This is a genomic window from Buttiauxella agrestis, from assembly GCF_900446255.1.
Lineage (GTDB): Bacteria > Pseudomonadota > Gammaproteobacteria > Enterobacterales > Enterobacteriaceae > Buttiauxella > Buttiauxella agrestis.
In genome coordinates, this window is sequence record NZ_UIGI01000001.1 from 456,751 (window position 1) to 918,123 (window position 461,373).

404 protein-coding genes, 6 tRNA genes, 1 other RNA gene, 2 pseudogenes, 1 riboswitch and 1 other annotated feature (2 of these 415 cut by a window edge) are annotated in these 461,373 nt (G+C 50.7%); of the genes and pseudogenes, 236 read left to right on the forward strand and 177 right to left on the reverse strand.

Annotation, left to right across the window (positions count from 1 at the left end; genetic code table 11):
• Nucleotides 1-2,387: the 3' portion of an AsmA2 domain-containing protein YhdP gene (gene yhdP, locus DY231_RS02290; protein WP_115627131.1), read on the forward strand. Its footprint begins 1,414 nt before the window's first position; the window shows 2,387 of its 3,801 coding nt (coding positions 1,415-3,801); its start codon lies off the left edge, out of view; the stop codon is at nucleotides 2,385-2,387.
• A gap of 74 nt (nucleotides 2,388-2,461) precedes the next feature.
• Nucleotides 2,462-3,907, forward strand: a complete 1,446-nt coding sequence (tldD, locus tag DY231_RS02295) for a metalloprotease TldD (RefSeq protein WP_034498895.1) — start codon at nucleotides 2,462-2,464, stop codon at nucleotides 3,905-3,907.
• 68 nt (nucleotides 3,908-3,975) lie between these two features.
• Here the strand turns inward: tldD and aaeR are convergent, their stop codons facing one another.
• The gene (gene aaeR, locus DY231_RS02300) at nucleotides 3,976-4,917 is read right to left on the reverse strand and encodes an HTH-type transcriptional activator AaeR (protein ID WP_115627132.1); all 942 of its coding nucleotides are present in this window, start codon (nucleotides 4,915-4,917) and stop codon (nucleotides 3,976-3,978) included.
• Nucleotides 4,918-5,076: 159 nt separating this feature from the next.
• Between aaeR and aaeX the strand changes: the two genes are divergently transcribed.
• The 5 genes from aaeX (at nucleotide 5,077) to DY231_RS02325 (ending at nucleotide 10,029) form a co-directional block, all read left to right on the forward strand.
• Entirely contained in the window at nucleotides 5,077-5,280 is a 204-nt protein-coding gene (gene aaeX / locus DY231_RS02305) for a p-hydroxybenzoic acid efflux pump operon protein AaeX (protein WP_034498893.1), read from the forward strand.
• 28 nt (nucleotides 5,281-5,308) lie between these two features.
• On the forward strand, nucleotides 5,309-6,220 hold the full coding sequence (aaeA, locus tag DY231_RS02310; protein WP_370511344.1) for a p-hydroxybenzoic acid efflux pump subunit AaeA: 912 nt from the start codon (nucleotides 5,309-5,311) through the stop codon (nucleotides 6,218-6,220).
• A gap of 12 nt (nucleotides 6,221-6,232) precedes the next feature.
• Complete coding sequence (aaeB, locus tag DY231_RS02315; protein WP_115627134.1) at nucleotides 6,233-8,194, forward strand: p-hydroxybenzoic acid efflux pump subunit AaeB; 1,962 nt, start codon at nucleotides 6,233-6,235, stop codon at nucleotides 8,192-8,194.
• A 74-nt stretch (nucleotides 8,195-8,268) separates the two neighbouring features.
• Nucleotides 8,269-9,723: an NAD-dependent succinate-semialdehyde dehydrogenase gene (locus tag DY231_RS02320; RefSeq protein WP_115627135.1), complete on the forward strand. Its 1,455-nt coding sequence runs from the start codon at nucleotides 8,269-8,271 to the stop codon at nucleotides 9,721-9,723.
• Nucleotides 9,724-9,756: 33 nt separating this feature from the next.
• A complete protein-coding gene (locus tag DY231_RS02325) occupies nucleotides 9,757-10,029 on the forward strand; it encodes a barstar family protein (RefSeq protein ID WP_115627136.1) in 273 nt (90 codons plus the stop codon).
• A gap of 68 nt (nucleotides 10,030-10,097) precedes the next feature.
• On the opposite strand, the gene yhcN (DY231_RS02330) is transcribed toward DY231_RS02325, so the two are convergent.
• The 3 genes from yhcN (DY231_RS02330) to argR form a co-directional block, all read right to left on the reverse strand.
• Entirely contained in the window at nucleotides 10,098-10,364 is a 267-nt protein-coding gene (gene yhcN, locus DY231_RS02330; RefSeq protein WP_034498889.1) for a peroxide/acid stress response protein YhcN, read from the reverse strand.
• 116 nt (nucleotides 10,365-10,480) lie between these two features.
• The gene (gene yhcN, locus DY231_RS02335) at nucleotides 10,481-10,744 is read right to left on the reverse strand and encodes a peroxide/acid stress response protein YhcN (protein WP_115627137.1); all 264 of its coding nucleotides are present in this window, start codon (nucleotides 10,742-10,744) and stop codon (nucleotides 10,481-10,483) included.
• 385 nt (nucleotides 10,745-11,129) lie between these two features.
• Nucleotides 11,130-11,600 (reverse strand): transcriptional regulator ArgR, encoded by a 471-nt coding sequence (gene argR / locus DY231_RS02340; protein WP_115627138.1) that lies wholly within the window; start codon nucleotides 11,598-11,600, stop codon nucleotides 11,130-11,132.
• 433 nt (nucleotides 11,601-12,033) lie between these two features.
• Between argR and mdh the strand changes: the two genes are divergently transcribed.
• Entirely contained in the window at nucleotides 12,034-12,972 is a 939-nt protein-coding gene (gene mdh / locus DY231_RS02345; protein WP_115627139.1) for a malate dehydrogenase, read from the forward strand.
• Nucleotides 12,973-13,042: 70 nt separating this feature from the next.
• Here mdh and degS read toward each other — a convergent pair whose 3' ends face one another.
• The 3 genes from degS to zapG form a co-directional block, all read right to left on the reverse strand.
• Nucleotides 13,043-14,110 (reverse strand): outer membrane-stress sensor serine endopeptidase DegS, encoded by a 1,068-nt coding sequence (gene degS / locus DY231_RS02350; RefSeq protein ID WP_034498886.1) that lies wholly within the window; start codon nucleotides 14,108-14,110, stop codon nucleotides 13,043-13,045.
• A gap of 86 nt (nucleotides 14,111-14,196) precedes the next feature.
• On the reverse strand, nucleotides 14,197-15,567 hold the full coding sequence (gene degQ / locus DY231_RS02355) for a serine endoprotease DegQ (RefSeq protein ID WP_115627140.1): 1,371 nt from the start codon (nucleotides 15,565-15,567) through the stop codon (nucleotides 14,197-14,199).
• 183 nt (nucleotides 15,568-15,750) lie between these two features.
• Nucleotides 15,751-16,152: a Z-ring associated protein ZapG gene (zapG, locus tag DY231_RS02360; protein WP_034498884.1), complete on the reverse strand. Its 402-nt coding sequence runs from the start codon at nucleotides 16,150-16,152 to the stop codon at nucleotides 15,751-15,753.
• Nucleotides 16,153-16,332: 180 nt separating this feature from the next.
• Here zapG and zapE point away from each other — a divergent pair, with 180 nt between their 5' ends.
• From zapE to DY231_RS02405, 8 genes are all read left to right on the forward strand, one after another.
• Nucleotides 16,333-17,451, forward strand: a complete 1,119-nt coding sequence (gene zapE, locus DY231_RS02365) for a cell division protein ZapE (RefSeq protein WP_115627141.1) — start codon at nucleotides 16,333-16,335, stop codon at nucleotides 17,449-17,451.
• Nucleotides 17,452-17,699: 248 nt separating this feature from the next.
• Entirely contained in the window at nucleotides 17,700-18,128 is a 429-nt protein-coding gene (gene rplM / locus DY231_RS02375) for a 50S ribosomal protein L13 (RefSeq protein ID WP_034459800.1), read from the forward strand.
• A 14-nt stretch (nucleotides 18,129-18,142) separates the two neighbouring features.
• Nucleotides 18,143-18,535, forward strand: a complete 393-nt coding sequence (gene rpsI / locus DY231_RS02380; protein WP_034459799.1) for a 30S ribosomal protein S9 — start codon at nucleotides 18,143-18,145, stop codon at nucleotides 18,533-18,535.
• A gap of 323 nt (nucleotides 18,536-18,858) precedes the next feature.
• Complete coding sequence (gene sspA, locus DY231_RS02385) at nucleotides 18,859-19,500, forward strand: stringent starvation protein SspA (RefSeq protein WP_034498882.1); 642 nt, start codon at nucleotides 18,859-18,861, stop codon at nucleotides 19,498-19,500.
• Between the two features lie 3 nt (nucleotides 19,501-19,503).
• A complete protein-coding gene (sspB, locus tag DY231_RS02390; RefSeq protein ID WP_034498881.1) occupies nucleotides 19,504-20,001 on the forward strand; it encodes a ClpXP protease specificity-enhancing factor in 498 nt (165 codons plus the stop codon).
• Between the two features lie 185 nt (nucleotides 20,002-20,186).
• The gene (locus DY231_RS02395) at nucleotides 20,187-20,969 is read left to right on the forward strand and encodes a transcriptional regulator NanR (protein ID WP_115627142.1); all 783 of its coding nucleotides are present in this window, start codon (nucleotides 20,187-20,189) and stop codon (nucleotides 20,967-20,969) included.
• A gap of 180 nt (nucleotides 20,970-21,149) precedes the next feature.
• The gene (nanA, locus tag DY231_RS02400) at nucleotides 21,150-22,049 is read left to right on the forward strand and encodes an N-acetylneuraminate lyase (protein WP_115627143.1); all 900 of its coding nucleotides are present in this window, start codon (nucleotides 21,150-21,152) and stop codon (nucleotides 22,047-22,049) included.
• 90 nt (nucleotides 22,050-22,139) lie between these two features.
• Complete coding sequence (locus DY231_RS02405) at nucleotides 22,140-23,633, forward strand: MFS transporter (protein ID WP_115627144.1); 1,494 nt, start codon at nucleotides 22,140-22,142, stop codon at nucleotides 23,631-23,633.
• A 58-nt stretch (nucleotides 23,634-23,691) separates the two neighbouring features.
• Here DY231_RS02405 and DY231_RS02410 read toward each other — a convergent pair whose 3' ends face one another.
• Both DY231_RS02410 and gltB read right to left on the reverse strand, forming a co-directional pair.
• Nucleotides 23,692-25,110: a glutamate synthase small subunit gene (locus DY231_RS02410; protein WP_034498877.1), complete on the reverse strand. Its 1,419-nt coding sequence runs from the start codon at nucleotides 25,108-25,110 to the stop codon at nucleotides 23,692-23,694.
• Nucleotides 25,111-25,119: 9 nt separating this feature from the next.
• Nucleotides 25,120-29,577 (reverse strand): glutamate synthase large subunit, encoded by a 4,458-nt coding sequence (gene gltB, locus DY231_RS02415; RefSeq protein ID WP_115627145.1) that lies wholly within the window; start codon nucleotides 29,575-29,577, stop codon nucleotides 25,120-25,122.
• Between the two features lie 680 nt (nucleotides 29,578-30,257).
• On the opposite strand from gltB, the gene mnmL reads away from it, so the two are divergent.
• The 4 genes from mnmL to mtgA all read left to right on the forward strand — a co-directional run bounded on the left by mnmL (nucleotide 30,258) and on the right by mtgA (nucleotide 35,214).
• A complete protein-coding gene (mnmL, locus tag DY231_RS02420; protein WP_115627146.1) occupies nucleotides 30,258-31,190 on the forward strand; it encodes a tRNA modification radical SAM protein MnmL/YtqA in 933 nt (310 codons plus the stop codon).
• Nucleotides 31,191-31,251: 61 nt separating this feature from the next.
• Nucleotides 31,252-33,600 carry an aerobic respiration two-component sensor histidine kinase ArcB gene (gene arcB, locus DY231_RS02425; protein ID WP_115627147.1) on the forward strand — a complete coding sequence of 783 codons (2,349 nt, stop codon included), beginning with the start codon at nucleotides 31,252-31,254 and terminating at the stop codon, nucleotides 33,598-33,600.
• Nucleotides 33,601-33,835: 235 nt separating this feature from the next.
• On the forward strand, nucleotides 33,836-34,489 hold the full coding sequence (gene elbB, locus DY231_RS02430; RefSeq protein WP_115627148.1) for an isoprenoid biosynthesis glyoxalase ElbB: 654 nt from the start codon (nucleotides 33,836-33,838) through the stop codon (nucleotides 34,487-34,489).
• Entirely contained in the window at nucleotides 34,486-35,214 is a 729-nt protein-coding gene (gene mtgA, locus DY231_RS02435; protein WP_115627149.1) for a monofunctional biosynthetic peptidoglycan transglycosylase, read from the forward strand. The genes elbB and mtgA overlap by 4 nt, the downstream gene beginning before the upstream one ends.
• Before the next feature lies 1 nt (nucleotide 35,215).
• Here mtgA and npr read toward each other — a convergent pair whose 3' ends face one another.
• From npr to DY231_RS02490, 11 genes are all read right to left on the reverse strand, one after another.
• Complete coding sequence (gene npr / locus DY231_RS02440; protein WP_034498868.1) at nucleotides 35,216-35,488, reverse strand: PTS phosphocarrier protein NPr; 273 nt, start codon at nucleotides 35,486-35,488, stop codon at nucleotides 35,216-35,218.
• Complete coding sequence (gene rapZ, locus DY231_RS02445; protein ID WP_034498867.1) at nucleotides 35,485-36,339, reverse strand: RNase adapter RapZ; 855 nt, start codon at nucleotides 36,337-36,339, stop codon at nucleotides 35,485-35,487. Before rapZ ends, npr begins: the two co-directional genes overlap by 4 nt.
• A 53-nt stretch (nucleotides 36,340-36,392) precedes the next feature.
• Nucleotides 36,393-36,884, reverse strand: a complete 492-nt coding sequence (gene ptsN, locus DY231_RS02450) for a PTS IIA-like nitrogen regulatory protein PtsN (protein WP_034498866.1) — start codon at nucleotides 36,882-36,884, stop codon at nucleotides 36,393-36,395.
• An 82-nt stretch (nucleotides 36,885-36,966) separates the two neighbouring features.
• A complete protein-coding gene (gene hpf, locus DY231_RS02455; protein ID WP_034498864.1) occupies nucleotides 36,967-37,254 on the reverse strand; it encodes a ribosome hibernation promoting factor in 288 nt (95 codons plus the stop codon).
• A gap of 22 nt (nucleotides 37,255-37,276) precedes the next feature.
• Nucleotides 37,277-38,710 carry an RNA polymerase factor sigma-54 gene (rpoN, locus tag DY231_RS02460; RefSeq protein WP_034498862.1) on the reverse strand — a complete coding sequence of 478 codons (1,434 nt, stop codon included), beginning with the start codon at nucleotides 38,708-38,710 and terminating at the stop codon, nucleotides 37,277-37,279.
• A gap of 48 nt (nucleotides 38,711-38,758) precedes the next feature.
• Nucleotides 38,759-39,484: an LPS export ABC transporter ATP-binding protein gene (gene lptB / locus DY231_RS02465; RefSeq protein ID WP_034498860.1), complete on the reverse strand. Its 726-nt coding sequence runs from the start codon at nucleotides 39,482-39,484 to the stop codon at nucleotides 38,759-38,761.
• A 6-nt stretch (nucleotides 39,485-39,490) separates the two neighbouring features.
• Nucleotides 39,491-40,054, reverse strand: a complete 564-nt coding sequence (gene lptA / locus DY231_RS02470; RefSeq protein ID WP_034498858.1) for a lipopolysaccharide ABC transporter substrate-binding protein LptA — start codon at nucleotides 40,052-40,054, stop codon at nucleotides 39,491-39,493.
• On the reverse strand, nucleotides 40,023-40,598 hold the full coding sequence (gene lptC / locus DY231_RS02475; RefSeq protein WP_034498856.1) for an LPS export ABC transporter periplasmic protein LptC: 576 nt from the start codon (nucleotides 40,596-40,598) through the stop codon (nucleotides 40,023-40,025). Before lptC ends, lptA begins: the two co-directional genes overlap by 32 nt.
• Nucleotides 40,595-41,161: a 3-deoxy-manno-octulosonate-8-phosphatase KdsC gene (kdsC, locus tag DY231_RS02480; protein WP_115627150.1), complete on the reverse strand. Its 567-nt coding sequence runs from the start codon at nucleotides 41,159-41,161 to the stop codon at nucleotides 40,595-40,597. The genes lptC and kdsC overlap by 4 nt, the downstream gene beginning before the upstream one ends.
• Nucleotides 41,162-41,177: 16 nt before the next feature.
• The gene (kdsD, locus tag DY231_RS02485; protein WP_115627151.1) at nucleotides 41,178-42,164 is read right to left on the reverse strand and encodes an arabinose-5-phosphate isomerase KdsD; all 987 of its coding nucleotides are present in this window, start codon (nucleotides 42,162-42,164) and stop codon (nucleotides 41,178-41,180) included.
• A 15-nt stretch (nucleotides 42,165-42,179) separates the two neighbouring features.
• A complete protein-coding gene (locus DY231_RS02490) occupies nucleotides 42,180-43,157 on the reverse strand; it encodes a calcium/sodium antiporter (protein WP_115627152.1) in 978 nt (325 codons plus the stop codon).
• Nucleotides 43,158-43,387: 230 nt separating this feature from the next.
• On the opposite strand from DY231_RS02490, the gene mlaF reads away from it, so the two are divergent.
• The 7 genes from mlaF to murA all read left to right on the forward strand — a co-directional run bounded on the left by mlaF (nucleotide 43,388) and on the right by murA (nucleotide 48,204).
• Nucleotides 43,388-44,203 carry a phospholipid ABC transporter ATP-binding protein MlaF gene (gene mlaF / locus DY231_RS02500; RefSeq protein ID WP_115627154.1) on the forward strand — a complete coding sequence of 272 codons (816 nt, stop codon included), beginning with the start codon at nucleotides 43,388-43,390 and terminating at the stop codon, nucleotides 44,201-44,203.
• Nucleotides 44,204-44,210: 7 nt separating this feature from the next.
• Nucleotides 44,211-44,993 carry a lipid asymmetry maintenance ABC transporter permease subunit MlaE gene (gene mlaE / locus DY231_RS02505; protein ID WP_034498957.1) on the forward strand — a complete coding sequence of 261 codons (783 nt, stop codon included), beginning with the start codon at nucleotides 44,211-44,213 and terminating at the stop codon, nucleotides 44,991-44,993.
• Nucleotides 44,994-44,997: 4 nt separating this feature from the next.
• Entirely contained in the window at nucleotides 44,998-45,549 is a 552-nt protein-coding gene (gene mlaD, locus DY231_RS02510; RefSeq protein WP_034498847.1) for an outer membrane lipid asymmetry maintenance protein MlaD, read from the forward strand.
• Between the two features lie 18 nt (nucleotides 45,550-45,567).
• Nucleotides 45,568-46,197 carry a phospholipid-binding protein MlaC gene (gene mlaC, locus DY231_RS02515; RefSeq protein WP_115627155.1) on the forward strand — a complete coding sequence of 210 codons (630 nt, stop codon included), beginning with the start codon at nucleotides 45,568-45,570 and terminating at the stop codon, nucleotides 46,195-46,197.
• The gene (gene mlaB, locus DY231_RS02520; protein WP_115627156.1) at nucleotides 46,197-46,499 is read left to right on the forward strand and encodes a lipid asymmetry maintenance protein MlaB; all 303 of its coding nucleotides are present in this window, start codon (nucleotides 46,197-46,199) and stop codon (nucleotides 46,497-46,499) included. Before mlaC ends, mlaB begins: the two co-directional genes overlap by 1 nt.
• 125 nt (nucleotides 46,500-46,624) lie before the next feature.
• Nucleotides 46,625-46,879, forward strand: coding sequence for a BolA family iron metabolism protein IbaG (gene ibaG, locus DY231_RS02525; protein ID WP_034459734.1), 255 nt, complete (start codon nucleotides 46,625-46,627; stop codon nucleotides 46,877-46,879).
• Between the two features lie 53 nt (nucleotides 46,880-46,932).
• Nucleotides 46,933-48,204 carry a UDP-N-acetylglucosamine 1-carboxyvinyltransferase gene (gene murA, locus DY231_RS02530; protein WP_115627157.1) on the forward strand — a complete coding sequence of 424 codons (1,272 nt, stop codon included), beginning with the start codon at nucleotides 46,933-46,935 and terminating at the stop codon, nucleotides 48,202-48,204.
• 49 nt (nucleotides 48,205-48,253) lie between these two features.
• Here murA and sfsB read toward each other — a convergent pair whose 3' ends face one another.
• Both sfsB and ispB read right to left on the reverse strand, forming a co-directional pair.
• Nucleotides 48,254-48,517 (reverse strand): DNA-binding transcriptional regulator SfsB, encoded by a 264-nt coding sequence (gene sfsB / locus DY231_RS02535; RefSeq protein ID WP_115627158.1) that lies wholly within the window; start codon nucleotides 48,515-48,517, stop codon nucleotides 48,254-48,256.
• A gap of 224 nt (nucleotides 48,518-48,741) precedes the next feature.
• Nucleotides 48,742-49,713, reverse strand: a complete 972-nt coding sequence (gene ispB, locus DY231_RS02540) for an octaprenyl diphosphate synthase (RefSeq protein ID WP_034498838.1) — start codon at nucleotides 49,711-49,713, stop codon at nucleotides 48,742-48,744.
• A 261-nt stretch (nucleotides 49,714-49,974) separates the two neighbouring features.
• Here ispB and rplU point away from each other — a divergent pair, with 261 nt between their 5' ends.
• The 4 genes from rplU (at nucleotide 49,975) to cgtA (ending at nucleotide 52,835) form a co-directional block, all read left to right on the forward strand.
• Nucleotides 49,975-50,286, forward strand: a complete 312-nt coding sequence (gene rplU, locus DY231_RS02545) for a 50S ribosomal protein L21 (RefSeq protein ID WP_034498836.1) — start codon at nucleotides 49,975-49,977, stop codon at nucleotides 50,284-50,286.
• 18 nt (nucleotides 50,287-50,304) lie between these two features.
• Nucleotides 50,305-50,562: a 50S ribosomal protein L27 gene (gene rpmA / locus DY231_RS02550; protein WP_024549632.1), complete on the forward strand. Its 258-nt coding sequence runs from the start codon at nucleotides 50,305-50,307 to the stop codon at nucleotides 50,560-50,562.
• A 118-nt stretch (nucleotides 50,563-50,680) separates the two neighbouring features.
• Nucleotides 50,681-51,646, forward strand: coding sequence for a DMT family transporter (locus tag DY231_RS02555; protein ID WP_115627159.1), 966 nt, complete (start codon nucleotides 50,681-50,683; stop codon nucleotides 51,644-51,646).
• Nucleotides 51,647-51,662: 16 nt separating this feature from the next.
• Nucleotides 51,663-52,835 (forward strand): Obg family GTPase CgtA, encoded by a 1,173-nt coding sequence (cgtA, locus tag DY231_RS02560; RefSeq protein WP_115627160.1) that lies wholly within the window; start codon nucleotides 51,663-51,665, stop codon nucleotides 52,833-52,835.
• A 54-nt stretch (nucleotides 52,836-52,889) separates the two neighbouring features.
• On the opposite strand, the gene pmrB is transcribed toward cgtA, so the two are convergent.
• From pmrB to dacB, 3 genes are read right to left on the reverse strand one after another with little or no spacing between them, the layout of a single operon-like run.
• Nucleotides 52,890-53,948 carry a two-component system sensor histidine kinase PmrB gene (gene pmrB, locus DY231_RS02565; RefSeq protein WP_115627161.1) on the reverse strand — a complete coding sequence of 353 codons (1,059 nt, stop codon included), beginning with the start codon at nucleotides 53,946-53,948 and terminating at the stop codon, nucleotides 52,890-52,892.
• On the reverse strand, nucleotides 53,945-54,607 hold the full coding sequence (gene pmrA / locus DY231_RS02570) for a two-component system response regulator PmrA (protein WP_034498830.1): 663 nt from the start codon (nucleotides 54,605-54,607) through the stop codon (nucleotides 53,945-53,947). Before pmrA ends, pmrB begins: the two co-directional genes overlap by 4 nt.
• A 3-nt stretch (nucleotides 54,608-54,610) precedes the next feature.
• Complete coding sequence (gene dacB, locus DY231_RS02575; RefSeq protein ID WP_115627162.1) at nucleotides 54,611-56,044, reverse strand: serine-type D-Ala-D-Ala carboxypeptidase; 1,434 nt, start codon at nucleotides 56,042-56,044, stop codon at nucleotides 54,611-54,613.
• 253 nt (nucleotides 56,045-56,297) lie between these two features.
• Between dacB and greA the strand changes: the two genes are divergently transcribed.
• Nucleotides 56,298-56,774, forward strand: coding sequence for a transcription elongation factor GreA (greA, locus tag DY231_RS02580; protein WP_034498827.1), 477 nt, complete (start codon nucleotides 56,298-56,300; stop codon nucleotides 56,772-56,774).
• Nucleotides 56,775-56,880: 106 nt separating this feature from the next.
• Here the strand turns inward: greA and yhbY are convergent, their stop codons facing one another.
• Nucleotides 56,881-57,174, reverse strand: a complete 294-nt coding sequence (yhbY, locus tag DY231_RS02585; RefSeq protein WP_034498826.1) for a ribosome assembly RNA-binding protein YhbY — start codon at nucleotides 57,172-57,174, stop codon at nucleotides 56,881-56,883.
• Between the two features lie 126 nt (nucleotides 57,175-57,300).
• Between yhbY and rlmE the strand changes: the two genes are divergently transcribed.
• From rlmE to mtr, 18 genes are all read left to right on the forward strand, one after another.
• Entirely contained in the window at nucleotides 57,301-57,930 is a 630-nt protein-coding gene (rlmE, locus tag DY231_RS02590) for a 23S rRNA (uridine(2552)-2'-O)-methyltransferase RlmE (RefSeq protein ID WP_115627163.1), read from the forward strand.
• A gap of 56 nt (nucleotides 57,931-57,986) precedes the next feature.
• Nucleotides 57,987-59,924 (forward strand): ATP-dependent zinc metalloprotease FtsH, encoded by a 1,938-nt coding sequence (gene ftsH / locus DY231_RS02595; RefSeq protein ID WP_115627164.1) that lies wholly within the window; start codon nucleotides 57,987-57,989, stop codon nucleotides 59,922-59,924.
• A 101-nt stretch (nucleotides 59,925-60,025) separates the two neighbouring features.
• Nucleotides 60,026-60,874 carry a dihydropteroate synthase gene (gene folP, locus DY231_RS02600; protein ID WP_115627165.1) on the forward strand — a complete coding sequence of 283 codons (849 nt, stop codon included), beginning with the start codon at nucleotides 60,026-60,028 and terminating at the stop codon, nucleotides 60,872-60,874.
• Nucleotides 60,867-62,204, forward strand: a complete 1,338-nt coding sequence (gene glmM / locus DY231_RS02605) for a phosphoglucosamine mutase (protein ID WP_115627166.1) — start codon at nucleotides 60,867-60,869, stop codon at nucleotides 62,202-62,204. The genes folP and glmM overlap by 8 nt, the downstream gene beginning before the upstream one ends.
• A 231-nt stretch (nucleotides 62,205-62,435) precedes the next feature.
• Nucleotides 62,436-62,765, forward strand: a complete 330-nt coding sequence (gene secG, locus DY231_RS02610; protein ID WP_034498820.1) for a preprotein translocase subunit SecG — start codon at nucleotides 62,436-62,438, stop codon at nucleotides 62,763-62,765.
• Between the two features lie 45 nt (nucleotides 62,766-62,810).
• Nucleotides 62,811-62,897 (forward strand) — tRNA-Leu (locus DY231_RS02615).
• A 60-nt stretch (nucleotides 62,898-62,957) separates the two neighbouring features.
• Nucleotides 62,958-63,034, forward strand: a tRNA-Met gene (locus tag DY231_RS02620).
• A gap of 210 nt (nucleotides 63,035-63,244) precedes the next feature.
• A complete protein-coding gene (gene rimP, locus DY231_RS02625) occupies nucleotides 63,245-63,697 on the forward strand; it encodes a ribosome maturation factor RimP (RefSeq protein WP_034498954.1) in 453 nt (150 codons plus the stop codon).
• Nucleotides 63,698-63,724: 27 nt separating this feature from the next.
• Entirely contained in the window at nucleotides 63,725-65,230 is a 1,506-nt protein-coding gene (gene nusA / locus DY231_RS02630; protein ID WP_034498819.1) for a transcription termination factor NusA, read from the forward strand.
• Between the two features lie 24 nt (nucleotides 65,231-65,254).
• Complete coding sequence (gene infB / locus DY231_RS02635; protein ID WP_115627167.1) at nucleotides 65,255-67,939, forward strand: translation initiation factor IF-2; 2,685 nt, start codon at nucleotides 65,255-65,257, stop codon at nucleotides 67,937-67,939.
• Between the two features lie 68 nt (nucleotides 67,940-68,007).
• Entirely contained in the window at nucleotides 68,008-68,412 is a 405-nt protein-coding gene (gene rbfA / locus DY231_RS02640; protein WP_034459684.1) for a 30S ribosome-binding factor RbfA, read from the forward strand.
• The gene (gene truB / locus DY231_RS02645) at nucleotides 68,412-69,356 is read left to right on the forward strand and encodes a tRNA pseudouridine(55) synthase TruB (protein WP_115627168.1); all 945 of its coding nucleotides are present in this window, start codon (nucleotides 68,412-68,414) and stop codon (nucleotides 69,354-69,356) included. The genes rbfA and truB overlap by 1 nt, the downstream gene beginning before the upstream one ends.
• Before the next feature lie 153 nt (nucleotides 69,357-69,509).
• On the forward strand, nucleotides 69,510-69,779 hold the full coding sequence (rpsO, locus tag DY231_RS02650; protein ID WP_002434239.1) for a 30S ribosomal protein S15: 270 nt from the start codon (nucleotides 69,510-69,512) through the stop codon (nucleotides 69,777-69,779).
• Nucleotides 69,780-70,024: 245 nt separating this feature from the next.
• A complete protein-coding gene (gene pnp / locus DY231_RS02655) occupies nucleotides 70,025-72,154 on the forward strand; it encodes a polyribonucleotide nucleotidyltransferase (RefSeq protein ID WP_147295619.1) in 2,130 nt (709 codons plus the stop codon).
• A 117-nt stretch (nucleotides 72,155-72,271) separates the two neighbouring features.
• The gene (gene nlpI / locus DY231_RS02660) at nucleotides 72,272-73,156 is read left to right on the forward strand and encodes a lipoprotein NlpI (RefSeq protein ID WP_034498810.1); all 885 of its coding nucleotides are present in this window, start codon (nucleotides 72,272-72,274) and stop codon (nucleotides 73,154-73,156) included.
• Between the two features lie 110 nt (nucleotides 73,157-73,266).
• Nucleotides 73,267-73,344, forward strand: coding sequence for a protein YrbN (gene yrbN / locus DY231_RS02665; protein WP_110510645.1), 78 nt, complete (start codon nucleotides 73,267-73,269; stop codon nucleotides 73,342-73,344).
• Nucleotides 73,337-75,334 (forward strand): DEAD/DEAH family ATP-dependent RNA helicase, encoded by a 1,998-nt coding sequence (locus DY231_RS02670; RefSeq protein ID WP_147295620.1) that lies wholly within the window; start codon nucleotides 73,337-73,339, stop codon nucleotides 75,332-75,334. Before yrbN ends, DY231_RS02670 begins: the two co-directional genes overlap by 8 nt.
• A gap of 159 nt (nucleotides 75,335-75,493) precedes the next feature.
• Nucleotides 75,494-76,738 carry a tryptophan permease gene (gene mtr, locus DY231_RS02675; RefSeq protein ID WP_115627171.1) on the forward strand — a complete coding sequence of 415 codons (1,245 nt, stop codon included), beginning with the start codon at nucleotides 75,494-75,496 and terminating at the stop codon, nucleotides 76,736-76,738.
• A gap of 32 nt (nucleotides 76,739-76,770) precedes the next feature.
• On the opposite strand, the gene DY231_RS02680 is transcribed toward mtr, so the two are convergent.
• From DY231_RS02680 to ubiU, 3 genes are all read right to left on the reverse strand, one after another.
• Complete coding sequence (locus DY231_RS02680; RefSeq protein ID WP_115627172.1) at nucleotides 76,771-77,781, reverse strand: luciferase-like monooxygenase; 1,011 nt, start codon at nucleotides 77,779-77,781, stop codon at nucleotides 76,771-76,773.
• Nucleotides 77,782-77,884: 103 nt separating this feature from the next.
• Nucleotides 77,885-78,769 carry a U32 family peptidase gene (locus DY231_RS02685; protein ID WP_115627173.1) on the reverse strand — a complete coding sequence of 295 codons (885 nt, stop codon included), beginning with the start codon at nucleotides 78,767-78,769 and terminating at the stop codon, nucleotides 77,885-77,887.
• A gap of 8 nt (nucleotides 78,770-78,777) precedes the next feature.
• Complete coding sequence (ubiU, locus tag DY231_RS02690; RefSeq protein WP_115627174.1) at nucleotides 78,778-79,773, reverse strand: ubiquinone anaerobic biosynthesis protein UbiU; 996 nt, start codon at nucleotides 79,771-79,773, stop codon at nucleotides 78,778-78,780.
• Between the two features lie 248 nt (nucleotides 79,774-80,021).
• Between ubiU and ubiT the strand changes: the two genes are divergently transcribed.
• Together ubiT and DY231_RS02700 are read left to right on the forward strand one after the other, a co-directional pair.
• Nucleotides 80,022-80,546, forward strand: coding sequence for a ubiquinone anaerobic biosynthesis accessory factor UbiT (gene ubiT / locus DY231_RS02695; protein WP_115627175.1), 525 nt, complete (start codon nucleotides 80,022-80,024; stop codon nucleotides 80,544-80,546).
• Nucleotides 80,540-81,046: a GNAT family N-acetyltransferase gene (locus DY231_RS02700; RefSeq protein ID WP_115627176.1), complete on the forward strand. Its 507-nt coding sequence runs from the start codon at nucleotides 80,540-80,542 to the stop codon at nucleotides 81,044-81,046. The genes ubiT and DY231_RS02700 overlap by 7 nt, the downstream gene beginning before the upstream one ends.
• On the opposite strand, the gene DY231_RS02705 is transcribed toward DY231_RS02700, so the two are convergent.
• Nucleotides 81,030-81,338, reverse strand: coding sequence for a GIY-YIG nuclease family protein (locus DY231_RS02705; RefSeq protein WP_034498797.1), 309 nt, complete (start codon nucleotides 81,336-81,338; stop codon nucleotides 81,030-81,032). The genes DY231_RS02700 and DY231_RS02705 overlap by 17 nt on opposite strands.
• A 53-nt stretch (nucleotides 81,339-81,391) precedes the next feature.
• Between DY231_RS02705 and DY231_RS02710 the strand changes: the two genes are divergently transcribed.
• Nucleotides 81,392-81,835: a YhbP family protein gene (locus DY231_RS02710; RefSeq protein WP_115627177.1), complete on the forward strand. Its 444-nt coding sequence runs from the start codon at nucleotides 81,392-81,394 to the stop codon at nucleotides 81,833-81,835.
• Nucleotides 81,836-81,850: 15 nt separating this feature from the next.
• The gene (locus tag DY231_RS02715) at nucleotides 81,851-82,492 is read left to right on the forward strand and encodes an NAD(P)H-binding protein (RefSeq protein WP_115627178.1); all 642 of its coding nucleotides are present in this window, start codon (nucleotides 81,851-81,853) and stop codon (nucleotides 82,490-82,492) included.
• Nucleotides 82,493-82,498: 6 nt separating this feature from the next.
• Here DY231_RS02715 and nrdG read toward each other — a convergent pair whose 3' ends face one another.
• Nucleotides 82,499-82,963, reverse strand: coding sequence for an anaerobic ribonucleoside-triphosphate reductase-activating protein (gene nrdG, locus DY231_RS02720; RefSeq protein ID WP_115627179.1), 465 nt, complete (start codon nucleotides 82,961-82,963; stop codon nucleotides 82,499-82,501).
• Nucleotides 82,963-85,098, reverse strand: coding sequence for an anaerobic ribonucleoside-triphosphate reductase (nrdD, locus tag DY231_RS02725; RefSeq protein WP_115627180.1), 2,136 nt, complete (start codon nucleotides 85,096-85,098; stop codon nucleotides 82,963-82,965). Before nrdD ends, nrdG begins: the two co-directional genes overlap by 1 nt.
• Nucleotides 85,099-85,624: 526 nt before the next feature.
• Here nrdD and tssI point away from each other — a divergent pair.
• From tssI to DY231_RS02745, 3 genes are read left to right on the forward strand one after another with little or no spacing between them, the layout of a single operon-like run.
• On the forward strand, nucleotides 85,625-87,997 hold the full coding sequence (tssI, locus tag DY231_RS02730; protein ID WP_115627181.1) for a type VI secretion system tip protein TssI/VgrG: 2,373 nt from the start codon (nucleotides 85,625-85,627) through the stop codon (nucleotides 87,995-87,997).
• Nucleotides 87,998-88,013: 16 nt separating this feature from the next.
• On the forward strand, nucleotides 88,014-88,574 hold the full coding sequence (locus tag DY231_RS02735) for a M35 family metallo-endopeptidase (protein ID WP_115627182.1): 561 nt from the start codon (nucleotides 88,014-88,016) through the stop codon (nucleotides 88,572-88,574).
• A 3-nt stretch (nucleotides 88,575-88,577) separates the two neighbouring features.
• Entirely contained in the window at nucleotides 88,578-89,237 is a 660-nt protein-coding gene (locus DY231_RS02745) for a hypothetical protein (protein WP_147295621.1), read from the forward strand.
• 55 nt (nucleotides 89,238-89,292) lie between these two features.
• On the opposite strand, the gene treC is transcribed toward DY231_RS02745, so the two are convergent.
• From treC to treR, 3 genes are all read right to left on the reverse strand, one after another.
• Nucleotides 89,293-90,945, reverse strand: coding sequence for an alpha,alpha-phosphotrehalase (treC, locus tag DY231_RS02750; protein ID WP_115627185.1), 1,653 nt, complete (start codon nucleotides 90,943-90,945; stop codon nucleotides 89,293-89,295).
• A gap of 45 nt (nucleotides 90,946-90,990) precedes the next feature.
• The gene (treB, locus tag DY231_RS02755) at nucleotides 90,991-92,409 is read right to left on the reverse strand and encodes a PTS trehalose transporter subunit IIBC (protein ID WP_115627186.1); all 1,419 of its coding nucleotides are present in this window, start codon (nucleotides 92,407-92,409) and stop codon (nucleotides 90,991-90,993) included.
• 126 nt (nucleotides 92,410-92,535) lie between these two features.
• Entirely contained in the window at nucleotides 92,536-93,483 is a 948-nt protein-coding gene (gene treR / locus DY231_RS02760) for a trehalose operon repressor TreR (RefSeq protein ID WP_034498782.1), read from the reverse strand.
• Between the two features lie 383 nt (nucleotides 93,484-93,866).
• On the opposite strand from treR, the gene mgtA reads away from it, so the two are divergent.
• Together mgtA and DY231_RS02770 are read left to right on the forward strand one after the other, a co-directional pair.
• Nucleotides 93,867-96,581, forward strand: a complete 2,715-nt coding sequence (mgtA, locus tag DY231_RS02765; RefSeq protein ID WP_370511277.1) for a magnesium-translocating P-type ATPase — start codon at nucleotides 93,867-93,869, stop codon at nucleotides 96,579-96,581.
• A gap of 126 nt (nucleotides 96,582-96,707) precedes the next feature.
• The gene (locus DY231_RS02770) at nucleotides 96,708-99,098 is read left to right on the forward strand and encodes a beta-N-acetylhexosaminidase (RefSeq protein WP_115627187.1); all 2,391 of its coding nucleotides are present in this window, start codon (nucleotides 96,708-96,710) and stop codon (nucleotides 99,096-99,098) included.
• A gap of 54 nt (nucleotides 99,099-99,152) precedes the next feature.
• Here the strand turns inward: DY231_RS02770 and ridA are convergent, their stop codons facing one another.
• The 6 genes from ridA to speFL all read right to left on the reverse strand — a co-directional run bounded on the left by ridA (nucleotide 99,153) and on the right by speFL (nucleotide 105,334).
• Nucleotides 99,153-99,542, reverse strand: coding sequence for a 2-iminobutanoate/2-iminopropanoate deaminase (gene ridA, locus DY231_RS02775; protein ID WP_034498778.1), 390 nt, complete (start codon nucleotides 99,540-99,542; stop codon nucleotides 99,153-99,155).
• Between the two features lie 67 nt (nucleotides 99,543-99,609).
• Entirely contained in the window at nucleotides 99,610-100,071 is a 462-nt protein-coding gene (gene pyrI / locus DY231_RS02780) for an aspartate carbamoyltransferase regulatory subunit (protein WP_034498777.1), read from the reverse strand.
• Nucleotides 100,072-100,088: 17 nt separating this feature from the next.
• Nucleotides 100,089-101,021 carry an aspartate carbamoyltransferase gene (pyrB, locus tag DY231_RS02785; protein ID WP_115627189.1) on the reverse strand — a complete coding sequence of 311 codons (933 nt, stop codon included), beginning with the start codon at nucleotides 101,019-101,021 and terminating at the stop codon, nucleotides 100,089-100,091.
• A 282-nt stretch (nucleotides 101,022-101,303) separates the two neighbouring features.
• Nucleotides 101,304-102,620, reverse strand: coding sequence for a putrescine-ornithine antiporter (gene potE / locus DY231_RS02790; protein WP_034498774.1), 1,317 nt, complete (start codon nucleotides 102,618-102,620; stop codon nucleotides 101,304-101,306).
• A 121-nt stretch (nucleotides 102,621-102,741) separates the two neighbouring features.
• The gene (speF, locus tag DY231_RS02795) at nucleotides 102,742-104,904 is read right to left on the reverse strand and encodes an ornithine decarboxylase SpeF (protein WP_115627190.1); all 2,163 of its coding nucleotides are present in this window, start codon (nucleotides 104,902-104,904) and stop codon (nucleotides 102,742-102,744) included.
• Between the two features lie 325 nt (nucleotides 104,905-105,229).
• Nucleotides 105,230-105,334 carry a leader peptide SpeFL gene (gene speFL, locus DY231_RS02800; RefSeq protein ID WP_115627191.1) on the reverse strand — a complete coding sequence of 35 codons (105 nt, stop codon included), beginning with the start codon at nucleotides 105,332-105,334 and terminating at the stop codon, nucleotides 105,230-105,232.
• A gap of 566 nt (nucleotides 105,335-105,900) precedes the next feature.
• On the opposite strand from speFL, the gene DY231_RS02805 reads away from it, so the two are divergent.
• A complete protein-coding gene (locus DY231_RS02805; protein ID WP_115627192.1) occupies nucleotides 105,901-106,353 on the forward strand; it encodes a NanQ anomerase/TabA/YiaL family protein in 453 nt (150 codons plus the stop codon).
• A gap of 43 nt (nucleotides 106,354-106,396) precedes the next feature.
• On the opposite strand, the gene argF is transcribed toward DY231_RS02805, so the two are convergent.
• Nucleotides 106,397-107,404, reverse strand: coding sequence for an ornithine carbamoyltransferase (gene argF, locus DY231_RS02810; protein ID WP_115627193.1), 1,008 nt, complete (start codon nucleotides 107,402-107,404; stop codon nucleotides 106,397-106,399).
• Entirely contained in the window at nucleotides 107,401-107,469 is a 69-nt protein-coding gene (gene argL / locus DY231_RS25670) for a putative translational regulatory protein ArgL (protein WP_410374052.1), read from the reverse strand. The genes argF and argL overlap by 4 nt, the downstream gene beginning before the upstream one ends.
• A gap of 98 nt (nucleotides 107,470-107,567) precedes the next feature.
• Between argL and rraB the strand changes: the two genes are divergently transcribed.
• Both rraB and miaE read left to right on the forward strand, forming a co-directional pair.
• Complete coding sequence (gene rraB, locus DY231_RS02815) at nucleotides 107,568-107,993, forward strand: ribonuclease E inhibitor RraB (RefSeq protein WP_034498767.1); 426 nt, start codon at nucleotides 107,568-107,570, stop codon at nucleotides 107,991-107,993.
• Between the two features lie 56 nt (nucleotides 107,994-108,049).
• Complete coding sequence (gene miaE, locus DY231_RS02820) at nucleotides 108,050-108,808, forward strand: tRNA isopentenyl-2-thiomethyl-A-37 hydroxylase MiaE (RefSeq protein WP_115627194.1); 759 nt, start codon at nucleotides 108,050-108,052, stop codon at nucleotides 108,806-108,808.
• Here the strand turns inward: miaE and DY231_RS02825 are convergent.
• The 4 genes from DY231_RS02825 to pepA all read right to left on the reverse strand — a co-directional run bounded on the left by DY231_RS02825 (nucleotide 108,805) and on the right by pepA (nucleotide 114,338).
• Nucleotides 108,805-109,308, reverse strand: coding sequence for a GNAT family N-acetyltransferase (locus tag DY231_RS02825; RefSeq protein ID WP_115627195.1), 504 nt, complete (start codon nucleotides 109,306-109,308; stop codon nucleotides 108,805-108,807). The genes miaE and DY231_RS02825 overlap by 4 nt on opposite strands.
• Before the next feature lie 134 nt (nucleotides 109,309-109,442).
• Nucleotides 109,443-112,298 (reverse strand): valine--tRNA ligase, encoded by a 2,856-nt coding sequence (locus DY231_RS02830; RefSeq protein ID WP_115627196.1) that lies wholly within the window; start codon nucleotides 112,296-112,298, stop codon nucleotides 109,443-109,445.
• A 6-nt stretch (nucleotides 112,299-112,304) separates the two neighbouring features.
• Complete coding sequence (locus DY231_RS02835; RefSeq protein ID WP_034459595.1) at nucleotides 112,305-112,763, reverse strand: DNA polymerase III subunit chi; 459 nt, start codon at nucleotides 112,761-112,763, stop codon at nucleotides 112,305-112,307.
• A gap of 63 nt (nucleotides 112,764-112,826) precedes the next feature.
• Nucleotides 112,827-114,338, reverse strand: a complete 1,512-nt coding sequence (gene pepA, locus DY231_RS02840) for a leucyl aminopeptidase (RefSeq protein ID WP_034498761.1) — start codon at nucleotides 114,336-114,338, stop codon at nucleotides 112,827-112,829.
• Between the two features lie 275 nt (nucleotides 114,339-114,613).
• Here pepA and lptF point away from each other — a divergent pair, with 275 nt between their 5' ends.
• The gene (gene lptF / locus DY231_RS02850; protein ID WP_115627197.1) at nucleotides 114,614-115,717 is read left to right on the forward strand and encodes an LPS export ABC transporter permease LptF; all 1,104 of its coding nucleotides are present in this window, start codon (nucleotides 114,614-114,616) and stop codon (nucleotides 115,715-115,717) included.
• Nucleotides 115,718-116,794, forward strand: a complete 1,077-nt coding sequence (gene lptG / locus DY231_RS02855; protein ID WP_115627198.1) for an LPS export ABC transporter permease LptG — start codon at nucleotides 115,718-115,720, stop codon at nucleotides 116,792-116,794. It begins immediately after the preceding gene.
• Nucleotides 116,795-116,849: 55 nt separating this feature from the next.
• Here lptG and DY231_RS02860 read toward each other — a convergent pair whose 3' ends face one another.
• Entirely contained in the window at nucleotides 116,850-118,352 is a 1,503-nt protein-coding gene (locus tag DY231_RS02860; protein ID WP_115627199.1) for a helicase HerA-like C-terminal domain-containing protein, read from the reverse strand.
• A 135-nt stretch (nucleotides 118,353-118,487) separates the two neighbouring features.
• Between DY231_RS02860 and DY231_RS02865 the strand changes: the two genes are divergently transcribed.
• The gene (locus tag DY231_RS02865) at nucleotides 118,488-120,125 is read left to right on the forward strand and encodes a glycerone kinase (protein WP_115627200.1); all 1,638 of its coding nucleotides are present in this window, start codon (nucleotides 118,488-118,490) and stop codon (nucleotides 120,123-120,125) included.
• Between the two features lie 55 nt (nucleotides 120,126-120,180).
• On the opposite strand, the gene DY231_RS02870 is transcribed toward DY231_RS02865, so the two are convergent.
• On the reverse strand, nucleotides 120,181-120,681 hold the full coding sequence (locus DY231_RS02870; protein ID WP_115627201.1) for a M48 metallopeptidase family protein: 501 nt from the start codon (nucleotides 120,679-120,681) through the stop codon (nucleotides 120,181-120,183).
• A gap of 106 nt (nucleotides 120,682-120,787) precedes the next feature.
• On the opposite strand from DY231_RS02870, the gene rlmG reads away from it, so the two are divergent.
• Entirely contained in the window at nucleotides 120,788-121,924 is a 1,137-nt protein-coding gene (gene rlmG, locus DY231_RS02875; RefSeq protein WP_115627202.1) for a 23S rRNA (guanine(1835)-N(2))-methyltransferase RlmG, read from the forward strand.
• Between the two features lie 3 nt (nucleotides 121,925-121,927).
• On the opposite strand, the gene DY231_RS02880 is transcribed toward rlmG, so the two are convergent.
• On the reverse strand, nucleotides 121,928-123,946 hold the full coding sequence (locus DY231_RS02880; RefSeq protein ID WP_115627203.1) for an NADPH-dependent 2,4-dienoyl-CoA reductase: 2,019 nt from the start codon (nucleotides 123,944-123,946) through the stop codon (nucleotides 121,928-121,930).
• Nucleotides 123,947-124,393: 447 nt separating this feature from the next.
• Here DY231_RS02880 and DY231_RS02885 point away from each other — a divergent pair, with 447 nt between their 5' ends.
• Nucleotides 124,394-125,782, forward strand: a complete 1,389-nt coding sequence (locus DY231_RS02885) for a carbohydrate porin (RefSeq protein ID WP_115627204.1) — start codon at nucleotides 124,394-124,396, stop codon at nucleotides 125,780-125,782.
• A gap of 723 nt (nucleotides 125,783-126,505) precedes the next feature.
• On the opposite strand, the gene lsrK is transcribed toward DY231_RS02885, so the two are convergent.
• Both lsrK and lsrR read right to left on the reverse strand, forming a co-directional pair.
• On the reverse strand, nucleotides 126,506-128,095 hold the full coding sequence (gene lsrK, locus DY231_RS02890) for an autoinducer-2 kinase (RefSeq protein WP_115627205.1): 1,590 nt from the start codon (nucleotides 128,093-128,095) through the stop codon (nucleotides 126,506-126,508).
• A gap of 30 nt (nucleotides 128,096-128,125) precedes the next feature.
• Complete coding sequence (gene lsrR, locus DY231_RS02895) at nucleotides 128,126-129,097, reverse strand: transcriptional regulator LsrR (RefSeq protein ID WP_034498746.1); 972 nt, start codon at nucleotides 129,095-129,097, stop codon at nucleotides 128,126-128,128.
• Nucleotides 129,098-129,328: 231 nt separating this feature from the next.
• On the opposite strand from lsrR, the gene lsrA reads away from it, so the two are divergent.
• From lsrA to lsrG, 6 genes are read left to right on the forward strand one after another with little or no spacing between them, the layout of a single operon-like run.
• Nucleotides 129,329-130,810 carry an autoinducer 2 ABC transporter ATP-binding protein LsrA gene (gene lsrA / locus DY231_RS02900; RefSeq protein ID WP_172588724.1) on the forward strand — a complete coding sequence of 494 codons (1,482 nt, stop codon included), beginning with the start codon at nucleotides 129,329-129,331 and terminating at the stop codon, nucleotides 130,808-130,810.
• Nucleotides 130,807-131,838, forward strand: a complete 1,032-nt coding sequence (gene lsrC, locus DY231_RS02905) for an autoinducer 2 ABC transporter permease LsrC (RefSeq protein WP_115627207.1) — start codon at nucleotides 130,807-130,809, stop codon at nucleotides 131,836-131,838. Before lsrA ends, lsrC begins: the two co-directional genes overlap by 4 nt.
• Complete coding sequence (gene lsrD, locus DY231_RS02910) at nucleotides 131,839-132,843, forward strand: autoinducer 2 ABC transporter permease LsrD (RefSeq protein WP_115627208.1); 1,005 nt, start codon at nucleotides 131,839-131,841, stop codon at nucleotides 132,841-132,843.
• 2 nt (nucleotides 132,844-132,845) lie between these two features.
• Nucleotides 132,846-133,865: an autoinducer 2 ABC transporter substrate-binding protein LsrB gene (gene lsrB / locus DY231_RS02915; protein ID WP_115627209.1), complete on the forward strand. Its 1,020-nt coding sequence runs from the start codon at nucleotides 132,846-132,848 to the stop codon at nucleotides 133,863-133,865.
• A gap of 10 nt (nucleotides 133,866-133,875) precedes the next feature.
• The gene (gene lsrF, locus DY231_RS02920; RefSeq protein ID WP_115627210.1) at nucleotides 133,876-134,766 is read left to right on the forward strand and encodes a 3-hydroxy-5-phosphonooxypentane-2,4-dione thiolase; all 891 of its coding nucleotides are present in this window, start codon (nucleotides 133,876-133,878) and stop codon (nucleotides 134,764-134,766) included.
• A complete protein-coding gene (gene lsrG / locus DY231_RS02925; RefSeq protein WP_034498737.1) occupies nucleotides 134,763-135,053 on the forward strand; it encodes a (4S)-4-hydroxy-5-phosphonooxypentane-2,3-dione isomerase in 291 nt (96 codons plus the stop codon). The genes lsrF and lsrG overlap by 4 nt, the downstream gene beginning before the upstream one ends.
• A gap of 536 nt (nucleotides 135,054-135,589) precedes the next feature.
• Here lsrG and ygjG read toward each other — a convergent pair.
• From ygjG to proP, 7 genes are all read right to left on the reverse strand, one after another.
• Nucleotides 135,590-136,987 carry a putrescine aminotransferase gene (gene ygjG, locus DY231_RS02935; protein ID WP_218568330.1) on the reverse strand — a complete coding sequence of 466 codons (1,398 nt, stop codon included), beginning with the start codon at nucleotides 136,985-136,987 and terminating at the stop codon, nucleotides 135,590-135,592.
• A gap of 255 nt (nucleotides 136,988-137,242) precedes the next feature.
• Nucleotides 137,243-137,965, reverse strand: coding sequence for an ABC transporter ATP-binding protein (locus DY231_RS02940; protein WP_115627212.1), 723 nt, complete (start codon nucleotides 137,963-137,965; stop codon nucleotides 137,243-137,245).
• Nucleotides 137,952-138,788 carry an ABC transporter ATP-binding protein gene (locus tag DY231_RS02945; RefSeq protein WP_115627213.1) on the reverse strand — a complete coding sequence of 279 codons (837 nt, stop codon included), beginning with the start codon at nucleotides 138,786-138,788 and terminating at the stop codon, nucleotides 137,952-137,954. Before DY231_RS02945 ends, DY231_RS02940 begins: the two co-directional genes overlap by 14 nt.
• Nucleotides 138,781-139,614 carry an ABC transporter permease gene (locus DY231_RS02950; protein ID WP_115627214.1) on the reverse strand — a complete coding sequence of 278 codons (834 nt, stop codon included), beginning with the start codon at nucleotides 139,612-139,614 and terminating at the stop codon, nucleotides 138,781-138,783. Before DY231_RS02950 ends, DY231_RS02945 begins: the two co-directional genes overlap by 8 nt.
• Nucleotides 139,614-140,642: an ABC transporter permease gene (locus DY231_RS02955; RefSeq protein WP_115627215.1), complete on the reverse strand. Its 1,029-nt coding sequence runs from the start codon at nucleotides 140,640-140,642 to the stop codon at nucleotides 139,614-139,616. Before DY231_RS02955 ends, DY231_RS02950 begins: the two co-directional genes overlap by 1 nt.
• 119 nt (nucleotides 140,643-140,761) lie before the next feature.
• A complete protein-coding gene (locus DY231_RS02960; RefSeq protein WP_115627216.1) occupies nucleotides 140,762-142,330 on the reverse strand; it encodes an ABC transporter substrate-binding protein in 1,569 nt (522 codons plus the stop codon).
• A gap of 205 nt (nucleotides 142,331-142,535) precedes the next feature.
• Nucleotides 142,536-144,041, reverse strand: coding sequence for a glycine betaine/L-proline transporter ProP (proP, locus tag DY231_RS02965; RefSeq protein ID WP_034498723.1), 1,506 nt, complete (start codon nucleotides 144,039-144,041; stop codon nucleotides 142,536-142,538).
• A gap of 293 nt (nucleotides 144,042-144,334) precedes the next feature.
• Between proP and DY231_RS02970 the strand changes: the two genes are divergently transcribed.
• Together DY231_RS02970 and curA are read left to right on the forward strand one after the other, a co-directional pair.
• Nucleotides 144,335-145,855: a methyl-accepting chemotaxis protein gene (locus tag DY231_RS02970; protein ID WP_115627217.1), complete on the forward strand. Its 1,521-nt coding sequence runs from the start codon at nucleotides 144,335-144,337 to the stop codon at nucleotides 145,853-145,855.
• A 106-nt stretch (nucleotides 145,856-145,961) separates the two neighbouring features.
• Nucleotides 145,962-146,993 (forward strand): NADPH-dependent curcumin/dihydrocurcumin reductase, encoded by a 1,032-nt coding sequence (gene curA / locus DY231_RS02975; protein ID WP_115627218.1) that lies wholly within the window; start codon nucleotides 145,962-145,964, stop codon nucleotides 146,991-146,993.
• A gap of 43 nt (nucleotides 146,994-147,036) precedes the next feature.
• Here curA and DY231_RS02980 read toward each other — a convergent pair whose 3' ends face one another.
• A complete protein-coding gene (locus tag DY231_RS02980; protein WP_115627219.1) occupies nucleotides 147,037-148,053 on the reverse strand; it encodes a LacI family DNA-binding transcriptional regulator in 1,017 nt (338 codons plus the stop codon).
• Nucleotides 148,054-148,455: 402 nt separating this feature from the next.
• Between DY231_RS02980 and ascF the strand changes: the two genes are divergently transcribed.
• Complete coding sequence (gene ascF, locus DY231_RS02985; protein WP_115627220.1) at nucleotides 148,456-149,913, forward strand: PTS cellobiose/arbutin/salicin transporter subunit IIBC; 1,458 nt, start codon at nucleotides 148,456-148,458, stop codon at nucleotides 149,911-149,913.
• Nucleotides 149,914-149,930: 17 nt separating this feature from the next.
• A complete protein-coding gene (locus tag DY231_RS02990; RefSeq protein WP_115627221.1) occupies nucleotides 149,931-151,361 on the forward strand; it encodes a 6-phospho-beta-glucosidase in 1,431 nt (476 codons plus the stop codon).
• A gap of 47 nt (nucleotides 151,362-151,408) precedes the next feature.
• Here the strand turns inward: DY231_RS02990 and DY231_RS02995 are convergent, their stop codons facing one another.
• Nucleotides 151,409-152,344, reverse strand: coding sequence for a LysR family transcriptional regulator (locus DY231_RS02995; protein ID WP_115627222.1), 936 nt, complete (start codon nucleotides 152,342-152,344; stop codon nucleotides 151,409-151,411).
• 170 nt (nucleotides 152,345-152,514) lie between these two features.
• On the opposite strand from DY231_RS02995, the gene DY231_RS03000 reads away from it, so the two are divergent.
• The 3 genes from DY231_RS03000 (at nucleotide 152,515) to DY231_RS03010 (ending at nucleotide 156,123) form a co-directional block, all read left to right on the forward strand.
• Nucleotides 152,515-153,849, forward strand: coding sequence for an MFS transporter (locus DY231_RS03000; protein WP_115627223.1), 1,335 nt, complete (start codon nucleotides 152,515-152,517; stop codon nucleotides 153,847-153,849).
• A gap of 14 nt (nucleotides 153,850-153,863) precedes the next feature.
• A complete protein-coding gene (locus DY231_RS03005) occupies nucleotides 153,864-155,033 on the forward strand; it encodes a M20 aminoacylase family protein (RefSeq protein ID WP_115627224.1) in 1,170 nt (389 codons plus the stop codon).
• Nucleotides 155,034-155,151: 118 nt separating this feature from the next.
• Nucleotides 155,152-156,123: a class I SAM-dependent methyltransferase gene (locus tag DY231_RS03010; protein WP_305954884.1), complete on the forward strand. Its 972-nt coding sequence runs from the start codon at nucleotides 155,152-155,154 to the stop codon at nucleotides 156,121-156,123.
• A 41-nt stretch (nucleotides 156,124-156,164) separates the two neighbouring features.
• On the opposite strand, the gene DY231_RS03015 is transcribed toward DY231_RS03010, so the two are convergent.
• From DY231_RS03015 to DY231_RS03030, 4 genes are all read right to left on the reverse strand, one after another.
• Entirely contained in the window at nucleotides 156,165-156,665 is a 501-nt protein-coding gene (locus tag DY231_RS03015) for a YjjA family protein (RefSeq protein ID WP_115627226.1), read from the reverse strand.
• 115 nt (nucleotides 156,666-156,780) lie between these two features.
• Nucleotides 156,781-157,422 carry a TetR/AcrR family transcriptional regulator gene (locus DY231_RS03020; RefSeq protein ID WP_081908431.1) on the reverse strand — a complete coding sequence of 214 codons (642 nt, stop codon included), beginning with the start codon at nucleotides 157,420-157,422 and terminating at the stop codon, nucleotides 156,781-156,783.
• Between the two features lie 108 nt (nucleotides 157,423-157,530).
• Nucleotides 157,531-158,004, reverse strand: a complete 474-nt coding sequence (locus DY231_RS03025; RefSeq protein ID WP_034498674.1) for a threonine/serine exporter — start codon at nucleotides 158,002-158,004, stop codon at nucleotides 157,531-157,533.
• Nucleotides 157,995-158,771, reverse strand: coding sequence for a threonine/serine exporter family protein (locus DY231_RS03030; RefSeq protein ID WP_115627227.1), 777 nt, complete (start codon nucleotides 158,769-158,771; stop codon nucleotides 157,995-157,997). The genes DY231_RS03025 and DY231_RS03030 overlap by 10 nt, the downstream gene beginning before the upstream one ends.
• A 301-nt stretch (nucleotides 158,772-159,072) precedes the next feature.
• Here DY231_RS03030 and pobA point away from each other — a divergent pair, with 301 nt between their 5' ends.
• The 4 genes from pobA to DY231_RS03050 all read left to right on the forward strand — a co-directional run bounded on the left by pobA (nucleotide 159,073) and on the right by DY231_RS03050 (nucleotide 162,733).
• The gene (pobA, locus tag DY231_RS03035; protein ID WP_115627228.1) at nucleotides 159,073-160,257 is read left to right on the forward strand and encodes a 4-hydroxybenzoate 3-monooxygenase; all 1,185 of its coding nucleotides are present in this window, start codon (nucleotides 159,073-159,075) and stop codon (nucleotides 160,255-160,257) included.
• Between the two features lie 39 nt (nucleotides 160,258-160,296).
• Nucleotides 160,297-161,175, forward strand: a complete 879-nt coding sequence (locus DY231_RS03040; protein ID WP_115627229.1) for a helix-turn-helix domain-containing protein — start codon at nucleotides 160,297-160,299, stop codon at nucleotides 161,173-161,175.
• 181 nt (nucleotides 161,176-161,356) lie between these two features.
• Entirely contained in the window at nucleotides 161,357-162,007 is a 651-nt protein-coding gene (locus tag DY231_RS03045) for a LuxR C-terminal-related transcriptional regulator (RefSeq protein WP_115627230.1), read from the forward strand.
• Nucleotides 162,008-162,028: 21 nt separating this feature from the next.
• The gene (locus tag DY231_RS03050; RefSeq protein WP_115627231.1) at nucleotides 162,029-162,733 is read left to right on the forward strand and encodes a helix-turn-helix transcriptional regulator; all 705 of its coding nucleotides are present in this window, start codon (nucleotides 162,029-162,031) and stop codon (nucleotides 162,731-162,733) included.
• A gap of 49 nt (nucleotides 162,734-162,782) precedes the next feature.
• Here DY231_RS03050 and DY231_RS03055 read toward each other — a convergent pair whose 3' ends face one another.
• Nucleotides 162,783-163,241 (reverse strand): YbaK/EbsC family protein, encoded by a 459-nt coding sequence (locus DY231_RS03055; protein WP_115627232.1) that lies wholly within the window; start codon nucleotides 163,239-163,241, stop codon nucleotides 162,783-162,785.
• A 254-nt stretch (nucleotides 163,242-163,495) separates the two neighbouring features.
• Here DY231_RS03055 and DY231_RS03060 point away from each other — a divergent pair, with 254 nt between their 5' ends.
• Nucleotides 163,496-164,842 (forward strand): PTS sugar transporter subunit IIC, encoded by a 1,347-nt coding sequence (locus tag DY231_RS03060; RefSeq protein ID WP_115627233.1) that lies wholly within the window; start codon nucleotides 163,496-163,498, stop codon nucleotides 164,840-164,842.
• Between the two features lie 50 nt (nucleotides 164,843-164,892).
• On the opposite strand, the gene fhuF is transcribed toward DY231_RS03060, so the two are convergent.
• Together fhuF and DY231_RS03070 are read right to left on the reverse strand one after the other, a co-directional pair.
• Nucleotides 164,893-165,684, reverse strand: a complete 792-nt coding sequence (fhuF, locus tag DY231_RS03065; protein ID WP_115627234.1) for a siderophore-iron reductase FhuF — start codon at nucleotides 165,682-165,684, stop codon at nucleotides 164,893-164,895.
• A gap of 118 nt (nucleotides 165,685-165,802) precedes the next feature.
• On the reverse strand, nucleotides 165,803-166,867 hold the full coding sequence (locus DY231_RS03070; RefSeq protein ID WP_115627235.1) for a GGDEF domain-containing protein: 1,065 nt from the start codon (nucleotides 166,865-166,867) through the stop codon (nucleotides 165,803-165,805).
• 271 nt (nucleotides 166,868-167,138) lie between these two features.
• On the opposite strand from DY231_RS03070, the gene DY231_RS03075 reads away from it, so the two are divergent.
• Nucleotides 167,139-167,378 carry a DUF1435 domain-containing protein gene (locus DY231_RS03075; protein ID WP_172588725.1) on the forward strand — a complete coding sequence of 80 codons (240 nt, stop codon included), beginning with the start codon at nucleotides 167,139-167,141 and terminating at the stop codon, nucleotides 167,376-167,378.
• Between the two features lie 52 nt (nucleotides 167,379-167,430).
• Here DY231_RS03075 and DY231_RS03080 read toward each other — a convergent pair.
• From DY231_RS03080 to rsmC, 4 genes are all read right to left on the reverse strand, one after another.
• A tRNA-Leu gene (locus DY231_RS03080) sits at nucleotides 167,431-167,517 on the reverse strand.
• Between the two features lie 32 nt (nucleotides 167,518-167,549).
• Nucleotides 167,550-167,636: transfer RNA gene (locus tag DY231_RS03085), tRNA-Leu, on the reverse strand.
• 29 nt (nucleotides 167,637-167,665) lie between these two features.
• A tRNA-Leu gene (locus DY231_RS03090) sits at nucleotides 167,666-167,752 on the reverse strand.
• Between the two features lie 120 nt (nucleotides 167,753-167,872).
• Nucleotides 167,873-168,904, reverse strand: coding sequence for a 16S rRNA (guanine(1207)-N(2))-methyltransferase RsmC (rsmC, locus tag DY231_RS03095; RefSeq protein WP_115627237.1), 1,032 nt, complete (start codon nucleotides 168,902-168,904; stop codon nucleotides 167,873-167,875).
• A 107-nt stretch (nucleotides 168,905-169,011) separates the two neighbouring features.
• Here rsmC and DY231_RS03100 point away from each other — a divergent pair, with 107 nt between their 5' ends.
• The 14 genes from DY231_RS03100 (at nucleotide 169,012) to yjjJ (ending at nucleotide 182,994) form a co-directional block, all read left to right on the forward strand.
• Entirely contained in the window at nucleotides 169,012-169,434 is a 423-nt protein-coding gene (locus DY231_RS03100; protein ID WP_115627238.1) for a DNA polymerase III subunit psi, read from the forward strand.
• On the forward strand, nucleotides 169,403-169,846 hold the full coding sequence (rimI, locus tag DY231_RS03105; RefSeq protein WP_034498644.1) for a ribosomal protein S18-alanine N-acetyltransferase: 444 nt from the start codon (nucleotides 169,403-169,405) through the stop codon (nucleotides 169,844-169,846). The genes DY231_RS03100 and rimI overlap by 32 nt, the downstream gene beginning before the upstream one ends.
• Before the next feature lie 18 nt (nucleotides 169,847-169,864).
• On the forward strand, nucleotides 169,865-170,542 hold the full coding sequence (yjjG, locus tag DY231_RS03110; RefSeq protein WP_115627239.1) for a pyrimidine 5'-nucleotidase: 678 nt from the start codon (nucleotides 169,865-169,867) through the stop codon (nucleotides 170,540-170,542).
• 121 nt (nucleotides 170,543-170,663) lie between these two features.
• Nucleotides 170,664-172,253 (forward strand): peptide chain release factor 3, encoded by a 1,590-nt coding sequence (gene prfC / locus DY231_RS03115; RefSeq protein ID WP_034498707.1) that lies wholly within the window; start codon nucleotides 170,664-170,666, stop codon nucleotides 172,251-172,253.
• Between the two features lie 342 nt (nucleotides 172,254-172,595).
• On the forward strand, nucleotides 172,596-173,213 hold the full coding sequence (gene osmY / locus DY231_RS03120) for a molecular chaperone OsmY (RefSeq protein ID WP_115627240.1): 618 nt from the start codon (nucleotides 172,596-172,598) through the stop codon (nucleotides 173,211-173,213).
• Nucleotides 173,214-173,354: 141 nt separating this feature from the next.
• Entirely contained in the window at nucleotides 173,355-173,516 is a 162-nt protein-coding gene (locus tag DY231_RS03125) for a DUF1328 domain-containing protein (RefSeq protein WP_064513877.1), read from the forward strand.
• Nucleotides 173,517-173,648: 132 nt separating this feature from the next.
• Entirely contained in the window at nucleotides 173,649-174,722 is a 1,074-nt protein-coding gene (locus tag DY231_RS03130; protein WP_115627241.1) for a patatin-like phospholipase family protein, read from the forward strand.
• The gene (locus tag DY231_RS03135) at nucleotides 174,719-175,498 is read left to right on the forward strand and encodes a TatD family hydrolase (RefSeq protein ID WP_115627242.1); all 780 of its coding nucleotides are present in this window, start codon (nucleotides 174,719-174,721) and stop codon (nucleotides 175,496-175,498) included. The genes DY231_RS03130 and DY231_RS03135 overlap by 4 nt, the downstream gene beginning before the upstream one ends.
• Before the next feature lie 166 nt (nucleotides 175,499-175,664).
• The gene (locus DY231_RS03140) at nucleotides 175,665-176,942 is read left to right on the forward strand and encodes a NupC/NupG family nucleoside CNT transporter (RefSeq protein WP_115627243.1); all 1,278 of its coding nucleotides are present in this window, start codon (nucleotides 175,665-175,667) and stop codon (nucleotides 176,940-176,942) included.
• Between the two features lie 236 nt (nucleotides 176,943-177,178).
• Nucleotides 177,179-177,958: a deoxyribose-phosphate aldolase gene (gene deoC / locus DY231_RS03145; protein ID WP_115627244.1), complete on the forward strand. Its 780-nt coding sequence runs from the start codon at nucleotides 177,179-177,181 to the stop codon at nucleotides 177,956-177,958.
• Between the two features lie 59 nt (nucleotides 177,959-178,017).
• Nucleotides 178,018-179,337, forward strand: a complete 1,320-nt coding sequence (gene deoA, locus DY231_RS03150) for a thymidine phosphorylase (RefSeq protein ID WP_034498630.1) — start codon at nucleotides 178,018-178,020, stop codon at nucleotides 179,335-179,337.
• A 73-nt stretch (nucleotides 179,338-179,410) separates the two neighbouring features.
• Nucleotides 179,411-180,634, forward strand: a complete 1,224-nt coding sequence (gene deoB, locus DY231_RS03155) for a phosphopentomutase (RefSeq protein ID WP_115627245.1) — start codon at nucleotides 179,411-179,413, stop codon at nucleotides 180,632-180,634.
• Between the two features lie 161 nt (nucleotides 180,635-180,795).
• Complete coding sequence (deoD, locus tag DY231_RS03165) at nucleotides 180,796-181,515, forward strand: purine-nucleoside phosphorylase (protein ID WP_034459469.1); 720 nt, start codon at nucleotides 180,796-180,798, stop codon at nucleotides 181,513-181,515.
• A 150-nt stretch (nucleotides 181,516-181,665) separates the two neighbouring features.
• Nucleotides 181,666-182,994, forward strand: coding sequence for a type II toxin-antitoxin system HipA family toxin YjjJ (gene yjjJ, locus DY231_RS03170; RefSeq protein ID WP_115627247.1), 1,329 nt, complete (start codon nucleotides 181,666-181,668; stop codon nucleotides 182,992-182,994).
• Here yjjJ and lplA read toward each other — a convergent pair.
• Both lplA and DY231_RS25115 read right to left on the reverse strand, forming a co-directional pair.
• Nucleotides 182,991-184,007 carry a lipoate--protein ligase gene (lplA, locus tag DY231_RS25110; RefSeq protein ID WP_147295622.1) on the reverse strand — a complete coding sequence of 339 codons (1,017 nt, stop codon included), beginning with the start codon at nucleotides 184,005-184,007 and terminating at the stop codon, nucleotides 182,991-182,993. The genes yjjJ and lplA overlap by 4 nt on opposite strands.
• A gap of 18 nt (nucleotides 184,008-184,025) precedes the next feature.
• Nucleotides 184,026-184,676 (reverse strand): YtjB family periplasmic protein, encoded by a 651-nt coding sequence (locus DY231_RS25115; protein ID WP_147295623.1) that lies wholly within the window; start codon nucleotides 184,674-184,676, stop codon nucleotides 184,026-184,028.
• Nucleotides 184,677-184,795: 119 nt separating this feature from the next.
• Here DY231_RS25115 and serB point away from each other — a divergent pair, with 119 nt between their 5' ends.
• Genes serB through nadR form a run of 3 tightly spaced genes read left to right on the forward strand, consistent with a single transcriptional unit; the run spans nucleotide 184,796 to nucleotide 188,413 of the window.
• Nucleotides 184,796-185,773 (forward strand): phosphoserine phosphatase, encoded by a 978-nt coding sequence (gene serB / locus DY231_RS03180; RefSeq protein WP_115627248.1) that lies wholly within the window; start codon nucleotides 184,796-184,798, stop codon nucleotides 185,771-185,773.
• Nucleotides 185,773-187,155, forward strand: a complete 1,383-nt coding sequence (radA, locus tag DY231_RS03185; RefSeq protein WP_034498619.1) for a DNA repair protein RadA — start codon at nucleotides 185,773-185,775, stop codon at nucleotides 187,153-187,155. The genes serB and radA overlap by 1 nt, the downstream gene beginning before the upstream one ends.
• 25 nt (nucleotides 187,156-187,180) lie before the next feature.
• The gene (gene nadR / locus DY231_RS03190; protein ID WP_115627249.1) at nucleotides 187,181-188,413 is read left to right on the forward strand and encodes a multifunctional transcriptional regulator/nicotinamide-nucleotide adenylyltransferase/ribosylnicotinamide kinase NadR; all 1,233 of its coding nucleotides are present in this window, start codon (nucleotides 187,181-187,183) and stop codon (nucleotides 188,411-188,413) included.
• Nucleotides 188,414-188,458: 45 nt separating this feature from the next.
• Here the strand turns inward: nadR and ettA are convergent, their stop codons facing one another.
• Nucleotides 188,459-190,126, reverse strand: coding sequence for an energy-dependent translational throttle protein EttA (ettA, locus tag DY231_RS03195; protein WP_034498615.1), 1,668 nt, complete (start codon nucleotides 190,124-190,126; stop codon nucleotides 188,459-188,461).
• Nucleotides 190,127-190,357: 231 nt separating this feature from the next.
• On the opposite strand from ettA, the gene sltY reads away from it, so the two are divergent.
• Nucleotides 190,358-192,292, forward strand: a complete 1,935-nt coding sequence (gene sltY / locus DY231_RS03205; protein WP_115627250.1) for a murein transglycosylase — start codon at nucleotides 190,358-190,360, stop codon at nucleotides 192,290-192,292.
• Nucleotides 192,293-192,346: 54 nt separating this feature from the next.
• Nucleotides 192,347-192,676, forward strand: coding sequence for a trp operon repressor (gene trpR / locus DY231_RS03210; RefSeq protein ID WP_115627251.1), 330 nt, complete (start codon nucleotides 192,347-192,349; stop codon nucleotides 192,674-192,676).
• Here the strand turns inward: trpR and yjjX are convergent.
• Complete coding sequence (gene yjjX / locus DY231_RS03215; RefSeq protein ID WP_115631753.1) at nucleotides 192,673-193,188, reverse strand: inosine/xanthosine triphosphatase; 516 nt, start codon at nucleotides 193,186-193,188, stop codon at nucleotides 192,673-192,675. The genes trpR and yjjX overlap by 4 nt on opposite strands.
• Nucleotides 193,189-193,239: 51 nt before the next feature.
• Here yjjX and gpmB point away from each other — a divergent pair, with 51 nt between their 5' ends.
• Nucleotides 193,240-193,887, forward strand: a complete 648-nt coding sequence (gene gpmB, locus DY231_RS03220; protein ID WP_115627252.1) for a 2,3-diphosphoglycerate-dependent phosphoglycerate mutase GpmB — start codon at nucleotides 193,240-193,242, stop codon at nucleotides 193,885-193,887.
• Here the strand turns inward: gpmB and robA are convergent, their stop codons facing one another.
• Nucleotides 193,888-194,757: an MDR efflux pump AcrAB transcriptional activator RobA gene (gene robA / locus DY231_RS03225; RefSeq protein ID WP_034498607.1), complete on the reverse strand. Its 870-nt coding sequence runs from the start codon at nucleotides 194,755-194,757 to the stop codon at nucleotides 193,888-193,890.
• Between the two features lie 207 nt (nucleotides 194,758-194,964).
• Between robA and creA the strand changes: the two genes are divergently transcribed.
• The 4 genes from creA (at nucleotide 194,965) to creD (ending at nucleotide 199,018) form a co-directional block, all read left to right on the forward strand.
• On the forward strand, nucleotides 194,965-195,435 hold the full coding sequence (creA, locus tag DY231_RS03230) for a protein CreA (RefSeq protein ID WP_034498604.1): 471 nt from the start codon (nucleotides 194,965-194,967) through the stop codon (nucleotides 195,433-195,435).
• A gap of 13 nt (nucleotides 195,436-195,448) precedes the next feature.
• On the forward strand, nucleotides 195,449-196,144 hold the full coding sequence (gene creB, locus DY231_RS03235) for a two-component system response regulator CreB (RefSeq protein WP_115627253.1): 696 nt from the start codon (nucleotides 195,449-195,451) through the stop codon (nucleotides 196,142-196,144).
• Entirely contained in the window at nucleotides 196,144-197,571 is a 1,428-nt protein-coding gene (gene creC, locus DY231_RS03240; RefSeq protein WP_115627254.1) for a two-component system sensor histidine kinase CreC, read from the forward strand. Before creB ends, creC begins: the two co-directional genes overlap by 1 nt.
• 88 nt (nucleotides 197,572-197,659) lie before the next feature.
• Complete coding sequence (gene creD / locus DY231_RS03245) at nucleotides 197,660-199,018, forward strand: cell envelope integrity protein CreD (protein WP_115627255.1); 1,359 nt, start codon at nucleotides 197,660-197,662, stop codon at nucleotides 199,016-199,018.
• A gap of 68 nt (nucleotides 199,019-199,086) precedes the next feature.
• Here the strand turns inward: creD and arcA are convergent, their stop codons facing one another.
• Nucleotides 199,087-199,803: a two-component system response regulator ArcA gene (gene arcA, locus DY231_RS03250; protein WP_034459438.1), complete on the reverse strand. Its 717-nt coding sequence runs from the start codon at nucleotides 199,801-199,803 to the stop codon at nucleotides 199,087-199,089.
• A 96-nt stretch (nucleotides 199,804-199,899) separates the two neighbouring features.
• Here arcA and yjjY point away from each other — a divergent pair.
• The 6 genes and pseudogenes from yjjY to thrC all read left to right on the forward strand — a co-directional run bounded on the left by yjjY (nucleotide 199,900) and on the right by thrC (nucleotide 206,165).
• Nucleotides 199,900-200,042: pseudogene (yjjY, locus tag DY231_RS03255) on the forward strand (YjjY family protein).
• 402 nt (nucleotides 200,043-200,444) lie between these two features.
• Complete coding sequence (locus DY231_RS03260; RefSeq protein ID WP_115627256.1) at nucleotides 200,445-201,146, forward strand: tRNA/rRNA methyltransferase; 702 nt, start codon at nucleotides 200,445-200,447, stop codon at nucleotides 201,144-201,146.
• A gap of 184 nt (nucleotides 201,147-201,330) precedes the next feature.
• A complete protein-coding gene (gene thrL / locus DY231_RS03265; RefSeq protein ID WP_115631754.1) occupies nucleotides 201,331-201,399 on the forward strand; it encodes a thr operon leader peptide in 69 nt (22 codons plus the stop codon).
• Nucleotides 201,338-201,455: a sequence feature (Thr leader region), on the forward strand. Its footprint overlaps the gene before it by 62 nt.
• A 26-nt stretch (nucleotides 201,456-201,481) precedes the next feature.
• Nucleotides 201,482-203,944, forward strand: coding sequence for a bifunctional aspartate kinase/homoserine dehydrogenase I (gene thrA, locus DY231_RS03270; RefSeq protein WP_115627257.1), 2,463 nt, complete (start codon nucleotides 201,482-201,484; stop codon nucleotides 203,942-203,944).
• A 1-nt stretch (nucleotide 203,945) separates the two neighbouring features.
• On the forward strand, nucleotides 203,946-204,875 hold the full coding sequence (gene thrB / locus DY231_RS03275) for a homoserine kinase (RefSeq protein ID WP_115627258.1): 930 nt from the start codon (nucleotides 203,946-203,948) through the stop codon (nucleotides 204,873-204,875).
• Between the two features lie 3 nt (nucleotides 204,876-204,878).
• On the forward strand, nucleotides 204,879-206,165 hold the full coding sequence (gene thrC / locus DY231_RS03280; RefSeq protein ID WP_115627259.1) for a threonine synthase: 1,287 nt from the start codon (nucleotides 204,879-204,881) through the stop codon (nucleotides 206,163-206,165).
• Nucleotides 206,166-206,256: 91 nt separating this feature from the next.
• Here the strand turns inward: thrC and DY231_RS03285 are convergent, their stop codons facing one another.
• The 3 genes from DY231_RS03285 to DY231_RS03295 all read right to left on the reverse strand — a co-directional run bounded on the left by DY231_RS03285 (nucleotide 206,257) and on the right by DY231_RS03295 (nucleotide 209,814).
• Nucleotides 206,257-207,597, reverse strand: a complete 1,341-nt coding sequence (locus DY231_RS03285; RefSeq protein WP_115627260.1) for an AppA family phytase/histidine-type acid phosphatase — start codon at nucleotides 207,595-207,597, stop codon at nucleotides 206,257-206,259.
• A 147-nt stretch (nucleotides 207,598-207,744) separates the two neighbouring features.
• Nucleotides 207,745-208,755 carry a type I glyceraldehyde-3-phosphate dehydrogenase gene (gap, locus tag DY231_RS03290; protein WP_115627261.1) on the reverse strand — a complete coding sequence of 337 codons (1,011 nt, stop codon included), beginning with the start codon at nucleotides 208,753-208,755 and terminating at the stop codon, nucleotides 207,745-207,747.
• A gap of 78 nt (nucleotides 208,756-208,833) precedes the next feature.
• Nucleotides 208,834-209,814, reverse strand: a complete 981-nt coding sequence (locus DY231_RS03295; RefSeq protein WP_064560880.1) for a GlxA family transcriptional regulator — start codon at nucleotides 209,812-209,814, stop codon at nucleotides 208,834-208,836.
• Between the two features lie 215 nt (nucleotides 209,815-210,029).
• Between DY231_RS03295 and DY231_RS03300 the strand changes: the two genes are divergently transcribed.
• Nucleotides 210,030-210,338, forward strand: a complete 309-nt coding sequence (locus DY231_RS03300) for a DUF2502 domain-containing protein (RefSeq protein ID WP_115627262.1) — start codon at nucleotides 210,030-210,032, stop codon at nucleotides 210,336-210,338.
• Between the two features lie 32 nt (nucleotides 210,339-210,370).
• Here the strand turns inward: DY231_RS03300 and yaaA are convergent, their stop codons facing one another.
• Together yaaA and DY231_RS03310 are read right to left on the reverse strand one after the other, a co-directional pair.
• Nucleotides 210,371-211,144 carry a peroxide stress protein YaaA gene (gene yaaA / locus DY231_RS03305; RefSeq protein ID WP_115627263.1) on the reverse strand — a complete coding sequence of 258 codons (774 nt, stop codon included), beginning with the start codon at nucleotides 211,142-211,144 and terminating at the stop codon, nucleotides 210,371-210,373.
• 69 nt (nucleotides 211,145-211,213) lie between these two features.
• Nucleotides 211,214-212,659: an alanine/glycine:cation symporter family protein gene (locus DY231_RS03310; RefSeq protein WP_115631755.1), complete on the reverse strand. Its 1,446-nt coding sequence runs from the start codon at nucleotides 212,657-212,659 to the stop codon at nucleotides 211,214-211,216.
• 214 nt (nucleotides 212,660-212,873) lie between these two features.
• Between DY231_RS03310 and tal the strand changes: the two genes are divergently transcribed.
• The 3 genes from tal to DY231_RS03325 all read left to right on the forward strand — a co-directional run bounded on the left by tal (nucleotide 212,874) and on the right by DY231_RS03325 (nucleotide 215,981).
• Nucleotides 212,874-213,827 carry a transaldolase gene (gene tal / locus DY231_RS03315; protein WP_115627264.1) on the forward strand — a complete coding sequence of 318 codons (954 nt, stop codon included), beginning with the start codon at nucleotides 212,874-212,876 and terminating at the stop codon, nucleotides 213,825-213,827.
• Between the two features lie 115 nt (nucleotides 213,828-213,942).
• Complete coding sequence (mog, locus tag DY231_RS03320; protein WP_115627265.1) at nucleotides 213,943-214,530, forward strand: molybdopterin adenylyltransferase; 588 nt, start codon at nucleotides 213,943-213,945, stop codon at nucleotides 214,528-214,530.
• Nucleotides 214,531-214,655: 125 nt separating this feature from the next.
• Nucleotides 214,656-215,981 (forward strand): MFS transporter, encoded by a 1,326-nt coding sequence (locus tag DY231_RS03325; RefSeq protein ID WP_115627266.1) that lies wholly within the window; start codon nucleotides 214,656-214,658, stop codon nucleotides 215,979-215,981.
• A 56-nt stretch (nucleotides 215,982-216,037) separates the two neighbouring features.
• Here DY231_RS03325 and satP read toward each other — a convergent pair whose 3' ends face one another.
• Nucleotides 216,038-216,607: an acetate uptake transporter gene (gene satP, locus DY231_RS03330; RefSeq protein ID WP_115627267.1), complete on the reverse strand. Its 570-nt coding sequence runs from the start codon at nucleotides 216,605-216,607 to the stop codon at nucleotides 216,038-216,040.
• A gap of 123 nt (nucleotides 216,608-216,730) precedes the next feature.
• Here satP and DY231_RS25185 point away from each other — a divergent pair, with 123 nt between their 5' ends.
• The 5 genes from DY231_RS25185 (at nucleotide 216,731) to nhaR (ending at nucleotide 222,408) form a co-directional block, all read left to right on the forward strand.
• Complete coding sequence (locus DY231_RS25185; protein ID WP_172588649.1) at nucleotides 216,731-216,904, forward strand: hypothetical protein; 174 nt, start codon at nucleotides 216,731-216,733, stop codon at nucleotides 216,902-216,904.
• The gene (gene dnaK, locus DY231_RS03335) at nucleotides 216,905-218,824 is read left to right on the forward strand and encodes a molecular chaperone DnaK (RefSeq protein WP_115627268.1); all 1,920 of its coding nucleotides are present in this window, start codon (nucleotides 216,905-216,907) and stop codon (nucleotides 218,822-218,824) included.
• An 85-nt stretch (nucleotides 218,825-218,909) separates the two neighbouring features.
• On the forward strand, nucleotides 218,910-220,049 hold the full coding sequence (dnaJ, locus tag DY231_RS03340; RefSeq protein WP_034498562.1) for a molecular chaperone DnaJ: 1,140 nt from the start codon (nucleotides 218,910-218,912) through the stop codon (nucleotides 220,047-220,049).
• A 221-nt stretch (nucleotides 220,050-220,270) separates the two neighbouring features.
• Nucleotides 220,271-221,449, forward strand: a complete 1,179-nt coding sequence (nhaA, locus tag DY231_RS03345) for a Na+/H+ antiporter NhaA (protein ID WP_115627269.1) — start codon at nucleotides 220,271-220,273, stop codon at nucleotides 221,447-221,449.
• 65 nt (nucleotides 221,450-221,514) lie between these two features.
• On the forward strand, nucleotides 221,515-222,408 hold the full coding sequence (gene nhaR / locus DY231_RS03350) for a transcriptional activator NhaR (protein ID WP_034498557.1): 894 nt from the start codon (nucleotides 221,515-221,517) through the stop codon (nucleotides 222,406-222,408).
• A gap of 74 nt (nucleotides 222,409-222,482) precedes the next feature.
• Here the strand turns inward: nhaR and rpsT are convergent, their stop codons facing one another.
• Entirely contained in the window at nucleotides 222,483-222,746 is a 264-nt protein-coding gene (rpsT, locus tag DY231_RS03355; RefSeq protein WP_034459390.1) for a 30S ribosomal protein S20, read from the reverse strand.
• 326 nt (nucleotides 222,747-223,072) lie between these two features.
• On the opposite strand from rpsT, the gene ribF reads away from it, so the two are divergent.
• The 5 genes from ribF to ispH are packed head-to-tail and all read left to right on the forward strand — an operon-like array spanning nucleotide 223,073 to nucleotide 228,771.
• The gene (gene ribF / locus DY231_RS03365; protein ID WP_115627270.1) at nucleotides 223,073-224,005 is read left to right on the forward strand and encodes a bifunctional riboflavin kinase/FAD synthetase; all 933 of its coding nucleotides are present in this window, start codon (nucleotides 223,073-223,075) and stop codon (nucleotides 224,003-224,005) included.
• Nucleotides 224,006-224,046: 41 nt separating this feature from the next.
• Nucleotides 224,047-226,863: an isoleucine--tRNA ligase gene (gene ileS, locus DY231_RS03370; protein ID WP_115627271.1), complete on the forward strand. Its 2,817-nt coding sequence runs from the start codon at nucleotides 224,047-224,049 to the stop codon at nucleotides 226,861-226,863.
• Nucleotides 226,863-227,369: a signal peptidase II gene (gene lspA / locus DY231_RS03375; RefSeq protein WP_115627272.1), complete on the forward strand. Its 507-nt coding sequence runs from the start codon at nucleotides 226,863-226,865 to the stop codon at nucleotides 227,367-227,369. The genes ileS and lspA overlap by 1 nt, the downstream gene beginning before the upstream one ends.
• A gap of 3 nt (nucleotides 227,370-227,372) precedes the next feature.
• Nucleotides 227,373-227,843, forward strand: a complete 471-nt coding sequence (gene fkpB / locus DY231_RS03380) for an FKBP-type peptidyl-prolyl cis-trans isomerase (RefSeq protein WP_034498546.1) — start codon at nucleotides 227,373-227,375, stop codon at nucleotides 227,841-227,843.
• A complete protein-coding gene (gene ispH, locus DY231_RS03385; protein ID WP_115627273.1) occupies nucleotides 227,824-228,771 on the forward strand; it encodes a 4-hydroxy-3-methylbut-2-enyl diphosphate reductase in 948 nt (315 codons plus the stop codon). Before fkpB ends, ispH begins: the two co-directional genes overlap by 20 nt.
• Nucleotides 228,772-228,841: 70 nt before the next feature.
• Here ispH and DY231_RS03390 read toward each other — a convergent pair whose 3' ends face one another.
• The 9 genes from DY231_RS03390 to DY231_RS03430 all read right to left on the reverse strand — a co-directional run bounded on the left by DY231_RS03390 (nucleotide 228,842) and on the right by DY231_RS03430 (nucleotide 238,422).
• Complete coding sequence (locus tag DY231_RS03390; protein ID WP_115627274.1) at nucleotides 228,842-229,624, reverse strand: SDR family NAD(P)-dependent oxidoreductase; 783 nt, start codon at nucleotides 229,622-229,624, stop codon at nucleotides 228,842-228,844.
• A gap of 42 nt (nucleotides 229,625-229,666) precedes the next feature.
• Nucleotides 229,667-230,572 carry a dihydrodipicolinate synthase family protein gene (locus DY231_RS03395; RefSeq protein ID WP_115627275.1) on the reverse strand — a complete coding sequence of 302 codons (906 nt, stop codon included), beginning with the start codon at nucleotides 230,570-230,572 and terminating at the stop codon, nucleotides 229,667-229,669.
• Nucleotides 230,572-232,278, reverse strand: coding sequence for a dihydroxy-acid dehydratase (gene ilvD, locus DY231_RS03400; protein WP_115627276.1), 1,707 nt, complete (start codon nucleotides 232,276-232,278; stop codon nucleotides 230,572-230,574). The genes DY231_RS03395 and ilvD overlap by 1 nt, the downstream gene beginning before the upstream one ends.
• 21 nt (nucleotides 232,279-232,299) lie before the next feature.
• Nucleotides 232,300-233,700 carry an MFS transporter gene (locus DY231_RS03405; protein WP_115627277.1) on the reverse strand — a complete coding sequence of 467 codons (1,401 nt, stop codon included), beginning with the start codon at nucleotides 233,698-233,700 and terminating at the stop codon, nucleotides 232,300-232,302.
• A gap of 31 nt (nucleotides 233,701-233,731) precedes the next feature.
• On the reverse strand, nucleotides 233,732-235,147 hold the full coding sequence (locus tag DY231_RS03410; protein WP_115627278.1) for a sugar porter family MFS transporter: 1,416 nt from the start codon (nucleotides 235,145-235,147) through the stop codon (nucleotides 233,732-233,734).
• A gap of 26 nt (nucleotides 235,148-235,173) precedes the next feature.
• Nucleotides 235,174-236,043 carry an SMP-30/gluconolactonase/LRE family protein gene (locus DY231_RS03415; protein WP_115627279.1) on the reverse strand — a complete coding sequence of 290 codons (870 nt, stop codon included), beginning with the start codon at nucleotides 236,041-236,043 and terminating at the stop codon, nucleotides 235,174-235,176.
• 3 nt (nucleotides 236,044-236,046) lie between these two features.
• Nucleotides 236,047-236,694 (reverse strand): 2-dehydro-3-deoxy-6-phosphogalactonate aldolase, encoded by a 648-nt coding sequence (locus tag DY231_RS03420; protein WP_115627280.1) that lies wholly within the window; start codon nucleotides 236,692-236,694, stop codon nucleotides 236,047-236,049.
• Nucleotides 236,691-237,593, reverse strand: a complete 903-nt coding sequence (locus tag DY231_RS03425) for a 2-dehydro-3-deoxygalactonokinase (protein ID WP_115627281.1) — start codon at nucleotides 237,591-237,593, stop codon at nucleotides 236,691-236,693. Before DY231_RS03425 ends, DY231_RS03420 begins: the two co-directional genes overlap by 4 nt.
• Before the next feature lie 97 nt (nucleotides 237,594-237,690).
• Nucleotides 237,691-238,422, reverse strand: coding sequence for a FadR/GntR family transcriptional regulator (locus DY231_RS03430; protein ID WP_115627282.1), 732 nt, complete (start codon nucleotides 238,420-238,422; stop codon nucleotides 237,691-237,693).
• A gap of 100 nt (nucleotides 238,423-238,522) precedes the next feature.
• On the opposite strand from DY231_RS03430, the gene rihC reads away from it, so the two are divergent.
• The 3 genes from rihC to DY231_RS03445 all read left to right on the forward strand — a co-directional run bounded on the left by rihC (nucleotide 238,523) and on the right by DY231_RS03445 (nucleotide 240,882).
• Entirely contained in the window at nucleotides 238,523-239,440 is a 918-nt protein-coding gene (gene rihC, locus DY231_RS03435) for a ribonucleoside hydrolase RihC (protein ID WP_115627283.1), read from the forward strand.
• Between the two features lie 103 nt (nucleotides 239,441-239,543).
• Nucleotides 239,544-240,107, forward strand: a complete 564-nt coding sequence (locus DY231_RS03440; RefSeq protein ID WP_115627284.1) for a glucose-6-phosphate isomerase family protein — start codon at nucleotides 239,544-239,546, stop codon at nucleotides 240,105-240,107.
• A complete protein-coding gene (locus tag DY231_RS03445) occupies nucleotides 240,100-240,882 on the forward strand; it encodes a glucose-6-phosphate isomerase family protein (RefSeq protein WP_115627285.1) in 783 nt (260 codons plus the stop codon). The genes DY231_RS03440 and DY231_RS03445 overlap by 8 nt, the downstream gene beginning before the upstream one ends.
• 94 nt (nucleotides 240,883-240,976) lie before the next feature.
• Here the strand turns inward: DY231_RS03445 and DY231_RS03450 are convergent, their stop codons facing one another.
• From DY231_RS03450 to DY231_RS03470, 5 genes are read right to left on the reverse strand one after another with little or no spacing between them, the layout of a single operon-like run.
• On the reverse strand, nucleotides 240,977-241,792 hold the full coding sequence (locus tag DY231_RS03450; protein WP_034459364.1) for a PTS system mannose/fructose/sorbose family transporter subunit IID: 816 nt from the start codon (nucleotides 241,790-241,792) through the stop codon (nucleotides 240,977-240,979).
• Nucleotides 241,792-242,589: a PTS mannose/fructose/sorbose/N-acetylgalactosamine transporter subunit IIC gene (locus tag DY231_RS03455; RefSeq protein ID WP_115627286.1), complete on the reverse strand. Its 798-nt coding sequence runs from the start codon at nucleotides 242,587-242,589 to the stop codon at nucleotides 241,792-241,794. The genes DY231_RS03450 and DY231_RS03455 overlap by 1 nt, the downstream gene beginning before the upstream one ends.
• Nucleotides 242,590-242,600: 11 nt before the next feature.
• A complete protein-coding gene (locus tag DY231_RS03460; RefSeq protein WP_115627287.1) occupies nucleotides 242,601-243,095 on the reverse strand; it encodes a PTS sugar transporter subunit IIB in 495 nt (164 codons plus the stop codon).
• Between the two features lie 9 nt (nucleotides 243,096-243,104).
• On the reverse strand, nucleotides 243,105-243,533 hold the full coding sequence (locus DY231_RS03465; RefSeq protein WP_115627288.1) for a PTS sugar transporter subunit IIA: 429 nt from the start codon (nucleotides 243,531-243,533) through the stop codon (nucleotides 243,105-243,107).
• A 2-nt stretch (nucleotides 243,534-243,535) separates the two neighbouring features.
• Nucleotides 243,536-245,284 carry a class I mannose-6-phosphate isomerase gene (locus DY231_RS03470; protein ID WP_115627289.1) on the reverse strand — a complete coding sequence of 583 codons (1,749 nt, stop codon included), beginning with the start codon at nucleotides 245,282-245,284 and terminating at the stop codon, nucleotides 243,536-243,538.
• 198 nt (nucleotides 245,285-245,482) lie between these two features.
• Here DY231_RS03470 and DY231_RS03475 point away from each other — a divergent pair, with 198 nt between their 5' ends.
• Nucleotides 245,483-246,493 carry a LacI family DNA-binding transcriptional regulator gene (locus tag DY231_RS03475; protein WP_115627290.1) on the forward strand — a complete coding sequence of 337 codons (1,011 nt, stop codon included), beginning with the start codon at nucleotides 245,483-245,485 and terminating at the stop codon, nucleotides 246,491-246,493.
• Here the strand turns inward: DY231_RS03475 and DY231_RS03480 are convergent.
• Genes DY231_RS03480 through DY231_RS03500 form a run of 5 tightly spaced genes read right to left on the reverse strand, consistent with a single transcriptional unit; the run spans nucleotide 246,488 to nucleotide 252,429 of the window.
• A complete protein-coding gene (locus tag DY231_RS03480; protein WP_115627291.1) occupies nucleotides 246,488-247,564 on the reverse strand; it encodes a cellulase family glycosylhydrolase in 1,077 nt (358 codons plus the stop codon). The two genes, DY231_RS03475 and DY231_RS03480, sit on opposite strands and share 6 nt — an antisense overlap.
• A gap of 10 nt (nucleotides 247,565-247,574) precedes the next feature.
• Nucleotides 247,575-249,116: an MFS transporter gene (locus DY231_RS03485; protein WP_115627292.1), complete on the reverse strand. Its 1,542-nt coding sequence runs from the start codon at nucleotides 249,114-249,116 to the stop codon at nucleotides 247,575-247,577.
• Between the two features lie 48 nt (nucleotides 249,117-249,164).
• Entirely contained in the window at nucleotides 249,165-250,181 is a 1,017-nt protein-coding gene (locus tag DY231_RS03490) for a Gfo/Idh/MocA family protein (protein ID WP_115627293.1), read from the reverse strand.
• A gap of 2 nt (nucleotides 250,182-250,183) precedes the next feature.
• Nucleotides 250,184-251,251, reverse strand: coding sequence for a Gfo/Idh/MocA family protein (locus DY231_RS03495; RefSeq protein ID WP_115627294.1), 1,068 nt, complete (start codon nucleotides 251,249-251,251; stop codon nucleotides 250,184-250,186).
• A 2-nt stretch (nucleotides 251,252-251,253) separates the two neighbouring features.
• Nucleotides 251,254-252,429, reverse strand: a complete 1,176-nt coding sequence (locus tag DY231_RS03500; RefSeq protein ID WP_115627295.1) for a Gfo/Idh/MocA family protein — start codon at nucleotides 252,427-252,429, stop codon at nucleotides 251,254-251,256.
• Between the two features lie 212 nt (nucleotides 252,430-252,641).
• On the opposite strand from DY231_RS03500, the gene DY231_RS03505 reads away from it, so the two are divergent.
• The 5 genes from DY231_RS03505 (at nucleotide 252,642) to DY231_RS03525 (ending at nucleotide 259,929) form a co-directional block, all read left to right on the forward strand.
• The gene (locus tag DY231_RS03505; protein WP_115627296.1) at nucleotides 252,642-253,709 is read left to right on the forward strand and encodes a LacI family DNA-binding transcriptional regulator; all 1,068 of its coding nucleotides are present in this window, start codon (nucleotides 252,642-252,644) and stop codon (nucleotides 253,707-253,709) included.
• A 150-nt stretch (nucleotides 253,710-253,859) separates the two neighbouring features.
• Complete coding sequence (dapB, locus tag DY231_RS03510) at nucleotides 253,860-254,681, forward strand: 4-hydroxy-tetrahydrodipicolinate reductase (protein WP_115627297.1); 822 nt, start codon at nucleotides 253,860-253,862, stop codon at nucleotides 254,679-254,681.
• Between the two features lie 468 nt (nucleotides 254,682-255,149).
• Nucleotides 255,150-256,310 (forward strand): glutamine-hydrolyzing carbamoyl-phosphate synthase small subunit, encoded by a 1,161-nt coding sequence (gene carA / locus DY231_RS03515; RefSeq protein WP_034498469.1) that lies wholly within the window; start codon nucleotides 255,150-255,152, stop codon nucleotides 256,308-256,310.
• A gap of 19 nt (nucleotides 256,311-256,329) precedes the next feature.
• Nucleotides 256,330-259,554, forward strand: a complete 3,225-nt coding sequence (gene carB, locus DY231_RS03520) for a carbamoyl-phosphate synthase large subunit (RefSeq protein WP_115627298.1) — start codon at nucleotides 256,330-256,332, stop codon at nucleotides 259,552-259,554.
• A 141-nt stretch (nucleotides 259,555-259,695) separates the two neighbouring features.
• On the forward strand, nucleotides 259,696-259,929 hold the full coding sequence (locus tag DY231_RS03525; RefSeq protein WP_115627299.1) for a YgdI/YgdR family lipoprotein: 234 nt from the start codon (nucleotides 259,696-259,698) through the stop codon (nucleotides 259,927-259,929).
• A gap of 72 nt (nucleotides 259,930-260,001) precedes the next feature.
• Here the strand turns inward: DY231_RS03525 and DY231_RS03530 are convergent, their stop codons facing one another.
• Together DY231_RS03530 and idnO are read right to left on the reverse strand one after the other, a co-directional pair.
• Nucleotides 260,002-260,472 (reverse strand): NanQ anomerase/TabA/YiaL family protein, encoded by a 471-nt coding sequence (locus DY231_RS03530; protein ID WP_115627300.1) that lies wholly within the window; start codon nucleotides 260,470-260,472, stop codon nucleotides 260,002-260,004.
• Nucleotides 260,473-260,595: 123 nt separating this feature from the next.
• Nucleotides 260,596-261,360 (reverse strand): gluconate 5-dehydrogenase, encoded by a 765-nt coding sequence (gene idnO, locus DY231_RS03535; protein ID WP_115627301.1) that lies wholly within the window; start codon nucleotides 261,358-261,360, stop codon nucleotides 260,596-260,598.
• Between the two features lie 316 nt (nucleotides 261,361-261,676).
• Here idnO and DY231_RS03540 point away from each other — a divergent pair, with 316 nt between their 5' ends.
• The 5 genes from DY231_RS03540 to kefC all read left to right on the forward strand — a co-directional run bounded on the left by DY231_RS03540 (nucleotide 261,677) and on the right by kefC (nucleotide 267,747).
• A complete protein-coding gene (locus tag DY231_RS03540) occupies nucleotides 261,677-262,669 on the forward strand; it encodes a LacI family DNA-binding transcriptional regulator (RefSeq protein WP_115627302.1) in 993 nt (330 codons plus the stop codon).
• 209 nt (nucleotides 262,670-262,878) lie between these two features.
• A complete protein-coding gene (locus tag DY231_RS03545; protein WP_115627303.1) occupies nucleotides 262,879-263,829 on the forward strand; it encodes a 2-hydroxyacid dehydrogenase in 951 nt (316 codons plus the stop codon).
• 80 nt (nucleotides 263,830-263,909) lie between these two features.
• Entirely contained in the window at nucleotides 263,910-265,217 is a 1,308-nt protein-coding gene (locus DY231_RS03550) for an MFS transporter (RefSeq protein ID WP_115627304.1), read from the forward strand.
• A 150-nt stretch (nucleotides 265,218-265,367) separates the two neighbouring features.
• Nucleotides 265,368-265,898 (forward strand): glutathione-regulated potassium-efflux system oxidoreductase KefF, encoded by a 531-nt coding sequence (gene kefF, locus DY231_RS03555; RefSeq protein WP_115627305.1) that lies wholly within the window; start codon nucleotides 265,368-265,370, stop codon nucleotides 265,896-265,898.
• Nucleotides 265,891-267,747 carry a glutathione-regulated potassium-efflux system protein KefC gene (gene kefC, locus DY231_RS03560; protein ID WP_115627306.1) on the forward strand — a complete coding sequence of 619 codons (1,857 nt, stop codon included), beginning with the start codon at nucleotides 265,891-265,893 and terminating at the stop codon, nucleotides 267,745-267,747. Before kefF ends, kefC begins: the two co-directional genes overlap by 8 nt.
• A 48-nt stretch (nucleotides 267,748-267,795) precedes the next feature.
• Here the strand turns inward: kefC and DY231_RS03565 are convergent, their stop codons facing one another.
• Nucleotides 267,796-268,410, reverse strand: a complete 615-nt coding sequence (locus DY231_RS03565; RefSeq protein WP_034498458.1) for a LysE family transporter — start codon at nucleotides 268,408-268,410, stop codon at nucleotides 267,796-267,798.
• A gap of 283 nt (nucleotides 268,411-268,693) precedes the next feature.
• On the opposite strand from DY231_RS03565, the gene folA reads away from it, so the two are divergent.
• Nucleotides 268,694-269,173: a type 3 dihydrofolate reductase gene (gene folA / locus DY231_RS03570; RefSeq protein WP_034498456.1), complete on the forward strand. Its 480-nt coding sequence runs from the start codon at nucleotides 268,694-268,696 to the stop codon at nucleotides 269,171-269,173.
• A 45-nt stretch (nucleotides 269,174-269,218) separates the two neighbouring features.
• Here the strand turns inward: folA and apaH are convergent, their stop codons facing one another.
• The 6 genes from apaH to lptD are packed head-to-tail and all read right to left on the reverse strand — an operon-like array spanning nucleotide 269,219 to nucleotide 275,962.
• Nucleotides 269,219-270,070: a bis(5'-nucleosyl)-tetraphosphatase (symmetrical) ApaH gene (apaH, locus tag DY231_RS03575; protein WP_115627307.1), complete on the reverse strand. Its 852-nt coding sequence runs from the start codon at nucleotides 270,068-270,070 to the stop codon at nucleotides 269,219-269,221.
• Nucleotides 270,071-270,074: 4 nt separating this feature from the next.
• Nucleotides 270,075-270,452: a Co2+/Mg2+ efflux facilitator ApaG/CorD gene (apaG, locus tag DY231_RS03580; protein ID WP_034498452.1), complete on the reverse strand. Its 378-nt coding sequence runs from the start codon at nucleotides 270,450-270,452 to the stop codon at nucleotides 270,075-270,077.
• A gap of 2 nt (nucleotides 270,453-270,454) precedes the next feature.
• On the reverse strand, nucleotides 270,455-271,282 hold the full coding sequence (gene rsmA, locus DY231_RS03585; protein ID WP_034498450.1) for a 16S rRNA (adenine(1518)-N(6)/adenine(1519)-N(6))-dimethyltransferase RsmA: 828 nt from the start codon (nucleotides 271,280-271,282) through the stop codon (nucleotides 270,455-270,457).
• Nucleotides 271,279-272,268, reverse strand: coding sequence for a 4-hydroxythreonine-4-phosphate dehydrogenase PdxA (gene pdxA, locus DY231_RS03590; RefSeq protein ID WP_115627308.1), 990 nt, complete (start codon nucleotides 272,266-272,268; stop codon nucleotides 271,279-271,281). The genes rsmA and pdxA overlap by 4 nt, the downstream gene beginning before the upstream one ends.
• Nucleotides 272,261-273,553: a peptidylprolyl isomerase SurA gene (gene surA / locus DY231_RS03595; protein WP_115627309.1), complete on the reverse strand. Its 1,293-nt coding sequence runs from the start codon at nucleotides 273,551-273,553 to the stop codon at nucleotides 272,261-272,263. Before surA ends, pdxA begins: the two co-directional genes overlap by 8 nt.
• 54 nt (nucleotides 273,554-273,607) lie before the next feature.
• Nucleotides 273,608-275,962: an LPS assembly protein LptD gene (lptD, locus tag DY231_RS03600; protein ID WP_115627310.1), complete on the reverse strand. Its 2,355-nt coding sequence runs from the start codon at nucleotides 275,960-275,962 to the stop codon at nucleotides 273,608-273,610.
• A gap of 183 nt (nucleotides 275,963-276,145) precedes the next feature.
• Here lptD and djlA point away from each other — a divergent pair, with 183 nt between their 5' ends.
• Nucleotides 276,146-276,952, forward strand: coding sequence for a co-chaperone DjlA (gene djlA / locus DY231_RS03605; RefSeq protein ID WP_034498441.1), 807 nt, complete (start codon nucleotides 276,146-276,148; stop codon nucleotides 276,950-276,952).
• A 31-nt stretch (nucleotides 276,953-276,983) separates the two neighbouring features.
• Here djlA and rluA read toward each other — a convergent pair whose 3' ends face one another.
• The 6 genes from rluA to araB form a co-directional block, all read right to left on the reverse strand.
• The gene (gene rluA / locus DY231_RS03610; protein ID WP_115627311.1) at nucleotides 276,984-277,643 is read right to left on the reverse strand and encodes a bifunctional tRNA pseudouridine(32) synthase/23S rRNA pseudouridine(746) synthase RluA; all 660 of its coding nucleotides are present in this window, start codon (nucleotides 277,641-277,643) and stop codon (nucleotides 276,984-276,986) included.
• The gene (gene rapA / locus DY231_RS03615) at nucleotides 277,643-280,549 is read right to left on the reverse strand and encodes an RNA polymerase-associated protein RapA (protein WP_115627312.1); all 2,907 of its coding nucleotides are present in this window, start codon (nucleotides 280,547-280,549) and stop codon (nucleotides 277,643-277,645) included. The genes rluA and rapA overlap by 1 nt, the downstream gene beginning before the upstream one ends.
• 144 nt (nucleotides 280,550-280,693) lie before the next feature.
• A complete protein-coding gene (gene polB, locus DY231_RS03620) occupies nucleotides 280,694-283,054 on the reverse strand; it encodes a DNA polymerase II (protein ID WP_115627313.1) in 2,361 nt (786 codons plus the stop codon).
• A gap of 75 nt (nucleotides 283,055-283,129) precedes the next feature.
• Nucleotides 283,130-283,825, reverse strand: a complete 696-nt coding sequence (gene araD, locus DY231_RS03625) for an L-ribulose-5-phosphate 4-epimerase (protein ID WP_115627314.1) — start codon at nucleotides 283,823-283,825, stop codon at nucleotides 283,130-283,132.
• Between the two features lie 101 nt (nucleotides 283,826-283,926).
• Nucleotides 283,927-285,429: an L-arabinose isomerase gene (gene araA, locus DY231_RS03630; RefSeq protein ID WP_115627315.1), complete on the reverse strand. Its 1,503-nt coding sequence runs from the start codon at nucleotides 285,427-285,429 to the stop codon at nucleotides 283,927-283,929.
• Between the two features lie 10 nt (nucleotides 285,430-285,439).
• Nucleotides 285,440-287,146, reverse strand: a complete 1,707-nt coding sequence (gene araB / locus DY231_RS03635) for a ribulokinase (protein WP_115627316.1) — start codon at nucleotides 287,144-287,146, stop codon at nucleotides 285,440-285,442.
• 340 nt (nucleotides 287,147-287,486) lie between these two features.
• Between araB and araC the strand changes: the two genes are divergently transcribed.
• Nucleotides 287,487-288,332 (forward strand): arabinose operon transcriptional regulator AraC, encoded by an 846-nt coding sequence (gene araC / locus DY231_RS03645; protein WP_034498434.1) that lies wholly within the window; start codon nucleotides 287,487-287,489, stop codon nucleotides 288,330-288,332.
• A gap of 87 nt (nucleotides 288,333-288,419) precedes the next feature.
• Nucleotides 288,420-289,193 (forward strand): DedA family protein, encoded by a 774-nt coding sequence (locus tag DY231_RS03650; protein WP_115627318.1) that lies wholly within the window; start codon nucleotides 288,420-288,422, stop codon nucleotides 289,191-289,193.
• On the opposite strand, the gene thiQ is transcribed toward DY231_RS03650, so the two are convergent.
• The 4 genes from thiQ to sgrR form a co-directional block, all read right to left on the reverse strand.
• Nucleotides 289,177-289,881: a thiamine ABC transporter ATP-binding protein ThiQ gene (gene thiQ / locus DY231_RS03655; protein ID WP_115627319.1), complete on the reverse strand. Its 705-nt coding sequence runs from the start codon at nucleotides 289,879-289,881 to the stop codon at nucleotides 289,177-289,179. The two genes, DY231_RS03650 and thiQ, sit on opposite strands and share 17 nt — an antisense overlap.
• Nucleotides 289,865-291,475: a thiamine/thiamine pyrophosphate ABC transporter permease ThiP gene (gene thiP / locus DY231_RS03660; RefSeq protein ID WP_115627320.1), complete on the reverse strand. Its 1,611-nt coding sequence runs from the start codon at nucleotides 291,473-291,475 to the stop codon at nucleotides 289,865-289,867. Before thiP ends, thiQ begins: the two co-directional genes overlap by 17 nt.
• Nucleotides 291,451-292,434 (reverse strand): thiamine ABC transporter substrate binding subunit, encoded by a 984-nt coding sequence (gene thiB / locus DY231_RS03665; RefSeq protein WP_034498407.1) that lies wholly within the window; start codon nucleotides 292,432-292,434, stop codon nucleotides 291,451-291,453. Before thiB ends, thiP begins: the two co-directional genes overlap by 25 nt.
• A 37-nt stretch (nucleotides 292,435-292,471) precedes the next feature.
• Nucleotides 292,472-292,571, reverse strand: a riboswitch (TPP riboswitch).
• Nucleotides 292,572-292,607: 36 nt separating this feature from the next.
• Complete coding sequence (gene sgrR / locus DY231_RS03670) at nucleotides 292,608-294,266, reverse strand: HTH-type transcriptional regulator SgrR (RefSeq protein ID WP_115627321.1); 1,659 nt, start codon at nucleotides 294,264-294,266, stop codon at nucleotides 292,608-292,610.
• 88 nt (nucleotides 294,267-294,354) lie between these two features.
• Here sgrR and sgrT point away from each other — a divergent pair, with 88 nt between their 5' ends.
• Together sgrT and DY231_RS03680 are read left to right on the forward strand one after the other, a co-directional pair.
• Nucleotides 294,355-294,516, forward strand: a complete 162-nt coding sequence (sgrT, locus tag DY231_RS03675) for a glucose uptake inhibitor SgrT (protein WP_072011208.1) — start codon at nucleotides 294,355-294,357, stop codon at nucleotides 294,514-294,516.
• 141 nt (nucleotides 294,517-294,657) lie between these two features.
• On the forward strand, nucleotides 294,658-295,836 hold the full coding sequence (locus DY231_RS03680; RefSeq protein WP_115627322.1) for a sugar efflux transporter: 1,179 nt from the start codon (nucleotides 294,658-294,660) through the stop codon (nucleotides 295,834-295,836).
• Nucleotides 295,837-295,879: 43 nt separating this feature from the next.
• Here the strand turns inward: DY231_RS03680 and hemW are convergent, their stop codons facing one another.
• From hemW to DY231_RS03705, 5 genes are read right to left on the reverse strand one after another with little or no spacing between them, the layout of a single operon-like run.
• Nucleotides 295,880-297,016: a radical SAM family heme chaperone HemW gene (gene hemW, locus DY231_RS03685; RefSeq protein WP_115627323.1), complete on the reverse strand. Its 1,137-nt coding sequence runs from the start codon at nucleotides 297,014-297,016 to the stop codon at nucleotides 295,880-295,882.
• Entirely contained in the window at nucleotides 297,009-297,602 is a 594-nt protein-coding gene (locus DY231_RS03690) for an XTP/dITP diphosphatase (protein ID WP_115627324.1), read from the reverse strand. The genes hemW and DY231_RS03690 overlap by 8 nt, the downstream gene beginning before the upstream one ends.
• Nucleotides 297,603-297,630: 28 nt before the next feature.
• The gene (gene yggU, locus DY231_RS03695; RefSeq protein ID WP_034498396.1) at nucleotides 297,631-297,921 is read right to left on the reverse strand and encodes a DUF167 family protein YggU; all 291 of its coding nucleotides are present in this window, start codon (nucleotides 297,919-297,921) and stop codon (nucleotides 297,631-297,633) included.
• Entirely contained in the window at nucleotides 297,918-298,472 is a 555-nt protein-coding gene (locus DY231_RS03700; RefSeq protein ID WP_115627325.1) for a YggT family protein, read from the reverse strand. The genes yggU and DY231_RS03700 overlap by 4 nt, the downstream gene beginning before the upstream one ends.
• 26 nt (nucleotides 298,473-298,498) lie before the next feature.
• Entirely contained in the window at nucleotides 298,499-299,203 is a 705-nt protein-coding gene (locus DY231_RS03705) for a YggS family pyridoxal phosphate-dependent enzyme (RefSeq protein ID WP_115631756.1), read from the reverse strand.
• Nucleotides 299,204-299,218: 15 nt separating this feature from the next.
• On the opposite strand from DY231_RS03705, the gene DY231_RS03710 reads away from it, so the two are divergent.
• Together DY231_RS03710 and DY231_RS03715 are read left to right on the forward strand one after the other, a co-directional pair.
• Nucleotides 299,219-300,217 (forward strand): type IV pilus twitching motility protein PilT, encoded by a 999-nt coding sequence (locus DY231_RS03710; protein WP_115627326.1) that lies wholly within the window; start codon nucleotides 299,219-299,221, stop codon nucleotides 300,215-300,217.
• A gap of 106 nt (nucleotides 300,218-300,323) precedes the next feature.
• Nucleotides 300,324-300,797, forward strand: coding sequence for a type II toxin-antitoxin system HicB family antitoxin (locus tag DY231_RS03715; RefSeq protein ID WP_115627327.1), 474 nt, complete (start codon nucleotides 300,324-300,326; stop codon nucleotides 300,795-300,797).
• Here the strand turns inward: DY231_RS03715 and ruvX are convergent.
• The 8 genes from ruvX to metK all read right to left on the reverse strand — a co-directional run bounded on the left by ruvX (nucleotide 300,785) and on the right by metK (nucleotide 307,921).
• The gene (gene ruvX, locus DY231_RS03720; RefSeq protein ID WP_034498386.1) at nucleotides 300,785-301,204 is read right to left on the reverse strand and encodes a Holliday junction resolvase RuvX; all 420 of its coding nucleotides are present in this window, start codon (nucleotides 301,202-301,204) and stop codon (nucleotides 300,785-300,787) included. The genes DY231_RS03715 and ruvX overlap by 13 nt on opposite strands.
• The gene (locus DY231_RS03725) at nucleotides 301,204-301,767 is read right to left on the reverse strand and encodes a YqgE/AlgH family protein (RefSeq protein WP_034498384.1); all 564 of its coding nucleotides are present in this window, start codon (nucleotides 301,765-301,767) and stop codon (nucleotides 301,204-301,206) included. The genes ruvX and DY231_RS03725 overlap by 1 nt, the downstream gene beginning before the upstream one ends.
• 78 nt (nucleotides 301,768-301,845) lie before the next feature.
• Nucleotides 301,846-302,793: a glutathione synthase gene (gene gshB / locus DY231_RS03730; RefSeq protein WP_115627328.1), complete on the reverse strand. Its 948-nt coding sequence runs from the start codon at nucleotides 302,791-302,793 to the stop codon at nucleotides 301,846-301,848.
• A 14-nt stretch (nucleotides 302,794-302,807) separates the two neighbouring features.
• A complete protein-coding gene (gene rsmE, locus DY231_RS03735; RefSeq protein WP_115627329.1) occupies nucleotides 302,808-303,539 on the reverse strand; it encodes a 16S rRNA (uracil(1498)-N(3))-methyltransferase in 732 nt (243 codons plus the stop codon).
• A 53-nt stretch (nucleotides 303,540-303,592) separates the two neighbouring features.
• Nucleotides 303,593-304,300, reverse strand: coding sequence for a deoxyribonuclease I (gene endA, locus DY231_RS03740; protein ID WP_115627330.1), 708 nt, complete (start codon nucleotides 304,298-304,300; stop codon nucleotides 303,593-303,595).
• Between the two features lie 92 nt (nucleotides 304,301-304,392).
• The gene (locus tag DY231_RS03745; RefSeq protein WP_115631757.1) at nucleotides 304,393-304,908 is read right to left on the reverse strand and encodes a SprT family zinc-dependent metalloprotease; all 516 of its coding nucleotides are present in this window, start codon (nucleotides 304,906-304,908) and stop codon (nucleotides 304,393-304,395) included.
• 71 nt (nucleotides 304,909-304,979) lie between these two features.
• Nucleotides 304,980-306,374, reverse strand: coding sequence for a sugar porter family MFS transporter (locus DY231_RS03750; RefSeq protein WP_115627331.1), 1,395 nt, complete (start codon nucleotides 306,372-306,374; stop codon nucleotides 304,980-304,982).
• A gap of 392 nt (nucleotides 306,375-306,766) precedes the next feature.
• The gene (gene metK / locus DY231_RS03755; RefSeq protein WP_115627332.1) at nucleotides 306,767-307,921 is read right to left on the reverse strand and encodes a methionine adenosyltransferase; all 1,155 of its coding nucleotides are present in this window, start codon (nucleotides 307,919-307,921) and stop codon (nucleotides 306,767-306,769) included.
• Between the two features lie 484 nt (nucleotides 307,922-308,405).
• Here metK and yqgG point away from each other — a divergent pair.
• From yqgG to speB, 4 genes and pseudogenes are all read left to right on the forward strand, one after another.
• Nucleotides 308,406-308,480, forward strand: a pseudogene (yqgG, locus tag DY231_RS25545) (small protein YqgG); the annotation flags it as partial.
• Nucleotides 308,481-308,582: 102 nt separating this feature from the next.
• The gene (yqgB, locus tag DY231_RS03765; protein ID WP_147295624.1) at nucleotides 308,583-308,729 is read left to right on the forward strand and encodes an acid stress response protein YqgB; all 147 of its coding nucleotides are present in this window, start codon (nucleotides 308,583-308,585) and stop codon (nucleotides 308,727-308,729) included.
• Nucleotides 308,722-310,698: a biosynthetic arginine decarboxylase gene (gene speA / locus DY231_RS03770; RefSeq protein ID WP_115627334.1), complete on the forward strand. Its 1,977-nt coding sequence runs from the start codon at nucleotides 308,722-308,724 to the stop codon at nucleotides 310,696-310,698. Before yqgB ends, speA begins: the two co-directional genes overlap by 8 nt.
• A 164-nt stretch (nucleotides 310,699-310,862) precedes the next feature.
• Nucleotides 310,863-311,783, forward strand: coding sequence for an agmatinase (gene speB / locus DY231_RS03775; protein ID WP_115627335.1), 921 nt, complete (start codon nucleotides 310,863-310,865; stop codon nucleotides 311,781-311,783).
• A 47-nt stretch (nucleotides 311,784-311,830) separates the two neighbouring features.
• Here speB and loiP read toward each other — a convergent pair whose 3' ends face one another.
• Entirely contained in the window at nucleotides 311,831-312,589 is a 759-nt protein-coding gene (gene loiP / locus DY231_RS03780; protein ID WP_034498370.1) for a metalloprotease LoiP, read from the reverse strand.
• Between the two features lie 265 nt (nucleotides 312,590-312,854).
• On the opposite strand from loiP, the gene tkt reads away from it, so the two are divergent.
• From tkt to DY231_RS03880, 20 genes are all read left to right on the forward strand, one after another.
• Nucleotides 312,855-314,846: a transketolase gene (tkt, locus tag DY231_RS03785; RefSeq protein ID WP_115627336.1), complete on the forward strand. Its 1,992-nt coding sequence runs from the start codon at nucleotides 312,855-312,857 to the stop codon at nucleotides 314,844-314,846.
• Nucleotides 314,847-314,963: 117 nt separating this feature from the next.
• On the forward strand, nucleotides 314,964-316,034 hold the full coding sequence (yncE, locus tag DY231_RS03790) for a 7-bladed beta-propeller protein YncE (protein WP_115627337.1): 1,071 nt from the start codon (nucleotides 314,964-314,966) through the stop codon (nucleotides 316,032-316,034).
• A 92-nt stretch (nucleotides 316,035-316,126) separates the two neighbouring features.
• Complete coding sequence (locus DY231_RS03795; protein ID WP_115627338.1) at nucleotides 316,127-318,130, forward strand: TonB-dependent receptor domain-containing protein; 2,004 nt, start codon at nucleotides 316,127-316,129, stop codon at nucleotides 318,128-318,130.
• A 355-nt stretch (nucleotides 318,131-318,485) separates the two neighbouring features.
• Complete coding sequence (gene cmtB, locus DY231_RS03800; RefSeq protein WP_115627339.1) at nucleotides 318,486-318,929, forward strand: PTS mannitol transporter subunit IIA; 444 nt, start codon at nucleotides 318,486-318,488, stop codon at nucleotides 318,927-318,929.
• A 22-nt stretch (nucleotides 318,930-318,951) separates the two neighbouring features.
• Nucleotides 318,952-320,337: a PTS mannitol transporter subunit IIBC gene (locus DY231_RS03805; protein WP_115627340.1), complete on the forward strand. Its 1,386-nt coding sequence runs from the start codon at nucleotides 318,952-318,954 to the stop codon at nucleotides 320,335-320,337.
• 11 nt (nucleotides 320,338-320,348) lie between these two features.
• Nucleotides 320,349-321,623, forward strand: a complete 1,275-nt coding sequence (locus DY231_RS03810) for a zinc-binding dehydrogenase (RefSeq protein WP_115627341.1) — start codon at nucleotides 320,349-320,351, stop codon at nucleotides 321,621-321,623.
• Between the two features lie 2 nt (nucleotides 321,624-321,625).
• Nucleotides 321,626-322,597, forward strand: a complete 972-nt coding sequence (glpX, locus tag DY231_RS03815) for a class II fructose-bisphosphatase (RefSeq protein ID WP_115627342.1) — start codon at nucleotides 321,626-321,628, stop codon at nucleotides 322,595-322,597.
• Between the two features lie 15 nt (nucleotides 322,598-322,612).
• The gene (locus DY231_RS03820) at nucleotides 322,613-323,122 is read left to right on the forward strand and encodes an MltR family transcriptional regulator (protein ID WP_064513662.1); all 510 of its coding nucleotides are present in this window, start codon (nucleotides 322,613-322,615) and stop codon (nucleotides 323,120-323,122) included.
• Nucleotides 323,119-323,826, forward strand: coding sequence for a nucleoside/nucleotide kinase family protein (locus tag DY231_RS03825; RefSeq protein WP_115627343.1), 708 nt, complete (start codon nucleotides 323,119-323,121; stop codon nucleotides 323,824-323,826). The genes DY231_RS03820 and DY231_RS03825 overlap by 4 nt, the downstream gene beginning before the upstream one ends.
• 314 nt (nucleotides 323,827-324,140) lie before the next feature.
• Nucleotides 324,141-325,160, forward strand: coding sequence for an erythrose-4-phosphate dehydrogenase (gene epd, locus DY231_RS03830; RefSeq protein ID WP_115627344.1), 1,020 nt, complete (start codon nucleotides 324,141-324,143; stop codon nucleotides 325,158-325,160).
• 49 nt (nucleotides 325,161-325,209) lie between these two features.
• Nucleotides 325,210-326,373 (forward strand): phosphoglycerate kinase, encoded by a 1,164-nt coding sequence (gene pgk / locus DY231_RS03835; protein WP_034498359.1) that lies wholly within the window; start codon nucleotides 325,210-325,212, stop codon nucleotides 326,371-326,373.
• A 102-nt stretch (nucleotides 326,374-326,475) separates the two neighbouring features.
• The gene (gene fbaA, locus DY231_RS03840) at nucleotides 326,476-327,555 is read left to right on the forward strand and encodes a class II fructose-bisphosphate aldolase (RefSeq protein ID WP_034498356.1); all 1,080 of its coding nucleotides are present in this window, start codon (nucleotides 326,476-326,478) and stop codon (nucleotides 327,553-327,555) included.
• A gap of 465 nt (nucleotides 327,556-328,020) precedes the next feature.
• The gene (gene tdcA, locus DY231_RS03845; protein WP_115627345.1) at nucleotides 328,021-328,959 is read left to right on the forward strand and encodes a transcriptional regulator TdcA; all 939 of its coding nucleotides are present in this window, start codon (nucleotides 328,021-328,023) and stop codon (nucleotides 328,957-328,959) included.
• A 97-nt stretch (nucleotides 328,960-329,056) separates the two neighbouring features.
• Nucleotides 329,057-330,046 carry a bifunctional threonine ammonia-lyase/L-serine ammonia-lyase TdcB gene (gene tdcB / locus DY231_RS03850; RefSeq protein ID WP_115627346.1) on the forward strand — a complete coding sequence of 330 codons (990 nt, stop codon included), beginning with the start codon at nucleotides 329,057-329,059 and terminating at the stop codon, nucleotides 330,044-330,046.
• 24 nt (nucleotides 330,047-330,070) lie between these two features.
• Nucleotides 330,071-331,402 (forward strand): threonine/serine transporter TdcC, encoded by a 1,332-nt coding sequence (gene tdcC / locus DY231_RS03855; RefSeq protein ID WP_034498348.1) that lies wholly within the window; start codon nucleotides 330,071-330,073, stop codon nucleotides 331,400-331,402.
• A 41-nt stretch (nucleotides 331,403-331,443) separates the two neighbouring features.
• Nucleotides 331,444-332,652 carry a propionate kinase gene (gene tdcD, locus DY231_RS03860; RefSeq protein ID WP_115627347.1) on the forward strand — a complete coding sequence of 403 codons (1,209 nt, stop codon included), beginning with the start codon at nucleotides 331,444-331,446 and terminating at the stop codon, nucleotides 332,650-332,652.
• Nucleotides 332,653-332,682: 30 nt separating this feature from the next.
• The gene (gene pflB / locus DY231_RS03865) at nucleotides 332,683-334,977 is read left to right on the forward strand and encodes a formate C-acetyltransferase (RefSeq protein WP_115627348.1); all 2,295 of its coding nucleotides are present in this window, start codon (nucleotides 332,683-332,685) and stop codon (nucleotides 334,975-334,977) included.
• 157 nt (nucleotides 334,978-335,134) lie between these two features.
• Nucleotides 335,135-335,995, forward strand: coding sequence for a small-conductance mechanosensitive channel MscS (mscS, locus tag DY231_RS03870; RefSeq protein ID WP_115627349.1), 861 nt, complete (start codon nucleotides 335,135-335,137; stop codon nucleotides 335,993-335,995).
• A 134-nt stretch (nucleotides 335,996-336,129) separates the two neighbouring features.
• Nucleotides 336,130-336,768, forward strand: a complete 639-nt coding sequence (gene argO / locus DY231_RS03875) for an arginine exporter ArgO (protein ID WP_115627350.1) — start codon at nucleotides 336,130-336,132, stop codon at nucleotides 336,766-336,768.
• A gap of 104 nt (nucleotides 336,769-336,872) precedes the next feature.
• On the forward strand, nucleotides 336,873-337,607 hold the full coding sequence (locus DY231_RS03880) for an oxidative stress defense protein (protein WP_115627351.1): 735 nt from the start codon (nucleotides 336,873-336,875) through the stop codon (nucleotides 337,605-337,607).
• 113 nt (nucleotides 337,608-337,720) lie between these two features.
• On the opposite strand, the gene argP is transcribed toward DY231_RS03880, so the two are convergent.
• Nucleotides 337,721-338,620 carry a DNA-binding transcriptional regulator ArgP gene (gene argP / locus DY231_RS03885; protein WP_064513636.1) on the reverse strand — a complete coding sequence of 300 codons (900 nt, stop codon included), beginning with the start codon at nucleotides 338,618-338,620 and terminating at the stop codon, nucleotides 337,721-337,723.
• Between the two features lie 165 nt (nucleotides 338,621-338,785).
• Here argP and rpiA point away from each other — a divergent pair, with 165 nt between their 5' ends.
• The 3 genes from rpiA to DY231_RS03900 all read left to right on the forward strand — a co-directional run bounded on the left by rpiA (nucleotide 338,786) and on the right by DY231_RS03900 (nucleotide 341,693).
• A complete protein-coding gene (rpiA, locus tag DY231_RS03890) occupies nucleotides 338,786-339,445 on the forward strand; it encodes a ribose-5-phosphate isomerase RpiA (protein WP_115627352.1) in 660 nt (219 codons plus the stop codon).
• Between the two features lie 281 nt (nucleotides 339,446-339,726).
• Nucleotides 339,727-340,965, forward strand: a complete 1,239-nt coding sequence (gene serA / locus DY231_RS03895) for a phosphoglycerate dehydrogenase (RefSeq protein ID WP_034498327.1) — start codon at nucleotides 339,727-339,729, stop codon at nucleotides 340,963-340,965.
• A gap of 116 nt (nucleotides 340,966-341,081) precedes the next feature.
• On the forward strand, nucleotides 341,082-341,693 hold the full coding sequence (locus tag DY231_RS03900) for a DUF2238 domain-containing protein (protein WP_115627353.1): 612 nt from the start codon (nucleotides 341,082-341,084) through the stop codon (nucleotides 341,691-341,693).
• A 2-nt stretch (nucleotides 341,694-341,695) separates the two neighbouring features.
• Here DY231_RS03900 and DY231_RS03905 read toward each other — a convergent pair whose 3' ends face one another.
• From DY231_RS03905 to zapA, 3 genes are all read right to left on the reverse strand, one after another.
• Entirely contained in the window at nucleotides 341,696-342,292 is a 597-nt protein-coding gene (locus DY231_RS03905) for a 5-formyltetrahydrofolate cyclo-ligase (RefSeq protein WP_115627354.1), read from the reverse strand.
• Nucleotides 342,293-342,318: 26 nt separating this feature from the next.
• Nucleotides 342,319-342,502: non-coding RNA, 6S RNA (gene ssrS / locus DY231_RS03910), on the reverse strand.
• Between the two features lie 41 nt (nucleotides 342,503-342,543).
• Entirely contained in the window at nucleotides 342,544-342,873 is a 330-nt protein-coding gene (gene zapA / locus DY231_RS03915) for a cell division protein ZapA (protein WP_034498319.1), read from the reverse strand.
• A 168-nt stretch (nucleotides 342,874-343,041) separates the two neighbouring features.
• Here zapA and DY231_RS03925 point away from each other — a divergent pair, with 168 nt between their 5' ends.
• The 8 genes from DY231_RS03925 (at nucleotide 343,042) to DY231_RS03970 (ending at nucleotide 353,247) form a co-directional block, all read left to right on the forward strand.
• Nucleotides 343,042-343,620: a YecA/YgfB family protein gene (locus DY231_RS03925; protein ID WP_147295625.1), complete on the forward strand. Its 579-nt coding sequence runs from the start codon at nucleotides 343,042-343,044 to the stop codon at nucleotides 343,618-343,620.
• A gap of 27 nt (nucleotides 343,621-343,647) precedes the next feature.
• Nucleotides 343,648-344,964: a Xaa-Pro aminopeptidase gene (gene pepP, locus DY231_RS03930; RefSeq protein ID WP_115627356.1), complete on the forward strand. Its 1,317-nt coding sequence runs from the start codon at nucleotides 343,648-343,650 to the stop codon at nucleotides 344,962-344,964.
• On the forward strand, nucleotides 344,961-346,139 hold the full coding sequence (ubiH, locus tag DY231_RS03935) for a 2-octaprenyl-6-methoxyphenyl hydroxylase (RefSeq protein ID WP_115627357.1): 1,179 nt from the start codon (nucleotides 344,961-344,963) through the stop codon (nucleotides 346,137-346,139). The genes pepP and ubiH overlap by 4 nt, the downstream gene beginning before the upstream one ends.
• 24 nt (nucleotides 346,140-346,163) lie before the next feature.
• Nucleotides 346,164-347,366, forward strand: coding sequence for an FAD-dependent 2-octaprenylphenol hydroxylase (ubiI, locus tag DY231_RS03940; RefSeq protein WP_115627358.1), 1,203 nt, complete (start codon nucleotides 346,164-346,166; stop codon nucleotides 347,364-347,366).
• A gap of 421 nt (nucleotides 347,367-347,787) precedes the next feature.
• Entirely contained in the window at nucleotides 347,788-348,885 is a 1,098-nt protein-coding gene (gene gcvT / locus DY231_RS03950) for a glycine cleavage system aminomethyltransferase GcvT (protein ID WP_115627360.1), read from the forward strand.
• Between the two features lie 22 nt (nucleotides 348,886-348,907).
• Complete coding sequence (gene gcvH / locus DY231_RS03955) at nucleotides 348,908-349,297, forward strand: glycine cleavage system protein GcvH (RefSeq protein ID WP_115627361.1); 390 nt, start codon at nucleotides 348,908-348,910, stop codon at nucleotides 349,295-349,297.
• A gap of 225 nt (nucleotides 349,298-349,522) precedes the next feature.
• The gene (gene gcvP, locus DY231_RS03965) at nucleotides 349,523-352,396 is read left to right on the forward strand and encodes an aminomethyl-transferring glycine dehydrogenase (protein ID WP_115627363.1); all 2,874 of its coding nucleotides are present in this window, start codon (nucleotides 349,523-349,525) and stop codon (nucleotides 352,394-352,396) included.
• Between the two features lie 107 nt (nucleotides 352,397-352,503).
• The gene (locus DY231_RS03970; RefSeq protein ID WP_115627364.1) at nucleotides 352,504-353,247 is read left to right on the forward strand and encodes an SDR family oxidoreductase; all 744 of its coding nucleotides are present in this window, start codon (nucleotides 352,504-352,506) and stop codon (nucleotides 353,245-353,247) included.
• 60 nt (nucleotides 353,248-353,307) lie between these two features.
• Here the strand turns inward: DY231_RS03970 and DY231_RS03975 are convergent, their stop codons facing one another.
• From DY231_RS03975 to DY231_RS03985, 3 genes are read right to left on the reverse strand one after another with little or no spacing between them, the layout of a single operon-like run.
• Nucleotides 353,308-353,598: a pentapeptide MXKDX repeat protein gene (locus tag DY231_RS03975; protein WP_034498280.1), complete on the reverse strand. Its 291-nt coding sequence runs from the start codon at nucleotides 353,596-353,598 to the stop codon at nucleotides 353,308-353,310.
• 41 nt (nucleotides 353,599-353,639) lie between these two features.
• Complete coding sequence (locus tag DY231_RS03980) at nucleotides 353,640-354,428, reverse strand: molybdopterin-dependent oxidoreductase (protein ID WP_115627365.1); 789 nt, start codon at nucleotides 354,426-354,428, stop codon at nucleotides 353,640-353,642.
• Between the two features lie 9 nt (nucleotides 354,429-354,437).
• On the reverse strand, nucleotides 354,438-355,049 hold the full coding sequence (locus DY231_RS03985; protein WP_115627366.1) for a cytochrome b/b6 domain-containing protein: 612 nt from the start codon (nucleotides 355,047-355,049) through the stop codon (nucleotides 354,438-354,440).
• A gap of 143 nt (nucleotides 355,050-355,192) precedes the next feature.
• On the opposite strand from DY231_RS03985, the gene DY231_RS03990 reads away from it, so the two are divergent.
• The gene (locus DY231_RS03990; RefSeq protein ID WP_034498272.1) at nucleotides 355,193-355,903 is read left to right on the forward strand and encodes a response regulator transcription factor; all 711 of its coding nucleotides are present in this window, start codon (nucleotides 355,193-355,195) and stop codon (nucleotides 355,901-355,903) included.
• Nucleotides 355,904-355,906: 3 nt separating this feature from the next.
• The gene (locus DY231_RS03995) at nucleotides 355,907-357,373 is read left to right on the forward strand and encodes a sensor histidine kinase (RefSeq protein ID WP_115627367.1); all 1,467 of its coding nucleotides are present in this window, start codon (nucleotides 355,907-355,909) and stop codon (nucleotides 357,371-357,373) included.
• A 39-nt stretch (nucleotides 357,374-357,412) separates the two neighbouring features.
• On the opposite strand, the gene DY231_RS04000 is transcribed toward DY231_RS03995, so the two are convergent.
• The 3 genes from DY231_RS04000 to DY231_RS04010 all read right to left on the reverse strand — a co-directional run bounded on the left by DY231_RS04000 (nucleotide 357,413) and on the right by DY231_RS04010 (nucleotide 361,326).
• Nucleotides 357,413-358,804, reverse strand: a complete 1,392-nt coding sequence (locus DY231_RS04000; protein WP_115627368.1) for a cytochrome-c peroxidase — start codon at nucleotides 358,802-358,804, stop codon at nucleotides 357,413-357,415.
• Nucleotides 358,805-358,998: 194 nt separating this feature from the next.
• Nucleotides 358,999-360,432: a 6-phospho-beta-glucosidase gene (locus tag DY231_RS04005; protein ID WP_115631759.1), complete on the reverse strand. Its 1,434-nt coding sequence runs from the start codon at nucleotides 360,430-360,432 to the stop codon at nucleotides 358,999-359,001.
• A gap of 165 nt (nucleotides 360,433-360,597) precedes the next feature.
• Nucleotides 360,598-361,326 carry a MurR/RpiR family transcriptional regulator gene (locus DY231_RS04010; protein WP_115627369.1) on the reverse strand — a complete coding sequence of 243 codons (729 nt, stop codon included), beginning with the start codon at nucleotides 361,324-361,326 and terminating at the stop codon, nucleotides 360,598-360,600.
• A 238-nt stretch (nucleotides 361,327-361,564) separates the two neighbouring features.
• Between DY231_RS04010 and trhA the strand changes: the two genes are divergently transcribed.
• A complete protein-coding gene (gene trhA / locus DY231_RS04015) occupies nucleotides 361,565-362,218 on the forward strand; it encodes a PAQR family membrane homeostasis protein TrhA (RefSeq protein WP_115627370.1) in 654 nt (217 codons plus the stop codon).
• Nucleotides 362,219-362,258: 40 nt separating this feature from the next.
• Here trhA and ygfZ read toward each other — a convergent pair whose 3' ends face one another.
• Complete coding sequence (gene ygfZ, locus DY231_RS04020; RefSeq protein ID WP_115627371.1) at nucleotides 362,259-363,245, reverse strand: tRNA-modifying protein YgfZ; 987 nt, start codon at nucleotides 363,243-363,245, stop codon at nucleotides 362,259-362,261.
• 246 nt (nucleotides 363,246-363,491) lie between these two features.
• Here ygfZ and sdhE point away from each other — a divergent pair, with 246 nt between their 5' ends.
• Together sdhE and DY231_RS04035 are read left to right on the forward strand one after the other, a co-directional pair.
• The gene (gene sdhE, locus DY231_RS04030) at nucleotides 363,492-363,758 is read left to right on the forward strand and encodes an FAD assembly factor SdhE (protein WP_034498232.1); all 267 of its coding nucleotides are present in this window, start codon (nucleotides 363,492-363,494) and stop codon (nucleotides 363,756-363,758) included.
• Nucleotides 363,739-364,161 carry a protein YgfX gene (locus tag DY231_RS04035; protein ID WP_115627373.1) on the forward strand — a complete coding sequence of 141 codons (423 nt, stop codon included), beginning with the start codon at nucleotides 363,739-363,741 and terminating at the stop codon, nucleotides 364,159-364,161. Before sdhE ends, DY231_RS04035 begins: the two co-directional genes overlap by 20 nt.
• A gap of 7 nt (nucleotides 364,162-364,168) precedes the next feature.
• Here the strand turns inward: DY231_RS04035 and fldB are convergent, their stop codons facing one another.
• Nucleotides 364,169-364,690: a flavodoxin FldB gene (fldB, locus tag DY231_RS04040; RefSeq protein WP_115631760.1), complete on the reverse strand. Its 522-nt coding sequence runs from the start codon at nucleotides 364,688-364,690 to the stop codon at nucleotides 364,169-364,171.
• 113 nt (nucleotides 364,691-364,803) lie between these two features.
• Between fldB and xerD the strand changes: the two genes are divergently transcribed.
• The 9 genes from xerD to DY231_RS04085 all read left to right on the forward strand — a co-directional run bounded on the left by xerD (nucleotide 364,804) and on the right by DY231_RS04085 (nucleotide 374,631).
• Nucleotides 364,804-365,700 carry a site-specific tyrosine recombinase XerD gene (xerD, locus tag DY231_RS04045; RefSeq protein ID WP_034498228.1) on the forward strand — a complete coding sequence of 299 codons (897 nt, stop codon included), beginning with the start codon at nucleotides 364,804-364,806 and terminating at the stop codon, nucleotides 365,698-365,700.
• 24 nt (nucleotides 365,701-365,724) lie between these two features.
• Entirely contained in the window at nucleotides 365,725-366,441 is a 717-nt protein-coding gene (dsbC, locus tag DY231_RS04050) for a bifunctional protein-disulfide isomerase/oxidoreductase DsbC (RefSeq protein WP_115627374.1), read from the forward strand.
• 7 nt (nucleotides 366,442-366,448) lie between these two features.
• Nucleotides 366,449-368,182 (forward strand): single-stranded-DNA-specific exonuclease RecJ, encoded by a 1,734-nt coding sequence (recJ, locus tag DY231_RS04055; protein ID WP_115627375.1) that lies wholly within the window; start codon nucleotides 366,449-366,451, stop codon nucleotides 368,180-368,182.
• Between the two features lie 128 nt (nucleotides 368,183-368,310).
• Nucleotides 368,311-369,409, forward strand: a protein-coding gene (gene prfB, locus DY231_RS04060) for a peptide chain release factor 2 (protein ID WP_115627376.1) whose coding sequence is annotated in 2 segments (ribosomal slippage) — nucleotides 368,311-368,385 and nucleotides 368,387-369,409 — 1,098 coding nt in all. Because the reading frame shifts where the segments join, the coding sequence is not laid out codon by codon here.
• Between the two features lie 9 nt (nucleotides 369,410-369,418).
• On the forward strand, nucleotides 369,419-370,933 hold the full coding sequence (lysS, locus tag DY231_RS04065) for a lysine--tRNA ligase (protein ID WP_034498219.1): 1,515 nt from the start codon (nucleotides 369,419-369,421) through the stop codon (nucleotides 370,931-370,933).
• Between the two features lie 74 nt (nucleotides 370,934-371,007).
• A complete protein-coding gene (gene actS, locus DY231_RS04070; protein WP_115627377.1) occupies nucleotides 371,008-371,769 on the forward strand; it encodes an amidase activator ActS in 762 nt (253 codons plus the stop codon).
• Between the two features lie 221 nt (nucleotides 371,770-371,990).
• Nucleotides 371,991-373,238 (forward strand): peptidase T, encoded by a 1,248-nt coding sequence (gene pepT, locus DY231_RS04075; RefSeq protein ID WP_115627378.1) that lies wholly within the window; start codon nucleotides 371,991-371,993, stop codon nucleotides 373,236-373,238.
• A complete protein-coding gene (locus DY231_RS04080; RefSeq protein WP_115627379.1) occupies nucleotides 373,235-374,434 on the forward strand; it encodes an MFS transporter in 1,200 nt (399 codons plus the stop codon). The genes pepT and DY231_RS04080 overlap by 4 nt, the downstream gene beginning before the upstream one ends.
• 123 nt (nucleotides 374,435-374,557) lie before the next feature.
• Nucleotides 374,558-374,631 (forward strand) — tRNA-Gly (locus DY231_RS04085).
• Between the two features lie 487 nt (nucleotides 374,632-375,118).
• On the opposite strand, the gene arsH is transcribed toward DY231_RS04085, so the two are convergent.
• Nucleotides 375,119-375,820, reverse strand: a complete 702-nt coding sequence (gene arsH, locus DY231_RS04090) for an arsenical resistance protein ArsH (RefSeq protein WP_064358872.1) — start codon at nucleotides 375,818-375,820, stop codon at nucleotides 375,119-375,121.
• 89 nt (nucleotides 375,821-375,909) lie between these two features.
• On the opposite strand from arsH, the gene DY231_RS04095 reads away from it, so the two are divergent.
• Genes DY231_RS04095 through arsC form a run of 3 tightly spaced genes read left to right on the forward strand, consistent with a single transcriptional unit; the run spans nucleotide 375,910 to nucleotide 378,007 of the window.
• A complete protein-coding gene (locus DY231_RS04095; RefSeq protein ID WP_071998062.1) occupies nucleotides 375,910-376,230 on the forward strand; it encodes a metalloregulator ArsR/SmtB family transcription factor in 321 nt (106 codons plus the stop codon).
• A gap of 46 nt (nucleotides 376,231-376,276) precedes the next feature.
• Nucleotides 376,277-377,566, forward strand: coding sequence for an arsenic transporter (locus DY231_RS04100; RefSeq protein ID WP_064358873.1), 1,290 nt, complete (start codon nucleotides 376,277-376,279; stop codon nucleotides 377,564-377,566).
• A 15-nt stretch (nucleotides 377,567-377,581) separates the two neighbouring features.
• The gene (gene arsC, locus DY231_RS04105; protein ID WP_064358874.1) at nucleotides 377,582-378,007 is read left to right on the forward strand and encodes a glutaredoxin-dependent arsenate reductase; all 426 of its coding nucleotides are present in this window, start codon (nucleotides 377,582-377,584) and stop codon (nucleotides 378,005-378,007) included.
• Nucleotides 378,008-378,272: 265 nt separating this feature from the next.
• Here the strand turns inward: arsC and DY231_RS04115 are convergent, their stop codons facing one another.
• Complete coding sequence (locus DY231_RS04115) at nucleotides 378,273-378,824, reverse strand: tyrosine-type recombinase/integrase (RefSeq protein WP_064358906.1); 552 nt, start codon at nucleotides 378,822-378,824, stop codon at nucleotides 378,273-378,275.
• Between the two features lie 2,059 nt (nucleotides 378,825-380,883).
• Between DY231_RS04115 and DY231_RS04125 the strand changes: the two genes are divergently transcribed.
• From DY231_RS04125 to DY231_RS04155, 7 genes are all read left to right on the forward strand, one after another.
• A complete protein-coding gene (locus DY231_RS04125) occupies nucleotides 380,884-381,390 on the forward strand; it encodes a hypothetical protein (RefSeq protein WP_256562913.1) in 507 nt (168 codons plus the stop codon).
• 100 nt (nucleotides 381,391-381,490) lie between these two features.
• Nucleotides 381,491-381,970: a hypothetical protein gene (locus tag DY231_RS04130; protein WP_115627380.1), complete on the forward strand. Its 480-nt coding sequence runs from the start codon at nucleotides 381,491-381,493 to the stop codon at nucleotides 381,968-381,970.
• A 16-nt stretch (nucleotides 381,971-381,986) separates the two neighbouring features.
• Nucleotides 381,987-382,553 carry a hypothetical protein gene (locus DY231_RS04135; protein WP_064358876.1) on the forward strand — a complete coding sequence of 189 codons (567 nt, stop codon included), beginning with the start codon at nucleotides 381,987-381,989 and terminating at the stop codon, nucleotides 382,551-382,553.
• A 126-nt stretch (nucleotides 382,554-382,679) separates the two neighbouring features.
• The gene (locus tag DY231_RS04140) at nucleotides 382,680-383,063 is read left to right on the forward strand and encodes a hypothetical protein (RefSeq protein WP_064358877.1); all 384 of its coding nucleotides are present in this window, start codon (nucleotides 382,680-382,682) and stop codon (nucleotides 383,061-383,063) included.
• Between the two features lie 652 nt (nucleotides 383,064-383,715).
• Nucleotides 383,716-384,057 carry a hypothetical protein gene (locus DY231_RS04145; RefSeq protein ID WP_064358878.1) on the forward strand — a complete coding sequence of 114 codons (342 nt, stop codon included), beginning with the start codon at nucleotides 383,716-383,718 and terminating at the stop codon, nucleotides 384,055-384,057.
• Nucleotides 384,058-384,082: 25 nt separating this feature from the next.
• Nucleotides 384,083-385,120, forward strand: coding sequence for a major capsid protein (locus DY231_RS04150; RefSeq protein ID WP_064358879.1), 1,038 nt, complete (start codon nucleotides 384,083-384,085; stop codon nucleotides 385,118-385,120).
• A gap of 95 nt (nucleotides 385,121-385,215) precedes the next feature.
• Nucleotides 385,216-385,506: a hypothetical protein gene (locus DY231_RS04155; protein ID WP_064358880.1), complete on the forward strand. Its 291-nt coding sequence runs from the start codon at nucleotides 385,216-385,218 to the stop codon at nucleotides 385,504-385,506.
• A gap of 48 nt (nucleotides 385,507-385,554) precedes the next feature.
• Here DY231_RS04155 and DY231_RS04160 read toward each other — a convergent pair whose 3' ends face one another.
• The 4 genes from DY231_RS04160 to DY231_RS04175 form a co-directional block, all read right to left on the reverse strand.
• Entirely contained in the window at nucleotides 385,555-385,896 is a 342-nt protein-coding gene (locus DY231_RS04160) for a hypothetical protein (protein ID WP_064358881.1), read from the reverse strand.
• Nucleotides 385,897-385,981: 85 nt separating this feature from the next.
• On the reverse strand, nucleotides 385,982-387,199 hold the full coding sequence (locus tag DY231_RS04165; protein ID WP_064358882.1) for a tyrosine-type recombinase/integrase: 1,218 nt from the start codon (nucleotides 387,197-387,199) through the stop codon (nucleotides 385,982-385,984).
• A 183-nt stretch (nucleotides 387,200-387,382) separates the two neighbouring features.
• A complete protein-coding gene (locus tag DY231_RS04170) occupies nucleotides 387,383-388,357 on the reverse strand; it encodes a LacI family DNA-binding transcriptional regulator (protein WP_115627381.1) in 975 nt (324 codons plus the stop codon).
• Nucleotides 388,358-388,404: 47 nt separating this feature from the next.
• The gene (locus tag DY231_RS04175; protein ID WP_115627382.1) at nucleotides 388,405-389,316 is read right to left on the reverse strand and encodes an ROK family protein; all 912 of its coding nucleotides are present in this window, start codon (nucleotides 389,314-389,316) and stop codon (nucleotides 388,405-388,407) included.
• A gap of 247 nt (nucleotides 389,317-389,563) precedes the next feature.
• Here DY231_RS04175 and DY231_RS04185 point away from each other — a divergent pair, with 247 nt between their 5' ends.
• From DY231_RS04185 to DY231_RS04195, 3 genes are read left to right on the forward strand one after another with little or no spacing between them, the layout of a single operon-like run.
• Nucleotides 389,564-390,997 carry a glycoside hydrolase family 1 protein gene (locus DY231_RS04185; RefSeq protein ID WP_115627384.1) on the forward strand — a complete coding sequence of 478 codons (1,434 nt, stop codon included), beginning with the start codon at nucleotides 389,564-389,566 and terminating at the stop codon, nucleotides 390,995-390,997.
• A gap of 12 nt (nucleotides 390,998-391,009) precedes the next feature.
• Nucleotides 391,010-392,326, forward strand: a complete 1,317-nt coding sequence (locus DY231_RS04190; RefSeq protein WP_115627385.1) for a PTS sugar transporter subunit IIC — start codon at nucleotides 391,010-391,012, stop codon at nucleotides 392,324-392,326.
• A 4-nt stretch (nucleotides 392,327-392,330) separates the two neighbouring features.
• Complete coding sequence (locus tag DY231_RS04195; RefSeq protein WP_115627386.1) at nucleotides 392,331-392,633, forward strand: PTS sugar transporter subunit IIB; 303 nt, start codon at nucleotides 392,331-392,333, stop codon at nucleotides 392,631-392,633.
• Between the two features lie 72 nt (nucleotides 392,634-392,705).
• Here DY231_RS04195 and DY231_RS04200 read toward each other — a convergent pair whose 3' ends face one another.
• The 5 genes from DY231_RS04200 to DY231_RS04220 all read right to left on the reverse strand — a co-directional run bounded on the left by DY231_RS04200 (nucleotide 392,706) and on the right by DY231_RS04220 (nucleotide 400,495).
• Nucleotides 392,706-394,931, reverse strand: a complete 2,226-nt coding sequence (locus DY231_RS04200) for a sensor domain-containing phosphodiesterase (protein WP_115627387.1) — start codon at nucleotides 394,929-394,931, stop codon at nucleotides 392,706-392,708.
• Between the two features lie 104 nt (nucleotides 394,932-395,035).
• Entirely contained in the window at nucleotides 395,036-396,334 is a 1,299-nt protein-coding gene (locus tag DY231_RS04205; RefSeq protein ID WP_115627388.1) for a sensor domain-containing diguanylate cyclase, read from the reverse strand.
• Nucleotides 396,335-396,505: 171 nt separating this feature from the next.
• Nucleotides 396,506-398,635 carry an EAL domain-containing protein gene (locus tag DY231_RS04210; protein WP_115627389.1) on the reverse strand — a complete coding sequence of 710 codons (2,130 nt, stop codon included), beginning with the start codon at nucleotides 398,633-398,635 and terminating at the stop codon, nucleotides 396,506-396,508.
• A 535-nt stretch (nucleotides 398,636-399,170) separates the two neighbouring features.
• A complete protein-coding gene (locus tag DY231_RS04215) occupies nucleotides 399,171-399,689 on the reverse strand; it encodes a hypothetical protein (protein WP_115627390.1) in 519 nt (172 codons plus the stop codon).
• Nucleotides 399,686-400,495, reverse strand: coding sequence for a winged helix-turn-helix domain-containing protein (locus DY231_RS04220; protein WP_115627391.1), 810 nt, complete (start codon nucleotides 400,493-400,495; stop codon nucleotides 399,686-399,688). The genes DY231_RS04215 and DY231_RS04220 overlap by 4 nt, the downstream gene beginning before the upstream one ends.
• Before the next feature lie 657 nt (nucleotides 400,496-401,152).
• Here DY231_RS04220 and DY231_RS04230 point away from each other — a divergent pair.
• A complete protein-coding gene (locus DY231_RS04230) occupies nucleotides 401,153-401,755 on the forward strand; it encodes a helix-turn-helix domain-containing protein (RefSeq protein WP_115627393.1) in 603 nt (200 codons plus the stop codon).
• Nucleotides 401,756-401,801: 46 nt separating this feature from the next.
• Here DY231_RS04230 and DY231_RS04235 read toward each other — a convergent pair whose 3' ends face one another.
• From DY231_RS04235 to DY231_RS04245, 3 genes are all read right to left on the reverse strand, one after another.
• Nucleotides 401,802-403,175, reverse strand: coding sequence for an HlyD family type I secretion periplasmic adaptor subunit (locus tag DY231_RS04235; protein ID WP_115627394.1), 1,374 nt, complete (start codon nucleotides 403,173-403,175; stop codon nucleotides 401,802-401,804).
• The gene (locus DY231_RS04240; protein ID WP_256682700.1) at nucleotides 403,162-405,333 is read right to left on the reverse strand and encodes a type I secretion system permease/ATPase; all 2,172 of its coding nucleotides are present in this window, start codon (nucleotides 405,331-405,333) and stop codon (nucleotides 403,162-403,164) included. Before DY231_RS04240 ends, DY231_RS04235 begins: the two co-directional genes overlap by 14 nt.
• Before the next feature lie 129 nt (nucleotides 405,334-405,462).
• On the reverse strand, nucleotides 405,463-406,806 hold the full coding sequence (locus DY231_RS04245) for a TolC family outer membrane protein (protein ID WP_115627396.1): 1,344 nt from the start codon (nucleotides 406,804-406,806) through the stop codon (nucleotides 405,463-405,465).
• Between the two features lie 401 nt (nucleotides 406,807-407,207).
• Here DY231_RS04245 and DY231_RS04250 point away from each other — a divergent pair, with 401 nt between their 5' ends.
• Both DY231_RS04250 and DY231_RS04255 read left to right on the forward strand, forming a co-directional pair.
• Nucleotides 407,208-420,314 (forward strand): retention module-containing protein, encoded by a 13,107-nt coding sequence (locus DY231_RS04250; RefSeq protein ID WP_115627397.1) that lies wholly within the window; start codon nucleotides 407,208-407,210, stop codon nucleotides 420,312-420,314.
• A gap of 71 nt (nucleotides 420,315-420,385) precedes the next feature.
• On the forward strand, nucleotides 420,386-420,736 hold the full coding sequence (locus tag DY231_RS04255; protein WP_034498144.1) for a hypothetical protein: 351 nt from the start codon (nucleotides 420,386-420,388) through the stop codon (nucleotides 420,734-420,736).
• 110 nt (nucleotides 420,737-420,846) lie between these two features.
• On the opposite strand, the gene lapD is transcribed toward DY231_RS04255, so the two are convergent.
• The 5 genes from lapD to DY231_RS04280 all read right to left on the reverse strand — a co-directional run bounded on the left by lapD (nucleotide 420,847) and on the right by DY231_RS04280 (nucleotide 427,486).
• Nucleotides 420,847-422,787, reverse strand: coding sequence for a cyclic di-GMP receptor LapD (gene lapD / locus DY231_RS04260; RefSeq protein ID WP_115627398.1), 1,941 nt, complete (start codon nucleotides 422,785-422,787; stop codon nucleotides 420,847-420,849).
• Nucleotides 422,788-422,796: 9 nt separating this feature from the next.
• Nucleotides 422,797-423,435 carry a cysteine protease LapG gene (gene lapG, locus DY231_RS04265; RefSeq protein ID WP_115627399.1) on the reverse strand — a complete coding sequence of 213 codons (639 nt, stop codon included), beginning with the start codon at nucleotides 423,433-423,435 and terminating at the stop codon, nucleotides 422,797-422,799.
• An 89-nt stretch (nucleotides 423,436-423,524) separates the two neighbouring features.
• Nucleotides 423,525-424,385: a transporter substrate-binding domain-containing protein gene (locus tag DY231_RS04270; RefSeq protein WP_115631761.1), complete on the reverse strand. Its 861-nt coding sequence runs from the start codon at nucleotides 424,383-424,385 to the stop codon at nucleotides 423,525-423,527.
• A 1-nt stretch (nucleotide 424,386) separates the two neighbouring features.
• On the reverse strand, nucleotides 424,387-425,301 hold the full coding sequence (locus DY231_RS04275; RefSeq protein ID WP_115627400.1) for a transporter substrate-binding domain-containing protein: 915 nt from the start codon (nucleotides 425,299-425,301) through the stop codon (nucleotides 424,387-424,389).
• Nucleotides 425,291-427,486: a putative bifunctional diguanylate cyclase/phosphodiesterase gene (locus tag DY231_RS04280; RefSeq protein WP_115627401.1), complete on the reverse strand. Its 2,196-nt coding sequence runs from the start codon at nucleotides 427,484-427,486 to the stop codon at nucleotides 425,291-425,293. Before DY231_RS04280 ends, DY231_RS04275 begins: the two co-directional genes overlap by 11 nt.
• Before the next feature lie 754 nt (nucleotides 427,487-428,240).
• Here DY231_RS04280 and DY231_RS04285 point away from each other — a divergent pair.
• The 12 genes from DY231_RS04285 (at nucleotide 428,241) to DY231_RS04340 (ending at nucleotide 443,703) form a co-directional block, all read left to right on the forward strand.
• Nucleotides 428,241-430,433: a sensor domain-containing phosphodiesterase gene (locus DY231_RS04285; protein ID WP_115627402.1), complete on the forward strand. Its 2,193-nt coding sequence runs from the start codon at nucleotides 428,241-428,243 to the stop codon at nucleotides 430,431-430,433.
• A 65-nt stretch (nucleotides 430,434-430,498) separates the two neighbouring features.
• Complete coding sequence (locus tag DY231_RS04290; RefSeq protein ID WP_034498138.1) at nucleotides 430,499-432,598, forward strand: methyl-accepting chemotaxis protein; 2,100 nt, start codon at nucleotides 430,499-430,501, stop codon at nucleotides 432,596-432,598.
• On the forward strand, nucleotides 432,585-433,652 hold the full coding sequence (locus DY231_RS04295; protein WP_115627403.1) for a chemotaxis protein CheB: 1,068 nt from the start codon (nucleotides 432,585-432,587) through the stop codon (nucleotides 433,650-433,652). Before DY231_RS04290 ends, DY231_RS04295 begins: the two co-directional genes overlap by 14 nt.
• Complete coding sequence (locus DY231_RS04300) at nucleotides 433,649-435,076, forward strand: CheR family methyltransferase (protein WP_115627404.1); 1,428 nt, start codon at nucleotides 433,649-433,651, stop codon at nucleotides 435,074-435,076. The genes DY231_RS04295 and DY231_RS04300 overlap by 4 nt, the downstream gene beginning before the upstream one ends.
• A gap of 8 nt (nucleotides 435,077-435,084) precedes the next feature.
• Nucleotides 435,085-437,220 (forward strand): hybrid sensor histidine kinase/response regulator, encoded by a 2,136-nt coding sequence (locus tag DY231_RS04305; RefSeq protein ID WP_115627405.1) that lies wholly within the window; start codon nucleotides 435,085-435,087, stop codon nucleotides 437,218-437,220.
• Between the two features lie 20 nt (nucleotides 437,221-437,240).
• Nucleotides 437,241-437,603, forward strand: a complete 363-nt coding sequence (locus tag DY231_RS04310; RefSeq protein ID WP_115631762.1) for a response regulator — start codon at nucleotides 437,241-437,243, stop codon at nucleotides 437,601-437,603.
• Between the two features lie 11 nt (nucleotides 437,604-437,614).
• Complete coding sequence (locus DY231_RS04315; protein ID WP_256682637.1) at nucleotides 437,615-439,303, forward strand: diguanylate cyclase; 1,689 nt, start codon at nucleotides 437,615-437,617, stop codon at nucleotides 439,301-439,303.
• Nucleotides 439,300-439,821 carry a chemotaxis protein CheW gene (locus DY231_RS04320; RefSeq protein WP_115627406.1) on the forward strand — a complete coding sequence of 174 codons (522 nt, stop codon included), beginning with the start codon at nucleotides 439,300-439,302 and terminating at the stop codon, nucleotides 439,819-439,821. Before DY231_RS04315 ends, DY231_RS04320 begins: the two co-directional genes overlap by 4 nt.
• Nucleotides 439,805-440,167, forward strand: coding sequence for a hypothetical protein (locus DY231_RS04325; protein WP_115627407.1), 363 nt, complete (start codon nucleotides 439,805-439,807; stop codon nucleotides 440,165-440,167). The genes DY231_RS04320 and DY231_RS04325 overlap by 17 nt, the downstream gene beginning before the upstream one ends.
• A gap of 140 nt (nucleotides 440,168-440,307) precedes the next feature.
• Nucleotides 440,308-441,318 (forward strand): sensor domain-containing diguanylate cyclase, encoded by a 1,011-nt coding sequence (locus tag DY231_RS04330; protein WP_115627408.1) that lies wholly within the window; start codon nucleotides 440,308-440,310, stop codon nucleotides 441,316-441,318.
• 38 nt (nucleotides 441,319-441,356) lie between these two features.
• Complete coding sequence (locus tag DY231_RS04335; protein WP_115627409.1) at nucleotides 441,357-442,538, forward strand: acetyl-CoA C-acetyltransferase; 1,182 nt, start codon at nucleotides 441,357-441,359, stop codon at nucleotides 442,536-442,538.
• A 469-nt stretch (nucleotides 442,539-443,007) separates the two neighbouring features.
• Nucleotides 443,008-443,703, forward strand: coding sequence for an oligogalacturonate-specific porin KdgM family protein (locus DY231_RS04340; RefSeq protein ID WP_034498124.1), 696 nt, complete (start codon nucleotides 443,008-443,010; stop codon nucleotides 443,701-443,703).
• 167 nt (nucleotides 443,704-443,870) lie between these two features.
• On the opposite strand, the gene DY231_RS04345 is transcribed toward DY231_RS04340, so the two are convergent.
• Nucleotides 443,871-445,046, reverse strand: coding sequence for an oligogalacturonate lyase family protein (locus DY231_RS04345; protein WP_115627410.1), 1,176 nt, complete (start codon nucleotides 445,044-445,046; stop codon nucleotides 443,871-443,873).
• Nucleotides 445,047-445,437: 391 nt separating this feature from the next.
• Here DY231_RS04345 and kduD point away from each other — a divergent pair, with 391 nt between their 5' ends.
• On the forward strand, nucleotides 445,438-446,199 hold the full coding sequence (kduD, locus tag DY231_RS04350) for a 2-dehydro-3-deoxy-D-gluconate 5-dehydrogenase KduD (protein ID WP_115627411.1): 762 nt from the start codon (nucleotides 445,438-445,440) through the stop codon (nucleotides 446,197-446,199).
• A 48-nt stretch (nucleotides 446,200-446,247) separates the two neighbouring features.
• Here kduD and DY231_RS04355 read toward each other — a convergent pair whose 3' ends face one another.
• The 5 genes from DY231_RS04355 to DY231_RS04375 all read right to left on the reverse strand — a co-directional run bounded on the left by DY231_RS04355 (nucleotide 446,248) and on the right by DY231_RS04375 (nucleotide 451,707).
• Nucleotides 446,248-447,378, reverse strand: a complete 1,131-nt coding sequence (locus tag DY231_RS04355; RefSeq protein ID WP_115627412.1) for an oligogalacturonate lyase family protein — start codon at nucleotides 447,376-447,378, stop codon at nucleotides 446,248-446,250.
• Nucleotides 447,379-447,463: 85 nt separating this feature from the next.
• Entirely contained in the window at nucleotides 447,464-448,753 is a 1,290-nt protein-coding gene (locus DY231_RS04360; RefSeq protein WP_115627413.1) for an ABC transporter substrate-binding protein, read from the reverse strand.
• A gap of 15 nt (nucleotides 448,754-448,768) precedes the next feature.
• Nucleotides 448,769-449,896, reverse strand: coding sequence for an ABC transporter ATP-binding protein (locus tag DY231_RS04365; RefSeq protein WP_115627414.1), 1,128 nt, complete (start codon nucleotides 449,894-449,896; stop codon nucleotides 448,769-448,771).
• A gap of 13 nt (nucleotides 449,897-449,909) precedes the next feature.
• Complete coding sequence (locus DY231_RS04370) at nucleotides 449,910-450,824, reverse strand: carbohydrate ABC transporter permease (protein WP_115627415.1); 915 nt, start codon at nucleotides 450,822-450,824, stop codon at nucleotides 449,910-449,912.
• Complete coding sequence (locus DY231_RS04375) at nucleotides 450,817-451,707, reverse strand: carbohydrate ABC transporter permease (protein ID WP_034498111.1); 891 nt, start codon at nucleotides 451,705-451,707, stop codon at nucleotides 450,817-450,819. The genes DY231_RS04370 and DY231_RS04375 overlap by 8 nt, the downstream gene beginning before the upstream one ends.
• Nucleotides 451,708-452,280: 573 nt before the next feature.
• Here DY231_RS04375 and wzz(fepE) point away from each other — a divergent pair.
• A complete protein-coding gene (gene wzz(fepE) / locus DY231_RS04380; RefSeq protein ID WP_115627416.1) occupies nucleotides 452,281-453,396 on the forward strand; it encodes an LPS O-antigen length regulator Wzz(fepE) in 1,116 nt (371 codons plus the stop codon).
• Between the two features lie 59 nt (nucleotides 453,397-453,455).
• Here wzz(fepE) and DY231_RS04385 read toward each other — a convergent pair whose 3' ends face one another.
• The gene (locus tag DY231_RS04385; protein ID WP_034498106.1) at nucleotides 453,456-453,779 is read right to left on the reverse strand and encodes a cupin domain-containing protein; all 324 of its coding nucleotides are present in this window, start codon (nucleotides 453,777-453,779) and stop codon (nucleotides 453,456-453,458) included.
• A gap of 165 nt (nucleotides 453,780-453,944) precedes the next feature.
• On the opposite strand from DY231_RS04385, the gene DY231_RS04390 reads away from it, so the two are divergent.
• Together DY231_RS04390 and DY231_RS04395 are read left to right on the forward strand one after the other, a co-directional pair.
• On the forward strand, nucleotides 453,945-454,640 hold the full coding sequence (locus tag DY231_RS04390) for an aspartate/glutamate racemase (RefSeq protein WP_115627417.1): 696 nt from the start codon (nucleotides 453,945-453,947) through the stop codon (nucleotides 454,638-454,640).
• A gap of 86 nt (nucleotides 454,641-454,726) precedes the next feature.
• A complete protein-coding gene (locus DY231_RS04395) occupies nucleotides 454,727-455,893 on the forward strand; it encodes an MFS transporter (RefSeq protein ID WP_115627418.1) in 1,167 nt (388 codons plus the stop codon).
• Nucleotide 455,894: 1 nt separating this feature from the next.
• Here DY231_RS04395 and DY231_RS04400 read toward each other — a convergent pair whose 3' ends face one another.
• A complete protein-coding gene (locus DY231_RS04400) occupies nucleotides 455,895-456,818 on the reverse strand; it encodes a LysR family transcriptional regulator (RefSeq protein WP_115627419.1) in 924 nt (307 codons plus the stop codon).
• Nucleotides 456,819-456,931: 113 nt separating this feature from the next.
• On the opposite strand from DY231_RS04400, the gene lysA reads away from it, so the two are divergent.
• Nucleotides 456,932-458,191, forward strand: coding sequence for a diaminopimelate decarboxylase (gene lysA / locus DY231_RS04405; RefSeq protein ID WP_115627420.1), 1,260 nt, complete (start codon nucleotides 456,932-456,934; stop codon nucleotides 458,189-458,191).
• Here lysA and DY231_RS04410 read toward each other — a convergent pair.
• The gene (locus DY231_RS04410; RefSeq protein WP_115627421.1) at nucleotides 458,164-459,192 is read right to left on the reverse strand and encodes a LacI family DNA-binding transcriptional regulator; all 1,029 of its coding nucleotides are present in this window, start codon (nucleotides 459,190-459,192) and stop codon (nucleotides 458,164-458,166) included. The two genes, lysA and DY231_RS04410, sit on opposite strands and share 28 nt — an antisense overlap.
• Before the next feature lie 295 nt (nucleotides 459,193-459,487).
• On the opposite strand from DY231_RS04410, the gene DY231_RS04415 reads away from it, so the two are divergent.
• Both DY231_RS04415 and DY231_RS04420 read left to right on the forward strand, forming a co-directional pair.
• On the forward strand, nucleotides 459,488-460,825 hold the full coding sequence (locus DY231_RS04415; RefSeq protein WP_115627422.1) for a PTS sugar transporter subunit IIC: 1,338 nt from the start codon (nucleotides 459,488-459,490) through the stop codon (nucleotides 460,823-460,825).
• A gap of 7 nt (nucleotides 460,826-460,832) precedes the next feature.
• Nucleotides 460,833-461,373: the start of a glycoside hydrolase family 1 protein gene (locus DY231_RS04420; RefSeq protein WP_115627423.1), read on the forward strand. The gene runs 887 nt beyond the window's last position; the window shows 541 of its 1,428 coding nt (coding positions 1-541); its start codon is at nucleotides 460,833-460,835; its stop codon lies off the right edge, out of view.

Sequence of the window (461,373 nt, forward strand, 5' to 3'; positions counted from 1 at the left end):
ATGTTAAAGCACGCTCGGTTTGGGCTGCGGGTGATTTCCGTTATTACCAGCCGAAGGATGGCGATCCTTGGTTAGGCATTCTGGCTGGAATCAGCACGCATAATGGCGCAGATGCCTGGCGTTATTTCCCAGAAAACCTGATGGGCAAAGAGCTGGTGGATTACCTCAGTGGCGCCATTCAGGGTGGTGAAGCGGATAACGCGACGCTGGTCTACGGTGGCAACCCGCATCTTTTCCCTTACTTGCACAACGAAGGCCAGTTTGAAGTCTACGTTCCACTGCGTAATGCAAAGTTTGCCTTCCAGCCGGACTGGCCTGCATTAGAAAACCTGAATATTACTCTCGATTTCATTAACGACGGTCTGTGGATGAAATCTGATGAAGTGAAACTGGGTGGCGTGACCGGGCGTAACCTTACGGCGATTATCCCGGATTACTCTAAAGAAAAGCTGTTGATTGATTCTGATATCAGCGGCCCAGGGAGTGCGGTTGGCCCGTACTTCAAAGACACGCCTCTTAAAGATTCGTTATCAGCCGCTCTTGATGAACTCCAGATTGGAGGCGATGTGAATGCTCGCTTACATCTGGATATTCCGCTTGATGGCACCATGACAACGGCAAAAGGCGATGTTCAGCTCAACAACAATACTTTGTTGATAAAACCGCTATCCAGCACCCTGAGCAATCTGACGGGCAAGTTCAGCTTTGTGAATGGCGACCTGAACAGCGAACCGCTGAAAGCGACGTGGTTTAATCAGCCTGTAACTATTGATTTTAATACCAAAACGGGTGACAAGGATTACCAGATTGGGGTTAATTTACTGGGCGACTGGCAGCCAACAAAAATGGGCATTTTGCCTGAGCCTATCAATAAAGAGTTGAGCGGTAACATTCCATGGAAAGGTGATGTTGCGATAAAACTCCCTTACCGTGGTCAGGCAACTTATCAGGTCAATGTCGATGCGGATCTGAAAAATGTAAGTAGTCACTTACCTGCACCTGTCGATAAAGCAGCAGGCCAGCCTCAGCCGTTGAAAGTCGCGGTAAAAGGCGACCTGAATAGCTTTAATCTGACCGGTAGTGCTGGTGCGAAAAATCATTTTTCCAGCCGTTGGTTGCTCAATAAAAAGCTCACGCTTGATCGGGCTATTTGGGCTTCAAATAGCCAGACTACCCCGCCTTTGCCTGAGAATTCAGGGCTGGAACTCGATCTTCCGGCGATGAACGGTGCGCAGTGGCTGGCGCTGTTTAGCCAGGGAGCCGCTGATAGCGTCGGTAATTCAGCCTCATTCCCGACGAATGTCACCTTGCGAACCCCGTCTTTGACGCTTGGCGGCCAGCAGTGGAACAACCTGAGTCTGGTTTCTCACGCAATACCCGGCGGCACGCGTGTTGAAGCGCAAGGCCGCGAAGTGAATGGCTCTCTGACGATGCAAGATAATGCACCGTGGAGGGCAGCCATCAAGTATCTCTATTTCAACCCTGACTGGAATAGCGGCTCCACCAAATCAGCCAGCCATCCTCTCCTTGATGAACGTGGTTCAATTGATTTCCGGTCCTGGCCTGATGTGCAACTGCGTTGCGCTGAATGCTGGTTGATGGGGCAAAAATTTGGACGCATGGAAGCTGACTTCGCGTTCAAAGGGAACACCCTGGAATTAGAGAATGGTTTAGTGGACACCGGATTTGCGAGGCTCACCGGTACGGGGCAATGGGTTAATAGCCCGGATGAAGAACGTACCTCTATAAAAGGTAAACTTCATGGCGGCAAACTGGATGCCGCGACTAACTTCTTCGGCGTGAAAACACCGATTCAAGGTTCGTCGTTCGACGTCGATTATGATTTGCACTGGCGCGATAAACCCTGGCAGCCAGATGTGGCGACATTAAACGGTATCCTGCACGCCAAATTAGGCAAGGGTCAGATTGCAGATCTCGGCACGGGGCATGCCGGTCAATTATTGCGTCTGGTCAGTGTCGATGCGTTGATGCGCAAACTGCGTTTTGACTTCAGCGATACTTTCGGAGATGGCTTCTACTTCGACTCGATTCGCAGCACGGCGTGGATTAAAGACGGTCAGTTACACAGCGACGATACGCTGGTGGATGGTCTGGAAGCGGATATCGGCTTGAAAGGTTCTGTGGATTTGGTTCGACGCCGTCTTGATGTCGAAGCGGTTGTGGCACCTGAAATTTCCGCGACAGTCGGCGTTGCGACTGCCTTTGTAGTTAACCCAATTATTGGGGCTGCGGTGTTTGCAGCCAGTAAAGTGTTGGGGCCGCTATGGAGTAAAATCTCCGTGCTGCGCTACCACATCACCGGTCCAGTAGACCAACCGCAAATCAATGAAGTGCTTCGCCAGCCAAGGGTTAACGACGCTAAGTGATTTGACGCGGACGGCTAATTGCCGCAAGCTCAATAGATATCTCCAATCGATAGACAAATAAGAGTAGCGAAACGATGAGTCTGAACCTGGTAAGTGAGCAGTTGCTGTCTGCGAATGGCTTAACCCATCAAGATCTTTTTTCCATTTTGGGACAATTGTCCGAGCGTCGTCTCGACTATGGCGATCTCTATTTCCAGTCCAGTTATCACGAATCCTGGGTGCTGGAAGACCGCATCATTAAAGATGGCTCTTATAACATCGATCAAGGTGTTGGCGTGCGTGCCGTTAGCGGCGAGAAAACCGGTTTTGCTTATGCCGACCAGGTCAGTCTTTTAGCGCTGGAACAAAGTGCTCATGCTGCGCGAAGCATTGTGCAGGAAAAAGGGAATGGTCGCGTTCAGACTTTAGGTGCGGTGCAACATAGCGCGCTTTATACCAGTGCAGATCCGCTGCAAAGCATGACGCGTGAAGAGAAGCTCGACATCCTGAAACGTGTTGATAGCGTGGCTCGTGCGGCAGATAAGCGCGTTCAGGAAGTCACGGCCAGCCTGACAGGCGTCTATGAATTGATTCTGGTAGCGGCCACTGACGGCACTCTGGCGGCAGATGTTCGCCCTTTGGTACGACTTTCTGTCAGTGTTCAGGTTGAAGATAACGGCAAACGCGAGCGCGGTTCTAGCGGCGGCGGCGGTCGTTTCGGTTATGAATTTTTCCTTGAAACCATTGATGGCGAAGTTCGCGCTGACGCCTGGGCGAAAGAAGCTGTGCGCATGGCGCTGGTGACTCTTTCTGCCGTCGCAGCTCCAGCCGGGATGTTCCCGGTGGTGCTTGGCGCAGGCTGGCCAGGCGTTCTGCTGCATGAGGCGGTAGGCCACGGTTTAGAAGGTGATTTTAACCGTCGCGGGACTTCCGTATTCAGCGGTCAGATGGGCCAGTTGGTCGCTTCTGAACTGTGTACCGTTGTTGATGATGGCACCATGGCAAACCGCCGTGGTTCAGTCGCCATTGACGACGAAGGCGTTCCGGGTCAATACAATGTGTTGATTGAAAACGGTGTGCTGAAAGGCTACATGCAGGACAAACTCAATGCTCGCCTGATGGGTGTTGCGCCAACGGGCAATGGTCGTCGCGAATCTTACGCACACTTGCCAATGCCGCGCATGACTAACACCTACATGCTGGCCGGTAAGTCGACGCCGCAAGAGATCATTGAATCCGTGGAATACGGTATTTATGCCCCGAACTTTGGCGGCGGGCAGGTTGATATCACATCCGGTAAGTTTGTGTTCTCAACATCCGAAGCGTATCTCATTGAAAATGGCAAAGTCACAACGCCAGTTAAAGGTGCAACGCTGATTGGCTCTGGCATCGAAACCATGCAGCAGATTTCGATGGTCGGTAATGACCTGGCACTGGATAACGGCGTCGGTGTGTGCGGCAAAGAAGGGCAGAGTTTGCCTGTCGGTGTCGGCCAGCCAACGCTTAAAGTCGATAACCTGACGGTTGGCGGCACAGCGTAATACTCTTGTTTCGATAGTCATAACCAGCCGGGTTTATCCCGGCTGTTTGACTTTCAACCTCGCCCATTTTATCCCACATCTTTACCGCGTCCTTTGTTGTCGCGTACCCCTTGATAAAGATGCGAAACCTTCACGAAATACTCGGTCAGGTAGTTAATACAAACCTGTACTTTCAGAGGCAGCTTATCTTTTTCGGTATACAGTGCGTACACCGGACGAGGATCGGATTGATAGCTCGGCATTAAGATCTCAAGCGTCCCTTCATTGATCTCATCGATCACCCACATCAGCGGAACGTAAGCGATCCCGGCACCTATTTTTAACCAACGGCTTAAGGTCATGGGATCGTTTGTGACAAACCGGCCTTGCGGGATCATGCGCGTGGTGAGGCCTTCCGGGGCGATCAATTCAAATTCATTGTGCGGGCGAATGCTGTATTCAAGCCAGGAATGACTGGCAAGATCGGCGGGCTTTTCTGGCGTGCCGTTTTGTTGCAGATAACTTTTCGCGGCACAAATTACCATCGGCATCGATCCGAGGCGTGTGGAGAACAGGCTTGAATCCTGCAACGCACCGACACGAATAACGACGTCCAGACCATCGGCAATTAAGTCAGGGGCTGGAATGCCCGTCACCAGGTTTACCGTTAATTCCGGGTACTCTTTAAGCATGTCAGCGGTCATGGACGCGAGGACATTTTGTGCCATAGTTGAAGAACTGCCGATACGTAGCGTGCCGATGGGCGTGTTGTTGAAAGCATAAAGCTGCTCATGCACGGCTTGCGCTTCATGCAGCATTTTACGGCAGCCAAGAAAGTATATTTTACCGGCTTCGGTTAGCCCAATGCTGCGTGTGCTGCGGTTTAGCAACTTTACTTGCAGCTCGTCTTCGAGTTTTGAAACCGTTTGGCTGATGGACGATACGCTCATTTCTAGCTGTCTGGCCGCGGCGGTAAAAGAGCCAAGCTCGACAACTTTGGCGAAAACCGACATGCGCTTAAGTCTTTCCATTGTTCACTCTGAGTGAAAAGTGATTTAGATCACAGATTATAGATAACGGGCTAACTATTGCGGTAATATATTATTAACAACACGACCCGTATCATTCGTTAGCTCAGCATTCCTGGCTGTCCCAGGGTTTGTGTCTTCTGTATTTTCTGCAAGGTTAACATGAGTCTATTTCCCGTTATCGTGATATTCGGTCTTTCTTTTCCGCCGATATTCTTCGAGCTGATTTTATCGCTGGCGTTGTTCTGGTTGGTTCGCCGTCTGCTGACTCCGACGGGAATTTATGATTTTGTCTGGCACCCGGCATTATTTAACACAGCACTTTATTGCTGCCTGTTTTATCTGATCTCGCGCCTGTTTGTTTGAGGTTGATGTGAAAGCACTTACAACAAAAATGATCCGCACTGCCATCACACTAATTCTGGTGCTGCTGGCTTTCATCGCTATCTACCGCGCCTGGGTGTTTTATACCGAATCACCGTGGACGCGTGACGCCCGCTTTACCGCAGACGTTGTCGCGATTGCACCCGATGTCTCCGGCTTAATTACCGATGTGAAGGTCCACGACAACCAGCTGGTGAAGAAAGATCAAATTCTCTTCACTATCGATCAGCCCCGTTATCAGAAAGCATTAGAACAAGCTCAAGCCGATGTTTCTTACTTCCAGGTTTTAGCTGGCGAGAAGCGCCGTGAAGCCGGGCGTCGTAATTCATTAGGCACGCAGGCAATGTCGCGTGAAGAAATCGAACAGTCCAACAATGTGCTTCAGACGGTTTTGCATCAGTTAGCCAAAGCTGAAGCAACCCGTGATTTAGCCGAACTGGACTTGCAACGTACCATCATTCGCGCACCAGCAGAAGGTTGGGTAACTAACCTGAATGTGTATACCGGTGAGTTTATTACCCGTGGCTCAACCGCTGTGGCGCTGGTCAAACGAGGCTCTTTCTACATTCTTGCCTACATGGAAGAAACCAAGCTTGACGGTATTCGCCCAGGTTACCGGGTGCAAATCACACCGCTTGGCAGCAATCGTGTATTACGTGGAACGGTCGATAGCCTTTCTGCCGGTGTGACCAATGCCAGTAGCACCAGAGACAGCAAAGGTATGGCGACTGTTGATTCCAATCTCGAATGGGTACGTCTGGCGCAACGTGTGCCGGTACGCATTCACCTTGATGAGCAACAGGCAAATCTCTATCCCGCCGGGACAACGGCAACCGTCGTGGTAACAGGGGATAAAGACAGAAATACTGACCACGAATCGGTATTCATTAAACTCATGCATCGTTTGCGTGAGTTCGGTTAAGCGTAGGTCGATATGTATTATATTTCGCGGTTACATTTGCGCTTCGCTTTCAAACTGGCTTTTGCCATCGTGCTGGCGCTATGGGTAGGGTTTCATTTTGAACTGGAAACCCCGCGCTGGGCGGTGCTGACGTCAGTGTTGGTCGCCGCCGGGCCTGCTTTTGCGGCGGGCGGTGAACCCTATTCTGGAGCGATTCGCTATCGCGGAATGCTGCGTATTGTCGGCACATTTATTGGTTGTTTCGCCGCGTTATTCATCATCACGACACTGATCCGTGCCCCCGTCGTTATGTTGCTGGTGTGCTGTATCTGGGCCGGATTTTGCACCTGGATTTCCTCACTAGTTAAAGTCGAAAACTCCTATGCCTGGGGTCTGGCGGGCTACACCGCGCTGATTATTATTGTCACCATTCAAGCCAATCCTCTGGTGGCGCCGCAGTTTGCCGTTGAGCGATGCAGTGAAATTGTCATTGGTATTGTTTGTGCCATTATTGCCGACTTAATTTTCTCCCCGCGTTCGATTAAAAAAGAAATCGATCGTCAACTTGATAGCCTGTTAGTGGATCATTACCGCCTGATGCAGTTGTGTATTGCGCATGGCGATAAAGAAGAGGTCGATAAGGCCTGGGCAAGCCTGGTTCAGCGCACCACTGTGATTGAAGGAATGCGCGATAACCTGAAAATTGAATCTGCTCGCTGGGGACGCGCGAACCGTCGCCTGAAAGCACTGAATGCGGTTTCTCTGGCCTTGATTACGCAAGCGTGTGAAACCTTCCTGATTCAAAATACGCGCCCTGAATTTGTCACCCCTGAATTTCGCGAGTTATTTGAAACGCCGGTAGAAACAGCTGCGGATGTACATCAGCAGTTGAAAGTTATCCGCAAAGTCGTGTCGTTCGCTGGTGAGAAATATACCCCTGTCACCATCCGCAGCTGGGTTAGCGAGGCGACGCGCTATTTAGTGCTGAAACGAGGTGTTATCAGCAATACTCGTATCAATGCGATTGAAGAAGAGATTTTAACCCAGGAAGTTGTGGTCAAAGTGCAGTCTGCTGAAGGTCACCACGCGATGATCAACTTCTGGCGAACCACCATTTCTTGCCTGTTGGGCTGCTTGTTCTGGCTTGCTACCGGTTGGACATCCGGTAGCGGTGCCATGGTCATGATCGCGGTGGTCACATCGCTCGCCATGCGTTTGCCGAACCCTCGCATGGTGGCACTCGATTTTCTCTACGGAATGCTGGTGGCATTGCCGCTGGGGGGACTCTATTTTCTGGTCATCATTCCCGCGACACAGCAAAGTATGGTGCTGCTTTCTATTAGCCTTGCGTTATTGGCGTTCTTTATTGGTATCGAAGTACAGAAACGGCGGTTGGGTTCGATGGGGGCGCTGGCCGGGACAATTAACGTTATCGTGTTAGATAACCCCATGACGTTTCACTTCAATACATTTTTGGATGGCGCGTTGGGGCAAATTATTGGCTGTTTCGTGGCACTGATGGTGATACTCATCATCCGTGATAATTCGAAAGCCCGAACGGGTCGCACACTGTTGAACCAGTTTGTCTCTGCGGCGGTTTCCGCGTTAACAACCAACAAGGCTCGCCGCAAAGAAAACCATCTGCCCGCGCTGTATCAGCAGCTTTTCTTACTGCTGAATATGTTCCCGGGTGATATCCCGCGTTATCGTCTGGCGCTGACATTAATCATTGCTCACCAGCGTCTGCGTGATGCACCGATACCGGTGAATGACGATCTTTCGGCATACCATCGCCAACTGCGTAAGACTGCAGACAAAGTGACTTCGGCCACCAGCGATGACAAGAAGCAGCGTTACTTCAATCAATTGCTGGAGGAACTGGACATCTACCAGGAAAAATTGCGTATCTGGGAGGCGCCGTTACAGGTCACCGAGCCGGTACGACGATTAGCTGAGGTGCTGCATAAATACCAGCACGCATTCATCGCCGCCTGACCCGAGCCGACGCCATGCGTCGGCTTTTTTGTATCTATACTTACCAGATGCCCAATTCATAACAGGAGAAAACTATGACAAATCAGGCACTCCAGGATAGTGAATTATTTAACACCGGTTATCTGGTCAATGGTGAATGGCGCAAACTCAGCGCAACCTTCGATGTTCTCAACCCGGCTTCCGGCGAAGTCGTCGCGAAAGTGGCAAAAGCGGGTAAAAAAGAGGCTGAAGAAGCGATTGCCGCTGCGGCTAAAGCTTTCCCGGCATGGCGTGCAAAAACCGCCAAAGAACGTTCCACCATCCTCTATAAGTGGTTCCAGTTAATTATTGAGAATAAAGCCTGGCTCGGGCGCTTAATGACCACCGAACAAGGCAAACCGTTGAAAGAGGCGGAAGGTGAAGTCGAGTATGCCGCAAGCTTTATCCAGTGGTTTGCCGAGCAGGCCAAGCGGGCAAACGGTGAAATTATTCCTCCTGCGAAACCTGGTTCGCGAATTTTAGCCACCCGGGAACCTATCGGCGTTGTTGCGGCTATTACGCCGTGGAACTTCCCAATGGCAATGCTGACTCGCAAACTCGGCCCGGCGCTTGCCGCGGGTTGTACCGGCGTGATTAAGCCTGCTAATAACACTCCGTTATCTGCATTTGCTTTGCTGGCTCTGGCGAAAAAAGCCGGTGTCCCGGATGGTGTACTCAACGCCGTGGCGGGGAATACGCAAGAAATTAGCGATGCGATTATGGCCAGCCGCGACGTTCGCAAAATTTCATTCACCGGTTCTACCGCCGTGGGAAAAACCCTGGTGCGTAATGCCGCTGAAACAATGAAAAAGGTGTCGATGGAGTTAGGCGGCAATGCGCCGTATATCGTCTTTGAAGACGCCGATATCGACGAAGCAGTGAAAGGGGCTGTCGCGAATAAATTCCGTAATGCAGGCCAGGTCTGCGTTAGCGTTAACCGCTTCTTTATTCAGGAAAAGGTCTACGACCAGTTCGTCAACAAACTCGCGGATGCCGTTAAAGCTCTGAAAGTGGGTAATGGCCTTGAAGAAGGTGTTGTTGTAGGGCCATTAATTGAAAAATCTGCGGTCGATAAAGTCCGTGAACATGTTGAAGATGCGCAGGCGAAGGGCGGAAAAGTGCTGGTAGGCGGGAAGATCCATGAATTGGGTGGCAACTTCTGGCAACCAACAGTGATAGTGGATGCCAACGATGATATGAAACTCGCGCAGGAAGAAACCTTTGGCCCGTTGGCCGCCTGCTTCAGTTTCAAAACGGAAGAAGAAGTGATTGAGCGAGCCAATAACACGCCATTTGGTTTAGCGGCCTATTTCTATACTCAGAATCTGGCTCGCGTATTCCGCGTCTCGCAAGCGATTGAAAGCGGGATGATTGGTATCAACGAATGCGCCGTTTCGACCGAGCTGGGGCCGTTTGGTGGTGTTAAAGAGTCCGGACTGGGTCGGGAAGGTTCCGTGTTAGGTCTGGATGAGTTTCTGGAAGTCAAAACCTTGCATATTGGTGGGCTGTAGTCACCACAATGCGAATGGGTTAGGTGGCAATCTATGAAAAAATACACCTTTGATTTTAGTCAGATAGAAGATCAGCCGGGATTCTATCGCCACTTTATCCAGGTTTTTCAACTTGAGAAAAAACAGGTTCACGATCTCGACAGTTTATGGGATGTAGTCGTTGGAGGCATTTTGCCGCTTCCCATAGAGATTGAATTTGTTCATCTACCAGAAATGCAAAGGCGGCGGTATGGCGCTTTGATTTTGCTTTTTGACGAAGCGGAAGAGGAGCTGGAAGGGCAATTGCGGTTCAACGTGCGTGGCTAACGCTGATTTAAACCCATAAAAAAGCCCCCGCGAGCGGGGGCAAAGTCGCCAGACTTGACGACGAGGGTTTATTTATACAGTTCAGCGGTGGCGTGCCAGGTATCGCCCGAACGTGCTTCGGTAATGCGATAAGCAGAGGCACCTTCCTGAGTCGCTTTCTGTGATAATTCATGACGCATATCCATTGGTGCGCTACCCACCTGGCTTACTGAAATACTGCCCATGGACTGCATGTTTTGAGCTTGTTCGTTAGTGACCTGATGTGCGGCTGCATTAGCGCCGAAAGAGATCACGGAGAAAAGGCTAAGTGCTGCGATGGTTAATTTGGTTTTCATGATGTCTACTCCTGAATAAGTTTTTCAACGACCGGAAGGGCTTAAGTGCATTTATTGTTCTTGGGGTCGTCATTTTGTTTAAACGGTAAATCACTATTATTTATGGCTAACGGCTGTTATTTGTACAGTTCAGCAGTTGCGTGCCATGCATCGCCAGAGCGTGCTTCGGTGATACGGTAAGAAGAAGCACCTTGCTCTTCAGCTTTTTTATTCAACATCTGGTGCATATCCATTGGTGCGCTACCTACCTGGCTTACAGAAATGGAACCCATTGGTTGCAGGTTCTGCGCTTGTTCGGCGTTAATCGAAGTGGCGGCAAAAGCACCAAATGACAGCATTGAAAGCAGGCTAGCGGCAACTACAGTTGATTTCATGTTCATAATTTTTACCTCGTCGTATTCTTTTATTGGGGTCTTCGTTTCGTGACCCTCATCACAAAATCAAGTATACACTAGTCACGCGAAAAATTAATACCCTGCTAACTATTCCCTATGAAACTTTACAATAATAGAGGCTTTTGATATTACGTAAAGTTATTAAAAAGTCGTTTATATTGCTGTTTTAATGTTAAATATAAGTAAAAACAATGAGATGGCAGGCTTTGATTTTTTGTGCGGTTTATCACATAACTGGCTGATGCAAGCGAGATTTAGGCTTAGAAAGAAGGTAAAACCGGGATTTACTGACAATTGATGTGAGCAGAGGGGATTGTTACAGAAGTGTTGTTCCCGTTGTTCGGTCACAACGGGAATGGCGTATTAACGCTTACAGTTCTTGTTCAAACAACACCAGAATCGCTTCAAACAATTCTTTCACGGTGAAGTTTTTCGCGGGGGTGGTGAAGATAGTGTCATCCCCGGCAATGGTCCCCAGAATACCTTCCGCTTTACCTAAAGAATCCAGCAGGCGCGCAATGAGCTGCGCAGCACCAGGGCTTGTATGAATCACAACAACAGCATCGTTGTAATCAATATCCAGCACCAGATTTTTTAGCGGGCTGGAAGTGGTTGGTACGCCAAGTTCTGCCGGTAAGCAATACACCATTTCCATTTTTGCGTTGCGGGTACGCACGGCGCCGAACTTTGTCAGCATGCGGGAAACTTTGGACTGATTAATGTTTTCAAAACCATCGTTTTGCAATGCATGGACGATCTCGCCCTGAGAACTGAATTTCTCTTCTTTTAATAGTGCTTTGAATGCTTTGACTAATTCTTCTTGTTTTGAGGAAATACGCATAGGTTACCCATTTAAAGGTCAACAAGGATAACATTATTATGCATTTAAATGAATTATTATGCAAATTAATGGCAGGGTGTCAGCCTGAAATAATGTTATGAAAGAGGCGGATTTTATCAAATTTTGTTATCGAGGAACATGCCTTCGTCACGACTCGAAAATATGTAGGTAAGTAAATCAAATGTTATCAAAATGATGTTGTTTTGCTGCGTAGGGAGGGGTAATGTAACCGCCGTTGATGTGACAACATCAGGTTGTGACCGGGCGCTCAGGCGTCGTTTCCACCCGGTGAGTAAATGCAGCAGTAACGCTTCAGGAATGCGTAACTTCGCAAACCTTAAGCGGGAAGATTGTAATTACCCCTTCTCTGGATTATGGTCGCCACCGCATGGAGTTACGGCACCTATTTGCTAACCATAATAAGGAGTTTAGGATGAAAGTTGCAGTCCTCGGCGCAGCAGGCGGAATCGGCCAGGCGCTTGCCCTTCTACTCAAGACCCAACTGCCTTCAGGTTCAGAACTCTCTCTGTATGATATTGCACCGGTAACCCCAGGTGTTGCAGTCGATCTGAGTCATATCCCTACTGATGTGAAAATTAAAGGTTTCTGCGGTGAAGATGCTACACCAGCGCTGGTTGGTGCTGATGTCGTGCTTATCTCCGCCGGTGTGGCTCGTAAGCCAGGTATGGATCGCTCTGACCTGTTTAACGTCAACGCAGGAATCGTGAAAAATCTGGTTCAACAGATTGCGAAAACTTGCCCGAAAGCCTGTATCGGTATCATCACTAACCCGGTGAATACCACGGTTGCTATCGCAGCAGAAGTGCTGAAAAAAGCAGGTGTGTACGATAAGAACAAATTGTTTGGCGTGACCACGCTGGACATCATCCGCTCCAACACCTTTGTTGCGGAACTGAAAGGCAAAAAGCCGACCGAGATTGAAGTCCCTGTCATCGGTGGCCACTCTGGCGTGACTATTCTGCCATTGCTGTCTCAGATCCCAGGCGTACGCTTCACCGAGCAAGAAGTTGCTGACCTGACTAAACGTATCCAGAATGCGGGTACTGAAGTTGTGGAAGCTAAAGCGGGTGGCGGGTCTGCAACACTGTCAATGGGTCAGGCTGCTGCACGCTTTGGTCTGTCTCTGGTACGTGCGCTGCAAGGCGAAAGCAACGTGGTTGAATGCGCGTATGTTGAAGGTAACGGCGAGCACGCTCGTTTCTTCTCTCAGCCATTGCTGCTAGGCAAAAACGGTATCGCAGAGCACAAGTCTTACGGCAAACTGAGTGCGTTTGAGCACCAGGCGCTGGAAGGCATGCTGGATACTCTGAAGAAAGACATTACCCTTGGCGAAGAGTTTGTTAACAAATAAACCCTGCGCTTAAGCGAAAAAAAACCGGAACACTGATTCCGGTTTTTTATTGCCTGCAATTCACTGTTTATTAGTTAGTTGCGGGATATTCCTGAATTGTTACCTGCAACGTCAGCTTCTTATCTTCACGCATCACTTCAACAGGAATGACTGAGCCTGGGCGAATCTCTGCCACCTGGTCCATTGTCCCCAATGCGGATATAGCCGGTTTATGGTTCACGGAGATAATCACGTCATTCACCAAAAGACCTGCTTTTGCTGCCGGGCCATCAGGGGTAACTTCATTAACGATGATCCCTTGAATTTGATCGATACCCGTTGCCGGGCCATGCAATGGCGTAATTTCACGACCGCCAATGCCAATATAACCGCGAATTACGCGTCCATCGCGGATCAGCTTATCCATGATTTTTGTCGAAAGCTGAGTCGGGATCGCAAAGCCGATACCTTCAGGGGTTTCGCCATCGTTACTTTTATCAAACGATAGGGTGTTGATGCCCATCAACTCGCCGAGGGAATTGACCAGCGCGCCACCGGAGTTACCGTGGTTAATCGAGGCATCCGTTTGCAGGAAAGACTGGCGGCCAGAAGGGCTAAGGCCAATACGGCCGGTAGCACTAATAATCCCCTGCGTAATGGTTTGCCCGAGGTTATACGGATTACCAATCGCCATCACAACATCGCCAATATGCGGCATGCGCTTATTATTGATAGGGATGACAGGGAGATTGGTGGCGTTAATTTTCAGCACCGCTAAATCAGTCAGGCTATCTGATCCAACCAATAAAGCTTCAAACACTCGACCATCTTGCAGAGCAACGATGATTTGCTCGGCATCATTAATAACGTGTTTGTTAGTAATGATGTAGCCGCGTTCATCCATGATGACGCCAGAGCCGAGGGTTTTAATTTCTAACTGATTTTGTGAGTTGTTGCCGACACTGCGGTTGTAAACGTTGACTACAGCAGGCGCAGCGCGTCGCACCGCAGTGTTGTAGCTCAGCGGAGTTTCATCGGCACTGTCAAACTTCGAGGGCGCTAAGGGGATGATTTTCTGGCGCAGCGAAGGTAAGGATACCAACAATATGCCAGCCACAATCAGGCCAATCACCACCGAGCGTAATATCTTCAGAAACATGGATTTGTATTAGTTAATAATAAGCCGGAAGCAGAATAGCATGAGTTAATCGGACATCGTACACAGATGTCCGATTACTGAGCAGATTAGCGCACTAAGAGATAGATACTTTCTTCGCCGCGAGCCACATGCAAAGCAATAACGTCGGGTTTAGTTTCCAGAACCTTACGCATCTCCGCAATGCTTGAAACTCGTTCGCGGTTTACACCAATGATGAAATCGTCTTTGTGCAGGCCCGCTTGTGCCGCTGGTGTGCCTTTCTCAACGCTGTCGAGTTTGACACCTTTAGTACCATCTTTGAGCTGACCATCGCTTAATGTCGCGCCCTGCAAGGCTGGCATAATTAGCTCGGCGTTCGCAGATGAGGCGGTGCTCTTATCAAGCGTAACGCTCACTTCCAGTGGTTTGCCGTCGCGCAGCAAGCCCAGTTTCACTACGGTCCCAGGCTCAGTGGTGGCAATTTTTGCGCGCAATTCGGCAAAGCTGCTGATGGTTTTACCATTCAGGCTGGTAATCACATCACCCGCTTTCACCCCCGCTTTTGCTGAACCCGATTGCGGTAAGACTTCGCTGACAAACGCGCCACGTTGGGTGGTCAGATTGAATGCTTTGGCAATATCAGCACTCATCTCGGTGCCTTTAATACCAAGCAAGCCACGTTTGATCTCGCCAAATTGCATCAGCTGTTTGGCCAGGGTTTGCGCCATATTGCTGGGGATAGCAAAGCCGATTCCGACGCTGCCGCCGCTTGGCGCGAGGATGGCGGTATTAATACCGATAAGTTCGCCATTCAGGTTCAGCAATGCGCCGCCGGAATTACCACGGTTAATAGAGGCATCGGTCTGGATAAAGTTTTCCAGCCCTTCCAGGTTCAGACCGCTACGGCCTAATGCTGAAACAATCCCTGACGTTGCCGTTTGCCCCAAGCCGAATGGGTTGCCGACCGCAACGGCAAAATCGCCGACGCGCAGCTTATCGGAATCGGCAACGGCGATTTGAGTCAGGCCTGTCGCGTTCTGAATTTGAATCAGTGCGATATCACTTTGGTCATCGCCGCCAATCAGTTTGGCATCAAATTCACGTCCATCATTGAGCTGCACGCTGATTTTCTCGGCATGATTAATGACGTGATTGTTAGTCAGCACATAACCTTTTTCGGCATTAATAATCACACCTGAACCCAAACCCTCAAAAGGCTGGGCTTCTGAAGGAGGCATATCATCGCCAAAGAATTTCTTAAACTCTTCCGGGACTTTCTGGGTAGGCGCCGCCGCAGTCCCTTCTACCTGAACACTCACCACGGCAGGTAAAACTTTTTCCAGCATTGGTGCAAGGCTTGGCAAAGCCGGTTGACCCGGAATTTGTGCTGGCAACGCCGCATTCACCTGAGATGTCACACCGAACGTCAGTCCGACGCTTAACGCTAAGGCACTCAACAACAGTGTTTGTTTCTTCATTGATGGCTTGCTCTCGTGACCTGAACCTGGAAAAGGAAAACCCGATAACACTCCGATGTTATTGAAATATCAGCCGGGTAACAATGCTGTTATAGAGTGAAGTAACACAAGTAAATGATAGCTGTGCTGGAGAGAGATTGGGGTACGAAAGCGGTACCCCAAGAAAATATTCTGGATTTGTGATTAATCGCGTTTTGCGCGTTCGGTACGCAGCAAACCGGATGCGCCATCAGAGTAGTCACGCGGCATCTGCACCGGTGCCTGATCGTTGCTGGCTTCAGACTCAGCAAGGCGATTGCGGAATGGATTCTCTTCGGCTGACATTTCAGGCAGCAGGCTGCTGGAGCTTTTTGCCATGTGTTGATAAAGCTGGCGATAATCATGTGCCATGTTGTCCAGCAACTCGGCGCTGCGGGCAAAATGGCTGACTAACTCTTCACGATACTCTTCAAGTTCTGCTTTGTTTTTCTCAATCTCGTACTGCATTGCCTGCTGCTGACGCAGCTTGCGGTTGCCAAAACGCATAGCAACTGCACCAACGATGATGCCAACAACTAACCCAATTAGCGCATATTCCCAGGTCATGAACTTCTCCCGTTGTCTTGTGTTTCCGTAGGGTAATGTAGCCACTATAACCGTTAACCTAAGAGAAGTGGAATCCTGACGCAGCATCGCTTAGGGTAGAACGGCCTTTTTTTCGACAACCGTCCTTTTTTGAGCATTAAGTAAACGGCAATCCGATTTTTAAGGAAATACCATAATACCATGCAAAATCTCTCCCCTGCATTGCGCTACCAACAAGCCCTGAGTGAGGGCAGCTACCAACCTGATGACGTTCAGCGCGAGGCCGTAACCCGGCTGGACGCTATCTGGCAGGCTTTGAGCCAGCAAAAGCCGACTGAGCCTGTGAATGGTGGTTTCTTTGGCAAACTCTTTGGTAAACGTAATGTCACGGTGAGCCAGGAATCGGTTCGCGGACTGTATATGTGGGGCGGAGTAGGGCGCGGGAAAACCTGGCTCATGGATATGTTTTTTCAGAGTCTACCTGGCGAACGCAAGTTACGGCTGCATTTCCACCGCTTTATGCTGCGTGTCCATGAAGAGTTGGCTGCGCTTCAGGGGCAAACCGACCCCCTGGAAGTGATTGCTGACCGCTTCAAAGCCGAAACAGATGTGCTTTGCTTTGATGAATTTTTTGTCTCTGACATTACGGATGCCATGCTGCTTGGCACGCTGATGCAAGCATTGTTCGCGCGGGGGATCACGCTGGTGGCTACATCTAATATTCCACCTGATGAATTGTACCGTAACGGCTTGCAGCGCCCGCGCTTCATCCCTGCGATTGATGCGATTAAACGGCATTGCGAGGTGATGAATGTCGATGCCGGCATTGATTACCGACTGCGAACGCTGACTCAGGCCCACCTCTGGCTTTCCCCGTTGAACGACGAAACCGCGCAGCAGATGGAAAAACTCTATGCCGCGTTAGCAGGTACGGCGAGGGAAGGGGAACCGGTGCTCGAAATCAACCACCGTCCGTTAGCCACGCTTGGGTTGGAGAATCAGACACTGGCGGTAGATTTCAACACGCTGTGCGTTGACGCCCGCAGTCAGCATGACTACATCGCGCTCTCACGCCTCTTCCACACTGTGATGCTATTTAATGTGCCCGTAATGAACACGCGTAACGAAAATGAAGCGCGGCGGTTCATTGCGTTGGTAGACGAGTTTTACGAGCGCCACGTCAAATTGGTTGTTTCAGCACAGGTTCCGCTGTTCGAGATTTACCAGGGGGAAAGATTGCGCTTTGAATTCCAGCGCTGTCTGTCGCGTCTGCAAGAAATGCAAAGTGAAGAGTATTTACGCTTGTCGCACATGCCGTGAACCGCAGTTTGAATGCAGAGTGACCATAAAGTGTGACAAAAACTACAAAAAGGTTCGACCTTTAGGGGCGACTTCCCTATAATCTTGCGACCCCACGTTACAACCAAAGTTTTTTTCCCAAAACTTGGTCGTGCTGGCATTGGCTATTCGAAGGGGTAGGTTTGCCGGACTTTGTCGTGTGAACCTTGAACTGATTTTAAACGTTTGGGTGAACACCTACGTGTAACTATATATTGGGTAAGCTTTTAATGAAAACTTTTACAGCTAAACCAGAAACCGTACAGCGCGACTGGTTCGTTGTTGACGCTGACGGTAAGACCTTAGGTCGCCTGGCTACTGAATTGGCTCGCCGTCTGCGCGGTAAGCACAAAGCGGAATACACTCCGCACGTTGATACTGGTGATTACATCATCGTTCTGAACGCAGAAAAAGTTGCTGTAACCGGCAACAAGCGTACTGACAAAGTGTATTACCATCACACCGGCCACATCGGTGGTATCAAACAAGCGACCTTTGAAGAGATGATTGCCCGCCGTCCTGAGCGTGTGATTGAAATCGCGGTTAAAGGCATGCTGCCAAAGGGCCCGCTGGGCCGTGCTATGTTCCGTAAACTGAAAGTTTACGCGGGCACCGAGCACAACCACGCGGCACAGCAACCGCAAGTTCTGGACATTTAATCGGGATTATGGCAATGGCTGAAAATCAATACTACGGCACTGGTCGCCGCAAAAGTTCCGCAGCTCGCGTGTTTATCAAACCGGGCAGCGGCAAAATCATCATCAACCAACGTTCTCTGGAACAGTACTTCGGTCGTGAAACTGCCCGCATGGTAGTTCGTCAGCCGCTGGAATTGGTTGATATGGTTGAGAAATTCGATCTGTACATCACTGTTAAAGGTGGTGGTACTTCTGGTCAGGCTGGTGCGATCCGTCACGGTATCACCCGCGCTCTGATGGAGTACGACGAGTCCCTGCGTGGCGAACTGCGTAAAGCTGGTTTCGTTACTCGTGATGCTCGTGAAGTTGAACGTAAGAAAGTCGGTCTGCGTAAAGCACGTCGTCGTCCTCAGTTCTCCAAACGTTAATTGTCCTCTGCTTTTGCAGAATACAATTCGCGAAAAGCCCGGTCTTGTACCGGGTTTTTTTATGCCTGAAAATTATATTTAGCGTTGCTAACTATTTGATGTTGAATGTGTTTCAGACGAATTCCAGATCCATTCCCCACAAAACCCGTAAAATCTGGTAAACTATCAACCAATTTTCTGCCCAAAGGTCGGCATCCGGTTGTTTTCGCCTTGTTTTCTGGCGACTGGTGGTTTTCCGGCGTATCTGGGTATCAAACGGTCAGGTTAGTTGCCGCTTACTGCGGCCATTAGCAGTAATTTTCTGAATAAACTTGGAGGTTTTCATGGCTGTCGCTGCCAACAAACGTTCGGTGATGACGCTGTTTTCCGGTCCTACTGACATCTATAGCCACCAGGTACGTATCGTCCTGGCTGAAAAAGGTGTTAGCGTTGAAATTGAGCATGTGGAAACGGATAACCTGCCTCAGGATCTGATTGACCTCAACCCAAATCACAGCGTACCGACACTGGTTGACCGCGAACTTACTCTGTGGGAATCCCGCATCATCATGGAATATCTTGATGAGCGTTTCCCGCATCCACCATTAATGCCGGTTTACCCGGTTGCACGTGGTGAAAGTCGCCTGTACATGCATCGTATCCAGAAAGACTGGTACTCCCTGATGCACATCGTGATGAACGGTTCTGCTCAAGAAGCTGATGCTGCACGCAAGCAATTACGTGAAGAATTGCTGGCAATCGCACCTGTATTTACTCAGAAACCTTTCTTCCTGAGTGATGAGTTCAGTCTGGTAGATTGCTACCTGGCACCACTGCTGTGGCGTTTGCCGCAGATGGGTATTGAGCTGACAGGCGCGGGTTCTAAAGAGATGAAAGGTTATATGACTCGCGTATTTGAGCGTGATTCATTCCTCGCTTCTCTGACCGAGCCTGAGCGCGAAATGCGTCTGCAAACCCGGGGCTAATTGATGGATATGTCACAATTGTCACCACGTCGTCCGTATCTACTTCGTGCTTTTTACGAGTGGCTGCTGGATAACCAGCTCACACCGCATCTGGTGGTGGATGTGACATTGCCTGGCGTACATGTTCCTATGGAATATGCTCGCGACGGGCAAATTGTCCTGAATATTGCACCACGTGCAGTAGGAAACCTGGAATTGGCCAACGGTGATGTGCGTTTTAACGCGCGCTTCGGTGGTGTGCCACGCCAGGTATTTGTTCCTATGGCCGCGGTTCTGGCTATTTATGCTCGTGAAAACGGCGCTGGCACGATGTTCGAGCCAGAAGCCAGTTATGACGAAGATGTTGAAAGTCATAATGATAACGAGCAGTTGTCGTCTGATTCAGAAATGGTCATGCAAGTGATTGATGGTTCACGCCCCGATCACGATGAAGATGACAACGACCCGGATAATGAGCCACCTCCGCGTGGTGGTCGTCCGGCGCTGCGCGTAGTGAAGTAATTCAGAGTTATTATCCGCGTAGCTTGCCAGTAAAAATGCAAATCGAAGCCAGTCTCAGGACTGGCTTTTTATTGCCTTAAATAAACCTGGCAACTGCATCTTTACGTAAGCCAAGATTTGCTGTGTTATGATTCGACAATACTATTTGTCATGCTTCTTTCCTAAAACGGCCAAATCCCGACGCTATGAGCACATTTGACGAGCAACCATCTGAGATGACAGAAACCATCGGGCATACGATGCGTCGTCGTCCTCTTGCGCGTAAAAAACTCTCGGAAATGGTGGAAGAAGAACTTGAGCAGATGATTCGCAGACGTGAGTTTGCCGAGGGTGAGCAATTACCGTCTGAGCGTGAGCTGATGGCATTTTTTAATGTTGGACGCCCTTCAGTGCGTGAAGCCCTGGCAGCACTAAAACGCAAAGGTTTGGTGCAAATCAGTAATGGCGAGCGTGCTCGCGTATCCCGCCCTTCGGCAGATACCATTATTGGTGAGTTATCTGGCGTGGCAAAAGATTTCCTATCGCGGCCAGGCGGCATTGCGCATTTCGAACAGCTACGCATGTTCTTTGAATCCAGCCTGGTCCGCTATGCCGCTGAATTCGCGACAGATGAACAAATAGCTCGCCTTGCAAAAGCACTTGAGCTGAATAATCAGGCTCTGGATGATAACGAACTCTTTATTCGATCCGACATCGAATTCCACCGTGAGCTGGCAGAGATCCCTGATAATCCGATCTTCATGGCCGTGCATGTTGCCTTGCTCGACTGGTTGATTGCCGCGCGTCCAACGGTTGCTCAGGATGTTTTGCATGCTCACAATAATGTGAGTTATCAGCAGCATATTGAAATTTATAATGCGATCCTGGCACGCGATCCTGATGCTGCTGACAGCGCATTAAAGGCTCATTTGAAAAGCGTTTTCGCCTCCTATTACCCCACGCCCCGTAAACGCACCACAAAAAAATAGCTGCGCTAATTTGAGATCCTCCCCACGTCTAAGTAAGTAATTTCTGATCACCCATCATTATTTCATATGAGCCAGATCTCATCCTGACCTCTTCGATATGTGGTGTTTACTTTTTGATCTGGTATAACAGGTATAAAGGTATCCAGTATCATTTGAATATCAGACAACAAAGAGGCGTTTATGGCACAGAATCTTCGCGGTGTGATGCCCGCATTGCTTACTCCGTTTAACCCGCAACAACAGATCGACACCGACAGTTTGCGCCGTCTGGTTCGTTTCAATATCGAGCAGGGTATCGATGGCCTTTATGTCGGTGGTTCCACTGGCGAAGCATTTTTGCAGACCACACAAGAACGTGAGCAAGTGCTGGAAATTGTCGCCGAAGAAGCGAAAGGCAAGGTGACGTTAATTGCACATGTGGGGGGTATCAGCACTCATGAGAGTCAGACGCTGGCGAGTGCCGCACATCGCTATGGATTCGATGCCGTCTCAGCGGTCACGCCGTTTTATTATCCGTTCAGCTTCAATGAACACTGCGACCACTACCGCGCAGTCATCGATTCGTCGGGTGGGCTGCCGATGGTGGTTTACAACATTCCCGCTCTGAGCGGTGTGAAGCTCTCGCTTGAACAGATTGATACTTTAATCAGCTTGCCGGGCGTTGGGGCGTTAAAGCAAACCTCAGGTGATCTCTACCAGATGGAGCAGATCCGTCGTGCTCATCCGGATCTGGTGCTCTACAACGGTTATGACGAGATCTTCGCCTCTGGTCTTTTGGCAGGGGCTGACGGCGGTATTGGCAGCACTTACAACGTAATGGGCTGGCGATATATGGCAATTAAAAATGCCGTACAGGAAGGCGATGTTCAACGAGCCAGACAGCTTCAAAGTGAATGCAACAAGGTCATTGATTTGCTGATTAAAGTCGGTGTTTTCCGCGGGCTGAAAACAATTCTGCATTTTATGGATGTGCTGGCAGTGCCGCTTTGTCGCAAACCTTTTGCACCGGTTGAGGAGCAATATCTGCCTGAACTTAAAGCACTCGCGGCGCAGCTTCAGAAAGAACGCGCCGCGCTCTGAATGGCATATGCAAACCGTGGTGCCGTAGACCATACCTAATCAGACCTAACCAGAGGGCGGGTTTTTGCGAACTCGCACCGGGAGTGCTTTATGAATAACACTGCCCAACAGATCCCGTGGTACCGCCATTTAACTAAGCCGCAATGGAAAGCATTTTCAGCAGCATGGATTGGCTACTTATTGGATGGTTTTGATTTTGTCTTGATAGCGTTAGTACTGACTGAAATTCAAAGTGAATTTGGCCTGACAACCGTTCAGGCGGCGAGTCTTATCTCAGCGGCGTTTATTTCGCGCTGGTTTGGTGGGCTGGTATTAGGCGCGATGGGCGATCGTTATGGCCGCAAACTCGCCATGATAACCAGTATCGTGTTGTTTTCTTTCGGGACGCTGGCGTGCGGTTTCGCTCCTGGTTTTACTACTATGTTTCTGGCCCGGCTACTGATTGGTATGGGTATGGCGGGTGAATACGGCTCCAGCGCGACCTATGTGATTGAAAGCTGGCCGAAACATCTGCGTAATAAAGCGAGCGGATTTTTGATATCCGGCTTTTCGGTAGGCGCAGTGATTGCCGCTCAGGTCTATAGCGTTGTGGTTCCAGCATGGGGTTGGCGCGCACTGTTTTTCATCGGTATTTTGCCCATTATTTTCGCGTTATGGCTGCGTAAAAACATCCCTGAGGCTGAAGACTGGAAAGAGAAGTTTGCTGATACAAAACCGACCAAAACCATGGTGGACATTTTGTACCGTGGCGAACATCGGTTTATAAACATCGGCCTGACCATTGTCGTCGCAACAGCGCTGTATTTCTGCTTTGCCGGTAATCTTGGCAATGCGGTACTTGTCGCAGCATTGGGTTTAATCTGCGCCGCCATATTCATTAGCTTCATGGTGCAAAGCAGCGGCAAGCGCTGGCCGACCGGTGTGACCTTGATGGTCGTCGTTTTCTTTGCCTTCCTCTACTCCTGGCCGATTCAGGCCTTGCTGCCAACCTATCTGAAAACGGAACTGGCCTACAACCCAACAACTGTGGCACATGTTCTATTCTTTAGCGGATTTGGGGCCGCTGTCGGCTGTTGCGTGGGAGGATTCCTGGGGGATTGGTTAGGTACACGTAAAGCCTATGTCTGTAGCCTGCTGGTGTCTCAACTACTGATCATTCCTGTCTTCGCCATCGGCGGCGGGAATATCTGGGTCTTGGGTTTACTGCTGTTCTTCCAACAGATGTTAGGCCAGGGAATTTCAGGGATTTTGCCTAAGTTGATTGGCGGTTACTTTGATACTGAACAGCGTGCTGCGGGGCTTGGTTTTACCTATAACGTTGGCGCATTGGGCGGGGCACTCGCTCCGATTATTGGGGCCACTATTGCGCAACGTCTTGATTTAGGGACTGCACTGGCATCGCTTTCGTTTAGCCTGACATTTGTGGTTATCTTGTTGATTGGTCTGGATATGCCATCGCGAGTTCAGCGCTGGATTCATCCAAACGCGGTGCGAACGCACGATGCCATTGACGGTAAACCATTTAGTGGTGCAGTTAAGATGGGCATGGCTAAGAGTCGGGTCATGCATAAAGCGGTGAAATAAAGAGCATAAAAAAGCCCGGTGACTTTAATATCACCGGGCTTTTTTGCATTTCAGTTCGTTAGACTTCGAGGAAGTTCAGGATCCCGTCAGCGGCTTTACGGCCTTCGGCGATAGCTGTAACCACCAGGTCAGAACCACGAACGGCGTCACCACCGGCAAAGATTTTCGGGTTGCTGGTCTGGAATGGGTTATCGCTGCCTTCCGGTGCCAGAATACGTCCCTGGCTATCCAACTCAACGCTGTGTTTTTCTAACCACTGCATGGCGTGAGGACGGAAACCAAACGCCATAATGACGGCATCGGCAGGGACAACATGCTCAGAACCGGCAACGATTTCCGGACGACGGCGGCCATTGGCATCCGGTGCACCCAGCTCAGTACGCGCAACTTTCACGCCTGACACGCGACCATTGGCATTCACTTCCACACCAAGCGGCTGCACGTTGAACTGGAACTCAACACCCTCTTCACGCGCATTTTTCACTTCGCGTTTAGAACCTGGCATGTTCTCTTCATCACGACGATAAGCACAGATAACGTGCGTTGCGCCCTGGCGAACCGAACTACGCACGCAGTCCATCGCGGTATCACCACCGCCAAGTACCACAACACGTTTGCCCGACATATCCACATACGGTTCTTCTGGTGAATCACCGAAGCCCATAATTTTCTTGGTGTTAGCGATGAGGAACGGCAGGGCATCAAATACGCCTGTCGCATCTTCATTCTCTAAACCACCGCGCATTGACTGGTAAGTCCCCACGCCCAGGAAAACCGAATCGAACTCTTTCAGCAGGTCGTCAATGTGAACATCGCGGCCAACTTCAGTATTCAGTTTGAATTCGATGCCCATGCCGCTGAAGATCTCACGGCGTTTAGTCATCACTTCTTTTTCCAGTTTGAATGCTGGAATACCGAAGGTCAGCAGGCCACCAATTTCAGGGTGGCGGTCATAAACTACCGCTTTCACACCGTTACGCGCTAATACATCGGCACATGCCAGGCCAGCAGGACCAGCACCGATGATCGCGACGCGTTTACCGGTTTGTTTCACGCCGGTCAGGTCTGGTTTCCAGCCCATCTCAATCGCTTTATCGTTGATATAGCGCTCGATGTTACCGATGGTCACGGCTCCAAACTCATCATTAAGCGTACAAGAACCTTCGCACAGACGGTCTTGCGGGCAAACGCGACCACATACTTCCGGCAGGCTGTTTGTCTGGTGAGACAGTTCAGCCGCTTCGATAATGCGCCCTTCATTGGCCAGTTTCAGCCAGTTGGGAATGTAGTTATGTACCGGGCATTTCCATTCACAGTACGGGTTGCCGCACGACAGGCAGCGATCTGCCTGCGCTTTAGCCTGGCCTTCTGAGAAGGGCTCGTAAATTTCTACAAATTCAATTTTACGGATCTTAAGCGGCTTCTTTGGCGGATCAACTCGCTGTAAGTCGATAAATTGATAAACGTTTTGACTCATCTTATCCCCTTACTGCGCCTGCACCCGCAGCTCAGCTGCGGAACGACTACGGTGACCCAACAATGCTTTGACATCACTGGACTTCGGTTTAACCAACGTGAATTTAGAGGCAAATGCCGGCCAGTTTGCCAGAATCTCTTCACCACGTTGTGAACCCGTCAGTTGAACGTGCTCGGTGATCATACCGCGCAGATGTTCTTCGTGAATGGCCAACTCATCTACATTGATCAGTTCTACCAGCTCAGGGTTAACACGCTTACGGAAATCGCCGTCTTCATCGAGCACATAAGCGAAACCACCGGTCATACCCGCACCGAAGTTCACGCCTGTTTTGCCGATGATGCAGACAATACCGCCAGTCATGTATTCACAACCGTTATCGCCAATGCCTTCAACCACGGTAATGGCTCCGGAGTTACGCACGGCGAAACGTTCACCTGCGCGGCCAGCAGCATAAAGTTTGCCACCGGTTGCACCGTACAAACAGGTGTTGCCGATGATCGTTGCTTCATGGCTGCGGAAGGCAGAACCAACCGGAGGACGCAAGGAAATCAAACCGCCTGCCATACCTTTGCCAACATAGTCGTTAGCATCGCCTGTCAGGTGCAATTCAACACCACCTGCGTTCCACACACCGAAACTCTGCCCGGCGGTGCCGCTGAAATGCGCTTTAATCGGATCGGCTGCCAGACCCTGATCGCCATTGTGCATCGCGATATAACCTGACAGCGTGGCACCCACTGAACGGTCAGTGTTGCGGATATCAAACCAGAACGTTTTACTCTGCTTGTCATCGACATACTGTTTCGCCTGAGCGAGCAGTTGCGCGTTCAGGTCGCCTTTATCAAATGGCGGGTTATTTTCGGTGCAGAACACCGCTTTGCCCGGCATCGGTTCGGCTGTTTTTAACAGGTTCGACAGATCCAGGTTTTGCTGTTTCGCAGTAAAACCATCCAGCTCTTTGAGCAGGTCGGTACGGCCAATCAGGTCGACCAGGCGCTTCACGCCTAACTGCGCCATCAACTCACGGGTTTCACGAGCAATGAATTCAAAGTAGTTAGTCACTTTGAACGGCAAGCCGTGATAGTGGTTTTTACGCAGTTTTTCATCCTGAGTTGCAACACCTGTTGCGCAGTTGTTCAGGTGGCAAATACGCAGATATTTACAACCCAACGCGACCATTGGCCCGGTACCAAAACCGAAGCTTTCTGCGCCGAGAATCGCGGCTTTGATGATGTCTAAGCCCGTTTTCAGGCCGCCATCAACTTGCAGACGAATCTTGTGACGCAGGCCATTTGCCACCAGTGCCTGCTGTGTTTCCACCAGACCCAGTTCCCACGGGCAACCGGCATATTTCACGGATGACAGCGGGCTTGCACCTGTACCACCGTCGTACCCGGCGATAGTAATCAGGTCGGCATAAGCTTTAGCCACACCGGTCGCGATGGTGCCAACGCCTGGTTCGGAAACCAGTTTGACGGAAATCATCGCTTTCGGGTTGACCTGTTTAAGGTCGAAAATCAGCTGCGCCAAATCCTCGATAGAGTAAATATCGTGATGCGGCGGAGGCGAAATCAGCGTAACGCCAGGCACGGAATAACGCAGTTTTGCGATATACGGCGTGACTTTATCACCCGGTAGCTGGCCGCCTTCGCCTGGTTTTGCACCTTGCGCGACTTTAATCTGGATGACATCAGCGTTCACCAGGTAAGCCGGAGTGACGCCGAAACGACCAGAAGCGACCTGTTTGATACGGGACACTTTATTGGTGCCGTAACGTGCAGGGTCTTCGCCGCCTTCACCGGAGTTAGAATTCCCGCCGATGCTGTTCATTGCTTCTGCCAATGATTCGTGTGCTTCCGGGCTTAATGCGCCGATAGACATCGCGGCAGTATCAAAGCGTTTGTACAGCTCAGTGGCTGGCTCCACGTCTTCGATTCTGACTGTTTCACCTTGCGGATCGAGTGCGAGCATATCGCGCAGTGTTGCCACCGGGCGCTCGTTCACCAGCTTCGCGTACTCCTGATAATCTTTGTACTCGCCGCTGTTCACTGCTTTTTGCAGCGTCTGAACCACGTCAGGGTTGTAAGCGTGATATTCGCCACCGTGAACGTATTTCAGCTGGCCACCCTGATCCAACGGCTTGCGGGCGAGCCATGCGCGTTTAGACAGGTTCAGCAAATCTTGTTGGAAGTCGTTGAAGCCAGCACCACCAATACGGCTGACAACGCCCTGGAAGCACAGCTCAGAAACTTCTTTATGCAGGCCAACCGCTTCAAACAGTTTCGAGCAACGATAAGAGGCGATAGTCGAGATGCCCATTTTGGACATGATCTTGTACAGCCCTTTGTTGATGCCGTTGCGGTAGTTCTGCATCACTGCACGGTAAGATTTTTCAATCGCGCCGTTATCAACCAGTTTCGCCAGCGTTTCGTAGGCGAGGTACGGGTAGATTGCCGTCGCGCCAAAGCCGAGCAGAACAGCGAAGTGGTGCGGGTCACGCGCACTTGCCGTTTCAACGATGATGTTGGCATCGCAACGCAGATTCTTCTCGACCAGGCGAGTCTGAATCGCACCTACCGCCATTGGCGCGGGAACCGGCAGGCGATCTTTCGCGATGTTACGGTCGGACAGCACCAACAGAACCGTACCGTTGCGTACCATGCGCTCAGCTTCATCGCACAGTGCGGAAACTGTTTCGTGCAGTGACTGAGCAGAAGCATCGTAAGTGATGTCCAGCGTGTCTGCGCGATAATGCTGTTCTTCAAGCGAGGTCAGCTGTTGGAAATCAGACCACAGCAGAATTGGCGATTTGAAGCTCAGGCGGTGGGCCTGGCCTTCTGCTTCACAGAAGACGTTCATTTCACGGCCAATGCTGGTCGCCAGAGACATCACGTGTGCTTCACGCAGCGGATCGATTGGCGGGTTTGTCACCTGCGCAAACTGTTGGCGGAAGTAGTCGTAAATAATGCGTGGCTGGCTGGAAAGTACGGCAAATGGGGTATCGTCACCCATTGAACCGACTGCTTCCTGACCATTTTCACCCAACACGCGAATGACAGAATCCAGCTCTTCGCTGCTGTAGTTAAACTGTTTTTGGTAACTTGCGAGCGTATCGTCATCCATCTCGCGTGAGCCAACTTCTTCGTCTGGCAAATCTTCAAACGGCACCAGGCGGCGAACGTTGTTCTCCATCCACTCTTTATACGGGTGGCGGCTTTTTAAATCGGCATCGGTTTCAGCGGAATGCAGAATGCGACCAATACGCGTGTCGATAACCATCAACTCGCCAGGGCCGACGCGGCCTTTTTCTACCACTTCGTCAGGCTGGTAATCCCAGATCCCCACTTCAGAAGCACAAGTAATCAGCTTATCTTTAGTGATGACGTAGCGCGCCGGACGCAGGCCGTTACGGTCCAGGTTACAGGCGGCGTAGCGCCCATCGGACATAACGATACCGGCCGGACCATCCCATGGCTCCATGTGCATGGAGTTAAAGTCGAAGAACGCACGCAGCTCGGGGTCCATGTTCGGGTTGTTCTGCCAGGCCGGTGGCACTAACAGACGCATTGCACGAACGATATCCATCCCGCCTGCCAGCAGCAGCTCAAGCATGTTGTCCATGGAGCTTGAGTCAGAGCCCGTTTCGTTAACGAATGGCGCGGCATCATGTAGGTCTGGGATCAACGGAGTCTGGAATTTATAGGTACGCGCACGCGCCCACTGGCGGTTACCGGTGATGGTGTTGATTTCACCGTTATGCGCCAGATAGCGGAACGGTTGAGCCAGCGGCCAGCGTGGCACGGTGTTGGTGGAGAAACGCTGGTGGAACAGGCAAATTGCTGATTCCAGGCGTAAGTCCGCCAGGTCCAGGTAAAAGCGCGGCAAATCTGCCGGCATACACAGACCTTTATAGATATTGACCAGGTTTGAAAGACTACAGACGTAGAAGTCTTTGTCCTGAATACGTTTCTCAATGCGACGGCGAGCAATGAACAGGCGACGTTCCATATCACGTGGACGCCAGCCAGCCGGGGCATTAACAAAAATTTGTTCGATGCGAGGCTTTGAGGAGAGGGCGATTTCACCGAGTACGTCTTCATTGGTTGGCACTTCGCGCCAGCCAACAATCGACAGGGTCTCGTTTTGCAACTCTTCTTCAACGATGCGGCGGCTTGCGCTCGCCAGAGCGTCGTCTTTATTTAAGAAAATCATGCCGACGGCATAATTTTTTGCCAAACGCCAGCCGCGCTCTTCCGCAACGATTCGGAAGAAACGATCGGGCTTTTGCAACAGCAGGCCACAACCATCACCGGTTTTACCATCGGCGAGGATTGCTCCACGGTGTTGCATTCGGGCCAGTGCGTGAATAGCAGTACGCACTACCTTGTGGCTAGGTTCGCCTTCTATGTGGGCGATCAGGCCGAAACCACAGTTATCCTTCTCAAGGGATTTATCGTACAACATATCAGTGAACCTCCCCAGGCTCTACGTGATTCCCGATACCGATTGCGTCCAGACGCAGCAAGGGCATGGCGACGGGGTTTGCGCATCTACGCTCACCTCGCGTGTCGCCCTCTTTATGTCTAACGCATCCGGTTGCACAAGTATTGAGGACTTGCTTTAGAGGGAATCTTAATTACTGCATAAATATGATGGGCACAGAACCCATCCAGAAAGCTTCCAGCGGATTTCCAAGTTATCGGGAAAGCGCACACAGGTCAAATGGCATTCTTATTTATACGAATATGTGCTAAATGACATTTAACATTATGAAATTAAACATTTTATTATCATTTTTATCGTATTTAGACGGCAGGGAAATCGCTTGGGTTATGTGATCTCTCTCACTGTATGAGAGGCTGCAAAATTCCAGACCATGCTGGTAATGATGTTATTGGCAGGATCTTATGCTAACAACGCGGTTCCGCGTGTTGTATGACACTGTTTTTCACAAGGTCACATATTCTTTAAAAATAGCGGGTCAACATAAGGAAAAGTAATCATCTTTTAGATGCGTAAAATTGCACTAATTATGAATTTATATTCAATAGATAAAGCTGCGCCAGAGCGATTGATCCAGGTCATCGCTAAATTGGGCAGATAATGGCAGGCTACGTCCCTTTGACAGGGCGGCCCATCAGATTATGCAGTTACAAAAATTAGTCAATATGTTTGGTGGCGATCTTCAGCGTCGGTATGGTCATAAAGTCCATAAACTCACGCTGCACGGCGGGTTTAGCTGCCCAAATCGTGATGGCACAATTGGCCGTGGCGGTTGTACTTTCTGCAATGTTGCGTCATTTGCCGATGAAGCCCAACAAAACCACTCTATCGCCGACCAACTCGAGCGCCAGTCGCAACTCGTTAATCGCGCTCAACACTACCTTGCCTATTTCCAGGCATACACCAGCACATGGGCAGAAGTGCAGGTGCTGCGTTCGATGTATCAACAAGCTGTCAGTCTGGCGAGCATTGTGGGGTTATGCGTCGGGACACGCCCGGATTGCGTACCGGATAGCGTGCTGGATTTGCTCAGTGAATATCATGAAAAAGGCTATGAGGTCTGGTTAGAACTGGGCCTGCAAACGGCGCATGATAAAACGCTGCATCGTATCAATCGCGGGCATGATTTTTCCTGTTATCAGGAAACCACTCGCCGCGCTCGCGCACGTGGCCTGAAAGTCTGTAGCCATCTGATTGTCGGCCTGCCGGGTGAAGGGCAGGAGCACTGCATGGAGACGCTGGATAAAGTGGTTGAAACCGGCGTTGATGGCATCAAGCTCCACCCTCTGCACATTGTTAGTGGCAGCACGATGGCTAAAAGCTGGCAGGCAGGGCGCTTGCAGGCGATTGAATTAGAAGAGTATGCGACAACTGCCGGGGAGATGATTCGCCATACTCCGCTTGATGTCGTCTTCCATCGTATTTCGGCTAATGCCCGCCGACCGACGTTGCTGGCACCGCTGTGGTGTGAGAACCGCTGGAGCGGAATGGGGGCGATTGATAGCTATCTCAATGAGCACGGTACGCAAGGCTCGGCACTCGGTACCCCGTGGAACCCGACAATTCTGTTGTAAATCCTGAGCGTGAGATCTTTTTGCGGTATATTTAGCAGATTGAAGGCGAGGGAAACGTTCCATGAAGCAAATCCGGTTACTGGCACAATATTACGTTGATTTGATGGTGAAGCTCGGATTAGTGCGCTTCTCTTTGTTGCTGGCCTCCGCCCTGGTGGTGCTGGCTATCGTGGTGCAAATGGCCGTGACGATGCTGTTGCGCGGCCAGGTTGAAAGCATTGATGTTGTGCGCTCCATCTTTTTTGGCCTGTTAATTACGCCATGGGCCGTCTATTTCCTTTCTGTGGTCGTTGAACAACTCGAAGAGTCGAGGCAGCGGCTGTCAAAGCTTGTGCAAAAACTCGAAGAGATGCGCGAGCGTGATCTGAAACTTAATGTGCAACTCAAAGATAATATTGCGCAATTGAACCAGGAAATTGCTGACCGTGTGAAAGCGGAAGACGAACGTCAGACGATGCTCGAGCAGCTCAAAGTTGAGATGCAGGAACGCGAAGAGACGCAAATCCAGCTTGAGCAACAATCTTCATTTTTGCGTTCATTCCTCGATGCCTCTCCAGATTTGGTTTTCTATCGTAACGAAGACAAAGAATTCTCAGGCTGTAACCGCGCGATGGAACTGTTGACCGGTAAGAGTGAGAAGCAGCTGATAAGCCTGAAACCGGAAGATGTCTATTCGCCAGAAGCGGCGCAGAAGGTTATCGAAACTGACGAAAAAGTGTTCCGTCATAACGTGTCGCTGACCTACGAACAATGGCTGGATTACCCGGATGGCCGTAAGGCGTGCTTTGAAATCCGTAAAGTTCCCTACTACGACCGGGTCGGCAAACGGCATGGTTTAATGGGCTTTGGACGCGACATTACCGAGCGTAAGCGTTATCAGGATGCCCTTGAACGCGCCAGCCGCGATAAAACCACTTTCATTTCTACCATCAGCCACGAACTGCGTACGCCGCTAAACGGTATCGTCGGCTTAAGCCGCATATTGCTTGATACGGAGCTTAATCCGGAACAAACCAATTATCTCAAAACGATTCATGTTTCAGCGATAACTCTGGGTAATATTTTCAACGATATCATTGATATGGATAAGCTTGAACGCCGCAAGGTTCAGCTTGATAACCAACCAATCGATTTCACCAGTTTCCTTGCTGACCTGGAAAACCTTTCTGGTTTGCAGGCGCAGCAAAAAGGACTGAAGCTGGAAATGAACCCGACATTGCCGCTGCCACATAAAGTGGTGACTGATGGAACACGCCTGCGCCAGATCCTCTGGAATCTCATCAGCAACGCCGTGAAATTTACGCCAAAAGGCGGCCTGGTTTCGGTGCGCGTGCGTTATGAAGAAGAAAATACCTTACGCTTTGAAGTCCAGGATTCTGGCATTGGCATCCCGCAGGATGAGCAGGACAAAATCTTCGCCATGTACTATCAGGTGAAAGATAGCCACGGCGGTAAACCGGCAACGGGTACCGGGATTGGTTTGGCGGTGTCGCGCCGCCTGGCGAAGAGTATGGGCGGTGATATTACCGTCAGCAGTAAGCCGGGCGAAGGCTCGCTATTTGCCTTAACCATTCAGGCTCCTCGCGTTGCGGATGAAATCGAAGACACGCTCGACGATGACGAAATGCCGCTGCCTGCGTTGCACGTCCTGCTGGTGGAAGATATTGAACTCAACGTGATTGTTGCGCGTTCGGTGCTGGAGAAACTTGGCAACAGCGTAGACGTTGCGATGACAGGTAAAGAGGCGCTGGAAAAATTCACCCCAGGTGAGTATGACCTGGTGCTTTTAGACATTCAGTTACCTGATATGACTGGGTTGGATATTTCCCGGCAACTGACCACGCGTTATGCGCGTGAAGATTTACCACCGCTGGTGGCATTGACTGCTAACGTATTGAAAGATAAAAAAGAGTATCTGGATGCTGGCATGGACGATGTGCTGAGCAAACCCCTCTCGGTTCCGGCGTTAATGGCGATGATCCAAAAATTCTGGGACAACCAACAGTCAGAGTCTAAGAAGGAGTCTCAAGTGCCTCAAGTTAATAGTGAAAAACAGCAAGCATTGCTCGATATCCCCATGCTTGAGCAGTATATGGATCTTGTCGGGCCAAAACTGATTACTGATGGGCTGGCGATGTTTGAAAAAATGATGCCGGGCTACCTGAGCGTACTGGACTCCAATATGACGGCTCGCGACCAGAAAGGGGTCGTGGAAGAGGGGCATAAGATTAAAGGCGCAGCAGGTTCTGTAGGGTTGCGCCATTTGCAGCAAGTTGCCCAGCAAATTCAGTCACCGGATTTACCTGCCTGGTCGGAAAACGTGGGTGAATGGATTGAAGAGTTGAAACAAGAATGGCAGCACGATGTTGACGTTCTGAAAGCTTGGGTTGCAAACGCTCCCAAAAAATGACCCCGGATAAACCGGGGTGCGCGAATTCTGCGCCAACACCAGGGAAAAAGTAGGCTGCGCCGTTGAGTTATAAGTATTTATCCAAATGGCGCAGCTAATAATCTCGTGTGCTGCTCAGGCATTAAGATAGCAAATCTTAAATAGTTTGTTACATGAAACAGTAAAATGTGTGAAGCATAGCGATCAAATCGTCATAACTAATGATGGAAGTCGCGTGATGAAAAGGAATAGCTGAATGAAGAAGATTGGTGTGGTGCTCAGTGGTTGCGGGGTCTACGACGGAAGCGAAATTCAGGAAGCTGTTATTACCCTGTTAGCAATCGCTCGCTCTGGCGCTGAAGCTGTTTGCTTTGCACCCGACAAACCTCAAGCAGATGTTATTAATCACCTCGCTAATAATGAGTCTATAGAGCATCGAAATGTGCTTGTTGAGGCGGCTCGAATCACCCGTGGAGTGGTGACGCCATTGGCGCAGGCCGATGCCAGCGAATTGGATGCGCTGATCGTTCCCGGTGGTTTTGGGGCAGCGAAAAACCTGTGCAATTTTGCAAGCCTCGGCAGCGAGTGCGTGGTTGATGGTGATTTACGTCGTCTGGCCCGCGATTGCCACGATCAGGGCAAGCCGCTCGGCTTTATCTGTATTGCCCCGGTGATGCTGCCAAAAATTCTCGATGTTCCGGTGCGTTTGACCATCGGCACTGATATTGATACAGCAGAAATTGTTGAAGAGATGGGGGCTGAACATGTTCCGTGCCCGGTTGATGACATCGTGGTTGATGAAGAACACAAAGTGGTGACGACGCCTGCTTATATGCTGGCCACACGCATTGATGAAGCGGCATTGGGTATAGAAAAACTGGTGGCTCGCGTTGTGAGTATGACTGCATGAAGAAAGGGCGTGTTGCGCTCTTGGGCACCCTCAAGCGTTGGCTATTACGCTGTGCGCTGGCGCTGGTGGGCGTGTGGTTGGCGGGGATAATCCTGTTCAGCTTTATGCCGGTACCGTTTTCGGCAGTCATGGTCGAACGGCAATTTAGCGCCTGGTTCTCAGGTGATTTTGGTTATGTGGCGCATTCCGATTGGGTCAGCATGGACGAAATATCACCGTGGATGGGGCTTGCAGTTATTGCGGCAGAAGATCAGAAATTCCCGGACCATTGGGGGTTTGATGTTTCCGCGATTGAAAAAGCCATTGCTCACAATGAACGTAATGAAAATCGCGTTCGCGGTGCGTCAACGCTTTCCCAACAAACGGCGAAGAATCTGTTTTTATGGGATGGGCGGAGCTATGTTCGCAAAGGCCTGGAAGCGGGATTAACGCTTGGTATGGAAGTGGTGTGGACGAAACGCCGGATCCTGACTGTTTATCTGAATATCGCAGAATTTGGAGAGGGGATTTTTGGTGTGGAAGAAGCTTCGCAGCGTTACTTCCATAAACCAGCAAGTCGCCTGACGGCGTCGGAAGCCGCTTTGCTTGCCGCAGTATTACCTAATCCAATCCGCTTTAAAGCGAATGCACCTTCAGGTTATGTTCGGCAACGCCAGCAATGGATTTTGCGCCAGATGCGCCAGCTAGGTGGCGAATCGTTTATGGCGCAGCATGAGTTGAAGTGAGTTAATCTTCGTCAAAACCGGCATTGAACAGCGCGATAACCGCGTTCAATGCTTGTTCTTCTTCAGGCCCGGTGACTTCAATTTCAATGTGGCCACCTTTGGCTGAATCCAGCATCAGTAGTGCAATCACACTATTAGCTTCGGCTTCGGTTCCGGCCTCGTTGCGCAATATCACTTCGGCATCAAAACTCTGCACCAGTTCGAATAGTTTCATAGCCGGGCGCGCATGCATGCCCAGCTTATTGGTGATCTCAACGGTTTGTTTTACGGTCATGGTTTGCGTTTTTCCAGCGTACGGTGACGGGACTGCACGTTTTTCCCACGTGAGCGGAAATAGTCTGCCAACTGTTCTGCAATATAAACCGAACGGTGTTTACCGCCAGTACAACCAATCGCTACAGTCAAATAGCTGCGGTTGTTGGTTTCCAGCATCGGTAACCAAAGCTCAAGATAGCTACGCGTCTGGTAGATAAAGTTGTGTACTTCGGTATGACGATCAAGGAACGCTGCAACAGGCCTGTCGAGACCCGTCATTGGACGCAGTTTTGGATCCCAGTGCGGGTTTGGCAGGAAGCGCACGTCAAATACGTAATCTGCATCAATCGGAATGCCGTGCTTAAAGCCGAAGGATTCGAAGACCATCGTCAATTCACGTTCACGCTTGCCGAGCAGACGAGTCCGTAGCATTTCCGCGAGTTCATGCACCGACATTTCAGAGGTGTCGATGATTAAATCGGCTCTGGATTTCAACGGCTCCAATAGATCGCTTTCTTCATCAATCGCACTTTCCAGCGACAAGTTTTTACTGGAAAGCGGGTGTAAACGACGTGTGTCGCTATAACGACGAATCAGCGTGTTGCGATCGGCATCGAGGAACAGCAATTGTGGAGAAAATGAATCAGGTAGATTGGTCATCGCCTGTTCAAAAATTTCCGGGTTTTCCGGCATGTTACGCACGTCGATGCTGACTGCCGCAGAAATCTGTCGCTCTGCGAGAGTTTTGGCAAGATCAGGCAACAGCACCACTGGCAGGTTATCTACACAGTAGAATCCCATATCTTCTAGTGCACGCAAGGCTACAGACTTCCCTGAACCAGAGCGGCCGCTGACAATCATCAGCACCATTTTATCACTCCCCCAACTTCTCTTGCTGTGGCACGCACATGACCGCAGCCAGATTATTCACTTTCACTACCATGTTCGGTTTCGGTAATGATCTGATAAAGCTCTTCATCACTCTGCGCTGAACGCAGACGTCGGCAAATCGTTTTATCCGCCAGACGTTTTGCCACCAAAGACAAAGTGTGCAAATGTGTTTTTGTCTGATCGGCCGGAACAAGTAGCGCAAACATCAGGTCGACCGGCTGATTGTCAATAGCATCAAACGCGATAGGGGTTTCCAGTTTAATAAATACCCCAACGGCGCGGGTGGTATCTTCTTCCAGTTTTCCGTGAGGAATGGCGATACCATTGCCGATACCGGTACTGCCCATGCGCTCACGCGTCAGCACCGCCTCAAAGACGACTTGAGGTGGCAGACCGAGCTGTTTCGCCGCGAGTTCACTGATAATTTCCAGCGCACGTTTCTTACTTTGGCAATGTACATTGCTACGGGTACATTCTTTGTTCAGGACATTACTAAGTTGTAGAGCAGAATCGTTGTTCATCATAAGTTCACCTAAGCACTCTGTTGTGGCAACGGCCCGTTACTTCCGTAACGAGCCGTGAATGCCAAAACCGTTGCCTGGATTATCAGTGTTGTTTTAGTTTATCTTTATGTTTGGTTAACTGGCGCGCCAGTTTATCAATCAGACCGTCAATCGCCGCATACATATCCTGCCCTTCAGCGCTGGCATGTATTTCACCACCATTGATATGAAGTGTTGCGTCGGCAATATGCGTGACTTTTTCCACTTTTAACACAATATAGACTTGGTTAATCCTATCGAAGTACTGCTCCAGTTTGGCAAACTTCGTGCTCACAAAATCGCGCAGTGCGTCAGTGATTTCGACGTTTTGTCCTGTAATGTTGAGCTGCATAGTGTCTTCCTTATCGGTTAAGTCACACCAGTTGTTTACGCTGGTTTGACGGTGGTATGGATAAAGATTCTCGGTACTTCGCAACAGTGCGGCGTGCCACCATGATCCCCTGATCCGATAGCATAGTCGTTAACTTGCTATCACTCAGCGGTTTCGCAGGGTTTTCCGCAGCAATTAATTTCTTCACCAAAGCCCGAATAGCCGTGGAGGAGGCTTCACCGCCGCCCTCGGTATTGACATGACTTGAGAAGAAATACTTCAATTCAAAAATGCCTCGCGGACTGTGCAAATACTTTTGTGTGGTCACGCGGGAAATGGTGGATTCGTGCATTTCGACCACTTGGGCGATATCAGCAAGAACCATCGGTTTCATATGCTCTGCACCGAACTCAAAAAAGCCTTGCTGCTGTTCAACGATGCAGCGGCTAACCCGCAGCAAGGTATCATTGCGGCTTTCAAGGCTTTTGATCAGCCACTTCGCTTCTTGCAGGTTACTGCGAATAAATTGTGAGTCGCTGTCATTGCGGGCATTGGTGCCCATAGCAGCGTACTGTTGATTTATTTTTAGACGCGGGATGCTGTCGGCATTAAGTTCCACCGTCCAGCGGCCCTGAGTTTTTTTGACCAACACATCAGGGATTACATACTCTGGTTCGCTGGTCTGAATGGACTGGCCCGGACGCGGATCAAGCGACTGAATCAGGCACATCGCCTCTTTCAGCACTTCTTCTTTCAGACGCGTGACGCGCATCAGGCTGCGGAAATCATGGTTGGCGAGCAAGTCGAGATGTTCGCTGACAATCAGGCGAGCTTCGGCTAACCAGGGTGTTTCTCGCGCGAATTGTGAAAGCTGTATCAGGAGGCAATCACGAAGGTCGCGTGCGGCGACGCCGACAGGATCGAAGCGTTGCACGCGTTTGAGCACCGCTTCCACTTCGTCGAGGGTGATTTCTTCATCGCCCATGCTTTCGAGAATTTCATCCAGCGAAACGGTCAGATAGCCCATTTCGTCAACGGCATCAACAATAGACGTTGCAATAGCGGTGTCGGTATCAGAAAACGGAGTGAGATCGACCTGCCACATCAGGTAATCCTGGAGTGACTGGGTGGTTTCACCCTGATAAACCGGCAACTCGTCGTCTATATAGTCAGTTCCGGTTCCCGATGGCGTACCTGCGGTGTAAATTTCGTCCCAGCTGGTGTCCAACGGTAACTCGTCGGGCATCTCTTTTTGTTCGAGTGCCTCACGAGTATCTAACGCTTCATTTTCACGAACTTCCTGAGTTTCAATTTCTTCATGCAGATCGGTTTGCTCAAGCAGTGGGTTACTTTCCAGTGCTTGCTGAAGTTCCTGCTGTAATTCTAACGTCGACAGCTGCAACAGACGAATTGCCTGCTGTAACTGTGGAGTCATAGCAAGTTGTTGGCTGAGCCGTAATTGCAAACCTTGCTTCATATTCAGAGCGAACTTCCTCAGGTGTAATCGTTAATTATTCCTACCCTATCAGAGTCTGAACTCTTCGCCCAGATACACGCGTTTAACATGCTCGTCTTCCAGGATCTCGGCTGGAGTGCCATGGGCGATTAAATGGCCCTGGCTTACGATGTAAGCGCGTTCACATACGGCTAACGTTTCGCGTACGTTATGGTCAGTTATCAGCACCCCAAGCCCGCTGTCGCGTAAATGCTCGATGATTCGCTTGATGTCGATAACGGAAATTGGGTCAACACCTGCAAAAGGTTCATCCAAAAGAATAAATTTTGGATTTGCAGCCAATGCGCGAGCAATTTCAACACGGCGACGCTCACCACCGGACAAAGATTGCCCGAGGCTATTACGCAAATGCTCAATGTGGAACTCTTCCATTAGCTCATTGGCGCGGTCTTCACGCTGCTCGGTAGAAAGATCATCACGGATTTGCAGCACGGCCATTAAGTTATCGAACACGCTTAAACGGCGGAAAATAGACGCTTCTTGAGGCAAGTACCCAATACCACGTCGTGCACGTGCATGAAGCGGCAGCAGGCTGATGTCTTCATCATCAATAATAATGTTGCCCGCATCACGCGGAACAATACCGACCACCATATAAAAAGTGGTGGTTTTCCCTGCACCGTTAGGGCCGAGCAAACCGACAATCTCACCTGATTTAACGGTCAGACTGACGTCTTCTACAACGCGGCGGCCTTTGTAGGCTTTAGCGAGATTTTTTGCAATTAAAGTAGCCATAACGAATTAGTTACTCTTTTTCTGCGCAGGGGCGGGGGCCGGAGCCTTGCCGTCTTTTTTCTGCAACTGAGAAGGAACCAGAACGGTCGTAACACGTTTACCTTTTTCGCTAAAGGCCTGCATTTTCTGCTCTTTAACGAGGTAAGTAATTTTGTCGCCTTTGATATTGCTATCGACCTGCTCCAGATAGGCATTGCCGGTCAGCACGACAAAATCGTTTTGCAGCTCATAGTGCATAGTCGATGAGTGGCCGCTAACGGGTTTACCGCTATCTTGCATCTGATAGAAAGTGGCTGGATTACCGTAGCCATCGATCACTTCTTTGCCTTGCTCGCCGCCAGGGCGGGTCACAACGACTTTGTCGGCATTAATCTTGATACTACCTTGCGTCACAACCACATTGCCGGTGAAGGTGACGACGTTGCCCTGCATATCAAGCGACTGTTGGTCAGATTCAATGTGAATCGGCTGATCGGTATCACCGGTCAGCGCAAATGCCGAAAAACTGGCGGCTAAAAGTGTACTGGTCAGTACTAAATTACGGCTGAGTTTGTTTATTCTGGATTTCATAGGATGTTCTAACCTTTTCAATCAGCTCGGCATTTTTGCTGCGTAAATTACCACGCATTTTGAGGCCGGTGGAGTTAAAGCTGGTTCCGTACAAGGTTACCTGGTCATCAGAGGCAACATCCTGAGTGACTAAATTAACCTGCGCATTATCCGTGGTAATTTTGCGTAGCTGCGAATCTGGCGTCAGAGCTGTAAGCACCACATTCCCATACAGATACAGCATCCGATCGTTAGTAAGTTTGGCGCGATCTGCTCGTAATGACCAGGTGGCGACTTTGTTTTCGTCGTATTGCGTCATCACCGGATTGGTGAACCACGAAACGGCGGTTTCGGAAAAATATTCAACGTGCTCAGCAACCAGTCGGTAATTTAAAGCCCCTTCAGGACTGTAGGCGAGAGTCGTGGAATGTTCACTTTTATAGGTTGGTTCATTCGTGTTCACTGTTGGAGGCGCAACGGCGTCTTTGTCGACCAGATTCACACCGATCAAAATCAGCACCAGCAATGAAAGCAGGATGATAACCCAACGTCTGGTCTTACTCATATAGATAGCCCTTTGGCCTCATCAAGCTTACCTTGTGCCAGTAACAGCAAGTCGCAGACTTCACGCACTGCTCCACGCCCGCCAGCAATACGTGTCACGTAGTCGGCACGAGGAATCAGCAAAGGATGTGCATCCGATACCGCAACGCTCAAACCGACTTTAGCCATCACAGGCCAGTCGATTAAATCATCACCCACATAAGCCACGTGTTCAGCTGGGATCGCGAGCTTATCTAAAAGATCCTGAAAAGCCACAAGCTTATCGGACTGACCTTGATAGAGATGCTTGATACCCAGCGTTTCACAACGGTCTTCAAGCAATTTTGCTTTACGTCCGGTAATAATCGCGACGTTTATATCTGATGTCAGCGCACAGCGAATACCATAGCCATCACGCACATTGAATGCTTTCAGCTCTTCGCCACTGTTGCCCATATAAATCAGGCCATCAGACATCACACCGTCAACGTCTAAAATGAGCAGGCGCACATTAGCGGCCCGCTCCATAACGCGCGCACTTACCGGCCCATAACAAGTGGCAAGAGACGCTTCATGGTTACTCATTAAGGCTAATCCTTTGTTAAACCACGCCTGCGCGTAGCATGTCATGCATATGTACCACACCGAGTAGTTGGTCGCCATCTGCAACCAATACCGAGGTAATATGGCGAGACTGCATCAAATTCAATGCATCAACCGCCAGGACTGTTGGGCGAACGCGAATTCCGCCGACGGTCATGACATCTGCGATATTCAGGGTGTGAAGATCTACGCCCATATCAAAGACACGACGTAAGTCACCATCCGTGAAGATCCCTTCGATTTTCATCAGGTCATCACAGATTACGGTCATCCCCATATTTTTACGCGTTATTTCCAGCAGTGCATCACGCAATGAAGCATCTTTACTGACATGCGGTATTTCATCGCCGCTGTGCATGATGTCGCTGACACGTAATAACAGTTTACGACCCAATGCGCCGCCTGGGTGAGAAAGTGCAAAATCTTCTGCGGTAAAGCCGCGTGCTTTGAGCATCGCAACAGCAAGTGCGTCACCCATGACCAATGTGGCAGTGGTGCTTGATGTCGGAGCCAGGCCCAGCGGGCAGGCTTCTTGTGGCACTTTCACGCACAGATGGATATCCGCCGCTTTGCCCATTGAGCTTTCGGGACGGCTGGTGATGCAAATGAGTGGCACCTGCAAGCGTTTGAGAACGGGAATCAGCGCCAGAATTTCGTTCGACTCGCCAGAGTTTGAAATAGCGATGACAATATCTTGCGCGCTCACCATGCCGAGATCGCCGTGGCTGGCTTCACCAGGATGGACGAAGAACGAAGGTGTGCCGGTACTGGCAAACGTCGCGGCCATCTTTTTACCGATGTGCCCTGACTTGCCCATGCCCATAACGACCACTTTGCCCTGGCAATAGAACATTCTTTCACAGGCTTGTGAGAAATCTGAGTTGATGTATTGCTCGAGCTGATCCAGGCCTTCACGTTCGATCTTCAGGACATCTCTGCCTGCTTGTTGAAAGTCAAAACCCGGTTGTAAATTAATCTGTGACATAATTTCCGTTCCGTTTTACCCAACGACCGGTGATGCAAGAAACCACAGCACCGCAATCCATACGAAGAAGCTACATGTTAACAGAGCACCTGCAGTCTTGCCGATAGAGCGAGGCTTACGCCAGCAAAGTACGGCGAAAATGGCACTAACAATCAACATGACCCAATAGTCCCGAGCAAAAGCGAGCGGGTCGATTTCACCTGGCGCGATTAACGCAGGGATGCCCAGCACCAGAACAATATTGAAAATATTCGAGCCAATGATATTACCAATTGCAATATCATCTTCGCCTTTACGGGCTCCGGCGATGGTCGTGGCTAACTCTGGCAGACTTGTACCGACTGAAATAATCGTCAGGCCAATCACTAATTCGCTCACACCAAAGTAATGAGCCAGCACGCTGGCGTTATCGATAACCATGCGTGTCGCCATTGGCATAATGATTAGGGCGACGGCCAGCCATAAAAACGCAACGGGGCGATTACCTTCTCTGGGAAGCTCTGCCAGCTGCTCGCGCGTTAAATTATCAGAGCCTTCATGCCCGGCGAGGCGTGCTATTTTAATGGTAAACAGCAGATACGCTATCGCTACAGCAATCAAAATTAAGCCATCGACGCGGCTTAACTGATTATCAAAAAGCAGCCAGCCAATAATTGCACTGACAACCAACATTAGGGGCAATTCGCGACGAAGAATATCGGAATTCACGGTAAATGGGTGTAAAAGCGCCGCTAAGCCGAGAATCAGCAAAATATTGGTGATATTCGAACCCAGTGCTGTTCCCACCGCTAAATTCAATTGACCATGAAGGGCGGCAGAGCTTGCGACGAGAAGTTCAGGCAACGAAGTCCCGATACTGACGACCGTTAAACCAATAAGCAGTGGTGGAACCCCAAAACTGCGGCAAAGAATGGACGCGGCAAACACCAGCCGGTCGGCGCCATAGACGACCAAAAGCAAACCAATGATTAACAGAGCTGTAGCTAACAGCATTCAAAATCCTTTATTCAGGTATAATCGCCGGTCTTGTGCTGTGAAAGTACCGGCAGAGCTTACAGATCTGTAGGGTCGGGCATAATTCTTAATTCTGACTTTATGCGGCAGAAAAGTAAAACAAATGCCAGTTTTCGCTAATCGGGACGGGTAATATTCTGTAAAAATGATGGGTTGGAACTGAGTTTCCATTCAATACCTCGTCCGTGAACTTGATAAAAGGAAAGATGATGAGCCAGACGCAGACGAATCTGGTCGAAATTCGCGGTGTTAGTTTTACCCGCGGCAGTCGGCGCATCTTTGACAATATTTCACTGAACGTGCCGCGCGGCAAGATTACCGCCATAATGGGGCCTTCAGGTATTGGTAAAACAACCCTACTACGGTTGATCGGTGGACAAATTCAGCCCGACAGCGGTGAAATCCTGTTTGACGGTGAAAATGTACCCGCGATGTCGCGCTCACGTTTATACACTGTTCGCAAACGCATGAGTATGCTGTTTCAATCCGGCGCGCTATTTACCGATCTCAATGTCTTTGAAAATGTGGCATATCCTCTTCGGGAGCATCGCCGCTTACCGGAAGAATTGCTGCGTAGCACCGTGATGATGAAGCTTGAAGCGGTTGGATTACGTGGAGCCGCTAAACTGATGCCTAACGAGCTGTCTGGCGGGATGGCCCGACGAGCAGCACTTGCCCGCGCCATCGCACTCGAACCCGATTTGATTATGTTTGATGAGCCATTCGTTGGCCAGGACCCTATTACTATGGGGGTTCTGGTAAAACTGATTTCAGAATTAAACAGTGCGTTGGGTGTGACATGTATTGTGGTTTCCCACGACGTGCCTGAAGTGCTTAGCATTGCTGATTACGCCTACATTGCGGCGGATCAGCACATCGTGGCCGAAGGAACTCCAGCAGCTTTGCGTGAAAATAGCGATCCACGTGTACGTCAATTCCTCGATGGAATTGCCGATGGACCTGTACCGTTCCGTTATCCGGCAGCGGATTATCGGGATGACTTATTATCAGAAACAGGGAGTTAAGTTGCTCATGCTCTTTAATGCACTGGCATCGTTCGGGCGGCGGGGGTTGAAAACCTGCGCGTCATTTGGTCGGGCCGGGATAATGCTTGTTAATGCGGTGGTGGGGAAACCGGAATTCCGCAAACATGCGCCATTACTTATTCGCCAGATTTACAATGTAGGCGTTTTGTCGCTGCTAATCATCATTGTGTCAGGCTTGTTCATCGGCATGGTTCTTGGTCTGCAAGGTTATTTGGTTCTGACAACCTACAGTGCGGAATCAAGCCTCGGCATGTTGGTCGCGTTGTCACTACTGCGCGAACTTGGGCCTGTTGTTGCTGCACTATTATTTGCCGGGCGCGCAGGTTCCGCGTTGACCGCAGAAATTGGTCTGATGAAAGCGACAGAGCAACTCTCCAGCATGGAGATGATGGCGGTTGACCCGGTGCGTCGCGTCGTTTCACCTCGATTTTGGGCCGGTGTCATTTCGTTGCCACTGCTGACGCTTATCTTTGTCGCCGTGGGTATCTGGGGGGGCGCATTGGTTGGCGTTAACTGGAAGGGAATTGATGCAGGGTTCTTCTGGTCTGCGATGCAAAATGCCGTCAACTGGCGTACCGATCTGGTTAACTGTGTCATCAAGAGTGTGGTGTTCGCGATAACAGTGACCTGGATTGCATTATTCAATGGCTACGATGCCATTCCTACGTCCGCAGGGATTAGCCGGGCAACAACACGTACCGTTGTGCATGCCTCACTGGCCGTTTTAGGTCTGGATTTTGTGCTCACAGCACTGATGTTTGGGAATTAAGTTCATGCAAACTAAGAAATTTGAAACTGGGGTTGGCGCATTTTTAATTATCGCATTGGCTGCCATCGTCTTCTTGTGCCTGAAAGTGGCAAATGTCACTTCGTTACGCAGTGAGCCAACATACCGGGTCTATGCGACTTTCGATAACATCGGTAGCCTGAAAACCGGTTCTCCACTGCGCCTCGGTGGTGTGGTGATTGGCCGCGTTGACGATATTACACTTGATCCGAAAACGTATTTACCTCGCGTCACCATGGATATCGAAACACGCTACGACCGCATCCCTGATACCAGCTCGCTGGCGATCCGCACCTCAGGTTTACTGGGCGAGCAATATCTTGCCCTGAACCTCGGTTTTGATGACCCTGAGCTTGGGTCATCTATCCTTAAAGAAGGTGGTACGATTCAGGACACAAAATCGGCGCTGGTACTGGAGGACCTGATTGGTCAGTTCCTGTATAAGAGCGGCAATGGTGATAATAAGAATTCAGGGGATACCCCTTCGCAGAATTCAGAGAATAATAGCGCAGAGCCACAGCCTGGCACGACGCACTAATCTAAGAGGACGAGTGTTATGTTTAAACGACTTATTATGATTGCTATGTTGGTTATCGCACCATTGGCGCATGCCGTGGATCAGAGCAATCCTTACAAGCTGATGGGCGAAGCGGCGCAAAAAACGTTTGATCGTCTCAAAAACGAACAACCTAAAATCCGTCAAAATCCTGACTATCTGCGCGAGATCGTGGGTCAGGAGCTTCTGCCGTATGTGCAGGTTAAATACGCGGGCGCGTTGGTATTAGGTCGTTACTATAAAGATGCAACGCCTGCGCAGCGTGAAGCCTATTTCAAAGCATTTGAAGAGTACTTGAAACAGGCTTACGGTCAGGCACTTGCTATGTATAACGGGCAATCTTATCAAATCGCCCCAGAGCAACCGCTGGGTAATGCCACCATTATTGCTATTCGTGTCACTATCATTGACCCGAACGGTCGTCCACCAGTGCGTCTTGATTTCCAGTGGCGTAAGAACAGCCAGACAGGCAACTGGCAGGCTTACGATATGATTGCTGAAGGTGTAAGTATGATCACCACCAAGCAAAATGAGTGGAGTGATATCCTACGCACCAAAGGGATTGACGGTTTGACGGCTCAACTGCAATCAATCTCTAAACTGCCAATCACTCTGGAAAATAAAAAGTAATGGCCGACGAGCTTAGCTGGCAGTGTGAATCTGAAACCTTGCATCTGACAGGTGAGTTGGACAGCGACACCGTGGGGCCGTTATGGCGCCAGCGTGAGCAAATCATGGCGGGTATCAAGGTTCTGAATCTTTCAGGCCTGTCGCGTGTAGATACCTCAGGTTTAGCGCTGCTGATTCATCTTGTGGCCTTTGCTCGACGTCAAAACGTGGAGATTGAGCTTCAGGGTGCAAGCGATAATCTTCAGACTTTGACCAAACTTTATAATCTACCTGAAGACATCCTTCCTGCATTTGCAGGCTAGTGTTTTCATAGCGTTACTATCATTGCCCCTGATCTAATTGGATCAGGGGCTTTTTGCTTATTTAAGCCAGCGCCACTTTCCTCTAAGATGTGTGGCTTGTTTCATTAACCGACGAATTATATCCCATGGAAAATCATGAAATTCAGACAGTGCTGATGAACGCACTGCCCCTACAGGAAGTCCACGTCTCAGGCGATGGCAGCCATTTTCAGGTGATTGCGGTGGGTGAGTTATTCGCCGAGTTAAGTCGCGTGAAGAAGCAACAAACAGTTTATGCGCCATTGATGGAGCTGATTGCAGATAACCGTATTCATGCGGTTTCCATCAAGACCTATACTCCGCAAGAGTGGGATCGCGATCGTAAACTTAATGGTTTTTGAGCAATTCGCCATGGCGGGTTGTAACGATTTGAATTTAATAGAGAGCAGTTTCAATGGATAAATTTCGAGTTCACGGGCCAACCCGACTGAGTGGTGAAGTGACGATCTCCGGGGCGAAGAATGCCGCGCTGCCGATCCTCTTTGCCGCTCTATTGGCCGAAGAGCCAGTTGAGATTCAAAACGTTCCAAAACTGAAAGACATTGATACCACAATGAAGCTGTTGAGCCAGTTGGGTACCAAAGTTGAACGCAACGGTTCAGTGTGGATCGACGCCAGTGAAGTGAATATCTTCTGTGCGCCGTACGACCTGGTGAAAACCATGCGTGCTTCTATCTGGGCGCTTGGGCCGTTGGTTGCACGTTTTGGCCAGGGCCAGGTTTCTTTACCTGGTGGCTGTGCAATCGGCGCACGTCCGGTCGATTTGCACATTACAGGTCTTGAACAGCTTGGTGCGGAAATCAAACTGGAAGAAGGCTACGTTAAAGCTTCCGTTAATGGGCGTCTGAAAGGCGCGCATATCGTGATGGATAAAGTGAGCGTTGGCGCTACTGTTACCATCATGAGTGCTGCAACGCTTGCTGAAGGCACCACCATCATCGAAAACGCTGCCCGCGAGCCGGAAATCGTTGATACGGCGAACTTCCTGAATACTCTGGGTGCGAAAATCACCGGTGCAGGTACTGACCGCATTACTATCCAGGGCGTTGAACGCCTCGGTGGCGGTGTTTATCGCGTCGTGCCTGATCGTATTGAAACCGGGACTTTCCTGGTTGCTGCGGCCATTTCTGGTGGCAAAATTGTTTGCCGTAATGCTCAACCAGACACGCTTGATGCCGTGCTGGCGAAACTACGCGAGGCTGGCGCTGATGTAGAAGTTGGCGAAGACTGGGTGAGTCTGGATATGCACGGTAAGCGTCCGAAAGGCGTGACAATCCGTACTGCGCCACACCCTGGTTTCCCAACCGATATGCAGGCTCAGTTTACCCTGTTGAACCTGGTGGCTGAAGGTACGGGCGTTATCACTGAAACCATCTTTGAAAATCGTTTCATGCATGTTCCTGAGCTTATCCGTATGGGCGCTCATGCAGAAATCGAGAGCAATACCGTGATTTGCCACGGCGTTGAAAAACTGTCTGGTGCGCAAGTGATGGCAACAGATCTGCGCGCTTCGGCAAGCCTGGTTCTGGCGGGTTGTATCGCCGAAGGAACGACAGTAGTTGACCGTATTTACCACATCGATCGTGGCTACGAGCGCATTGAAGATAAACTTCAAGCGTTAGGTGCGCAGATTGAACGCGTGAAAGGTAGTGGCGGCGGCGAATAAATTTTTCTGCTGATACTCAAAAAGAAAAAACCGGGCTTGCCCGGTTTTTTTATCGTTTACGCATCAAACAAGCTCGATCAATGAACTGATCGGTTTGCGGATCGTAGTAACGAGAGGGCCAAATTACCCATGGCGAGATATCTAACGCTTGTGCGATGATTAACTCACCTTTGGGCCAGGGGCGAGTCAACGCATTAGCCAGCGTCGATGAACTCAGACCCGCTTTCCTTGATTCAGCTGCAAGAGATGTTCCCCGTTTACGTAACCCTGCGATGATGTCTGCCGGGTGCCAGTCAGAATATTTACTTTCCATGTTTCTCCCTGAAACCGCTTCGTTTTACCGGTTTACTCAAGAACATTTATAACATGACAATTATCCAAAAGATTCCAATAAATAACGTAAAAAATTAAATCTGTGTGAACCCACACAAAGTAAATGAAAACCAATGAAAACAGATTGCTATGAGGTAGGTGAACGAGGTGAGGGATAAATTTATTGGAAACTTTGCGCGCCATTAAAATGGCGCGCAAAGAAGTTTAACGATCGCGCTGAACAGCCATATGAGCAAGAGCAATTAAAGCCTCTTTATGCTCACTTTCTGGGAGAACGGCTAAAGCCGCAATCGCTTTATCCGCTTCTTGCTCTGCGCGTAATTGAGTCCACTCGAGAGAACCACAGGCCGCCATCGCATCCAACACGGGTTGAAGCAAATGACGCCCGTTGCCTTGCTCAATGGCTTCACGAATCATTTTTTCTTGCTCTGCGTTACCGTTACGCATTGCGTGCAGCAACGGAAGCGTCGGTTTACCTTCATTGAGGTCATCACCAACATTCTTGCCCAGAGTTTGCCCGTCGGCACTGTAGTCAAGCAGGTCGTCAATCAGCTGGAAAGCGGTTCCCAAATAACGACCATAATCCTGTAGTGCTTTCTCTTGCTCTTCAGTGGCATCGGCCAAAATACCGGAACATTGCGCGGCTGCTTCAAACAAACGTGCCGTTTTGCTGTAGATAACCCGCATGTAACTTTCTTCGGTAATATCGGGATCATTGCAGTTCATCAATTGCAGAACTTCACCTTCGGCAATCACGTTTACCGCTTCCGACATGACCTCAAGTACCTTGAGCGAGCCGAGTTGCGTCATCATCTGAAAGGCGCGGGTATAAATAAAATCACCCACCAATACGCTGGCTGCGTTGCCAAATGCAGCATTGGCCGTTGCTTTGCCGCGACGCATATCCGATTCGTCGACAACGTCATCATGCAGCAGCGTTGCGGTATGGATAAACTCAATGAGCGCAGCAATATTGACATGCGCGTTGCCCTGATAACCCAGCGCGCGAGCAGCAAGAACGGCGATCATTGGACGGATACGTTTACCACCGCCACTGACGATGTAATACCCTAACTGATTGATCAATTGGACATCTGAGTTCAACTGCTCAAGGATGACCGCATTGACTCCCGCCATATCTTGCGCGGTTAACTCATTAATTTTTTCTAAATTCATCGCAAAAGTCTGGCTTAAAGTCCTGTTTACCACATGTCTTTACGGAATCACGTGAGGGTAGAGGAGTAATAATGTAGTACAGATTGTACTGAAAAAACGAGGCAGATAAACGGCTGGTGTGATGTTGCGTTTTTTTTCTACCATGTTTCATGACAGGGCTTGTCAAAGGCTCTCGTTTTGCGTAATATTCGCGCCCTATTGTGAATATTTATAGCGCCACCTGAAACATACGTAAGGTGCGTGCGGAAAGCGGAGTTTTATATGTACGCGGTTTTCCAAAGTGGTGGTAAACAACACCGAGTAAGCGAAGGTCAAACCATTCGCCTGGAAAAGCTGGACATCGCAACTGGCGAAGCAGTTGAGTTCGCAGAAGTTCTGATGATCGCTAATGGTGAAGAAATCAAAATCGGCGTTCCTTTCGTCGATGGCGGCGTAGTTAAAGCTGAAATTGTTGCTCATGGTCGTGGCGAGAAAATTAAGATTGTTAAGTTTCGTCGTCGTAAACACTACCGTAAGCAGCAGGGTCATCGTCAGTGGTTCACTGATGTGAAAATCACCGGCATCAGCGCTTAATACAGGGGAGCATATTAAATGGCACATAAAAAGGCTGGCGGCTCTACTCGTAACGGTCGCGATTCCGAAGCTAAACGTCTGGGCGTAAAACGTTTCGGCGGTGAAGCAGTTCTGGCAGGCAGCATTATCGTTCGTCAACGTGGTACTAAATTCCACGCTGGCACCAACGTAGGTTGCGGCAAAGATCATACTCTGTTCGCTTTGACTGACGGTAAAGTTAAGTTCGAAGTTAAAGGTCCGAAAAACCGTAAATTCATCAGCATCGTTGCTGAATAAGTTTTTCGCGTCCCGGTAACGGATAAAAGCCCCGCAACACGTTGCGGGGCTTTTTACATTCTGCGGCCGGTAAATCAATGAAGTATATTCTTCAGATTTCGGGTTGCAGGAATAGATAATGAAACAGCAGGCAGGCATTGGCATTCTATTGGCACTGACTACAGCAATATGCTGGGGTGCTTTGCCAATCGCGATGAAACAAGTGCTGACGGTAGTGGAACCTCCGACAGTCGTCTTTTATCGCTTCCTGATGGCAAGTATTGGGCTGGGTAGCATTCTAGCCATACGCGGTAAATTGCCACCGTTAGGCCTGTTCCGAAAGCCACGTTGGTTGGTGTTACTTGCCATCGCAACGGGGGGGTTGTTCGGTAACTTCTTGCTGTTTAGTTCGTCTTTGCAGTACCTGAGTCCAACGGCATCTCAGGTTATTGGCCAGCTTTCCCCGGTGGGAATGATGGTGGCAAGTGTGGTTGTGCTTAAAGAGAAAATGCGCGGCACACAGGTCATTGGCGCCATAATGCTGCTTTGTGGCCTGGTGATGTTCTTTAACACTAGCCTGATAGAAATTTTTACCCGCCTGACAGATTACACCCTTGGGGTGATTTTTGGTGTTCTGGCGGCGACAGTGTGGGTCACCTATGGTGTGGCGCAGAAGGTATTATTACGCCGCCTGGCCTCGCAACAGATCCTCTTTTTGCTGTACACTTTATGTACTCTTGCGCTTTTGCCGTTGGCTCAGTTGGATAAAGTCTTCCAACTCAGTCAGTGGCAACTGGCATGTTTAGTTTTCTGTGGCCTGAATACACTGGTTGGGTATGGGGCACTGGCAGAAGCCATGGCACGGTGGCAGGCGGCACAGGTTAGCGCCATTATTACGCTAACCCCGCTGTTTACTTTGCTATTTTCAGATTTATTAGCGTTAGCCTGGCCCGATTTCTTCGCCATGCCGATACTTAACCTCGTGGGTTATTTCGGCGCGTTCGTCGTGGTTGCAGGTGCAATGTATTCAGCCATTGGTCACCGTCTTTGGGGACGTTGGCGCAAAACCGAAGCTGTTCTTCCAGTACAACGTTCGGGCGAATGATTTACGGAGAAGTAAAATGAAGTTTGTTGATGAAGCAACGATCCTGGTCGTAGCAGGTGATGGCGGTAACGGCTGCGTTAGCTTCCGTCGTGAAAAATATATTCCCAGGGGCGGCCCGGATGGTGGTGATGGCGGCGATGGCGGCGATGTGTGGCTTGAGGCGGATGAAAACCTCAATACCTTAATCGACTATCGTTTTGAAAAATCTTTCCGCGCTGAACGTGGCCAAAATGGCCAGAGCCGTGATTGCACCGGTAAACGTGGTAAAGACATTACCGTTAAAGTCCCAGTAGGTACGCGTGTAATCGACCAGGGTACTGGCGAAACCATGGGTGATATGACCCAGCATGGTCAGAAGCTGATGGTAGCTAAGGGCGGTTGGCACGGTCTGGGTAACACCCGTTTCAAATCCTCTGTAAACCGTACGCCACGTCAGAAAACCATGGGTACGCCAGGTGAGAAGCGTGATATTCAGCTTGAGCTGTTGCTGCTGGCTGACGTTGGCATGCTTGGTTTGCCGAATGCGGGTAAATCCACATTTATCCGTTCTGTCTCTGCGGCTAAACCAAAAGTAGCGGACTATCCGTTTACCACATTGATTCCAAGCCTTGGCGTTGTTCGTATGGATAACGAAAAGAGCTTTGTGGTTGCCGATATCCCTGGATTGATTGAAGGTGCCGCTGAAGGCGCAGGCCTTGGTATTCGCTTCCTGAAACACCTTGAGCGTTGCCGTGTGTTATTGCACCTCATCGATATCGCGCCAATTGATGAATCTGATCCGGTTGAAAATGGCCGAGTCATCATTGGTGAGCTGGAAAAATACAGCGAGAAACTTGCTGAGAAGCCACGCTGGTTGGTCTTCAACAAATGCGATTTGATGAGCAAAGAAGACGCAGAAGCGCGTGCGAAAGAAATTGCTACTGCGATGGGTTGGGAAGAGAAGTACTACCTGATTTCAGCGGTTAATCGCGAAGGCGTTAATGCACTGTGCTGGGATGTGATGGACTTTATCATTGCTAACCCGAAAGTTGCCGAGCTTCAACCTGTCGCGCCAGAGAAAGTCGAGTTTATGTGGGATGATTATCATCAGCAGCAACTCGATGCGGTGGAAGCAGAGGAAGACGAAGACTGGGATGACGACTGGGATGAAGATGACGACGAAGGCGTCGAAATCATCTATCAGAAATAAAACGTTATCTAATAAAAAGCCGGGAAGTTTCCCGGCTTTTTTTTTATGTCTCAATTATTGGTTTTGCGCCGGGATCCAGCAGCCGGCTTGTAGCCCAATGCCATCCGCTCCGCTATCTAACGTCAATTTCCCGTTATGAAGATGAACAATACGCTGGACAATATTCAGTCCCAGCCCGCTGCCACCATAGCGTTGATCCATACGACGGAAGGGATCGGTTATCGTCTGGCGATGTTCTTCATCAATGCCTGGCCCTTGGTCGGAAACCCCCAGCATTGCGCCATTTCCCTGAGTCGCTAATGACACCGTGATGGTGCTTTCTGTTGGGCTATAGCGGGATGCGTTTTCCATCAGGTTCCGCAACATCAGGCGAAGCAGTACAGCATCGCCTTGCACCATATCAGCACTTTCGTTTGGCCAAATAATGTTTTGTCCACGCAGGGCAACCATCTCTTCCATTTCCATTTTGAGCGGGGTGATGATGTCGCGATTCCAGTTCAATGTATCGTAATGACCGCTTGCCAGCGCTTGCCCGGCACGCGAGAGCATCAACAACTGTTCAATGGTATGCATGAGCTGATCGATGCGCTCCAGCAGCATAGGGGCTTGCTGAACGCCTGAGTTAGCCATTAACTCGAGGTGCAAACGTAGGCCAGCCAGTGGCGTGCGTAATTCGTGGGCGGCATCAGCAGTAAATAAACGTTCTTGCTGGATAGTATTATCCAGGCGTGCCAGCAACTGGTTAAGCGAATTAGTCACAGCCACCATCTCATCCATGTCTGAATACATAGGCAAAGGTGACAGGTTGTCGGCCGAGCGATTGGCAAGGCTGGTGCGCAGGCGATTCAACGGACGGGTAATCCAGGTGATTGCCCAGAATGAGAAGAATAGCGTGAATCCAATCATTACCAGAGAAGGAACCAATAATGACGCAATCGCCTCGCGGATTTCCTTCTCTACATGCTGGTTTCGAGCTTTGGCTGATAGCGTTTCACTGACCAGAAAACTGATTTGTTCACGGCTTTCATGCCACAACCAAATAACACTAATTAACTGGAAAAACAGTAGGATAAGTGCAAGAAGAATCATCAGTCTCTGGCGCATACTGTTCATTTTCGACTCTCCAGTCGATAGCCCACGCCACGTACGGTTTTGATTCTGTCCTTACCTAATTTACGCCTGAGATTGTGAATATGTACCTCAAGCGTATTGGATCCAGGATCGTCCTGCCAGCTGTAGATATCTTGCTGCAATGTCTCGCGGTGTACCGTCTGCCCGATACGCATCATCAAGCGTGTCAGTAATGCGAATTCTTTAGGCGTGATCTCGACGGGGTTATCTTGCAATAATACCTGCTGGGTTTGCAGGTTGAGCGTCAGGTCATCATGCTGGAGAAGGTTATCGCTGTGACCTTGATAACGGCGAATCAGTGCCCGGGTGCGGGCTTGTAATTCGGCTAAAGCAAAGGGTTTAACCAGATAATCATCAGCGCCTGAGTCCAGACCATTAACACGGTCTTCCAGCGCATCACGTGCTGTGAGTATTAGCACTGGCGTGCTAATACTACGACGGCGCCACTGCCTGAGCAGCGTAGCGCCATCTTTATCCGGCAGGCCAAGATCAAGGATAACCATACCGTATTCACCGCTTTCAATCAGCGCATCTGCTTCAGCAGCTGTTGTTGCGCAATCCAGAGCATAACCCTCGCTGTTCAGTGCCAGCACCAGGCCTTCCCGTAACAGTAAATCGTCTTCAACAATCAGCAGTTTCATAACTTAATTATTCTGGTAGATATCCTTATAGAGGCGACTTTCAAAGCGCACTAACGGGATACGACGGTTACGTTGATCGGCAGGCTCTACAGCATAGCCTGACAAATATTGCACAAAGGCCATGCGCTGGCCGCTGGCAGTGGTAATAAATCCTGCAAGGTTATAGACCCCTTGCAGTGAACCTGTTTTCGCCGAAACTTTTCCATCAACACCCGCCTGATGAAGACCTGCGCGGTACTGTAATGAGCCGTCATAACCTGCTAACGGCAACATTGAGATAAAGTTAAGCTCAGTGTCATTCTGCGCGATGTATTGCAACACCTGCATCATGGTTGCGGGCGAAATGAGATTGTGGCGAGATAAACCTGAACCATCCACAACAATACTGTTACCTAAATCGACACCTGCTTTCTGCCGCAGAATTTGTCGCACAGCGTCCGCGCCCGCACGCCAGGTTCCCGGCACACCAAAGCGGTTATGGCCGATGGTACGAAAAACGGTATCGGCAATCATGTTGTCTGATTTCTTCAGCATGACCTTTAGCAAATCGTGCAAGGGTGCCGATTGTTTGCTGGCGATAACGGTTCCTGGGGTATTAGATAGCGTCTGACGTAACAGAGTTCCGCTATAGCTGATTCCCGCCTCTTTAAGCTCGGCTTTTAAAATCGCGCCTGCGTAACTTGCGCCATCCTGAATCGCAAATGCGAGTGGCAGTGGGTCGGCACGTTGAGTCATACACCCAGTGAGCGTAAAACGATTCAGATCGCCTGGAACGACATCCAGCTCGCAATATTGTGCGTCCGGAGAGCCTTTGGCGAGGGTACGAACCTGGCTATTCATCACGACAGGGTAATAAGAGGCAATGCGGATAAAGGCTAAATCGTCTGCTTTAGGCGCGCTGTAGAGCGAAACAGAAAAACAATTTCGGTCTACGATAGCAGCCGCCGGTGGGGCGCTAAAGCATTGCGTCATGTCATTCCACGGCCAGCCAGGCGCTTTGTCATGACTGGCAAAAACGGAAGTATCGATGAGCACATTGCCCTGAATTTGCTGAACGCCCGATTTCTTCAGAACCGCAACCATATTGCGAATATCCTGACGTTTTAGCGTCGGATCGCCACCAAATCGCGCAATAAGGTCGCCTTGTAAAACACCGTTGCTCACTTGAGCCCGGCTTTCAAGGGTGGTAGTAAACCTGAAATCTGGACCCAGTTGCAGCAGTGCGGCTAGCGCAGTAATGACTTTCTGGGTACTGGCAGGCAGCGCCATCTGTTGACTGTGATAGTCAATCGACGGAGCGGGAGCACCCACTTTTTGCACCATCAAAGCCAAATTCGCACCAGCAGGCAACTGGGAGGTATATTCTTCAATGTTGGCAGCCTGGACGGTAAACACCACAGCACTGGTCAATCCAATGACAAATCTAAAAAATCGCATAATCTCGCGGTAACAACCTGGAAACGTGCCGTCATACTACGGTGCATCGCAGTGCAAAGTAAACGATGACCCTTAGGGAACTCCAGGGTAAAATACAGGTCAATTTGGAAACCGTTCCTGACCTGGCGCTTTGCGCCGGGTCAGTTTTATTTTGCTTAGTGCCAGGGGTTTGCCTTATTAATGCAGACTCGGCTCTGGATTCAGGAGTGCCGCAGGGCAGTTCTGAACAGGAAAGTTTTGAAGAGGTATAACAATGCAACCTATTCCGATGACCCTACGTGGCGCAGAAAGATTACGTGAAGAGCTGGATTTCCTGAAGTCTGTACGCCGCCCGCAAATTATTGCCGCGATTGCTGACGCCCGCGAACACGGCGATTTGAAAGAAAACGCTGAATATCATGCCGCGCGTGAGCAACAGGGTTTTTGTGAAGGCCGTATCCAGGACATCGAAGCTAAGCTCTCCAACGCTCAGGTTATAGACATCTCAAAAATGCCAAATAATGGTCGCGTTATTTTCGGGGCGAGTGTGACTGTTTTGAACCTGGACAACGACGAAGAGCAGACTTATCGCATTGTTGGTGACGATGAAGCTGATTTTAAACAGAATCTTATTTCGGTGAACTCACCGATTGCTCGTGGCCTTGTCGGTAAAGAGCAGGATGATGTCGTTGTTATCCGTACACCGGGTGGCGATGTAGAGTTTGAGATAGTGAAAGTGGAATATTTATAATTTCTGCTACGCTTTTTTATGGCGTGGAGTATTGTAAAGAAAGGAAAAAGGCCGCACCGCGGCCTTTTATCAACTAACAGAGCGTGGCATTTTGCACACTCTCTGCTTATTTCGGCAGAGAAATCTTGCGCTCTTTAGACGGGCGATAGAGCACCAGCGTTTTACCGATAACCTGTACATTACAGGCGCCGGTTTCACGCACGATGGCATCCACGATCAAGGTTTTAGTTTCGCGATCTTCAGTTGCGATTTTCACCTTGATTAACTCATGATGTTCGATCGCTTGTTCAATCTCGGCCAGTACCCCTTCGGTCAAACCGTTATTGCCAAGCATGACTACAGGCTTGAGCGGATGTGCAAGACCTTTCAGGTGCTGTTTTTGTTTAGTACTCAGATTCATCGTATTTTTTGCTTACGTTGGGATTGAAAACGGTTCATTCTACCGCCATCTCTACTGTATCGCCAAATCGGCTGTGCTGATAAGTCTACAGCCTGCTACTCACGATGAACAAAGTTGGAAAATGAGATGACAGGTAAAAAGCGTTCTGCCAGCTCTGGTCGCTGGCTGCAGGAACACTTTAGCGATAAATATGTAATTCAGGCGCATAAAAAAGGGTTGCGTTCCCGTGCCTGGTTTAAACTTGATGAAATACAGCAAAGTGACAAACTTTTTAAGCCAGGAATGACTATTGTTGATCTTGGCGCGGCTCCCGGAGGTTGGTCACAATATGTTGTGACTCAAATCGGGAACCAGGGGCGAATCATTGCTTGCGATCTTTTACCAATGGATCCTATCGTTGGTGTTGATTTCCTTCAGGGCGATTTTCGTGATGAACTAGTCGTGAAAGCTCTGCTGGATCGTGTTGGTGACAGTAAAGTTCAGGTTGTCATGTCAGATATGGCTCCAAATATGAGCGGGACACCGGCAGTTGATATTCCTCGGGCTATGTATTTAGTAGAACTGGCACTGGAAATGTGTCGTGATGTTCTGGCACCGGGCGGTAGTTTTTTAGTGAAAGTGTTTCAGGGCGAAGGTTTCGATGAGTACCTACGAGAAATTCGCTCCCTGTTTACGACAGTTAAAGTTCGTAAACCGGACTCTTCTCGTGCCCGCTCACGTGAAGTGTACATTGTAGCGACTGGGCGAAAACTATAGTCCCCTGACGCTGTTTGTTAACACAGTTGTAATATGAGGTTAATCCCTTGAGTGACATGGCGAAAAACCTAATACTCTGGCTGGTCATCGCGGTTGTGCTGATGTCTGTGTTCCAGAGCTTTGGGCCCAGCGAGTCAAACGGCCGTAGGGTGGATTACTCCACTTTCCTGTCTGAAGTGAATCAGGATCAGGTTCGTGAAGCGAGTATCAATGGACGTGAAATCAAAGTTACCAAGAAAGATAGTAACCGATACACGACTTACATCCCCGTTAACGATCCTAAACTGCTTGATAACCTGCTGACCAAAAATGTGAAAGTAGTAGGCGAACCGCCTGAAGAGCCAAGCTTGTTGGCTTCTATTTTCATCTCCTGGTTCCCAATGCTATTGCTAATTGGGGTCTGGATCTTCTTTATGCGTCAGATGCAGGGCGGGGGTGGCAAAGGTGCCATGTCGTTCGGCAAGAGCAAGGCGCGTATGCTCACCGAAGACCAAATTAAGACTACTTTTGCTGATGTTGCTGGTTGTGACGAAGCAAAAGAAGAGGTTGCTGAACTGGTTGAGTACCTTCGTGAGCCAAGCCGTTTCCAGAAACTGGGCGGTAAAATCCCGAAAGGCGTGCTGATGGTTGGCCCTCCTGGTACCGGTAAAACCCTGCTGGCGAAAGCGATTGCAGGTGAAGCGAAAGTACCGTTCTTTACTATTTCCGGTTCTGACTTCGTAGAAATGTTCGTCGGTGTGGGTGCATCCCGTGTTCGCGACATGTTCGAACAAGCCAAGAAGGCAGCACCCTGCATCATCTTTATCGATGAAATCGACGCCGTAGGCCGTCAGCGTGGCGCGGGTCTGGGTGGTGGTCACGATGAACGTGAACAAACACTGAACCAGATGCTGGTTGAAATGGATGGTTTCGAAGGTAACGAAGGTATCATCGTTATCGCTGCAACTAACCGTCCAGACGTACTTGACCCAGCATTGCTGCGTCCGGGCCGTTTCGACCGTCAGGTTGTGGTTGGTCTGCCAGATGTGCGTGGCCGTGAGCAAATCTTGAAAGTGCATAGCCGCCGAGTGCCACTGGCTCCAGACATCGACGCAGCAATCATTGCACGTGGTACTCCAGGCTTCTCTGGTGCTGACCTTGCAAACCTGGTCAACGAAGCTGCCCTGTTTGCTGCCCGTGGCAACAAGCGCGTAGTTTCGATGGTTGAATTCGAAAAAGCGAAAGACAAAATCATGATGGGTGCGGAACGCCGCTCCATGGTGATGACGGAAGCGCAAAAAGAGTCCACCGCATATCATGAAGCAGGACATGCGATTATTGGTCGTCTGGTTCCAGAACACGATCCTGTGCATAAAGTAACGATTATTCCGCGCGGTCGTGCGCTGGGTGTAACGTTCTTCTTGCCGGAAGGTGATGCAATCAGCGCAAGCCGCCAGAAACTGGAAAGTCAGATTTCTACTCTGTACGGCGGTCGTCTTGCTGAAGAGATTATTTACGGTGCTGAGCATGTTTCTACTGGTGCGTCTAACGACATCAAAGTAGCGACATCTATTGCCCGTAACATGGTCACCCAATGGGGCTTCTCTGAGAAACTCGGTCCGTTGCTGTACGCGGAAGAGGAAGGTGAAGTATTCCTGGGTCGTTCCGTGGCGAAAGCAAAACATATGTCCGATGAAACTGCGCGTATCATCGATCAGGAAGTGAAGCTATTGATTGAGCGTAACTATGCTCGTGCACGCCAGCTCCTGAATGAAAATATGGATATTCTCCACACCATGAAAGACGCATTGATGAAGTATGAAACCATCGATGCGCCTCAGATTGATGACCTGATGAACCGTCGCGATGTGCGTCCGCCAGCAGGTTGGGAAGATTCAAACAACGGCAACAACAATTCTGATAATAACGGTACACCACGTGCACCGCGTCCGGTCGATGAACCGCGCACGCCGAATCCTGGAAATACTATGTCAGAGCAGTTGGGCGATAAATAAGTCGTCACTGCCAGATGTTAATGCAGTAATCTATAAAACCCTGGGCTTGTCCCGGGGTTTTTGTTTTTTTGTTTTAACCAAAGTCTATGCAGGGAATTTTGATGAAACTCACCGCACAGGGCACTACGCTCGATCTCTCGCACCCTCATATTATGGGGATCTTAAATGTCACACCTGATTCGTTTTCTGACGGTGGGCAGCACAATTCGTTAGTAGAGGCCGTAAAACACGCTAATGCGATGATCAATGCTGGTGCGACGATTATTGATATTGGTGGTGAGTCAACACGCCCAGGCGCGGCTGAAGTGAGTGTCGAGGAAGAGCTGTCTCGTGTGATCCCTGTTGTAGAAGCCATTGCACAGCGATTCGAAGTGTGGATTTCTGTTGATACGTCGAAACCTGAAGTGATTCGTGAATCAGCAAGAGTAGGTGCGCATATCATCAATGATATTCGTTCATTGCAAGAGCCTGGGGCGCTCGAAGCCGCTGCCGAAACAGGGTTACCTGTTTGCCTGATGCATATGCAGGGCGAGCCGAAAAACATGCAGCAAGCCCCGCATTACGATGATGTTTTTGCCGATGTAAATCGCTTTTTTATTGACCAAATAGCTCGCTGTGAAGCGGCCGGAATCTCAAAAGAAAAATTGTTGCTCGACCCGGGCTTTGGTTTCGGTAAAAATCTAACCCATAATTATCAACTTTTAGCCCGACTCTCCGAATTCCACCACTTTGGCTTACCGCTGCTGGTGGGGATGTCGCGTAAATCAATGGTTGGCCAATTGCTGAACGTCGGACCGGATCAACGTCTGAGCGGCAGTCTTGCTTGCGCGGTAATATCTGCAATGCAAGGGGCTAATATCATTAGAGTTCACGATGTAAAAGAGTCAGTCGAAGCGATGCGCGTGGTGGAAGCCACACTTTCAGCGAAGGAAAAAAAACGCTATGAGTAACCGTAAATATTTTGGCACAGATGGCATCCGCGGTCGTGTAGGCGATTCTCCAATTACTCCTGACTTCGTGCTCAAACTCGGCTGGGCCGCAGGTAAGGTATTAGCGCGCCACGGCTCGCGTAAAATTATTATCGGTAAAGATACCCGTATCTCTGGTTATATGCTGGAATCCGCTCTGGAAGCCGGTCTGGCGGCAGCAGGGTTGTCTGCATCATTCACTGGCCCGATGCCAACACCTGCCGTGGCGTATCTGACTCGTGCCTTCCGCGCAGAAGCCGGAATCGTTATCTCTGCCTCGCATAACCCATTCTATGATAACGGGATTAAATTCTTCTCCATCGACGGCACCAAATTGCCGGACGATGTCGAAGAAGCTATCGAAGCGGAAATGGAAAAAGAAATTACCTGCGTGGATTCAGCGGAACTGGGCAAAGCCAGCCGTATCGTTGATGCCGCGGGCCGCTACATTGAATTCTGTAAAGGCACATTCCCGAACGAATTAAGCCTCAACAGCCTGAAAATTGTTGTCGATTGTGCTAACGGTGCAACGTACCACATTGCGCCAAATGTGCTGCGCGAACTGGGTGCAACGGTTATTACCGTGGGCTGTGAGCCTAACGGCGTCAACATCAACGAAAAATGCGGTGCGACTGATGTGCGTATGCTTCAGGAGCGCGTGTTGGCTGAAAAGGCTGATATTGGTATTGCGCTTGATGGCGATGGCGACCGTGTCATTATGGTGGATAACCTGGGCCATAAAGTTGATGGCGACCAAATTCTTTACATCATTGCTCGAGAAGGTTTGCGTCAGGGCCAATTACGCGGTGGCGCTGTCGGTACGCTGATGAGCAATATGGGACTGGAACTGGCACTCAAACAACTGGGTATTCCGTTTGCTCGTGCAAAAGTGGGCGACCGTTATGTCCTGGAAAAGCTTCAGGAAAAAGGCTGGAGGATTGGCGCTGAAAACTCAGGTCATGTGATTCTTCTGGATAAAACCACTACTGGCGACGGTATCGTTGCAGGTTTGCAAGTACTCACTGCAATGGTGCGTAACCATATGAGCTTGCATGACTTGTGCAGCGGAATGAAATTATTCCCGCAAATTTTAGTTAATGTACGTTTTACTGCCGGCAGCGGTGATCCACTTGAACACGACTCAGTGAAAAAAGTGACTGCTGAAGTTGAAGAGGCGCTAGGCAATCGTGGCCGCGTGTTACTGCGTAAATCTGGCACAGAGCCTCTCATCCGCGTAATGGTGGAAGGCGAAGATGAAGCGTTGGTCATTGAATATGCCAACCGTATCGCTGATGCTGTAAAAGCAGTGTAAAGTCACTATTGATTGTTGTGTGAAAAGGCGGCATTTGCCGCCTGTTTTCCAGGCGAAAGTGAGTGTGTTGCTGTTTTTTTCCGCAGTCAGCGAAATGTGAATAAATTGCCCTTGCGCAGTTCGAAGGCTTTGGTTAGTATTCTCACCCGCTTCAGTGGGTAAACTTAAACGTATCCGCTTGACTGGTTTGAAGCTTTGGTATGCGGTAATACCGCAAGGAACAGGTTGATTATGTACGAAGCTCTTTTAGTTGTTTTCCTTATTGTAGCCTTGGGCCTTGTAGGTCTTATCATGCTGCAACAAGGTAAAGGCGCTGATATGGGAGCCTCCTTCGGAGCAGGCGCTTCCGCTACGCTGTTTGGTTCCAACGGTTCTGGTAACTTCATGACCCGTATGACCGCTGTGTTAGCAACGCTGTTCTTTATCATCAGCCTGGTACTGGGTAACCTCAATACCAACAAAACCGATAAAGGAAGTGTGTGGGATAATTTAACTCAGCCAACAAAAACTGAGTCACAGCCAGCGGCACCTACCAAGCCGAGCAGCGATATCCCGCAGTAAGTAGTAAGCTTCTGTACGGTAAGAAATGATTGCCGTACGCAAAGTGCCGAGGTGGTGGAATTGGTAGACACGCTACCTTGAGGTGGTAGTGCCCGATTGGGCTTACGGGTTCAAGTCCCGTCCTCGGTACCAAAATATCTGCATTTCTTGCATTTTATGCAATATCGGCGTAATATTTGCCACGTTTTCGGACGCGGGGTGGAGCAGCCTGGTAGCTCGTCGGGCTCATAACCCGAAGGTCGTCGGTTCAAATCCGGCCCCCGCAACCACTTTCCCTGAGAGTTCTTTTTCAAATATACTGTGAACACCAGTTGGTGCCTCGCGAAGAATTTAGAAAAAAATTCTCCTGGATGGTGTCCGGGCCGCAATCGCGGTGTACAGGGTTCAGTTATATAAAGCCTCGATTTATCGGGGTTTTTTGTTATCTGACTTCAGAATAACTGGGCTATATGCCCTTTTTTTATTTCTCGGGGGTGGGCTTGTCCACATTAGAGCAAAAATTAACAGAGATGATTTCAGCACCGGTCGAGGCGCTGGGCTATGAATTAGTCGGTATCGAATTCGTTCGAGGTCGCCAATCTACGCTGCGCATCTATATTGATAGTGAAGCTGGCATCAATGTTGATGATTGTGCTGATGTCAGTCACCAGGTAAGTGCAGTTCTGGATGTCGAAGACCCTATCACTGTAGCTTACAACCTGGAAGTTTCCTCACCAGGCCTTGATCGCCCAATGTTCACCGCAGAGCATTACGTTCGCTTTACCGGCGAAGAAGTGAGCATTGTGTTGCGAATGGCTGTGCAAAACCGTCGTAAATGGCAGGGTATAATTAAAGCCGTAGAAGGTGAGATGATCACGGTCACGGTGGAAGGTAAAGATGAAGTGTTCGCGCTGAGCAACATCCAGAAAGCGAACCTGGTACCCCACTTTTAATAGTTTGGATTGAGGTGAAAACCCAGGATGAACAAAGAAATTTTGGCTGTTGTAGAAGCAGTTTCCAATGAAAAATCACTGCCGCGCGAGAAGATTTTCGAAGCGCTGGAAAGTGCACTTGCAACAGCGACCAAGAAAAAATACGAACAAGAGATTGATGTGCGTGTCAGCATCGATCGTAAAAGTGGTGACTTCGATACTTTCCGCCGCTGGGTTATTGTTGAAGAAGTGACCCAACCTACGCGTGAAATTACCCTTGATGCAGCTCAATTCGAAGATCCAGAGCTGAATGTTGGCGGATACGTTGAAGACCAGATCGAATCTGTGACTTTCGACCGTATCACTACTCAGACCGCAAAACAGGTTATCGTACAAAAAGTACGTGAAGCTGAACGCGCTATGGTAGTTGATCAGTTCCGCGAGCTAGAAGGTGAGATCATCACAGGCGTGGTTAAGAAAGTTAACCGTGATAATATTTCGCTCGAAGTTCGCCCGATCGATGGCTCTAACACGAGTGCTGAAGCAGTCATTCCTCGCGAAGATATGTTACCGCGTGAAAACTTCCGCCCAGGTGACCGTATCCGCGGTGTGCTTTATGCTGTGCGTCCGGAAGCTCGCGGTGCTCAACTATTTGTTAGCCGTTCCAAGCCTGAAATGCTGATCGAACTGTTCCGCATTGAAGTGCCGGAAATCGGCGAAGAAGTCATTGAAATTAAAGCTGCTGCGCGTGATCCTGGTTCTCGTGCGAAAATCGCTGTGAAAACCAACGATAAACGTATCGACCCAGTAGGGGCTTGTGTTGGCATGCGTGGTGCGCGTGTCCAGGCTGTTTCTACTGAACTGGGTGGCGAGCGTATTGATATCGTGTTGTGGGACGATAACCCTGCACAATTTGTTATCAATGCTATGGCTCCAGCAGACGTAGCTTCCATTGTTGTTGACGAAGACAAACATACAATGGACATCGCGGTAGAGGCAGGCAATCTGGCTCAAGCTATCGGTCGTAATGGTCAGAACGTGCGTCTGGCTGCTCAACTGAGTGGCTGGGAACTCAACGTTATGACTGTTGATGACCTGCAAGCTAAGCATCAGGCTGAAGCACATGCGGCCATTGATACCTTTACCAAATACCTCGAAATCGACGAGGACTTCGCCACTGTATTGGTAGAAGAAGGTTTCTCCACTCTCGAAGAACTGGCATACGTGCCAATGAAAGAGCTGCTGGAAATTGATGGCCTTGATGAAGATACAGTGGAAGCATTACGTGATCGCGCCAAAAACGCCCTCACCACGCTGGCATTGGCGCAGGAAGAAAGCCTGGGCGATAACAAACCTAAAGAGGATCTGCTGAACCTCGAAGGTATGGATCGCAATCTGGCCTTTAAACTCGCTTCGCGCGGTGTGAGCTCGCTGGAAGACCTGGCTGAGCAAGGTGTCGACGATCTGTCAGATATTGAAGGTTTAACTAACGAGAAGGCCGGTGAATTAATCATGGCTGCTCGCAATATCTGCTGGTTTGGCGGCGAAGCGTAATAAACTGTAGCAGGAAGGAACAGCATGACAGATGTAACCGTAAAAGCGCTGGCCGCAGAGATTCAGACCTCCGTGGACCGCCTGGTACAGCAATTTGCTGATGCAGGGATCCCTAAGGCTGCTGATGATTCTGTCTCGGCCCAGGAGAAACAAACATTACTGGCGCACCTGAACCGTGAACATGGTTCTGCGCCAGATAAGTTGACATTACAGCGCAAAACGCGCAGTACTTTAAACATTCCAGGTACCGGTGGGAAAAGTAAATCGGTACAAATCGAAGTCCGCAAGAAGCGCACCTTTGTGAAACGTGATCCGCAAGAGACTGAACGTCTTGCCGCGGAAGAACAGGCGCAGCGTGAAGCGGAAGAGCAAGCCCAACGTGAGGCGCAGGAAGCTGCCAATCGTCAGGCGCAAGAAAAAGCTAAACGTGAAGCTGAAGATAAAGCTAAGCGTGAAGCCGCTGATAAAGCGAAACGTGAAGCTGCGGAAAAAGACAAAGTGAGCAATCAACAAGACGATATGACGAAAAGCGCCCAGGCCGACAAAGCCCGTCGCGAAGCAGAAGCTGCAGATCTGAAGCGCGCTGCTGAAGAAGAAGCCCGTCGCAAATTAGAAGAAGACGCCCGCCGTGTAGCTGAAGAGGCCCGTAAAATGGCTGAAGCTAACGCAGGTGTATGGACGGAAGAAGAGAAAGTGGAAGACGACAAATCTGATTACCATGTCACCACCTCTCAGCATGCTCGCCAGGCTGAAGACGAAAACGACCGTGAAGTTGAAGCAGGTCGTACTCGCGCTCGTACTGCGACAACTAAAGCACCACGCCAGAAAAAAGGCGGCAAACACGGCGAGTCTAAAGCTGACCGTGAAGAAGCTCGTGCTGCAGTTCGTGGTGGTAAAGGCAAGCGTAAACCAAGCTCACTGCAGCAGGGCTTCAACAAGCCTGCACAGGCAGTTAACCGTGACGTCGTAATCGGCGAAACCGTTACTGTTGCAGAACTGGCTAACAAAATGGCTGTTAAAGGCTCTCAGGTCATCAAAGCAATGATGAAACTGGGTGCAATGGCAACCATCAACCAGGTCATCGACCAGGAAACCGCACAGCTGGTTGCCGAAGAGATGGGCCACAAAGTCATCCTGCGTCGTGAAAACGAGCTGGAAGAAGCGCTGATGAGCGACCGTGACACTGACGCAGTTGCTGAGTCACGTGCGCCGGTTGTTACCATCATGGGCCACGTTGACCACGGTAAAACTTCACTGCTCGACTACATTCGCTCTACTAAAGTAGCGTCTGGCGAAGCGGGTGGTATTACCCAGCACATCGGTGCATACCACGTAGAAACTGACAACGGTATGGTTACCTTCCTGGATACCCCGGGCCACGCAGCGTTTACTTCTATGCGTGCTCGTGGTGCTCAGGCGACGGATATCGTTGTTCTGGTTGTTGCCGCAGACGATGGCGTAATGCCACAGACTATCGAAGCTATCCAGCACGCGAAAGCGGCGCAGGTACCGGTAGTCGTTGCGGTAAACAAAATTGATAAGCCAGAAGCCGATCCAGACCGCGTTAAGCAGGAACTGTCTCAGTACGGCATCATGCCAGAAGAGTGGGGCGGCGAAAGCCAGTTCATCCACGTGTCTGCTAAAGCAGGTACTGGTATTGACGAACTGCTGGACGCAATTTTGCTGCAAGCTGAAGTTCTTGAACTGAAAGCAATGCGTGACGGTATGGCGAGCGGTGTGGTTATCGAATCCTTCCTTGATAAAGGTCGTGGTCCGGTTGCAACTGTACTGGTTCGTGAAGGTTCCCTGAACAAAGGCGACATCGTTCTTTGTGGTTTCGAATATGGCCGTGTTCGTGCAATGCGTGACGAAATGGGTCGTGAAGTGACTGAAGCAGGTCCGTCTATTCCTGTTGAAATCCTGGGTCTGTCCGGTGTGCCGGCAGCGGGTGATGAAGTAACAGTTGTTCGTGACGAGAAAAAAGCTCGTGAAGTTGCTCTGTATCGTCAGGGTAAATTCCGCGAAGTTAAACTGGCTCGCCAGCAGAAATCTAAACTGGAAAACATGTTCGCCAACATGACCGAAGGCGAAGTGTCTGAAGTGAACGTTGTGCTGAAAGCTGACGTTCAGGGTTCTGTTGAAGCGATCAGCGATTCACTGCTGAAACTGTCTACTGATGAAGTTAAAGTTAAAATCATCGGTTCAGGCGTAGGTGGTATCACTGAAACTGACGCAACGCTTGCTGCAGCTTCTAACGCTATTCTGGTTGGCTTCAACGTACGTGCTGATGCTTCTGCTCGCCGCGTAATTGAATCTGAAAGCCTGGATCTGCGTTACTACTCCGTCATCTATCATCTGATTGACGAAGTTAAAGCAGCAATGAGCGGTATGCTGTCTCCGGAACTCAAACAACAGATCCTCGGCCTGGCCGAAGTTCGCGACGTGTTCAAATCACCTAAATTTGGCGCAATCGCAGGTTGTATGGTTACCGAAGGTGTGGTCAAACGTCACAACCCAATCCGTGTACTGCGCGACAACGTTGTTATCTATGAAGGCGAGCTGGAATCTCTGCGCCGCTTCAAAGATGACGCGAACGAAGTTCGTAACGGTATGGAATGTGGTATCGGCGTGAAGAACTACAACGATGTGCGTGTTGGTGACGTGATCGAAGTATTCGAAATCATCGAAATCCAGCGTACTATCGCCTGATATCAGCCGAGTACATAGCTAATATCTTTAGGGGGCCGAGCGCCCCCTGATTTTATGGAGAATTTATTATGGCGAAAGAATTTGGTCGCCCACAGCGTGTTTCTCAGGAATTGCAGAAAGAAATCGCAATCATCCTGCAGCGCGAAATTAAAGACCCGCGTCTGGGCATGATGACCACCGTTTCTGGTGTCGAAGTGTCACGCGATCTGGCTTATGCCAAAGTGTTTGTCACCTTCCTGAACGATAAAGACGAACAGGCTGTAAAAGAAGGCATCAAAGTTCTGCAAGATGCTTCTGGTTACATTCGTTCTTTGCTGGGCAAAGCAATGCGCCTGCGCATCGTGCCTGAACTGACTTTCTTCTACGATAACTCGTTAGTTGAAGGCATGCGCATGTCGAATCTGGTTTCAAACGTCATCAGAAATGATGATGAGCGCCGTGTAAACGATACGGATGACAGCAAGGAGGATTAATGAGTCGTCCTCGTCGTCGTGGTCGTGATATACACGGAGTGCTGTTGTTAGATAAACCTCAGGGCTTATCTTCCAACGATGCGTTGCAGAAAGTTAAGCGTATTTATAACGCTAACCGTGCCGGTCATACCGGAGCGCTTGACCCGCTTGCAACCGGAATGCTGCCGATTTGCCTCGGTGAAGCGACAAAATTCTCGCGCTATCTGCTGGACTCCGATAAGCGTTACCGTGTTATTGCCCGCCTTGGGCAGCGCACTGATACTTCTGATGCTGATGGCACAGTCGTTCAGGAGCGTCCGGTAGCCTTTACTGAGCAAGAGCTGGCGCAAGCGTTAGAAAGCTTTCGTGGTGAAACACAGCAAATTCCGTCGATGTACTCCGCACTGAAATATCAAGGCAAGCCACTTTATGAGTATGCGCGTCAGGGTATCGAAGTGCCGCGTGAAGCGCGGTCTATCACGGTTTACGAACTTCTGTTTATTCGCCATGAAGGCAATGAACTTGAGTTGGAAATCCACTGTTCTAAGGGAACGTACATCCGGACCATCACTGATGATTTAGGTGAAAAACTCGGTTGTGGTGCCCATGTGACTTTCCTGCGTCGCCTTGCAGTAAGCAAGTATCCTGTTGAACGCATGGTAACGCTTGAGCAATTGCATGAATTGGTTGAGCAAGCACAAACGCAAGAAATTGAGCCATCAGTGCTCTTAGACCCGCTATTGATGCCAATGGACAGCCCTGCGTCGGATTTCCCAATCGTGAATTTATTACCTGCTGTTGCGGGTTACTTCAAGAATGGGCAGCCGGTGCAAGTTTCGGGTAGCCCAGCAGAAGGGCTAGTCCGCGTCACCGAAGGTGATGAAGGCAAATTTATCGGCATGGCCGAAATAGACGATGATGGACGCGTTGCGCCTCGTCGTCTGGTCGTTGAGTATCCGCTCTGACACCTGGAGTTGCCTTGCGATAAGAGGTGGCTACAGGTAAAATGGTGCGGCTTAACTTTCATACCTTTGTTTAACATTGTTGTGAAAGTGCACTGGAGTTGCTGAATTAGAGATCGGCACTCTATCTTTTTATCTATAATTTTGGAGTTTAAAATGTCTCTAAGCGTTGAAGCTAAAGCTAAGATCGTTTCTGAGTTTGGTCGTGGTACTAACGACAGCGGTTCTACCGAAGTTCAGGTTGCACTGCTGACTGCACAGATTAACCACCTGCAAGGTCACTTTGCAGAGCACAAAAAAGATCACCACAGCCGTCGTGGTCTGCTGCGTATGGTTTCTCAGCGTCGTAAACTGCTCGACTACCTGAAGCGTAAAGATGTAGCACGTTACACCAGCCTGATCGAGCGTCTGGGTCTGCGTCGCTAAGTCTTGCGAGTTTCAGAAAAAGGGGCCTTTTAAGGCCCCTTTTTTCAACCATATGGCAGCAATTCTATGGAAACTAATGTATTGTTGCAGGGTGTGATCTTTGTTGCAGAGGTTCGCGCGGCTAATGAGAGGCTTTATCCGCATGGGCGGGTCAGGGTTGTCATTAGTCGCGAGGATGCGATAAAGGTCGGGTTAAACGGAGCAAGTGCAATCACCTGCTACCAAAGATTATTAAGGATATTATTTTGCTAACTCCGATTGTCCGTAAATTTCAATACGGTCAGCATACGGTCACAATAGAGACCGGTATGATGGCTCGCCAGGCTACCGCAGCAGTAATGGTAAGCATGGACGACACAGCTGTATTCGTGACCGTAGTCGGTCAGAAAAAAGCGAAAGCAGGTCAAGACTTCTTCCCACTGACTGTTAACTACCAGGAGCGTACTTACGCTGCTGGTCGTATCCCAGGCAGCTTCTTCCGTCGTGAAGGCCGTCCAAGCGAAGGCGAAACACTGATTGCGCGTCTTATTGACCGCCCAGTGCGTCCGCTGTTCCCGGAAGGCTTCGTGAACGAAGTTCAGGTTATCGCCACTGTTGTTTCTGTGAACCCACAAGTTCACCCGGACATCGTTGCAATGATCGGTGCTTCTGCTGCTCTGAGCCTGTCTGGTATTCCATTCAATGGTCCAATTGGTTCTGCTCGCGTGGGCTACATCAATGACCAGTACGTGCTGAACCCAACGGCTGACGAACTGAAAACCAGTAAGCTGGATCTGGTTGTTGCCGGTACCGAAGGTGCTGTGCTGATGGTTGAATCCGAAGCTGAACTGCTGAGCGAAGACCAGATGCTGGGCGCGGTAGTATTTGGCCACGAACAACAGCAAGTTGTTATCCAGAACATCAACTCTCTGGTTGCTGAAGCTGGCAAACCACGTTGGGACTGGCAGCCAGAAGCTGTTAATGAAGCGCTGAATGCGCGCGTTGCTGCACTTGCTGAATCCCGTCTGAGCGATGCTTACCGCATTACTGATAAACAAGAGCGCTATGCTCAAGTCGACATCATCAAATCTGACGTTATCGCTGCACTGTCAGCTGAAGACGATTCAATTGATGCTGGCGAAGTCAGCGACATTCTGCACGCTATCGAGAAAAATGTTGTTCGTAGCCGTATTCTGGCTGGTGAACTGCGTATCGATGGCCGCGAAAAAGACATGATCCGTGGTCTGGATGTGCGTACTGGCGTTCTGCCACGTACTCACGGTTCTGCACTGTTCACCCGTGGTGAAACTCAGGCGCTGGTTACAGCAACTCTGGGTACTGCTCGTGATGCACAGAACCTGGATGAGTTGATGGGCGAACGTACCGACAACTTCCTGTTCCACTACAACTTCCCTCCGTACTCTGTAGGCGAAACCGGCATGGTCGGTTCACCGAAGCGTCGTGAGATTGGTCATGGTCGTCTGGCTAAGCGTGGCGTACTGGCTGTTATGCCAGAAGCTGACCGCTTCCCATATACCGTACGTGTAGTGTCTGAAATCACTGAATCTAACGGTTCTTCTTCTATGGCTTCCGTATGTGGTGCTTCTCTGGCACTGATGGATGCAGGCGTGCCAATCAAAGCCGCTGTAGCCGGTATTGCGATGGGTCTGGTCAAAGAAGGCGAAAACTTTGTTGTTCTGTCTGACATTCTGGGTGACGAAGATCACTTGGGCGACATGGACTTTAAAGTTGCTGGTAGCCGTGAAGGTATCTCTGCACTGCAGATGGATATCAAAATTGAAGGTATCACCCGCGAAATCATGCAGGTGGCTCTGAACCAGGCTAAAGGTGCGCGTCTGCATATCCTTGGCGTGATGGAACAAGCTATTAATGCACCACGTGGTGACATCTCTGAGTTCGCTCCACGTATTCACACTATCAAAATCAACCCAGACAAGATCAAAGACGTGATCGGTAAGGGTGGTTCTGTGATTCGTGCGCTGACCGAAGAAACCGGTACTACCATTGAAATCGAAGATGACGGCACAGTTAAGATTGCTGCGACCGACGGCGACAAAGCGAAATTCGCAATTCGTCGTATCGAAGAGATCACTGCGGAAATCGAAGTGGGCCGTATCTACCAGGGTAAAGTTACTCGTATCGTAGATTTCGGCGCATTCGTTGCGATTGGCGGTGGCAAAGAAGGTCTGGTGCACATTTCCCAAATCGCTGACAAGCGTGTAGAGAAAGTGACTGACTACCTGCAAATGGGTCAAGAAGTTCCAGTTAAAGTACTGGAAGTTGATCGCCAGGGCCGTGTACGTCTGAGCATCAAAGAAGCAACTGAGCAGTCTCCAGCAGAAAGCGCGGCACCTGCTGCACCAGAAGCTGAGTAAGCGATACCGATTAAGCTCCCCGTGGCAACATGGGGAGCTGTTTATTACGGGGCAGGGAGTCTCGTTTTAGGGCCGGCGGACAGGACGTCATCCAATTGTTGTCTTCGGGAGTGGGAAATGAAGCCTTTTTTGCGCTGGTGTTTCGTTGCGACAGCTCTCACGCTGGCAGGATGCAGCAACTCTGCCTGGCGTAAAAGCGAAGTCCTGGCGGTGCCTTTGCAGCCGACTTTGCAGCAAGAAGTCATTCTTGCACGCATGGAACAGATACTTGCCAGTAGGGCTTTAACCGATGATGAACGCGCACAGCTTTTATATGAGCGCGGAGTGTTGTATGATAGCCTCGGCTTGCGGGCTCTGGCGCGAAATGATTTTTCACAAGCGTTGGCAATCCGCCCCGATATGCCTGAAGTATTCAATTACTTAGGTATATATTTAACGCAGGCAGGCAATTTTGATGCTGCCTATGAAGCGTTTGATTCTGTACTTGAGCTTGATCCAACTTACAACTACGCGCATTTAAATCGCGGTATCGCCCTCTACTACGGTGGTCGTTATCGTTTAGCGCAAGATGATCTGCTAGCGTTTTATCAAGACGATCCCAATGATCCTTTCCGTAGTCTGTGGCTCTACATTGCTGAAAGCAATTTAGATGCAAAGCAGGCTAAGGTGGCGTTACAACAACGCCTCGATAAATCGGATAAAGAGCAATGGGGATGGAACATTGTCGAGTTCTACCTGGGGAACATTAACGAAAAAACGTTAATGGAACGCCTCGAGGCGGACGCAACGGATAACACCTCGCTCGCTGAGCATCTCAGTGAAACCAACTTCTATTTAGGTAAGTACTACCTAAGTCTGGGGGAAAAGGACAGCGCCACGGCACTGTTCAAGTTAGCGGTCGCTAACAACGTACACAACTACGTTGAGCATCGTTATGCATTGTTGGAATTAGCGCTCTTGGGCCAGGAGCAAGATGACCTGGCAGAATCGGACCAGCAATAGCTGACGAACATCGATCAGCCCATAAACTTTTTAATTAAAGTCATCACCTTAACGGGTGAGGGCGTTTTTGTTCGTTAATCAACCAAATTTGAGCCGGTTCACACTTTTCAATGAAAATTGCAGGTCAATTTCACGATGAGTTATGTAGACTGGCCGCCATCTACGAGGCACGTGTACTACATGACTGATATCATCGAGACTACTACTATCGAAACTACTTTTACCGACCTGGGTCTTAACGACTCCATCCTTAAAGCCCTGAACGATCTGGGTTACGAAAAACCATCTCCAATCCAGGCAGAGTGCATCCCACAACTGCTGGCTGGCCGCGATGTACTGGGTATGGCCCAGACAGGTAGCGGCAAAACTGCAGCGTTCTCTTTACCGCTGCTGCACAACCTTGATCCAGAGCTGAAAGCACCACAAATCCTGGTGCTGGCACCGACCCGCGAACTGGCGGTTCAGGTTGCTGAAGCCATGACGGATTTCTCTAAACATATGCACGGCGTAAACGTTGTAGCCCTTTACGGTGGCCAGCGTTATGACGTGCAGCTGCGCGCCCTGCGTCAGGGACCACAAATTGTTGTTGGTACCCCAGGTCGTCTGCTTGACCACTTAAAACGCGGTACGCTGAATCTGTCCAGCCTGAAAGGTCTGGTACTGGACGAAGCTGATGAAATGTTGCGTATGGGCTTCATCGAAGACGTTGAAACCATCATGGCTCAGATCCCAGAAGGTCATCAGACCGCTCTGTTCTCTGCAACTATGCCAGAAGCGATTCGTCGTATTACCCGTCGTTTCATGAAAGATCCGCAGGAAGTACGCATTCAATCTAGCGTTACTACTCGCCCGGACATCAGCCAGAGCTACTGGACTGTGCACGGTATGCGTAAGAACGAAGCATTGGTTCGTTTCCTTGAGTCTGAAGATTTTGATGCGGCGATCATTTTCGTACGTACCAAAAACGCAACTCTGGAAGTGGCAGAAGCGCTGGAACAAAGCGGCTATAACAGTGCTGCACTGAACGGCGATATGAACCAGGCGCTGCGTGAGCAAACTCTGGAGCGTCTGAAAGACGGTCGTCTGGACATCCTGATTGCAACCGACGTTGCAGCTCGTGGTCTGGACGTTGAGCGTATCAGCCTGGTTGTTAACTACGACATCCCGATGGACTCTGAGTCTTACGTTCACCGTATCGGCCGTACTGGTCGTGCAGGTCGTGCTGGCCGTGCTCTGCTGTTCGTTGAGAACCGTGAGCGCCGTCTGCTGCGTAACATCGAACGCACCATGAAGCTGACTATTCCTGAAGTTGAACTGCCAAACCGTGATCTGCTGAGTGAGCGTCGTCTGGCTAAGTTTGCAGCTAAAGTTCAGCAGCAACTGGAAAGCAGCGATCTGGATCTGTACCGTGGTCTGCTGGCGAAAATCCAACCTTCTGCTGAATCAGAAGAAGCGCTGGATATGGAAACACTGGCTGCAGCACTGCTGAAAATGGCACAGGGCGAACGTCCTCTGATCCTGCCACCAGATGCACCAATGCGTCCACGTCGTGAATTCCGTGAGCGTGATGAGCGTTTCGAGCGTTCAGACCGTGCTCCACGTGGTGACCGTGGCGATCGTGCTCCGCGTGGTGACCGTCCAGAGCGTTCAGCTTCAGATCGTCCACAGCGTGATGGCGATGCACCACGTCGTGAACGTCGTGACGTTGGCGATATGGAACTGTACCGTATCGAAGTTGGCCGTGATGATGGTGTTGAAGTTCGTCACATCGTTGGCGCTATCGCTAACGAAGGCGATATCAGCAGCCGTTACATTGGTAACATCAAGCTGTTTGGTACTCACTCTACTATCGAACTGCCAAAAGGTATGCCGGGCGAAATCCTGCAGCACTTTACCCGTACTCGTATTCTGAACAAACCAATGAATATGCAGTTGATGGGTGATGCACAACCTCGTACTGATCGTGGCGGCGAACGTCGTGGCGGCGGTGCTGGTGCAGGTGCTGGCCGTAGCTTCGGTGGTGGTGAGCGTCGTGAAGGCGGCCGCGGTCCACGTCGTGACGGTCCAGGCGCTGGCGCACCACGTAGCTTCAGCGGCGAACGTCGTGAAGGCGGTCGTGGCCCACGTCGTGAAGATGGCGGTGCAGCACCAGCTCGTCGTCGTCCTACCGAAGCTTAATTGACAGAACTTTGTGCCTGCTGTTAATCAGCAGGCAGTGATAAAAATCCTGGTTATTGCAACCGGGATTTTTTTTATCCAAATTGTACTCATGTACTGGTACAATGTCGCGCAGCAAACCTGTCGCTTCGACAGTCGTTCATTGTTTCAGGAATTCGTATGGCAACCTTATCTACCACTCACGCATCGCCGTCTATTTTCGGCGGAGTCATGATTATTGGCGGCACAATTATTGGTGCCGGGATGTTTTCTCTGCCAGTGGTTATGTCTGGTGCGTGGTTTTTCTGGTCATTAGCCGCGCTGCTGGTGACGTGGTTTTGTATGCTGCACTCTGGTTTGATGATTCTCGAAGCCAATCTTAATTATCGAGTCGGCTCGAGTTTCGATACCGTGACTAAAGACTTATTGGGCAAAGGCTGGAATCTGATTAACGGCCTGTCCATTGCGTTTGTGCTGTATATCCTGACCTATGCCTATATTTCGGCGAGCGGTTCAGTTATCCATCACACGCTTGGCAAAATGTCTGTTGATTTCCCCGCAAGATTTGCCGGGTTGATCTTTGCCCTCGTGGTGGCGTTTATTGTCTGGATGAGCACGCGCGCTGTTAGCCGCATGACCACTATCGTGCTCGGTGCAAAAATACTCACTTTCTTTATGACGTTTGGCGGTTTGATGTGGCACGTCGAACCGGCAACATTGCTGGATAGCAAAGCGATTAATCCGAGCTATTTGCCGTATCTCTTTATGACACTGCCATTTTGTCTCGCCTCATTTGGCTATCACGGTAACGTACCCAGCCTGATGAAGTATTATGGCAAAGATCCGCAAACCATTAAGCGCTGCCTGATTTGGGGAACGCTGATGGCGCTGGGGCTGTATGTCATTTGGTTGATTGGCAGTATGGGTAATATTCCGCGCAGTGACTTCATCGCCATTGCGGACAAAGGCGGCAACATCGATGTGCTGGTAGGGGCGTTGAGCGGTGTGTTGAATAGCCGCGCGCTGGACTTGCTGCTGATCGTGTTCTCTAACTTTGCCGTTGCGAGTTCCTTCCTGGGCGTGACGTTAGGATTATTCGATTACCTTGCTGATTTATTTAAGTTCGACGACTCACCGGTGGGGCGCCTGAAAACCGCGTTGGTGACTTTTATTCCGCCAATGTTAGGCGGTGTTATCTGGCCTGATGGTTTTATCTACGCAATTGGTTTTGCCGGGCTGGCGGCGACTATCTGGGCGGCAATTGTTCCCGCGCTGTTGGCAAAAGCCTCACGTAAAAAGTTTGGCAGCCCAATTTATCGGGTGTGGGGCGGCAATAAAATGATTGTGCTGATTCTGATCTTTGGCGTGACCAACGCAGCAATTCATATCCTTTCAAGCTTCGATCTATTACCGGTTTATCATTAAATTTGTCGCCCCTCCGTTGAGGGGCGACATCATTAACTCGTCAAACTTTCATGCACATCCATCGCCAAATCAAATGAATGTAGTCGGGCTTCGGTATCAAAAATTTGCCCGTTCACCATGATTTCATCGGCCTGGGTTTCCCGCAGCAGTGAAATCAGCCCGTGGCGCACCTTCGCTGTATCGCCGACCAGCGACATGCTCAACGCTTGCTGAACGCCATACTTCTCTGCGGGACTCCAGAAGTTATCCATATTTTCAATCGGTGGCGGTAGTTGGCCAGTCTCACCGCGACGGAGTTTAACGAAAGCCTGCTGCATAGAGGTAAACAGGAATTCGGCATCACGGTTGCTGTCGGCGGCGACGATATTTATACACACCATCGCGTACGGTTTTTCCAGACGTGCAGACGGTTTGAATTGAGCGCGGTAAAGTTGCAGCGCCTGGAACAACATATCTGGAGCAAAGTGTGAAGCAAAGGCAAACGGCAACCCAAGTTGCGCGGCCAGCTGCGCGCTATACAAGCTGGAACCTAACAGCCAGACGGGGATTTTCGCGTTGTAACCAGGAACCGGGCGCACTACCGGGTTAGGATCGGTTGCGTCAAACCACGAAACCAGCTCACTGACATCGCGCGGGAAATTGTCGATATCGCCGCTCATATGACGGCGCAACGCCATCATTGTGCGCTGGTCACTTCCCGGTGCGCGGCCCAGGCCCAAATCGATACGGCCCGGATAGAGCGTTTCCAGCGTGCCAAACTGCTCGGCAATCACTAACGGCGAATGGTTTGGCAACATCACGCCGCCTGAGCCCAGGCGCAAAGTCTCGGTATTCGCCGCAAGATAGCCAATCAGCACGGATGTCGCCGCACTGGCGATACCGGTCATATTGTGGTGTTCAGCCAGCCAATAGCGATGGTAGCCGCGCTTTTCGGCAAGGCGAGCTAAATCCAGAGAACGATGGAACGCATCACGAGGCTGGGAGCCTTGTGGAATCGGGGCTAAATCCAGTAGAGAGAAAGGAACTTGGGTGATGTCAGACATAACGGCTCACTTTGTTAGACGAAGTGGGTAACTTCGTTTGCTGATAATTAGCCTTAGTATTGCGCAGAACCATCAACAATTAAGTAACAAAGTGAGCCTTTTCTCAGCTCTGAGTCACCAGTTCTAATCCAGCGACGCGTCGCCAGTAACCATTGCAATCACTTTGCTGCGCTAGCGTCAAAGGAGCATTACCATTCTCATTTTTGCGGAAGGCTTCCAGAACGCGCAATGTTTCCATCCCCATCGGCGATAAACGTACCATATCGACCAGGCCTTTCATCGATGCCAGTTCGTTACCGAGGTTGTAAACATAACCGCTCATGGTCTGAATGCCGTTAAGTACGAACACTTGCTGATTTTCCTGCGACAGCATATTGCGCCCGACAGGATATTTAATGCAGCAGGTTTCGCATTCATCTTTTGGCTTATCTTCAGAACGAGCGGTAAAGCAGCGCGCAGAATAGGCCAGCGGTAAATGACCGTAGCTCAGGACTTCCACTTCAAACTTGTTGCGAATACCTAGCTCATCACACTGAGTCAGCATGTTTGCCAGCCAGTCGCGTGACAACTCCACAGGCATGCACCAACGAATCATGCCTTGTTTGAGTAACAGACGCAGAGTCACCGCGTTATAACAGTTAAGCGCATGACCCGCGACAAACGGCAGCTTGCGCTCTGCCGCCATGTTCACCGCACCCAAATCGTTAGCTTCAATCAGGAAATCGCCATTCTCAACGTAACGTTTTAGCTCGTTGAGTTCAGACGGAGCCTGAACCAGGGCGAGGGTCGAAAGCACCACTTGTTTGCCCTGGCCTGCGAGGTTTTTCGCCATATCTAACCAGTCGCCAGTTTTGGTCGCACGACGCTTACTACACACTGACTCGCCAAGATAAATAGTCTCAGCGCTGCTGTTTGCGGCAGCCTGATAAAATTTTTCCAGTGTCTCTTTTGGCCAGTAGTAAAGCACCGGCCCTAATGAATATTTCATGGGTTTTCCTACTGCCATTTACGGTGATAGGCACCGAGTGTGGTTTGCGTGCCTTCGGCCATCTCGCCCAGCGCTTCCATCCACGCGGGTTGAGCGTGATAGTTTTCCGGATCGGCCATGCAGCGGTCGATAGCCTGACGCCAGACTTTGGCGACCTGGGTGACATACGCCGGGCTGCGCTGGCGACCTTCAATTTTCACCGAAGCAATATTTGCCGCGAGTAATTCAGGCAGCAGTTCAAGCGTGTTCAGACTGGTTGGCTCTTCAAGCGCGTGATATTTCTGGTCATCAACCAGATAGCGACCTTTACACAGCGTCGGATAACCTGCATTTTCACCATCCTGATAACGGTCAATCAGCACGTCGTTGAGACGCGACTCAAGCCCTTGCGGCGTTTGCTGCCAGCGGACAAACCGTGCCGGAGAACACGCGCCCACCGTATTTGGCGATTCGCCAGTCAGATAAGAAGAAAGGTAGCAACGGCCTTCAGCCATAATGCACAGGCTGCCAAAAGCAAAGACTTCCAGCGGCACCGGAGTTACCCTGGCTAACTGTTTTACCTGATGAATAGATAACACGCGCGGCAGAACCACTCGCGCGACATCGAAATGGCGATGATAAAAACGAATCGCTTCTTCATTGGTGGCGGAGGCCTGTACCGAAACATGGCGCTCAACGTGCGGATATCGTTCTGCTGCGTACTCAAGCATCGCCAGATCGGCGAGAATTAAAGCATCGGCTCCGAGTTGCGCTGCCATATCCACTGCTCGTTGCCAGCGCACATAGCCGTCAGGGTGCGCAAACGTATTGATAGCGATATGCAGTTTACGGCGATGTTGATGCACGTAACTCACCGCTTCTTGCAGTTTCTTCTCCGTGAAATTCAGTCCAGCAAAATGGCGGGCGTTGGTGTCATCTTTAAGACCAATGTAAACCGCATCGGCACCATTATCGATGGCCGCTTTCAACGCCGGTAAGTTTCCGGCTGGGCAAAGCAACTCCATAATTTATCCTGAATCATCGGGTAACCTTTGAGGTAACCCATGCAGCCCAGGGCAAGGGCCACAAAATTGTTAACGAACTGGGATTTTAGTTAACCCGTCCGCGACAAATTTTGATTTAAGGCAGTTAATGGCGTATTGATGACATCAATATAGAGGTATCGATAACCCGCGTAATTGTTGATTTGCACCGCTACGGAGAATGGCTGGTGTGGCAAAATAGCGTTCAAATTTCTCAAGGAGTAAAGCTCGTGTTGGATAAATTGCGTTCACGCCTGGTCCATTTAGGTCCGTCATTGTTAAGAACACCGGTTAAACTGACGCCCTTTACTCTGAAGCGCCAGGTACTTGAACAGGTTCTGGGCTGGCAGTTTCGTCAGGCAATGGAAGAGGGTGAGCTCGAATTTCTTGAGAATCGTTGGTTAAGCATTGAAGTCCGCGATCTCGGCCTGAAGTGGTTTACTTCGGTACAAGATAATAAACTGGTGGTTCGTGAAGACGCTCCTGCTGATGTCAGCTTTAGCGCAACGGCGAATGATTTATTGATGATCGCTGCACGCAAACAAGATCCCGATACCCTGTTTTTCCAGCGTCGCCTGGTTATTGAAGGGGACACCGAATTGGGTCTGTACGTCAAAAATTTAATGGATGCCATTGAGCTGGATGCGATGCCGAAACCTTTACGCATACTGCTGCTGCAACTGGCTGATTTTGTCGAAGCAGGTATGAAACACAAACCTGTTCCAGAAAGTAACTCGGTAGGTGAGCCATGCTAATTCGTGTAGAAATACCTATTGATGCTCCAGGCATCGACGCTTTACTTCGCCGTTCCTTTAAGGGCAATGGTGAGGCAGATTTAGTGAAGGATTTACGAGAAGACGGCCTGTTAACACTTGGCGTTGTGGCAACCGATGACGAAGGTCAGGTTGTCGGTTACGCCGCCTTTAGCCCAGTTGCGGTCGAAGGTGAAGAGCTTCAGTGGGTTGGCCTGGCACCGCTGGCAGTTGATGAAGCTTATCGTGGTCAGGGGCTGGCAAAACAGCTGGTCTATGAAGGGCTGGATTCACTCAATGAGTTTGGCTACGCGGCGGTTGTCACGTTAGGCGAACCGGCATTGTACGGGCGTTTTGGTTTTGTTCCTGCTGCACAATTCGATTTGCGTTGTGTGTGGCCTGATACCGAAGCCTATTTCCTGATTCATCCGCTGGCCGATGACGCGCTAAATGGCGTAAGTGGATTAGTGGAATATCACGAGCATTTTAACCGAGAGTTTTGATCTCTGATGACGTTTGAAGGCTTGCCAGCAGGTCTTCAAACGACAATGCTCCTTTTACCAGCATCTCTTTCTGCGCTTTAGTTAGCTGCTTGATGCGATATTCCAGGCGCAAGGCGCTTGAACGATCGCCAACCAGATGGCTGAATGCCAGCGTCAATTCACCTCTCCCGCGCAATGCTTTAGCGCCTTTTCCAGCCTGATGCTGCGAGAAGCGGCGTTCCACATCGGTGGTTATACCGGTATATAAACGGTTATCAAGAGTGCGAACTAAATAGAGATACCAGGGAGACATAGGTCAGGCGCATAATTAACGTTTTACGCAGAATATCACTCTTCAGGTTGCCCATGGAAACTCTCAATGCCATCAGTCGCTGGCTGAACAAACAGCATGTACTGACTTACTGCGCTGGCGGTCATAGTGATTTATGGTGCGCCAATGCGTTCTATTTATACGATGCGCAGCGCGTGGCTTTTTATCTGTTAAGCGAATCCCACACCCGCCATGGCGAGTTGATTGGTAAACAGGCCAGGGTGGCCGGAACCGTTAACGGGCAGCCGAAAACCGTCGCACTGATTCGTGGCGTGCAGTTCCGCGGGGAAATTACGCTGATTGAAGAAACTGAAGCGGCAAATATTCGTAACCTTTACTGCAAACGCTTCCCGGTGGCGAGAGTGATGTCTGCTCCGGTCTGGGAAATTCGGCTCGATGAGCTGAAAATGACAGATAACACGCTCGGTTTTGGGAAAAAACTGCACTGGCTGCGAGATGACACTAAGCTTGGTGAATAAGCAACAGGAGAACTTATGAGCCGGGTTTTGTTAACAGGGGCCACGGGTCTCATTGGCGGGCATCTATTACGCATGTTGATCGAGGCACCGCAAGTCAGCCACATCACTGCGGCGACACGGCGGCCTTTGCCTGCAATGAGTAAAGTCACCAATCCCCACGATCCTCAATTGAGTGATGCACTCACACAATTAACCGAGCCGCTTGATACCGTGTTTTGTTGCCTCGGCACCACGATGAAAGAAGCGGGCAGCAAAGAAGCTTTTGTGCTGGCAGATTACACGCTGGTGGTGGATACCGCCATAACCGGCCAACGCCTTGGCGCGAAGCATATGCTGGTGGTGAGTGCGATTGGCGCTAACAGTCAATCACCGTTTTTCTACAATCGTGTGAAAGGCGAAATGGAAGAGGCGCTGATCGCGCAAGACTGGCCGCGTTTAACCATTGCTCGCCCGTCCATGTTGATTGGGCACCGTGAATCGCAACGTTTTAATGAATCGCTGTTTGCGCCGCTGTTTAAAATCATGCCTGGGAAATGGAAGTCAATTGAAGCCAGAGATGTGGCAAAGGCGATGTTGCGAGAAGCGCTGAATCCGTCTCGCGAAGGTGTGAACATTCTGGACTCGCGGCAGTTGCGGGAAATAGCAAAAGCCCCTTAAGGGGCTTTATCGCAAATGATGCACAACCTGGTTGCTACTACCACGCCAGATAAGCGCCGGATCTTTGAGGTCCTGAACAAATTTACCGTCGATCAGCACATTGATTAAATCAACAACTTCACGTTGAGCTTCGGTCAATTCCTCAAGCTTATAACCCGTCCACAGCCAGATATCTTTGCCGGGACATTCCGTTTTTACTCGTTGCACCAGTTTCAGCACATCCGCGATGTTTTGCGGGTGAAGCGGATCGCCGCCCGAAAGCGACAACCCCTGGCGGCGAATACGCGTGTCATTCAGATCGTTGATTATCCGATCTTCCATTTCCTGCGTGAACGCCGTGCCTGAATTTAACCGCCAGGTGCTTTTGTTGTAACACCCGGGACATTCATGCACGCAGCCAGAAACAAACAGCGTGCAGCGTGTCCCTGGCCCGTTCACGATATCTACCGGGTAGTATTGATGACAACGCATCAACCAATCTGCCCGTTGCCCAAATGCTTCACGCGGCGCTTAACTTCTTCCTGCTTACCGGCGTTAAATGGACGTGCATCCGGGCTGCCCAGATAACCGCAGACGCGGCGCGTTACGGATACGCGAGCCGCATCGTGGTTGCCACATTTAGGGCAGGTGAAGCCTTTGCTGGTGCACTCAAACTCACCGGTAAAACCGCACTCGTAGCATTCGTCAATTGGCGTGTTGGTGCCGTAATACGGAACGTGTTTGTAGCTATAATCCCAGACGTCTTCCAGCGCTTGCAGATTGTGCTGAATATTTGGATATTCGCCGTAACAGATGAAACCGCCGTTGGCCACTGGTGGGTATGGCGCTTCAAAGTCGATTTTGTCGTATGGGTTAACTTTCTTCTCAACATCTAAGTGGAAGCTGTTGGTGTAGTAACCTTTATCTGTCACGCCCGGAACCACGCCAAATTCTGCAGTATCAAGACGGCAGAAACGGTCGCACAGGTTTTCACTTGGCGTGCTGTAAAGGCTGAAGCCGTAGCCGGTTTCATCTTTCCAGGTGTCGGTCGCCAGGCGCAGGCGCTCAACAATAGCGACGGCTTTCGCGCGTAACTCTTCGCTGTCGTATACGTGTTGATTGCCAAACAGCGCATTCACCGTTTCGTGGATACCGATGTAACCCAGGGAAATCGACGCGCGGCCATTTTTGAAAATCTCAGAAACGTCGTCGTCTGCTTTCAGACGCACGCCACAAGCCCCTTCCATATACAGGATAGGTGCCACGCGAGCTTTAACGCCTTCCAGACGTGCAATGCGCGTCATCAGTGCCTTGTATGCCAGTTCCAGGCGCTCATCGAGCAGTTTCCAGAAGGCAGATTCATCACCCTTTGCTTCCAGCGCAATACGCGGCAGGTTCAGGCTGATAACGCCGATATTGTTACGGCCATCGTGGATCTGCTCGCCATTTTCTTCATACACGCCGAGGAAACTACGGCAACCCATTGGCGTTTTGAACGAACCGGTCACTTTCACAACCTGGTCGTAGTTCAGAATGTCCGGGTACATGCGCTTGCTGGCGCACTCCAGCGCGAGCTGTTTAATGTCGTAGTTTACGTCGCCCGCTTTGTGGTTCAGGCCGTCTTTAATCGCAAAGACCAGTTTCGGGAACACCGCTGTTTTACGGTTTTTGCCCAGACCCGCAATGCGATTACGCAGAATAGAAGTCTGAATCAGGCGAGATTCCCAGCTGGTCCCCAGACCAAAACCGAAGGTCACGAACGGTGTCTGACCGTTAGCAGTGTGCAGCGTGTTGACTTCATATTCCAGCGACTGGAAAGCGTCGTAACACTCTTTTTCGGTACGAGAAAGCGCATAGCCTTCGGCATCTGGGATTTGCCACTTTTCAGCAGTCTGGCGATGTTTTTCAAAGCTTTCAGTGACGAACGGTGCCAGCACTTCATCAATACGGTTAATCGTGGTGCCGCCGTAAATATGGCTGGCAACCTGGGCGATGATTTGCGCCGTGACGGCGGTTGCCGTAGAGATGGATTTCGGTGGCTCAATCTCCGCGTTACCCATCTTAAAGCCGTGCGTCAGCATGCCTTTGAGGTCAATCAGCATGCAGTTAAACATCGGGAAGAACGGTGAGTAATCGAGGTCGTGGTAGTGAATATCGCCACGCTCGTGCGCTAGCACCACATCACGCGGCAACAAGTGCTGCGAGGCATAGTGTTTCGCCACAATACCGGCTAAAAGATCGCGCTGAGTCGGGATAACTTTGCTGTCTTTATTGGCGTTTTCATTGAGCAAAGCGGAGTTAGTTTGTTCCACCAGACCGCGGATTTCCTGATTCAGGCGACCACGTTTTTCGCGTTCGATATCACGGTCATGGCGATATTCGATGTAAGCGCGTGCTAGCTGCTTGTAGTCACCCGCCATCAACTGGTTTTCAACGGCGGTCTGGATTTCGCCAATATCAACCTGGCTGCGGCCTTCCATCTGCACACGCACAATGTCTGCGACGGTGGCGCAATAGTCTGCGTCATCGACTCCCGCTGCTTTAGCTGCACGAAGAATAGCTTCTTTAATGCGCTCTGAAGTGAAAGGCACTTTGCACCCGTCTCTTTTCATCACATGCGGTGTCATGATCTCTCCATTTAAAAAAGGTTATCCACAAAGGGATGTCATTGTCTGCAAGCTGGTATTTGCTCGCATTGCCATAGGCTTTCTGTTTTTGCCCCTGGCTTTATCCACAGATAATCCCCAGAAGTGGCTGTGGCTCTTGTTGCTATAATAGTCGATTAATACAAGATGTAGGGGCGGGGTGCATTTTAAGGTCTATATGTAGTGATTTGCATCAAACAAGTTTGCGATTTTATTGATGCAGGACAAGGTAAATCGGGCGTAGCAGGAAGGATGGGCAACAAGGAGAAATCTTAAAATTTTTAAAGTATGCAGTTCGTGCATTTTGTTAACCAGAGCCCTTTTCCCTCATTACTTTGTATGATTTCTAATTTCTTTTAATGTGATGAAAATCACAGCCATCCTTCAGAGTCAGTCTTATTGTGATTTCCATATACATTATTGATTTTATTATATTTATCAGAATTATGGTTCAGTTTCAACTATAGGCTCTGGTCAATAATTCCACGGACAGGAAAGGACTTCCATCATGGCTTCAGACGGCACCCGCTTTACCTTCACCGCCGGGCGTACTCCGGCGGATACCTTTGCGGTGGTGAACTTTAAGCTTAAACAATCCCTCTCTTCCCTGTTCAGCCTGGATATCTCCGTCGCCTGCAATGACCCGGCGATTGGCTTTCAAAAACTCCTCGATGAATACGGGGTTCTCACCATCTGGCAGGGCGAGGTGATTAAACGCCGGGTGCGCGGCATCGTTACCTTCTGCGAACAGGGTGACAGCGGCAAGCACCAGACGCTTTACTCGATGACGGTGCGCCCGGAGTTCTGGCGCAGCTCCCAGCGGCAGAACTGCCGCAGCTTTCAGAACTACGACATCCAGTACATCTTTGCGAAACTGCTGAAAGAGATGCGTATCCGCACGCATGACGCGCTGTTCCGGCGTCCGCATCCGGCGCGGGAATTCTGCGTGCAGTTTATGGAGTCGGATTACGACTTTATCGCCCGCCTCGCCGCCGAAGAAGGCATTTTTTTCTTCGAGGATGAATATCTCGACGACCGTGACCAGAAGCTGACCTTCACCGATGACCGCAGCAACCTGCGCGGCCTCGGGGCGTTTCCGTACAACCTCAATGCCGCCTCTGAATCGTCCACCTACTGCATCAATACCTTTCGCCGCAGCGCGCAAATCCGCCCGGCAAAAGTCACCACCCAGGATTACACCTTCACCGCGCCGAACTGGCAGGCGCAGTATCAGGAAGAAGGGGCAGACCTGTCGTATCAGCGCCCGGATTATGAGATTTTTGACTATCCGGGGCGTTTTAAGGATGAACAGCACGGGGCCGATTTTGCGAAATATCAGATGGACGGCTGGCGCAATAACGTCGATTTTGCCAGCGGCACCAGTAATTGCCCGCAGTTACAGCCGGGGCGCTGGTTCACCCTTACCGACCACCCGCGTGAAGATTTAAACAACCCGTGGCAGGTGGTGTCGAGCGAGATGACCGGCAGCCAGCCGCAGGCGCATATCGGCAGTTCCGGCCAGGGCACTACCCTCACCAACCGCTTTCATGTTATCCCGGCCACACAGACCTGGCGACCGGCACCGTTGCCGAAACCGCTGGTGGACGGCCCGCAAATCGGGATTGTTACCGGTCCTGCCGGGGAAGAAATCTACTGCGACGAGCACGGGCGTGTGACGGTGAAATTTGCCTGGGACCGCTATAACAAAACCAACGAAGAAAGCTCGTGCTGGGTGAGGGTCTCGCAGGCGTGGGCGGGCACCGGCTTCGGTAACATCGCCATCCCGCGCGTCGGCCAGGAAGTGATTGTCGATTTCCTCAACGGCGACCCCGACCAGCCGATTATCACCGGGCGCACCTATCACGCCGCCAACCGCTCTCCGGGCGACCTGCCGGGGACCAAAACCCAGATGGCAATACGCTCGCAGACGTATAAGGGTAATGGATACAACGAATTAATGTTTGACGACCAGACCGGCCAGGAATTGCTGTCGATGCATGCCCAGAAGGACATGAAGACCGTGGTGCTGAACAACCGCGATACGAATGTGAAAGTCGACCACAGTGAAACCATCGGCCATAACCAGCAGGTCACTGTCGGCCTGGGGCAGACGGTGAAAATCGGCAAGGAGAACGCCGCCGGACACGACCAGACAATCACCGTGGCGCATGACCGCAGCATCACCGTACGCAATGACCAGACGCTGAAAGTCACCCGCGACCGGACGGTAAACAGCGGGCGCGATGACACTCTGCACGTGGTAAAAGACCGCAAAGTGACGGTGAAGGGCAAGCAGGAGCACAAGACCACCGGCGACCATATCAGCCTGGTGGAAGGCAAGCACAGCCTGGAGGTAAAAGGTGATTTAGCGCGCAAAGTGACCGGGGCGCTGGGTATCTACGTTGACGGCGATATTGTGCTGGAGAGCAGCAGCCAGATTAGCATGAAAGTGGGCAGTTCATTCATCGTCATCCGCCCGGCCGGGGTGGACATTATGGGGCTGAAAATCAACCTCAATGGTGGCGGTAGTGCGGGGACACCAGTTCAGACCCTGCAACCGACGGTGCTGAGTGCGTTGGGTGATAAAGTGGATGATGCAGCAACTGAGTCGCCGCAGGATGAGAATGCAGATAGTTCTGGCGATGGAGATAATTCTGAGGGAGGGGACGAACATGGTAGCGAGGATGAATCTGACCAGTACAATATCCAATTCCATTTTTCGGATGATGACGATACACCCTATACAGATATGAAATATGTTGCTTGTTTTTCTGATGGAACACAAAAAGAAGGAGTGATCGATAAAAATGGATTTACAGAGACATTTAATTCGATACAAAAAGAAGATATAAAAATTAAGGTTTTGTTCGATATTTGGTGAGATTTTAGGAGGAAATATGTTTAGCAGTGCAGATGAAAAAATAACAATAGGAACTACATCTTTAGAAAAGGGAGTTGTTGTGCACCAAAAAATAACAGATCCCTTTAAAAAAATGATTAGAAATGCCTTGAAAGAGCAGCGCATAATTTTATTGGAAAGAAAAAATGAACTTGAAATATGGGATGGGTGTGCTCAGCAAAGGTTCAAAAAAGCGTTTGGTTTAACTAATGAAAAGGCACGGCAATGGATACTGGAAGGTATAAATAAAGAGATTTTATTAAATAATGAAATTCCAATATCTAACTTTAAGAAGACCAAAGAAAATGTTTATGCATCCGTAAACTCCTCTGATTTAGAGCATAATATTAATATTGGAGAGAAATTCTCGAAGGCGCCTTTGACTGGTGAGGATTCACAAGTGGTAACCTTATGTCATGAAATGTCACACTTCGATGATATTCTAGGTACTAAAGATTTAGGTGAGGGTTCCCCAAGAAGTTATGCAGTTTCACTGGCAAGGAAATGTGATGAAAGAACTATGCAAAGCTCATACAATTTTGAAATGTATTTTGTGTAAATCATGAAAACAATAAATTATCAATCACTACTTTTTTGTATAACTCTTTTGTGTTCATTTTACACATTAGCAGTTCCAAATGATTGTAGTGATGGACAGCAATATGGTTATGGAAAGCTTTTTTATAACGGAGTTGCGCATACAAATGAGGCAATTTATCCATTAAGAATGCAACATGCATACAATGCACCAGATCCCATAAATGACAACAGGATATATAAAGAAAATTCGTTGCAATCCCATGCGCTCAAAATTGTCATTAAGGCAGAGGAATTGGAAGGTAATATTAATGTTTCAGTAGAGAATAAAAGTGATAAATCGATATTTATCCCTAAGAAAAATACTGCGGTTGAGGGGCGCTTATCCAACCCAATCTTTTCTATAACTTCCGGATGTATTTATTTGGATTATGTAGGGGAGCTAGTTAATTTTGGAAGTATATATCAATATCCTGATGATTATGTCACCATTGAACCTGACCATAAATATGAAACGATCGTAAAACTTGGGAGGTATTATCACTTCCTTCCAGGCGTACATACCTATGAAATCTTTATTCCGGAAACTCCATTTTCTTTTAAAGACAAGATTGGCAGTGACGAGTTATTTGTTGAGTCCAATAAAATACAAATAACAATTACAGCGCCAGTAAAAATCAATTAGTTTCTGGAATAAATAAAAAGCCCATTTGGGCTTTTTATTTATTAATTCAGTATCTTTACTGCAACCAATAAACCGCTTCAAATGGTCGTAAACTCATTTCACCCGGTTTGCCCGCCGCATCAGAATAGTTGCTCATCAGGACATCCCAGCCACCCTCGAACGCTTCCGGCACCCACCATTGGTTTTCACGGCTGAGGTTTGCCGCAACCACCAGCGTCTGGCCTTGCCATTCGCGGCGATAGCACCATAAATACGGATGCTCAGGCAGCAAATCCTGATAGCTACCCCAGGTGAAAACAGGATTCGCTTTACGCAGCTTAATCAGTTTCTGATAGGCATAAAACACAGAGTCCGGGTCATCAACGGCTGCTTTGGCATTGATAGATTGATAGTTATCGCACAGGTTTATCCACGGCGTGCCGTCAGTGAATCCGGCGTGTTCGCCATCATTCCACTGCATGGGTGTCCGGCTGTTATCACGTGATTTACTGGCAAGGATTGCCAACAGGTTTTCACTGTCACGGCCTTGCGCGCGTAGCTCTGCGTACATGTTGTGGCTTTCCACATCACGGTAATCAATGATGCGTTTGAAGTGCGGATTGGTCATTCCCAACTCTTCGCCCTGATAAATGTACGGTGTGCCCTGCATACCGTGCAGCACCATCGCCAGCATTTTTGCCGCCGGAACACGCAGTTCGCCTTCATCACCAAAACGCGACACGATGCGTGGCTGGTCGTGGTTACACCAGAACAACGCATTCCATGCCACGTTATGCATGCCTTGCTGCCAGTGGCTGAAGATAGCTTTGAGCGCCACGTAATCCGGAGCCGCCAGCGCCCATTTTTGCCCGTTGGGATAATCCACTTTCAGGTGATGGAAGTTGAAGGTCATCGACAATTCGTTGCTGTTGAGTGCGGCATATTGCTGGCAGTTATCGAGCGTCGTGGATGACATTTCGCCCACCGTCATCAGCTCGCGTGGCACAAACACATCGCGGCTCAGCTCTTGCAGATATTCGTGAATACGCGGCCCATCGGTATAAAAACGACGCCCGTCACCGCCTTCAATATCACTTGGGTAATCCTGGTCTTTCGAAACCAGGTTAATCACATCAAGGCGTAATCCATCTACGCCGCGATCGGCCCAGAACTCGCAAACCTTCTTCAATTCAGCGCGAACCTGCGGATTTTCCCAGTTGAGATCCGCCTGCTCTGGGGCGAATAAATGCAGGTAGTACTGGCCGCTTTCTGCATGCCAGCGCCAGGCGTTACCACCGAATTTAGAGCGCCAGTTGTTTGGCAATACATCCGGCGTACCGTCGCGCCAGATATAAAACTCGCGGTATGGACTTTCTTTGTTCAGTGCTTCGTGGAACCAGGCATGCTGGGTGGACGTATGGTTGAAAACCATATCCAGAATGACGCGGATGCCGCGTTCGTGGGCGCCGGCGACTAACAAATCGAAATCATCCAGCGTGCCGTAGGTGTGGTCGATGGCGCAGTAGTTCGCCACGTCGTAGCCGTTATCCACCTGCGGTGAAACATAAAACGGTGTCAGCCAAATGGCATCAACACCCAGCAGTTTGAGGTAATCGAGGCGTTTGATGACACCAATCAGATCGCCAGTGCCGCTGCCGGTCGTGTCCTGAAAACTCTTAGGGTAGATTTGGTAGATGACGCCATGTTGCCACCAGGGAGTTGAGTTCATAATCCTTTCCTAAATCGAAGGGGCCAAAATTGGCCCCAGGTAAAACTAAACCACTAACAACGTGCCCTGACGGTGTTTGCGTTTATACATCACGCTGGTCAGCACGATTGGAATCACGACGGCAATCAAGATAGCGAGGGAATACACTTCCCAATAGCGCGGCTGAATGGACAAAATTCCCGGTAAGCCACCTACACCAATCCCGTTCGCCATCACTCCGCTCAGGCCACACAGCAAGCCTGCCAGACCTGAGCCGACCATCGCGCACAGCATCGGGAAGCGGTATTTCAGGTTGATGCCGTACATCGCCGGTTCAGTTACACCGAGGTAGGCAGAAATCGCCGCCGGAACTGAAATCTCACGCTCGTTATGCTTACGGCTGCAAATAATGATGCCGACAACCGCGGATGCCTGCGCAATGTTAGAAAGCGCAATCAATGGCCACACCGGCGTTCCGCCCATGCTCTGAATCATCTGCATGTCGATGGCGAGTGTTGTCTGATGCACACCGGTAATCACCAGCGGTGCGTACAGGAAGCCAAACAGTGCAGCGCCGACAGGGGCAAAACTTCCCGTCATCAAATGGCGAACCGCAAAGGCCACACCATCACCAATCCATCGACCAAACGGGCCGATAAACGCATGCGCCAGGAACACCGCCAGAATCAGCGAACACACAGGCACTATTACAAGATAGAGGTAATCTGGCACGATGCGTTTCAGACGCGTCTCAATAAAGCCCAGAGCCAGACCCGCCAGCAGGGCTGGAATCACCTGCGCCTGGTAGCCAACTTTTTCGATGGTGAACCAGCCGAAGTTCCAGACTTCCGGAATTTTGCTACCCAATTCATAGGCATTCATCAACTGCGGTGACACGAGCGTGACGCCAAGCACAATACCAAGGATAGGCGTCCCACCCATTTTTCGCACTGCTGACCAGCAAATACCGACCGGTAAATAGAAGAAAATAGCTTCGCCAATCAACCATAAGAAGTCGTAAATCGATTGCAGGGACGGGTGCATTTGCGCCAGCGTCTGCCCGTTGCTCATCGGCAAATCGCCAATCACATTACGGAAGCCGAGGATTAAACCCCCGCTGATTAATGCTGGTAGGAGGGGGAAGAAGATCTCGGCGAAGTGCGAAATTAATTGCTCATGCCACTTCATATTCTGGCGCGCAGCGAGTTTCGCTTGTTCTTTATCTGCGGTGCTATGGCCTGTCGCGGCGATCAATGCCTTGTAGTAATCGCCCACTTCCGGACCAATCACCACCTGGAACTGCCCGGCGTTTGTAAAGCAGCCTTTAACCATCGGCAGCTCTTCAATCTCTTTCGGCTTCGCAATCGCGGTATTGTTTAATACGAACCGTAAGCGAGTTATGCAGTGACTGACGGTGGCAATATTCTCGCGCCCGCCGACCAGTTCTATCAGCTTATCTATATCCTGTTGTTTCACTTTGGCCATGATGAGGTTCCAGAGTAAGGAGTGAGGTTTTTTATCTGCCGCAAGGTTATCTTTTAATCTCTCCCACGAAAATGGGAACGTTCCCGAAATCAATCGACGATCACAATAAACCTGAAGGGAGGGGTGTTACTGGAGAGTACTGGGGATAACGATCTGGCGCAGTTCGCGAGCTTGCGTGACTTGCCCAATCAACTGCAAAACCGCCTGGCGGCCTGCCTCGGCATACCCTGGATCGACCGTGATGATTTCCGGGTGCAGGAACTTCATCAGCGGCGTATTCCCGACGCTCGCCAGTTGCAGCGTGGTGCGTTGGTGTTCCTGGAGATATTTGCTGGCGCCCAGAGCGAGGGTATCGGTCGCGCACAGCAGGGCGGTGGTTTCTGGTAACAAAACTTCAGCGACGTGTTCGTAACCTTGTTTCATCGCCAACCCCGGTAGCGCCACGTTTGGCGTCAGTTGGTGTTGTTTGCAAAACGCGAGATAGGCTTCATGGCGGCGCAAGCCAGTTGTCACATCGCTATGGGGCACGCCGAGGAAACTGATGTGGCGATGGCCCTGCTCATAAAGGCGCGACATCAAAATATTAATTGCCCCTTCGTCGTCATAACAAACCGAGGCAAACCCTTTGGCATCCCGCGCCATGAGTACCAGCGTCGATTGCCAGGGGGCGAGCATTTTTTCATTGATGCCGGTAAAACCAAACAGAATCACACCGTCGATATTGCGTCGCTTGAGCATACCCAGATGCTCTTCGACCAGTTCCGGGTCGAACTGGCTTTCCATCATGATCGGGTCGTAACCCTGCTCATAGAGCGACGGCAGCATGGTTTGTACCGCCAGGTTTTCTGATAACGAGTCCAGACGCGTCACGATAATGGCGACCACTTTGTCACTTTGCCCACGCATCGCCCGCGCCGAGCGGGAAGGGGAGAAACCCTCTTGCTGCATCACCGCTTCCACGCGTTCTCGCGTGCGGGCGCTGACGCCGCTTTCGTTATTCAACACACGAGAAACAGTCGATTTACCGACACCGCTTAAACGGGCGATGTCTTTAATAGTGAGGCGGCTTTGCATCGTTATCGTTCTTCCCTGCAATCGTTTTTTATAGAGTAAGGTCTGCCCACGATACCACAATGGAAAAAATCTGGTTTACGTCAGGTTTAGGTTTGGGGGCGTAGAATGCCCGCGACTAGTGTAATGACTTTTTCTTTTAACCGGAGGCGACATGGAACCTGATCCCAGTCCAAGCCCTGTAATGACAGGAATAATCCGGTAAGACTCCCTTCTTTGAAGCAACTGCCTTTGAAGTGACTGCCTTACCGGATTGCGTAAGGCAGAGATCTATCTTGTATCAATCAACGATATCCCTGCTGAAAAAATTATTTGGCCTGCAAGGCAAGGATTAGCCGCGCCTGCATGTCACCAGGCTCCGCATTACGTGGGGCCGAGGGACTATTATGCTGTTAAAAAATCTGACCCGGCAGTTGTTTGCACAACTGAGCCGCCACCTGCCACGTCGCTTGATCCAACGCGACCTGATGCCGGATGACAATACCGTTGCTCATGCTCAGGACGTCCCGGCTTCATTAAGCGAAGCCTGCCTGAAATATGCGCGAGCCTCAGAAGAACAACTGTACCGCGATTTCCAGAGCCACCCGGAAGGGCTGAATGCGCGTGAAGTCGAGCGTGCGCTAGAGCAACATGGCCTGAACCAAATCCCGGCGCAAAAAGCGTCGCCATGGTGGGTTCATCTGTGGATGTGCTATCGCAACCCTTTCAATATCTTGCTGACAATCCTCGGGATTGTTTCCTATTCCACTGAAGACTTGTTTGCCGCAGGCGTCATCGCGCTGATGGTAGTCATCGCCACCTTGCTGAATTTCGTTCAGGAAGCGCGTTCCACCAAAGCGGCGGATACGCTAAAAGCGATGGTCAGCAACACCGCGACCGTGCTGCGTGTCGTCCATGAAAGCGGTGAAAACGAGTTTATCGAAATCCCGCTCGACCAGCTGGTGCCGGGCGATATCGTCAAACTGGCGGCAGGCGACATGATCCCGGCGGATCTGCGCGTCATCCAGGCACGCGATCTTTTCGTCGGCCAGGCCTCGCTCACTGGCGAATCCTTGCCGGTAGAAAAAGTCGCTGTCAGCCGCGATCTGTCGCACAACAACCCGCTGGAATGCGACACGCTGTGCTTTATGGGCACCAACGTGGTGAGCGGCACGGCGCTGGCAATGATCATCTCAACAGGCGGCAATACCTGGTTTGGGCAACTGGCCGGGCGCGTAACCCAGCAAGAAAGCGAACCGAATGCATTCCAGAAAGGCATCAGCCGTGTGAGCTGGGTACTCATCCGCTTCATGCTGGTGATGACGCCTGTCGTGCTGCTGATTAACGGCTTCACCAAAGGCGACTGGTGGGAAGCTGCGCTGTTCTCGCTCTCTGTGGCGGTGGGTTTAACACCTGAAATGTTGCCGATGATCGTCACTTCGACGCTGGCTCGCGGGGCGGTGAAACTCTCGAAGCAAAAAGTGATCGTCAAGCACCTCGACGCGATCCAAAACTTCGGGGCGATGGACATCCTTTGCACCGACAAAACCGGCACGCTGACCCAGGATCGTATTGTTCTGGAAACTCACACCGATATTCTCGGTGCGGTCAGCAACCACGTTCTGCATACCGCCTGGCTGAACAGCCATTACCAGACGGGCCTGAAAAACCTGCTGGATGTCGCGGTGCTGGAAGGTGTTGACGAGGATCATGCGCGTAACGCTGCCGCCCGCTGGCAGAAAGTGGATGAGATCCCGTTCGACTTTGAACGTCGCCGCATGTCGGTAGTTGTCTCCGAACAGCCGGAAGTGCATCAGTTGATCTGCAAAGGTGCGTTGCAGGAGATCCTGAACGTCTGCTCCCAGGTTCGTTACGGTGACGAAATCGTGCCGCTCAGCGAATCTATGCTGGCACGTATTCGCCGAGTGACTGACGATCTGAATCGCCAGGGTTTGCGTGTGGTGGCCGTTGCGACCAAATTCTTACCCGCGCGTGGCGAAGATTATGGCCGCGTGGATGAATCTGATCTGATCCTTGAAGGCTATATCGCGTTCCTCGATCCACCAAAAGAAACCACCGCTCCGGCTCTTAAAGCGCTGAAAGAAAGTGGCATCACGGTGAAAATTCTCACCGGAGACAGCGAACTGGTGGCCGCGAAAGTGTGCCGCGAAGTGGGTCTGGACGTGGGCGAGTTGGTGACAGGCAGTGAAATCGAAAACATGCCTGACGACCAGCTTGCGGAACTGGCTCTGCGCACTACGCTGTTTGCCCGCCTGACGCCAATGCACAAAGAACGCATCGTGCGCCTGCTGCGTGGTGAAGGTCATGTGGTTGGATTCATGGGTGATGGCATTAACGACGCCCCGGCATTGCGTGCCGCAGACATTGGTATTTCCGTGGATGGCGCGGTAGATATTGCGCGTGAGGCCGCAGATATCATCCTGCTGGAAAAAAGCCTGATGGTGCTGGAACAGGGTGTGATTGAAGGGCGCAGAACCTTCGCCAACATGCTCAAATACATCAAAATGACCGCCAGTTCTAACTTCGGTAACGTATTCAGCGTGCTGGTGGCAAGCGCCTTCCTGCCGTTCTTGCCGATGCTGCCGTTACACTTACTGATTCAGAATCTGCTGTACGATGTCTCCCAGGTGGCGATTCCGTTCGATAACGTCGATGACGAGCAAATCAAAAAACCGCAGCGCTGGAACCCGGCGGATTTAGGCCGCTTTATGGTGTTCTTCGGGCCGATAAGCTCCATCTTCGATATCCTGACGTTCTGCGTGATGTGGTGGGTGTTCAAGGCCAACGTGCCAGAAGCACAAACCCTCTTCCAGTCTGGCTGGTTCGTGGTGGGGTTACTGTCGCAGACATTAATTGTGCATATGATTCGTACCCGTCGCATCCCGTTCATTCAGAGCCGAGCAGCGTGGCCGTTGATGATCATGACGCTGGTCGTAATGATAGTTGGGATTGGCCTGCCGTTCTCGCCGCTGGCAAGTTATCTGCAACTTCAGGCGCTGCCGCTGAGCTACTTCCCATGGCTGATTGCGATCCTTGCCGGATACATGACGCTGACTCAGTGCATGAAAGGGTTCTACAGCCGTCGTTACGGCTGGCAGTAATCTTAAAAATCAGCGGGATGTGATCTACATCCCGCGTTTCCGTCCCATAATCTTGATGAATATTTCTACACGTGTTACCAGATTGTTTTTGCTTTTTTCTGGCCCGTCACTGTTAAAGGAATATTCATGTTTAAATCCATTCGTTTGAGCCTGCTGGCAGGTTGCATCGCGGCAACGTGTCAGGCTTGGGCTGCACCGGCTGGCGACTTACCGTTAATGCCCTGGCCGCAAGAAGTGAATCGCCCGGCTGCGGAAGGCACGCTGCAAATTGACAACGCCATTTCCATAAAAATAAGCGGCGACAAGCTGCCAGGTGCTATCGACCGTTGGCGGCAGAGAATCTCCCAGCAAACGGGCTGGCAGCTACAACCCGCGCAGGCCAATTCTGCAAAACCCACCATTGATATCCAAATCAAAAAAGCCGTTGCTCCCTTACCTAAACTCGATAGCGATGAAAGTTACGAATTAAGCGTCACCGCCGACGGCGTGAAGCTCACAGCAAACACGCGCTTTGGCGCGATGCGCGGCATGGAAACCCTCTTACAGCTCATTCAGAACGGGCCTGATAATACCGCCATTCCATTTGTCGCAATTAAAGACCAGCCCCGTTTCCCGTGGCGCGGTTTGCTTATCGACTCTGCCCGCCATTTCATGCCGATTAAAGATATTTTGCGCCAGTTAGATGGAATGGCGGCGGCCAAAATGAACGTGCTGCACTGGCATTTAACGGATGACCAGGGCTGGCGTTTTGCTTCGACTGCGTACCCAAAATTGCAGCAACTGGCCAGCGACGGCGACTTTTACACGCAGGCGCAGATGAAAGAAGTGGTGCGCTATGCGGCTTCGCTCGGCATCCGCGTAGTACCGGAAATGGACTTGCCGGGACATGCTTCGGCGATTGCGGTGGCTTATCCTGAGTTGATGAGTGCGCCGGGGCCATACCAAATGGAGCGCCATTGGGGCGTGTTAAAACCGTTACTCAACCCGACCAACGATGCGGCCTATAAATTTGTCGATACCTTGATTGGCGAACTCACCGCCATTTTCCCGGACAGCTATTTGCACATCGGGGGCGATGAAGTGGACGATGAGCACTGGCAAAAATCGGCAGAAATCCAAGCATTTATGAAGCAGCATAATCTGGCGGATACCCACGCATTGCAGACCTACTTCAACCAACGCCTGGAAAAGATCCTCGAAAAGCATCATCGTCAGATGATGGGCTGGGATGAGATCTACCATCCCGCTCTGCCAAAAAGCATTTTGATCCAATCCTGGCAGGGTCAGGATGCGCTGGGTGCCGTTGCAGCGAACGGTTACAAAGGCATCCTCTCGACAGGTTTCTATCTGGATCAACCGCAATCTACCGCTTACCACTATCGCAACGAAGTCTTGCCGCAAGGGCTGAATGGCGTTGATGAAATTGCGGAAGCTGACAGCGCACAAAGCTGGTTCTTCAGTATGCCGCGCCTGAAAGGCAGTGCCGTGGAAGGAAGTTTTACGCTGGTGAATGGTAAAACAACCTGGCGCGGATTTATCGATTTCAAAGGAAAATCCCGCCGTGCGGTGCGTGATATTGAGTGGTTAAGCCCAACGCAGGTGACGTTTACCGTCGACACCTGGATGGGGGAAACACGCCCCGTTTTAACACTGGATAAGGACAAACTGAGCGGTTATTTGCTGGTGGGCAACGTCCGTTACCCGGCTACCGGGCAGAAGCTTGATGCTGTGCCGGATGGTATCCAGCCGGTGGTGCCGACGCCGGAGCAAATGAATAATATTATCGGCGGCGAAGCGGCTCTGTGGGCTGAAAACGTTGCATCGCCGCTGCTGGATATCAAACTGTGGCCGCGTACGTTTGCGGTTGCCGAACGTCTGTGGTCGGACGAAGATGTCAAAGATATCGACAACATGTACCAGCGCTTGCAGGCGATAGACGCCTGGTCGACGGTTTCCGTCGGCCTGGAACAACATGCTGCTGCGGCGGAGCAAATGACGCGTCTTGCGGGTTCGACGGAAATTATGCCGTTGCAAATACTCGCTCAGGCGGTAGAGCCGGCACAGTATTACACGCGCCAGCATTTGAAATTCCAGGCTGGAAACTACCATCACTTTGAGCCACTCAACCGCTTTGCCGATGCGCTGGGTGCCGAAAGCAACCAGGTGCGAGCCATGGATTCTTGGGTCGATAAACTGATTGCTGATCCGGAAGATGGCAACAGCGCGGATTCGCTGCGCCACACCTTTGCGCGCTGGCAGAGCAATACGCCGGATGTGCTGGAGTTAATCAACGGTAATTATCAGCTCAAAGCGCTAAAACCGGTGGCGGAAAACGTCGATAAGCTGGCGGGAATTGGGCTGCGTCTGACGGATCTGGTGGCTAAACAGGGAAACCTGAGCGCTGACGAAGTTCAGGGGATTCAAAAACAGCTCGACGATGCGGCACAAACGCAAGATGAAGTGGTGATCGCGGCAGTGTATCCATTGCAGAAATTGCTGCGGGCGAGTGTGAAGTAATTTTTAACGGTGATAAAAATTTAAGGCCGCAAATGCGGCCTTATGATTGGCTCGTTAGCGGCGAATGGCAATCGCTTCGATTTCAATCTTCACATCTTTTGGCAGGCGAGCGACTTCCACGCAAGAACGCGCAGGGAAGGTCGCTTTGTGCTCATTAAAGAAAGCTTCGTAGGTCGCATTTACGGTCGCGAAGTCGTTCAGATCTTTCACGAAAACGGTCGTTTTAACGATATCGCCTACTTTCAGGCCAGCCGCTTCAACAATCGCCTGCACGTTTTCCAGAGACTGGCGCGCTTGTGCTGCCACATCTTCCGGCACGCTGCCCGTTTTCGGGTCAACAGGAATCTGACCAGAAGTGATAATCATGCTGCCAAGATCAACGCCCTGAACATATGGGCCGATTGCTGCAGGTGCGTTTTCGGTGCTAATGGTACGAGAAGACATTTTCATTCCTTATGAGAAGTGATAAAGCTCCCGTCCATTATAGGGATGACAGCCTTAGCAGCAATGATTAATCTGCCAGCACAACGTAATGTGAGAACTCCTTCTCACAATATTTACATTTGAGGCTAATGTTCTCGTCGCGCTTTTTCACTGCAAATGAAGAATGAACCGGTTCACTTCTGCTGATGCAGTTGGTATTTGGGCAAACCAGAACTTTATCGATGCGCGAAGGCAGGCTCGGTTTGCTTTTACCTACCACTTCATATTCATCAATTCGGTTTACCGTGGCGTGCGGTGCATACAGCGCCAGTTGATTGACTTGCTCGTCTGTCAGGAAGGTATTTTCTATTTTAATCAGGTCTTTACGGCCCTGTTCGCGTGAAGGCAGGTTCAGACCGATGGTGATGCGCTGGTCGGTTTCCGTTAACTGGAACAGCGTCAGCAATTTAAAACCAACCTGCGCAGGAATATGGTCGATAACGGTGCCGCGTTTAATCGCTTCAACTTGTAATTTGTTGTCGTGTGTCATCTTAATCTTCCTCTCACTCAAACCAGTTCAGGTTGCAAAACTAACGCCAGCAGAGCCTGGCGGGCATAAATACCGTTGCCTGCCTGTTGGAAATACCAGGCGTGTGGGGTTTTATCAACGTCGGTGGTGATTTCATCAACACGTGGCAGCGGGTGCAGCACTTTCATGTTGGTGCGGGCATCAATCAAATCTGCGGCGCGCAGCACAAACTGAGCTTTTACGTTGGCATATTCCGACGGGTCCAGGCGCTCTTTCTGCACGCGAGTCATGTACAGAATATCCAGTTCACCGACCACATCGTCGATGGCTTCGTGGCAGCTCCACTCAATGCCTTTTTCGTCCAGCATATCGAGAATGTACTTCGGCATCGCCAGCGCATTTGGTGCGATAAAGTAGAAGCGGTTGCCTTCGAATTTCGCCAGCGCTTGCGCCAGTGAATGCACGGTGCGGCCATATTTCAGGTCACCGACCATGGCGATATTCAGGTTTTCCAGGCGGCCCTGCGTTTCCTGAATGGTGAACAAATCCAGCAGCGTTTGTGTTGGGTGTTGGTTCGCGCCATCGCCCGCATTGAGCACCGGTACATTACCTGAGAATTCCGTCGCCAGGCGCGCCGCACCTTCTTGCGGATGGCGCATCACAATGGCATCAACATACGTGCTGATAACCGAAATGGTATCGGCCAGGGTTTCGCCTTTTTTGCCCAGCGAAGTATTGCTGCTGTCCGAGAACCCGACTACCGATGCACCCAGGCGATGAATAGCAGTTTCAAAAGAGAGGCGCGTGCGCGTTGATGCTTCAAAGAAGCAGCTGGCAACAACGATGTGTTTGAGTAATTCAGGTTGCGGATTGGCTTTCAGTTTTGCCGCAGTAGACAACACCAGTTCAAGTTCTTCACGACTGAGATCGTTTATGGAAATGATATGTTTCTGATATAGGGGGTTAGCCATGTTTATCTCCTGCTCTCGGGCGTCGGGCAAAAAAAAAGCCCCTCAATGAGGGGCCTTTGGAATTGATTGAAGCAACGGAAAGAAAAACAGGTTAGCGCCGTCTTTCAGACGACGTTGTGTGGCATTTTTTTGAACACACTGGACCATGTTTCCTCCGGCAAATTGTGGCGCATTATACGCATGTAAGAGGACACTTCAAGCGAATAATTCACATATTTTGCCTGTTAGCAATCGGTTGCTGTGAATACTTATCCGCATTAAATCCCGCCGAAGGCGTGGCTCTCAGGCATTCTTATTGCGCAGTTCAAAGCGCGGTGAAATCAGGCCATACAACGTCCAGCCGAGGAACGTCACAATGGCGCCGTACATCATCGCTTCTTCACCAGATGAATACAGGGCGTAGAAGCTATACATCGCACCAATGAACGCGAAGATATTGGCAATGCGCGCTTTGTTCGGTGCCACATTCGCCACTTTCTGGATAATCACCAGCGCCGCCATCGACAGGATGTAAGGGATAATATTGGTGACTACCGCCAGGTTAACCAGCACGTTGAACTGTTTATTCAGCGATGGGCTGATGGTCATTAACGACAGCCCAGTCTGGATAAGCACGATAACAATCATGCCTTTTACAGGCGCATCGGCTTTGGTCAGTTTGGAGAAGACTTTAGGGAAATAGCCTTCATCAGCAGAGGATTTAAACACTTGAGCGATGGTGAACTGCCAGCCCAACAGCGAACCGACGCAAGACATAATCATCAACGCCATGATGATTTTACCTACGCCAGGTGTGAACATCTGCGCAAAGGCTAAACCAAACGGTGCGGTTGAATTGGCCAGGTCCATGTTTGGCACGATACCGGCAATCACGTTGGTAGAAATAATATAAACAACCGCCGCGCCCAACGTGCCGCCGAGTACCGCGATAGGCACATTACGCTCAGGATTTTCCACCACATCAGTATTTGCGCAGGCCGATTCCAAACCTAAGAATGCCCACAGCGTCATGGCGATAGAAGAACCGACTGCTTCAAAAACAGGAAGGTGGTGCGGGTTCCAGGACTCCATATATAAAGTCGGGCTAAACCAGAACCAGCCGATGACTGAAATCCCCAATACCGGAATAATCACGCCCCAGACGGTGACGCCGCTGATACGTCCGGTAATGCGTGCGCCGCCAAAGTTTGCCGCCGTGGCGAGCCACAATACGCCGATCGTGGCGACACAAATCCCGATTGGGGATAAGGTTGCATCGAGTAATTCGGTGCCGTAACCCACGGCTGAGATAGCAATCGCGACGTTGGCAATCAGCAGCGAAACCCCGTAGGTGTAGTTCGCCATAAAGTTGCCAGATTTGCCAAAGGCATACTCTGCGTAGCCGCCCATCCCGCCTGATTTACGACTAAACATCCCGCATTTCGCGAACGCGTAAGCCAGGGCCATCGAACCCAAAGCGGTCACTAACCATGAAATTATCGACAGCGTCCCCACTTCCGCTAATTTAGTCGGCAGCATGATGATCCCTGAGCCCATCATGTTTACCGCGGTTAAAATCGTGAGCTGAACGACGCCCATTTTGTTGTTAGTCTTACTCATAATCTGTTCCTTTAATAATTTTGAGTAGCGAAGAACCGGCAACGTCACGCTTCTTCGCTGTTTCTTTTTTTATGGAAGAATCAATTTTTGCCAGTAACCCTGACGCTTTTTGATTTCAAATTTATTGTTTAATAACATAGCCATAAGCGCGTTTTTTGCGGTCCTCATCCAGCTTGATATAAACCCCTTGTAACTCCGGCGCGAAGCCAGGTAACAAATTGATCCCTTCTTCCAGCGCCAGGAAATAACGCTGCACAGAGCCGCCCCAGATTTCCCCTGGAACCACACATAAAACGCCAGGAGGATAGGGCAGAGCACCTTCAGCGGCGATGCGACCTTCAACCTGCGATAACGCCACTAATTCAACGTTTCCGCGCACAAACTCAATGTTTGCCTGTTGAGGATTCATCACGACTTTCGGGAAGTGAGCCTTACGGAACATCTCTTTTTGCAGCTGTTTCACGTCATGGCTGACGTACAAATCGTGCATTTCCTGGCACAGCTGGCGGATGGTGTAGCCGTGGTAACGTTCTTCGTAGGCTTTGTAGATGGAGGGCAGAACGTCGCAGAGTGGCGCATCTTCTTCAATCAGGCGTTCAAAACGTGCAATCTGGGCAACAAGATGCTGCATCTTTGCCATATCTTCCGCAGGCGTCATCAGGAACAGAATGGAGTTCAGGTCGCATTTTTCCGGCACAATGCCGTTCTCGCGCAGGAAATTGGCGAGAATGGTCGCAGGGACACCAAACTTGTCGTACTCACCGGTTTGAACGTTGATACCTGGCGTGGTCAGCATCAGTTTGCAAGGATCAACGAAATATTGATGCTCTGCGTAGCCTTCAAATGAGTGCCAGCGATCGCCGGGGATGAAATTAAAGAAACGCAGATCGTTCGCCATCACCTCAGTATCAAAATCTTCCCATTTGCGGCCTTCGACTGTTTCTGGCACGAACGGGCGAATGTGTTTGCAGAGTTTTAACAGCAGCTTACGCGTCTCAATCCCCACTTTTACGCAGTCCATCCACATGCGTTTACCGCTTTCGCCTTCGTGCATTTTGGCGTTGACGTCCAGGGCTGCGAACAACGGATAGAACGGGCTGGTGGAGGCGTGCATCATAAACGCGTTGTTCATCCGCTTATGATTCACGTAACGATCCTGGCCTTTGATATGTTTATCTTTTTTATGAATTTGTGAGGTTTGGGAGAAGCCCGCTTGTTGCTTATGCACAGACTGCGTCACCAGAATCCCTGGATCGTTTTCATCTAGTTCGAGCAACAGCGGTGAGCAGTCATTCATCATCGGAATGAATTGCTCGTAACCTACCCATGCTGAATCAAACAAGATGTAGTCGCACAAATGACCAATCTTATCGACAACCTGACGCGCGTTATAAATGGTGCCGTCGTAAGTGCCTAACTGAATAACTGCCAGGCGGAACGGGCGTTTTTCAGCGCCACGATTTGGAGCCACTTCGCGCACTAAATCACGCAAATATTTTTCTTCAAAACAATGGGCATCAATACCACCGATAAAACCAAACGGGTTGCGAGCTGTTTCCAGATAAACAGGTGTGGCACCTGCCTGAATCAATGCGCCGTGGTGGTTTGATTTATGGTTATTACGGTCAAACAGCACCAAATCTCCCGGTGCCAGCAGCGCATTGAGCACCACTTTGTTTGAGGAAGACGTCCCGTTTAATACGAAGTAGGTTTTATCGGCGTTAAACACTTTCGCCGCATGCATTTGTGCGGTGCATGGTGCGCCTTCGTGAATCAGTAAATCGCCCATTGAGACGTCTGCGTTACACAAGTCGGAACGGAAGAGCGTTTCGCCAAAGTAATCAAAGAATTGGCGTCCGGCTGGGTGACGGCGGAAGAACTGACCCCCCTGGTGCCCTGGGCAGTCAAAAGCGGCATTGCCTTGCTGCACATATTCCACCAGGCTGCCAAAGAACGGCGGTAGCACTTCTTTTTCATATTTAACCGCTGCGGCTTCCAGTTGTTTACCGTAGAAATCTACGTTTCCATCGCACAATTCAAACACGCCGGTGACGCGTGGAAGCACTTCAGCAGGCAACTCTTCTTCACAACACACCGCGACAAAAATGGGAATGCCGAAGCCCGTTTGTTCAATAGTATTCAACATCCCTGAGATAGCATCTTTCACGGAAATAACAGCAGCAGACACATCAGTGAAATTAGTATGAGTAATATCGACGATTTCGCGATCGGTACTAAAGCATTCAGTTGTGCTGGTATTAACCGCTATTTTTAATTTTTCCATTTTGCTTATGTTCTCTAATGTTCGTAATGCGTAAAATTTAGATATGGCATAGCCGTCAGATATTCCCTGATGGGATTCCGATGCTTTATTATTTTTTAAAGGCAATAGCTACCCGCAATAATTCTTAATATGGAATTATTGATAAGAGTCGATAAATGCCAGGTGATTGATTCACCAGTCAGGCTTGTCTGTTAATTTGGATAGTCAAATGCCGCACGCAAAACAATGGATAATAGTAACCCTGTTCAATGGGTTACTGGGTTTATCAGTGTTTGGTGACAAGCAGGAACGAGTATCCGCAAAAGCAGATGCCGTTAGGGGGAGATTACTTAGAGTTGAAAAGGTGGAAGTCAAAGCAGCTACGATGTATCAGCATCATAATATGCGTAATACGTCGGATGTGCGGCATGGCCTTATTATTATTTTCCATTTTATATTTCCCTTCATTTTTGGAAATCGGGGCTATTGTAATCAGGCTAATTTATAAAACTGTGATGTCGGTCACTTTTGATTTTTGCGTAAATAACAAAACATCGTTTTATTTGAAAACTAATGAATAAGTTATCAATAATTGGGGTTATTAATATGTGAAGTTATCAATTGCAAAATGGAGAATATTTGAAAAATTAATCCGTCTGGAGCGGGATTAATCGCATTAATGTTTAGCTGGCAGCGGTTGAGCTTTAAAATTGCTAATAAAATGAAGCTCTATTGTTAATGAATTTCCTTCATGTCAGGCAGGCGGTGATATTCATCAGAATGCTTATTTTGTATTAGTTGGTGCATTTTTATTCATGATGGTGATGTTAGCAATAAATGCTATTTGCTTGCCATTTTTTGAATCATCTCTCTACTCACTCTTCCTCCGGTGGCTTTAATCAGTTGTTTGTACATTTTTTGGAGACAACACCGGTTTTCTAAAAAAACTCGTGGCGGCAAAAGATGAATGCTCGTATAAATATCGTAATAAAACATCGTTTCAAAAAGGTATTGATTATGATTATCGGCAACATTCATGCTTTGCAATCCTGGCTTCCGGAAGAACTGCGTCAGGCGATTGAACACGTTAAACAGCACATCACCCCAGAAACCCCGCTGGGCAAACATGATATCGACGGCAACCGCCTGTTTATGCTGGTTTCAGAAGACAGCACGCAGCCTATCGCAGAGCGCCCGGCTGAATTTCACCAGCGCTACCTGGACATTCAGATTGTGATGCGCGGCCAGGAAGGCATGACCTTTAGCAGTCTGCCTGCGGGCACACCTGAAACTGATTGGCTGGCTGATAAAGACATCGCATTCTTGCCAGAAGGTGAGCAGGAAAAAACCGTGATCCTGAATGAAGGGGATTTTGTGGTGTTCTATCCAGGTGAGGTGCACAAACCGTTGTGTGCGGTGGGGAAACCTGCGACCGTGCGTAAAGTCGTAGTGAAGATGTTGATGGCGTAATCAATGATGGTGGCGGATGGCTAGCGCCCTCCGCCATTAACTATTAAAGGTCAGCCAGCGTCGCGACCATCACCGCTTTAATGGTGTGCATCCGGTTTTCAGCCTGGTCAAATACCACGCTATTAGCCGACTCAAACACTTCATCTGTCACTTCCATTCCGCCGTGCATACCGTACTGCTCCGCCATTTGCTTGCCCAGCGTCGTTTGGTCATCGTGGAAAGCAGGCAGACAGTGCATGAATTTCACATCAGGATTGCCGGTCAGTGCCAGCATCTTGCTGTTTACCTGATATGCCCTTAACAGATTGATACGCTCAGCCCATTTTTCTTTGGCTTCACCCATCGACACCCACACATCGGTATAAATGAAGTCGGCACCTTTTACGCCCGCCGCGATATCTTCCGTCAGCGTAATGTTCCCGCCATTGTGAGCCGCTAGTGCCTGGCATTCCGTTACCAGTTTTTCATCCGGCCAGCAGGCTTGTGGGGCCACCAGGCGCAGGTTAAGCCCGGTGAGTGCGGCGGCCTCCAGCATTGAATTTCCCATGTTATTACGCGCATCACCGGCGTAAACCAGCGTCATCTGCTGGAATGTTTTGCCCGGCAATTGCTCTTGCATCGTCAGTAAGTCGGCCAGTAACTGCGTTGGATGAAACTCATTCGTCAGCCCGTTCCACACCGGTACACCCGCGTATTGTGCCAGCGTCTCAACGATTTCCTGGCCAAAACCACGATACTGAATACCGTCGTACATCCGGCCCAAAACGCGCGCAGTATCTTTAATTGATTCTTTATGCCCAATCTGGCTGCCGCTTGGGCCGAGATAAGTCACTCGCGCACCCTGGTCAAATGCGGCAACTTCGAAAGAGCACCTCGTACGAGTCGAGTCTTTTTCGAAGATGAGCGCGATGTTTTTACCAGTAAGATGCTGAACTTCATTGCCTTTTTTCTTGTCTTTTTTCAGGCTGGCTGAAAGGCCGAGGAGTTCGTGAAGTTGGGCAGGGGTGAAATCCAGTAATTTCAGAAAATGCTTTTGATAAAAGTGACTCATATTTTCCTCACATGGCGCACGCCATTTATTGAATATAAATTCAATTTATATGTATGGTTATTCATTTGCAACCCCTCGCGTAAAAACTTTAGCGGGAAAGGTGGAGGCAAACTCAGCCGTGTGTGAAAATAGAAGTATCTGCCTACAAATTGAGGAAAGGGCCATGGCAAATCCAGAACTGCTGGAAGAGCAACGCGAAGAAACGCGTTTGATTATTGAAGAATTACTGGAAGACGGCAGCGATCCTGATGCGCTGTACACTATCGAGCATCACCTTTCCGCAGATGATTTCGAAACTCTTGAGAAAGCCGCTGTTGAAGCATTCAAAATGGGTTACGAAGTCACTGACCCGGAAGAGCTGGAAGTTGAAGAGGGTGAAACAGTAATCTGCTGTGACGTGCTGAGTGAGTCTGCGCTGAAAGCTGAATTACTGGACGAGCAAGTCGAACAACTGCTGAACCTCGCCGAGAAATTCGGTGTGGAATATGACGGTTGGGGCACTTACTTCGAAGACCCGAACGGCGAAGACGGTGAAGAAGGCGATGACGAGGATGAAGTCGACGAAGACGACGACGGCGTGCGCCACTAATCTCTTCCGTGCAGCGGTGTGATGCCGCTGCACATCAAGGATCAATAATAACCCTTATGAACTACCCGCAACTCCTCTCCCCGGTATTGAATTTCCTGCATTGCCCCACGCCAGAAACCTGGATTGAAAAAGCCCGTCAGCCGGAGCATTTACCGTTATTGCTGACAGACCATCTGGTGTGCGAACTCAAAGCTGCGCAAACTGCGATGTTTTTGATTCGCAAATACGTTGCCGATAAAACCAGTGCCCAGCTGTTGCTGGACTGGTTAAAGCCGTATGAGGATTTTACTTTTCGTGAAGGTGCCGAGCCTGACTTCATCGCACTTCATAAGAGCCTGAGCAAAAGCGTGATGCCCAAAACGGACAGCGCCTGGGGCCAGCAGCTTATCGACAGCATGGTTTTGTTGATTAAAGAAGAGCTGCATCACTTCTGGCAGGTGCGCGAGATAATGGTCGCCCGCAACATCCCCTACGTGAAAATCACCGCCAGTCGTTACGCCAAAAGTTTGCTGAGCGAAACGCGAACGCACGAGCCTGTCATGCTGGTGGATAAACTGATTTGTGGGGCGTATATCGAAGCGCGTTCCTGTGAGCGTTTTGCCGCACTGGCACCGCATCTGGATGACGATCTACAGAAATTCTATTTGTCGCTATTGCGTTCAGAAGCCCGGCATTATCAGGATTATTTAGCATTAGCCGAACAAATTGCCGGGAGAGATATCAGCGATCGGGTGCGTTTCTTTGGGGAAGTCGAGGCCGCTTTAATTAGCAGCCCGGATAGCGAATTCCGTTTTCATAGTGGCGTGCCGACTTAAAGCGTTCTGAGCATTCGCACTTCGCAATCAACATGCCCGGTGCAGCCCAGTGGCTCAGTAATATGTTCGAACCCTAAGCGTTCATACAGCGCGATAGCTTCTGTCAGGAATGCCGTCGTTTCGAGGTAGCAGCGCTTGAATCCTTCTTCGCGGGCGAAATCCATCGCCTGCAATGCCAGCCTTTTTGCCAGTCCTTTGCCACGCACCACCGGCAGGAAATACATCTTCTGCAATTCACAAATATCCGGCTCGCTACAGGTTAACGGCGCGACGCCTCCGCCACCAACCACTTTGCCGTCCAGCTCCACAATCCAGAACGCGTGTCCTGCCTGGCTGTAAACCTGAAACAGTTCATCCAGATTAGGGTCTGCAACGGTATAGCCTTTATCGGCAGTTAAACCATATTCAGCAGAGACTTCGCGGATTACACCCGCGATAGCCGCATTGTCGTGGGCGGTTATCCGGCGTAGAGCGATTTCAACCGGAGCGGTAATATTCATAATAAGACTCGAGATCCTTTAAATATATATTGCGAGTTAATAGCACTCTCGTAAAAAGGGTGCAAGAGAGAGCTTTTTAATCATGCATAAAAAAGGCCGGGAATTTCCCGGCCTTTGACTTTCAGCGAAACGAATTACAGTGCGGCAATCGTCGCTTTCTGTTCGGTCAGTTTCACTTTAGCTTCGCCACAGGCAGCCAGACGTTCGCGCTCTTTTGCGACAACGGCTTCTGGCGCGCGCGCCACGAAACCTTCGTTAGACAGCTTGTTTTCGATGGCTGTAATTTCAACATCCAGCTTCGCCATCTCTTTATCCAGACGCGCAAGTTCAGCGGCTTTATCGACCAGGCCCGCCATTGGAATCAACAGTTCTGCACCTTCGATGATTTTGGTCACGGAAACCGGGCCTTTATCATCAGCAGGCAGCAGGGTGATGCTTTCCAGACGCGCCAGGTTTTGCAGGAAGGTACGGTTCGCATTTACGCGACGTTCCGCTTCTGCACTGACGTTACGCAGCAATACTGGCAGCGGTTTGCCCGGAGAGATGTTCATCTCAGCACGCACGTTACGCACCGCAGTGATTGCCAGCTTCAGCCACTCGGTATCGGCAAACGCAGCTTCATCGTCCTGAGCGCTGTTATACGCCGGGAACGGTTGCAGCATAATGGTATCTTCGGTGATGCCTTTGAAGGTTTTCACGCGCTGCCAGATGGTTTCAGTGATGAATGGAATGATTGGGTGCGCAAGACGCAGCAGCCCTTCCAGCACGTTGATCAGCGTATTACGCGTACCGCGCAGTTCCGCTTCTGTGCCGCTGTTCATTACCGGTTTGGTCAGCTCCAGATACCAGTCACAGAACTGGTTCCAGGTGAATTCATACAGAATGTTAGCAGCGATATCAAAACGATAGCTGTCCAGCGCTTCACGATATGCTTTCACCGTACGGTTGAATTCCGCCAAAATCCAGCGGTCTGCCAGAGACAGAACCATTTCGCCGCCGTTAAAGCCGCAATCCTGGTCTTCGGTATTCATCATCACGAAACGGCTGGCGTTCCACAGCTTGTTACAGAAGTTACGATAACCTTCCAGGCGCTTCATGTCCCAGTTGATGTCGCGACCGGTTGACGCCAGAGCTGCCAGTGTAAAGCGCAGTGCATCGGTGCCGTGCGGTTCGATGCCGTTCGGGAATTGCTTCTCGGTGCGCTTGCGGATTTTCTCAGCCAGCTGCGGCTGCATCATGTTGCCGGTACGCTTCTCGAGCAGATCTTCCAGGGAAATACCGTCAACCATATCCAGTGGATCGATGACGTTACCCTTGGACTTAGACATTTTCTGCCCTTCGTCATCACGGATAAGACCGGTCATATAGACAGTTTTAAACGGAACCTGTGGTTTGCCGTCTTCATCTTTGATGAAGTGCATGGTCAGCATGATCATGCGTGCAATCCAGAAGAAGATGATGTCGAAGCCGCTGACCATCACGCTGGTTGGGTGGAAGGTGCGCAGCGCTTCGGTGTTCTCAGGCCAGCCCAGCGTGGAGAACGTCCACAGACCGGAAGAGAACCACGTGTCCAGCACGTCTTCGTCCTGGTTCAGTGCAACGTCTGCACCTAAATTGTTTTCAGCGCGAACTTCCGCTTCGTTGCGGCCGACATACACGTTGCCTTCGGCATCGTACCAGGCCGGAATGCGATGACCCCACCAAAGTTGACGAGAAATACACCAGTCCTGAATATCACGCATCCAGGAGAAGTACATGTTTTCGTACTGTTTTGGCACGAACTGAATGTCGCCTTGCTCAACCGCTTCTACCGCAACTTTCGCCAGCGGTGCAGTGCGCACGTACCATTGGTCGGTCAGCATTGGCTCGATAACCACGCCGCCACGGTCGCCGTAAGGTACGGTCAAATCGTGTGGTTTGATCTCTTCGAGCAGACCCATTTCGTCGAATTTAGCGACAACAGCTTTACGTGCAGCAAAGCGTTCCAGTTTCTGGAACTCAGCCGGGATTTCGTTGCTATACAGATCGGCTTCTTCGCCGTTGGTATCGAACACTTCTGCCGTTTCGCGGATGTCACCGTCGAAGGTCAGAATGTTGATCATTGGCAGGGCGTGACGACGGCCAACTTCGTAGTCGTTGAAGTCGTGAGCAGGCGTGATCTTCACGCAGCCGGTGCCTTTTTCCATGTCGGCGTGTTCATCGCCCACGATCGGAATAAGACGGTTAACCAGCGGTAGCACCACAAATTTACCGATCAGATCTTTATAGCGCGGATCTTCCGGGTTTACTGCCACGCCGGTATCACCGAGCACGGTTTCCGGACGGGTAGTCGCGACAACCAGGTAATCTTTGCCATCAGCGGTTTTCGCGCCGTCAGCCAGCGGATAACGCAGGTGCCACATGGAACCTTTGGACTCGCGGTTTTCCACTTCCAGATCGGAAATCGCGGTACGCAGTTTCGGGTCCCAGTTTACCAGGCGCTTGCCGCGATAAATCAAATCTTCTTTGTACAGGCGAACGAACACTTCTTTCACCGCGTTGGACAGGCCTTCGTCCATGGTGAAGCGCTCGCGCTCCCAGTCTACGGAGTTGCCAAGACGACGCATCTGACGGGTGATGGTGCCACCAGACTCTGCCTTCCATTGCCAGATTTTGTCGATAAAGGCGTCACGGCCATAATCATGGCGTGTTTTGCCTTCTTCGGCGGCAATTTTGCGCTCAACGACCATTTGCGTTGCGATGCCGGCGTGGTCAGTCCCCGCCTGCCACAGGGTGTTTTTACCCTGCATGCGCTGGTAACGAATCATGGTGTCCATGATCGTTTGCTGGAAGGCGTGACCCATATGCAAGCTGCCGGTAACGTTCGGCGGCGGGATCATGATGCAGAAGCTTTCCTGGCTGGTATCGCCATTTGGCTTAAAGTAGCCCTGCTGTTCCCAATGCTCGTAAAGCGGCTGTTCGATATCTTGCGGGTTATATGTCTTTTCCATTGTCTGCTATGTCGTTCCCGGCGGGGTATGAGTCGCCGTAGTCAAGTGGAAACCAGCAACGCGATAGGCTTTGTAGCGATCGCGGGCCAGTTGTTTTTGAGTGTCTTCGTAAGGTACGAAGTCTATCACTTCATGGAAAGCGGTGGCAAAATCTGCGAACTGCGGCAACAGGCTAATCAGCACATCGCGTGGTGAACTTCCACGTCGTTGCGGCCAGGCCAGTTCCACCGGGGCGCCATAACGTGGCCCTTCACCGGCAAGATTATGAGGGACAAATGCGTGCGCATCGCGCTGCCAGAGTGCTTCATCCAGACGGATAGCCTGTTGTTCATCAACACATGCAATCAGCAGGCGCTTGCCTGCGCGAAAGCTTTCTGCCGCCAGTTCACAAACCAACGCTTCAACGGCACTCAACTCACCGGAAGGCGTGTCGTTGTCGAGCAGGTAGAACGTCGCGTTTTTCATTGAGCCAGCTTTTTCCAGGTAATGGGTTTTACCCTCTCCCGGAGGAGAGGGTGAGGGCGTAAATCACTCTTCGCCGTTAAACCCTGAACGGTTCAACAAGAATTGTGACAACAGCGCCACCGGGCGGCCAGTCGCACCTTTGGCTTTACCAGAACGCCATGCCGTACCTGCGATATCCAGGTGCGCCCAATTGTACTTACGGGTAAAGCGCGACAGGAAGCAGGCTGCGGTAATTGCGCCGCCAGGACGGCCACCAATGTTTGCCATATCAGCAAAGTTGGATTCCAGTTGATCCTGATACTCATCGCTGATTGGCAGACGCCACGCACGGTCACCCGCTTGTTCGGACGCGCCGATAAGCTCGTGCGCCAGCGGATTGTGGTTAGACATCAAACCGGTAATGTGATGGCCAAGGGCAATCACACACGCGCCGGTCAATGTCGCCACGTCGATAACCACATCTGGCTCGAAGCGCTCAACATAGGTCAGCACATCACACAGCACCAGGCGGCCTTCTGCGTCAGTGTTCAGCACTTCTACCGTCTGGCCGGACATGGTAGTCAGCACGTCGCCTGGGCGATATGCACGCCCGCCAGGCATATTCTCACAGCCTGCCAGCACGCCAATCACGTTAATCGGCAGATTCAGTTCGGCTACCATGCGCATCACGCCGTAAACAGAAGCGGCACCGCACATGTCGTATTTCATCTCGTCCATGCCTTCGGCAGGTTTGATGGAAATACCGCCGGAGTCGAACGTCAGGCCTTTACCCACCAGCACGATTGGACGCACTTCAGGATCGGTGCTGCCTTTGTACTCGATGACGGACATCAGCGATTCGTTCTGGGAACCATCCCCTACCGCGAGGTAAGAGTGCATGCCCAGCTCTTTCATCTGCTGTTCGCCAATCACGCGAGTCACTACGTTTTTGCTGAAAGCATCCGCTAACTGACGTGCCTGAGAAGCCAGGTAAGCAGGATTACAGATATTTGGTGGCATATTGCCCAAATCTTTCGCGGCTTTAATGCCCGCAGCAATCGCCAGACCGTGCTGAATCGCACGTTCACCGCTGGTCAGCTCGCGGCGAGTTGGCACATTAAAGACCATTTTACGCAGCGGGCGACGTGGCTCGCTTTTGTTGGTCTTCAACTGATCGAAGCTATACAAAGACTCTTTTGCCGTTTCCACTGCCTGGCGTACTTTCCAGTAAGTGTTGCGGCCTTTAACGTGCAGTTCGGTCAGGAAGCAAACGGCTTCCATCGAGCCAGTATCATTTAGAGTATTAATTGTTTTCTGGATAACTTGCTTATACTGACGTTCATCCAGCTCACGCTCTTTGCCACACCCAATCAGCAGAATGCGCTCGGAGAGCACGTTCGGAACGTGGTGAAGCAATAAAGTTTGACCGGGTTTTCCCTCAAGCTCACCACGGCGCAAAAGCGCGCTGATGTAGCCATCGCTGATTTTATCGAGTTGTTCGGCGACCGGGGACAGGCGACGCGGTTCAAAGACTCCCACAACGATGCAGGCACTACGCTGTTTCTCGGGGCTACCGCTTTTTACACTGAACTCCATGCACTACGCTCCTGAATCTTAAAGACAACGGCGGTGGCTACGGCTAGAATTGCAAGCTTTCGTAACTCATCTCCGCGGTTGCGATGACTTCGTGTTAATCTTACGAGTATGTTTTTACAGTTTCGGCGACGTCATTTAAATCACCCTGCGCCAGAATCATGCCGGGCTTTTTAATCTTAGCGATGTTTTCGACGACTCAAGAGAATAAATGACGTATAAGCGATGAAACAAGCGATTTTCCTGCAAAAAGACTCGTTTTCACAGGCGTATTTAATGTGATTATCATAAGATATCTGGTTCGGGAGACGCTCAAAAGCCAACTTGCGATCCTTTTCATCCTGCTGCTGATCTTTTTTTGTCAGAAGCTGGTCAGGATACTGGGTGCGGCGGTTGACGGCGAAATTCCGACAAATCTCGTATTTTCCCTTTTAGGACTGGGTGTGCCTGAAATGGCGCAGCTCATCCTGCCTCTTAGCCTTTTCCTTGGGCTACTCATGACGCTTGGCCGTTTGTATACCGAGAGTGAAATCACGGTAATGCATGCCTGTGGCTTGAGTAAAGCGGTGCTTATCAAAGCTGCAATGATTCTCGCACTCTTTACCGGCGTAGTCGCAACCGTCAACGTGATGTGGGCAGGACCATGGTCCTCTCGTCACCAGGACGAAGTGTTGGCGGAAGCCAAGGCTAACCCTGGAATGGCGGCACTCGCTCAGGGGCAGTTCCAGCAAGCGACGGACGGTAACTCTGTGCTGTTTATTGAAAGCGTAGACGGCGCCAGCTTCAAAGATGTGTTCCTTGCGCAATTACGCCCGAAAGGCAATGCGCGCCCTTCCGTGGTGGTGGCAGATTCCGGCCAGTTATCTCAACGCCCGGACGGCTCGCAGGTTGTCACGCTAAACACCGGCACACGCTTTGAAGGGACCGCGTTATTGCGCGATTTCCGCATTACCGACTTCCAGGATTACCAGGCGATTGTAGGGCACCAGACCGTAGCGCTTGACCCTGATGATTCCAGTCAGATGTACCTACGTACTTTATGGGCAAGCGATGCGCCGAATGCGCGAGCCGAACTGCACTGGCGTTTAACGCTGATTGTGACCGTATTTATTATGGCATTGATGGTGGTTCCGTTAAGCGTGGTCAACCCGCGCCAGGGGCGTGTGCTTTCTATGTTGCCTGCCATGTTGCTCTATCTGGTCTTCTTCCTGCTTCAGACCTCGCTGAAATCTAACGCGGCGAAGGGGAAAATCGACCCGATGATTTGGATGTGGTTGGTTAACCTGGTTTATTTTGCCATCGCAGTGGTGCTTAACGTGTGGGACACGGTGCCGATGCGCCAGCTACGTGCGCGCTTTAGCAGAACACGAGGAGCGGCATAAATGTTTGGTGTTCTCGACCGTTATATCGGTAAAACCATCTTCACCACCATCATGATGACATTGTTCATGCTGGTGTCGCTGTCGGGCATTATTAAGTTTGTCGACCAGCTCAAAAAAGCCGGGCAGGGCAGTTATTCCGCTTTAGGTGCGGGTGTGTATACCGTTCTGAGTGTGCCAAAAGACATTCAAATCTTCTTCCCAATGGCTGCACTGCTTGGTGCATTGCTGGGGTTGGGGATGCTGGCGCAACGTAGTGAGCTGGTTGTCATGCAGGCATCGGGTTTTACGCGTCTGCAAATTGCATTGTCAGTAATGAAAACGGCGATTCCGTTAGTATTGCTGACGATGGCGATTGGTGAATGGGTTGCCCCGCAAGGCGAACAAATGGCGCGTAACTACCGCGCACAGCAAATGTACGGCGGTTCGTTGTTAACCACGCAGCAAGGTTTGTGGGCAAAAGATGGCCAGAACTTCGTCTATATCGAACGCGTGAAAAGCGACAACGACCTCGCGGGCATCAGCATCTACAGCTTTAACCAGGATCGTCGGTTGCAATCGGTTCGCTATGCCGCCTCCGCACAGTACGATGCGGAACATAAAGTATGGCGATTGTCTCAGGTTGATGAATCTAACCTGAGCAATGAGAAACAAATTACCGGTGCTCAGACTGTGAGCGGTGAGTGGAAAACCAAACTCACGCCCGACAAGCTAGGTGTTGTTGCTCTGGACCCGGATGCACTCTCGATAAGCGGCCTGCACAATTACGTGAAGTACCTGAAGTCCAGCGGGCAAGACGCCGGGCGTTATCAGCTCAATATGTGGAGCAAAATCTTTGCGCCGCTTTCTGTTGCGGTGATGATGCTGATGGCTCTGTCGTTCATCTTCGGGCCGCTGCGTAGCGTGCCAATGGGTGTGCGTGTTGTCACCGGTATCAGCTTCGGTTTCGTGTTCTACGTGCTCGACCAAATCTTTGGCCCACTAAGCCTGGTGTATAACATTCCGCCGATTCTCGGTGCGTTGTTGCCAAGTGCCACGTTCTTCCTCATTAGCTTATGGTTAATGATGAAGCGCTCATAAGATATTGTTATTATGTATGGAACTCTTTTCTTAGGGGAAGAGTTCCATACAAGATTTATCGTTTACGCCCGCCCATAATGCTCCCCAACACACCGCGTATAATTTGATTCGTCACCTGGCGTGCAGCGCTTTTCGCCATGGTTTGCACGACGCCATCTTTCTTGCCGCCGCGTGGCCCGGTGGTGCCAAACAGAATATCCTTCAGCCCGCCAAGAATACCGTTATCAACGGCTACTGATTCGCCTTTCACGGGTGGTGCATTTTGTTGCTCGCCTGCGGCCTGAACACCTTGTTGCAGGCGCTCATAAGCCGATTCACGGTCAACGGTTTCGTCGTATTTCCCGTACAGTGGCGAGTGGTTCAGCAGCCCATTTCGTTCATCGTCAGTCACTGGCCCCATACGTGAACAAGGGGCGATCACCATTGCGCGTTCGACCACCGTCGGGCTGCCTTTTTCATCCAGCAAAGAGATGAGAGCTTCGCCTGTACCCAACTCCTGAATCGCTTTTTCAGTATCAAATTTAGGGTTAGCACGCATGGTTTGCGCCGCGGCTTTCACCGCTTTCTGATCTTTGGGAGTAAAGGCGCGCAGTGCATGTTGAATGCGATTACCGAGCTGCCCCAGCACCGTATCCGGAATATCTGATGGATTCTGGGAGACAAAGTAAACGCCAACGCCTTTAGAACGGATCAGGCGAATCACCTGCTCGATTTTATCGAGCAGCACTTGCGGCGCATCGTTAAACAGCAGATGGGCTTCATCAAAGAAGAACACCAGCTTCGGTTTCTCCAGATCCCCCGCTTCGGGCAACTGCTCATAGATTTCTGACAACATCCAGAGCAAACTGGCAGCATACAGCTTCGGCATTTGATAGAGCTTTTCGGCGGATAAGATATTGATAATGCCTTTGCCGTTGGCATCGGTGCGCATCCAGTCTTTGATATCCAGCATCGGCTCGCCAAAGAAATACTCGGCACCTTGTTGTTCAAGCTGCAACAACCCGCGCTGAATGGCTCCGACAGACGCACTGCTGATATTGCCGTATTGGTTCTGGAATGATTTGGCGTTATCGCCGATATACTGAGTCGCCGCGCGTAGATCTTTGAAGTCGAGGAGTAACAGGCCCTGATCGTCAGCAATACGGAAGATGATTTGCAGCACCCCGGCCTGAATGTCGTTGAGGTTGAGTAACCGTGAAAGCAGGAGTGGCCCGAGGTCAGAAACCGTTGCCCGCACCGGGTGGCCTTTCTCGCCGAAGATATCCCACAGCACCACTGGATTACCATGTGGCGACCAGTCATTCACACCGATTTTTGCAAGCCTTGCGAGCAGCTTTTCAGACTCGACGCCAGCTTGTGCAACGCCGGTGAGATCGCCCTTAACATCCGCCATAAATACCGGCACACCAATTTCGGAAAACGATTCGGCCAGCTTTTGCAGCGTGACAGTTTTACCTGTACCTGTAGCGCCGGTTATCAGCCCATGACGGTTCGCCATACTGGGCAGCAAATGCAGTTCTTGTTCGGTGGTTCTGGCAATCAGGAGCGGCGCAATCATGATGAATTCCCTGTGGCGACATTTCCATAAGCATAGCAAGCGGCAGACGTTCGTCATTAGCCAAAATCCAGGATTGCGGCAGCTCTCGCAGCAAAGGCTATGCTTTGCATATGTATTACTTATTATTGGGAAACTATGTCCAGATTCTTCTTTAACGACCGTAAGCACATGGTCGACGACGCCATTGAAGGCGTCATCATCAGCTCTCGTTTTCGCAATCTGACCCGTTTAGATACTGACCCCGCTATCCGCGTCGTCGTGCGCAAAGACTGGAACAAAAGCAAAGTCGCGATAATTTCTGGTGGTGGTTCTGGCCATGAACCGGCACATGCAGGATTTGTCGGTAAAGGGATGTTAACTGCGGCAGTGTGTGGCGATTTATTTGCCTCGCCGAGTGTAGACGCTGTGTTGAACGCGATTGTGGCAGTGACTGGCGACCGGGGTTGTCTACTCATCGTCAAAAACTACACCGGCGATCGTCTGAATTTCGGCCTCGCCGCTGAACGCGCTAAAAAGCATGGGCTGAAAGTCGAGATGGTTATCGTCGGCGATGATATTTCGCTGCCCGACAATAAACAGCCGCGAGGCATTGCCGGAACGATTTTAGTGCACAAAATTGCGGGCTATGCCGCAGAGCAGGGCAAGTCATTAAGCGATGTTCGAGACATCGCGCAACTTGCTTGCGACAGCATTGCCAGCATGGGTGTCGCCATGCAAACCTGCAATCTGCCGGGTCAGAATGATGAAGAAGGGCGCATCAAAAAAGGTCATGTTGAGTTGGGCCTCGGGATTCACGGCGAGCCTGGAGCCAGCACAGTTGATAGCCAAAACAGCCAGAAGACGATTACCGCGTTAGTTAAACAGCTGCGTAAGGCAACGGGGCCGAAAGCCCGGCTTGCGGTGCTTATCAATAACCTTGGCGGAACATCTGCGCTGGAAATGGCCCTGCTGACGAAAGAGCTGGTGCATTCAGAACTCAAAGAGCAAATCGACTATTTGATTGGCCCAGGCGCACTGGTGACTGCCTTAGATATGAAAGGGTTCTCGCTTTCTGCCATCGCGCTTAATGAGACATTTATCGAAGCGTTGCAGGCCGATGTTGAAACTGCGGGCTGGCAACCGCTGGTGAAACTCGACCCAATGCCGCTGCAAAAGCACCGCGTGATCCACGGCGGAACCCATGCGAAACCGTCGGAAAACGACGCCGTTAAAGCGCTGGTCGCCACCATTACCCGCACGCTTATCGAGCAGGAAGATGCATTGAATGCGCTGGATGCCAAAGTGGGCGATGGCGATACCGGCTCGACGTTCGCGCTGGGGGCGAGGGAAATCGCGCAGCTTAACGATGACGGCAAGCTGCCATTAAACGACACGGCGGCACTGCTGGAATTAATAGGCGAGCGTTTAGCCACGGTCATGGGCGGTTCGAGCGGCGTGTTGATGTCGATTTTCTTTACCGCCAGCGGGCAGGAAGTCGCTAAAAAGCAGCCTCTTGCCAACGCTTTACTGTTTGGGCTTGAGCAGATGAAACGTTACGGCGGCGCTGATTTAGGCGATCGCACCCTAATCGACGCGTTGCAGCCCGCGCTCGAAGCCTTGAAAAACAGCGACCTCAGTGCTGCGGTGACGGCTGCGAATAAAGGGGCAGAAGCTACCGCGCAGATGCAAAAAGCTAACGCCGGGCGCTCATCATACGTGAACAGCGAAAACCTTAATGGGGTGAAAGACCCCGGTGCGGTGGCGATTGCGGCGGTGTTTGCAGGAATGAAGTGATTGTGTCGATTTTGCAGGGTGGATAAGCGCTAGCGTCATCCACCCTTTTCCCCGGTTAAGCCTGGCCACTTAACGCCATTTGCGTCAACCAAAGCCGCGTATCAAACTCAAGCTGATGATATTGCGGCTCCATATGGCAGCACAGCGAGTAAAACGCCTTGTTGTGATCCTTCTCTTTCAGGTGTGCCAGCTCGTGAACCACAATCATGCGTAAAAAGGCTTCTGGCCCATTTTTAAACACCGTTGCCACGCGAATCTCCGCTTTAGCTTTCAGCTTATTTCCCTGAACGCGCGACACCGCCGTGTGCAAACCCAACGCATTATTCAGCACATGAATTTTGCTGTCATACGCCACTTTATTAATCGGCGGCGCATTGCGCAGAAACTGGTTCTTCAAATCTTGCGTCCAGGCATACAGCGCTTTGTCGGTGGTGATGTTGTGCGTATCCGGGTAGCGTTTTTGCAGCACTTCGCCCAGACGTTGTTCCGCAATCAGGGTACGAACCTGCGAGAGCAAATGTTCCGGATATCCCTGCAGATAAGTTAAATTGCTCATGAGTTCTCTCTTGCTTGACGTCTTTCAAAAGGCAGTTTGGAAAAAAAAGGGTATACTCACGCCCCCATTCGGGGATTAGCCGAAATTTTACCATCCAGGAGGGCCGATGAGCCAATTAGACAACGGTTTCCGTTCACTGACACTAAAACGTTTTCCAGAAACGGACGACGTTAACCCACTACAGGCGTGGGAAGCTGCCGATGATTATCTTTTGCAGCAACTGGACGAAATCGAAATCAGTGGCCCGGTCCTGATTTTTAATGACAATTTCGGGGCGCTGTCTTGCGTGCTGGCTGAACACAAGCCATATAGCATCAGCGACTCGTATCTTAGCGAACTGGCTATCCGTGAGAACCTGCGCGAGAACGGCATCGTTGAGTCCAACGTCACGTTCCTCGATAGCACTGCGAAATATCCGCAAGCTCCGGCCGTGGTTCTGATTAAGATCCCTAAAACCTTAGCTTTGCTCGAACAGCAATTGCGCGCCCTGCATGAAGTCGTGACGCCTGAAACTCGCATTATTGCGGGTGCTAAAACGCGTGATATTCACAACTCCACTATCGAGTTGTTCGAAAAAATCATCGGGCCGACCACCACCACATTGGCGTGGAAAAAAGCGCGTTTGATCAACGCAACGTTCAGCGCACCGGTTCTGAAAGACACCGCAGAAACCCTGAGCTGGAAGCTGGAAGGCACGCCGTGGACGATTCACAACCACGCAAACGTCTTTTCCCGCACCGGTCTGGATATCGGCGCACGCTTCTTTATCGAGAATTTGCCAACCAATCTGGAAGGTGAAATTGTCGATTTAGGTTGCGGTAATGGCGTGATTGGCCTGCATCTGCTTGAGCAAAACCCAGAAGCGAAAGTGGTATTTGTTGATGAGTCACCGATGGCCGTTTCCTCAAGCCGTCTGAACGTTGAAACCAACATGCCGGAAAACCTGGATCGTTGCGAGTTTATGATTAACAACGCATTGTCAGGTGTGGAGCCGTACCGCTTTAACACGATTCTGTGTAACCCGCCGTTCCATCAACAGCACTCTTTGACCGATCAGGTGGCGTGGGAAATGTTCCACCATGCGCGTCGTTGTCTGCAAAATGGCGGCGAGCTGTACATCGTTGCTAACCGCCATCTGGATTACTATCACAAACTGAAAAAGATCTTCGGTAACTGCGACACCGTTGCCACCAACAAGAAATTTGTGGTGCTGAAAGCGGTGAAACTAGGCCGTAATCGTTAAGAGCTAAATTTCCAGCGCTAAACGGGTGCCCTGCGCGATTGCGCGTCGGGCATCCAGTTCCATCGCCACATCCGCTCCACCAATCAAATGCAGCGTTTTCCCCAGTTCGCGCAACGGTTGCGCCAGTTCACGACGCGAATCTTGCCCGGCGCAAATAATCACGTTATCCACGGCTAATGTCTGTGGTTCTCCACCTACCGTAATGTGCAAACCTTCGTCGTCTATGCGTTCATAAGTCACGCCCGCCAGCATTTTTACGCCGCGTGCCAGCAGCGTTGTGCGGTGGATCCAGCCTGTTGTTTTGCCTAAACCTTCGCCCGGTTTACTGGTTTTACGTTGCAACATAACAATCTTGCGCGGGCTTTTGTGCAGTTGAGCACCTTCCGGGCGTAACCCACCCGCATGCTGCAGGCTGGTGTCGATACCCCATTCCACGCAAAACTCAGCAATATTCTGGCTGGTGGATTCTCCTTCCTGGCTCAGATACATCGCGGTATCAAAGCCAATACCTCCGGCACCAATAATCGCCACGCGGTCACCCACCGGAGCTTTCTCACGCAGCACGTCGATATAATTCAGAACTTTAGGATGCATGATCCCGTCAATAAGCGGCAGACGCGGCTCGATACCGCAGGCGAGAATAATCTCGTCGAACTCTTTAAGCAGTGGGGCGGTGACGTACTGATTCAGGCGAACTTCAACGCCCGTAATCCCTAACATGCGACGGTAGTAGCGCAGCGTTTCGTAAAACTCCTCTTTGCCGGGAATTTGCTTGGCGATGTTAAATTGCCCGCCAATTTCCGAAGCGGCATCAAATAGCGTCACTTTGTGGCCGCGTGCTGCGGCGTTGACAGCAAAAGCTAATCCCGCTGGGCCAGCGCCGACCACGGCCAGATTTTTACGAACCGATGCCGGAACAACGGGCATTTTGGTTTCGTGGCAGGCGCGAGGATTCACCAGGCAGGAGGTGACTTTGCCGAGGAAAATCTGATCCAGACACGCCTGGTTGCAGCCAATACAGGTATTGATTTCATCTTCGCGACCTTGCTGCGCTTTAGAAACAAACTCGGCATCGGCGAGGAATGGCCGCGCCATCGACACCATATCGGCATCGCCATCAGCAAGGATCTTCTCGGCAGTTTGCGGATCGTTAATTCGGTTGGTAGTGACGAGTGGGATCGATACCAGCCCTTTCAGTTTGCGCGTCACCCAGCTAAATGCCCCGCGAGGAACTGGCGTGGCAATAGTTGGAATTCGCGCTTCATGCCAGCCGATACCGGTGTTAATCAACGTCGCACCTGCTTTTTCGATAGCTTTGGCAAGCTCTACGGCTTCGTCAAAGGTGCCGCCGCCATCGACTAAATCCAGCATCGACAGGCGATATATAATAATGAAATTCGCGCCAACTTTTTCGCGTACCGCACGCACGACTTCGATGGCAAAACGCATACGCCGCGAGTAATCGCCGCCCCATTCGTCGTCGCGCTGGTTGGTTCTGGCCGCCAGAAACTGGTTAATCAGATAGCCTTCGGAACCCATGATTTCGACGCCGTCGTATCCAGCCTGTTGCGCCAGGCTCGCGCATTGAGCGAACTCTTCAATCAGGGTCAGGATTTCTTCGTGGCTCAACGCGTGAGGTTTAAAGCGGTTAATCGGTGCCTGAATGGCAGAGGGAGCGACCGGGTTGGGTTGGTAGCTATAACGCCCGGTATGCAGAATTTGCAGCGCAATTTTGCCGCCTTCACGGTGCACGGCTTCGGTCACAACTTGATGATGGGCAAGCTGGCTTGCGTCATTGAGCACCGCGCCGCTTTCCACGCCAACGCCCGAAGGTGAAGGGGCAACGCCGCCCGTGACAATCAACGCCACACCATGGCGTGCGCGCTCGGCATAAAAGGCCGCTAAACGTTCGGCACCGTTTGGGTGCTCTTCAAGTCCGGTGTGCATCGAACCCATGAGCACTCGGTTTTTAAGCTGGGTGAAACCCAGGTCCAGCGGGGCAAACAGCGACGGATAGCTCATATTCTCTTCCTGCAGGGTCATTATTATTATGTGGTCGGATGAGTTAGTAATTTAGCGGGAAGCAGAGAAAATGGGGGAAAGTTGTCGAATGATTGTGATGGGAATCAAAAAACGCAGGTGTTTTTTGGCTGCTGACTTTTCCTGCCCGGTTCCGTCAAAGTTACGAATTTGCGTTTTTCTATTCATAAATAACCTTTTTAAATGGTTTTTTTATTATATATAAGAGATTTACATTCACACCAATTATTAATTTGCAGACGCTTTTGTTTTTTATTTAATTCAGTGTGATAAAGCTACGATTATGACAAATTACAGTTTTGAGATGGCCAGTTAATATTGCTATGTTATTTTTCGTTAAAACCATTAAAGATTTTTATTATTTGAGTTGATTTATTAATGAGTGCTCACGCATTCGTGTGGATTTTATAAAACTGATAAGGATATGTAATGAGAATAACAGCATTAGCACTGTTAATAGCCGCTATTTTTTCAAGTGGCGCAATAGCCTCAACAAATGAATCAGCCCTGGAACAGCGTTTGAATCAATTAGAGAAACGCCTAATAGCCGCCGAAAACCGCGCTGCCAGTGCAGAAGCTGAAATCCAACAAATGAAAGCGACACCACCGCCAGTCGCGGCAACCGCACCGGTTGCTGTAGTGAGCGAACAATCTGTTAATAGTAAAGCCGATAATCAATCGCCTAAATTAACCTTAAGCGGCTATGGCGACCTTAAAATATATGGCGATGTGGAATTTAATATGGATGCCGACAGCCACAGTAATGGCCTGACATCTGTTCGTCGCAGTGCCAATACTAATTGGGCCGATGGCACTAACGAGCGTTGGGATATTAATGGTCGTATTCTGCTTGGCTTTGATGGTTATCGCCGTATGGATGATGGTAATTTTGCCGGGTTCAGCGCGCAACCGTTAGCCGATTTAACCGGCCATATGAATCTTGATGATGCGACATTCTTCTTTGGTCATGAGAACGACTGGAAAATTAAAGTGGGCCGCTTTGAAGCCTACGATATGTTCCCGCTCAACCAGGATACCTTTGTTGAATATTCCGGTAATACGGCGAACGATCTTTACGGTGATGGTTACGGCTACATTTACATGATGAAAGAAGGGCGCGGGCGTAGTGATACGGGCGGAAACTTCCTCATGAGTAAAACTATCGACAACTGGTATTTTGAGCTTAATACCCTGCTGGAAAATGGCACTTCTCTGTATCAGGACAAGTCATATCACGGTAATGAAATGGTGGACGATAAAAACGTGGCGTATGTCCGCCCCGTCATTTCCTGGTCTGAAGGCGCGTTCTCTGCCGCCGCGGCGATGGAAGCGCAAGTGGTTGATAACGCATATGGTTATAAAGATGCTAACGGTCAGATGGTCGATCAATCCAACCGCACTGGTTACGGCCTGACGATGACCTGGAACGGGCAGAAAAACGACCCGGATAACGGCATTGTCGCTAACCTGAATACCGCCTATATGGACGCCAGTGATGAAACCGACTTCACCGCAGGGGTGAACGCCTTATGGCAGAATTTCGAGCTTGGTTATATTTATGCGCACAACGATATTGATAAGTTTGATGTGACCAACGCGGTGGAAAACTGCGACAGCGATTGCTGGATAACCAACGCCGGGAGTTATGACATCCATACCATTCACTCTTCGTATCTCTTCCCGAACGTCATGGGCATGAAGAACTTTAATATTTACTTGGGGACTTACGTATCGTGGGTCAGTGCGGATCAGGACTCCAGCGATGGCAGCGATAACACCCGCTATGGCGGGCGTGTGAGATTCAAATATTACTTCTAATGTGGGCTGTAAGCGCAACTCTCTTCGTAGGTCGGATAAGCAGCCGCGTCATCCGACAAAACTCACCCTCTCCCTCAGGGCTGTCTCTTAGTCACATCTTTGTGAGAAGGGAGACAGTTCCGTTCACCCGATGTTCATTGTTTCATATAGCCACTGAACTGGTGAACGTCTTAGGGTGACCACCGTCGTCACCCTAAGAACCCGGACTCCCGGCAAATCAATCGCCGCAAGCGGTAAACACCGTTTTTCACCCAACATTCGCGGTCGTTCGCGACTCGTTCCAGACGATCGCTCACTCACGTGGCTCCCGGCCACGTGACCCCGACTGAAGGGTAAAAACGGTGCGATTGAAGCCGGAACACAAGGTCAACGTCAAAACCTAAAGACCACACCGAGCCGGTTTTGACCTTGTACCCGGTATAAATTGCCCCAGTGTTCCCCAGAAGTCAGGGTTGAGCTGCCGGGAGCAGCGAAAGTGAGCGATCGTCAGGAACGAATCGCGAACGACCCTGAACGTTGGGGATAAGCTGGGGTTTACCGCGCAGCGGCAATTTAATGGCCGGGCGACGGGGTCGCCAGGGGGATGTCGTTATCCCACTGGCACGTTCACCGTTTTCTGGAATTAAAGAGATAACAGAACGCACGGGTGAACGGAAAATCAACGAGGCTTACAGGTCTCACCCTGACAAAATGCCCGGGTGAGTTGTGTATAAGAGACAGCCCTCAGGGAGAGGGTCGGGGAGAGGGCATCACCAACCCCGGCGCTTGCCACATTGACGTCGTCAAACCGCTATCAACCAGCGTGAGCTGATCGGCATATACCTTCATCCACTTGCGTTTCATCTCGTCATACAACTCACGATGCGCCAGGTTCGGCGTAAACTCGTGTTGCCATTGCACCAGCCGTTCGCCAGCATCTGCCAGATTATTGAATATCCCGGCACCGACGCCCGCCGCAATCGCACACCCCAGCGCTGTCGCCTCTTTCACCACCGGCACGCGTACTGGCAAACCGGTTACATCGCTCAGAATCTGGCTCCACAAAGCCCCTTTCGATCCGCCGCCAGCAAACACCAGCGATTCAAATTTAATGCCTGAAAAACCGGATATTTGCTCGAGATTGCAGGCCGAAACAATCGCTGCATTCTCTTCGAGGGCCCTGAACAGCGTCGATTTATTGCATTTTTCTGGGTCGATGGAGAGGTTAATAAACGACGGTGCAGCGTGATACCACTGCTTGAAATGCATCGCGTCGGAGAAAATCGGCATCACGCCGTGAGAGCCAGCAGGCACCCGCGCCGCCATCTCTTCGAGCAGGGCGTAAGTGTCCACGCCAAGCCTTTCTGCCAGCAGCTTTTCTTCGGCACAAAAGGCATCCCGGAACCAGCGCATGGTCAGACCGGTAAAGAAGCTAATGGACTCCGCTTGCACCATGTTGCTGATAACGTGCGGATTAATGCGAATATTCATATCCGGATCGGTTTTGATCGCGGGCAGATTCACTACCTGCTGCCAGAACGTGCCGCCTAAAACTGCCGCTTGCCCGGCGCGAACCACACCCAGCCCTACACAACCGAGCTGCACATCGCCGCCGCCCATCACGACCGGCGTGCCTGCCAGCAAACCACTTTGTTGCGCTGCTTCCTGCGTCACGCCACCCAGCACGGTGCCGGTTTCTTTCACTGGTGAGAGAATGTCGGCGCGCAATCCGGCCATATCCATTAAGGCAGGCTGCCAGTCGCGAGTCGCCAGATCCAACATGCCAGTGGTACCCGCGTTAGAAGGATCCACCGCCAACTCGCCGCTCAGTTTCGCTGCCAGCCAGTCGCTAATCATCGTGACGGTTGCCGCCTGGCGATAAATATCAGGCCGATGGTGTGCAAGCCATAGCAGGCGCGGCATAGCGCTTAACGCCAGCGTCTGGCCGGAAACCTGGTAAACTTCGGATTCAAACTGGAAATCGTGGATCTCTTTAAGCTCGGAGACTTCACGGCTGGCGCGGGCATCCACGTTGGCACATGCCCATATAGGATCGCCGTTACGATCGTAAAGCACGATCCCTTCACGCATCGAGCAGCAAGCGACGGCACTAATTGCACCTGGGGGAAGATGCGCTTTTTGCAGCGCATCGCGAATACATTGGCAGGCAAGCTGCCAGTTGGTGGTGAGATCAAACTCCATCGAGCCGGGAACATCGGCAACACTTAAGTGCTTCCATTCAGCCTGGCCGACGGCAATCTGGTGGCCTGAAGTATCAAAGATAACGGCGCGAATACTCCCCGTTCCGGCGTCCAGCGCTAATAAATAACTCATGAACACTTCCCCGCAGCTTATGGCGCGGGGTTAATCAGCTAACGCTAACACCGCCCGCGCAGTCTCTTCTTCCGTCACCAGGCCGTTGATACGCAGGCCACGAAGTGCGGCATAAATAGCGTCCGCTTTATCCACGCCCCCCGCAACACCGACAATTGTCGGGAGATGCGCCAGGTCGTCGAGCGTTACGCCAAGCAATTCACGATGGATTTCCAGACCTTCCACCAGTTCGCCATCCGCTTGCAGGAAATAACCCAGAATATCGCCCACCGCACCTTTGCGGGCGTACATCAGTTGTTCGCCCTCGCTGATATAACCCGAGCGCAAAATGGTGGCATCGCGTTTTTGGTTGATAGCGCCAATGCCGACAACCGCAACATCTGCGGCGGTCGCCGCGAGGATCACGTCGCGCACGCTCGATTCCATACGTAAGATCTCAGCCACCTGCGGCGATGAAACCCGCAGAGGGGCGGGGATCATGCTCACGCTGCACGCCGCATCTAACTGGCCGATGCCGGTCATGTACGGGCCAACGCCGCCGGAAAGCGTCACCAGGCGAATCTGCTGTGAGCCGATAAACCCGCTCAAATGCTGGAGGCAATTCATGGTCGCTTCGCCAAAGCCCACTGCCAGTAATTGCCCCGGTTCCAGAATGCCCATCAGCGATTGCGCAGCGCCAATGCCTAAGCGCGTATTCATCGGGGGCGTGTTATGCGCCGGAAGCACTCGCGCAATCTTAAGACCGAAACGCTGCTGCAATTGGGTTTCCAGCGCCAGGCAGCCCTCAAAACGCGAGTTAATCTGCACCCGAATGACACCGGACTGACGCCCCTTTTCCAGCAGACGCGAAATCTTCAAACGAGGCAGCCCAAGCCTTTCACCGATATCGTTCTGCGTCAGGCCATCGTGGTAATAAGACCAGGCCACACGCGCCAGCAACTCTTCTTCTGCCATCGGCAAGGCGGCTAACTTGCCTTCTTCTGCTGCTCGTTTATCGCTCATAAGTGAACTCTTATTAAAATTTAGATCATATGTTCGAGAGTGCGGGATAAGAAAATGTGAAGCGCACGGCAAAAAGATCATTTTCAGATGCAAATGGTTTAGCTGATCTATTTAAAAATTTTGTGATCTCCGCCCTGTTGTAAAAATTATCCGGCGTCTACGCTTTTGAACATTATTAATTCAAATTCTCTTTTGTTCAATTGTGGAGTGAAAATGCCCAACACCACCGCAATGCTTGCAGCCCGCAAAATTAGCAAACAGTTTTCAGGCGTGAATGTTCTGAAAGATATTGATTTTGCTCTGTATGCCGGGCAGGTCCACGCATTATTGGGCGGTAATGGGGCAGGGAAATCGACCCTGATGAAGATTTTCGCTGGCGTCGAAACGCCGGATAGCGGTGAACTGAATATCCACGGCAAAGCATTTGGGCGACTGAAACCCGGCCAGGCGCACGAACTGGGAATTTATCTGGTGCCGCAGGAGCCGATGCTTTTTCCCAACCTCACCGTGCGCGAAAACATTCTGTTTCGTCTGCCTAAGGCGCGCGATGTGGAAAAACGGCTGCAAGAGAAAATGACCCAGCTGGAATGCCAGATCCCGCTTTATGCCGCTGCCAGCACGCTGGAAGTTGCCGATCAACAAATGGTCGAGATCCTGCGCGGTTTGATGCACGAAGCGAAGATCCTGATCCTCGATGAACCTACCGCATCCCTGACTCCCGGTGAAACCGATCGCTTGTTCCGCCAGATCCGCGCGCTGCAAAATCTGGGCGTCGGCATTGTTTTTATCTCCCACAAGCTGCCCGAAATTCGCCAGATCGCCAGCCACATTTCTGTGATGCGCGACGGTGCCGTGGTGCTACAGGGCGAAACAGCGCAGCTGCTCGATGAGCAACTGATCAACGCCATGACTCCTGGCGATAAACAGCACAAGCTGAGTGATACGCAAAAACTGTGGCTGGCGCTGCCGGGAAACCGCCGTACCGAAGCGCAGGATTTCCCGGTGCTGCGCGTAGAAGAACTCACCGGCGAAGGATTTATCGATCTTAGTTTCGAGTTGTATGCAGGCGAGATCGTCGGCCTGGCGGGTCTGGTGGGATCGGGGCGCACCGAACTGGCGGAAACGCTCTACGGTTTGCGCCCGGTGCGCGGTGGCCGCATCTATTTAGAAAATCGTGAAATCAGCGGCGATCGCACCAAATCACGCCTCGATCGCGGGCTAATTTATCTCCCCGAAGACCGGCAGGTTTCCGGATTATTTCTCGATGCGCCGATCCGTTGGAACACCGTCGCACTAAACGAGCCGAGCGTGTGGCAACAAAGCAAACGCGAAGCGGCGGTGGTGGAACGTTATCACCGGGCGCTGGGGATCAAACTCAATAACGCCGAGCAAACCGTGCGCACGCTGTCCGGCGGCAACCAGCAAAAAGTCCTGCTGGCACGCTGTCTCGAAGCCAACCCACTGCTGCTGATCATTGATGAGCCAACCCGTGGCGTTGATGTCGCCGCCCGGGCTGATATCTATCAGCTGATCAAAAGTGTGGCGGCACAAAACGTGGCGGTGCTGATGATCTCCTCCGATCTCGATGAGTTCAGCGGGCTGGCGGACAGAGTGCTGGTGATGCATCAGGGCGCGATGAATGGCGAGTTACGCAAACCATCGATCACCGTCGAGAGAATGATGAGCATGGCGTTTGGCGGAGGTAAAGCATGAAAACCTTGCTGCGTAACCGCGAACTGAGCGCGCTACTGGCGATCGTGATTTTGTTTGGCGTGCTGGTGGCGCTCAACCACAGCTATTTCAGTCTGCAAACCTTAAGCATGATCTTCACCAGCGCACAGATCCTGATCCTGCTGGCGGTGGGCGCGTCGATGGTGATGCTGACGCGCAATATCGATGTCTCGGTAGGATCGACCGTTGGCCTGTGTGCGATCGCCGTTGGGGTAGCGCTCAACAGTGGTTACAGCTTGCCGGTGTCGATGCTCTTTGCGCTGGGGATTGGCGCGGTGGCGGGTTTCTTCAACGGGGTGTTAGTGGTCTGGCTGCGCATTCCGGCGATCGTCGCCACACTAGGGACGCTCGGGCTGTATCGCGGCGGCATGTTGTTGTGGACCGGTGGCAAATGGATTGAAGGTTTACCCGCCAGCCTGAAATCGCTGTCCGAACCTATCGCTATCGGGATTTCGCCGCTCGGTTTTATGGTGTTGTTTTTGGTCGCTGTCGCCGCCTGGATGTTCTCACGGACGGCCTTCGGGCGCGATTTCTACGCGGTGGGCGATAATCTTGCCGCCGCCCGTCAGCTTGGGGTCGCGGTGAACCGCACCCGTCTTTTAGCCTTCACTTTCAACGGCATGCTGGCGGCCATCGCCGGGATTATTTTTGCTGCGCAAATTGGTTTTGTCCCCAATCAAACCGGCAGCGGGCTGGAAATGAAAGCCATCGCTGCTTGCGTGCTGGGCGGGATTTCATTACTCGGCGGCACTGGCACCGTGATTGGGGCGTTTCTTGGCGCGTTTTTCCTCACGCAAATCGACACCGTGTTAGTGCTGTTCAAACTCCCGGCCTGGTGGAATGACTTTATCGCCGGGCTGGTTTTGCTCGGCGTTTTGGTGCTGGACGGGCGCTTACGCCAGGCCCTGGCGCGTCATCAGCGGGCGCAGAAATACAGCCGCTTTGTACCGCCGCTGCCGGGGGCTAAAAACGTGCGGCCTTTTCCCCGCAAGAAGAAGGATGTGGCGTAAATGAGCAAGCTGAAACTTAACTGGGAAGTGGCGCTATTGCTGATTCTGGTGGCAGAAATTCTGCTGTTCGGTGCCATTAATCCACGCATGCTGGACGTCAATATGCTGCTGTTTAGCACCAGCGATTTTATCTGCATTGGCATTGTGGCGCTGCCGCTAACACTTGTGATCATTAGCGGTGGCATTGATATTTCGCTCGGTTCAACCATCGGCCTGTGCGCCATTGCGTTGGGCGTGATGCTCCAGGCGGGCTTGCCGATTGCGCTGGCGATTATTCTCACGCTCGCCGTCGGCCTGTTGTGCGGAGTGTTTAACGCAGCCCTCATTCACTACACCGGTATCAGCCCGCTGGTTATCACGCTCGGCACGCTTTATCTGTACGGCGGCGCGGCACTTTTGCTTTCGGGTATGGCGGGAGCGACAGGTTATGAAGGCATCGGTGGCTTCCCGGATGCCTTCACTAATTTCGCCAACCTGACACTTTTCGGCCTGCCGATTCCGCTGGTGATGTTCGCGGTGATCACGCTGCTGTTCTGGCTGCTGACGCACCGCGCACGCTTTGGTCGCCATATTTTCTTGATTGGTCAAAACCCGCGTGCAGCGCGTTATGCCGCGTTGCCAGTCAACGGCTCGCTGTACGGTGTGTACGGCATGGTGGGGCTGGCGTCGGCGATTGCCGCCATCGTGCTGGTGTCATATTTCGGCTCGGCGCGCTCCGATTTAGGGCGCGATTTGTTAATGCCAGCGTTAACGGCGGCGGTGCTGGGCGGGGCGAATATTTATGGCGGTTCCGGTTCGATTTTAGGCACCGCGCTGGCGGCGTTATTAGTGGGGTATTTGCAACAAGGTTTACAGATGGCTGGCGTGCCTAATCAGGTATCGAGTGCGTTGTCCGGTGCGCTGTTGATTGTGGTGGTCATTGGTCGTTCGGTGAGTTTGCACCGCGAATATTTACAGGCGGCGTGGCGTCGTTTGCGCGGTAACAGAAAACTAACGGGAGTTTGATTATGAAGCAGACAACAAAACGCGCCCTGCAACTCAGTGCATGGGCCTTAGCCTTTGGTGTGGTGAGCGCACAGGCCGCCGACCGAATCGCCTTTATCCCAAAACTGGTCGGCGTAGGCTTCTTTACCAGCGGGGGTAATGGCGCGATGCAAGCGGGTAAAGACCTCGGCGTGCCGGTGACGTATGACGGCCCAACTGAACCGAGCGTCTCCGGCCAGGTGCAGCTCATCAACAACTTCGTTAACCAGGGCTACAACGCGATTATTGTCTCGGCGGTATCGCCAGACGGTTTATGTCCGGCGCTGAAACGCGCCATGCAGCGCGGGGTAAAAGTGCTGACCTGGGATTCTGACACCAAACCTGAGTGCCGCAGTATTTACATCAACCAGGGCACGCCGCAACAGCTTGGCGGCATGCTGGTGGATATGGCTGCTAAACAGGTGACAAAACCTGCCGCCAAAGTGGCGTTCTTCTACTCAAGCCCAACGGTGACGGATCAAAACCAGTGGGTGAAAGAGGCGAAAGCCAAAATTGCGAAGGATCATCCAGAATGGGAAATCGTCACCACCCAGTTTGGCTATAACGACGCGACTAAATCGCTGCAAACCGCCGAAGGTATTCTGAAAGCGTACCCGGATCTGGATGCGATCATTGCCCCGGATGCGAACGCACTGCCTGCCGCCGCGCAGGCTGCTGAAAACCTGAAACGCACTAATGTGGCGATCGTCGGCTTTAGTACGCCAAACGTGATGCGCCCGTATGTTGAGCGCGGAACGGTGAAAGCTTTCGGCCTGTGGGACGTGGTACAGCAGGGTGAAATTGCGGTCAACGTCGCAAATACCATGCTGAAAAAGGGCGATCTTAACGTGGGTGATAGCGTGGAAGTGGCGAAAATCGGCAGTCTGAAAGTCGAGCCAAATAGCGTGCAGGGTTATCAATATGAAGCCAAAGGCAACGGTATTGTGCTGCTGCCGGAGCGTGTGGTGTTCACCAAAGAGAACATCGGCAAATACGATTTCTGAGGGAGGAAAAATGGCAGATCTTGACGATATCAGAGAAGGTAAAGACTACGGCATTGGCCGCCCTCAGGAGAACAAAGCGTTTTACCTGAAGGGCAGCGGGGCGCTGGATTGGGGGATGCAATCGCGCCTGGCGCGGATATTTAACCCCGACTCCGGGCGCACCGTCATGTTGGCCTTCGATCACGGCTATTTCCAGGGGCCGACCACCGGCCTTGAACGTATCGATTTATCTATTGCGCCGCTGTTCCCGGAAACCGATGTGCTGATGTGCACGCGTGGTATTTTGCGCAGCGTGGTGCCGCCAGCCACGAACAAACCAGTGGTGTTGCGGGCCTCGGGCGGGAATTCAATTCTCAGCGAACTGTCGCGCGAAAGTGTGGCGGTGACGATGGAAGATGCGCTGCGCCTGAACGCCTGCGCGGTGGCTGCACAAATTTATATCGGCAGCGAATACGAACATCAGTCGATCAACAACATTATCAAGCTGGTGGACGAAGGCACGCGTTATGGGATCCCGACTCTGGCTGTCACCGGTGTGGGTAAAGAGATGGCGCGAGATGCGCGCTATTTCTCCCTCGCCAGCCGAATTGCCGCAGAAATCGGGGCGCAGTTTGTGAAAACCTATTTTGTTGAAGAAGGGTTCGAGAAAGTGACGGCCAGTTGCCCGGTGCCGATTGTTATCGCCGGAGGGAAAAAATTGCCGGAACAAGAAGCGCTGGATATGTGCTTCCGGGCCATTGACCAGGGCGCATCGGGCGTGGACATGGGGCGCAATATCTTCCAGTCAGACGCGCCACTTGCGATGTTAAAAGCGGTGAAAAAAGTGGTGCATGAGAATGTTTCGGCCCGGGATGCGTATCAGTTCTGGCTCGATGAAAAACATCATGGAGGCAAGGCATGAACGTGACGCTGGTGGAGATTAATATCAAACCGGAACGGGTCGATGAGTTTATGGATGTGTTCCGCGCCAATCACGAAGGGTCCATCAACGAGCCGGGGAATCTGCGTTTCGATGTGTTGCAGGATCCGGATGTGGCGACACGGTTTTATATCTACGAGGCGTATCAGAACGACGAAGCAGTGCTGGCGCATAAGCAGACGCCGCATTACTTAGCGTGCGTTGAGAAGCTGGATGGGATGATGTCGGAACCGCGTAAGAAACGGAGTTTTGTGGGGTTATTGCCATAGGAGATGGCTGTCTCTTAGTCAGATCTATATGAGCCAGGTGAAGGTTCCGTTCACTTAATTTTCAGTGGCTTATGAAACCACCGAAACGGTGAACGTGCAAAGGGTGCTACCGCAGCACCCTTTGCAATCCCGGCTCCCGGCGTTTAAATCGCCGCTGCGCGGTAAACCTCCGTTTTTCCTTTCAGTCCCAGGGTCGGTTGTGACTCGCTCCCGGCGATCACAACCTCTCGCCGTTCCCGACGGCTCGACCCGGCCTTCCAGTCAATACGGAGGCGATTTATGCCGGACTCAAGGTCAACGTCAAAAGCTAAGGTCAAAAGCCGAACCGGTTTTGACTTTGCCCCCGGCATAAATTGCCCCGGCGCCAGGATTATCAAGGAGAGGGCGTTCTCTCCTTGATACGGTCACCGTTAAAGTGGTTGCAGAGATAACCAGACGTTCGGGTGAGCGGAAATTAACGAGGATGACAGATCTCACCCCGGCAAGTTGCCAGACTGAGATCTGTATAAGAGAAAGTTTAAGGATGAAGAATCGGATTAATGTTCTTCTGTCACAACCGCATCTGGCTGAGTCACTCTCAAACTCGCGAGGGCCTTCCTCGCACAGCCCAACACATGTTCACACTGCTCAATCGTGATAGTCAGCGGTGGCTCAATGCGAATAGTTTTCGCATTGTTGAGCGTCCCGGCGACCAGCACCTGCTGGCGGAACATTTCACTGGCAAAGTTATAGCCAATTTCGTTGTCGCTAAACTCGATGGCAATCAGCAAACCTTGTCCACGCGCATCGACAACCCGTTCCGGGAACTCACGTTTCAGAGCCTGGAAGCCATCCACCAAAAGTTGCCCTTTCTGCTGCGCCTGAGCGGGAAGATTTTGCTCAAGCAGAACATGAATAGTCGCAAGCGCTGCCGCACAGGCCAACGGGTTGCCGCCAAAGGTGGTGGTGTGCAGGAAAGGATTATCAAATAGCACAGAGAACACTTCTTCTGTCGCAACCGTTGCGCCAATCGGCATTACGCCGCCGCCGAGTGCTTTGGCGAGGCATAAAATATCAGGCTGTACGTTTTCATGTTCGCAGGCGAACATTTTGCCCGTACGTCCCATGCCGGTTTGCACTTCGTCGAAAATCAGCAGTGCGCCAAATTCATCGCACAGTTTACGAACCGCTGGCAAATACCCAAGTGGTGGGATAATCACGCCGCCTTCGCCCTGAATAGGCTCAAGGATCACGGCTGCGACATCATCACCGGTTTTACGGCATTCGCTGAGCATAGTGCGTAACGCGTCGATATTGCCAAACGGCACATGCCGGAAGCCCGGAAGCAGCGGCATAAACGGTTTACGGAAAGCGGCTTTTGCTGTTGCGGACAATGCCCCAAGAGATTTGCCATGAAACGCGCCAGAGGCTGCGATAAAGGTAAATTTCCCTCGTGGAGATTGATACGCTTTGGCGAGTTTAATCGCCGCTTCAACCGATTCTGTCCCGCTGTTGCTAAAGAAGCTGTATTTGAGTTTGCCCGGAGTGAGTGTCGCAAGCGTTTTGGCAAGCATCGCCCGTAAAGGGTCGAGCAGCTCCTGACTGTGCAGGGGTTGTTTTTCTAGCTGATGCTGTACGGCGGATACCACTGTTGGATTACGGTGCCCCACGTTAAAAATGCCGAACCCACCCAGACAATCTAAATATTCCTTACCCTGGGTGTCGACAAGCGTATTCAGACTGCTCGCTTGCCACTCTACGGCTCCGTAATCCCCGCCGGCGGTCACTGATTTGCGATACTCAAGAAAACCCGGATTCACATGCTGTTGGAAGTTTTCGATAACCTCTCGATTTAGCGCTTTCATCTCCTCATGGCTGAGTGTCTTCTTTTCGATGATGTTCAGAGCGTGCGCTGTGCAGGCAAGAGCCGAAGCGCTAGTAGGTAACCTGTTCAAAATGTGCTCCTGGAAATGACGTATCACGCGATACACAAAATAAGTATTGCAGGGAATACGCCACTTCGCTTCCCCTAAACAAAATCGGGATAAACGATCTGGGGGAATTGCGATTGCGTAATAATTAATCACAAAGAGTCACGTTTTGCGGTTAAATATCCTGGTCTGGAGCGGCTTTGCTATGGGATATCTGGTTTTTTTGCACCATAACCATGCGTCGTGCTGCTTATTGGTGCGATGACGCCATGTTGCCGCTTACGCGGCGTCAAAGCGGTGCTCTCCGCGAACCAGAGCAGCGCGGTCGAACTCATGCTGTATCGCACCGTCCGCCATATACGCCGCACGGTCTGACATGTGCGCAATCACATCCGCGTCGTGGCTGACCAGCAAATAAGTCATGCCAAACTGATGTTTCAGGCGGTTGAGCAAATTGAGAATTTCCGCCTGCACCGACATATCCAGCGCGGATGTGGGTTCATCGAGCAGCAGGATTTTAGGGCGCAGTAGCAGCGCACGCGCAATAGCCACACGCTGGCGTTGCCCGCCGGAAAACTGATGCGGATAACGCTTCATGGCATCGACGGGCAATCCAACCTGAACCAACGCTTCTTCCATGCGCTCGGTGATATTCGCCTCGCCATGAATTTTCAGCGGTTCGGCCAGCGTCCGGTAAATAGTATGGTTCGGGTGCAAAGAGGCGTAGGGATCCTGAAACACCATTTGCACGTTGCGGCGCAAATCGCCCTGAAACCGCACGCCGGGTTTAATCGCGCCATCCAGCAATTTCACATGGCCTTGCCACTCGCGTTGTAACCCCGCCAGCACGCGCAAAATGGTGGATTTCCCGCAGCCTGAAGCGCCAATCAAACTAAACGTTTCACCCTGATTAAGGCTAAAACTGGCATCGCGAACGGCGGTTTTAAGCTGGCCTTTTGCCAGAAATTGCACGCGTAAATGATTGACTTCAACGAGAGCCATGGCTATCTCCTTGCAGATTCTGGCTGCGGTCTAACGTGGGGAGCATCATGCCGTAGGTGGTTGCATTGGGGCGGCATGTCCAGAGTGTGCGGGTGTACGGATGGGTGGCGTTGGCAAGTTGGTCGGCGGCCATTTCATCGACTTTTTGCCCCTGATACATCACCAGCACGCGTTGGCAATGTTGGGCAACCAGCGGTAAATCGTGGCTTATCAGTAGCATCGCCATCTGGCGTTGCTCGCATTGTTCAACCAGCAGTTCCAGAATCTGGTTACGCAGACGCGCATCCAGCGCGGAAGTGGGTTCATCGGCGATCAGCACTTTCGGGTTGTTGACCAGCGCGATAGCAATCATCACGCGTTGCCCCATGCCGCCGGAAAGTTCAGCCGGATAACGTGGCAGCACGTTTTCCTGCAACCCCACGGCGTTAATCACTTCACGAATTCGTTCCCGGCGCTGTGCCGCTGAGAGTTTCTGATGCAGTCGCAGGGCTTCATCAATCTGCTGGGCGATATTTTTGACCGGATTGAGCGCGTAGCGCGGGTCTTGTAACACCATCGCGATGTCATTCCCGCGCAGGTTTTGCCAGCCACGGTTGTGCATCGTCAGCAGGTCGTTATCCAGCACATTGAGCCGAGTGGCGCTGACTTTGCCCGGTTTACGCACCAACCCCATCAGCGCTCGCGCCGTCATGGATTTACCGGAGCCTGATTCCCCGACCAGCGCCAGGCGCTCGTTACCCAGCGTAAACGAAAGATTATTCACCACGCGCGCGCCGGGGTAATCAATGTTTAGCTCACGAACTTCAATACGATTCTCAGTCATGACCCGGCTCCAGCACGTCGCGTAAACCATCGCCCAATAAGTTAAATGCCAGGCTGCTAATTAAAATGGCGGTGCCAGGAATGGCGGCAATCCACCACTGGTCAAAAATGACCTGCATACCGTCGGCAATCATTGAACCCCATTCGGACATCGGCGGTCTTGCGCCCAAACCTAAGAAACCCAGCCCGGCGGCGGCGAGAATAATGCCTGCTAAATCAAGTGCCAGACGCACAATCGCCGACGGCAAACAGAGCGGTAGAATATGCCCCACCAATAGCCGCAGCCCGCGAATGCCCATCATTTCGGCGGCAGCGAGATAGTCACTATGGCGCAGGCGTTGGATTTCACTGCGCGCCTGTCGCGCATACGCAGGCCAGGTGGTGAGTGCCAGCGCCAGAGCGCCATTCACAAGCCCTGGGCCAAGCATCGCCACAAAAGCGAAGGCCAGAATCAGGCGCGGCATCGACATCACCACATCGGTAAAGCGCATTAACACGCGCTCAAGCCAGCCGCCGTAATAGCCAGACAGAATGCCAATCAGCAAGCCGACGGGAAGGGTAATTACCGTCACCAGCAGCACCAACCCGATTGCTGGACGCGCGCCATAAACCAGGCGTGAAAGCAGGTCACGACCGTAGCTATCGGTGCCTAGCCAGTGGTGAGCGTTAGGCGCTTGCAGGCGTGCGGCGGCGTCTTGCCAGTTCGGGTCGAAGGGGGCGATAAGCGGGGCGAAAACCGCAATCAGCACCAGCAGGGTGATAATCACCAGGCCACAAAGGGCGGCGGGTGAGCGCAATGTACGGCGTAAAAACAGGTAAGACGGCATCAGTGCACCCTCGGATCGGTGACACGCACCAGCACGTCAGTCAGATTATTGATAATGACGAACGACACGCCAATCAGCAGCGTGCCGCCCATGATCGCGGTGGTATCTCCGGCGAAGAGCGCGGTGGTCAGGTAGCGCCCGATTCCCGGCCAGGAAAAGACGGTTTCGGTGAGTACCGCCCCTTCCAGCATGCCGGTATAAGCCAGCGCGATAACCGTAAACAGCGTGCCGCGAATGTTGGGCAGCACGTGGCGCACCAGAATCGTCATGTCGCCAGCACCTTTGGCGCGGGCAAGCGTAATGTACTCTTTGTTCATTTCGCTTAAACAGGCGGTGCGCGTGAGGCGCGTAATGCTTGCCAGCGAGTAGTAGGCAAGCAGTAAAACCGGCAAAGTCAGGTGGTTGATGGCATTCATGAAGGCATCACGGTCGCCAGAAAGCCAGGTGTCGATCAGCACAAAACCGGTTTTGGCTTCGACGCTGTACTGGTAAATATCATCCAGACGCCCGGGCCCCGCGCTCCATTGCAGGCGTGCGTAAAACAGCGCCAGCATCAGCAAACCGAGCCAGAAGATGGGCACGGAGTTGCCCAGCAGGGTGAAGGTGCGTACCGCTAAATCCCAAGGCGAGCCTGCAAAACGGGCGCACAGCACACCAAAAAATACGCCCAGCACGCTGCCAATAATCAGCGCGAGGGTGGCAAGCTCAAGTGTTGCCGGAAAGGCGGCGAGTAAATCTCGTAAAACGGGCTGGCCGGTGGCGCTGGCGGTGCCTAAATCGCCATGAGCGAGTTGGGTCAGATAATGCCAGAACTGAACCGGGAGCGGTTTATCCAGGCCAAGCTGGTGGTGGACCTGGTCGTAAGTAGCCTGGCTTGCGTGGTCGCCGACGATTTGTAGCACGCGATCGACAGGCGAAAGTGCTGAAAGGGCAAAGGTGATAAGCAGCAGGCCGACAAGCGTGAGTGCCAGGGTAAACAATCCCTGGGCCAGGGTGAGCAACGGACGGCGAAATGAGACTTCAGACATGGGTAACTCTTTTGCTGGTGTTGGATAAATCAACCCTCACCCCGACCCTCTCCCTGAGGGAGAGGGAGAAACCGGTCAATCCCCTCTCCTGGGGGAGAGGGTTAGGGTGAGGGGCAATCTTATTTACTGACGCGATCGTAATACACCATATCCGCATTCAAACCTTGCTGATAACCCTTCACGTTTTCACGCACAACTATTTGGGTTTTGCCCTGATCAACAAACACATACGGCGAGTTATGCTGCACTTCTTCCTGGATTTTCTTATACAGATCCAGGCGTTTTGCCGGGTCTGCTTCGGCGACAGCCGCCAGAGTTTGCTTATTCAACTCAGGAATTTGCCAGCCGTTTAAGCCTGCCACGGTGCTCGCTTTACCGTCGTTATAGGCAAAAGCACTCGCATTTGAGTGAGCGTCAAAGTAATCCGGGATCCACAAACGAATCGCCGCCTGGTGCTGTTTGGCACGAACGCGAGCGTAGACCTGGCTGCCTGCGGCTGGCAGAAGATCAATCTTCACGCCGCCCTGGGCAAAGCTTGCCTGCATAGACTGCGCGATGGTGATAAACGGCGGTTTGTTTTCCACGTCCAGCGTGAAGTGCGCATCTTTGATGCCTGCTTTCGCGAGAATTTCTTTCGCTTTTGCCGGGTCAAATTTGAATGGATTGTTATCCAATGCCCCAGCAAAGCCCACCGGCAGGAAGCTCTGGTGGATAAAATACTGGCCTTTCAGCAAGTCTTTAGTGATGCCTTCGTAGTCGACCAGGTAGCGAGCCGCTTCCCACAGGGCCGGGTTTTTCAACAGCGGATTGGCATTGTTACCGGCGTTGAACACCATGTAATTCTGCTCGGCAGACGGAATACTCAACACTTTCACGCCCGGTTTGCCTTCCAGCGCGCTGGTCTGATCCGCACCTAAATCACGGGCAATATCGGCATCCCCTTGCTGAATCAGCAGGCGGCGAGCGGCCGGGTCTGGCACGTTTTTGATAATGATGTTTTTAACTTTTGGCGCATCGCCCGGTGATGTTGGGTTGGCATCCAGCACAATCGCCTGATGCGGCTGGTAAACGCGCATTTTGAACGGGCCGCTGCCCGCTGAGTGCATCTTCAGCCATTCGTTGCCGAAGTCGCCGGCTTTGGCGTTCGGGGAAACCGCTTTTTCATCCACGATAGAGGCAATCGGCGTGGAGAGAATATTCAGCGCAACCGCCGGGCTAACGTCTGCCGTCCAGTGTAATTCCAGCGTGTGGTCATCGACCTTTTTCAACTGGCTGGCGATGTTGTCTGGCTGCCAGCCCAGCACGTTGAGAATAAACGCCGGGGATTTGTTGAGCGTTACCGCGCGGGTATACGAGAAGATAACGTCTTCCGGGCGTAGCGGATTGCCCGAGGAGAATTTGGCATCCGGGCGCAGTTTAATCGTCAGTTTTTTATTCGCCGCATCGCCCTGCCAGCTTTCTGCCAATACCGCGACCACTTTCGCCGGGTCATCACGGTCGGCCTGCACCAGGCGCTGATACAAACTGGGCACGGTTTGAATGCTCGACAGCTCATTCGCTTCAGCAGGGTCAAGGCTGACGATATCGTCCAGCCCCTGGGCAACAATCAAGGTATTTGGCGGTGTGGCGGCAAAGCTGCTGGCGGAGATTGCAGCTAATAGCATTAACGGCAGTATTTTTCTTTGCATGTGGCACCCTGCGTAAAAGAGAAGAATTCTTTATGAGTTGTTATTCGCGGACTGGATTACGTTAGGTGAGTTATGAATATTCGCAAAGTCCAAAAAATACTTTGCTTATAAATTTTAGACATAACCAATTCCTTCCAGGAATGAGGGTTAAAGCCTGAAATGAAAACGCCGGGCATTAACCCGGCGTTTGTGATGCTGCTAAAGATTACTCGTTGATGCGCGGGTGCTGATCTACCAGGTTGGTACGCTTCGCCTGTAATTCTTCAATTTCACGGTCGATATCTTCGATTTTTTGCTCGATGTTATCGTGGTGTTCCTGAACAATTTCACGCGCTTCGGCAATATCAGAAGCCGCAGGCGTTGCGCCTTTCAGCGGCTTATTCGCCGTCTCTTTCATCGTCAGACCGGTAATCAGACCGATAGCCGCCACCACCATCAGATAATAAGCGGGCATCATCAGGTTTTCGGTGGATTCCACTAACCACGCCGCAACCGTTGGGGTCACACCCGCAACCAGTACCGAAATATTAAAGGCACTGGCTAACGCACTGTAACGAATATGCGTCGGGAACATGGCGGGCAGCGTCGAAGCCATCACCCCGGTGAAGCAGTTCAGCACCACCGCCAGAATCAGTAACCCAGCAAATATCAGCCCCAGCACATTACTGTTAATCAGAATAAAGGCCGGAATCGCCAGAACAAGCAATGCCACGCTACCGAAGACAATAAACGGACGGCGGCCATAACGGTCACTCAGTAGGCCAATCATCGGCTGCACAAACAGCATCCCAATCATGATGGCGATAATAATCAGCACGCCATGTTCTTCGGAATAATGCAGGTTGTGCGACAGGTAACTTGGCATGTACGTCAGCAACATATAGTAGGTGACGTTGGTTGAAATAACGATGCCGACACAGGTCAGCAGGCTGCGCCAGTGTTTCGTCGCAATCTCTTTGAAGGAGACTTTCGGGCCTTCAGCCAGACCTTCTTTATCGCCTTGTTCGAGTTTTTCGATGTGTTGCTGGAACGCAGGAGTCTCTTCCAGCGCATGGCGCAGATACAGGCCGATAATGCCTAATGGCAACGCCAGGAAGAACGGCAGACGCCAGCCCCATTCGAGGAAGTTCGCTTCACCGACAATCGCGGTAATCAGCACCACGACGCCCGCGCCACAGACGAAACCGGCTATCGAACCGAAGTCCAGCCAGCTGCCCATAAAGCCGCGTTTACGGTCTGGTGAGTATTCCGCAACAAAGATTGAAGCACCGGTGTATTCACCACCCACTGAGAACCCTTGCGCCATTTTCGCAAGTAACAACAGGATTGGCGCCCAGATTCCAATTGTCGCGTACGACGGAATCAGGCCAATACAGAAGGTACTCAATGACATAATGATGATGGTGATGGACAGAATCTTCTGACGGCCGTATTTATCGCCGAGCATACCGAAGAACAGGCCACCCAACGGGCGAATCAGGAAGGGAACGGAAAACGTACCCAGTGCGGCGATCATCTGCACACTTGGGCTGGCATCCGGGAAGAAAACCTTACCGAGGGCGTAAGCAACAAAGCCGTACACGCCGAAATCAAACCATTCCATCGCATTGCCAAGCGATGCCGCGGTAATCGCCTTTTTCAGACGGCTATCGTCGATGATGGTGACGTCACTGACCTTAATAGGTCTGACTTTCTTTTTCCTTTTTAACATTATTATCCTCTTTTTCCTTGCGGGAGCTAAACGGTCCCGTACTAAGTGTAGTGTGCCGATTGCAAATTGAAGGTCAAAACTCCAGCACTTAGCGTCACTATGACATTTTCATTAATAACTTCATGAAATTAATGGGAAATGTGTTCCCCATCCAAAATCATTATAAAAAATATGGCTTAGTTAAAAAAGTGTGATCGTCGTCAAGTTTAACCGCTAAAGGAAATTTTTGCAGCGCCGAAATAACAATGCCACTAAAAATATTAACAATTGGATAACCTGACAGGGGAGTTGCTATGACTGCGCGCACGGCTGCCACACAGCATGAATACCTGCTCGACGACGACACGACATTGATGTCGACCACCGATTTGAAAAGCATCATTACCCATGCGAACGATGCGTTTGTGAAGGTGAGTGGTTACGAACTTCACGAACTCACAGGCCAGCCCCACAACCTGGTGCGCCACCCTGATATGCCTAAAGCCGCCTTTGCTGATATGTGGTTCACCCTGCAAAAAGGCGAGCCGTGGACCGGTATCGTCAAAAACCAGCGCAAAAATGGCGATTACTACTGGGTGCGAGCGAACGTTGTCCCGGTGGTGCGAAACGGGAAAACAACCGGATATATGTCGATTCGCACCAGAGCGAAACCGGAAGAAATTGCCGCCGTCCAGCCGCTGTACAAGGCACTTAAAGAAGGCCGTTGTCAGCGCCGTCTGTTTAAGGGGCTGGTGATCGGTAAAACCTGGCTGGGGAAAATCCCGGCCTTGCCGCTGCGCGGTCGTATTCGTTTGATTATGAGCGGCGTGTTTTTGCTGATGATGGCGGCTTCTGTTTCGCTCGGTCTGGGCGCTCTGCCGGTGCTGATTAGCGCTCTGGCGAGCGTGCTGGGTTGTTTGCTACTTGAGTGGCAAATTGCGCATCCGCTGGAAAATGTCGCTCGCCAGGCGCTGGAAGTCGCAACCGGAAACCAACAGACCGTGCAGCATCTGGCGCGAACCGATGAAATCGGCATGACGTTACGCGCTATCGGCCAGCTTGGGTTGATGTGCCGCTGGCTGATTCATGATGTCAGCCACCAGGTTGAAAACGTGCGCAGCGGGAGTGAAATGCTGGCGCAGGGGAATGTGGAATTGAATGAACGCACGCGCCAGTCCGTGGAGAATGTGCAGCAAACCGTCACCACCATGAGCCAAATGGCGGTATCGGTGCAGAACAATTCAGAAACCGCCGCCGCCGCCGATAAACTTTCAAGTTCTGCGAGCCAGGCCGCAGCGCAAGGCGGGAAAGCGATGGAAACCGTGGTGACGACCATGGACGATATCGCCGACAGCACTCAGCGTATCGGTTCTATTACCCGTCTTATCAATGACATTGCGTTTCAGACAAATATTCTGGCGCTGAACGCGGCGGTGGAAGCCGCACGTGCCGGAGAGCAGGGTAAGGGTTTTGCCGTGGTGGCTGGTGAAGTGCGCAATCTGGCACAGCGTAGCGCGACGGCGGCCAACGATATCCGCAAACTGATTGATGCCAGCGCCAACAAAGTGCAGTCCGGCACCATTCAGGTTCACGAAGCGGGGCGCACCATGAATGATATTGTCGAGCAGGTGCGCAATGTGACGCAGCTTTTGGGGCAGATCAGCCACGCCACTTCTGAGCAGGCCGAAGGGTTGTCTGATTTAACGCGCGCGGTCGCAGAGCTGGACGCTATCACACAGAAAAATGCGGCGCTGGTCGAAGAAAGTGCAGAAGTGTCGGCGATGGTGAAGCATCGGGCGACGCGCCTCGAAGATGCGGTGACGGTGTTGCACTAACAATAAAAACCGCAGAACCGCACGTTTTAACCCCTGCAATGGTTTTTTTTAGCTAGTCTGGGACAGATTGACCGTTTATTCACGACCCAAATCTACGGAGAGAATTATGACGCAGTCGTCCCAAATTAACCGCCGCGTTGTCCTGACGCAGCGCCCGCAAGGTATGCCAACCGATCAGGATCTTCGCCTGGAAGAAGAGCCCGTTCCACAGCCCGCAGCAGGCCAGTTGCTGCTGCGCACACTCTATTTATCCCTCGACCCGTATATGCGCGGGCGCATGGATGACGTGGAATCCTATACGCCGCCGCTGGCCATTGGCGATGTCATTGGCGCGGGAACGGTGTGCCGGGTCGAAAAATCTGAACACGCGGACTATAAAGCGGGTGATCTGGTGTTGGCCTACACCGGCTGGCAGGATTACGCGTTGTCTGATGGCAGCGACGTGCAGAAACTCGACTCGAATATGCAGCACCCTTCTTATGCACTCGGTTTGCTCGGCATGCCTGGTTTTACCGGTTACATGGGGCTGACGGATATCGGCCAACCGAAAGCCGGAGAAACGGTCGTTGTTGCGGCAGCCAGCGGCGCGGTGGGTTCAGTTGTTGGGCAGGTCGCGAAATTGCTCGGTGCGAAAGTCGTGGGTATTGCTGGTGGTGCTGAGAAGTGCCGTTACGTCACAGAAACGCTGAAGTTTGATGCCTGCGTTGACCACAAAGCGCCAGATTTTGCCGAACAGCTGAAAAAAGCCTGCAACAAAGGCATTGATGTCTATTTTGAAAACGTCGGCGGTGCGGTGTTTGATGCCGTTCTGCCGCTGTTGAACACTAAAGCCCGTGTTCCGGTATGCGGCGTTATCAGCCAGTACAACGGCGCTAACAGCGCTTTTGAGCAGGATCGTTTGCCGTTGTTGATGGGCACCATCCTGAAAAAACGTCTGCGCGTTCAAGGCTTTATTATCACGCAGGATTATAACGACCACTATCCTGAATTCTTTAAACAGATGAGCCAATGGCTGGCGGAAGGTAAAATTCAGTTCCGCGAAGATATTGTCGACGGTCTGGAGAATAGCGTTGAAGCATTCCGCGGCTTATTAAGCGGTAAGAACTTTGGCAAGGTGATTGTGAAAGTCGCCGAATAAAGTGAAAACGGTGGATGACGCTAACGCTTATCCACCCATTTTTTTACTTTTTATACGGCCCGTCTATTACCGAATTCCTCACTAATAAATCCGACGTAAATATATTCTCTTTGGATAAATACCCACCATCCAGCATTGAAATTAAACGGTTGATCACTTCGCTGATCATTTCGCTGACCGGATCTTTAACACTGGATAACGCCGGGGAGAGATAAGGTGCGGTAGGGATATTATCGAAGCCGATAATTGATATTTCACCGGGAACCGAAATTCCCAGATCGTTTAATTTCTTTATGGCACCGATCGCCATTTCATCATTACTGGCGACGATCGCGCTGATCTTATTTGGGTGTTGATACAGCGATTCTACTGCCGAGACTCCGCTGGCAGGCGTCCATTTTCCTTGCACGATGAAGTTATCGTTGATGCCAATAGCATATTGATTTAACGCTTCTTTATATCCGGCTAAACGCTCGATCGCGGTAGGAGAGTCCATCGATCCGGTAATAAAAGCAATATCACGATGACCGCGCTCAATAAGATGTTTGGTGGCCAGATAGCTGGAACCTTTATGGTCACAACAAATACAGTGGCTTTGGTGTTTTCTTAATTTTCGATTCACTACCATGATGGGCTGTTTGTATTGATCGATAATTTCATCCATTTCATCAATGGATAAAAAGCGCGGATAAATAATCACCGCATCACAACGTAAATCGAGCAAAAATTGAATGGCTTCCCGTTCTTCCTGGGCGCTGTGCTTACCGTCCACCAGAATAAGCTGGCGACCGTTGTCTTCTAATTTCTTGGCGGCCTGAGAAAGTATTTCGCTGAAATAGCTGCCGTTATATAACGTGTTCGTCACGACCAGCCCAATACATTCCGATTTATTAGACGCCAGATTACGTGCCAGTAAATTTGGCCGGTATCCTGCTTCCTCAATGGCTTTATAAACCTGCTCTTTGGTGGCGTCGCTCACGTATCCCTTGCCGGATAAAACGCGTGAAACGGTGGCTTTTGAGACACCGGCTTTTTTTGCCACTTCTAGCATTGTCGACATTGGAGCTTCCTGGCTTTGATGATTGCGCCCATTTTACACATTCCGCGGCGACAAAATACTGCCCTATACCCGTCATACTTCAAGCCGCTTCTTTGTTGGCTGCGTGACCTCGCCCAGGTCACTTACTTAAGTAAGCTCCCAGGGACTCGTTCCCTTGCCGCCTCTAAGCAACTCGAATTATTTAGGGTATGAAAGCGGTGTTAGTGGCCTTAAAAGGCTGATTATGGCGATCGTAATCACAAAATTAACAATATGTAAAATTAGTGTTTGATCTGTTTGTTTTGCCTGGTCAATCTAATGTGGAACCGGTTACTTATTTCTCAGAACCCTACAGACTGGCGTGGTATTACCGGTAATGATATTTGCAACTGCATGAATTTAAATAAGAAAGAGTGGTAACTCATGGCTAAGAATTATGCGGCAGTCTCTCAGTCGATAGTCGACGCAATTGGTGGCGCAGGAAACGTTGGCGCGGTCACGCACTGCATGACGCGTTTGCGGTTTGTGTTAAATGACGACAGCATCGTGGATACCGCGAAACTAAAAGCTATCAATGGCGTGCTGGGTGTTGTTCGCAGCGAAAACCAGTGCCAGGTGATCATCGGTAATACCGTTTCTCAGGCCTATGCTGAAGTGTTGAAACTGTTGCCAGAAGGGATGCAGCCAGCGGTTCCGGCAAATGGCAAAAATAAAATCACCCTGAAACGGATTGGTGCCGGGATTCTCGATGCGCTGATTGGCACCATGTCACCGTTAATTCCGGCGATTATCGGCGGCTCGATGGTAAAACTGCTGGCCATGATTCTGGATATGACCGGTGTATTCGGCAAAGGCTCTTCCACGCTGATTATTCTGAACGTGATTGGCGACGGCGCATTCTTCTTCCTGCCAATTATGGTTGCAGCCTCTGCCGCGATAAAATTCAAAACCAATATGTCGCTGGCGATTGCCATTGCTGGCGTGCTGGTTCACCCAAACTTTGTTGACCTGATGGCGAAAGCCGCCCAGGGCCAACACGTTGAATTTATGGGTATGTCGGTCACGGCGGTGAAATACACCTACACCGTGATTCCTGCGTTGTGCATGACCTGGATTCTGTCGTACATCGAGCGTTGGGTTGACCGTATCACGCCTGCGGTGACGAAAAACTTCCTCAAACCGATGCTGATTGTGCTGATCTCCGCTCCGATTGCCATCATGCTGATTGGCCCGCTGGGTATCTGGATTGGTACCGGTATTTCTTCCCTGGTTTATACCATTCACCACTATTTAGGTTGGTTGTCGGTCGCGATTATGGGTGCGCTGTGGCCGCTGTTGGTGATGACCGGCATGCACCGCGTATTCACACCATCTATTATTCAAACCATTGCCGAAACGGGCAAAGAAGGGATGGTTATGCCATCTGAGATTGGTGCCAACCTGTCGCTGGGTGGTTCATCTTTGGCAGTGGCGTGGAAAACGAAAAACCCTGAACTGCGCCAGACTGCGCTGGCCGCTGCGGCTTCGGCGATTGTGGCGGGTATTTCCGAACCAGCACTTTACGGTGTGGCGGTGCGTCTGAAACGCCCATTAATTGCGGCATTAATCAGCGGCTTTGTCTGTGGTGCGGTGGCCGGAATCGGCGGGCTGGCGAGCCACTCTATGGCGTCACCGGGATTATTTACCAGCGTACAGTTCTTTGATCCGGCAAATCCGATGAGCATTGTATGGGTGTTTGGCGTGATGATTTTGGCTGTGGTGCTCTCTTTCTTCCTGACGTTGTTGCTGGGCTTTGAAGATATCCCGGTTGAACAAGAGCAAAGTAACGAGAAAGAACCGGTACAGCCAAACGCTGTTGTTGCATCTGCAAGCGCAAACTAATTAAGAAGAGGAATCTCATGAGCGAATCTATTTTTCCGAAGGATTTTTTATGGGGCGGTGCGATTGCGGCGAACCAGGCTGAAGGCGCCTATCTTGAAGGCGGCAAAGGGCTGACCACCGTCGATACTATCCCGCATGGCAAAGACCGTTTATCGGTGAAACTGGGTATCGAGAAGCGCTTTAGTTTGCGCGATGACGAATATTACCCAAGCCACGTCGGCATCGATTTCTATCATCGCTACAAAGAAGATATCGCGCTGATGGCCGAAATGGGCTTTACCGTCTTCCGCACTTCCATTGCCTGGAGTCGTATTTACCCGAATGGCGATGAGTTAACGCCAAATGCGCAAGGCATTGCGTTTTACCGCGACATGTTTGCCGAGTGCAAAAAACAGGGCATCGAACCTCTGGTGACGCTGTGTCATTTCGACGTGCCGATGCATCTGGTGAAAGAGTACGGCTCCTGGCGTAACCGCAAAATGGTGGAGTTTTTCACCCGCTATGCGCGCACCTGTTTTGAAGCGTTCGACGGGCTGGTGAAATACTGGCTGACCTTCAATGAAATCAACATTCTGCTGCACAGCCCGTATTCTGGCGCAGGTCTGGTGTTCGAAGAAGGTGATAATAAAGAACAAGTTAAATACCAAGCAACACACCACGAATTACTGGCGAGTGCGCTGGCGACGAAAATCGCCCACGAAATCAACCCGAACAACCAGGTGGGTTGCATGCTGGCGGGCGGGAATTTTTATCCGTACTCCTGCAAGCCTGAAGATGTGTGGGCGGCGCTGGAAAAAGATCGTGAGAACCTGTTCTTTATTGATGTGCAGGCGCGTGGCGCGTACCCGTCTTACACCAAACGTGTGTTCCGCGAGAAAGGCATTACGCTAGAAATCGAGCCGGGTGATGATGAAATTCTCAAGAATACCGTCGATTTTGTTTCGTTCAGCTATTACGCCTCGCGTTGCGCGTCGGCTGATATGAACGATAACAACAGTAATGCGGCAAATATCGTGAAATCCCTGAAAAACCCGCACATTCAGGCGAGCGAATGGGGTTGGGGAATCGACCCGCTGGGTCTGCGTATCACCATGAACATGATGTACGACCGCTACCAGAAACCGCTGTTCCTGGTGGAAAACGGCCTCGGGGCGAAAGATGTGGTCAACGAGCAGGGCGAAATCAACGATGACTATCGTATTAGCTACTTGCGCGAGCACATCAAAGCCATGGCCGACGCCATCGACGACGGCATCCCGGTCATGGGTTACACCTCGTGGGGCTGCATCGATGTAGTCGCGGCATCCACCGGCGAAATGAGCAAACGTTACGGCTTCGTCTATGTCGATCGTGATGACCAGGGCAATGGCACTCTGGCCCGCACGCGCAAAAAATCGTTTTACTGGTACAAGAAAGTGATTGCCAGCAACGGCGCTGATTTAAGCTGATTGTGAGTCATGCGGCCTGGCTTTGAAGCCTGGCCGCAATAAAACGTTTAAACCCGCACCACCATCTCCAGCGCATCGCTATCTTGTAACCAGTCACGCGTGTTAATTCGCAGCATCTCCATAAAGGTATTTCCAGCCGTGGAAAGGCGCGCAATATTCGGGCATAAAATGCCGATACTGCTGGCCGGTAACACTTCACGCAAGACCAGCGGGCGCAGGTTTGGACTGTAGCCTGGAAAACGCAATCGCACTGACGTCCACATACTCACCGCGTGGGTTTGTTCCATCATGCGTGCCATTATCCATGGCGATGAGCAGTGGATGATATTTTGCGGCAGCGGCAGGTTGTAGCGGCGAAATACTTGTCCAAGAATAGAATGTTCACCCGGTTCATCCCAGTCCAGCCACGGATAATCCATCAATTTTTTCAGCGACGTCGTGTGCGTGACGGGATGCTGATTTCCGGCGATCACCGTGTTGCTCAGGGCGTACAGCGACTCGTAATACATACTGTTTTGCGAGGTGTGATTGGCCGTCGTAATCACGGCGATATCCAACCGTTGGTTTTCCAGCGCATCGTGAATTTGCTGCGGGCGGCCTTCCATCACGATGAGTTTCACTCCGGGGTAACGAGCCTGGAATTGAATCAGCGTATTGGTAAATGGCCCGTAAGAGGCGGCAGAGGTGAATCCCACCCGTAACTGGCGCATCGCTTTGCCGAGCAGATTGTCGATTTCATCACGTGCCTGGTGCAAAGAGCGGTCAATGTCTCGGGCATGGCGCAGCAAAACCTGCCCATACTCATTTAACGTTACGCCGCGTGATGAGCGTTGCAGAATCGGCATGCCGATTTCCGCTTCCATTTCCTGAATGGTTTTAGAAATGGCGGGTTGTGTGAGGTGTAACGCCTTCGCTGCTTTACCAATGCTGCCTTGCGCAGCAACTTCCAACAAAATATCTAACTGATTTAGTTTGATTTTCAATTTTCCGTCCCGCCTGAATCATCGCCGTGGTGCAAATTTTGCTCTCTCACAATACAAATAAGATAACCAAAGGCATAACTAATTTTTATGATTGTAATGTTCTTTTTTTATGCAGATAGTTAAATCAACCCCAGTTTGTTTACATCTGAGTAACAAAAAAGGACGTGAGCATGAAACAGCGTGTCAGCTATGCCCAGGTGGATGGAGGAGCCTCATCCTCGCTTCCGTATGATGCGCCGTTGGTCCCGGAGCGCGCCAACTTTAAGTCGTTGGTGGCCGTCACTCTTGGCAATGGCCTCGAGATTTACGACTTTGCTGTTTACAGCTTTTTCTCGGTGATTATTGGTCATCTGTTTTTCCCCAGCTCCGACGATTACACCTCTTTGCTACTGGCGGTGGCGACATTTGGTGTTGGCTTTGTCATGCGCCCGCTGGGTAGTCTGGTGCTCGGTAACTACGCCGACAAACACGGACGCAAAGCGGCGATGACGCTAATCCTCGGCCTGATGTCTTTAGGCGTGATGATGGTGGCGTTTGCGCCGACCTATCATCAGGTTGGGATCCTCGCCCCGGTTGTGTTGGTCGCGGGGCGCATGTTGCAGGGCTTTTCAGCGGGCGGTGAAGTGGGGGCGGCAACTTCCTGGCTAATGGAAGCAGGGCATAAATCCAGCCGTGGATCGCGGGTGAGTTGGCAGATGACCAGCCAGGGTGGAGCGGCACTGTTTGGCGCGGCAATGGGTGCGGGCTTAAGCCACGTCCTGAGCGAACAACAGCTTTACGACTGGGGTTGGCGTATCCCGTTTATTGTCGGCCTGGCGATTATGCCGATTGGTTTGTATATCCGCCGCCAGCTTGCAGAAACTCACTCGGTGACAGCCAATGTCGTGACAGAAAATCCGGCGTTGACGTTATGGCGTGAGCATCGCCGCGCCTTGTTGCTAGGCATTTTGCTGGTAATGAAAGGCACCACCACGTTTTACATCATCATTTATTACATGCCTGCTTACATGGTTAACACGCTGCATATGCCCGCCAGCACCTCATGGTGGGTAAGTTTGACGGCAGCGGCGCTGACATTATTGGTGCCGTTCTTTGGCGGTAAACTGGCGGATAAACTCCCTAAGCGAAAACCGATCCTGATCGGCTGTGCACTAGGATCGTTCATCCTGATTTGGCCAATTTTCGCCACGATTTTACACGGCGCACCGCTGGGCGTGACGCTGGCGCTGATAGCACTCGATCAGATCCTCGCCAATATCAGTTCGGCCGCCTTTTTCTTGTTGATCCTCGAAGCATTCCCAAAAGCGGTTCGCGCCTCCGGTATGGCGTTGGTTTATGCCATCGGCGTTACGTTGTTTGGCGGCTTCGCTCAGTTAATTGTGACCTGGTTGCTAAAAGTCACCGGGCAACCGATGGCTCCCGCCTGGTATTTGATGTTCTGCGCCGTTGTGACTTTCGCGGCATTACTTGCCTGGCATGAACGCAAAACTTTCTGTGATGAATAAAAAGGAATAACCCTATGCTTATTAAAGAAATTCTTGATAACGAAGCAGAAATGATCGCGATTCGCCGCGATTTTCACCAACATCCGGAATTAGGTTTTGAAGAGTTCCGCACCAGCGATCGCATCGCCCAATTGCTGAAGGACTGGGGTTACGAAGTGCATCGTGGCCTGGGCGGAACAGGCGTGGTTGGGACATTAAAAGTCGGGAATGGCGGTAAGCGTCTGGGGATCCGTGCTGATATGGATGCACTGCCGATGCAGGAGCAAACCGGGCTGCCATGGGCCAGTGTGAACGCGGGGAAAATGCATGCCTGCGGCCATGATGGACACTGCGCTATTTTATTGTCGGCGGCACGTTATCTGGCAGAACATCGCCCATTCAGCGGGACGCTGCATTTGATTTTCCAGCCGTCAGAAGAGTCTATCGGCGGCGCTAAGAGAATGATTGATGACGGTTTATTCAAACTCTTTCAGTGTGATGCGGTGTTTGGCTTGCACAATTTCCCGCTGCTTCCTGCCGGGGAAATTGCCACCAAACCTGGCGCACTGATGGCCTCGTCAGACAGCATGACGATCACGCTTGAAGGCAAGGGCGGCCACGGATCGATGCCGGAGCACTGTATTGATCCCACGGTGGCGGGGGCGTCGATCGTGATGGCGCTCCAAACTATTGTCTCGCGCAATGTCGATCCGCAAGATTCAGCGGTGGTGACGGTCGGGAGCCTGCAAAGCGGCACCACGCATAACATCATCCCGCACAGCGCGGTGCTGAAGCTCAATATGCGTACCTTTAAGTCTGAGGTGCGTGATGCAGTGAAACTGCGCATTCAGCAGCTGGTTCATGCTCAGGCGGAAAGTTTTGGCGTGAAGGCGTCGATTGCGGTGGATTTCGGCTACCCGGTGACGGTGAATGATCCCCAGCAAACTGAGTTTGCTCTGCAGATCGCACGCGACGTTTTTGGTGCTGATAAAGTCGCGGATCCTGCGACGGTGAAAAGTGCGATGGGCAGCGAAGATTTCTCGTTCATGCTCGAAGAAGTTCCCGGCTGCTATCTGTGGTTGGGTACGGCGACCGGCAACAATGACTACTCGGTTCACCATCCTTTATATCAGTTTAACGATGCCTGTATTTCCAGCGGCGCGACCTACTGGGTCAAGCTGACTGAGTCATTCTTACGCTCGTAAATTACAACTTTCTGCTGACGGTGAATAACCCTGGGTTTTCTAGACTGAAAGAAAACGTCAGCAGAGGTTATACATGTCCTGGCAACCTTTTCTCTCAGTGATCCCAGGAGCTGTGCCTGTGGATCTCGCCGTAAAAAATATCACTTACAGCGACATAAGTGATGACTGGCCGATGAAGGATCAGGTTTCAGAACAGATCGACGATATTAACCTGCAGTTAGTCAACGATCCGACGCTTGAGGCGCCGGAGATCTTCTTAGATAGCGAGGGAAAACGCCGCATACGCTGTCGCAATAAACTCTCGGAACTCGCTTTCCATCATCGTCCTGCCCTCGAAGAATGGCGTTGCCAGCTGGTTCCTACCGCGCTGGCACTTTGGGCTGTACAGCATCCGCTGGCGGAGCGCCTGATAAGCGGTGGGGAAATGGATATCCACAGCCGACCCTGGTTTATCCACGCCAATGATGCGCGAGGGATTCGCTCGCGCGCCAAAGTGATGGCGAGCATTGCGGATATTCATCTTAATAATAGTGTCTCAGGAAATTGGGTGAGCCTGGCCTGTGGCGCGGCGGTGCCGGTTTTAAAGACGCTGCGTGGGGCAAAACTCAGGGCGCAAAAATTCACTTTATTGCTGATTGATCACGACCGGCAATCGCTGAAATTTGCCCGAGGCCTTGCGACACAATATGGGCTGGTGGAAGGGCATCATTTTCAGTTACTGATGCGCAATTTATTCGACCGGATGGTGGTGAGTGACAAACTGGTTCAGGAGTTAGGCGAACAGTCTGCGGAGCTGGTTGATGGTCTGGGGATATTTGAATATTTCTCGGAGTCCGAAGCGGTGCATTTTATTCGCCACGCGCTACGTTTGGTCAAACCCGGCGGCGTATTGATCGTTTCAAATATGCTTAAAACCAGTCCGCAAATTGATTTCGCGCTGCGTTGTGTGGGCTGGACGACGATATATCCGCGAACGCTTTTCGAGCTGAGGGATATTGTTCTGGCGGCGGGAATCAATCTGCAAAATGTCACGGTGACATTACCCAGCGACGGGGTTTACGCGGTGCTGGAAATCAATGTGAAGCAATAAACCTGCTCAGACTTTAATTAAGGAATGAGCAGGTCATCTTATTAAGACAGGTAATTCATGCCTTGTTTCAGCACAAAATCACATGCCTGAGTTTTTACTTTTTCTGCCAGGGATGAGTTGCCGATGGTATTCAGATTCACCTGCTGGTCTTTACCGGTATTGAGCAGCCCCATCAAGCCCTGGGTGTAATCTTGCGGCTGGCTTTCTTTGGTGCCGCTGTCCAAGCCCAGCTTATCGAGAAGTTGGTTCTTCACGTTGTCGGTATTGGTGGCGGAAACCAGCTTGTTCTTCATGCAGTACTGCAAGATGCCTGCGGCGTTGGTCATAGTGTCAGCACTCAGGGCGTTAGTTCCGCCGCCGAGCAGGCTGGTCAGTGAGGCGACAGAGTTGCCCGTGGTGCCAGTATTGCTGGTGCTGGTGGATTTGCTTAACTCATTTGCCGCGCTGGAGAGCTGATCCTGCCAGCTTGCTGCCATCGCCTGACCGGCAAATACGGATGTTGCCAGTGCCAGAGCGCATAAAACCTTTTTGCTTGCTTTCATCTGTTTATACTCTTTTCGATAACCTGCATTGCAGGAGAATTTTCGTCGAGTATAGCGCTTTCTCTGAACTCATTAGAGTTCAGAGAGTTCTTAAAGCTTCCAGATTGCGGGGTTTTTATGGCCCGATGTAGCGCAGCACGACTTTTACCGCCATTTCACGGTAATGCGCGGTGCTATCAACCGGCTCTGAACCATCTTCAAAGAAGTTCGAGAATGTGTAGCTGTTCGCGACATGGTAGAAGCTAAAACTACTGATCAGGCGGTGTACGTCTTTGGCCGTCACGAGCTTATTAAACAGCTGTTTTTCCTGGCCGCGGGTTAACACATCTTCGAGTAATTCCAGGGCGCTGCGGTTTATTTCGCGCAGGTAGGCTGACTCTTTCACAAAGCGCCCGCGCTGCATGTTTTCCATGCAAATAATACGAATGAAATCCGGATGGGTGGCGTGGAAATCAAATGTCCATTCCACCAGTTCCACCATGGCTTCGACCGGCGGTTGATGAGACAGATTTAGCTGGCGTTCACAGCTGCGGATTTGGGTGTAGACATATTCAAGCACCTGAACATAAAGCAGTTCTTTGCTCTTGAAGTGATAAACCACCATGCGTTTTGTGGTGTTGGCCTTTTCTGCGATTTGCTCCATGCGTGCGCCGTTAAGGCCAAATTCAGCGAACAAACTAATGGCGCTGAAGAAAATCTTTTCTTTCAGACTGGCGTCATCAAAACGCTCAGGAAGATAAATTTCGTGGGTTTCCACGCAAGGCTCCTTAATGTCATCAGGCCGCTGGTACCGCCCAGGCCAGATGACATTAAAACAAGTTTGCGCGGGCAAAGCACTGATGAGTTAGCGAAGCCCTGAAACACATCACACTCGCGGGCGTTTACGGTAAAGCCAAAGCCCCGGAATAGATAAGCCAATCGATAACGCCCCCACAATAAATGACGCTTTCAGGAAGTTGGTAAGCAACTGAATCATGAGGTCTTCGGTGTAACCAAAGTGGCTGAGTTTCACGGCCGAAATCATGGCTGTGTAGGCTGAAATTCCCGGAAACATCGGGATCACGGCGGCTACGGTAAAGACTTTGGGGTGCGCCAGGTACCAGCGCGACCACTGAATGCCGATGCTCCCGACCAGCAGCGAAGCAATAAATGTGCTCCACTCAATGTTCAGGCCAGCGGTCATCATCGCCATTCTGGAGCCGTGACCAATCGCCCCGAGTAGAGCGCAATACGGCAATGCGCGTTGCGGAACATTAAACACTAACGCAAAACCCACGGCGGGGATGGCCGCCAGCGCCATGTCTTGTAACAGCGCCAGCAAAAAGTCGATTATTCCCATCCTTTTAGCCCCCATAACGACATCGCCATCACCACACCAATGCAGGTGGCCAGTGTGAGTAAACTGGCCATTGCCCATCGGGCAAGCCCGGTGTTGACGTGGCCTTTAAACATATCGGCGACGGCGTTTATTAATGGGAACCCAGGCACCAGCAGCAAGACGCTGGCCGCCATCGCAATATTTGATGTGGTGGCAAATGGCCCTTTGGCGATGAGTAAGCCAGAAATGGTGGTGGCGACAAATGCCGTGATACAGAAGTTAATCTGTGGATGTAAATGGCGTGCGGTGAGTATCAGTCGGACATACATCGCCACTGAACCTGCCAGAAACGCGATAAATGCGCCATCCCAACCGCCCTTATTGAGCTTACAGAAACAGCCGCAGGAAAGTCCGACCATCAACACCACCAACCAGCGCGGGTAACGCAGCGGTTTAATATGCTCGAAGCGCTTTAAAACATCTTTGCAATCCAATAGCTTGTGTTCGGCCATGATCACAATGTGCTGCACCTCCGTCACCACATGCATGTTGATGCCGCGGTCGATGTTTTTGCGCGTGGTCGTGAGGCACTGATTATCTTTGATGGTACTCAGAACAATGGCGTTCGCTGAAATGGAGCTTTCAACGCTATCCATCCCTAAAGCGATGCCCAGACGGCTGGAAAGTTCTTCAACCAGCGCACTTTCCGCACCGTGTTGCAGCAAGAAAAGACCGCATTGAATACAGAGCCGGGTGACATCGCGCTGTAAGTTTACTTCTGTCGACATGCCTGTCCTTTAATAGATGAAAGCGGTGGCACCGCTCAAATTTTAACATCTCCCATTATTAACATAGGCCACCCCCCGTACTCAGGCGGGCCAGATCAACATTTAGCCAGATAACCTATTTCGCACACTATTTCGGCGAAATATGAACTCGCCCACACTCTTAGTGCCAGTTTCGAAAAGTGCACGTTTCAGTCCGATTTTGGCCTTCTTTTTCCCTCTGATGACGATAAAAATGCATGAATGCGCATTTATGAAACATAAAAGCAACATTCATATAACCGTAGGTCAGAGAGCGTATCCTATGAAAACTCAAGTCGTCATTATTGGTGCTGGCCCGTCGGGTTTGTTGTTAGGGCAATTGCTGCACAAAGCAGGTATCAGCAATATCGTGCTCGAAAGACAAACCCCCGAACATGTTTTAGGGCGTATCCGGGCGGGAGTTCTGGAAAGCGGAACTGTCGATTTGCTGCGGGAAGCGGGCGTCAGCGAGCGAATGGATGCCGAAGGATTGGTTCATGAAGGCGTTGAATTTTTGGTTGATGGCCAGCGAATCCCTGTTCCGCTCAAAGAATTGACGGGCGGAAAGACGGTTATGGTGTATGGCCAGACTGAGGTCACACAAGATTTAATGGATGCGCGGCGGGCAACGGATGCCGTCTCAATGTATGGGGTCAGCAATGTGCAATTGTTTGATGTTAAAAGCGATTCCCCATACGTCACTTTTGAAAAGCAGGGCGAAACTTATCGTATTGATTGTGACTATATTGCGGGCTGCGACGGGTTTCACGGCGTTTCTCGCAAAGCCATTCCTGCACAAGTCACGCAAGAGTACGAACGTGTTTATCCCTTTGGCTGGTTAGGCCTGTTATCTGACACACCTCCTGTGAATCATGAGTTGATTTACGCCCATCATGAGCGCGGGTTTGTTTTGTGTAGTCAGCGCTCACTAACCAGAAGCCGCTACTATTTGCAGGTTCCGCTGAGCGATAACGTGGAAGCGTGGCCCGATGAACGCTTCTGGGATGAGCTAAAGCAGCGTTTGCCACAAGAGTTGGCAGAAAAGTTAGTGACTGGTCACTCACTTGAGAAAAGTATCGCGCCGCTGCGTAGTTACGTGGTCGAGCCGATGCAGTATGGCAACCTGTTCCTGGTGGGAGACGCTGCACATATCGTGCCGCCAACCGGTGCGAAAGGGCTGAATCTGGCGGCGTCCGATGTGAATTATCTGTACCGGATTTTGAAAAAGGTTTATCACGAAGGGCGAACTGACCTGCTGGAAACTTACTCGCCGATGGCGCTACGCCGGGTCTGGAAAGGCGAACGTTTTAGCTGGTTTATGACCAATCTGCTGCATGATTTTGCAGGCATGAACGCGTTTGATCGCAAGATGCAGCAGGCGGACCGGGAGTATTACCTGAAATCACGCGCCGGGCTGACGACGATTGCAGAAAACTATGTTGGGCTTGTTTTCGAATCCGTTGAATAAACTACACTTGTTCGAGGTAACTTTGGACAAGAGGATGGTATGAGTCTGAACACCGGTATTCCGGTCTTTAAACTTTATGGTGAAAGCCGCATTTGGCCTGCGGCGGATTTGCTGCATTGTGAGTCTATTCACAGTCGCAGCAGTCTATATGAATGGCATATTCGTATTCATCAGCATGCCGATTTGGTTCAGTTGCTGTATCTGCATAAAGGGCAGGTGGAGATAGATATTGAAGGCGAGAAGCATCACGTGGCTCATGCCTGTCTGCAAGTGGTGCCTGCATTATGTGTGCACGGTTTTAAATTTTCACCCGGCGCTCAGGGTTACATTCTTTCGTTTTCAGCGCCCTTGATGGCCCAATTTGAACAGCAGTTTGGCCGACCTTTGCAAGTGTTAGCGCAAGCCGCTTGCGTCCCGGTGAAGGGTTCACGCAGGCAAATTAATACGTTGTTCAGCACATTACAGAATGAGTATGAAGGACAGGGCGAGGCACGAGATATGATGCTTCATTCGCTGATTAGTGCGCTGTTGGTCTGGCTTAATCGCCAGTGCGCTCCCGCGCCTGGCGGCAGTTCGCGTGTTGAACGAAAGCGTTCTGTTATTCATCAGTTTAATCAATTAGTGGAACGCCACTATCGTGAGCAATTATCGGTAACGCATTATGCAACGGTGGTGGGTTTATCGAGCGTTCATCTGAACAACTTGTGCCATGAGTTTTATGGCTGTAGCGCGCTTAACGTTCTGCATCAGCGCGTGTTGCTTGAAGCCAGGCGTAGTTTGCTTTATACCAGCATGACGATAAGCCAGATCTCGGAATATCTTGGATTCAGCGATGCGACTTATTTTTCTCGTTTTTTCCGCCGTTATACCGGGACGACACCAAAAGGTTTTCGCAATCATCCCATTCATGAGATGTAATATATTTAATAAAAATTAATGCGCTATTAACTATGGCTAATTTAAAACATCAGAAATTTGTAAATAATGTCACTGACGGAAATAATATTTCATCATAAATATTTCTTTCTGTTTTAAATGTTGACTGAGAAGTCTTATCCTTCCTTTTTATAGTTTGTTATATATTAGTCAAAGGAATGATATGGAAAATAATATCACTGTAAATAATATTTCCAGTCCCGTAATGGTTGTGGTGCCTTGTGTATTAACCGCAGCAGGAATCGTCAATAAGCTACAGACTCAGTTAAAAATAAAGGGAGCAGCTAAGGTTCTCAAACGGCTTGATGAAGCATACTCGGGGATTTTAAAAACACCTGACGTGGTGGTTATTTTAAATATCAGTGAATCAACCAGCCAACTTGCCGAAGAGATAAAGTTTATTAACTGGTGCCGGACGGTACAACCTTTAGCGAACATCATTGCTTACACTCGTAATCATAAAGTCAGCGTACTGAATTATATTGCCGCTTTGGGGGTAAAAGTTATTATTTCCCAATATGAGCCAACCGCGACTTTCTCCGATCTGGTCAGTAAATCTTTTAATTCAAAATCAATGCTGTGTAGCCCGATCGTTAAAAGTATCCTGGAAGAAAGAATTACCACTGAGTTAACGGTGTGCGAAGTTCAGGTCATTGGGCAATTATTCCTTGGACATAATGTTAGCCAGGTGGCTCATAACTTAGGGCGCGATATCAGAACGGTGAGTGCGCACAAAAGACATGCTATGGAAAAACTGGGGCTGAACTGCGAGAAAGATCTTCACGTTTTAGGCTGTGCGTTGTCAGGAAAATAGCGGTTTTATAAGGAGATAAAAATGCAGGAAAGCAAAACAAGGATTTTTTTGCGCAATCCATTTTGTCGCGCGGCCATTATGAGTAAGCGGCCATTAATGTGTGAGGGTTTGCAGGTGATTATGGCGGAGAAGGCACCGCAGTCATCACTGGTCTTACTTTCTGATTACTCACAGCTTACACCCGAAGTATTGCTCCAGATTGATGTCGTGGTACTTGAGTTAGACAGTTCGCTGCAAGAAATATTCAATGAATGTGAACGCCTTAATTCACTGCAAAATCAGTATCGACAGGTTCACTGGATTATTACCTTACCCGCCCATTTGACAAATATCGCCATTGAACGCCTGCTGACTTCCAGAACGTCATTACTTTCTTTGCATGAGCCGATGAGCAGTATTATTGAACATGTCTTTAATAGCGGCGGTGAAGTCGAAAGAATTAGCAGGCTGTTATTGCAAGAGAAAGCGGCGCAATCAACCAGTGCGGAAGTGGTCAATACGAATCTGACTTTTTCTGAGCGTCGCGTGTTACGGCTTATCAGCAAAGGTTGGCAATTGACGCAAATTGCGACACTGCTCGAGAAGAATTATAAAACCGTCAGTGCGCAAAAAAGCAGTGCGCTGCGTCGTCTGTCATTGAAAAGTGATGCTGAAATGTATGCGTGGATGATCAGTGAACAGGGTATGCAGGAGCTGAATTTGTCGCCGCAAAACCCGGTAATGTGAAGTTTGTCAGATATGACTGAGGAGAGTTAGCCTATCCTCAGTTTTCTGTTTATTGGCAAACATCGACCCAATGTGCGGCGGTGAGTTCTGCCAGGCGAGTCGGGGAAATCCGCACAGCACTATGAATTGCCCCGGCCGCGGGTAAAACCTCTTCGTACTGTTTCAGTGAAATATCACAATAAACTGTTAAAGGATTCTCCAGACCAAACGGGCAAACGCCGCCTACAGGGTGGCCTGTCCAGATAACCACTTCGTCGCTGCTTAACATGCGAGCTTTGGCACCAAATACGGTTTTGAGTTTTTTATTATCCAGACGTGCATCACCTTTCGCGACAACCAGCACGACCTGATCTTTTATCTTCAACGACAATGTTTTAGCAATTTGACCCGGTTCAACATTATGAGCCGCTGCTGCCAGGGCTACCGTGGCAGTGCTTTGGTTCAGTTCTATGATGTCGATATCAGGGGCGTTTTCAGCAAAAAATTGCCGGACGGACTGCAGGCTCATGCTTTTCTCCCATTTTAGCCAGCAAATAATTTGGCATAAGTCTGTGCTATATGTAAACCAATGAAATGCGCCCTCTGAATGCTGAGTGAAAGGGTGATGTTGTGATGTGAAATGCCTAAAGAAGCCAAAGATTCGGTGATTTCTCGATCTTCTTCACAATCACTGCAACCGGTTTCAGTAACCGGTTGCAGTGCGTGAAATAGCGATGAATACTGAAACGGTCACCTTCCTGTATCCAATAATAAGAGCAGCCTATGTCTACGAATCATGCAGCCTTTAATTTGATATTTCGCTTTGTAGAAAACTACGTAAGCCCTGTCGCTGGGCGAATCTCCTCACAACGTCACGTGATGGCGATCCGTGATGGGTTCATCTCTGCGATGCCATTTATGATTGTCGGTTCGTTCCTGTTGGTTTTTGCATATCCTCCATTCTCGCCAACCACCACCTGGGGTTTTGCGCGTGCGTGGCTGGATATGGCAAAACAGTTTGAAGGGCAAATTCTGACGCCGTTTGATATGACGATGGGCATTATGTCTATCTACATTTGTGCGGCCATTGCCTACAACCTCGGTAAACACTATGTGAAGTCGCACGGCCTTGATCCATTCATGTGCGCGATGCTTTCGCTGATGGCATTTTTGCTGGTGGCGGCACCGAAAACCAAAGGCGTCATGCCAATGGATAGCCTGGGTGGAACGGGGATCTTCACCGCGATCCTGGTTGCGATTTATTGCGTTGAGATGATGCGTTTCCTCAAAGCGCACAATATTGGGATCAAACTCCCAGACCAGGTTCCGCCGATGATCAAAAACTCATTTGATCTCCTGATTCCGGTTCTGGTTGTGGTGCTGACGCTTTACCCGCTGAGTCTGTTCATTCAGTCGCAGTTCGATATGCTGATTCCACAAGCGATTATGTCGGTGTTTAAACCGCTGGTTTCTGCGGCTGACTCATTGCCTGCGATTCTGTTGGCGGTGCTGATTGGCCACCTGCTGTGGTTTGCCGGGATTCACGGTGCGGCTATTGTTTCCGGTATGCTGCAAATGTTTTGGCTGACGAACCTGGGTATGAACCAGAGCGCACTGGCGCAAGGTGCACCTCTGCCGCATATCTTTATGGAAGCATTCTGGACGTTCTTCATTGTCGTGGGTGGTTCGGGTGCAACGATGGGGCTGGTGATTTGCTACCTGCGTAGTAAGTCAGCACACCTGCGCTCGATTGGCCGCCTGAGTATCGTTCCTACCTGTTTCAATATTAACGAGCCGGTCATTTTCGGTACACCAATCGTTATGAACCCAGTGTTCTTTATTCCCTTCCTGCTGGCACCGATGGTGAACGCCGTTTTGGCCTGGGGAGCAATGAAGATGGATTTAATCGGGCGTGTGATTTCAGTTGTACCATGGACTGCTCCGGCACCTATCGGCGCGGCATGGGCACTGGGTTGGGACTTCCGCGCAGCGATTCTGGTGATTCTGCTGGCCGTGGTTTCTGCCATCATCTACTTCCCGTTCTTCAAAGTGTACGAGAAGCAATTGCTGGAACAAGAAGCAGAAGAAGCACAAAAAACGTCTGGAGAAGAGAGCCAACAGGCGGCTTAATTGGATAGTGAGAAATGAGATGAAACGGTGGGGAAACCTGCCGTTTTGTTTTATGACTTTAAAGTGCAATCACCGCAGCGTTGAACATCCGGCAGTTTATAGCGCTGGCAGCAAGTACGGCGAACCAACAAACCTTCACGAAGGATAACGGTGCGATAGAACGGGTTGTCCTGGCCATTTTTCAGCTGTTTTTCAAAGAAACAGGCGTGGCGTAACTCGGCAATTGTGGTTTCATCCAGCAGTTCTCTAAGCTCACCAAAAAACCAGTTCAGCAAATACCCGGTATTACTCCAGATAAGTTTCCCGTTAATTTCGCCGCTGTTTTCCAGAGCATCAACCACCGGCATTAGCCCGGTAACAAGCAGCTTTTCCAGGCGTTGAACTAACGGCTGTGTGGTGGCGACTTTGTCTTCCTGAATATCTAACCAGAAAGTGGCGGCTCTACCCGTTTCGTGAAATTCAACCTGGATGCGCTGAGGGTCGATATCCAACGCCCGCGGTTGAGTCACGAGTGCCATCACCAACGGCGGGACCAGTAAACCCAAATACCATTGCGCCCACAGTGACTTTAGCGGTTTCCCCTCACGGGCAAGCTGTGGCTGATTACGATAAATATGGTCACTGTAGCTGGCAAGAAGTGAGGTAAGGGTTGCGGGTTGCGACCATTGGTGGAGAGTCAGACTGTTTGCGGGCGCAGATTCATTGAGTTTGATGATGTCGTTAAAATAGGGTCTGTGCGCGGTGAATGATGCCCGTAACTCATCCGCAAGCGTCGATTGTACGCTCGCAAAAGGCGGTTGCCACGCCAGATAATCATCAAACTGTGTAGATTGAAACGCCATCGACAAACAAGACCACTAATACAAATGATAATGATTGCCAATCCTATCTATAGACAATGCCTTTGGCAAGGCCATTTTATGCGCAACAAAAAAGGGGGAAAGTCATGCGTTATGGGATTTAAGCTGGCAGCAACGAATCGCTAATCAGAATACTGTTCCGGCCCTGACGTTTTGCCCGATAGAGTGCGGTATCCGCCTGGCGGAGTGCTTCTTCAATATCGGACTGTTCAAGCGCTGCGATACCAATACTGGCGGTCACATGTGTGGCGACGTCGTCATTAAACAGGTGAGGGATTTTTAAATCGTACACGCGTTGGCGAATTCGCTCCGCCGTTTGAATGGCGCGTTCGGCATCAATATCCGTCAGCAATATCATAAATTCTTCGCCGCCATAGCGCGTAACGACGTCGCGCGAGCGAACTGCATCGCGAATCGCGGCTGAAACATGCGTCAGAGCCTGGTCGCCCATGCTGTGGCCGTAGTTGTCGTTGTAAGCTTTGAAATGATCAATATCTAACAGCAGAACGAAATGTTGGCCTGAGCCTAACGCCAGGATGGTATCGAGGCGGTTACGGAACCCGCGGCGGTTATACAAACCGGTAAGGGGATCGAGCATACTCAAATCATTAAGCGTTTCTTTTTCTTCGAGTAATTTATCCATTAATCGACGGGTGAAATTATCATTACGTTTCTGAATGATATGTTGAATCGTGATGCCAACACCGGGGAGGACGACTGAATACAATACACGTGGCCAGTTTGCGCCATGGTCGAGCCATAAAATGACGGCGGTTGCGGGCAAGCATGATGCGAAAAAGGCCTGGATATTATTGATAAAAGAAATCGAGCCAATAAATAATATCGCCAATAAAGCAATAATGAGGAAATTAAGATCGACGACGGGCATCGCGCTGACTTTTATATAGATATGCCACGCCCAAAGCAGCCCAATAATTAACGAAACCACATTAATGTTAATTAGTTTCTTTTTATTGATGAACTGCCAAAGCAGACACGACATGCTGATCACCAGCACCATGATGATGGGCGCGGTGAAATGTTGAGTGTTGGCTGACGGCGACACGATACTAAAGCCCGCAGAGAATGCGTTCAGTAATAAAAATAAACGCAACGAGAGTTGATGCTTCCCTTTGAGTAATGCGCGCCAGGTTGTTGCTGTCATATCAAAATAGTTCTTAGACTCATGCTCAACATTATGTTGTTGAATAGTAATATAAAAAGAGACAGGTGAAGTGATGACTCAATGTGATTATATAGTTTTTATTTATGGATTTAACATCGCTGCTCAATCTATCACCTTAATGAAAATATGTCATCAGATGATGAGGAATGCTTAACATTTCTAATGTAAAACGGTGAATACACCAGGCTGACAAACGAGAAATTATAGCATATGATATTGGTTATCATTACCACTTGGTGCAATAGATATGATTTTACAACGGCGGTTAGAAAGCGGGTGGGGGGTGTTGATTCCTGGCGGGATTGTCGCTGCTTTGCTGTGTCTTGATCTTTCGTTTAGCGAGTGGCGGGTGCTGATTGTATTGGGGTTATTGGCGACCACGGGCATGTTGTACCATAAACGGTTACGTCATTTTGTGCTGTTGCCATCATGCGTTGCGTTTGCCAGCGGGCTTGCGCTTGTGATGATGAATCTGGAAGCAATGAAATAGGGAAGTAAAACTGAGAATAACGAGAGTGAAGCGAGAAGAGGGTGATAAGAATTGGTGCGAAGAGAGGGACTTGAACCCTCACGCCCGTTAGAGCACTAACACCTGAAGCTAGCGCGTCTACCAATTCCGCCACCTTCGCAAATCAAATCTTATCTGATATCGCCTTCGCATTGGTGCGAAGAGAGGGACTTGAACCCTCACGTCCGTAAGAACACTAACACCTGAAGCTAGCGCGTCTACCAATTCCGCCACCTTCGCGCAGTGCGAACGATATCTTGCGTGGTTAATGGTGCGAAGAGAGGGACTTGAACCCTCACGTCCGTAAGAACACTAACACCTGAAGCTAGCGCGTCTACCAATTCCGCCACCTTCGCATACCCACAACACCGAAGTATTGTAACCACGGAGGCGCATTCTAGATGTTTTCTGCGCGTCGTCAACAGTTAATTTAGCGCCGCTTTTCTAATCGCTGCAAAAAGCGGCACAACAAAGTGTTAGCGCTTCTTCACGCCACGCATAACAACGGAGCGGTAAACTTTGAAACGGCCTGTCTGCGCGATAACTTCGTGGTTGCCAAACGTTTCATCCAGCACGTCTGGATACGCCAGGAAGGCGTTAGCCACGATACGCAATTCACCGCCCATATTCAGATGACGAACCGCACCACGAATCAGCTGGTGAGCTGCATCCAGGCTGGTTTGCAGGCCATCATGGAATGGTGGGTTAGAGATAATCATATCGAAACGACCATTCACCTCGGAATAGACGTTACTGGCGATAACTTCGCCTTCGATTTCATTGGCAGCAAGCGTTGCACGGCTCGCCGCAACAGCTGGAGCAGAAACATCACATAAAGTCAGACGGACTTTTGGCGAGTGTTTGGCAAGCGTGACTGCCAGCACACCAGCACCACAACCGACATCCAGCACTTTGCCTTTGGTATGCGGTGTGAGCGTGGAAAGCAGCAGTTTACTGCCGGTATCCAGGCCATCACGGCTAAACACGCCCGGTAAGGTTTTGATCGTCATATCGTTGTGTTGATATTCATCCCACCAGGAATGCTCATCAAACTGCGGTTGTTTTTCCAGACGACCGTGATAGAGGCCACAACGACGCGCGCTGTCGATTTTATTGAGCGGGCTGAATTCTGCGAGCATTTGCTCAGCACTACGAACGCCGCTGCGGTTTTCACCGACCACAAAAATGTCGCTGCCAACCGGCATCAACGACAAAATGTTCATCAACTGGAACTGAGCTTCTGGCTTGTTCTTCGGCCAGTAATAAATCAGGGTATTGCAATCGCCAAGGGTGCTGGCATCAGCCACCAGGCTGTATTGCGCGTCTTCGCCCATCTGTGCGCTTAAAACCTGCCAGTGGTGAAATTGTTGTGTATGGACGCGACTTGCAGCCGTTTCAAAACGGGCCGGAAGATCGTCTTGTAAATCACCGGCAAACAGCACGCGGCTCTCGGTAAAATCATCGCTATGGCGCAGCAGCACTTCACTTGCCGGGGTTAACGCAGACATCAGGACACTCCTATTAAAGCAGAGCGGCGATTATAGAGCTTTAATGGCGCATATTCGATGAATTTGCTATATTTGCGCCCCAATTGGCACTCTCAACAGGTTTCGCTATGCCTCATATACCTTTGCGACGTGACTGGTTGTTACAACAACTGGGCATTACCCAATGGGAGCTGCGACGCCCGGCCGCATTACAGGGCGAAATTGCCGTCTCACTGCATGAAAACGTCAAATTACTGATGGTTGCCGAAGACCTTCCAGATCTCAGCGACCCGTTGGTAAACGATGTTTTGCGCAGTTTAAATCTGAGCGTACAGCAGGTTATGCAACTGACGCCTGAACGAGCTGCAATGCTGCCAACTGACAGCCGCTGTAATAGCTGGCGACTGGGTGTGAGTGAAACGCTCCCCATTCCAGGTGCGCAGTTAGCGACTCCCGAGTTAAACGAGCTTTATCACAATGGCGCGGCGCGAAAGGCGCTGTGGCAGCAAATTTGCGAACATGAAAACGATTTCTTCCCTCACCACCAGTGACTTGAGCCAGGCATACGCCATTGAACTTCGCAGCCATGCTTTCCCATGGAGTGAAAAGACCTTCGCCAGTAATGAAGGTGAGCGCTATTTAAATTTACGTCTCGACGTAGATGGCAAGATGGCGGCGTTTGCGGTGACGCAAGTCGTACTGGATGAAGCGACGCTGTTTAATATTGCGGTCGATCCTGATTTTCAACGTCAGGGTTTGGGCCGCCAGTTGCTGGAGCATTTAATCAGCGAACTGGAAAAGCGAGATGTGTTTACCCTCTGGCTTGAAGTGCGCGCGTCGAACACGGCAGCGATAGCACTCTATGAGAGCCTGGGGTTTAACGAGGCGACGATTCGCCGTAACTACTACCCCACAAAAGAGGGTCGCGAAGATGCCATCATCATGGCATTACCGTTAGGCTAATTTGAAAAAGGTGTGTTGATGAACTGGGACTGGATTTTATTTGATGCTGACGAAACGTTATTTACCTTCGACGCTTTCGGCGGCCTACAGCGGATGTTTCTTGATTACAGCGTGACGTTTACCGCTGAAGATTTCCAGGATTACCAGGCTGTTAACAAACCTTTGTGGGTCGATTATCAGAACGGTGCCATAAGCGCCCTTCATTTGCAGCATCAGCGTTTTCAGGGTTGGTCGGAAAGATTGGCGGTGCCTGCGGGCGATCTGAATGCCGCTTTCCTCAACGCGATGGCTGAGATTTGTGTGCCATTGCCTGGTGCGGTGTCTTTGCTTAATGCCCTAAAAGATAAAGTAAAAATAGGCATTATCACCAACGGCTTTACGGCGTTGCAGCAAATTCGACTTGAGCGTACCGGCCTGCGGGATTACTTCGATTTGTTGGTAATTTCCGAACAAGTGGGTGTCGCAAAACCCGATCGTAAAATTTTTGACTATACCTTTGAGCAAATGGGCCATCCGCCGCGCGATCGCGTCATGATGGTGGGTGATACCGCAGAATCAGATATTTTGGGTGGTATGAACGCAGGAATTGCCACCTGCTGGCTCAACGCCCACGGACGAAGCTTGCCAGAAGGCATCACGCCGACCTGGGAAGTGGCCTCACTAAGTGAACTGGAGCGATTGTTGTGTAATTCATAATTGCATCAACCCTTGGGTACAACGCCGATTGTTAAACCTGACCTGATAGGTAAAATAGCCGCCAGGTAATGTTCATTTGTCGCGCAGCTTTGCCTGTGCGCAATTCACAGAAGATTCTATTATGACTTTGTCTCCTTTTTTGCAAGAAGTGGGGAAACGCCGCACTTTTGCGATCATTTCTCACCCCGATGCCGGTAAAACGACCATCACTGAAAAAGTGTTGCTGTTCGGACAGGCCATTCAAACCGCAGGTACGGTAAAAGGCCGTGGTTCCAGCCAGCATGCAAAATCTGACTGGATGGAAATGGAAAAGCAGCGTGGTATTTCGATTACCACCTCGGTGATGCAATTCCCGTATCGCGACAGCCTGGTTAACCTGCTCGATACCCCAGGGCACGAAGACTTCTCCGAAGATACGTATCGTACTCTGACCGCCGTTGACTGCTGTTTGATGGTTATCGACGCCGCGAAAGGTGTAGAAGATCGTACCCGTAAGCTGATGGAAGTTACCCGTCTGCGTGATACGCCAATCCTCACCTTTATGAACAAACTCGACCGCGATATCCGCGATCCGATGGAAGTGATGGATGAAGTTGAACGTGAGCTGAAAATCGCCTGTTCACCGATCACATGGCCTATCGGTTGTGGCAAATTGTTCAAAGGCGTTTATCACCTTTATAAAGACGAAACCTATCTCTACCAGACCGGTAAAGGCCACACCATCCAGGAAGTGCGCATTGTTAAAGGGTTAGACAACCCTGAGCTGGACGCGGCTGTAGGTGAAGATCTGGCGGCGCAACTGCGTGACGAGCTGGAACTGGTTCAGGGTGCTTCTCACGAATTTGACCGCGAGTTGTTCCTGGAAGGCGAACTGACCCCAGTCTTCTTCGGTACTGCATTGGGTAACTTTGGTGTTGACCATATGCTCGATGGCCTGGTTGAGTGGGCGCCTGCGCCAATGCCGCGTAAAACTGATACGCGTGTTGTGGAAGCGGCGGAAGATAAGTTCACCGGTTTTGTGTTTAAGATTCAGGCCAACATGGACCCGAAACACCGTGACCGCGTTGCGTTTATGCGTGTGGTTTCCGGTAAATACGAAAAAGGCATGAAACTGCGCCAGGTTCGTACCGGCAAAGATGTGGTGATTTCTGACGCGCTGACCTTTATGGCTGGTGACCGTTCGCACGTTGAAGAAGCCTTCCCGGGCGATATCATCGGCTTGCATAACCACGGCACCATCCAGATTGGCGATACCTTCACCCAGGGCGAGATGATGAAGTTCACCGGCATTCCGAACTTCGCACCGGAACTGTTCCGTCGTATTCGTCTGCGTGATCCATTGAAACAGAAACAGTTGCTCAAAGGTCTGGTGCAGCTTTCTGAAGAAGGCGCGGTTCAGGTGTTCCGCCCAATCGCTAACAACGATCTGATTGTTGGTGCGGTCGGTGTGCTTCAGTTTGACGTCGTTGTGGCGCGCCTGAAAAGCGAATACAACGTGGAAGCGATTTACGAGTCCGTAAACGTTTCGACGGCGCGTTGGGTGGAAAGCACTGACGTGAAGAAGTTTGAAGAATTCAAACGGAAAAACGAAATGCAGTTGGCGCTTGATGGTGGCGATAACCTCGCTTATATCGCTCCTACCATGGTCAACCTGAACCTGACGCAAGATCGTTACCCGGAAGTAACGTTCCGTAAAACTCGCGAGCACTAATCGTCTCTCAGGGCGCGGCAGTCGTCGCGTCCTGCTACTTTTCCCGTCTTATTAATCCCTTACGGATTGTTCTTAATTTCCTGCATTTTCCTTACGTTCCTCCATTCGCACCATGCAAATCTGTGATTGTTGTCTATATTTAACAAACCAGTGACAAATTGGTTGGTCGAATATGCCATGTAAACGAAGCTTTCTGGCGGGTTCCTCCACTCTAATTTTTATTGGCGTTATTAAAAACTGAACGGAAAATTTTTGGGCCGTAACACTTGGCCTGATGTTTAAGGAAAGCCGTTACGTTAAGGCTTGTGCTCAAATTGTGAGCAAAACTATAGGAATTAATCGATGACTATGACTACGACTAAGATTTCTAAAACTCTGTTAGCTGTTGTTCTTGGCTCTGTTCTGGCAAGCGGTAGCGCTTTAGCAGAAGACAAGATGCTTAACAAAACCGAATCGACAGCGGACACAGCAGGCGAAAAAATTGATAGCTCCGTAAAAGACGTCGGTAATTTCATGGATGACAGCGCAATCACCGCCAAAGTGAAAGCCGCCCTTGTCGATCACGAAGATATCAAAAGTACTGACATCTCAGTGAAAACTGACAAAAAAGTGGTGACGTTAAGTGGATTTGTAGAAAGCCAGGCTCAGGCTGAGCAGGCAGTTACCGTTGCAAAAGGTGTGGAAGGCGTGTCTTCCGTAAGCGACAAACTGCATGTGCGTAATGGCGCTGACAAATCTGTAAGCGGTTATGCAGGTGATACTGCAACCACCAGTGAAATCAAAGCTAAACTTTTAGCAGATGACATCGTCCCTTCACGTAATGTGAAAGTGGAAACCACTGAAGGTGTTGTTCAGCTATCCGGTACTGTCGAATCGAATGCACAGGCTGCACGTGCTGAGAGTATCGCTAAAGCTGTTGATGGCGTGAAAAGCGTCAAAAACGACCTGAAAGTGAAGTAATAGAAAGAGAGAAACTTTCTTCTCCGGTGATAACCACCGGGGAAGTAGGTCAGCAACATCGTTACTCAAATATCGCCAATGAGTGCGCATCTGGCACTCTTCCAGAAGCGATTCGGGTTCAATATGGTTAAGGAGAAGCTTATGTTTCGTTGGGGCATTATTTTTCTGGTCATTGCGTTGATTGCAGCAGCACTGGGTTTTGGTACTCTCGCGGGTACTGCGGCAGGTGCAGCAAAAATTGTCTTCGTGGTAGGTATTATTCTGTTCCTGGTTAGCCTGTTTATGGGTCGAAAACGCCCATAGCAATATTTACGTGCTATAACCATTAGAGACAGACCAGAGAGCCAGTCTATTTAGACTGGCTCTCGCGTTTTTTAGCGACTAACAAATAACCAATATCTAATTATAAATATCCTTTAGATTAAGGAAAGCAGGGTGGGACAAAGAATACCCGTAACGCTCGGCAACATTGCGCCGCTTGCGTCAAAAGCGTTTCGTCCCGGAAAACTCGCCATTGTTTGCGAAGGCGGCGGGCAGCGTGGGATATTTACAGCCGGCGTGCTGGATGAGTTTATGCGCGCTAACTTCAACCCGTTCGATCTCTTCTTAGGCACCTCTGCGGGTGCACAAAATCTCTCAGCTTACGTTTGCCACCAGCCGGGTTACGCCCGCAGAGTGATCACCCGTTTTACAACCACACGTGAATTTTTTGATCCGCTGCGTTTTGTGCGTGGGGGTCATCTCATCGATCTCGACTGGCTGGTGGAATCCACTTCAGCAAAAATTCCGCTCTCGATGGGCACGGCGGAAAAAATGTTTGAGTCTGGCAAAGCGTTCTACATGTGTGCTTGCCGCAGCGATGACTACACGCCGGGATATTTTTTGCCGGACAGCGGCACGTGGCTGAATCTCCTGAAAGCCTCAAGTGCGATTCCTGGTTTTTACCGCACGGGCGTAGAAATTGATGGTATTGGCTATCAGGATGGCGGAATCAGCGATGCGATCCCGGTGAGAGAAGCGGTGCGTTTAGGTGCCGATACGCTGGTGGTGATTCGTACCGTACCTTCGCAAATGTATTACACGCCTGAATGGTTTAAACGTATGGAGCGCTGGCTTGGTGACAGCAGCCTGCAACCGTTGCTCAACCTGGTGCATCACCATGAAGCCAGCTATCGCGAAATACAGAACTTCATCGAAAAACCACCGGGAAATCTGCGCATTTTTGAAATTTACCCGCCGAAACCGTTGATGAGTTCTGCATTGGGCAGCCGATTACCGGCGCTGAATACCGACTATAAAACCGGGCGTTTGTGCGGACGTTACTTCCTCGCAACCGTCGGGAAATTGCTCACGGATCAGCCGCCAATTAAGCGCCACCTTCCGCGTATTGTGGTTCCGGGGCCGGTGGTCGTTCCGCATACTGTGGTCACTCAGGAGCCATTGTCTAAAGCGGTGCTTGAAACGCCAGAAGCCAACGACGCCACTTTCAACAACGAGGATACGGCGTGACAATGACCTTTTACGATACCCATTGTCACTTCGACTTCCCGCCGTTTAGCGATGATGAAGCCAACAGCATTTCTCTTGCCGCGCAAGCGGGCGTAACAAAAATCATTGTTCCGGCAATCGAAGCCGATCGGTTTAGTACGGTGCTGGCGCTGGCAGACAACTACCCGGCGCTCTATGCCGCAGTGGGTTTGCATCCGATTGTGATTCACAAACATCAGGATGCGTCGCTGGCTTTACTCGAACATCACCTGCAACAACGGCCACCCAAACTGGTCGCCATCGGTGAGATGGGGCTTGATCTGTATATGGAAAATCCGCTTTTTGAAAAACAAGAAGCGATACTGGATGCACAGCTAAAACTGGCAAAACGTTATGATTTGCCTGTCATTCTCCACTCTCGTCGTACGCACGACAAACTTGCCGCGCATTTAAAACGCCATAATTTACCGCACACCGGTGTGATACATGGTTTCTCGGGCAGCCTGCAACAGGCCGAGCGTTTTGTGGCGATGGGTTACAAAATAGGTGTGGGTGGAACGATCACTTACCCGCGCGCCAGCAAAACGCGCGATGTTATGTCACGCTTACCTCTTAGCGCTCTGGTGCTGGAAACGGATGCACCCGATATGCCGCTTAACGGCTGGCAGGGGCAACCTAATCGTCCGGAACGAATTGCCGACGTTTTTCAGACGCTTTGTTCATTGCGTTCAGAACCTCCCGAAGTTATCGCGAACGCGATCATTCATAACTCCGATGAATTATTCAAATTGAAATAGTCAGTAACAAAATGTGACGTAGCTCACTTTATAAGATAAACGTTTCTGTGAATGTCTATAAATACGTGATTGCCATTCCATTTCTTGGCCTCCCTGCCGCTATAATCCCGCCCGCTAAGGGCTTTTAGATCACTTTCCTTTTTCAACTTATACACAGGGATTCTGTATGCAACTACTCATGGGATTGATCGGCATGATCGTTCTGCTGCTGATCGCCGTTTTACTTTCCAGTAATCGCAAAGCGATTAATCTCCGCACTGTTATTGGCGCCTGGATCATTCAAGTCGGTATCGGGGCCTTAATCCTGTATGTTCCGGTTGGTCGTAAAGTGCTGTTGGCCATGTCCGAAGGGGTGGCGAACGTTATCGGTTACGGTAACGCGGGTATCTCTTTCCTGTTTGGCGGACTGGTTTCGGACAAAATGTTCGAAGTCTTTGGCGGCGGTGGCTTTGTCTTTGCATTGCGCGTTCTGCCAATTATCGTCTTCTTCTCCTCACTGATTGCTGTGTTGTATTACCTGGGCATCATGCAGTTAGTTATTCGTGTTCTGGGCGGCGGCCTGCGTAAGGTTCTGAAAACCTCTCGCACCGAATCTTTGTCCGCAACTGCAAACATCTTTGTGGGCCAGACCGAAGCTCCGCTGGTGGTTCGTCCGTATATCGCGACCATGACGCGTTCAGAATTGTTCGCAGTCATGTGTGGTGGTCTGGCATCTGTTGCAGGTTCTGTTCTGGCGGGTTACGCGCAAATGGGCGTTCCACTTGAATACCTGATTGCCGCGTCATTCATGGCGGCACCTGGCGGCTTGCTGTTCGCTAAAATCATCCTGCCTGAAACTGAAACGCCAAACGATGCGCCTGAACTGGAATCGATGAAAAACGATCCGGATCGCCCGGCAAACGTGCTGGATGCAGCGGCATCAGGTGCGGCGTCAGGTATGCAACTGGCCCTGAACGTGGGCGCAATGTTGCTGGCGTTTGTGGCATTGATTGCGCTGCTCAACGGCATGCTTTCTGGCATTGGCGGCTGGTTCAACTACCCGCAGTTATCAATGGAATTGATTCTGGGTTGGGTGTTCTCACCGCTGGCGTGGGTTGTCGGTGTTCCGTGGAGCGAAGCGAATGTTGCGGGTTCCTTCATCGGTCAGAAACTTATCATCAACGAATTTGTTGCGTATCTGAACTTCGGTGAATACCTGAAAGATGATGCAACCGTTGCGGCAGCTGGCCTGCAAGTTCTGTCAGATCACACCAAAGCAATTATTTCCTTCGCACTGTGTGGCTTTGCTAACCTTTCTTCTATCGCCATTCTGATTGGTGGCCTGGGAAGCATGGCGCCAAACCGTCGTCATGAAATCGCGCAGTTGGGTCTGAAAGCGGTCGCCGCAGGTACGTTGTCTAACCTGATGAGTGCAACCATTGCCGGGGTCTTCCTGTCACTATAAAACGGCGATGTTAAAATTATAACATCCCTGTGAAATCAATGGCTGACGCTTGCGTCGGCCATTTTTTATTTTTGAACGGCATTTTTACGTTATCCAACGTTGTTAAATCACATATACTGTAGAAAGCATGTAATTACATCTTTGGCTTTTGTGATGCTATACACAAAACCATCAGGACTGTGAATGTTATAATTATAACATCGCAACTGATTCTATATCTTTTGTTGGAGAGTGTTATGACCGATTTAACTGCAAGCAGCTTGCGCGCCCTGAAATTGATGGACCTGACTACCCTGAATGACGATGACACCAATGAAAAAGTGATCGCACTTTGCCATCAGGCCAAAACAGCGGTGGGTAATACTGCGGCGATTTGTATTTATCCGCGCTTCATTCCCATCGCGCGTAAAACTCTGAATGCACAGGGTACGCCTGATATCCGTATTGCTACCGTCACCAACTTCCCGCATGGCAACGATGATATCGAAATCGCCCTGGCGGAAACTCGTGCGGCTATCGCTTACGGTGCGGATGAAGTTGACGTTGTGTTCCCGTACCGTGCGTTGATTGCCGGTAACGAGCAAGTTGGTTTTGAGCTGGTGAAAGCCTGCAAAGAAGCTTGCGCGGCGGCGAACGTTCTGCTGAAAGTGATCATCGAAACCGGTGAGCTGAAAGAAGAAGCACTGATTCGTAAAGCATCTGAAATCTCTATCAAAGCTGGCGCGGATTTCATCAAAACTTCTACCGGTAAAGTACCTGTCAACGCTACACCAGAAAGCGCTCGCATCATGATGGAAGTGATTCGTGATATGGGCGTTGAGAAAACGGTTGGTTTCAAACCTGCGGGCGGTGTGCGCACTGCTGAAGATGCAGCACTGTTCCTGTCAATTGCAGACGATCTGTTTGGTGCTGACTGGGCGGATTCCCGTCACTACCGCTTTGGCGCATCCAGCCTGCTCGCGAGCCTGTTAAATGCTCTGGGTCACGGCGACGGCAAAAGCGCTAGCGGCTACTAATCTCTTCCTTTGCGGCGGTTTCCCCGCCGCATTTCACCTGATGAACTCAGGGGGTTACCTTGTTCCTCGCTCAAGAAATTATTCGTAAAAAACGTGATGGTCATGCGCTTAGTGATGATGAAATTCGTTTCTTCATTAATGGTATTCGCGATAACACCATCTCCGAAGGGCAAATTGCCGCACTGGCAATGACCATTTTCTTCCACGACATGACTATGCCAGAACGCGTATCACTGACCATGGCGATGCGAGATTCAGGAACCGTGCTGGACTGGAAGAGCCTTAATCTGAACGGCCCAATCGTTGATAAACACTCAACGGGCGGCGTGGGTGATGTCACCTCTCTGATGCTTGGCCCAATGGTGGCGGCATGTGGCGGTTACATCCCAATGATTTCTGGCCGTGGTTTAGGCCATACCGGCGGTACGCTCGATAAACTCGAAGCAATCCCTGGCTTTGATATTTTCCCGGACGATAACCGTTTCCGCGACATCATCAAAAATGTCGGCGTAGCGATTATCGGCCAGACAAACTCGTTGGCACCGGCTGACAAACGTTTCTACGCCACGCGTGACATTACCGCGACCGTAGATTCCATTCCGCTCATCACCGCATCGATTCTGGCGAAGAAACTTGCCGAAGGCCTGGATGCTCTGGTGATGGACGTGAAAGTCGGCAGCGGCGCATTTATGCCAACGTATGAGCTTTCTGAATTACTCGCCGAAGCGATTGTCGGCGTGGCGAACGGCGCGGGCGTGAAAACCACAGCGCTGCTGACCGACATGAACCAGGTGCTGGCCTCCAGCGCAGGGAATGCGGTTGAAGTTCGCGAAGCGGTGCAGTTCCTGACCGGTGAATACGTTAACCCGCGTCTGCATGAAGTCACCATGGCGTTGTGCGTGGAGATGCTACTTTCCGGCAATCTGGCAAAAGATGACGCCGAAGCACGCCAGAAACTGCAAGCAGTGCTCGATAATGGTAAAGCGGCTGAAGTCTTTGGTCGCATGGTTGCGGCGCAAAAAGGCCCGGCTGACTTCGTCGAAAACTATGCGAAATATCTGCCAACTGCGGTACTGAGCAAAGCTGTTTATGCCGATCGCGCAGGTTTCGTGGGCGAAATGGACACCCGCGCGTTAGGCATGGCGGTGGTTTCTATGGGCGGCGGTCGTCGTCAGGCATCTGACACCATCGATTACAGCGTGGGCTTCACTGATATGGCGCGTCTGGGCGACAGTGTGGATACCACTCGCCCGTTGGCCATTATTCACGCCGCAAGCGAAAACCAATGGCAGGAAGCCGCACGAGCGGTAAAAGCGGCAATCAAAGTGAACGATACACAGCCCGCAGAAACGCCAGTTGTATATCGCCGTATCAGCTAAATGCTGGCATACTGATCTGATCACTTTTTGAAACGCTTACGGGCGTTTCAGGCGCAATGACGCAGGAGAAATTATGAAACGTGCATTTATTATGGTGCTGGACTCTTTCGGTATCGGCGCAACAGAAGATGCAGCAAAATTTGGCGATGTTGGCTCGGATACTTTCGGGCACATTGCGCAGGCGTGTGCCAAAGGCGAAGCAGATAAAGGCCGTAAAGGCCCGCTGAGTTTGCCAAACCTCACCCGTCTGGGTCTGGTGAAAGCCGCCGAAGGTTCTACCGGTAAAATCCCGGCAGGCATGGACGGTAATGCAGAAGTTATCGGTGCATACGGTTGGGCGCATGAACTGTCATCAGGTAAAGATACGCCGTCAGGTCACTGGGAAATCGCCGGTGTTCCTGTGCTGTTTGACTGGGGTTACTTCTCTGACACTCAAAACAGCTTCCCGCAGGAATTGCTGGATAAACTGGTTGAGCGTGCAAATCTGCCAGGTTACCTCGGTAACTGCCACTCATCCGGTACGGTAATTCTGGATGAGTTGGGCGAAGAGCATATGAAAACCGGCAAGCCGATTTTCTATACCTCTGCTGACTCCGTGTTCCAGATTGCCTGCCACGAAGAAACCTACGGCCTGGATAAACTCTACGAACTGTGCGAAATCGCCCGTGAAGAGTTGACCGAAGGCGGCTACAACATTGGTCGTGTTATCGCGCGTCCGTTTATCGGCGACAAAGCCGGTAACTTCCAGCGTACCGGCAACCGCCACGATTTGGCTGTTGAACCGCCAGCACCAACCGTGTTGAAAAAACTGGTTGATGAGAAAAATGGCCAGGTTGTTTCCGTGGGTAAAATTGCCGATATCTATGCTGAAGTGGGTATCACCAAAAAAGTGAAAGCGACCGGTCTGGACGCGCTGTTTGATGCCACCATCAAAGAGATGAAAGAAGCGGGCGACGACACTATCGTGTTCACCAACTTCGTTGATTTCGACTCATCTTACGGCCACCGTCGTGATGTAGCAGGCTATGCCGCCGCACTGGAACTGTTTGACCGCCGCCTGCCAGAACTGATGGAACTGCTGAAAGAGGATGACATTCTGATCCTCACCGCTGACCACGGTTGCGACCCAACCTGGCAAGGCACAGACCATACTCGCGAACACATTCCGGTCCTGATTTACGGCCCGAAAGTGAAAGCTGGCTCTCTGGGCCACCGTGAAACGTTTGCCGATATCGGCCAGACGGTCGCAAAACACTTTGGTGTTTCCGATATGGACTACGGCAAGAACATGCTGTAATCACTTAAATTTCAGGTGTTATCGTCGCAGCCAGATTGTGTTCGGACAGCGCGGAGCCACCGGAGCGTACACGTAGTACGTGAGGATGGCGAGCACTGCCCGGACGCAAGCTGGCAAGTAAGATAGCCTGAGACATTGTTTAAAAAGAAAAGGATCTTAAGATGGCAACGCCACATATTAATGCTGAGATGGGTGATTTCGCAGACGTAGTATTGATGCCAGGCGACCCGCTGCGCGCAAAACACATCGCAGAAACTTTCCTCGAAGATGTCCGTGAAGTGAACAACGTGCGTGGCATGTTGGGCTTCACCGGGACCTACAAAGGTCGCAAAATTTCCGTAATGGGCCACGGTATGGGCATCCCATCCTGCTCCATCTACACCAAAGAGCTGATTACTGATTTCGGCGTGAAGAAAATCATTCGTGTGGGTTCATGCGGCGCAGTACGTGCTGATGTGAAACTGCGTGATGTGGTCATCGGCATGGGCGCTTGCACTGACTCTAAAGTGAACCGTCTGCGTTTCAAAGACCACGACTTCGCGGCTATCGCTGACTTCGACATGGTTCGCAACGCGGTTGATGCGGCAAAAGCGCTGGGCGTTGACGCTCGCGTAGGCAACATCTTCTCCGCAGATCTGTTCTACACGCCAGACCCAACCATGTTCGATGTAATGGAAAAGTACGGCATCCTGGGCGTGGAAATGGAAGCGGCGGGTATCTACGGCGTGGCAGCAGAATTCGGCGCGAAAGCACTGACCATCTGCACCGTATCTGACCATATCCGTACTCACGAGCAGACGACTGCTGAAGAGCGCCAGACTACCTTTAACGACATGATCAAGATTGCGCTTGAATCTGTGTTACTGGGCGACAAAGAGTAAGATTCAAAAGGGTGCTTCGGCACCCTTTATCATTCATATATTGTTCATGGTATCTATTCACTGCAACCCCCTCATTCTTCACACCTGCTTTACCTTTCAAATATATAGCGCTATAAATCTATTCATGTATCTATTCATGAATCTATTCATATGAGCGCGCTGACTGATTTGTTACTCCACGGACCACAAACTGCAAACTCCTTGCGGCAGCGTTTGGGTGTCAGCCAGGCGACGTTTTCACGTCTTGTAAATGCTCAGAGCAATGTGATTAAAGCGGGGGCCGCCAGAGCGACTCGCTACGCGCTGCGGCGTCCTGTTCGTCAGATTCAGCAGTTCCCGTTGTGGCAAATTGATGATGTCGGGCAGGCATGGCGCTTCGGTGAGTTGTATCCCATTTGGCCGCAGGGGAGTTGCCTGGTCATTTTGAATAATGGTACCGCGCAGTGGTTTGACGGGATCCCCTGGTATTTGACCGACCTTCGCCCTCAGGGTTTTTTGGGAAGAACGTGGGGGCGTAAATTTGCGCAGCAGGCGGGGCTACCGGAAGATATCCGCTTGTGGCAGGAAGAAGATGTTCTCCTGGCACTATCACAGCAGGTATCGGAAAACCTGGGTGGCTGGCTGGTTGGCGAGGAAAGCTATCGACGCTGGTTTGACACCCCTTTGCCGCCGGTGATTGCCGATGCTGATAAATTATCGGTGTATAGCGAACTGGCGAGTAGCGCACTCGCGGGCGATATCGTGGGGTCGTCTGCGGGGGGCGAACAGCCTAAATTTACCTGTTATGCACAGACTACGACCGGGCCGGCGCATGTCATCGTTAAATTCACCCCGCCGCTTCAAAACGAGAATAGTCAGCGCTGGTCTGATTTGCTTTATGCTGAAGCTTTAGCGCTCAATATTCTGGCTCAGGCAGGTTTCCCCGCCTCGACGGCAAAAGTTCTGACCAATACGCAAAGGCAAACATTCCTTGAAGTCATTCGTTTTGACTGCATGGGTGCGCAGGGTCGCAGAGGAATTGTCTCACTAGAGGCGGTGCAGAGTGAGTTTGCCAGCGGGGCACAGCCCTGGCCCGTCACGATGGAAAAATTACTCGCCCAAAAGTCGGTTGAACCAGCAACCCTACGCCTGACGCAGCGCATCTGGGCGTTTGGCCGATTGATAGCCAACAGCGATATGCATGCAGGGAATCTTTCGTTCTATCTGTCTGATATGCCACTGCGCCTGGCTCCTGTCTACGACATGCTACCCATGGCTTTTGCCCCGAACAGCGCCGGGCATATGCGCAGGGATCCGGTAAAACCGCAGATTGATCCCATCGTCCCGCGAGAAGTGTGGTTGGAAATGTTGCCCTATGCTCGCCAGTTCTGGCTCGAGGCAAGCCAGAATCAGGGGATTAGCGAAAGTTTCCGGGAGTTGAGTTGTGCAATGGCTTCAGAGCTGAATGCAGTTGAAGCCAACGTTAAACGCCTCGCCTAACGCACCGTCTGCGCAATCCACTCGCTCAATTCACGCAGTTCCATTTCCTGCTCAGGGAAATCTGCAATCAGTGTTTCGCATTGCTGCTGCAACATATCGCTACGATACAAACAACCCTGCAAGCGTGCCGCCAGCGCTTCCAGCGGGGCGGGGTTCAGGCTGTCGGTAAATATTTGCGTGCGGGTGATGTGCCCTTTTTCAACGTCGAAGTGCAGCTCAACGCCGCCCCAGGTAAAACGCTGGTCCAGTAAGTGGCTAAATGCTGGAGCCTGGCCGAAATTCCATTCCCAACTGCTTTGACGGGCAAACGTTTCAGCAAAACCGGGCAAGTCGGGCAGGGCATCTGGAGAGATATGTTCTGCTTCTACGCGTTCGCCGTAGTGAGCAAAGAATGATTCGCGAACCGCATCGCAAATTTGTTGGTGCGTGATACCAGGCAGAATATCGCTCAGATTGGTCACTCGCCCCCGAACCGACGTAATCCCTTTGGCCTGAAGTTTCTTCTCATCAGGATTCAGGTAATTTGCCAGACGGCTTAAATCCGCGTTGAGCAGTAAAGTGCCGTGATGGAAGCCGCGATCCAGCGTTTCTTTATATGCCGAGCCAGAAACTTTACGCACCCCGTCAGCGGTAGTCACTTCCAGATCGTTGCGCCCGGAAGCCATTGCATTAATCCCGAGAGAATTAAGCGCATTCACCACAATGGCGGTAGAAATGCTTTTATCGTATTCGGGCTTTCCGGCCATAAACGTAAAACAGGTGTTGCCTAAATCGTGGAATACCGCGCCACCACCGCTGCTGCGCCTTGCCAGCCGGACGTTATCTTCTTCCATGCGGCGGGTATTGCACTCTTTCCACGGGTTTTGCGCCCGGCCAATAACCACCGTATCAGCGTTGCGCCACAAAAAGAGTACGCGCTGTGTGGCCGGCATCTGGCGGAAAATACACTCCTCAACCGCCAGGTTGAACCAGGGATCGTAAGAGTCAGAAATAAGCAGTCGTAGTGTCGTCATCGTAGAAATCCTTTCTCTCTAAGGTTTATTCGCGCTCTGTTCATCTTCATCTTCCTTCACTTCGGTATTCGCGGTAAGAAGGAAAGGTGATTGCTGCCAGCGGGTGCGTTTGCCCTGCAACAGCGTGCGTGTCAGGACAATGCCAATCGCCAGCGCCAGCAACATCATCAGGCGCAGAATGTTTGTGGTGTTATCCACCTGTTTGGCTTCGGTCGCGAGAGTATGCGTATCGAGCGTGATACGCAGATAACCGACTGGCCCATCTTTATCTTCAATGGGTTGCACAATTTGCTGGTTAAAATAGCTGCCCGCTTTTTTGCCATCCAGCGCGAGTCTGTCGCGCACGCCGATCCCTTCACCGGCACGGGCGATTTGATCACCGTTATCGTCATAAACACCGGCATCAAGAATGCGGCTATCCTGAGTCAGTAACTTCAATACGGCTGAAATCTTTTTTTCATCAGGATTTTCAGATTTCATGAGCGGAGTCAGGTTGTAGCTGACCTGACGTGCCAGCGTTCTTGCCAGCTCCTCGAGCTGCACATTTCGGGCTTGCTGATGCCCCTGGCTAAACCACGATGCGCCTTGCATCAGTGCGACTAAAAGTGCGAGGCAGATAAGCACAATCACTGCACGATGTAGCCTGAATTTCATTTTTGCCCGAGCCATAATGCACCTTAGGAAAATTGCCGATTTTACTGCGCAGTTTAATGTTGCCAGAAGCGGCTCTGACAAGGTAGCCTCATGCGTTGTTTTACTCTGGCCTTTATCTTTATTCTGGAGCTGTGATGCCAAATAGTCTGACCTGGTGCGACCTACCGACCGATGTTTCTCTTTGGCCTGGGTTGCCGCTATCGCTAAGTGGTGATGAAGTCATGCCACTCGATTACCGTGCTGGCCGCAGCGGCTGGCTTCTGTATGGTCGGAATCTGGATAAAGAATGCCTGAACCGCTACCAGCGTAAACTTGGCGCCGCCATGGTTATCGTAACTGCGTGGTGTGTTGAAGATTATCAGGTTATTCGCCTGGCAGGTTCATTAACACCGCGAGCGACCAAACTTGCGCACGACGCCGGGCTGGATGTCGCACCGCTGGGTAAAATTCCGCATTTGCGCACGCCAGGCTTGCTGGTGATGGATATGGACTCAACCGCTATTCAAATCGAGTGCATCGATGAAATCGCCAAACTGGCGGGAACCGGTGAAATGGTCGCCGAAGTAACCGAACGCGCCATGCGTGGCGAGTTAGATTTTACGGCCAGCCTGAAGCAGCGCGTAGGCACCCTCAAAGGAGCGAATGCTTCTATTCTGCGTCAGGTGCGTGATGAACTGCCGTTAATGCCGGGGCTGACTTCGCTGGTGCTAAAACTCGAATCGCTGGGCTGGAAAGTCGCGATTGCTTCCGGCGGTTTCACCTTCTTTGCAGAATACCTGCGCGATAAACTGCATCTTGATGCGGTAGTGGCGAATGAGCTGGAAATTTGTGACGGCAAGCTAACCGGCGAAGTGATTGGTCAAATTGTTGATGCGCAATTCAAAGCCGAAACGCTCAAGCGTCTGGCGGATAAATATGAAATTCCTGCCGCGCAAACTGTCGCGATTGGCGATGGAGCCAATGATTTACCGATGATTCAATCTGCTGGCCTGGGCATCGCGTTTCACGCGAAACCAAAGGTGAATGAGAAAACTGAAATTACTATCCGTCACGCAGATTTGATGGGTGTGTTCTGTATTCTTTCAGGCAGTCTTATCCAGGAAGAACGCTAATGGCGAAAGCTCCGAAACGCGCATTTGTCTGTAACGAATGTGGTGCAGATTATCCTCGCTGGCAAGGGCAATGCAGCGCCTGTCATGCCTGGAACACCATCACTGAGGTGCGGATCGCCGCGTCTCCAACCGTTGCGCGTAACGAGCGTTTGTCGGGTTATGCTGGCAGTGCGGGCGTCAGCAAAGTCCAAAAACTTTCAGATATTAGCCTCGAAGAACTGCCGCGTTTTTCCACCGGTTTTAAAGAATTTGACCGTGTGTTAGGCGGCGGTGTGGTGCCTGGTAGCGCCATTCTGATTGGTGGTAATCCGGGCGCGGGTAAATCAACATTGCTGTTGCAAACGCTGTGTAAACTCAGCGAACAGATGAAAACGCTGTACGTCACGGGTGAAGAATCGCTGCAACAAGTCGCCATGCGTGCCCACCGCCTGGGTTTGCCGACCAATAACCTGAATATGCTTTCGGAAACCGGCATCGAGCAAATCTGCATGATTGCCGAAGAAGAAGCGCCGAAGCTGATGGTTATCGACTCCATTCAGGTGATGCACATGGCGGACGTGCAGTCGTCCCCGGGCAGTGTGGCGCAGGTGCGTGAGTCAGCCGCTTACCTGACGCGCTTTGCTAAAACGCGTGGCGTGGCAATTATCATGGTCGGTCATGTGACTAAAGACGGTTCACTTGCCGGGCCAAAAGTCCTCGAACACTGTATCGACTGCTCGGTGATGCTGGATGGCGATGCCGATTCCCGTTTCCGCACGTTGCGTAGCCATAAAAACCGCTTCGGTGCGGTGAATGAATTGGGCGTGTTCGCCATGACGGAACAAGGGCTGCGTGAAGTGAGCAACCCTTCTGCCATCTTCCTGAGCCGTGGTGATGAAGTGACTCCCGGCAGCTCGGTGATGGTGGTGTGGGAAGGTACGCGGCCGTTGCTGGTAGAGATCCAGGCGCTGGTGGATCAATCCATGATGTCCAACCCACGTCGTGTGGCTGTGGGTCTTGAGCAAAACCGCCTGGCAATTTTGCTGGCCGTTTTACACCGCCATGGCGGTTTGCAAATGGCTGACCAGGATGTATTTGTGAATGTGGTGGGTGGTGTGAAAGTCACGGAAACCAGTGCTGACCTGGCGTTACTGCTGGCGATGGTTTCCAGTCTGCGAAATCGTGCTTTGCCGCAAGATTTAGTGGTGTTTGGTGAAGTCGGGCTGGCAGGCGAAATTCGTCCGGTGCCAAGCGGGCAGGAACGTATTTCTGAGGCAGCAAAACACGGCTTTAAACGTGCTATTGTGCCGCAGGCGAATGTGCCGAAAAAACTACCGGAAGGGATGCAGGTCTTCGGCGTGAAAAAACTTGCTGATGCGCTGTCGGTGTTTGACGACTTATAATGACCTATTTCGCAGGAGGCACAGCATGTCGTCTTTTGAGTACCTGAAGACCGCTATTCGTCAGCAGAGCGTGACGCTGCAACAGGTTGCAGAATCCTGCGGCATGACCAAAGGCTATCTTAGCCAGTTACTGAACGCCAAAATCAAAAGTCCAAGCGCGCAGAAGCTGGAGGCGTTACACCGTTTTCTGGGTCTTGAATTTCCCCGCCGTGAGAAAAAAGTCGGCGTGGTGTTTGGTAAGTTTTATCCGCTGCATACCGGCCATATCTATTTGATTCAACGCGCGGCAAGCCAGGTTGATGAACTGCACATCATTATGGGTTATGACGAAACCCGCGACCGTTTGTTGTTTGAAGACAGCGCCATGTCTCAGCAACCCACCACGGGCGACCGTCTGCGCTGGCTACTACAGACTTTCAAATATCAGAAAAACATCCGTATTCATTCGTTTAACGAAGAGGGGATGGAGCCGTATCCGCATGGTTGGGATGTCTGGAGCCGTGGCATCAAAAATTTTATGGAAAGCAAAGGTATCAATCCCGATTGCATCTACACCTCTGAAGAGGGCGATGCGCCACGGTTTATCGAACAGCTCGGCATTGAAACGGTGCTGATAGACCCAAAACGCACGTTCATGAATATCAGCGGTGGGCAGATTCGCGAAAACCCGTTCCGCTACTGGGAATATATCCCGACGGAAGTGAAACCGTTCTTTGTCAGAACCGTCGCTATTCTGGGTGGTGAATCGAGCGGGAAGTCGTGGATGGTGAATAAGCTCGCCAACATTTTCAACACCACCAGTGCCTGGGAATATGGGCGGGATTACGTCTTTTCCCATCTGGGTGGGGATGAGATGGCGCTGCAATATTCTGATTATGACAAGATTGCTATCGGTCACGCGCAGTACGTTGATTTTGCAGTGAAGTATGCGAATAAAGTAGCGTTTATCGATACCGACTTTGTCACCACGCAGGCATTCTGTAAAAAGTATGAAGGCCGCGAACACCCGTTTGTGCAGGCGCTTATCGACGAATACCGTTTTGACCTGGTGATTTTGCTTGAGAACAACACGCCATGGGTGGCTGATGGTTTGCGCAGTCTTGGCAGCGATGCGGATCGGAAATCCTTCCAGGATTTGTTGGTGTCGATGCTTGATGAAAACAACATCAGCTATGTGCACGTGGAAGAGTCGGACTACGATTCGCGTTTCTTACGCTGTGTGGATTTGGTGAAGAATATGATTGGCGAGCGGGGATAATCGGGCTTGTCAAAAGAAGGGGCGCATTAAGCGCCCCTTTTTTTATTACTTCGTTACGCGCTTGTACTTAATACGCTTAGGTTCCAGCGCATCCGCACCCAGGGTGCGTTTCTTGTACTCTTCGTACTCAGTAAAGTTACCTTCAAAGAACTCCACTTTACCTTCATCCTGGTAATCCAGAATGTGCGTGGCGATACGGTCAAGGAACCAACGGTCGTGCGAGATAACCATTGCACAGCCTGGGAATTCCAACAGGGCGTTTTCTAACGCGCGCAGGGTTTCGATATCCAGGTCGTTGGTTGGTTCATCGAGCAGCAATACGTTACCGCCAACTTGCAGCAGTTTCGCCAGATGCAGACGGCCGCGCTCACCACCGGACAGTTCACCAACACGTTTACCCTGGTCAACGCCTTTAAAGTTAAAGCGACCCACGTACGCACGGCTTGGCATCTCGGTATTACCGACACGCATAATGTCCTGGCCGCCGGAAACTTCTTCCCACACGGTTTTGCTGTTGTCCATCGCGTCACGGAACTGATCGACAGAAGCCAGTTTCACGGTTTCGCCCAGTTCAATGGTGCCGCTGTCAGGTTGTTCCTGACCCGACATCATACGGAACAGAGTTGATTTACCCGCGCCGTTCGGACCGATGATGCCCACAATCGCGCCTTTCGGTACGGAGAAGGTCAGGTCTTCAATCAGCAGGCGATCGCCGTAGGATTTACGCAGGTTGGTCACTTCAACGACTTTATCGCCCAGACGTGCACCTGGTGGAATAAACAGTTCGTTGGTTTCGTTACGTTTCTGGTATTCGGTGTTGTTCAGTTCTTCAAAGCGAGCCAGACGGGCCTTGCCTTTAGACTGGCGGCCTTTAGCGCCCTGACGAACCCACTCCAGCTCCTTCTCAATGGATTTACGGCGAGCCGCTTCCGTTGAGGCTTCCTGAGCCAGACGAGCATCTTTCTGCTCAAGCCAGGAAGAGTAGTTACCTTCCCACGGAATACCTTCGCCGCGGTCAAGTTCCAGAATCCAGCCTGCAACGTTGTCGAGGAAGTAACGGTCGTGCGTAATTGCCACAACGGTGCCTTCAAAGTCGTGCAGGAAGCGCTCGAGCCATGCCACGGATTCAGCATCCAGGTGGTTGGTTGGTTCGTCGAGCAGCAGCATGTCGGGTTTTTCGAGCAGCAGGCGGCAAAGTGCCACGCGGCGACGTTCACCACCGGACAGGTTAGCGATTTTCGCATCCCAGTCTGGCAGACGCAGTGCATCAGCAGCACGCTCGAGTTGCACGTTCAGGTTATGGCCGTCGTGCGCCTGAATGATTTCTTCAAACTTGCCCTGTTGGGCTGCCAGTTTGTCGAAGTCAGCGTCCGGCTCAGCATATTTGGCATAGACTTCGTCGAGGCCTTTCAGGGCATTAACCACTTCAGCCACGGCTTCTTCAACCGATTCACGGACGGTATGTTCAAGGTTGAGTTGCGGTTCTTGCGGCAGATAGCCGATTTTCAGTCCAGGTTGTGGACGAGCTTCGCCTTCGATGTCGGTATCAATGCCGGCCATAATGCGCAGCAGCGTGGATTTACCGGAACCGTTCAGACCCAGTACGCCAATCTTGGCGCCAGGGAAGAAACTGAGCGAGATATTTTTCAGAATATGGCGTTTCGGCGGAACAACTTTGCCGACACGATGCATGGTATAAACGAATTGAGCCACAGTGCGACTTCGCCTCTTTTTCGTGATGTAAGATGGTACATATCAGTGGCGAAGTGTAGCCGTTTTCAGCAGGTAATCCCAGCAGGGGAAGTGGGATGTGTTACCCGGAACAGCCTTAACGCTTTTAAAGACAAAATAACACCCTCTGGCGTGGCGAAACTGCAATACCAGGGTTAGCATGAAGTAATTAATGGCGGCATGATGCTGCCCGTGAACATGTGAGGAGAACTTGTGGGGAAAGCCAAACAAGTCGTAGGGCAATTGCTGGTGGCGATGGTAACTCTTGCGGCAATAACTCATGCAGTTCGTGCGGATTCTCTGGACGAGCAGCGCAGCCGCTACGCGCAAATCAAACAAGCATGGGATAGCAAGCAAATGGATGTGGTGGCGCGAATCATGCCCACTTTGCAAGATTATCCGCTGTATCCCTATCTCGAATATCGCCAGATTACTGACGACTTAATGAATGAGCCAACGCTCGTCGTCAGCCAATTTATTGCAGCCAACCCAACACTTCCGCCAGCGCGGGTGCTGAAGTCACGTTTTGTGAATGAACTGGCGCGCCGTGAAGACTGGCGTGGCTTGCTGGCATTTAGCCCTGATCAACCCGGCACAACTGAAGCCAAATGTAATTATTACTACGCGAAATTTAACACCGGGCAGGCAGATGCTGCATGGGCGGGTGCTAAAGATTTATGGCTGACAGGTAAAAACCAGCCGTCGAGCTGTGATCGTTTATTCTCGGCGTGGCGTTCGTCCGGCACCCTGGATCCGCTGGCGTACCTGGAACGTATTCGCCTGGCGATGAAAGAAGGCAATACTTCGCTGGTTAATAACCTGGCGAGCCAAATGCCAGCCGAATACCAGACCATTTCCAGCGCGCTGATTAGCCTGCAAAACAATCCCAATTCCGTGCTGACATTTGCCCAAACCGTGGGGGCAACCGACTTCACCCGTCAGGCCGCAGCCGTGGCGTTTGCCCGCGTGGCGCGTGATGACGTCGAAAATGCGCGCTTGTTGGTTCCGGCATTAATTCAAGCTCAGCAACTTAACGATTCTCAGGCTCAGGAGCTAAGAGACACTGTGGCCTGGCGTTTGATGGGCAACGATATCACTGCCGAACAGGCCGCCTGGCGTGATGATGCGATTATGCGTTCAGAGTCCACAAGCTTAGTTGAACGACGCGTGCGTATGGCGCTGGGAACGGGCGATCGAAATGGTCTGAATACCTGGCTTGCGCGTTTGCCAATGGAAGCCAAAGAGAAAGATGAATGGCGCTACTGGCAGGCGGATCTGCTGATGGAGCGTGGCCGCGATACGGAAGCCAAAGATATCCTTCATTCCTTAATGCAGCAACGGGGTTTCTACCCGATGGTGGCAGCGCAGCGTTTAGGAGAAGAGTATCCGTTACGCGTCGATAAAGCGGTTGCGGTAAACCCGGCGTTGGTGCAAGGGCCTGAAATGGCGCGTGTGCGCGAACTGATGTACTGGAATCTCGATAATACTGCGCGTAGCGAATGGGCAAACTTGATAAGCAGTCGTAGCAAACCGGAGCAGGAAGGGTTAGCCCGTTACGCTTTTGAGCAAAACTGGTGGGATCTTAGCGTACAGGCAACGATCGCCGGAAAACTTTGGGATCATCTCGAAGAGCGCTTCCCGCTGGCGTACAAAGATATTTTCTCTCGCTACGTGAGCGGAAAAGATATCTCGCAAAGCTACGCGATGGCGATTGCGCGTCAGGAAAGTGCCTGGAACCCTAAAGTAAGATCGCCTGTTGGCGCGAGTGGTTTAATGCAAATCATGCCGGGTACTGCGACGCACACCGTGAAGATGTTTAATATTCCAGGTTACACCAGCACGAATCAGCTACTGGACCCGGAGACCAACATCAACATCGGCACCAGTTACTTGCAGTATGTTTCCCAGCAATTTGAGAATAACCGGATTTTCTCATCCGCGGCGTATAACGCAGGTCCTGGACGTGTCAGAACCTGGCTGGGTAACAGCGCCGGGCGTATCGACGCAGTGGCCTTCGTTGAAAGTATTCCTTTCTCCGAAACTCGCGGATATGTGAAAAACGTGCTGGCTTACGATGCCTACTACAGCTATTTCATGGGCAAATCGAAGCCGCTGCTCACCGATGGAGAGTGGCAACGCCGTTATTGATTTTGTGGGGTCTATGATATGCTGCGTACTAGTTGAATAGTATGGTGGCATATCATGACTCAGCATTCTCAATATTCGGCAGAGCACGCCGAGCAAAGTAATCAAGAGTGGCTCCGCTTTGTGGAGCTGCTACAGCAATCGTTCGATAAGCAGCTGCACATGCCGCTGCTTATGCTGTTGCTGACGCCAGACGAACGCACAGCCTTGGGGACGCGCGTCAGAATAATTGAAGAGTTACTGCGTGGTGAGATGAGTCAGCGTGAGCTTAAAAACGAGCTTGGCGCGGGGATTGCGACAATCACGCGTGGTTCCAATAGCCTGAAATCTGCCCCGCCTGCGTTGCGCGCCTGGCTGGAGCAGGAATTATTAGCCGGTAAAAACTAGTGATAAATCGAGTTGTGGAACGGGCTTAATGCCAGAATCACGGCCTGGTGATAAACGCTACTGCGCGTTAGTTTCCCGCCGGTAAAGACACCAATCGCCCCTTCTTTATTACCAATCTTATCAATCCCGGTATAGGCCGACATCACTGGCCCTAACGCTTCGCCTGCCCGGACTTTCTCAAGAATAATGGCGGGCAGCGGAAGGGTTGCCGAACGGGCTTCACCGCGCTGCTTGTGGTTTTCAATAACGACCCAGCTAAACGTACTGTCGTCGTCAATTCCTGCTTCAACCGCCACCCAAAAATCTGCCTCAGGGCGAACCTGGCGAGCATTCATAATTCGGCATCGTGCGCCAGTTCGCGTTTCATGGTTTCCGAATGGCTGTTCGGGCACGCCACTATCGACGGCGACGGGTTCAATATGGCAGCATCCCTCACCATAGATATCGTCGAATGCCTGGAGAATTGCCTGAATTTTGGCAGGATTGGTTGTTGCGCAGACGACATGGTACATAATCATTGAAACTCTCAAGAAATTGTTGCCGCAGTATAACGGAAAAAACGCATGTTACAGGTATACCTTGTTCGCCACGGCGAAACGCAGTGGAATGCGCAACGCCGCATTCAGGGCCAGTCAGACAGTGCGCTGACTGAAAAAGGAGAACGTCAGGCCGAGCAGGTGGCCGAGCGTGTCAAAACGTTGGGCATTACGCATGTGATTGCCAGTGATTTGGGGCGTACACGGCGTACCGCTGAGATCATTGCGATGGCGTGTGGTGTGGATGTCACGCTGGACGCCCGTTTACGCGAGCTGGATATGGGCGTTCTGGAACGTCGTAATCTGGATACGCTAAACGAAGAAGAAGAGGGCTGGCGTCGTCAACTCGTCAATGGCACGGCTGATGGCCGAATTCCTGACGGTGAAAGCATGTTGGAGATGAGCGAACGTATGCACGCAGCTTTAAATGCTTGCCTGGATTTACCTGCGGGGAGTCGTCCGTTGCTGGTGAGTCACGGTATGGCGCTGGGCTGCCTGGTGAGTACGATTCTGGGTTTACCCGCCTGGGCTGAACGTCGCTTACGTTTAAGAAACTGTTCGATTTCTCGGGTGGATCACCAACAAAGTCCGTGGCTGGCTTCTGGCTGGGTGATTGAAACGGCAGGGGACATCTCGCATCTGGACGCCCCTGCGTTGGACGAATTACAGCGTTAATTAACGGCGCACTGGAATCAGATATTCACATCTGATTTGCATTGGTCGGTCCTGAACACGCGCTTCTTCCTGCGGGAAGAAGCGTTCAATATCCTGACCTTTGCGACGCGTCAGGTTCAGCGATGGCATACAGGTGCCGTAAATCGTCAGGATAAATTCCTGCAAACCGGTGCCTGGGCCTTCGTAGTCGAACTGTACGTAGTCGCCACCTTCCAGTCTGACTGGATGGGAATCGGGCAAGAACCCATTCGCCAGTTCTGGCGCGAGAGCCGTGGTATAAAACACTTCCTGCTCGTCATCACGCTCAATGCTTGGGCGCGGCTCATGCAAACCGTAAAGTACACGTGGCAAAGTTGGAGAGTTCCCCAGGAACTGCGTCCAGAACTGAATGCGCATTTCGTTGCGGAAATCAGAGATTTGTTCAAGCGTGCAGCTATAACTTTGCGTGACGCCAACCAGGTGAGTTTCTGGTAGCGTGACAAACTGCGCTTGAGGCAGTGCATACTCATCTAAACGCAACGGCGGACGCATGCCGAAAGCGCTCCAGTCAGGAGAACGACGGTACAATGCAGGCGTTTGAGTAAACTGTTTTTTGAAGGCGCGAGTAAACGTCTGTTGCGAGTCAAAACGATACTGTAAGGCAATATCCAGAATTGGACGCGCGGTCAATCGCAATGCTACGGCGGATTTAGATAAACGACGCGCACGAATATATGCACCAATGGCATGACCCGTTACGTCTTTGAACATCCGTTGTAGATGCCACTTGGAATAGCCTGCTTTTGCCGCCACATTATCCAGTGACAGAGGCTGATCCAGATGGCCTTCTAGCCAGGTTAATAGATCGCGAATGATCCCTGCCTGATCCATATAATATCCTCATCCTGACACGGTGAGTGCCGTTAATGTGGGCGATGATAGCACTTTTTGTTGTTATGACATTCAGAGTTTTTTTTAACAAGTCGTGCCAAAATTAGCTACTCATTCTGATAATTTTATTAATAACGTGATATTTAACGACTTTCTGGTCGAAAAAGTTAATAGTCCCTACATGTAATCTTAACCAACGGTAACAATATGAAATATAAAGTTTTAGTTGTACTGGGTTCATTGATGTTGATTTCATTGGGTGTTCGGGCAGAGCAAATTGGCTCGGTTGACACGGTTTTCAAAATATTTGGCCCTGACCATAAAATCGTCGTTGAGGCGTTTGACGACCCTGATGTTAAAAACGTGACCTGCTATATCAGTCGCGCAAAAACAGGTGGCATTAAAGGTGGTTTAGGTCTTGCCGAAGATACCTCAGATGCGGCAATTTCCTGCCAGCAAGTGGGACCGGTAGAACTGAGCGAGAAAATTAAAGCGGGTAAAACTCAGGGAGATGTGGTGTTCCAGAAACGGACATCGCTGGTCTTTAAAAAGCTGCAAGTAGTTCGTTTTTACGATGCAAAACGTAACACGCTGGCATACCTGGCTTATTCTGACAAAGTCGTCGACGGCTCGCCTAAAAACGCGCTAAGTGCCGTGCCAATTATGCCGTGGAAGTAACCAGGAGCGAATAATGAGTCAGGCCACAATCTGGTTAGTTGAGGATGAAGCCAGTATCGCCGATACGCTTATCTACACGTTGCAACAAGAAGGCTTTGTGGTGTGCGGGTTTGATCGCGGTTTGCCAGTGTTGGATGCGGCGCGTGTTGCGCGTCCGGACCTGGCGATTCTGGATGTCGGCCTGCCAGACATTAATGGTTTTGAGTTATGTCGTCGCTTGTTGGCTGATTATCCAGAATTACCGTTACTGTTTCTGACGGCGCGTAGCGAAGAGGTCGACCGGTTGATTGGCCTCGAAATTGGCGCGGATGACTATATTGCCAAGCCATTCTCCCCGCGGGAAGTGTGTGCGAGGGTGCGAACCGTTTTGCGCCGTTTACACAAGCAGCGGCAAAATACCGGAGCCAGCGTTCAGCGTATTGGATTGTTTGAACTTAACGAAATGGCTGCGCTGATCACCTGGTGCCAGCAACCTTTGCACCTCACTCGCTATGAATTCCTGATGCTAAAGATTTTTTTGCAGTGGCCAGGGCGTGTATTTTCGCGCCAGCAACTCATGGAATTAGTCTGGAGCACGGCGGAAGAAAGTTTTGATCGCACCGTGGATACTCACATCAAAACCCTGCGAGCCAAACTCCGGGCTATTAATCCTGATCTTTCCCCCATCAACACGCACCGTGGCCTGGGTTACAGCCTGGGGGTGAGCTAATGCGCATCGGCATGCGCTTGTTGCTGGGCTATTTTCTGATTGTGGCGATTGCGGCCTGGTTTGTGCTGTCGATTTTTTTACAAGAAGTAAAACCCGGTGTTCGACGAGCAACCGAGGGAACGTTGATTGATACCGCAACGTTACTCGCCGAGTTTGCGCGTGCTGATATGCTGGCTGGAAATGCGCAAAACGGGCAACTTGCGCAAGCATTTTCCCGCCTTAATCAACATAACTTTCAGGCCAATATCGGCGGTATTACCAAATCCCGAAATGAATATCGTGTCTACCTGACGGATGCGAAAGGCATTGTTTTGTTCGATTCCAGCGGCAAAGCAACGGGCCAGGATTACTCGCGCTGGAATGATGTGTGGCTGACCCTACAAGGGAAATATGGCGCGCGCAGTACGCCAGTCAATGCCAATAACCCGGAAAGCACGGTGATGTATGTGGCTGCTCCGGTGCGTGACGGCACAAACATTATTGGTGTACTGAGCGTAGGAAAACCTAATAGCGCGCTGGAACCGGTTATTCGCCGCAGCGAGCGCCGTATTTTGTGGGCGGGCGTTGCATTGCTGGGTATCGCGTTGATGATTGGCTTCGGGGTGGTGTTATGGATTAACCGCTCGATTGGCGCGCTTGTGTGTTACGCCGATTCAGTCACCGAAGAACATCCTTTGCCGTTGCCAAAACCGGGCAGCAGCGAATTGCGCAAACTGGCCTTAGCGCTGGAAAGTATGCGCCTGAAACTCGAAGGGAAAAGTTATATCGAACAGTATGTTCATGCGCTGACGCATGAGCTGAAAAGCCCGCTGGCGGCGATTCGGGGGGCGGCTGAAATTTTGCGTGAAGGCCCGCCGCAGGAAGTGGTGGAGAAATTCTCGGTGAATATTCTGCAGCAAAATCTGCGTATGCAGCAACTGGTGGATAATTTATTACGCCAGGCAAAACTGGAAAGCCGGGCGGAAATCACACCGCAGACGATTCATCTGGTCGCACTATTTTCTGCCTTGTGCGACAGCCGTGAAGTGGTCGCTCATAGCAAACAGATTTCGTTAAGCATCGATGAGAGCACACTGAAAGACACCGTGGTTGAAGGCGACTTCGCGCTGCTGGAACAGGCTATCGGGAATTTGCTGGATAACGCGCTCGATTTCACCCCGCCAGGCGGTGAGGTGACGCTGAGTGTCGAAAATGCTGCTGACAGCGTGGCTATCCTGGTAACGGATACCGGAAGCGGTATTCCGGACTATGCTCGCGATCGTGTTTTTGAGCGTTTCTATTCCTTACCCCGCAGCAACGGGCAAAAGAGCAGCGGCTTAGGGCTGGCTTTTGTGCGCGAAGTGGCGCGTCTGCATCGTGGCACCATTACGCTTGAGAACCGCCCGGAGGGTGGGGCGCAAGCCAGGCTGACCCTCCCGGGAAAATAATTTCACCACTTCACCGTCTCTTCACATAACTTCATTTAGCCCCCACATACGCTCGCTATCCTCGCCACATCAAAATATGGAGGGGATTATGTTGAAATCTGCGTTGTTCTGGAAAGTGATGATTTTACTCGGTTGCATGCTGCTGTTGCTCATTCCGCTGAGTATGCTGAGTTCGTTAATTGATGAGCGCAGCAGTTATCGGGATGATGTTGAGCAGTCGCTGCGTCAGAGTACCAGCGGCCCACAGACCATTACCGGCCCGCTCATTGCCATTCCCATAACTGAACTGACAACCGTTATGGAAGACAATAAAGAGGTTAAAAAAGAGCGCCGCTTCATTCGCTACTATCTGCCGGAAAACTTAAATATAGTGGGAAAGCAGACCGTTGAGCCACGTCATATCGGCATTTACGAGGGGCAAATTTGGCGCACAGCTATCACGATTGATGCCACGTTTAACCGCCAGCAGCTCAATAATGATTTTAGCGGTAACACCCAAATTGGCGCACCGTATGTCGTGCTGGCAGTAGGTGATTCTCGCGGTATCGGTAAAGTTGGCGAGTTGGATATCAACGGCAAATCTTATCCGATTGAACCTGGGAGTCACTTACCCGGCGTTGAACAGGGGCTGCACGCCATTCTCCCTGCTGAGCATCTCCAGGATGAGAAACTCACGCTTCGCTTTAGTCTGGACTTGATGGGCACCAAACAGCTTGCCGTGGTGCCGCTTGGACGCAATAGCCAGTTCAGTTTAACCAGCAACTGGCCGCATCCGAGCTTTATTGGCGATTTCCTGCCGCAACAGCGCACGGTAACGGAAAGCGGATTTACCGCTAATTGGCAGAGCACCTGGTTTGCCAACAACCTGAACACCAGCTTCTATGATGGACAAATTGTGGATGTCGATCGCCTGCCAGCCTTTAGCGTGACGGTGGCAAATCCTGTCGACCAGTATCAACTCACCGATCGCGCTGTAAAGTACGCCATCTTACTGATTGGTCTGACGTTTATGAGTTTCTTCCTGCTGGAGACGCTGACGGGTTTGCGCGTTCACCCGATGCAGTATTTGTTGGTTGGGCTATCGCTGGTGATGTTTTATCTTGTTCTGTTGGCGGTCTCAGAACATATCGGGTTTAACGGCGCGTGGCTGCTGGCGAGTCTGATTTGTGCGGGGATTAATGGGTTCTATTTGAAGGCCATTCTGAACAGCTGGAAAACCAGTTTGATGTTTACGATCGGCTTGCTGACGCTTGATGCAGTGCTCTGGCAGTTGCTTCAGTCTGAGGACAGTGCTTTGTTACTTGGTACGGGAGTCCTTTTTGTGGCGCTATCGGCCATTATGATGCTAACCCGTCACACCGATTGGTACGGCATGAGTAAAAAAGTGCAGACACTGGAAACTGGCGACGCTCAGAAAGACCCTGACCGCTTCCGCCTGTGGAAATAAAGTTTTTCTAAAAGCAAAAGAAAAGGGCGGATTAAATCCGCCCTTTCGTGTTCAAGTTGATTACAGGTTTATTCCTGTAAATCGCCGCAGAAGCGATAACCTTCGCCATGGATGGTGGCGATGATTTCAGGTGTATCTGGAGTCGATTCGAAATGCTTACGAATACGACGAATTGTGACGTCAACGGTACGGTCGTGCGGCTTAAGCTCACGGCCTGTCATTTTCTTCAGCAATTCAGCACGAGACTGAATTTTCCCAGGGTTTTCGCAGAAGTGCAGCATCGCGCGGAATTCGCTACGCGGCAACTTGTACTGCTCGCCATTTGGGCTGACCAGTGAACGGCTGTTGATGTCCAGTTCCCAACCATTGAACTTGTAGCTTTCAACGGAACGACGTTCTTCGCTGATTGCACCCAGGTTCATAGTACGAGACAACAAGTTACGCGCACGAATGGTTAATTCACGTGGGTTGAATGGCTTAGTGATGTAATCATCTGCGCCGATTTCAAGGCCAAGGATTTTATCCACTTCGTTATCGCGGCCGGTCAGGAACATCAATGCCACATTGGCTTGCTCACGCAATTCACGCGCCAGGAGCAGGCCATTTTTACCTGGCAGATTGATATCCATAATGACAAGGTTGATGTCATTATCGGAAAGGATCTGATGCATTTCAGCGCCATCTGTCGCTTCAAAAACATCATAGCCTTCAGCTTCAAAAATGCTCTTTAACGTGTTGCGTGTTACTAATTCGTCTTCGACGATAAGAATATGCGGGGTCTGCATGTTTGCTACCTAAAATTGCCAACTAAATCAAAACAGGAAGTACAAAAGTCCCTGACCTGCCTATTACATGCCATAAATTAACATGTTGGGCGTAACATGACTAAAGTACGTAATTGCGTTCTTGATGCACTTTCCATCAACGTCAACAACATCATTAGCTTGGTCGTGGGCACTTTTCCCTCTGGACCCGACGGTGTCAAAAACGGTTGTTATCCTATACCATTTTAACAGCAACATAACAGGCAGGACCGCTTTAGACATCTGATAAAACTACGCTTCGTTGACATATATCAAATTCAATTGTAGCACGTTAACAGTTTGATGAAATCATCGTAGCGTTTTGCCACCTTTCATCACATTTTTTTAATAATCAATATAGTTACGTGAATTGATTAGTAAACAATGTAAATCAGATTGCCTGTGGTATGGGTTCGGCATTTTTGCTATATAAAACAAACTGATATTGCTTAATATTGCCTTGCGGTGTGCTGGTCAAACCACGAATAAGTATTCAAGGTACTTATGATTCGCATTACATGCATTTTATAGGTGAATGTTGCCTTAATGTAAATTTTTGATGCGTATTATCATTTGTATTTTGTGAATGTCCGAAAACAGACAATTTTTTTAAGAGAGCTTTGATGCGTTTTTTAATTATTTTGGTTGCTCCCGCCAGAGCTGAGAATGTCGGTGCCGCAGCCCGTGCAATGAAGACCATGGGATTTGCTGAACTACGTGTTGTTGATAGCGAAGCGGACCGTCAGCCTGAAGCCCGATGGGTGGCGCATGGTTCCGGCGATGTGCTGGATAACGCGCAGCATTTCGATACGCTCGCGCAAGCGCTGCATGATGTGGATTTCACGATTGCCACTACTGCCCGTAGCCGTGCGAAATTCCATTACTACGCCACGCCGCAGCAACTCGTACCATTGCTTGAAGAAAAGCGGGAATGGGTCGGCACGGCGGCGCTGGTTTTTGGGCGTGAAGATTCGGGGCTGACCAACGAAGAGCTGGAGCTGGCTGATGTCTTAACTGGCGTGCCGATGGTGGCAGATTATCCGTCTCTCAATCTTGGGCAGGCTGTCATGGTGTATTGCTACCAACTCTCCGCGCTGATGCAGCAACCCGCGCCTGAACATGATGTGGTTGACGCAAAACAGTTAGTGGCTTTGCGTGCGCGTATCGCCTCTTTACTTGAGCGTGTTGATGCCAGTGAGGACCAAAAAATGGTCGACTGGTTACAGCAGCGGTTGGGGCTTTTAGCGCAGCGTGATACGGCAATGTTGCACCGTTTGCTCCACGATATTGAAAAAAAGTTACCAGAGAAAAATGCTGGCAACTGAATGGATGGCAGTGGGAATAGGATGTGCTTCCCGCTCTTTTTCAGTGTAATAAACGCATTTTGTGATGGATTATCAGCGTTCGATAGTCATGTCACAGATAGTGGTAAAATTAAAAATAAATTGACTTAGCCTGTCGGATACTTTAGTCAATATAGGTAAATCATATTACGAGCACACAACATCCATGATTCGCATCAGCCTGATGACCACAATTATTACAACCACCATTACCACAGGTAACGGTGCGGGCTGACGCATACCAGGAAAAACGAAAAAAGCCCGCACCTAAACAGTGCGGGCTTTTTTTTGGACTAAAAACTCAAGGGTAATAACAAATGCGAGTGTTGAAATTCGGTGGTACTTCAGTGGCAAATGCGGAGCGTTTTCTCCGTGTTGCCGATATCCTGGAAAGCAATGCCAAACAGGGGCAGGTGGCAACCGTGCTGTCTGCCCCGGCGAAAATTACCAATCACCTCGTTGCCATGATTGAAAAAACCATTGGCGGCCAGGATGCCCTACCGAATATCAGTGACGCAGAACGCATCTTCAGCGAACTTCTTAATGGCCTGGCAGAAGCACAACCCGGTTTTCCTCATGCGCAGCTGAAATCGTTTGTTGACCAGGAGTTTGCTCAGTTAAAGCATGTCCTGCACGGCATCAGCCTGTTGGGGCAATGTCCGGACAGCATCAACGCCGCAATGATTTGCCGTGGAGAAAAACTCTCTATCGCGATCATGGCCGAATTGCTCAAAGCGCGCGGCCACAACGTGACGGTTATCAATCCAGTTGAGAAACTTCTCGCCGTCGGGCATTACCTTGAGTCCACTGTTGATATCGCAGAGTCCGCACGCCGCATCGCCGCCAGCCGCATCCCGGCTGATCATATGATCCTGATGGCGGGCTTTACTGCCGGGAACGACAAAGGTGAGCTGGTGGTGTTAGGACGTAATGGTTCTGACTATTCCGCCGCCGTGCTGGCCGCCTGTTTACGTGCTGATTGCTGTGAAATCTGGACTGACGTTGACGGGGTTTACACTTGCGACCCACGCCAGGTTCCGGATGCCAGGTTATTGAAATCTATGTCGTATCAGGAAGCGATGGAGCTTTCTTACTTCGGCGCTAAAGTTCTGCATCCACGCACGATTTCTCCTATCGCTCAGTTCCAAATCCCTTGTCTGATTAAAAACACCGGAAACCCGCAAGCGCCGGGCACGTTAATTGGCGCGGAGAGCGACGAAGACTCTCTGCCGGTCAAAGGCATCACCAATCTGAACAACATGGCGATGTTTAACGTTTCAGGACCAGGCATGAAAGGCATGGTCGGTATGGCGGCACGTGTGTTTGCGGCAATGTCCGGTGCCGGGATTTCGGTGGTGCTGATTACTCAGTCATCTTCTGAATACAGCATCAGCTATTGCGTGCCGCAGGCGGATTGCGCCCGAGCGCGTCGTGCGATGGAAGATGAGTTTTATCTCGAGCTGAAAGAGGGCCTGCTCGAGCCACTGGCGATCATGGAGCATCTGGCGATTATCTCCGTCGTCGGTGACGGCATGCGCACGCTACGTGGCATTTCCGCCAAGTTCTTCGCCGCTCTTGCACGTGCCAATATCAATATCGTGGCCATTGCACAAGGCTCTTCCGAGCGCTCGATTTCCGTGGTGGTCAGCAATGACGACGCGACAACTGGCGTGCGTGTGACCCATCAGATGCTATTCAATACCGATCAGGTTATCGAAGTGTTCCTGATTGGCGTGGGCGGCGTTGGTGCGGCATTAGTCGAGCAAGTGAAACGCCAGCAGGCGTGGCTCAAGCAAAAACATATCGATTTGCGCGTGTGCGGCATTGCGAACTCGAAAGCGCTGCTGACCAATATTCACGGCCTGAATCTGGACAACTGGCAGGAAGAGCTGGCGCAGGCGAAAGAGCCGTTCAACCTTGGTCGCCTGATTCGCCTGGTGAAAGAGTACCATTTGCTGAACCCGGTCATTGTTGACTGTACTTCCAGCCAGGCGGTGGCCGATCAGTACGCCGATTTCCTGGGTGAAGGTTTCCACGTGGTGACGCCGAACAAAAAGGCGAACACCTCGACCATGAACTACTACCACCAGATGCGTAACGCTGCGGCGAAATCACGCCGTAAATTCCTTTACGACACCAACGTGGGCGCGGGCCTGCCGGTTATCGAAAACCTGCAAAACTTGCTTAACGCAGGTGATGAATTGCAACGTTTCTCCGGCATTCTTTCTGGTTCGCTGTCGTTTATCTTTGGCAAACTCGACGAAGGTATGAGCTTGTCAGAAGCCACCAAAGTGGCGCGAGAAATGGGTTACACCGAACCCGATCCGCGTGACGATCTTTCCGGCATGGACGTCGCGCGTAAGCTGTTAATTCTGGCGCGTGAAACCGGCAGCAACCTTGAGCTATCCGATATTGTTATCGAGCCAGTGTTGCCTGAGTCGTTTGATTCTACAGGTGATGTCGAATCGTTTATGGCGCGTATCCCGCAACTGGATGACGAGTTTTCTGCGCGTGTGGCAAAAGCCCGCGACGAAGGAAAAGTGTTGCGTTATGTTGGCGTGATTGAAGCGGACGGCAGCTGCAACGTTAAAATTGATGCGGTTGATGGTAACGACCCGTTGTATAAAGTTAAAAACGGTGAGAACGCCCTGGCGTTCTATAGCCATTATTATCAGCCGTTACCGCTTGTCTTGCGAGGTTACGGAGCAGGAAATGATGTGACTGCTGCCGGTGTTTTCGCTGACTTATTGCGCACTTTGTCATGGAAGTTAGGAGTTTAAGATGGTTAAAGTATACGCCCCGGCTTCCAGTGCCAATATGAGCGTCGGGTTTGATGTGCTGGGCGCGGCGGTTTCGCCAATCGACGGTTCGCTGCTAGGCGATTATGTGACGGTCGAAGCGGCAGACACTTTCAGTTTGAATAATATTGGACGCTTCGCCAGCAAGTTACCTGATGAGCCGCGCGAAAATATCGTTTACCAATGCTGGGAGCGTTTCTGCCAGGAAATCGGCAAAAACATTCCGGTGGCCATGACGCTGGAAAAAAGCATGCCGATTGGTTCTGGTCTGGGATCGAGCGCGTGTTCGGTAGTCGCAGGCTTAATGGCGATGAACGAATACTGCGGTAAACCGCTAAACGACACCCGTTTGCTGAGTCTGATGGGTGAGCTGGAAGGGCGCATTTCGGGCAGCGTTCACTACGATAACGTTGCACCGTGCTTCCTCGGCGGTATGCAATTGATGATTGAAGAAAATGGCATCATCAGCCAGTCTGTACCGGGCTTTGATGAATGGCTATGGGTGCTGGCGTATCCGGGAATTAAAGTCTCGACCGCAGAAGCACGAGCGATTCTGCCAGCGCTTTATCGCCGCCAGGATTGCATCAGCCACGGACGCCATCTGGCAGGCTTTATTCACGCCTGTCACACCCGTCAGCCACATCTTGCGGCAAAACTGATGCGTGATGTGATTGCCGAGCCGTACCGCGCAAAATTGCTGCCGCGCTTTAACGAAGCACGCCAGGCCGCCGCGGATATTGGTGCACTGGCGAGTGGTATTTCGGGTTCCGGCCCAACTCTTTTTGCGCTGTGCGATAACACTGACACCGCACAACGCGTGGCTGACTGGCTCAGCCAACACTATTTGCAGAACCAGGAAGGTTTTGTACATATTTGCCGTCTGGACACGGCGGGCGCACGAGTTCTGGGATAACGCATGAAACTGTATAACCTTAAAGATCATAATGAGCAGGTCACTTTTGCCCAGGCAATTGTGCAGGGTTTGGGTAAACAGCAGGGGCTGTTTTTTCCTCACGATTTGCCGGAATTTGAACTGACCGAAGTCGACGAAATGTTGAAGATGGATTTCGTCTCTCGCAGCAGTAAGATTTTGTCTGCATTTATCGGTGATGAAATCCCGCAAGAAATTCTCGAAGAACGTGTGCGTGCGGCGTTTGCTTTCCCTGCACCGGTGAAAAGCGTAGAGCCAGATATCGGCTGCCTTGAGCTGTTCCACGGTCCAACGCTGGCGTTTAAAGACTTCGGTGGCCGCTTTATGGCGCAGATGCTGACGCATATCAGCGGCGACAAACCGGTCACTATTTTGACCGCGACTTCTGGCGATACGGGGGCTGCGGTAGCGCATGCTTTCTACGGCCTGAAAAACGTGCGCGTCGTTATCCTGTATCCGCGTGGCAAAATTAGCCCGCTACAGGAAAAACTGTTCTGTACCCTTGGCGGTAATATTGAAACTGTCGCTATCGACGGCGATTTCGATGCTTGCCAGGCGCTGGTGAAACAAGCGTTTGATGATGAAGAGCTGAAATTGGCGCTGGGGTTAAACTCCGCCAACTCAATCAACATCAGCCGTTTGCTGGCGCAGATTTGCTATTACTTTGAAGCGGTGGCGCAACTGCCGCAAGAAGCTCGCAATCAGCTGGTGGTTTCCGTACCAAGCGGCAACTTTGGTGATTTAACCGCGGGCTTGCTGGCAAAATCTCTCGGCTTGCCGATCAAGCGTTTTATCGCGGCGACCAATGCCAACGACACCGTTCCACGTTTTCTGACCAACGGCGAATGGGCACCGAAAACCACGGTTGCGACACTTTCTAACGCCATGGATGTCAGCCAGCCTAACAACTGGCCTCGTGTAGAAGAGTTGTTCCGCCGTAAGATTTGGCGTCTGACCGACCTCGGTTATGCGACCGTCACCGACGAAACCACCAAAGCCACGATGAAAGAGCTGAAAGCGGTAGGCTATGTTTCTGAACCGCACGCGGCTATCGCTTATCGCGCACTACGTGACCAGCTCCAGCCAGGCGAATACGGCTTGTTCCTTGGCACTGCGCATCCGGCGAAATTCAAAGAAAGCGTGGAGGAGATCCTCGGTGAAACTCTGCCACTGCCAGCAGAGCTTGCCGAACGTGCTGATTTACCGCTGCTGTCCCACAATCTACCTGCGGATTTTGCTGAGCTGCGTAAATTAATGATGGCCAAAGCGTAAGTTTTTCTGCTCTCGCCATGCTAATCCGAGCTGGAAAACTATAAAGTAATGCCGTTCGTTTAATCGCGAGCGGCATTTTTTTGTCTGATATTTACTGTAGCTGGCAGCCTGGTTCCACGCTTTGGCTAACCACGCGTGTGAACGTCGACAGTGGGCAATATCCTTCAGCTGTCTGGTCGTTACAGCCAGGAATTTTTAGCCGTACGCTTCCCGCAGGTTGATTAAGGCTAAGTGGTGTTTGGGATCGCAACTGCTCGAGAGTCTGATACACCATGCTCACGCTAATATATTGTTTTCCTGACTTATCGCCCAAACGCTCAAAGACTAAAGCACCGCCCGGAGGGGTGTTATCGGGTTGCCCTGGTAGCGTCCAGCGCATGTTGAGCATGCCTGAGATATTGGCAATATTGGTATCGTGTCCGGCAAGAAACAGGATCTTATTGTCAGGTGAGATATCAGGCAGCTTGCTTGCGGTGGCGTTCGGGTCCAGCGCGTTACTGATGGTCTGCAATAACGGCGTTCCGTTATGTTTGGCGATGTAAGGTGTGCGCGCCATCAAATCAAACTGGGCGTTATGCAGTTTCAGTAGCGACGCCCACTCTTGCTCTGAATGAATATTCCCCCACGCCGCTTGCGGCATCCCTTGTGCATATTCCAGCAGGAAAATTTCAGCAAGCGTAGACGAAAGGCCAATGGCCCCGTCAAGAGCGACTTTGTTGCCATTATCTTTTATCGACAGCTTGCTCGGCATGGATTGCGCTAAATCACAGCTTTTATCCGCGCTGTGTTTCTGACACCAGGCAGACGTCGAAAAGTTGAGCGTCGTGTTCATCAAGGCCAGAGAGGGAATATAGTGCTGGTTCAGATTCTTAATGGGCGTTTGAGCTTCTTTTTCAACGGCCTGTTGGACTTGAGTTTTATCCATTGAACAGGTGCCCGCTTTCACCGGATGGAACAGCGGATCGGCTTTTTCAAGATTCTGCTGGTGGTGAATAGTTAAACCACATTGCGGAGCAAGTCCTGCCAGGAAAGCTTCGCCTGTTTTAAGCGTGCGCTGATCAACGTCTGCCCAGACATAAATTGAGTTTGGTGTAGGGCAACTGCCCTGCGATAAAATACCCTGTTGTTGAAACTTCTCGCGATAAAACCCGCCCATCAGGCTAATCAGATGCTCACCGCGTGGCGTGATATAACCCAGTTTTACTGGCCATTCGGGCCAGGTATTAGGTGTTACGTCGCGCATGGTCTGTGTCATTTTGGTGGGGGCTCGTACACCGTGGCGGCTGAGGATTACCACTTTTTCAACCTGGTAGCCTGAAGCGGGAGTATCGCTGGCATATGCCGTAGAGCTTAATGAAAATATGGCGCTCATTGCGACGAACAGACCAGGGTGAAGCGTCAGTTTTTTGCGATTAAAGGCAGAGAACGTCATTTACAGCCTCTTTTCTTTGGGGTGTTTGAGACTGATAAATATACTCCAGAAGCAAAGCGGTAATGTCGAGTTCGTCTCGTTGTCGTTTGGTATGTGAAAAAAATCCACGCAGGTGCGTGGATCTTAAAAGGGCTTGCGGGAGCATTTTTAGAGCCCGCGTTTAGCCATCATTGCTGCAAGGTCGACCAGGCGGTTAGAGAAGCCCCATTCATTATCGTACCAGGCCAATATTTTGACAAGATTACCGCCAATCACCAGCGTCGAAAGCCCATCGATGATAGAAGAACGTGGATCACCCTGATAATCACTCGATACCAGCGGTTCATCGCTGTAGCCCAAAATGCCTTTCAGCGGGCCGCTTGTTGCTGCTTCCAGGAATGCTGCATTCACCTGCGCGACGGTGACCGGGCGTTTTAAGGTTACCGTTAAATCAACGATAGAAACGACGGGGACAGGCACTCGCAATGAGTAACCGGTCAGGCGTCCGTCCAGTTCAGGAATAACTTTGCCTAACGCTTTTGCCGCGCCGCTGGAGTAAGGAACGATGGAGAGGGCGGCAGCTCGCGCACCACGCAGGTCTTTTTCCGGCTGATCGTGTAACGCCTGGCTGTTGGTGTAAGCGTGAGTGGTGTTCATCAAGCCGTGTTCAATACCAAACTGCTGATGCAAAACCTGAGCGGCAGGCGCAAGGCCGTTAGTGGTACAGCTGCCATTGCTCACAACATAATGGCGTTCCGGATCGTACTGCTGATGGTTAACGCCCATCACTATCGTCAGGTCGTCATCTTTGCCCGGTGCAGAGATGATGACGCGTTTTGCTCCGCCGCTATTGATGTGTACTGCGGCCTGCTCGCGACTGGTAAAGAAACCCGTGGCCTCAATAACAATATCGACGCCTGCATCACGCCACGGGATATTTGCCGGATCTCTTTCGCTAAACACGCGAACAAGTTTGCCGTCTACCTGCAAATGCCCGTCAGCCGCTTCAACCGGAACAGGCAATTTTCCCATCAGTGAATCGTGTTTCAGCAGGTGAGCAAGGGTTTTGCTGTCTGTCAGATCGTTGATTGCTACAATTTCTACGTCTGCGTTGCCCAGCGTGGCGCGTAAAACATTACGACCAATTCTGCCGAAACCATTAATACCGACCTTAACCATGATTGACTCCTTCTTTGAAATGTCTGGAATCACTGTAGGCTTCAGGCAAAGTGGCGTAAATGACAAAAAAGGATCAATTCACGCCATTTTTCGACAATGAAAACGCTCGCGGTATTCGCCCGGTGTGAGGTGTAGTTGACGCTCGAAGGCGCGGCGCAAAGTGATGGTATTGCCGAAGCCCACTTTACTCGCGATCTGCTCGAGCGTTTCCCGCGTTTGCTCAAGGCAATGTCGGGCTGCAGCAAGGCGGGCTTCTTCAACATAGCGCGCGGGTGTGATGCCCGTTTCTTTGCTGAAAACACGCGTGAAGTTACGAGGACTCATCGCGACCCGGTCTGCCAGTTTCTCAACCGACAAATCGGCGGATAGATTTTCCAGAAGCCAGTTTTGCAGTTGACCTATCGGACCGGAGATGTCGCTTTGCTGGAGGTGGTATCGACTGAATTGCATCTGCCCGCCGGGACGACGCAGATACATCACCAGATCCTGCGCCACGTCGCGAGCAAGCGTAAAGCCATAATCTTCTTCGACCAGTGCGAGGGTCAGATCAAAACCTGAGCTTACGCCGCCGGAAGTCCAGATAGGGCCATCCTGAAGATAGAGCGGACCACTTTCGACTTTGACGTGTGGGTAAGTAGATTGCATTTTTTCGAGTAGATGCCAGTGGGTTGTCGCACGACGGCCGTTGAGTAACCCAGCCTGCGCCAATAACATTGCCCCGCCGCAAATGGAAACAATGCGCTGAGCGTGAGGTGCGGCAAGCTTTAACCAATCGACCACCGCGGTACCTTCTAGCTCATCTGACCCTCTCCCCGTGATCATAATGGTATCCCGGGGTTCATAAGGATCAAGTTCGTGCAGGCGATGGTCGGCCAGCAAGTTCAGCCCGGATTGACCGTGGATCACCTGATGAGGCTGAGTGGTTGCAAGTCTTATCTGGTAGCGAGGTTGAGACAAGCCTTCCGCCTGTAAGCGGTTGGCTTGCATCAGTATGTCGGCAATCCCGGCGGCTTCGAACAATACCCCGCCATCCGGAACAATAATCAGAAAGGTTTTCATGTCCTGAAAAGTACGCTTTAAACAAAATAAGTCAAGGTGGATCTACATCTGAATCATGGAGGAAATATGCAGGAAAGAAGGAGGGAAAATGTAGGAATTCCCATTAAATGCGGGCGCTTAGAGATTAGGATTGCGGAGAATAACAACCCTATGCTGTAAGGCATATGCTCTCTTCAACGACCCATATGGGGCATGAATGCAGTAAGGAGTCACTTATGTTGAAATCAATTATTCTTGCGTTATCGATGCTGGTAATCGCTCCGTTAGCTGCACAAGCTTCAGAAATCACATTAGTTCCGGCAGTGAAATTACAAATAGGCGATCAGGATAATCACGGAAATTATTGGGATGGCGGTAACTGGCGCGACCATGGTTGGTGGAATGATCACTATGAATGGCGTGATAACAGATGGCATCCGCATGATCATAACAACGATCATCGTGACGACCACTATGACCACGATCATCATGGCAAAGACCATCATGACAACGGTAATCACTACGGCCAAAACAAACATCACTAAACAAAACGCCAGCATTGCGCTGGCGTTTTGTTTTACTGCTCGTGGCGTTTAAACACTAATTCATTCTTACTCGACGTTGTTTCATCGAAGAAATAGCCATCGGTGTTAAAGCCCGTGAGTTGCTCAGGTTTAGTCAGGCGGTTTTCAATGATGTAACGGCTCATCAAGCCACGCGCTTTCTTGGCGTAAAAGCTGATAACTTTAAACTTGCCGTTCTTCTCATCGAGGAACACCGGCTTGATGATTTCTGCATTGAGTTTTTTCGGTTTTACCGATTTGTAATACTCATCAGATGCAAGGTTAACCACGATATTGTCACCCTGAGCCTCGAGCGCCTGATTCAACTTCTCGGTGATGGTATCGCCCCAGAAGTGGTACAGATCTTTACCCTTCGGATTCTCAAGCTTGATACCCATTTCCAGACGATACGGCTGCATTAAATCCAACGGGCGCAACACGCCATATAAGCCGGAAAGCATGCGTAAATGCTGCTGCGCAAAGTCGAAATCCGCATCGCTAAACTCTTCTGCCTGTAATCCGGTGTAGACGTCGCCTTTAAAGGCCAGAATCGCCTGACGCGCATTTTGCGGTGTGAAATCCGGCTGCCATTCGTGAAAACGGGTTTCGTTTAGTGAGGCCAGTTTGTCGCTGATATGCATCAGAGAAGAAATTTGCGGCGCACTGAGTTTGCGCGCCACGGCAATCAACTGCTGGGAATAGTCCAACAGTTCGGGTTGTGTATAACGATCGGTAGGCAGATCGCTTTGATAATCCAGGGTTTTTGCAGGTGAAATTAGAATTAGCATGTTTGTTCCTTGCTCACTTTTACCGCCTACTCTAACAAATTTACTGGAAGTATTAGCCAATGGTTGCGATTAGCGTTTGGTTTCAGGAGGCTTGGGATTGTCCCAAATACCCGGTGCCAGTTGGCTTTTAATTTCAGGAAAACGGTTCGGGTCGAAAACCGGTATTTCTCCGAGCTTCAACTGGCGCAGGTAATCAGCACTCAGGTCGCGTGCAATCGGTGACAGCAGCAGGATTGCTGTGAGGTTGGTGACGGCCATAAACGCCATTGCCACATCCGCCATTTGCCAGACCAGCGGCAGCGGCGAAAGCGTACCAAACATCACCATCACCAGCGCCATGCAGCGGAATAGCACCGTCGCGAAGGGGCTTTTTTGTTGCAAAAAGAAGAGGTTGTTTTCTGCATAGGCATAGTTGGCGACAATCGATGTGAAGGCAAACAACATCACAATCAGCGCGATAAAACCGGTTCCCCACGAGCCAACCATGCTGCTAAGAGCTTGTTGTACCAGGGTAATGCCATTCATGCTGGGATCGGCGGTATCGAGTATTCCGGAAAACAGAATGATGCCTGCGGTTGCAGTACAAATGATCATGGTATCAATCAGCACACCGAACATTTGCACCAGCCCTTGCGAGGCAGGGTGGGGTGGCCACGCAGCCGCTGCCGCAGCCGCGTTAGGGGAAGAACCCATACCCGCTTCGTTAGAGAACATTCCGCGCTGAAAACCGGTGGTAATTGCCTGGCTGATGGTGAATCCAATTGCGCCCGAGGCAGCTTCTTGCCAGCCAAATGCGCTTTTGAACACCAGCGAAACCACTTCTGGTAAACGCTCAATGTTCATCGCCATAACCACCAGACTCGTCAACACCCAGATTAACGCCATGAAGGGCACTAACCATTGGGCAACACGCGCGGTGCCACGCATCCCGCCCCAAATGGTACCTGCGGTGATGACAACAAGAGCCATGCCAATCCAGGTTTTAGGAATACCAAAAGCATGGTTTACCGCATTGGCGATAGAGTTTGCCTGGACCGCATTGAAAATCAGGCCAAAGGCTATCATCAGGAAGATGGAGAACATGACGCCCATCCAGCGCATTCCCAACCCGCGTTCCATGTACCAGGCCGGGCCGCCGCGATAATTGCCTTCGCTATCACGGGTTTTATAAAGTTGGGCAAGGGTACATTCGGCAAAGGAAGTTGCCATACCCAGCATTGCGACGACCCACATCCAGAAAATAGCGCCTGGGCCACCGAGCGTCAGAGCGAGTGCGACACCGGAAAGATTACCGCTCCCAACACGCGCAGCAAGGCTTGTACACAATGCCTGGAATGAGGATAGTCCGGAAGAATCTGCGCTTTTGCTCGCCATAAGGAGGCTGCGTAGATGTGTCAGATAGCGGAATTGCACAAATCCACATCGCCAGGTGAACCACAAACCCGCGCCGACTAATAAGTAAATGAGGATTGAACCCCAGAGTATCTCATTGATAAAAAGAAAAAAATCTGCCATTAACATCCCTCGTTTGCATGCGATACGTGCACAGCCAATGCGCAGCTTGCGCGTATGCTCCATTAGATTGCAGGCGAATAATACATAGAATATATCAGTTTAGCGTTCAGTTCTTACCGATGTGTCACTGCGGTTGCACCTGAATTGCGTCGTGATATCATCAAGCCAGACCGGTTACATCCCCCTAACAAGTTCTACCAAACGAGAAACTATCATGACGGATAAATTGACCTCCCTGCGTCAGCTAACCACAGTTGTTGCGGACACCGGGGATATTGCGGCAATGAAGCTGTATCAGCCGCAAGATGCGACCACCAACCCCTCTCTGATTCTGAACGCTGCGCAAATTCCTGAATACCGCAAACTGATTGATGATGCGGTTGCATGGGCGCGTGAGCAGAGCAGTGACCATGCACAACAAGTTGTGGATGCCACTGACAAGCTGGCGGTGAATATTGGTCTGGAAATCCTGAAACTGATCCCAGGTCGCATTTCTACTGAAGTAGATGCGCGTCTGTCCTATGACACCGATGCCAGCATCACTAAAGCAAAACGCCTGATCAAAATGTATAACGATGCGGGCATCAGCAACGACCGTATCCTGATTAAACTGGCTTCTACCTGGCAGGGCATCCGTGCTGCCGAGCAGCTGGAAAAAGAAGGCATCAACTGTAACCTGACTCTGCTGTTCTCCTTCGCGCAGGCGCGTGCTTGTGCAGAAGCGGGCGTATTCCTGATTTCTCCATTCGTAGGCCGTATCCTCGACTGGTACAAAACGAATACCGATAAGAAAGAGTACGCACCAAACGAAGATCCAGGTGTGGTTTCTGTTACTGAAATCTACCAGTACTACAAAGAACATGGTTACGAGACTGTGGTTATGGGCGCAAGCTTCCGTAACCTGGGCGAGATCATCGAACTGGCTGGTTGTGACCGTCTGACCATCGCTCCTGCGCTGCTCAAAGAGCTGGCAGAAAGCGAAGGCGCTGTTGAGCGTAAACTGTCTTACACCGGCGAAGTTAAAGCACGTCCAGAGCGTATGACCGAGTCTGAGTTCCTGTGGAGCCACAACCAGGATCCAATGGCAGTTGATAAACTGGCTGATGGCATCCGTAAGTTTGCTATCGACCAGGAAAAACTGGAAAAAATGATCGGCGACCTGCTGTAATCATTTATTAGCGTGGCCGGAGCATTCCGGTCACGCTTTTTAGTGTTTCACCCTGTCTGCAACTCTCTTCGCCGTGTATCATTCCGTTAAGTTTGCTGATTTCCCCGGGAATGATATGAATACCTTACGCATTGGCTTAGTTTCCATCTCTGACCGCGCTTCGAGCGGTGTCTATCAAGATAAAGGCATTCCAGCGCTTGTTGCCTGGCTGGAAAAAACCTTAACCACCCCTTTCCAGATTGAAACCCGTTTAATCCCTGATGAGCAGCCGCTGATTGAGCAGGCTCTTTGCGAGCTGGTTGATGAAATGGCGTGTCATTTAGTTTTGACCACCGGTGGCACTGGCCCCGCGCGTCGTGATGTGACCCCTGATGCTACGCTTGCGATTGCTGACCGCGTGATGCCTGGCTTTGGCGAGCAAATGCGCCAGATAAGCCTGCAGTTTGTGCCGACGGCCATTCTTTCTCGCCAGGTGGGTGTGATCCGCAAACAAGCATTAATCCTTAACTTGCCGGGGCAGCCGAAATCAATTCAGGAGACGCTGGAAGGCGTCAAAGATGCGGACGGGAAAGTCGTTGTGCCGGGAATCTTTGCAAGTGTACCGTATTGTATACAGTTGCTCGATGGTCCTTATATTGAAACGGATAGCGTTGTAGTAGCAGCTTTTCGGCCTAAAAGCGCGATTCGCGAGATAAACTCCTAAAAATTAATTGTTTGTGACATAAGATGTAGTGAGTATGGTATGTGTAGTGGGGTTCGTTATAGTAAGTTTTGCTTTACAGAAAAATGGAAACTAAATACCACGCCCTATTGCATACGCAGGTTCTTATGTCACAACAACAGCATTCAATACAACGCACAAGACCTCTGAATCGTCAGGATTATAAAACTCTGACCCTTGCCGCCCTTGGTGGTGCGCTCGAATTTTACGACTTTATCATCTTCGTCTTCTTTGCCACCGTTGTCGGGGCGCTTTTCTTCCCTGCGGACATTCCTGAATGGCTACGTCAGCTACAAACCTTCGGCATTTTTGCTGCGGGATATCTGGCGCGTCCCTTAGGCGGCATCATCATGGCGCACTTTGGCGATCTGGTTGGCCGCAAGAAAATGTTCACCCTGAGCATTTTGCTGATGGCGTTACCGACGCTGGCGATTGGTATGCTGCCAACCTACGAAACGTTGGGCATCGCGGCTCCAGTCTTGCTGCTTTTGATGCGTGTACTTCAGGGCGCGGCAATTGGCGGTGAAGTCCCTGGCGCCTGGGTCTTTGTTGCCGAACACGTTCCTTATAAACGTATCGGCATTGCGTGTGGCACGTTAACGGCGGGCTTAACAGCCGGGATTTTGCTGGGTTCCGTTGTCGCAACCATTATTAATACGTCGATGACGCAGGAGGCCATTCACGATGGCGGCTGGCGTATTCCGTTCTTCTTGGGCGGTATTTTCGGCCTGGTGGCGATGTATCTGCGTCGCTGGCTGCAAGAGACCCCCATCTTTATAGAGATGCAGCAACGTAAAGCACTGGCTGAAGAGTTGCCGTTGAAATCCGTTGTCGTGAACCATAAAAAAGCGGTAGTGGTTTCCATGCTGCTGACATGGTTACTGTCGGCGGGGATCGTGGTGGTGATTTTGATGGCCCCCACCTGGTTGCAAAAACAGTTGGGGATTGCGCCTGCGTTAACGCTCCAGGCAAACAGCATTGCCATCGTGATGCTGTGTATCGGTTGTATCGTGGCGGGGTTGGTTATCGATCGTATTGGTGCCAGTAAAACGTTTATTGTCGGCAGTCTGATGCTGGCTGTTTGTAGCTGGATGTTCTATCACCTGACCGCGAGCCACCCTGAATACCTGTTCTTCTTATATGGTCTGGTCGGTTTAAGCGTCGGCGTTGTTGGGGCCGTTCCGTATGTGATGGTCAGAGCCTTTCCGGCGGAAGTGCGTTTTACCGGCATCTCGTTCTCTTACAATATGTCGTATGCCATTTTCGGTGGCCTGACGCCAATCTTCGTGACGATGCTATCGGCAATATCGCCGATGGGACCCGCGTGGTATGTGCTGGCGCTAGCAATGGTTGGTTTAGGTCTGGGGATTTGGCTGCGCAACGATTTAACGTCGGAAAGCAAAGTGGTTGAAAGGCCGCTGCAACATTCATAAAAAAACGCGGAGGGAAACCTCCGCGTTTTTGTTTTCTGATTCGTTGCTTGCCGGAATTAGTGTTTTTCACCAATTGGCAGCACGGTACGGCCAAACTGCTCGTTGAGCACTTCGCCCATTGCCAGGTAGATAGCGCTCGCGCCACACACCAGACCCACCCAACCTGCAACTTTTACGATGCTTTCGCTGTCAGCCAGGTGGCCGATAGCCAGCAGAGCAAACAGTACGGTCAGGCTTGCAAACACGAACTGCAGCATACGTGGCGCGGAAGCCAGGGTGCCGAAGAACATGAACAGCGTGAATACGCCCCACAGACCGAGATACGCGCCGAGGAAGTGTGCGTTTGCAGCGTCTGCAAGACCCATCTTAGGCATGATCAGAATGGCGACCAGAGTCAGCCAGAAAGAGCCGTAAGAAGTGAATGCTGTCAGGCCGAAAGTATTACCTTTCTTAAATTCCAACAGGCCGGCAAAAATTTGTGCGATACCACCGTAGAAAATGCCCATTGCAAGGATGTTGACATCAAAAGGGAAGATGCCGGTGTTATGCAAGTTGAGCAGAATGGTGGTCATGCCGAAGCCCATCAAGCCCAGGGGAGCTGGATTAGCCAACTTAGTGTTGCCCATAGTTCCTCTAAAATTCGTCTGAAAATGAATAGTTGTAGTCGCCACACGACTGCGAAAGGGCAGCGGGGCGCGGCATCATAATCAGGTGAAGGGTTCGAGTCTATGATCTAAACAGGTGTGAAGATGAAAATTTTTTTTGCCTTGCCCCTTGATGGCGAGCCGAGTGACCCCATCTTGTATGCAACCGCAGTTGATGAGCCTGCAAAAAATCATGTTTGGGCAGTTGAAAGACTCTTGTTTGCCCGCATAACAGGTTCACGACCATATGACGAACAAATTTTAAGTGGAGACGTTTAGATGGGTAAAATTATTGGCATCGACTTGGGTACTACCAACTCTTGTATAGCAATTATGGATGGTACAACCGCTCGCGTTCTTGAAAACGCCGAGGGTGATCGCACCACTCCTTCAATCATTGCTTATACGCAGGATGGTGAGATTCTGGTTGGTCAGCCGGCTAAACGTCAGGCAGTGACTAACCCGCAGAACACACTGTTCGCGATCAAACGCCTGATTGGCCGTCGCTTCCAGGACGAAGAAGTGCAGCGTGATGAAGCCATCATGCCGTACAAAATCATTGCAGCCGACAACGGCGATGCATGGATTGATGTTAAAGGTCAGAAAATGGCACCTCCGCAGATCTCTGCTGAAGTGTTGAAGAAAATGAAGAAAACCGCTGAAGATTATCTGGGCGAGCCAGTAACTGAAGCTGTTATCACCGTTCCTGCATACTTCAACGATGCACAGCGTCAGGCAACTAAAGATGCTGGCCGTATCGCAGGTCTGGAAGTAAAACGTATCATCAACGAACCAACCGCAGCGGCTCTGGCCTACGGTCTGGATAAAGAAGTTGGCAACCGTACTATCGCGGTTTACGACTTGGGTGGTGGTACTTTCGATATCTCTATTATCGAAATCGACGAAGTTGATGGCGAAAAAACCTTCGAAGTTCTGGCAACCAACGGTGATACCCACCTGGGTGGTGAAGACTTCGATAGCCGTCTGATCAACTACTTAGTGGAAGAGTTCAAGAAAGATCAAGGTATCGATCTGCGTAACGATCCACTGGCTATGCAGCGTCTGAAAGAAGCTGCTGAAAAAGCGAAAATTGAGCTGTCTTCTGCTCAACAGACCGACGTGAACCTGCCGTACATCACAGCAGACGCGACCGGTCCAAAACACATGAACATCAAAGTGACTCGTGCAAAACTGGAATCCCTGGTCGAAGACCTGGTAAACCGTTCTATCGAGCCGCTGAAAGTTGCACTGCAAGACGCTGGCCTGTCTGTATCTGATATCCAGGACGTTATCCTGGTTGGTGGTCAGACTCGTATGCCAATGGTGCAGAAGAAAGTGACTGAGTTCTTCGGTAAAGAACCACGTAAAGACGTTAACCCGGACGAAGCTGTTGCAATCGGTGCTGCTGTTCAGGGTGGTGTGCTTGCTGGTGATGTGACTGACGTACTGCTGCTGGACGTTACCCCGCTGTCTCTGGGTATCGAAACCATGGGCGGTGTGATGACATCCCTGATCAACAAAAACACCACTATCCCGACTAAGCACAGCCAGGTGTTCTCCACAGCTGAAGATAACCAGTCTGCGGTGACCATCCATGTAATTCAGGGTGAGCGTAAGCGTGCGGCGGATAACAAATCTCTGGGTCAGTTCAACCTGGATGGTATCAGCCCAGCACCACGCGGCATGCCGCAGATCGAAGTGACTTTCGATATCGATGCTGATGGTATCCTGCACGTTTCCGCGAAAGACAAAAACAGCGGTAAAGAGCAGAAGATCACCATCAAGGCTTCTTCTGGTCTGAACGAAGAAGAAATCCAGAAAATGGTTCGCGATGCAGAAGCTAACGCTGAAGCTGACCGTAAGTTTGAAGAACTGGTTCAGACTCGCAACCAGGGCGACCATTTGCTGCACAGCACTCGCAAGCAGGTTGAAGAAGCGGGCGACAAACTGCCAGCTGATGACAAAACTGCCATTGAGTCTGCACTGACAGCGCTGGAATCTTCTCTGAAAGGCGAAGACAAAGCAGACATCGAAGCGAAAATGCAGGCACTGGCACAAGTTTCTCAGAAACTGATGGAACTGGCTCAGGCGCAACACGCTGAGCAGCAAGCCGGTAACGCAACTGATGCTGGTAACTCAACAAGCAAAGACGACGATGTTGTTGATGCTGAGTTCGAAGAAGTTAAAGACAAAAAATAATCGCCCTTTGAGCGGTTGGTAACTGGCACGGGCGTCGAGGTTTTCCTCTGCGCCCGTGCCCGCATGTTAGGGGCAGACAAAAAAGATGGCGAAGAGAGACTATTACGAGGTTTTAGGCGTTCCGAAAAACGCGGAAGAGCGTGAAATCAAGAAAGCCTATAAACGCCTGGCAATGAAGTTTCACCCGGATCGTAATCAGGGTGACAAAGAGTCCGAAGGCAAATTTAAAGAAATTAAAGAAGCCTACGAAATCCTGACCGATGATCAAAAACGCGCTGCTTACGACCAATATGGTCATGCCGCATTTGAGCAAGGCGGGATGGGCGGCGGCGGTCACGGCGGATTTGGCGGTGGCGGTGCTGACTTTGGCGATATCTTTGGCGACGTATTCGGTGACATCTTCGGTGGTGGCCGTCGTCAACGCGCTTCCCGCGGGTCCGATTTGCGTTACAACATGGACTTAACGCTGGAAGAAGCGGTTCGTGGCGTCACCAAAGAGATCCGTATCCCAACGCTTGAAGAGTGTGGTGTATGCCACGGTAGCGGCGCGAAAGCTGGCTCTAAGCCGCAGACTTGCCCGACTTGTCATGGACAAGGCCAGGTGCAAATGCGCCAGGGCTTCTTCACCGTGCAGCAGAGTTGTCCGCACTGCCAGGGTCGTGGCTCTATTATTAAAGATCCGTGCAATACCTGTCATGGTCATGGCCGTGTAGAGAAAACGAAAACCCTGTCGGTGAAAATCCCGGCGGGCGTCGATACCGGTGACCGTATTCGTCTTGCAGGCGAAGGTGAAGCGGGTGAGCATGGCGCTCCATCAGGTGATTTGTACGTTCAGGTTCAGGTTAAACAGCACCCGATCTTCGAACGTGAAGGCAACAACCTGTATTGCGAAGTGCCAATTAACTTCGCGATGGCTGCGTTGGGTGGCGAAATCGAAGTCCCTACGCTTGATGGCCGTGTGAACCTGAAAGTGCCGGGCGAAACGCAAACGGGCAAATTGTTCAGAATGCGTGGCAAAGGTGTGAAATCCGTACGTGGCGGCGCTCAGGGCGATCTGCTGTGCCGCGTTGTGGTGGAAACCCCTGTCAGCCTGAACGAAAAGCAGAAACAACTGCTGCGCGATTTGGCTGAAAGCTTTGGTGGCCCAAGCGGTGAAAAGAACAGTCCGCGTTCAAAGAACTTCTTTGACGGCGTGAAAAAGTTCTTTGATGATTTGACCCGCTAAACCCCAATTCCCTTCAGCAGTACAAAAGCCTGAATCGTTTGTTTTTTGATTCAGGCTTTTTTATGCGCTAAAAATGTATTAATTCTACAAGCAAGATGCTTCGTTATTTCCGATTGTTTGATGCTATATAATCTACTTTTCTCGATGTATTAGACAGGCTATGCTTAATACATATTAAAGCCCTAAATGATTTAAGGCAGTTGAAAAACCGGGATGACAGAATGACAAAAAAACTAAAATGCTTTTTCCATAGCGATGTCTCAAGCGGCATCTTTTTGATCCTTGCCGCAGTGCTGGCAATGGTTCTTGCTAATCTGGGTTCCACCAGCGAGTTATATCAATCGTTTTTGAACACGCCGGTAGAAGTCCGTATCGGTTCTCTGGATATCAGTAAAAACCTGTTGTTGTGGGTGAACGATGCACTGATGGCCATCTTCTTCCTGATGATTGGTCTGGAAGTGAAACGTGAAATGGTGAGCGGCTCGCTTGCCAGTATGCGTCAGGCATCGTTCCCGGTGATTGCGGCGTTGGGTGGCATGGTTGTTCCAGCGGCAATCTATTTACTGTTTAACTTCCAGGACCCAATCACCCGTGAGGGCTGGGCGATCCCGGCTGCCACGGATATCGCTTTCGCTTTGGGTATTCTGGCATTGCTGGGCAACCGTGTGCCGGTCGCGCTTAAAGTGTTCCTGATGGCGCTGGCGATCATCGATGACCTGGGCGCGATTGTTATCATCGCTTTGTTCTACACCAGCGATCTTTCAATTCTGTCGCTGGCGGTTGCTGCGGGGGCGATTGCGGTTCTGGCATTACTGAACATCTGCAACGTTCGTCGCACCGGCTTGTATATTCTGGTGGGGGTCGTATTGTGGACTGCGGTATTGAAATCGGGCGTACACGCAACGCTTGCCGGGGTCATCATTGGCTTCCTTATTCCGCTTAAAGAGAAAGACGGGCGTTCCCCGGCAAAAGAACTGGAGCATGTGCTTCACCCTTGGGTCGCGTTCCTGATTCTGCCACTGTTCGCTTTTGCCAATGCAGGCGTGTCGTTGAGCGGTGTAACTTTTGCCGGCTTAACCTCGCTGTTGCCAATGGGGATTATGGCGGGTCTGTTTATCGGCAAGCCGCTGGGCATTAGCCTGTTCTGCTGGGCTGCCCTGAAATTTAAACTGGCAACCTTGCCTGAAGGGACAACCTGCAAAGAGATTATGGCGGTGGGTGTGCTATGCGGAATCGGCTTTACGATGTCGATTTTCATCGCATCGCTGGCATTCGACGGTGCGGATCCGGCACTCATTACCTGGGCGAAACTGGGTATTCTGCTTGGGTCGCTGCTTTCAGCAGTGGTGGGTTACTGCATGTTGAGAAGTCGTTTCAGCCCGCAACTAAAACATAATTAATATTCCACTAACGGCTCCTTGGGAGCCGTTAGCAAATGGATGGTTTATCAGGGAGCGAACAACGCATGTCACACATAAATTACAATCATCTCTACTATTTCTGGCACGTGTGCAAAGAAGGTTCTGTCGTAGGTGCAGCAGAAGCTCTGTATCTGACGCCACAAACCATTACCGGCCAAATCAAAGCATTAGAAGAACGCCTGCAAGGTAAACTGTTCCGTCGCCAGGGGCGTGGTTTAGTCCCTTCTGAGCTGGGCCAGCTTGTATTTCGTTATGCGGACCGCATGTTTACGCTAAGCCAGGAGATGCTGGATATCGTCAACTATCGCAAAGAGTCGAGCCTGCTGTTTGATGTGGGTATTGCCGATGCGTTATCAAAACGTCTGGTCAGCGGGGTGCTGGATGCCGCGGTGGTTGAGGATGAACAAATTCACCTGCGCTGCTTTGAATCGACACACGAAATGCTGCTCGAACAATTGAGCCAACATAAGCTGGATATGATTATCTCGGATTGCCCGATTGATTCGACCCAGCAAGAAGGGTTGTTCTCGGTAAAAATCGGCGAATGCGGGATTAGCTTCTGGAGCCAGAATCCGGTGCCTGATTTGCCATTCCCTGCATGCCTGGAAACCCGACGCTTATTGATTCCGGGTCGTCGTTCAATGTTAGGGCGCAAAATTCTCAACTGGATTAATGGCCAGGGGCTGAATGTTGAGATCCTCGGCGAGTTTGATGATGCGGCACTGATGAAAGCTTTTGGGGCGGCACACAATGCGATATTTGTCGCACCAACTCTTTACGGTGAAGACACTTACAAAGATGAGAGTATTGTCGAAATCGGGCGCGTAGAGAATGTGATGGAAGAATATCACGCGATATTCGCTGAACGAATGATTCAGCACCCCGCGGTGCAGCGTGTGTGTAACCGGGATTATTCGGCTCTGTTCAAAGAAGCTTGATTCAGAAGCTCAAATTTCAGATATAAAAAAACCGGCAGAAGCCGGTTTTTTTTAAGCTAACAACAAGTTGGCGATTAAGCCAGTTTGTTGATTTGCGCTACAAGGTTAGCCTTGTGACGCGCAGCTTTGTTTTTGTGGATCAGACCTTTGCTAGCCTGACGATCCACGATTGGTTGCATTTCGTTAAATGCTTTCTGTGCAGCAGCTTTGTCGCCAGTTTCAATCGCTGCGTATACTTTCTTGATGAAAGTACGCATCATAGAGCGACGGCTTGCGTTGTGCTTACGAGCCTTTTCAGACTGTACAGCACGTTTCTTAGCTGATTTGATATTAGCCAAGGTCCAACTCCCAAATATGATCTATGTGGACAATTCAAAGGCCGAGGAATATGCCCTCTTAGCCTTCTTTTGTCAATGGATTTGTGCAAATAAGCGCCGTTAAATTTCCGGAGCCTCTTACGTTGTGATGGCGCGGATTCTACCAGCTTCATGCTCATGAATACAGCTTTAAGCAACAAAAATCGTCCAGTGATGCGCATCTATAGAGAAACCAGACGCCAGCGCGATGAAATCCTTCACGCTTTATGTCAAAGGGTACAATCGCCGGTTAACCTTCACCGTGGTAATTGATATAATCCGCCGATTTCCACTGTCTTGAGCCAGCCATGAAGCTGATACGCGGCATACATAATTTACGCCAGAACCACCACGGGTGTGTCCTCACCATTGGGAATTTCGACGGTGTTCATCGAGGCCACAAGTCCCTGTTAAAAGGGCTGTGTGCGGAAGGACGTGCGCGCAATCTGCCGGTGATGGTCATGATCTTTGAGCCGCAACCGCTTGAGCTTTTTGCGGGTGATAAAGCTCCAGCACGCCTGACAAGGCTGCGCGAAAAGCTGCGTTATTTGGCCGAGTGTGGAGTGGACTACGTGTTGTGCGTGCGATTTGACCGTCGCTTTGCTGCACTCACCGCGCAAAACTTCGTCAGCGATCTGCTGGTCGACCGCCTCGGGGTAAAATTCCTCGCGGTAGGTGATGATTTCCGCTTTGGCGCTGGTCGCCAGGGGGATTTCTTGTTATTACAGAAGGCTGGGCAGGATATTGGCTTTGACGTCACCAGTACGCAAACTTTCTGTGAAGGCGGCGTGCGAATTAGCAGCACAGCGGTGCGTCAGGCCTTGGCCGAGGACGACTTAGCGCTGGCTGAAAGTTTACTGGGTCATCCGTTTATCATCTCCGGGCGCGTTGTCCATGGTGATGAACTCGGAAGAACCATTGGTTTCCCAACGGCGAATTTACCGCTTCGTCGTCAGGTCTCCCCGGTAAAAGGGGTATTTGCGGTAGAAGTCGCAGGCCTTGGCGACAAACTGCTGCCAGGCGTTGCTAATATCGGCACGCGCCCAACGGTGGCGGGCCTGCGCCAACAGCTGGAAGTCCATTTGCTGGACGTTGTAATGGACTTATATGGGCACCATATAGATGTGGTGCTCCACAAGAAAATACGAAATGAACAACGGTTTGCTTCGCTTGATGAATTGAAAGCGCAAATCGCCAAAGATGTGGTAACCGCCCGCGAATTTTTTGGGTCTAATACCTGAGCTGGCTTTCCTCAAAACCGAAATACGGAACCGAGAATCTAATGAGTGACTTTAAATCTACCCTGAACTTACCGGAAACAGGGTTCCCGATGCGTGGCGATCTCGCTAAACGTGAACCGGGCATGCTGGCTCGCTGGAATGATGATGACCTGTACGGCATCATCCGTAATGCAAAGAAAGGCAAAAAATCCTTCATTCTGCATGATGGCCCTCCATACGCGAACGGCAGCATTCACATTGGTCACTCAGTCAACAAGATTCTGAAAGACATTATCGTGAAGTCCAAAGGACTGAGCGGTTTTGACTCCCCGTATGTTCCGGGTTGGGACTGCCACGGCCTGCCAATCGAGCTGAAAGTAGAGCAGCTTATCGGTAAGCCAGGTGAGAAAGTGTCTGCCGCTGAATTCCGTGCCGCGTGCCGTAAATACGCCGCTGAGCAGGTTGATGGGCAGCGCGAAGACTTCATCCGTCTGGGTGTGCTGGGCGACTGGTCACGTCCGTACCTGACTATGGATTTCAAAACCGAAGCGAACATCATCCGTGCGCTGGGTAAAATCGTCGGTAACGGCCACCTGCATAAAGGCGCTAAGCCTGTGCACTGGTGCGTTGACTGCCGTTCAGCATTGGCTGAAGCGGAAGTTGAGTATTACGACAAAACGTCTCCATCCATCTTCGTGAACTTCAAGGCTGTTGATGCCGACGCGGTCAAAGCGAAGTTTGGTGCAACACAAGTAAACGGCCCGGTTTCAATGGTTATCTGGACGACCACTCCGTGGACTCTGCCAGCTAACCGCGCTGTTTCTCTGAATGCAGAATTTGAATACGTGCTGGTTCAGGTTGACGGTCAGGCGCTGATTGTCGCGAAAGATTTGCTCGAAGGTGTCATGAAGAGCGCGGCTATTACCGATTGGACCGTTCTGGGTACTGCCAAAGGTGCAGACCTGGAATTGACCCGCTACAAACACCCATTCTTAGATTTCGATGTTCCCGCTATTCTGGGTGAGCACGTTACGCTGGAAGCCGGTACCGGCGCGGTGCATACCGCAGGTGGCCATGGTCCAGACGACTACGTGATCAGCCAGAAATACAACCTGGAAATCGCTAACCCGGTTGGCCCGGACGGTTGCTACCTGCCAGGTACGTATGAAGGTCTGGACGGCGTTCAGGTGTTCAAAGCAAACGACCTGATCGTCAATATCCTGCGTGATAAAGGCGTTCTGCTGCATGTTGAAAAACTGCTGCACAGCTACCCGCACTGCTGGCGTCACAAAACACCAATCATCTTCCGTGCAACGCCACAGTGGTTCATCAGCATGGATCAAAAAGGCCTGCGCGCGCAGTCTCTGAAAGAGATCAAAGGCGTGCAATGGATCCCTGACTGGGGCCAGGCGCGTATCGAATCTATGGTTGCGAACCGCCCGGACTGGTGTATCTCTCGTCAGCGTACATGGGGCGTGCCAATGTCCATGTTTGTACACAAAGACACAGAAGAGCTGCACCCGCGCACGCTGGAGCTGATGGAAGAAGTCGCTAAACGCGTGGAGCAAGACGGCATCCAGGCGTGGTGGGATCTCGATCCGCGCGACATCCTGGGCGATGACGCTGACAACTACACCAAAGTGCCAGACACCCTGGACGTGTGGTTCGACTCCGGTTCAACACATTCATCTGTTGTAGATGTGCGCCCAGAGTTCAGCGGCCATGCAGCAGACATGTATCTGGAAGGTTCGGATCAGCATCGCGGCTGGTTCATGTCTTCTCTGATGATTTCGACGGCGATGAAAGGCAAAGCGCCATACCGCCAGGTACTGACTCACGGTTTCACCGTTGATGGTCAGGGCCGCAAAATGTCTAAATCCATCGGTAACACCGTTTCTCCACAAGACGTGATGAACAAACTGGGCGCGGATATCCTGCGTCTGTGGGTGGCATCGACGGATTACACTGGCGAAATGGCGGTTTCTGACGAAATCCTGAAACGTGCTGCTGACGCTTATCGTCGTATCCGTAACACCGCACGCTTCCTGCTGGCGAACCTGAACGGCTTCAATCCAGAAACCGATATGGTGAAACCAGAAGAGATGGTGAAACTGGACCGCTGGGCGGTAGGTTGTGCGCAAGAAGCACAGGCCGATATCCTTGCAGCCTACGAAAACTACGACTTCCACGAAGTGGTGCAACGCCTGATGCGTTTCTGCTCCATCGAAATGGGTTCATTCTATCTCGACATCATTAAAGACCGCCAGTACACCGCGAAGTCCGACAGCGTGGCGCGTCGTAGCTGCCAGACTGCTCTGTACCACATTGCCGAAGCGCTGGTTCGCTGGATGGCACCGATCATGTCCTTCACCGCTGATGAAATCTGGGCTTACCTGCCAGGTGAGCGCGAGAAATATGTCTTTACCGGCGAATGGTACGAAGGTTTGTTCGGCCTGGCTGATAGCGAAACCATGAACAACGATTACTGGGACACCCTGTTAACCGTACGTGGCGAAGTGAACAAAGTCATCGAACAAGCGCGTGCTGACAAGCGTGTGGGCGGTTCTCTGGAAGCAGCAGTGACTTTGTATGCAGACAGCGAACTGGCAGCGAAGCTCAACAGTCTGGGCGAGGAATTGCGATTTGTCCTGTTGACCTCAGGTGCTGAAGTTGCCGATTATGCGCAGGCAACGGAAGACGCGCAGCAAAGCGAAATCCTTAAAGGATTGAAAGTGGCTCTGCGTAAAGCTGACGGTGAGAAGTGCCCGCGTTGCTGGCATTACACCACCGACGTCGGTCAGGTAGCGGAACATGCAGAAATCTGTGGCCGCTGTGTCACTAACATTGCCGGTGACGGCGAAAAGCGTAAATTTGCCTGATGAGTAAATCGATTAGTTCGACTGGTCTGCGCTGGCTGTGGCTGGTGGTCGTAGTCCTGATTGTCGATCTGGGCAGTAAATACCTGATCCTCCAGCATTTCATGCTGGGGGACACCGTATCGCTGTTCCCGTCGCTCAATCTGCACTATGCCCGTAACTACGGTGCCGCGTTTAGTTTCCTTGCGGATAAAGGCGGCTGGCAGCGCTGGTTCTTCGCGGGTATCGCCATTGGTATCTGCGTGATTCTGGCGGTGCTGATGTATCGCGCTAAAGCGACGCAGAAGCTGAATAATATCGCCTATGCTTTAATCATTGGCGGCGCACTCGGAAACTTGTTTGACCGTTTATGGCACGGTTTTGTGGTCGACATGATTGATTTCTATGTCGGCGACTGGCACTTCGCCACGTTTAATCTGGCCGATACGGCAATCTGTATCGGCGCGGCGCTGATTGTGCTGGAGGGGTTCTTTGTCTCCTCCGACAAGCCCGCTAAGGAAAAAGGGTAATCCATGGCTGAGTCTATCCAGGCCAATAGCAGAGTTTTCGTGCATTTCACGCTGAAACTCGAAGATGGCTCCACTGCCGAGTCGACCCGCAACAACGGCAAACCGGCACTCTTCACGCTGGGCGATGAAACACTGTCGCCAGGCATGGAAGACCAGCTAGTCGGTTTGAAAGCAGGGGACAAAAAGGCGTTCTCTCTGGCACCTGAATCCGCGTTTGGTATTCCAAGCCCGGACATGATCCAGTATTTCTCGCGTCGTGAATTTATTGACGCGGGCGAGCCGGTGCCGGGTGCCATTATGCTGTTCACAGGAATGGATGGCAGCGAGATGCCAGGCGTGGTGCGTGAAGTTAACGGCGATTCCATCACCGTTGATTTTAACCACCCACTTGCCGGGCAAACCATTCATTTTGATATCGAAGTACTGGAAATTGACCCGGTACTGGAGGCGTTGAATGCAGATCCTGTTGGCTAACCCACGCGGCTTTTGTGCCGGGGTAGACCGCGCTATCAGCATTGTTGAAAACGCGTTGGCTATTTACGGCGCGCCGATTTATGTCCGTCACGAAGTGGTGCATAACCGCTACGTGGTTGATAGCCTGCGTGAACGTGGGGCGATTTTCATCGAGCAGATCAGTGAAGTGCCGGATGGTGCAATCCTGATTTTCTCGGCACATGGTGTTTCCCAGGCGGTGCGTAACGAAGCCAAAGGCCGTGATTTAACGGTGTTTGATGCGACGTGCCCGTTGGTGACTAAAGTGCATATGGAAGTGGCTCGCGCCAGCCGCCGTGGTGAAGAATCCATTCTGATTGGCCACGCCGGTCATCCGGAAGTGGAAGGCACCATGGGCCAGTACAGCAACCCGAAAGGTGGCATGTACCTGGTTGAATCGCCGGAAGATGTCAGCAAGCTGGATGTGAAAAACGAAGGAAAACTTTCGTTTATGACGCAAACCACGCTTTCCGTTGATGACACTTCTGACGTGATTGACGCGCTGCGTAAACGCTTCCCGAAAATCATCGGCCCACGTAAAGACGACATTTGCTACGCAACGACTAACCGTCAGGAAGCCGTGCGTGCGCTGGCTGATGAAGCGGATGTGGTGCTGGTGGTTGGCTCGAAAAACTCGTCCAACTCCAACCGTCTGGCAGAGCTTGCACAACGCATGGGCAAAGCCGCCTATCTGATTGATGATGCGATGGATATCCAGGAATCCTGGGTTAAAGATGTGGCATGTGTTGGTGTTACGGCAGGAGCGTCCGCGCCAGATATCCTGGTGCAAAACGTTCTGGCTCGCCTGCGTGAGTTAGGCGGCAGCGAAACCCGCGAGTTGGTCGGGCGCGAAGAAAATATTATCTTCGAAGTGCCGCGTGAACTGCGAGTGGATGTGAAAGAAGTGTAGGGTGGATAAGCAATACCGTCATCCGTTTCAAATGGGGAGCTTAGGCTCCCCATTTTTCTTTGCCAGAAACTCAGGCGTCTTCCTCATCCTGCATAATTGCGCTGCGCCCGCCATCCATCACAATCGTTGTCCCGGCAATAAATCCGGCTTTATCGCTGGATAAAAACAGGCAAAGATCGCCAACTTCTTCTGAGCGGCCAATACGCCCAACCGGGTGCTTTTTTATGGTTTTCTCGCGTGCCATTTTTCCATCAGCATGCGAGTCGAACCACACCTGGTTGCCATCTGTATCGATAAAGCCAGGCGCGATACCCACGGTTCGGATTTCTGGTCCCCATTCGATAGTTAGGCTTTGCACCAGCGACAACAGCGCCCGCTTACTGATGTTGTAGGGCGCACAACCCGGCATGGTCGAGAAGGCGTGATTCGAGGTAATAACAATAATCACCCCGTTGCTTTTGCGCAGCGCCGGGCGCGCACATTTCGCCAGGTACCAGTGGGATCGCAGATTCAAATCGAAGTTATGCGACCAGTCACTCTCTTCGCAGTCGATGCCTTTGAATACGTTTTTGCCCGCGTTAGAAACCACGACATCAATGCGACCAAACAGCTTTTCGGCATCAATAACGAACTGCTTAATAGATTCCGTTTTGGTGACGTCGACGGAAAAATAGAAATAACGATCGGGATATTCAGCCAGCATCTTCCGGGCATTGGGTGCTTTTTCTAACGCAGAAAAAGCGCAGCCGATAACGATGTCGCCATTGTCCAGAAAGGTCTGTGCAATGGCCTGACCGATCCCCTGACTGGTTCCGGTCACAATCACAACGCGTGGTGATTTTTCACTACCCATCTTGTTAACCTCAAAAAGCTGCGGCTTACCCGCAGCCTAAGTTTAGAGTTGGAATTCGCTCAGGAAGCGATCAATCGTCTGATGGTCTTCGCTGGAAAGCGGCCAGCCAGGTTTGCGGCAATAATCAGTCGCGATAATTCCGCGCCGCTTCAGAATCGTTTTCTCAACCTGAATGATGTATTCGCAATGCGTCATCCAGCGTTGGATATACGGCAACAACGCCTGATGTAACGCCTCGGCCTGCGCCGTTTCGCCCCGTTGCCAGTGCTGATAAATCCGCACATAAACCTCGGTAAACGAACATCCCGGCATCACGCCTTTTCCGCCTGTCGCCAGCATTTGCAGCATATACAGCCCTGCATAGCCGTTGAGCACACTTGCCTGTGGTGCCAGTTTCAGGAAATCTCGGGTGTAGTCGACCGGCGGGTTACACTCGATTTTGAATACCGCATGCGGATATCGCGCCGCGACAGCCGCCAGTTGTTCAGGCGTAATCGCCAGGCCAGTTTCGCCCGGTGCGTACTGCACCATCACCGGGATATCGACCGCTTCAAGCACGGCAAAAATATGCTCCTGAATCGCCTGTGGATTAGGGCTGAGAAAGAACGGTGGCAGCAGCATTAGCGCATCCGCGCCCAACCTGGCGTAGTAACGCGCCCGTTTGACTGCCAGCTCGGTGCTGTGATCGGTCACTGACATCGCCCGATAAAGCGGGCTACCCGCCAGAGTGCTGACAAACATTTGCGCCAGTCGGTCACGTTCTTGATCATGCAATTTCGGGAACTCACTGGCGATGCCAAATAGCGTAGTGCCTTGCGCGCCGCTGGCGGAAAGATGCTCCAGCAGGCGCCCAAAACTCACTTCATCTATTTCGCCGCCAGCGGTAAACGGCATTGCGGTAATCGGATTCACGCCACCGATGTCTTGCGCCGAATAGTGCTTAGTCATCAGTCTTCCTCCCGGTCGGCCAGCACCGCACCTTGCGCGGCAGGTAGCGCCCAACGGCGATACAAACGCAGGAAACCGCGCGGGACTTCTTTATCGACCGGCTGCCAGTTTTCACGACGCGTAGCCAGTTCGGTTTCGGCTACGTGCAACGTCAGGGTGCGCGATGGAATATCAATCGAGATTTCATCGCCATTTTCCACCAGCCCCAGTTCGCCGCCGTCTACCGCCTCAGGCGAAATATGACCCACGAACAAACCCCGGTTGGAGCCAGAAAAACGCCCGTCGGTGATCAGGGCACAAGTATCAGAAAGCCCCATGCCTTCCAGCGATTTCATCGGCTTATACATTTCCGGCATGCCAGGCCCGCCTTTCGGCCCTTCGTAGCGCAGCACCAGCACGCTGCCCGGCTGAATTTGACCGGACATGATCGCTTCTACTGATTCCAGCTCGCTGTTGAACACCACCGCAGGGCCACGGAACACCATTAGATTTTCCGGTACGGCAGCCGGTTTCACCACGCATCCGAGTGGCGAAAGATTACCGTGCAGCACGGCAACGCCCGCTTCATTTCGCACAGGAATCGCCAGCGTATGAATCACTTCCGGGCGGCAACTTGGTTTTGTTTCGGCAATCAGTTCAGCTTTGGTTTTACCTGCCACCGTCAGCGCATCCAGATGCATCAGCTTGCTGATTTCAACCTCTACTGCCTGCACGCCACCCGCTTCCCAGAAATCGATCATGTCATGCTCGGAAGCCGGATACAGCGACGCGACTAACGGGACTTTATGGCTCAGTTCATCAAACGCTGACAGCGGCAGATGGCCCAGCTCTGCTTCATAATAAATTGCCTGTAAGTGCAGAATTGCGTTGGTTGAGCCGCCCGTTGCCAGCAGATAAACCATCGCATTATGGATGGATTCCCGGGTAATAATCTGGCGAGCGTTCACGCCATTGAGCACCAGCTCTACTGCCTGGCGGCCGGTTTCTACTGCACAATCACGGCGCTCTTGCGACACCGCAGGCAGCGTACTGCTACCCGGCAAACTCATGCCCAGCACTTCGCCGATACAGCACATGGTGTTCGCGGTGCCGTACATGGTGCAGGAGCCAGGGCCAGGTTCGGCGATATTTTCAATATGCGCGAACTCTTCTTCGCTGATTTCACCACGCTTTTTCCAGCCGATGGCTTCGGTAACGATATTGCCGTCCCAGTGTTTACCTTTATATTCCGCCGGGTACATTGGCCCGCCGTTAACCATAATCGCCGGAATATCTAAGCGTGCTGCCGCCATTAACATCGCCGGAACGATTTTGTCGCATGAGCCAAGCAGCACCATGCCGTCGAAACGGTGGGCGCGCATCATCACTTCAATCGATGCGGTAATCACTTCGCGGGCGGCGAGGATATAGCGCATCCCCAAATGCCCTTCGGCAATGCCGTCGCACGGCGCGATGGTGCCAAACACCATGCCCACGCCACCGGCTTCATCAATGCCTTCGAGCACTTTGGCTGTCAGCTCATTGAGGTTGGCATGGCCCGCCGTTGCGTTGGTATAGCTGTTCACTACGGCAATCACTGGTTTGCGCAGTTGTTCATCGGTATGACCCATTGATTTGTACAGCGCACGTTTCAGTGCGCCATCGTCACCTTCGAGGATCGGGTTGAAATGCGTGCCACAGCTGGCACATCCGCCACATCCACTCATAGTTTCTATCTCTTCTAAACGTTAGCGATCGATTGTCGCGTTGATATGTTGAGCAGCGTCAGACTGCTCAGTTGTCTGTTCGGGTGCAGTGATGACTTTTTTTGGGTTTGCCAGCCGGGCTGGCAGAGTGAGAATTAGCGGGGCGCACAACAGCAAGAAGGCGGCCAGAATATATAAACCCGTATCGGTGCGTCCGGTGGTGTCTTTCAGCCAGCCAAGAACCGTTGGGCCAAAGAAACCGGCCAGGTTGCCGATGGAGTTAACAAACGCGATACCTGCGGCAGCAGCGGTGCCGGAAAGCAGGGCGCCAGGCAGGCTGATATAGGTGGGAATCAATGCCAGGGTGCCGGACATCGCCACGCAAATCCACGCCATCATCCAGAAGGTGGAACCGCTGCAATACGCACTCAGTGCCAGGCCCACACAGCCGATCATGGCTGGAATGGCGATATGCCAACGGCGTTCTTGTTTCAAATCAGAATGGCGACTGTTCCACACCATAAAACAGGCACCGAAAACATACGGCAGTGCCGCGAGCAGGCCGATATGGAAATCGTCGCTGACACCGGAGGATTTGATGATCGACGGCAGCCAGAAGTTGATACCGTAGTAGCCAATATTGAAGCTAAAGAACACCACCGCCAGCAGCCAGACATAGCCGTTTTTCAGCATGCCTTTCAGGCTGCTATCCACTTTGCCTTTATTGGCACGCTCACGGTTGGCGGCATCTTTTGCCAGGTCATTAATGACGACCTGTTTTTCGGCATCAGTTAACCATTTTGCCGATTTCACATCGTTATCGAGATAACGCAGCACCACAAAAGCGAGCAGAAAAGAGGGAATCGCTTCGACCAGGAACAGCCACTGCCAGTTGTGCAGGCTGCCAACACCCTCAAAAAGCTTAAGGATCAGGCCGGAAAGCGGACTGCCGATAATGGTTGAAAGCGGCGTCACCAGAATAAACAGGCCCAGCGTGCGAGCGGAGCGCCACGACGGGAACCACAGCGTGAGATAGAACACGATGCCAGGGAAGAAACCGGCTTCCGCCACGCCGAGCAAGAAACGCACCACGTAAAACTGCGTCGGCGTGGTGACGAACATCATGCCCGCGGAGAGCACCGCCCAGGTCACCATGATTCGGGCAATCCAGAAGCGTGGCCCAAACTTCTGCATCAGCAGGTTGCTTGGCATTTCAAACAGGAAGTAGCCGATAAAAAAGATGCCCGCTCCTAGCCCATACACGGTGTCGCTAAAGTTCAGCGCATCTTGCATGTGCAGTTTGGCGAAACCGACGTTTACGCGGTCCAGATAGGCGAAGAAATAACACAAAATTAAAAACGGAATCAGTCGCCGGGTAATCTTGCTGTAGACCTTTGATTCTTCCACCGCAGCGGTGGGATTGTTGCCCAGATTTTCCTGCATGTTTATCTGCTCCAGAAAGTTAAACGTATTGCTATTTCGCCACGGCCGTATTCGGGCGAGTTTCCTTGAGGATTTGCTGGCCGATAAGACGCAACGGCTCGCCACGCATAAGATTGCGTTCAATGTTTTCAAGGGAAATATTTTTGGTTTCAGGCACAAAGAGGATCGTCAGTACGATGCAGACGATGTTCATTACGCCGTAAAGCCAGAAGGTATTTGGGCTGCCGATGGTGTCGATGAGCGTCAGGAAGGTCGCGCCGATGATCATATTGGCAATCCAGTTCGCCATCGTTGAACAGGTGACACCAAAATCACGCCCGGCCAGCGGCTGAATTTCGGAGCACAGCACCCAAATCAGCGGGCCTGCACTCATGGCAAAACCAACGATGAAAATAAGCAGGACGATAACGGCGGCGTACTGCTCCGTCGTGTTTGATATCCCGCTATGGAACATATAACCGAGAATACCCATGCAGATGGCCATGCCGGAGAAACCTAATTTCAGGATAGGTTTGCGCCCCCAACGATCCACCAGGGCGATAGCAATAAAGGTCGCAAGCACGTTCGTTAACCCGGCAATCACCGTTCCCCACATTTGTTCACGCGTGGTAGAGAAACCGGCAATTTCGAAGATTTTCGGGGCGTAATACATGATGACGGTCATGCCGGTGAACTGCTGCATGAACTGGAGTAATACGCCAAGATAGGTGGAACGGCGAAAATGCGAGTTATGGCGGAAAAGCTGCCATCCGCGCTGTTTCATCTTCAGACTGTCGCGGATCTGATTGAGCTCGTTCTGTGCTTCTTTGTCGGAATTACGCAGCAGTTTCAGCACTTTTCCAGCCAGTTCATGCCTGTCTTTCATCGCCAGCCAGCGCGGGCTTTCCGGCAGTGTTAACACGCCGATAAACAGAACAATCGCCGGGAAGGTGATCACACCCAACATCCAACGCCAGTGTCCACCTTCACTCAGTGCGGTGTCAGAGAGAAACGCCACCAGAATCCCGATGGTGATCATCAGCTGATAGAGCGAAATCATGCTGCCACGAATACGTTCCGGAGCGATTTCTGAGAGATACAGCGGGGCAGTAAAAGATGCGACGCCGACCGCCAGGCCGAGGATGAAGCGGGAGACCGTGAGGATCTCAACATTGTGTGCAAATGCGCAGCCAATCGAGCCAATCACAAACAGCACCGCACCCAGTAGCAGGCTCTTTTTACGGCCCAGAGAAGATGACATCGGGCCGCTACACAAGGCACCAAACGCGGCACCAAACATCATCACGCTGACCACAATCTCTTGATGGTGGCTGCTTAAACCAAATTCTTTAGCAATAAATGGTAGTGCACCCGCGATAACGCCCATATCCAGACCAAACAGCAATCCAGCGAGGGCGGCAAGAAGGCAAACAAGTATTGTTTGCCGGTTTGTTTTTGTAGGGTTCATAGTTAAGACCTTAATAATTATAATTTTTAAAATAGGAATCGATGGCTTTGGCTGCCAGTGAGTGTGGTACTCATTTTTAACAGGCCTCCATCAAATGCTGTGGGTTGTGCCAGCCCATCGCGGGCCGAAGTCATGTAGAGATCCGAAAGTTCCGGCCCACCGAAAGCGCAACTGCTTGGCTGGCTTACGGGGAGATCAAAACGATCGATTTCCTGTAATTCAGCGCCGTTAATCTGATAGCGCTTAAGAGAACTTTCTCCCCAGCTGGCGTTGATTAATTGGCGCTGAGTGGTCAGGGCTGAGCCATCCGGGATCCCACAAACCGGGTATTTCTCAAGTATCTGCAACCCCTCGTCTTGAAGCGTTGCGCGATAAAAAGTGTGCAGCAGCGAGTCGGCAAACCAGATGTCGTCTTCCACCCATTGCAGGGTGTTTGGCACTCGCTGGTTTCCCAGTAAAAACTGTACTGAGCCAGACTTGCCGCTTAACCGATACCAACTGCCTGTGGCTCGTTCAGCCTGAGTGTCCATCGTGCTAAACCACAATGCTCCATCAGGGGCAATCGCCGCTTCATTAGGGCGTGTGCCCTGCGCCGCCGCTGGATAAGCGCAGATAAATTCCAGTTGTTGGTGGGCGTAGTTATACAGCGCAATGCCTTGCTGGCAGACCACCAGGAAGCACTCGACCTGCTCGGTCAGCAGCACGGCGCTGGTGAAACACGGCATATCGTGAATTTCTATGCGTCCGTCTTCATCGGGCCAGTAACGCAGCAGTCGTTGTTGCAAAATATCCACCCACAACAATGAATGACTGCGCATACACCACACAGGGGTTTCACCAAGCTGGGCGCGGTAATCGCCAATGATTTGCAGGCTGCCGCTGATAAATGCCGCCATGATTTATTCTGCACACTCGCGCCAGGCGTGTTGATAAGCCTGCGCACGTTCGCGCAGCAGGGCCATACTCATGCCCGCTTGATAAAGCCCGCCGCCAAGGCCAAAACCGTTGGCACCCGCCTGAATGTAGCTACGCATTTGCGCGGCATCGGGCTGAATGCCACCAACGGGAAGTAACGCCACCTCTGCGGGGATCACCGCGCGAAAGGCTTTGGTTATCACCGGGCTGATATGTTCGGCAGGGAACAGCTTCAAGGCGCTGGCTCCGGCGGCCATGGCGCTGAACACCTCGCTTGGGGTCATGATCCCCGGCATGCTGATAAGCCCAAGCTTGCGGGTATGGCGGATCACCTCCGGGCAGCAGTTCGGCGAGATGATCAATTGCCCGCCGCATTCGGCGACAGCATCAACTTGCTCAACCGTCAGCACGGTTCCTGCGCCAACGTAGCCGCGTTCGCCGACCACTTTTCGCATCAGGGAAATCGAATCCAGCGGCTTCGGGCTATTGAGCGGCACTTCAAGGTAGCGAAATCCGCTGTCGAGCAGAATTTCCGCGGCTTCGGCGGCGTCCTGCGGCGTAATACCACGCAAAATAGCGACCAGCGGTAACGGCTCTTTTTGCCATTGGGCGATGAAGTTTTCTGAGTTCATGATGGGGTTCCTTGAAGTTGGCAAAAGAGATGCCACAGGCCGTGAATAAAGCAGTCATCGCCATTTTCCGGGATGAGATTGAGATCCATCTGTCCTGCCGCAAGCTGATAGCGAGCCGTCAAAGCCGGGCTGCCAACCACCCACGCCTGCAACCCCGCGGGAAGTGCCTGCAATTCGTAGCCAATAGTTAAGCCGGACAGATAGCTGTGAACGCTCGTTTCAGCAATTTCACCGGCCAGGCGGCGGGTGCGGGCTGAGAAGATTAAGTGAGTGAATGGCGCACCTTGCTGAGCGGTTTTCACGCCCAACAAGAAAGCATCTGCATCTTCCTGCTGTTCAGGCAGCGCACGCCCAAGAATGGAATGCTGGCTGAGGAGCGAGAATATTTCGCCTGTCATAAACGTGGCGAACGAGGTGATTTCACCGTTCACCATATACGCATGTTTACTGTGCGTGCCGGGCAGTAATGCGGTGTGCTGGCGGGCGGGATGCAGCGATGCCAGGCCTAATAATTGGACTTCCTCGCCGCGCATCACATCGGGTTGAGAGAACGGGCTGTTGCCGTTAGCGCCTGGGATAATCCACGCCGTGCTGCCCCAGGGGGTGGTGAAAGCCAGCGTGCGGGCAGCCAGATCTTTCGCCACACAGGGGAGCGGCGCATAAGACACTTCATGCCAGCCCTGCTGCGAACCGACCATTCCCGCCATCACAATCGGCAGGCAGCCATACTCTTCTAACCACGTTTGCAGCAAGTTTTGCAGCGTCGGTGCAAATTGATCTTTCTCGACGGATAACAATCCGCAAGGCTGGCTAATTCTGGAAACTGGCTTTGAACCCTGCATCAAAAATGCACGGAAGTTGGTTGTTCCCCAATCGATGGCAATCCAGTGAGTTTTCATTCAAGTAATACAAACCATGTAATCTTGTAATACAAGAATGCTAGAGCAAAAAACACCCACAGTGTGTGAGGGAGATCGAAATTACGTCAGATGAGGATCAAATAATGTGGTCGAACATTTCCGGACGATCTTGCCAGATACGTTTTTTGGCAGCATTGAGCAAAATATCGCGCATTTTAAGACGGGCGTTATCGACCTGTTTCAGGCGAATCGCATCGAATAACTGGTAGTGTTCATCGACGGCGGCTTTGGTCTGACGCACATCTTTTTCGAGGGTTTGTTTAAACGAGAGCGCCATGGCCGCAGAAAGCGCGTTGCCGAGGGCTAAAAGAAAGGGGTTATGCGTGGCGCGTAATAAGGCATGGTGAAAGGCCATATCGCCTTCTTCAAACAAGGATCGCTGCGCCTCGAGCTGGCCTTTGCGCATTAACTGTAACGCATCTTCCATCGCCGCCAGATCGCGTCCGTTGGCGTTTAAGGCCGCAAGCGTTGCCACGTTTGGCTCGAAAATCAGGCGCGTCACAATCAGTTGCTCAACCAGTTTCAGATCGAGTTCACCTTCAGCCAGCCAGCCGAGCACGTCAATATCCAGCAGGCTCCACTGCTCGCGGCTGTTCACCGTGCTGCGTTTTTTGGCCTGAATCGAGATAAGCCCTTTTGCCGCAAGCACTTGCAGGGCGTTGCGCACTGAGGTGCGGGAGACTTCATATTCCACGGCCAGTTCGTTTTCACCTGGTAAAGAAAGCCCCGGCGCGAGATCGCCATGCATAATCCGGCGCGCAAGATGCTGGGTGACAGATTCTGAAATATTTGTCTGTGGGACTTTCATTACACTTTCTCGGTCGAGTCTGAACATGGAAATGAGCTACATAGTAAGCTAATCGCGCCGTATTCGCACCGTATGTACTTAAAAGATAAGAGAGCAACGTATGAGCAGAACTCCCATTATTCTCGACACCGACCCAGGCATCGACGACGCCGTAGCCATTGCCGCCGCACTCTTTGCCCCACAGCTTGATTTAAAGTTGCTGACGACGGTCGCCGGAAATGTCAGCGTCGAGAAAACCACCCGCAACGCCTTGCAATTGATGCACTTTTGGCAGAAGGATATTCCGGTCGCGCAGGGGGCTGCCACGCCACTGGTGCGTAAATTGCGCGATGCGGCTTATGTGCACGGCGAGTCCGGCATGGAAGGTTATGCGTTTGTGGAACATCAACGCCAGCCGCTCGATAAACCCGCTTTTCAGGCGATTTATGATTGTTTAAATGCCAGCCCTGAACCCGTCACGCTGGTGGCAATCGGCCCACTGACGAATATTGCGCTGCTGCTCACCCAATACCCTGGCTGTAAAGAGAAAATCAAACGCCTGGTGATTATGGGCGGATCGGCAGGACGCGGCAACTTCACGCCAAATGCCGAGTTTAATATTGCTATCGATCCCGAAGCGGGCGCGCGCGTATTTGAAAGTGGCCTGGAAATTGTGATGTGCGGTCTCGACGTCACCAACCAGGCGTTGCTGAGTCCGGAATATCTGGCGACGCTGTCAGAACTCAACCAAACCGGCAAAATGTTGCATGCGCTGTTTAGCCATTACCGCAGCGGCAGCATGGCGACGGGTTTACGCATGCACGATCTGTGCGCCATTGCCTGGCTGGTAAAACCGGAGTTATTTCAGACTCAACCGTGTTTTGTGGCGGTAGAAACTCACGGCGAATTTACCGCAGGCACCACGGTTGTGGATATTGAAGGGCGTTATCAGCGCGAGCCAAACGCCCATGTGGCGTTGGATCTCGATGTTGCCGGTTTTCAGACATGGGTTGCAGAAGTCCTGGCACTAGCACCTTAAATATTTAACGCGACGTAGATCGAGTTTCTTCGGCCAGACTATAGGGTTAATCGATTAACCTGCTATGCTGATTAAGCAGTTCTCCTTGGGCCGGAGAAACAAAATGAATATACCTGTCATCGTGCCACCGGGCGTGGCATTCCAGAACGGCCATTTCACGGCTGAAAATACCATTAATAAAACCACGCACAGTGGCGATCTTGTGGGCGTCTTTCACGACGAAGCCGCATGGCTGGCGCTGCCTGCCGATACACCCATCTATCAGGTTGAAATGCTGCAATCTGCGCAAGGGGAAGGTGAGCTTTTTGTCGGCACCACGCACCTCAATCCGGGGCGTGTTGGCGATGAGTTTTATATGACGCGTGGCCATTTCCATCAACGGCGTGAACAAGGCGAAGTGTATATTGGCTTGCGCGGAACGGGCCTGTTGCTGCTGCAAGACGAGCAGGGCAAGGCGCGGCTTGAGCAGGTTTCGGCGGGGTCAGTGCATATCATTCCAGGTGCAACAGCGCACCGCCTGATTAACACTGGCACCGAAGTTCTCTCTGCACTCGCCGTTTGGCCAACGATTGCTGGGCATGATTACGCGGCGTTGGCACAAGGCTTTGCGCTGCGAGTAGTTTTGCAGGACGACAAAATCCAGGCAAAAGAGGTGCAAAATGGCTGATCAGCACCTGAATTTTGGGTTGGATATGAAGATCCACCACCAGCCGATGGGTTTTAGCTACGGCGAAGAGGTGATCGGCCCGGTGCCGGAGATCCGTAAACTCGATCAGATCCGCGCCTCGTTGCGCGATCCGTCGTGCAACGGGCCGGAGGATGTGTACGCGATCGTGATGGATGTGGCGCGTTTGCAGGACAGAGAAGAACTGAAGAAACGCATGTTGCTTTTTGGCGTGGTGACTTACGCTTCTGGTCGCCTGGGAGATGAGCCGATTCGCAGCCAGGGCCACATTCACCGTATCAGCAGCCACAGCGGTTGGTCGCCACCCGAGCTATATGAAATCTGGCAGGGCAAAGCGATTATCTACATGCAGGAGTCTGTGGCGGACGATCCGGGGCGTTGCTTTGCGGTTTGCGCCGGGCCTGGCGAGAAAGTGCTGGTGCCGCCGGGTTGGGCGCACGCCACGATTTCAGCTTCGCCGGATGAACCGCTGACGTTTGGTGCCTGGTGCGACCGCGAATACGGTTTTGAATACGATGCCGTCCGCGCCTACAAAGGGCTGGCATGGTATCCGCTGTTGCAAGACGAGCATATTGCCTGGCAGCACAACCGCAGCTATATGCCGGGGCGTTTGCAGGTGACTTCACCGCGCCAATATACCGAGTTTGGGATAACCGAGGAGCCGCTGTATCAGCAATTTATTGATGATCCCGCGCGGTTTCAGTTTATTTCGAAGCCAGGGATAGTTGGGCAGAAGTGGGTAGGGTTTCATCCTTAAAACAACCCTCACCCTGGCCCTCTCCCTGAGGGAGAGGGAATTAACTCGATTTTCTCCCTCTCCTGGGGGAGAGGGTCGGGGTGAGGGCATACAACTAAGAAAATAACCCCACCGCCACGCCAACTGCCGCCAGCACCAGCAGTAACAGCATTGCTTTCACCGGAGACACGCCGCGTTTTGCCATCAAATACCAGGTGCCAATCACCACCAACAGCGGCAGCAGATTAGGGAAAATTCCGTCCAGCATCTGCTGCACATGAATATTCACGCCGTCTTTGGTGACAAACTCAAGCCCGGTGCCGAGCTTCACGTAGCTTGCCGCCACGCCGCCCATCACGAACACGCCTAATAACGATAGCGCTTCGCGCAGGCGTGTCGATTTACTGCTGACCAACATCTCAACGGACGTCGATCCCATGCGGTAGCCTTTCAGGAACAAGAACCACGAGCCAGGAATAATAATCGCCAGCCACGCCACGCAGTAAAACAGTGGCCCGAGGATATTCCCGCCCGCCGCCAGCGCCATGCCGATACTGAGCAAAATTGGGATCAGCATGCCCGGAATCATCGAATCGCCAATCCCCGCCACGGGTCCCATCAGTCCGACTTTCAGGGTGTTGATGGTTTCGCCGTCGATGGGCTCGCCGTTGGCGCGTTTCTCTTCCAGCCCTAGCACCATGCCGTTCACAATCGCACCCAGCTGCGGTTCGGTGTTGTAGAACGACGCGTGGCGTTTGAGCATCTCTTTGCGTTGTTCGTCATCGGGATACAGCTTTTTCGCCACCGGCAACATACTCAAACAAAAGCCGAATGATTCAAGGCGCTCAAAGCTCATGGACGAAAGGTTGTACATCATCCAACTGCGCCAGCAGCGGCGCAGATCCTGGCGAGTGAGTTTACGTTCTTCCATCAGAATTCATCCTCATCATCAGCGGGCGTGGAGGCTGTACGTTCAGCCTGCGGCTCAGGTTTGTAGTTGTAGTGAATCAGGGCCAGCAACGCGCCGACGATGACCAGCGCCACCATGTTCAGTTTCAGGAAAACGATGCAGATAAACCCCACGAGGAAGTAAATCAACATGCTGTAATTTTTGATGATTTGCTTAAGCAGAATCGCGATACCCACCGCTGGCAGAATGCCGCCGAGCACATTCATCGTCGAAAGCACGATGTGCGGCAGGCTGTCCATAAAGGCGTTGATGTACTGCGCGCCGAAATAGACTGCGATAAACGTCGGAATAAAACGTATCAGGAAGTTGGTCGCCTGCGGCCAGATAGCACTGTTGAGATACACGCCACGCTCGTCGCCTTTTTCCAGCGCCAGATCTGCGCGGTGGTTCCACCAGGAATTGAGCACCATCATGGCGTTAAACAACACGGTGCCTGCAATACCGATAGTGGCCGCCAGCGCCACGGCCACTTCCGGGCCTTTATTGGAAAGAATACCCAGCGCGATAGCGGGGAAAGCTACAAAGTTGAGATCCGCAGGCATTGAGCCACCGGGGGTTACCATCGCGATATACACGGCCTGAACTGCCACGCCGATGATAATCCCGGTCTGCACATCGCCGAGAATGAAACCTACCAGCATCCCTGAAACCAATGGGCGGGTAATCAAATACCAGCCGCCGGTTAGCCCCAGCAGCCATGGGCTACTTAACGCACCGAGGTAACAGAGAATGCCGATCAAAGCCGCTTCAAAAGCCATATTGCACTCCTTTATTTGAGTTTTTGGCGAGCGTCCTGCCAGCTGTAGCTGCTGGCATCGGGCACCAGACGAAATTCAATCTGATGCCCGCGCTGCAAGAGGTAGTCGAACGCAGCACTCTCTTCGGGGTTGACGGACTGATTCGGGCCTATGGTAGTGGTGTTGGCTCGCGCGCTCATCGGGCCGACGTTGATTTTTTTATTGCTGTTTTGCAGGCTGATACCTGCTTCTTCGATGCGCTTTAACGTGACCGGCGATTTGCCAATCACGAAGTAATGCTTCTCGCTGGCGATGATTTTTGGCAGTTTTTCGATGGCGGTGGCGGTGTCAAACAGCCAGACTTTGATGTCCTGAACCGCCCCTTTCATGACTGATGAAAGCAAAGGATCGGCGGCGACGGCATCGTCGATGGCAATAATCCCATCGCACGGCAACTCTTTTGCCCAGCGGGTGACGAGCTGGCCGTGGATCACGCGGTCGTCGATTCGTACAAATGAAATGCTCATCGTTGCCCCTTAAAAATCATCTGACTGCGTAGTTTCAGCAAGTGTCGCCTGCACCAGCGTGTCCTGGGTGTTTGCAAGCAGTTGCGCGGTGGCCTGTTCGACATCCGCGAGATCTTTTATCTCATCGCTTAACAGCACCATGGGGAAGTTGACGCCACCCAGAACAGTGACGGGCGGTTGCGTATCAGGGTTAAAAGCGTAGTGGCAGGCGATATTCCACGGCGTGCCGCTTTGCAAATCGCACAGCACCACGACGCCATCAGCATCTTTGCTGGCCTGTTTCAACACCGCCGCAAACTCATCGCCAAAGCTATTAATGCCTTTGTTTTCAGTGAGCATGACCGGGAATACATGCGGCAATTCGCCGTAGACCATGCGTGAACTTGCCAGCAGGGCTTCCGCCAGCGAGCCGTGTGTTGCCAGAATGACGTTGATCATAATTAACCCCTTACCCAGGCTTTCATGGTGGCGAGTTGCTGACCGGCACCCCGACCATACGGTGAAATGCGGTATTCCCCGACGGCAGCAGGAATGATGAAGGTTTCGGCGTAATGCACCACAAACGGCTCGAACGCGCCGCTCGGGCTTTCAACCAGAGCCTCGTCGCCTTCCACCAGATTCAGGACATTCACGCCGCCGTGCGTGTGGTGTGTGACGGGCTGCGTAAACCAGTGGCGACGCGTTTCAATAAACTCGCGTTCATGCAGGCCGGTGCGCTCCTCGCGCCAGCCATCGCCTTCGGCAATTGGTTCAAAATGGTTAACCAGATGCTCAGTGACCCATTGGGTATCGCGTTGCCAGTCAATGACTTGTGCGCCATGGTCCAGATGCACCGGGCGCGGTAAACCGTCTAAACCCAGGCGGCCCCAGTCCCATAATTTGAAGGTGAAAATATACGGCGTCGCGCTGATCTCCAGCACCATGGCTCCCGATCCGGAACAGTGCACGGTGCCTGCCGGTATCAGGAAGTGATCGTGTTTACGCGCCTGGAAACGGTTAACGAATTTCTCGTCATCAAACGCTTTTTCGCCACGCTGGGCGCGGGCCAAATCGTCGAGCATTTCCTGCGGGTCGATCCCCGTTTTTGTGCCGAGATAGACTTCTGCGCCCGGCTCGGCTTCCAGCAAGTAATAGCTCTCATCCTGGGTGTAATGCATCCCGAAATGCTGCTGGATGTATTCGGTAATCGGGTGAACCTGGAAACTCAAATTCTGCCCGCCGATGGTATCGAGGAAGTCGAAACGGATCGGGAACTCTGCGCCAAATCGGGCATGAACGCGCTCGCCAAGTAGCGGACGCGGGTAGAGCAACACCAGATCTTGTGAGGGGATCTCGATCCGCACATCACCAAAACGCAGTAACAGGCTGTTCTCCTCGGGCACACAGTCAAAACACCAAGCGTAATTTGGCTTTGAGGGATCGAGATCAAACTTGTCTTTCATCCATTGCCCGCCCCAGACACCGGGGTCGAAGAATGGCACCACGCGGAACGGTTGTTGCGTGGTTTGTTGCAGGCCATGGCGCAGCGCATCTCCGCTCACCATCACCGGTTGCTGCGCATTATTGGTATCGAGCAGGAAATCCGCGCGCTTGAGCAGCGGGGTTTTATGGCGGTCGAACACGCGCCACTCAATGAAAAAGGCACGTTTGTAGCGACGCAGAATATCTTCATTAACGTTATCTGCCCCCCAGTTGCCCAATTCTCCACGGCGAAAACGCTGCTGAATTTCCCAGCGGGCGAGATCGGCATAAATCAGCACATCACCCGGATGAACTAAGGCAGCACCTGGGCCGTAAATCACCACCAGGCCAGACGTCGTTTCTGCGACTTCACGCCGTACTTGCGCCAGTTTATCCGGGCAGAAAAACTCTGGTAATTCGTGGCAGGAAAGCACGCCGAACACCCGGTCATCCGTCAAATTGCGGGCCAGTAAATCATGCAGGTGCTGTTCACTCAGACGCGCGGATTCAGCGTTGATAATGTGGTGCGGGTTAAGTTGTTCAATGAGTTGTGTGTGCAGTTCGTCGAGTTGAACGCCGGGATAACAGTCAATCACCAGCACCGTTTTGCCCGAAGCGGAAAGCCGTTCGCTCACGGCTTGTTTGATGGCGGACCATCCCTGCCATGCCTGATGCTCAAACCCCGAAACGCGCACTTCGGGATACTTATCGTATGATGCCAGATGCATAATCTTCTCCCTGTTTCTGATGAACTAAGATTAATCGATTAACCCATTTTGAACAGCGTGGTAAACGCGATTAACCCGCCATTTTTAACAAGGTGTTGCTTAAAGTTGAGTTATCTGTGACGGCATTCACATGGAAATATGCATTTTTTTGGTTATTCGATTAATCTGTGTGGAATTGCTTAATTTTGAGGAGTGCTAATGAGCACTGTCACCCTTGCCCAGGTTGCAAAACAGGCCGAAGTTTCAACCGCTACCGTTTCAATGGTGTTGCGAAATCGGGGCCGTATTTCTGACGCCACTCGCCAACGCGTGCTCAAAGCGCTGGATGATTTGGGTTACGTGTATAACCAAACGGCGGCCAATTTACGCAACCGCACCAGCAATCAGGTTGGGTTGTTACTCCACGACATCACCAACCCGTTTTACGGTGAAATGACCGCTGGTCTGAGCCAGGAAATGGAGCGTCACGATCTGCTGCTCTTTCTGGCAAACAGCGAAGAATCCGGCGAGCGGCAGCAAAAGTTTGTCGATTCTCTGATGCGCAATAACGCCTGCGGCATGGTGTTGTGTGCGGCACGAGAAACGCCGCCGCTGTTTTTTGAAACGCTGAAACGGCGCAACGTTCCGGCGATTATGGTGGTGCGCCCGATGGACGACGTGGATTTCGATTTTGTCGGCACCGATAACTTCCTTGGCACCCAACTGGCAACGCAACATCTGCTGCGTCTGGGGCATCGTCATATTGCGTTTATTGGTGGGAGTGAAAATTCCATCAGCCGCGCGCAACGTATTGGCGGCTACAGCAGCAAATTGCTCGAACATCGTATTCAGCCGAAAAGCGAGTGGGTGGTGTCTTCTCTTGCCAGCCAAAGTGACGGCGCGCGCGTGGCCGAGGAGCTGTTCCGTTATTACCCGGAAATCACGGCGGCGGTCTGTTATCAGGATATCGTGGCGCTGGGCGTGATGCAGACGCTGCGCAAAATGGGCCGCCAGCCGGGTGTCGATTTTGCGCTGGTGGGGTTTGACGATATTACCGAGGCATCTTTGGTTCAGCCTGCGTTGACCACCGTTTCGGTGGCGGCTAAAGAGATTGGCCGTAAAGCCGGGGAGCTGTTATTTAGCCGCATTCAGGGCAACGACGAGCCGCCAAAACGTATTATTCTCCCGCCCACTCTGGTGGTACGGGAGTCTTGCGGGTTTGGGCTATGAATAGGTTAAGCGCCTGACCAGTTCCATTTCACTGTGGCGGAAGGGAATGCCATATTCATCAAGCACATCGTGGAACCACAGGTGCGCGTAATCCACGCCACATTTGCGCACTGACGGCCAGGGGAGGGTGGTTTGCGTTTTGCCGCGCACCAGCCCCCACTGGAAACAGCCGACATTCAGGGCGGCAAGCAGCGGCAGTTGTTCCTCCATCACGCAGCCGACATGCCGCGCCAACCATTCGGTGCATAACAGCGGACGATCGAATGTTTGCCAGTAGCGCAATACTTGCAGCATTTTCGGTGTGGCCAGATAGGCGTGGAAGCTGATCACATCCGAAAGATCGGCTGCTGCCTTATCGATCGGATGGGCAAAAAACTCCGCTTCCGGTTCGTCAGGATCTTGCGAAATGTGCCAGGCACCCACGGTCAGTGGCTGCCGGGGATCTTCGTCACGTGCCCAGGCGAAAACCTGTGGCAGCAGCTCCAGCGCAAAATACTCCAGCTTTTCATCGAACTGGATTTCCTCAAGCCCGCTGGCAAACGTGCCGCGGTTGCCAGGCTCGTTGTACAAATCCCAGATGGCGATACGCGAATCGTTTTTGAAATGGCGCACAATGTCGCGCACATAGCGCTCAAGCTGCGGCCACATCTCGCGGTTACATATCGTTTCACGCCCGGGACTCGCCGCCGCCTGGCTGTTGTGTTTGCCGGGTTCGGGTGCTTTTTGAGGCCCTAAAAATGGCTCATCTCCGGAAAAACCACAGTCGTCCATCAGCGTCAGCATGACTTTTATTTGATGGCGTTCGGCGATACGCAGAAAGCTCTCGATGCGCATCAGCAATCCATCGCGATCGTGCTGCCAGACGATAAACGGCAGGTTGATGCGCAGTTGGTTATAGCCGATCTCCTGCGCCCAACCGAGTTCCTGATCGATGGTTTCGGGATCAAAGGTTTCGCGCTGCCATAGCTCTGTCCAGTTTACGGCGCTGCGGGGCAGGTAATTAAACCCGCAAATCCAAACCTGATTTTTGTGCCACTGCGCGGCCTGTTGTTTGCTCCATTGTGTACGCATGACGTGTCTCCTACGGTGATTCCGGCGTTAAGCTTGATACCGATTTACGCCCTGGCGTGTTGCCCCAGACTTTGTCGTATTCATAGCCGGTCAGGTCTTTGATGACTTTGCGGGTTTCCATATCGCAGTCTGCGAGGTTGCCACCCAGTTTGAGTCGGGCGACTTCTTTAATCAGCGTTTTATGGGATTCGCGGGTGAGTTTGAATTTAAAGGTCATCCAGAAACTGATCGCCAGCAATGCTGTGGTGGCAAAGACCATTAGCCCGACAATCGCGTGTAACGCTTCAATAGGCTGCTCGCCCTGGCCTTTAACAAAACCGCTTTCTTCCAGCACCACACCAATCAGCATGATGGCCAGCGCCACGGTACTTTTCCGGGTTAAGACCATCACGCCGGCAAAGATGCCTTCGCGGCGTTTTTTAGTCACGATTTCATCGACGTCAGGAATAAAGCTGTAAATATTCCAGGGGATAAAATAAAGACCCGCACGTGAAATACCTAAAATGACAAACACAGCGGAGAACAAGATCACGGATACATTGATATTGTTGATATAGGCATAAAACAGGAAAGCTAATACTGCGAAAATAAAACTATAAGATAAACGCAGTGCGCCGGAAGGCGTGAAATTCAATTTGCTGAGTAACAGCATAAAGACAAATGTTCCCGGAACAGAAACAAATGCGGCCACGCTTAAATAACCTGAAACGGCGGCGGCATCCTGATGTAATCCGTAAACGACATAATAAGTAAATACTGATCCGAAAACGTCCATCGCGGTGAATGAAGCAATATAAATAATAATATGCTGGCGGAACATGCGGATCTTAAATGAAGAGAGTAAATCTAACACCAGGCTTTTTAAATGGTGCCAAAGATTACCGCTATTTGCTCCTTCGGGTTCGGGTTCAAACTCTTCACGCACATCTTTCGCTTCCCAGGTGCACATCCAGGTGGTAAATACCGCGAGGCAAAAAATCGCTGAGAAAAGCAGGCCCGTGTAAGTGTACGTCATCGAGTTATCTTTACCGGTGAACTGCATGATGACACCCGGCACCGACACCGCCAGAAAACCGCCAAGCTGCGAGCAGATCATACGCACACCGGATAAACGGGCGCGTTCGGTGTAGCGGTTGGTCATCTCTGCCGCCAGCGTTTCCCATGGCACCAGCACCATTGCGGAGAGCAGTTCGATTGAGAGATAAGTGCCGAGATAATACCAGTAGCCCATATCCGTCACCCAAAGCAGGGCGTACAAAAACATCAGTGGGGCGCTGAGTAATAAAAAGAAGCGGCGGCGACCGAAGCGTTTACCCAGCCAGGTATTAGCGAAGTTATCGGTGATGTAACCCATAATTGGACTTAATACCGCATCTATCACTCGGGCAATGGCAAATATCGAACCGGCTTCTAATACCGATAATCCACAATAAGTGGTGTAGAAAAATAGAAGCCAGGTGCCAATAATAGCAAATGCGCCACCACCAAATAAATCGGTAACACCATATCCTATGGCTGTTCCATAGCCAACTCTGCGTTCTGTAGGTTTCATATTATTATTCCATTTCTGTGTAGGGTGAAAAGGAAAACATTATTGTTGTTAAATTTTTATCCAGTTCCTGGTTATCGAAGACTGGTAAATCGCTTCGACCATGCGCAGGGATGTTTCCGCCTGGTGTATATCAACGTAATTATGATTGTCGGGTGTTTGTATTGAATGATAGAAATGATTAATTGCCTGCTGGTGGCTGCTTCCCCAGTAACATTTCTGGACTTCACGTGGTATTTCATCGCAGGCCAATAAACTTTTCTCTTCGCCAGTCATAAACCACAGATTATTGTGATGAAGTTGCAGCAGGCCATCTTCGCAATGGATCTCAAGAAATAGCGGTGAGTCGGTGGTATGACAGTTGGTCGCGTAAAAAATCCCTCGCGCCCCGTTGGCTAATTGCATATTTGCCATCGCGGTGTCCTCGGCCTGGGTGGCATTGCTGAGAAAACTGCTCTCCACCACGCCTTTCAGCGACTCAACTCCGCCAGCAAACCACTGCATTAAATCCAGCGTATGAATCGCCTGATTGATAAGCAGGCTGCCGCCTTCGGTGGCAAAACGTCCGCGCCACGGGCTTTGCGCATAGTAATCTTGCGTTCGATTCCATGTCAGCACCGCTTTGATACTCAGCACTTTTCCGTAGGTGTTCGCCTCCAGCAATGATTTGATCTTCTGGCTGCTCGGGTTCAGTCGGTTCTGATAACAGACACCAAGCTGGCTCGTTGCGTGCTTCAGTGCGGTTTTAATGTCTTTTACTTCGCCTGGATTCAGCGCCACCGGCTTTTCCGTGAAGACGTGTTTCCCGGCGGCAAGGGCGGCAAGAATCACTTCTTTGTGTGCGACATGCGGCGTGCAGACGTGTACCACATCAATTTCGGTATCACACAGCATTTCGCGGTAATCGGCGTAATAACGGCAAGCGTAACGCTCGGCCAGTAAGTGACCCTTTGCGGAGTCTGTTTCGACAATTGCCCGAAGCCTGCAGGCTGGATTCGATTGAATTGCCTCGACGTGCAAGGTGTGGATTGCTCCACACCCGACGACTGCGGCCTGTGTCGTCTTCATCGCTATTGCACTCCGTTTGCCAGCATTTGCGCGCGCACGCACAGTTCGGCGGCTTTGAAGGCATGCGCCTGAGTCATCGCCTTTTCGGTGCGATTCAGGCAGTCAAGAATCAGTTCGCCGAAGAACGGGAAGCCCACATTCCCGGCAACCGGATAGCGGAATTCACCTTCTTTATTAACCAGATACACCACATCTTGTTCCTGGCGAGTGATGTCGACGTATTTGCGGATTTCGATATAGCCGTCGGTGCCGAGCAGCGTCAGGCGTCCGTCGCCCCAGGTGCTGAGTCCTGCTGGTGTGAACCAGTCGCAGCGGAAATAGCCGCTGGCCCCGTTCTCGCCTTTGAGCATCGCATCGCCGAAATCTTCAAATTCAGGGTGTTGGGGATGGGCGAAGTTGTTGGTTTGCGCGGCAACAACCTGTGCTTCGCTGTTGCCCGTGTAAAACAGGAATTGTTCAATCTGATGGCTGCCAATATCACAAAGAATGCCGCCGAAGCGTTTCTTAAAGTAGAACCAGTCCGGGCGACCCTGGCCTTCACGGTGTGGTCCCATACCCAGAGTCTGAATCACCCGACCAATTGCGCCGTCGTGCACCAGTTGCCCGGCAAAGACCGCACTTTCAACGTGAAGTCGTTCGCTGTAATACACCGCATATTTGCGTCCGGTTTCGGCGACTTTCGCTTTTGCCGCAGCCAGTTGTTCGAGGGTGGTCAGCGGAGCTTTATCGGTGAAATAGTCTTTTCCTGCGTCCATCACTTTCAGGCCAAGCGCGCAACGTTCATCAGGAATCGCCGCTCCGGCAACCAGTTTGACGCCCGGATCGGCCAGTATCGCTTCAAGAGACGGCGCAATTTTCGCCTGTGGGTATTGCTTAACAAACTGCTCGATTTTTTGTGGGTCAGGATCGTAAACCCATTTCAGCGTCGCGCCCGCTTCAATCAGGCCATTGCACATGCCGTAGATATGGCCGTGATCGAGTGCGGCGGCGGCAAAAACAAAATCATCTGGCTGCACGACTGGCTGCGGTTTGCCTTTTGGCGCGTAATTCATACCGTCTTTGATGCTCATGTTTATGCCCCTTTATCCATATCTTTACCCAATGGAATCGCCTCTTCATTGGCGAAATTTTCCACTGAGGCGGATTTCTCAAAGAAATGCGGTGCCATTTTCACTAACCCGCCCGTCTGGTAATACGGGTCGCTTGCGCTAATGGGCAGCGAAACAATACTGCGAGTGATGGCTGATTTATAAATTGCGGTGATGAGTTCCAGCGAACGCTTGCCTTGGGGGCCGTCCACTAGCGGTGCGGTGCCCGTTTGCAACGCGTGCAGGAAGTTTTCGATTTGCCCGGTATGCAGCGTCCAGGTCAGACGCGGCACAGTCTGGTAACTATCTTCAAGCTGATTTTCAAGCGAGGTATCGCGCGCGTCGATGGGGAAACCGTTGGGGGCGGCGATGCTGGCGAATTTATCCCACGGCGCAGAAATGCGCGCTTTTTCACCCTGAATCACAATTTTCTGGTCTTCACCGTGGTGTACAACCGATGCGGTAAGTTGCGTCAATGCGCCACTGTCGTATTTGAAAATCGCAGCGCTGAGATCTTCGACTTCGGCGTTGTCATGGGAAACATTGGTGGTGATGGCGACCACTTCCGTCGGGAAACCCAACATCCACTGAATGGCGTCGATGTGATGCACGGCATGGTTTAGCGTGCAGCCGCCGCCTTCTTTTTCCCAGGTGCCACGCCACCACAGGTCGTAATAGGAGTGACCGCGCCACCAGAAGGAATCCACCTGCGCATGGCAAATTTTGCCGATTTGGTCGGTTTCGAGCACTTTTTTCAAACGCCAGAAAGCATCGGTAAAGCGGTTTTGAGCGATGATCGACAATGTTTTTCCGCTGGCCTCGGCCGCGGCAATCATCGCATCACATTCCTGGAGTGACGCGGCCATTGGCTTTTCGCACAACACATGTTTGCCTGCATTTAACGCATCGATAGAAATAGCGGCGTGTACATACGGTGGGGTGCAGATATCAAATACGTCAATGGAGGGGTCATTAAGAATATCTTGATGGTTGCTGTAGATTTTGGCTTCCGTCAGCCCGTAATGTTTCTTCTTTTCCTCGGCTTTTTCTGGGTAGATATCAACCAGAGCGACAATCTGACAGAGGTCAGGAAATTCAAGATAACCCTGAATGTGATTGTGGGAAATATTACCGGTTCCAATAATAGCGATTCTTTGCATTGTGCTCTCACTTATACAAAAAAATAGGACTTATTTTTATCAGGAATCATTTTTTGAGAGCATAGTTATGGTTTTTTTTGCACACAACCGCTATTTATGACAGGAATTGCACGGCATAAATAACGCTGTTGTGATCGAAGAAAAATGCTTGTGATGAGAAAGAGTTAGTTATGAAAATAATGTCAAAACGCTAATGAGGCATCGATCACAAAATGACGGGTAAGCTGAAAATCAAAGAGATAGCCGGGCTGACAGGGCTTTCACCAAGCACGGTATCAAGGGTGCTGGCGGGTAAAAATAATGTTAGCCCGCAGGCAAAAGAAAAGGTTTTTTACCATGCTCGTTATATGGGTATTTTGCGAGATATTCCCGCCAGTCGTTTACTCATGAATTCATTATTAGTGTGTGCTCCGGCGGCGGCTTTTACCCCAAATGGCGATCGTTATTATTACGAAGTGATTCAGGGTATTATTTCAGAAATATCGCATTATGATATTCATGTTAAAAAATGCTCGCTGGATATTAACGAAGCAGACACGACTTTATTTATGAAACACGTTAACGAAGACGATGTCGATGGAGTAATAATCATTGGGATTGATGATGAATCTTTGTATCGACTGGCCGCAGAAAGCAATAAACCTGTGGTGACAATTAATGCCAGAGATAAAAAGATGCGCCTTGATTGCGTCTCGCCAGATCATTCTTCCATTGGTTATAGCGCGGCAAAACACTTGCTAGAAAAAGGCCACCGCCAGGTACTGCTCTTCACCGATTTGCGCCGTGAAACCATGATCCAGCGTCTCGAAGGGTTCAAGCGAGCCTGCCAGGATCACCACCTTGTATTTGATGAATCGGAAAATTTGCTGGTCACGAAAGGTTATGGCGAGCCAGAAGTGCGGGCGAATTTTAAAAAGTACCTCCAACAACGTTCAAAGCAACAGCTGCCTTCGGCCATATTATGTGGCGGGGGAGCCATTGCGCGAGCGGTGCTCGGCGAGCTGAAAAACCATCAGCTCCAGGTGCCTGAAGATATTTCCGTCATGAGTTGCGCTTACTCACATGAAATGGACGAAATAAAATCGCTGGGATTAACCGCGGCTTTTCAGCCTTGCCGCGAACTCGGCAGTGAAGCGGTTTGTATCCTGCAAAGTCGCTTAACGCGCAACATCAGCTCCCGGTTTAATTTATTGCTCCAGGGTTCCATTGAGTTGGGGAATTCAGTGGCAGATGTGAACTGGCGACGCCGGGAATTGTATCAAACGCATTCAATTCCCTGATTCTGCTATGGGATTAATGGCTTTTACTGATAATTCCGCCGTTTTGTCATAAATTTCTTATTATCGGTGTTTTCGAGTGGCGAGCCTCCCAAGGCCTCGTTAATCTGAGAACAGTTTCATTGGTTATTGAATAAAGAAAAGAGAGTGAATATGGATGAGTCACAAGTCCGCGTAGCAATCGCGGGTGCGGGTGGTCGCATGGGGCGACAACTGATTCAGGCAGCCTTGCAACTGGATGGCGTAAAACTGGGTGCAGCGCTTGAGCGCACGGGTTCATCCTTAGTGGGGAGCGATGCAGGCGAACTCGCTGGCGTGGGCAAAACTGGCGTGATCGTTAGCGATAGCCTGGACGCGGTGGTGAACGATTTCGATGTGTTTATCGATTTCACACGCCCGGAAGGCACACTCAATCATTTGGCTTTTTGCCGCCAGCACGGCAAGGGCATGGTCATTGGTACGACGGGTTTTGATGAAGCGGGCAAGCAGGCGATTACAGATGCGTCGAGCGAAGTGCCGATTGTTTTTGCGGCCAACTTTAGCGTCGGTGTGAATGTGATGCTCAAGCTGCTGGAGAAAGCGGCCAAAGTGATGGGTGACTATACCGACATCGAAATCATCGAAGCGCATCACCGTCATAAAGTCGATGCGCCATCAGGCACGGCATTAGCCATGGGCGAAGCCATCGCTCATGCGATGGACAAAGATTTGAAAGAGTGCGCCGTTTACTCTCGTGAAGGGTACACCGGCGAGCGCGTTCCAGGCACTATTGGCTTTGCCACCGTGCGTGCGGGCGACATTATTGGTGAACATACGGCGATGTTTGCGGACATCGGTGAGCGTATTGAAATCAGCCATAAAGCCTCCAGTCGTATGACTTTTGCAAATGGAGCGGTTCGCTCTTCATTGTGGTTGAAGTCTAAGAAAACTGGCCTTTACGATATGCGGGATGTGCTTGATCTCAACAATTTATAAGTGTTATTACCCATCGTGATGTGGTTATTGCAATCATAAGTGTTTGATTGATAGGGTAATATTTTATTGCCCTTTTTTATTTGTTTTGTTTTTGAGTGTTTTATCATTGCTTAGCTTTGTTGTTGTCATAATTATCTCTTATCCTGCTTAAAATCGTTGCTTTGTTGTTAATTTTGACCATTTGGTCCACTTTTTATGGTCATGACAGACAGTATCCCATTCATCCTGGTCCGCAATCGGTTACGCATCCTGAGTTAGCTGTTGATTTCAACGGTCAATTCCTCTTTTCCCCATCAGAGTGCTAAAAAACACATAAAAAGTTGCGCTTATGGTAGACTTTTCCCCGGCCTCTCACTAGAATGCCGCCGTTTGTCAAAAATCCAAATGACAGGCTGTTTTGCATTGATTCCTGAATTCATTTTGAATTAATATGCAAATAAATTGACTGTTTATTCCCTGGAGGGCGTTTTGATTAAGTCAGCAATATTGGTTCTGGAAGACGGAACCCAATTCCACGGTCGGGCCATTGGGGCATCGGGTTCGGCCATTGGGGAAGTCGTTTTCAACACCTCTTTGACCGGTTATCAAGAAATCCTCACTGATCCTTCCTACTCCCGCCAGATTGTCACTCTTACTTATCCTCATATCGGAAATGTCGGCACTAATGCTGCTGACGAAGAATCCTCCCAGGTACATGCGCAAGGCCTCGTTATCCGTGACCTACCACTGATTGCCAGCAACTACCGCAATACCGAAGACCTTTCTTCCTACCTGAAGCGCCATAACATTGTGGCCATCGCCGATATCGATACCCGTAAGCTGACACGTATTCTGCGCGAGAAAGGTGCACAGAACGGCTGCATCATCGCCGGTGATAACCTTGACGCCGCACTGGCACTGGAAAAAGCGAAAGCCTTCCCAGGCCTTAACGGCATGGATCTGGCGAAAGAAGTGACCACTCAGGAAGCGTACTCCTGGCAGCAGGGGAGCTGGACGCTGGAAGGCGAATTGCCTGAAGCGGCCAAAGAAGAAGATTTACCATTCCATGTCGTGGCCTACGATTACGGCGTGAAGCGCAACATTCTGCGTATGCTGGTTGACCGCGGCTGCCGCCTGACGGTGGTTCCTGCACAAACATCTGCTGAAGATGTGTTGAAGTTAAATCCAGACGGCATCTTCTTATCTAACGGCCCAGGTGACCCGGCGCCGTGTGACTACGCCATTAGCGCCATTAAATCCTTCCTGGAAACCGACGTTCCGGTATTTGGTATCTGCTTAGGCCACCAGTTGCTGGCTCTGGCGAGCGGCGCGAAAACTGTGAAGATGAAGTTCGGACACCACGGTGGCAACCACCCGGTTAAAGATTTGGACCGCGATTGCGTGATGATTACCGCACAGAACCACGGTTTTGCAGTGGACGAAGCGTCGATGCCTGCCAACCTGCGCGTCACGCACAAGTCGCTGTTCGACGGCACGCTGCAAGGTATTCATCGCACAGATAAAGCCGCATTCAGCTTCCAGGGGCACCCGGAAGCAAGCCCTGGCCCACACGATGCGGCGCCACTGTTTGACCACTTTATCGAATTGATTAAGCACTACCGTTCTACCGCCACTCTTAACAGCAAGTAAGTATCAGGAGCTAATTAAAATGCCAAAACGTACAGATATAAAAAGCATCCTGATCCTCGGCGCTGGCCCAATTGTTATCGGCCAGGCGTGCGAGTTTGACTACTCTGGTGCTCAGGCGTGTAAAGCGCTGCGTGAAGAGGGTTATCGTGTTGTGCTGGTGAACTCCAACCCGGCAACCATCATGACCGACCCGGAAATGGCCGATGCGACTTACATTGAGCCGATTCACTGGGAAGTGGTTCGCAAAATCATTGAGAAAGAGCGTCCGGATGCGGTGCTGCCAACCATGGGCGGCCAGACTGCGCTGAACTGCGCGCTGGAGCTGGAACGTCAGGGCGTGCTGGCTGAGTTTGGCGTCACCATGATTGGCGCAACGGCAGACGCGATTGATAAAGCCGAAGACCGTCGCCGTTTCGACGTGGCGATGAAAAAAATCGGCCTCGATACTGCGCGCTCTGGCATTGCTCACAATATGGAAGAAGCGCTGGCGGTTGCTGCTGACGTCGGTTATCCGTGCATCATCCGCCCATCATTTACCATGGGCGGCACCGGCGGCGGTATCGCTTACAACCGTGAAGAATTCGAAGAAATCTGCGAGCGTGGTCTGGATCTTTCGCCAACCAAAGAGCTGTTGATTGACGAATCGCTGATTGGCTGGAAAGAGTACGAGATGGAAGTTGTGCGTGATAAAAACGACAACTGCATCATCGTCTGCTCAATCGAAAACCTTGACCCGATGGGTATTCACACCGGTGACTCCATCACCGTAGCGCCAGCGCAAACGCTGACCGACAAAGAATACCAAATCATGCGTAACGCCTCGATGGCGGTGTTGCGCGAAATCGGCGTGGAAACCGGCGGCTCTAACGTACAGTTCTCGGTTAACCCGAAAACAGGCCGTTTGATTGTTATCGAGATGAACCCGCGCGTATCACGCTCTTCTGCACTGGCTTCTAAAGCGACCGGTTTCCCGATTGCGAAAGTGGCAGCAAAACTGGCGGTGGGTTACACCCTCGATGAGCTGATGAACGATATCACCGGTGGCAAAACCCCGGCGTCGTTCGAACCGTCCATCGACTATGTTGTGACGAAAATTCCTCGCTTCAACTTCGAAAAATTCGTCGGTGCCAATGATCGTCTGACTACCCAGATGAAATCTGTGGGCGAAGTGATGGCGATTGGCCGCACGCAACAGGAATCACTGCAAAAAGCATTGCGTGGCCTGGAAGTGGGCGCGACCGGTTTTGACCCGAAAGTGAATCTGGATGACCCGGAAGCGCTGACCAAAATCCGCCGCGAGCTGAAAGATGCTGGCGCTGAGCGTATCTGGTACGTTGCTGATGCATTCCGCGCGGGCATGTCTGTTGATGGCGTGTTCAACCTGACCAACATCGACCGCTGGTTCCTGGTGCAGATTGAAGAGCTGGTGCGTCTGGAAGAGAAAGTTGAAGAAGTCGGTATCACCGGCCTGGACTATGACTTCCTGCGCATGCTCAAGCGTAAAGGCTTTGCCGATGCGCGCCTGGCGAAACTGGCTGGCGTGCGTGAGTCAGAAATTCGCAAACTGCGCGAACAATATAAGCTGCACCCGGTTTATAAGCGTGTTGATACCTGTGCGGCGGAGTTCTCAACCGATACCGCGTACATGTACTCCACTTATGAAGACGAGTGTGAAGCAAACCCGAACAACGACCGTGACAAAATCATGGTGTTGGGCGGTGGCCCGAACCGTATCGGCCAGGGTATCGAATTCGACTACTGCTGCGTACATGCATCACTGGCACTGCGTGAAGATGGTTACGAAACCATCATGGTTAACTGTAACCCGGAAACGGTTTCTACCGACTACGACACTTCCGACCGCCTGTACTTCGAGCCGGTTACGCTGGAAGACGTGCTGGAAATCGTCCGCGTTGAGAAGCCAAAAGGCGTTATCGTGCAGTACGGCGGCCAGACTCCGCTGAAACTGGCGCGTGAACTCGAAGCCGCTGGCGTACCGATTATCGGCACCAGCCCGGATGCCATCGACCGTGCAGAAGACCGCGAGCGTTTCCAACACGCTGTTGACCGCCTGAAGCTGAAACAGCCGGCTAACGCCACTGTTACCGCCATTGAAATGGCAGTCGAGAAAGCGGCTCAGATTGGCTACCCACTGGTGGTTCGTCCATCCTACGTTCTGGGTGGCCGCGCGATGGAAATCGTTTATGACGAAGTCGATTTGCGTCGTTACTTCCAGACTGCGGTCAGCGTTTCCAACGATGCGCCAGTGCTGCTCGACCGCTTCCTCGACGATGCGGTAGAAGTGGATGTTGACGCCATTTGCGACGGTGAAACCGTGCTGATTGGCGGCATCATGGAGCACATCGAACAGGCAGGCGTTCACTCCGGTGACTCCGCATGTTCTCTGCCAGCGTACACGCTGAGCCAGGAAATCCAGGATGTGATGCGCCAACAGGTGCAGAAACTGGCTTTCGAGCTGCAAGTTCGCGGCCTGATGAACGTGCAGTTTGCGGTGAAAGATAATGAAGTCTACCTGATTGAAGTGAACCCACGTGCTGCGCGTACCGTACCGTTTGTCTCTAAAGCAACCGGCATGGCGCTGGCGAAAGTGGCGGCACGTGTGATGGTAGGCCAGACGCTGGTTCAGCAAGGTATGACAAAAGAAATCATTCCACCGTATTACTCGGTGAAAGAAGTGGTTCTACCATTCAACAAGTTCCCGGGCGTTGACCCACTGTTAGGGCCAGAAATGCGCTCTACCGGTGAAGTGATGGGCGTGGGCCGCACTTTCGCAGAAGCGTTCTCCAAAGCAATGCTGGGTAGCCAGTCCACCATGCGTAAACCAGGCCGTGCGCTGCTGTCTGTTCGCGAAGGCGACAAAAAGCGTGTGGTAGACCTGGCAGCGAAACTGCTGAAACAGGGCTTTGACCTGGATGCGACTCACGGTACAGCGGTTGTGCTGGGTGAAGCGGGCATTAATCCACGTCTGGTAAACAAGGTGCATGAAGGTCGTCCGCACATTCAGGACCGTATCAAGAATGGCGAATACACCTACATCATCAACACCACAGCGGGTCGCCAGGCGATTGAGGATTCTAAGCTCATCCGCCGCAGCGCACTGCAATATAAAGTGCACTACGACACCACGCTTAACGGCGGTTTTGCGACAGCGATGGCATTAAATGCTGATGCGACTGAAAAAGTGATTTCTGTTCAGGAAATGCACGCGCAGATTAAAGGCTAACATCTTAATCTGACGTAAAAATAAACGGCTCCTCATTGCAGGAGCCGTTTTTCGTTTAGGACTGTTCTGCTTCTGCAAGCGAGGCGCAAACCACTGACTATAATTACCCTGCTAATGAAATTCGAACACAGGGAGAAAATAATGCTCACTAAATCAATCATCACTCCGATGCTGGCCGCCGTTGCGCTGCTGTTTGTTGCAGGATGTACTTCAAACCAGTCAGTGAAAACCGCGGACGGCAAAACCATTGTGACGGATGGCAAACCGCAGGTTGATGATGATACCGGGCTGGTGTCGTACAAAAATGCCGAAACTGGGAAAACAGAACAGATTAATCGCGACCAGGTTAAATCTATGAATGAACTCAAAAACTAGTCGCGATCGGTTGTAACAAAAAAGCCCCGTCAGCCTAAGCGCGGGGCTTTTTCATGATGAAGCTATTTATTATCAGGCGAGCAACGCGTGGTCGATTTTCACAATAATTTTGCGCAGCGCCGTAGGCTGGCTAAGCGTGCACATTGGGCGATGTAATTCATAGGGAAAGATCACCGCAAGTTCACCGGGGTGCAGGTGAATCAGCGTTTCACTGCCAATCTGCTGGCAAAAACCGATGTCCTGCTTTTCATTAAACGGCTCAGTCATATCCAGCGCCAACCCTTTCACTCCTGCACCAATCACCTCCTCGCCAACCAGGACAATATGGATATCAATGTACTGGCGATGAAATTCAGGTTTCTGGTTTTCTAATGGGCGCGTTTCCCCTTCGACGACCGAGAAAAAGACACTATCGCCCTGTAGGGGATATTTGCCCGCTGGCAGGCTATGCGGTTTTTTATCCAGTATGGCCTGCAAAGTGTTGCGGATTATAGCGGGGTAAAGTGGGTTTTTAGCGCCGTCCGACAAGGTATCAATAATCATTTTTTATCCTTAAATATTTTCCGGATGGGGGCTGGCAAGTCACGCGAGGTTACGAGAAACAATTAAATCGACCGTCGGAGTAATATCGACTGAGATAATATCGGGCTCGTCGTGTCGCGGTATTCACACGGCGACCAGCATCCCGCCGTCGACAAACAGCAGATGTCCGTTCACAAAGTCAGAGGCTTTAGATGAGAGAAATACTGCCGCACCTACTAACTCTTGCGGATTGCCCCAGCGTGCTGCTGGTGTGCGTTTACATAACCAATCGGTGAACGCCTTATCATCGACCAATGTCTGCGTCATGGCCGTTTTGAAATAGCCCGGAGCAATGCCGTTGACCTGAATGTTGTAGCGCGCCAGCTCAACGCACATTCCACGTGTCAGCATTTTTACCGCACCTTTAGCCGCAGCATAGGGAGTGATGGTGTCGCGACCCAACTCACTTTGCATTGAGCAAATATTGACGATTTTGCCTTCTTTGCGAGTCATCATTCTTTTCGCTACCGCCTGAGAAACTAAAAATACTGCGGTCTGGTTGACGGCAATAACCTCATTCCATTCTTCTACCGGGAATTCAGTAAAAGGATGGCGGCGCTGAATGCCCGCATTATTAAATAAGACATCAATCTGGCCGATATCATTTTCTATTTGTGCAATAGCCTGTTCAACTGAATGAGGATCGGTAACGTTAAATACGGCAGTATGAGAAATAACACCTTCATCACGTAATTTCATTGCAGCCTGTTCGGCTCGTTCGGATGAAATATCATTGATAATGATCTCTGCACCATATTGGGCAAGACCCTGTGCCATGATATAGCCAATTCCCTGACCTGAGCCGGTAATTAAAATACGCTTGCCTTTTAAGCTAAAGAGATCGTTCATGATGATTTCCTGTATGACCGCTTGCCACCAGAATGGTGAAGTCTAATTTTTACTGCGTCATTAATTTGCCGTCGCGGGAAAATAATTCAGCGAGTCTTGGTGCTTTCTATCTCACGTTTTTTACGGCGTTAAAACTGTGATGAAGATCACTTCAAATCATGTTACGAAAAGAGGTTACTTTAAGCGTGATACAGGGCATGAATTAGCTGCTTTAAAGGCTGGAATTCATATTCTGGTGCGATGGCGTTAGTTTCTCTTTTCGACGCTCAACAGGCATAATGACTGGATGGAATGGCTGTTATGACAGGCATCATTAATGAAAGTACAACGCATCACGTTACATGATATCGCCGCACTGGCGGGTGTAACGAAAATGACAGTCAGCCGTTATCTACGGACGCCGGAAAAGGTGAAATCTGAAACCGCCGAGCGTATTGCCAGCGTTATTGCGGAAGTGGGTTATGAACCCGATCCCGATAACCCCGTGGTGAGCGGGAATATTGCTCCGCGTATTGGTGTCCTCGTTCCTTCTTTTCATAATCAAATCTTTGCTGATGTGCTGGCCGGTATTGAGTCCGTGACGACTTCCCATGGCTACCAGACGCTGGTAGTTAACTACGATTACGATAGCTTGCGTGAAGAAGAGCAGATTGCAACAGTGCTGGCTTTTAACGTTAAAGGTCTACTGCTCACCGAATCTGTCCATACCTTGCGCGCCGAGAAATATCTAAAAGCCGCCAAGATCCCGATTGCTGAAGTCATGGGCTTAACCGACAACCCGGAACGCATTAACGTCGGTTTTGATAACTATCGTGCGGGTTTCGACATGACCAATATGCTGTTGGCCAGCGGTAAAAAACATATCGTCTATTTTGGCTCGATGTCCGATATTCGTGATGAGCAGCGGTATGCGGGTTACTGCAAAGCAATGGAGGCGGCGGAATTATCTGTTGGACGTATTTCACCAAACAAAGTGTCCTCGGTTTCTATCGGTACCGGAATGATGACGTTGGCGCGCCAGATGTATAAAGAAATGGATGGCATTTTGTGCACCAACGATGACCTCGCCGTTGGGGTGTTACAGGAGTGCCTCGCTTCGGGTATCAAAGTCCCTCAGGAAATGGCTATCGCCGGTTTCCATGGCCTGGAGATTGGGCAGATTATCACGCCTCGATTAGCCAGCGTTCTGACGCCTCGCTTCGAAATGGGGAAAGTGGCAACCGAGATTTTGATAAAGAAAATCAAAGGAATACCCACAATAGAAAAAGTGGATTTGCATTATAGATTGTCGATGGGAGAAACCATCTAGCCTGCTGCCATGCGAAATGATTGTTACTACTATGTTATTAACGCAAAGATTGTTTCGCATCCCCGCCTTAAGAAGTGCCTTAGCGATCACGGAGTCTGTAACAGCTATTGTTAACACGATTGAGCGTGACGCGGATCGCAATAACCCCCCTGAAAAAACCGTTTGATATGACATCACTGACGTACTGAAACTTTCAAACGGATAACACTATGAATTCTGAAAATCCTCGTGCTGTGTTGTTAATTGCTCCGGTTGTTGAAGGCCTGCTTGATAAACTTTCTTCAGCTTATTCTGTTTACCGCCTTTATGAGCAACAGGACGAAGCTGCGTTCTTGCGTGAGAGGGGGGTAAATATTCATGCGGTGGTCACTCGCGGCGATGTTGGTGTGAAAAACACGGTGCTGGAACAGTTGCCCAATGTCGGGCTGGTGGCGATTTTTGGCGTTGGCACTGACGCGGTTGATCTTGAATATACCCGCTCTCGTAAGATTGCCGTCACGATTACTTCCGGTGTCTTAACCAATGATGTGGCTGACCTGGCGATGGGCTTATTGCTGGCTGGTGCACGTCAGCTCTGCCATGGAGACAAGTTTGTACGTGAAGGCCGTTGGCTCACAACAGCCCCGTCTCTGGCGACGCAGGTGAGTGGTAAACGTATCGGTATTGTCGGTATGGGGAACATTGGCCAGGCAATTGCCCGGCGCGCAAGCGGCTTCGATATGCAGGTGCTTTACACTGACCGTAAACGCATTGAAAACCTGGATTACCAGTGGTGTGCTGATATTTACACTCTGGCACATGAGAGTGACTTTCTTGTTATTGCCGCATCGGGTGGGGCGGCTAACCGTGGCATGATTGACGCGACGGTACTGAATGTGATGCCGAGGCATGCGTGGCTAATTAATGTTGCTCGTGGTTCGTTGGTGGATGAAAAGGCACTTATCCGTGCGTTACAAAACCATGTTATAGCGGGGGCGGGTTTAGATGTTTACGAAGAAGAACCACACGTACCGGCAGAATTAATCGCACTCGAGAATGTTATCCTGCAGCCGCACGTTGCCAGCGCAACGCATGAGACTCGCCAGAAAATGAGCGAGGTAGTTTTCGATAATGTTGCGGCTTATTTTGATGGTGCATCCTTACCGAATGCCATTGAGTAAATAAATGAAACGCTGTTAATTAATAAAATAAAAACCTCTGTGCCCTTAAAATAAATCCTCTGTCTGAGTGAGAACCGTATATGAACGATAAAATACCCGGTACACGCTGGCTGCGTATTATTGCGCCTATTTTGATTGCCTGTATTATTTCTTTTATGGATAGAGTCAATATTAGCTTTGCTCTACCCGGTGGGATGGAAGCTGATTTAGGTATTACCAGCCAGATGGCAGGGGTTGCCAGCGGTATATTTTTTATTGGTTATTTATTTCTACAAATTCCCGGTGGGAAAATTGCCGTTAACGGAAGTGGTAAACGTTTTATTGCCTGGTCTTTAGCCGCCTGGGCCATTGTTTCTGTGGCTACCGGCTTTGTTACGCATGAATATCAATTACTGGCCTTGCGCTTTATTCTCGGCGTGTCAGAAGGTGGAATGCTGCCTGTAGTGCTAACGATGGTGAGCAACTGGTTCCCGGAGAAAGAGTTAGGGCGGGCAAATGCGTTTGTGATGATGTTTGCGCCATTGGGCGGGATACTGACGGCACCTGTCTCCGGCGCAATTATCACCGCGCTCGACTGGCGCTGGCTATTTATCATTGAAGGGCTGCTTTCCCTCGTTGTGCTGGCAGTCTGGTGGTTTTTCATCAGCGATCGCCCTGAAGAGGCTCGTTGGTTACCGTCTCGCGAACGTGAATATTTGCTGGAAACGCTAGGCCGCGAACGTCAGGCGCGACAATCCGAAGCTCCTGTCAGTAATGCGCCAATAAAAGATGTCTTTCGCAATTCAGGCCTGATGAAATTAGTCGTCCTCAACTTCTTTTATCAGACCGGGGATTACGGCTACACCCTGTGGTTACCGACCATCCTCAAAAATCTGACAGGTGCTTCAATGGCAAACGTAGGAGTGCTGGCGATTTTACCCTTCATCGCGACACTTGCCGGCATTTACGTTATTTCCTTGTTCACTGATAAGAGCGGTAAACGTCGTTTGTGGGTTCGTTTCTCTTTGTACAGCTTCGCCGCGGCGTTAGTGGCCTTGGTGCTCCTGCGTGATCATGTCGTGGCGGCCTATATTGCGCTGGTGGTGTGCGGTTTCTTTCTCAAGTCGGCGACCAGTCCTTTCTGGTCAATTCCGGGGCGGATTGCCGCTCCAGAAGTGGCGGGTAGCGCACGCGGAGTGATCAACGGCCTGGGGAATCTGGGGGGCTTTTGCGGCCCTTACCTGGTTGGCGTGATGATTTACCTGTATGGGCAAAACGTTGCGGTGTGTGCGCTGGCGGGTTCACTGCTTATTGCCGGGACGATGACCTTCTTCTTGCCGAAAAAATGCGACTTGTCGATTAGCGACACTAAAGTGGTTGCCGGTGATGAAACGCCTCATCGTGCATAACATGAGGATACTATCCGCTGCTGCCTAAATGTTAGAGCCTTAATTAGACTCGCTATATCTACGCAACACCTTCAACCAGAATGGGGACGTGTCGTTTTCAGATACAATGACTTATGCTTACACGCAGAGTTAACGGTACATGAGAACGACATGATCCTGATTATATATGCACATCCTTACCCGCATCACTCCCATGCAAACCGCAAAATGATAGAGCAGGCTTCGCTTTTACCCGATGTGGAAGTGCGCTCTCTTTACGAGTTATATCCCGATTTCAACATTGATATTGCCGCCGAACAGCAGGCTTTAAACCGCGCTGATCTGGTCATCTGGCAGCATCCGATGCAGTGGTACAGCATGCCGCCATTGATGAAACTGTGGATAGACAAGGTGCTGGCACACGGCTGGGCGTATGGTCACGGTGGAACCGCGCTGCGGGGTAAACAAGTGATGTGGGCGGTGACGACCGGCGGCGGCGATCATCACTTTGATCTGGGCGACCATCCCGGTTTTGATGTGCTCGGGCAACCGTTACAAGCTACAGCCCTCTATTGCGGCATGAACTGGCTACCCCATTTCACCATCCATTTCACGTTTGTCTGCGACGAAAATACCCTCGAGGTAGAAGCTGAAATGTACAAACAACGTTTGCTCGACTGGCAGGAGGCAAACCATGGATAGCCACAGCATGATTCAGGCGCTGATTTACCTCGGCTCTGCCGCGATAATCGTACCGATTGCGGTGCGCCTTGGCTTGGGTTCAGTGCTGGGCTACCTGATTGCCGGCTGCATTATTGGCCCATGGGGGTTACGCCTGGTCACAGATGCCGAGACTATTTTGCATTTTGCGGAAATCGGCGTGGTGCTGATGCTGTTCGTCATTGGCCTCGAACTTGACCCGCGACGTTTATGGACGCTACGAGCATCGGTGTTTGGCGGTGGCGCACTGCAAATGTTCGCGTGTGGACTGTTGCTTGGTTTGTTCTGCATGTTCTTAGGCTTGCGCTGGCAAGTTGCCGCGTTAATCGGCCTGACGCTGGCGCTCTCTTCCACCGCGATTGCCATGCAGGCGATGAACGAACGCAACCTGACACTTTCGCAAATGGGTCGCAGTGCGTTTGCGGTGCTGTTATTCCAGGATATCGCGGCGATCCCATTAGTGGCGATGATTCCCCTGCTTGCCACGAGTGGCGCGACCACCACCTTTGCCGCGTTCTCCATTTCGGCGCTGAAAGTGGTTGGGGCTTTGGCGATTGTGGTATTGCTTGGGCGCTATGTGACACGCCCGCTGCTGCGATTTGTTGCACGGTCTGGCCTGCGTGAAGTGTTCAGCGCCATGGCGTTGTTTATGGTGTTTGGGTTTGGTTTGTTGCTCGAGGAAGCGGGACTTTCGATGGCGATGGGGGCGTTTCTGGCGGGGGTTTTACTGGCGAGTTCTGAATATCGTCACGCGCTGGAAAGCGATATCGAACCCTTTAAGGGTTTGCTGCTGGGGCTTTTTTTCATCGGCGTGGGGATGTCGATAGACTTCGGTACGCTACTGGAAAATCCGCTGCGAATTATCGCGTTATTGTTGGGTTTCCTGGCGATTAAAACCATCACGCTATGGATTGTGGCAAAAACCCTCAAGGTGCCACGCAAACAGCGGCGTTGGTTTGCCGTTCTGCTCGGGCAGGGCAGTGAATTCGCCTTTGTGATTTTTGGCACCGCGCGCATGGCGCAGGTGCTGGACGACAGCTGGGCGAAATCACTGACGCTGGCGGTTGCGCTCTCTATGGCGGCCACGCCACTGTTGCTGGTGTTGCTTAATCGACTTGAAAAATCTGGCAAAGAGCAGGCGCGTGAAGCCGACGAAATTGACGAAGAGCAGCCACGAGTAATCATTGCCGGTTTCGGGCGTTTCGGGCAAATCGCCGGACGTTTGTTGCTGACCAGCGGGGTGAAAATGGTGGTCCTTGATCACGACCCTGATCATATTGAAACGCTGCGTAAATTCGGCACCAAAGTGTTTTATGGTGACGCGACGCGCGTGGATTTGCTGGAGTCCGCGGGGGCTGCAAAAGCGGAAGTGCTGATCAATGCCATCGACGACCCTGATGCCAATATGCAGTTAGCCGAACTGGTGCAGGAGCATTTCCCGCATTTGAAAGTCATTGCCCGAGCGCGTGACCTTGACCACTTTATTCGTCTGCGCCAGCTTGGGGTTGATCAACCTGAACGTGAGACGTTTGAAGGGGCGTTGAAAGTGGGGCGCAGAGCACTGGAAGGTTTGGGGGTGGGGAGTTACGAAGCCCGGGAACGCGCCGATCATTTCCGCCGATTCAATATGCAAATGGTCGAAGAGATGGTTCCGGCGCCAGACTGGTCCGCACGTGCCGATGTGCTTAAACGCACCAGCGCAATGCTGACGGAGGTGATCAACGAAGATCGTTCGCATCTGAACGTGATTCAACGCCACGGCTGGCAGGGAACGGAAGAGGGAATTCATTCGGGGAAACTCGCGGATGAACCGCCGGTGAAGCCCGAGTAGCTAAAGACTGTGTCGGATGGCGCTGGCGCGCCATCCACCGATTCTTTCTCAACTCAAGGCGACTTTTATTCCAAGCGCTATCAACATCCCACCCAGCAATTTATCGACGATCTTCTGCGCTTTGGCCAGTCCGCGACGCACCGGCTCGCTTTGAATCAGCACTACTAATAGCGGCCACCAGACGACGGACAGCATCAGGATAACACCTGCGTACCAGAGTTTTTCCATAGTGCCTGAGTTCACGCTTAAAACCTGAGTGAAAACGGAAAGGAAAAAGAGTGTGGCTTTCGGGTTTAACAGGTTACACAGATAGCCTTGTAAGAAGGCTTTCTTGAGCGTGGTTTGCTGGCGTTCAACCTGGCTGACATCCATTTTACTGCCGCCACGTGCCAACAAAGCATTAAGGCCGACCCAAATCAGATAAGCCGCACCGGCATATTTCAATAAACCGAACAGCCATGGTGTGGTGGTGATCAGCACCGCAAGCCCTGCAACACAATAAGCCATGTGAGTCGCAACGCCGCTAATGACGCCAAGCGAGGTCATCATCGCCGCCATACGCGGGTAGCGAGCTGCGTTCTTAATGACCAGAAAGAAATCAGGCCCAGGAGAAAGCATCCCCAACGTGGCGATGGTGGCGACAAACAGCGTGGTTTCTAACATGGTTTTATCCGGTACAGACGAAGAAACGTGAACTATACCGCAGCTATTGCATAAACTTATAGTAGGCGCGGAAGTGCAGTGAATAATTTTTTACGCCAGCGTTTAGATGACTTCTGGCGCTTTTACGCTAACTCATTGTTCCTGCTGTACCACAAAGCAATACATAATGGGTTTACACTCGCAGAACGAAAATAATCTCGCGGACACGCATGCGGACAGTCGACGAAAGAATGCGCTTTCCGTATAGTGGCGGCAATTTTTTCACCACCCTTGGGTTAATAGAATGATCAGTCTGATTGCTGCATTAGCGGTAGATCGTGTAATTGGCATGGAAAACGCCATGCCCTGGGATATTCCTGCCGATCTGGCCTGGTTTAAACGTACTACGCTGAATAAACCTGTCGTTATGGGGCGTTTGACCTGGGAATCTATCGGTCGTCCGCTGCCGGGTCGCAAGAACATCGTGATTAGCAGTAAACCGGGAACCGACGATCGCGTTGAGTGGGTTTCATCCGTTGAAGATGCGATCAAAGCCTGTGGCGATGCGGAAGAGATTATGGTGATTGGCGGCGGGCGTGTGTACGAACAGTTCCTGCCTAAGGCACAACGCCTGTATCTGACGCACATCGACGCGGAAGTGGAAGGCGACACGCACTTCCCGGATTACGACCCGGACGAGTGGCAGTCAACGTTCAGCGAGTTCCATGACGCAGACGAGAATAACTCTCACGGTTACTGTTTTGAGGTTCTGGAGCGTCGATAAGACGTGCTGGAATAGAAAAAACCCGGTTTATGACCGGGTTTTTTATTATGAAGCGATAGCCGTTTCACCATCACCGACATCTTTCTGGCGATTGGATGGCTGAACGAAGGTCGTTTTATCTTCCCAGCGCAAGCATGTTAGCTCACCACCCCAGCAGCAGCCGGTATCAAGCCCGTATATACCCTCTGGTGTGCCTTTGCCTTCCAGTGATGCCCAGTGTCCGAAAATAACGGAATACTCAGCGGTGACAGGACCAGGGATGGCAAACCACGGTTTCAGTGGTGCAGGTGCGCTTTCTGGCGTGTCTTTGCAATACATATCCAACTGGCCATTCGGGAAGCAATAACGCATGCGGGTCAGCGAGTTGGTAATGAAACGCAGACGAGCTAACCCTGAAAGTTCCGGCGACCAGTTGTTTGGCATATCGCCATACATTGCGTCGAGGAAAAGCGGATAGCTGTCACTGGATAGTACGGCTTCGACATCACGCGCACAGGCCATGGCGGTATTTAAATCCCACTGCGGCGTAATTCCGGCGTGAGCCATCACCAGCTTTTTCTCTTCATCAACCTGAATCAGAGGCTGGCGGCGCAACCAGTTAAGCAGTTCGTCGGCATCTGGCGCTTCCAGCAATTGGGAAACGCGATCTTTCGGTTTATTACGGCTGATACCGGCATAAACCGCCAGAAGATGGAGATCGTGATTACCGAGAACAATTCGCACGCTATCACCCAGTCCACGCACGTAACGCAGGACTTCAAGCGAGCCTGGCCCACGCGCGACGAGATCGCCCGTAAGCCATAAAACATCTTTGCCAGGCGTAAACTCGACCTGTTGCAGCAGGGCTACCAGTTCATCGTAACAGCCGTGAACGTCGCCAATCAGGTATGTAGACATCGTATCAATGAATGAAGGCTGGAATAGCCAGACGGAATACGGGAATAGCGACACGGAAGGCATCGCCCTGAGAGTCGACCATTTCGTAATGGCCTTGCATGGTGCCAAGCGGTGTTTCAAGCACTGCACCGCTTGTGTAGCTGTATTCGTTGCCCGGTTCAATATGCGGCTGGACGCCAATCACGCCCTCGCCCTGAACTTCAGTTTCATGGCCGTTGCCGTTGGTGATAAGCCAGTAACGGCCAAGCAACTGAACCGGTGTTCGCCCCAGGTTACGAATGGTGACGGTATAAGCAAAGACGAAACGTTCGTTCTCAGGTGAGGACTGCGATTCGATATAAACGCTTTGTACCTGAATGCATACGCGGGGCGAATTCAACATCGTTAACTCTCCTTCGGCTGCTGCTGTGGGTGCTCAGCCAAATAGTTTGCCAGTTGGCAATACTGTGCGACTGAGATGTTCTCAGCACGCAGGGTTGCATCGATTCCCAGCTCCGCCATCACTTCAGGACTGAATAGATGACCAAGGCTATTACGAATCGTCTTGCGGCGTTTATTAAATGCTTCAGTGGTGATGCGGCTTAACACGCGCAGCTCTTTCACTGGGTTTGGTATTACTGCATGTGGAACCAGGCGCACAACGGCTGAATCAACCTTTGGTGCAGGAGTGAAGGCCGTAGGCGGCACTTCAAGCACTGGGATCACGTTGCAATAATATTGCGCCATGACTGATAAGCGACCATACGCTTTACAGTTCGGGCCAGCAACTAAACGGTTTACCACCTCTTTTTGCAGCATAAAGTGCATGTCTGCAATGGCATCAGTATAGCTAAAGAGATGGAACATCAATGGCGTGGAGATGTTATACGGCAGGTTGCCAAATACGCGCAACGGCTGACCGATTTTTTGCGACAGCTCTCCAAAATCCATGGTCATGGCATCTTGCTGATAAATAGTCAGCTTCGGAGCCAGGAACGGATGCGTTTGCAGGCGTGCTGCAAGGTCGCGGTCCAGTTCGATGACGGTCATTTCATCCAGGCGTTCACCCACAGGCTCGGTTAATGCGCCGAGGCCGGGGCCGATTTCAACCATCGCCTGGCCTTTGAGTGGATTAATAGCAGAGACAATACTGTCGATAACGAACTGGTCATTAAGGAAGTTTTGTCCAAAACGTTTACGGGCTAAATGGCCCTGGTGGACACGAGTATTCATTGAGTATTAACAATCATTTTGATGGCGAGATTAAGCGCCGTAATAAAACTGCCGACCTCGGCTTTCCCCTGACCGGCTAGTTCTAGCGCGGTTCCATGGTCAACCGAAGTGCGGATAAAAGGTAAGCCTAGCGTGATATTCACCGCGCGACCAAAGCCCTGGTATTTGAGAACCGGCAAACCTTGATCGTGGTACATCGCCAGTACTGCGTCGGCATTATCGAGATATTTAGGCTGGAATAGCGTATCTGCCGGAAGCGGGCCAGAGAGTTTCATCCCTTTAGCGCGCATTTCATTCAGTACTGGAATGATGGTATCAATTTCTTCCGTACCCATGTGACCGCCTTCCCCGGCATGGGGGTTAAGGCCACAAACCAACACGTGCGGCTCGGCGATACCAAACTTGGTTTGCAGGTCATGATACAGGATGGTGATTATCTGGCGTAATAAATCTGGCGTTAATGCATCAGAAATCGCTTTAAGCGGCAGATGTGTCGTCACCAGTGCAACGCGAAGTTCTTCGGTCGCCAGCATCATCACGACTTTTTCGCTGTGCGATCGCTCTTCAAAAAATTCGGTGTGACCGATAAACGAGATCCCGGCATCGTTAATAATGCCTTTATGTACCGGCCCGGTGATCAGTGCGGCAAATTCGCCGTTAATACAGCCATCACAAGCACGCGCCAGCATCTCTACGACATAGGCACTGTTTCTGACATCCAATTGTCCAGGGACGACAGGAGCGCGTAATTCGATGGGAAGAACGGTGAGCGTGCCAGCCACTTGCGGGCTTGCTGGAGTGCCTGGTTGGTAAGTTTTGATGTTGAGAGGAAGGCCGAGTAGGGCAGCACGTTCCTGGAGGAGTTCAGGCGAAGCTGCGACAACCATTTCTACGGGCCAGTCGCGGCTTGCCAGCGCGATGACCAGGTCGGGGCCAATCCCGGCGGGTTCGCCGGGAGTGATGACCACGCGATGGGTATTAGCCATTGCTACCGATAACTTTCACGTAGGCAGAAGCACGTTGTTCCTGCATCCAGGTTTGCGCTTCTTCAGAGAACTTACGGTTGAACAGCATACGATATGCACGATCTTTCTGCGCAGCATCGGTCTTATCAACGTTGCGAGTATCCATGAGTTCAATCAAATGCCAGCCAAATGAAGAGTGAACCGGTGCGCTCAACTCGCCTTTATGCATTTTTGACAGTGCATCACGGAACGCCGGATCGTAGATATCGGTAGCCGCCCAGCCCAAATCCCCACCCTGGTTAGCAGAGCCTGGATCTTCAGAGAAGGATTTTGCTGCCGCTGCGAAGGTGGTTTTGCCGCTCTTAATATCAGCCGCAATCTGATTCAGTTTCGCACGAGCTTGATCGTCACTCATGATAGGTGAGGATTTCAGCAAGATATGGCGAGCATGAACTTCAGTCACAGAAATGCTCTGGCTCTGGCCACGCAAATCGTTAACTTTCAGGATGTGGAAACCCACGCCTGAACGAATCGGACCGATGACATCACCTTTTTTCGCCGTGCTTAAAGCCTGAGCGAAAATAGACGGCAACTCCTGAATACGTCCCCAGCCCATTTGGCCGCCTTTCAGCGCCTGTTGGTCAGCAGAATAGGTGATTGCCAGCTTGCCGAAATCGGCACCGCTTTGCGCTTGTGAAGCGATATCACGCGCTTGTTTTTCCGCATCATCTACCTGAGTAGAAGTCGGGTTTTCCGGCAATGGAATCAGGATGTGGCTTAAATTCAGCTCGGTGCTGCTGTCGTTTTGGCTGCCCACCTGTTGTGCCAGAGCATCAACTTCTTGCGGCAGAATCGAGACGCGGCGACGAACTTCGTTATTACGCACTTCCGAAATGGTCATTTCTTTGCGGATTTGAGCACGGTAGCTGTTGTAATTAACACCGTCATACGCCAAACGACTGCGCATCTGGTCCATACTCATTTTGTTCTGTGCCGCGATATCAGTAATGGCTTTATCCACCTGCTCATCGGTCACTTTAACGCCCATTTTCTGACCCATCTGCAACATGATTTGATCCATGATCAGACGTTCCAAAATTTGATGACGCAGAGTGGCATCGTCAGGAAGTTGTTGGCCGGCTTGTTGAGCACCTTGTTTCACTGACTGCATCATGCCGTCAACGTCACTTTCCAGCACCACACCGTTGTTCACTACGGCTGCAACTTTATCGACCACTTGCGGGGCCGCGAAAGAGGTATTCGCCGCGAGGACGAAACCGAGAAGCAGCGTTCTCCAATTCTTCATACTTTTTCCATTTACTTAGCCGCAAAGCGGACTGCGATTTCTAGTCAAAGTGAATTACATCGAGCTCTGATAAGGCAGAATGTTAGAACGCAACATCTGCTGAGTGCCCAGGCCGTAGTTGGAACTCAGGCCACGTAACTCGATGTTAAAGCCAATTACGTTATCGTATTTGCTTTCGTTGTTTTCCCAGCCGTTAATTTTACGCTCGTAACCGACACGAATCGCATAACAGCAAGAGTTGTACTGCACTGCCAGCATGGAGTCAGCGGTTTGTTGCGCATTGGTGTCATAGTAATACGCACCAACGACAGACCAACGGTCAACCACAGGCCAGCTCGCCGTCATCCCAACTTGTGAAATACCTTCCTTGTACTGACTCGCCGTTGCAAAACTTGGCAGCGTAGCTTGAATGTATTCCGGGCTGGCATAACGGTAGTTCAACTGCAGCAGACGATCGTTATCTTTGCGATATTCAACAACACCATTACCTGTTGCGACGTTATCAAGACGCGTGTCGTACTGTAGCCCACCGCGAAGACCCCAACGGTCGGTCATGCGCCAATAGGTATCACCAGCCCAGACCATCGATCCCGTTTTCTTGTCTTTTTCCCACTCAATATTGTCATCGCCAGTGCGAGACTGAGTGAAGTAGTAGATTTGACCCACAGAAACGTTAAAACGTTCAACTGCGGCATCATCATAAATACGGGAGGTTACACCGGTAGTGACCTGATTTGCTGAAGCAATACGGTCAAGACCACCGTAAGTTTTGTCGCGGAACAAACCGCTGTAATCAGACTGCAACAGTGAGGAGTCGTAGTTATTGATGTTGCTCTGGTCACGATACGGCACATAAAGATATTGCACGCGCGGCTCAAGCGTTTGTTCCCAACCCGCAGCCGAATCCATTGCACGGTCGAAAATCAGCTTTCCGTCCATTTTGAATTGCGGCAGAACACGGTTAACCGACGATTCCAGCTTGCTGTTAGGGTTGACGTTTTTCTCATATTTTTCGAGATTATCTTGCTGATAATGCGTCGCCATCAATTTGGCTTCGGTATTCAGACTTGCCCAGCCGTTAGACAGTGGCAGGCTAATGACCGGCTCAATATGAAGACGGGTGGCTTCTGGCTGATTATCACTCACGTTGGTGAAATGAACTGCCTGGCCATAAATGCGGGTATCAAACGGCCCAACATCATTTTGATAGTAATTCATATCCAGCTGCGGTTGCGCGCTGTATGAATTATTGTTTTGCTGAGACTCAAAGATCTGGAACTGTTTAGTCGACAGCGTGGCGTCGAAGTTTTCATTCGCGTAGCCGACGCTGAATTTTTGCGTGGCGTAGCCGTCGGTACTGGAACCGTATTTCGAATCAAAGTCGTTGAAGTAGCTTGGATCGCTGACTTTGGTGTAGTCGATATTGAAACGCCACACCTGATCCATTACGCCACTGTGGTTCCAGTAGAACAACCAGCGTCGCTCATCCCCTTCTGGGTTTTTAGCCACGTCGTCTTTGTATTCGTCATCCGATAACAGGTAATCGAATTCCATGATACCCGCGCCCGCCTGGGTCAGGTAACGGAATTCGTTCTGCCACTGCATGCCACGCTCTTCCATGTAATGCGGAGTGATGGTGGCATCAAAGTTTGGCGCGATGTTCCAGTAATACGGCAGCGTGAACTCAAGACCGCTATTGGAACTGTATTTCGCATTGGGAATAAGGAAACCGGAACGACGTTTATCGCCAATCGGTAATTGCAAATAGGGGCTGTAGAAAACAGGAACTGGCCCGATTTTAAAACGAGCATTCCAGATTTCAGCGAGTTCTTCTTCTCTATCCTGAATAACTTCACTTCCCACAACGCTCCAGGTATTAGAACCCGGTAAGCAGGAAGTAAATGTGCCATTTTCCAGAATGGTATAGCGATTATTGCCGCGCTGTTTCATCAAATCTGCGGTACCACGACCCTGGCGGTCTACCATTTGGTAGTCACCGTCCCAGACGTTAGTATCTTTGGTGTTCAGATTCGACCAGGCTTTTGGCCCTTTCAGAATGACCTGATTATCGTCGTAATGGACGTTGCCAACGGCATCGACGGTACGAATAGGATCGGGCTGACCTTCAACCTGTTTCTGATGCAGGAGAACTTCGTCAGATTGCAGGCGGCTGTTGCCTTGTTGAATATCTACATTGCCACTGAACACCGCATCGTCAGGATAATTTCCTTTTGCGTGATCGGCATTTATAGTGACAGGCAGGTTGTTGGTGTCGCCTTGAATTAATGGGCGATTGTAACTTGGCACACCAAGCATACACTGCGACGCAAGATCGGCAGCCATACCTTGTTGACTATATAGCGCTGCGCCAATCAAGGTGGCCAGCAAGGTGGGAATACGTTTTTTCATACGTGTTATTCGTTGTTCCATCATCAATGGCTTAGCGTCGGCAAACGGTCAGAGACTAACTTACTCATCACCACAGCGCTAGTGTTAATCCTGTCCGTTTAGCAGTCTGCCGTTAGGCACCGCTATCAATGACGGGTATGATAAAGCAAATTCTAGCCGACGGCATGACGATTTGGGGAGTATATGCAGTATTGGGGAAAAGTACTCGGTGTCGCAATAGCACTAATTATGGGCGGTGGCTTCTGGGGTGTGGTGTTTGGGTTACTGATTGGTCACGCCATCGATAAGGTGCGTAGCCGTCGTCAATCCTGGTTTTCTAACCAACAACAGCGCCAGTCACTGTTTTTTAGCACCACATTTGAAGTCATGGGCCATTTGACCAAGTCAAAAGGGCGCGTAACGGAAGCCGATATCCAGATAGCTTCGCTATTAATGGATCGTATGCAGTTACATGGTGATGCGCGAAGTGCCGCACAGCATGCTTTCCGCGTCGGCAAAGAAAATGGTTATCCGTTGCGTGAAAAAATGCGCCAGCTTCGCAGCGTCTGCTTTGGGCGTTTTGACCTGATTCGGATGTTTCTTGAAATTCAAATTCAGGCGGCGTTTGCTGATGGATCTTTGCATCCTAACGAACGAGAAGTGTTGTACGTCATTGCCGAAGAACTCGGCATTTCACGCATACAGTTCGATCAGTTCTTACGCATGATGGAAGGTGGGCAGCAGTTCGGCGGCGGTTACAACCAGTCGCAAGGCGGTTTCCAGCAGCAACGTGGGCCAACGCTTGAAGATGCCTGCAATGTGCTGGGCGTCAAAAGTAGCGACGATGCCACAATCATTAAACGCGCGTATCGTAAGTTGATGAGCGAGCATCACCCGGACAAACTTGTGGCAAAAGGTCTTCCGCCAGAAATGATGGAAATGGCCAAGCAGAAAGCGCAGGAAATCCAGAAAGCGTACGATCTGATTAAGACGGCGAAAGGATTTAAGTAATAAAAAAGCCTCTCAACTGAGAGGCTTTTTTTTAGAAATCAGCCGGAGCACGGAACGTCATGGGTGTTCCATATTCTGGGTGAGTGATAGTCAGCATTTCCGCATGGAGCTGCAAACGCGGCGCCATCGCTAACGCCTCAGGTGACGCGTAAAAACGATCGCCCAGAATCGGATGTCCCATTGCCAGCATATGCACGCGCAACTGATGCGAACGCCCGGTAATCGGTTTTAGCAGGACACGCGCAGTGTTATCCGCCGCATACTCCAGCACCTGATATTCCGTCTGTGCTGCCTTGCCGGTTTCATAACACACTTTCTGTTTAGGCCTGTTTGGCCAGTCACAAATCAGCGGTAAATCGACCAGCCCCTCTTCCGGCTGAGGATGACCCCACACCCGCGCCACATACTGTTTCTTCGGCTCACGTTCACGGAACTGGCGTTTCAGTTCGCGCTCTGCTGCTTTAGTCAGCGCCACAGCAATCACACCGCTGGTAGCCATATCCAGACGATGCACTGATTCTGCCTGCGGGAAGTCGCGCTGAATCCGCGTCATCACGCTGTCTTTATGCTCATCCAGACGGCCCGGTACAGACAACAAGCCCGAAGGCTTGTTGACGACCATGATGTGCTCGTCCTGGTAAAGAACGATCAACCAGGGATCAGTGGGTGGGTTATAGGGTTCCATTAACATTATTGGTGTGTCACCACGATCAAACGCAACGCATCCAGACGCCAGTTGGCCTGGGCGAGGCTTTCCAGCACTTGTAGACGGTTGCTTTCGATGGCTTCGAGTTCGTCATCACGAATGTTCGGGTTAACCGCTTTCAGCGCTTCCAGACGGGAAAGTTCAGAACTCAGCTTCTCATCTGCTTCTTCGCGCGCCGCTTTGATCAACACTTGCGCTGCCGCTTCCACTTTCTCTTCTGCCAATTGCAAAATCGCGTGAACATCTTGCTGAACTGCGTTCACCAATTTGCTGCCGGTATGGCGATTCACGGTGCTGAGCTGGCGGTTAAAGCTTTCGAATTCCACCTGAGCGGCAAGGTTGGTGCCGTTTTTGTCCACCAGCATGCGCACAGGCGTTGGCGGCAGGAAGCGGTTAAGCTGCAATTGCTTCGGCGCTTTTGCTTCGACGACATAAATAAGCTCCAGCAATAACGTTCCTACTGGCAGCGCTTTGTTTTTCAACAAAGAGAGCGCACAGCTGCCGGTATCGCCGGACAGAATCAAATCCAGACCGTTGCGAATGATTGGGTGTTCCCAGGTGACAAACTGCGCATCTTCACGAGACAACGCCACTTCACGTTCAAACGTAATCGTGCAACCGTCTTCCGGCAGGCCAGGGAAATCCGGCACCAGCATGTGATCGCCAGGCGTCAGCACCACCATGTTGTCGCCGCGATCGTCCTGATTAATGCCGACAATGTCGAACAAGTTCAGGGCGAAGCTGACCAGATTAGTGTCGTTATCCTGCTCAGAAATGGCCTGCGCCAGCGCCTGCGATTTTTCACCGCCGTTGGAGTGGATTTCCAGCAGGCGGTCACGGCCCTGCTCAAGTTGCAGCTTCAACGCATCGTGCTGTTCGCGGCACAGCTTGATAAGCGCATCGAAACCGTCGGTATTTTCCGGTGCGGCCAGGAACTCAATCAGTTGCGGATAAACGTTATCGTAAATCGCACGACCGGTTGGGCACGTGTGCTCGAACGCATCCAGCCCTTCATGGAACCACTTCACCAGTACCGATTGCGCGGTTTTTTCCAGATAAGGAACGTGAATCTGAATATCGTGCGCCTGACCGATACGGTCCAGACGGCCAATACGTTGCTCCAGCAAGTCCGGGTTAAATGGCAGATCGAACATGACCAGGTTGCTTGCAAACTGGAAGTTACGGCCTTCGGAACCAATCTCCGAGCACAGCAATACTTGTGCGCCGGTATCTTCTTCGGCAAACCAGGCCGCGGCACGGTCACGCTCGATAATCGACATACCTTCATGGAACACGGCTGCACGAATACCTTCGCGTTCACGCAGCACTTGCTCAAGCTGCAAGGCGGTGGTGGCTTTGGCACAAATCACCAGCACCTTTTGCGAGCGGTGGCTGGTCAGGTGGCCCATTAGCCATTCAACACGCGGGTCGAAGTTCCACCAGGTACCAGTATCGCCTTCAAATTCCTGATAAATCTGCTCTGGATAAAGCATATCGCAGGCGCGTTCTTCCACGGATTTACGTGCCGCCATAATGCCGGACACTTTAATCGCGGTTTGATACTGCATTGGCAGCGGCAAACGGATGGTATGCAGTTCGCGTTTCGGGAAACCTTTGACGCCATTACGGGTGTTACGGAACAACACGCGACTGGTCCCGTGGCGGTCCATCAGCATGGAAATCAGTTCCTGACGCGCAGCATCGCTGCCTTCACGGTTACTGTTCGCGGTTTGCAGCAGAGGCTCGATATCCTGCTCGCCAATCAACTCACTCAGCATATTAAGCTGATCGTTGGTCAGGTGGTTGCCTGCCAGCAATAATGCAACGGCATCCGCTACCGGGCGGTAGTGTTGCTGCTCTTCAACAAACTGCTCAAAATCGTGGAAACGGCTCGGGTCAAGCAAACGCAGGCGCGCGAAGTGGCTTTCCATACCTAACTGCTCAGGCGTTGCGGTAAGCAGCAGGATGCCCGGAACATGCTCGGCAAGTTGCTCAATCGCCTGATATTCACGGCTTGGCGCATTCTCGCTCCACACTAAATGGTGCGCTTCATCGACAACCAGTAAATCCCATTCGGCTTCGCACAGGTGTTCAAGACGTTGCTTGCTGCGACGCACGAAATCCAGAGAACAGATAACCAGTTGTTCTGTTTCGAATGGGTTATCACTGTCGTGCTGGGCTTCGGCGTAACGCTCGTCATCAAACAGCGAGAAACGCAGGTTAAAGCGGCGCAGCATTTCAACCAGCCACTGATGTTGCAGAGTTTCCGGAACGACGATCAATACGCGTTCAGCGCTGCCAGCCAGCAACTGCTGGTGCAAAATCATCCCGGCTTCAATGGTTTTACCTAAACCGACTTCGTCCGCCAGCAACACGCGTGGTGCATGGCGACGACCCACATCGTGAGCGATGTTCAACTGGTGTGGGATCAGGCTGGTGCGCATGCCGCGCAGGCCACTCCACGGTTGGCGATACTGCTCGCTTTGGTAAACACGAGAGCGATAACGCAAGGCAAAACGATCCATGCGGTCGATTTGCCCGGCAAAAAGTCGGTCTTGCGGCTTGCTGAACACCAGTTTGCTGTCGAGGAACACTTCGCGCAGCATCGTGCCAGCTTCTTCTGTATCCAGACGGGTGCCAATGTAGGCAAGTAAACCGTTTTCTTCTTTAACTTCATCAACTTTGAGTTGCCAGCCTTCATGACTGGTGACGGTATCACCCGGGTTAAACATCACGCGCGTGATAGGCGAGTCACTTCTGGAATACAGACGATTTTCACCGGTGGCAGGGTAGAGCAGGGTTACCATTCGTGTGTCTAAAGCGACCACGGTTCCCAGTCCCAGTTCGCTTTCGGTATCGCTGATCCAACGTTGACCAAGTGTAAAAGGCATAAGATTTCGGCTCTATTATCAGTTACTAAGATTTGCAGGCAATAGTAAAACGACCGCGCGCAAAGGGGGGCGGTAGTTCAAAAGTAGATTTAAGGATGATTCAGGAGGGCGCTATGGTACTGGAAGCCGATTGATTCGTCACCGTCAAAATAGACCTAATTGCCCTGTCATTAGTGTAGCAAAGTCATCCTCAAGGAAAGGTAAAATTCCTTCGGCGACCGGTTGGAGCTGGCGTGTCAGGTAGTGATCGTAGTCCAGGGGGGATTCCTGGTAATCCACCGGCTCAGGGCCATTCGTCGTAATCACATACTTGATAGTTCCCCGGTTCTGATACTGCGCAGCACGGCCAAGTCTTTGATTATGCTCATCAGCCAGACGTGCAGCACGCACATGCGGCGGCACGTTTTTCTGGTATTCACTGAGCGGACGACGCAGTCGTTTCCGATAAATCAGCTGCTCGTCCAGCTCACCCGCCATCAAGCTTGCGATGGTTTCGCGGATGTAATCCTGATACGGCTCGTTACGGAAAACCCGTAAATAAAGTGTTTTCTGGAACTCCTGTGCCAGCGGCGTCCAGTCCGTGCGCACGGTTTCCAACCCTTTAAACACCATGCGCTGCTTGCCGTTTTCCTGAATCATTCCGGCGTAGCGCTTTTTGGAACCTTCAACCGTGCCGCGAATGGTCGGCATCAGGAAGCGGCAAAAGTGCGACTCAAACTCCAGCTCAAGTTTGCTGTCGAGTTGCTGAGTTTCTTGCAGATGCGCTTTCCACCACGCATTCACATGGTTCATCAACTGCTGGCCGATGCGAGCAGCATCTTCCTCGGAATGGGCTTTTTTGAGCCACACGAAGGTGGAATCCGTGTCCCCGTAAATCACGTCATAACCCTGAGATTCGATCAACGCTTTAGTTTGCAGCATGATCTGATGCCCGCGCATGGTGATCGACGAGGCAAGGCGAGGATCGAAGAAACGGCAGGCACTGGTGCCCAACACCCCGTAAAACGCATTCATAATGATCTTCAACGCCTGCGACAGAGGCTTATTGCCGTGTCGTTTTGCTTCATCGCGACCCGACCAGATTTGCCCGACAATCTCTGGCAGGCAATGTGTGGTCCTGGAGAAATGCGCACCAAGAAAACCCTCGACGGAATGTTCAGGGGCGGGTTGCGCCATCCCTTCCACCAGCCCAACCGGATCGATGAGAAACGTGCGGATGATCGACGGGTAAAGGCTTTTGTAATCGAGCACTAACACCGAGTCATAAAGCCCAGGGCGTGAGTCCATCACATATCCGCCAGGGCTTGCCTGAGGCGGTACCTCGCCGAGATTGGGCGCAACGTAACCGGCGCGGTGCATGCGAGGTATATAAAGGTGGCCAAATGCTGCAACGGAACCGCCATGTTTATCCAGCGGCAAACCGTTCACCGTGGCGCGCTCCAGCAAGAACGGCATTAGCTCGGTTTTGTGGAAAATCCGCGTGACCAGTTCGCAGTCTTTGAGATTATATTTCGCCAGTGCGGGCTTATCTTCGGCAAAACGGCGGTCAATTTCGTCCATGCGTTGCCAGGGATTATCGATAGATTTACCTTCGCCAAGCAATTCCTGAGAAACCGACTCAAGGGAAAAAGAGGAGAAATTCCAGAAGGCAGAGCGCAATGCTTCGATGCCATCGATAATCACTCGTCCGGCGGCTTGCGCGAAGAACACCCCTTTTTTGAAGCCGTGCTCGCGCCACTCCAGAATGCTGTTTTCACGCCCAAGACGCAGCGGGACCTGGTAACGTTCGGCCATTTTTTGCAGCACCCGCAAATCGAACTGCACCACATTCCAGCCAATCAAAACATCTGGGTCATGTTCAGCAAACCAGGCATTCAGCTTTTCGAGCATTATCGGACGGCTGGCGACATATTCCAGTGTGAAATCCAGACCACTCGCGTCCCCATTTTCCGGGCCAAGCATATAAACGATGCGCTGCCCGCAGCCTTCGAGACCGATACAATACAGTTCGCCATGGCGAGTGGTTTCAATATCCAGCGACACCCATTTCAACGGCGGACGATAATCCGGCGCGGGTTTCAGCTTCGTTTCAACCACCAGATTATTTTTTTGTTCGCCACTAAACCAGACGGGGGCGGTAATAAAGCGCTCCATCAAAAAACGCTCGGGTGGGCGAATATCGGCTTCGTAAACCTTAACGCCACCATCACGCAATAGCTTTTCGATACGCATTAACTGCCGATGCTGACGGCAGTACAAACCGCAGACGGGCTGGCGATGGAAATCTTTAAGCGGTAACGGAGTGAGGCGATAGTGACTTTCGTTAGCGAGCAGGCGTGTCGCTTCGGCTTGTTGTGATTGCGGGATAAACGCGACGGATTCCTGGCGCGGCAGACGCACCTTCACCGGGCCATCGTCTGTTGCCAGCCAAAATTCAACTTCAGTACCGAGTGGGGTATCTCGCCAGTGACGCGTGAGTAAGAAACCCTGACGAGCTTGTGACACGCTGCATTCTCATAAAAGAAAAGTGGTCTGATTATAGACCACTTCATGCAGGTTTACTGCTTTTATGTACAGTGTTTACTGCCCGTAATAAGCCTTCGCGCCATGCTTACGCAAATAATGTTTATCCAGCAGCGTTTGTTGCATATCCGGTAATTCTGGCGAAAGTTGTCGGCAGAATATCCCCATATATGCCACTTCTTCCAGCACGATGGCGTTATGAACTGCATCAACGGGATCTTTACCCCAAGCAAACGGGCCATGGGAATGCACCAGCACGCCGGGCATTTGCGCGGCGTCGATTCCACGTTCAGCAAAAGTTTTCACGATAACTTCGCCGGTTTGCCATTCGTAGTCACCGTTGATCTCATCATCGGTCATTTTGCGCGTGCAAGGTATGGTGCCGTAGAAATAATCCGCGTGAGTTGTTCCGGTGGCCGGGATGGATTTTCCAGCCTGTGCCCAGATAGTCGCGTGACGTGAATGGGTGTGGACAATGCCGCCGATATGCGGAAATTGCAGATACAGCAAGCGGTGAGTGGGGGTGTCTGATGAAGGTTTTTTGTTGCCTTCCACCACTTCGCCCGTTTCCAGGCTTACAACCACCATATCTTCAGCGGTCATAATGCTGTAATCGACACCGGACGGTTTGATAATTAACACACCACGTTCCCGATCAACCGCGCTGACGTTCCCCCAGGTCAGGGTGACCAGATTATGTTTCGGCAGCGCGAGATTGGCTTCGAGTACCTGACGTTTGAGATCTTCTAACATATTAAGTCCTGGTCAAATGAGTGTCGGATGGCGCGTGCGCTTATCCGACCTACTTGAAGTTGTAGGGTGGAAGGCGCACGCGCCATCCACCGTTCTCCTGACTAACGTTTATAGCTGTAATAAACCTCGTTCCAGCGCAGAGAGTCTTTAAACGCAGGCAGGCGGGTGTCGTTATCAATAACCGCCAGTTCGATACCGTGCAGTTCGCTGAACAGGCGCATATCGTCGAGCGTCAGAGACTGGCTGAACACGGTGTGGTGTGCGCCGCCTGCCAGAATCCACGCTTCGGATGCGGTAGGCAGATCCGGCTGCGCTTTCCACAGTGCATTCGCCACAGGCAGTTTCGGCAATTGATGCGGTGCTTCGACGGTATCAACACAGTTCACCAGCAGGCGGAAACGATCGCCCAGATCGATAAGGCTCGCATTCAGCGCCGGGCCAGTTTGGGTTGAGAAGATCAAGCGTGCAGGATCGTCCTTGCCACCGATCCCTAAATGCTGCACATCCAGAATCGGTTTTTCAGGCGTGGCGATAGATGGGCAAACTTCCAGCATGTGGGAACCGAGCACCATATCGTTGCCGTTCTCGAAGTGATAGGTGTAGTCCTCCATGAATGAGGTGCCGCCTTGCAGACCGGTTGACATCACCTTCATGATGCGAAGCAAAGCGGCAGTTTTCCAGTCGCCTTCGCCCGCAAAGCCGTAGCCTTGCTGCATCAGGCGTTGCACTGCCAGACCCGGAAGTTGTTTCAGGCCGTGCAGGTCTTCAAATGTGGTGGTAAAGGCACTAAATCCGCCTTGCACCAGGAACTGTTTCATCCCCAGCTCAATGCGCGCGGCATCCAGCACATTCTGGCGTTTATCACCGTTGATCTGGGCTGCTGCACTCAGACGATAACTGCTTTCGTATTCGTCGACTAACGCGTTCACATCCCCGTCGCTCACCGCGTTTACAACCTGAACTAAATCGCCCACGGCGTAAGTGTTGACCGCAAAACCAAACTTCATCTGCGCGGCCACTTTATCGCCGTCAGTCACGGCGACTTCACGCATGTTGTCGCCGAAACGAACGACTTTCAGTTGACGGGTATCTTGTTTTGAAACCGCCTGGCGCATCCAGGAACCAATGCGCTGATGTGCTTGCGGATCTTGCCAGTGACCGGTCACGACGGTGTGTTGCTGGCGCATACGTGCGCCGATGAAACCGAACTCACGGCCACCGTGGGCAGTCTGGTTCAGGTTCATAAAGTCCATATCAATGCTGCCCCATGGGATCTGTGCATTGAATTGAGTGTGGAATTGCAGCAGCGGCTTGGTCAGGATGCTCAGGCCGTTGATCCACATTTTGGCAGGCGAGAAGGTGTGCAGCCACACCACCATACCGGCGCATTTATCGTTGTAACTGGCATCGCGGCAAATAGCAGTAATTTCGTCAGGCGTAGTTCCCAGCGGCTTAAGCACCAGTTTGCACGGCAGTTTGGCTTCTTTATTGAGCGCATTGACCACCTGCTCCGCGTGTTGGTTTACCTGGCGCAACGTTTCCGCGCCATAAAGATGTTGGCTACCAATCACGAACCACACTTCATATTGTTCAAAAATGTTCATCGTTATGTCCTTAAAGGGTCACAGTGGCCGGGGCTGCATGAGGCGTCGCAGCAGGGGCTGAAGGGAGATAATGTTGTTCCGCGCTAACGGCCCATTGCTGATAGCGGCGGTAAAGTTGTTCAAAGCGCTCTGCGCGTTGAGGAATCGGTTGCAGGGTGTTTTCGATTTGGCTGGCCATAGCGAGCTGGGCGCGGGAAATATCTGCGTGTTTGCCCGCAGCCACGGCGGCAAAGATCGCAGCACCTAATGCGCAGCACTGGTCAGAGGCGACAATCTGTAGCGGGCGATTCAGTACGTCAGCGCACACCTGCATGATCACGGGGGATTTACGGGCAATACCGCCCAACGCCATCACGTGAGTGACGGGAATCCCTTGTTCGGTGAAGCATTCCATAATCGCTCGGGCACCAAAGGCGGTGGCGGCAATCAGCCCGCCAAACAGCGCAGGTGCGTCTGTTGCCAGGTTTAAATCGGTGATCACACCTTTCAGGCGCTGATTGGCATTCGGCGTACGGCGGCCGTTAAACCAATCGAGGACGACCGGGAGATGTTCCAGAGAAGGGTTTTTCGCCCAGGCTTCCGTTAACGCAGGCAGCAGTTGTTTTTTGCTGGCATTGATTTGCTCGCGTAGTTCAGGATGCTGTTGCGCCAGTTGTTCCAGCGGCCAGCCGAGCACTCGGCCAAACCAGGCGTAGATATCACCAAACGCCGATTGTCCGGCTTCGAGGCCGATAAAGTCCGGAACCACGCTGCCATCGACTTGCCCGCAAATGCCTTTTACGGCGCGGTCGCCAACTGTGAGTTTGTCGGCAATCAAAATGTCGCAAGTAGAAGTGCCGATGACTTTCACCAGGGTGTTCGGCTGAGCGCCCGCGCCGACCGCACCCATATGGCAATCAAATGCGCCACCGGAAATCACCACGCTCTGCGGCAGACCAAGGCGCTCAGACCATTCGGCGGAAAGGTTGCCGACCGGGATATCCGCAGTCCAGGTTTCGGTAAACATCGGATAAGCCAGATTCTGGTTAATCACCGGATCTAATTCATCAAAGAAACTCGCCGGAGGCAGGCCGCCCCAGCTTTCATGCCACAGGGATTTATGTCCGGCGCTACAGCGGCCACGGCGAATATCTTGCGGGCGAGTGGTGCCGGAAAGCAGTGCCGGAACCCAGTCGCACAGTTCAATCCACGATACGGCGGCTTGTGCCACTTGTGGGTCAGCGCGGGTGACGTGCAGGATTTTTGCCCAGAACCATTCGCTGGAATAAATACCGCCGATGTAACGGGAATAGTCACTTTTCCCGGGCTGATGGCACAGGCGGGTAATCGCTTCGGCTTCTTCTACGGCAGTGTGATCTTTCCACAACACAAACATGGCGTTCGGGTTGTCCGCGAATTCTGGCGTCAGCGCCAGCACATTCCCTTGGGCATCTATCGGGGCGGGAGTGGAGCCGGTGCTGTCGACGCCAATGCCGCACACGCGGGCGCGTTGTTCAGCCGTCAACTCAGCAAGAACGGTTTTTACCGCACGTTCCATGGACTCAATGTAATCCTGCGGATGATGGCGGAACTGGTTGTTTGGGGCGTCACAATATTGGCCTTCTTGCCAGCGCGGATACCATTCCACGCTCGTGGCGAGCTCCGCACCGTTTTCGCAATCAACGGCTAAGGCGCGCACGGAATCACTGCCAAAATCGAGGCCCAGCGCAATCGACATTTTTTTACTCCCTGACCTGGTTATCTATGGAAATGACATTAGTTTTTATGCCGGAAAACCGTCAGGTCGTATTCGCTGTAGTTATGGAGAAATTTGCTGTGCCTTTGAGAAGTGTGACGCCCCGCAAATAATCGATGTGGACATTTCTGCTACTTTTATAAACACTTCGGTTATCGTCACAAAACCTTGTGATTGACGAATGAAAAGCATAGGTGCAGGTAAATTGCGGCTTTATGATGAAATCAGGACGGTTTGTTGTTTGTGCAGTATGACGCCGCCAGTGAATAGCATGGATATGGACAAATTGTTCCTGCCGACCAATTAAATAGCGAGCTTGATGATGCCTGAGATGCAAAACGATCCCCTGTTACCGGGGTACTCATTTAACGCCCACCTGGTGGCCGGATTAACGCCAATTGAAGCTGAAGGGCCACTGGATTTTTTCATCGACAGACCGCTGGGCATGAAAGGCTACATCCTCAATTTAACGGTGCGCGGAGAAGGGGTTATCAATAATCAGGGGAAGAACTATATTTGCCGCCCAGGCGATATTCTGTTGTTCCCTCCGGGTGAAGTGCACCACTATGGCCGCGAACCTGCCAGCAAAGAGTGGTATCACCAGTGGGTTTACTTCCGCCCGCGCGCTTACTGGCAGGAGTGGCTGAACTGGGAGCCTATCTTTGCCCATACGGGGTTTTTCCGCCCGGATGACGCTCACCAGCAAAACTTTTCTCAGCTCTTTGGGCAGATTATTGAGGCCGGGCAGGCAGAAGGGCGTTACGCGGAATTATTGGCTATCAATCTGTTAGAACAATTATTACTGCGGCGCATGGAAGTATTAAGCGCCTCGCTCAATCCCCCGCTTGATAACCGCGTTCGTGACGCGTGCCAGTACATCAGCGACCATCTGGCTGATAACCAGTTTGATATCGCCAGTGTCGCGCAGCATGTCTGTTTATCGCCTTCTCGCCTGTCGCATTTGTTCCGCCAGCAGCTTGGCGTCAGCGTTTTAAGCTGGCGTGAAGACCAACGTATTCTCCAGGCCAAACTATTGCTGAGTACCACGCGTATGCCGATTGCCAGCGTCGGGCGCAATGTCGGGTTTGAAGACCAGCTCTATTTTTCGCGAGTTTTCAAGAAGTGCACGGGTGCCAGCCCGAGTGAGTTTCGTGCAGGGTGTGAATGATCACTATAATTTATACATACAAATGATGGCTTGACGGTTATCTCATCACTCAGGAGAATCGCCCACTCGTTTCTCGACGGACGCTTTATGGAAGCTTTGCTGGAACACTTTATAACTCAGTCAGTGGCGTATTCGCTTTTTGCGGTGATGCTGGTGGCCTTTCTGGAATCTCTGGCGCTGGTGGGGCTTATCCTGCCTGGCACGGTAATGATGGCGGGGCTGGGTGCGCTGATTGGCGGCGGGCAGGTCGGTTTTTATCACGCCTGGGCTGCGGGGATAGTCGGTTGCTTGTTGGGCGACTGGATTTCGTTCTGGCTTGGGGGACGCTTCAAAGGGCCATTGCACCGCTGGTCGTTTATGAAAAAAAACAAAGCGCTGCTGGATAAAACCGAGCACGCGCTGCATCAGCACAGCATGTTTACCATCCTGGTTGGCCGTTTTGTTGGCCCGACACGCCCGCTGGTACCGATGGTCGCAGGCATGTTGGATCTCCCTGTTTCTAAATTTATTGTCCCTAACATCATCGGCTGCATTTTCTGGCCGCCCATCTACTTCTTGCCCGGAATTCTGGCGGGAGCCGCCATTGATATTCCTGCGGATATGCAGAGCGGCAGCTTTAAATGGCTGTTACTGCTGGTCGCGCTGGGCCTTTGGCTGGCGGGCTGGTTGTGCTGGCGCTGGTGGCGTAGCGGTAAAGCAAGTGCCGACCGTTTAACGCAATATTTGCCTCGGGCGCGTTTGCATTGGCTAGCCCCCACCATGGCGGTGCTGGCGATAGGCAGTTTTGTGGTGATTCAAATGCACCCGTTAATGCCGATTTACCGCGAAATTTTGTGGAAAGTGCTTACTGGCCACCACTAATACCCAGCAGCGCCGATGCGCTGGCTTCCCCGCTCAATAAGGTTGCCGTGTCGCCATCCCAGGCGATACGGCCATCGACCACCACCAGACTTCTTTCGGCAATGCGTGCCGCATCTTCAACACTGTGTGACACCATCAACAGCGTCAGTTGCTGCTGGCGGCACAGGTCATCAAGCAATTGCAGCATCTCCTGGCGCAGCGCCGGATCGAGTGCTGAGAAAGGTTCATCGAGCAGCAAAATAGGTTGCTCGCGCACCAGACAGCGGGCGAGGGCGACACGCTGGCGCTGGCCGCCAGAAAGCTGTGAAGGCAAACGGTCGAGCAAATCACTAATCGCCATTTGACTGGCAATGGTCGCCAGACGCTGCTGCTGTTCAGGATTCAGCTTCAGGCCGGGATTTATCCCAAGCCCTATGTTCTGACGCACCGTCAGATGGCTAAAAAGATTGTTCTCCTGGAACAGCATCGACACCGGGCGCTGCGCAGGTGCGCTATGCGAATGATCTTCATTGTTGAGCCTAATCTGCCCGCTGGCAGGTGTCAGAAAACCGGCAATCAAACTCAGCAGCGTACTTTTCCCCGCGCCGCTTGGCCCCAGCACCGCCACGCGTTCTCCGGCATTAATTTGCATCGAAAAACGCATCGGTAAATGGTGATAGAGCCAGGTTACATCAGTTAGCGTTAGCATGGCGTCCCGGAAGTTTTTCAATCAATGTGAATAAAGCAAAGCACAGTATCAGCAGGATCAGCGCGGTAACGGCGCCATCCTGGCTACGATATGAACCAATTTGTTGATAGAGATAGAACGGTAGCGTGCGGAAATCTTCATTACCAAATAGCGCCACGACGCCAAAATCACCAATCGAGAGCACGCAGGCAAATGCTAGCGCCTGTGCCAGTGGGCGTTTGAGCGCCCGTAACTCGATGTAGCGTAGGCGATTTAAGCCACTGATATTGAGTGACTGGCACAATTTGCCGTAGCGTTCCGCGACATCCAGCATCGGGTTTTCCAGCACTTTCAACGCATAGGGAATGGCCATCAGCGCATTGGTAAAAATTACGATGCCGTCAGCGGTTTGCGGCAAACCCACGCTGTTATTGAGCAACAGGAAAAAGCCGGTTGCCAGCACAATGCCCGGCATGGCTAAAATCAACATGCCGCTCAGTTCCAGCGCCTGCCCGGCAAATGCGCGGTTGCGCAGGCGCAATTCACGCGAACTCCACAGCAGCATCACTGTTATCACCACACAGATTAACCCTGCGCCCACGGCGATTCGTAATGAGGTGAATAATGCCTGCCATAGAATCGGTTGTGACAGCACAGAACCCAGGCCGCTATTGATGCCATCAATGATGACCGCTATCAGCGGCGGTAATAACAACAGCAGTGCGAGTACGATAAGCAGCCCGTCACACAGTCTGCGGCGCAGGTTATCCTGCGGGTCGCGCCAGCCTTGCATCTGGCTGATACCCACCGGAATCGCTTTGCTAAGGCGTTGGCTCATCAGCACCAGACCCAGGCAGCAAATCATTTGTACTAATGCGAGCAACGCCGCACGGGCTGGATCGTAGTCGTAACTCAGCGCCTGGAAGATGGCCAGTTCGATAGTGGTCGCCTGCGGCCCGCCGCCCAGTGAAAGCACGGTGGCAAAACTGGCGAAGCAAAGCATGAAAATGAGTGCGGCGGCAGGAAGAATCTGGCGGCGTAACCACGGCCATTCCACAAAGCGGAAGAAATTCCAGCCCTGCATTCCCAGCTGTGCGGCGACCTGGCGCTGTTCGCTGGGGATATTTTCCAGCGCCTGAAGCAGCAAACGCGTCGCCATCGGCAGGTTAAAAAAGACGTGAGCTAATAAAATGCCCTTAAGGCCATATGGCGAGAAAACCCATTCAATGCCCAGCCAGGCGCACAATGAGGCCAGCCAACCTTCGCGGCCGTAAACCGTCAGAATCCCGAACACGGCCACTAACACTGGCAAAACCAGCGTCATGGCGCACAGGCGTAACAGCGCGAGCCGCCCCGGAAAACGGCGGCGGTAAAGTGCGCGGGCGAGGAAAATCGCCGGAAATACCGAAAGGGCAGCGGAGAGGAATGCTTGCCAGAACGAGAAACGCAGTACGTGCCACAAATAGCTATCCTGCACCAGAGCACGGATATCGGTTTGCGGCGCGTTAAACCACAGCGCCAGAAAAGCCGCCAGGGCTACGGCTACCACGAGAGTAGCGGCGCATAGCCCTGGAATCAGCCAGCCGGGGATCAGCGGCTGACGGCGCGTTGCCATTCACTAATCCAGCTGGCGCGATGGGAAGAGACGTCTTGCGGGCTAAATTCCAGCGTGGTCTGCGGTTTCACCAGGCCGTTAAAACCTTCTGGCAATTTCACGTCCGTTACCGGGTACATCCAGTTGCCGGTTGGGATGGTGTTCTGGAAACCTGGCGAGGTGATAAATTTCATGAATTTCTCAGCCAGTTCAGGCTGCTTGCTGGAAGCCAGACGGCCAGCGACTTCGACCTGCAAATAATGCCCTTCGCTGAAATTTGCCGCTGCGTAGTTATCTTTTTTCTCTTCGATAATGTGATACGCCGGTGACGTGGTGTAGCTCATCACCAAATCACCTTCGCCTTTCAGGAACAGGCCGTATGCTTCAGACCAGCCTTTGGTGACGGTGACGGTTTTCTTCGCCAGTTTCGCCCAGGCTTCAGGCGTTTTGTCGCCGTAAACTTTTTGCATCCATAACAGCAGGCCTAAACCCGGCGTGCTGGTGCGCGGATCCTGGTAAATCACTTTCCATTTTTGGTCGCTTTCGACCAGTTCTTTCAGGCTTTTTGGCGGGTTTTTCAGTTTGTTTTTATCGTAGACGAAAGCGAAATAGCCGTAGTCGAAAGGCACGAACGTGTCGTTGTTCCAGCCGCCAGGGATTTTCAGTTTGCTGCTATCAACATTGCTGGTGGCAAACAGTTTGGTCTGCGCAGCCGCTTCCAGCAAATTGTTATCCAGGCCCAGCACCACATCAGCCTTGGTGTTTTTCCCTTCCATGCGCAGGCGATTTAGCAAAGAGACGCCGTCTTCCAGTGCGACGAATTTCAGCTCGCAATTGCAGTCAGCTTCAAAGGCTTTTTTCACCGCAGGGCCTGGACCCCAGTCGGCGGCAAAGGAGTCGTAGGTGTAAACAGTCAGCAGGGGTTTGGCAAAAACCGGGGCGGCGATGAGTGCCAGTAACGGCAGGAATTTTTTGAACACTTTGCACCTCTTGGAATTAGGGGTGGCAAAGGATATTTGAGAATAGAGCCTCAAATCCCTTCGCCGGCATTATCCGGATCAGGTTCGACGGGTATTATCTCAGCCAGACTTTCGTCTTAGCACCCCGTTGAGAACGCGAGCATTGTAATGATTCTGTGAATGAATCGAAAGTATTAAGGTTCCGGCGGCGCAAACCAGGCCGATTTAAAGTCAAACCAGCCGAGCGTGTTCATCCTCACGCCGCGCATGCTGCGTTGTCCCTCGATGCGCAGCCAGTGGTGAATTAACGGCAAAATGTCATTATTCTCAACGCGCTTCTGGCACCACTCCGGCAGTGAAAGCTCGCCGTTGTGCCATTTACGGGTATCGGATTCCCAGTCAATCGCAATACATTTTTGAATGAGCGGCACCTCATAGAGATGCGAAAAGAGTGAAAATTCTAGCGGCAGGGTGAAGTTGGCGCTGTTAAGCCAGATATCGCTTTCGGCATCGCCCTGATGCCACTCTTCATAACTGACTTCTTGCACCACCAGTTTTACGCCTACGCGTGCCAGCAATTGTTCCATCACTTTACTGATAACCCGGTGCTCAACGTGGTCGCGATAGAACGTCAGTGTTACGGACTCAAGCCCTGCGGGTTTTTCGACTACCGGCTGCGGTCGGGTATGGTGCCAGCGTGGCAATAAGCCGTATGCCGGGAACCAATACTGCTGGTTTTGTTCGCCCGCGCTATAAAGCAGGTGAATAGGTGCCAGCACATGGCTCAACCAGCGACGCACTTGTTCATGGCTGCCGGATTGCGAGCGTCTATCAAATAAAATGTAGTAACAGCCTTCTTCCAGGCGACTTTCAACCGCTTTCTCGCTGTCAGGCATTCCCGATAATTGCACCGCACAACTGACGTCTTCACCAATTTCCGGCAGCACCCAGAAATTCACTTCGTCTATTAATGCGCGATAGCCAAAGTAATCATCATAGGCCTGGATCTTTAGTTGGTTGGTGTTGTTACGCACGACGGAATAGGGGCCGGAGCCGACTGGCTGGCGGGAAAAGTTGTCCAGCGTTTGCCACTCACGCGGCAGAATCATCGCATTGACACTGCCAAGCAACCACGGCAGCCAGTTATCCGGCTGTGAGAGCGTAATATCCAGTGTCCAGGCGGTTGGGGAGCTAATCTGGGTGATGTGAGAATAGAGCGGTAGCGCATTAATCCGTTGCAAAGAGGTCATGACATCGAGCATATCCAGCTCGCGGCCATGGTGGAAATGAATGCCTGGACGCAAATAAAAACGCCAGTGTAATGGGGATATTTGCTGCCAGTGGTGAGCTATATCCGCTTCCAGTTCCCCATTTTCCTCATTTATGCGGATTAAGCCGCTGAAAATTTGCCGGGCAATATGCGTTTCTGAACGGCGTAAAGCCGAGCCTGGTAACAGGTTTAGCAGCGGACGATAGTAAAGAACGCGCAGAATATGTCGCCCCTGCCGGAAGCTGCGTCCGAGGTGGGAGATCAGCATCTGGCGCACTGCGGCTTTATCCCCAACGATCTGCACCAGTTGATCAATTCTGTCCTGCTCGAGAAGATCCTCTGCCCGCTGTTGCTGGAGTGCGAGGCCCGTGTAGAGAAATTCGAGCTGCGAACGTTTGCCGCGTCCGACTTCCGCTTTCCAGCTCAGCCAGCCCTTTTCCTGCATCGCACTGAGTAGCGTGCGCATATGGCGGCGGGAGCAATTCAGCAGCGAGGCCAGGTCATTCAACGTTGTATCCTGCGGTTTACCTTCGAAATATTGCCACAGGCGGATGAATTGTTGTTGCAGACGACTCGAACTCATAAAAGAGGAACTCCTGTCAGAAACTCATCAATTTAACTTTCCTCATATTACGCCAATAATCATCAACGTTGAAAGCGAGGAGGTACATATGAAACGGTCGCCAGTGGTTAAGTTTTATCAACAGTATTTTACCGCAACCCAAAGTGTTTCTGCTGGATGGCTGGCTCGCCTGACAGCATCGCAACGTCTAAGGATGCTTGAGGACTTAATGCAGTGGGAGGTGACAACTTCCGTGACCGTGAAGTACTGACTCGTTGAGACATGTGTGACTGAGAATTGGTGATGTTCACCTGGCCAGCAGATTGTTACTGCTGGCTTTTTTATACCCGTCATTAAGGTATAGTTTACGTTTTGCACACCCAGTGAGCGCTCGAACAAAAGGAATTTCTGCATGATTTGGTTTCTGACCAAAGGACGCCGCCTCAATCCGGTTTATGCCGCATTTATGATTGTGGCTTTCATGATGGGGATTGCGGGAGCACTCCAGGCGCCCACTCTTAGCCTGTTTTTAAGTCGCGAAGTCGAGGTGCGCCCATTCTGGGTCGGCCTGTTTTATACCGTCAATGCGATAGCCGGGATACTCGTCAGCCTGGCGCTGGCGAAGCGTTCAGATAACCAGGGCGATCGTCGCAAACTGATTATGGTTTGTTGCGTGATGGCCGTAGCAAACTGTGTGCTTTTTGCTTTTAACCGTCATTACCTGACGTTAATCACCGTTGGCGTCATGTTCGCGTCGATTGCCAACACCGCGATGCCGCAAATATTTGCCCTTGCTCGTGAATATGCCGATAACTCAGCACGTGAAGTGGTGATGTTCAGCTCGATAATGCGTGCGCAGCTCTCGCTCGCCTGGGTTATTGGCCCGCCGCTGTCGTTTATGCTCGCGTTAAATTACGGCTTTACCACTATGTTTCTTATCGCTGCGGGAATTTTTGTTATCTCGCTGGCGCTAATTTTCTTCGCACTTCCTTCGGTCGCAAGGATTGAGCAACCGGCAGATGTGGCGCTTACCCAGGTCAGCGGCTGGAAAGACAAAAACGTCCGTCTGTTGTTTATCGCTTCGATGCTGATGTGGACCTGCAACACCATGTATATCATCGACATGCCGTTGTGGGTCAGCAGTGATTTAGGGCTGCCCGAATCGTTGGCTGGGCTTTTGATGGGCACCGCCGCAGGGCTGGAAATCCCGGCGATGATCCTGGCGGGTTATTACGTGAAGCGCTTCGGTAAACGTCGCATGATGGTGATTGCTGTCTCGGCTGGCGTGCTGTTTTACGTCGGGCTGATTCTGTTCCATAGCCGTACTGCTTTGCTGCTGCTTCAGCTATTTAACGCGGTGTTTATCGGGATTGTCGCGGGTATCGGAATGCTGTGGTTCCAGGATTTAATGCCTGGCAGACCGGGTTCGGCGACCACGCTTTTCACCAACAGTATTTCGACGGGCGTGATTCTGGCAGGGGTTTTACAAGGCGCGCTGGCGGAAAGTTTTGGGCACTATTCGGTATATTGGTTAATTGCCGGGCTGTCGGTGTTCGCGTTGATTCTGACCAGTCGGGTGAAGAACATTTAAGCTGAAATAATGGCGGATAATCGTAGAATCATCCGCCAGATAATCATTCGGCCAGAAAAATCTCTAACAGCGAATTCAAAAACAGCTTACCGTGCTCGGTAATCTGCCAAAAATCTTCTGTCTCAACCAAATAATCCTTCGCAATCGCTTCGTCTAGCTGTGCACGAATCACAGATTCATCAAGCCCGGTATACAGACTGAATTCATTGCGCGGTGCGGCTTCCAATAAACGGAAACGGTTCATAAAGAACTCGAACGGCTTATCGGCTTGTTCGACATCGTGCTGGTTGTCGAGGTATTTGCCTTCCATATAACCGCGAGGGTGGCGAGTTTTCGCGGTACGCATAATGCGTCCGTCTTCAAACGTCACTTTGCCATGTGCGCCACAGCCAATGCCAAGGTAATCGCCAAAGCGCCAGTAGTTCAGGTTGTGCTGGCATTGATAACCCGGTTTCGCGTAGGCCGAGGTTTCATATTGCTGGTAGCCCGCAGCGGTCAGAAGTTTGTCGCCCTGCTCGAAGATATCCCACAGCGCGTCGTCGTCCGGCAGTTTTGGCGGGCGGGAGCTGAACAAGGTATTCGGCTCAATCGTCAGCTGATACCACGAGAGATGCGGCGGGTTCAGTTCAATCGCCTGGCGTAAATCGTCCAGAGCTTCTTCCAACGATTGATCCGGCAGGCCGTGCATCAAGTCCAGATTAAAGCTGCGCAGTCCTAATCCACTCGCCAGGTTAGCTGCACGCTTCGCTTCGCCTGAATCATGGATACGGCCCAGACGCTTGAGCTTCGGTTCGCTAAAACTCTGCACGCCGATAGAAATACGGTTCACACCCGCACGTTGATAGCTCACGAAGCGGTCTGCTTCTACCGTTCCGGGATTTGCTTCCATGGTAATTTCCGCATCGGCCGCCAGCGGCAAGCGCGCACGCACCCCGTCCAGCAACGTCTGCATCGCCTCGCCTGACAGCAGGCTCGGCGTACCGCCACCAATAAAGATGGTCTTTATTTCACGTCCTTGTGCCAGCGGCACGTCGTTATCCAGGTCACGCAACAGGTGAGCGACGTACTCGTCATGCGGCACGTCACCTTTGAGTGCGTGGGAATTGAAGTCACAGTAGGGGCACTTCTGCACGCACCACGGGATGTGAATATAAAGACTCAGAGGTGGCAAATTAGCCATTTTTCATTGCTTCCAGTAACAGTTTTAGCGCTTGCCCACGGTGGGAAATGGCGCGTTTTTCGTCGCGAGTCAGTTCAGCGGCAGTTTTGCCTTCACTCGGGACAAAGAAAATAGGGTCGTAGCCAAAGCCACCCTGGCCTGCGGCTTCGCGGGTAATCTGGCCTTCCCAGCTGCCGTGGCACACGAGTGGCGTTGGATCTTCCGCGTGGCGCATATACACCAGCACGCAATGGAATCGCGCTTTACGTTGCTCATCTGGCACATCCTTCAGTGCCGCCAGTAGCTTTTCCAGGTTTTGCTGATCGGATGCTTCGAGGCCTGCGTAACGTGCTGAATAAATACCAGGCGCGCCGCCCAGCACGTCAACCGCCAGACCGGAATCATCAGCAATCGCGGGCAGGCCCGTAATCTGTGCCGCGTGGCGAGCTTTCAGAATGGCGTTCTCGATAAATGTCAGCCCGGTTTCTTCGGCTGATTCCACGCCTAATTCCGTTTGAGCCACCACATCCAGACCAAAATTACCGAGTAAATCGGCGAGTTCACGCACTTTACCGGCGTTACCGGTCGCGAGGACAACTTTTTGCATAGTGAGAAAATCCTGTGAAATTAGGTAATTAATCAAGCAATGCCGCGACTTCCGTCGGGATGTGTTGCGGGTTAATAATTTTAATTTGCTTATGGCGGCCCAGCTCGCCTTTCTCAAGCAGCACCTGACTCTTGGCGACTTTGAACTGTTTAGCCAGATACTTTACCAGATGGGCGTTGGCTTTGCCGTCTATTGGTGGGGCGGTGATGGCGACTTTTAGCTCGTCGCCATGCAGCCCGATAATGCTATCGCGGCTGGCTTTAGGCTGAATATATAGCCGTAAAACCAGCCCATCTTCAGTTTGACTCACTGCACTCACAGCAAATACCAAAGCCCCGGGAACAAATCCATGCCGAGGTAGTTCAGCGCATAGAGAATCAAAATGACGACCATCGCTGAGAAGTCGATACCGCCCATCGCGGGGAGCACGCGGCGAATCGGCGCCATCATTGGCTCGGTCAGTTGCATCAACACGTATTCAATCGGGCTACGGCCCTGGCTAATCCAGCTCATCAGCGAGCGAATAATAATGACCCAGAACACCAGCGTACCGGCGGATTTCAGCAATGATAGCAGGCCAACCAACAGGTTCATTGGATCAAGCGACAGCGCGCCCACCTGAATCAGCAGCAGAATCGGATACTTCATGGTGGTGAGAATAAACGCCACCAGCAATGACGAGGTATCAATCGGCCCCATCGACGGAATGACACGGCGCAGCGGTCCCACAATCGGCTGGGTAATCTTGACGATAAATTGTGCAAAAGGGTTGTAGAAATCACAACGTGACCACTGCATCCAGATGCGAATTAGCAGCACCATTACATACAGTTCAATCAGCGTTTTGACCAGGAAAGTCAACGTCAGCATGGCGTTCCTCAATTATTATTTTGTGATTAACGAGCGGAATAATCCCGCGCGCCGAAAATAGCGGTTCCAATGCGCACCATGGTGCTGCCTGCGGCAATCGCGGCGTCCATGTCATCGGTCATGCCCAGGGACAATGTATCAACCGTTGCAAAACGGCTTTTGAGCGATGCGAAAGCGTCAGCCATTTTCTGGCAAACCGCTAACTGATGCTCGTAATCAGGTTCAGGGGCAGGAATTGCCATTAAACCTCGTAACACCAAACCCGGCAGCGCAGCAACTTCTGCTGCCAGCGCATCAAGCTCACTGAGCGCAATACCAGACTTGCTTTGTTCATCACTGATATTGATTTGAATCAGTACGTTAAGCGGCGGCAATTCGGCAGGACGCTGCTCGCTTAAACGGGTTGCAATGCGTAAACGGTCGACGGTGTGGCACCAGTCAAAATGTTCTGCAACCAGACGGCTTTTGTTCGACTGCAATGGGCCAATAAAGTGCCATTCCAGTGTGGCTTCACTGTTATCGGCAAAGTAACGAATTTTATCCACGCCTTCCTGCACGTAGTTTTCACCAAAAATTCGCTGCCCTGCAGCAACCGCATCTGCGATGGCGCTCGCAGGCTTAGTCTTGCTGACTGCAAGCAAAGTCACTTCTTCTGAAGCACGGCCGCAGCGTTCAGTTGCCGCGAAGATTTTGTTCTGAACCTGTGCCAGATTGTGCGCTATCTCGTTCATAGGTTGGAAAGTGATATGGATATCGAAGAAATTGTGGCCCTTAGTGTAAAGCATAATGTCTCTGATCTACACCTGTGTGCGCAGCTTCCTGCTCGCCGGCGCAGGCAGGGGCAGCTCGAACCGTTGCCAGAAATTGCACCCGATCCGCAAACGTTGTTGGATATTTGGCTCACACCCGCGCAAAGAGAACAGCTTGAAGACGCCGGGCAACTGGACTTTTCCGTGTCGTTAAAAGACGGCACACGGCTGCGTGCTAATGCTTTTCGCCAGCTTCAGGGTTATTCACTTGCCTTAAGATTGCTGGTTTCGCAAACCCCAAAACTGGAAGCGCTAAATGTTCCGCCATTAATTCCTGAATTGCTCGATTCTGCCGATGGCCTGATTCTGGTGACGGGAGCAACGGGGAGCGGGAAATCGACCACGCTTGCGGCCATGGTAGATTTTCTCAACCATCAGAAAGACGGACATATTCTCACCCTTGAAGATCCCATTGAATTTATCCATCACTCACAACGTTGTTTGATTCAACAGCGCGAACCAGGGTTGCATTGTCATTCGTTTGCAGCGGGTTTGCGCGCGGCATTGCGTGAAGATCCTGATGTCATTTTACTGGGAGAATTGCGTGACAGCGAAACCATACGTCTTGCGCTGACAGCTGCCGAAACAGGGCATTTAGTTTTGGCAACACTCCACACCCGAGGTGCTGCCCAGGCCATAGAACGGCTGGTGGATGTCTTTCCTGCTGAAGAAAAAAGCATGGTACGCAGCCAGTTGGCGGGCAGTTTAAAAGCGGTGCTGGCACAAAAATTATTGCCCGATAGCCGTGGGGGAAGGGTTGCAGTGTATGAGCTGTTGGTGAATACACCTGCCGTGGCGAGTCTTATCCGCGAAGGGAAAACGCATCAATTACCCGGCCAGATACAAACTGGGCAGCAGCATGGGATGCGCAGTTTCGCGCACAGCGAGGCAATGCTACGTGTAGACGGTCGTATTGCTGACGGGGAAGAAAAGTGATGGTTAAAATTATTGCTTCCGTGTGTATTGGTGTGTATCGTTTCCTTGTCAGGAGAAAGCGATGAATTAACGCGGGAATTTGATTCCCAATTCATGGAGATTACCTATGTTTTTTTCAGTTGGCGTGGAGATGCCTGCAAACGAGAACGATGCGTTCGGTCTGGTTGTACCGGCGTTATGCAATGATGATTTCGGCTGTGTGTCAGCGGCAGATAACCAGGATGAAATCGCGGGTATGGTCAAAGAAGCCATATTGTTAATTGCGGATGAAATGGTCAAGCGTGGAGTCGATATCACCCAGCTTAAAGATGCCGGGCCATTTGTTTATGCCGCAAATCCAGAATATGTGTACTGTAATCAGTGGTTGCTGGTGGATGTGGATTTGTCTGCTCTGGAAGGAAAACAACAGAGGATCAACATTACGCTGCCGGATACGTTACTTATGCGTATTGATAACCGCGTAAAACAGCCATCATCAGGCTACCGGGATCGCAGCCATTTTCTGGCGGTTGCGGCGCGGCATGAGCTGATCGCTGAAGCATCAGATATGCCAGTCAGCAAAACAAATCAAGGATTGTAGTCAAACCAGCTTTCAAGAATGATTACCGCTGAGGCTGAGTCAATGCTGCCTTTGTTCAGCGCGCGGAAACCACCGTGTTCGAACAACCCGGCGCGTGCTTCAACGGTGCTCAGGCGTTCATCTTGCAAAGCGACCTTGACGCCAAAACGGCCATGCAGACGGTTTGCAAACTTCCGGGCGCGGGCGGTGAGCGGTTGTTCGGTGCCATCCATATTCAGCGGCAGGCCAACAATGACTTCATCCGGCTGCCACTCTTTAAGGATTTTTTCGATTACGTTCCAGTCCGGCGTGCCGTCCTGGGCTTTGATGGCTGTGAGTGGGCGTGCGGTGCGGGTAATACGCTGGCCCACCGCAACACCGATGCTTTTAGTCCCGAAATCAAAGGCTAATAAAGTTCCGCTACTCATTAAGCATGTCCTGCTTCACTTGGCATATTGTGAATATCAATGCCGATTAATTTAGCCGCTTCGCGCCAACGCTCCGAAATTGGCGTATGGAACAAAATGGATGCGTCTGCGGGGGCTGTCAGCCAGTCGTTATCCAGGATTTCTTGTTCGAGTTGCCCTTTTTCCCATGATGAGTAACCGAGCGCGACAATGACATCTGCGGGTTGCTGCGCTGTACCGATGGTTTCGAGTACATCGCGAGAAGTGGTGATCACGGTTTCATCAGAGATACGGATACTGGAAGCAAAACAGTCTGGCGGCGAATGTAAAATGAAACCACGGTCTTCCGCCAAAGGGCCGCCAATAAAAACGGGCTTATCAAGGCGAATGGCTGGGTCTCGCGGTTCTGGTGCGATTTTCAGCTTTTCCAGAACGCCATCAACCTGGAGGTTTTCGAGGGGTTTATTAATGATTATTCCCATCGCGCCGTCTTCGTTGTATTCGCAAATATAAACGACAGCACGCTTAAACAATGGGTCCTGGAGCGCCGGCATGGCAATTAGAAAGTGATGCTGTAAATTCATTGTCAGAGGTTCTGGTTCCGGTTGAAAAAGCGAGCAGTCAGTTTATCACTACTGAGCGGGCTAAGCCCGCTCACAGGACTATTTTGCCAGACGTGTCTCGATTGCATCGAACAACATGCCAGTAATAGAAACCGGGAATTCGGCTTCGATTTCACGAATGCACGTTGGGCTGGTGACGTTAATCTCAGTCAGGCGATCGCCAATGATATCAAGGCCAACGAAAATCAGCCCTTTAGCTTTTAGCGTTGGCCCCACGCGGCGGGCAATTTCCCAGTCGCTTTCGGTTAACGGACGCGGTTCGCCGCGACCTCCGGCGGCAAGATTACCGCGTGTTTCGCCACCTTGTGGGATACGCGCCAGGCAATACGGAACCGGTTCGCCATCCACCACCAGAACGCGCTTGTCACCATCGACAATCGCAGGCAGATAGTTCTGCGCCATGCAGTAGCGGTTGCCCAGTTCAGTCAGCGTTTCCGCGATAACGCCAATGTTAGGGTCGCCTTCTTTAACACGGAAAATTGAAGCGCCACCCATGCCATCTAACGGCTTGAGGATGATATCGCCGTGCTTTTGCCAGAACGCTTTAAGCTGTGCTTTGTTGCGCGTGACCAACGTTTCCGGAGTTAAATCTGCAAACCAGGCAGTGAACAGTTTTTCGTTACAATCGCGCAGGCTCTGCGGCTTATTAACGATCAACGTGCCTTGTTCTTCGGCGCGTTCAAGAATATAGGTCGCGTAAATAAATTCGGTATCAAATGGAGGATCTTTACGCATCAACACGACGTCGAGATCGGCAAGCTGGATGTCTTGCTCGCTGCCAAATTCGTACCATTTGTCGTAGTTCTGCTCGACCGTGACCAGGCGGGTGCGTGCGTGTGCTTCACCGTTGATCAAATACAGATCGGCCATTTCCATGTAATGCAGTTCGTAACCACGGCGCTGGGCTTCCAGCAACATGGCAAAACTTGAGTCTTTCTTGATGTTAATGTTTGCGATGGGGTCCATCACGATGCCGAGCTTAATCATTGTTTTTCTCCGTTTTAGCCCAGATCGCCAAAGCGCACTTGCAGCGCGGTAATGGCGGTGAGCGCGGTAGTCTCAGTACGCAGAACGCGAGGTCCCAACAGAATATCAGTAAACTGATGACGTGCGGTCATGGCAATTTCATCAGCCGTTAAACCGCCTTCCGGGCCAATCAACAGGCGCACGCGCTCTACAGGTTGTGGCAACGTGTTGATGCTGGCGCTGGCTCGAGGATGCAGATTCAGCTTCAGGCTGTCATCTTCTTCTGTACACCACTTTTCCAAATCCATAGCCGGGCGAACTTCTGGCACGCTATTACGGCCACATTGTTCGCAGGCCGCAATGGCAATTTTCTGCCATTGTCCGAGCTTCTTATTCAGGCGCTCGGCATCCAGTTTTACGCCACAGCGTTCAGAAAACAAAGGTGTAATCACATTCACACCGAGTTCCACCGCTTTCTGAATGGTGAACTCCATCTTCTCGCCGCGCGACATCACCTGGCCAAGATGTAAGTGCAGAGGGGATTCACGGTTATCAAGGCTTGCGCTCAGGACTTTCACCCGCACACTTTTTTTATCTGCCTGCACGATTTCAGCTTCAAAAACCTGATTACTGCCATCGAATAATTGCAACGCGTGACCAGCACTCATGCGCAGGACGCGGCCTACGTGGTTGGCAGCATCTTCGCAAAGTGCTACGTCCTGGCCGACGGAGAGGAGTTCAGGGTGATGAATGCGGGGTATACGCATGGTTTTTAATATCCAAAAGCGGGAACAGTGATAACAATTCCCGCTAGTGTAGGTTAGCTGTTTTGTGCCTGGCAAGCCCGCAGCACATAAGGGTTATGATTACCCTGAACTTTGGCAATGCGGTCATCGCGTTCACATTCCCAGGCTGTCACCGGATATTGCTTATTCCAGGCTTCAAATAACTGGGTTTGCTGGCGGGAAAGATTCAGCTGATATTGGTCGCGCATATAGAAGTAAGTGCGGGCGATGGCACCACGGGCGCGGGCGGGTGGTTCGGCGACTTTATCTTTGAAATCGACTTTCATGGCACATTGCCCGTACTGACCTTCACCGCCATTCCACTGGCTGTACATGAAGTTGTTACGGTCGGCATTCACTTCCCCAACGGCCGGTTGCAGGTTGTGCATGTCGCTTTCCATTTTGCGATATTCAGGATCTTTGGCGCAGTTTTTACGTCCGCCATCTTGCCAGCACTGACGCTGGTGGCCGAATTGCCAGGCAGGGACAACATGTTCCCATTCGATGCGTGTCGCACGGTTTTCGTTTTTACGGACTTTGTAACCGCAGGACTCAAGGTCAGGAACCCCTTTTTTGCCTTCCCAGCTAATTTTGCATCCGCAGTAGAAATCGCCAGGCACATCGGCGTTAACTTTGACGCCTGCGGCTTTGGCTTGAGAGAAATTATTGATACCAGCGCTGAAAGCGGAAAAGGTACAGAAGGCTGCAACAACAGCAACAGCCAAAGAAATTTTGCGAGACATTTCCAGAATCCTTACTAAAACGTGCTCGCAACGTACCTGATGATTTATCCAGTTTCAATAAGCTAAATCAGGAAATTATTAGGCTAATACTTTTAATTACAGGAAGTTGTAGCGTCGGCTTTTAACAGATCACCGCATTGAACGCAGCGGTATTCAGCCTCGCCTCGCACCACTCGATTATGGCGACGGACGGTGAGTTGATGGAGCTGGCAGCGGCAGCGATAGGGGAAGGTGTTTTTGCGTACGGACTCCACTTCAAACTTATGTGTCCGGCGGGCAGGCACACCCAGCACCGTTTCCATCATCCACTTCCACTCTTTACCGTGTGGAGCGACGCGACCAAAGTGCTTCCAGACCAATAAATGCGCCAGTTCGTGCGGGACAACTTCATCGATGAAGGTCTGCTGGTTTTCCATCAGTAATACGGGATTAAGGCGGATTTCGTAGCTGTCCATCCACGCCGTACCCGCAGCCGTGCCGCGCTGCTGATAAACCAGTTTCGGTTCCGGATAGTTGCGGCCTAAATGCAGATTTGCCTGCTGGAGCTTTTCCCGCAGGCAGCGCATAACGGCCTGTTGGATGGCGATTGGGAGTCTCGGGGATTTCATAACCGGCAAGAATAGTGCGAGGAAGGGCAGGGTGCAAGCCCCTCTCCATGCAGGAAAGGGGCGGGGTAAGCTTAGTTTTGAGCACCAATCTCACGTAAGCGACGACCTTTCATCAGGTTACGCTCGATGTGTTCCAGGGAAACGTGTTTGGTTTCTGGAATCAGCCACAGTGTGAGAACGATGAAGAACAGATTGAGTGCGGCGTAGACCCAGAAGGTATTCGCGTTGCCCAACGTGTTCAGCATGGTCAGGAAGGTTGCACCCACAATCATGTTGGCAATCCAGTTGGTTGCGGTGGAGCAAGTGATACCAAAATCGCGGCCTTTGAGCGGCTGGATTTCAGAGCACAGCACCCAAATCAGCGGACCGGCACTCATCGCAAAACCAACGATAAACATCAGCAGCATGGCGATAGCAAAGTATTGCGCGCCCTGGGAGTGGATACCCACGTGCAGCATTGTGCCAAGAATGCCCATGCCAACTGCCATCACCATGAAGCCCAGAACCAGCGTGGGTTTACGGCCCCAACGGTCAACCAGGCCGATAGCAATAAAGGTCGCCAGAACGTTGATCAGGCCAACGATAACTGTGCCCCACATTTGCTGAGTGGTGTTGGTGAAGCCCGCAATTTCGAAGATTTTCGGTGCGTAGTACATGATGACGTTCATGCCGGTGAATTGTTGCATCACCTGAAGCAGAATGCCGAGGAACACTGCGCGACGGAAGTTGCTGTTGTCTTTAAACAGGGACCAGCCGCTTTGTTTTACTTTCAGGCTTTCACGAATTTCTTCAAGTTCACGTTTTGCTTCGGCACTGGTATCACGCAGACGCAACAGGACGCGCTCGGCATCGTGGAAACGGCGTTTAGCGGCGAACCAGCGCGGGCTATCTGGCAGGAAGAAAACGCCAACCAGAAGAATCAGGGCTGGAATAGTAATGACGCCCAGCATCCAGCGCCATGAGCCGCTGTAGCTGAAGGCTGTATCCGAAAGGTAAGCGCCGAGGATACCGATGGTAATCATCAGCTGGTACATCGAGATCATGCTACCACGGATTTTTTCTGGCGCAATTTCTGACAGGTAAAGCGGCGCAGTGTAAGAGGCCACACCCACTGCCAGGCCCAACAATACGCGGGAGATAACCAGGATCTCAGTGTTTGGCGCGAAAGCAGAACACAGAGAACCCGCAACGAATAGCACGGCACCAATCATCAGGCTGTATTTACGGCCGATACGGAAGGAGAGCCAACCGCTGCCAACCGCACCGACCGCTGCACCGAACATCATCGAACTCACAACCCATTCTTGCTGGTGTGCAGTTATCTGGAAATCTTTTGCGATAAACGGCAAGGCGCCAGCAATCACGCCAATATCAAGGCCAAAAAGTAAACCGGCCAGGGCTGCAAGAAAACAGACAAAAAAGGTCATGCTTTTGTTCGAGCGCCCTTGTTTTTTTATTTCAGGCATAGTGCTCTCCAGTTGAATAATTTGGGGGATATCTCGTGATTAAGGGTAGGTTAACGTCAGGTAAAATTATGTGATTCAACTCACGTTAGTGTAATCGGTTACACTAACGTCAAGAAGTGTATGTATAATTTTATGATGAAAAACATATCGTTAAGTGTAGAAAATAAAACCAAAAAATTGAACCCAAGACTAATCCGAAACTTTTTGTAACTAGTGCAGCAACAAGTTGTTGTCATGCAGAACAGTCTTAATTAATGCCCCATTAACGACTATGTAACCGCTTTCACTAAAGAAATGTAAAAGCTCAGGGAAGGTTTTCATGGGAGGGAAGCAGAAAAGCAAAAGGCCAGCTAAGCGCTGGCCTTTAAAGTTTGATGATGGACTGGCGGGTTTTATTTCAGGCCGGCAGCATCACGCAGCAATTCGGCTTTGTCGGTTTTTTCCCAAGGGAAATGTTCGCGACCAAAGTGACCGTATGCCGCGGTTTCTTTGTAGATTGGGTGCAGCAAATCCAGCATCTGAATCAGGCCGTATGGACGCAGGTCGAAGAACTCACGCACTAACAGGGTCAGTTGCTCGGTAGAGATTTTCTCAGTACCGAAGGTTTCAACCATGATGGAAGTTGGTTCAGCCACGCCGATTGCATAAGAAACCTGGATTTCACAGCGGTCAGCAAGACCCGCAGCAACGATGTTTTTCGCCACATAACGTGCTGCATACGCTGCAGAACGGTCAACTTTAGACGGATCTTTACCGGAGAACGCACCGCCGCCGTGACGAGCCATACCACCGTAGGTATCAACGATAATTTTACGACCGGTCAGGCCACAGTCACCCATTGGGCCACCGATAACAAAACGGCCTGTTGGGTTGATGTGATATTTGGTAGACGCATTCAACCATTCTGCTGGCAGAACGGGTTTGATGATCTCTTCCATCACCGCTTCTTGCAGCGTTTTCAACTGAACATCTTCGGAGTGCTGGGTAGACAGAACCACGGCATCAATACCGACGATTTTACCGTCGTCGTACTGGAACGTGATTTGGCTTTTTGCATCCGGACGCAGCCATGGCAGTGAGCCATTCTTACGAACTTCTGCCTGGCGTTGAACCAGACGGTGTGCGTAAGTGATTGGCGCTGGCATCAGCACGTCAGTTTCGTTGGTTGCATAACCAAACATCAGACCCTGATCGCCTGCACCTTGCTCCAGTGGATCGGTACGGTCAACGCCCTGGTTGATATCTGGGGATTGTTTGCCGATAGCACTCAGCACTGCGCAAGAGTTTGCATCAAAGCCCATATCAGAATGCACGTAGCCGATTTCACGAATCGTTTGACGAGTGATCTCTTCGATATCAACCCAGGCGCTGGTGGTGATTTCGCCACCGACCAAAACCATGCCGGTTTTAACGTAAGTCTCGCAAGCTACGCGTGCTTTTGGATCCTGCTCCAGGATCGCGTCAAGGACCGCATCAGAGATTTGGTCAGCGATTTTATCGGGATGCCCTTCTGATACAGACTCGGACGTAAAGAGGTGTTTGGCCATGTTTTATTCACCCTAAGAGAATTAGGTTAGTGCAGACTGCTGCTAATTGGTGCTCATTCCAGTGCGATGTACTGGTTATTCGAGCTTATACCACAGGTTTCATTTCAGGCAGTCTAACAGTTAATCGGTATAGATGGATTAACATCTGGACGGCTATTCTAGGTTATCCATTAATCAGATTACCAGTGATTTTTACGCTCGCAAGTTTGTGCGGATAATCTTAAGTGGCAAATTTTACTGACACCCGCAGCAAACCAAGGATTTTTGTTTTGCAATTTCCGGCTGTTGTCGGTATAAAGCGGCGCGCGCGGCTCATTCAACAAGCACACATTTTTGTGTTGCCCACTTCCAGCCGGGTTGAGCAAATTTCTTAGCTTTGGCTTGTCGCATGCTTCTGGTATGCGTGGAGGTGACTCGATTAATGAACCGTTGTAATTCGCAAACTCTGGCGGCCACTCTGGTCGTACATATACCCCTCATAAACTGCATTTCATGTATTCATTCCTGCCGATGTTATACCCATCTCGGCGCTTCTCAGGACTCTCGGGCCGGTTTTTAAACCCGCGAAATTCAGAACTTGGGCTCTCTTGTCATCGATAAGAGTATTCTCGTGGTTTCGCCGACTCGTTCTACGAAGCTCGGTTACGTGTTTTACAATGATATGAAAAAGAAACCGGTCGCACAGTTAGTCTGTCAGCGTCTTATGCTGCTTCTACGCGCTGTTAATGGGTTGTTATTGCGGGATACCCCTGCGATAGTAGTCAACTGTTTTGCACATTCGTTTAAATTTGAGGTTCGCCATGTCTGACAAAATCTCTTCTGTTTCGGGTTCGTCAGTGGGCGAGCAGGATGTACACCGCTCCATGCAGGAGGTTGCCATGAGCTCCCAGGAAGCCAGCAAAATGCTGCGTACTTACAATATTGCCTGGTGGGGCAATAACTATTACGACGTCAATGAGCTCGGTCATATCACCGTTTGCCCGGACCCGGATGTCCCGGAAGCGCGTGTTGATCTCGCTGAACTCGTAAAAGCCCGTGAAGTACAGGGGCAGCGTTTGCCTGCACTGTTCTGCTTCCCGCAGATTTTGCAGCACCGCCTGCGTTCTATTAATGCTGCGTTCAAACGTGCTCGTGAATCCTACGGCTACAAAGGCGACTATTTCCTCGTTTACCCAATCAAAGTGAACCAGCATCGCCGCGTCATTGAATCACTGATTCATTCCGGTGAACCACTGGGTCTGGAAGCAGGTTCTAAAGCGGAACTGATGGCGGTTCTGGCGCATGCAGGCATGACGCGTTCGGTCATTGTGTGTAACGGCTATAAAGACCGTGAATACATCCGCCTGGCGTTGATCGGCGAGAAGATGGGCCACAAGGTTTATCTGGTCATCGAGAAGATGTCTGAAATTCGCATTGTGCTGGAAGAAGCCGAGCGCCTGAATGTGGTACCGCGCCTCGGTGTGCGTGCGCGTCTGGCCTCGCAAGGCTCCGGCAAATGGCAGTCTTCGGGCGGCGAGAAATCCAAATTTGGTCTGGCGGCGACGCAGGTTCTGCAACTGGTTGAAATGTTGCGTGAAGCTGGTCGTATCGACAGCCTGCAATTGCTGCACTTCCACCTTGGTTCGCAAATGGCGAACATTCGCGATATCGCTACTGGCGTTCGTGAATCCTCTCGCTTCTACGTTGAACTACACAAGATGGGCGTTAACATCGAATGCTTCGATGTCGGCGGTGGTCTGGGTGTTGACTATGAAGGGACGCGTTCGCAGTCCGATTGTTCGGTCAACTATGGCCTGAACGAATACGCGAACAACATCATTTGGGCGATTGGCGACGCATGTGAAGAAAACGGCCTGCCACACCCGACGGTTATCACCGAGTCTGGCCGTGCGGTAACCGCGCACCACACCGTGCTGGTGTCTAACATCATTGGTGTTGAGCGCAACGAATACACCACGCCAACGGCTCCGGCGGCAGACGCGTCCCGTGCACTGCAAAGCATGTGGGAAACCTGGGGTGAAATGCACGAGCCGAACAATCGTCGCTCGCTGCGTGAATGGCTGCACGATAGCCAGAACGATCTGCATGATATCCATACCGGCTACTCGGCGGGGAGTTTCTCCTTGCAAGAGCGTGCCTGGGCGGAGCAGCTTTACCTAAGCATGTGCCATGAAATTCAGCGCCTGCTCGACCCAAGCAACCGCGCACACCGTCCGATCATCGACGAACTGCAAGAACGTATGGCGGATAAGATTTACGTCAACTTCTCGTTGTTCCAGTCTATGCCGGATGCGTGGGGTATCGATCAGCTGTTCCCGGTGCTGCCGCTTGAAGGGTTGAATCAGATCCCTGAGCGCCGTGCGGTGCTGCTGGATATTACCTGTGATTCCGACGGTGCTATCGATCACTACATCGACGGCGACGGTATCGCGACCACCATGCCGATGCCAGAATATGATGCGGAAAACCCGCCGCTGCTGGGCTTCTTTATGGTTGGTGCGTACCAGGAAATCCTTGGCAATATGCACAACTTGTTTGGCGATACCGAAGCGGTTGACGTGTTCGTCTTCCCTGACGGCAGCGTAGAAGTGGAGTTGTCTGACGAAGGCGATACCGTTGCGGACATGCTGGAATACGTTCAGCTTGATCCAAAAACCCTGCTCAAACACTTCCGCGATCAGGTGAAACAGACCGATTTGGATGCCGGTTTGCAGCAGCAGTTCCTCGAAGAGTTCGAGGCGGGTTTGTATGGCTATACTTATTTAGAAGACGAGTAAATTACTCGTCATTATTTGAGTAATTAGTATACAAATAATGGTGCATTCGGCGATAATCCGCGCCAACAAGCAGTCTGAATGAATACAGTCCCTTCCTCGTCGGGTTTAACGACGCGGAGGGGACTTTTTTTTGCTAATAATTACCATCATCGTGAGGTCAAACCATGAGCACCTTAGGCCATCAGTACGACAATTCCCTGGTATCCAATGCCTTCGGTTTTTTACGTTTTCCGCTGAACTTCATGCCATACGACAGCGATGCCGATTGGGTTATCACTGGCGTTCCTTTTGATGCGGCAACATCTGGCCGTGCAGGTGGTCGTCACGGCCCTGCGGCTATTCGCCAGGTTTCTACCAACCTGGCATGGGAAGGCAACCGCTTCCCGTGGAATTTTGACGTGCGTGAGCGCTTGAATGTTGTTGACTGTGGCGACCTGGTTTACGCCTTCGGTGATGCACGCGATATGAGCGAACGTCTACAGGCTCACGCAGAAAAACTGCTGGCTGCGGGTAAGCGTATGCTCTCTTTCGGTGGCGACCACTTCGTGACTCTGCCACTGTTGCGCGCTCACGCGAAGCACTTCGGTAAAATGGCGCTGGTGCATTTCGATGCTCATACCGATACCTACGCCAATGGCTGCGAGTTCGACCACGGCACCATGTTCTACACCGCACCAAAAGAAGGTTTGATTGACCCGAACCATTCTGTACAGATTGGTATTCGTACCGAGTTTGATAAAGACAACGGTTTCACCGTGCTGGATGCAGGCCAGGTCAACGATCGTACCGTTGACGACGTGCTGGCGCAGGTGAAGCAGATTGTTGGCGATATGCCGGTTTATCTGACCTTTGATATCGACTGTATCGACCCGGCTTTCGCGCCAGGTACCGGTACGCCAGTGATTGGCGGTTTGACGACCGACCGCGCGCTGAAATTGGTCCGCGGTTTGAAAGATTTGAACATCGTAGGGATGGATGTTGTGGAAGTGTCTCCGGCCTACGATCAGTCCGAAATCACTGCTTTGGCTGGCGCGACGTTGGCGTTAGAAATGTTGTATATCCAGGCGGCTAAGGAAGGGGAATAATTTCCCCTTCCACCCTCTCCCTTTTCGGGGAGAGGGTGAGGGTTAAATTACTTCAACCCATCCGCTGCCATACGGTCGCGAATATGTTGCGCACGTTCGGCGGAAGCAGGGTGGTCGTCAAGCATCGAGCTTTGGCGGCCTTCTTCCTCTTTAGCCAGCTTCTCAAAACTGGTCGCCAGGCCGATTGGGTTAATCCCGCGTTTTCTCAACAAATCATATGAATAGTCATCAGCTTCAGATTCCTGGCGCTGGGAGAACTGCGCATTCACCAGTTTCTCGCCCAAATCGCCGAGTTGTGACTGCGACAAACTGCCAATCACGCCGCCCGCAGAGGCCGCTGCAACACGAGCTGCGTTTGTCCCCAGAGCGACCTGCATCCCTTTTTTCACATGGCCGAGTGCGACGTGACCCATTTCGTGGCCGATAACCGCTTCGACTTCGTTATCGTTCATCATATCCATCAGGCCGCTGTAAACGCGGATACAGCCGTTTGCCATCGCGAAGGCGTTCACGTCTTTGGTGACGTAAACCTTATAGTTCACCGGCATGCCATTGATGTTATCGCCCAGGGCGGCGGATATTTTGCTCAGGCGTTGCGCATACTCGCTGCTCGCGGGCGCGATGCTCGCTTTGCTGTCGAGTTCAGCACAGGATTTGTCACTCAGCTCTTTAACTTGCGCATCACTTAATGTGTACGCCTGAAAGGCTTCTGCACCGGAAGCCAGCAGGCCGTTAGAGTCCATATTCTGGCAGCCGCTCAATAGGGCAGCAACGCTCAGGCTCAGTAAAATTGGGCGCAATTTCATGCCAATATCCTTTATTAGTGATAACTGCTCAGAGGTCATTCAGCCACAAACCGTTGGCTAGTCGCTTCAGTATAAAGAAGTTAGCCAAACTCGCGCAGCAACTTGCGCAACATGCGAGCAGCTTCCAGAGATTTCTTAACCGGACAAAAGGATGCTCCATGTACATGACACACGGCTTGCGGTACATTGATGGCAATTTTTTGGGCGTAGCCCATAACGCATAGTAGTCAAGGCCTGACCTTCAACCATCCGATCTGGAGTCAAAATGTCCTCTCGTAAAGAGCTTGCCAATGCTATTCGTGCACTCAGCATGGACGCAGTACAAAAAGCCAAATCCGGTCACCCGGGCGCCCCTATGGGTATGGCCGACATTGCCGAAGTCCTGTGGCGCGATTTCCTGAACCATAACCCGCAGAACCCAGCGTGGGCTGACCGCGACCGTTTCGTACTGTCTAACGGCCACGGTTCAATGCTGATTTACAGCCTGTTGCACCTCACAGGTTATGACCTGCCAATCGAAGAGCTGAAAAACTTCCGTCAGCTGCATTCCAAAACTCCGGGTCACCCGGAAGTGGGCTACACCGCGGGTGTTGAAACCACAACTGGCCCGCTGGGTCAGGGTGTTGCGAACGCAGTCGGTATGGCAATCGCAGAACGCACCATGGCGGCACAGTTCAACCGTCCTGGTCACGACATCGTTGACCACTTCACCTACACCTTTATGGGTGATGGCTGCATGATGGAAGGTATCTCCCATGAAGTTTGCTCGCTGGCGGGTACGCTGGGTCTGGGGAAACTGGTTGCCTTCTATGATGACAACGGTATCTCCATCGACGGCCACGTTGAAGGCTGGTTCACAGACGATACTGCGAAACGCTTTGAAGCCTACGGCTGGCACGTAGTGCGCGGCGTTGACGGTCACGATGCAGACGCTATCAAACGTGCTGTTGAAGAAGCCAAAGCCGTTACCGACAAACCTTCACTGCTGATGTGCAAAACCATCATCGGTTTCGGTTCTCCGAACAAAGCCGGTACGCACGATTCCCACGGCGCACCGCTGGGTGACGCAGAAATCGCACTGACCCGTGAAGCGCTGGGCTGGAAACACGCGCCATTCGAAATCCCGTCTGATATCTATGCTCAGTGGGACGCGCGTGAAGCAGGCCAGGCGAAAGAAGCGGCATGGAACGAGAAGTTCGCAGCATACGCTAAAGCCTTCCCACAGGAAGCGGCTGAATTCACCCGTCGTATGAAAGGCGACATGCCTGCTGAGTTTGCTGCTAAAGCGCAGGAGTTCATCAAGAACCTGCAAGCTAACCCGGCTAAAATTGCCAGCCGTAAAGCATCCCAGAACACCATCGAAGCGTTCGGCCATCTGCTGCCAGAATTCCTCGGCGGCTCTGCTGACCTGGCACCGTCTAACCTGACTATTTGGTCTGGCTCTAAAGCCATCAACGAAGATCTGGCCGGTAACTACATCCATTACGGTGTACGTGAATTCGGTATGACCGCGATTGCGAACGGTATCGCGCTGCACGGTGGTTTCCTGCCGTACACCTCTACCTTCCTGATGTTTGTTGAATATGCCCGTAACGCGGTGCGTATGGCAGCATTAATGAAGCAACGCCAGGTGATGGTCTACACTCACGACTCAATCGGTCTGGGCGAAGATGGTCCAACTCACCAGCCAGTAGAGCAGCTTGCTGCCCTACGCGTGACGCCAAACATGAGCACATGGCGCCCATGTGACCAGGTTGAGTCTGCGGTGGCGTGGAAATACGCTGTAGAACGTCACGACGGCCCGACCGCGCTGATCTTCTCCCGTCAGAACCTGGCACAGCAGGATCGTACTGAACAGCAACTGGCAGATGTTGCCCGTGGCGCATACGTTCTGAAAGATTGTGCAGGCCAGCCTGAGCTGATTCTGATTGCAACCGGTTCTGAAGTTGAACTGGCTGTTGCAGCCTGGGATCAACTGACTGCCGAAGGCATCAAAGCGCGTGTGGTTTCCATGCCGTCTACTGATGCATTCGACAAACAAGATCCAGCTTACCGTGAAGCCGTGCTGCCGAAAGCGGTTGCTGCGCGTGTTGCTATCGAAGCGAGCATCGCTGACTACTGGTACAAATACGTTGGCCTGAATGGTGCAGTAGTGGGTATGACCACCTTTGGTGAGTCTGCTCCAGCTGAGCAGCTGTTCGAAGAGTTTGGTTTCACTGTAGAAAACGTCGTGAAACAAGCTAAAGCCGTTCTGTAAAACGTAATACGACTAAGGCCAGCAAACGTTGATTGCTGGCTTTTTTTTACCCACTATTGATAACGCGAGTGAAAATCATTATCATTCACATTCGTAAATAAATGTGAATCTAAGTAAATGAATCGACATACTTTGTACGGATACCAGAAATCGGGCTTCATTGCTTTAACCGTCGCACTATTAATGAACTCACTAAGCGCGAGCGCTAAACCGCTCCCTGAAAAGGACTTTCTTACCGTCCCTATGGGAAATGGCGTGTATGAGTTGGCATATGACGCCTCTCAAAACGTGTTGTTTGCCGCCTCTGCGCCTTCATTTGATAAAGATAAGACTGATGGTCTGATCTACAAACTTAACCCGGATACGCTTAAGGCCACCGGAAAAATCACCACTGAGCGACGCGCATTCGCTGCGGTGCTCGATGCTAAAAATCACATTCTGTATATTGGCAACACCCTCGAAGGCTCTGTCACGCTGATGGATACCCGCAGCGGCAAAGAGATTAAGACCGTACAACTGAGTGACCTGAGCAATCCCAAAGAGATTATTCACACCCGCGAAATGGTGCTTGATAAAAAACGCCAGCGTTTATATGTATCGGGTGTGACTCAGAAAGGAATTATTTGGGTTATCGATACACAAAAACAGCAGCATATTGGCACCATTGAAAATATGGGGGAATATCCAACCGGGTTGGCAATCGATGAAGAAAAGGGAAGAGTTTATGCGGTTAACGGCAGCGGAGAGTTAATTACACTTGATGCCAGCGATAATAAAATACTGTCCCGTATTAAAGTCGAACCGCAGAAAAAACATTTCTTCTTAAATATTGCTGTGGATGATAATAAAGAACGTGCCTTTATTACCGATCCAGATTTACCGAATGTACTGGTGGTTTCGCTTAAAGATGGGAAAATCATTCATCAGATTGATGTCATCAACTCTTTGGCTGTGATGTACAACGCGACACGTAACGAAATTTACATTACCCATCGTAATGCACAGCTGATCAGCATCGTTGATAGTAAAACCTATAAAGTCAAAGCCAGCATTTCAACAACGGCGCTTCCCAATAGCCTTGCGCTCTCAGCGGATGGAAACACGCTGTATGCCAGTGTGAAACAAGGCGAAAAAGAGATGGGCAAGCAGCCGGACTATATAATTAAAATCGATCTCAACAAAATATAATTTTAATAACAAAGAACAATACAGCCCTGTGGTGAGAATTCACAGGGCCAGCAGGCTATTTTCAATTTTTCAATATCTCAGGTAATTAAAAAATGAGAAACAATAAACGTTTGGCATTGGCAGGAATAGTAGTTCTCGCTGGAGGCACAATGCTTCCGGCACTCGCAGAAGAAAATAACGCAACGCTCAGTGAGTCTGAAGATCAAATGGTCGTGACGGCATCGGGTTTTTCTCAACAGAAAAAAGAAGCCCCCGCGACTATTTCAGTTGTTGACCGTAAACAGCTTGATGAAAAGCCTAACCGTAATGTCGCCGAGGCTATTCAGGATTTGCCCGGCGTGAATGTCGGTTCAGGTTCAAGTGATATGTCATCCGGCAGTATTATGATGCGTGGTATGGACTCAAGCTACACCGCATTTATGGTCAACAGTGTGAAACAAAACACCGGTGAAGCACGCCCGTATGGCCAGGATCTCGGCTCTGAAGTTAACTTCTTGCCCCCGATGGAAGCTATCGAACGCATCGAAGTGATTCGTGGGCCAATGTCATCACTTTATGGCTCCGATGCGATTGGCGGTGTGGTTAACGTTATCACCAAAAAACCTTATGGCTTGCAAGACTGGACCGGCGCTCTGGCGGCCAATACCTTCATCCAGGAAGACAGTTCATTCGGCAACACCAACCAGATGAATTTGTTCGCCATGGGGCCGATTGTGCCCGACGTGCTAGGTGTGAGCGTCGCCGCCGACTGGCTCAATCGTCGCGATGACGAACGTAACAACTATTTCAGCAAAAACGATCGTAAATCTCTTGATATGACCGTCGGTCTTGCGGCAAACGAAACCAACCTTTTTGACCTGAATGTGGTGACGGGTAAACAGAAGAAAAATCGTGATGAAGCGCCGTGGATGTGGACCTTTGATCGCGATGCGGTCACGCTCAGCCATAGCGGTTGGTATGCCGAAGATACGATCGCGACGAGCAACTACCTCAACTATGAGAAGGGACGCTCTAAATACAACCTGGACGGCGATGCCCCGCAGTACATCGAAACCGAAAACTATGTTGCGAATAGCCAGACCACTTTCTCGTTCGAGAATCACAAACTCACCGTTGGGGCTAACTTCACGCGTGAAGAACTCAACGACCAGTTTGCGGTTTCGAGTAAAGAAGCACCGGGAGTAGAACCCGTGACAAAAATCAGCCGTGATGGCTGGGCTTTGTTCGCTGAAGACGGCTGGCAGATTGGGGAGTTCACGCTCACCACATCCGCGCGTCTGGATCGCGATAATTATTTCGGCACTCATATCACGCCAAAACTCTATGGCAACTGGGCGATAACCGATGCGTGGGCGCTGAAAGGCGGGGTATCGGCGGGCTATAAAAAACCTGAGTTGCGCGAAACGTCTGCTAATTTCGTGACGCCACGCGGTTCATTGCCGCCATACCCGTATTTGACCGTGGGTAACGATGACCTGAAACCAGAGAAAAGCGTTAACTCCGAATTAGGTCTGTATTGGGCAGGAGAAAAACTGGCATTAGACGGCACCATTTTCTACACCCAATTCAAAGACAAAATCTCTGAAGAAACGATTTGTGAGACGACGGCGACCAATCAGTGCCAGATGAACGGCTATCAGGCCGATTCCATCAGCAAGTATTTCAACGTGGGCGAAGCGGATGTCTACGGGCTGGAGCTGAATGCTGACTGGCAGATGACTGAAACGGTAAAAGCTAATGCCAACTACACCTATAACCACAGCGAGCAGAAAACAGGCGTAAATAAAGGCTACGCGCTCAATGATTACCCGCGCCATATGGCAAACGTGTCGCTGACCTGGTCGGCCACTGAGGCGTTGGATTTGTGGAGCAAAGCGAATTTCCGCAGCAGCAACCGCGATACGGGCGATCATATTGATTACGAAGCCTGGACGATGGTTGATCTCGGAGCGCGTTATCAGTTGAACAAACACACCCAGTTGATGGCTGGCGTCTACAACCTGTTTGATGTTGATCCGCAGCGTATCAGCCCATGGGGTGATTACGGCCTGGTCGAAGGGCGTCGCTATAATCTGGGCGCGCGTATTGAGTTTTAATTGAAGGTTGTCAACTAAAACAGCCAGTCGGCGCTACCACCGACTGGCCGTTCTCTTTTGATATTGTCAGATTTAAGCCACTGCGTAATATCTCAAAAACAAACCCAATCAAGTCCTTTAATGTGATCCCAATTACAAATATTGCATTCATCTGAGTTGTATATATGTGAATCAAATCAAATTATGCATATTGACAAGATGAATTAATTGAAATCGATCTGTCTAATTGTTTGAATTAATTCAGTAAATCATTTTCGCGTAAAAACCCTCGCCTTTCCATCACCCATTTGATTTATTTTTCCCGCCGTCATACTTTAATTGAAAATAAAAAACACCCTACAACGAGGAAGTCAGTATGCGGTTAATAGATTATTTCCCTGATGCTGCCATATCTATAAAAGACTCTGCCGATGACTGGCATCAGGCAATAGATTATTCAATGGAAGTGCTATTGCAGAAAGGATATGTCACCTCTTCTTACATCGATGCAATAAAATTCACCACCCAAGAAACTGGGCCGTATTATATTCTGGCGCCGTTTGTTGCAATGCCTCATGCCCGACCGGAGTGTGGCGCAATTAAAACGGGTTTATCACTCACGCTATTAAAAAACAGCGTGGATTTTGGCGAAAGTAAAGAACCCGTAAAATTACTAATAGGATTGTCGGCAGCTGATTCTGATGAGCATATAGGTGCGATTCAGGCATTAAGCGAAATGTTTTGCGAAGAAGAAAAAATTGAAGCTTTGCTAAACGCGGATACCGCACGGCAACTCATGGATATTATCACTCAAGAGTAATCATTCTCTCGTCAGGATAAATATGAAAAATAAATCGGCTCGTGCCAAAGTCCAGGCTTTCGGCGGATTTCTTACAGCTATGGTTATCCCCAATATTGGCGCTTTTATTGCGTGGGGTTTTATTACCGCGTTATTTATTCCAACCGGTTGGATGCCTAATGAGCATTTCGCCAAAATAGTTGGCCCGATGATTACCTATTTGCTTCCGGTGATGATTGGTTCAACCGGCGGCCATTTAGTGGGTGGCAAACGTGGCGCTGTTATGGGCGGGATTGGCACCATCGGTGTGATTGTCGGCGCCGATATTCCGATGTTTATTGGCGCGATGATCATGGGGCCATTGGGCGGTTGGATTATTAAAGTCATCGACACCAAACTGGAAAGGCGCATCCCACCTGGTTTTGAGATGGTTATCAATAACTTCTCGTTGGGTATTTCCGGGATGTTGTTGTGCTTGTTTGCCTTCGAAATTATCGGCCCGGCGGTTCTGGTGGCTAACAATTTCGTGAAGGAATGTATTGAAGCGCTGGTGAGTACGGGGTATTTGCCGCTTTTATCACTGATTAATGAACCGGCAAAAATTCTGTTTCTGAATAACGCTATCGACCAGGGGGTGTACTATCCGCTTGGCATGCAGCAAGCGTCTGACACCGGGAAATCCATCTTCTTTATGGTGGCGTCGAACCCAGGACCTGGACTCGGCTTGCTGCTTGGATTTGCTGTGTTTGGCAAAGGAATGGCAAAAAAATCCGCACCGGGCGCCATGATTATTCACTTCCTCGGCGGCATTCACGAACTCTATTTCCCGTATGTGTTGATGAAACCATTGACGCTGATTGCCATGATTGCAGGCGGTATGTCCGGGATTTACACCTTTAACCTTCTGGGTGGTGGCCTTGTCGCAGGGCCGAGTCCGGGTTCTATCTTTGCTTATCTGGCGCTGACACCGCGCGGAGCCTTCTTCGCCACTATCGCTGGGGTCACCGTTGCAACGGTCGTGTCATTTGTTATCACCTCGCTGATCCTGAAAATGGACCGTAGCAAAGAAGTCGAGAAAGAAGACAACTTTGATGAGACAGCCAGCGCCATGAAAGCGATGAAACAGGAAGGCGCGTGGAGTGCTGCACCTGTGAAACTGGTCGCTTTCGTCTGTGATGCAGGAATGGGGTCTAGCGCTATGGGGGCGACAACCTTCCGTAAGCGCCTGCAAAAGCAGGGCATGGAAACAGAAGTAAAACATTACGCGATTGAAAACGTTCCTGAGAATGCAGAAATTATTGTGACTCACGCAAGTCTTGAAGGCCGCGTAAAACTAGTCACTAACAAACCGCTGATACTGATTAATAACTATATCGGTGATCCTAAACTTGACGCGTTATTTAATGAATTAACCGCTAAGGCTAAATAATAAGGATTCTTATGAAAACTAAAGTTGCAGCCATTTATGGTAAGCGGGATGTCCGTATCCGTGAGTTCGAATTACCCGCGATTACCGATGATGAATTATTAGTGAGTGTTATTTCTGACAGCGTTTGTTTATCAACATGGAAAGCCGCGTTACTGGCAAGCGAGCACAAACGTGTACCGGACGATTTAATTAATCATCCGGTTATTACCGGGCATGAATGCGCTGGCGTGATTGTTGAAGTCGGGAATAATCTACGTGATAAATATAAGACAGGTCAGCGTTACGTTCTGCAACCGGCAATGGGTTTGCCAAGCGGGTATTCGGCAGGATACAGCTATGAATATTTCGGTGGTAATGCCACCTATATGATTATTCCTAAGCTGGCGATTGATATGGGTTGTGTTTTGCCTTATAGCGGTTCCTATTTTGCTGCCGCCTCTTTAGCCGAACCGATGTGCTGCATTATTGGTGCCTATAAAGCTAACTACCACACCACGCAATATGTTTATGAACATCGCATGGGAATTAAACCCGGCGGTAACCTGGCATTATTAGCGTGTGCCGGGCCGATGGGCATCGGTGCCATTGATTATGCAATTAACGGAAATATTAAACCGGCTAAAGTCGTTGTGGTAGATATCGATGAAGCCCGACTGGAGCAGGCGCAAAAACTTTTGCCGGTAGAGCTGGCGGCAAAAAATGGCATTGAGCTGGTTTATGTGAACAGCAAAAATCTGGATGATCCGGCTGCTGCGCTGCGAGATATGACAGGGGGCGCAGGTTTCGACGATGTCTTTGTCTACGCCGCCGTGCCTGCGGTTATTGAGCTTGGTGACGATCTGCTGGCGGATGATGGCTGCCTGAACTTCTTTGCCGGGCCAACCGACAAAAACTTTAAAGTGCCGTTCAACTTCTACAACGTTCACTACGGCAGCACGCATATCGTTGGGACTTCAGGCGGTTCCACGGACGACATGCTGGAAGCCATCGAACTTGCCGCCAGCGGGCGATTGCAGCCTTCATTTATGGTCACGCATGTTGGCGGTTTAGATGCGGTGCCTGAAACCGTGTTGAACCTGCCGGATATCCCAGGCGGTAAAAAGCTGATTTACAACGGTGTGACTATGCCACTGACTGCGATCACCGATTTCGCCCGCCTGGGAGAAACCGATCCGTTATTCCGCCGCCTGGCTGAGCTGGTGAGCGAAACTCACGGCGTGTGGAACGAAGCCGCTGAAAAATATTTGTTGGCGCATTTTGGCGTCGATACCGGCATGGAGGCTTAAGCATGAAAACGTTGGCTTATCCTTTTTTCCGCACCACAGAACAGGCCGCGCTGGCTGCCTGGCCCCTGATTGGTTGCGGCGACAAGAATCGTATTGATGGTGTCGCGGTACAGGCCATGCGCGATGCCCTGAATCAAATCGAGATGCAGGGGAAAATCGTCATTGGTGAAGGGGAGATCGACCATGCGCCCATGCTGTATATCGGCGAAATGCTAGGCAACGGGCAGTCTCCAAAAATCGATATTGCGGTTGACCCTATCGAAGGCACACGCATGGTCGCAATGGGGCAAAACAACGCGCTAGCAGTGATGGCCTGCGCGCCCGAAGGTTCACTGCTTCATGCGCCGGATATGTATATGAAGAAGCTGGTCGTCGGCAAAAAGGCGAAAGGGGTGATCAACCTGGCGGCAACGCTTGAAGATAACCTGCGCAATATTGCCAAAGCCCTGGGTAAACCGCTCGAACGGCTGCGAATGGTTACGCTCGATAAGCCGCGCCATCAGGATGCGATAGCGGTAGCCACAAGTCTTGGGGTGAAAGTGATTGCTCTACCAGATGGCGATGTTGCCGCCAGCGTGATGACGTGTTTGATGGAAAACCAGTACGACGTGATGTACAGCATTGGCGGTGCGCCAGAAGGCGTGATTTCAGCCTGCGCGGTGAAAGCGCTGGGGGGCGAAATGCAGATTGAGCTATTAGATTTTTGCCAGGCGAAAGGGGAGTCTCATGCGAATCGCCAGATTGCGGATTCTGAACATCGCCGCTGCGCTGAAATGGGCGTCGAAGTGAACCGCATTTATAGCCTGAATGAAATCGTCCAAAGTGAGGAAGTTTTATTTTCCGCAACCGGTGTGACGGGAGGCGATATTCTGCAAGGTGTGCGTGAAGAAGGTGAGGTAGTACGCACACAAACGCTCTTGATTAATGGTATAGAGCGCACTTGTAATATTATAGACTCCCTACATCACCTTTAATGTACTGAGCTATTGATGACCACGTTGAACGAAGATGATGTGCTTGAGCGGCTGGAAGCGCAAAATTCACTGGCCTCGTTTATGAGTGTCGCTCACGATATTTTGCTTTCAGGAATCAGGCAATTTCTGCCTTCGTTATTTGTTGATAATGATGAAGAGATAGTCGAGTACGCCGTTAAGCCTTTACTTGCCAGAAGCGGGCCGCTTGATGATATCGACGTTGCGCTGCGCTTGATTTACGCCCTGGGGAAAATGGATAAATGGCTGTATGCCGATATTACCTGTTTTAGCCAGTTTTGTGATTTCGTGCAGCACAGCAAAGAAACCATACAGTTTCATGATGATGTTACTTACGATTTCATTGCGAACCTTAATTCAATTACCCAAAACGCAACGCTGTTTAATGCAATTAAAAGCATGAAGTATTCGGACTTCTCTATTTATTCCGAAGTGCGTTATGGGAATCTGGTGAAAACGGCGTTATCTCTGGCAGTGACTTCATTATTGAAGGAGCTAGTCTGGTGAATGTCACATTGATAATAAATGGATTAGAAACTCAAGCCCATTTTAACGACGAAGAAGTCGACGCATTGCATAAGCCGTTGCTTAAGCAATTAGCCGAGAAGCAAAAGCAGTTAAGCCGCCGACTGGTGGTGTTTTTAGCCGCCCCGCCGGGAACCGGAAAATCGACGCTGGTGGCATTTTGGGAATATTTGTCCGCACAAGAACCTGGATTGACTGCCATTCAGGCGTTGCCGATGGATGGATTCCACCACTACAACGATTATCTACAGGCATTCAATCTCAGGCAGCATAAAGGTGCGCCGCAGACCTTTAATGTGCAGAAACTGACGGATGCGTTGCGTGATTTGCATAAGCCCGAAAGCCATTGGCCGCAGTACGATCGTAATTTGCACGATCCGGTGGAAAACGCGATTGCGGTAACAGCGCCGATTGTGGTGGTCGAAGGAAACTGGTTGCTGCTCAATCAGCCAGAATGGCAAGCGCTACGCGAACATTGCGATTACTCAGTCTTCATTTCAGCTGCGCCTGACATGCTCTCAGAGCGCCTGATTGGCAGAAAAGTCCGTGGGGGTTTGACCCGGGAACAAGCCGAAGCCTTTTTCCAGGCGACTGACGGGCCGAATGTATTGCGTGTGCTGGAAAACAGCCAGCCCGCAGACATGCCGTTACGTATGGACGATCAGGGCGGCTATCATCGAAGCTGAAAGGGAACGGGTCTTTAAAACGGCCCGGCCTTTTTATCACGCTTGATTCTCCCTGGTTATTATTCGTCCTTTGCGCATTTGTCGTTGCAGTTATTCCATCAAAAATGTGACCTGCGTCAGAAGATCGGTTGCCTGTACTGGGGTAACGTTCCATTTATTCCGCTTATCGCTTAACATGGCTGAAGCGTTTCAGTCGAATGAATGTTCGACAATTGAGCAAACAATTGCAGTTTCGAGAGTGCGAGGATTCCCCTCAGGCGATAGCTGGATTACTCTGTCAGCCACTTAGTCTCAGGGATTCTGGCAGGAGAGATATGACCGTTCGCATAGCAATTAATGGCTTCGGTCGCATTGGGCGCAACGTGGTACGTGCATTGTACGAATCCGGGCGCCGTGCGGAAATTACCGTCGTGGCAATCAATGAACTGGCTGATGCTGCGGGTATGGCGCATCTGTTGAAATACGACACCAGCCATGGTCGCTTCGCCTGGGACGTGCGTCAGGAACGCAGCCAGTTATGGGTCGGTGATGACACCATCCGTATTTTGCACGAACCGGAAATCGAAAATTTACCGTGGCGTGAACTGGGTGTAGATGTGGTGCTGGATTGTACCGGTGTGTTTGGCTCCCGTGCAGACGGTGAAGCGCATCTGGCAGCCGGGGCCAAAAAAGTCCTCTTCTCCCATCCTGGCGGTAACGACCTCGACGCCACCGTCGTTTACGGTGTGAATCATGAAAGTGTGGTTGCTGAGCATCGCATTGTTTCCAATGCTTCCTGCACCACAAACTGCATTATTCCGATTATCAAATTGCTTGATGATGCCTGGGGTATTGAGTGGGGAACCGTCACCACGATTCATTCCGCCATGCATGATCAACAAGTTATCGACGCCTATCACCCGGACTTGCGCCGCACCCGTGCAGCCAGCCAGTCTATTATTCCTGTTGATACGCGTCTTGCTGCCGGTATCACACGTATTTTCCCGCAATTTGACGACTGTTTTGAAGCAATTGCGGTACGTGTTCCGACCATTAATGTCACGGCAATCGATTTAAGCGTGACGGTGAAAAATGCAGTTAATGCCAATGAAGTCAACAAGTTGCTGCAAAAAGCAGCACGGGATTCATTTCATGGTATAGTTGACTATACGGAATTACCGTTGGTCTCGACTGATTTTAACCACGATCCGCACAGTGCCATTGTTGACGGCACACAAACCCGGGTCAGTGGGCAACATCTGATTAAAACTCTAGTCTGGTGTGATAACGAATGGGGCTTTGCTAACCGAATGCTCGACACGACGTTAGTCATGGCCGCAAGTGGTTTCAGGTAAGGCGCATAAAGCGTCCGCAAAACTTTAAGAATCAACGAGAGGATTCACCATGTCTGTAATTAAGATGACCGATCTGGATCTGGCTGGAAAGCGTGTTCTGATCCGTGCAGATTTGAACGTACCAGTTAAAGAAGGGAAAGTGACATCTGACGCACGTATCCGTGCATCTTTGCCTACTATCGAACTGGCCCTGAAGCAAGGCGCTAAAGTGATGGTAACTTCTCACCTGGGTCGTCCGACTGAAGGCGAGTACAACGAAGAATTCTCTCTGCTGCCGGTTGTTAACTACCTGAAAGACAAATTGTCTGCTCCGGTTCGTCTGGCTAAAGATTACCTCGACGGCGTTGAAGTTGCTGCGGGTGAACTGGTTGTTCTGGAAAACGTTCGCTTCAACAAAGGCGAAAAGAAAGACGACGAAACCCTGTCTAAAAAATACGCTGCACTGTGTGACGTATTCGTAATGGACGCTTTCGGTACTGCGCACCGTGCACAGGCTTCTACTCACGGCGTTGGCAAATTTGCAGACATCGCTTGTGCAGGCCCACTGCTGGCTGAAGAGCTGAGCGCACTGGGTAAAGCACTGAAAGAACCAGCTCGCCCAATGGTTGCTATTGTTGGCGGTTCTAAAGTTTCTACCAAACTGACCGTTCTTGATTCCCTGTCTAAAATCGCTGACCAACTGATTGTTGGCGGTGGCATCGCGAACACCTTCGTTGCTGCTCAAGGCCACAACGTGGGTAAATCCCTGTACGAAGCAGACCTGGTTGACGAAGCTAAACGCCTGCTGACTATCTGTGATATCCCGGTTCCTGCTGACGTGCGCGTTGCGACTGAGTTCTCAGAGACTGCTACTGCAACTCTGAAATCTGTAAACGACGTTAAATCTGACGAGCAGATTCTGGATATCGGTGATGCTTCTGCAGCTCAACTGGCTGAAATCCTGAAGAATGCAAAAACCATTCTGTGGAACGGCCCGGTTGGCGTGTTCGAATTCCCTAACTTCCGCAAAGGGACTGAAATCGTTGCTAATGCAATCGCAGACAGCGAAGCATTCTCTATCGCAGGCGGCGGTGACACTCTGGCAGCAATCGACCTGTTCGGCATTGCTGACAAGATCTCCTACATCTCCACTGGTGGTGGCGCATTCCTCGAATTCGTGGAAGGCAAAGTTCTGCCAGCAGTAGCGATGCTCGAAGAGCGCGCTAAGAAGTAATGATTACGGGCAGGGTTTCCTGCCCGTTTGTTTTTTGCTGCCGCTCAGTCTTAGGTGGCACAAACGTTTTTTCTAACGGCCGACGATACAGGACAACCAAACATGTCTAAGATTTTTGATTTCGTAAAACCTGGTGTAATCACTGGTGATGACGTACAGAAAGTTTTCCAGGTAGCAAAAGAAAACAACTTTGCTCTGCCAGCAGTTAACTGCGTAGGCACCGACTCTATCAACGCCGTACTGGAAACTGCTGCGAAAGTTAAAGCACCAGTCATCGTTCAGTTCTCTAACGGTGGCGCTGCGTTCATCGCGGGTAAAGGCGTGAAAACTGACGTTCCTCAGGGTGCTGCAATCCTGGGCGCAATCTCTGGCGCACACCACGTTCACCAGATGGCTGAACATTACGGCGTGCCAGTTATCCTGCACACCGACCATTGCGCTAAGAAACTGCTGCCATGGATCGACGGCCTGTTGGACGCTGGCGAAAAACACTTCGCGGCAACGGGCAAACCACTGTTCTCTTCCCACATGATCGACCTGTCTGAAGAGTCTCTGGAAGAAAACATCGAGATCAGCTCTAAGTATCTGGCTCGTATGTCCAAAATGGGCATGACTCTGGAAATCGAACTGGGTTGCACCGGCGGCGAAGAAGATGGCGTAGATAACAGCCATATGGACGCATCTGCTCTGTACACTCAGCCAGAAGACGTTGATTACGCTTACACCGAACTGAGCAAAATCAGCCCACGTTTCACCATCGCGGCTTCCTTCGGTAACGTGCACGGTGTGTACAAACCAGGTAACGTGGTTCTGACCCCGACTATCCTGCGCGATTCTCAGGATTATGTTTCTAAGAAACACAACCTGCCGCACAACTCTCTGAACTTCGTATTCCACGGCGGTTCCGGTTCTACTGCTCAAGAAATCAAAGATTCCGTGAGCTACGGTGTTATCAAAATGAACATCGATACCGATACTCAGTGGGCAACTTGGGAAGGTATCCTGAGCTACTACAAAGCTAACGAAGCTTACCTGCAGGGCCAGTTGGGCAACCCTAAAGGCGAAGACCAGCCGAACAAGAAATACTACGATCCACGCGTATGGCTGCGTTCTGCACAGACTTCTATGATTACCCGTCTGGAGCAGGCTTTCAAAGAACTGAACGCAGTAGACGTTCTGTAATTTGAAGCAGTGAATGCTTGAATCAAGCCCGCCTCGTGCGGGCTTTTTTGTACCCTTAATAAATTTTTATCTGCAATCCAGGCTTAAAAAGCCAGCATATTGCTTTTAAATAAACTGATGGCATAAATGATATTTTCTGATACGAGTATTTTCTGAACGCTATTTATTTCGGCAATTTTATAAGATTATTTTAGTTTTATTATAAGTACCTATAAAAGTGGGAGTTATTTGTACAGATATGATTTTATTATCACCATAACTTTATTTTATTACTCCTGCTAAGGTTGACCTCTGTCATGTAAAATGCAAATGACCAATGCTTAACATTATGATTTGAAAGGATTAAATTTGTTTGCTTGATTTGCATACGATTAGCGGTCTGGTAATTGTGAGTCACTGCACACTACAACTGATGCATAATTCGATATGATCTGCTGCATGGGACGTTAATAGGCGCAGATTTAAATGGATAATAATACCTTACCAAAAACACAACACCTGCTTGTCTTTCAGGAAGTGGTGAGAAGTGGATCATTTGGTTCTGCGGCGAAACAACTGAGCCTGACCCAGCCTGCTGTCAGTAAAATTATAAGCGACATGGAATCGTATTTTGGTTTAGAGCTTATTATCAGAAAAAATACCGGCGTTAAATTAACTGAAGCAGGCAAAGTATTGCTGACTCACGCTGAATCCATCACACGTGAATTGCGCAATATGTGTAGTGAAATGAATCGCATGGTGGGTAACAGCGTGGTGGATGTGTCATTTGGCTACCCATCGCTTATCGGCTTTACTTTTTTACCCGGCATGATGAAAGAGTTTAAAGAGCTTTTCCCACAGGCTCAGGTTTCGATGTTCGAAGCCCAACTTTCTTCTTTCTTGCCTGCAATCCGTGATGGCCGCCTGGACTTTGCTATTGGCACATTGAGCGACGAAATGTTGCTACAAGATTTGCACATTGAGCCACTGTTCGAGTCAGAGTTTGTACTGGTTGCCAACCGAACACGGGTAGTTAAAGGGACGACCACACTCAGCGCATTAAGTCATGAGCAATGGGTTTTACCACAAACGGAAATGGGATATTACAGCGAACTGCTGACGACACTGCAAAAGAACAATATTAAAAGTGAAAATATCGTAAAAACGGACTCAGTAGTAACCATTTATAATCTGGTGCTCAATGCAGGTTTTCTGACAGTTATTCCGCGCGATATGATTTCCCCATTTGGCTCTAACCAATTTATTAAAGTCCCAGTTGAGGATAAATTACCTGTCGCGCGATATGCTGCCGTTTGGTCTAAGAATTATCGAATTAATAGATCTGCTGCCACATTAGTTGAGCTAGCCAAAAAACATTCATTACGAATTAAATTTCAATCTGACAAATTAACTGAAGTTGCTTAACTTAAATAAGTAACCAATAAAATATTACTCATTCAAAGTGGTGGCTTAATAAAAGTCACCCCATAAATCATTCTTGCTTTTAAATGTTGAGGTCAACATGCATATCGACTATGAACTTCCTGTTACTATTATTGATGTTCTTGAAGCGAAAAAAAGACTCGCAGGATATATCTATAAAACTGGAATGCCTCGTTCAAATTATCTCAGCGAATGTTGTAAAGGTGAGATATTTCTAAAATTTGAAAATATGCAGCGCACGGGGTCATTTAAAATTCGTGGTGCATTTAATAAACTCAGTTCTTTAACTGAAGAAGAAAAAAGAAAAGGTGTGGTTGCTTGTTCTGCGGGCAACCACGCTCAGGGCGTTTCACTCTCCTGCGCCATTCTTGGCATTGATGGCAAAGTCGTCATGCCTAATGGCGCACCAAAGTCCAAAGTCGCGGCGACCTCTGACTACTCTGCACAAGTCGTGATGCACGGCGATAATTTCAACGACACCATCGCTAAAGTGAGTGAAATTGTTGAGATGGAAGGGCGCATCTTTATTCCACCCTATGACGATGAAAAAGTGATTGCCGGCCAAGGGACTATCGGCCTGGAAATCCTTGAAGATTTATACGATGTCGATAACGTCATTGTGCCAATTGGCGGCGGCGGATTAATTGCGGGTATTGCACTGGCGATTAAATCTATAAACCCGACTATTAATATTATCGGCGTGCAGGCAGAGAACGTACATGGTATGGCTGCCTCGTTTTATAAAGGCGAATTAATGGCCCATCGTACGACCGGGACGTTAGCCGATGGTTGCGATGTTTCTCGCCCTGGCAGAATAACCTATGAAATTGTGAAGAAGCTCGTTACTGATATTGTATTAGTCAGTGAGGATGAAATTCGCAACAGTATGGTAGCCCTTATTCAACGTAATAAAGTTGTCACTGAAGGCGCAGGTGCATTAGCGACTGCTGCATTATTAAGCGGTAAATTAGATCATTATATTAAAGGGCGTAAAACAGTTAGTATTATCTCCGGCGGTAATATTGACCTGTCTCGCGTCTCACAAATTACAGGCTCCGCAGATATTTGATAGAATCTCTCGAGGAACTTTATTATGAGCAATACTGATGCAACCCTGGTTGGCCAAAAAGCGGAATCGCAATGGCGCAAATCTGACACCACCTGGACTCTTGGTTTATTTGGAACGGCTATCGGTGCGGGAGTTTTATTCTTCCCCATCCGTGCAGGTTATGGCGGCTTAATTCCGATATTGATTATGCTGTTCCTGGCATTTCCGATTGCGTTTTACTGCCACCGTGCGCTGGCGCGTCTGTGTCTTTCCGGCAGCAATCCTTCTGGAAACATTACAGAAACGGTTGAAGAACATTTTGGTAAAACGGGCGGCGTGGTCATCACCTTCCTGTACTTTTTCGCAATCTGCCCGCTGCTGTGGATTTATGGTGTCACGATAACCAATACCTTCATGACATTCTGGGAAAACCAGCTCCAGCTTATGCCGTTAAACCGCGGAATTGTGGCGCTGTTCCTGTTGCTGTTGATGGCTTTTGTTATCTATTTTGGCAAAGACCTGATGGTCAAAGTCATGAGCTATCTGGTGTTCCCGTTCATTGCCTGCCTGGTGCTGATTTCAGTCTCGCTGATCCCTTACTGGAACTCTGCGGTTATCGATCAGGTGAGCCTCAGCGACATTTCGTTCACTGGCAGTGATGGCATTCTGGTCACGGTATGGCTGGGTATTTCCATCATGGTGTTCTCCTTTAACTTCTCGCCGATTGTCTCCTCGTTTGTGGTTTCCAAACGCGAAGAGTACGAGCAGGACTTTGGCAAGCAGTACACTGAAGACAAATGTTCAAAAATCATTTCTCGCGCCAGCATGTTGATGGTTGCGGTGGTGATGTTCTTCGCCTTTAGCTGCCTGTTCACGCTTTCCCCACAGAACATGGCTGAAGCTAAAGCACAGAATATTCCAGTGCTCTCGTATCTGGCGAACCACTTCTCCTCGATGTCTGGCACCAAATCGACGTTTGCCACCACACTGGAATATGGCGCATCGATTATTGCCCTGGTCGCAATCTTCAAATCCTTCTTCGGCCACTATCTTGGCACCCTTGAAGGGCTAAACGGTCTGGTTCTGAAGTTCGGCTACAAAGGGGATAAAACCAAAGTTTCTGGCGGAAAACTCAACCTTATCAGCATGGTCTTCATTATGGGATCAACCTGGGTTGTGGCTTACGCTAACCCGAACATCCTCGATTTAATTGAAGCGATGGGTGCTCCGATTATTGCTTCCTTACTTTGTCTGCTGCCGATGTATGCCATTCGTAAAACTCCGGCTCTGGCGAAATATAAAGGTAAAACTGAGAATATTTTTGTCACAGTCATTGGTTTGCTGACCATTCTTAATATTGTCTACAAACTTATCTAATAACTTTGGGTAGATTGACTCAGGATGAGTGGGATTTAAACATGAATGATTACCCGGTAGTGTTGACGATTAACTGTGGTTCTTCTTCGGTAAAGTTTTCAGTATTAGATGCAGAAACATGTGATGTGCTGTTGTCCGGAATTTGTGAAGGTATTAATACAGATAAAGCATTTATAACGGTCAATGATGGGGAGCCAGTTATTCTGGCTCGCCAGAATTATGAAGAAGCACTCGCCGCAATATCTCATGAGCTTGAAATGCGCGATTTAATTGATAGCGTTGCATTTGTAGGCCATCGGATTGCTCACGGCGGATCGTTATTTAGCGAGTCGGTATTAATTACCGATGAGGTTATCGAACAGATTCGCCAGGTTTCACCGTTGGCACCCCTGCATAATTACGCCAATTTGCACGGAGTGGAATCTGCGCGAACCCGCTTCCCGGACGTCCCACAGGTCGCGGTATTCGATACCAGCTTTCACCAGACCCTGAAACCAGAGGCCTATTTATACGGTCTACCGTATCGCTATTTTGAAGAGTACGGGGTGCGCCGTTACGGATTCCACGGCACGTCGCATCGCTACGTTTCTCAGCAAGCGGGTGAGTTACCCGGCCTGAACTCAGTAGATTCGGGGTTGGTGATTGCTCACTTAGGAAATGGCGCATCGGTCTGCGCGGTCCAGAATGGTGAAAGTGTTGATACCTCGATGGGCATGACGCCGCTTGAAGGGCTGATTATGGGTACGCGCTGTGGTGATGTCGATTTCGGTGCCATGTCCTGGCTCGCCCGCCAGACTGAGCTGTCGATGGATGACCTGGAACAAGTCGCTAATAAAGAGTCCGGGCTATTAGGCCTTTCGGGTTTGTCTTCAGATTTACGGACTCTGGAAAAAGCCTGGCATGAAGGTGATATGCGTGCGCAATTAGCTATCAGAACGTTTGTTCATCGCATTGCCCGAACGATTGGCGCGCACGCTGCTGCATTAAATCGTCTGGACGGGATTATTTTTACCGGTGGTATTGGCGAGAACTCAATACTTATTCGCCGTCTGGTTGCCGAGCGTTTGCGTGTATTTGGTGTTGAGCTGGATATTGATAAAAATAACCAGCCTAACCGAATAGGGCAGAGAATAATTTCCAGTGAGAGTTCATCAATAATTTGTGCCGTTATTCCCACTAACGAAGAGAAAATGATTGCGCTTGATGCTTTGCAATTAGGAAAGCAATGTCATCTTGCGGAATATGCCTGAATTAATAATGTGGTTTAAAGGAATGATGTAATGAAAGTAGATGTTGATATTACCAACGATAATTATTCCCATGCCTGGCAAGAATTTTCAGGCGATGAATGGAAAACCAACATTAATGTTCGGGATTTTATCCAACAAAACTACACCCCGTATGAAGGTGATGAATCATTTTTAGCGGGAGCAACCACGGCGACGACGGCGCTGTGGGAAAAGGTCATGGATGGCATTCGTATCGAAAACGCCACACATGCGCCGGTAGATTTCGACACCAACATTGCGACGACCATTACTGCACATGCGCCGGGATATATTCTCAAAGACCACGAAAAGATTGTCGGCTTGCAAACGGATAAACCGCTGAAACGTGCGCTGCACCCTTATGGCGGTATCAACATGATCAAAAGCTCTTTTGAAGCTTATGGTCGTGAAATGGACCCGGATTTTGAATACCAGTTTACGTCTTTGCGTAAAACCCATAATCAGGGCGTGTTTGACGTTTATTCACCGGATATTCTGCGCTGCCGTAAATCGGGCGTGTTGACCGGTTTGCCGGACGGTTACGGGCGTGGACGCATTATCGGCGACTATCGCCGTGTCGCGCTGTACGGCATCGCCTATCTGGTGCGGGAACGTGAATTGCAGTTTGCCGATTTACAAGGTGCACTGGAGCGCGGTGAAAATCTCGAATCGGTCATTCGTCTGCGTGAAGAGTTGTCTGAGCATCGCCGGGCTCTGCTGCAAATTCAGGAGATGGCAGCAAAATACGGGTTCGATATTTCTCGCCCGGCTCGCAATGCGCAAGAAGCGTTGCAGTGGCTCTATTTTGCCTATCTGGCGGCGGTGAAATCGCAAAATGGTGGGGCGATGTCACTGGGCCGCACCACCTCGTTTATCGATATTTATATCGAGCGCGACCTCAAAGCCGGCGTGTTGACGGAGCTTCAGGCGCAAGAGTTGGTCGATCATTTCATTATGAAGATTCGCATGGTGCGTTTCCTGCGTACGCCGGAGTTTGATTCGCTGTTCTCAGGCGATCCTATCTGGGCGACGGAAGTTATCGGCGGTATGGGTTTAGACGGGCGCACGTTAGTCACCAAAAACGCCTATCGCTACCTGAACACGCTGTACACCATGGGGCCAGCGCCAGAGCCGAATCTGACCATTCTCTGGTCGGAAGCGTTGCCGAAACCTTTCAAAGTTTATGCAGCAAAAGTGTCCATCGAAACGTCATCGTTGCAGTATGAAAATGATGACCTGATGCGCTGTGATTTTGACAGCGATGACTACGCGATCGCCTGCTGCGTCAGTCCGATGGTCATCGGCAAACAGATGCAGTTCTTTGGCGCGCGAGCCAACCTCGCAAAAACGCTGCTGTATTGCATCAATGGCGGGATGGACGAAAAGCTCAAAATCCAGGTCGGGCCGAAAATGCCGATGCTGCTCGATGACGTGCTGGATTATGAAAAGGTGATGAGCAGCCTCGACCACTTTATGGATTGGCTGGCGGCGCAGTACGTTACGGCGCTCAATCTCATCCATTATATGCACGATAAATACAGCTACGAAGCCTCGCTGATGGCGCTGCACGACCGGGACGTTTATCGCACGATGGCGTGTGGGATTGCCGGGTTGTCGGTGGCGGTGGACTCACTTTCCGCGATCAAGTACGCCACGGTGAAACCGGTGCGCGACCAAAACGGGCTGGCGGTAGATTTCGTGATTGAAGGTGAGTATCCGCAATACGGCAATAATGACGATCGTGTTGATGCGATTGCCTGCGATCTTGTTGAACGCTTTATGAAGAAGATCCAGGCGCTGCCAACTTATCGCAACGCGGTACCGACCCAGTCGATCCTGACGATCACCTCAAACGTGGTTTACGGACAAAAAACCGGTAACACGCCGGATGGCCGCCGCGCGGGGATGCCATTTGCACCGGGTGCTAACCCGATGCACGGAAGGGATCGTAAAGGCGCTGTTGCTTCATTAACCTCGGTTGCCAAACTGCCGTTCAGCTATGCGAAAGACGGGATTTCATACACCTTCTCAATCGTTCCTGCGGCGCTCGGCCGAGATGATGCGATACGACAGTTAAATCTGGTGGGCTTGCTGGATGGTTATTTCCATCACGATGTGAAAACTGAAGGCGGGCAGCATTTGAACGTGAACGTGATGAATCGTGAAATGTTACTGGATGCGGTTGAACATCCAGAAAAATATCCGACGCTCACCATTCGCGTTTCGGGCTATGCGGTGCGCTTTAATGCTCTGACGCGTGAGCAGCAACAGGATGTGATATCTCGCACCTTTACTCACTCGATCTGATGAATCTGTAGGTTTGCCATTCCCCCTAAACCCGCCTCGGCGGGTTTTTTTCGCCCAAATTTGTGACTAACTTGGCACATTCGCTTGTTTTGTTTACCCTTTAAAGTTCTGTTGTGCCTTCGGGGTGCAGAATTTCAGTAATGACAAGGAACCGTGAATGGAAGATCTCAACGTAGTAGACAGTATCAATAATGCTGGGGGCTGGTTGGTGCGCAACCAGGCGTTACTGCTGAGCTATGCGGTCAACATTGTGGCGGCGATTGCGATTATTATCGTCGGGATGATCGTGGCTCGTATCGTGTCCAACGCCATTAACCGTGTGATGGTCGCTCGAAATATTGATGCCACCGTCGCTGATTTTCTCTCCGCACTGGTGCGTTATGGCATCATCGCCTTTACGTTAATTGCCGCTCTGGGGCGCGTGGGGGTACAGACTGCGTCCGTTATCGCTGTACTCGGTGCCGCAGGTTTGGCCATTGGTCTCGCGTTGCAAGGTTCGCTCTCAAACCTCGCCGCAGGCGTGTTGCTGGTGACTTTCCGCCCATTCCGCGCGGGTGAATACGTTGACCTTGGCGGTATCGCGGGTTCCGTACTTAACGTGCAGATTTTCTCCACCACATTGCGCACGCTGGATGGCAAAATCGTCGTGGTGCCAAACGGTAAAATTATCGCCGGTAATATCATTAATTTTTCCCGTGAACCGGTGCGCCGTAATGAGTTTATTATTGGCGTGGCATATGACTCCGACATCGACAAAGTTAAGCAAATCCTGACCGACATCATCACCAGCGATGAACGCGTTTTGAAAGACCGCGATATTACTGTGCGGCTCAATGAACTGGGGCCTTCCGCGATTAACTTTGTGGTGCGCGCCTGGAGCAACAGTAGCGATCTGCAAAACGTTTATTGGGATGTGCTGGAACGCATTAAACGCGAGTTTGATGCGCAGGGGATCAGCTTCCCGTATCCACAAATGGACGTGAACTTCAAACGTGTGAAAGAACCCGCACAAGAATGATTGTTCGAGGCCAGCTTCGGCTGGCCTTCTTTTTATTAGTAATTCTTATAAACCATTAAAATTATCCATTTCCGCTAATAATTTTTCCCTATTACACTCTTCCTCAGTCGCTAAATACTGAAGAGTGAATCATCGTGTTATCTTATTTCTTTCAAGGCCTTACATTGGGTGCAGCGTTAATCCTGCCACTCGGTCCGCAAAATGCTTTTGTGATGAACCAGGGCATTCGCCGCCAATACCATCTGATGATTGCTTCTCTTTGCGCGATTAGCGATTTGATACTGATCTGCGGAGGTATTTTTGGTGGCAGCGCGCTTCTGATGCAGTCGCCATGGTTGCTGGCGATTGTGACCTGGGGCGGCGTGGCGTTTTTGCTGTGGTACGGCTGGGGCGCGCTGCGTACCGCAATGAGCAGCAGCGTTGAATTGGCCTCCGCTGAAGTGATGAAGCAAGGGCGCTGGAAAATTGTCGCCACCGTGCTGGCGGTGACCTGGCTTAATCCGCATGTGTATCTGGATACGTTTGTAGTGCTGGGGAGTCTCGGTGGGCAACTCGCCGACGAACCAAAGCGTTGGTTTGCGTTAGGGACGGTGAGCGCCTCTATTCTGTGGTTTTACGGCCTGGCATTGCTGGCGGCATGGCTTGCACCGCGCCTGCGCACCGCGAAAGCCCAGCGTATTATCAATGGCGTCGTGGGCCTGGTGATGTGGGTTATCGCGTTGCAACTTGCGTCAGATGGGGTTCGCCATATCGGTTCACTCATGGCTAATTAGCCTTAATCCGATAGACAAGTTACCATTCCAGGCTAAGCTTGCTGCCAGACGTCCGTGTATTTTACGGGCGTAATGACAGTGGAATGTAGCATGGAGGAATTACAGTGAAGTTTAAAACCCTGGCATTAGCCGCTTTAGTGGGATTAGGTTCGGTTCCGGCATTGGCCGATGAGTTACCCAACGGTCCGCATGTCGTGACATCCGGCACCGCAAGCGTGGATGCGGTTCCTGACATTGCCACACTCGCTATCGAAGTGAATGTGTCAGCCAAAGATGCGGCATCAGCAAAAAAACAGGCTGACGACCGTGTGGCACAATATCTGACATTCCTGCAGCAAAGCGGTGTCGAGAAGAAAGACATCAATGCCGCTAACCTGCGCACTCAACCAGAATATGAATACCTGAAAGACGGCAAAACGCAGCTGAAAGGCTACCGTGCCGTGCGTCAGGTTGATGTCACCCTGCGCAAGCTCGACAAAATGAACGAGCTGCTTGATGAAGCATTGAAAGCGGGGCTTAACGAAATTCGCTCTGTTTCCCTGGGTGTTGCAAACCCGGAGCAATATAAAGATAAAGCGCGTAAAGCAGCCATCGACGATGCCGCCCGCCAGGCGAAACTGTTAGCTGAAGGCTTTAACAGCAAGCTGGGACCTGTTTATAGCGTGCGTTACCACGTTTCTAATTACCAGCCAGCGCCAATGGTGCGGATGATGAAAGCAGACGCCGCAGCGCCAGTATCGGCCCAGGATACCTACGATCAGCAAACTATTCAGTTTGATGACCAGGTTGATGTGGTGTTTGAGCTGGAACGCGCTAAGACTGAACAGCCTGCACAATAAAATGGTGGATGGCGCTTGCGCTTATCCACTCTACAAAGCTGTAAATTGTAGGTTGGATAAGCGTTAGCGTCATCCAACAAAACAAAAAGGCCGCTAAATTTAGCGGCCTTTTTCTATTCAGCATCCTGGCGTAAAACTTTATGCCCATATTCCAGCAGCGCATCGGTGACATTGCGCATCATGCGGCTTTCCGGCGCAAAGCGGTGCCAGTACAACATGCGGCGTTGCATCAGGCCGGGTGTCAGGTCAATCAGCTCACCGCTGTTAATCTCTCTTTCAATTTGCAAATGCGGGATCATGCAGCACGTTGTGCCCTGGCGCGCCAGTTGCACGAAGGCTTCTGAAGAGTTAACGATATGGCACGGCACGCTGCCCGGTGACAAATCAAAATTCTGCTGTAAAAACGCCTGGTGCATATCGTCGAGATGGTCAAACGCGACAGCCGGGGCTTTCAACAGCGCTGAACGCGTGACGCCATTCGGGAAATAGCGAGCGGCAAAATCTTTCGACCCGACAAACAGATAATCGAGCGCACCGAGCCTGTCGACCAGGCAGCTTGGCAGCGGCTGTGGTTGAATGGACACCGCACCGACCACTTCACCGCGGCGCAGGCGTTCTTGCGTGCGGGTTTCATCTTCAACCTGAAGATTCAGGCGGATAGGGGAGTCGGCAAGCACAGGCGCAAGTGCTGGCAGCAACCAGGTTGCCAGACTGTCGGCGTTCACCGCAAGCGACAGCAACAGAGGCGTGGAGCCGGTTTGTTCATCCCCCAGCCACTCTTCTTCCAGCAGTTCAACCTGGCGTAATAATGCCAGTAACTTTTGCCCTTGTTCGGTTGGGCGCGGTGGAACTGTGCGCACTAACAATGGCTGGCCGAACATATTTTCCAGTTGCTTGATACGCTGTGAAACCGCTGATTGAGTAATGCAGAGCTTTTGTGCTGCTCGCTCAAATCCTCGTTCACGAATCACTGCATCCAGCGCCTGTAGCGTTCTGTAGTCCGGGCGTTTCATTGTTGTTAGCTAACTCCTGTTTTTGTTATTTCAGCACTATGACATAAATTTGCAGTCGATCCAGACCAAATCGACAAAGATCGGATGAGTTCTGCCATTCCCTGGGACAACCTCGCGGCGCTTGCACTATAATGCGCGTCAGTTTTCACAGCACAGGCAAAAACCATGACGCAGGATGAACTGAAAAAAGCAGTCGGCTGGGCAGCATTACAATACGTGCAACCAGGCACTATCGTTGGCGTGGGTACTGGCTCCACTGCCGCGCATTTTATTGATGCTCTCGGGACTATCAAACATCAAATTGATGGTGCCGTTTCTAGCTCCGACGCTTCTACCGCCAAACTGAAAAGCCTTGGCATCACTGTTTACGATCTCAACGAAGTCGACTCTCTGGGTATTTATGTTGATGGCGCCGATGAGATCAACGGCCAGATGCAAATGATCAAAGGCGGAGGTGCCGCGTTAACCCGCGAAAAAATCATCGCTTCCGTGGCGGAAAAGTTTATCTGTATCGCCGATGCGTCCAAACAAGTGGGTATTTTGGGTAACTTCCCGCTGCCGGTTGAAGTGATTCCTATGGCGCGTAGCTGTGTGGCGCGTGAGCTGGTCAAACTCGGTGGCCGCCCGGAATATCGCCAGGGTGTAGTGACTGATAACGGCAACCTGATTCTGGATGTTCACGGTCTGAGTATCGTTGACCCTATCGCGCTGGAAAATGCCATCAACGGCTTGCCAGGCGTGGTGACTGTGGGTCTGTTTGCCAACCGCGGTGCGGACGTCGCGCTGATTGGTACGGCTGATGGCGTGAAAACCATAGTGAAATGATCTGACCGGGGCGCTTCTTGCGCCCTGATTACTGAATAAAAAATGACAAAATAATCTAACGGCAAATTTGGTGACATATGTCACATTCTGAACAACTCCCTGTGATTCATTCCTGGTTCTTTCTTTAGCTCAGCATTTTCTGCTGCCCACTGTGGCTTATTCCTTTCTTGCACTGACGACTGCGCAATCGTTTATATTGCCCCGCCCGTATTTTTTGATATTTTGGCAGAAGGGTGTCTTATCACACAGCACAACATCAGTTCTAAAAATAGGGTCGGGAAATGGCAAAAGTATCACTGGATAAAGACAAGATTAAATTCCTGCTGGTGGAAGGTGTACACCAGAAAGCCGTGGATAACCTCCGCGCGGCAGGCTATACCAATATCGAATACCATAAAGGTGCGCTGGACAGCGATGCCCTGAAAGAGTCGATCCGTGATGCGCATTTCATTGGTCTGCGTTCCCGCACTAACTTAACTGAAGAGATTTTGGCTGCGGCTGAGAAACTGGTTGCTGTAGGTTGTTTCTGCATTGGTACTAACCAGGTCGATCTGGATGCTGCGGCCAAACGCGGTGTGCCGGTGTTTAATGCGCCGTTCTCTAACACGCGTTCCGTTGCTGAGTTGGTTATCGGCCAACTGTTATTACTGATTCGTGGCGTGCCTGAAGCTAACGCGAAAGCACACCGTGGCGTGTGGAATAAGCTGGCGGTCGGTTCTTATGAAGCACGCGGCAAAAAACTTGGCATTATCGGATATGGCCATATCGGGACTCAGTTAGGGATTCTGGCTGAAGCGCTGGGCATGAATGTCTTCTTCTACGATATCGAAAACAAGCTCCCGCTGGGTAACGCGACTCAGGTACAGCATCTGTCTGATTTGCTGAACATGAGCGACGTGGTCAGCCTGCATGTTCCTGAAAATGCCTCAACTAAAAATATGATTGGTGTCAACGAACTGGCGCTGATGAAACCGGGTGCGCTGCTGATCAACGATGCGCGTGGCACGGTCGTGGATATTCCGGCATTGTGCGATGCGCTGGCGCGTAAACATCTGGCAGGCGCGGCAATCGACGTGTTCCCAACCGAGCCTGCAACCAACAGCGATCCATTCACTTCCCCGCTGTGTGAGTTTGATAACGTGATCCTGACGCCGCACATCGGCGGTTCAACTCAGGAAGCGCAGGAAAATATCGGCCTGGAAGTGGCTGGCAAACTGGCGAAATATTCCGACAACGGTTCTACCCTGTCAGCAGTGAATTTCCCTGAGGTTTCCCTGCCTTTACACGGTGGTAGCACCAGCCGTTTGCTGCACATTCACGAAAACCGCCCAGGTATTTTGACCGCGCTGAACCAGATTTTTGCCGAGCAAGGTATCAACATCGCCGCTCAGTATCTGCAAACTACGCCGCATATGGGTTACGTGGTGATTGATGTGGATGCAGAAGAAGATGTGGCTGAAGCTGCGTTGAAATCTATGAAGGCGATTCCAGGCACTATCCGCGCTCGTCTGCTGTACTAATTCCAAATTTGAGGAGTCCAACAGGACTCCTCTTTTAGTCTGAAACTCCACGCCCTCAGTTGTATTTTTCTTATACTCCACCGATAGTGACGTTTTTAGCGAGACGGCGAAGCATTATGACGAGTACGTTATTAAAATCCGGCGCATTTTTACTTCTGTTGATTCTTATCTACACGGGTATCAGCACCGCAGACCGCGTTACCTGGCTGATGGAAGTCACACCAGTCATCATTATTGCCCCTGTACTTTTAGCGACTTATTCGCGCTACCCGCTGACACCGCTGCTCTATTTTTTGATTTTCCTGCACGCCATCATTCTGATGGTGGGTGGCTTGTATACCTACGCCAAAGTACCGATTGGATTTGAGGTTCAGGAATGGCTGAATTTGAGCCGTAATCCATACGACAAACTCGGCCACTTTTTCCAGGGATTAGTTCCGGCACTGGCTGCGCGCGAAATCCTGATTCGTGGCGGCTATGTTCGCGGGCGCAAAATGGTCGCATTTCTGGTGTGCTGTGTCGCCCTGGCCATCAGCGCACTGTATGAACTCATTGAATGGGCCGCCGCGCTGGCATTAGGGCAGGGTGCGGATGAATTCTTAGGGACGCAGGGGGATGTTTGGGATACGCAATCAGATATGTTCTGCGCGCTTCTCGGTGCGCTGACTACCGTTTTGGTTCTGCAATATTGGCATACAAAGCAGCTGCTTAAACTGCGTGTGGCGTGATGCTACCACTGCCAGATTCGCGAAGGCGTGACCACGGCGGGCAAGGGAATATCCCATTCTTCGGCGGGTAACGCCGGAACGTGCTGGCAATCATGTGCCAGCCCAACCGGCCACAAACCGTGCTGCTGCCAGTTTTGCAACGTGCGGTCATAGAAACCACCACCCATTCCCAACCGTTGCCCTTGCTCATCAAACGCTACTAATGGCGCTACCAGCACATCCAGTTTATCCAGCGGCAATACATCACGCACATCAAGCTTAGGCTCAAGGATTTTCAAACGATTCATGATCAGATGACTATTTTCGGCGTAGCGCAGAAACAGCAAATTACCCTGACTGAATGGATGAAGGACCGGCAGGTAAACGGTTTTTCCCGCTTGCCATAACGCGCGAATAAGCGGCGTGGTATCCAGCTCGCCATCAAACGACAAAAACATCGCAACCGTTGAAGCATTCACAACAGGTTCGTACGCGAGCATGCGTTCGGCAGCAAGTTCTGCAAAAAAATGTTGTTCAGAGGGCGTGAGTTGACGCCGACGTTGGCGAATTTGTTGTCGGATTTCCTGGCGAAGCGATGGGATTAGCTGAATTTTTGTCATGGTGATGACTGGTTTGGTAGGAAGAGGGAATCTCCGAGATGCCGCCGCAGGCTGTAACCCTTGAACCCTTGGTTCAAGGTGAATGCAGCGTCAGAATCATCAGGCTTCTCGGACGGACCGAGCATGCTCACAGACTCTGGAGCACCACACTCTTGTGGTATGAAATATCGGCTCAGGGGACTGGCCCGCTTGCAAACATCTCAGAGAAATTTGGTCTTCAAAGTTACTCTACCATAGGTAACTGGGAAGTGTTATTCAAAATTTGGACCCTGTCTTTCAGTTATGCGACCTTGCTCAAGCAACGCTTGTTCGATGGTCTGCTGTAACATCCGAATACGTTCTTCCATGTTGGAAGCGTAGTCGCGGGTTTTCGATTTTTCCTGAGCCAGCTCGTAGCAAATATTCAGTGCTGCGATAAAAACTAACTGCTCAGTATTTGTGACTCTAGTGCGAACTTTTAAATCTTGCAACCGCTGATCAAGCTCTTGAGCCGCAAGATTCAGTGCATCCTGTTGTTCAGGCGGACAATTCACGCGCAATGAACGACCGAAAATTTGGATATCGACTGGTTGTGCAGACATGCCACCTTCCTGCTGTTAACTCGCCTGCCTCTCGCTAACCTATGCCAGGCTACGAAAGGGGCGTCACTATAGCTATCCCGAAATGAAGATACAAGCCCTTTTCTGGTGCCTTGGGGTCCCTGGTGGTAGCATAACATGAACTATCCCTGCCAACGATGGCGAATGCGCATGTCTATACAGAACACTATGCCTGACTACGACTTAGTCGGCCAACTATTGAATCAGCAAGGCGTAGGCCTCACGGCCTCGGAAATGCACGGCTTAATCAGCGGAATGCTGTGCGGCGGCAACAAAGACACCACCTGGCAACCGCTGTTACATGATTTGACTAACGAAGGCTTAGCCTTTGGTCAAAACCTTGCCGACACCCTGCGTCAGATGCACGGCGCCACCAGCGATTCGCTGGAAGATGACGGCTTTATGTTCCAGCTTTATCTGCCTGAAGGCGATGAAGCGACGGTATTTCATCGTGCCGATGCGCTGGCGGGTTGGGTAAACCACTTCCTGCTGGGCCTCGGTGTGACGCAACCGAAGCTTGATAAAGTCACTGGCGAAACCGGTGAAGCAATCGACGATTTGCGTAACATCGCGCAACTGGGCTACGACGAAGACGAAGATCAAGAAGAGTTGGAAATGTCTCTCGAAGAGATAATCGAGTACGTGCGCGTTGCTGCACTACTGTGCCACGACAACTTTACTCGCCCGGCTCCAACGGCACCAGAAGTGCAGAAACCAACACTACACTAATAACAAAGTTAAGCTTCAGGAGGTGTGATGAATCAGCACGAATTTCTCCGGCGCCGTCAGGCGTTGTTAGCCAAAATGGCACCGGCGAGCGCCGCGCTCATCTTTGCCGCTCCCGAGGTAACACGCAGTGCAGACAGCGAATACCCGTATCGCCAGAACAGCGATTTCTGTTATTTCACTGGTTTCAACGAACCTGAAGCCGTGCTGGTGCTGATTAAAAGCGATGAAACCCACAACCACAGCGTGCTGTTTAACCGTTTACGCGATAAGACGGCAGAAATCTGGTTCGGTCGCCGTCTTGGGCAGGAAGCCGCACCAGAAAAACTGGGCGTTGACCGTGCGCTGGCGTTCTCCGAAATTGGCGAACAATTACATCAATTGCTGAACGGTCTGGATGTGGTTTACCACGCACAAGGCGAATACGCTTATGCCGATAGCATTGTTTTTTCGGCACTTGATAAACTCCGCCGCGGTTCTCGCCAGAACCTCACCGCTCCGGCCACGCTGACGGACTGGCGCCCGTGGGTTCACGAGCAGCGCCTGTTCAAATCAGAAGAAGAAATCATCGCGCTGCGTCGCGCCGGGGAAATCACCGCGCTGGCGCATACCCGTGCGATGGAAAAATGCCGTCCGGGCATGTTTGAATATCAGCTTGAAGGCGAAATCCTTCACGAATTTAACCGTCACGGCGCGCGCTTCCCGGCTTACAACACGATTGTCGGCAGCGGCGAAAACGCCTGCATTTTGCATTACACCGAAAACGAGAGCCAAATGCGCGATGGCGATTTGGTGCTGATCGACGCCGGTTGCGAATACAAAGGGTACGCAGGCGATATCACCCGTACCTTCCCGGTCAACGGCAAATTTAGTGCGCCGCAGCGTGAAATTTACGACATCGTGCTCGAATCTCTCGAAACCGCGCTTCAGCTTTATCGCCCAGGAACTTCCATGCAGGAAGTCACCGCGCAAGTCGTACGCATCATGGTGACTGGCCTTGTGAAGCTCGGTATTCTCAACGGTGAAATCGATAAACTGATTGCTGAGAACGCCCATCGCCCCTTCTTTATGCATGGTTTGAGCCATTGGCTGGGGCTGGATGTGCATGATGTTGGCGTTTATGGGCAGGATCGTTCACGGGTGCTTGAGCCGGGGATGGTGATAACCGTTGAACCGGGTCTGTATATTGCGCCTGATGCCGATGTGCCTGCGCAATACCGTGGAATCGGCATTCGTATCGAAGACGATATTCTGATCACCGCCGGCGGTAACGAAAATCTGACGGCAAGTGTGGTGAAATCGGCGGACGCTATCGAAGCATTAATGGCGGCGGCGCGTCAGTCATGAGTGTAATTATTGTCGGTGGCGGTATGGCTGGCGCGACTCTCGCGCTGGCGATTTCGCATTTGACCCACGGAAAACTGCCGGTTCATTTGATTGAAGCGGCAGCGCCAGAATCGGCGGCGCATCCTGGTTTTGATGCCCGCGCTATCGCGATTGCTCAGGGAGCCTGCCAGCAATTAACGCGCATTGGCGTGTGGCCAGCCATAAAAGACTGCGCGACCCCGATTACCACGGTTCATGTCAGCGATCGCGGTCATGCGGGTTTTGTCACTCTCGAAGCGCAGGATTATCAAATCCCGGCATTAGGGCAAGTCGTCGAACTGCATGATATCGGTTTGCGTTTATTCGCGCTGTTACGCAAAGCACCGGGTGTGACGGTGCATTATCCGCAGCGCGTAGCCTCGTTTACCCGTGAAACCGATAACGTCAGCGTTACGCTTGATAGTGGCGAGCTGATCGAAGGCAAATTGCTGGTGGCTGCTGATGGTTCACGCTCGCCACTGGCTGCGCAATGTGGCATGACCTGGCAGCAGCAGGATTACCAGCAAGTCGCGGTAATCGCCAACATCACTACATCGCAACCGCATAACGGGCGTGCGTTTGAGCGTTTCACCGAGCATGGCCCGCTGGCGATGTTACCGATGTCGAATGGGCGCTGTTCGCTGGTTTGGTGCCAGCCGCGAGACGCTCAGGCTGAAATCGCGCAGTGGAGTGACGAGAAATTCTGCAATGAGCTGCAACGGGCCTTTGGCTGGCGGCTTGGGCGAATCACTCACGCTGGCGCGCGTTCGCAATACCCCCTCGCGTTGACCACCGCTTCGCAGCCGGTTTCGCACCGCGTTGCGCTGGTGGGCAATGCCGCGCAAACTCTGCATCCGATTGCCGGGCAGGGCTTTAACCTCGGCCTGCGCGATGTGATGTCACTGGCTGAAGATTTAGCGGCAGCACACGAAGCCTCTCAGGACCCAGGCAGTTATGCGGTGCTGGCCCAGTATCAGCAGCGACGTCAGGAAGATAAAAATGCCACCATTGGCGTGACCGATGGTTTAGTTCAGTTGTTTGCCAATCGTTGGGCACCGCTTGTTGTGGGGCGCAATCTTGGTTTGATGGCAATGGAACATTTAACTCCGGCACGTGATTTGCTGGCACAGCGAACTCTCGGTTGGGTTGCGCGTTAAAACAGGTTTTTAAGGAGAGTCAATTTGCAAAGCGTTGATGTGGCGATTGTTGGTGGTGGCATGGTCGGACTGGCAGTGGCCTGTGGTTTGCAAGGGAGTGGCTTACGTGTCGCGGTGCTTGAGAACCATCTCCCGCAGCCGCTGGCCTCGGATTCTGCGCCAGCTTTGCGTGTCTCAGCCATCAATGCCGCCAGTGAAAAACTGCTGACTCATCTTGGTGCGTGGCCGAAAATTATCGCCCAACGTGCCAGTTGCTATCACGGCATGGAAGTGTGGGATCAAGACAGCTTCGGGCATATCGCTTTTGATGATAAATCCTTTGGATTTAGTCACCTGGGCCACATTATTGAAAATGCGGTCATTCACCATGCTTTATGGCAGCAGGCTGAACAGTGCAGCGACATCACATTGATGGCTCCTGCCGAATTGCAACAAGTCGCATGGGGCGAAAACGAAGCGTTTATCACCCTTAAAGATGGCGCAATGCTCACTGCCCGCCTGGTGATTGGCGCGGATGGTGCAAACTCCTGGGTGCGTAAACAGGCTGATATCCCGCTGACATTTTGGGATTATCGCCACCACGCTCTGGTTGCCACCATTCGTACGACTGAACCTCATCAGGCAGTGGCCCGCCAGGTGTTTCATGGCGAGGGTATTCTGGCATTTCTGCCGTTAAGCGACCCGCATTTATGCTCCATTGTCTGGTCGTTGCCACCGCTGGAAGCCGAACGTTTGCAGCAGGTGAGTCGTGAAGAATTTAACCAGGCGCTCAGTGTGGCCTTCGATATGCGCCTGGGTTTGTGCAATGTTGAAAGCGAGCGTCAGGTGTTCCCGTTGACGGGGCGTTATGCGCGTAATTTTGCCGCTCACCGTCTGGCGCTGGTGGGCGATGCTGCACATACGATTCATCCGCTGGCCGGGCAGGGCGTGAACCTGGGCTTTATGGACGCCGCTGAGTTGATTGATGAAGTGCGCCGTTTGCACAGTCAGGGCAAAGACATCGGGCAGTATTTGTATCTGCGCCGCTACGAACGTAGCCGCAAACACAGTGCCGCAATGATGCTCGCCAGCATGCAGGGTTTCCGGGACTTGTTTGCCGGGACTCATCCGGCGAAGAAACTGCTACGCGATATTGGTCTGAAACTGGCTGATACGTTGCCGGGTGTGAAACCGCAATTGGTTCGCCAGGCGATGGGCCTACACGATCTTCCAGATTGGTTAAGATAACTGTGTCACATTTCCCTTTCTTTTATTAGAAAGGGAAACGCCTCCTCTCATTTGAAAAATTCTAATCTCACCTCATATTTCGGATTACTTTTTCTTATCCCACGTTTTTAGCGATGTAGTGAATTTGTTTCTGAAATGGTGGTAAATGTTAGCTAACGCTAAATTCTGACTAAAACACTTCCTGTTTATGCGCGGTGTCTCGCATTTTTCCAGATGAATGCTCTGCATCATGTGCCTCTCATTTTGGTCATAAGCTAATGCAATGACCGTTTGTACCTTATGGTTTACTCCCTCATTCAATGGTAAGTTCAGGCAAAAGGTAACGTTTGCGTCGCTATCGGGATCGGTGGCGATGCTGGGTTTCGTCTGACGAAAAGAAAAGCGAACCGCGCTTTTCAACCAGATGGTTAAAGAGGAACAAATGACTCAAAAGACCCCTTTGTTTGAACAGCACAATCTCTGCGGTGCGCGCATGGTGGATTTCCATGGCTGGATGATGCCATTGCACTATGGCTCGCAGATTGATGAGCACCACGCGGTGCGTAACGATGCCGGGATGTTTGATGTTTCCCACATGACCATCGTTGACCTGAAAGGCAGCCGTACCCGCGAATTCCTGCGTTACTTAGTGGCAAATGACGTTGCCAAACTCACCCAACCGGGTAAAGCCCTCTACACCGCAATGCTCAACGCCTCCGGCGGTGTTATCGATGACCTGATTATCTATTTCCAGACCGAAGACTATTTCCGCCTGGTGGTGAATTCTGCGACCCGTGAAAAAGACCTGGCCTGGATTAACCAACACGCCGAGCCGTTCTCCGTTTCCGTTACCGTGCGTGATGACCTGTCGCTGATTGCCGTTCAGGGGCCAAACGCACAGGCCAAAGCCGCGCAGCTGTTTACCGCAGAACAACGTGCTGCTGTTGCTGGCATGAAGCCATTCTTTGGCGTTCAGGCGGGTGATTTGTTTATTGCGACAACCGGTTATACCGGTGAAGCAGGTTACGAAATCGCGATGCCTAACGAAAAAGCCGCTGAGTTTTGGGCGCAACTGGTCGAGATTGGCGTCAAACCTTGTGGACTGGGCGCACGCGATACGCTGCGTCTGGAATCTGGCATGAACTTATACAGCCAGGAAATGGACGAAGGCGTTTCACCTCTTGCCGCCAACATGGGTTGGACTATCGCCTGGCAGCCTGAAGACCGCGATTTCATTGGCCGCGAAGCGCTTGAAGCCCAGCGTGAGAAAGGCACCGACCAACTCGTTGGTTTGATCATGACGGAAAAAGGCGTATTACGTAATGAGCTGCCAGTCCGTTTTACTGACGAATCAGGCAACATCCACGAGGGTGTCATTACCAGCGGAACTTTCTCGCCGACATTGGGCTACAGCATCGCTCTGGCTCGCGTGCCGGCAGGCATTGGTGAAACCGCGATTGTGCAAATTCGTAACCGCGAAATGCCGGTCAAAGTAACCAAACCCATTTTTGTTCGCGGCGGTAAAGCTGTCGCGCAGTGATTTTGAAATCAGGAGAAAAACAATGAGCAATGTGCCGAACGAATTGAAATACAGCAAAGAGCACGAGTGGTTGCGTAAAGAATCTGATGGAACTTACACCGTGGGTATCACCGAGCATGCGCAAGAACTGCTGGGTGACATGGTGTTTGTCGATCTGCCTGAAGTGGGCGCAACCGTAAGCACTGGCGATGACTGCGCCGTTGCTGAATCGGTAAAAGCCGCTTCTGATATTTACGCGCCAATCAGCGGTGAGATCATCGCAGTAAACAACGATCTTAGCGACTCACCAGAGCTTATCAACAGCGAGCCGTACGCGGCGGGTTGGATCTTCAAGATCAAAGCGAGCGACGAGTCCGAACTGGATGGTTTGCTGGATGCGACTGCGTACGAAGCTTTGCTAGAAGACGAATAGATTCCCTTCATCCTTCGTGTTGCTGGGGTGTTGGCGTCGCTCAAACACCCCAGTCACGTACTTATGTACGCTCCTGGGGGATGCTTTCACTTGCCGCCTACCAGCAACACAAATGATTTTGGGAATCGAAATTTTCGGGTGTGCTGTACCAGCCCGGTTTTGTAGGGTGGATAAACGTAGTGCCATCCACCGCTAAAGCCCCACATGTTTCAGGAATCACCGCTCATGACCCAGTCTTTACGTCAGCTTGAAAATCACGAAGCGTTTATCGACCGCCACATTGGACCAGACGCACAGCAGCAACACGAAATGCTGGAGGCGGTGGGCGCTCGTTCGTTAAACGACTTAATCGCTTCGATCGTTCCGGCTGATATCCAGCTTGCCGAGCCACCACAGGTGGGGGAGGCTGCAACAGAATTCGCGGCCCTGGCTGAATTAAAGACCATTGCCAGCCGTAACAAGCGTTTTAAAACTTACATCGGCATGGGTTATACCGCGGTGCAAACTCCCCCGGTGATCCTACGAAACATGCTGGAAAACCCAGGTTGGTACACCGCGTACACTCCGTATCAGCCTGAAGTCTCACAAGGCCGCCTTGAAGCACTGCTGAACTTCCAGCAAGTGACGCTGGACCTGACCGGTCTGGACATCGCTTCTGCATCCTTGCTGGACGAAGCGACTGCCGCAGCCGAAGCCATGGCTATGGCAAAGCGCGTCAGCAAACTGAAAAACGCCAACCGTTTCTTTGTTGCCGCCGACGTACATCCGCAAACGCTGGATGTAGTGCGTACCCGCGCTGAAACCTTCGGCTTTGACGTGATTGTCGACGACGCCGCCAAAGTGCTGGATCATCAGGATGTGTTTGGTGTGCTGCTGCAACAAGTCGGCACCACCGGCGAAGTCCATGATTACAGCGCCCTGATTACCGAACTGAAAAGCCGCAAAGTCATCGTGAGCGTTGCCGCTGACTTTATGACGCTGGTTCTACTGACTGCACCTGGCAAACAGGGTGCTGACATCGTATTTGGTTCCGCGCAGCGTTTTGGCGTGCCAATGGGTTACGGTGGCCCGCATGCTGCATTCTTTGCCGCACGTGACGAATTCAAACGTTCCATGCCTGGCCGTATTATCGGCGTTTCCCGCGATGCTGCGGGTCGCACCGCGCTGCGCATGGCGATGCAAACTCGCGAGCAACATATTCGCCGCGAAAAAGCGAACTCCAACATTTGTACTTCCCAGGTTTTGCTGGCAAATATCGCCAGCCTGTATGCGGTGTTCCACGGCCCGGCTGGCCTGAAACGCATTGCAGGGCGAATTCATCGCCTGACCGATATTCTGGCGGCTGGCCTGCAACAAAAAGGGCTGGTGCTGCGCCACAAACATTGGTTCGATACGCTGTGCGTTGAAGTGGCTGATAAAGCCGCTGTGCTGTCGCGTGCTGAAGCCAATGAAATCAACCTGCGCAGCGACATTCTCAACGCGGTGGGTATTACGCTGGATGAAGCGACCACGCGTGAAGACGTGCAGGCGCTGTTCGATGTCTTGTTGGGCGATAACCACGGTCTGGATATCGACAAACTGGACCAAAACGTGGCGGGCGATAGCCTGTCTGTTCCGAAAGGCATGCTGCGTGAAGACGCGATCCTGACGCACCCAGTGTTTAATCGCTACCACAGCGAAACCGAAATGATGCGTTACATGCACTCGCTTGAACGCAAAGATCTGGCGCTGAATCAGGCGATGATCCCGCTCGGTTCCTGCACCATGAAGCTGAATGCCGCAGCTGAGATGATCCCAATCACCTGGCCTGAATTCGCTGAACTGCACCCGTTCTGCCCGGCAAACCAGGCGGAAGGTTATCATCAGATGATTTCTCAGCTATCCGACTGGCTGGTGAAACTGACCGGTTACGACGCGCTTTGTATGCAGCCAAACTCTGGCGCACAAGGTGAATACGCAGGCCTGCTGGCGATTCGTCGTTACCATGAAAGCCGCAACGAAGGCAGCCGTAACCTGTGCCTGATCCCAAGTTCTGCGCACGGTACCAACCCGGCATCAGCGCAAATGGCGGGCATGGAAGTGGTCGTTGTCGCGTGCGATAAGCAAGGCAACATCGATCTTCACGATCTGCGTGTGAAAGCCGAACAAGCGGGCGATGCGCTGTCTTGCATCATGGTGACGTACCCGTCCACTCACGGTGTATACGAAGAAACCATCCGCGAAGTGTGCCAGATTGTTCACCAGTTCGGCGGCCAGGTTTACCTGGATGGGGCGAACATGAACGCACAGGTGGGGATCACTTCCCCAGGTTATATCGGCGCAGACGTTTCTCACCTTAACCTGCATAAAACCTTCTGCATTCCACACGGTGGTGGCGGCCCAGGCATGGGGCCAATCGGTGTGAAAGCTCACCTGGCACCGTTTGTTCCAGGCCACAGCGTAGTGCAAATTGAAGAGATGCTGACCCAGCAGGGCGCCGTTTCTGCGGCACCGTTTGGTAGCGCATCGATTCTGCCAATCAGCTGGATGTATATCCGCATGATGGGCGCGCAGGGGCTGAAAAAAGCCAGCCAGGTAGCCATCCTGAATGCTAACTACATTGCGACCCGCCTGAAATCTGCATTCCCGATTCTGTATACCGGGCGCAGTGGGCATGTGGCTCATGAATGTATTCTTGATATTCGTCCTCTGAAAGAAGAAACCGGGATTAGCGAGCTGGATATTGCTAAACGCCTGATTGATTTCGGCTTCCATGCGCCGACCATGTCGTTCCCGGTTGCGGGTACGCTGATGGTTGAGCCGACAGAATCCGAAAGCAAACTGGAACTGGATCGCTTTATCGACGCGATGCTGACTATCCGCACTGAAATCGACCGTGTTGCACGGGGTGAATGGCCGCTGGAAGATAACCCGCTGGTTAACGCCCCGCACACCCAGGACGAAATCGTGGCTGACTGGACGCACCCGTACACCCGCGAACTGGCGGTGTTCCCGACAGGCCATAGCAATAAATACTGGCCAACCGTGAAACGCCTGGACGATGTGTTCGGCGACCGCAATCTTTTCTGTTCTTGCGTGCCGATGAGCGAATATCAGTAAGTTCTAAAACAACCCTCACCCTCTCCCCCAGGAGAGGGAGAGGGGATAGCCCGGTTTTCTCCCTCTCCTGGGGGAGAGGGTTGGGGTGAGGGGTTCCAGGAGGTAAAATGTCCGTCGCATTAGTCACCGGTGGCAGCCGTGGAATCGGCCGAGCCACCGCCATCCTGCTGGCGCAATCCGGCTACAAAGTCGTCGTTAACTTCCTGCAAAACAAGCAAGCCGCTGATGAAGTCGTCAGCATTATTCGTGCCCACAGCGGCGAGGCGATAGCCATCAAAGCGGATATTGCCGACGAGCTGCAAGTAATGGCGATGTTTGCAGAAATCGACAAGGTTTACGGCCCTGTGACCGCACTGGTCAACAATGCCGGGATTTTGTTCCAGCAATCTACAGTCGAAGAACTCACGGCTGAACGTATTAATCGCGTGATGGCAACCAACGTAACGGGCTATTTTCTTTGCTGCCGTGAAGCGGTAAAACGCATGGCATTGCGCCACGGTGGAAACGGTGGGGCGATTGTGAATGTCTCATCGGCGGCATCACGCTTAGGTGCACCAGGGGAATATGTTGATTACGCAGCGTCAAAAGGGGCTGTGGATTCGCTAACCATCGGGCTTTCTTTGGAAGTTGCTGCCCAGGGTATTCGCGTTAATGGTGTGCGTCCTGGATTAATTTATACCGACATACATGCTTCGGGCGGCGAAGCCGGACGCGTTGACCGCGTCAAAGATCTCTTGCCGATGAAACGCGGTGGGCAACCGGAAGAAGTGGCGGAAGCTATCGTCTGGTTACTGAGTGAAAAAGCCTCATACGTGACGGGCAGTTTCCTCGATTTAGCGGGTGGCAAATAAAAATGGCAGTCGCCTAAAGTTAGAGACGAACTGCCATTATCCTGGTGTTAGCTTAGATTATTATTTTTTATCCATTTCGCCTTTAGACATGCTGTCTTTGGACATACTATCCTTGGCCATTCCATCTTTAGACATATCATCTTTCTTCATTCCGTCTTTGGACATGTGGTCCTTAGACATATTATCTTTATTCATACAGTCTTTTTTCATGCTGTCCTTAGAACAGTCATGGGACATTTTCCCCATATTATCTTTAGACATATTGTCTTTAGCCATATTATCAGCAGCGTTTGCTGCCGTTACGCCAAAGAATAATGCCGAGCACATCAAAGCAGTGTAGAGTTTTTTCATTTTGTATTTCCTCGTCGTTTTAATAACTACATGGTCAGAAACTAGCTGCCGCCGAACCAGTTATAACCCTGGTCCTCCCAATATCCACCGGGATAGCGATTTGTGACTTCTATAACTTGAATATGTTTTGGGTTTTTATATCCCAACTTGGTTGGCATTCTTAATTTCATCGGAAAGCCATATTTACGCGGTAATATTTCGCCGTCGTAAGTCAATGCAATGATGGTCTGTGGATGTAATGCCGTCGCCATATCAATGCTGGTGTAGTAATCGTCGGCACATTTAAAACTCACGTAACGGGCATTTAAATCAGCACCAATGCCTTTAAGAAATAGCGAAAACGGCACGCCTCCCCATTTTCCAATGGCGCTCCAACCTTCGACGCAAATGTGGCGTGTTACCTGGCTGACCTGCGCCATCTGGTGCAGTTGTGCCAGCGACCATGGCCGCTTATCTGCCACTAAGCCTGCAACCTCCAGCCGATAATCATCGCCATTAATCGTTGGCGCTTCATCCTCGCTATAAAAGGCATTAAACGGGAAAGGACGCGTCATCATGCTTTCGGGATAAACCGGAGCCAGATCGTTGGCATTAAATAACCAGCCCTGGATTCTGTCGTTAAAGCGCGAAATACCGCTTAATGTAGACTCGACGGATTCATTACTGCTGATATCGCAGCCGGTCAGCATCATTAAACCGCCAAGGGTTAAACCTTGTTTTAAAAAACGTCGCCGTCCCTCAGATGATAACTGTTTATTAATTTGTTCAGAGGCATCCTGAATAATGACCGCTTTGTCGGAATCCGAAAAAATCTTCGTTTTATTAGACATTATTTTTCCTTAGCGCCCACGCAGCATAGCGAGTAAAGTTTTCGGCACCAGCGCGACCATAATTAAATGAATGACGATAAATCCCACCATGCCGGACATCGCAAAGAAATGGATGAGCCGGGCACTTTCATAGCCGCCGAGTAATTCACGCAGCAATGGAAATTGCACCGATTTCCACACCACAAAGCCGGAGCACACCAGAATGATCCCGTCGATCATCACGAATAAATACGCCAGCTTTTGCACTGTGTTGTAATGGTTAAGATCGTTATGAGCGAGCTTCCCACGCAATGCTGAAATAAAATCGCTGATTAATTCACGTGGCGAAAGCGGCCAGAATTTGCGTTTCAGGCGTCCGCTGAAGATATTTATCAGCAAATAAATCACGCCATTTATGCCAAATAACCACATCCCCGCAAAATGCCATTGCAACGCGCCGCCTAACCAACCGCCGAGCGTTAACTCATTCGGAAAGCTGAAATTAAACAGCGGCGAAGCGTTATAAATTCGCCAGCCACTGCTCACCATAATGAGCATGGCAAGGGCATTCAGCCAGTGACAAAGCCTTAGCCATAATGGATGCACTATGGCGGGTTTAACCTGAAACGTTGGCGTATCCATCGTTTTATTTCCGGTTATTGCGTTGAAATGAGTGTGGCTCAAATCTGTTCGCCAAAGTCTCACGAAAAGTTAAATTAAATGTGATAACTCCACGCTCGAATGTTGTATAGACTCCTTCTAAGAGAGGCAGATAAGGCAAAGCAATGAAGCCGAAAAAGTTGTTAATCGTTGAGGATGACGAAAATATTGCTGAACTCCTGCAACTGCATTTGCGGGAAGAAGGTTATGAAATTGTCCATGCGGCAGATGGTTCGCAGGGGCTGGAATTGCTAAAACAGGGCGGATGGGACGCTCTGATTCTGGATTTGATGCTCCCCGGTGTCGATGGCCTGGAAATATGTCGCTACGCCCGCACCATGACGCGTTATACGCCGATTGTGATGATTAGCGCGCGTTCCAGCGAAACGCACCGGGTTCTGGGGCTGGAACTGGGGGCTGATGACTACCTGGCAAAACCGTTTTCAATGCTGGAGCTAGTGGCACGCGTCAAAGCGCTATTTCGCCGCCAGGAAGCAATGAGCCAGAACCTGATGCAGGATGCCGGAACGCTCACCTTTGAAAGGCTGACTATCGACCCCCTTGCCCGTGATGTGCGGCTGAGAAATCAGCCTGTTGAACTGACACCGCGTGAGTTTGATTTGCTATGGTTTTTTGCCAAGCACCCCGGCAAAGTTTTCTCGCGGCTTAATCTGCTTAACCAGGTGTGGGGTTATCAACACGAAGGCTACGAACACACCGTAAACACCCATATCAACCGCTTACGTATCAAGATTGAAGATAACCCCGCAGAGCCTGAATTCATTCTGACGGTGTGGGGAAAAGGGTATAAATTCATTGCACCTCGACACGAGTAAACCATGCGAAAACTCACGCTTTCCCAGCGCCTGACACTGGTTTTTGCGTTGCTGCTAATCACCTCTTGTTCATTGTTGGGGTGGCTGCAAATTCGCACCAGCACGCAATATAGCCAGGCGGTGATACAACAACTTTCTGGTTCGCTCGCGGAGCACATCAACCAAAGCTACCCGCTGCTTGGTCAGGATGGTCTGAACAATGATTCTGTGCGCAGTCTGTTTGATCACCTGATGACGGTAAACCCAAGTGTTGAGGTTTATCTGCTTGATCAAAAAGGCAATATTATTGGTGATGCAGCGCCACCGAATCATATTAAACGCCATCATGTGGATTTGGAGCCGATTCAGGCCGCTCTCGATAAACAACAATTTCCACTCTACGGCGACGACCCGCGCAGTGCTGACGGCAAAAAAGTGTTTAGCGTCGCGGCAATGATGCAAAACGGCGAGGTTAAGGGTTACTTGTACATCATTTTGCTGGGTGAAAATTACAATGCCCTGGCAAACGATGCGCGATTTAATACCATTTCAAAAGTAGTGCTGCTGACCATAGGCCTGATTGCATTATTAGGTCTGATTGTCGGTGGCCTGGCATTTCGCTGGATAACGCGGCCTCTGCGTTCGCTTTCACGCCAGGTGAACGCACTGGAAACGGGCGGCATGGCTGAGATGCAGGCCATGGCGGCACTACCGCTTGATAAATCAAGCAGTAACGATGAAATTAGCCTGCTGCGCCAGGGGGTTATCACGATGGCGCGCCGTATTTCAGAACAGTGGCATCGGCTTTCACAGCAAGATCAACTGCGCCGAGAATTCATTGCCAATATTTCCCATGACTTACGCACGCCATTGACGTCGATGCACGGTTATCTTGAAAGCTTATCTGTGATGTCGGCGACGCTTTCGGAAGCTGAGAAAAAACGTTATCTGGAAATCGCTTTAGCGCAGAGCCAGAAAGTCCGCACCCTTGCGCAATCATTGTTTGAGTTAGCGCGTCTGGAATATGGCGTTGTGAAGCCGCAAAAAGAACGCTTTTGTCTCGGTGAGTTATTGCAGGATGTCTTCCAGAAATTTGAGTTGATGACCCAGACACGGCAATTACAGCTGGTCGCTGATATCCAGCCAGGTTTGCCGCTGATCGATGCAGATTTGGGGATGATTGAGCGGGTGCTGACTAATCTGCTGGATAATGCGATTCGCCATACCCCGGAGCAGGGAGCCGTTGCGGTTCGCTTGTGGAAAGAGGGCGAAAAAGTCATGGTGCAGATAAGCGATAACGGGCCTGGTATTCCGCAGGAACTCAAGGAAGGTTTGTTTGTGCGTCCGTCGATAGTCAGCCAGTCTCATGTCAGAGTCGGCGGTTTGGGGCTGATGATTGTGCGCCAGATGCTGCAACTTCATGGCAGCGATATTGCGCTGGTGGAAGGACCCGAAACCGGAGCCTGCTTCCGTTTTGGATTGCCGACTTAAGAAAAACACCGCTCGCGTTGCAAGCGGTGTTCATGATTTTTAAGGAATCGGATAAGGAGTATACACGCCGTTTAGCGTGTGCAGGAACGCCACAATATCATCGACTTCGTTTTGTGGGAGCGTAGTCCCCACCTGATATTTCAGCATTTGTTTTACCGCTTCATCCAACGTCTTAACATCCCCACGGTGGAAATATGGCGCTGTCAGCGCAACGTTTCGTAGTGTTGGAACCTTCTGGCGCAGGCGATCCCTGATATCTTTAGTGACATTCATACGCCCAATATCCGCAGAAGTGACTTCTCCAAACCCAAAATCTTTTTTCAACCCGAGTGGTTCAAAAGAGCGACCGCCGAGAATTTTACCGGTGTGGCAGGTGGCGCACTTGTTCTCTTTAAATAGCCTGTAGCCCTGTTTTTGCTGTGCGGTGAGGGCGTTTTCATCGCCACGTAGATAATTATCAAAAGGAGCGTTTGGCGTGATCAGTGTCTTTTCAAATTCAGCAATGGCATCGGTAATGGTCGTGCCTGAGAAACCCTGCGGATAGACGGCCGTGAAATCGCGGGTCAGGATTGGGTCTTGCTTGAGTTTGTCAGTAATTTGATCCCAGGATTTTGATGCCATCTCAATCGGATTGAGCGGGGGACCACCCGCCTGGGCCTGAAGGTCGGCGGCACGCCCGTCCCAAAACTGCTCAATATTAAAGACGGAGTTAAACACGGTTGGCGCATTGATTGGACCAATTTCCCCGCCCACGCCCTGTGAGGTTTTTAGCCCGTCAACACCACCGGCACCCAGCTGATGGCAATGCGCGCAGGAAATTGAATTATCACCAGACAAACGCGGGTCGTGATAAAGCCGCATGCCTAACGCGACTTTCTGCCCGTCGACAGGAATAGAGCGTGGAATCGGTTGAACCGGTTCATTGCGACGATTTTCGGCCATATCAGGGGCGGCGTAATATTCAAGGCGCTGTTTTTGGATCCACTCCAGAAGCGTGGCGCGCTCCTGTTCATTCATGTGGCCCGCCCAGTGCAGCGCGGTATAGCGAGTCGGCGGCATGGTTTCATGTTCCATAACCCACTCGATTTTATTGAGATCGCTTTGCGGCGCAGCACTGCTTTCAAGCAGACTTTCGCGGATATCGGTCAGATTGAAAGATTTGTAACCAAGCTGGATATCGTACTCCATCAGCTGTTTTGCCACCGGGAAGGTCGCATAAAAAGGTAGCTTTGCCTCCGGGGTATGGCAGTAATCACAGCCCTTTTCATTGAGGATGCCGAGTACGCTGGCACTGAGTGGGGGAAGATTGGCGGTTGTTGCAGCTAACTGATTACGGTCGGTGTCGTGGTAATGCACATACCCGACCAGACTGAGATATCCCACAATACCGAGACTTATAGCTGCGGTGAGCAACCTGGTAGTTTTTCTCATGCTGTTGTCCTTTCCAGAGATAAAAGCCGAATCAAGGCGATTCGTAACCACACTGTTTTTGTGGCCTTATCATCTGCAATGACAACGAAAGGATTGTTGCGTCTTATCAAAGAGAAAGCGCGAGGTTGCCTATCATTCGGATAGGTTTCACCGATGTCAAAAAAACAAAGGGCGCCGAAGCGCCCTTAAATCATTCAGATATTTTCGCCGTTGCTGGCAATCACTTCTTTGTACCAGTTAAAGCTCTTCTTGCGCGAACGGGACATATCGCCAGTACCGTCGTCATGCTTGTTCACGTAGATAAAACCGTAGCGTTTGTTGTACTGACCGGTGGTGAAGGAAACGCAGTCGATACAGCCCCACGGGGTGTAACCCATCAAATCCACGCCATCGTACGTGACCGCTTTCATCATCTCTGAAACGTGCGCTCGCAGGTAATCGATGCGGTAATCATCATTGATTGAACCGTCTTCTTCGACAGTGTCGTAAGCACCAAAGCCGTTTTCGACGATAAACAGTGGTTTCTGGTAGCGTTCATACAGTTCGCACAGTGCGTAACGCAGGCCAACCGGGTCAATCTGCCAGCCCCAGTCGGATGCTTTCACGAACGGGTTCGGCACGCTGCCCTGGAAGCCGGAAAGCGCATCACCGGTGCCGCCGTCAGCTTTCACCGCGTTGGTCATGTAGTAGCTGAAACCGAGATAATCACACACACCTTCACGCAGGATTTGCTCGTCACCGGCTTCCATTTTGATGTTGAACTCGCGGCGTTCCCACTCGTTTAACACATAAGATGGGTAGTAGCCGCGCAATTGCACGTCGGTAAAGACATAACGCTCACGCATGGATTCCTGCGCGTACATTTGATCTTCTGGTTTGCAGGAGAACGGATACAGCGGCACCATCGCCAGCATGCAGCCGATTTGCATTTCCGGGTTGATGCGATGACCAATCTTCACCGCCATGGCGCTTGCCACAAACTGGTGATGCAGCACCTGATACATCACTTCTTCCGGGTTGTCGTGCTCGGTGTAAACCACGCCAGAGCAGCAGTAACCGAATAGCGGCGCACGCCAGTTACGCTGGTTATTGATCTCGTTAAAGGTCATCCAGTACTTCACTTTGCTCTTGTAGCGTTCAAACACCACTTCGGCAAAACGAACAAAGAAATCGACAACTTTACGGTTAGTCCAGCCACCGTATTCGGTCACAAGGTGGTGCGGCATTTCGAAGTGGGAAAGGGTAATGACCGGCTTGATGTTGTATTTCAGCAGTTCATCGAACATATCGTCGTAGAACTTCAGCCCTTCTTCATTAGGTTGTAGCTCATCACCTTTTGGGAAGATACGCGTCCAGGCAATAGAGGTGCGGAAGCATTTGAAGCCCATTTCGGCAAACAGTGCGATGTCTTCTTTATAACGACCATGGAAATCAATGGCTTCGTGGTTTGGATAAAATTTACCAGGGACAACTTCCTGGGTGATCTCACGCGGTACGCCGTGCGAGCCACCGGTCAACACATCACAAATACTTGGGCCTTTACCTTCTTTGTTCCAGCCACCTTCAACCTGGTGCGCCGCTACCGCGCCGCCCCATAAAAAGTCTTTTGGTAAAGTCAGTTTCTTCATATTTTTTAATCTCACTGTCAGTGCCAGAAATAATGTGCGATACATCACAAAATGGCAGTGCGTTAATAAGCTCTGTTCTGGAGTCTAACAAATGAGAATTAATTGTCACGATATAACAAATCACGGTTATTGTGATTTGTTACATGTAAAAAACAGCCTGTTTTTTTACGCCATTTTCTTAACCAGTTTGCGGCCAATGGTTTCTAAAATATAAATAACAGGAATTTGTGTGGTGATGTCATAAACTCCGCCGACACGGGTAAGTGGAATGTGCCAGGAGATATTAAAATCGGCGAACCTTGCCAGCGCTGAGTTTTCGTGGCTGGTGATGGAGAGTACCTTGCAGTTATGCAGACTGAACTGGCTGGCAAAGCGCAGGATTTCTTCGGTTTCGCCGGAAACGGAAAGCACAATCGCCAGCGCGTTTTTCGCCATGTCATTGGTGACAGGGAAATAAGGGTCATCAATATGGTTGCTAAATTTACCGACGTTAGAGAAGAAGCGAGCGCCATATTTCGCTAATGCGCCAGAGGTGCCTGCGCCAACAAATATAATTCGTTCTGATGAACAAATAATATCAACGGCCTGGTCAATTAAATTATCAAACTCTTCATTATTAGTGCTTTTAAAAAAGCTGATGATTTCGCTTGGGCCAAAATTAACTAACTGCTCATCATTTTGTTCAAGATATAATTTAAAGCGCACACGAAATTCAGAATAACCTTCACAGTTTAATTTGCGACAAAAGCGCAGCACCGTGGTTGTGGAAACGCCCGCCGCATCGGCTAACTCGCGAATAGTCATGTACATCACTTTGTCGCGATTTTTGATGACAAAGTTATAGACCATCATTTCCAGGCCGTTTAGCCTGGCAATTGCTGCATGAGTGAACATTAAATTAACCAGCCTTTTTCGTGCGCACGAGAGTGATAACTAACGACATAGTGCCATATTTCGCCTCAGCTTTCGCCCCCGTAGGGACTTCGTCCGCCAGGCAAATGTGTCTGTGGTGTATGAGTATGGTTATCAACGCTGACAGATTTATTTTAGCGTACAGGTGTTAGCTGGAATTGTTCTCAGTTATGCTAGCTGTGATGTATTTTCACTCTTTTGTCTCACCGGGAGTTGCCACATGGCGGACAAACCATTGATCGCGAAAGGATATTCACTGGCAGAGGAAGTCGCCAACAGTATTAGCCATGGTATCGGGCTGGTGTTTGGGATTGTCGGGTTGGTTTTGTTACTGGTCCAGGCGGTGGAGAGCAACGCCAGTGTGACGGCGATAACCAGTTATAGCTTATATGGTGGCAGCATGATTTTGCTGTTTCTGGCTTCAACGCTGTATCACGCCATTCCACATCAGCGCGCCAAACGCTGGCTGAAGAAATTTGACCACTGCGCAATCTATTTGCTGATTGCCGGGACATACACCCCATTTTTACTCGTTGGTCTTGACTCACCTTTGGCCCGAGGGCTGATGATTGTTATCTGGGGACTGGCTCTGGCGGGTATTCTTTTTAAGTTAACCATCGCGCATCGCTTCAAAGTTTTGTCGCTCGTCACTTATCTGCTGATGGGGTGGCTATCGCTGGTAGTGATTTACCAGATGATCATTAAACTCGCGCCGGGCAGCGTAACGTTGCTGGCTGCGGGCGGTATCATTTACTCGTTAGGCGTTATTTTCTACGTCTGTAAACGCATTCCGTACAACCACGCCATCTGGCACGGATTTGTACTCGGCGGCAGCGTTTGCCACTTTCTTGCAATTTATTTATACATCCATTAATCAACCGTCGCCCGCGTGAGCAGGGCGACGGCGGGTTCTTTTACTCGTCTTCTAATGAATAAGGCAGTCGCTCAATAACAAGCTCACTGCCCACATCATCACGGACACGTAGCACGCTGTCGGCTTCCAGATCGTTATTCATCACTACCTGCACCAATACGCGCCCATCATCAAGCTGACTTGCAGCCAGCACAGTGCCGGTACGACGCCAGTTTTCGCCCATTTTCAGCTCGAGATCTTCGCCCGCTTCCGGCAGACGGCTGGCTTTGCCTGCAAGGAACCACAGCGCACGTTTATTCGCGCCACGGAACTTCGCGCGGGCAACCATTTCCTGGCCTGTGTAACAGCCTTTTTTGAAGCTGATACCGCCAAGTGCCTGAATATTGGTGGCCTGCGGGATGAACTGCGCACTATTTGGAGCATCAATGACCGGAATACCGGCTTCGATCTCTAGCGCCAGCCATTGTTGGCTATCATTGCGCTGCGCTTCACCGTGTAACTTTTCAGCCAGCGCCTGCGCGGTAGCCTCATCGGTGACCAGCATGAAACGCTCGGCAGGGAGGTTAAACCACAGAAGGGTGGTTGCGCCTTCTTGAACGACCGGGTTTGCTTCATCAGGCAGAGCGGTAAACACATTTGCCAAAGCGGCGCGAGCCTGGAAACCTGCCACGCCCAGCAGCACGCTTTCGTCATCAGGTGTGATGGTGACTTTGGAAAACACCGCGTATTTTTTCAGTTCGACAAGTTGCGCGTCGCGCAGATTACGGCGCTCAATCAGCGAAAACCCTTCGCCGCGGTGGAACAGGCGCAGGTTACTCCACATTTTCCCTTTCGCGTCGCAGTGGGCGCAAAGTGTGTGCTGATTTGGTGTCAACTGCGCAACGTCAGCAGTGACCTGGCCTTGCAGGTAGTTTTCTGCATCTTTGCCCGTCACGTTTGCCAAAGCCCAATCATCAAGAGTCATGAGAGTTAGCGGCAGGCGGGCTGCGGCCGTAGGCTGACGTGGAGGAAATGGAGTGAAAGCCATAGAGATGTCCCAGGTTATTGAGCAGAGATATGGCTCAATGGTAAAAGAGCCATTTGGCAATGCAAGCAGTTTGATCATGCGAATTGTGCGCTTACGGGAATTCTCGCAAGGTGAATGCAACGACAACACGTTGCAAATTATTCTCTCGAGAAAGTGCGCAAACGGTAACATTCAGTTAATGCGTGCAATAAAAACACGTTACACTAAGATTTGTATCTTCTTTATCAGATAACCAGGAAAGAGCACATGGATATCAATAACAAAGCCCGAATTCATTGGGCGTGCCGCCGGGGAATGCGCGAGCTGGATATTTCGATTATGCCATTCTTTGAATATGAATATGACTCGTTAAGCGCTGAGGATAAACAATTGTTTGTTCGCTTGCTGGAAAGCGATGATCCAGACCTGTTCAATTGGTTAATGAATCATGGCAAACCGGCAGATACAGAGCTGCAACGGATGGTGACACTGATTCAGACACGGAATAAAGAACGTGGTCCTGTGGCAATCTGATCTTCGCGTCTCCTGGCGTGCACAATGGCTTTCACTATTGGCCCACGGTCTGGTCGCACTGTTTGTGCTGCTGATGCCGTGGCCGATGAGCTACACGCTAATCTGGATGCTACTGCTTTCGCTGGTGGTTTTTGACAGCGTACGTAGCCAGCGCCGTATACATGCCTGCCAGGGCGAAATGAAAATCCTGACCGACTACCACCTGCGTTGGCAAAATCAGGAATGGGAGATCGTGGGTTCACCCTGGATGCTGCGTAGCGGAATGATGTTGCGCTTACGCCGCGTTGGCCGTAAACGCTGCCAGCATTTATGGTTGTCTGCCGACAGCATGGATACAGGCGAATGGCGTGATTTGCGCCGCCTGATGCTGCAACAGCAAGCCAGCGGCAGAGGTCAAGCCTGAGCGGTTTTCAGGCAAACTTCTCGGCCATTTCTACGAGAATTTGATCACACCAGTTTTCGATTCGCTCATCGCTTAAATCGTATTGATTGGTTTCATCAAGTGCCAGGCCTACAAACAGTTGTCCGTCAGCAATCACCGGTTTTGGGCTAGTAAATTCATAGCCTTCAGTTGGCCAGTAGCCAATAAACTGAGCGCCGCGTGGGGCAAGTTTGTCGTGCAACATACCCAGCGCATCCAGGAACCATTCGCCGTAGCCAAGCTGATCGCCCATGCCATAAAGCGCAACCGGTTTGCCTTCAAGATTCAGATTATCCAGTTGATCCCAGACGGCTTCCCAGTCTTCCTGTAATTCGCCGAAATCCCAGGTTGGGATACCGAGAATCAGCACATCGTACTGTTCCATCATGGCCGGTGAATCATCTTTCAGATTGTGAAGTGTCACCAGTTCCGGGCCAATGATGTCACGAATTTTTTCGGCAGCCATTTCGGTGTAACAAGTGCTGGAGCCATAAAAAAGGCCAATGTTCATCGCGTTAATAACTCTTTTAAAAACGTGCAGACTGGCAATTGTATCAGATCCCATTGTGCATCATGCATAATGGACACAATTCGCCAAACGCGGGGCAAGTAAGTGAGGCAGCAGTGGAACAAGATCAGGCCCGAATCGAACAATTTCTTGATGCGCTCTGGCTTGAGCGGAATCTGGCACAGAACACATTAGACTCCTACCGCCGGGATTTAAAGATGGTGGCGGAGTGGCTTGAACGCCATGATTTAGATTTGCTGAATGTCCAGACGGGCGATTTGCAGTCGCTATTTGCTGAGCGTCTTGAAGGCGGCTATAAAGCAACAAGTTCGGCAAGAATGTTAAGTGCGATGCGCCGATTGTTTCAGTATCTCTATCGTGAAAAACTTCGCGATGACGACCCCAGCGTGATGTTGTCATCGCCAAAATTACCGCAGCGTTTGCCGAAAGATTTAAGCGAAGCGCAGGTCGAACGCTTGCTACAAGCACCTTGTATCGACCAGCCTATCGAGTTACGTGATAAAGCCATGCTCGAATTATTGTATGCTACCGGGCTGCGTGTTTCTGAATTAGTCGGCCTGACAATGAGTGATATGAGTCTGCGTCAGGGCGTGGTGCGAGTTATCGGTAAAGGTAACAAAGAGCGCCTGGTGCCGATGGGTGAGGAAGCGGTTTATTGGGTAGAAAACTACCTTGAGCACGGTCGCCCGTGGCTGCTTAATGGCGTGTCGATTGATACCGTTTTCCCCAGTAATCGCGCGCAACAAATGACGCGACAGACATTCTGGCACCGCATCAAACATTACGCGGTGCAGGCGGGAATCGACAGCGAGAAGCTGTCCCCCCATGTTCTCAGGCATGCTTTTGCGACGCATTTACTGAACCATGGCGCAGATTTACGAGTCGTACAAATGTTGCTTGGGCATAGTGATTTGTCCACCACACAAATTTATACGCATGTAGCGACTGAGCGGTTACGCAAGCTACATCAACAGCACCACCCACGTGCGTGAGTGGCAGAAGATAAAGGAATCATCATGAAAAAGCGTTTGTGGCTGCTCCCATTATTAGCGGCCTCTGTGTCCGGTTTTGTTCATGCTGACGACGCAGCAATCAAGCAGTCTCTTGCGAAGTTAGGTGTGCAAAACGCTGACATTCAGCCAGCACCTGTTGCGGGCATGAAAACGGTACTAACCGATAGCGGTGTTCTGTATGTGACTGAAGACGGTAAACATTTCATTCAAGGGCCGCTGTACGATGTCAGCGGTGCGCAGCCGGTTAACGTCACCAACAAACTGCTGGTGGGTAAACTGAACGCGCTCGAAAAAGAGATGATCGTCTATAAAGCGCCACAGGAAAAACACGTTATTACTGTGTTTACCGACATCACTTGCGGCTATTGCCACAAGTTGCACGAAGAGATGAAAGACTACAACGCGTTGGGGATTACCGTGCGTTATCTGGCTTTCCCGCGTCAGGGTCTGCAAAGTCAGACAGAAAACGACATGAAAGGCATCTGGTGCGCAAAAGACCCTAAAAAAGCCTTCGATGCGGCGATGAAAGGTGAAGCCGTTGCCGGTGGAACGTGTGACATGAACATCGCCAATCATTACAACCTCGGCGTGCAGTTTGGTATCCAGGGAACGCCGGCAATTGTACTGAGCAATGGTACCGTGATTCCTGGCTATCAAGGGCCGAAAGAGATGAAACAAATGCTGGATGCGCACCAGCAGCTTACGAATATTGGCGGGTAGTGGACGGGTGAAACAGCAAACACAACTTCGCCGTCGTACCGTTGATGAATCCGTCGTGCTGCCTCAGCAACTGCATCCACTCTTAAAGCGCCTGTACGCCAGTCGCGGTGTGCAGGGTGAGCAAGACCTCGAACGTAGTGTGAAAGGTATGTTGCCCTGGCAGCAACTCAACGGCATGGATAAAGCCGTTGAGTTGTTACACAACGCTTTCCGCGAAGGTTTGCGCATTATCGTGGTCGGCGATTTTGATGCTGATGGTGCAACCAGCACCGCACTGAGCGTGCTGGGGCTGCGCAGCCTTGGTTGCCAAAATATCAGTTACCTCGTTCCAAACCGCTTTGAAGATGGTTACGGTTTAAGCCCTGAAGTGGTGGATCAAGCTCATGCGCGCGGCGCGCAAATGATTTTGACCGTCGATAACGGCATCTCATCTCATAGCGGCGTTGAACGCGCTCATGAGCTGGGAATTCCTGTGGTGGTGACTGACCACCACTTACCGGGGCCTGAGTTGCCAGCGGCAGAAGCCATCATCAACCCGAATCTGGTCGATTGTGAGTTTCCATCAAAGTCCCTTGCAGGTGTTGGCGTCGCTTTTTATCTGATGCTGGCGCTGCGCGCGCATTTACGCGAATGCGGCTGGTTTGAACAGCAAGGTTTGGCGATTCCCAACCTGGCAGAACTGCTGGATTTAGTGGCGTTAGGTACGGTGGCCGATGTCGTGCCGCTGGATACCAATAACCGGATTTTGACCTGGCAGGGCCTGAGCCGAATTCGTGCGGGGAAATGCCGTCCGGGCATCAAAGCGCTGCTCGAAGTCGCGAACCGTGAACCTCAAAAACTGGCAGCCAGCGATTTAGGTTTTGCTTTAGGGCCGCGTCTGAATGCGGCGGGGCGTCTGGATGATATGTCAGTCGGCGTTGCGTTGCTGCTCAGTGAAAACATCGGCGAAGCGCGCATGCTTGCCAATGAACTTGACGCGCTAAATCAGACGCGCAAAGAAATTGAGCAGGGGATGCAGGTCGAAGCGCTGACGCTATGCCAGCAGCTCGAACACAGTAACGATGAATTGCCGTATGGTCTCGCAATGTATCACCCGGAATGGCATCAGGGGGTGGTCGGCATCCTGGCATCACGGATAAAAGAGCGCTTTAACCGCCCGGTTATCGCCTTTGCGCCAGCGGGTGACGGCACGCTGAAAGGCTCCGGGCGTTCAGTGCAAGGTTTGCATATGCGTGATGCTCTCGAGCGTCTTGATACCCTGCATCCTGGTTTGATGCTGAAATTCGGTGGCCATGCGATGGCTGCGGGTTTGTCGTTGGAAGAAGCCAAATTTGAAGAGTTCCGTAAGCTGTTTGGCGAACTGGTGGGTGAATGGCTCGACCCTGCGCTGCTGCAAGGTGTGGTGTGGTCAGATGGTGCTATTACTGCGCAAGAAATGACGCTGGAAATCGCAGAAATGCTGCGTGATGCCGGGCCGTGGGGGCAGATGTTCCCCGAGCCACTGTTTGACGGCAAATTCCGTTTATTACAGCAACGGCTGGTGGGTGAACGCCATTTGAAAGTCATGGTGGAGCCCGTTGGCGGCGGCCCGCTTATCGACGGGATTGCCTTTAACGTCGACACCGCATACTGGCCGGATAACGGCGTGCGTGAAGTCGAACTGGCTTTCAAGCTTGATGTGAACGAGTTTCGCGGCAACCGCAGTGTTCAATTACTCATCGATCATATCTGGCCGATCTAGCCCCGTTATCACCTCAATTACTTGGCTATAAGCCAGACAAAACTATAAAAAGCGGCGTAATTCCGGTAAACTTTCCGGTTTACGACCGCATTTTCGTCTTCTGTCATCAACATAAGATAATACAGACCATGTTTGAAATTAACCCGGTAAAAAACCGCATCCAGGACCTCACCGAACGCAGCGACGTTCTTAGGGGGTATCTTTGACTACGATGCCAAGAAAGAGCGCCTGGAAGAAGTAAACGCAGAGCTGGAACAGCCTGATGTGTGGAACGAACCTGAGCGCGCGCAAGCGTTAGGTAAAGAGCGTTCTGCACTGGAAGCCATTGTCGATACCTTAGACCAAATGACTCAGGGGCTGGAAGATGTTAACGGCTTGCTGGAATTGGCCGTCGAAGCCGACGACGAAGATACCTTCAATGAAACCATTGTTGAGATAGACCAACTCGAAGCCAAACTGGCGCAGTTGGAATTCCGTCGTATGTTCTCCGGCGAATACGACAGCGCGGATTGCTATATCGACATTCAGGCAGGTTCTGGCGGCACCGAGGCGCAAGACTGGGCCAGCATGTTGATGCGTATGTATCTGCGTTGGGCAGAAGCGCGTGGTTTCAAAACTGAAATCATTGAAGAGTCTGAAGGTGAAGTCGCCGGGATTAAATCCGTGACTATTCGCATTCAGGGTGAATATGCCTTTGGCTGGTTGCGTACCGAAACTGGCGTGCATCGCCTCGTGCGTAAAAGCCCATTCGATTCCGGTGGCCGTCGCCATACCTCCTTTAGCTCCGCTTTCGTGTATCCAGAAGTGGATGACGACATTGATATCGAAATCAATCCAGCGGATCTGCGTATCGACGTTTACCGTGCATCGGGCGCTGGTGGTCAGCACGTTAACCGTACAGAATCTGCGGTACGTATTACCCACCTTCCGACCAATACCGTGACTCAGTGCCAGAACGATCGTTCGCAACATAAGAACAAAGATCAGGCGATGAAGCAGATGAAGGCGAAGTTATACGAGCTGGAAATGCAGAAGAAAAATGCTGAGAAGCAGTCGCTGGAAGACAACAAATCGGATATCGGCTGGGGCAGCCAGATTCGTTCTTACGTACTGGACGACTCCCGTATCAAAGACTTGCGTACTGGTGTAGAAACCCGTAACACGCAGGCGGTACTGGATGGCGATCTGGACAAATTTATCGAAGCAAGTTTGAAAGCAGGGTTATGAGGAACCAACATGTCTGAACAACAAGAGCAGGGCACCGAAGCGGTTGATCTTAACAATGAACTGAAAGCACGCCGCGAGAAGCTGGCAGGCCTGCGTGAGCAGGGCATCGCTTTCCCAAATGATTTCCGTCGCGATCACACCTCTGACCAACTGCACGCTGACTTCGACGCTAAAGAGAACGAAGAGCTGGAAGAGCTGGGCATCGAAGTTGCCGTTGCGGGCCGTATGATGACGCGCCGTATTATGGGTAAAGCGTCTTTCGTGACTCTGCAAGATGTCGGTGGCCGCATTCAGCTTTACGTTGCCCGTGATGATTTGCCTGAAGGCATCTACAACGAGCAGTTCAAAAAGTGGGATCTTGGCGATATCCTGGGCGCTCGCGGCAAGCTGTTCAAAACCAAAACCGGTGAGCTTTCAATTCACTGTACTGAGCTGCGTCTGCTGACCAAAGCATTGCGTCCGCTGCCAGACAAATTCCACGGTTTGCAGGATCAAGAAGCGCGTTATCGTCAGCGTTATTTGGATTTGATCTCCAACGATGAATCCCGCAAGACCTTTAAAATTCGCTCTCAGATCATGGCTGGCGTCCGTAACTTCATGGTTAACCGTGGCTTTATGGAAGTTGAAACCCCAATGATGCAAGTCATCCCTGGTGGTGCTTCTGCGCGTCCTTTCATCACCCACCACAATGCGCTGGACATCGATATGTACCTGCGTATAGCGCCGGAACTGTATCTGAAACGTCTGGTTGTAGGTGGCTTCGATCGCGTCTTCGAAATCAACCGTAACTTCCGTAACGAAGGCATTTCTCCACGTCATAACCCAGAGTTCACCATGATGGAACTCTATATGGCGTATGCGGATTACAAAGATCTGATCGAGCTGACCGAATCTCTGTTCCGTACTCTGGCACATGACGTGCTGGGTACAGCACAGGTTCAGTACGGCGAAGAGGTGTTTGACTTCGACCAGCCGTTCGCAAAACTGACCATGCGCGAAGCTATCAAGAAATACCGCCCGGAAACCGATATTGCGGATCTGGACGATATGGCTAAGGCTCTGGAAATCGCAGCGGCTATCGGCATCAAAGTTGAGAAGAGCTGGGGCCTGGGCCGCGTAGTGACAGAAATCTTTGAAGAAGTGGCTGAAAGCCATCTGATTCAGCCGACCTTCATCACCGAATACCCGGCAGAAGTTTCTCCACTGGCGCGTCGTAACGACGAAAATCCAGAAATCACTGACCGCTTCGAGTTCTTCATCGGTGGCCGTGAAATCGGTAACGGTTTCTCCGAGCTGAACGATGCAGAAGATCAGGCTCAGCGCTTTGCAGACCAGGTTTCTGCAAAAGACGCAGGCGACGACGAAGCGATGTTCTTCGACGAAGACTACGTGACGGCTCTGGAGCACGGCTTGCCGCCAACAGCGGGTCTGGGCATTGGTATCGACCGTATGGTTATGCTGTTCACAAACAGCCACACCATCCGCGACGTTATCCTGTTCCCGGCACTGCGCCCGGTTAAGTAAGTGGTACTCGTTCCTCCCTGCGTCACTGCGGGGAGGAACATCTTCTTTTCAGTTAATGTATTCCGAGGATTAGTTTGCGCAAGGAAAGCACAGTCAGAAAATGGTCACTCAACGCCATCGTCCTGCTCCTGGGCCTGTTTCTCGTCGCTTGCTCATCAAACAAAGCGAGCACTTCTAAAGCCTCCGCAGGAAACTATAGCGGGCCGGTTTACACCGTTAAACGTGGCGACACACTCTATCGAATTTCACGCATAACCGGCTCAAGTGTTGGCGAGTTGGCGCGTCTTAATGGCATTTCCGCGCCTTATACCCTGGAAGTCGGGCAAAAGCTTCGCGTCAAAGGCAGCTCCGGTTCTTCCTCGAAGAAAACGGCGGTGGCAAAAACATCCAAACCACGTTCATCTTCGACCAGCAGCGTTGCTAAAGTGGCAGCACCTCCTGTGGGATCAAAATGCTGGCGCTGGCCGACAACGGGCAAAGTGATCGTGCCGTTCTCTAATAGCGATGGCGGCAACAAAGGCATTGATATCGCGGGCAAACGCGGGCAACCCATTTACGCCTCTGCCGCTGGAACCGTGGTTTATGTCGGCAACCAGCTTCGTGGCTACGGCAATCTGGTGATGATTAAACATAATGAAGACTACATCACCGCCTACGCGCACAACGAAACGACGCTTGTGAACACCAGCCAAAAAGTGGCTGCCGGGCAGAAAATTGCCACCATGGGCAGCAGCGGTTCAGATTCTGTGAATCTACATTTCCAGATTCGCTATCGCGCGACCGCCATTGATCCGCAGCGTTATTTGCCTCCTGCGGGCAGTAAACCTTCCTGCTAATGATTAAAAGCCAGAGTTAATCTGGCTTTTAATAAATCCCCTCGCGCTTGATCTCTGTCACGCATTACCCTGCGTTCATGACTAATAATGCTAAACACTTCGATTCATAATATGAATGGTTAATATTTTGCAAAATAATAACTGAGTTATAACGAATATAACGAGGTTGATGCAGTTATGATATTTACCAGCCATTCAATGTTAATGGTGAGTAGCAAATAATGACAATACGTATTAACGCAGACCAAATAATAGATACCTTTATCCGGTATACAAAAATCAACACCACATCCGTTCCAGATAATCTACAACTCCCAAGCTGTGAAAATCAGTACCAATTAGCGCAACTTGTCGCCAGCGAATTTGCTGATGTTAGCGATATTCAAGCCACGGTTCATGATAACGCGATTACCGTTTTGAGCCTGCCGGCAAACAGCCCTGATATGCCAGCCATCGTGTTCTTTGCGCATCTCGATACCGCGCCGGATAACGCGAATGACACCCACGCTGTACGCGTGAAAAACTATGACGGCACAGATATCGTGCTGCCTGCCACGGGTGAAGTGATTGCCGTTGAGGCGTTCCCGGAACTGTTGAACTATGTCGGCCAGGATATCATTACTACTGATGGTACCAGCCTGCTGGGCGCTGACGATAAAGCGGCGATTGCGGCGGCGGTTGAAGCCATTCGCTATATGATTGCGACGCCTGACTTTAAGCATGGTGATATCAAACTGGTGTTATTGCCAGATGAAGAAATAGGTATTCGCGGTGCTAAAGCATTAAACGTTGCCGAATTAAATGCAGACTTTGGTATTTGCCTCGATTGCTGCGGTATCGGTGAATATGTGATTGAAAACTGGTATGCGGGCAGTGCAAAAATGACCTTTAAAGGCGTCACTGCCCATCCCATGAGTGCAAAAGGGAAACTGGTTAATGCATTATTAATCGCAAATGAAGTTATTAATGCACTACCTGAAACCGAACGCCCTGAATTAACTGAAGGTCGTGAAGGGTATTTCTGGGTGAATAAATTCACGGGTAACACCGTCAGCGCAACACTTGAAATTGCACTGCGCGATTTTGAATTCGATGGCTACCAGAATAGAAAATCCACACTGCGCTTAATTACCAAACAGCTTCAAAATCGCTTCGGCCAGGACAATATTACTCTGGAGTTATCTGATACCTACGACAACGTCAAAGCGGGTCTGGATAAAAAGCCGGAGATTATTGCCAGCGTGCAACAGGCGATGCGTAACCTGAATATCGAACCGAAGCCACTCATTATGCGTGGCGGTTATGATGGCAGCGTTATCACGCCAGCGGGTCTACCGACGGTGAATATCTTTACCGGTGCCCATAATTTCCACTCAACTAAAGAATTTCTGCCCGCAGAATCTTTGCGCCTGGCCAGTGAAATGCTGTTGGAAATTATCGCCCTAAGTGCTCAAGAGGTTTGCGCGTGAATAAGTGGATAATCGAGTTTGTTCTGTACGCCGTGTATATGGTTTTTGGTGCCGCCTGGGCCACCACCGGTGCGGTAATGCCGCAAATCATGGCCGATTTTAATATTGATGTATCGCATGCGGCGTTAATGTCTAACGTGATTCTATGGGCGAAGATTTTAGGTGCTTTTTGTACTTCAATTCTTACCGCACAGTTAGGCGCTAAGAAATCGTATTTACTCGGCTGTGTGCTGACGGGGTTATCGGTATTAATTCCGTGGACCAATAATTTCGATTTATTGCTGATGATTCGCTTTATGGGCGGCCTGGGCGGCGCAATTTGCCTGGTATCACTGGTGCCGACCGTGGCGCGTTTCTTCGACAATAAAACGGCATCTGCGCTAAACAGTCTGAACTGCACTTCTAATATTATCGGCACGATTATCGCGCTGACGTTAGCCGCGAGCTTGTCGGTATATTTCGGCGGCTGGAGAAATCTGCTGGCGGTGTATGGTCTGATTACTTTAGTACTCGGCGCGGTTTGGTTCATCTTCTTTACTGATGAAGACGTTGTCGTGAGCAAAGCCAGTCACGATGCCAGCGCGGATAAAATGCGCATCCTGAAAGATGCCATTTTCAACCGCGTGGTGTGGGGGATGATTGCCCAATACACCGGGGCAATGATCATGATGATTTTCATGTTCACCTTCCTGCCGTTGTATTACGCGAAATACGCGCACCTGCCGCCAGAATCTCACGCTCATCTGAGCGGGACGGTGAACCAGGTGGGGATTATGCTCGGGGCGATAGCGGGCCCGTTCTGCAAAGCGCGTGGCTACCACTATAAAAACTGGCTGTTTAGCTCCAGCATTGTGATGGCGATGACCACCTTTATTATGCTGTTCGCGACCAATGACATCCTGATTCTGGTTTGTTCGTTCCTGACCGGTTTTGTATTTGCGACCTGGTTTGCCTTTATCTTCTCGATTCCAAAAGAGACGTTAAAAGGCGCAAATACTCAAACCGTGACCTACACCATGTCGACATTTTGGGTGTGTACGTTTGTTATCGCCACCGCAAACAGCCAGCTAATTGGCTGGTCTATCGATGCAACCGGTGGGTTCACCATGGGCTTCATTTGGGTATTTGCGTTAATGGTCGTTTCCCCAATTGTGGCGCTGTTTGTGTTCCCGAAAAAAGCGCTGAGTCAGGCTTAATGAAGCAGGGGAAACCGATGGTTTCCCCTGTTTAATAAAAACAATCGCTTAATAATCCATCACATAACTTAAAAGGCGCTTGCCAGTAAAAGCTGAACGTCTATAATGCCTACGCACTTCAAAGCGGGTGTAGTTCAATGGTAGAACGGCAGCTTCCCAAGCTGCATACGAGGGTTCGATTCCCTTCGCCCGCTCCAGTTCTCCTGAATAATCAACAAGTTAGATTATTCAGTTAGTTACGTTGCCCTGCAAAGCAGGTACAACTTAAACTACCCATTGTACTACGCCCGCACCTGCCGCGTGTGTGGTCAGTGGTATAAGGGGAGCATACCACCACGCTGGCAGTAGTTCCAAGTTCATACTGCGACAGTCCAACATGAACAGCAGATGCCTTCACCAGGGCTTTAAAACTCTCCCAAAACTTTTAACTGTTCCACACTTAGCGCGGTGTCCCGTACCAGCCTGTCGTGATGACACGCCACGGATAAACGAGCAAATGTTGGGAAGCCTAACCAGTCCGGGAAAGGGACTGGCTCTGCCGTGGTGTTCACCGAGCCATAAATGATCGGTACTCGATAAGAGAGCGGTTAACTGACAATCTGATGATACGCCTTCGGCGCTTTCTGTTGGTGTGCCCAACACGGCGCTAAATGATCTCTATTGCCTTTCACTGGCTGTTACTTTTTAAATTTTTTGTTGATTCACTCGGGCGGAGAGTTGCTCGTGGTTTTCTTTTCTTTCGCTATAACGATCTGCAAGGTACTCAGTGTGGCCTTTCAAAATCAGTGTGATTTTGAATAGTTCCTCCATCACATCAACAATGCGGTCGTAATAAGAAGATGGTTTCATTCGTCCATCATCATCAAACTCTTGCCAGGCTTTTGCCACCGATGATTGGTTAGGGATAGTAAACATCCTCATCCAGCGCCCAAGGACACGCATCTGATTAACGGCATTAAATGATTGAGAGCCGCCACAAACCTGCATCACTGCCAGAGTTTTTCCTTGAGAAGGGCGGATCGCTCCTTCTGTTAAAGGAATCCAGTCTATTTGGGCTTTCAGAATGCTACTCATCGCACCGTGCCTTTCTGGAGAACTCCACACCATACCATCACACCATCGAACCAGGCTCCGTAGCTCCTGCACCTTTGGGTGAGTTTCTGGTGCATCATCAGGAAGTGGTAAACCTGATGGATTAAAGATTTTCACCTCAGCCCCCATTTCCGTAAGCAATCGCCCGGCTTCTTCGGCACTAAATCGACTAAATGATCGCTGACGTACTGAGCCGTAAAGGATGAGAAAGCGAGGAGAGATAGCTGAACCTCCGATCCTTTCAGCTATGGTTGCATCAAAGCAATCAGTATCAAGGGCAGGGAATGTCTTCATGTCGTTACTCCAGAGTTTTTACGCTATGCTTTACTTTTAACACATATGAATTAACATATGTATTCGTTTTTGACTGGGGCTGCTCACAGATGTTACCTGTTCAACTTTTCAAGCTACTTGCAGACGAGACACGCACGACGATTATTCTGTTACTGCGTGAGGCTGGGGAACTTTGTGTTTGCGAGCTATGTTCGGTCACTAACCAATCTCAGCCAAAGGTTTCAAGGCACATAGCTTTGCTACGAGATGCCGGACTGGTGCTGGATCGCCGTGAAGGAAAATGGATTTATTATCGACTTTCACCACACATGCCAGCATGGGCGGCTTCAATCATCGACACAGCCTGGAGTAGCCAGCGCGATGAAGTACGACAATCTTTGAATAACGTAAACACCGCTGTTTGCGGATGATAACAAAAATACATTCACCAAATCGAATGTGTTTAAGGGGTTCGGAATGTTATTGGCAGGAGCAATCTTCGTACTAACCATTGTCTTTGTTATTTGGCAACCTCGCGGCCTTAGTATTGGCTGGACTGCCTCAATTGGTGCGGTGCTGGCTTTAGTTACGGGGGTTATACAGATAAATGACATCCCGGTTGTATGGCACATTGTCTGGAATGCTACCGCAGCTTTTATCGCGGTTATCATCATCAGCTTACTGCTTGATGAGTCTGGCTTCTTTGAATGGTGCGCTTTACATGTTGCCCGGTGGGGTAATGGACATGGGCGGCTGCTATTCACTTATATAGTGTTACTGGGGGCGGCTGTTGCTGCTCTGTTTGCTAATGATGGCGCAGCGCTGATTCTTACGCCGATTGTCATTGCTATGCTATTGGCGCTGGGATTCAGTAAAGGAACAACGCTGGCTTTCGTTATGGCAGCGGGGTTTATTGCTGATACGGCAAGTTTACCGCTGATCGTATCTAATCTTGTGAATATTGTTTCTGCTGACTTCTTCAAACTGGGGTTCAGTGATTACGCTTCTGTGATGGTTCCGGTGGATTTTGCCGCTATTGCAGCCACTCTTGCTGTACTTCACTTGTTCTTCCGTAAAGACATTCCAGCCGTTTACGAACTTTCCCGACTGAAAGCACCAGCAGAAGCTATTAAAGATCCGGCAACATTCAGAACAGGCTGGATAGTGTTATTGCTTCTCTTGATAGGTTTTTTTGTGCTCGAACCTCTTGGAATCCCTGTAAGTGCTATTGCGGCAGTTGGGGCGTTAATACTCTTCCTCGTTGCTAAACGAGGGCATTCGATCAATACGGGCAAGGTGTTGCGTGGTGCGCCTTGGCAGATTGTAGTGTTCTCGCTCGGTATGTACCTGGTTGTTTATGGTCTGCGTAATGCAGGACTCACCGAACATCTTTCGGGTGTTCTAAACCAGTTTGCGGATAGAGGTCTCTGGGCCGCAACGCTGGGAACCGGCTTCTTATCTGCATTCTTGTCATCCATCATGAACAACATGCCTACTGTTTTGATTGGCGCTTTGTCGATTGATGGGAGTACGGCATCAGGGGTTATCAAGGAAGCGATGATCTATGCCAACGTGATTGGCTGCGATCTGGGGCCAAAAATCACACCTATAGGGAGCCTTGCTACGCTGCTTTGGTTACATGTCCTTGATCAGAAAAGCATAAAAATAAGTTGGGGGTATTACTTCCGGGTGGGCGTGATTATGACGCTGCCTGTGCTGTTCGTTACCCTCAGTGCGCTGGTGTTGCGCTTGTCGTTTTCCCTGTAAGTTAAGAGAAGAACCATGACTGATATAACCATTTACCACAATCCAGCATGTGGAACATCCCGTAATACGCTGGCTTTGATTCAGAATAGCGATGTTGAACCGACCGTGATTCTCTACCTGGAAAATCCACCAAGCAGAGATCAACTTTCAGAGTTGATCAGCGCAATGGGGATCAGTGTTCGAGCATTACTGCGGAAAAATGTAGAACCATACGAGCAACTTGGTTTAGCAGAGGATCGTTTTACCGATGAAGAAATGATTGAGGCAATGCTGAGCCACCCTATTTTGATCAATCGTCCGATTGTCGTTACACCACTTGGAACGCGCCTCTGCCGTCCATCTGAGGTTGTGTTGGAGATTCTACCAAATCCTCAAAAAGGCGAGTTTATTAAAGAAGATGGTGAAAAGGTCGTTGATAAGGATGGCAAGCGACTGATTTAACCATAATCTATTCCGCATCATCCGTGTTAAATGTGCGTGTGTATTGGCAAGACATTGACCGGGTGATGTGGGTGAATGTGTATATCGAGTTACAATATACGCATAGCCGTTTTCCGTTCGGCAGTTCTTGCTCGTCTGTCAGTTGCATTGTTATACGGCCTGCATATGCTGCCAGAGGCTGATACGCCAGCAGGGTTAACAAAGTTAAAACTGACACTGATGGTGCTTTTACTGTACGTTTTTTCATCTACGCGTCCCCATGTTGTTAAATGTTCAGATCGTAGGTCTGATTCACTTCGTCTTGCGTAATATCGAGGTACGTCATGGTGACCGTCGGGCTGCTGTGGTTCAGCATCTTGGATATTGTCTCGATGGGTACACCGCGTTCCCACAACGCACGCCCGCGACACTTGCGGGCGCTGTGTGTCCCGATGTTTTTATCCGTCACCATCTCCCCAGCCTCACTGAATGCCCTACTGGCTGACTCTCTGGTGACTGGCCTCGCAGCCTGGCCCTTCACGCGGTTTGATCGGGACTGAAACAGGAATATATCTTCGGGATATGCCGCACGGCGGCGGTTGATAATCTCCCGCGCCTTTTCGTTAATCGGGATAACCCGCGCTTTTTTCGTCTTGCCCTCTGTGATGCGGATTTCCGTCCCGGCAACATCTTTATAAGTCAGTGCCAACAGATCACTAATGCGTAACGCCAGGTTGAGATTAAGCGCCCAGGCGTCTGCGTAGGTCTCATTGCGATACCTCAAAACCTTCTCAATTGCTGCTGCTTCTTCCAGCGTTGGCGCGTTTGTTTTTGCCATGATTTGTGCTCCATTAATCGTTCTGATGAGTGAATGATTGATCGTTAAGTCGATCATTGTAAAGAACTTTTTTGATCATTTTCCTTTGGTCACAATAAATGTGATGGATGCAACCCAGCCCCGCCGGGAGGCATACCAACAAGGGCCATGCCGGAGGCTGGCTGGTCGGGAAATATCCTGCGGACTCAGAGCACGGTTAGTATCTTCGGACTTGGAAAACGGTTAAGTGCCCGCCTGGCTGGTTCAATAAAAATGAAATGTAATTTCAAAATATCTTGGCGGTTGACTTATCGAGTCCTCGCCCGGTTCCTGGTCGCCTGGCTGAACTTCGTCAATGTATGCAAAGAATTGAATTTTCATTCACATTTCGGCTTGTTCTATTCATCTGGTGACTGCATAAAACCACGATACGGCGGCGGCAGAGACGGCAAGGCGATAAAAGTTATTATTATTCAGTTGGTTGCTTGTATTCCTCCTTGCTTAGGTCACACTTGAATACAGTGTGACCTAACTTAGAGTGTCGCTTCTTTGCCTGCCTGCTGGAGTCAGATTCCCCACCAACACGACACCAGCGCCCGGCGATATTCCCCAGACCTCCGGCCCTGGTCTTGACCTCATCCCACAACATGTACGGCCTCAGCCTTTCCACCATCCGGCAAGCCCTCCCACGCTTCACCAGAAGCACACCATGACGTTTTCCCACAATAGGTACATCACGATTACCATGATCCTGAGCGCCTCTCTCAGAGGCTCCCAGAGGCCAAAAAAGCGATGATTTTTCGATGTTTTTTGAGAATGAAACGGCTTTTTATTATTTTAGACAAAAGTTAAGGGGTGATCATGATTGTTGTTTAGCCCACATCTAAAGGGGCAACCCTGCATTATTGGCAGACAAATTTAACGAACCCGCGCCAGTCGGGGCGCTCAGGCCATACCGCTGTATAACTTACACCTTAGCGAACACCCATACTTGACCACAACCACACGAGGGAAGTCGCCCGGATGGGGCGAGATAGGGCAGATTTGGGGCTGATTTCGGGGTATTTATCGGCTATTTATTTTGAGAAAAGATCGCCAGAGGTGGGACAGCACATCGTGCGTTTGTTTCTGCATTACCAGTGGATACGCCACCAACACGACGACGTTTTGACTCAGCGGCGTTCTGACTGGGAGAGGCCAGCCATTAACGCAACAGTTATATTTTAAGACCTCGCTACGCTCACCCTTCGGGCTTCGGTAATTAACGCAACAGTTATTAGAGATCTCCGCTCTCTCTTCCCTGGCCGGGAAGAACGCTCCACCCTACGGGCTACGATCTCCAACTAACTTACTAATTAAAAACAAAAAAATTAAGACTGATTCTATAAGACTTCACTCTGCTCACCCTCCGGGCTTCGGTCTTATAAATAATTATAAAGAAGATTTTTTTGTTTCTTTTTTGTTGTTTTGTTGTTGTGTTTGTTTACAACGCTACGCTGAACCCTTAGCTATCTAAGTGTTTTCGCTGGGTTGTGACCATACGCTACAACACTAAGACCCCAGCCCAATCGCGTGTAAACGCTCTTGGTGGGGTTGTAAGGCTACGGCAATGGGCTAACTGCCTACGGCAGGCCAGCCACCTTTTGGGCAGCAAGGCGACAGCCGCGCAGTATTTGGACACATTGTCACGAGGAGTGTAACCCGCAGAGTCAATGGGGGCGGCGAGGGTGGCGGGGGGTATAACAAGCAAACATCATGCCAATCCGTCACAGGCTTAACAGGAAGCCCGTAGAGCGATTTAAACACCTCAGGCAATACGAACGTAGCGGGTAGGCATCAGAACGCAGCACAGGGCGTTACAGAGCGTTTAAAAATAATTTGACATTGAAATCTGACTTGTGCCATAGTAAGATTTGGAAATCATTTTAATTCAAATAATGTCTTGCGAATGACAATCATTACTGATAACATGGTTTTTAACAAATAAGGTGCATCTACCGCCCGGTGATGGCTCCTGACTAAATGGGTTTCACGATTAGAACCTCCGAGAATAATTTCAATAACTCACGGAGAACCCAAAATGAACAAACCTAAATCCCAACGCATCACCCTATCCACCATGACAGGCGAGCAGATCGCAGACGCCATCATGTACGGCACATACACCAAAACCGCACTTTGGTCTTTCATTAGCCGTAGTGGTGGCGCTGACGCTGCACACGCGAAGTACCCGCAGCTTGCCGTTGCACTTCATATCCTGAAACAGGAAAAGAAAAAGGCAAAGAGCGCCCGAGCGGTCAAGGCGATCCTGAAACCACTATCCCGCCAGTTTGCTGATGGTCAATCCCTGACTGAGATTCTGGCCCCGGTGCTCCAGGGTTACCGCCGTCTGTACCGTGAAAAACTCAATCTGATTATGACGCCCGAGCAGGTGATCATGTTCCTTGTTGCCACTGATGGTGTGGAGAACCTGGAACAACACGGTTACAGCTTCGCTGGCGACTTCGCGACTTCGCGACTTCGCGACATTGCCAACAGTGTGAACCCATCCGGCGCAACGCCGGGCCAATCAAATTGCCTCAAATAGGGCAGACCAACCAAAAACGCAAGCCATGCAGGCCGCCGAATTCTGATCGCTCACCCGCGATAGCAGGATCAATTCCGCATATGCATTTTTAGGAGGAAAATTGGCACGACCCGTATTTAAAATTGATAACCAAACAGCAAAACGTTTTTTACTTAACTACGCCACGTTTTACGAATTACCCCGATGGGCAAATGACATTATCAGGGGAGCGAAGGGCCAGATTAAAACCGGCACTAATCAGGTTAGCTCATCCGCCGTTTTCCGGTTGGTTCAATCGCTGGAAGTAATCAGCACTCAAACAGTAGCGGCGACTCTAAATCGTAAACGGCTGGCAGTTGATGGGGAAGTATACTGCCAGCGAATGATTGAGTATTACACAAGTGCCGCCCGATGCGCTTCACAGGGCATAACGCACCAGTTGCAGAAACATTCCCAGCAAAACGAAAATCACCAATTCACCATTCCAGTGTACAACCTAACCAATACGGATCGTGAATACGCACGGCGCTTGGCTATCGCTGGCTCAACAGATGAGCTACAGCGATTCCTGAATGGTTCTACATCTAAAGCCGCTGCGTGACAACTAAAGAGGACAAATGATTGAGAAACGCAAGGCGTTGACCGCCACCCAGAACACAGACCTACCCGAACCACTACCAGATTCAGAACTCCCAGACTTAACGCTATTGTTTAAGTGCCGCTCGCGCGATGTGGACGTGTTGCGGAAATGTAAACACATGCTCATTGCCGGAATGCCGCCCGGAAAGGTCGCGCTGATCTGTAGGCTTCCGCTGGATCGCGTTATCGAACTGTACAATAGCTCATACAATCCGCGTTGCCGTCGATTTGCCAAAACTAACAGCTATACCAACGCCAGGTTAGCGCTGACCAGCTTCAACGAGGGTGCAACGCTCGCAGATATCTGCACGGCGCTGGGCCTTTCATTGTACTGGGTAGTTATGTCGCTGCGTCAAAACGGGGTTGCTGAATCCTCGATCAATGCACGAATGCCGCCAGCAAATGATCCTCTCTACATTGAGTTTATTATGGTTTCTAAACGGAAGGCCGCGAGCCGTTTTAAACCAATCCAGATAAACCCGGTGAGACGAATCAGTAAGAACCAGGCAGGCAAGCCAGGGCCATTAACCAGGCCGCAACCGTGAGTCAGACCGCGACGGTCTGAAAGTGTCCAGCATTGAACCTCATAGACATTTTGCCCTACCTGCCGTTGCTGGCTGGCGCATTTACGTGCGTCCTCGACGGTCTAACCCTGTACAGGAAATATAAGAATGAAGACAACATTGCAAAAAGTAAAAGACGGAATAGCCGCCGCGCTTCAAGGAAGGACGGTCGAAGAGATGGAGGACGCCCAGCGCCAGGAAGCTGTCTGCGCCGCCGTTGGTCGTTTCCTTGAGTCCAACTCGGATTGGAGGCCGTCACACCAATCAGCGCCAGCAGGCCAGCCAGTCAAAGACAGTAAACAGAAGGCTAAACACAAAGCGAAGCGCATCAAGAAGACGCTGGGTGCTGGCGCTGGGACGTTTAAACCTCACATTGTGGATGAGGCAGCGCTTGAACGTGCTCGCGTCAAATGCCGGGAGATTGTCGCCGCTGATCCGGCTGCGTACTCATTCATTATTGAATCAGCACCGATCAAAGGGACGAATGATTGAAGGCATACTTGCCTTTAATTCACAAATTGACATGGAAGTCAATAAATAGTCGTCATTTTTGTTGAAAATTCTGACGATATATAGTAAAATGATAACGTAAGGTGATTAATAGATTCGAAAGAGTCTACTGCGTACTACAGCCGATTGTCGCGTTTAATCTCCTCTCTCTCAGGCGCTGGCCTCCGATACGCTTTGCACGAGCCTCATCGCTTCCCAGCGCCGCCTATTCTTCTGTTGTGGTATGCCACCATGATGGGGTTTGCTCGATTCTCCTCGGGCTGTCTGCCGGACATAAAGCGGTACGAGCACACGGCGATGATTAGAGGTCTCCCGCCGCGCTGCTCCCTCTTTCCCAGCCCGGTAAAGCCGGGTTAGCTCTGCTAACGCCAGTTTATGGCGCTGCATTCTCAGATCAGAAAACAAACAATAACAAATGCCTGTCTATTGTCCTCCGGGGCGGTATCTCCTGCCGCCTGATTTTTTCTGAAATGAAGACTCAATAAAAGAAGGTCGCCACCGTGCGACCTCTTTTGCACCTGTACACCGTCAAAATTGACGAAGGGCCGCAACGGCCTTTAGGCCCACGGGCCAAAGCAACGACCTAAAGGCCGAACCGACTGAATAACTAAACAAACATTTATGGAGTGACATTATGAAAATGGGTGAAACCCAACGCACGTATAACGACGTGATTACCTGCCATGTTGACGGCAACTTTGATCGCCGTGTCGTGAATATCCCAACCCTCGGCGTTGAAGTTCAGCCAGGCTGCGTTATCAAATCAGACGGGACTGCCTATGTCTCTGGCTCTGATGCTCTGCTGGTTCTGAGCCATCACCGCGCCGGAACTGATGTAAATATCATCGTGGCTGACCGTGGCGTTTATATCCGTGCTGAAACAGTGATCGCCGTTATGGGTGAGACCGTAGGCGCTGCTGCTATTGCTGCACTAACTGCTAACGGCAACATTCGTGTTGCACTGGCTGACAAATAATCCAACTGATAAGGACATCTAAAATATGGCTCTTTCTTCCAATTTCGAATACGTAGATTATTCTGCGTCATTTACCAACATCCCGGCGCGTAACCGCATCCTGACCAACCTCGGGATTTTCCAGCGTGATACTACCGACCAGTTTAAAACCAGCCTGGATATTCTGGCCCAGATGGGCGACACCGTAGCTCCTGCTGGTATGCGTTTTGGCAGTCAGTGGGGTTCGACTCCTAAGGCGTCCGCCTCTAACCACTTGATCGAACTGCCGTTATTCCCAACGCAGGACATCATCACGGCAGCAGACGTGCAACCATACCGTAAGGCGGGATCTCCGCTACAGGCCAGCGTGCTGGATGCTGTGACCGCTAAAGGTCTGGCTCACTATGAGCGATTCGCGGCTACTCGTGAAAAGATGTTTGCTGAAAGTCTCTTCCGCCACCGCGTGATCGATATGCAGTACACGGCAGATGGTTCGGAGATCCTTGATTGGTCTGATGAGTTCGGCATTGAACAGAGCACCGGAACAATTTACACGGGTGTCGCTGCCGATCCGTTAGAGTCGCTCTCTGATGAGGTCAGCAAAATGAAACGCCGTGCGGGTGGCCTGGCCTCTCAGCTCAAGGGCATCTATCTGTTTGCGGGTTCCAACCTGTTCCAGAAACTGCGATTTAACCCAGCGGTTCGCCAACTCGTACAGTATGGTGTGCTCGATCCTCAGGGCCTGGTTTTCAACCGCGAGATTAACCCGGCATTCAGTTATTTCGTGCTGGATTCCGTCACCGTGGTTGAGATGAGCGATACCGATTTTTACGGTATTGGCGCGGATCAGGGCTATCTTCTGCCAGTGTTTGATAAGCCGCTGAGTGGTCAATCTGGAGCCTGGACGAACATTGTCGGGCCGACAAGCCGCAATCTGGAACTGGCATTCGCTGACGTGGTTGATTTCCGCATCTATTCCAACACCGATGCGTATAAAAACATTACGTTAAGCTCGGAGTTCTCAATGCTCCCGGTGACCTTCCGTCCTGACCTGGTGACAGCCATCACCAATGACGCATCGTAATCAGGCGAAGTAACAGCCCAACGGGATAAGACCCAGGGGCTAACGGTTTTGGGGGCCATTATTTGGCCCCTCCGTCATTATGGAGAGGTAAATATATGCAATTGAAGATTCTGGGTGTGGGCAACGCGCTGTTGCTGTCTGTCAGCGTCAAGACGCTTGATGATGCCGGAATTTTAAATATCAGCGGTCTCTGCCGTAAGCTGAACGTGAAACGCTCAACATTTCTAAGCAAGGTCGCCAGCGTGGGACTTGAGAAATCTATCATCTATTACGCAGCGATCAAAAAACAGCGGGATGTGCTCGCCACATTATCAGAGAAAGATGCAGCCGCTTTTCTCGCTGCATGTAATGTAGGCAATAACAACACCAACAACGCTACACATTAAACCGGACGGGTAAACCGCCCGGTTTTTTTATGCTTAAAATCCTGAATATTACTTAATTTCACGAGTGAAATTTATGTTCTGACCGTCATACTCACCATCACGTGAGATCGTGATTGAAAACCGCTTAAACTTCGACACGAATTCATCAGCACTGACGTCTACAGAGACGCGATGTGTTGTACCGTCCGCCTTTAAGATGTAAGCATCAATATCAGTAGCATTAGGTATGGACGAAAATTCAACGGCAATAATAGTTTCCCCGGTTGCCAACTTCCCTGCTTTTTTCAATAGGTCTTCAATATTGTCAATTCCGACCTCCGCATCATCGGCTGCGACAGTACCTTTCCAATCGTTATATTGAGTTCCGGCACCAAATGTTTTGCTTTCCATACCACTCCCCTATGATTAATTTTACAAAAAGATACATTAAGCAAAACCATGAAATCATCAAGATGTTTTTGAAAAAAAAGACTTTTTAAGTAAGGTTATAAGACACCAACTCGACATATTCTGATAGCTCCTTGATGCTGGCCCCCTGGCTGTAGGTGCGGAAGGCTTCCGTTTTCGCCTTCTGTTCAGTGTGTCCGGTGATGGCCCCAATTCTTTGCTCAGGAATTCCAGCACGGTCTAAGCAGGTGATGAACATCCCGCGCAAGCTGTGGAAGCATTGCCGATCTGTAGCGGTAGGCAATACACGGCGGCGTAGCCTGGTGAACGCTTGAGAATAGAAGGGGCCTTTCTTGCCGTCAGCGCGGCTAATCTTGTTAGCCTGTGGGAATAGATATTCGCCGCAATTATGACTCAGGTATTCATCGACAATCGCGGATAGCTTAGGGTGAATCGGCACATGTCTGATCCCTGCTTTCGTCTTTGACTTCGAAATGTAGAAACAGCGCACACCGTCCACCGTCTGGATCTCTGATTTCTTGAGGCTTGCCAGTTCATCAAGGCGACATCCTGAAAATAGTCCCATTATGATGATGTTCTTGATCTCCAGCTCTGCTGCATCAAGTAGCTTTTGCATCTGGTCAAGCTCGAACGGTTCGTAACTTTCGATTGTACGCCGTGCTTCCAGATTGTGGTTGTGGAAGGGGTTTCCCTCGGGGATGGCATCGTAAGATCTCAGAGCGAACTCGTACAGACTGCCCAGGCAGGTTAGCCAGTTCTGTAAAGTCTGACCCGCAACCCGTTCTTGTTGTGTTCTGATGAACTGCGTCACCAAGCGTCGCCCGATTAGATCGATCTTGATGTCTGTTTCCTGGGTGGTGGCAAGAAAGACCTCCACGGCGCGGGCTGATTTGCTCAGAGTGGAGTAGGAGCGACGGTTTTTGTAGTTTTCGCTGTACTCATCGCGGATCTCGCAAAGAGTGGGGGACGTGGTTTTATCCTCGTCTGGCTTGCCGCGTCTGTCCTCGATCTCATTGTTGGTGCTTACCTCCTGATAGAGAGACGCGATAGCGCCTGAGATGCGTTTCTCCTCAGTATCTGGCCTTGACTTCTCTTTCAACTTATTGAATTCAATAAGAAGATGGTTTCTGAATTGCCGGGCCTTAACGATATCTTTTGTGCCCGTGGACTTGCGCCAGGCGCGCTTATGTCCGAATACGTGGCGCATGTATTTAGGTACGAAGATCTGGAAAATCCACAGCCCGGATTTGTTCTGAAAAAGGTACTGATTGTTGTTGATCGCCATGACATTGATCCTCTATAGTCACGCAATCAGGTACAGCGCCCTGTACAATATCGAGATGGAGTGAACGAGAGCTTCCCAAGCTGCATACGAGGGTTCGATTCCCTTCACCCGCTCCAGATTCAACTCCTCTGAACATCACCCTCGTCGATTAACCATTCTGATTTGTATTCTTCACATCTAAAATCAAGCGCTTGTGCGAACGATCAGTTTAACCGGCAACAGCTCATTTTCACTTTCTGACGATGACAGCAGCATTTCTACGGCTCGTTTCCCCAGGGTGATTCTGTCTATGGCAAGCGTAGTCAGCGCAGGATTTACATGGCCGGCTAGCTCAATATCATCAAAACCCGCAATCGCCAGATCTTCCGGAACCCTAATCCCTTTTGACTGACAATAGTTCAGCGCCACAATTGCCGCAGCATCGTTGTAGCAAAATAGGGCGTCCGGTGGCTCCGGTAGCGCCATCAGTTCATCGAGGGCATATTCCAGAGATTGAGTTAGCTCGGTTAATGATGGGGCTGTCACTTCGTAGTCGGGCGACATCAGCATTCCGGCCTCAAACAACGCCTGTCGATAGCCGCGTTCCCTTTGCCGGATGCTGTAATGCGCAAGACTACTCGCCATAAAAGCAATCCGCTTATATCCCCGCTCAATGAGATGTTTTGTGACCAGCATGCTGCCCTGGTAGTTATCCGGGTTAATACTTCTCATGCCAGGAATCGCATGATCGACAAGGACAAGAGGCAAAGACATTTGTCTTATCTCTGCCATGATCTCCGGTTCAATAAAGCCTACGCAAAGCAGTGCATCAGGGGCATGCTGCAACACTTGCTGTTGAATGTTATCGGTCGGCCCAATAACCAGAAAACTCAGGGCTATGCTGCGTCCGCTGCAAGCGTTTTCGACTGAGAGCAGGAGAGGGGAATAGAAACTCATCGCATTCGTCGTGTTGTGCTGTCTGTGAAGAATGAAGAGAATCTTTTTTATCTTGCTGTCCTGTAGCCGGGAAAAGTCATAGCCGAGCTCTTTGGCCGTTTGCATAATGCGTTGCCTGGTTTCATCGCTCAAACCCGGACGATTGTTCAGTGCGAGTGAAACCGCGCCAACCGATACCCCTGATTTTTGAGCAATGTCTCTGACTCTGACAGCCTTCAGCATGCTTTTCCTACCCTTCGATAATTCAAAATAAACGGTGATGTCCCATGTTAACCCAGTCTATGGGCCACATCACGCCCTAACCATGCCGCACCACGCACGCCGCTACTATCCCCGTGCATGGCGGGTACGATTGGCGTTGAACAGGAAGTATTGAATACGTAGCGGCTCACACTCTCCGTAAGATGGCTGAATATCGCCGGGTAGCGTGAAACTCCACCGCCAACAACAATAATATTCGGGTCACAAATGTTGATAACCGAGGCCAGGGATCGGGCGAGTTGGTCGAGGAACGTGCGATAAAGCGCCACTGCCGCTGTGTTTTCCTGCTCGATGAGCGCGAATACTCCCTTCGCATCCAGTGAACTGCCCTGGATTAACCCAAACTGACGCGCCAATCCGGTTCCTGAAATAAACGACTCCGTGCAATTAAACCTACCGCAATAGCATTTTACGGGAGGGCCATCGTCACGCTCGTTATAAAGCGGCAGAGGATTATGTCCCCATTCTCCGGCATTGCCGTTGTGGCCGCGCCAGAGGGTTTTATCCATACAAAGCCCACCGCCACAGCCTGTTCCGAGGATGGCACCAAACACGCTTCTCGCTTGCGCCCCCGCGCCATCGGTGGCTTCTGACAGCGTGAAACAGTTCGCGTCATTATCCCAGGCAACCGGTTGTTCGAGTAAGCGCTCAAGATCATGCATCAACGGATGCTGGTTGATGACCACGATATTTGAATTTTTGATAAGCCCCGTTGCGGCATCTTCGGTGCCTGGCAGGCAAATACCGATGCTGACAGGTTCCGGAACCAAGTTGCGCATCTCCTGAATAAAGTTCACCAGCGAGGTCAGAAACGCACTGTAGTCACCCTTAACGGTGGCGATTCGCTTCGTCGTCAGTACCTTTCCGCAATCGTCCAGAATGACGGCTTCCGTTTTGGTCCCACCAATATCCAGTCCCATGCTTAACACGCATTACCTCCGGTATTTGTTTACTAAACAGTGATTTTGCTCGTTATCCTAGGCTAAAAATTCGCCATTAAAACTGTAATGTTCACCAATGGTGACTGCAATCACATAAACAGAATAACTAAAAATGATGTGTTTACTAAACAAAATTAAAGACCATATGATTGAAATGGTTAACGGGGTTTGACCAAAAAAAGTGCATTTATCGAATTTATAAGCAACTGAATAACAGGGAAGCCGCATGAATCTCAAAGCTGAATTTTTATCTTTCCCAGAAGGTTTCTGGTGGGGTAGCGCCTGGTCTGCTGAGCAGGCAGAGGGCCGTGGCAATACGGGCAAAGGGCGTACTCAGTGGGATATGTCGTGGGATGCGCATCCAAATCGTTTCTATCATGGTGTGAATACCGAGGTTACGACGGATTTTTTCAATCGCTATGTCGATGATATCCAGCTGATGAAGCAAACCGGTCATAACTCGTTCCGTCTGTCGATTTCCTGGGCGCGTATGTTCCCGCAGGGCACTGGTGAAGTCAGCGCTGAAGCGGTGACGTTTTATCGCGCCATGCTCAGTGAGATGGTGGCGCAAGATATCAAGCCATTTGCCAACCTGTACCACTTCGATATGCCAGAAGAAATGATGAAAATAGGCGGATGGGAAAACCGCGCCGTCGTTGATGCCTACGTCAATTTCTGCGCCACCTGCTTCCGTGAATTCGGCGATCTGGTCTGCCATTGGTTTACGTTTAACGAGCCTTTAGGGCCAGTGTTGGGCGGGTACATGGAAGATTTCCATTATCCCAACGTTATCGACTTTAAACGTGGCGTACAGGTGGGTTTCAACACGATTCTTGCCAGTTCCCTTGCCATTAAAGCGTTCAAAGAACAGCAGAGTATTGATAAAAATCGCAGTAGCAAAATTGGCATCATCCTTAACCTCAGCCCGACCTATCCCCGCAGTGAAAATCCGTTGGATGTAGAGGCGGCGGAATACGCAGACCTGTTCTACAACCGCAGTTTCCTCGACCCGTCAGTTAAAGGGACTTTCCCGGCCAAACTGGTTGAGACGCTGCGTCTGCATGACCTCATGCCTTGTCATACTGAGCAGGATTTATGTGATATCCGCGAGAACACCGTCCAGATTTTAGGTCTCAACTACTACGAACCACGGCGGGTGAAAGCGCGTACTCACGCTGTTAATCCTCGCTCCCCGTTTATGCCTGAATGGTATTTCGAAAGTTACGTCATGCCTGGCCGTAAATTCAATCCTCATCGCGGATGGGAAATCTACGAGCAGGGTATTTACGATCTGTGCATCGACATCCGGGACAACTACGGCAACATTGAATCCTTCATCTCTGAAAGCGGAATGGGGGTCTCAAACGAAGAGCGTTTCATGCGCGACGGACAGGTGCAGGACGACTATCGCATCGGTTTTATCCAGAACCATCTGGCTTACCTCCACCAGGCTATTACTGACGGCTGCAACATTAAAGGCTATCACCTGTGGACCTTTATTGACTGCTGGTCATGGATTAACGCCTACAAAAACCGTTACGGGCTGGTCAGTCTTGATCTGGATACGCAGCAGCGCACCATCAAGAAAAGCGGTGAGTTTTATCAGGCATTGAGCCGGGACAATGGCTTTCGTTTCAACGGACTGTACGTGGACTTTTGAGGCCAATACGCAATGAAATTACTCGATCAAGCAGTGAACGTCGCCCAGCGTATCGGCGGCCAGGTTCATTTGCGCTCATTACGCGATGCGTTTGCCACCCTGATGCCGTTCTTTGTATTGGCGGGTCTGATGGTACTCATCAATAACACCCTTATTAAACCTGACGGGATACTTTCCGGGGTTATCAGTAACGACCATCTCGCTCACTGGCAGCAGGTGGGGAATTCTATCGTTAATGGCTCGCTTAACTTTATTTCGGTGCTGATAGCCGGGGCGATTGCCTATCACCTTTGCCAAAATAAGGGGTATGCGGACCCCATCGCGCCGGTTTTGCTCTCTATTGCTACGGTTGTCATTTTCATGCCGGAAAGCATTCAGTTGACCGACGTACTGACGCAAAAAGGCGTGACCGTAACGGGCGGGATTTCATTTGCTTCTACCGGTTCTGCCGGGATGTTCGTCGGGATCCTGACTGGCCTTGTGGTGACATCACTGTTCATCCGCCTGGCGAATGCCAAACGTTTACAGGTGAATATCAGCGGCGGGGCGATTCCCCCGGCCGTGGTGCGATCCTTCAACACGCTCATCCCTATTATGTTGACGATGATCGCGTTTGCATTGTTTTCCTTTGCGGTGCAGAGCCTTAGCGGCATGGACGTCAACACGCTAATCGCAACGTTGATTCAGCAACCCCTGAAATCCGTGACGACCAGCTTGCCAGGATTCCTGCTGATTACTACGGTGGCGAACCTCTTCTTCTCCGTGGGAATACACCAGGGCGTAATCTCGGGCGCATTGCTGGACCCTTTCCTGTTAAACAACATGCAGGAAAACACCCTCGCTTTTGCTCAACACCAGGATATCCCCAACATCATCTGCATGGCATTTAAAGACACGTTTGGGGTGATGGGGGGATCGGGGAATACCATTGCGTTGCTTATCGCCATTTACCTCTTCAGCCGAAAGGCGGATTACCGCGACATTGCCAAGCTCTCTACCGCACCATGCCTGTTCAATATCAGTGAGCCGATTATTTTTGGCCTGCCAATCGTGTTTAACCCGGTGCTGATCATCCCGTTCGTCCTCGCCCCCGTCATCAGCTTAACGACGGCGTATTACGCGACCGCCTGGGGCTGGATTAACCATGTGACGGTGCAGATCCCCTGGACTACACCCCCGATTATCTCTGGATTTCTGGCAACGGGTGGCGACTGGCGCGCATCTGCTCTGCAGGCCGTGTTAATTGCCATCACCGTTTGCTTCTATCTGCCGTTCCTCAAGTTTGCCGAGCGCGTTGCACTGGCGCAGGCTGCATCGTCCCAAGGATAAGAAAATGATTAAAATAATGCTCGTTTGTAACGCCGGAATGTCTACCAGTATGCTGATGAATAAAATGGTTGAGGCGGCAAAGCTGCAAGAAATTGAAGCTGAGATCTGGGCTATTCCTGACGCAAAGCTCAATGAAGAATGGAAAAAAGCTGACGTCATTTTGCTGGGGCCGCAGGTGAGCTATCTTAAATCGCGCGTCGAAACGGTCACTGCGGGAAGCGTTCCAGTGGAAGCGATTCCTATGTTGGATTATGGCCGCATGAACGGGCCAGCCGTGCTGGCCATGGCCGTCAACATGAAAAAATAACGCCTGAAAAGCGGTCATTGATTTTTGGGGAGCTGAGGCTCCCCTGTCTTGTTTTAAATTATTAAATAAACCTCAATTTATTGTCTGAATGCTTTCAATCGGTGCGGGTTTACCAATCAAATAGCCCTGCACATAATCTACGCCCATGCGGAATAACGTATGGCGAATCTCTTCGGTTTCAACAAACTCCGCCACCAGGGTCATATTCTTCATGCGCGCCAGTTCGCAAATAGACTGCACAATCTTGTAATCCATCTCGCTGGAATTGATTTTGTGTATAAAACTGCCATCAATTTTAAGAATGTCGGCACGCATATTTTTCAGGCGAGCATAGCTGGCATAACCGGTGCCAAAATCATCAATGGCAATTTTGCAGCCCAGGCGCTGCATCGCATCCAGCGTTTTTTCTGCCTGCACATTGTTGGTCAGTTCATCTGTTTCCGTGACTTCCAGGACAATCTGCTCAGGAGCAATTCCATGCTGGATTAACAGTCTTTCAATCAGTGCTGCCATGTCTGCGCGACAGATAGAGGCAGGGGTCAGGTTTATGGCAAAGCGTTGGTTTGGCAGCGAGTCACGATTTTCATCCATAAATTTCATCGTGTTGTTTAACACCCACAGATCAATGCTGGAAGACATGCCAAATTCATGTGCCACCGGCAGGAAGGTATCCGGGAAGATAATCTCGTCATTGTTACCCCGCATCCGCAGCAGCACTTCATGGTATCGATCGCCGTTTTTGCTCTCAATGGGTTGAGCCATCAATACGAATCGATCTAATTCGAGCGCGTGCTGAAGTTGATTCATCATATCAACTTTGGTTTTAACCTGGTTTTGCACCTGGCGGCTGCTGTGTTTTCTCATATCGACAGGCAGGTTGGTGGTCAGCGAAATTTCTGCCAGTGCGCGGAGTTCGCCAATCAACATATACAGATGGCCGACAGGGTAATTAATAATGCAGTAGCTACAGCCGATTTGCGGGTACAGTTTTACGCCGTCACGAATGAAACGGAATTTTTTGGCTTTGTTATAAAGCTCGGCAATTCGTTTTTCGGCATTCAATGGCGACATGCGGACGATTAAGTCATGGCCTGAACTGATATAAATTCGCTCATCTTCTTTTAGCACGGGTTTTAAAAACTGAGCCAATTGCTGTTTGTATTGAACCTGCATCAGCAGACCATAATGGCGGCCTAGCAACTCGAGATCCGGAGCATAGAGCTGGCACAAAATTGAGATGGTGTTCTGTTTTAAATCGGCATCGAGTGCAAGCAAATTTGGTAAGTGAACGACCGGATCAATGCTCATTAACCTTTTGGTTTTTACATTCAAAGCCCGCTGGCGAGAAATATTTATCGCCATTAATGTGATGGTTATTGAAAATGCAGAGAAGCAAGAGGTCGCGACCGCAAGGTGCAAATTGTAATCGACACCATCAGGGATATAGCTTTGATAATTTTTGCACAGAACAATGAGTACCACCCACCATATGAGCGAAATAGCGGCATGCCCAAGGCGCAATGTTCCCCATATCATGACGGGAAGCAATAATGTCAGCGTATAGACGGAATTCATCAGAGTTAACGTATGATTTCTTGGGTAAATCATCAGCGTCGTCAACAAAATGAGTGCCGAGAATAAGCAGATAAGTTCCAAAGCCCGCAGGTCTTCAGCAACCTGGTTGCGAATGTTTTTGCAGTATTTGATTAAATATCGAGGGGTTCTGATAGAACGGATGACCAAATAAATCATTGGCAAGCCGATCATATTCCCAACCAGCATCGCGTGATAGTTGATTAATGTACGTATGGTAAAAGGGTTTACGTACATCATTTTGTCATAGACACCAAACATTCCCAGGTAAAGCACGGCCTGGAAATAATTAAGAAATAGGGTGGCGTTGACAAAGATTAACCAGAAAATACGCTGCCAGGTCAGACTGTAGCACCCAAAACTGGCGCGGCCTTTCTTTCCGGTAAAGTAATAATAACCGGCGCAACTTATGGCAATTGACGTGAAATAGTGCAGGACCGACATGATTGCCGGCTCGAAACCCCGGTCAGGATAAATGCGATAAAAAACACAGAGTATGATTCCAGGAATTGCCTTAAAACCATAAATCATGGTCAGGACTGTCATCAATGCCATATTGAGATAATTGAAAGGAATTTCAAAACCATCAATGTAGCCGTAGGTGCTTAGATGCTGAGCGATTGGATAGAGTATGAACGGAAGAATTAGTGGAAGTGCCCACCAATTATCTTTGTATTTGTTGTACAACGAAGAAATTTGCATCATCAATGTCTGCTTTTATACACAAATTCCAGATTCTGGAATGATTAACAAGCATCCATTGCTTAAGAGTGAGTCGTATTTATACTCGGTTATTTTAATATCATACTTTAGGTGGGTAATATCATCTCGGTATCATCATAGATTATCACATTGTTTTTACTCTTGTTTTTTATGTAATACATTGCCGTATCCGCCTTTTTCAACAATGTGGCAATATCACGCCCATGTTCGGGGTAAATAGAAATACCAATGCTGGCAGACAAAAAATCAATGGTGGTTGCAGAGAGGGTGTAAACACCGGAGACCGAGGCGAGTATTTTCTTAGCAAGCTCAATAACAGCCTCTTTCTCACGTTGGCAAACCACGATGATAAATTCATCACCGCCAATTCGGGCAACAAAACCCTCATCACTGACAACGATTCTGAGCGTTTGCGAAATGCTAACCAGCAACTCATCGCCAATGGCGTGCCCCCAGACATCATTCACGCGTTTAAAGCCATCGAGGTCAAGAAACAAAATGTGCAGCGGTTCTACCTGACGCTTAAACAGAGTGTGCAAATGGTTTTGCAGATAAAAGCGATTAGGTAATTGAGTCAGCGCATCGTGTTGTGTCATTTTTTTCAGCTGCAAGTTTTTAGCAATTAACTCGCGCTTGAGAAGCTCATTGCTTAAATGTTCTTTGAAATTAACAAACCAAATAAATATAGAAATGATAAATATCATTACAATAAGTACGATTAACATCATCGCAATGGTTTTTTCTATGTGAACTTCCTGATTGATGGCTGCTAAAGCTCTGAATGAAGGCGCCATATTTAAATCACTGGTGCCTAAAAAATGCATAATGGCGACACCGAGGCAAAGAGTCACCGTTGCACTGAGTCGATAGAAATTGGCATAGCTATCATTTTTACTCGTCATGACCAACATCATGTGAGTTAAGCGCAACATAATTAATGAGGTAATAAAAATAACGGCTAACGATAGGGTGACATACGTGATGCTGGCATGTCTGTGGCCTGCATTGATGATTGCTGCAACGCCCAGATAATGCATTGATGCAATGGTTGAGGAAAATAACAGTGCTGGAAGAAGATAGCGTTTACCACGGAATTTTTTGAATAAAAAACAACCAAATCCCAGCGTGCAACCAATAATGGCGATTAACAGTGAAGCCATTGTTTTATGAATGTTATAATTAATAACATGACTATGATGATGAGCCTGCATCATCATATAGTGCAAAACCCAAACTCCACATCCCATCGCTGGACCACTGCATAAAGGCCAGCAATAATGATTTTTGCGCGCGCCCGCTTTACATAGCCAAAAAGAGACATAAAAAGTGAGGCATGCAATAATTACTGCGAGTAGGACTAATGAAATATCGTAATTAAATAACATCTTTAACTTAAAATTTACTCTTGATAGGCATGTGTTTATTATAATCGAGCTGCGGTTGGATAATAACGATGTGCATATTATCTTCAAGAGATTTCTATTAATTTTAGGAAATAAAAGACAACCCGTTTACGAGTTGTCTTTTTCGCACTCCTTGAACAGGGTTGATGCGTATCAGTGTTGTTCCTGGTCCTGAGCTTCTTTCGATGCGTTATTTTTCTCTAACACCAGGCATATTTCATCGATTGGCAACGGGCGCCAGAACAAAAAACCTTGAGCGAGTTCAATTCCGGCAGACCGTACCAGCGCCATTTCATGTTCTGTTTCAACACCTTCAATCAGAATCTGACGTAGTTCATCCTCCGTTTCGACCCCTTCAATCACCACATGACACTCGGTAATCTGGCACAATTTTGTGACTTGTCTGAGAAACTGCAGCCCGCCTTTTTTGCCCAATCCTATTACCAAAGAACGGTCCAGTTTGATTTTGTCGAGTGGATAGCGAGTCAGGTAGTTGAGCGTTGAGTAACCGGCACCAAAATCATCAAGAGCAATTTTTATCCCGCGTAGTTTCAGTTGAGCGAGAACCTCTGCAACTTGTTCTGGTGCATTCACGGCCTGCGACTCGGTAATCTCAATTTCAAGCTCCCAGCCAGCAGGTAATGGTTCGCTCAAAATGCGTGAAATAACGTTAAACAGGCGTTTATCGACGAGGGTTTGTGGCGACACGTTGACCGATAGCGTCATCCCTGTGTAATGGCTCAAGTGCTGACGAAGATAACTGACGGCCTGTTCCATTACCCAAAAATCGATATCTGGCATGGCATTTAAGCGATCGTAATATCGTAAAAAGAGAGGTGGAGATATTTTACCGTCATTACCTTTATGTCGAATAAGCGCTTCCATACCAATAATCCGCCGGTCTGAAAGCCGAACCTGAGGTTGGAAATAGAGAATAAAGTGCCCGCTAGATTGCAATTGATGCACATGATCCAGTGCTTCCATATACTCTTTTTCGTCCTTGAGTTTGCGATGGTTAGGCATTAACTCGAGATTTGTCGGCGGCAAGAATAAGTGCTGCTGTTGGTTATTTTTCTTGCTGATCGTCCAGCGTTGCAAGAACGGGGCATATATCAACATGCCTACGGCAATAATAATGAAGTTCAGAATAATGGCGGCAATGGAGCCATTGGTTCCTATCCACGTGCTAATAATTGGCGGCACACTCCAGTTCACGGCAACTGAAATTGCCGGAACCAGGTGCCATGCCGTCGCCGTATAAGCAATGATGTATGAAACCGCGGGTACCAGAATGAAGGGGATAATCAGCACTGGGTTCATCACAATGGGCAGGCCAAAAATCAGTGGCTCGTTAATATTAAAGATAGCCAATGGGACTGACGGGCCGATGATATGGCGGTGTGAACTATTTTTGGTAAAGATGATGCACAGTAGCATGCTCAGGGTGCTGCCCGTTCCGCCGATGGTGCACCAGATATTGTAAAACTCCGGGCTTAATATATTGAGGTCGGCGTGTCCAGCATGCCATGCCGCGATGTTTGCCTGAGCTTCAGCCAGAAAATTGGCATCGATATCGTAGAATAAAAAATAACCATGCAAACCAAAAAACCAGGGAATACAGCGCAATACGATATACAGAAGCCCTGTGGAGAAGGTTTGCGGATAGCTATGTTGCAGCGCATTTTCTATGTAGCCTGGCACCAGTGAAAACAAATGATGTGCCAAAAAACTCATCACAAAAGTGCAAAATGAAATGGTGAATATGGAAAAGAAGAACAGGACTGTGTTTTTTATATTTTTAGTCTGCGCCCCTAACTGCTTATCGACCTGTCCTATAAATCTGTCCAGACAGTAATTAACAATAATACCCGAGAAAAGTGCAATAGGAATGGAGATATCGAGGAAAAATAGCCGGTCATCACTGATTGCGCGACTGATAAATAGCAGGCTACATATATTTACAGTCAGGAAGTGGGTGACCGATCTTCGATTACGAATTGCCCAGTGTAATGCCATAAAGGCATTCATCAGGATTGGCATGAAATCCATAAGCGTTTGTTGTAATTGGTCGAGCCAGAGGGCAAAAGCATGCCACCCGACATAGCCCGATATAACAGAGCATACCAGTAGTAACGCGCGAATAATTGCAAAGGGAACAATAGCTAACGAACTGGCGACAATAGATTTAACAATGTTGTTGTTAAAAAGTAATGCCTTGCTGGTGTTCAACTGATAAATAAAATTGTTCTGAAACCACACACGTACCATTGTGAAAACCACCATCAGGTTATGTTTTTTTCGGGTAAATGATTGCTGGAAGACTATTTTCAGGCGCTTTAGAAAGACATCTCATCGAATGATGGGCTAAACACTTTAATGTTTCTTCATAATAAGAAAGATAACTATCTGGAAATCAGGTCAGTGAAAAAAACGGAAGAATTTCAGACTCAAATTTCTGGATGTCAGCGGAGTAAGCGCCATACTTAATGTATAAAATACAAGCATAGATCGGTATTGACGATCAATAACTAATAATTAATAGGTGTAATTGATAGGTATTGGTGATCAATTTATTAAATACAGATCGGTGTAATCTATTGCTCTGTTAATATTCATGGCGTTTTTGGTTATCATTATGTGTGTTTTATTTTATATCATTAGCAGTAGTTATCTGGTCTGAACAGTATATTAAAGAAGTGTTTTTTGGCACAAAGGGTGTTATGTGGCGCGAAGTGGAGTTCGAAGCATTTTTATCGGGAAGATGAAGCTTAAGTAAATTTTCCTTAAGCTTCATCTCAATCAGGCTGTTAAGCGAATATTATTCGTCTTCAGGCAGCAGATATTTTTGGCAGTACAAGTAAGGGATGCCTTCTCTGGTGATCAGGTCCGCGTCCTTGTTCAGCGTAAAAATATCAATATCGGTCACGCCGGAGTTCTTCAGGTAGAAGTCAGGAAGGAATTTTATGAGCAATTCTGAGGGCACGGTTTCCCGATTTGAAATGACAATTTGTCGGGAAACCCACACCGGGCTAAGGCCGTAATCAGTATGTGTAAAAAGGATGGTACGTTGAACAGTGTACTCTTGCGGGGCTGCATCAATAATACCGTTTATATGGGCAATGCCTTTCCCTTCGCCAGCTTTGAAATCGATGATTCCACGAAATGTTGCGTTATCTCTGACTATCTGCAAGTTTGCCCGGCAAACAAGATTGTGCTGATTCTCGTTTATCGGCGGAAGATAAAGGTACAGCGCGAGGCTGGTAACAATAGCCAGGCACGCTAAAAAGATGACGCGCGTCTGGATTCTGAAAGAGGCAATCGTTGCGAATATCTTCATTGGCTATCGTACCGTGGATAATAGACGGACTGGCAGGCATTATCGTGTGACAATTCCATGCGGGTAGCACAAAGGATGATCGAAATATTCTTCGTCTCAGGGTAAGCCGTTATATAAAGGTATTTATCATTGTTGCACATCTCGGGATGCCGCTTGATAAAGTCTTCATGTCGCGTGTGGTCACTGGCATCATCGTTTAAGAAATAATGGCATTGGCCAGCATATTTGTTTGAGACAACATAACCAGAGAAATATTGTTTGCTGATGACCCGTGGATAAATAAGTAGCGCGATTATTAGCATGGTTAACATAATAATCATGCCTTCGGCTGGCGTTAACAAAACACGTTTTGTTTTACCGACTAAAATGGCTGCCGTTTCATCTTGAGTTGCCAAAGAGATGTTCTGAGGAACAACTTCTGCTGTAGGTTCCTTAACTGTTTCAGGAATGAGTACACACTTTTTTTCTATGGTTATTTCTTGCTGAATGACCAGTCCTTTACGTGGAATCGTGGTGATTATTTGTTTATCCACATTCATTTGTAGGAAAGACTTACGCAAAGAAAGGATACTTTGATAAAAAGCATTAAAACTCACTTGCCTGTGACTTTCTCCCCACGCGAAGGCCAACAGTTCATTCTGCGTGACTATCTCGCCGTGATTTCTGAGCAACAACAGCAGGCATAAAGATGCCGTTGGCTTGAGTTTTATCTGTTCATGGCTATCAGCATGCACAAGGCTCTGCTTCTCAGGATTAAATAATATTTTATTTTCAATGAGATAACATAAATTATCTGCTTCGGACATGTTGCCAGTACTCTCGTTAACTCAGGCAGTTTTTTGACACGCCATTATAAGCATAATGAAGCCTGGAAGAACTCAGTGTTTTCGGGACTTTACCCTCTGCTTGCGAATGAAGCCTGCAAAGACAAATTGTATAACAAATCAATCACTCTTCTTAAACACATTAAAATCATAATTATCAGTGTCTTACATATTTTTGCTGATTCTTTTTTAATTGCAAAGAGAAAGATCCCGGTAGAAAGATTAAAAAAATTACGTTTATGTCCATTAATAAATATACTCGCAAACGCTGCAGTATGAGGGGGCGACGTTCGGTCCTTTTCACTGTTCAATGCTGCAAGTTTTCCGGCAATGTTTAATACCTGACTCATTCAGTCAACTTTACTCACTCTGTAATTAGAATGAGAGTAATGGCGGTATTTTTGACTTTCAATATTATAATATTTTTGCGGTATTAGTTTTCCGCTATTGTACTCATTGTGTATCTCTTTTCAAATTGCCATCCTACGATTTAGATAAGCCTGGCGTATAAGTACATGTTTGTCGTTATGTCCTATATTGATAGACGTTGCTGGTAGCACGTATCATCACTTAGGGCTGTCTCCTTTTGCCTTGCATCGGGAGATAATCTCAATCCCATAACACGAGTAAGAGAAGCTGATGTTCACTCCTAATTTTGATGAATCTGTAATGCTCATCGGTGACGAGATAAAAAAATCTGAAAACGCGTATTTCTCATTGAGAAAAAAACGTCAGCGCATCGAAATGAGAAAGGATGGCAATATATTTTACCTTGAAAAAGGTTCCGTCTCTGTTTACCGGGTTGAAAACGATTTAGTCACGGTGAGTTTCACCGCGCCCGCCATACTCGGCCTGGCACAGATGCGTAATGATGTTATGTCTCATTATCTGCGTTGTGATACCGATTGTGAGATGTGGGTAATGAGTTCGGCTAATGCTAATGAAATGCTCACCAGAAAAAGTTTGTGGATGCATGCATTTGATATTTTAACCAATCATCTGCAACGTTATTTCCAGCGTGAAAATATGCGCTCGCACAAGACCATTCGCGAAATCGTGATTGAGCATGTGAAACATATATGGTCTCTTGAGCCTGAGATCCGCGAAAAGACGTCGGTTTATACTTTCATTTTGAGCAGAAACCATATTTCACGTAGTGCTATTCATAAGGTGCTACAGGAATTGGTTAATGAAGGTAAGTTGACGCTCAATCGTGGGAAGCTGTCTTTGTTCAGTTGCTAATCCGACCGACAAAAAAAGCCGCAACGTTATCCGTTGCGGCTTTTTTTTATCTTTCGCGTAAGGCTTCTGCTTTTGCGCGAATAATCGGTTTTAGCAGATAACTCAGAATCGATTTCTTACCCGTCAATATATCTACCGATGCGACCATTCCCGGAATAATAAGCATTGGATGCTCCTTTGTTCCCAGGTAGTTCTTGTCGGTACGCAAACGGGCAATATAGTAACTGTGACCTTCTTTATCCGTCACGGTATCAGGGCTAATCTGCACCAGTTCACCGTCCAGTCCGCCGTAAGTGGTGTAATCATAAGCGGTAAATTTCACCATCGCATGCTGGCCTGGATGCAAGAAAGCAATATCACGTGGTTGGATCTTCACTTCAATCAGCAGCTTATCGTCAAGTGGCACGATTTCGACTAAATCACTGCCAGGTTGAATCACGCCGCCAATGGTGTTGACCATTATTTGCTGAACGATACCGCGAACTGGCGAAACCACCATGGTGCGATTGACGCGGTCTTCGAGGGCTTTGCCCGTCGCTTCGGCTTTACTCAGGTTAGTGCGTGCTTCGTTGAGCTGGGAAAGTGCATCGCTCTGGAAGCGGTTGCGGCTTTCTCCAATCTTATTCTCAATCTCTTTGGTTTCGGACGCAGATTTAGGAATGGAAAGCGAGACAGAATCCAGCAGCCCTTTGGTTTCCACTTCGGTGCGGCGCAGACGCAAAATCTCGACTTTAGAAATCGCACCTGAAGCCAGCAGTGGCTCAGACATTTTGATCTCTTGCTGCAACAAGCTGAGGCTGTTTTTGTATTGCAACTGCTTGGACTGGAAATCGCGCAGTTCTTGTCTCTTCTGCACCAACTGTTCCTGAAGCCCTTCGATTTCATTCTGGAACTGTCGGCGGCGGCTGTTGAAAAGGTCGAGTTCGCCACGAGCGACATCAGGCGCTTTTTTCATTATCTCATCCGAAATAATGAAATCTTTGTCTTCCGCTTCCGCGCTCAGGCGGTCAATTTTAGCCTGCAGGCCAAGTTTGTCCGCTTCCGTTTCACCGACGTTCGATGCAAAACGCGTGTCGTCCAGATGCAGCAGTGGCGTGCCGGCTTCAACAATTTGCCCTTCGTGAACAAACAGTTCAGTGACGATCCCGCCTTCCAGGTTCTGAATTTTTTGCAGGCGGGAGGAGGGGATTGCCTTGCCTTCGCCACGCGTCACTTCATCAAGCTGGGCAAAACCGGCCCAGATGAACGACAACACCACCAACGCCAAAATGGTCCATAGCGTCAGGCGGATAACACGCGGTGAGTCATCGATAAGTGCATGACTCACTTCATTAATATTATCCGTCTGGTTCTCATCGCGGCCTTTAAAATAGTGGCGGGCTTGCTGACGGAAATCTTTAAATAACTCAGCGAGACGCATTGATTTGACCCTTCTTCAGCGCATCCATCACGATAGCTTTCGGGCCATCAGCAATAATGCGTCCTTTATCAACAATAATCAGGCGATCAACCAACGACAGCATCGACGCTTTATGTGTCACCAGTAGCAAGGTTTTATCAGCAACAAACGGCACCAGGCCCTGTTTGATTCTGTCTTCGCTGGTGTTGTCCATAGCGCTGGTTGGTTCATCAAGCAGCAGAACAGGAGGTTCGAGCAGTAGCGCGCGAGCCAGCGCCACGGCCTGGCGTTGCCCGCCAGACAACTGCATTCCACGCTCGCCCACTTGCAGGTTATAACCGTCCGGGTGAATACGTGCGAACTCGTTAACCCCCGCCAGTTCCGCCGCACGCAGCATGGTTTCATCGTCAACATAACGCGCACCAGAAATCAGGTTATCGCGCAGCGTGCCGTTAAATAGCTGAATATCCTGCGGAACGTAACCAATGCTATGGCGTAAATCATTCACATCCAGTTGGCGTGCATCGACGTCGTCGATCAAAATGTTACCGCCGGTTGGCTGGTACAAATTGATAATCAGCTTGCTGATGGAGCTTTTACCGGAGCCGCTACGGCCAATAATCCCGACGCGCTCGCCAGGCTTAATCGTCAGATTAATTTTTTGCAGCGAAGGGTTTTTCTGCTCGGGATAGCTGAAATCAACGTCTTTAAACTCAATGCTGCCACGGAAGTTTTCACGCTTGAGCGGGTGCTCGTGTTCGCGACGTTCCTGCGGCATCGACATCATTTTTTCGGTACTGTTGATGGTCAGACGGGCTTGCTGATAACGCGCAATTAACCCGGTCAATTGCCCCATCGGCATCAGCGCGCGGCTATTGAGCATGTAGCAGGCAATCAGTCCACCCATGCTTAATTTGCCGCCGATAATCATATACACGCCGACAATAATCATGATGACGCCAGACATTTGCTGGAACCATCCGGTCAGGTTGCTGGCAAAACTGGACAGCGTTTTCACGCGCAATTCCAGGCGACTCAGACTACCCAGCGTTTGTTCCCACTGATACTGGCGCTCGCTCTGGGCGTTATTAACTTTGATGGCATCCAGGCCGCTGAGGGTTTCAATCAGCAATGCCTGGCGCTCGCTTGCCAGACTCATGGTTTTGGCCACAGCCGCATTCACCGGCTTTTGTAATGCCCAGCTAATCAGCAATGCGATAGGGAAGGTGAGCAGCGGGATCCACGCCAGAGTTCCGCCGATAATCCCGATAACCAACAACAGCACCAGCGTAAAGGGCAGGTCGATAAGCGTGGTCAGCGTCAGCGAAGACAGGAAGTCGCGCAGCGACTGAAACTCATGAATATTCTGTGCAAAGCTGCCGACGCGAGCCGGGCGCGCTTTCATTTCCATGCCGGTGATACGCTCAAAAAGCGTGGCAGAAATAATCAGGTCACTCTTTTTTCCGGCGATATCGAGACAAATGCCGCGCAGCATTTTTAATATCAAATCAAAAATGAACGCCATGCAAATCCCAACCGCCAGAACCCACAACGTTACCGTGGCGTGGTTTGGAACCACACGGTCATACACGTTCATGGTAAACAGCGGCGTGCCGAGCGCAATCAGGTTAATCAGCAAACTCGCCAGCACCGCATCCATATACAGATAGCGCGACAGCTTAAGCGTATCTTTAAACCAGGATTTGGTACGCGGCAGGAACGATTCTGACTGCAAATCAAACTCATGGCGCGGGTGGGCGAAAATGACCTGGCCTGCGTAGATTGACTCAAGCTCGTTGGCGTCAATGGTGATTTCACCGCCTTCGCTTTCGCTCGGCATAATGCGTGCTTTGCCGTCGGCATTCCAGCCCAGTAATACGGCAGCGCCGCCATCACGAAGCAGAACCACCGCAGGCAGAGACATTGCCGGAATTTTATCGAGCGTGCGTTTGATGACCCGCGCTTTCAAACCGGCGCGAGCTGCCGCGCGCGGTAATATCGCTAGCGTCAGACGATCGTTTTCCAGCGGCAAACCACTACTTAATGTTGAGCGGCTCGCAGATTTACCATGCAAAGAGCACAGCACCAACAGGCAGTCGAGCAAAGGATCATCGTGGCGGCTACGTGGGTCATGATAATGCGACTCCTCAACGGGAGGCGTTTCTGACAGGGTATTCATCTGTTCAACTTGTGAATTCATTTAGGCGTTATGTCGGTGTTTGTAGGGTGGATAAGCGAAGCGTCATCCACCAAATAATGTCGGATGGCGCTGCGCTTATCCGACCTACGGAAATATATTCCTTAAACACTACTGCAATTCTGGCAACGTATTATTACTTGCCGAATCTATTGGCTGGCCTGCGGCTGTGGGGTTGATTTTTAGTGATTTTAATAATTCACCTGTCCGGGCAAAAATACGGTAGCCGCTGGATATTTCCAGGTAACGTAATTCCACTAAACGGCGTTTGGATGAAAAAACTTCATTTTCACTGTCTAATAAATCTAACAGCGTACGTTCACCTAAACTAAATTGGTCCTGATAAGCGGTACGGACTTTTACACTACGGTCGGCATAATCAGCGGCTGCGGGTAATTGGTCGCGGGCACTTTTTAATGCCGACCATGCCAGGCCAATTTCCTGATTCATCTGGCGTAGTGTGTTATTACGAACATCCTGTGCTTGTTTTTGCAAATAGGCACGAGACTGCATTGCGGCTTTATCGCTGCCACCCTGATAGAGGTTGTAATGCATTTTCACCATCGCTTGCCACTCCTCAGAATGCGCACGCGTGGTGTCAGTGTCGTTGCTAACGCTACGGGCAAGCTCGACGTCAACGCGTGGGTAAAACGTTGATTTAGAAGCCTCATATTGCTGACGAGCCGCTTCAATATCGGCATTTGCAGATTTCAGAAGCGGACTGTTGGATTCCATAATCCGTTTCGCATCTTCAAGCGATTTTGGCAACAAAGCATCAATGTTTTCCGGCAGACTGAGGTTTTCTGGCGCTTCACCGGTGACACTCAAGAACGTGGTATTTGCATCTTCGAGGTTGGTTTGCTCGGTCAGTAAATTGTTGCGAGCCTGTGCAAGACGGGCTTCTGCCTGCATTAAATCACCAGAACGGCCAACACCCTGGTCGGTACGCAAACGAATCTGGTCATAGATGCGTTCATGGTTTGCCAAATCGTCTTCTGCCAGACGGACATATTCCTGGCGTTGCAACACGTCGAGATAGGACTGAACCACTTCGAATGCGGTTGTTTCGCTAACATTCAAGACGTTAAAAGCACGAGAGTCCACCGTGGCTTTCTGGCGATCTACTTCGCTTGACGTCGCAAACCCGTCGAAGACATTCTGATTAAGGTTAATCGTGGCATCGTTCGGGGAAAGGTTCATCCCTTTGTTACTGCCGCCTGCGCGCGTAGTAGCATCATTAATATTCTTCTGGCCTGCTTCGGCATCCAGATTTAATGTTGGCAGATAGCCACCGCGAGCTGCGCGTAAGTCTTGTTCAGCAGAATAACGACTATTAACAGAGGCATTAACTTCAGGATGATTTGATAAGGCTTGTTTGACAGTATTTTGTAAACTTTCTGCGTTAACAGATTGTATTGATAAACAACCAATTATAAAAAAGAAAAACTTCTGCATTGTCTGAATGCCTTATTACGCATAGTAATGATATCCCTATATCACGCTTTATATCCATTATCTCTTAACACGAAACATCATATTAATTAACAAGTGCAGAAGTGTTTGCCTGACTACAATAAATGCGGCTTTCATTCGAAATGAAATTTATTGTTTTGTAATGTGATGTTTCACTTTACGTCATTTTTGATTATATTTAACGCTCAGTCAAGCCTCCAGTAATAGAGTTCTAATAACTGTGTTTTTTTCTACATTTTAAATTAGCTCTGAATTAGAGATGTCCATTAATGGATATTTTTCTATATTCCGTGAATGTATTGTGAATGAAAGAATAATGTTATTGGTTAATTAACTTATTGCGGCATTTATAAAAATAAAGATGATATTCAAGAGAGGGTACTGTGAGTAATTTACTCGGTGTGATCAAGGCGATAATAGGCCAGGTTTATGTAGTAGAAGCAGATGGCTCGCAGCGTCTCTTGAAAGAAGGTGACCGAATCTACAGTGGCGAAGAAATTGTCACTGGCGCCAGCGGCGCGGTAAGTGTGGCTCTGCCAGACGGTAAAACACTCGATCTCGGGCGTAATAGCCACTGGACTGAACACGGCTTAAACGCGGTGAATAATGTGGAGCATGACACGCAAGATGTCGCATCCATACAGAAGGCAATCGCCGACGGTACCGACCCGACGCAAGCCTTAGAAGCGACCGCAGCGGGCAATGAACCCCCTGTGCAGATTGAAGGCGGCGGCGGCGGTCACACCCTGGTCCAACTGGACTTAACCGGGCAAATCATCGACCCAACAGCCGGTTTCAACACGCAAGGTATCGGCGCACCGACCTGGGCACTAAACCTCCCCGAGAATGGTTTAGACGACGGCGGCTCCCCGCCTGTACTTCCCCCGCTGGTTAACATTGACGATTTTGCCGGTAACGATGGCTTCATTAACAAAGAAGAAATAAGCCACGCCAACGTCAGCGGTACCAGTAACCAAAATCACGTCACGCTGGTCTTCACCGATAGCCAAAAAAACACAATCACCGTCGATGTCCCTGTCGCTAACGGACACTGGACCATCCAGCCTGATTTAAGCGGCCTTGTAGACGGTGAAATTACCGTGGTTGCCACCGCCACTGATGTTTCCGGGCGCACCGCGCAAAGCACCGCCGATGCACTGATTGACACTGTCGATCTGCACGACACTATCACCATTGATGACGTCACCGCTGATAACGTGATTAACATCGCCGAATCTCATCAAGAGAAAACCTCCGTTCACGGCTCTGTCGGCGGCGATGCCAGACTCGGCGATAAAATTACGCTGACGGTGAACGGGCACGAATACAACGGTGAGGTTATTGACCTGGGTAATGGCGCATTGGGTTACCGGATTGACGTTTCTACTCAAGGGTTGCTGGCCGATCCCAATATTCACGCGACGGTGACTTCAACGGATGAAGCGGGGAACACCACTCAGGCTGCTTCCGATCACCACGTTGATATCGATTTGGATATTCATAACTCGGTCACTATCGGGACTGTGGCTAGCGATGACGTGGTGAATGCCATCGAATCCCGTATGCCAACGATGATTACCGGCGTAGTGGGTGGCGATGCGCAGGCGGGCGACCCGATTACGGTGACGGTCAATGGCCGTGATTACCACGGAGTTGTGGTCAGTGAAAACGGTCAATTGCGTTATAACGTCCCCGTACCGACCAACCAGCTTAACGAAGGAAATAATGACGTTAAGGTTGAGGTGGTCAGCCACGACGCGGCGGGTAACGAAGCGATTGCGGTCGAGCACCACAATGTCACGCTTGATACCCTAGCGCAAAACGCGCTGACGATTGAAACCGTGGCGGGCGACAACGTGGTGAATGCCGCCGAGTCCCGTATGCCGACCCTGATCTCCGGTGTGGTGAGCGGGGATGCGCAGGCGGGCGACCATGTGGTGGTCACAGTCAACGGCCATGAATACCGTGGCGATGTGGTGACCGACGAAAACGGCCAGCTGCGTTATGAAGTGCCGGTGCCGACGAATGCCCTGAACGAAGGCAACAACGATGTGCAGGTGATGGTCAGCGGCGTCGATGCTGCCGGTAACACGGCGATTGCGGTGGAGCATAAAAATGTGGTCCTCGACACCCATGCCGAAAACCATGTGATCGTCCAGACCGTGGCCGGTGACAACGTGGTAAACGCCGCCGAGTCCCGTATGCCGACCATGATTTCTGGTGTAGTCAGCGGGGATGCGCAGGCGGGCGACCATGTGGTGGTCACAGTCAACGGCCATGAATTCCGTGGCGACGTGGTGACCGATGAAAACGGCCAGTTGCGCTACGAAGTGCCGGTCCCGACGGCGGCGCTCAACGAAGGCAACAACGACGTGCAGGTGATGGTCACCGGTGTCGATGCCGCCGGGAACACCGCGATTGCGGTGGAGCATAAAAATGTGGTGCTCGACACCCATGCCGAAAACCACGTGATCGTCCAGACCGTGGCCGGTGACAACGTGGTCAATGCTGCCGAGTCACGGATGCCGACCCTGATTTCTGGCGTGGTGAGCGGGGATGCGCAGGCGGGCGATAAAGTCGTCGTCAGCGTTAACGGTCATGAATTCCGTGGCGACGTGGTGACCGACGAAAACGGCCAGTTGCGCTACGAAGTGCCGGTGCCGACGGCGGCGCTCAACGAAGGCAACAACGATGTGCAGGTGATGGTCACGGGCGTCGATGCTTCGGGCAACACCGCGATTGCGGTGGAGCATAAAAATGTGGTCCTCGACACCCATGCCGAAAACCACGTGATCGTCCAGACCGTGGCCGGTGACAACGTGGTCAATGCCGCCGAGTCCCGGATGCCAACCCTGATCTCCGGCGTGGTGAGCGGGGATGCGCAGGCGGGTGATAAAGTCGTCGTCAGCGTTAACGGCCATGAATACCGTGGCGATGTGGTGACCGACGAAAACGGCCAGCTGCGCTACGAAGTGCCGGTCCCGACGGCGGCGCTCAACGAAGGCAACAACGATGTGCAGGTGATGGTCACCGGTGTCGATGCGTCCGGGAACACCGCCATCGTGGTCGAGCATAAAAATGTGGTGCTCGACACCCACGCCGAAAATCATGTGATCGTCCAGACCGTGGCCGGTGACAACGTGGTCAATGCCGCCGAGTCCCGTATGCCGACCATGATTTCTGGTGTAGTCAGCGGGGATGCGCAGGCGGGCGACCATGTGGTGGTCACAGTCAACGGCCATGAATACCGTGGCGACGTGGTGACCGATGAAAACGGCCAGTTGCGTTACGAAGTGCCGGTGCCGACGGCGGCGCTGAACGAAGGCAACAATGACGTGCAGGTGATGGTCACCGGCGTCGATGCCGCCGGGAACACGGCGATTGTGGTGGAGCATAAAAATGTGGTCCTCGACACCCATGCCGAAAACCACGTGATCGTCCAGACCGTGGCCGGTGACAATGTGGTGAATGCCGCCGAATCCCTTATGCCAACCCTGATTTCTGGTGTAGTCAGCGGGGATGCCCAGGCGGGTGATAAAGTCGTCGTCAGTGTTAACGGCCATGAATACCGTGGCGATGTGGTCACCGATGAAAACGGCCAGTTGCGCTACGAAGTGCCGGTCCCGACGGCGGCGCTCAACGAAGGCAACAACGATGTGCAGGTGATGGTCACCGGTGTCGATGCGTCCGGGAACACCGCCATCGTGGTCGAGCATAAAAATGTGGTGCTCGACACCCACGCCGAAAACCATGTGATCGTCCAGACCGTGGCCGGTGACAATGTGGTGAATGCCATTGAATCCCGGATGCCGACCCTGATCTCCGGTGTGGTGAGCGGGGATGCGCAGGCGGGCGATAAAGTCGTCGTCAGCGTCAACGGCCATGAATACCGTGGCGATGTGGTGACCGACGAAAACGGTCAGCTGCGCTACGAAGTGCCGGTGCCGACGGCGGCGCTGAACGAAGGCAACAACGATGTGCAGGTGATGGTCACCGGCGTCGATGCCGCCGGGAACACCGCCATTGTGGTGGAGCATAAAAATGTGGTGCTCGACACCCATGCCGATGCCACTATCACCATTGACGCCGTCACCAAAGATAACGTCCTGAATCACGATGAGCTGGCGGCTAAAACCCAGTTTATCCACGGTGTTGTGGATGGCGATGCGAAACTTCACGACCGTGTGGATATAGAAATTAAAGGTAATCATTTCAAAGGCGAAGTGATTGATCTTGGCAACGGGAAGCTGGGTTACAACATTGCGGTCGATCCGCGCGTCTTCAGCAATAACAAAGGTGAAGTGGACGGTACGGTCAATGTGCACGCCACCATTACCTCTCATGATGATGCGGGCAATGAAGTGATCGCGACTCAGGATCACACGGTTAAAATCGATAACCACGCCAATGCCACACTCACCATTGATGATGTCACCAAAGATAACGTTCTTAACCACGACGAATTGAATGCCGAGAAGCAGTTTGTTCACGGTAACGTTGGCGGCGACGCGCGTGTGGGTGATGTGGTTGATCTTGAGATTCGCGGCAATCATTTTACCGGCAGTGTCGTTGATTTCGGCAACGGCAACTTAGGCTACAACATCGAAGTGGACCCCGCGGCGTTTAGCCGCAACAAAGGTGAAATTGACGGCGACGTAAACATTCACGCCACCATAAAATCTCACGATGGCGCGGGTAACGTAGTGGTGCAGACCGCTGACCATTTAGTGCACATCGACAACCACGCCAATGCCACCATCTCCATTGACGCCGTCACCAAAGATAATGTCCTAAATCACGATGAGCTGGCGGCTAAAACCCAGTTTATTCACGGTGTTGTGGATGGCGATGCAAAACTTCACGACCGTGTGGATATAGAAATTAAAGGCAATCATTTCAAAGGTGAAGTGATTGATCTTGGCAACGGGAAACTGGGCTATAACATCCCGGTCAATCCGCGTGTCTTCAGCAACAACAAAGGTGAAGTGGACGGTACGGTCAATGTGCACGCCACCATTACCTCTCATGATGATGCGGGCAACGAAGTGATCGCGACTCAGGATCACCTGGTTAAGATCGACAACCACGCCAATGCCACTATTACTATCGGTGACGTCACACAAGATAACGTCCTCAACCACAGCGAACTGACTGCGCCGACGCAGATGGTAAGCGGCACGGTGGGTGGCGATGCTAAAGCGGGTGATGTGGTTGTTATCGAAGTGAGAGGACATCAGTTCACAGGCGAAGTGGTGGCTGAGGGCAAAGGGTTCGCCTACCACATTGAAGTGGATTCCGGGTTGTTCAGCAATAACCAGGGTGAAGTGGATGACAAAGTTCATATCCTCGCGACGGTGAAATCTCATGATGTTGCGGGCAACGTTGTTGTTCAGACTACGGAACACACGGTTTATATCGATAACCACGCCAACGCGACCATCACCGTTGACAGTGTGACCGACGATAACACCCTCAATCACACTGAGCTTGAACATCAAACGCAGACCATTACAGGCACTGTAGGCGGCGATGCTAAACCTAATGATGAGGTCATCCTCACCATTAACGGTAATCAACACAAAGGGGTTGTGGTTGAAACTCCGGATGGCCATCTTGTTTACAGCGTGGATGTTCCGACTGCTGAATTCGGTAACAACCAGAGTGAAGTGAATGCCGATAAACCTTTCACTGTTCAGGTTACATCTCATGACAAAGCGGGTAACGAAGTTGTCGTGACGACAGATCACAGGGTTCATCTTGATAACCATGCTGAAAATAGCGTGATTATCAAAACCGTGGCTGGCGACAACGTGGTTAACAATGCTGAACATCAGCACGATACAGACATCACAGGCCAGGTGAGCGGCAAAGATGCCAAACCGGGTGACGTAGTGGAAGTGACCGTGCACGGTAATAGCTACTTTGGTACCGTGTTTGAAGGAGCCGGAGGCCGCCTGTTATACAACGTTTCGGTCCCGCGTGACGCACTTAATGATGGTCATAACGACGTTCAGGTGAAGATTTCCAGCTACGACAAAGCAGGTAATGAAGCGTTAGCCATCGCACACCAAAACGTTGAGGTGGACACCGCAGCTCACGCCAGTATTACCATTGAAAATGTCACAAAAGATAACGTCCTGAACCACAGTGAACTGGATGCTGACCAACAATGGATCCACGGCAAAGTCGGCCTGGATGCACGCCCGGGCGATGTGGTTGATATCCAGATTGGGACTCAGCATGTCTACGGCGAAGTCGTTACTTTTGACGACAATTCACTTGGTTATCGTATCCCGGTGGAACCATCGCTATTCAGCGATAACAAAGGTGAAGTGGATGGAAGTGTCACTTTCCATGTGAGTGTGACCTCTCATGATAAAGCCGGTAACGTCGTGACGGTTACCGAAAAACATACTGTTGATCTCGATAATCATGCCAATGCGGCTATCGAGATTAATGATGTTACAGATCAGAATGTGCTGAACCATAGCGAGCTGAACAACGCAGTACAAACCATTACCGGTGAAGTTCACGGTGATGCCAGGGAAGGGGACAAGGTCACGCTTAACGTAGATGGCCACCCATACTTAGGCAGAGTCGTACAAATAGGCCCAAACCAGTTGGGTTATCGCATTGATGTGAAGTCATCTGATTTCAGCACCAATGATAAAGAAGTGGATAAGGATGTGAAAATCACCGTTAAGGTGGACTCGCACGACATTCATGGTAACCCGGTGACTGCGCACTACGACCACACGGTGGCTGTCGATAACCACGCGAATGCGAATCTGACCATTGAAGACATTACCAATGACAATCTCCTGAACCACAAAGAACTGACTGATCCAACTCAGATGGTCAGTGGTATCGCGGGTGGCGATGCTAAGCCGGGTGATCATGTGATTGTTACCGTCAACGGAGTCGATTATCCGGGGACCGTTGGTAACGATATGAGCTACCACATTCCCGTTCCGTCTTCGCAGTTCAATGATAACAAGCATCATGTCGATGGGGATCTCAAGTTTACTGCGAAGATTACTTCCCATGATATTCATGGAAACGAGGTTATCGTCACCACCGAACACACGGTTCATATTGATAACTTTGCCGTCAACGATTTCACCATCGAAACGGTGTCGGGCGAAGACTGGGTCAGCCATGCTGAATCCCTGAAAAATACCATTATTCGTGGTGCAGTTACGGGTGATGATGCGAAACCAGGCGACATTGTAAAAGTCACCGTGTCGGGTGTTGATGCTAACGGCAAGCCTGTTCACCATGATTATCCAGGCACGGTGCACGTTGATTCAAACGGCAATCTTTTTTACTCCGTGCCGGTGCCACCGGGCGGACTGTATGAAGGCCTGGACACCGTTACAGTCCATATCACCAGCCATGATTTGCACGGTAATAGCATCACAACGACACATACCCATGACATTGCGGTTGATACCCACGCAGACGCCACAATTCATATCGATAACGTCACTGTAGATAACGTGCTCAATCACGATGAGTTGACGCCGCCGAAAGTAACCATCACCGGCGTAGTTGATGGTGATGCCAAAGTTGGCGACCACGTTGTTATCGAAGTGAATTCCTATAAATACCCAGGCGAGGTTGTTGACTTGGGTAACGGTCATTTAGGTTTCCGCATCGACGTTGATAATTACGCTATCAGCGACAATCAAGGCAAAATTGACACTGATGTGACATTCAAAGCCTCTGTGACGTCGTTCGATGAACTTCACAACAAAATCACGGCGACCACCGAGCACACCGCCCACATTGATAACCACGCCGATGGCATTATCACTGTGGGGCAGGTGACTGGCGATAACATCATTAACCACCACGAATCACGAGAGCACGCCACTAAAGTCACCGGCACCGTGAGCGGCACGACGAGCGGTGAGATTAACGAAGGCGATAAAGTCACCATTACCGTTAATGATCACTCATATGAAACTACCGTTATCAAGCTGCCTTATCAGCATGGCGCTTTAGGCTATAGCGTAGATGTATTGACCAAAGATCTGCTGGCCGACCTGGACCCGATTGCCCATGTTGTGGCGCACGACGCCGCCGGTAACGCAGATCATATCGACATCACTCACCATATCGATATTGATCTGGAAGCGACGGCGAGCATCACTATCGATCCTGTCTCCGGCGACGATATGATCAATGGTGTAGAGTCGGATCAAGAATTCACCACGGTTTCAGGCACCGTCGGCGGCGACGCGAAAGAAGGTGACGTTGTTCACCTGGTGATTAATGGCAATGAGTTGACGGCGGAAGTCACCAAAGATTCTCAGGGCAACCTGCTCTGGCACAAACAGGTCAGCACCCACGACCTGATGGTCGATCCTCACTTTACGGCAAGCGTGATCGCCACCGATAACGCCAATAACACGGCAACCGCTGAAGCAGACCGGACTGTTGTTGTTGATCTGAAAGTTGAAGCTGTCATTTCCGTTGATTCGGTGACGCCTGATGACGCCCTGAACGCCGATGAACTCAAGCAGGGGCATACTCTGGTTAGTGGCACGGTTATAGGGGAAATGCATGCAGGCGACCCTCTGACGTTAACCATCAATGGCCAGGACTATCATGGTTTTGTAGAAGATCAGGGTAACGGAAAGATGGGGTACCATATTTCTGTCAGCACGGCTGATCTTCAGGCTAATCCGCATATTCATGCCAGCATCAACGTCACGGACCAGGCGCAAAACAGCACCGTTGCCACCGCAGATCACACCGTTATTATTGACGATCACGCCATTGCATCAGTGACGATCAACGTGGTGTCTGGTGACGATATCCTCAATCACCTTGATCAAAAACACCCAACTACCACCATTAACGGCACCGTCGGTGGCGATGTTCAGAAAGACGATATCGTCCATGTGTGGGTCAATGGGGTTGATTACCCGGCGACGGTAGAACCACAGGCATATCTCAATGGTGGCCTGGGTTATTCCGTTGACGTAAGAACCGACGGGCTGTTAGCCAATCCATATATTCATGCCACCGTCACGGCTGTCGATCCGCATGGCAACAGCGTTTCGGTTTACGCGTCTCACGAAGTTTCCAGAGATGACGGTGCGCAGGCCACCATCAGTATTAATCCAGTCACTGCTGACAACTGGATTAACAATGATGAAGCTCACCTGGATCACACCACTATTACTGGAAAAGTCACCGGCGATGTGCATATCGGTGACACTGTTGACCTTGAGGTCAACAATCAACACTACTACGGAAAAGTTGTTTCTGAAGGCAACGGCCACGACCTGGGCTACAGCATTGATGTCAGCACCACAGATCTGCTTTCCGGCGGCGATAAACCTATCCTTCATGCATCAGTAACCGGTTACGATGCGGCGGGAAATACCGTGCTGGCAACGGCCGATCACGCCGTGGGTATTGATACACGGGCCGAGGCAACGATTGATATCACTCCAGGGTCAGTCCATATAAATGGTAGTCACGATTTCTGGCTCATTTCTGGAAACGTGGGCGGAGATGCGAAAGAAGGGGATGTCGTCACCATTACCGTCGGCGGTAAAACCGTCGAAACGACCGTGCAGAAATTCTCTGACGGACATTTGGGTTATAACGCCGATCGCACAACCGATCCTGTGACCGGGCAGTTGTCGTTCATCAATCCGGATGATGTTGGCCCAAATTCAGATATTGTCGTGAAGATCACCACTACCGATCCATACGGTAATATTGAAACCGCAACCGACCATATAGGCGTTCATGGGACGGGTCATCCAACTGATAATAATACCGGCGGGACGACCACTCCGCATTACGATCCTCCACATGCCGAAATCACCATCAGCCCGGTTGCGGGTAATGATGTGATCAATAAAGTCGAATCAGAAAACGATACTACGACGATTCGTGGAACCATAACGGGTGATGTTCAGGCGGGCGAGTACGTTACGCTGCATATCGGCGATCAGGATATTCCGGTTAAGATTGTTGAGCGTCCGAATCTGCCTGGTGAGTTGGGTTATGAGATTGAAGTTGATACCAAATATCTGATGGCTCACCCTGATATTTCGGTCACTGCCACCGCACATAATGGCGCAGGTGACACAGCAGATACCAGTGCGCAAAAAACAGTGCATGTGGATACGAATGCCACTGCCGAAATTCACCTCGATAACATTGCTGGCGACGACGTCATCAATATTCTGGAGTCACAGTCCGGGAAGACCACCGTCAGCGGCATCGTCAAAGGTGATGGTATTCATGACGGCAGTAATGTCACCATCATGGTGAATGGAAATCCTGTTACCACCCAAGTGTTTACCGATTCCAAAGGTGTGATGCGTTTTAGCAAAGACGTCAGCGTTGACGATCTGCGCCATACCCCGACCATCACGGTGAGCGTGACCGGGCAAGACGATCAGGGGAATACATTTACGGCAACGGACGGTAAAACGATTACCGTTGATACGGACATTAGCGCCCATATCACTATCGACAAAGTCACTGGCGATAACATTCTTAATCTTCATGAAACTCAGCAGGCTACAACCACCATCACTGGCCATGTTTCCGGTGATGTGAAGCCAGGTGAGCATGTCACGGTGACCGTTAATGGGCAGGTTTATCAAAACGTCGAGATTGGTCAAGACCTGAAATACTCGGTTGATGTCAAAACCAGCGACTTGCAGCTTGGCAACGAGATTAAGGCAGAAGTCACCGGTCATGATGATCACGCAAACACCACGACTGGTTACGCCACTGAACACTATTCGACGGATATTTCCGCTGCCGCAACCATTACCGCTAACACTGTTTCCGGCGACAATATCCTTTCGGCTAAAGATCTTGGCGCAAATAAAACTGAGATCAGCGGCACGGTGGGTGGTGACGCCGCTCCTGGCGATAAAGTTACGGTCACGCTCCATGGCGTCTCAGAAACTGCCGATGTAGTCGTTGATCAACTCACCGGCAAGCTGGTTTACACGCTGGAAGTGGACACCGACAATTTAAAAGCTGAATTAGAATCCCAGAATACAGACAAGCCAGAAATCGTCGTTACGGTCACCGGCCAGGATGATGCGGGAAATGATTTCAGGCAGGATGTGCATAAAACAATCACCATTGACGATCACGCGAACGTCACGCTGACCTTCGATAAAGTTGCCGGTGATAACATCCTCAACATCGACGAAAGCAATAAGTCGACCACTCAGATTAGCGGCACGGTAACGGGCGATGTGAAAGAGGGAGGCAGTGTCATTCTCACCGTCAATGGCAACGAATTGCCAGCGACGCTGCACAGCGATGGGCACGGTGCCTTCACCTTTAAACTGGATGTCCCGACTTCCGATCTGCTTGCCGATCAGACGATTACCTATAAAGTGACCGGCGTCGATGCTGTCGGCAACACCTTAACCGTCACCGAAACTAACACCATTACCATCGACCACGATGCAGCAAACACGGTTAAAATTGATACTGTTGCTGGTGATGATCGAGTGAATATCAATGAATCCCACAATGCCAATACTATTGTGCATGGCGTCATTACGGGTGATGTTGTCAACGGCAAGATAACCATCGATTTGAACGGCACGAATATCACTGTTGATATTAAAGACGTTGTCGTCGCTGATGACGGTGTGCATAAGACTTTTGCTATTCCGGTTTCAACCGATGCGTTAATTGAAGGCGATAACACGGTCACTATCACCATCAATGGGGAAGACAACGCTGGCAACCCTGCAACCTCCACTGATACTCATCACATTAAGCTCGATACCACAATTGATGCGTCGATTAATATCGACCCAGTGGCGGTAGGAAATGTGGTTAACGGCAAGGCACCCGCGCAAATTCATATTACAGGAACGGTTGATGGGGACGCTCGTGATGGTGACATCGTGACGCTGAACGTTAACAACCATGAAATCCGGACCAAAGTTGTCCCCGTTGGCGACCATCTTGGTTACGACGTTCGGATGGATAAAACCTGGCTGCATGAAGGTGACAACAACGTCACCGTCAATGTGCAGGTAACCGATGATGCTGGAAATAGACTGATACCTGCGTATAACCAGGTTGTTACGCTGGACTCCCATGCTGATGCGACGATTACCGTCAATTCGCTGACAGCTGATAACACGATTAATGCGCTCGAATCGAAACGTATTTCTGTGACGGGCCAGGTTGATGGAGATGCGAAAGCGGGCGATACGGTGACATTGGAAGTTAATGGTCATACCGCGACGACTCAAGTAAAAATGATGGGTAACCATCTTGGCTATGAGTTTGATGTTAAAAAGGATTGGGTGCAGGAAGGCCACAACGATCTGAGTGTAAGCGTCAGCGTTACTGATAACGCAGGTAACCACTTAACGACTCCACCAGTCATCCATCCGGTTTACGTTGATACAAAAATTGATGCGGCGATCGCCCTCGAACCAGTCACGCCAAATCACGTGATCAATGCCAGCGCGCCTGAGACTATTTCTGTCACCGGCCAGGTGGGTGGTGATGTGAAAGCGGGTGATCATGTGGAATTTGAAATCAATCACCACACCTTCTCTGCTGATGTTGAATTGCTCAATGGCCAGTTAGTTTATAAGACTGATATTGAGAAAAAATGGTTGAACGACGGTGACAATATCCTGAAAGCCAAGGTGACCACTCAGGATCATGCAGGGAATGTCATCACTAAAGAGACCACCCAGCATATCCAGTTGGACACCCATGCCGATGCCAAAATCACTATCGATAAAGTGACAGGTGATAACCATATCAACCAGGAAGAAGCTCGTCACCATCTGACTCATATCACCGGCCAGATTGACAGTGCCGATGTGCATGACAATGAACATATCAATGTCACCATCAACCACAAACATTATGACGTGGTACTGCACGAAGAAAATGGCCATCTGACATATGACGTTCCGGTTAATACCCATGAACTGAATGTCGGTAAAAATAACGTGGCTGTTTCAGTGATTGCTCACGACGATCATGGCAACACCAACGTTATCCATCAAAAGTCAGATTTCACAATGGATGATCCATCCCATCGTGGTAAGCATGACGTTGATACTTCGGGCAAAGTGCATCATGCAGCGCACGGGCACGACCACGGCTTAAGTAATCTGTTCGATGACAGCAATGATTCGCTTTCTTTCAATCTGAATCATGATGCCAAAGCTCATTCGGGCCGGGACGACGCTAAAGTCTTTACCGGAAAAGATGACAGCAACGAAGCGAAACACGATCTCAGCAGCCTGGCGAAAGAGCTGCACGAGAACCCGGACATTACGCACCACATCAGAGGTGGTGATGATCACGGGCAAGGGAAAGGCCTGGCGTCCGCAGCGACACATTTACCGGGTGCTCCGCACGCGGGTGACGCTGGAACGATGCACGACTCAGGTGGTTCATCGCACTACTCGCTGGATCACTTAATCGCCAAGCCAGAACATTACTCACACTAAATGATAATCACCGCCCTTCACCGGGCGGTGATTTCACATGCCGTACTGGCAATAAAAGAAAGGTACTGGAAATGTATTACGTTCAACGTAATGAAGAAGGGCAACTGACACGTGTTGAGAACGAGCCGTTTACCGGAATGACAGGTGAAGTCTTCACGCAGACGCCTGAAATCACCGCCTGGAATAACGCCCGCAACGTGGTGGATGAAAGTCTGCAACATAAAGAATTGCTGCAACGCAGTGACCTGGAAATGGTCCGCGTTCTGGACGACCTGATTTTCCTGCTGATTCAAAAAGGGGTGATTACGATCACTGACCTGCCGCCGATGGCGCAGGTGAAGCTGATGAATCGCGCGCAGGCGCGCCAGGGGTTGGGTGGGTTAGAGGATCTGCTTAATAGCGACGATCAGGGGATTTTTTAAATAGCCATCATATTTCGAGTTGTGTTGGCGGGGGCGCTACGCTTGCCCGCCCTACGCGCTGGGTTTCATAGGGTGGATAAGCGAAGCCTCATCCACCATTTTTTTACAGGTTAAAACGGTGCCGGTTCGCCGAGTAGCTGTCCCATCGCGCCATAAATCCCCACTTCTTGCAGCACGCGCAACTCCCCTTCGGTTTCAACACGCTCGGCTATCAGCGGCAGATCAATATTGTTGGTTGCGCTGTGTAACACGTCAATAAACAAGCGTTTATCGCTCTCAATATCAATGTGGCGGATATAGCTGGAATCAATTTTCAGGTACGCCAGGCCCCATTGCGACAGGTGCCCAATCATATCGAAGCGGCTACCGAAGTGTTGCAGGCCAAGGCGGCAGCCAAAATGATTCAGCGACTTGATAAACACTTCCATTTGTTCAGGTTCCGGCAGTTGGTTCTCGTCCAGCTCCAGAATTAAACGACCGGCAAGCTGCGGGTTCGTCTTCAGTGGGTTAAGCAACTGCTTGATAGTGGAGTCATTTGCCAGAGAACTTCCTGACAGACTGAGCGCCAGATAACCCGGATAGTTTTTCAACTGCTTCAACGTCAGACTCAACATCACCCGATCAAGGCGTTGGCTCCAGCCAAATCGGTGGATCCACGGCAGGAAACGACCGGCAGGAATGCTGTTGCCTTTTTCATCGACGATGCGCGACAGCACTTTGTAATGAATCACTTTTTGTATGTTTTTGCAGTCCACAACCGGCTGGAAGAATAACTGGAACTGCTCTTTGCTCAGTGCATTCTCAAGACGCATAAACCACAGATGCTGATCTTCATTGGCTGCATCAGTTTGAACCACAGGGAACAGGTTGGTCTGATGCGTGGTATGGGTTTCGGCTTCCATCAATGCGCGGTCGGCCTGAACAATCAGCGACTGCGGGGAATCCCCATAACTAAACGGCACCATTCCCGTATGCGCGACCGGGTTAATGTCAGACATGCCGGTTGCGTAGAAGGCGGCAAGTTGCTGACTAAGCGAGTTCTGCAAAGTCAGCATTTCATTGTGCGTCACGCCTGGGCAAAGCAGGGCGAATTCACCACCGCGAATGCGGGCAAGAATGCTGTCGGCATGGGCATGTTGGTTCTTCACAACATTCATCATATCGGCAACATGCTTCAGCAAGTTATCGGTATGCGGGCCGCCAAAACGTTGGTTCAGGCCACCGAGATCCTGAATGCGCAATAACAGCAAATAGCCAGATGCCGATTCTTCATCGCTTAAGCGGGTCTGCATTTGCAAGTCGAAAGCGCGACGGTTAGCGATACCGGTTTGGCTATCGAGATAGGCCTCATTGTGCAGACGTTCGCTGTGCTCGGCCTGATCTTCAAACAGTGACTTAAGTTTAGCGACCATCAGGTTCATGGCCTCCACAACGCGGCGCAACTCCGGCGTTTTCGGTAAATCGAGCTGAGTGAGATATTCGCGGCGGGTAATCGCCTGGGACTGTTTCACCATATAATTGAGCGGGCGTAACTGGCGGCGCAAAAGTGCGGCACCCGCCAGAATACAAACCGCGGAACAGGCCAGCATCCACAGCAGGTTTGCCAGCGTGCTTTCCCATAAGCGCTTGATAGCAAACACCGGGTTGCTCAGGACTTCGACGCGCGCCGCCTGCTGCCAGCCCCGCATAATCGTCGCTTCACCGGCTTGCGGTTTCACATTCACCAGGGCGACAAACCAGCCCGGCACTTCGGGAATCGACAACGACGCGCTGCGCTCAAGAATCGTTTTGCCGCTCGACTGATCGATGACACGGATGGCATCGTAGTAGCCGCTATCGAAAATTGAACTGACCATTAACTCGATCATCGCGGGATCGTCAACGTGTGGGGTGAGCGAAAGGCCCAATGCGGTCGCGGCATCCTGCGCGTGAGAAAGCAGTTGGTTATTGTATTGCTCCCGGGAACTTTCGAGATTCACAATAAAACTACCGCTGAAGATGATCAGCATAAATAGAAAGATAGCTATTAGAAGCTGTTTGAAAAGTGACACAGGTTTATCCTATTCATCAATCGGGAATCCTTCTTCCCGCATTTTTTTCAACACATCCTGCCATCGAGAAAGACGCTTACTATCCCCGACACGTTTATTATTCTGACTTCCTGGTAACCACAACCCGCTATCATTAAAGGAATAAACAGGCAATAAATCCGAGCGCTGTGTTGCAGGTAAAATGTTATCCGTCAGACTATCAAGAACGATGGGAATAGCCTCCGGTGACGAGTACCAGGTTAATACCATATGCGCCCGATTCAGACGTAATGCTTTAACGTAGGTAATACGTAACTTTTCTCCTGAAACACCTAAGTGACGTAATGTGAAATATTTAGCGAGCGCATAATCTTCGCAATCTGCTTCGCCTTTGCGCAGTGATTCTACGGGCGTTGCCCAATAATCAGTGCTATTCCAGATTTCAATATCTTCACGGTAATGCAATTGCTGGTTAAAAAAACGATTCACCGCATTTAATTGTGCGAGTTCAGTTTGGCTCCGTTGGTTCAATAACAGTTGCTGCCAGGCATTTATACGCAGCTCACCTTCCTTCGTTGCCGGGCCATAGAGTTGGTCGGCACGTTGTTGAATGGTCGTGAAATCCCAGGCTGCACGTAAAGAGCCTCCCGCCAATAGTAACAACAGCACACCAGAAAAAATCAGAGGCGCTAATAACCTGGTGCGAAAAAATAACCTGACTGAGTTCAATTACACATCCGAATAGAGCCAATAACTGTTTAGTTTCGCTGTAGGTTTTTCGGCATCACTTTTTGAGTCAGCCACTTGTGAGTCAACTGAGTATTGACGGGTGATTCAAAGATGCGCCCAAGTGTCTTATCTACAAAAGCAACAAACTGTGGGTCTTCCTTCCTCATCATAATGGCATATTTCATTTTTTCACCCACAACGTCCTGGGAAACAGAGAAATCTTCAGGATGCTCATTTTGATTGATAATAGGATACGCCAGGATGTCATCGAGAATGATCGCGGCAGTACGTTTTTGCGCCATCATATCAAATGCATCTTGCACAGTATCTGAAGTGATTATCGAGATACTCAGATGTTTCTCACGGTTCACTCGATTGAACTCTAACAAATCTTTAGAACCGCGCGGCACGCTGACGGTGCGGCCTTTTAAGTCTTCAAGCGTATGGATATTATTCTGGCGCAGCGAAATAATACGCATATGGGCGACAAAATAATCAACAGAGAAGGAGACGCTTTTCTTCCGCTCTGGCGCATCGGTGTTAACGCTGCAATCCAAATCTATTTTACCAGCGTTAAGTGAGTTCACGCGTTCGGTAAATAGAGTAGGAATGTAATGAACGGCGAGATTCTTTTTACCCAGAGAAATACGCAATTCATCAGCAATCATATTGCATAGGGAGATGGTGTACCCGGTCACTTTGCCATCCACATCCCGAAAAGAGAAAGGCTCAAGTTGACGATAACCAATGTTTAACGCATTACTTTCTTTAATATTATCAAGCGTGGCAGAAGTGCCATCGGCCCTGAGATAATTGGGAGCCATTATCAGAGGTAACAATGCCAACGCCCTCAGAATAACCTTGAGCCCGGTGTTAAATGACTTTTTCATGTTAGTACGCATAGAGTGTTGTAGATGTTGTGAGTTTTTTAAGTTCCGCCGACATTGGAATATTTAGATTAATAGCGTTCGGTGGAATAGGAGACTGGAACCATCGTTGGTACAGTTTCTGAAAATCTTTGCCGGTAATAAGTGTTTTGAGCGTGTTATCGAGAAAATTTTTGAATTCACTGTCATCAAGCGGCAGCAACAAGCCTGCGGGAATCGGTGGGCTTAACGTCTGATCGGAAATTTCAAACTCATCAGGCGTCGGAGACATCGCGATCATACCTTTCAGTATCGCCGTACTTGAAATCAAAGCCGGTAACTCACCGCTTTGAAGTTCCTGGAATGCACCTTTGTTATTGTTATCAAGCTCAATATTTAAATTGAGATCGTTCGTTTTATTGATGGTGTGGATTTGCTCGACATAAATAGTGCCGCTTTTAACCAGGACACTGTGCCCGGCTAAGTCGTCAATGGTATCGGTATGGTTATTTTTGCGAGTAATGAAACGCGTGCTGGAGAAGAAAAATGGGAACGAGAATTCGGCTTTTTGATGACGCAATTCAGAATAAAAAGCAGGGATGCACATGATATCAGTCGCATGATTTTTAATGAGCACGAACTGTGACGCGGTGCTGCTTTTTATCCAGCGAACTTTAAGGTCTTTCAGCTTCAGTTTTACTTTGATTGCATCAACGAGTTTATTGCATATATCAATGGAGTAACCCGCCGGACGCTGCCCCTCAATGTATGAAAAGGGAAATGCATCATCCTGATAACCCAGCGTAATTGTCTTTGTCTCGGCTATCTTATCCAGTGTGTTTTTACTGTGTACGCCATGTGCGTGGCATACCGGACTACTGAGCAAAAATAGTGAGGCAATCAAGCCAGGTAAACAGGCAAATAATGACTTAGCAGACATCGCAGATTTCCCCGTCGATGACTTTATTGCCAAACGTCGGCTCCAGATCTTTCTCAGGTAATGGGCGGCTGTAATAGTAACCCTGTACATTCTGGCAAGAAATTCGGCGCAAAATAGTCCGCTGCTGCTCCGTCTCAACCCCTTCTGCCGTCACGCTCATGCCATATTTCTGGGCAAATTGAATCAGCATCACGACCAGGTACTGGCTCGCACTTTCTTGCTCCAGTTTCATAATCAGGGTACGGGCGATTTTAATGCGGGTGAACGGATAAATAAGCAGGTAATCCAACGCCGCATATCCGGTTCCCAAATCATCCATCGCAATAGAAATACCCATTTCACGAATTTTTCTGAATACCGGCAACGCAATAGACTGATCCAGTTTTTCTGATTCAGTGACTTCAATTTCGAGGCGGTTAGCCGCCAGGCCACTTTGTTTTAACGCATCAACAATAATGTCTATCAGGCCAGGGCCATGTAATTGATAGGCCGAAATATTCACCGCGACTTTGGTGGACTCAGGCCACTTCGCGGCAGCCATACAGGATTGTCGGATAATCCATTCGCCTAAACGAATAATCAGGCCGGATTCTTCCGCAATATTAATGAAGTAATCCGGGAATATCAGGCCCTTAGTAGGATGATTCCAACGGATAAGCGATTCATAACCGCAAACCGTTTCATTTTCCAGATTGATAATAGGCTGGTAGTGCAGCACGAACTCATTATTATCAATGCCGTTAATGATTTCCTGATTCACGAACACACTGTTGGTGTGCTTCATCATCATGCCGTCTTCAAAGAAGTGGTAGCAACCGCGCCCGCTATGTTTTGACGCGTACAATGCCAGGTCCGCATTGATCATCAGCGTCGTGGCGCTGTTGCCCTGAGAAGGGGCGGTGACAATACCCACGCTACAACTGATGGCGAAAGAGTGGCTGCCGTAGGTAAACGGAATGCTCAAGGCGCGGACGATTTTTTGCGACAGTGCTCCAGCTTCCTGGCAATTGTCTTCCCGGACACTCTGCAAAATAGCAAATTCATCGCCGCCTAACCGCGCAGCAAAGTCCATTGGGCCGAGCAATAAGGACAGGCGCTGTGCGACACCGATCAGCACTTCATCGCCCGCCGAGTGGCCGAAGGTGTCGTTGACCGGTTTAAAGTTATCAAGATCGATCAGCAACAAGTTGAAAGGCTGCCCATTTTGATTCATTTCGCGAATGCATTTATCCAGTGCCTGACTAAAAGAAGCGCGGTTCGGGAAGCCGGTCAGCGAATCATGGTGAGCCATGTACTCCATTTTTTGCGACATATCCTGCATTCTTTGCAGGTAATCGCGTTCAACCATCGCAATACGGAGTTTTTCAATCGCTGCTGCTAATCTGCCGATTTCGTCATCCTGATCTAAATAAGGGGTAATAAGGTCGGTTTGCTCGTGGGCAATGCGGGTCAGGGAGTTGATGAGCAACGGTACCGGGCGGAACAGGCGGCGCATAAACAGCGTCACCAGAGCCAGCGTACCTAACAAAATTAGCGCCAGAATGATCAGTGTTTTCTTCAGCATCGCGTCATAGGCGGCATAGAGCTGTTTTTTATTGCCGATGCTGCTGACTAAACTACCCAGAATTTCGCCTGATGGAGTCAGAATAGGCACGGCGCTGATAAAGCAATCCTGGCCGTTAATCGAGGCAAAACCAATGTAGTAATTCCCCAGGACGTCAGTGGCTCTTTGTCCTTTGAAGCTGATTTTTTCTTCTGTTGATTCTGAATTATTGCTGATGCCCTGGAAGTCTTTTTCTGGCGTATAAAGGAAAAGCCACGTCGGGTTACGGGTTTGCACCGCGGCCAGAGCTAATACATCGACAGGGTTATAACCGGTTTGAATCACTGAGTCCGGGTCGCCGATTTTATGCTCCGAAACAATACGCGTGATTTGGCCGGTCGAACTGGTTCCCACCGCGACGTTGGTATAAACATTGCGGACGATGTACGTAATTATTTGCGCATTCGCTTCAGCCTGATGTACCCACTGTTGGTACGAAAAGCTATCAATCAGACCCCAACCCGCACAGGCACCTGCCCCGAAAGCAATAAGGATTCCCGCCAGCAAAAACTGGGTTATTTTCCCGGCGATAGAATGGTGCCAACCTTTTACGCTTTTAAGCGAGAAAAAACTTTTAGCCACAGATTGTCGGTTTCCTAATGAATAAGAATTATTCTTGAATTAATGATTTGAAATTAATGCATTGATATATTTTGTCTGGCTGTTGCTGTTATGTGAGTTTTTATGAAGAGTGTCAGACGTTGCGTCACCAATAACAAACTATTATGTAACATTATTGATGAGGAAATAAATAAAGGCAAAACACGCGGCGGGACTATAGATAACCCGGATAACCAAGTCAATCACAAAAAATAGTGATTAAACGCTAATTGAGTGATTCATTGATTCTCTTTAAGCTTTTCATCAAATAAAGACGTTAGTGACACAGCGACTTTATCTTTCAATTACCATTTTAACGCAATCCCATATAACGAAACTTTAATAGAATTATGATTATAATCAGTTGGTTATGTGTATTTTCAGTGTGTTAGTTAACAGTGTTTTATTATTAATTAATGTCCATTTTTACCTATAAGTAGCAGTTCTTTTTTGAGTGCAAAATGAATACAATTAAAAAGGATTTGAGAATGTCAGCGCGTTTTCTTGTTTGTTAATAATTTAAATCATTAAAAATAACCAATGGCGCTTGTTAATTAATTGTTCGTATTTGTTTTGATTTTAATACGTGCGGGATCTTCTTAATATCGTTGTAAATGTTAATTAATTATAACGTTTGTTCTATTTCATTATGTCTTCTGCAAGATTTTATCCATTAATCAATATACTCACCCTGCTACCTAAATAGCACACTAAGCATAAGCAACGGGTTAAATACTTGGACTCTACAGCCAGCAACAGCACAGCGTATACCAATAAACGGTGGGTTTTCCCGCTGGTTCTCCCGTTCCTGCTTTACTCACTGGCCCAATTGCTCAGCAGCCACCTTATTGTCGATGGACGGGTGCTGGTGGTTTATGACCTGGAACTGGCGGCTATCTCTGCGGTATTGGTGCTGTTTGGTTACAGAGCCGTACCCGGCCTGATGCTTCTCTCTGTATTTTCCCTGCTGTTCCGTACTTCAACCGAAACCTTCGAGCTGCTTGGCTACCTGATTGCCGCATTCATCAGTTACTTCTTCTACGCCCGGTATACAGGCTGGCGCAGTGCATCAAGTTTTGGGCGCATCACGCTCACGACCCAGCGAATTATCTGGCTCTGTCTGTGCAATGCGGTGATCAATACGCTTTCAAGTGAAGTGATTTGCCTGCTGACTACGCCGCATACGGGTTCAGGAATGGTTTGCGATCACATTTTTAACGCGGAAACCCTGGTCAGAATCCAGGGGGTGATGAATGGCTGCATCACGGGCATTCCTCTGTTCTACACCGCGTTAAGGATTATCTGCCGCCCGAAATACGCCGCAGTCTGCCTGAAGTCAGTTTTGGCCCAGCTATCAGAAAACGTCGGTTACACTCGCTTTTCCGCATGGGCGATATCGCTCCTCATCCTGATGGTTTGTCTGAATATTCCCTTCAAAGACAATATCTTCTTCACGTTCTACAGCCTGGTACTGATATTCCCGCTGATGCTGTGGAGCTCGGTGCGCATTGGTTATATTTTCACGGCTCCGGTCTGGACTGTGATGATGATTGTGCTGGCGAAGAATAATGTGAATTACATCGCAGTCAATGACGACTTTATGTTGCATCAGGTGCTGGTCTCGACGGTTATTTTTATCTTCACGCTCACCATCGTGATCATGGGCGTGCTTGCCCGTTTCAACACCCTGCGCATTGAGCAATTGCTGAATATGGGTCTGACGGACCCGATGACCAATATGCCCAATTTGCGGGCATTGAAAGCGGATATTCAGGCTTCTCCAGACTCCACGGTGTGCCTGATTCAGGTGCCGGAAATGGAGCTTTTTTCGCGTCGCTATGGGCTGCACTTTCGCGCCAGATACCAGAAAAAACTGGCCGAGCATCTGCGCCTTAAGCTCAATGTTGATGAGAAAGTCTATTACCACGCGGGCTATGGGCTGCTGCTCAAGCTGGAGCAACCTAGCTGGGGAAGACTGAGCATTCTGTACAAATCGGCGAATACCTTTCGCTATTCTCATAACAATCAGCAGCTCGGGTTTCGCAGTGGTCTGGGATATTGCCGGGCCACGCAGTTCTGTAACGATGTCTACAGCCTGACCGGGAAACTGGGCATTGTTTCCGGGCTTTCGCTGGTCAACGGCAAACCGGAAAACCTAGAGGCGCAGTCCAGCCGTATTCATGAAAACTATATCGTTGGGCGCACTGATATTCGTACCGTATTGCAGAAAACGCTGGATAACGACGCGTTTGTATTAATGGCGCAGCCGATCGTCAGCACCTGTGGCGAGCCGCGCTACCACGAAATTCTGCTGCGTATGTTAGATGAAGAAGGTCGGTTTATTCCGCCGGATCGTTTCTTACCGGTGGCAACCGAAGCGGGGCTTGCGCCTGATATCGACTTATGGGTGATCAGAAATACGCTGAAAACCATGCAGTTGCATCCGGAACACTGTTTTTCTATCAATCTGGCCCCGGTTACTGTGTGTCGCGCCAGTTTCGTTCATCACGTTCAGTTACTGCTGACGGAGTTCGACGTCGATCCGCATCGCATTATCTTTGAAATCACAGAAGCGGATGCGCTGTCAGATACCGAGCAGTCACAAAATACGGTGCGCTCGCTCAAAAGCCTGGGTTGCCGTGTGGCGATTGATGACTTCGGCACAGGCTTTTCGAGCCATGCTCGCCTGATGGATGTCAGCGCCGATATTCTGAAAATAGACGGCTCGTTTATTCGTGAAATTACCGATAACGAAGTCAGTCATTACATTGTTGAGTCATTTTGCCATGTTGCAAAAATGAAAAATATGCAGGTTGTCGCTGAATATGTTGAGAATGAAAAAATTCAACGCTGCCTGGAAAATATGAATGTTGACTGGCTTCAGGGATATCACATTGGTAAGCCAGTGCCGTTGCTGACGTTGATATAACGACACGCATAAATAAATTCATTAATTAAGCATTCATTTCACATTATTTAGATAACTGGATACCCATGCGTAAATTTTTAACAATACAGCGCCCCTCAGATGTGGAAGAAACCAAGGGCAGCGAAAATTTTCTGACATCCTGGCTGCATAAATTACATGTGGGGGTGGCGATGAAGCTAGGGCTGATGCTGGTTGCCTGCATCGCCGTGCTGCTGATTGGCGCATCTTTCCTGTTGTCATCTTATTTAGCTAAACAGCTACAGGATAACGCCCTGGAAGTTTTGCGTTCAAATACGCGTATCTTCCATAACAATATCATTACTGAATATAAACGAGTTACCCGAGACGCTGAACGTTACAGCAACGTTTATATTAATAACTACCAGAATATGTCTCCGGTGCCGCTGCGTTCATTAGGGACTGAAGAGCTAAAAGCCTTATTAAGCGATACACGTATTAATGCGCATTTCACCGAATTAACCAGCGTATTTGCCTCGACCTTTATTCGTGAAGGCGAGCAATTTGTTCGTGTCTCCACCACTCTCCAGGGCAAAGAAGGCAAAATAGCGACATCCACCGTTCTGAGCCATGACAACCCGGCGTTAGCGGGGCTGATTAAAAATAAACCTTATTCAGGTGTGGTGACGATATATGGCAAACAATTCATCAGCCACTACGAACCTATTACCGATAAATTCGGCCAGGTGGTGGGTGCCGTCGCGATTGGATTTGACGTTAAACTGGCGCTGCAGCCGGTGATTAAAGAGCTGTTAGCGGTTCATATTGGCGAAGGCGGCTACGCATACGTGCTGGATGCGGGGTTCAGCCCCGGCATGATGGTGGCGCACCCAACCCTGGCTAACCAGCATGTAGAAAACATTACCGACGCCCATGGCTACAAGCGTTATGCCGATATTATGGCGCTTAAAAATGGCACGGTTTATTACGAAACCGTGAGCGGTTACGGCGCGGCGCCGCGCAAACGTGTTGCGGTATTTGAATATATCGATGGCATTAACTGGATTATTTCCACCACCAGTTATGTCGATGATGTTGCCCGCAGCAGCAATCTGGTGCGTAACAGTCTGCTGATGTTCAGCGTGCTGTTAATGCCGGTGATTTTGATTTTGATTGCCGCCACCAGCCGTATTCTGATTTCACGCCGTTTAAATAAAGTGCTGCGAATTTCGCAATCTATTGCCCAGGGCGACCTGACGGTGAATGTGCAGGTTGATCACAACGATGAGATCGGTGATTTGCTCAGTGCGAACGAAAAGATGCGTCAGTCGTTGCACGCGTTAGTGGGGGGAGTGGTTTCACATGCCCGCCGCGTTCATGAAGCGGCTTTAAATATCACCGAAGCGGTAGATGGCCAGGCCTCGACCAGCGTGGAAACTTCATCTTCAGTGGCAGAAATCACCTCGACGATGGAAGAACTTTCGGCCTCCTCAACGCAAATTGCCGAGCATTCTCGTGCGGTGGTGGATATCGCCAATGTCACGCTTGATGACTGCAACAAAGGCTCTGATTCGATGGGCGAACTGCTCACTCGTATGGCCGACATCGACAGTGACAACCAGCAAAGCATGCGTGAAATCATGATGTTGGGTAACAAGTCCAAAGAGATCAGCCGCGTGATGATTATCATCAATAACGTTGCGGACCAAACCAAACTCATCGCGTTTAACGCAGCCCTTGAAGCGGCAAGTGCGGGTGAATCGGGTAAACGTTTCTCTGTGGTCGCCGCAGAAATCCGTCGCCTGGCGGACTCCGTAACGGAATCGACTTTCGAGATTGAGAACAAAATCAGCGAAATTCAGAACTCGATTAACCGCCTGGTGCTCAACGCCGAGAAAGGCAGTAACAGCATTAAAGCGGGTACTAAAGCCTGCAAAGTCAGCGCCGATCGTCTGCATGATATCGTTGCGACCGCCGAGCAAACTTCTACCGCCGCCATGCAGATTTCACTCTCTACGCAGCAGCAGAAAACGGCAAGCAATCAGGTGGTTATGGCGCTGCGTGAGATCGTGGTGGCCAGTAATTACACCTCGCAATCGATTAAAGACATTCTGTCTATCAGCCAGGATATGACTCAACTTTCCAATGAGCTAAATCAGGCCTCACAGTCTTTCAAACTGACGGATGGCTCTGATGTGCAGGCCTAAAATCCGCGTGCTGATCGTCGATCATGGCGGCTCGTCGCGCAATGATTTGATTCGACAGCTTGAGATTAATAAAAGCATCGAAGTGGTGGGGCAATCCGTTCATCGCGAACAAGCGGCGAGCCTGGTGCAAAAGATGGCTCCGCAGCTTCTGGTGCTGACATTAGGCGCGCCGGGTCGTGAAAACGTCGAAACAGTGGAAACGATTATGGCGACCTGCGCCATTCCGATCATGGTGATGCGTTACTACGCCGATGCGCAGTGGGATGCGGAATTTATCACCCGCGGCGCGTTGGCGGTGGTCTGCAACCCTGGCGAGTCGGTGCAGGCGACGAAAGCGTTACATCGTCAGGTGGAAATGCTGGTGGGAGTGAAGGTGATTCGCCACATTCAGGGGCTACGGCATCATGCAGACGGGGCGGCGAAAACCGCGCCGATCCCTGAAATCGCTCAACCCGAGCACCACGAATGGCCGTTTGTGCTGGCGATTGCCTGTTCCACGGGCGGCCCGCAGGCACTGAGCAAATTGTTACAGGCGCTACCGGGCATTTTCCCATGCCCGATAATTATCGCGCAGCATATTGCCGACGGTTTCGCGACCAGCATGGTGCAATGGCTGGATGGCATCACCGAGCTGCAGGTGCAACTGGCGCAAGTGAATGACGTTTTAACCGCAGGGCGGGTCTACATTCTGCCGCCTGAACAGCATCTGGTGGTGAAAAAAAACCATCGTTTAGCGGCTGTCGCACGCCAGGCCAGCGATGTGTATCACCCAAGCTGCAACCTGCTGCTGGAGTCCGTGGCTGAGGTTTATCGTGAAAAAGCGGTCGGTCTCATTATGACGGGCATGGGCAGTGATGGTTGCCGGGGAATCGAAGCGATTTTCCAGAAGGGCGGTAAAACGCTGGCTCAGGATGAGGTGACGTCGGTGGTGTTTGGTATGAATAAATTCGCCATTGATAAGAACGTGATCCACAAAATTTTACCGCTGGAGCAGCTCGCCGCGACGTTACTGGCGATGGCCCATCCCCGGCATTTTGAAGGGAAACGCTTATGATCCCCAATATTGCAGCCTTTAAAGATCTTATTAAAGACCGTGTCGGCCTGCATTTTTACAACGGCATGGAAGGGTTGCTGAATGCCGCTTTGCATCAGCGTATCTCCGAGCGGGGAAAAGAAAGTAGCGCTGAATATTACGAGAAACTTTGCGTCTCGAGCGTCGAATTCGACAAGCTGTTAAGCCTGCTCACTATCAATGAAACTTACTTTTTCCGCGAGCCGGAAGTGTTGGATATCGTCTGTGAAAAGCTGGTGCCGCGCATGCTTGAGCAGAAGGGCGGCCCGATACGCATTCTGAGTGCAGGCTGTTCATCTGGCGAAGAAGCCTACTCGTTGGCAATAAAGCTCCACCAGAAATATCACGATAAATTTGCCCGAAGCGTGGAAATTCACGGCTGCGATATCGACGTTAAAATTCTGGAGAAAGCCCGCGCGGCGAGTTATTCCAGCTACTCGTTTCGCGGCGTTGACCCGCTATTGCAGCAAACGTATTTCACGCGCCACGGGAATCAATTTCAGTTACACGATGTGATCCGCGAAAAAGTGACGTTCCATCGCTCGAATATTGTCAAAGAACAACTCCAACCCCAATTCGACATTATTTTGCTGCGCAACGTCTCCATTTACTTTGATGTCGAAACGCGGCGACTGCTGCATTTTAATTTGCTGAACATTCTGCAACCCGATGGCGCGCTGTTCTTTGGGAATGCGGAAACGCTCGCCAATAATTTTGGCATCTTAAAACTCAAACAAGAGAGCGGGCATTTCTATTTCTGCCAGCCGAAAACATCGCGCCTCCAGCCTCCGGCGGCAAGCGTTGCACCCAGGATTATCACGCCGGTGATTCCGGCCCAGGCCCCTTTTGTGGCCGCATCGGTTCCCTCTGTGCAGCAGTGCGATAGCTGGATTAAAAAGGCGCTTGCGTGTGTGGCTGACAAACGTTTTATCGAAGCCGAAGAGTGGATTAGCCAGGTGCTCGATAGCGATATTGATAACCAGGAAGCGTTGGTGATTAAAGGCGCGATTGCGCTGGAAAAATGCGAGTTCGAACAAACCGCGCTCAGTGCGCAGCATGTCCTCGAACTTGATGAGTGGTCAGCGGAAGCGAAAATGCTGCTGGGGTTGGCCATGATGTGGCAGCACCACACACAACAGGCGATTGCCTGGTTTAAACAGGTGGTTTATCAACAGCCTGGGTATTGGCCCGCGCATTACTACCTGGCGGAAATGTATCGGCAAAGTGAATTGCATCGCCCGGCGCAGCGAACCTACCGCATCACTCTGCAATTACTCAACGCGGAAATGAACAATACGACGGCCAACGCCAGTTCGTTGCGGCTGCCCTTGTCGTTCCCGAGTAATTCGTTTCGTTTTCTTTGTGAACATCAGTTGGCGCAGTTCACCAGTCAGGATGGGATTTAGAGAACCGTATGGCAATCGATCTTAAAAAATTTGTGCTGCGCTTTATCGATGAAGCAAACGGCCATTTGCAGACCGTGAAAGAAGGGGCGTTTTCGCTCTCATCGGGTGAAAACGTTGATGCACAAATCGGTGAGATGTTCCGTGCAGCCCATACCCTGAAAGGGGGCGCGCGTATGCTGAAACTGCAAAGCATCGCCGATGTTACCCATCAGCTTGAAGAGATCTTAAGCGAGCTGCGCGATAAGAAACTCGAACCCGACCAAAACCTCGGCACGCTGATTTTGCAGGCTACGGATGACATCTCCAGGCAACTCGACCAGTTGACCGCCAGCGAAGGCACTAACAACTTGCCCCCGGCAGACGCACAATTATGCGAGCGTCTGGCGCGTGCCAGCCGTGGCGAAATGGGCGACGAACCGGTGCAGGTAAAAGTCGTACCGGCGGAAAAACCCATTGTGGCGCTCGATATCGCAGAAAGCGGACTCAAACAAGCCGGTTCGGTGCGCGTCAAACTCGAAAAGCTCGATGACCTGATTAATATTCTCGGCGAAGTGGTTGCCAGCCATGACCGCCTGGAGCAGCAGGTTCAAAGCCTGTCGAACATTGGGCCGCGCCTGGCCCATATGGATGCTGACCAACTCCGCCAGGAAATCCTGCAATTTAGCCGCCAGCTAAAAGAAGATTTCCAGGTTCAGCATCTCCAGATGTACGAACTGTATGACGTCGCCACCACGATTCGCATGCTTCCGGTTTCCATGCTGTTCGAGCCTGTTTCACAGCAGGTGCGTGAACTTGCGGCTTCGCTCAATAAGCAGGTGGACTGCCGGATTCTGGGCGGCGAAGTGGAAATTGACCGGCAGTTAATCGACCGACTTTCTGAGCCGTTAACGCATCTGCTGCGCAACGCAGTCGATCACGGGCTTTGCGAAGCGCCAGAGCGACTGGCTGCCGGGAAATCGGCGCGCGGCACTATCACATTGACCACACAGCAAGACGGACGCGGCATTTTGTTGCGCGTCGAAGATGACGGTCGCGGCCTGGATTACCCGGCGATTCGTGCCAAGGCGGTTGCTCGCGGCCTGGTGAGCGCCGATGTGGTTGACCAGCTTTCAGAGCTGGAATGTAACGAGCTGATTTTCCACCCCGGTTTTTCGACCAGCAAAATTGTCACGGAGCTTTCGGGACGCGGCGTAGGGCTGGATATCGTTCGCAAAACTATTGTCACCGATTTGCAAGGCACGCTTCAGGTTCACAGCCGCCCAGGCCAGGGCACCACCTTTGTTATCAGGCTGCCGATTTCACTGGCGATGATGCGTATTTTGCAGTTTGAGCAGCAAAACCACCTGTTTGGTCTTGCGGCGCAATATGTGGTCGAAGTGGTGAAATGTTCTCGCGAAGAGATTCGCGATATTGCTGACCGTCCGGCCATCATTCTGCATAACGAGTTTATTCCGGTGATTTCCGCCGCCGAGATACTGCGTATTAATGACCGACACGGCAGCCAGACCCCTACGCCCGTGGCGACCAGTTTGCTGCTGATCATTATTCAGAATCAGTTCGGCAAGATGGCGATGCTGGTGGATAACCTGCTCGACGAACGCAACATGATGATAAAACCCCTGCCGAAACATATGCAGCACCAGGCTCTGGTCTCCGGCATGGTGCTCACCGCGGATAACCAACTGGTGAGCGTTTTGCAGGTACCGGTGCTGATGGAAATGGCGCAAAAGCAGGGGCAGCCACGAACGGCCGCGCATAAGCCGGAGGTTCGACAAAACTCCTGGCATGTGTTGATCGTTGATGATTCCCTGAACACCCGTGAAATTGAGAAAAACGTGCTGGAAGCGCACGGTTATCAAGTCACGCTCGCTGAAGATGGATTCTCAGGTTTACAAAAAGCGCGCTTAACGCAATTTGACGCCGTTCTGACGGATGTCGAAATGCCAGTAATGGATGGATTCTCACTGACTAAAGCACTTCGCGCTGAAGAAAATTATCAACATATTCCGATAATTATCGTCACCTCCAGGGCAAAAGAAGAAGACCGCCGCCGGGGCATTCAGGTCGGCGCGGATGCTTACATCGCCAAGGGTGATTTTGAGCAAGATAGTCTTATAGAAACATTAAAGATGCTGTTGTGCTGACGGCGCTAAGTGAGAAAAAAATGCGTGTTTTATTAGTAGATGACGATTTGTTTTCGGCTGAGTTGGCTTCGGTATTTCTGGAAATGAGCGGTTATGAAGTGATTATTGCCGAAAGTGCGATGACGGCATTAGCCCATCTGGACTCAGACAGCGAAATCGGTCTGGTCATTAGCGACTTCCATATGCCGGACATTACCGGCCTGGACTTGTTAGAGATGCTGCGTGCCAACGGCTGGAAAAAACCGTTTATTTTACTCAGCGCCAGCGAGATGACCGACATTACTATCATCCCTGATTGCTGGGTGAAGAAAGACGAGAATATGGCAGAAAGATTAGTGGCCGTAGTGAATGAAATCCTCAACCCAGACGTAGCTGCTCAATAAATTAAAAAATCATGATGAATCAACAATTGACGCAAAATACGATGAACACCGCGCAGGATAAAATCGCTCGTCTACGCCAGCGATTTTTGCAGCGCATTCCCGAAATGCTGAAACAAGCGGACGCTCTGCTGGCGAAGTTGACGGCTGCACCTTTGGATGCGGACAATAAACAATTACACCTTTTACTGCACAGCATCCACGGCACCAGCGCTTCGTTTGGCTTCACCAAAATAGCCAGTCTGGCGGCGGAAGGTGAGCATATGTTGGTGAGCAATACGCTTCCCGACTCGCTTTATCAGAAGCTAAAAGAGTTAGTTCAGCAGCTCTATGCCTTAACCGAAGAGCAGGCGGAAAGCGCGCGGCGCGGCGGGGATTCACTCGTGAAATTCCCGATAGCCGCTTCAAGCCAGGAAGAAGTGGCGATTAATCGCACCATTAAGCCGGTTTACCTGTGTGATGATGAAAGCGAGCAGGCCGAGCTGCTGGCGACGCAACTGCGCTGCTTTGGCTTTATTTGTTATGTGTTTACCAATACCGCTGATTTCACCAAGGCCGTTATCTCGCAGCCGCCTTCTGTGGTGATTATGGATGTGAGTTTCCCGGAACACGCCTACGGCGGCCCGCTGGCGATGTCTGATTTGAAAAAGAAAGTCGGCACACCGTTCCCGGTGCTTTATCTTTCCTGCCACAGCCATTTCCATGCCCGTATTAATGCCATTAAAGCCGGGTGCGACGGCTATTATGTTAAGCCCGCTTCCACCACCGACTTAGTCCAGGAACTGCATCGATTAACGCAGCCTTCGCTGAAAAAACCGTATCAGGTTTTGTTGATTGATGACGAGCCGGAAGTCGCGCAATACAACGCTGAAATGCTGCGCATGGCAGGCATGGAAGTGCATGTTCTGACACAAGTTCCTCATTTGCTGAACGTGCTGAACACCCATCCGATTGATATCGTGCTGATGGATTTCCACATGCCGGATTACAGCGGCGAAGAGTTGACGAAACTTATCCGTCAAATCCCGCAGCATATCGGTTTGCCGATTGCGTATTTGTCGAGCGAAACCAATAAAACGACTCAGTTCGGGGCGATGAGCACCGGCGCTGAAGATTTTATAATCAAGCAGGCCGACCCGCAGGAGCTGATTAATGCGGTGTCGATTCGTGCGGAAAGAATGCGTACCCTGCGGGCGCGTATGTCGCAGGACAGCCTGACCGGGTTGTATAACCACTCGACCACCACGCACTATCTGGAAAGCGCCATTACCGAGTCCAACTACAGCGGTATTCCCTTTAGCCTGGTGATGGTCGATTTGGATCACTTCAAAAATATCAATGACACCTACGGCCACGTGGCGGGCGATCAGGTAATTTTGGGGATTTCGCAGCTGTTTTCTCATCGCTTACGCAGCACCGATATTGTCGGGCGTTACGGCGGGGAAGAGTTCGCGATAATTATGCCTGCGACCACCAAAGAACAAGCGGCGGCAGTTGTTGAAAGACTGCGTCAGGGCTTTGAAAAAATTCACTTCTCGGTGAACCAGACCCGCTTTAGCAATACCTTCAGCGCAGGCATTGCCTCCTGGCAGCCGGGCGACAAAATCGAAAGTATCCGTGAGCGTGCCGACCAGGCTCTGTATAGCGCGAAGCAGCATGGCCGCAATCGCTATTGCCTCGCCGATGATAAGGACGTCGCATGAGCGAGCAACTGGAACATATTTTAAGTCACTATCAAGACGAAAACCGCGAAATCACCAACGTTGATGAACCGCAATGCAGCCTGGTGTTATTCAAACTGGCGGAGAAGAAATTCGCGTTTTACGGCTCGCAAATCAAAGAGATTATGGCTGAACGCCCGGTTTCCTGGGTGCCGGGTTGCCCGCCTTCTCTGGAAGGGGTGATTAATTACCGGGGGCGCGTTGAATCTGTGATTAATATTAATCAGCTGCTCGACACGCCTGCGACGGAGGCGGGTAAACGCACCATTCTGATTGGCCGTGGCCAGAAAATGCAAAGCGGTATTCTGGTCGATAAGTTAATTGATGTGCTGGAGGTTGCCGAGAGCCAGATTCACCCGGCAGCGGACAACTTATCGGCCACTATGCAGAAAATCGTGGTCGGCATTGTGCCTGTCGGTTCCGAATATTTTGCGTTACTGGATCTGGATTTAGTCTTCGCACGTTACCTGGAAACCAGCGGCTATGACTCAAGGGCTTAGTCTTGCGGCGGTGCGCATCACGCTGGGAAACCAGCGCTTCTATATTCCTGCCACTCAGGTGCAGCGCTGTTCATTGGTTGTTTATGAAGCCGAAGATATTCCGCGCTTAAGCCAATGGTTAGGGTTGCCTGACGAACCTGAACAAGGGATGCATCTGCATCTGATTGTTCCAGCAAGTAATGTGGAGCAGGGGTGGTATTTGTGGGGGAAACTGGAGAATGTGTTATTGCCGCACAGTGATATTTCCCCGTTGCCGGAATTATTAAAACAGTGCTGCCAGCTTCCGGCTTTGCGGGCTTTGGTGCGCGATGAGGGGATCAGTCCACTATTAAGCTGGAAAATCTAGCCACGAAATTATCAGTTATCTCTCAATCCTGCCCGTAGCCTCAAATGCCATAAATGGCAGCGGAACTCACCTCCAAAATATGTTAAAAGTGCACATCTAAGACCGCCTCCCCGAGTTAACGAAAAAGGGTTATCTGCTTTATGTCTGACAATCTTATCGAGCGCATTTCCACCGCGTTAGAATCTGAATACACGCTTGAAGGACTTGTCCGACAGTTGCTTGAGATGCTCGAATTGGTGACCAATATGGAGTCCACTTACCTGACCCGTATTGAGCCGGACAGCAGTTTTCAGCACATTCTGTTTGCCCGAAATACCCGCCAGATGCAGATTCCTGAAGGTCTTTCAGTGCCGTGGGGCGATACGCTTTGCAAGCGTGCACTGGATGAAGGCAAGCGTTACACCAGCGATGTGGCAAAAGTCTGGGGGGATTCGCAGGCGGCGAAAGCATTGGGGATCACGACGTATGTCAGCACCCCGGTGACGCTCGCAGATGGATCTTTATATGGCACGCTGTGCGCGGCCAGTTCTGAGCATCGCATTTTGACAGACCGCAGCGAGCAAGTGCTGCAACTCTTTGCGCAACTGATTGCTCAACAGATTCAGAATGAACAGCTTTTGCAGCAGTTACAGCAGGCCAATGCCGCGCTCACGACCGCCAGTTACACGGATGAGCTGACCGGTTTACCCAACCGCCGCGCGGTGTTTGAACAGTTACCCAAACTCTTTTCACAGGCCCGCGACGACGCCCGATTTGTGCTGCTGGCGTTTGCTGATCTGGATGATTTTAAAGAGATTAATGATATCCACGGCCATGAAGCAGGGGACGACTTCTTGTGTGAAATAGGCCAGCGTTTGCAAAAGGGAACGCGCCCTGACGAGATCATCGGACGCGTCGGCGGCGATGAATTTATCGTGGCGGGATTTGGGCCGTCAAATACTGACGAAGCACAACATGCTGCGCAGGCATTCAAAATTCGCCTCTCGAACTTGCTGACCGGCGAGTTTCAGCTACATTCCAGTGTGATTAATTATGCAGGCCCGAGTATCGGTGTCGTCGCGGTCAATCCGGCTGAGATTGACCACGATACGGCTTTGCGTGAAGCCGATACGGCGATGTATGTCGAAAAGGCGCATCGTCGGGCCTTTTAAACATTCCTGGTTAGCAGTCAAACGTTGCGGAGAAAACAATGAAAGATGTCGTCATCGTGGGAGCGGCACGCACGCCCATCGGCTGCTTTCAGGGGGCGCTTTCCCCGCGCAGCGCCTCAGAGCTGGGAAGTGCAGTAGTGAAAGCCTTGCTTGAACGCAGCGGTGTGAGCGAGCAGGAAGTCGATGAAGTTATTCTCGGGCAGGTTTTGACGGCAGGCGCCGGGCAAAATCCGGCGCGACAGACCGCACTGAACAGCGGTTTGCCCTGGTCTGTTTCCGCCATCACCATTAATGACGTGTGCGGATCTGGCCTGAAAGCGCTGCATCTTGCGACGCAGGCCATTCAATGCGGTGAAGCGGATGTGGTGATTGCGGGCGGGCAGGAAAACATGAGTCGCGCGCCACACGTTTTGGCCGATAGCCGAAACGGCGCGGGGTTAGGCAATTCCCAACTCATCGACAGCCTGGTTCACGATGGTTTGTGGGACGCGTTCAATGATTACCACATGGGCGTCACCGCTGAAAACCTCGCTCGCGAATACGGTATTAGCCGTGAAAGCCAGGATGCTTACGCGTTGGCCTCGCAACACAAAGCGCGGGCGGCAATCGATGCCGGGCGTTTTAAAGATGAAATCGTCCCGGTGGCGTTTGAGTCGAATAGTGGAAAACTGGTGATTGTTGATACTGACGAACAGCCGCGCACCGATGCCAGTGCCGAAGCGTTAGCGCAGCTGCGGCCAACATTTGATATCGCCGGTAGCGTGACGGCAGGAAATGCCTCTTCAATTAATGACGGCGCCGCAGCGGTGTTAATGATGAGCGCCAGCAAAGCCGAAGAGCTGAATTTACCGGTTCTGGCACGCATTCGGGCTTTCGCCAGCGTTGGAGTGGATCCCGCCTATATGGGGATTGCGCCAGTCACGGCGACTCAGCGGTGCCTTGAGCGTGCAGGCTGGACGCTGGAAGAGCTTGATCTTATTGAAGCCAACGAAGCCTTTGCGGCCCAGGCGCTTTCAGTGGGTAAAATGCTGGAATGGGACGAGCGCAAAGTGAATGTTAACGGTGGTGCGCTGGCACTAGGGCACCCCATTGGCGCCTCGGGCTGCCGAATTCTGGTGTCTCTGGTGCATGAAATGATCAAGCGAGACGCCAAAAAAGGACTGGCAACATTGTGTATTGGCGGCGGGCAGGGTGTTGCCCTGGCAATTGAACGAGATTAACAGTACCCATCACTCTTAAAGCGCAAGCGTAGGTCGGATAAGCGCAGCGTCATCCGACAAAAATAACCAGCGTAAATTAAAGCCTTCCCAGCGGAAGGCTTTTTTCTTTTATATAGATCACACTCTCACCCCGATTTATTTAACTGCGTCACATATTTTTATTCATTTCTCAATTTTATTATTAAGAAATCTGCCGATTTAATTTTATTTAAGTCGGTTTGTATTTCTGTGTAAATAAACTTAAACATCGTTGAAATGCATTTTTAAAAGTGTTTTTAGCTCTTTTAATGTGATGCCTGTCGCCAAATGTCAGGCTTTGATGTTTGTTTTGTTGATAGTCATCACGAATATTGCCATGTGTGTATTTTGACATAAACATTTACGATCTCGATCACTAAAATATTGTTCATTTAAAAATAAAATCCAGTTTCATAATAATGAAACGATATTTCAATGAGGGATTAGAAACATGTTGAAGAAAACTCTGGGTCTGGCAATGTTGATTGGTGCTTCTTTTGCAGCACAGGCTGTAACCGTCGACTTACGCCATGAATACATTGACGGTGGTAAGACGGATAAAACCAACGCTGACCGCGTCTCAGTTTCGCATCGTTTTGCAAATGGTTTTGGTTTCTCTGTTGAAGCGAAATGGAAATCAGGCGGTGATAATACCGATCAGCCATTTGCTGATTTCATCGGTAATGGACATGAAGAAGCGATTAGCTGGCAATGGAAAGCCAATAAAAACTTCTCGTTAACACCAGGTTTTAATATTGAAAGTAACGACAGTCGTACTATTTATAAGCCAAACTTGCGCGCACAATATAGCTTCGACAATGGTTTCTATGTCGCAGTCCGCTACCGTTATGACTACACCCGTTACCCGGCAAGCGCGAATAAAGAAGATGATAAAGTGAACCGTGGTGATGCGTGGGCTGGTTTTGTGATGGGTGACTGGCGTACAGAGCTGAACTACGTTTATGCGCGTAGTGAAGAAGGTAACGCACGTAATAATAACAAACCTTATTCTCAAGAATATAATGTGAAGTTAGCTTATAAACTGGATAAAAACTGGGCTCCATATGGTGAAGTCGGCAACGTCGGTGTGAATGACCGTGACGATCGCCAGACCCGTTTACGCGTCGGTGTGGCATACAGTTTCTAATAGCGTATTAATAACGTCATTCATTAATATCCTTTCACTGAGCCTCCGCTTTTGCGGGGGCTTTTTTACAGCTGAATTATGTTGGGTGTGAATTGAATGATAAATGATATAAAAAAGCCCTCTCATTATGAGAGGGCAAGGCCTACACAGGGCACACTATATTTCTATCAGGCGGGAATAAATTCTGGGTTCGCAGGAATTTTTGCAATATACAGTGCCGGTTTACCGTCTTTATCTGAGCTAAATAATATTGCGCTGTCGTCCGGAGTAAATGAAGGATGCGGATGCGTCACCTGACGGCTATTAGCAAATGTCGCCCAGGAAGTATCGTGACGGGCAACGCGGAAATAAGCTTTCTTCGCCACGTCGAATGCATACAAATAAGGATCGTTATCGATGGTATAACCGCTGGTATCTTTAACATCGACTGGCGTACCTGAGCCATCGCCTACCAGTAGCGTGCCGTCAAAGTTGCTCATCAAGTGAGAACATGCAGGCATCTGCATCACTTCTTCATTAATTCCGTTGTCCGGGTTGTAGCTATAAATGGTTCGGCCTTGCTGGCCTTTCAGATAAGAAACGTACATCAGCGATGAGCCGTTTGGCACCCAGAATTCATGGGTGCAGCTTTCGCCTTCGGCGTGTTCCTTAACTTTACGCACGTTGCTCCCGTCTTCGTTGACCATCCACATCCGCGCATCGACCAAGTCATGCGGGCCTTCGTGGCAGAACGCGACGGTATTGTCATCGAACGGGCGATAAATCGGGTGGCCGAGCCAGTTTTTTTCCTGATGAATAACGGCGCTTTCACCGGTTTGCAAATCAACGCGCAGTAAGCGGCAATTTGGCCCTTTGTGGAAGAAGTCATGGAAGATTTTCCAGTCGTTCAACGGAACCCAGTCGTCTTTGGAGATTTCGATACCGACTAATTTGGTGCAATCGCTGTTCGCCACCCAAGTGCCGTAACCCACCCAGTCTTCCGGTACGCGATACACTTCGCGTTCAACTAACGTTTCAAGATTGACTTCCAGTAACGTGCGCTCGTTCTTCACGTAATAGAGGGATTTGTCATCCGGAGAGAGGAAGCCACCGAAGGTGTTGTCGCCCGTTCCTTCAGTCAGTTGCACCGCTTCGGCGGCGGCGATATCCAGCAGATAATAATTCCAGTTGCCGTCAAACTCGCCAGCAAACAGGAGTTTACTGCCATCCTGAGTGAAGCATTTTTGATAGAAGTAATTACGATGACACGTTACTTCCGGTGGCGTTAAGCGGGTGACTTCGACGCCTGTGTCTGGGTCCTGGCTCACTTCATAAACCAGTTTAACCCGCATACCTTTAGCCATGATGCTCTCCTTTAAATGGCAATTCATATCTGCCGAAAATTTACGTTCGAACTTCTGGTGTTAATTTATCAAAACATTGTTTCAATGTGTGTGATTGCATTCACTAAACGGTGACAACATTCACAATACTTTTATCAGACTGATGGATCAGGAGGGGAAAATGGCGGGTAAGCGTGATCGGAATATCAAATTTGAAAACTATCTCTCAAAAGTTGAAACATCGTTTCATTTATAATTGAAAAGAGGTTTCAACAAGATTAGTATTACGCCATCAAAGATTACGGAACAGTGTTTTTACCGTAAGTGATTTATGAATGGCGCAGTTAGCGCAGACAAATTTTCCCCGAGATGCTTGCGCTAACAGCAAGCCCGTATAAAAAAGGAAACCTACATGATTTTGGATTCGTTCTCCCTGGAAGGTAAAGTTGCTGTTGTGACGGGTTGTGATACTGGCCTGGGCCAGGGTATGGCTATCGGTCTGGCTGAAGCGGGCTGTGACATCGTGGGTATCAACATTGTTGAGCCAGCTGAAACCATCGAGCGCGTGACCGCGATGGGCCGTCGCTTCCTGAGCCTGACTGCTGACCTGCGTCAGATTGATGGTATTCCGTCTCTGCTGGAGCGTGCGGTTGCTGAGTTCGGCCAAATCGATATCCTGGTGAACAACGCGGGTCTGATTCGTCGCGAAGACGCGATCAACTTCAGCGAAAAAGACTGGGACGACGTGATGAACCTGAACATCAAGAGCGTGTTCTTTATGTCTCAGGCTGTTGCGCGCCAGTTCATTGCTCAGGGCAAGGGCGGCAAAATCATCAACATCGCTTCTATGCTTTCTTACCAGGGCGGTATTCGCGTGCCTTCTTACACCGCATCTAAGAGCGCGGTGATGGGCGTGACCCGTCTGCTGGCGAACGAGTGGGCGCAACACGGTATCAACGTGAACGCTATCGCCCCGGGTTATATGGCGACCAACAATACTCAGCAGCTGCGTGCTGACGAAGAGCGTAGCGCGGCAATCCTTGAGCGTATCCCTGCGGGTCGCTGGGGTCTGCCAGAAGATCTGAAAGGTCCAATCGTGTTCCTGGCGTCAACCGCTTCTGATTACATCAACGGTTATACCGTTGCGGTTGATGGCGGCTGGTTAGCGCGTTAATCCCCTCTACAAAATCAAACCTCCTGAAATCAGGAGGTTTTTTTATATCTATACTCTCGCTAAATACAGCGCAGGCATGCCTTCTTCGTCGGAGGTGTAGAGCACCCATTGGTTATCTGGGCTAAATGACGGATGCGGATGCGTCACCTGACGGTCGCCATCCAACACTTTCCAGGAGGTGTTGTGGCTACAAACCGCTTTTTGCGTTCCTTTCTTAAGATCGAATACCCAAATGAAGGGATCGTTAAGATCGATATTTCCCGTTTTATGCGGTGCGCCATCACCAACAACCAGCGAGCCGTCGTGGTTGCTCATTAAATGTGAGCAAGGCGGAATGGTGCGCAGTTGACGATTCTCCAGCGTTTGCGGGTCGGCGCTGCATAAATAGCGGTGCGCGTCGCCTTCTTTGTGCGCGACGTAATAGAGAGCAGACCCGTCCGGTACCCAGAATTCATGAGTAAAACTTTCACCTTGTTCGTGCTGGCGAACTTTACGCAGATTGCTGCCATCCTGGTTAATCAGCCACATGCGGGCATCGATTGCATCGCGCGGACCTTCATGGCAAAACGCGACGGTTTCGTCGTCTAGCGGTCGGTAAATCGGATGACCCAGCCAGCGTTTTTCTTGCAGGATGACTTGCTGCTCGCCGCTGTTTAAATCGATACGAATCAAACGGCATTCCGGGTTCGTGAAATAGAAATCACGGAATTTTTGCCAGGTGGTGAGCGGTGACCAGTCGCTCTTTTTGATTTCAATCCCCACCAGTTGGCTGCAATCAGAATTCGCCACCCAGGTGCCGTAGGCCACCCATTCGTCATCGACTTCATACACGACGTATTCTTCGAGCGACTCCAGATCGACGCGGCGTAATTCGCGGGTGTTTTTCACATACCACAGTGACCGGTCGTCAGCCGACAAAAATCCGCCGAAGGTGTTGTCGCCTTCGCCTTCCGTTAGCTGCGTGGCAATTTGCTTGTCTAAATCCAGCGAATAGTAATTCCAGTGGCCTTCGAACGCGCCGCCGAAAATCAGCCGCTGCCCGTCGTGACTAAAGCATTTTTGATAGAAATAATTGCGGTGGCAAATGATGTGCGGGGGCGTTAAACGAAGCACTTCCGTACCGGTTTCCTTGTCGCGTCGGGCGCGGAAGGAAAGTTGAATTTTCTTACCCTTAGCCATAACGATTCTCCTGAGAAATCTAAAAAAATGCCCCGCCACGCGATGAAACGGGCAGGGCATGAATTTCAATACTTAGGCTGAATAATTAGCGCATTGCGCGTTTCAGAATACGATTACCCTGGCGTTCAAACTCAGCAGCCGTTTCTTCTACGGATTTCTGGCCATAGTCGATGTACTGCAAAGAAGTCCCAAACAGGGAAACAATCTGCGGATCGTCAAAGTATGGCGATGTCGACAGTTTGTTTGGCAGCGATTGCGCCAGTTTCAGGCCCGCCACCGCCGGGTCGTTATCTTTGATCACGCCATCAGCCGTCAGTTGCGTAACAGCTGCTTTGCTCAATGGAACACCACGCTCCAGACCCAGCGCTTCCACGCCTGCTTTTTCGTTCAGCAAGAAGTTGATCAGCATCGCGGCTTCTTTTGGATGCTTAGTCGTTTTGCTGATTGAGAACATCTGCGCGGGTTTGAAGAACAGACCGGCATCCGTTGCACCCGGCAGCATTGGGTAAGAACCCAGTTCCAGTTTTGCTGGTGGCTTCAGGTTGTCGGAATACTTGTTAATGGTGGAGTTCCACATGTAAGTCCCCGCCCATTCGCCTTCAATCCACGGCTTCATTTCGTACATGTTGCTCTTACCAAATGACGCATAGTATTTGGTGTCAGGCATCACGTGGCTATCGATGAGCTTTTTGTACATGCCAAAGAACTCGACCCACTGCTCTTTGCTGTAGCCAAACTGCTTTTTCGCCGTGTCGATTTCAGGAATGTTGTATTTCTGTACCATGTAAGAGCGCAGCAGAGAAAGCGTATCCTGGTGTTCTAACACCACCGGGAAGTACTGTTTGCCCAGTTTGCTTTCAAAGGTTTTGCCCGCTGCCATCAACTCTTCCCAGGTTTTAGGGTAAGAGATGCCAGCCTTTTTCCAGGTTTCGTCGTTGAAATAGAACACGCGCGCGGTCACGGAAATTGGGATCCCGTTCAGCTTGCCGTCAACCGTGGTGGATTGCAGTTCTTTCGGATCAAATTGCGCCAGATCCAAATCGCCCTTCACGGTATTCAGGTCGTAGAACCCGGTGCCGGTTTTAGAGAAAATGGGCAGCCAGTTCCAGTTCGTTTGCATTACGTCAGGCTCAGTGCCGCCCGCGATTTGCGTCGTCAGACGGGACAAGTGGCCGTCCCAACCGGTGTATTCCGACTTCACTTTAATGTTCGGATGTTGCTTCTGGAACTCTTCAACCGCTTTCAGCGTGACCTGATGACGGCCATTACCGCCCCACCAGGACATACGTAAATCCACTTGATCTGCCGCGAATGCAGAACCGGCAGCCATTGCTAAGGTAGAGGTAATCAGGGTACTTAACAGCACTTTTTTCATTATCATAGACTCCTGTCAGAGTGAGATGTTTTGTTCTGTTTTAGCGTCGAAAATATGACATTTTTCCATGTCAAACTTGAAATACACCTTGCGGTGAAGGCCTTTCTCAATCATTGGCTTAGCTTCATCGGAAGGGATGCGGCAGGTCATTTCAAAATCAGCTACTTTCAGGTAGATGAAGAATTCGTGGCCCATATTCTCTACACGCACCATTTCACCGCTTGAATGGCTTTCAGCGAACGGTTCATCAGAGATTGAAATAAACTCAGGACGGATGCCGAAGAAGATGTCCTGATTTTTGTACTCCGCGCAGCGCTTCTGCTGACGCTCGTTCAATGCCAGCGTATCGTTCCCGACGCTAATTTGCAGACGGCCTTCTTTTTCGATCAGTTTGCTCGGGCGAATATTCATTTCCGGCGCACCGATAAAGCCCGCCACGAACATGTTTTTCGGGTAGTGATAAAGATTATCTGGCGTATCCACCTGCATGATGTGGCCCAGTTTCATCACGCAGATACGGTCGCCCATGGTCATCGCTTCGGTCTGATCGTGGGTAACGTACACGGTGGTCGCGGGTTTGCCGCTCTTCTTGAGCTGTTTGTGCAGGTCGGAGATACGAATACGCATCGACGCGCGCAGCTTGGCATCAAGGTTGGATAGCGGTTCGTCGAACAAGAACACATCCGGCTTTTTCACAATCGCACGGCCTACGGCCACACGTTGTGCCTGGCCGCCAGAAAGCTGACGCGGCAGGCGGTCCATCAGCTCATCCAGCTCAAGGATTTTCGCAGCCTCATTTACCTGGGACTCAATCTGCTGTTTTGGCAGCTTGCTCAGTTTCAGGCCGAACGCCAGGTTTTCGCGCACCGTCATGTGTGGATAGAGCGCGTAGTTCTGGAACACCATCGCGATACCGCGAGATTTAGGGGCCAGGTTGTTCACCACACGGTCGCCGATTCTGACTTCACCGCCGCTGATGGTTTCAAGACCCGCCAGCATGCGCAGGGTGGTTGATTTCGCACAGCCAGATGGGCCGACGATAACCATAAACTCACCGTCTTCAATCTTCAGGTCGATACCATGAACCGCCTGGAAGCCGTTGGAGTAAACTTTTTGCAATTTGTTGAAAATAACTTCAGCCATGATATTCCCTCACTTAACCTTTAATTCCGCTGCTGGTCACGCCTTGTACGAAGTAGCGTTGAGCCAGGAAGAAGATGATGATCGATGGCAGAATGGAGATGCTCGCCATTGCCAGAATTTCGTTCCATGGAGCGCCTTCAGTCACGTCGATAGACATTTTGAGCGCCAGTGCAATGGGGTATTTGTCTACGCTGTACACATAAATCAGCGGCCCGATAAAGTCGTTCATTGACCACATGAACTGGAACAGGGCGACAGAGATAATGGCCGGTTTCAGAATCGGCACTACCACATACCACAGCACCTGGAAGGAGTTACAGCCGTCAATTTGCGCGGCTTCTTCCATATCGCGTGGCACGCCACGCAGGAACTGGATCAACATGAAGACAAAGAATCCCTGGGTTGCGAATGCCATTGGCAGCCACAGCGGCAGATAGCTATTCAACATGCCCATTTCACGGAACATCAGGTATTGCGGGATTAACAGCACGGTGCTTGGCAGCAGCATGGTGGTAATCAAGGTTGCGAACCAAAACTTCTTAAACGGGATATCAAAACGGGCGAAGCCGTAAGCGACAATCGTTGAAGAGATAATGGTTAGCAGCACTTTTGGAATCACATACTGCATGGTGTTCCACATGTAGTGACCAAAGGTGTACTCAGTACCGGTTTTCCAGCCGTTGACGAAACCGTCGCTGGTTGGGTTTGATGGCCACAGTCCCAGCGTGGTGAAGATCTCGTGGTTCGGTTTAAACGCCGCCGAGAACATCCACACCAACGGGTAGAGCATTAACAGGCCGACCGCAATCAGCACCACGTAACGGATAGTGCGGCTGATTTTTTCACGGCGCAAAGTCTGCGCGATCTCTTCTTCTGCAAGGTCCGTCGCATTTTTAGCCGCTAGCTGGCTTGGTTGGATATCAGCCATTTTTGCCTCCCTTATCTGCGGAGTAGAACACCCAGTATTTCGATGACTTAAAGGCGATGGAGGCAAAGACCGCCACGACCAGGAACAGTACCCACGCCAGCGCTGCGCCATAACCCATATCGAAGTATTTGAACGCGGTGTCGTAGATGTAGAGCGAGAACAAGTAGGTGTAGTGAGTCGGGCCGCCACCGGTGATGATGTACGGTGCGGTAAACTCCTGGAACGCCTGCGTGGTCTGCATGATGAAGTTGAAGAAGATGACTGGCGTAATCAAAGGCACGGTCACTTTCATGAACATCTGCCATTTAGACGCACCGTCGATCATTGCCGCTTCATACTGTGATTGCGGAACGTTTTGCAGAGCTGCCAGGAAGATAACCATCGCAGAACCGAACTGCCAGACACGCAGCAGCGTAACGGACATCAGCGCCAACGAAGGCTCGCCCAGCCAGTTCACCGGGTCCAGACCGAACACACCAATAAAGCTGTTCAGCAGGCCGTCGATGGCAAACAGTGCGCGCCACAAAACTGCGATGGCGACAGAGCTACCCAGAATTGACGGGATATAATACGCAGTACGGAAGAAGCCGATGCCGCGCAGTTTAAAGTTCAGAACAAATGCGATGCCGAGTGCGAATGCGAGTTTTAACGGAATGGTTAAAAACACGTAGGCAAACGTCACGCCCATGGATTTCCAGAAGAGTGAATCTTCGGTCAACATGTAGCGATAGTTCTCGATACCGTTAAATACCGGCGGGTTCATCAAATCGTACTCAGTAAAACTGAGGAAGAAAGATGAAACAAACGGGAAGGCAGTAAAGACTAACAACCCTATTATGTAGGGTGAAATCCATGCCAATCCCAGCATTCTGTTTTCATTCATACATATTCATTCCCTGGTAATTGATTGATATTGAAATATTAAATCACCGTTACAGTTGCTCATCATCCATATCGATTTATAGATTTCATAAACATCCGAACCATGGTTCCTGATTTGTAAAACAGCGTTTTAAATAATCTTATTACGATTTGTAACTGAGTCATTCAATTCATGAAGGAAATGTGATCAAAGTCGAAACACTGTTTTGATTATGTGAAGGGAACGAGGTTTTGCGCGGGACAGGGGAAAAGAGAACACGATTTTCGAAAATTTGAAAACTGCAAGAGTTGGTGGTTGTCTTTCAGACAATTCTTGTGAATAATGGCGCTCATTAAAGGGCTCCATTTTGTGTTGTGAATTTGTTTCTTTGTTATCTGAGTGTTACATGTCATTCGGGATGTTGTACCAGGTGGGCATTTGCGCTGGCAATGACACGAATAAGGAACAGAAGTACCTACTTTCTCACCGTTTAAATCTTACTTGCTGACCAAAAATATGACGTAGGTGTTGCGCTCACTTGTGTGAGTAACGAAAGCAGGTCTTTTTCTTAATATTTTAAAAAACTGGCTAGTTATGTCTTCCATCGAAATGAAATCCAATCTATTAGAAAATACGTCTTCTTATCCGCTCATGGCCCCACAGCATGAAGAGATAGACTTATTGAGCCTCTTATCGACACTTTACGCCGCTAAAAAACAGATCGTCACAATTACGCTTCTGTTCGCACTGTGCGGGTTGGCCGCCAGTTTCCTGCTGCCACAAAAATGGACCAGCGAGGCGGTGATCACGCCACCTGAAAATAGCAATATTATTGAATTACGCCGTGCGGTGGTGGATTTGACCGTGCTTGGTGTCGAAACCAATCTTGATGCTGGTCGCCTCTATAATAAGTTTTTAAAGAAATTTGATTCTCAGGAAGTGCGCGAAAAATTCCTGGCTCAATCTCCTTATGTACAAACGCTGCTGAAAAACCCAAATGTAGATAAGAGTGACTTGTACCGTGCAATTGTTGGTGTTTCAGCAAAATTCAAAGCCATCGACAACAGCGACCCTAAAAAAAGCGACAATGCACCTTATACTTCATGGACACTGAGCTTTACCGCGCCTGACGCAGATGATGCCCAGCAAGTGCTGAAAAGCTATGTTGATTTTGTTTCTGCTGAAGTGAATAAAGACATTATTACCAATGTGAAAAATGCAATCGAACTCAAAGTTGCATTTGAAAAAAATAAGCTGGCACTCGACCGTGTTAACCTTCAGAACCAACATAATGTTAACCTGGAGCGCCTGGGATACTCATTGCAGGTGGCGAATGCTGCGGGTCTGGAAAAACCGGTATACAGCAACGGGCAGGCGGTAAAAGATGATCCTGATTACTCTGTTTCCCTTGGTTCTAAAGGGCTGACCGAGAAGTTGAAGATTGAGCAGTCGATTAAAGATGTCGCGCAGATGAATGCATCACTACAAAACCGTGAGCATGCCCTGAGCCAATTAGAATCCATTAACCTTGGCAATGTTGATTTCACGTCTTATCAATTGCAAATGCAGCCATCATATCCACTAAAAAAAGACGGCCCGGGTAAAGCCCTCATGATTATACTGGCGGGGTTGGTGGGGTTGATTGTTGCATCTGGTTTGGTTTTAGTTCGTGGGGCTTTGGCATCACGTATGCATATTGAAGAAATCTAATCGCGCATATTACGCTTCACAAAACGGCTTCCTGAAAAGAAGCCGTTTTTGTTTGTCCATTACTTCAGAAAATCTTCGCGCATTGGGGTGAAGGTATCAAGCAGAGTACCTGCTTCCAGACAAACGCAGCCGTGCATCACATGCGGTTCTTTATACAGTGTGTCGCCTGCGGTAACGCGATGAGTTTCTTCGCCAATGGTGAATTCAAATTCACCTGACAGCACATAAGTCAGCTGTTCATGAGGGTGGTTGTGCATTGGGCCGATAGCGCCTTTTTCAAAATTAACCTGTACCGCCATCATTTTACCGTCATGCGCCAGAATACGGCGGCTCACGCCCGCACCTAAATCTTCCAGTTGAGTATCTTTAATAAAGGTGAACATTTCTCGATCCTTAGTTATGTGAAACATTGTTTCATTTAAATAATCGTATCCTGAAAAATACAATTGCGATAGTTCACCCCCGTGTTTTGTAAGGCCGATCACGCTTTCGCGTTTTGTCATCTCTCTGATATAACCTATGGAATAAATACGAACAGGTGAAACGTGATGAAAACAATTGGCTTGCTGGGCGGGATGAGCTGGGAATCGACTATCCCTTATTATCGTTTGATTAACGAAGGCGTTAAGAACCGTTTAGGGGGCTTACACTCTGCAAAGATCCTGCTGCACAGCGTTGATTTTCACGAAATCGAAGCATGCCAGGCCAGCGGTGAATGGGATCGGGCGGGGGATATGCTGGCGCAAGCGGCACTGGGCCTGCAAAAAGCAGGTGCTGAAGGCATCGTGCTGTGTACCAACACCATGCACAAGGTGGCGCATCATATTGAATCACAGTGCGATCTGCCGTTTTTACATATCGCAGATGCGACGGGCCGTGCCATTACGGCGCAAGGTGTCAATCAGGTTGCGCTACTCGGCACGAAATACACCATGGAACAGGATTTCTACCGGGGTCGCCTGACGGCTGAATTTGGGATCGAATCCTTAATCCCTGATGAACCGCAGCGTTTGCGCATTAACCAGATAATTTTTGAAGAGCTGTGTCTGGGCAAAATCACCGCCGAGTCGAAGCAGTATTATCAGCAAGTTATTACCCAACTTCAGGAACAGGGCGCGCAGGGCGTGATTTTTGGCTGCACTGAAATCGGCTTGTTGCTCAATCAACAAGATTGCCCGCTCCCGGTATTCGATACCGCGGCTATTCACGCCGCTGATGCGGTCAATTTCATGTTGGCTGAGTAATATTTTTTTAGTTCATATTCCAAGTAATCTGGCGGCTGAGTTCACTCTCCCGCCTTTTGTTATTTCTGCAATCTGGAGTTAATTCCATGCCTGTTTCCTTACTCGCGCTGGCGATGAGTGCGTTTGCCATCGGCACGACGGAGTTCGTCATTATGGGCCTGTTGCCCGATGTCGCAGGGGATCTGTCGATTTCTATTCCTGCGGCGGGATGGCTGATTAGCGGCTATGCGCTTGGCGTGGCGATTGGCGCGCCGATCATGGCGCTGCTCACGGCAAAATTACCGCGCAAACTCTCACTCGTCTTGCTGATGGTGATTTTCATCGTCGGTAACATCCTGTGCGCGCTGGCGCTGAATTATCACTTCCTCATGCTAGCTCGCATTATTACGGCACTCTGTCACGGTGCTTTCTTCGGAATCGGCGCAGTTGTGGCGGCAAGCCTGGTGGCGCCTAATCGCAAAGCCTCGGCAGTGGCACTGATGTTCACAGGCCTGACGTTAGCCAACGTGCTGGGCGTGCCGATTGGCACCTGGTTTGGGCAATTGTACGGCTGGCGCTCGACGTTCTGGGGCGTGGCAATCATTGGCGTGGTGGCGTTTATTGCGCTGATTGTCAGTTTGCCATCGCAAAAAGAGCACACGCCGACCAATCTCAGACGCGAAGTCAGCGCGCTGGCGAACGGCAAACTGTGGCTTTCTTTGACGATGACGGTCTTTTTTGCCGCCGCGATGTTTGCTTTGTTTAGTTACATTGCGCCAATGCTTTTGCAGGTGACGGGCGTGACTCATCAGGGGGTGAGTTGGACACTGTTCCTGATGGGAGCCGGTCTGACGGTAGGGAATATTTTGGGCGGGCGCCTGGCAGACTGGAAAGTTTCTTTTAGTTTAATCCTGAGTTTTAGCCTGATTGCCATTTTCTCACTGCTGTTCCGCTGGACCAGTCACGGCCTGTGGCTGGCTGAAATTACGCTGTTTCTCTGGGCGATGGCGGCATTTGCGACGGTTCCCGCGCTGCAAATCAACGTGGTTCTGCACGGCAAAGATGCGCCGAATTTGGTTTCCACGCTCAATATTGCCGCATTTAACGTCGGCAACGCATTAGGTGCCTGGGTTGGCGGCTCTGTGATTGCGCACGGTTTCGGACTGACGGCGGTTCCGGTCGCGGCAGCAGGGCTTGCGGCAATTGGCCTGGTTATCTGCTTGATTAACTTCAGCAATGGCACCGGGCATCAGCACCCGGCCACCGAACATTAAATCAGGCATCCAGCAGCGCATTTAGCGGCTCGATATAAACCTGCATATTGGTTTGTAAGTGCTCGCTAAAAGCGCTAACCAGCGCGGAAGCAGGGCGGTGCAGGGGGCGAATCAGGCTCACGGTAAATGGCACCGCCACGCTAAAGCGCCGTGCGACAACACCGCTTGAGGCGTAATCCAGAGCCGTCAACGGATTGACGACCGACACGCCCACTCCGGCCCGCACCATCGCACAAACTGACGCTGCGCTGTGTGTTTCCATCACCATGCGCCGCTTGACGTCGTGCTCCTGAAACAGTGAATCCAGCAACTGGCGATAGCTGTCGGTGCGCGAAAGGCTGATGTAGTTTTCCCCGGCAAAATCTTGCGGCGTGAGCACTTTTTTATGGGCGAGGGGATGGCTTGCGGGCAACACGCAGACTTCGTTGAGCGTCAGCAACGTCTGGCGTTCGGTTCCGGCGGGCGTCACGGTATTTTCGGTCAACCCTAAATCGTGGCGCTGGGCAGAAAGCCACTCTTCTAACAGCGGTGATTCTTGCGGCACGATATTGAGACTTAATTCAGGGTAACGCGCCAGAAACGGCTGCACTAATACTGGCAGAAAAGATTGTGAAAACACCGGCAGGCAGGCAATCGACAACTCGCCCTGGCGAAATTCACGCAGGCTTTCGGCGGCATTCAGAATTCTGTCCAGTCCATACCAGGATCGCTGCACTTCTTCAAACAAGCGTAAACCCTGCACGGTGGGATGTAACCGCCCGCGGCTACGTTCAAATAATTGCAGGCCAATCAGCTTTTCAAACCGCGCCAGCTCACGGCTGACGGTTGGCTGCGACGTATGCAGCAGCCCTGCTGCTTCAGTCAGATTGCCAGCGGTCATCACCGCGTGGAAAATTTCGATATGGCGTAAGGTTATTGAGGGCATAACGATCTCCTGTTTTCCATATCAGTTTTGCATAGACTCGAGAGAAATCGATATTTTTTCTTCACTTCGCGGTATGGCGTAATACAAAAAAATGAAATGTTGCCGGAGCCACCATGCCACGCCCACTCAATAACACCGACACCGCGCTGAATGCGCAAAACCTGCTGGCATTGCCCGCGGAATTTGGCTGCCCGGTCTGGGTTTATGACGCTGAAATTATTCGCCAGCAGATTGCCCAGTTGCGCCAGTTTGATGTGATTCGTTTTGCGCAGAAAGCGTGTTCTAACATTCACATTCTGCGTCTGATGCGCGAGCAGGGCGTGAAAGTGGATTCGGTTTCAGAGGGGGAAATTGTCCGTGCTTTGGCGGCGGGCTATAACCCGATGGAAAACAAAAACGATATCGTATTCACCGCCGATATGATTGATCCATCGACGCTGGCGCTGGTGGCTGAACAGCAGATTCCGGTGAACGCGGGTTCCGTGGATATGCTGCAACAGCTTGGTGAAGTGTCGCCGGGCCATCGCGTCTGGCTGCGCGTTAATCCTGGTTTCGGTCACGGCCACAGCCAGAAAACCAATACCGGTGGCGAAAACAGTAAACACGGTATCTGGCATGCAGATTTGCCGCAGGCGTTAGAAGTTATCCAGCGCTATAAACTGCACCTGGTGGGCATTCATATGCACATTGGTTCCGGCGTGGATTATGGCCATCTCGAGCGTGTTTGTGGCGCAATGGTGCAGCAGGTGATTGATTTTGGTCAGGATCTGGAGGCGATTTCCGCAGGTGGGGGTTTGTCTATTCCGTATCGCGAAGGCGAAGAAACCATCGATACCGATCACTATTACGGCTTGTGGAATGCGGCGCGTGAGAAAATCGCTCAGCGCCTGGGGCATCCGGTCAAGCTGGAAATCGAACCGGGGCGTTTCCTGGTGGCGGAATCCGGGGTTCTGGTGGCGCAGGTGCGCTCGGTTAAAAATATGGGGTCGCGCCACTTCGTGCTGATTGACGCCGGGTTTAACGATTTGATGCGTCCGTCGATGTACGGCAGCTATCACCATATTTCCGCTCTGGCAGGGGACGGACGTGAACTCGCCGCACTCCCGCGGGTAGAAACTGTAGTCGCCGGGCCGCTGTGTGAGTCGGGTGATGTGTTTACCCAGCAGGAAGGCGGTAAAGTGGAAACGCGCGCGCTGCCGCCCGTGCAGGTCGGCGATTACTTAGTGCTGCACGACACCGGCGCGTATGGCGCATCGATGTCGTCCAATTACAACAGCCGCCCATTGTTGCCTGAAGTGTTATTTGATAATGGTGTGGCGCGACTGATTCGCCGCCGTCAGACCATTCAGGAATTGCTGGCGTTGGAAATGTAATACGGGCCAGGGCCGACTGACTCGCGTAACACCAGTTTGCCGACAAACGGCGGGATAGCTTTAAGCGGCTCGCCGTTTGCCAGTTTTATCGCCTGATCGATTGCGGTGGTGATCATGCTGTCGATAGGCAGATAAACGCTGGATAACGCGGGTTCAAGCCACTGCGCGCTCGGGGCATCATCAAAACCAAACAACGAAATATCCTGCGGAATCCGCACTCCAGCCTGATGCAGCGCCTTTGAAGCGCCCAGCGCCATATCATCGTTACAGGCAAACAGGGCGCTAAATGGCACCTGGCTTTCCAGTAATTCCTGACACAATTTATGGCCAAGCACCATGCTTGAATCGCCATATTTCACTCGGTCTTCGTTAAAAGCGATGCCATGTTTTTGCAATGCTTTTCTGTAACCCATCAGACGTGCCTGGCCGGTTGGCGTAGAAATGGGTACGGTAATGCAGGCGATATCTCGATGGCCTTGCTCAATGAGATAATCGGTCGCCTGAAACGCAGCATCCTGCTGTTCAAAGAAAACGCAGCGATCGCGCGCCTGGCTAACATCGCGGTTAATCACGACCAGCGGGACTTTGATGCTATTCATTAGCGACAATAAAGTACGTTCGTTCATAAAACGGGTGTACAGCACGATGGCATCGCAATGGCGGTCGACCAGCATTTGCACGGCTTCGAGTTCTTTTTGCGGCGTATCGTGCCCATCGGTGACAATCAATTGCTTGCCCCAGGCTTCCGTCTGCCGTGAGGCTTGTTGCAACAGGCGGCCAAAGTAGAACCCGTCAAAAGTCGACACCACCAAACCGACACTATTACTGCTACGGTTCGCCAGCGATCGCGCCAGAAAATTAGGGCGATAGCCCAGTTCTTCCATGGCGGTAAACACCTGCTCGCGGGTGCTCTCTTTAACTTGCCCAATTCCGTTAAGCACGCGTGATACCGTTGCTTTGGAAACGCCTGCGCGTAGCGCGACATCCAGCATTGTTACCATCAATTCATTCCTGATTAAGACGCTTGCCGCGTGGTCGCATAATGGCGCTAGTTTATCACGCTGTGATGATGAAACATGGCGCTAGCAGCAATTGTCGTGCCGGATCACGCTTTTGAATGATTCAGGCAACTTATATTTATTTGGTATACCAGATTATCCATATTGGAATTCCAATATAACAATGTGGGACGTTTATCACGGAAATGTTAATGAGTTGGTTCTATTTTTGGCATACCAAATCGTTCGTTAAACATCACCCTACATAATAAAAAACGACAACACTGAGGTATACCCTATGGCTTTGCAGGAAAAGTTAATCGACTCTCTGGGAAGTTTTGCCACTAAATTCAATAGCTACCGCTATATTATGGCGATCAAAGCTTCCTTCATTACCCTGATGCCGGTGATTATCGTCGGGGCATTTTCGGTCCTCATCTCGAATATGGTGCTGGATCCTAAAAACGGCCTCGCCAGTTTTTCTGCACTGTCGTTTCTCGCCCAACTCAAGCCGATTACCGCGGCGATTAACTACGCCACGCTTAACTTTTTAAACATTGGCGCGGTGTTCCTGATTGGTATCGAATTAGGCAGAATCAACGGCATCAAAAGTCTGTTCCCAGGCTTGCTGGCGGTTATCTGCTTTATTTGCGTGACGCCAACCACCATCGAAATGATGGTCGATGGGCAAATGCATATGGTGAAAGACATTCTGGCGCGCCAGTTTTCTGACACCCGTAGCCTGTTCCTCGGCATGTTTATCGCTATTTTGTCGGTGGAAATTTACTGCTGGCTGGAAAAGCGCGAAGGCCTGAAGATCAAAATGCCGGATACCGTTCCGCCTAACGTTTCCGCCTCTTTCTCCGCGCTGATCCCCTCGATCATTACCGTTACCGCCATCGCGACGTTTGGTTTTGTTTTCCACCAAACTACCGGCATGTACCTTTACGACGCGGTGTATCAGGTGGTGCAGCAACCGCTGGAGAAAGTGGTGCAAAGCCTGCCGGGAATTTTGCTGCTGATGTTTGTCGCACAACTGTTTTGGGTTATCGGTATTCACGGTAATCAGATGATCAAACCTATCCGCGAGCCGCTGCTCCTCGGGGCGATTACCGTCAACATGAGCGCATTCGAGCAAGGCAAAGAGATCCCTAACATCATCACCATGCCGTTCTGGGATGTGTATATGAGTATTGGCGGTTCCGGTTTAACGATTGGGCTGCTGATTGCGGTGATGATTGCGACGAAGCGCAAAGAGATGAAAGAAATCGCCAAACTGTCGTTCGGCCCTGGGATCTTCAATATCAATGAGCCGGTGATTTTTGGTATGCCGATTATGCTCAACCCTATTCTGGCAATTCCTTTCATTATTACGCCGCTGGTTACCGGCTCTATTGGCTACTTCGCAACGGCAATGGGTTTTGCCGGTAAAGCCGTTGTGATGGTGCCATGGACCACGCCGCCGCTGATTAACGCCTGGCTTTCTACCGCCGGTTCGATGGGCGCGGTCGTCACGCAACTGGGCTGTATTCTGGTTTCGGTTCTGATTTACCTGCCGTTTGTGAAAATAGCCTCGCGCCGTGCTGAACAAGCGCAGTTACAGGCCGAACAGCAACAACTTGCCAAAAACGTGTGAGGAAGGCATGAGCAACGTAAAAATCACTATTCCAGCAGATTTTATACTCGGTGCTGCGGCATCGGCCTGGCAAACCGAAGGCTGGAGTGGCAAAAAAGAAGGGCAGGATTCCTGGCTCGACGCCTGGTACAAAAACGACAGACATGTATGGCATGAAGGCTACGGCCCGGCGGTCGCGACGGATTTTATCAATCGCTATCGCGAAGATGTGGCGTTGATGAAACAGGCGGGATTAACGCACTACCGCACCTCTATCAACTGGTCGCGCTTTTTCACGGACTATGAAAATGGTGTAGTCGATGAGGAATATGCTCAGTACTACGACAACTTAATCGATGAAATGCACCGCAACGGCGTCGAACCGATGATTTGCCTTGAGCACTATGAATTGCCTGCTGTTTTATTTGAAACCTACGGCGGCTGGGCATCGAAGAAAGTGGTCGAGCTTTTTGTCTTGTACGCTGAAAAAGTGTTTGCCCGTTACGCGCATAAAGTGAATCGCTGGTTTACATTCAACGAGCCGATTGTGGTGCAAACCCGCGTTTATC

Coding starts and splice junctions, on each gene's coding strand:
- tldD (WP_034498895.1), top strand. CDS start 2,462: ATGAGTCTGAACCTGGTAAGTGAGCAGTTGCTGTCTGCGAATGGCTTA.
- aaeR (WP_115627132.1), bottom strand. CDS start 4,917: ATGGAAAGACTTAAGCGCATGTCGGTTTTCGCCAAAGTTGTCGAGCTT.
- aaeX (WP_034498893.1), top strand. CDS start 5,077: ATGAGTCTATTTCCCGTTATCGTGATATTCGGTCTTTCTTTTCCGCCG.
- aaeA (WP_370511344.1), top strand. CDS start 5,309: ATGATCCGCACTGCCATCACACTAATTCTGGTGCTGCTGGCTTTCATC.
- aaeB (WP_115627134.1), top strand. CDS start 6,233: ATGTATTATATTTCGCGGTTACATTTGCGCTTCGCTTTCAAACTGGCT.
- DY231_RS02320 (WP_115627135.1), top strand. CDS start 8,269: ATGACAAATCAGGCACTCCAGGATAGTGAATTATTTAACACCGGTTAT.
- DY231_RS02325 (WP_115627136.1), top strand. CDS start 9,757: ATGAAAAAATACACCTTTGATTTTAGTCAGATAGAAGATCAGCCGGGA.
- yhcN (WP_034498889.1), bottom strand. CDS start 10,364: ATGAAAACCAAATTAACCATCGCAGCACTTAGCCTTTTCTCCGTGATC.
- yhcN (WP_115627137.1), bottom strand. CDS start 10,744: ATGAACATGAAATCAACTGTAGTTGCCGCTAGCCTGCTTTCAATGCTG.
- argR (WP_115627138.1), bottom strand. CDS start 11,600: ATGCGTATTTCCTCAAAACAAGAAGAATTAGTCAAAGCATTCAAAGCA.
- mdh (WP_115627139.1), top strand. CDS start 12,034: ATGAAAGTTGCAGTCCTCGGCGCAGCAGGCGGAATCGGCCAGGCGCTT.
- degS (WP_034498886.1), bottom strand. CDS start 14,110: ATGTTTCTGAAGATATTACGCTCGGTGGTGATTGGCCTGATTGTGGCT.
- degQ (WP_115627140.1), bottom strand. CDS start 15,567: ATGAAGAAACAAACACTGTTGTTGAGTGCCTTAGCGTTAAGCGTCGGA.
- zapG (WP_034498884.1), bottom strand. CDS start 16,152: ATGACCTGGGAATATGCGCTAATTGGGTTAGTTGTTGGCATCATCGTT.
- zapE (WP_115627141.1), top strand. CDS start 16,333: ATGCAAAATCTCTCCCCTGCATTGCGCTACCAACAAGCCCTGAGTGAG.
- rplM (WP_034459800.1), top strand. CDS start 17,700: ATGAAAACTTTTACAGCTAAACCAGAAACCGTACAGCGCGACTGGTTC.
- rpsI (WP_034459799.1), top strand. CDS start 18,143: ATGGCTGAAAATCAATACTACGGCACTGGTCGCCGCAAAAGTTCCGCA.
- sspA (WP_034498882.1), top strand. CDS start 18,859: ATGGCTGTCGCTGCCAACAAACGTTCGGTGATGACGCTGTTTTCCGGT.
- sspB (WP_034498881.1), top strand. CDS start 19,504: ATGGATATGTCACAATTGTCACCACGTCGTCCGTATCTACTTCGTGCT.
- DY231_RS02395 (WP_115627142.1), top strand. CDS start 20,187: ATGAGCACATTTGACGAGCAACCATCTGAGATGACAGAAACCATCGGG.
- nanA (WP_115627143.1), top strand. CDS start 21,150: ATGGCACAGAATCTTCGCGGTGTGATGCCCGCATTGCTTACTCCGTTT.
- DY231_RS02405 (WP_115627144.1), top strand. CDS start 22,140: ATGAATAACACTGCCCAACAGATCCCGTGGTACCGCCATTTAACTAAG.
- DY231_RS02410 (WP_034498877.1), bottom strand. CDS start 25,110: ATGAGTCAAAACGTTTATCAATTTATCGACTTACAGCGAGTTGATCCG.
- gltB (WP_115627145.1), bottom strand. CDS start 29,577: ATGTTGTACGATAAATCCCTTGAGAAGGATAACTGTGGTTTCGGCCTG.
- mnmL (WP_115627146.1), top strand. CDS start 30,258: ATGCAGTTACAAAAATTAGTCAATATGTTTGGTGGCGATCTTCAGCGT.
- arcB (WP_115627147.1), top strand. CDS start 31,252: ATGAAGCAAATCCGGTTACTGGCACAATATTACGTTGATTTGATGGTG.
- elbB (WP_115627148.1), top strand. CDS start 33,836: ATGAAGAAGATTGGTGTGGTGCTCAGTGGTTGCGGGGTCTACGACGGA.
- mtgA (WP_115627149.1), top strand. CDS start 34,486: ATGAAGAAAGGGCGTGTTGCGCTCTTGGGCACCCTCAAGCGTTGGCTA.
- npr (WP_034498868.1), bottom strand. CDS start 35,488: ATGACCGTAAAACAAACCGTTGAGATCACCAATAAGCTGGGCATGCAT.
- rapZ (WP_034498867.1), bottom strand. CDS start 36,339: ATGGTGCTGATGATTGTCAGCGGCCGCTCTGGTTCAGGGAAGTCTGTA.
- ptsN (WP_034498866.1), bottom strand. CDS start 36,884: ATGATGAACAACGATTCTGCTCTACAACTTAGTAATGTCCTGAACAAA.
- hpf (WP_034498864.1), bottom strand. CDS start 37,254: ATGCAGCTCAACATTACAGGACAAAACGTCGAAATCACTGACGCACTG.
- rpoN (WP_034498862.1), bottom strand. CDS start 38,710: ATGAAGCAAGGTTTGCAATTACGGCTCAGCCAACAACTTGCTATGACT.
- lptB (WP_034498860.1), bottom strand. CDS start 39,484: ATGGCTACTTTAATTGCAAAAAATCTCGCTAAAGCCTACAAAGGCCGC.
- lptA (WP_034498858.1), bottom strand. CDS start 40,054: ATGAAATCCAGAATAAACAAACTCAGCCGTAATTTAGTACTGACCAGT.
- lptC (WP_034498856.1), bottom strand. CDS start 40,598: ATGAGTAAGACCAGACGTTGGGTTATCATCCTGCTTTCATTGCTGGTG.
- kdsC (WP_115627150.1), bottom strand. CDS start 41,161: ATGAGTAACCATGAAGCGTCTCTTGCCACTTGTTATGGGCCGGTAAGT.
- kdsD (WP_115627151.1), bottom strand. CDS start 42,164: ATGTCACAGATTAATTTACAACCGGGTTTTGACTTTCAACAAGCAGGC.
- DY231_RS02490 (WP_115627152.1), bottom strand. CDS start 43,157: ATGCTGTTAGCTACAGCTCTGTTAATCATTGGTTTGCTTTTGGTCGTC.
- mlaF (WP_115627154.1), top strand. CDS start 43,388: ATGAGCCAGACGCAGACGAATCTGGTCGAAATTCGCGGTGTTAGTTTT.
- mlaE (WP_034498957.1), top strand. CDS start 44,211: ATGCTCTTTAATGCACTGGCATCGTTCGGGCGGCGGGGGTTGAAAACC.
- mlaD (WP_034498847.1), top strand. CDS start 44,998: ATGCAAACTAAGAAATTTGAAACTGGGGTTGGCGCATTTTTAATTATC.
- mlaC (WP_115627155.1), top strand. CDS start 45,568: ATGTTTAAACGACTTATTATGATTGCTATGTTGGTTATCGCACCATTG.
- mlaB (WP_115627156.1), top strand. CDS start 46,197: ATGGCCGACGAGCTTAGCTGGCAGTGTGAATCTGAAACCTTGCATCTG.
- ibaG (WP_034459734.1), top strand. CDS start 46,625: ATGGAAAATCATGAAATTCAGACAGTGCTGATGAACGCACTGCCCCTA.
- murA (WP_115627157.1), top strand. CDS start 46,933: ATGGATAAATTTCGAGTTCACGGGCCAACCCGACTGAGTGGTGAAGTG.
- sfsB (WP_115627158.1), bottom strand. CDS start 48,517: ATGGAAAGTAAATATTCTGACTGGCACCCGGCAGACATCATCGCAGGG.
- ispB (WP_034498838.1), bottom strand. CDS start 49,713: ATGAATTTAGAAAAAATTAATGAGTTAACCGCGCAAGATATGGCGGGA.
- rplU (WP_034498836.1), top strand. CDS start 49,975: ATGTACGCGGTTTTCCAAAGTGGTGGTAAACAACACCGAGTAAGCGAA.
- rpmA (WP_024549632.1), top strand. CDS start 50,305: ATGGCACATAAAAAGGCTGGCGGCTCTACTCGTAACGGTCGCGATTCC.
- DY231_RS02555 (WP_115627159.1), top strand. CDS start 50,681: ATGAAACAGCAGGCAGGCATTGGCATTCTATTGGCACTGACTACAGCA.
- cgtA (WP_115627160.1), top strand. CDS start 51,663: ATGAAGTTTGTTGATGAAGCAACGATCCTGGTCGTAGCAGGTGATGGC.
- pmrB (WP_115627161.1), bottom strand. CDS start 53,948: ATGAACAGTATGCGCCAGAGACTGATGATTCTTCTTGCACTTATCCTA.
- pmrA (WP_034498830.1), bottom strand. CDS start 54,607: ATGAAACTGCTGATTGTTGAAGACGATTTACTGTTACGGGAAGGCCTG.
- dacB (WP_115627162.1), bottom strand. CDS start 56,044: ATGCGATTTTTTAGATTTGTCATTGGATTGACCAGTGCTGTGGTGTTT.
- greA (WP_034498827.1), top strand. CDS start 56,298: ATGCAACCTATTCCGATGACCCTACGTGGCGCAGAAAGATTACGTGAA.
- yhbY (WP_034498826.1), bottom strand. CDS start 57,174: ATGAATCTGAGTACTAAACAAAAACAGCACCTGAAAGGTCTTGCACAT.
- rlmE (WP_115627163.1), top strand. CDS start 57,301: ATGACAGGTAAAAAGCGTTCTGCCAGCTCTGGTCGCTGGCTGCAGGAA.
- ftsH (WP_115627164.1), top strand. CDS start 57,987: ATGGCGAAAAACCTAATACTCTGGCTGGTCATCGCGGTTGTGCTGATG.
- folP (WP_115627165.1), top strand. CDS start 60,026: ATGAAACTCACCGCACAGGGCACTACGCTCGATCTCTCGCACCCTCAT.
- glmM (WP_115627166.1), top strand. CDS start 60,867: ATGAGTAACCGTAAATATTTTGGCACAGATGGCATCCGCGGTCGTGTA.
- secG (WP_034498820.1), top strand. CDS start 62,436: ATGTACGAAGCTCTTTTAGTTGTTTTCCTTATTGTAGCCTTGGGCCTT.
- nusA (WP_034498819.1), top strand. CDS start 63,725: ATGAACAAAGAAATTTTGGCTGTTGTAGAAGCAGTTTCCAATGAAAAA.
- infB (WP_115627167.1), top strand. CDS start 65,255: ATGACAGATGTAACCGTAAAAGCGCTGGCCGCAGAGATTCAGACCTCC.
- rbfA (WP_034459684.1), top strand. CDS start 68,008: ATGGCGAAAGAATTTGGTCGCCCACAGCGTGTTTCTCAGGAATTGCAG.
- truB (WP_115627168.1), top strand. CDS start 68,412: ATGAGTCGTCCTCGTCGTCGTGGTCGTGATATACACGGAGTGCTGTTG.
- rpsO (WP_002434239.1), top strand. CDS start 69,510: ATGTCTCTAAGCGTTGAAGCTAAAGCTAAGATCGTTTCTGAGTTTGGT.
- nlpI (WP_034498810.1), top strand. CDS start 72,272: ATGAAGCCTTTTTTGCGCTGGTGTTTCGTTGCGACAGCTCTCACGCTG.
- yrbN (WP_110510645.1), top strand. CDS start 73,267: ATGAAAATTGCAGGTCAATTTCACGATGAGTTATGTAGACTGGCCGCC.
- DY231_RS02670 (WP_147295620.1), top strand. CDS start 73,337: ATGACTGATATCATCGAGACTACTACTATCGAAACTACTTTTACCGAC.
- mtr (WP_115627171.1), top strand. CDS start 75,494: ATGGCAACCTTATCTACCACTCACGCATCGCCGTCTATTTTCGGCGGA.
- DY231_RS02680 (WP_115627172.1), bottom strand. CDS start 77,781: ATGTCTGACATCACCCAAGTTCCTTTCTCTCTACTGGATTTAGCCCCG.
- DY231_RS02685 (WP_115627173.1), bottom strand. CDS start 78,769: ATGAAATATTCATTAGGGCCGGTGCTTTACTACTGGCCAAAAGAGACA.
- ubiU (WP_115627174.1), bottom strand. CDS start 79,773: ATGGAGTTGCTTTGCCCAGCCGGAAACTTACCGGCGTTGAAAGCGGCC.
- DY231_RS02700 (WP_115627176.1), top strand. CDS start 80,540: ATGCTAATTCGTGTAGAAATACCTATTGATGCTCCAGGCATCGACGCT.
- DY231_RS02705 (WP_034498797.1), bottom strand. CDS start 81,338: ATGTCTCCCTGGTATCTCTATTTAGTTCGCACTCTTGATAACCGTTTA.
- DY231_RS02710 (WP_115627177.1), top strand. CDS start 81,392: ATGGAAACTCTCAATGCCATCAGTCGCTGGCTGAACAAACAGCATGTA.
- DY231_RS02715 (WP_115627178.1), top strand. CDS start 81,851: ATGAGCCGGGTTTTGTTAACAGGGGCCACGGGTCTCATTGGCGGGCAT.
- nrdG (WP_115627179.1), bottom strand. CDS start 82,963: ATGCGTTGTCATCAATACTACCCGGTAGATATCGTGAACGGGCCAGGG.
- nrdD (WP_115627180.1), bottom strand. CDS start 85,098: ATGACACCGCATGTGATGAAAAGAGACGGGTGCAAAGTGCCTTTCACT.
- tssI (WP_115627181.1), top strand. CDS start 85,625: ATGGCTTCAGACGGCACCCGCTTTACCTTCACCGCCGGGCGTACTCCG.
- DY231_RS02735 (WP_115627182.1), top strand. CDS start 88,014: ATGTTTAGCAGTGCAGATGAAAAAATAACAATAGGAACTACATCTTTA.
- DY231_RS02745 (WP_147295621.1), top strand. CDS start 88,578: ATGAAAACAATAAATTATCAATCACTACTTTTTTGTATAACTCTTTTG.
- treC (WP_115627185.1), bottom strand. CDS start 90,945: ATGAACTCAACTCCCTGGTGGCAACATGGCGTCATCTACCAAATCTAC.
- treB (WP_115627186.1), bottom strand. CDS start 92,409: ATGGCCAAAGTGAAACAACAGGATATAGATAAGCTGATAGAACTGGTC.
- treR (WP_034498782.1), bottom strand. CDS start 93,483: ATGCAAAGCCGCCTCACTATTAAAGACATCGCCCGTTTAAGCGGTGTC.
- mgtA (WP_370511277.1), top strand. CDS start 93,867: ATGCTGTTAAAAAATCTGACCCGGCAGTTGTTTGCACAACTGAGCCGC.
- DY231_RS02770 (WP_115627187.1), top strand. CDS start 96,708: ATGTTTAAATCCATTCGTTTGAGCCTGCTGGCAGGTTGCATCGCGGCA.
- ridA (WP_034498778.1), bottom strand. CDS start 99,542: ATGTCTTCTCGTACCATTAGCACCGAAAACGCACCTGCAGCAATCGGC.
- pyrI (WP_034498777.1), bottom strand. CDS start 100,071: ATGACACACGACAACAAATTACAAGTTGAAGCGATTAAACGCGGCACC.
- pyrB (WP_115627189.1), bottom strand. CDS start 101,021: ATGGCTAACCCCCTATATCAGAAACATATCATTTCCATAAACGATCTC.
- potE (WP_034498774.1), bottom strand. CDS start 102,620: ATGAGTAAGACTAACAACAAAATGGGCGTCGTTCAGCTCACGATTTTA.
- speF (WP_115627190.1), bottom strand. CDS start 104,904: ATGGAAAAATTAAAAATAGCGGTTAATACCAGCACAACTGAATGCTTT.
- speFL (WP_115627191.1), bottom strand. CDS start 105,334: ATGGAAAATAATAATAAGGCCATGCCGCACATCCGACGTATTACGCAT.
- DY231_RS02805 (WP_115627192.1), top strand. CDS start 105,901: ATGATTATCGGCAACATTCATGCTTTGCAATCCTGGCTTCCGGAAGAA.
- argF (WP_115627193.1), bottom strand. CDS start 107,404: ATGAGTCACTTTTATCAAAAGCATTTTCTGAAATTACTGGATTTCACC.
- rraB (WP_034498767.1), top strand. CDS start 107,568: ATGGCAAATCCAGAACTGCTGGAAGAGCAACGCGAAGAAACGCGTTTG.
- miaE (WP_115627194.1), top strand. CDS start 108,050: ATGAACTACCCGCAACTCCTCTCCCCGGTATTGAATTTCCTGCATTGC.
- DY231_RS02825 (WP_115627195.1), bottom strand. CDS start 109,308: ATGAATATTACCGCTCCGGTTGAAATCGCTCTACGCCGGATAACCGCC.
- DY231_RS02830 (WP_115627196.1), bottom strand. CDS start 112,298: ATGGAAAAGACATATAACCCGCAAGATATCGAACAGCCGCTTTACGAG.
- DY231_RS02835 (WP_034459595.1), bottom strand. CDS start 112,763: ATGAAAAACGCGACGTTCTACCTGCTCGACAACGACACGCCTTCCGGT.
- pepA (WP_034498761.1), bottom strand. CDS start 114,338: ATGGAGTTCAGTGTAAAAAGCGGTAGCCCCGAGAAACAGCGTAGTGCC.
- lptG (WP_115627198.1), top strand. CDS start 115,718: ATGTTTGGTGTTCTCGACCGTTATATCGGTAAAACCATCTTCACCACC.
- DY231_RS02860 (WP_115627199.1), bottom strand. CDS start 118,352: ATGATTGCGCCGCTCCTGATTGCCAGAACCACCGAACAAGAACTGCAT.
- DY231_RS02865 (WP_115627200.1), top strand. CDS start 118,488: ATGTCCAGATTCTTCTTTAACGACCGTAAGCACATGGTCGACGACGCC.
- DY231_RS02870 (WP_115627201.1), bottom strand. CDS start 120,681: ATGAGCAATTTAACTTATCTGCAGGGATATCCGGAACATTTGCTCTCG.
- rlmG (WP_115627202.1), top strand. CDS start 120,788: ATGAGCCAATTAGACAACGGTTTCCGTTCACTGACACTAAAACGTTTT.
- DY231_RS02880 (WP_115627203.1), bottom strand. CDS start 123,946: ATGAGCTATCCGTCGCTGTTTGCCCCGCTGGACCTGGGTTTCACCCAG.
- DY231_RS02885 (WP_115627204.1), top strand. CDS start 124,394: ATGAGAATAACAGCATTAGCACTGTTAATAGCCGCTATTTTTTCAAGT.
- lsrK (WP_115627205.1), bottom strand. CDS start 128,095: ATGAGTTATTTATTAGCGCTGGACGCCGGAACGGGGAGTATTCGCGCC.
- lsrR (WP_034498746.1), bottom strand. CDS start 129,097: ATGAGCGATAAACGAGCAGCAGAAGAAGGCAAGTTAGCCGCCTTGCCG.
- lsrA (WP_172588724.1), top strand. CDS start 129,329: ATGCTTGCAGCCCGCAAAATTAGCAAACAGTTTTCAGGCGTGAATGTT.
- lsrC (WP_115627207.1), top strand. CDS start 130,807: ATGAAAACCTTGCTGCGTAACCGCGAACTGAGCGCGCTACTGGCGATC.
- lsrD (WP_115627208.1), top strand. CDS start 131,839: ATGAGCAAGCTGAAACTTAACTGGGAAGTGGCGCTATTGCTGATTCTG.
- lsrB (WP_115627209.1), top strand. CDS start 132,846: ATGAAGCAGACAACAAAACGCGCCCTGCAACTCAGTGCATGGGCCTTA.
- lsrF (WP_115627210.1), top strand. CDS start 133,876: ATGGCAGATCTTGACGATATCAGAGAAGGTAAAGACTACGGCATTGGC.
- lsrG (WP_034498737.1), top strand. CDS start 134,763: ATGAACGTGACGCTGGTGGAGATTAATATCAAACCGGAACGGGTCGAT.
- DY231_RS02940 (WP_115627212.1), bottom strand. CDS start 137,965: ATGGCTCTCGTTGAAGTCAATCATTTACGCGTGCAATTTCTGGCAAAA.
- DY231_RS02945 (WP_115627213.1), bottom strand. CDS start 138,788: ATGACTGAGAATCGTATTGAAGTTCGTGAGCTAAACATTGATTACCCC.
- DY231_RS02950 (WP_115627214.1), bottom strand. CDS start 139,614: ATGCCGTCTTACCTGTTTTTACGCCGTACATTGCGCTCACCCGCCGCC.
- DY231_RS02955 (WP_115627215.1), bottom strand. CDS start 140,642: ATGTCTGAAGTCTCATTTCGCCGTCCGTTGCTCACCCTGGCCCAGGGA.
- DY231_RS02960 (WP_115627216.1), bottom strand. CDS start 142,330: ATGCAAAGAAAAATACTGCCGTTAATGCTATTAGCTGCAATCTCCGCC.
- proP (WP_034498723.1), bottom strand. CDS start 144,041: ATGTTAAAAAGGAAAAAGAAAGTCAGACCTATTAAGGTCAGTGACGTC.
- DY231_RS02970 (WP_115627217.1), top strand. CDS start 144,335: ATGACTGCGCGCACGGCTGCCACACAGCATGAATACCTGCTCGACGAC.
- curA (WP_115627218.1), top strand. CDS start 145,962: ATGACGCAGTCGTCCCAAATTAACCGCCGCGTTGTCCTGACGCAGCGC.
- DY231_RS02980 (WP_115627219.1), bottom strand. CDS start 148,053: ATGTCGACAATGCTAGAAGTGGCAAAAAAAGCCGGTGTCTCAAAAGCC.
- ascF (WP_115627220.1), top strand. CDS start 148,456: ATGGCTAAGAATTATGCGGCAGTCTCTCAGTCGATAGTCGACGCAATT.
- DY231_RS02990 (WP_115627221.1), top strand. CDS start 149,931: ATGAGCGAATCTATTTTTCCGAAGGATTTTTTATGGGGCGGTGCGATT.
- DY231_RS03000 (WP_115627223.1), top strand. CDS start 152,515: ATGAAACAGCGTGTCAGCTATGCCCAGGTGGATGGAGGAGCCTCATCC.
- DY231_RS03005 (WP_115627224.1), top strand. CDS start 153,864: ATGCTTATTAAAGAAATTCTTGATAACGAAGCAGAAATGATCGCGATT.
- DY231_RS03015 (WP_115627226.1), bottom strand. CDS start 156,665: ATGAAAGCAAGCAAAAAGGTTTTATGCGCTCTGGCACTGGCAACATCC.
- DY231_RS03025 (WP_034498674.1), bottom strand. CDS start 158,004: ATGGGAATAATCGACTTTTTGCTGGCGCTGTTACAAGACATGGCGCTG.
- DY231_RS03030 (WP_115627227.1), bottom strand. CDS start 158,771: ATGTCGACAGAAGTAAACTTACAGCGCGATGTCACCCGGCTCTGTATT.
- pobA (WP_115627228.1), top strand. CDS start 159,073: ATGAAAACTCAAGTCGTCATTATTGGTGCTGGCCCGTCGGGTTTGTTG.
- DY231_RS03040 (WP_115627229.1), top strand. CDS start 160,297: ATGAGTCTGAACACCGGTATTCCGGTCTTTAAACTTTATGGTGAAAGC.
- DY231_RS03045 (WP_115627230.1), top strand. CDS start 161,357: ATGGAAAATAATATCACTGTAAATAATATTTCCAGTCCCGTAATGGTT.
- DY231_RS03050 (WP_115627231.1), top strand. CDS start 162,029: ATGCAGGAAAGCAAAACAAGGATTTTTTTGCGCAATCCATTTTGTCGC.
- DY231_RS03055 (WP_115627232.1), bottom strand. CDS start 163,241: ATGAGCCTGCAGTCCGTCCGGCAATTTTTTGCTGAAAACGCCCCTGAT.
- DY231_RS03060 (WP_115627233.1), top strand. CDS start 163,496: ATGTCTACGAATCATGCAGCCTTTAATTTGATATTTCGCTTTGTAGAA.
- fhuF (WP_115627234.1), bottom strand. CDS start 165,684: ATGGCGTTTCAATCTACACAGTTTGATGATTATCTGGCGTGGCAACCG.
- DY231_RS03070 (WP_115627235.1), bottom strand. CDS start 166,867: ATGACAGCAACAACCTGGCGCGCATTACTCAAAGGGAAGCATCAACTC.
- rsmC (WP_115627237.1), bottom strand. CDS start 168,904: ATGTCTGCGTTAACCCCGGCAAGTGAAGTGCTGCTGCGCCATAGCGAT.
- DY231_RS03100 (WP_115627238.1), top strand. CDS start 169,012: ATGCCTCATATACCTTTGCGACGTGACTGGTTGTTACAACAACTGGGC.
- rimI (WP_034498644.1), top strand. CDS start 169,403: ATGAAAACGATTTCTTCCCTCACCACCAGTGACTTGAGCCAGGCATAC.
- yjjG (WP_115627239.1), top strand. CDS start 169,865: ATGAACTGGGACTGGATTTTATTTGATGCTGACGAAACGTTATTTACC.
- prfC (WP_034498707.1), top strand. CDS start 170,664: ATGACTTTGTCTCCTTTTTTGCAAGAAGTGGGGAAACGCCGCACTTTT.
- osmY (WP_115627240.1), top strand. CDS start 172,596: ATGACTATGACTACGACTAAGATTTCTAAAACTCTGTTAGCTGTTGTT.
- DY231_RS03125 (WP_064513877.1), top strand. CDS start 173,355: ATGTTTCGTTGGGGCATTATTTTTCTGGTCATTGCGTTGATTGCAGCA.
- DY231_RS03140 (WP_115627243.1), top strand. CDS start 175,665: ATGCAACTACTCATGGGATTGATCGGCATGATCGTTCTGCTGCTGATC.
- deoC (WP_115627244.1), top strand. CDS start 177,179: ATGACCGATTTAACTGCAAGCAGCTTGCGCGCCCTGAAATTGATGGAC.
- deoB (WP_115627245.1), top strand. CDS start 179,411: ATGAAACGTGCATTTATTATGGTGCTGGACTCTTTCGGTATCGGCGCA.
- deoD (WP_034459469.1), top strand. CDS start 180,796: ATGGCAACGCCACATATTAATGCTGAGATGGGTGATTTCGCAGACGTA.
- yjjJ (WP_115627247.1), top strand. CDS start 181,666: ATGAGCGCGCTGACTGATTTGTTACTCCACGGACCACAAACTGCAAAC.
- lplA (WP_147295622.1), bottom strand. CDS start 184,007: ATGACGACACTACGACTGCTTATTTCTGACTCTTACGATCCCTGGTTC.
- DY231_RS25115 (WP_147295623.1), bottom strand. CDS start 184,676: ATGGCTCGGGCAAAAATGAAATTCAGGCTACATCGTGCAGTGATTGTG.
- serB (WP_115627248.1), top strand. CDS start 184,796: ATGCCAAATAGTCTGACCTGGTGCGACCTACCGACCGATGTTTCTCTT.
- radA (WP_034498619.1), top strand. CDS start 185,773: ATGGCGAAAGCTCCGAAACGCGCATTTGTCTGTAACGAATGTGGTGCA.
- nadR (WP_115627249.1), top strand. CDS start 187,181: ATGTCGTCTTTTGAGTACCTGAAGACCGCTATTCGTCAGCAGAGCGTG.
- trpR (WP_115627251.1), top strand. CDS start 192,347: ATGACTCAGCATTCTCAATATTCGGCAGAGCACGCCGAGCAAAGTAAT.
- yjjX (WP_115631753.1), bottom strand. CDS start 193,188: ATGTACCATGTCGTCTGCGCAACAACCAATCCTGCCAAAATTCAGGCA.
- gpmB (WP_115627252.1), top strand. CDS start 193,240: ATGTTACAGGTATACCTTGTTCGCCACGGCGAAACGCAGTGGAATGCG.
- robA (WP_034498607.1), bottom strand. CDS start 194,757: ATGGATCAGGCAGGGATCATTCGCGATCTATTAACCTGGCTAGAAGGC.
- creA (WP_034498604.1), top strand. CDS start 194,965: ATGAAATATAAAGTTTTAGTTGTACTGGGTTCATTGATGTTGATTTCA.
- creB (WP_115627253.1), top strand. CDS start 195,449: ATGAGTCAGGCCACAATCTGGTTAGTTGAGGATGAAGCCAGTATCGCC.
- creC (WP_115627254.1), top strand. CDS start 196,144: ATGCGCATCGGCATGCGCTTGTTGCTGGGCTATTTTCTGATTGTGGCG.
- creD (WP_115627255.1), top strand. CDS start 197,660: ATGTTGAAATCTGCGTTGTTCTGGAAAGTGATGATTTTACTCGGTTGC.
- arcA (WP_034459438.1), bottom strand. CDS start 199,803: ATGCAGACCCCGCATATTCTTATCGTCGAAGACGAATTAGTAACACGC.
- DY231_RS03260 (WP_115627256.1), top strand. CDS start 200,445: ATGCGTTTTTTAATTATTTTGGTTGCTCCCGCCAGAGCTGAGAATGTC.
- thrA (WP_115627257.1), top strand. CDS start 201,482: ATGCGAGTGTTGAAATTCGGTGGTACTTCAGTGGCAAATGCGGAGCGT.
- thrB (WP_115627258.1), top strand. CDS start 203,946: ATGGTTAAAGTATACGCCCCGGCTTCCAGTGCCAATATGAGCGTCGGG.
- thrC (WP_115627259.1), top strand. CDS start 204,879: ATGAAACTGTATAACCTTAAAGATCATAATGAGCAGGTCACTTTTGCC.
- DY231_RS03285 (WP_115627260.1), bottom strand. CDS start 207,597: ATGACGTTCTCTGCCTTTAATCGCAAAAAACTGACGCTTCACCCTGGT.
- gap (WP_115627261.1), bottom strand. CDS start 208,755: ATGGTTAAGGTCGGTATTAATGGTTTCGGCAGAATTGGTCGTAATGTT.
- DY231_RS03295 (WP_064560880.1), bottom strand. CDS start 209,814: ATGAAAACCTTTCTGATTATTGTTCCGGATGGCGGGGTATTGTTCGAA.
- DY231_RS03300 (WP_115627262.1), top strand. CDS start 210,030: ATGTTGAAATCAATTATTCTTGCGTTATCGATGCTGGTAATCGCTCCG.
- yaaA (WP_115627263.1), bottom strand. CDS start 211,144: ATGCTAATTCTAATTTCACCTGCAAAAACCCTGGATTATCAAAGCGAT.
- DY231_RS03310 (WP_115631755.1), bottom strand. CDS start 212,659: ATGGCAGATTTTTTTCTTTTTATCAATGAGATACTCTGGGGTTCAATC.
- tal (WP_115627264.1), top strand. CDS start 212,874: ATGACGGATAAATTGACCTCCCTGCGTCAGCTAACCACAGTTGTTGCG.
- mog (WP_115627265.1), top strand. CDS start 213,943: ATGAATACCTTACGCATTGGCTTAGTTTCCATCTCTGACCGCGCTTCG.
- DY231_RS03325 (WP_115627266.1), top strand. CDS start 214,656: ATGTCACAACAACAGCATTCAATACAACGCACAAGACCTCTGAATCGT.
- satP (WP_115627267.1), bottom strand. CDS start 216,607: ATGGGCAACACTAAGTTGGCTAATCCAGCTCCCCTGGGCTTGATGGGC.
- DY231_RS25185 (WP_172588649.1), top strand. CDS start 216,731: ATGAAAATTTTTTTTGCCTTGCCCCTTGATGGCGAGCCGAGTGACCCC.
- dnaK (WP_115627268.1), top strand. CDS start 216,905: ATGGGTAAAATTATTGGCATCGACTTGGGTACTACCAACTCTTGTATA.
- dnaJ (WP_034498562.1), top strand. CDS start 218,910: ATGGCGAAGAGAGACTATTACGAGGTTTTAGGCGTTCCGAAAAACGCG.
- nhaA (WP_115627269.1), top strand. CDS start 220,271: ATGACAAAAAAACTAAAATGCTTTTTCCATAGCGATGTCTCAAGCGGC.
- nhaR (WP_034498557.1), top strand. CDS start 221,515: ATGTCACACATAAATTACAATCATCTCTACTATTTCTGGCACGTGTGC.
- ribF (WP_115627270.1), top strand. CDS start 223,073: ATGAAGCTGATACGCGGCATACATAATTTACGCCAGAACCACCACGGG.
- ileS (WP_115627271.1), top strand. CDS start 224,047: ATGAGTGACTTTAAATCTACCCTGAACTTACCGGAAACAGGGTTCCCG.
- lspA (WP_115627272.1), top strand. CDS start 226,863: ATGAGTAAATCGATTAGTTCGACTGGTCTGCGCTGGCTGTGGCTGGTG.
- fkpB (WP_034498546.1), top strand. CDS start 227,373: ATGGCTGAGTCTATCCAGGCCAATAGCAGAGTTTTCGTGCATTTCACG.
- ispH (WP_115627273.1), top strand. CDS start 227,824: ATGCAGATCCTGTTGGCTAACCCACGCGGCTTTTGTGCCGGGGTAGAC.
- DY231_RS03390 (WP_115627274.1), bottom strand. CDS start 229,624: ATGGGTAGTGAAAAATCACCACGCGTTGTGATTGTGACCGGAACCAGT.
- DY231_RS03395 (WP_115627275.1), bottom strand. CDS start 230,572: ATGACTAAGCACTATTCGGCGCAAGACATCGGTGGCGTGAATCCGATT.
- ilvD (WP_115627276.1), bottom strand. CDS start 232,278: ATGAGTGGATGTGGCGGATGTGCCAGCTGTGGCACGCATTTCAACCCG.
- DY231_RS03405 (WP_115627277.1), bottom strand. CDS start 233,700: ATGCAGGAAAATCTGGGCAACAATCCCACCGCTGCGGTGGAAGAATCA.
- DY231_RS03410 (WP_115627278.1), bottom strand. CDS start 235,147: ATGAACCCTACAAAAACAAACCGGCAAACAATACTTGTTTGCCTTCTT.
- DY231_RS03415 (WP_115627279.1), bottom strand. CDS start 236,043: ATGGCGGCATTTATCAGCGGCAGCCTGCAAATCATTGGCGATTACCGC.
- DY231_RS03420 (WP_115627280.1), bottom strand. CDS start 236,694: ATGAACTCAGAAAACTTCATCGCCCAATGGCAAAAAGAGCCGTTACCG.
- DY231_RS03425 (WP_115627281.1), bottom strand. CDS start 237,593: ATGAAAACTCACTGGATTGCCATCGATTGGGGAACAACCAACTTCCGT.
- DY231_RS03430 (WP_115627282.1), bottom strand. CDS start 238,422: ATGAAAGTCCCACAGACAAATATTTCAGAATCTGTCACCCAGCATCTT.
- rihC (WP_115627283.1), top strand. CDS start 238,523: ATGAGCAGAACTCCCATTATTCTCGACACCGACCCAGGCATCGACGAC.
- DY231_RS03440 (WP_115627284.1), top strand. CDS start 239,544: ATGAATATACCTGTCATCGTGCCACCGGGCGTGGCATTCCAGAACGGC.
- DY231_RS03445 (WP_115627285.1), top strand. CDS start 240,100: ATGGCTGATCAGCACCTGAATTTTGGGTTGGATATGAAGATCCACCAC.
- DY231_RS03450 (WP_034459364.1), bottom strand. CDS start 241,792: ATGGAAGAACGTAAACTCACTCGCCAGGATCTGCGCCGCTGCTGGCGC.
- DY231_RS03455 (WP_115627286.1), bottom strand. CDS start 242,589: ATGGCTTTTGAAGCGGCTTTGATCGGCATTCTCTGTTACCTCGGTGCG.
- DY231_RS03460 (WP_115627287.1), bottom strand. CDS start 243,095: ATGAGCATTTCATTTGTACGAATCGACGACCGCGTGATCCACGGCCAG.
- DY231_RS03465 (WP_115627288.1), bottom strand. CDS start 243,533: ATGATCAACGTCATTCTGGCAACACACGGCTCGCTGGCGGAAGCCCTG.
- DY231_RS03470 (WP_115627289.1), bottom strand. CDS start 245,284: ATGCATCTGGCATCATACGATAAGTATCCCGAAGTGCGCGTTTCGGGG.
- DY231_RS03475 (WP_115627290.1), top strand. CDS start 245,483: ATGAGCACTGTCACCCTTGCCCAGGTTGCAAAACAGGCCGAAGTTTCA.
- DY231_RS03480 (WP_115627291.1), bottom strand. CDS start 247,564: ATGCGTACACAATGGAGCAAACAACAGGCCGCGCAGTGGCACAAAAAT.
- DY231_RS03485 (WP_115627292.1), bottom strand. CDS start 249,116: ATGAAACCTACAGAACGCAGAGTTGGCTATGGAACAGCCATAGGATAT.
- DY231_RS03490 (WP_115627293.1), bottom strand. CDS start 250,181: ATGAAGACGACACAGGCCGCAGTCGTCGGGTGTGGAGCAATCCACACC.
- DY231_RS03495 (WP_115627294.1), bottom strand. CDS start 251,251: ATGAGCATCAAAGACGGTATGAATTACGCGCCAAAAGGCAAACCGCAG.
- DY231_RS03500 (WP_115627295.1), bottom strand. CDS start 252,429: ATGCAAAGAATCGCTATTATTGGAACCGGTAATATTTCCCACAATCAC.
- DY231_RS03505 (WP_115627296.1), top strand. CDS start 252,642: ATGACGGGTAAGCTGAAAATCAAAGAGATAGCCGGGCTGACAGGGCTT.
- dapB (WP_115627297.1), top strand. CDS start 253,860: ATGGATGAGTCACAAGTCCGCGTAGCAATCGCGGGTGCGGGTGGTCGC.
- carB (WP_115627298.1), top strand. CDS start 256,330: ATGCCAAAACGTACAGATATAAAAAGCATCCTGATCCTCGGCGCTGGC.
- DY231_RS03525 (WP_115627299.1), top strand. CDS start 259,696: ATGCTCACTAAATCAATCATCACTCCGATGCTGGCCGCCGTTGCGCTG.
- DY231_RS03530 (WP_115627300.1), bottom strand. CDS start 260,472: ATGATTATTGATACCTTGTCGGACGGCGCTAAAAACCCACTTTACCCC.
- idnO (WP_115627301.1), bottom strand. CDS start 261,360: ATGAACGATCTCTTTAGCTTAAAAGGCAAGCGTATTTTAATTACCGGC.
- DY231_RS03540 (WP_115627302.1), top strand. CDS start 261,677: ATGAAAGTACAACGCATCACGTTACATGATATCGCCGCACTGGCGGGT.
- DY231_RS03545 (WP_115627303.1), top strand. CDS start 262,879: ATGAATTCTGAAAATCCTCGTGCTGTGTTGTTAATTGCTCCGGTTGTT.
- DY231_RS03550 (WP_115627304.1), top strand. CDS start 263,910: ATGAACGATAAAATACCCGGTACACGCTGGCTGCGTATTATTGCGCCT.
- kefF (WP_115627305.1), top strand. CDS start 265,368: ATGATCCTGATTATATATGCACATCCTTACCCGCATCACTCCCATGCA.
- kefC (WP_115627306.1), top strand. CDS start 265,891: ATGGATAGCCACAGCATGATTCAGGCGCTGATTTACCTCGGCTCTGCC.
- DY231_RS03565 (WP_034498458.1), bottom strand. CDS start 268,410: ATGTTAGAAACCACGCTGTTTGTCGCCACCATCGCCACGTTGGGGATG.
- folA (WP_034498456.1), top strand. CDS start 268,694: ATGATCAGTCTGATTGCTGCATTAGCGGTAGATCGTGTAATTGGCATG.
- apaH (WP_115627307.1), bottom strand. CDS start 270,070: ATGTCTACATACCTGATTGGCGACGTTCACGGCTGTTACGATGAACTG.
- apaG (WP_034498452.1), bottom strand. CDS start 270,452: ATGTTGAATTCGCCCCGCGTATGCATTCAGGTACAAAGCGTTTATATC.
- rsmA (WP_034498450.1), bottom strand. CDS start 271,282: ATGAATACTCGTGTCCACCAGGGCCATTTAGCCCGTAAACGTTTTGGA.
- pdxA (WP_115627308.1), bottom strand. CDS start 272,268: ATGGCTAATACCCATCGCGTGGTCATCACTCCCGGCGAACCCGCCGGG.
- surA (WP_115627309.1), bottom strand. CDS start 273,553: ATGAAGAATTGGAGAACGCTGCTTCTCGGTTTCGTCCTCGCGGCGAAT.
- lptD (WP_115627310.1), bottom strand. CDS start 275,962: ATGAAAAAACGTATTCCCACCTTGCTGGCCACCTTGATTGGCGCAGCG.
- djlA (WP_034498441.1), top strand. CDS start 276,146: ATGCAGTATTGGGGAAAAGTACTCGGTGTCGCAATAGCACTAATTATG.
- rluA (WP_115627311.1), bottom strand. CDS start 277,643: ATGTTAATGGAACCCTATAACCCACCCACTGATCCCTGGTTGATCGTT.
- rapA (WP_115627312.1), bottom strand. CDS start 280,549: ATGCCTTTTACACTTGGTCAACGTTGGATCAGCGATACCGAAAGCGAA.
- araD (WP_115627314.1), bottom strand. CDS start 283,825: ATGTTAGAAGATCTCAAACGTCAGGTACTCGAAGCCAATCTCGCGCTG.
- araA (WP_115627315.1), bottom strand. CDS start 285,429: ATGAACATTTTTGAACAATATGAAGTGTGGTTCGTGATTGGTAGCCAA.
- araB (WP_115627316.1), bottom strand. CDS start 287,146: ATGTCGATTGCGCTGGGCCTCGATTTTGGCAGTGATTCCGTGCGCGCC.
- araC (WP_034498434.1), top strand. CDS start 287,487: ATGCCTGAGATGCAAAACGATCCCCTGTTACCGGGGTACTCATTTAAC.
- DY231_RS03650 (WP_115627318.1), top strand. CDS start 288,420: ATGGAAGCTTTGCTGGAACACTTTATAACTCAGTCAGTGGCGTATTCG.
- thiQ (WP_115627319.1), bottom strand. CDS start 289,881: ATGCTAACGCTAACTGATGTAACCTGGCTCTATCACCATTTACCGATG.
- thiP (WP_115627320.1), bottom strand. CDS start 291,475: ATGGCAACGCGCCGTCAGCCGCTGATCCCCGGCTGGCTGATTCCAGGG.
- sgrR (WP_115627321.1), bottom strand. CDS start 294,266: ATGAGTTCGAGTCGTCTGCAACAACAATTCATCCGCCTGTGGCAATAT.
- sgrT (WP_072011208.1), top strand. CDS start 294,355: ATGAAACGGTCGCCAGTGGTTAAGTTTTATCAACAGTATTTTACCGCA.
- DY231_RS03680 (WP_115627322.1), top strand. CDS start 294,658: ATGATTTGGTTTCTGACCAAAGGACGCCGCCTCAATCCGGTTTATGCC.
- hemW (WP_115627323.1), bottom strand. CDS start 297,016: ATGGCTAATTTGCCACCTCTGAGTCTTTATATTCACATCCCGTGGTGC.
- DY231_RS03690 (WP_115627324.1), bottom strand. CDS start 297,602: ATGCAAAAAGTTGTCCTCGCGACCGGTAACGCCGGTAAAGTGCGTGAA.
- DY231_RS03700 (WP_115627325.1), bottom strand. CDS start 298,472: ATGCTGACGTTGACTTTCCTGGTCAAAACGCTGATTGAACTGTATGTA.
- DY231_RS03705 (WP_115631756.1), bottom strand. CDS start 299,203: ATGAACGAGATAGCGCACAATCTGGCACAGGTTCAGAACAAAATCTTC.
- DY231_RS03710 (WP_115627326.1), top strand. CDS start 299,219: ATGGATATCGAAGAAATTGTGGCCCTTAGTGTAAAGCATAATGTCTCT.
- DY231_RS03715 (WP_115627327.1), top strand. CDS start 300,324: ATGTTTTTTTCAGTTGGCGTGGAGATGCCTGCAAACGAGAACGATGCG.
- ruvX (WP_034498386.1), bottom strand. CDS start 301,204: ATGAGTAGCGGAACTTTATTAGCCTTTGATTTCGGGACTAAAAGCATC.
- DY231_RS03725 (WP_034498384.1), bottom strand. CDS start 301,767: ATGAATTTACAGCATCACTTTCTAATTGCCATGCCGGCGCTCCAGGAC.
- gshB (WP_115627328.1), bottom strand. CDS start 302,793: ATGATTAAGCTCGGCATCGTGATGGACCCCATCGCAAACATTAACATC.
- rsmE (WP_115627329.1), bottom strand. CDS start 303,539: ATGCGTATACCCCGCATTCATCACCCTGAACTCCTCTCCGTCGGCCAG.
- endA (WP_115627330.1), bottom strand. CDS start 304,300: ATGTCTCGCAAAATTTCTTTGGCTGTTGCTGTTGTTGCAGCCTTCTGT.
- DY231_RS03745 (WP_115631757.1), bottom strand. CDS start 304,908: ATGAAATCCCCGAGACTCCCAATCGCCATCCAACAGGCCGTTATGCGC.
- DY231_RS03750 (WP_115627331.1), bottom strand. CDS start 306,374: ATGCCTGAAATAAAAAAACAAGGGCGCTCGAACAAAAGCATGACCTTT.
- metK (WP_115627332.1), bottom strand. CDS start 307,921: ATGGCCAAACACCTCTTTACGTCCGAGTCTGTATCAGAAGGGCATCCC.
- yqgB (WP_147295624.1), top strand. CDS start 308,583: ATGAAAAAGAAACCGGTCGCACAGTTAGTCTGTCAGCGTCTTATGCTG.
- speA (WP_115627334.1), top strand. CDS start 308,722: ATGTCTGACAAAATCTCTTCTGTTTCGGGTTCGTCAGTGGGCGAGCAG.
- speB (WP_115627335.1), top strand. CDS start 310,863: ATGAGCACCTTAGGCCATCAGTACGACAATTCCCTGGTATCCAATGCC.
- loiP (WP_034498370.1), bottom strand. CDS start 312,589: ATGAAATTGCGCCCAATTTTACTGAGCCTGAGCGTTGCTGCCCTATTG.
- tkt (WP_115627336.1), top strand. CDS start 312,855: ATGTCCTCTCGTAAAGAGCTTGCCAATGCTATTCGTGCACTCAGCATG.
- yncE (WP_115627337.1), top strand. CDS start 314,964: ATGAATCGACATACTTTGTACGGATACCAGAAATCGGGCTTCATTGCT.
- DY231_RS03795 (WP_115627338.1), top strand. CDS start 316,127: ATGAGAAACAATAAACGTTTGGCATTGGCAGGAATAGTAGTTCTCGCT.
- cmtB (WP_115627339.1), top strand. CDS start 318,486: ATGCGGTTAATAGATTATTTCCCTGATGCTGCCATATCTATAAAAGAC.
- DY231_RS03805 (WP_115627340.1), top strand. CDS start 318,952: ATGAAAAATAAATCGGCTCGTGCCAAAGTCCAGGCTTTCGGCGGATTT.
- DY231_RS03810 (WP_115627341.1), top strand. CDS start 320,349: ATGAAAACTAAAGTTGCAGCCATTTATGGTAAGCGGGATGTCCGTATC.
- glpX (WP_115627342.1), top strand. CDS start 321,626: ATGAAAACGTTGGCTTATCCTTTTTTCCGCACCACAGAACAGGCCGCG.
- DY231_RS03820 (WP_064513662.1), top strand. CDS start 322,613: ATGACCACGTTGAACGAAGATGATGTGCTTGAGCGGCTGGAAGCGCAA.
- epd (WP_115627344.1), top strand. CDS start 324,141: ATGACCGTTCGCATAGCAATTAATGGCTTCGGTCGCATTGGGCGCAAC.
- pgk (WP_034498359.1), top strand. CDS start 325,210: ATGTCTGTAATTAAGATGACCGATCTGGATCTGGCTGGAAAGCGTGTT.
- fbaA (WP_034498356.1), top strand. CDS start 326,476: ATGTCTAAGATTTTTGATTTCGTAAAACCTGGTGTAATCACTGGTGAT.
- tdcA (WP_115627345.1), top strand. CDS start 328,021: ATGGATAATAATACCTTACCAAAAACACAACACCTGCTTGTCTTTCAG.
- tdcB (WP_115627346.1), top strand. CDS start 329,057: ATGCATATCGACTATGAACTTCCTGTTACTATTATTGATGTTCTTGAA.
- tdcC (WP_034498348.1), top strand. CDS start 330,071: ATGAGCAATACTGATGCAACCCTGGTTGGCCAAAAAGCGGAATCGCAA.
- tdcD (WP_115627347.1), top strand. CDS start 331,444: ATGAATGATTACCCGGTAGTGTTGACGATTAACTGTGGTTCTTCTTCG.
- pflB (WP_115627348.1), top strand. CDS start 332,683: ATGAAAGTAGATGTTGATATTACCAACGATAATTATTCCCATGCCTGG.
- mscS (WP_115627349.1), top strand. CDS start 335,135: ATGGAAGATCTCAACGTAGTAGACAGTATCAATAATGCTGGGGGCTGG.
- argP (WP_064513636.1), bottom strand. CDS start 338,620: ATGAAACGCCCGGACTACAGAACGCTACAGGCGCTGGATGCAGTGATT.
- rpiA (WP_115627352.1), top strand. CDS start 338,786: ATGACGCAGGATGAACTGAAAAAAGCAGTCGGCTGGGCAGCATTACAA.
- serA (WP_034498327.1), top strand. CDS start 339,727: ATGGCAAAAGTATCACTGGATAAAGACAAGATTAAATTCCTGCTGGTG.
- DY231_RS03900 (WP_115627353.1), top strand. CDS start 341,082: ATGACGAGTACGTTATTAAAATCCGGCGCATTTTTACTTCTGTTGATT.
- DY231_RS03905 (WP_115627354.1), bottom strand. CDS start 342,292: ATGACAAAAATTCAGCTAATCCCATCGCTTCGCCAGGAAATCCGACAA.
- zapA (WP_034498319.1), bottom strand. CDS start 342,873: ATGTCTGCACAACCAGTCGATATCCAAATTTTCGGTCGTTCATTGCGC.
- DY231_RS03925 (WP_147295625.1), top strand. CDS start 343,042: ATGTCTATACAGAACACTATGCCTGACTACGACTTAGTCGGCCAACTA.
- pepP (WP_115627356.1), top strand. CDS start 343,648: ATGAATCAGCACGAATTTCTCCGGCGCCGTCAGGCGTTGTTAGCCAAA.
- ubiH (WP_115627357.1), top strand. CDS start 344,961: ATGAGTGTAATTATTGTCGGTGGCGGTATGGCTGGCGCGACTCTCGCG.
- gcvT (WP_115627360.1), top strand. CDS start 347,788: ATGACTCAAAAGACCCCTTTGTTTGAACAGCACAATCTCTGCGGTGCG.
- gcvH (WP_115627361.1), top strand. CDS start 348,908: ATGAGCAATGTGCCGAACGAATTGAAATACAGCAAAGAGCACGAGTGG.
- gcvP (WP_115627363.1), top strand. CDS start 349,523: ATGACCCAGTCTTTACGTCAGCTTGAAAATCACGAAGCGTTTATCGAC.
- DY231_RS03970 (WP_115627364.1), top strand. CDS start 352,504: ATGTCCGTCGCATTAGTCACCGGTGGCAGCCGTGGAATCGGCCGAGCC.
- DY231_RS03975 (WP_034498280.1), bottom strand. CDS start 353,598: ATGAAAAAACTCTACACTGCTTTGATGTGCTCGGCATTATTCTTTGGC.
- DY231_RS03980 (WP_115627365.1), bottom strand. CDS start 354,428: ATGTCTAATAAAACGAAGATTTTTTCGGATTCCGACAAAGCGGTCATT.
- DY231_RS03985 (WP_115627366.1), bottom strand. CDS start 355,049: ATGGATACGCCAACGTTTCAGGTTAAACCCGCCATAGTGCATCCATTA.
- DY231_RS03990 (WP_034498272.1), top strand. CDS start 355,193: ATGAAGCCGAAAAAGTTGTTAATCGTTGAGGATGACGAAAATATTGCT.
- DY231_RS03995 (WP_115627367.1), top strand. CDS start 355,907: ATGCGAAAACTCACGCTTTCCCAGCGCCTGACACTGGTTTTTGCGTTG.
- DY231_RS04000 (WP_115627368.1), bottom strand. CDS start 358,804: ATGAGAAAAACTACCAGGTTGCTCACCGCAGCTATAAGTCTCGGTATT.
- DY231_RS04005 (WP_115631759.1), bottom strand. CDS start 360,432: ATGAAGAAACTGACTTTACCAAAAGACTTTTTATGGGGCGGCGCGGTA.
- DY231_RS04010 (WP_115627369.1), bottom strand. CDS start 361,326: ATGTTCACTCATGCAGCAATTGCCAGGCTAAACGGCCTGGAAATGATG.
- trhA (WP_115627370.1), top strand. CDS start 361,565: ATGGCGGACAAACCATTGATCGCGAAAGGATATTCACTGGCAGAGGAA.
- ygfZ (WP_115627371.1), bottom strand. CDS start 363,245: ATGGCTTTCACTCCATTTCCTCCACGTCAGCCTACGGCCGCAGCCCGC.
- sdhE (WP_034498232.1), top strand. CDS start 363,492: ATGGATATCAATAACAAAGCCCGAATTCATTGGGCGTGCCGCCGGGGA.
- fldB (WP_115631760.1), bottom strand. CDS start 364,690: ATGAACATTGGCCTTTTTTATGGCTCCAGCACTTGTTACACCGAAATG.
- dsbC (WP_115627374.1), top strand. CDS start 365,725: ATGAAAAAGCGTTTGTGGCTGCTCCCATTATTAGCGGCCTCTGTGTCC.
- lysS (WP_034498219.1), top strand. CDS start 369,419: ATGTCTGAACAACAAGAGCAGGGCACCGAAGCGGTTGATCTTAACAAT.
- pepT (WP_115627378.1), top strand. CDS start 371,991: ATGACAATACGTATTAACGCAGACCAAATAATAGATACCTTTATCCGG.
- arsH (WP_064358872.1), bottom strand. CDS start 375,820: ATGAAGACATTCCCTGCCCTTGATACTGATTGCTTTGATGCAACCATA.
- DY231_RS04095 (WP_071998062.1), top strand. CDS start 375,910: ATGTTACCTGTTCAACTTTTCAAGCTACTTGCAGACGAGACACGCACG.
- DY231_RS04100 (WP_064358873.1), top strand. CDS start 376,277: ATGTTATTGGCAGGAGCAATCTTCGTACTAACCATTGTCTTTGTTATT.
- arsC (WP_064358874.1), top strand. CDS start 377,582: ATGACTGATATAACCATTTACCACAATCCAGCATGTGGAACATCCCGT.
- DY231_RS04115 (WP_064358906.1), bottom strand. CDS start 378,824: ATGGCAAAAACAAACGCGCCAACGCTGGAAGAAGCAGCAGCAATTGAG.
- DY231_RS04125 (WP_256562913.1), top strand. CDS start 380,884: ATGAACAAACCTAAATCCCAACGCATCACCCTATCCACCATGACAGGC.
- DY231_RS04135 (WP_064358876.1), top strand. CDS start 381,987: ATGATTGAGAAACGCAAGGCGTTGACCGCCACCCAGAACACAGACCTA.
- DY231_RS04140 (WP_064358877.1), top strand. CDS start 382,680: ATGAAGACAACATTGCAAAAAGTAAAAGACGGAATAGCCGCCGCGCTT.
- DY231_RS04145 (WP_064358878.1), top strand. CDS start 383,716: ATGAAAATGGGTGAAACCCAACGCACGTATAACGACGTGATTACCTGC.
- DY231_RS04150 (WP_064358879.1), top strand. CDS start 384,083: ATGGCTCTTTCTTCCAATTTCGAATACGTAGATTATTCTGCGTCATTT.
- DY231_RS04155 (WP_064358880.1), top strand. CDS start 385,216: ATGCAATTGAAGATTCTGGGTGTGGGCAACGCGCTGTTGCTGTCTGTC.
- DY231_RS04160 (WP_064358881.1), bottom strand. CDS start 385,896: ATGGAAAGCAAAACATTTGGTGCCGGAACTCAATATAACGATTGGAAA.
- DY231_RS04165 (WP_064358882.1), bottom strand. CDS start 387,199: ATGGCGATCAACAACAATCAGTACCTTTTTCAGAACAAATCCGGGCTG.
- DY231_RS04170 (WP_115627381.1), bottom strand. CDS start 388,357: ATGCTGAAGGCTGTCAGAGTCAGAGACATTGCTCAAAAATCAGGGGTA.
- DY231_RS04175 (WP_115627382.1), bottom strand. CDS start 389,316: ATGGGACTGGATATTGGTGGGACCAAAACGGAAGCCGTCATTCTGGAC.
- DY231_RS04185 (WP_115627384.1), top strand. CDS start 389,564: ATGAATCTCAAAGCTGAATTTTTATCTTTCCCAGAAGGTTTCTGGTGG.
- DY231_RS04190 (WP_115627385.1), top strand. CDS start 391,010: ATGAAATTACTCGATCAAGCAGTGAACGTCGCCCAGCGTATCGGCGGC.
- DY231_RS04195 (WP_115627386.1), top strand. CDS start 392,331: ATGATTAAAATAATGCTCGTTTGTAACGCCGGAATGTCTACCAGTATG.
- DY231_RS04200 (WP_115627387.1), bottom strand. CDS start 394,931: ATGATGCAAATTTCTTCGTTGTACAACAAATACAAAGATAATTGGTGG.
- DY231_RS04205 (WP_115627388.1), bottom strand. CDS start 396,334: ATGTTATTTAATTACGATATTTCATTAGTCCTACTCGCAGTAATTATT.
- DY231_RS04210 (WP_115627389.1), bottom strand. CDS start 398,635: ATGGTGGTTTTCACAATGGTACGTGTGTGGTTTCAGAACAATTTTATT.
- DY231_RS04215 (WP_115627390.1), bottom strand. CDS start 399,689: ATGAAGATATTCGCAACGATTGCCTCTTTCAGAATCCAGACGCGCGTC.
- DY231_RS04220 (WP_115627391.1), bottom strand. CDS start 400,495: ATGTCCGAAGCAGATAATTTATGTTATCTCATTGAAAATAAAATATTA.
- DY231_RS04230 (WP_115627393.1), top strand. CDS start 401,153: ATGTTCACTCCTAATTTTGATGAATCTGTAATGCTCATCGGTGACGAG.
- DY231_RS04235 (WP_115627394.1), bottom strand. CDS start 403,175: ATGCGTCTCGCTGAGTTATTTAAAGATTTCCGTCAGCAAGCCCGCCAC.
- DY231_RS04240 (WP_256682700.1), bottom strand. CDS start 405,333: ATGAATACCCTGTCAGAAACGCCTCCCGTTGAGGAGTCGCATTATCAT.
- DY231_RS04245 (WP_115627396.1), bottom strand. CDS start 406,806: ATGCAGAAGTTTTTCTTTTTTATAATTGGTTGTTTATCAATACAATCT.
- DY231_RS04255 (WP_034498144.1), top strand. CDS start 420,386: ATGTATTACGTTCAACGTAATGAAGAAGGGCAACTGACACGTGTTGAG.
- DY231_RS04270 (WP_115631761.1), bottom strand. CDS start 424,385: ATGAAAAAGTCATTTAACACCGGGCTCAAGGTTATTCTGAGGGCGTTG.
- DY231_RS04275 (WP_115627400.1), bottom strand. CDS start 425,301: ATGTCTGCTAAGTCATTATTTGCCTGTTTACCTGGCTTGATTGCCTCA.
- DY231_RS04290 (WP_034498138.1), top strand. CDS start 430,499: ATGCGTAAATTTTTAACAATACAGCGCCCCTCAGATGTGGAAGAAACC.
- DY231_RS04295 (WP_115627403.1), top strand. CDS start 432,585: ATGTGCAGGCCTAAAATCCGCGTGCTGATCGTCGATCATGGCGGCTCG.
- DY231_RS04300 (WP_115627404.1), top strand. CDS start 433,649: ATGATCCCCAATATTGCAGCCTTTAAAGATCTTATTAAAGACCGTGTC.
- DY231_RS04305 (WP_115627405.1), top strand. CDS start 435,085: ATGGCAATCGATCTTAAAAAATTTGTGCTGCGCTTTATCGATGAAGCA.
- DY231_RS04310 (WP_115631762.1), top strand. CDS start 437,241: ATGCGTGTTTTATTAGTAGATGACGATTTGTTTTCGGCTGAGTTGGCT.
- DY231_RS04315 (WP_256682637.1), top strand. CDS start 437,615: ATGATGAATCAACAATTGACGCAAAATACGATGAACACCGCGCAGGAT.
- DY231_RS04320 (WP_115627406.1), top strand. CDS start 439,300: ATGAGCGAGCAACTGGAACATATTTTAAGTCACTATCAAGACGAAAAC.
- DY231_RS04325 (WP_115627407.1), top strand. CDS start 439,805: ATGACTCAAGGGCTTAGTCTTGCGGCGGTGCGCATCACGCTGGGAAAC.
- DY231_RS04330 (WP_115627408.1), top strand. CDS start 440,308: ATGTCTGACAATCTTATCGAGCGCATTTCCACCGCGTTAGAATCTGAA.
- DY231_RS04335 (WP_115627409.1), top strand. CDS start 441,357: ATGAAAGATGTCGTCATCGTGGGAGCGGCACGCACGCCCATCGGCTGC.
- DY231_RS04340 (WP_034498124.1), top strand. CDS start 443,008: ATGTTGAAGAAAACTCTGGGTCTGGCAATGTTGATTGGTGCTTCTTTT.
- DY231_RS04345 (WP_115627410.1), bottom strand. CDS start 445,046: ATGGCTAAAGGTATGCGGGTTAAACTGGTTTATGAAGTGAGCCAGGAC.
- kduD (WP_115627411.1), top strand. CDS start 445,438: ATGATTTTGGATTCGTTCTCCCTGGAAGGTAAAGTTGCTGTTGTGACG.
- DY231_RS04355 (WP_115627412.1), bottom strand. CDS start 447,378: ATGGCTAAGGGTAAGAAAATTCAACTTTCCTTCCGCGCCCGACGCGAC.
- DY231_RS04360 (WP_115627413.1), bottom strand. CDS start 448,753: ATGAAAAAAGTGCTGTTAAGTACCCTGATTACCTCTACCTTAGCAATG.
- DY231_RS04365 (WP_115627414.1), bottom strand. CDS start 449,896: ATGGCTGAAGTTATTTTCAACAAATTGCAAAAAGTTTACTCCAACGGC.
- DY231_RS04370 (WP_115627415.1), bottom strand. CDS start 450,824: ATGGCTGATATCCAACCAAGCCAGCTAGCGGCTAAAAATGCGACGGAC.
- DY231_RS04375 (WP_034498111.1), bottom strand. CDS start 451,707: ATGAATGAAAACAGAATGCTGGGATTGGCATGGATTTCACCCTACATA.
- DY231_RS04385 (WP_034498106.1), bottom strand. CDS start 453,779: ATGTTCACCTTTATTAAAGATACTCAACTGGAAGATTTAGGTGCGGGC.
- DY231_RS04390 (WP_115627417.1), top strand. CDS start 453,945: ATGAAAACAATTGGCTTGCTGGGCGGGATGAGCTGGGAATCGACTATC.
- DY231_RS04395 (WP_115627418.1), top strand. CDS start 454,727: ATGCCTGTTTCCTTACTCGCGCTGGCGATGAGTGCGTTTGCCATCGGC.
- DY231_RS04400 (WP_115627419.1), bottom strand. CDS start 456,818: ATGCCCTCAATAACCTTACGCCATATCGAAATTTTCCACGCGGTGATG.
- lysA (WP_115627420.1), top strand. CDS start 456,932: ATGCCACGCCCACTCAATAACACCGACACCGCGCTGAATGCGCAAAAC.
- DY231_RS04410 (WP_115627421.1), bottom strand. CDS start 459,192: ATGGTAACAATGCTGGATGTCGCGCTACGCGCAGGCGTTTCCAAAGCA.
- DY231_RS04415 (WP_115627422.1), top strand. CDS start 459,488: ATGGCTTTGCAGGAAAAGTTAATCGACTCTCTGGGAAGTTTTGCCACT.